Here is a 354,442-nt window from a genome sequence, read left to right as displayed (position 1 = left end):
TCGCATTGCTCTTTACCTATACGGGACTATCACCCTCTATGGCCTGTCTTTCCAAACAGTTCTAATTCATCGCAACTCGAACATTGCAGTCCTACAACCCCGGCACTGCCGTAACAGCACCGGTTTGGGCTAATCCGCGTTCGCTCGCCACTACTAGCGGAATCACTTTTGTTTTCTCTTCCTCCGGGTACTTAGATGTTTCAGTTCCCCGGGTTCGCCTCCTTATAGGATAACATGTCTTCAACATGCTGGGTTGCCCCATTCGGATATCCACGGATCAAATCGTATGTGCCGATCCCCGTGGCTTTTCGCAGCTTATCACGTCCTTCTTCGCCTCTGAGAGCCTAGGCATTCCCCATACGCCCTTGTTTAGCTTATTGTACTTTTTGCTTTTTTAATGAGTTCGGAAGTCTGTACCGCTCGCGTGGTACAGAAATCCTTAAATTAATTATTGCTTATAGAACCGGATAAATCCGATCCTAAAATTTCATGTATCTTTTTTTCAATATGTCAATGAACTTCTTTCCGCACTGCGGAACCGTGGAGAATATCGGAGTCGAACCGATGACCTCCTGCGTGCAAGGCAGGCGCTCTAGCCAGCTGAGCTAATCCCCCATTGTGGAATTCAGAATTATGAATTCAGAATTACGAATGTTGAATCCCCTTGCTTCTAGAATTTCCTTTAATTAGTAGTCTCAGGCAGACTCGAACTGCCGACCTCTACATTATCAGTGTAGCGCTCTAACCAGCTGAGCTATGAGACTCTACTTAATTATTGTAATTATAAATCAACAGCTTTGAGAACAGACTATCTCTTGCAACAGTCTTGATACCTTTGGTCGTCTTTCTCTAGAAAGGAGGTGTTCCAGCCGCACCTTCCGGTACGGCTACCTTGTTACGACTTAGCCCTAGTTACCGATTTTACCCTAGGCCGCTCCTTGCGGTGACGGACTTCAGGCACTCCCAGCTTCCATGGCTTGACGGGCGGTGTGTACAAGGCCCGGGAACGTATTCACCGCATCATGGCTGATATGCGATTACTAGCGATTCCAGCTTCACGGAGTCGAGTTGCAGACTCCGATCCGAACTGTGATAGGGTTTATAGATTCGCTCCGCCTCGCGACGTGGCTGCTCTCTGTCCCTACCATTGTAGCACGTGTGTAGCCCAGGACGTAAGGGCCGTGATGATTTGACGTCATCCCCACCTTCCTCACGGTTTGCACCGGCAGTCTTGCTAGAGTTCCCATCTTTACATGCTGGCAACTAACAACAGGGGTTGCGCTCGTTATAGGACTTAACCTGACACCTCACGGCACGAGCTGACGACAACCATGCAGCACCTTGTAAGTAGTCCGAAGAAAGACCTATCTCTAGATCATGCAACTTACATTTAAGCCCTGGTAAGGTTCCTCGCGTATCATCGAATTAAACCACATGCTCCACCGCTTGTGCGGGCCCCCGTCAATTCCTTTGAGTTTCATTCTTGCGAACGTACTCCCCAGGTGGGATACTTATCACTTTCGCTTAGCCACTCAGACCGAAGTCCGAACAGCTAGTATCCATCGTTTACGGCGTGGACTACCGGGGTATCTAATCCCGTTCGCTACCCACGCTTTCGTCCATCAGTGTCAATACATTGTTAGTGATCTGCCTTCGCAATTGGTATTCTATGTAATATCTATGCATTTCACCGCTACACTACATATTCTAACCACTTCACAATCATTCAAGATAACCAGTATCAAAGGCAATTCTACGGTTGAGCCGCAGACTTTCACCTCTGACTTAATCATCCACCTACGGACCCTTTAAACCCAATGATTCCGGATAACGCTTGGATCCTCCGTATTACCGCGGCTGCTGGCACGGAGTTAGCCGATCCTTATTCTTACGGTACCGTCAGGCCGCTACACGTAGCGGTGTTTCTTCCCGTATAAAAGCAGTTTACAACCCATAGGGCAGTCTTCCTGCACGCGGCATGGCTGGATCAGGGTTGCCCCCATTGTCCAATATTCCTCACTGCTGCCTCCCGTAGGAGTCTGGTCCGTGTCTCAGTACCAGTGTGGGGGATCCCCCTCTCAGGGCCCCTACCTATCGTCGCCATGGGGTGCCGTTACCACTCCATCTAGCTAATAGGACGCATAGTCATCTTGTACCGATAAATCTTTAATGCAAGGACCATGAAGTCTTTGCATACTATGGAGTATTAGTCAGAATTTCTCCTGGTTATTCTCCAGTACAAGGCAGATTCTATACGCGTTACGCACCCGTGCGCCGGTCGTCATCAAAAAAGCAAGCTTTTCCATGTTACCCCTCGACTTGCATGTGTTAGGCCTGCCGCTAGCGTTCATCCTGAGCCAGGATCAAACTCTTCATCGTTAAATTTTTAAGTCTTGTATGACTTGTGTTCTTAACGGCCTCAGAAATCTTTCTTGGTACTCAAAATGGTCTATTCTCTTTGTCGAGAAACACCGTTTCCGATGTCCCTCTTACGCTGTCGATTCAATATGTCTATGAACTTCTTTTCTCTTTACCCAACTCGTTTCCTCGTTAAGCGGGTGCAAATATAAAACCCTTTTTTTAATCTCACAACGGTTATCTGGATTTTTTTTAAGTTTTTTTCTTTCGATAAAAACCGTGCCAAAAACTATCGGTGAACTCTCGCCGCAAACGGCGCTGCCGTTTTTAGCGGCTGCAAATGTACAGCCTTTTTTCTTTCCGCCAAATGTTTTTTTGACTTTTTTTTCGGAACCTTTTCCAGGCCCCAAAAACACATCCCGAACAACCTCTCTATGAACTCCCGCCGCAAACGGCCGTACCGTTTTTAGCGGCTGCAAATATACCACCCTTTTTTATTCCCAAACAAACTTTTTGGGGACTTTTTTTTGGTTTTTTTCGGAACACGACCCTAACACGCTCTTTTGTTGAAAGTTGGAACGGAAAGTTTTTTGTGCAGCTTAACAGAACAGAACCGTCGTTCCGTTCCGTTCCTTCCCTTTTCAATGCACACATGTACCTGGACTATACCGACCGTAATGGCTCGAGTGCTGAATTCCACCCCAGAACCTCGCGCCTGGGATTGGAGAGGGCCCCTTTTGGAGGCACGGCAAAAAGGTACAGCGCAAGGCACGGCCCCAGGCAACGCCATAAAAAACCAATATTGACCTACAGAAAGAAGTTCCATACTATACCAAAACGGATAATAAAATCGCGATAGGGGTAATTGGGAGCCGAGTAATAATTATATCCTGTAAAGGAAGAGTTAAAATGTTCGGCCTTAAAATAGATTCTGGTTTGGCGAATTTTAGCATTTAAAAAGTAATCGAACCGGGGAAAGCCTCCGTACTTTTGTTTGGTTTGAGTATAAAATTCAGCCAAAACCGGACTGTAAGCGTCCATATAATACTCCGTAAAATAATTTAAGGTTACACCTGTTTGCAAATACAAAGCCTTTTGAAACAAGTGGCTTGAAAAATAAAGAGTGTTTCTGGTATTGAACTCTGGCATGTTTAAGACCTTATTATCGTCCTTTACATTTTGATACATTATAGTGTTGGCCAAAGCAAACTTTCCAAACTTTATTTCATTTTCGAATTTAAGCCTAAGATAGTTTATCGTGCTGCTGTTTTGATAGGGTCTTACCTGAAGCGTATCGGCTTCCTTCTTAAAATAAACATAATCGTTTATGGTTGAAAAATCTACAGTGACTTTGGCATAATTTTTCAAATTTAATTGAAATGCCAACTGTTGGGTTTCTGTGTTATTAAAATTTTGCTGCCAGTTGTAATTTGTGTAATTGCTTTGGTAAAGCAAGGTATTGTAATTTGGCGCATGCGAACTGTGGTTTATTGATGCTTGAGCAGAAATATCGTCTTCTAACTTAAAACCAGCGGTGGCCTTTATAAAGTTTCCTTCAAAATCACCGGACACATTTACCCCCATCTCACCCTTAAGGTTAAACCCTTTATATTGTTTCTGATATGCTCCACCTGCAGAAAACACATTGCCTTTTAAGCGATTTGTTATGGTCTGCCCATTCAACAGTACCAACTTGTTATAACCATAATTATAGTTATTATTACTAATATTGAATTGGAAGTTACCCAACAGGTGATTATAATACTCTAGCTGTAATTTGTTATAAAAATTTTCGAGTGTCACCCGTTCTTTTAGGTTTCTCGCATTAAAAGTTTCCCCGAAAAAACCTGTATCAGCTGTAGTTTGGCTAAACTCAAAATACTTGTCTTCAAACGAAATGATATGCCTAAGATCTAGTTTGTTTTTTTCTAAAAATTTGCCCTTCGGCTTTTTAACACTAATAGAATCGTTTAAGGAATCTGTCTGAACCTCCACCAGTTCCTGTTCAGTATGATTAAAGACATTATAGCTGTGGTTTAAGTAAAAGCGCTTACCGCGCAACATGCTTTCTGCATTTTCAAAATTAACATCCAAGATAGAGCGATCTAAAAACTCGGGCTCTCCCGTTTCGAAAGGCTCAATACTATTATCAGCCAGCCCGCCGTTTTCTTGGTTCATTAAATCTTGGGTAACAATATGTCCTCTTGCTTTATAGCGTTTATTTCTGGATTGATAATTAGATGTAAACCTAAAATTGCCTGTACTTGTTAGTATATTTTGATACTTACCTAGAGACCGCAGGCCCTTATAGGCTATAGAAAAGTTGAATTGTGGCGAGGTGTTAACAGTAAAAAATGAATCGACAAGCTGGCCTTGCTCGAAAGCTGTCCTGAAAAACAGCTCGGTTAACGGTGTTGGTACACGATAATAATATATATCGTCCACCTCCATATAATTGAAATGCCTGGCTCGCGCACCAAAAAGCGGCATTAAGCTTGTATTTTGAAAATCGAAAGTTAGACTATTGTAAGTCTGACCCAGATTTGCAAAGGGAATCAGTCCAAAGTTATCTTTTCTTAAATAATTAAATTTATAGTCTTTTTTAATGGTTAGAGAAGTATCCACATAAGTTGTATCGTTTTCGGACGAAATAATAAGGTAATCTTCTATTTTTGCGCCTTTGTCGGTCGCTTCGTCTAATCCTGTAATCTTTTTTAAGGCACCAATCACTTTTGGCGAATCTTTTTCTTTTGAAGACCTTTTTAAGGAGTCTTGTCTTGACACCGCAGCCTTTCTTTCTACTTTTTCAGCTCCAACTTCTTTATCTTGCGCTTGAAGACCTTTTATAACGAACAGTAAAAAGATAAATAAAATTACTTTTTTCATAATGCCTATTGAAGTTGCAAATGTAAACACAAAATATGATAACGCTAAAAAGAGAATAAATTATTTATTGCCCATCTATTTTACCCAAAAACGGTTTGAAACTCTACACAAAAAACCATCGATCAGTCTTTATTATAAAATTATATCTTGCACAACAATTCTTAAAAACATATCATAGCCCCAAGCTACAACCCAAAATTAAATTCACTTTAATCAACTCTTGTATTAAATGTTACTAACCAAACACTCCAAATACACATTAGAATGTGGCACAGACGAAGCTGGCCGTGGCTGCTTGGCGGGACCAGTCACCGCTGCAGCTGTGATTCTTCCAAAAGATTTTGAAAATGCCATTTTGAACGATTCGAAACAACTCAGCAAAAATAAACGAGAAATTTTAAAACCTATAATTGAAACCCAAGCTTTAACTTTTGGGGTCACCCACGTTTTTCAGGAAGACATTGATATCATAAATATTTTAAATGCTTCTATTTTGGCCATGCACCAATCTATAGTACAACTAAAACCACAACCCGAATTTATTATTGTTGACGGTAATAAATTTAAGCCCTACCAAGACATCCCTTTTGAAACCATAATAAAAGGAGACGGTAAATACCTAAGCATTGCGGCCGCTTCTGTTTTGGCAAAAACTTACAGGGATGCATACATGAGTAAAATCCACGACGAGTTCCCCATGTATAATTGGAAAAAAAACAAAGGCTACCCCACCAAAGAACACAGAGCGGCCATTAAAAAGTATGGCATAACAAAATACCATAGAAAATCGTTTAGGTTGCTCCCCGAACAATTAAAGATGGACCTTTAAATTTTTAATGCACCACAAAAAATATTAGGTTTGTAAAAATTAATTTTTATCCATGAGATTATTTTGCCTCTCCCTCCTGCTTATTACGGTTTTCAACTGTTCAAACTCTTACAAAAAAAGCAATAGCTTAATAGATTTCGTTCCAAAAGAGGCCGAGATTATTGTACGCACTTCTAACTTAGAAAGTCTGAAAAGCAGCGTTAAAAACAGTGGGCTTTTAAATCAACTATTGAACACCAAAAATTACTCTACATTAGAAAATAAATTAAATCACTTAACACATTTAAAGCCTTTAAACGATTTTTTAATTTGTTTTTCGACCGACGAAAACGACAGCTTGCAATATGCCATAATTACCAAGCTTGACAAAAAGCTGTTCAAAACCGATTCTTTAAAAGATTACATGGAAGAATCGATTACTTATAAAAACAAAACAATAACCAAATCGACGTTGAACCAAAGCGTTTTTTATAGTACGGTGATAGATAGCGTATTTTTCGCATCGTCTTCACCAAAGCTGACCTCTGCAGTTTTTGAAACCAAAACGCCAGATACCGAGTTAAGAAAAATAATCAATACTACAAGCAACAACAAAACGCTTTCGCTAATTATAAAACCAAACAACGGCCTGATAAGAACCGTTTTTATAGAAGATTCGTTAAACCTCAAACAATTCTCGGAATATGTGGCAATAGACCTCGATTTAGAGCAAAACGAATTGTATTTCAACGGCATCACTAAAGCTAACGACTCCACCGAAAGTTTAGTGAACGTGTTTAAAAATACCATCCCACAACAAAATGAGGTGCCCAAAATAGCCCCTTCCAGCAGCGATGGCTTTTTAAGTATCACTTTTGATTATTTTAATACTTTTAAAACTAATTTAAGCCGTTTCAACAAACAAGATTCTTTAGCCAATACCTCAACACTTTTCAATAATATTTCTGAAATCGGTATTATCTATGAAGGCGAAAACAAGGCCGTTATATTAAATTCTGTTGATGTTATTGCTACCGAAGAAGCCCTTTTAAGCGAACAGACAAAAGTCGACTCATATCGCGATGTTGACCTTTATGATTTTAGCAGTCCTAACCTGTTTTACAATACATTTTCTCCATTTATAACCTTCAAAAAAGCTAATACCTATTGTATTCTGGACCACTTTTTTGTGTTTACCGATAACCGAGACATACTCGAAAATATTATTGCAGATTACCAAAACGAATCAACATTAGCCAACCAAAGTCACTTTGACGCTATGAGTAACAAATTGAGTAGCGCGGCTTCTATCCTACAGGTAAGCAACACCTCTACACTTAAAACTATTTTTGACAAAAATTTAGGTCACGATGGAAATTACAAACTAAAAAACGATAATATTTCGGCCATTCAATTTATTTACGACAACCATTTTGCACATGTTAATGGTATAATAAGCAAAAGCAAAACCAAAGCTGAACAAAATTCGGTTTCTGAGGAACTCAACATAAAACTTGACCACGATATTTTAAACAGCCCACAGTTTGTAAAAAACCACGTTACAGGCCAAAAAGAAATAGTGGTTCAAGATGTAAACAACAACTTGTACTTAATTTCGAATACAGGAAAAATCCTTTGGAAAAAACAACTTCAAGGCAATATTTTAGGAAACATAGAACAAATTGATATTTACAAAAACGGAAGATTACAATTGGTTTTTGCCACACCAAACCGTGTTTACGTTTTAGATAGAAACGGAAAGGAAGTACCCCCATTCCCTCTAAGGCTTAACGATAAAATCACTCAGCCTCTTTCTGTGTTCGATTACGACAAACGAAAAAACTACAGGCTAATGGTTACCCAGGGTAAAAACGTGTTAATGTACAACACCAAAGGCAATATTGTAAAGGGCTTTACTTTTAAATCTGCTAATGGTGCCATTATTTCCCAACCCAAACATTTTAGAATTGGCAGGAAAGATTATCTAGCTTTAAAAACCAAGAACAAACTATACATTTTAGATAGAACAGGAAAAACCAGGGTAACACCCAAAAGCCAAAGCAATTACTCTAATCAACCTGTGTTTTTGTATAAGAATAAATTCACTACAACTACTGACAACGGAAAGCTTTTTTCTGTTGACACCAGAGGAAATGTATCGAGTGCAGACTTGAACCTTTCTGAAAATCATTTTTTAGAAACTACAAGCAAGACCTTAGTAACTCTAAGCGAAAACAAACTGTCCATTAAAAACAAAACAACCGAAATGGATTTTGGCAACTATACAGCGCCCAGCATTTTTTACATCTATGATAAAATTTACGTATCTACCACCGATTTGCAATCACATAAGGTTTATCTTTTTGACAGCCAATCTAAATCTATACCCAATTTTCCTCTTTACGGAAGTTCTTCCATACAATTAGACAACATAGATCAAGACAGAAATTTAGAATTTGTTGCCAAGGGCGAAAACAACGCTATAATCCTTTATCAAATCAATTAGTTTTCAGCAGTTAAGTTATAAGGCTAAACAAACTATGAAACCTAAAATTTTATACGATAAAATTTTAGGCAGTAATTTGTCAGTAAAAAACTAATCTTTATATTTAACCCAGCTATTAATCAATCTGTTATAAATTGAGATACATACAAAAAGAATCTCTCATTAATCTTTTTGCACTGCTCGTGCACAATATAGTAATCCATCATAAAATTTAACGACAACCAAATCGCAAGTCCTCAAATCTGTGGCACCAAAGTGTAATGCTTTGGTGCTTTTTTTTCACTTTTTACTTTTGAAATTAGTACTATTGCAACACTAATTCTTAAGATATGATTTCTAGAAAAAATGCATCTATTTCAAAATTTATAATTCATAAAGTTGGAAACAAATTCAACGACACAAAAAACGCCTTTTCGGAAAAATTGGTGGAATTCGACGAGGCCAGCTACGATTTAATGCTTCCTTTTTTATTGCGGCCATTTGCTAGCGTGGTACAAAGCTACCGATTTAACCACCATGCCAATATTGCCCTGAATGAAATTAACAGCTATGCCAATCAAATATTAGGGGAAGACGATGATTTTATAGACGTTTCAAAACACATCGTTATGCACTTATACGAACAATCCAATTCAGCTAACATTAAAACTGGAGATGTGTTGGTTGTTATGTTTGAAGGTATTGAGTTTAACGATATAAGCACCAATGCCTTGGGAATTTTTAAAATTGAAAATAAAGTAAACTTTTTTCAAACCTATTTAGAAAACAATAGTTATGATGTATTGGTACAGAAAGGGATTAGCTCAAAAAAAGTAGATAAAGGCTGCCTCATTCTTAACCAAAACGACACCGAAGGCCCTATTGTTTTTAGCGTTGACAATAACAGTTACGACACGCAATATTGGCTCAATCATTTTTTAAACATCAAGTATGCCGACGATGCCAACAACCATACCCAGCAGTATATTGAATTATGTAAAGATTTTTCAACCGAAATTATAAAAACCACCTATGGCGTCAAAGAAAGAAACACGTTTTTAACCAAAACCATCGATTTCTTTAAGGAAAACGAAGTGGTGAACATCGAGCGTTTTAAAGACGAACTGTTTGAAGAAGACAAACACAAAAAAGAGTTTGACAGCTTTAAAAAAGAGTTTGAGGGCGAACAAAACCTAGTCATCAGAAATCAGTTTGACGTTGCCGAAGCTGTCGTAAATAAAGAGAAACGAAAAATAAAAACTGACATAAAACTAGATACCCACATTCAAATAAAATTGGACATTGATGCTCCCGATGCCTCAACCGAATATTTGGAGCGCGGTTACGACGAGGACAAAAAAATGCATTATTACAAAGTGTTTTTTAACGCTGAAGACTAAAACGGGTGAAAATTATCTCCTAAAAAAACAAAAGCCTTTCAGAATTTAATTTTCCGAAAGGCTTTGATATTTAGTTTGCTTTAACTTGCTATTTTTTTATAATCGTTTTGTTAACCACCCCTTTTTCGGTAACTACCTTCAACACATAAACTCCAGAACCCCTTTTGAGGTTCACTTTAGCCGTGTTGTTAACAATTTCGTTTTTGTTTACAGAGAACACCTGTTTTCCCAACATATTGAATACAGCAATGTGCTTTATAATTCCTACTGCAACAAGATCAACATTAAAAGCATCTTTGAATGGTACTGGATATATTTTTACCGAAGAATTATCAATAACATAGTCTTGAACCGATAAAGCACCTTCATTTTGACTGCTTATAATATCTTCTACTAAACTATTTAAATACACTTCTACATTGGTGTAAGCTCCATCTAGAGAAGTAGATGCTCCATCTGAAGCATTGTTTTTGTCAAGCCCGTTAGCATCTTCCCAGTCGTCAGGCATACCATCATTATCAGAATCAACTGGTGCCGTTGTTGAATTATATGTTGGCCATCCGTTAACATCAGCCTGCGTATCAATAATACCATTGGCACTGCCATTCGAGCCATTATAGGTAAAAGTTCCATTTTCTGTTTCGTTAACTATGCGCTCATCTATAGCATCACGAACCAACGAAGCACCACCAAATGCCAGAACCTTATTATAAGCCTCGGTTGCCGAATGTGTAGTTACATTACCCTGAATATCTAATGGCGTATCTAACTTCATCGCTGCTTTATCGGATTCTGTAACGGGTATAGAATACTCACAAGTTATGGTGTTGCCATTAATGTCCTTACAAGTGCCTGAATATGAATAATACGAACCGTGATATTGATTATAAACACCATAAGCCCAATTATCGTTTGTAGAATTGGCATGACCATCTACATAATTTCCATTGATATAAAACTTGCCCCACGTATCATAAACCGCAGTCCCCTTTACTTTGTTTTTATCAATAGACATAATTCTTCCTTGCTTTGAATATCCATTATTAGCCATGGTTGCTGGCCCGGGTTTGTAATAATTGTTAATCATATTAACATTCATAGCCTCACCACCGTAAGCACTATTATTTCCCCAGTTATAAATTACGTTGTTTCTAATATCAACCAAATCGGTAAGTGCAAAAGCCGAACCGGCATACTCACCAAGCCTTGCGTTTCTACTATCGTGATGTGCTAATAAATTATGGTGAAACGAAGCGTTTTTGCCACCCCAAATACCACCATAGCCATGTCTGCCTTTTTCGTGAACTGAATTTCGAAGGCTTTCTGCTATAATACACCATTGTACCGAAGTGTTTTCGTTATTGTAAAATGACACACACTCGTCTGTTGACCAACTCATAGAACAATGGTCTATAATTATTCTATTGTGAAACCGCCCCCCTATGGCATCACCTTCATGCTGGGCTTCGTCACCCATTCGGAACCTTAAAAAGCGAATAATAACATTATCGGCATCAATAGACACCGAATAATTTTTCAAACAAATCCCATCGCTAGGGGCAGATTGCCCAGCTATGGTAATATTATTATTAGTGATTTTTAAATCCCTGGTCAATTCAATAATCCCAGAAACCTTAAACACCACTATTCTAGGACCATAAGCTTCTACAGCTGCGCGTAAACTTCCAGTTCCGGAATCATTTAAATTGGTTACATAAATAACTTGGCCACCTCTACCTCCGGTGGCTATTTTTCCAAACCCCTCAGCACCTGGAAAAGCAGGTGGATCAACAACAAAATTGTTTGATAGGTTTGAAGAAACCTCAAGTTTATTTTCCTTTTCTTTTACAATAAAAGCACAAAAAACAAACGGGAGCATTAACAATAGTAGCTTTTTCATAATAGTTTATCTTAGTTATGTAAATTTAGTTTTTTGTTAGCTATCAAATTTAGTTGATTTTTGGACAGTTAACATTGTTTTAATTATTTTATTACGACCTTATGAGACTTTATCTAATTCTAACCAAAACCTTTAAATTGCTCGACAAATAAATTATACTTCTAAAAAATGAATAATGTTCTAATTCTATTATTTTTTTTGTATTCAACAATAGCTTTTGGTCAGGATTCCAATTTTGAAAGACTGCATCAATCTGAAACATGGAAACTAAAATTCGACAACTCCAACTATGGCTCAAAAAACTGGCAAAAGCATTGGTTTTTGGATGGAAAACATGCAAAAGTTGAGTTAAACGACAAAGGCTTGAACTTCATGGCAGGCCCAATTGAAAGAGATGATGCCTGCCATGCCGTACTTTGGACAAAACAATCATTTAAAGGCGATATAAAAATAGAATACGAATACACCCGAACCGACACAAAACAAAAGTGGGTTAACATATTATACATTCAAGCAACAGGTGCAAAACCCTTTAATAAAGACATTTATAAGTGGAAAGAAAAAAGAGCTATCCCAGCCATGAAAACCTATTTTAACCATATGAAACTTTTACATATTAGTTACGCCGCTTTTAACAACCATACTGGACAGGAATATGTTAGAGCGCGATATTACCCCGTTCCAAAGGGCAAGAGTTTTAACACTAGTACAGACATTCAACCCGATGCCTTCAATACTGGTCTTTTTAAGCCCAATATCACCTATAAAATAACGGCCATTAAAACGAAGAAATGGCTTTACTTCTATGTTAAAGGTGAAAACGAAAGCCGATTATTCTCCTGGGACATTTCTAATATTGATTCTATTAAAGAGGGGCGCATCGGACTGCGGCATATGTTTACACGTTCGGCAAGATATAAGAATTTTAAGGTGTTCTCCAAATGACATTTTAGTACCGCTATGGTTACAAACTAAATCACCTAGCGTCTTGAAACGGCATAAAAAAAGCTTCTCATTTCTGAGAAGCTTTCAAATATTTTAAACTTTTTTGTTTATACTATAAAGAAGCAACATGTTTCGCCAAACCAGATTTAAGGTTAGCGGCTTTATTAGCATGTATAATATTTTTCTTAGCAAGTTTATCCAACATAGAAACAACAGAAGGAAACAAAGCTTCAGCCTCTTTCTTATCAGTCAACTCACGTAACTTTTTAATAGCATTACGCGTAGTTTTGTGCTGGTACTTGTTAACCACACGTCTTGACTCGTTTCTTCTAATTCTTTTTAATGCTGACTTATGATTTGCCATTTTGCTTTTTTATTTATAAAATATTGTAGCCCGTAGGGGAATCGAACCCCTCTTACCAGGATGAAAACCTGGCGTCCTAGCCGATAGACGAACGGGCCATTTTGTTTTGAGTGCGCAAATTTAATACTTTTAATTTAACCTGCAACACTTTTTTTCACCATTTTTTAATGAACAACAATGTTTCCATTGCGGATGCAAAAATACAACTATTTTTAAATGCTGCAAGACCTAAATAATTTTTTTTGAAAAAATTTTACAACAGGTACTTTTACACGACCTTTTTAGTATGCCTTTGCGAACAATACTCTACGTTTTGAGGGGTTTCCTGAATACACACAAACTCCTTCTTCTTCCTTACTATCTAATGGTATACACCTAATAGTAGCCTTTGTCAACTCTTTTATTTTGTCTTCTGTTTCTGTAGTTCCGTCCCAATGGGCAGAAATAAAACCTGATTTAGTTTCTAGCACGGTTTTAAATTCTTCGAATGTATCAACCTTGGTTATGTGTTCGTCCCTAAACTTTAAGGCCTTATTGAACAAAGTTTCTTGTATTTCTGTTAACAAACCTTCTACCTTATTGCTTAAACCATCTAAGGCCACAATTTCTTTACTTAGGGTATCGCGGCGCGCTAACTCAACGGTTCCATTTGCTAAATCTTTTGGTCCTATGGCAATGCGCAATGGCACACCTTGTAATTCGTGCTGAGCAAATTTTGCCCCTGGCCTGTGGGTTGTTCTGTCATCAAATTTAATTGTGATGTTTTTAGCCCTTAAATCTGCCATGATACCATTGGCCACTTCAGTAATGGCCTTTAAATCCTCTTCGCTTTTATAAATAGGTACAATAACCACTTGATTGGGAGCTAAACTTGGTGGCAATACCAGTCCGTTGTCATCACTGTGGGTCATGATTAAAGCCCCCATCAAACGGGTTGACACCCCCCAAGAGGTTGCCCAAACATAATCCTGTTTACCTTCCTTATTGGCAAACTTAACATCAAAGGCCTTTGCGAAATTTTGGCCCAAGAAATGTGAAGTTCCAGCCTGTAAGGCTTTACCATCTTGCATCAATGCCTCAATACAATAGGTTTCGACCGCTCCAGCAAAACGCTCACTTTCGGTTTTTAAACCCTGTATTACAGGAATAGCCATAAAGTTTTCCACGAAAGTGGCATATACATTATTCATCTGCTCTGCTTCAGCCAAAGCCTCTTTTTTGGTTTCATGCGCGGTGTGCCCTTCCTGCCACAAAAACTCTGCAGTACGTAAAAACAAACGGGTACGCATTTCCCATCGTACCACATTGGCCCACTGGTTTACCAAAATAGGTAAATCTCTATACGATTGAATCCAGTTTCTGTAGGTATTCCAAATAATAGCTTCACTGGTTGGCCTAACCACCAGCTCTTCTTCTAATTTAGCTTCTGGATCGACACGCAACTTACCGGGTTTATCGGGATCGTTTTGCAATCTGTAGTGGGTTACAACGGCACACTCTTTTGCAAAACCTTCTGCATTTTTTTCCTCCGCTTCAAATAAACTTTTCGGAACAAACAACGGGAAATAAGCATTTTGATGTCCGGTTTCCTTAAACATTCTATCCAATTCGGCCTGCATCTTTTCCCAAATGGCATAGCCATAAGGCTTAATGACCATACAACCACGAACGGCCGAATTCTCTGCTAGGTCTGCTTTAACAACCAATTCGTTATACCATTTCGAATAATCGTTTGCTCTGCTGGTAAGTTTTTTACTCATATTGAAGTTTTGGCACAAATGTTGTGACTTAGTTAAATAAAAAATAGTTCAGCAAAACTAACTATTTTTGTTATGTTCAACAATAAAATTAAATAGATATGCAATTTAACAACTACATAAAAAGGAAAATGCCAATTGTGGCCCTTTTTGGGCTTCTGCTTGGCTTAGTGTCTTGTGGTTCGTACCAATACGTAGGTTCGAACGACGACGGTATTTATGCCAATCCTGAAAGACGTACAGTATATGAAGAAGCAGTTGTTGAAGTGCCAAACGAAAATAACAGCAACTATTATAAAAACTATTTTAGAACAAAGGCCATTGAATCTGACAGCTACAATGCCGAAGATGCTATATTTACCGATATTGATGCCTATGAAAGTAATAACTTTGAAAACGACACTATAGCCAATAATTATGAAGGTTATGCCGGTTGGGGCCAGAACAGTAATAGTGTAACCATAAACTACATAGATAACGGCTGGAACAACTGGGGCTGGAATGCTGGTTTTGGTTGGGGATGGAACAGCTGGAGATATAACCGATGGGGCAACTATTGGGGCTGGAACAATTGGGGATATTACGATCCGTTTTACTACCCACCCTATTATGGTAGTTTTTATGGTGGATGGGCTTACAATCCTTGGTATGGCAACTACTATGGTTACCCTTACCGATTTGGTAGATATTATGGCTACAACAATTACAGTTACTACGGAAACCGTTATTATAACCGAAGAGGCCTAGCTTACAGTGCAACAAGACGAGGTAGCTATGCACAAAATTATAACCGTTCTGGAAACACAAGCAGACGCAGTAGTGTTAATAATACAAACAGAAGAACATACTCTAAATATAACACTGCCAGACGCAGCAGTGTAAACAGAAACTCATCGTCTACTGTTAACCGAAGAACCTACAATTCTAACGGCACAAGATTTAACTCTGGTGTTACACGCAGAAGCACGGTAACAAGAACCCCTTCAACAAATTCAAAATCAAGAGCATCGTCATCTACAATGAGAAGAAGCTCTAGTCGGGTTTACAGACAGCCAACGCGCAGCAGTAGTTCAAATTCTGGCACTTATAGAAGGTCAAGCTCGTCATCAAGAAACTCGGGCTATTCCCCAAGTAGAAGTTCTGGTTCTCGATCTAGCGGATCGGTATCACGATCTTCTGGAAGTAGCAGAAGCAGTTCTGGATCTCGATCATCAGGTGGCGGAAGAAGACGATAACCCCAAATTTTAAAGAAAAACACAAATGAGAAAGTTAAAATTACTTTGCATAGGTTTACTCTCTATGTCTACGGTTTACGCGCAAGATATAAGCGACGCATTACGTTATTCACAAGACGAAATACAAGGAACCGCACGTTACAGAGCGCTTAGCGGTGCTTTTGGTGCCCTTGGCGGCGATATGAGCGCCGTTAGCATCAACCCCGCAGGTTCAGCAGTTTTTACTAGAAGCCATGCCGCCTTCACAGGTACCAATATGGATATAGAAAATAGCACCGAATATTTTGGCAATTCAACAAATTCAAACATTTCTAATTTTGACATTAGCCAAGCTGGTGCCGCATTTGTATTTGCTAACCGCAACAGCAATTCGCCTTGGCGCAAGTTTACATTAGCCGTAGCTTACGATAGAACAAACAACCACAACAACCAATGGAACGCTGTGGGTTTAAATACGAATGATTTTGTTATTGTTGATAACAATGACACTGAAATAGTACCTGTTAACTCAATTGCAAATTATTTTTACCAATATGCCGACGGTGTTAGATTAGGCGATATTTCCTTAATTGGAGATGAATTTGTTGAAGAAGCCTACCAAGATATTGGTGACGTATTTGGTTTTGCACATCAACAGGCTTTCTTAGGATATCAAGCCTTTGTACTTGATCCTGATATAGATGACGACAATAATACAACCTACAATGCTACTAACACTGTACGTGGAGGAAATTTTTTCCATGATTACCTTTACACCTCAACCGGTTATAACGGGAAAATCTCTTTTAACTTCGCCACTCAATATGAGGACAATCTATATTTAGGTTTAAATGTAAACTCCCATTTCATAGATTACCAACGCACAACGTCTTTATTTGAAGACAACTCAAACGGCGGCCTTATTAACTTTATTAATTTCGACAATACGCTTTCTACAACAGGAAATGGCTTTTCTTTTCAATTAGGAGGTATCATGAAGCTAAGTCAAGAATTTAGATTGGGCGTTACCTACGATTCGCCAACTTGGTACACCATTGAAGAAGAAACCACGCAGTATATCAATTCTAACGAAGCCGATTCAGACATTACATATATTGCAGATATTGTTAACGTTTACCCTAGGTATAAACTTCAAACCCCTGCAAAAATCACAGGAAGTTTAGCTTATGTATTTGGGCAACAAGGTTTAATTAGTTTCGACTACTCAAGAAAAAACTATGGTAACACTAAATTCAAACCCCAAGTTGACTACAGAGATTTAAACGAAGGCATAGCCAATGTGCTTACCGATGCCTCAACCTACCGCTTAGGTGGCGAATACAAACACGAACAATTTAGTTTTAGAGGTGGTTACCGTTTTGAAGAAAGTCCTTATGCCGATGGGGTTACCGTTGGCGACTTAAGCGGCTACTCTTTAGGTTTAGGCTACAATTTTGGAAATACCAAACTAGATATTACTTACGACAGATCCGAACGCAGTTACGCTACTCCATTATATAACGTTGGATTAATTGATACCGCCAACATAGACCGAATAAACTCTAACATCACCATATCATTAAGTTTTAATCTTTAACCTACTTTCTTATTTAATTTAAAAAGGCTTGAACTTATCTGTTCGGGCCTTTTTTTATTGACACAAACCCATCAAAACCAAAACTTTAACATGAAAATTTGACATTAAAAAGTGCTGTTGAAAATGAAAAAATGTCACAAATATCACTCAAAGACACTTGCTAAAGCCTTCAAAAGCTATTTTTTTACAAATGGCATTTAATTTGCATGTAACAGTTTAAAAAACAAATGTTTAACTTAAATTTTTTAACCATGAGCAATTTAGCAACATTACCAAAAAATGGAGGTTTAGCAAATAAAAAAACGTTATCGGGTTTTCCATCATTATCGAGTTGGCTTGATGACTTTTCAATTGGCGAATTTCCATCGTTATTTTCATCAAATTATAATACTGGGCTTTCCCTTCCTAAAGTAAACATCAAAGAAGTAGCAGATGCTTTTGTAGTAGAAATGGCGGTGCCTGGATTTAAAAAATCTGATTTCAATATAAATTTAGAAAACAACACATTATCTATTTCAGCAGAAATCAAAGAAAATAACGAAAGTACAGATGAAGGTTACACACGCAGGGAATTTGGATACTCTTCGTTCAAAAGAATTTTTACACTACCAGAAACCGTAGACGAAGCAAAAATTAACGCTAATTACAACGAAGGTATTCTAAATATTCACCTTCCCAAAAAGGAAGAAGCCAAACAAAAACCTGCAAGAACGATTGAGGTTTCTTAATTAAGAATTTAAATTTACATGGTAACCCAACAAGGCCTGTTTACAGGCCTTTATTATTTTCAAAACACTGCATTACAACAAGTTACACATGATTCAGTTTTTTATCAATATGACAAATATCATAGTTGTACTCTTAAGTATTGGATAATTTTATACCAACCAATAGAAGGATAGTTATCAATTAAAAATTTAAGATCATGGAAGCAAAAAAGAACCCGCAGCTGGAAGTTGGAAGAAATAGCAGCATCTATTTTGCTATTGGGCTAAATGTAATGCTACTTTTTTCATGGCAAGCTCTAGAATACAAAACATACGAGAAAGAAGAAACGGAAATCGAGATTGTTCAAATGGAAGCCCAAGACGAGGAAGATATTCCAATTGTACACATGAACACACCACCTCCCCCACCTCCACCTCCTGCCGTTATACAAACCAACATTGAAATTGTTGAGGATTTGGAAGAGGTTGAAGAAACCATTATCGAAAGTACTGAAACCAATCAAGAAGACGCTATTGTAGAACGAAATGTTATAGACGTGGGCGATGTAAACGTTGAAGAGTACGAAGAAGATGTACAAGTATCGTTTGCTGTAATAGAACAAGTTCCCGTATTTCCCGGATGTGAAGGCAAATCAAAGATTGAAACGAAAAGATGTTTCGAGAAAAAAATACAAGAACATGTCGTTAAGAATTTTAACTACCCACAAACAGCATTAGATTTAGGCATACAAGGCCGTGTATCTGTCATATTCATTATAGATTCTAAAGGTTACACAACCAACGTTCGCTCCAGAGGGCCAGACCAAATTTTAGAAAAAGAAGCTGAGCGCATTATAGGCTCGCTCCCTCAAATGAAACCTGGTATGCAGCGCGGCAAACCCGTAAAAGTATCTTATGCTGTGCCCATATATTTCAAACTAGCAGGAATCTAACTTATTAATTAATAGCAAACCATTATTTCCTGTAGAACCCCTGATGTAAACATCGGGGGTTTTTCTTTATACGGGATTAATATCAAATGTATCTATTTGATTTTTGGCTTTTATTGTAAATTTTACATCTATAGGGTTCGGAAAAACTTTGAAGTTATTTTTTAAAAATTCATCTTCTATCTTTAAAGGTTCTGTAACCTCTACCTTTATTTGAAAAGGTTCGCTATTCCCTTGACCATCGTTAACCACTAAGTTGACAGTTAATTCTCCAATAAAATCAGGATCCGGTATGATAGTATTGTTCGATATAGAATAATTTTCACCACCCAGAACAGTTAACTCAAAATCATTTGGGTAAACATTATTTGGGTCTTCTATTACCAGGTCTTCAATCGATATATACAGAAAAGTATTTTGAGCTGTTGTTAGACTTTTAACGGTTCTTGTAATTATTGGTGAATTGTCATCAATAAACAATGCGCATTTTCTCAGTTCACCGGTCGCATTTATTTCTAAATCACCCAAAATAAAAACATTCTGTCGCCCACATTAAATAAGCCTTTTCCACCTCTAAAGTAATTGAGATTAAATCATTATCAACGGAAAAATTATTGTCTATGTTACCATCTAAATCAATTTTCCCTAATGAGAAAGGATGCCCGTCGACATCGTAATAATTAATTAAAAACGAATCACCCATATAACTCATCCCAAACCTATAACGACTGCCACCTGTGAAGTTTGAATTAATATTGGTAAAAACCCATATCTAAAGCCCCATCAACTTCTAACATATGAATACCTAAATTGCTGTAAATACCATTAAAAGTATTTTTATATGGATAGATAATGATTTCATCATTTTGCAATAAAACTGAAGGTTGATTAATTAAATTAATGAAATAAGACAATAGAACATACTATTTCCCACATGTCCTGTAAAATGATTATTTCTTAGTTAACCTACGCATAGCCACCCATTGTTTCAACATATCTCGCGAATCTTGAGCTGGATAGCCCAACACGGTTTGTCCGGGCAATACGTCGTTCATAACACCTGAGCCAGCGCCAACGGTAGCTCCAGAATTTATAGTAGTATGGTCTTTTATTGATGCAGCACCACCAATAATAACGCCATCACCTAGAGTTACCGAACCTGCCAGTCCGCTATGCCCTGCCATAATACACGAACGCCCCACAACACAGTTGTGAGCTATTTGCACCAAGTTATCTATTTTGCTGCCATCACCTATTATTGTAGAGCTGAATTTAGCCCTATCTACACAGGAATTCGCTCCTATTTCAACATGATGTCCAATAATAACATTGCCTATTTGAGGAATTTTAACTAGCCCACGACCATCATCACTCGGGCGGTAACCAAAACCATCGGAACCAATACTAACGTTAGTATGAAAAATACAATGATTTCCAATAACACAACGTTCCCTGATTACAGTTCCAGACCAAACTACGGTGCTATCGCCTATTATGGTTTCGTCAAAAACGCAAACATTAGGGTACAACACCACCCCTTGCCCAAGAACAACATTTTCTCCTATATAACAATTAGCTCCTATTTTGCATCCTTCTCCAATTTCAGCCGATTCGTGTATTACAGCCGTGGGGTGTACATCACTTTCAAAAACTGGTGGTGAGGGATTAAAAAGCTCAAGAACCTTGGCCATAGCCAAATCGGCATTCTTAACTTTTATAATTGCTCTGTTTTCTCCGGGATCTAACGACAAATTATCATTTACCAATGCTGCACAAGCTTCAGATTCTTCCCAATATTTTAAATATTTAGTACTGCCTATAAATGTAATATGGTGATTTTTTGCCTTTTGCAATTGCTCTGGGCCTACAATTTTCTGAGAAGTATTTCCTATTAATTCGCCTTTTAGTAGATTGTTTATTTCTTGAATCGTGTATGATATCATGTATTTTGTTTTTAGCTTAGTAGAATTGTAAATCTACTGGAAAAAACACTAAAAACACTATTTTACTCCTCTATTCTATTTTCATCAAAAGCTGAAGGCAACAGTTTTGGTATAAATTTTATAACCAATGGCAGCAATAACGCCCCTCCTGGCAGTAAAAAAATGGCCAAACTGGGTATGGATTTAAAAATATCGATTAGTTGGTCTTGCACTTTTTTTTGCTCATCTTGCGTTAAGTCGCGCATTGTAGACTGCGAGAGCAATACCATGAGTTCTTTGCTGTCTTTCAACTCTTGGTATAAGCGTTTACTGTTTCGGGAGATAAGCTTATATACCATTTTGCTTGAGTTGTTATAAAAACTCTGAACAATATTTTTCGAACTTAAAAGCGCGATATTATCCTTGTGGGTGGTATAAAAATGATTTACCGTTTTTATAGACTGTAACACACGTGAGAGTTCCAGGTTTAAATCGCAGCCCAAACGTTCTAAAAATTGTTCTTCTTTAACATCAATCATTTGGTCGCTCCAGGTCGCCATGCAAGATATATCTAAAATATAATATTTTTCTTGTGGCGTCTTTAAAAGTCCGATAGCCTTGCTGTAAGTTAAATTTTTGTTGTCCTGAAAACGCAAAGATGATTCAAACAACTTTATCAAACTCTCATCATATTGGTTTTTTTCAGCTTTAGAATTTAGCACGTCCAACGTTATAGCAACTATGGAAGCCTCTAGGTTTTTTATATAATCAACGCTAATACAGTCATCTCTCAAATATTCGATATAAGCCAAAACATCTACATAAAGCAAGGCATTAACAATAAAGTAATTGAAGTTTTTTGTCAGCACATTGTCATCAATTTGAATGCGCTTATGTATAATCTTCTCTAATTGCTCATAAGATTTTTTTCCACCCAAAAGCCCTTGAAAAAAAGACGTCTTAATTTCATTTATCGCCGTATAAAAACCAATTACACTCTCTACAAAAGGCGTTTTGTTTTTAGATTTTGAGTATGCGTATAAAAATGAAAGGCACAAATTGGTTTTGCAAAGCTCTTCTTCTGTAAAATCTTTTTTTGGAAAAACCTGCGCTACAACTTCAAAATTACTACCGTAAATAAACCCACAAGACCTTAGAGCATCGTAAAACGATTCTTCATTATACTCTAAAATGAGATTGTTTTTGTCAACCTCCTTTAGCAGTTTCTTTATCCAACCTGAAGCAGATGGGTTCATAAAATCTATTGAATATTGCGGGTATAAAAATAGTATTTTACACAATTTAAACGAAAATATTTTCTTTTACAAAACCACACCTTATTACACAGGTATGGCATAAGCCCCAAAAACACCATCAACAATTTTAGGAATAGGTATTATAGTCTGTATTTTTTTTGCGGTATGCTATCACAAATAGAGCAAGTACGTTTTACGCGTTTTTTTAAAGTTCTCCAAACCACTCTGCCAAGAGGCTTTGATTATTTCTTCAGATAGCCCCGATTCAATTTGTTGTTGAAGCTTAGCGGTACCAGCCAATTTTACAAAGAAATTATTGAAAAAATCCGATTTATCCGAAGTATGATTATAGGCTTCAATCAACCAGTTCAGATTTAATGCTTTTAAATATTCTGAATCCGTCAAATCTTTCCCTTTACATAATTCCCCTTGATGTTTTGGGTATTTCGAGCCTTCATTGGGTTTTGGGGTAAATTGATAACGGAATAACTCAGTATCTAAAAACGGACTCCCAAAAATTTGAAATTGCGTTTCGGTACCGCGCCCAGCGCTCACGTTGGTGCCCTCAAAAAAGCATAAACTCGGGTAGAGGTTTATAGATGTGTCGTTTGGCAAATTCGGACTCGGTTTAATGGGTAAACTGTAAAATGAATCATGACTATAATTTTTAACTGGAATGACCGTCAAATCACACTGCACCCCATTGTTAAGCCATTTTTCACCATTAATCATTTTTGCGTATTCGCCAATGGTCATACCATGCACCACCGGAATGGGGTGCATACCCACAAAACTTCGGTGTTCCATTTCCAAAACAGGCCCATCGATGTAATGCCCATTAGGGTTGGGCCTGTCTAAAATCAATATTGGAATATTTTGTTCGGCGCAAGCCTCCATAACATAATGCAACGAAGAAATATAAGTATAAAAACGTGCGCCTACATCTTGAATATCGAAAACCATAACATCCAAATCTTGTAACTGTTCTTTTGAAGGCTTTTTGTTATTTCCATAAAGCGATACAATGGGCAAATTGGTTCGCATATCAATACCATCCTTTACCGCTTCTCCCGCATCAGCTTTTCCACGAAAACCATGCTCGGGGGCAAATACTTTTTTTACATCAACCTGCAAAGACAATAAAGAATCCACTAAATGGGTGTTTCTAAAAATAAACTTTTCAAAACCTGTCTCTCCAGTTTCTGGGTCACTCCAAAAAAGAGAATCTTTTTCCTTAAAAATAACTGAAGTTTGGTTGGCCACAACTCCAACCCGCTTTCCTTTTAATAAGGGCAAATACAATTTAGTTTGGTTGGCGCCAACAATTATATTAGTATCCTTTACAACTTCCTTCTGAATGACACCTTCTGTCTTCGCACTTCCATCTTCCCGCTTTACCAAGTTTCCACAAGAAATAAACACCAAAACAAATAATAAAACTGTATTTTTGAACACACTAAACTTCATTTAAAAATTGAATTACGAGTTTTTTATAGCTAAACGCATTATTGGCAGTAAAGCGTATAAAAGTAGTGTATCGGCACCAATAATAAAAATTGGCATTGCTGCTATTGCTATCGGTATTATAGTGATGATGGTTGCCATTGCTACGGGCATTGGGTTACAGCAAAAAATACGCGATAAGGTGGTGGCCTTTAATGGTCACGTAACCATTACCAATTACGATAGCAACAACTCGCAAGAAAGTATAGTTCCTATTTCTAAAAACCAGGACTTTTATCCAGAGTTCAAATCGGTTGAAGGCATTGCGCACATTCAAGGTGTGGCTTCAAAATTTGGGGTGATCCGAACTGAAACCGATTTTGAAGGTGTTTACTTAAAAGGTGTGGGCACCGATTACAATTGGAACTATTTCAGTGAGTTTTTAATTGACGGACGTTTACCCGATTACTCGGAAAAACGCAACGAAGAAGTACTGATTTCAGAATATCTCGCCAACCGATTACAATTTAAGGTGGGCGACAAATTTCAAATGGTATTTGCCAAAGACGACCCCGAAAAACTGCCAAATATGATTACATACAATGTGGTGGGCATATACAGTTCTGGATTTCAGGATTTAGATGCCCAATATATTTTGGGCGACATTAGACACTTGCAACGCATCAACCGTTGGGAAGACGACCAAATTGGCAACTTCGAGGTTTTTATTGACGATTACGACGAATTAGAACAAAAAGGCCGAGAAATTTACCAAAATACTCCGTCTACGTTCAATACACAAACAGTTACCGACAAGTACTATTCTATTTTTGAGTGGGTTAAAATTTTCGATAAAAACATTTACGGCATTATTGGTATCATGATACTCGTAGCAGGTATTAATATGATAACCGCCCTATTGGTTTTAATACTGGAGCGTACCCAAATGATTGGCATTTTAAAAGCTTTGGGCAGCAATAATTGGAGTATCCGAAAACTGTTTATTTACAACGCTTCCTATTTAATTTTACTGGGTTTGTTTTGGGGTAACTTAATTGGGTTAAGCTTACTCTTTGCTCAAAAATATTTCAAACTCTTTCCGCTGGATCCGAGCGTATATTACGTTACCGAAGCCCCGGTTTACATCAGTTTCAGCTACATTGTGGCACTTAATATCGGTACTTTGGTGCTGTGCTTGCTTATGCTATTAATCCCCTCGTACATTATCACCAAAATATCACCGGTAAAAGCTATTCGTTTTCAATAGAACAATAATTGTGGCGTTCCCTTTTGGGTCAGGCTTTCCGCTGCAATTCCTAACGCGACCACTAAGCCTCCCCAATACTTTTTCAATATTATAGAAATTCTGCGATGTTTTTTACCTCAACTACCTCGCCAGCCTGCATCGTACCAATTCTGAACCCACTAATACGCACCCGTACTAAACGCAAGGTTGGAAACCCAACAGCAGCAGTCATTTTTCTAACCTGCCTAAATTTGCCCTCCGTTAAAGTAATCGACACCCAACTGGTTGGTCCATGACGGGCATCACGTATTTTTTTGCCTCGTTCGGGGAAATTAGGAGTATCTTCCAATTTAAATGCATCACAAGGTTTGGTAGTATATGTTTTTCCATTAATGCTAATTTGCACGCCTACTTTTAACTGTTCTACAGCTTCTTCCAAAATATCACCATCTACTTGTGCATAATATTCCTTTTCAACTTTTTTACTATTGATCACTGCACTGGTTTTACCATCGGTGGTAAGAAGCAATAGCCCTTCCGATGTTTCATCCAACCGCCCCACGGCCATGGTTCCCTCCGGAAAATCATAAAACTCCCCTAAAAATCTTTTGGACTGCTGTTTACTGGAGTTGCTTTTAAACTGACTTAAAACGCGAAAAGGTTTAAAAATAAGAAAATGTCTGTGTTCAGTTTCAGGCATTATCACTTAATATTTTATAAACCAACGCTTTGGTTGGTTTCTGTCCGTTTATTTTGGCTTTTACTGCATCAAAAGTCATTTTAAAATCACAGCCCGTTTTGTACGCACTGCAACCATAAGCTGTTTTTCCTTTTAAAATGTTGCCCTTCTTACATTTCGGGCATTTCAGCTCGTCGGGGTTCGCTTTCGCGGAAGTTTTTTTAGGCTCTAGTTTTAGTTTAAAATCGTCACCAAAACGTAACAAACCTTCTACTTTACCTGACTCGGTTTTAAAGCCTTTTAGGTTTACCGTACTTCCTTTATGCAACAACCGGATAAATTGTTTTTCTGAAATCTTTTTATCAGCAAATTTAAAAGGAAGTATAAAATCACAACCCGACTTAAAAGCACTACAACCGTAAGCCAATTTCCCTTTAATCAAGCTGCCCTTTTTGCATTTGGGGCAATTTTCGGCCAAAAGTCCTTTTTGCTTTTTTGCGGCTGCTTTAACTGTTCTATTTTTTATTACGTTGGCTTGTGAAATATTGGCACGCTTGGTTTCGCTACGCACTTCGTACACCAAAGCATCTACCATGCGTTTCATATTTTTTATAAAAGCGGCAGCACTATACTCGCCTTTTTCAATATCCTTTAATTGTTTTTCCCATTTCCCTGTAAGCTCGGCCGATTTTAACAAATCGTTTTGAATGGTTTCAATCAACTGAATGCCCGTAACGGTTGGCAGCACCTGCTTTTTATTCCGTTTGATATATTTCCGCTTAAACAGGGTTTCAATAATATTGGCTCGCGTTGATGGGCGACCAATACCATTTTCTTTCATTAAATCACGTAGTTCCTCATCGTCCACCTGCTTGCCAGCTGTTTCCATAGCACGTAACAAAGACGCTTCGGTATATTGGTTGGGCGGTTTGGTTTCTTTTTCCAAAAAAGAAGGCTCGTGTGGTCCTTTTTCACCTTTATCGAATTTAGGCAAAACCCCCGATTCCTTTTCTTTTTTATTAGGATTTTCAAATACTACTCGCCAACCCTTATCTAAAATTTCTTTACCAGTCGCTTTAAAAGTTACCTCGGCAGCACTACCCAAAACCGTAGTGTTCGACACAGCACAATCGTCGAAAAACACTGCTATAAACCTTTTGGTTATAATGTCGTAAACCTGCTGTTGTGATGGGTTTAATTGGGTTTGCATCCCTGTTGGGATTATCGCGTGGTGGTCGGTAACTTTTTTATCATCGAATACGCGTTTCGACTTTTTTATTTTTTTACCTAAAAGCGGTTGTACTAAAGCCGCATATTGGGTTAGTTTTTGAAGAATACTCGGTACTTTCGGGTAAATATCAGTTGGTAAAAACGTGGTATCTACTCTTGGATAGGTTACTACTTTTCGTTCGTACAGCGCTTGTACAATTTTTAAAGTTTCATCGGCCGAAAGCCCAAATTTGGTATTGCAATACACTTGCAGCCCTGTTAAATCGAATAGTTTTGGAGCATACTCCTTTCCTTTTTTCTTCTTTATGGAGGTGATTTCAAATTCAGCCTCTTTTACTTTATTGGCTAAGGCTTCACCATCTTCTTTTTTAAAAAAACGACCTTCTTCGTAACTGAAAAGGGTTTCCCGATACAAAGTTTGAAGCTCCCAATACGGTTGTGGCTTAAAATTTTCTATATCTTTAAAACGATTCACCACCATGGCCAAAGTTGGGGTTTGCACCCGCCCCACCGACAGTACTTGCTTATAGCCACCGTGTTTTACAGTGTATAATCTAGTGGCGTTCATACCCAGTAACCAATCTCCAATAGCGCGCGAAAAACCAGCGTAATATAAATTATCGTAATCGGTAGCAGGCTTTAGTTTTTCAAAACCTTCTTTTATGGCTTCAGTGGTTAACGATGAAATCCACAAACGCTTTACTTCGCCTTGGTAGTTGGCTTCGTTCATCACCCAACGCTGGATGAGTTCTCCCTCTTGCCCGGCATCACCGCAATTTATTATCACTTCCGCTTTATCGAATAAGCTTTTTACAATTTTAAACTGCTTTTGAATTCCCGAATTGGCCACAACCTTAGTTTCAAACTTTTCGGGCAACATGGGCAAATTGTTTAAATCCCAGCTTTTCCAATACGGCTTGTAATCGTTGGGTTCTTTTAAAGTGCACAAATGCCCAAAGGTGTAGGTTACGGCATAGCCATTGCCTTCAAAATACCCATCGCGTTTGGTATTCGCTCCTAAAACAGCGGCTATTTCTCGAGCCACACTAGGTTTTTCGGCTATACAGACTTTCACTTAAAATGGTTTAAAAAGTCCTGCAAAATAAAGATTTTGCTATGTTTTTTTAAAGGAAGTTTTTAGGAGTTATTAACCAAACGTATAGATTAATCTCCTTCATTCTGCATAAAATCAGGAAAGCCACTCGGTGTCCATTTTATTACTCTGGCGCGTGTGGCACGATTGGGGTCGGACAACTCATGACCTTTAATTTCTTTATAATCGCGTGCATGGTAAATCATAACATCGGTTGTTCCATCTTCGGAAGTGGTAAAAGAATTATGTCCAGGGCCATAGCGCTTTAAATCTTCGTTGGTGTAAAACACGGGGCCGGGCGATTTATGCCAGTTTGAAGCGTCGAGCAAATCGGCATTCTCATCAATCCACAGCAAACCCAAACAATAGTTATGATTGGTCGCACTAGCCGAGTAGGTTACAAATATTTTTCCATTACGTTTTATTACGGCTGGCCCTTCGTTAACATTGTACTTCATGCGCTCCCAACTAAATTCGGGTTCTGTAATGACTAATTCTGGCCCCGTCAGTTCGGTTGGCGATGCCATTTCAGAAAGCACCAATGCCGTGCCGTGTATACCGCCACGCACATTTTGTGCCCATATCATGAATCGTTTATTGTTATGCGTAAATGTTGTGGCATCCAGTGAAAACGACTCGATATCAGTTTTAATTTGCCCTTCTTCTTTCCATTGCCCTTTCATAGGGTCTTTGGAATGGTTTGAAAGCACCCACATCCTGATATTCCAAATATTTTCGGCTTCAGCAGCAGCGAAATAAATATACCAAACACCATCAATTTGATGTAATTCGGGTGCCCAAATGTGGTGCCCCATCACGCCTTTTTTATGTTTTTCCCAAAGGACCTTTTCGTTCGCGTCTTTTAAGCCATTGATTGAATTGGCTTTTCTTAATACGATTTTATCGTATTCAGGCACGGTCGCAATTAAATAATAAAAACCATCATCAGCTTTGTGTACCCAGGGATCTGCTCGCTTTTCAGCTAAGGGATTATTAAATTCAATGTTTTGCGAAAATGACGCAAAGCCAACGCTTAATACAAAAACTAAAAAAAGAGATTTAAATATCATTTCTGTTTTTTTTAAGATGCTGAAAACCTTTTCAGCATAATAGTTTATAACCAATGTAAATTACCACTCCCGCCTCTTGTTCAGCGCCTCTTGGGCTTCAATTTCTTTTTGCGGGATAACCTTTAAAAACGAAGGGTGCTGCTCAATGGCATATTCAATTTTCTTAACGATTTCATCGGTCGTTTCGTTATCGTAATCAATCTCCAAAGGTGCTTTAATCTCCATCGATTGGAGGATATTTTTCTTTTTGATGCGCAATCCTTTTTTGTCAAACGATCGTCTAAATCCATCAATTACAATAGGAATTACCACCGGCTTGTATCGTTTAATAATATGCGCCGTTCCTTTTCTTATGGGTTTAAACGGTGTGGTGGTGCCTTGTGGGAAAGTAATAACCCAACCATCTTCTAGGGCTTTTCCTATATTAGAAATATCACTCATTCGCACCTGTCTATTCACGTCTTTACCTTCAGAACGCCAAGTACGCTCTATGCTTACCGACCCCACGTAAGCCAAAATTTTAGGTAACAGCCCGTCTTTCATGGTTTCTTTGGCGGCAACATAATAAATATTGAGTTTGGGATTCCACAGGTAGCCCACATTTTTTATAGAATCTACACGTCCGCTTAAACTGGCATTGAACACATGGAACATGGCAACCACATCGGCAAAGTAGGTTTGGTGGTTAGAAATGAATAATACATTAGTATCTGGTAAATCCTTAATAATTTCAGAGCCTTCTATCTGCAGTTCGTTAAATCCGCGAAAACGCCTATGTGTCATGGCTCCCAATACCCTAATGAGCCACTTTTTTATAATTAGTATATGACCGAATGGATTTCTTTTAAACAATCCCATAAATAATGCTTCTCGTTAGCTTAGTTACCCAATTTAAACAAATTATACTAAAACCTGCTCTAATTGAGCATACAAATGTAACAAACTAAATAAATTACCAAAGTTGTTTCAGTATATCTTTAATTTCGCTGAGCATCATGGCCGTAGCTCCCCATACCACAAAATCGTTCAACAAAAACGCAGGCACTTCAACCTCAATACTATAAGATGTTTTTACCCGTTTGGTTATTAAATATTTATCATCCAAGAAATGATTTAACGGCACTTCAATAACGGCTTCCACCTCGTCATCTTGCTTTATAAATTGTGGTGTATGTGGCAAAATACCCATAAATGGCTGCACATAAAAGTTACTGGGCGGTATGTAAACTTGACTCAATTTTTTAAGTACCTGTATCTTATTTGCTGGCACACCAATTTCCTCTTCGGTTTCTCGTAATGCGGCTGCTTCTAGCGAATGGTCTTGTTTTTCCAGCTTGCCGCCCGGGAAGCCCACTTGTGCCGAATGCACTCCCTTATAGGTTTTTCGTAAAATTAAAACCAACTGAGTGCTGCCACTTTTATTTGGGTAAAACAAAGCCATTACCCCAGCGTGCTTGGCACGTTTTATCGCATCGGCCTGTTTTTTTACCAGCTCTTGCCGAAACGGTGGTATCATTTTAAAATGCGATGTTTCGCCCAAGAGCGGTATATTTTTTATTTTTGAAAGCGATTGCTGAAAATCATCGAAATTCATCTAGAAAAAGCCTTTATCGGCGCTTAAAATATTAATTAATGAGATTTTATTTGTTACTGTGCTTTTGTATTCTGTTTTTGAATTGTGAAGATAAAAAAACTAAAAACAAAAGTACCCCCGAAACCAAAGTTGAAAAAAAAGACAGTTCTGAAATTAAAACCGAAATAGCACCCAAGGTGGTAACCGAACTACCCGAACGCGAATTTCCGTTACTGACAGAAAAGAACGCCATGGAATTCTTTCTGCAATACGACAAAAAGCACAAAGAAAACAAAGTGCGTATTACTACCGATTTAGGTTCCTTTGATGTCCTTTTATATAACGAAACTAAATTCCATCGTTCTAATTTCATCTTTTTAACCAAGCAAGACTATTTTAATGGCACCCAGTTTTACCGCGTAATCGACAACTTTATGGTACAAGCTGGTCATAGTGACGACCAAGAAACTTTGGATAAACGCCATGCGATAGGCCAATACCTTCTACCGCCTGACACTAAACGTGGCTTTAAACACGACCGTGGGGTGATTTCCATGCCCAGCAGCGAAATAGACAACCCCCACAAACTGGCTTCGCCGTATGAGTTTTTTATAGTACAGCAACATGGCGGGGCGCATTACTTAGATGGTGATTACACCATTTTTGGGCATGTAACCCGCGGCATGGACGTTATTGACAAAATTGCCAAAGTGGAAACCGATGATGCAGACTGGCCTTTACGGAATATTTACATCAGGAATGTGGAGATTATTGAGTAACTGTTTTTGACAGAATATATAGTTGTACAAGGCAATGGAGCGAAAAACAACGCACTTTAACTTCTATTTTCATAATGTACGTATTCATTTTAACAATATTGATACAAAAAGTGCTTTACACAAAAAGTGGCACATTAAAAAATGGAATCCTTCAAACTAAATATTCACGGAAAACAAACCCTGCTTCCAAAACTAGTTTCAACATTAATTGTTATTACTAAAAGAGTTTTGTTTGAAACTGAAAACACAAAACATTTTGGTTTTGACCGACTGAATTAACTTAAAATAAGTACTCTTTTACAAGATTAAACATTCAAAAACATTGCGTAACAATTAAACTATTTTAATTAATAAAAAGTTCATTTATCTTTGCGTTCCTTTAAATCTTAGCAAGCCAACCTGTTTGTGGTTTAAAGCAAGTTTTTGTACCTTAACAAACGTCTCTCAAAATAAATAATAATGGTAAGAAGCTATTGGAATGAAGTGTGGAAGTTGATTGAATTTGACGATAACATTGCCGATAACGAAAAATTCAAAATCTCGAATTACGGAAGAGTTTTAAATTGTAAAGGTGAAAAGGAATTTTTGGTAAAAGAATCCTTTATAAATGGTTACCGTAATCTTCCGGTAAAGCAAAAGCATAACGGAAAATCGACCAGCCGATACGCACACAAGTTGGTAGCCCAACATTTTTTGGAACAAAACGACGGGGTTTATGTAATCCATTTAGATTATGACAAAACCAACAACCGTGTTGATAACCTAAAATGGGCCACCAAGAGTAAAAAGGAAATACACCAATTTAGTAACCCGGAATACAAAAACAAACCTCGCAAGCGCACTTACTCAAAGCTTACCGAAACCAAAGTGAAGCTTATTAAACGAAAAATAAATGACCCTAATCGCAGAACACGATTAAAAATGATAGCGAAACAGTTTGGCATTTCCGAAATGCAACTCTATCGCATAAAAACAGGTGAGAACTGGGGTTCGGTTACCGAATATTAGCCGTTGACCTTGAACCTATAAATAATCGACTGTAAACTGTAAATAGACAAATGGTTGATTAATAAGTGAAAAACACAATTACTCACCAAAATTGGTAATTTATGAAAGTAGCTGTAAAAATATTAATGGTATTTGTTCTAATTTTCCTGGGAAGTTGTAAAGATTCTATTCAAAGCAAAGATTTTTTTATTGTTAATTCAGTTGACAGCCTTGCTACAACCTATGTCAAACCCAATGGCCCGGGCTTTACTGTACTGGTGATGGAAAACGGTAAGGAAATTATAAGGCAAGGATATGGCTTAGCAAGCTTAGAACTAAGTGTTCGAACCACCCCTCAATTAATCTATAAAATTGGATCGTTGTCCAAACAATTTACAGCGGCAGCCATCTTAAAATTAGAGGAAGATGGGAAACTAAGTATTAAAGACAATATTCAAAAATACTTGCCCGAATATCCTAATAAGGGTTATAACATAACCATAGAGAACCTACTCAATCATACCTCTGGAATACCTTCATTTACAGAACGTAGTGATATTTCAGACATTGAAAAAACAGCATTAACACCAGAGCAAATTGTTGCTTTATTTAAGGATGAACCATTAAACTTTCCACCCGGCAGTAAGTATTCATATAGCGATTCTGGTTATACGCTTCTAGGCCTAATCATTGAAAAAACAAGTGGTTTAGGGTATGAGTCGTTTTTGGTTCAAAATATTTTTAAACCAGCAAAACTAAAAAACACCTTTTGCGATAACCCCGAAGCCCTTATTCCAAATAGAACACAAGGGTATTCGCTCGATTCTTTGGGATTCAAACCAGCACAATTCATGACAATGAAAGTGCCTTTTGCTGCCGGTAACATTATATCCAATGTAAATGATTTATATGCATGGAGTAAATCTTTGCATAGTGGTGATATTATATCAAAAAGCCAACTATCTAAAATGTTCACATCAGCGCAACTAACCTCTGGGACATCTACCGGTTATGGCTTGGGGTCGTTTGTTAAAACATTTGCCAACGAAACTGTTTATTTTCATGATGGATGGATTTACGGCTTTGTAAGCAGTCAATTTTATTTTCCAGAATCTGACACGTTCATATTTGTGCTTTCAAACAGCACTTCTATTGACGCTCATGAAATAGCATCAAAAATTGTTGCGATAGTTTATAATAGGCAACCATCAGAAGCTGTAGAACAGCTCATGTGGTACTAGGTAATCAAATCAATAATGTAATAACTAATTCCTGTAAATGTTGGGCAAAGCGATTTTAAATTTTACGGCCAGCAATCGGGTAACAATAACCACTAATCCGGCAACTATAAACACAATATTTTCCTTAATGGGGAATTCACGCAAGACAAAATAAGTGAAGCCCCCCAAAATACAGGCTGTAGCATAAATTTCCTTTCTAAAAATCACAGGTATCTCGTTGCATAAAATATCGCGTGTTACCCCTCCAAAGCTTGCGGTAATCGTTCCTAAAGCAATACAAATAATAGGATTCAGTCCGGCACTTAACCCTTTTTCAATACCTACTAAAGTGTACAGCCCAATGCCAATGGTATCGAACAAAAATAACGATGTTCGTAAATAATTAATTTTACTCCTAAAAATGATGGCAAAAATGGCCGAGGCCAAAATAACATAGGTATAAGTCATGTCGCGCATCCAACTTACTGGTGTTTCGCCAATAAGCACATCGCGTAGAGTACCACCGCCAACAGCCGTTACAAAGGCAATAATCAAAATTCCGAATAAATCCATGCGCTTGTTAAAAGCCACCAACACACCCGAAATGGCAAAAGCGATGGTTCCTAGAATATCTATGGTATAAAACATTGTTTTTTTAGTCAATTAATTTTCCAATATGGGCGCTGGGAAATTTTAATACCCAGTTTAAACTATCCCACAGACATTTTGCTGGACAAAACGTGATTCTCGGCTTACATATCTTGGGTATAGAAATTATAATCTTTTAAAATCACATCTATAAATTCCATATCCGTTTTTTGTTTCACTTCTTTAATACCAACCACCTCAATAATTTTTTTGCGGAGTTTTATTAAAGTTGGGTAATCTTTCGCTACTCTGGCCGAGCTATAGGTGTCCTTTATAATTCGTGCATCATTATCAGACAATTTAATCACATTAGGATACGAGGGCCTATAGTCTTCACGCAAATTTTCAAGAATGGTATGACTAATATTTACGCTGTCCTTTAAACCAATAACGGCGGTTCCGGCAGCCATATCACCAATACGCTGTGTTTTTTTGTTGAACATCATCACAAAAAAGCCCATTCCGAAAATATAAACATCAACTATCCGAAAAAACCATCGCACCACATAATCTGAAAACGAGGCTTGATAGCCATCAATTTTAACAACCCTGATTTTCATTACGCGCTTTCCTAAGGTTTGCCCTTCAAAAAGCGATTCTAATGCCAAAGTGTAAAACATCACCGGAAAACTCAAAACGGTATTGATAGCTATTTGCGACCATTGGTCCATGTTATCGAACGCTCCAAACCCCCAACTCACAACCATTAAATAACCTATTTTTATGGCTATATCAATAAAAAAAGCCAATAACCGCTCTCCTGCTCCAGCAGCACGAAACGCTATTTTTACATTTTGGGTGGTGTTAATTTGTAACTCTGACATTTTATATTTTAATTTATCAAAAATACATGATTTTTTTATTCTAAAAATAACGTTTGTCATGCCGAACTTGTTTCGACATTTCATAAAATATTTGAATCGAGTTTAATATGAGCCCCTGAAACAAATACAGGGTGAGACAAAAATTTAAAATCGGTTACGCTGACTCAAAAAAAATATGAGGGAAGTTTCATTCATCAAACAAAATAAGGAAAAATGGCTCAGTTTTGAAAAAGCCATTTTTAATAATGATTTTAAAGACCCCGATGAATTGGCTTCCCAGTACATTCATTTAATCAACGACTTGGCCTACGCACAAACCTATTACCCAAAAAGCAAGGTAATTACTTACTTAAATCAACTAGCGGCTAAAGCATTCCAAAAAATTTATAAAACCAAACGCCATGATTCCAACAGGCTTGTTGGTTTTTGGAAAACTGAAGTTCCATTAATCTGCTACCAATTCCGAAAATTTATTTACGTGGCTTTTATCATTTTTTTCGCATTCACCTCTATTGGGGTGATTTCGGCAGCTAATGATGGTGAATTCGTGCGCTCTATTTTGGGGGATAATTACGTTAATATGTCACTTGAAAATATTGAAAAGGGCGACCCCGTAGCAGTTTATAAAAGTGGCAGCAATTGGGGCAGTTTTATTGGCATTACCATAAACAATTTAAAAGTGGGCATTATTGCTTTTGTTTTGGGCGTGTTTTTGGGCATTGGCACACTTTACATTATGTTCAACAATTGCATAATGCTGGGCTCATTTCAGTATTTCTTTTATGAAAAAAATGTGTTTTGGGAAAGCGTCCGTGGTATTTGGATACATGGCTCCATGGAAATTTTCGCCATTGTTATCGAGTGTGCCGCCGGGCTTATTTTAGGGGCCAGCATCCTCTTTCCGGGCACACATTCACGTTACACCTCCTTTAAAATGGGTGCCAAAACGGGCATTAAAATTTTAATCAGTACCATGCCATTTACCTTTGCTGCCGGTTTTTTGGAAGGTTTTGTTACCCGCTATTCTAACATTATGCCACACTGGCTATCGGTAAGCATTATCCTGATTACGCTAGGTATCATCAGCTATTATTATTTAGTATACCCGTTTAAAATACAAAAGCAAATTACGCAATCCCCCGTTTTACCATCGCACCTTTGATAATCCACAAACTACATAAGGGCTTTTTTTTATTGGCTTTGCTTTTAGCTTTTCAGTCATCTTTTGGTTATTTCGGCACCCAGCAACCCCAAAATCCTAGACAGTTTGATAGTGATTTTAAAGAACGCTACAGCGGAAACAAATATAATTACGAGGGCGTTGATATCGTGAGCAAGACCCCGTCGGGTTCTGGCGAATATGAAGATTACAAAAAAACTGAAGACCCCAGAAAAGAAGAGGACAACCAAGATTTTTTCTCTATTAATTTGGGGCCGCTCAGTTGGTTGTTTTACTTGGCGATTATTGGTGCGGTTATATTCTTGGTCTATATTTTACTGAATGAAGGCAGCTCGGGGTTATTTTCGCGAAACCGAAACCAGAGCATCAATATTTACAACGAGATTACCGCTGATAATATTGAAGACACCGACATAGACGCCTTTATTTTAAACGCCGAAAAAACAGGTGATTATAGGCTCGCCATACGCTATTATTACCTGTTGGTTTTAAAACATTTAAGTCTTAAAAACCACATAAAATTTGAAGACGACAAAACCAACAGCGAATACTTAAACGAAATATACGACAAGCCTTTCAGTAAAGATTTTGAATACACGTCGTATCTGTACAACTACATTTGGTACGGCGAATTTCCGTTAAATGCCAACGCTTACCAGAAGGCCAAAACCAATTTCGCAACCCTTTTAAAGCAGGTTAATTAATCATGAAAAAGGTTTGGCCCATTATACTCGTTATCGTTGTGCTGGTTGTTACGGCCGCAGTTTTTATTGGCATAAAACGTACAAAAACAGTCGACTGGGAAGAATCGTTTAACGAAAAAAGCAACAAACCTTATGGCGTTAGTGTGCTCTACAAAGAATTGCCCAAACTATTTAAAAACCAAAAAGTGCGCACTGTTTACCATCAGCCTGCCAGTTATTTACAAGCAAATTCTGAAGGTGGCTATGGTGAACACGTGGCCAAAGGCAGTTTTATCATTATTGGGAATTCAGATTATTTGGAAGAGGATTCTATGGATGAATTATTGAATTTTGTTGATTACGGAAACACTCTCTTCATTTCAGATTATTACTTTCCGCAAAAACTGCACGATACACTTGGTATTAGGGTCGATTTCATTAAAAACGAAAAAGACCGTATTTCCATAGAATCTTTAAAATACGCCGCCACTGAAAATATTGAAATAGACAGAAATGAAGGCGACAGCTATTTTTCATCATTTGATAGCTTAAACCACCGTGTTTTAGGACACTCTAAAATTGATTATTGGCACACCAATTTTCTTCAAATTCCATTTGGAAAAGGCCAAATCTATCTACACACCGAACCTAAAGCTTTTACCAATTACAATATTTTAAAGGAAAACCGATACAAATATGCAGAAGGTGTTTTATCGTATTTACCAGAAAAAGATGTGTATTTTGATTCGTACACCAAAATACAAACCAACTATTACGGTGATGTAGAAAAAGAATCGAACCTCGGTTGGTTTCTGGAGCAGCTGTCGTTTCGGTGGGCATGGTACACCGCTATTATTTTTGGCATCCTTTTTATGATTTTTAATGCGAAACGTCGTCAACGCATTATTAAAATCATAAAACCATTGCCCAATACCACAGTAGGTTTTGTTAAAACCGTATCGAATTTATACTTTGAAACGCAGGACCACAAAAACTTAATTCATAAAAAAATAACGTACTTTTTAGAAAAAATTAGAACCGATTATAATTTAGACACTTCGGTTTTAAATGAAGAATTTATAGAAAAATTGGCTTCAAAAGCTGGCAAGAAAAAAGCTGATGTAAAAACAGTTATAGATTTTATCAATTGGTTACGCACTAAAAACGAGTTTTTTGAAGACAACCTAACTCAATTAAACCGCCACATTGAAGCATTTTACAACAAATAACTATGGACGAAAATAAAGCACCCGAAAACCCAAAAGAACCAAGCGAATTAGAAAAAAATGTTCTAGACTCCATCGATAGCAGCGCTTTGGAAGACACCAATGATTTACGTTTTAAAAACCGATTGGATTTAACGGAATTACAGAACAGCGTTAAAGCAATTAAGCGAGAAGTAGGCAAAGTTATTGTTGGCCAGAAAGACATGATAGATATGCTCATCGCTTCACTTTTAGCCAAAGGCCACTCGCTTATCGAAGGTGTCCCCGGTGTGGCAAAAACCATTACCGCTAAACTTTTGGCCAAATCGTTAAGCGTAGACTTTAGTCGTATTCAATTTACGCCCGATTTAATGCCCAGCGATATTTTAGGAACATCGGTTTTCAACTTAAAAGACTCCGAATTTGAATTTAAAAAAGGTCCCATTTTCTCCAATATGATCTTAATTGATGAAATAAACCGAGCACCGGCTAAAACACAGGCTGCGTTATTTGAGGTGATGGAGGAACAGCAAATTACCATCGACGGCAATAAATATATCCTTGACATGCCATTCATGGTATTGGCCACCCAAAACCCCATAGAACAGGAAGGCACCTACCGTTTGCCCGAAGCCCAATTGGACCGCTTTTTATTTAAAATTGATGTGGACTACCCGAATTTAAACGATGAAATTGAAATTCTTTCCAGGGAACACCAACTTAAAGATAAGGCCAAAACCGACGAAGTAACTCCATTTTTAACCGCCCAGCAAATTTCAGAGCACCAACAATTAGTCGCACAGATTTTGGTGGAAGAGCATTTACTAAAATATATTGCTCAAATTATAGTCGCTACCCGAAGCAATCGCTTTCTCTATTTGGGTGCTTCACCTCGAGCTTCCATTGCTATTTTAAAAGCTAGCAAAGCCTTTGCTGCCATGGGTGGACGCGATTTTGTTACCCCCGAAGACATTAAACGTGCAGCTATACCTGTGCTGCACCACCGCGTTATCGTTACACCAGAACGTGAAATGGAAGGCGTTACCAGTAAGCAAATCATTGAACAAATTATTGAAACGGTTGAGATTCCGAGGTAGTTTATGGTTTAACTAACAACTAACAACTAACAAAGTTTGAAATTCCTTAAGTCCTTTTACATACAACCCCGATTTTTTCATGCCGGAATTGGCATTGTGCTGCTGTTTGCTTTAAGCTATTTCATTCCGTTATTATTCAATGTGGCACAACTTTCCATATTGATTTTAATACTGCTTTTTATTTCGGATTTGTTGACTATTTTCTTGGGAAAGAACAAGATTGAGGCCCAAAGGATTGTTCCCGATAAATTTTCTAATGGCGATAACAACACAATAACCCTTAATATTGAAAACAACTACAATTTCACCATTCATTTAGAAATTATTGATGAAATACCCGAACAATTTCAGGTACGCGATTTTAAACTGAAAGACTGTATTTCTTCCCGAAAATCTAAATGTATTTCGTACCGCTTAAAGCCCACCGAACGTGGTGAATACCATTTTGGGAACCTAAACGTTTATGCGCATTCCGTTTTAAATATTGTGGCCAAACGCTACACTTTTGATGATAAAACCATGGTGCCCACCTACCCCAGTTTTAAGCAGTTGAAGAAGTTTGAATTGCTAAACATTAATCAAAATACTTTGGATTTCGGATTAAAGAAAGTCCGCCGTTTAGGGCATTCCATGGAATTTGAGCAAATAAAGGATTATGTTATGGGCGACGATCTGCGCACCATAAACTGGAAAGCTACGGCCAAGAAAAATCAGTTAATGGTTAACCAGTTTCAGGATGAAAAATCGCAGCCTGTGTATTCGGTGATAGATAAAGGTCGTGTAATGAAAATGCCTTTTGAAGGCTTAAGCCTGTTAGATTACGCTATAAATTCGGCATTGGTAATCAGTAATGTAGTTTTAAAAAAACACGACAAAGCAGGTATGCTATCGTTTTCTAAAAAAATTGAAAATGTTGTGGTGGCCGAACGTCGGAGCTCTCAAATGCAACTAATTTTAGAAGCACTTTACAATATAAAAACCGATTTTTTTGAAAGTGATTTTAGCCGATTATATGCCAATATAAAGCGGCACATTAACCAGCGAAGCCTCATCCTAATGTACACCAATTTTGAAACTTTAAACGGATTGGAACGTCAATTACCTTATTTGAAGGCCATTTCAAAAAGCCATTTGATTGTAGTAATTTTCTTTACTAATACCGAATTGGATAACCTTATTAAAAACGAAGCCAAAACCATACAGCAGGTTTATGACAAAGTAATTGCAGAAAAATTTGATTTTGAAAAACGCCTAATCGTAAACGAGCTTAAAAAACACGGTATTTATTCTATATTGACTACGCCAGAACACTTAACCATTGATACCATCAACAAATATCTGGAAATTAAAGCACGGGGGTTGCTATAAACAAACCAAAGGGGCTATGATTAGAAAACAAAACCTCGATTCTCATCAACGGTATCAGACAATAACTATTCCATAAAAAAAAGCGACTAAAAACAGTCGCTTTTTCGCTATTAATCAATCCTCTTTAGCTATACGGTTTCGCCCAACCAAGCTTTCATCATCCAAACGGTTTTTTCCTGTTCGGTAATAAAATCGCTCATCATCGAGTTGGTTCCTTCGTCATTGGCTTCGTCAGAATCATTTAAAATACGGCGTTCAATTTTCAAGAGTTCTGTTAACGACTCTACAATCAACCTTACGGCTTTTTCGTCTTCCGAAACGTTTTTACCAACGGGCACTTGTGATTTGGCCGAATAATCCTCGAAAGTATGTATTGGCGTTACGCCTAAGGTTAAAATACGCTCGGCAATTTCATCAACTTTCACATTGGCATCATTATACAACTCCTCAAATTTTTCGTGTAAATCGAAGAAGCGTTTACCTTTAATATTCCAATGGATACCTCTTAAGTTTTGGTAATATATTTGAAAATTAGCCAATAAATTATTTAAGTCGTAAGCTAAATTTTTGGTCTTTTTGGAATCTAATCCTATGCTGTTCAGTATCATATTGTCCTTTTATTTTTATTTACTACAAATTTAATTTATAATTAACGTTTGATTCAATAAATTTTATTGATAGTTTTTATATTTTTATAGCCTAAATTGATAAAAATGACCATTACCCAATTATACTATGTTTTGGCTGTTGCCGAAAACCAGAATTTTACCAAGGCTGCCGAAAAATGCTTTGTAACACAACCCACATTAAGTATGCAAATACAAAAGCTGGAAGACGAGTTGGACATTCAAATTTTCGACCGAAGCAAAAAACCCATTGAACTGACCGATGTTGGTCAAAAAATTGTAACGCAAGCCCGTAACATCGTTAACGAATCGTACCGTATTCAAGATATTGTAGACCAGCAAAAAGGCTTTATTGGCGGTGAGTTCAAACTAGGTATTATCCCGACAATTATGCCCACTTTACTACCTATGTTTTTAAAAACCTTTATTAAAAAGCATCCTAAAGTAAAATTAAAAATAGAAGAGCTTACCACCGAAGAAATTATCGCCCGAATTAAAGATGGACATTTAGATGCCGCCATTGCCGCAACCCCGCTGGAGCAAGAAAACATAAAGGAACGCGTGCTTTATTATGAGCCTTTTGTGAGTTATATCCCGAAGGGGCACCGTTTACATACCAACCAAAAAATTGAAGTGGCCGATTTAGATATCAACGACATGCTATTGCTCGAAGACGGACACTGCTTTCGCGATGGTGTAATTAACCTTTGCAAAGCCTTTAAAGACCAATCTGACGACCAATTTCAATTGGAAAGCGGCAGCATTGAAACATTAATAAAACTCTCTAACGAAGGCTTAGGCATGACGCTACTACCCTATTTGCACACCCTAGACATCAACGACAACGAAAAACAAAACCTGCACTACTTTAACGAGCCCTCACCTGCCCGCGAGGTAAGCATTCTTTACCATAAAAGCGAGCTTAAAATGCAAATCATTGAGGCTTTACAGGATGTTATTGCTAGTATTATACGCGGGGCGATTGCCTTTCAGGATGTAAAAATTATAAGTCCGCTGCCCAAATAATTTGTAAGAATTTTTATTATATTAGAACAAATTAAAAACACCTGATTAAACATTGCAATACAAAAAGTATGTTTACATATACTTTTTTGCAGCTTACCGAACTTTTAATTAGGGGTATAAACTAGTTAGCAGCAATTATGACCCATCCAGAAATAAGGCTACATAATTTTAAACATTATGTCTAAAAATGACAAATAATGATAATAAAATAGATATTGAATTTTTAGGTCACGTAGCAATTCGAGTTTCTGACATAGAAGCTTCTGCAAAATGGCATGAAAAAGTATTGGGGCTAAAACGCTATCAATTACCTGAATGGGGAGACTTTCCAATCTTTTTACTTTCCGGAAAATCTGGAATCGCATTGTTTCCCGCTAACACAACTCACGTTAAACTTGAACTATCTTCAAAAAATGTAAAAATTGACCATTTTGCGTTTAATGTAACAAATGAAAACTTTGAAAGAGCTAAAAAAAGATATGTAGAATTGAATTTGGAATTCAATATCCAGGACCATTATTATTTTGACTCAATATACATAAAAGATCTCGATGGGTATACAGTTGAATTAACCACTATTAAAGTCAATGAACGAGAATTTTACAAATAAAAAAACCACACGAAAACATAATATAAAACTAAGAAGGCCTAAAAAATAATACTAAAGAGACAGCAATTAAAACACACCTGTTCACCATTGTTCCAGAACATTTAATAAACTACATATTACAATAAATTGTTAAAAACACCTTAATTACCAATGATTTAAAGTTGTTTTTGAAAATTGTCCATGCATCAACGAAAATTGTTCAATTTATTTATTTGACATCAGCAAAATCGATTGTTGATAGGTTGATAGTCAGTATTAATTAAGTTACAAAAACTCTTTAATGACTTATCATCTACGATTTAAAAACATAAAAAAAGCGACCAATTGGTCGCTTTTTTTATGTTTTTAAATAAATTAAACATTGATTTAATTCTGGGTTTTGCCGTATAAGAGAGTGAATAAACAGTTTTAACTCTTCAATCTCATAAGGTAATAAGCGTTGTACCGCTTTTTGTACCTCTCTGCAAAACAACGTTGGGTCAAAACTAACTTTATTAAGTATAGTTTTTGTATACTCAAGCATTGCTCGTGCCATATTTTTTATAGTTAAGGGTTAGGTTTAAAAATGTAGATTTATACTATAGGCTTTCTTTTTAAGATTGGATAAATTTAACAAAAAAACAGATAACCTACCAATTTTTTCGTTAAATAAACCTTAAAACCTATTGTCGCCATCGATTAAATCGCCTATCCCTCCTAAAATACTACCTTCGCCTTTGTCTCTTCCTCCACCTCTTGGTGCCGATGCTAAAACGCGACCTGCCAACCGACTAAAAGGCAACGACTGTAGGTAAACTGTACCGGGGCCCTGCAATTTTGCGAAAAACAAGCCTTCTCCTCCAAAAATGCTATTTTTTATTCCACCGATAAATTCAATATCATAATCAATAGTTTGATCAAAACCAACAATACAGCCAGTATCTACACGCAAGGTTTCTCCTGCTTTAAGTTCTTTCATGGCCATGGTTCCTCCGGCATGGACAAAAGCCATACCATCACCCTCTAACTTTTGCATAATAAAACCTTCGCCACCAAAGAGTCCGCGCCCCAGTTTTTTAGAAAACTCTATACCGACGCTTACACCTTTTGCGGCACAAAGGAAGGCATCTTTTTGGCAGATAAACTTACCGCCAAATTGGGTAAGGTCTATTGGGATTATTTTACCAGGATATGGCGATGCAAATGATACGTTTCTTTTTCCTGGAAGGGTACTATAAAACGCGGTCATAAATAGGCTTTCACCAGTTAAAATACGTTTTCCTGCGCCTAGTATTTTACCTAAAAACCCTGTATCTTTTTGCGAACCGTCACCAAAAATAGTTTCCATTTTAATGCCGTCGTCCATCATCATAAAACTCCCTGCTTCGGCGATAACACCCTCTTGGGGATCGAGTTCGATTTCTACGTATTGCATTTCTTCACCGTAGATTCTATAGTCAATTTCGTGTGCTGTCATTTTTAATTGAGGTTTAAGTGTTTAACTGTTTATTGGTTGAAATGTTATTGATTTTGTTACAAAATTTTTCAAATTCTTAAAAATGAACCTAAAATCCCAAAAGCCATAAATCTCAGAAAAATCACCACCTACTAAACTGAGCTCTCCTCTATTTAACCTTAATACTCCATTTAAACTTAAAAGTAGACACCGCATCACCTTGTTCATCAATACCAACCGATGTCATCCAAAATGTTTGGCCTTCCTTGGTCTTTATCGCCTGTTCTAATGCTTCATCAATTAAGTTTCCATCGTTACAAGTAAATGTGATTTTTCCAGTGGCTTTTTTTGTAAATTCAGACTTATTTGAGATAACCAACATGGAAACTTTTTTACCAGTCTCTTGAATTTTGTCTGTTACGAGTGCCCCGGTTGAAAACTCGGCTGCCATACCTTGCACGGCCCAAAACATCGATTTAAATGGATTTTGGTTAATCCATTTGTGCTTAACAGTAACCACACACTTTTGCGAATCGATGTATTTTGTACGCACACCACACAAATATGCTGAAGGCAATTTAAACATGGTGAAAGTATTTAGTTTTCTTGGGGTTAAAGCCATATCATCTTTTATTTTTTTCACTAATTTATAAAATTATTAATCAATCATAATTGTTAAATTTATGTTAATTTTTAGTACTATGCGTAACAAAGTACCTGTTTTTAGACATATATTTGCATAAGAAACTATTATATGTTTTATCATCAATCAAAATAATCATGTTAGATAATCATCAAAAAAACATCGCCACCTTTATTCATTTATCGACATTTACCCGGTTTTTTATACCGTTTGGGAATTTTATTGGGCCTATAGTGTTGTGGATAGCAAACAAAGACAAATCGGAATTTATTAATGCCAACGGCAAACAGATTATAAATTTTCAAATGAGCATTTTATTATATGCCGTTATATTGGGTACACTCACCATGCCGTTTTTTATTTTCAAAATATTAGGCGGTTTAGATTATATAGATTTTCATGGTTTCCATGATTTTCATATCAGTATTGGTAAGCCTTCCCCATTACTTTACTTAGGAGGCTTTATTGGCGCCATTGCCATTATCGCTTTTATAGTTGAACTTGTACTTATAATTAAAGCGAGTTTAAAAGCACGCGATGGCGAGGTGTTTAAATATCCATTTACTATACAATTTTTAAAATAATCAATCATAAAAAAATCATCAATCAAATCAATCAAATCAATCAAAAAATGAACAGTTTCACCACATTAAACGAATGACAACATGAAGATAGAAAACACAAAAGCACAAATGCGCAAAGGCGTTTTGGAGTTCTGCATACTGTCGGTTTTAAAAGACGACGATGCTTATGTTGCAGAAATTCTCGATACGCTTAAAGACGCAAAATTGCTGGTGGTTGAGGGCACCATTTACCCGCTATTAACGCGGCTAAAAAACGCCGGACTTTTAAATTACAGATGGGAAGAAAGTACCTCTGGTCCCCCAAGAAAGTATTACGGATTAACCGAAACAGGCAAACTGTTTCTAAACGAACTGGATACCACTTGGAACGAATTACGTAACGCAGTAAACATTGTAACTAGCCAAAAAAACACAAAAAAATGAATAAAACAGTCAACATAAATTTAGCCGGTATATTTTTTCATATCGATGAAGATGCGTACCTAAAACTACAACGCTATCTTGAGGCTATTAAACGTTCATTTACCGACTCGCAAGGCCGTGCTGAAATTATAGCCGACATTGAAGCCAGAATAGCCGAACTTTTTAACGAACGTGTACAGAACGACAAACAGGTCATTCGCCTTAAAGAAGTAGACCAGGTAATTTCTATTATGGGACAACCTGAAGATTACCTAGTAGACGACGAAATTTTTGAGGATGAACCAAACACCAGTTTCAAAAGAAAATCACAGCCATCTAAAAAATTATTTAGAGATACTGACAACTCCTACATTGGTGGTGTTTCGTCTGGTTTAGCGCATTATTTTGGCATTGATGCCGTTTGGATACGACTGGCCTGGGTACTATTAATATTCGGTGCTGGAACAGGCGTACTATTGTATATTTTACTTTGGATTTTAATACCTGAAGCTAAAACCACAGCCGAAAAACTAATGATGACTGGTGAACCTGTAAACATCAGTAACATTGAAAAAAAAATCAAAGACGGCTTTGATTCGGTTACCGAAACCGTTAGCGATGTGGCCAAAAACGTATCCGATTCGGTAAGTAACGCAGCCAAAAACGTCGATGTAAAAAAAAGCGCTAACTCAATTAAATCATCCAGCCGGACGTTTTTTGATACACTTGCCGATATTATTGTATTTATACTTAAAGTATTTGCCAAGTTTATTGGAATCTTTTTAATTTTTATTGGCGCAGCTACCTTAATTGCCTTGATTATCGCACTGTTTTCCGTTGGGGTTACAGATATTGTCCATATTCCCGGTCTGGACATGGTAGATATAGTTAACTCGGGCAATACACCTATTTGGTTTGTATCGCTTTTGGTTCTTTTTGCCGTTGGAACACCTTTCTTTTTCCTATTTTATTTAGGGTTAAAAATTCTCGTAAACAATCTAAAATCTATAGGAAATGTAGCTAAATTCACCTTACTGGGGCTATGGATTTTGTCGATTATTGGTTTAATTATAGTTGGTATTCGCCAAGCAAGTGAACATGCTTACAACGAACGTATTGTTGAAAAACAAACACTAAATATTAAACCAACAGACACACTTTATGTTGACGTAGCAAGTAACCATTATTTTAAAAATCCGTTTTACAGAAGCAACGATTTCAAAGTAGCTTATGATGAGCATGGCGAAAAAAACATATATATAAAAGATGTTAATATTTTGGTTAATCAAACGGCCGACTCGCTAGCCTCTATCCAAATAGAAAAATTTTCAGATGGAAGGCATTACGAAGCCGCTATAGCTCGTGCCAATAGCATTAATTACAACTATAATTTCCAAAATGGAAATAAACTGCTTTTAAACGCTTACCTCTCCACTCCCGTGGAGAAAAAGTATAGCGACCAAAGAGTTGTGACTACACTATTTTTACCCGTTGGAACTGTTGTGAAGTTCCAAATGAATGCGAAAGATTTTTTATACTACGGAAAATCGGATAAAAAAAGACTAACCAGCGAATATATAACCATTACGGAAAGGGGCATCCATAACGAAGACGAAGATCATTTTAACGTAAAAATTAAAACGCCCAAGGTAAGTATTGACGATGGCAGTATTGAAATACATGCTGATAATAACCATTTAAAAATTGACGATACGGGCATAAAAGCAGAATCGGACGAGATAAACGTCAACATCAATTCAGATGGCGTTCGAATCGATTCAGAAGAATAACAATCCACCATTAAAAAACAACAAATCAACCACTTAAGTTTCTCATCAAAACTATTATAAAAGATATTTGAACTAAAATAATCAATCAAAAAACAAACAGTCATGACCACATTAATTAAAATCATTGTAGCCTCCATATTAAGCTTAACGCTTTTTTCGTGCAATTTCGACGTCGCTTACTTTCAAGGCGTTAAGGGTAACGGCCATGTTATTACAACCGAACGACCAATTACTGAAACTTTTTCAACCATTAAAGCTACCGAAGGCCTTGATGTTGTACTGACACAAAGCAACAGTGAAAGCATAAGTGTTGAAGCCGACAAAAACCTTCAAGACCTTATATTAACCGAGGTTGAAAATGGTATTTTAAAAATCCATACTAAATCGCAAATTGGTAGAGCAAAATCGAAAAAAGTATATGTTAACTTCACAAATGTTGAATACATTATTGCCACCAGTGGTAGCAATGTACAATCAACTAACACTATTACGCTTGAACGCTTGGATTTAAAATCAACAAGCGGCAGTGATATGAATTTGAGTATTGTCACTTCTGTTTTAAACTGCAAATCAACCAGTGGAAGCGATATGCGCCTTTCGGGAAAAACCACAAACCTCTTTGCCGAGGCCACTAGCGGTAGCGATATAAAAGCGCCCGACTTGATAGTGGCATCTAGCCAAGTTAAGGCTACGAGTGGTGCCGATATTACTATTAACACAACACAGGCACTCATTGCCAAAGCTACCAGCGGAGGTGATATTAGGTATTATGGCAACCCTGAAAACGTTGAAAAAGACGAAAGTTCTTCTGGGAGTATAAAAAGAGAATAACACCAACCAAGAAACAAAAAATCCTGAGCAAATCTTATCGCTCAGGATTTTTTTAGCCCCCATATACAAAGGCTGTAATAATTTTAGCTGCTTCACAAGAAACCTAACATTTTCACATTGAATTAATGCTCTTTAATTTTTAAATTAAATTTAATTTCGATGGTATCTTTTACCACGATTAACCCAAGTGCTTTTTTAGGCGGCTCCAGGTTAAAATCGCGAATATTTAAACGCAATACCCCAGTAACAAGCAAAGTATTTTCACCATCAAGCTTTACCGGCATCGTGTAGGATTTTGAAACCCCCGAAATATTTAAATCGAGTAATGCTTGAATTTTACTTTCTTTTAAAGGGTCTGCACTAATTTCTTTTAAATCGATGTAGATTTCTGGATAAGACTCCGATTTTAAAAGTTCTTGAAAATCGGCGTTTATACCCATTCCGCCACAGTCAAAACATGTATTGTTTAAAACTAGAGTGGCTTTTTCAAAGACGATTCTGTCGTTCACCCTTTTAAAAGCTATAGGAATAGGTCTGTTAAACCTTAAAACGTCATACTCGCATGTAAAGCTATTTACGTTAGTTTTTCCATTAATGACAAGCTCACTGTTGGGCGTAATGATTACAGATGTACTTTCAACATAGTTACTTGTAAACGCCAACAACACTAATATGGAAACAAAAAATAGTATCCTTTTCATGCCTTAATTTCTTTTTTATTGAAGCTTTTTCTCTTTAAAATTAAAAAATTAAGCTCAAAAGTATAACCTATTTTGATAAAATATCATCGGATTATGCCATTTTGAGCTTAACTTTATTGTCCTTTCCTAGAGCCTTAGAAACTAATCGCAGCTTCTAGGGTAAGCCCATTAAATTGACCATCGTCTAGCAATGATCCTGCAGCAAAACCATCGTAAGACTGGTCAACATATTCTGCTTTTAAAAGGATGTTTTTAGTCATAAACCAACCTGCACCTAATTGAATTCTGTCTATGGTTACATCGCCACTTGTTTCTTCAGAATCAACTACATTGTAACGGCCACCTATGTAGAAATTCTCACTTTGACCAAATCTGTAGATTAATTCGCCAGCATATTGCGTTGCAGTTCTGGTATCAGTATCACCTGTTGATTTACCTGAAACGGTTTCAAAAGTTCCGAAGAATTCCAATCCTTGGTATTTTACAAATGGGTTTACCATAATAGCTGTTACACTGTTTCTAAAACTAGGCGAAAAACGTCCTGATCTAAAACCTGAAGACCCCATTGGCTCCATAACATGGTAATATCTAGACCCTGTTCTATCTGCAGTATACAAATATAAACTTGGCACATAACCGGTGTTGTACAACGACCCTGTTAATCTGAATCGGAAGTCGTCATTATATTGCTTATCATAACCCAATTTCGCTAGGAAAGAGGCGCCTCCAGTGATATCACTTGTATACTCACCTGTTCTTCTGCTTATAGGGTTTTCAACAGATTGGTTTAATTTACCGTTAGAGAATCCAACCATTCCGAAAAATCCACTGTTGCATCCATAATAGAATTCGGCACCTACTTCGGTTGTAAAGGCATCCATAATAAGGTTACCAACAAATGGATTGTAAATGGTTTGTGCATTGTCACTTCTTCTAAAGTGTGCATCACCATAGTTGTTTTCCATGTGCCCAATTTTAATGGTTGCTTTTTTCATAAAGTCTGCCAAAAGCCCTTCACTGATAAAATCTAATTTATCAATTTGGAAGTAACCTCCTTTAACATAAGGCTCTGGGTGGTGACGAGATGACAAATAGGTTCTTAAGTGCATACGTACACCATCGGCTAAAGCAACATCTAAATCAAAGTTTGCAGTTGCTAAGTTAAAGTTATTACCTATTTCTGCTAATGGTGCATCCCCAGAATTTTCATGGCTAATAGCTTGAAACTGTAACGTTGAAGCACCTCCAACTCTCACTTTAACACCATCAAAGGAAGTTACTGTATCCTTTTTCGCTTCGAATACATTAACACCGCGTTGATCAGGTTGTCTGTAATTGTCTAAATCTCTGTTTTGTGCATAACTGCTAAATCCAGCTAAAACACCTACTAATAGTAACGTTTTGTTTAATATTGATTTCATGATTTCTACTTTTTTTTGTTTTACTTGGTTATTTAAATATGGTTAAAAATTTAATTGTTACTTCATCTCCTGTAGTAATAGTTCCAAACAATGCTGTTGGTGGCTCTATGTTAAACGCTGTCATTTTAAAGGTTTTTTCGCCTTCTAATTTCACTTTAGAGTTTGCTACATTAAGGGTAAACTTTAATGGTACAAGTTTTTTTGTTCCAGCTATGGTTAAGTTGCCCAGAGCATCTACCGCATAAACGCCTTCTCCTTTATTAGTTACACTTTTTACCTGTGTTAACTGAAAGGTTATAGACTTGTGTTTTTTGGTATCTAAAGCTTTATAAGTATTCTTGTCCATTGACGATTTCCCACTCTTTAGACTTTCAGCTACCACAGAAAGCGATAAACTTTCTATTTTCCCCGCTTCAATAGCTTCAAAAGCTATCTTGCCACTTTGCTGCTCTGCATTGATATGCCAGTCATGTAAACTGGAAGTACCATAAACCTTTAAAGAAGAGGCGTCGTTAGACAAATTAAATTCTTGCGCTTGAGATACATTTACCGTAACTACCAAAAAGGCTATTACGCTTAATACTCTGCTTATTATTTTTGGGTAAACATTCATAATAATTTTTTATTTATTAATTTAACATTGCAAACTTCCAAATAATCCTAAATCGAATCTATGATTTTTATCATATTTAAAATTAGCCTACTTTTAAACGTGACTTTTTTCACCATTATGTATCTAAAAAATAAAACATTAGCAATGAACAACAAATTACTCTATATGCTAATTTTATTGTGCCCCTTTGCCATTGAAGCTCAAGAAAAGGTAAAAGGAAGCAGAAATGTGACTATTGAAAGAATAGAAATAAGCCCATTTCATACCATTAATTTAGATGAAGACTTTGAAGTTGAAATTATATTCAATCAAATTCCTTCGATTGAAATTGAAACCGACGACAACCTGCATGATTATATAGAATTTAAAGTTGTAGACAGTGTACTAACCTTTAACAAAAAAGCACGCATTAGGTCCAAAAAACGTCTAAATATCAAAGTAGCGTACAATAATGCCCTCAAATACATTAATACTACTGAGGATGCCGAGATATTATCTTTAGTCACAATGGACTTAAATCAACTAACGGTTAATGCCAAAGCGTCTTCAAAAGTGGGATTAACGCTAAAAACCAATGCTTTTAAACTTGAAACAGACGATCGTGCTAAACTTGAATTGAATATAACCAGCGAAAATAGCTCATTGTTTTTAAGTGGCAACAGTAAGATAGAAGCCCTTGTAAACACGGTAAATTTAACAGGCACACTGTATCAACGTGCAGACATAGAAATAGAGGGCGCTTGTAATAACGCGCAATTAGAATTAGATAATTACGCTCATTTTAATGGTAAAAATTTCACTATTAATTCTTGTAATGTCATTTGTAATATCTCTAGCGATGCCGAACTCGAAGTTATGGACAGCATCAATATTGAAGCCAGTGGGTCTAGCACCATAAGTTTATACGAAAACCCAAAGATTATAATCAATAAAATGACCGACACTTCTAGGTTAGAGAAAAAAGTTAAATAACAAATATTAAATTTTATATACTATTCAAGTATTTTTCAAGTACCGTATAACCATCGTCGGTTAGGTTATTCCTATCTCTACCATTTTTAGGATTAAGTCCATTTTCAATTTCCCAATTATCTGGCATACCATCCAAATCGGTATCCATTGGTGCTTTCACACTTTTAAGTTCAGGCCATCCTCCAACTTCTTCCTGACTTTTAATAATGCCTCCCGTTCGGCTTTTTATACCTTGTACTATTCTTGAGTCTACCGCGTCGCGTTTAGGTAATATAGCACCTGCCTTAGCCAATACCCTGCTGTAGGCAATAACCGCGTTATCAGTTTTCACGGTGCCTGTTTCAAAAGGCTCGGTTTGCTTATAGTTATCAATCTGCTCTTTGCTCCAGTCGTCATTAAAATCCACCAAGTCCCATTGGTTATAAGGAATTTTTCCATTGTAATAATTCCCCGAAAAATAAGCTTTATTATATGGAGATCCGGTTGCGTAAGCAATACCTGTAGCTCTTGAATCACTTCCCGGAATTAAGTAGTTGTTCACATAATTCAAGTGGGTTACACTAAGCTTATCCTGATTGTAACCAGCATGGTTTCCGCCCCAATTATAAATAACATTATTTCTGAAATCGAGGAGAAGTCCTTTAGGGTCTTTGTTATGTGAATTAACGTCGTAATTGCCCGGTCTTGGGTTTCTCCCTTTGTTATGGGCATACAAATTATGCAGAAAACTGTATTTTGCACCACCCGTACCGCGTATAAGAGACCCATAACCATGCCCGTCTGGATTTAGCCCTTCAGTTATAAAACACCACTGTACAGTGACATTAGTTAAAGTTGGGCGCATGGTCGATGCCGATAAAATCTCATCAAGGCTCCAACTTGCCGAACAATGATCAACAATAATGTTGCTACCCCTCGAAATGGAAATGGCATCTTTACCCTGTAAACTTCCCTGACCATGCATACCATCTCCCAAACGCACCCTAAGATAACGGATTATTACATGACTAGCCGCAACAACTAATGTTTCACCCCTTAAACAAATACCATCGCCGGGCGCTGTTTGACCAGCTATTGTAATGTTTGGGTATTTAATGGTTAAACGCCTTTTTAAATCAATTATTCCCGAAACGGAAAAAACTACTGTACGAGCACCCTTTTGCTCTACAGCCCAGCGCAAACTTCCTCTACCTTCATCTTTTAAGTTAGTCACATAAAGTACCTTGCCTCCTCTACCGCCTCTGGAGTAAGCTCCGAAACCTTCAGCTTCTGGAAACGCTAATTGTTGTGACCAGGATGCTGAAAAAAGTAGCACAAAACTCAATAGCGCAAAAACATGTTTTTTCATAAATCAATTTTCTTACAACTGTTCGTCATTTGTTTTTGTTTTCTTGAAAACCTCTAAAGAAACAGGCCCATCTGTTGGCCATTTGCCTTCTGGCATAGGCACAGGTTTTAATCGTTCTGGATTAATAACTACATGCTTAATGCGTCTTCGGTGCCAAGTATAAAGAATATGTACCAATCCATCATTGGTTTGAATTACTGAAGGGTACGAAAACTGCTTTCCAGATTCATCAAGATACTCCAGTATAAGGGCTGCTTCCCAATGTATACCATCACGACTTAATGCGACATTAAGTATTCCGCGCCCTTTATGCCCCATACCTTCTTGTGTTCGGGTGGAATGGTTATAAACCAAGAGTTGCCGTCCATCACGCAAAGTAACACCATCGGCACCAGAATTGTTATTTGGCAACACTAAAGCCTCTAGTGGCGACCATGTTAAACCATCGTCATCTGACCAGCTTTGTGCCATAAAACCATGTTCTGAACGTGTTCGGCAAAGCATTTGGATACGCCCATCGGTGTACGTTAACAATGTAGGCTGGATAGCCCCAATTTTAGCTTCTGGGTTTATAGGACCCATTTTATCCCATGTTTTTCCGTTATCTGTACTACGAAGCACATGCACGCGCCAGCCGTTGGAATCTTCTACAGCCGAAGGTGCTAAAATCGTTCCACTTGCTAATTGTACTGGTTTATTTTTGTCGGGTCCAATCATTAAATCGGGCAACTCCTGGGGTTTACCCCAAGTTTTACCAAGGTCACTAGAGGTTTTGTACCATCCCTTCCACGGGTCGCCAGGTCCTAAAACTTTATAAAACAAGGTAAGGTCTTCGCCCAAGGGCTTAAATAAAATAGGGTTTCCAGTACCTACACGAACCGAATCGGACTGAACTCCATCAGCTACACTTAAGGGGGCTGTCCATTGTTTTCCCGTAGACTTTCTAGACATCCATATTTCCACATCGGGATAAGCCTCTTTTGTACCAGCAAAAAACGAACAAAGCAAATCGCCATTATCAAGTTCTAAAATGGTAGAAGCATGGCATGACCTAAAATGTGGAGAACTCTCAAAAATATAGTCTTCTTGAACAGCTGGCAAATCACTAGCTGCGGGCACTATAATCATTTCAGAAATTTCAGGATTAGTAATTACTTTTTGATAGTTTAAAAAACCAGGTTTTTCTACCGAGATGGTGTCGATAAATTTTGGTAAGTCTATATTTGATTGCCCACTTCCCTTTGGCACATTACCAGAAAGGACAAATTTTCCGTTCTCATTTGTTTTTGCTGTTTCGCCGGTAGCTTTTAATTTAATTACGGCTTCAGAAATAGGCTTACCTAAGGCATTCACCACTTTTCCTGCTATCTTGACCTGTGTTCTGCTTTCTGTTTTTTCATTCTCTTTACATCCAAATATTAAAGTTATTAATAACATTTGAACTAAAAGGAATCGCTTGGTAATCATATATTAGTTTTAATCGTTGGTTAATTAAACTTTTTTAGGCTGGATATTCCGTCTTTAAGCCAGTTGTAATATTGATCGGCATCTGGCGTATAGCCTACGGGTGTGTTAAGTATTTGCTTACCATCAGGACTTAAAAGCACGTAATAAGGTTGCGAATTGGTTTTAAAAAACCGTGTTTGAAAATGCGCCCATTTATGGCCATAGTTTTCAAGTTGTCTTTTACCGCCATTAATTCGGGCCACTTCTATTTGCTCGTTATCAGGCAGTTTCTTTTTGTCGTCGACGTAAAGCGAGATAATAACATATTCATTTTTTAAATAATCGTCTACTTTTTCAATGGGCCATACGTGCTCTTCCATTTTTCGGCAGTTAACACAAGCCAAGCCGGTAAAATCTATCATTATTGGTTTATTTACCTTTTTAGCATATGCCACACCTTCCTTTAAATCTTTAAAACAATTTAGGTTATTAGGGCAGTCGTTGGGATACAAGAAGCTGTAACCTACTGGAGGTGCCAATCCGCTTAAAAGCGTTAAAGGAGTAAACGTTTTTGTGTCTTCGTTAACCCTGAATCCAGACGCTAAATATACTACAAAAGCAACAACCAATACTCCGCCTGCTAATCTCGAAAACGACAGTTTTTTTATGGGTGCATCGTGCGGAAACTTAATAAACCTGAAAACATAGAGCGCCAAGCCGGTGAAAACGACAATCCATATAATTAAAAAAGGTTCTATTTTTAAAATATTCCAATGGGCTACCAAATCGGCGTTCGACAAAAACTTAAACGCCAATGCCAATTCCAGAAAGCCTAAGATAACCTTTGTGGTATTTAACCATCCTCCAGATTTTGGCAAAGCGTTTATCATATTCGGGAACATAGCAAATACAGCAAAAGGCAAACCTAAAGCCACACCAAAACCAGCCATCCCTGATGTAAGTTGCCAAGCGCCGCCATCGGCAGTTAACGAACCTGCCAATAAAGACCCAAGTATTGGACCTGTGCATGAAAACGATACCAAGGCCAATGTTAATGCCATGAAAAAGATTCCAACAACACCTCCAAAATTTTCACCTTTTGCTGTTTTATTGGTCCAGTTTGATGGAAGCGTTAGCTCGTAATATCCAAAAAAGGAGAAAGCAAAAAATATGAAAATGATGAAAAATATAACATTAAGCCATACATTCGTTGAGATTTCATTTAAGATATCTGGATTAACCGAATCTAACAAATGAAATGGTACACTTAATATAATATATACCGCAAAAATAAAGAACCCATACAATAATGCTTTCCAGACTCCTGATTCTTTGGAGTTGCCACTTTTTTTGGTAAAAAAGCTAACTGTTAGAGGAATCATTGGAAACACACAGGGGGTTAACAAGGCCAGTAAACCTCCTAAAAAACCCAAACCAAAGATCTTCCACAACGCACTATTGCCTTGTTCGACATTAGGTGTCTGGCTTATAGACTCATCTGTATCACGAGGATTCTTTAAATCTTCTAAAGTCATCCCATATAACATGTTGTTTGCGGCTGAATCATTTAAACTTATCGAGAACTCTTTGTTTTCATCACCCAATTCTGCAGCTTTTGCACCTTCTTTTGAATTAAAGTTGAAAATCAATTCTGCCTCGGTTGGTTGTAAGCATCGCGTATCGTCGCATGCCATAAATTCGACTGTTCCTTTTATGGATTCAATTTTTTCGTTGATTTCAATGTTCTGTTTAAAAACTGTAGTGTTTTCAAAGTATTTTATTTTCATCTCAAAGACCGGGTCATCAACCGTATGCCCTTCCTCTTCAGATGTTTTACCAATAAGTTTTACGGAGTTCTCATAAGTGTTGAAGCTAAACGTAGTTGGAATAGGGCCACCTTCTGGAACGTTTTGAGAGTAGAGGTGCCAGCCCGAATCGATAGTGGCCGTAACCACCAATTGATAGTTTGAATCTGATATTTTGTTAACCGCCGTACTCCATTTAACAGGTTCCAGTATTTGCGCCTGTAATACATTTACTGCCACAAATGCAAGAAGTAAAATTAGTTTTTTCATTGGTATTTCTAGTTGTATTCTTTTTTACGGCTCAATGCCATAAATTTTACCAAAACTAAAACTTTAAAACTATACTGTGCCCTTTTTAAGATAGTTTTAATATTGAAATGACGATGAAAACTATTTTTACTTTTAAAATAAAAGTAACACCTTTCGTTTGCTTAAACATTGCCTACGGTGCAAATGGTTTTACAGCAACAAGTTTGTCTCCTGACAAATCAACTTCAAACAAATGTGGAATGCGTATGGTACGCTCATTTATCTTTTTATGACTATGCACTGCCATTAGGGTTTTACCCTCGAATGTTTTAAACAGCATACCATGACCAAAATTAGGAGGCGTAATTAATTCTTTTTCCTGAATCCAAGGGCCATCTAGAGTACCACTTTCTGAGTAAGCCACACCTTGTGCATAAACATTGTATTGCCAGCTCGTCCAAATCATCCCTAGTCTGCCCGTACCCGTTTTAAATAGAAAAGGACCATCAGTTACTTTATGTGGCTTCTCATTTCCTTTAATATCTTTCTCTTTGCTCCATGGTGAATCACTTGCTTTAAACAATACTTGCCCTTTACCTACCGAACCGCTTAAATCTGGTTTTAATTCAATTTTTTCAATCGTGCCGTTTCCATTTTGTAACCATTCATAACAGTACACCATGTAGGGCTTTCCATTATCTTCGATCCATAAGGTACCATCGAGGGTGGGTTTATTTGCAGGCAAATACGTTTCTTCTTCCATAGGGACATAAGGTCCTTCAGCCTTTTCACTAACCAAAACATGACTTGCCCTGCGTTCGATGATATTTCCAGCCACGGTATCAATTATTACCTTTTTGTTGGTGAATGTGGCAAAACAATAGTATTTATTCTTGTATTGGTGAAGCTCAGCTGCCCATATCATAGGTTTGGGTCCCATCCAAGAATTTGGATTTGTTTTGACCATGGGGAAAGGCCCGTCCCAAAACTTTAGATCTTTACTTTTCCAAAGCTTTCCTCCCGTGCCTGTCATATAATACATTTTGGACACACTGTCAACCAAAATTGCAGGATCACTCAGTCGGATGGAATCAAGAGGAACATCTTTCTTTATAACATATTTTCTTTGTGCCTGACAAAAAGTAATGCAAAAAAAACACAATAAAAGTCCAAAGGCAAGACTAAACTTTTGTTTATTAAAAATGAGCACATGGCTAAGATTTCTTAACAAGACAATTTTCATTTGCCCTTATTCTTGATGATATCATTTCCAATAAAAACCTGATAGTCTTTTATTCTACCAGGACTATTATTGTCAGCTCTTGGAACATATCTAAAGCCAGATATTTTTTCATCTTTACCCAAATCGATTACAAGATAATGTGGGTAATCAGGTTTGCTATCCCCCCATGAAGAATGCCAATAATTAAATATCTGTCCGTCTATAGCATTTTCTGCACTACCATTTTCCTTTTCTAATTCTTCACTACTTACATAAGCAATTTTCCAATTTTCATGGTTTATAGGGTTATTTTCAGTATCAAGAATATCCATTTCAGCAATAGCTGCAAAAGGTTTTTCATCAAATGAGCTTAAAGCCTCAAAACAGAAATACCGTCCAGATATAGTCTCTGAAAAATTAACGGTTTGCGCATTACCCCCAGATAAAAATTGCCCTGTATGGTTTGGTTTAATTTTTTTAATATTGAGCTCTACGCTTGGACGTTTAGAATATGAAAAATCCTTTTCTGGATGTAAGTCATTTAAAATGGGGGTGTCTAAGCCTCTTAAAATAGCCTTTTCTGGCCCTAACAAATCTAAAACTAATACTTTATTGACTCCTCTTTTTAACCATGGTTCTGGAATATACATTGTTTGTGTAGGTCCAATATTCCAATATCTTCCCAAACAGTGCCCATTAATCCAAACCACGCCTTTTCCCCAACTACTTACATCTAAAAAAACATCACCAACCTTATCTATCATAATCTCACCAGACCAAATTCCTGGCATGTTTTCATTTGGATTAGCTTCTTCAAATTTTAAATTCTTTAACATGGAATCGTCATAAGGAATATTGAATACTTCCCAATTCCCAATCTTGATATTATTTGATTTATCATCCAAAAATTGAATGGATCCAATAAGTCCTTTTCGGTCATGTACTTCTGGTCCAAAATTAATCCTACCCATAGCATGTACCAGAATATCAATAGTAGTTGCGTTTTCTCTTGCAGGAATATTAATCTCAAAATCACCCTTTCTCCTATCCATTGCACCAAGTTTTTTTCCATTAGAAAAAATCCATGCAAAATCATGAACTGCTTCAACTTTTAAAACACAATCTTTTCCTGCTGGCAGCATCGTTCTATATAAAATACTGCCTCTTCCTTGATTGTAATACTCCATGTTTTTAGGATTTTCTGTAACAAGGGGTTCAGAAAGGTTTTTGAAAAGTGGAGCGAATTGTTTTAGTTCAACTGATGAAAAAGTTGTCATCGGATTTGGACCAGGAGGCTCTGGTAAAGGTGATTCACCTGGCATTAAATTTTTAGAAATTAACGAACGTGTTTTGATAAATTTATCTGTAACCCATCCAGCTTCACTAACAGGTGCTCCGTAATCATAACTCGATACATCTGGCTTAAATGGTCGATCTGCACCTGCCCAAAAACCAAAAGTGGTACCACCATGAGACATATAAATACTAAATGACGCCCCTTTTTTCAGCATGTATTCCATATCCTTTAAATATTGATCGATTTTCCCATAACTATGCGGTGTGCCCCAAGTGTCAAACCAACCAGAATAAAATTCACCGCACATCAATGGTCCTTCGGGAAGAATTTCTCGTAATGCTTTGAATGCACCTTCTGGATTAGCTCCAAAATTAACAACAGGAAAAAGATCTGGATGAAATCCATTTTTTAAACGCGAAGTTGGATTGCAAGAAAACAATGGTACATTAAACCCCGCATCAATTACAGCATCTCTCATAATGCCCATATAATCGGCATTATTTCCATAAAAACCATATTCATTTTCAACTTGAACCATTATAATGGGTCCCCCATTTGTAATTTGTAATTTAGACAAAATCCTACCCACTTCATTTAAATAATTTTGTGAAGCCTTTATATATAACGGATCTGTAGTACGAAGTTTGATATCATCATTTTTTAAAAGCCACCAAGGTAAACCGCCCATTTCCCACTCAGCACAAGCATATGGACCAGGTCTTAAAATAACCCACATCCCTTCTTCTTGGGCTATTTTACAAAACTCAGCAATATCCGCTTCACCATCCCATTTAAAATTTCCAGGAGAACGTTCATGGAAATTCCAAAACAAATAAGCACAAATAGTATTCATGCCCAGTGCCTTTATCATTTGAATACGATGACGCCAATATTCTTTAGGAACCCTCGCAAAATGAATTTCACCACAACGAATTTGAAAAGGTGTATTATCTAGTAGAAAATGTTCTTTTCCAATCTCAAAAGTATGTTCCTTTTCATGAATTTTACTCTGTGAAAAACCTACAGTAAAAAATAATAATAGTGTTGATATTAAAAATAATTTATGCATTGTTATTTTGTTATTTTGTGTTTATTTCTATACCGCATCATAGCTTCAATTAAATAATAATCACCATATGAAAGTGGTACATCAATTTCGGTATTTTTGGGCATATTTCCCACGCCGTGTTTTAAAACAAAACCGCCGTTAGTACCTTTTTCAGCTAAATATTCTGGACTAAGCAAGCTTTTTAGCATGGTTTTGGCTTTAATTTTATAATCGTTTTGTGTTTCTCCATCAACATAATTTTGCAATTCGAGCAAAGCAGAAGCAATAATGGCGGCTGCCGAAGAATCTCTTAATGCATTTGGAATATCAGGAGCATTAAAATCCCAATAGGGTATCATATCTTCTGGCATATTAGGATGATTTAAAATGAAGCTTGCAATAGCATTCGCTTGCTCTAGGTACTTAGGATCTTGGGTTTCTCTGTACATCACCACATAGCCATACAAACCCCAAGCTTGTCCACGCGCCCAAGCCGAATCGTCGGCGGCTCCTTGGTTAGTAATTCTCTTTTTTACATCACCTGTCTTTTCGTTGTAAACAACTTCGTGAAACGAGCTGTAATCATCCCTAAAGTGATTCTCCATAGTTTTATTCGCATGGTTTACGGCAATATTGTAATACGTGCTATCTCCACTATGTTCGGTGCCCCAAAAGAGTAGTTCTAAATTCATCATATTGTCTATAATAACCACCAAATCATCTTCACCAGCACTATTCCATGGTGCACTATTCCAAGAACGGATGCATTTAACTGTATCGTCGTAACGGGTGGCCAAAGATTTTGCACTATTCATCAAAATATCTTTATATTCTTGTGAAGGGCTTAAACGCTCGGCATTCCCAAAACTACAAAACATCATAAAACCGAGGTCGTGTGTTGAAGTATTGAATTGTTCCTTTTTTAAATCGTTTAAAACGCTATCAGCTTCCTGTTTTAGTTCAGACGCATTAACCGCTTCATTCAAATACAACAGGGTACCTGGGTAAAAGCCACTGCACCACCAGCCTGAGTTACTCGTTTCAAACTTATCGGAATTGGCATGATATGTTTTTGGGTATCTGCCTTTGGGCAGACGGTCTTTCATGTTTTTATATTGATTTGAGGCGATGTTAAGAGCCTTTTCGATTTCTAAAATTAACGGATCTGTTTTTTGAGCAAAGGAAATCGTAAAGGCCATTAAAGCCATTATAAGCGCGACTATTCTATTCATTAGTTCAGTTGTAAAGTTTAGTTATATCTTTAATTTCTAAAATCTTTATTATTGTAGGTTCCTTTTTTGCAACACCTTCACCATCAATTTGCGTAACGTCTTGAACAAAAACATTAAGTTTACCTTTACTTTTCCAAAGCGAAACATCATAATTAGGCTCCCATTCACCAACACTCTTCTGGGTTAAATTTATAACTTTCCAAGGTGTATTATTTTTCAACCCACCATGGGCTAAAGAGATTCTATTACCAGATTCAGCATCTCGAAATATAAGATTAACTTTTTTATTTATTGAAAATGTGTCGATAAAAATATCGGGGCGAGAAATAGGAATTCTTTTAGTGCCCCCACCTCCCAAAACAAAAGCCGTTTTTCGAAAACCTGTGTTTACCTTTTCCCAAACACCATTGCTTAAGTATACCACATGGTACTGCGGAATTTTATTATCGCTCCAATAACTTGCAATAAAGGGTGCTCCATGTTGATCGGTAACCATTGCCGTTTGGTTGATTAAATTACTATTTTGTGGTATTTTAAGTGCGTATTCAGCTGTAGCTAAGGTTATGGGTAACTCGTATTTTTCACCATTCGATTTTCGCCATGTTTTTCCACCATCTGTAGATTTTGCATAGCACAAATCATGATTGGTTTCAACATCCCAAGTTTCGCGCCAAATCCAAGACACATGAATTGTACCAAAATTATCAACACAAGCCTGCCAGTATGCGCTACGCTGACCTTCACCATCTATAAGATTATTTTGAATTTGCTGCCATTGCTTTGTATCAACATTATAAGAATTGATAACTAAATTGCCCCTTCCCGATTGTCCTGAACGGTAAAAAAACAGTAGGTTTCCATTTGGCAAGTTATAGAATTCTGGATAGGTTACTTTTTCTTCAAGGTTTCCCGTCATGGATTGCGTTTCACCCAATTTTAAACTTAACGGTGATAGCCCCCTAGCATACTTCAATTTTGAATTATGGTGGTCCCAACTAACATGTAAAACCCCATTTCCGTCAACAGCTATGCTTATACTATTATGAGCATCTTCAGCATGGCCCTTAAATGATGTCGTTAAAGTTTCCCAACGTGAAGTATTAAGTTTTCGCTTACCCAAAACCAAATTATTTCCTTGATCGTAATATGCTACAAACTGATAATCGCCAAAAGTGGTAAGCGCATTCTTTCTAAATTTAACAACATTTACCGAGTTATTGCTCCAACCCTTGCCTACTGTGGAAAAAGCAATAGGTCTGGAACAAGAACTTAAAAACAAAACAACAACGAACCAGAAAAAATATGTCTTAAAACAGCTGTATTTTTTTTTAAAGGAAACAGCATGCGACCCAGACTCCAAATTGTTCCGTAAAAATCGATATACGGCGTAAATATTTGACAAGGCCTTTTACTTTTTTGAGTTTAATTCGTTAATTAAAAAACTAATATAAATTAATTATTTTAATTGGAAGAAAAATGAAAGAACCGCAAACAAAAAACTGCCATACATTGTATTTTTTTGGTGCATGACAGTTTAAATTTTCATTTTTCTTTAAACGCTGTTTTACGTTTAATTGAGCGTATCGTTAACCTTTGTTTTCTTTTTACCAAAAAGATTACTTAAAGCGTCCTTGATATTTTTTGATGGTGTATTGGTTGCCGTAGTATCTGTTGTTTTTATTGAATCATTTTTAGTAGTACTTCCTTTTACAATATCGCCCAAAACATCTTTAACCACATTATTTTGCTGCTGTTTTATAGAATCGGTTTTTGTTTTATTTGAACCTATCACCCCTCCTATTAAATCTTTAACCTTATCTTTACCTTGGTTAAGCAGCTTTTGTTTTTCAATTTCAACAAGTTGTTGGGTAAGGTTATTTACACCGCTCGTTAAATCGGTTTTAACCGTAGGGTTAGTTAAACTTCCTGTAATATTAGCTGTTACAGGAATTGTTATTTTGTTCACTTCGGCATCATTTATTTTCCCAATAAGTCGGTTTACTTCACTGCCCAAATATTTGGCGGGCACGTTAAATACGGTATTGTAGTCCACTGTTTTATCAAAACCATGCGAACCCGAAACGGTAATGCCAATATCTTTGTATTTTAAATCGAAAGGTTGCACACTTACCTTTCCGTTAGCAAATGAAAATTTGGTTTTTAGATTCTTAAGGTCAAGTTCATTAAAATCAATAAAATTCAAAGCGCCATCCAGTTTGTTGAGCAACTTGCTTTGTTCTGCATTTATTTTTGTAGTAAGCAACTCAGCAAGCGCATTGCCAGAAACGCTGCTTAAAACCGGTGAAAATTCACTATCTAAATTACCCGATAATTTAATATCAGTATTTAATTTTCCTTGAAGTAAATTAGCTATTGGCGCTATATTCTGCAAGAGTTCCAAATCTTTAAATGATTTTGCTATATCAAAACCATCGGCACCTAAATTTAGGTTAAAGGTAGGCGTTTTGCCTTTTGTAGAGACATCTCCTGACAGCATTAAAGCGCCATCAAAAATATTGGACTTAAGGTTTTCCAAAGTTGCTTGTTGGTCTTTTATATAGAGCTGCCCAGAAACGTCCTTCAAATTCAAATTATCGTAAACCACCGTTTTGGCATTAGCATTAACAACACACTCTAAAAAGGCTGGTATTTTAAGCGATTCGGAACTACTGGTTGTTTTATTATCGGTTGGATTTTCTTCATCAACAGTCATAAAATCATTAACTTTAAACATATTGGAACTTACATTGAAATTTCCTTTTAAAGTATTGTCGCTCAACAGAAAACCTAATAAATTTTTTATAGTTCCAATGGCATTTAAGTCACTATCGCCCGTTTTCGCATTAAAACGGTTTAACGATACCGTACCAGGCTGGAAAGCCATATCGGCATTGGTAATATGAATAGGATTCACAATATCTCCGGAAGAAAACACAAAATCGGTAATATTCACCGAACCGTTATTTTTAATACGCTCGTAGGCATTAGTCTCAATAGCGTTCATATCAAAAGTGGTATTCAGCTTTCCTTTTAAAATTCCCGTCAATTGATTTTCCAATTCCACAGGGTAAACCTTAGTGATATTAGCCAAATTAACAACGCCGTCTAGACTGGCATTGACGAGCATATTTTTTGTTATATTTTTGATGGTGGCCGACGATTTGAATACATCATCATCAATTTTAAAATCGAGGGTTTTAATATCCACATAGGTATCATCAGTATGGCCCGTTGTATTTTTTATACTCGTGTTTATCACAATATTTTCAACACGTTTGGGCAAATTTGGATACTTAAACGATGCATTATTTGATGTAATATTGATATCTAAATTCGGAATCGTTTCATCTGTTACCATACCCTTTATAACGCCATTGACCTTAAAATCGCCCGTAGTTTCAACATCGTCGATATTTTTTGAATAAGACTTTGGAATTACCGCCAAGAAATTTTTGAAATCGGATTCTGGATTTTTAAACGTAATATCCACCTCTTGTCCTTCGTCCATTAATTGCACAAAACCCTCAAACTCTAAAGGCAAATCGTTTATAAAACCTTTGTTTTCCTTAAAAGTGTATTTATCGTTTGTTAAATCCATGCCAATTAACGCATCTAATCTTACCGGATTATTGCTCAGGTAATTTGTGCTGTCCATAGTAAAACTAAGATTGGCTTCACTCTTGGTATCCAATTCTGAAGTTTCGGCCGAAAAGGTTCCATGCCCTGTATGGTTCAGTTCCGTGACATCAATCTTCATTTTAGACTCTTCATCAATATACGTGAAAGCACTTTTATTTATAGCGTAGTCTTCAATATCAAACGAGAACCCGCTACCTTCTTCCGAAGATTCTCCCTCACTTTCTTTTACAATATCGTAATTAACATTTCCAAATTTATCAGTTTTAAGGGTTAAAAGTGCCTCATCAACAGTGATGGAATTCACTACCACCGGACCATCGCTAGGCTTTTTAAAAAGTTCTTTAACCGACATGGTAAATGATATGGTTTTGGCCGTAGCCAGTGTTTCATCCTTAAAAGGTTCAAAATTGGTAATGAGCAAATCTGAAACACCAACATGGGCTTGCGGAAAACTCCTGATAAAACTTAAATTCACATCACTAAATTCAACTTTCGCATTTAAATTCTGGTTAATAAAACGCTTCACAATGTCTTGTATCTGACCCTGGAATGCAAATGGCAAAACCAAAAGTAATGCAACGATAACCAACAATGTTATTCCAATAATTTTAAAGGCTTTTTTCATAAGTAAACTTTATAGAAATATACGTTACAAAAGGGGCAACTGATTAACTGAACAGCAAGTTTAATAAAAATTTAACCTATTCCTACAATTTACAGCAGCATATTAAAGTAAGTTTATCTCCTCCCCTAGTTTTAGCTTAAATCGTTTTCTAAATAGGTAAACGCCAAAATACAATAAAGGCGTGTCGCAAACAGCAACTATGACTTTAAACAGAAAACCACTTACCAACAAGCCTTTAAAATTGGTCCACTCAATAATACTGAAAGAACACAGTAAAAACACAATGGTAAATGTATCTACAAACTGCGAAAACCAGGTAGAAAAATTGTTTCGCAACCATAAGTGCTTACCCTTGGTAAGCCGTTTCCAGAAGTGGTAAATTTGAATATCAACAAACTGTGCGAACAAGTACGTGAGCATACTGGCAAAAACTGCAATGGCCGAGTTTCCAAACACCTTCGAAAATGTGGCATCATCAATATGAGACCAAGGCGTTGCGGGCACTTCACTTGCCGTGTAAATAATTAACAACGAAAACAACGAAGCGAAAATACCAGTTACCACCACATCGTTGGCGCGCTTTTTCCCGTATATCTCACTGATTAAATCGGTAATCAAAAATGTTATGGGGTAAGGCAAAATACCCACTGAAATTTCAAAAAGTTTATTCCCGAAGATTTCAACATCGAACGGATACCAATAAAAGAATTTTTGAAAAATAAGATTGGAAACTACCAACGAGGTAATAAACAAAGCTCCTAAAAGGATATAAGTACGCTGGGCAGCCAATTTGTCTTTTAACGTCATTAATTGCAATTTTTAAATCACTTAAAATACGATAATAAACCGGATTTTTTTGAGGCCGAAACCATAATTTCCTTTCCATTACTCAACAGCACACTACCCCCTTTGCCTTTTACATATTTTACCACTTCGCTTACATTAACCAAATACGATTTGTGCACCCGTGTAAAACCGCTATCGCTCAAAATATCTTCAAAATATTTTAATGTTTTACTAACCACCTTTTTTTTATCGTTGTTCAGGTAGATTTCGGTATAGTTATCGTCGGCTTTACAATATAAAATATCGGAAGTATTCAACACCTCAAAACCATCCAGTTGTGGAATGGTTATTTTACCATTAACTGGATTTGTTTTTGGCACAAGCACTTGGTCCTGCAAGGCGCTTTCCTTAGTTTTTATTTCAGTAACATAATCAACGGCTTTTATAAGTTCGTCGATGGAAATAGGTTTAGTTAAATAATAGGAAGCATGGGCGTTTAATGCATCAATAGCATAGTGATTGTAGGCCGTAACAAATACGGTTTCAAAATTAACATTACCCATTTTATCGAGCAAATCGAAAGCGTTACCATAAGGCATTTCCACATCCAGGAACACCACATCCAACTCATGGTTCCGTATTAAAACCAAAGCTTCGTCTACATTGGCTGCCTCACCCACAACCGTAACATTGGGACAGTACTTTTTGAGATAATTTTTTAGAATGTCTCTACTGGTTTCTTCGTCTTCTACTATAATGGAATTTAATTTCATACTTTATACGTTAGGAGTTAGTAGCCTTAAGAAGGAAGCACTACAATTTGCCCTTCAAAAACCTTAATTTAATCCTTTTTAATCATTACAATTACCTTAGTACCTGTATCATCTTCATCTGTAAAATCTTCAATATGCACCTCCACTTTGTCTTTATACATAGCATTTAAGATAGCCACCCGCTTTTTTATGTTGCCCATACCTTTCGAGTTTTGCTTTTGTTGATTAGCGGTTTTTAAGGCCTTCGATTTTATTCGGCCAATGCCATCGTCTGTTATCGTTATTTTGATTTCATCTGGGCTAGCCTGTGAAATGTTAATTTCTAAATGCCCTTTACTTTTTTTGTAACGCAGTCCGTGCCAAACGGCATTTTCAATATACGGTTGCAACAGCATTGGTGGTATTTCAAACTCTTGTAATTTTATGGTATCGTCAATATTAATGTTGTAATCAAACTTATCTTTAAATCTGAAATGTTCCAGTTTGGTGTATAGCTGAAGCAATTCGATTTCCTTTTCCAACGGAATAAAATCCTCTTCGCTATTTTCCAAAACAGCCCGCATAAGCATCGAAAAATCGGTAAGGTATTTGTTTGCGGTGCGCTCATCATTTGAAGCAATAAAACTGTTTACCGAGTTTAAGGCATTGAAAATAAAATGCGGATTCATTTGACTACGAAGGCTTTTTAAAGCCAATAGATTGTTGGCCAAACGTTGTTGCTTTATATATTTAAACATTAAAAAAGCGGCAACTAACAATAAAAACACGCCGCCAATTAATGAATAAATAATTAGTTTTTGGCGTTTAGATTGCTCTACCGTAAGTTGATATTTACTTTGAGATAGCTCCCGCTCGCCCTCCAGGCTTAAAATTCGGTTTTGCTTGCTTGTAATTTCTTTACTAAACCGAGCCGCTTGCGATATTTCCTGTTCTTTTAAAGCATAAAGCGTATCCACTAAATCCACGTAGCTTTGATAAGCCATTAAGGCCTTATCGAACTGTCCGGCATCGCGGTAAACCTCCGACAATTTTCTGGTAGCGTCTTTTTTTACAATCAAATCTTTTTTTGCTCCAGCTTCACTGATACTTTTTTCAAGATATTGAATGGCATTTCCAAAATCGTTTTGTGAGGCATAGGCATTACCAATTTTATAGTTCTGTTTTTGTGGGGTTAAAGGACTTTCGTTACTCAATTCAGACTTACTTTCTATTTCGGTGATATCATTCAACGCTTCCTTTCGCAGCTCAATTTCATCGGAATAATCATTGGTTGCACTCTTAAAATCAGCAACTTTCAATTTTTCTTCAACGGCACGTTTTTTATTTTCGGTATTAGCCAATTTCATCGATTTATTAAAAAATGACTCAGCTTTATTACGTTGCCCAATAGCATTATAGACCTGAGCTATTTTGGAGTTGAAATCGGTTATTTTAGGGGTTATCAAATGGGCTTTGGCCACATTTAACCCTTCCTGAAAAGCACGAATGGCCTGTTGGTACTTTTGGATTGAAACGTACACCTCGCCCAAGCCCTCATATAGTTGGGTGAGTTGCCAATTGGACAGACTCTTTTTATCGATGCCATTATAAGTTTCTATACTTTCCTGATAATTTTTGTTCTTCTTGTAAGCCTCGGCCAACTTAAGATTAACAAGATTGGTGTTCCTGTTTTGCAAACTTATCCGGTAGTTCGAAACAGCCAAATCGTATTGTTTCCAATGCATATAGACATCTCCTAAAATCTCGTAGGCCTCACCATTTTCTTTGGTCGAAGCACTTTCAACCAAAGCATCGCCCACAAATTGAATACTTTTTTTGGCATCTTTCTTTAAATACGCTTCCGCGGAATCAATTAGGGCATTAAAAGTTTCCTTTTTTGAAGACTTTGAATTTTTTTTTAATTTGGAATAGTTCGCAGCATTCTCGTTTGGCTCCACCTCTACCCTTATGCGTTCATCACTTCTGATGATATAGACTACGGTTTCAAAATCTTTGTGACGTATGGTAAGCTCATCACCCTTTCGTGCCTGAATTCTAAAGTCGCCAAAAGCATCGGTTGTCGTATACGCACCACCGTTAACCTCAATATTAACGTTAGGGATAGGATCCCTGGTATCACTTTCAATTACCGAACCACGAACGATAAACTTTGGCTCATCGCCTTTGCGAAACGTAGCATCCTGACCAAAAAGGGCAATACCACTTAAAAAGAGGCAAACAAGTGTAAAATATTTTAGAGTGCTAGACATCCTATTTTTTTAATAGTTAAACATACGCACTTTACTTGGTTTTTTAAAATGCAAACTTCCTTAACCTTTACGTTTTTTAATAAAAAAATAAGCTTGGCGCATTAAAAAGACCGACTCACGCATTAAAACGCAAGTCTTACTCATTCTACTTTTTTTAATAATTAAGTTGGTTTTAGTTTTAGGTAATCATTGAACCCATAACGGAATAAAAAAACCACATCAATTAAAAAACAACAAACATCATGAAAACGCAAATTAAAACATTGTTATTCTGCACTGCTTTAGCGGTATTTACGTCTTGCAATGCCAATTCAAAAAATCAACGGTTGGCTATAAAAGAAGCAAAAACTGAACACCTAGAGCCCAACAAGCAATATATAAAAGTGGCTTTGTTATTAGACACCAGTAATAGTATGGACGGCCTATTAGACCAAGCCAAAGCCCAACTTTGGGACATTGTAAACGAACTGTCGTATGCAAAATGCGGCAGCCAAAAACCCAATCTTCAAATTGCATTATACGAATACGGAAACGATAATTTAAACAGCCGCGAAGGTTATATTAGACAAGTATTGAATTTTAGTGAAGATTTGGACGATATTTCAAAAGAGTTATTTTCGTTAACCACCAATGGCGGTGAGGAATATTGCGGACAAGTCATTCAAACCTCACTCAACCAATTGGATTGGGGCAAAAATCCAGACGACCTAAAACTTATTTTTATTGCTGGAAACGAACCGTTTACCCAAGGCAAGACAAACTATAAAGATGCCTCGGTCAATGCCAACGAAAAAGACGTTACCGTAAACACTATTTTTTGCGGCGATTACAGGCAAGGTATTTCATCCCATTGGCAAGATGGTGCCAAGATTACCAATGGCGATTATATGGCAATAAACCATAACCAAGCCACAGTACATATCGCTTCCCCTTACGATGATGAGATTCTAATTTTAAATAAAAAGCTGAACAAAACCTATGTGGCCTATGGCCGAAAAGGACTAGAAAAGATAGCCATGCAGGCCGAACAGGATGCAAATGCCAACTCGTATAGCAAAGCTAACGCTGTAAAAAGAACTGTTAGTAAAAGTTCACATTTATATAAAAATAAAACTTGGGATTTAGTGGATGCCATGGAGCAAGAAGAAGTGGTTGTTGCCAATCTTAAAGAAGAATCGCTACCTAAAGAATTGCAAGGCAAAAGTGAAGAAGACATAAAAACTTATGTAGAAAAGAAAAGCAAGGAGCGTGCTAACATTCAAAAGGAAATTAAAGCGCTTAACGCTAAACGCAAAGCTTATGTACTAAAACAACAAAAAGAAAACATCAATGACCTAGAGAACGCTATGATAAAAGCCATTAAAGAACAAGCCAAAAAGAAAAAGTATAGCTTTCAATAATGAAAACAAAAAAGCCCCGGAAATTTAAATTTTCGGGGCTTTTTTAATTATTTAGGCCTTTAGTTTACTTATTACCTTTTTCGTAATCAGCCAAGAATTTAGCTAAACCTATATCGGTTAATGGGTGCTTAAGCAATCCAGTAATCGATGATAATGGTCCTGTCATCACATCACTACCAATCTTAGCACAATCTATAACGTGCATGGTGTGACGAATTGAAGCTGCTAGTATTTGCGTTTCGAAACCGTAGTTATCATAAATTTGTCTGATTTCTGCAATAAGGTTTAATCCATCGGTACAAATATCATCCAAACGTCCTAAAAACGGCGACACATAAGTTGCACCCGCTTTAGCTGCCAATAAAGCTTGCCCCGGTGAAAACACCAAGGTTACGTTTGTTTTTATACCTTTATCAGTAAAATATTTACAGGCTTTAATGCCATCTGCAATTAATGGTAATTTCACCACAATTTGTGGGTGCAAAGCCGCTAAAGCTTCACCTTCTTTTACCATACCATCAAAATCGGTGGCTATCACTTCAGCACTTACATCACCTTCAACAATATCACAGATTTTTTTGTAGTGAGCCAAAATGTTTTCCTCACCGGTAATTCCCTCTTTAGCCATTAAAGACGGATTGGTAGTTACACCATCCAATACACCTAAAGCCTGTGCTTCAGCGATTTCGTCTAGATTGGCCGTATCAATAAAAAATTTCATATCTCTAGTTTTATTTTGTTTTTAAATATTCTAATACTTCTTTGCTAACTTTTTCGCCTGTAAACCCAAATTTATCATCTAAAACTTTCGCCGGTGCAGAGTAGCCAAAGTGTTCTAAACCAAATACTTTACCATCTTCACCCACTAAGGCTTCTAAGTTCACTGGCAATCCAGCAGTTAGTCCAAATAATGGTTTATCTTTTGGAATGATGCTATTTTGATACTCTTTAGACTGAAGTCTGAACACGCCTTCTGAAATCACTGAAGCAATGCTTACCTTCAATCCGTTTTCAGATTCTAAAATTTCGGCCGCATCCACTAAAGTAGATACCTCTGAACCGTTTGCCACCAATACAACATCTGGATTTTCAACTTTCTTTACCAAGTAACCACCTTTTTCGGCAGCCAAAGCTTCTTTATATCTCGAATCGCCAATAGCAGGCACATCTTTAATTCCCTGTCTTGACAAAATTAAACCTGAAGGTGTTACCGTATTTTCAAGAGCCATTTTCCAAGCGACACTTGTTTCGGCAGAATCTGCCGGACGCAAGGCCAAGAAGCTTGGTTTATGACTGTGGTTTTTCAGTTTTTCCAATAAACGGATTTGTGCTTCCTGCTCAACAGGCTGGTGCGTTGGTCCGTCTTCCCCAACACGGAAAGCATCGTGCGTCCAAACATACTTAACAGGTAATTCTTGAATGGCACTTAATCGAATGGCTGGTTTCATATAATCTGAAAACACAAAGAAGGTTGCCACTACTGGTAAAACACCGCCATGCAAAGCAATACCATTAGCAATACTAGCCATGGTTAACTCGGCAACTCCAGCTTGTAAGAACGAACCGCTAAAGTTTCCTTTTTGAAGCGATTGCGTTTTCTTTAAGAATCCATCGGTTTTATCAGAATTCGATAAATCGGCTGAAGACACAATCATGTTTTCAACATTTTCAGCTAGGTATGCCAATACACCAGAAGAAGCCGCTCTTGTAGCCAATCCGGCTTTATGCTCTATGGAACTGAAATCCAATTCTGGCAATTGTCCTGAAAAGAAAAAGTCTAATTTATCGGCAAGTTCAGTATTTCCTTTTCTCCATTCTGCGATTTCTGCTTTCTTATTTGCAGCTTCAACAGTTTTTCTTTCAATTACTTCTTTATAAAAATCGTTAACCTCATCAAAAATATCAAATGGATTGCTAAGGTCTGCTCCTAGGTTAACCAATGTTTTTTCGTAATCGGCTCCAGTATCGCCAATAGGCTTTCCGTGCAATTCACAGTGCCCTTCGTACATACTACCATCTGCAGCAACACAACCTTTACCCATAATGGTTTTACCAATAATAAGGGTTGGTTTTTCGGTTTCGTTGTTAGCATCGGTTAATGCATTTCTAATCTCGTCATGGTTATGCCCATCAATAGTTACGACTTTCCAGCCCCAAGCCTCATATTTTTTGGCTGTATCTTCCGAGGTTACCTTGTCAGTTTCTGTGGATAATTGTATATCGTTAGAATCAAAGAACATAATAAAATTGCTCAAGCCTAAGTGACCGGCAATTCTACCCGCACCTTGCGATATTTCTTCCTGTACACCACCATCGGAAATAAAACCGTATATTTTGTGGTTCATCCAATCACCAAATCTAGCTTGTAAAAATTTAGCAGCGATGGCAGCACCAATACCCATAGTATGTCCTTGACCAAGTGGACCAGATGTGTTTTCAACACCTCTTTTTACATCTACCTCTGGGTGACCAGGCGTGTTAGAACCCCATTGACGGAAGTTTGCTACATCGTCTTTTTCATAATTGCCCAATAAGTAGTACTGAGCGTACATAAGCGTTGACAGGTGACCAGCATCCATAAAGAAACGGTCTCTAAACGGCCATTCCATGTCGGTTGGATCGTAATTAAAAAATTCTGAATATAAAATATGCATAAAATCTGCGCCGCCCATTGGTCCACCAGGGTGTCCTGAGTTTGCCTTTTCTACCATAGCCACAGCTAATGCTCTAATATTATCTGCAGCTTTTTGATCTATTTTTTTGTTCATTTTTTAATTACAATTTAGTCGTTATTGTTTGTTAATCTTTATTTTTATTTGCTTTAAAAAACGCAATGGTCCGCAAAACTAAAACTTTTTATCCAAACCCGTTTCCTAATTTCAAATTATATGGCGCTTAAACTATTAGAAACCATATTTCTCTACAAAGATATGACAAAAACTTTATAAGTGTACAAAAAACACTTGTTTTTTTCAATTCTACGTTAGGCTTTTGTTAACTCTTGATTGTCAATATTTAAAAAACTTACTATTCTTATCAAAAACATTTTAAAACTCAAAATTTTGAAATGTTTGCATATAAAACACAATCGGTTGTTTGAAAATAAAATTTCTTAATTAAATAGCACACAAAATTAGAATAAAATGTCATGAGGTAAGCAGAGTGATAAACACTATTACGCTTTGGCAAAAAAATTGTTGTTTTTTGAAACTATCCCCAATAAAAAAACAAATAGAATAATTAATACTACAAGCTATTTGATTAAATTTGCACCCTAAATTTTTTCTATGTACCGAAGTCATAATTGCGGTGAATTATCATCGACCGATATAAATAAAGAAGTTACTCTGGCCGGATGGGTTCAGAAGATTAGAGATAAAGGATTTATTGTTTGGGTAGATTTACGCGACCGATATGGAATTACCCAATTAGTGTTTGATGAAGAACGCACCCCGAAAGACATGATGGAACAAGCACAGCACTTGGGTCGGGAGTTCGTTATTCAAGTTAAAGGAACCGTTATTGAGCGTGCCTCGAAAAACCCAAATATTCCTACCGGCGACATAGAATTGTTGGTTTCTGAATTAAATATTCTAAACGAAGCCAAATTACCACCATTTACCATTGAAGATAAAACCGATGGCGGTGAAGATATCCGTATGAAATACCGCTATTTGGATATCCGCCGAAACCCGGTGAAAAATAGTTTGATTTTTAGACATAAGGTAACTCAAGAGGTTAGAAATTACCTTTCTAAAGAAGGCTTTATTGAAGTAGAAACACCTTATTTGATAAAATCGACACCTGAAGGCGCTCGCGATTTTGTCGTGCCAAGCCGAATGAACGAAGGCCAATTTTACGCCCTTCCACAATCGCCTCAAACCTTTAAGCAGTTGCTTATGGTGGGCGGTATGGATAAGTATTTCCAAATTGTAAAATGCTTTAGGGATGAAGATCTTCGTGCGGATAGACAGCCCGAGTTTACACAAATAGACTGCGAAATGGCCTTTATTGAGCAAGAGGATATTTTAATTGCTTTTGAAGGTTTAACAAGGCACCTGTTAAAGAACATAAATGGTGTAGAGATTAAAAAATTTCCAAGAATGCTTTATGATGACGCCATTCGCCTTTACGGAAATGACAAGCCTGATATTCGATTTGGCATGGAATTTGGCGAATTAAACGAAGTGGCACAACACAAAGATTTTAAGGTTTTTAATACTGCTGAATTGGTAGTTGGAATTGCCGTACCTGGTGGAAATAGTTATACCCGAAAAGAAATCGACAAGTTGATTGATTGGGTAAAACGCCCACAAGTTGGCGCATTGGGCATGGTGTATTGCCGATGCAATGACGACGGGACTTATAAATCATCAGTTGATAAATTTTATGACCAAGACGACTTGGCAAAATGGGCAGAAGCCACCGAAGCCAAGCCTGGCGACTTAATTTGTGTGCTTTCGGGTGACAAAAACAAAGTTAGAACTCAACTCAGTGCCTTACGTATGGAATTAGCCGAGCGTTTAGGCTTACGAAAAGCCGATGAATTCGCACCGCTTTGGGTCATGGACTTTCCGCTTTTAGAATGGGATGAAGACACCGAGCGCTACCACGCCATGCACCACCCTTTTACCGCACCTAAACCAGGGCAAATTGAATTGTTGAAAACCGACCCTGGAGCCGTAAAGGCCAATGCCTATGATTTAGTTTTAAACGGTAACGAAATTGGAGGGGGTTCAATAAGAATACACGATAAAGAAACCCAATCGTTAATGTTCGATTATTTAGGGTTTACACCCGAAGAGGCCAAAGCGCAATTTGGTTTCTTAATGGATGCCTTTCAATACGGTGCACCGCCACACGGCGGCTTGGCATTTGGATTGGATAGATTAGTAGCCATATTGGGCGGACAGGAAACCATACGCGATTTTATTGCATTCCCAAAAAATAATGCAGGACGCGACGTGATGATTGATGCCCCTGCGCCTATTCACGATGAACAATTAAAAGAATTAAGCTTAAAACTAAGCCTAGAAGAATAATTTTAAAATCCTGCTGAAAAGCGGGATTTTTTAGTAAAGTACAATATGCCAACAAAAACCATATTAAAACGTGTTTTAATTTGGAGAGCCAAACACATTTCCAATAAACAGTTTGTTTATATTTTAAGTGTGATTATTGGCTTTACGGCTGGTCTTGGTGCCGTTGTTTTAAAAAACTTAACGCACTTTATTCAGCATTTATTAGAAGGCAAATTGATTACCTATTACCACCACGCGTTTTATTTTGCCTTCCCTGTTATAGGACTCAGTTTGGTTTATCTCATAATGAAATATGTTATTAGGCAAAAAGTTAGCCACGGTATTCCTTCAACGCTATATGCCATTTCTAAACGTAAAGGGATTATGAAACGTTTTCAAATGTATGGCTCCATTCTTACTGCTCCTTTAACCGTCGGCTTTGGGGGATCTGTTGGTTTAGAGGGGCCTACGGTTGCTACTGGTGCTGCGCTTGGGTCAAATATTTCCAGAATGTTTCACATGAACCAAACTACGAGAAACCTACTCATTGGTTGTGCTGCTGCAGGAGCCATGAGCTCTATTTTTAAAGCACCGATAGCCGCATTGATTTTTGCTATTGAAGTTTTTAGTTTGGATCTTACCTTTGCGTCATTGCTCCCGTTATTGTTCGCTTCACTTTCTGCTATTTTAACCTCGCATTTTTTCTTTGGAGACGACATTATTTTGCCTTTTAGAATTGAAGATAAATTCCTTTTATCCGATGCGCCTTTTTATATTGTTTTAGGTGTTGTTGCCGCTTTTATATCCATTTACTTTACCGAAGTTTATGACAGGATTCATGGCTTTTTTGATAAACTTGAATCACCTATAAAACGATTAATTGTTGGTGGCTTGGGTATTGGTTTGCTTGTTTTTTTAATTCCGCCACTGTACGGTGAAGGATTCGATATCATCAACGACCTCATCATTGGAAAACCCGAAAAAGCCTTACACAATAACCTTTTTCACCTTGATTTAACCAATATATGGATTGTTATTTTGCTATTGGCAGGACTCCTATTTTCAAAAGTAATAGCGAGTTGTTTTACATTTGGAGCCGGTGGTGTTGGCGGTATTTTTGCGCCTGTATTGTTTATGGGAAGTATTATGGGCAATTGTATTGCCAAAATAATCAATAATTGTGGGCTGTTTAACAATTCTATTTCCGAAAGTAATTTTACCTTAGTAGGCATGGCTGGCCTATTGGCTGGTGTTTTACATGCACCCCTAACCGCTATTTTCTTGATTGCCGAACTTACTGGAGGTTACGAGCTCTTTATTCCGCTGATGCTTACCGCAACCATTTCTTTTGCCATAACAAAATACTATAAGCCGCATTCGGTTTATAACATGGAGCTGGGCAGAAAAGGCGAATTGATAACGCACGATAAAGACCATGCGGTTTTAACCTTAATGGATATCGAAAAAGTTATTGAAACCAATTTTGTAACTATCAACCTAGAAATGACTCTTGAGCAAATTATCCAAAAAGCAGTTATAAAATCGAACAGAAACATTTACCCAGTTATAAATAAAGATACGCATCAATTGCAAGGCATTATTCTTCTAGACGATTTGCGCCCTATTATGTTCGACCAATCGCTCTACAAAAAATTAACGGCAACAGATTTAATGCAACGCCCTCCTAAGATTATTGATTTAGACAAAGACAAAATGACTCAAATCATGCGAAAATTTCAAGACAGTAGCGCTTGGAATTTACCTGTTATAAAAAATGGCGCTTATTACGGTTTTATTTCAAAATCAAAACTCTTAACCGCTTACCGTAGACAGTTGATAACTTTGCAGGGGGAATCATAAAAACTAGACTCTTGTTTCATAGACTTTTAGTACATTTATCTTATGCCAACAAACTCCAAGGTTCTACTTCGAAAATTTTTAATCTGGAAATATAAACATATTTCCGAACGGCAGTTCATTTACATTCTTAGTGTTCTTGTTGGTGTTCTGGCTGGCATGGGTACCGTGGTACTGAAAAATTTAACGCACTTTATACGTTCATTATTGGAATGGGATTTCCTAAAAAACCACCAAAACACTTTGTATTTTATTTTTCCCATTATTGGGCTTGCCCTTGTTTACATCATTAAACAGACTTGGCTTAAAAAACATATCGGGCATGGTATTTCGACTACCTTATATGGTTTATCAAAACTAAACGGAATTTTACCTCGGTACAATATTTACGCCGCCTTGATTACAGCTCCTTTAACTGCTGGTTTTGGTGGTTCGGTTGGTCTACAAGGGCCTGCTGTTAGCGTTGGGTCCGCATTAGGATCAAATACAGCGCAGTTTTTTCACATGAGCACAAAAACAAGATTGCTACTAATTGGCTGTGCTTCGGCAGGTGCCATGGCGTCTATGTTTAAAGCTCCTATTGCAGCTATCGTTTTTGCTGTAGAAATTTTTAGCTTAGACATTGCGTTTACCTCATTAGTGCCTTTACTTTTAGCATCTGTTGCTGCTGTAATCACCTCTTATTTATTTTTAGGAACCGATGTTTTGCTTCATGTTGATATTGATGACCATTTTAAATTTAAAGATATCCCTCTGTACATTCTTTTAGGTATTGTAACAGCTATAGCCTCGGTGTATTTTTCAAAAGTCTTTTTTGCCATAACAAACTTTTTCAAACAATTTGAAAGTCGGGCAAAACGTTTATTAATAGGCAGTTTGGCTATTGGCACTATGCTTTATTTTATTCCGCCGCTATATGGTGAGGGGTACAACCTAATGAACAATTTATTAAAAGGCGACCATCTAGCAGCCATTGGATCAACACCCTTTCAATTGGACCTCGATAATATATGGGTCGTTATTGCCCTACTTTTGGGCATAGCTGTGTTTAAAGCCATTGCCATGACAACCACTTTTGGTGCCGGTGGTGTTGGAGGTATTTTTATTCCAACCCTCATAATGGGAAGCGTTTTGGGTAATGCTTTTGCAAAAATTGTAAATAATATTGGTTTAAATTTTTCAGTTCCCGAAGCGAACTTTACACTTTTAGGCATGACAGGCCTTATGGCTGGTGTTTTACACGCGCCCTTAACTGCCATTTTCCTCATTGCTGAAATCACAAGTGGGCACCAGCTCTTTGTTCCCCTTATGTTGGTAGCTGCTATTTCGTTTGCCATCACAAAATACTATGTATCACACTCTATTTATACTATGAAATTGGCCGAACGTGGTGAACTTATGACACACGATAAAGATCAAAACGTTCTTATGGTTTTAGACATAGATAAGGTTGTTGAAACCAATTTTATCATCTTAAAACCTGAAATGACCCTGGGTCATATCTTGAATGAAGCTGTCGCAAAATCATCGCGAAACCATTTCCCCGTAGTGAATGACGACAATGAGTTTTTAGGGGTTATAAGACTTGACGACATCAGACATATGATGTTTAAAGCCGATTTGTACGACAAAGTGAGTGTTTCTGATTTAATGCATGCTGATGCTGGGATTATTGACTACAACAAAGACACCATGAATGATATTATGGAGAAATTTAAATCTACCGGCGCTTGGAATTTACCAGTAACGAAACAGGGTAAATACTACGGCTATATTTCAAAATCTAAATTATTAACGGCCTACCGACGCCAACTTATAAAATTTACCAAGTAACCGTTTAATGAAATACCTATTGTATATATTAACCATTGCCGTATTTACAAGCATTATTTTAGGCTTTGTACTAGATGTTACCTATTCTGAAAAGTTAGTAGGTTTTGGTGTAGCCGGATTGTTTTTAGTGGTTTTCCCTTTATTTTCTTACTACCGATGGAAAGATAAAGACATAAAAGACTATATGATTAACAAAGAGAACTTAGACAAAATGCGAGAGAGTCAACGCAAAAATAAACACTAATTTAAGTTTCGCTTTTCAATAAAAAAACGCTTCAATAGATTTGCAGCTTCTTCCTCTAGCACACCACCTTTAATACTAGTTCTAGGGTGCAGTTTAGTATTGAGATTAATACAACCTCTCTCTAAATCCCTGGCACCATAAACAATATTTGAAATCTGACTCCAATACAAAGCACCAGCGCACATTTGGCAAGGTTCTAATGTAACGTAAAGTGTACATTTTTGCAAGTACTTACCTCCCAAAAAATTGGCTGCTGCAGTAATAGCCTGCATTTCGGCATGTGCCGTAACATCGTTAAGGGTTTCGGTTAAATTATGGCCGCGTGCAATAATTCTATTTTCAATAACCACTACGGCTCCAACAGGAATCTCGCCTTTTTCAAAAGCAGCTTCAGCCTCTTGCAAGGCTTTTTTCATAAAATAGGCATCATTGAAAGGTTCTATCATAATCCAAAAATAAAAAAGACGACCCGTTAAACGGGTCGTCTTTTTACAAATATTTCAAAAAATATTACTCGATAATTATCTTTTGGTTAGTGTTTAGGTGTTCCCCTTTTATATTTAAGATATAAAGTCCTGACTGTATTGCACTGGTGTTCAACTCAACCTCACCAAGCAAATCTGCTTGTTTGGTGAGTACTGGTCTTCCATTTATATCGACTAAGTTAATGGATACACTACCTAAATTTTTACCAGATTTAATGGTAATTCTATCGTTCGCCGGATTAGGGTAAATTTTAAAATCTTTAACCGTAAATATGTTAGCACTTAAGGTAGTACAATTGGCCAATGAAGGATCGCTAGGGTCAGGTGTTGCAAAACCATTAACTTGATCCTCAAATTTAAACGGAATACCTTCTGAGGCATCAACACCTAATCCTCTTCTGGCGAATACCTCCCAAATTAAGCATTGGTCTTCTCCTCCGGTAATAGCGGTATCGGCTGCTAAAATAGCATCACGCCCTTCAATAAACTCGGGGTTACAACCTTGGAGTTTTAATCCTTCCATAACCACTTGCATAACTCTATTATTACCCCCTGTTCCATTTTTCAAATCGGGATCAAAACCATACTTATCTATATAAGCCCATGTTAAATCCCATAGCATAGTAGCCCAAATGGTTCCATTGTAATGCACTAAACGATTGAGAATTATAGGGTCGCCATCCTCATCTTCTCCTAGAATTGTATTATCATTAGTCGCTTCAAAGGTATATTCATTAACGGACATATCCGTGCTATATTTTCGAAGCCTAATACCTTGCCCATTTATACCTTCTCCATTGACATAAGTTGCAATACCTTTTCCTGTAACTCCATCATCAGAAGCCTTCATGGTCAAAATAAAAGTAAAAAAGTCGGACCAACCTTCACCCATTTGAAAATTAGTTGACAAACAATCAGAAGTATCAGCACCTCCGGTAAGTCTATTTGATATTCCATGACCATATTCATGAACAATAACACCATTATCGAAACTAGAATCTAATCGTGGCGCAACCACAATAGTTGCATTTAGGGTTTCGCCGCCTTGAATGGCGTTTATTATAGCGTCTCCATTGTCAAAATTAATAAAAATAGAAGGAATTGTAAACGCAGGATCGGTAACACCATACATACTAACATATTCACCATAATCAGGATCGTTTGTCGGGTTATTATGATTTGCTACTATCACCGCAATAGCTCCTGCATCTTGGGCATTTTGAATTTTAACGGTGAAGTTACAACTCCCCCTTCTAATCACGGCTATTTTCCCATTTACTTCAGCTCCATTTACAAGTGCGTTACAACCTTCTTCTGGAGCACCCGTACCATCATCAACAACAACCAAATCACCTGTAACCGGAACTGTTGAAGGCCCTGTAATATTACCAATACCATCATCACCCTCTGTTGTAGATGGCAAAGCGGCAGCATACCCCCCGGCTAATGTGCCATTATTAATTGTTAAAGGCGGTATTGAAAAGTTATTCCATAAATACATTTGCATTCTGGGACTACTGCCATCTGGTGGGGTTGCAAAATTAGCATTATCGGTTTGGGGCTCGGTGGGGTGTTCAATAGCATCTTGGGCATCTGCCAATACAACATCGCCTTCAGCTCCTCCTTTACCGTAATTGTTCTCCTGAAAGTTTCCACTAGCTTCATCAAATCCATAATGGTAAAAAATATCATGCATCATATTACTTGTATAGAACAAGTTTGTAATTGCTACATCTTGATACCCTATTGGTTCTTGATTAATATTTAGCGAAAAGTTAAAATCTAATGCTGCGGTTCCATCAGGCGAATAGCCTTCATCGTTTGCCCCATCTCTATCTTCTTGTGCCCATACATTATTCCCGCGGGTAATAGTATATTCTGGCCCTGCATTACCATCGGTATCGTGCCAACCAAAAGGTGATGCGGTGGCATCTGCTGGATTGGTAACTAATTGAACGGCACCGTGACTAGGACTTTCTATTGGAAGTGGGAATACGTTATATTGTGCGCCATCTACAAACATTGTAGCTTCAGATGTTTTAAACAAATTTGAAGTTTTACTTTCTTTGTTTTTAAGGTTATTAACTCCATGCCCAGCATGATCCCCGTTGAATTTACAACGTGTCACCCAATCATTCGTATCTAAAATTTCTCCTGTTACAGCATCAACCCTAACACTCCACCAGTGTTGGCTATCTACGGTGTAAATACTTAAGTTCCACGATAATCTTAACTCGCCATCGGGCATCTGATAATACACTTGTTCTACAGGTATATTTTCTTGTGAAATGTCACCTTTCGAATAAATATCCTTACCATTTTTAGAGTCAAGCAACTTAATACTACCTACATTACCCAGATTAAAATGTGTTGCTGCTTTTTGAATGGCTTGAACCCTGTTCAACGCAGGTGATTCAACATTTATTTTTTTACTGATACCACTCTTAAACTTATTGGCAAAATGAAATACTTGATTGTTTTTAATGCCTACCGTTGAAATGGCATTATGTATTTTAACGCCCTTATAGGCTTGGTTTAAATAACTGTGTGTAATTCCTGTGGAAGCAGAATACACCTCTCTGTTTAGCTGTATATTTTCTAAATCTGAACTTGAAAGGTTATACTTTGTTTTATTTTTAGATAAATATTCTGAAATTTTTGGGGCATGTTTTGAAGTTTTCAACAGTTCCTGCCCCACGACTGTCTGCAGGGCAAAAAAAGAAAAGACCATTAAGGCCAAAACTCTGTAATTTTTGTTCATTTTAATTTTTATTTGAATTAGTCACCCAAATATAATTATTCTTCAACAAATAATTATTAACGTTAAAAAATTATTAACTAAACAACCTATATTTCGTTTTGAAATAAATTTCATGAAATTTTAAAATAATTTTTTAAATTAAAGCCAGCCGCACCATCCTGCCTAAAAACAATTTTGAGTTTTTTTTTGATAGGTTTGATAAAATCTAACCTTATTTTTTATCTTAGAAGGACAATAAAATCTTGTACTTTTGCGGTGTGCAGAAATCATTTTTAAGCCATATAAACACGCCCGCAGATTTGCGTCTTTTAAAAACTAAAGACCTTCCTCAACTTGCAAAAGAACTGCGCGAATTCATCATAAATATTGTAGCCACCAAGGAAGGCCATTTGGGGGCCAGTTTAGGTGTGGTGGAATTAACCATTGCCTTACATTACGTATTCAACACACCCGATGACCAACTCATTTGGGATGTAGGCCATCAAGCCTATGGGCACAAAATTTTAACAGGCAGAAAAGACATTTTCCACACCAACAGACAATTAGGCGGTATTAGCGGATTTCCGAAACGCGCCGAAAGTATTTACGACAGTTTTGGAGTTGGGCACGCTTCAACATCTATTTCGGCAGCATTGGGCATGGCCATTGCTTCTAAAATTAAAGGCGATACTGAAAAACAACATGTCGCTGTAATTGGCGATGCCAGTATCGCGGGCGGCATGGCCTTTGAGGGCCTAAACCACGCTGGCGTTACCGATGCCAATTTATTGGTCATTTTAAACGATAATGCTATTGGTATCGACCCTAGCGTTGGCGCCCTAAAACAATATTTAACTAACGTAAAAAAGGGTACGCAAAAACGAAATAACATTATTAAAGCCCTAAATTTTGATTATTCAGGTCCCATTGACGGCCATGATATAGAAGCTATAATCACAGAACTAAAACGGCTAAAAAAGAAAAAAGGCCCAAAGTTTTTACATATCATTACAACAAAAGGAAAAGGTTTAAAGCAAGCCGAAGCCGACCAGGTAAAATACCACGCTCCAGGCAAGTTTGATGCAAAAACGGGAGATTTAATAAGTAAGCCAAAGGTTACACAACCTCCCAAATATCAAGATGTTTTTGGGCACACCATTGTTGAACTTGCCAAACATAATAAAAATATTGTAGGCATTACACCAGCAATGCCCACGGGCAGTTCACTTAAATTCATGATGGCTGAAATGCCAGAACGTGCTTTTGATGTTGGCATTGCTGAACAGCACGCCGTCACCTTAGCCGCTGGGATGGCTACCCAAGGGCTTATTCCATTTTGTAATATCTATTCCACATTTTTACAACGGGGTTACGACCAAATTATACACGATGTGGCACTACAAAAACTACCTGTTATTTTTTGTTTGGATCGCGCTGGTTTAGTTGGAGCCGATGGCGCTACCCACCATGGGGTTTTTGATTTGAGTTATTTACGCTGCATACCCAACCTTATTATTTTTGCACCACGCAATGAGGTTGAACTCAGAAACATCATGTATACAGCACAATTAGGGTTAAACAGCCCAATTGCCATTCGGTATCCACGAGGGAGAGGTACAACCATCGATTGGCAGCAACCATTTAAAACAATTGAAATTGGAAAAGGAGTCCGATTAAAACATGGTAAAAATCTAGCCGTTTTAAGCATTGGAAACATGGCCAAAAATGTAAGTGATGCTTCTAAAAATTTAGATATTTCACATTACGACATGCGTTTTGCAAAACCTTTGGACGAAACATTGCTGCACCATATCTTTATAACTCACAATACTATTATTACCGTTGAAGACAATGCCTTTATTGGTGGTTTTGGAAGTGCTATTTTAGAGTTTGCTGCCACCAACAACTACCAAAATACCATTAAAACATTAGGCATTCCCGACGAATTTATCGAGCATGGAAGTGTTGAGGAATTGCAAAAATATGTTGCGCTTGATGCTGAGCACTTAAAAAATTACTTTAACACAATTTTAAAGTAACACCACATTCAAGTTTAATTACACCAATTGGTAATTTTTTTTATCCTTGTTTATATAAAAATTAGTAAATTCAACAAATTAAAGTCGTTAATGGACCTAGAATCACTGGTAAAAAAATTTAAAGAAAAAGACGAAAAGGCTTTTGAAATGCTATACAACATGTATAGGGATAGCATGCATGGGGTTATTTTCAATATTTTAAGAGATTACGATTTAGCCGAAGAAGTGATGCAAGATGTTTTCATAAAAGCCTGGCACAAATCAAACACTTATTCAAGCTCTAAAGGTCGTTTTTTTACTTGGATTTTAAATATCGCCAGAAACGCTGCTATTGACAAAACACGATCAAAAGCATTTAAAAAGGCAAAACAAAACCTCGATTCTGATTTTTTCGTAGATATAATTGAAACCAAAGAGAGTCTGGATAATTCAACAGATGCTATAGGTATTAAAAAGTTTGTAGACAAGCTTGCCGAAAAATGCAAGGCAGTTATTGAGCTCATATACTTTAAAGGCTATACACAGGTTGAAGCCTCTAAAGCTCTTGACATGCCCGTTGGCACTATTAAAACCAGAAACAGAAACTGCATTAATGAACTAAGAAATTTGGTATTAAATTAAAATGGATATAAAAGCATACATAGAATCTGGTATTTTAGAGCTATATGTAGCTGGCACACTTTCTGAAAAAGAAAACAAGGAAGTGTATAATATGGTGCAACAATATCCTGAAATACAACAAGAGGTTTTAAATATTGAAGCCGCCATTATAAAACTTACCTCATCGGTATCACCCAAAACTAAGGAATCATTTCAAACCATTAAAAATAAATTAGAGCTAAATGACGAGGGCACCAAAGTTATTCCTTTTGCAAAACCAAAATACAATTGGTTAACCTACACAGGCTGGGCAGCAACCATTGCGTTGGCCATAGGGTTATGGTGGGCCATTAACCAAAATAACACCCTAAAATCTAAGATTCGTGTTGCTGAAACGCAACAAGAACTATTGGAAAACCAAATCGAAAAATCCAGAAATAGTTTAGAAGATGCCAATACGCTAATTTCAATTTTGCGCGATGCTAATATTACTCAAGTGCCGTTGGCCGGACAAGGCAACTTCTCCCAAACCTATGCCAAAGTATATTGGGATAAAAATTCCAAAAGAATATTTCTAGACGCCCAAGGCTTGCCTGAACCTCCAGAAGGGATGGTTTACCAAGTATGGTCGTTAAAATTAAGCCCATTGACACCAACCAGCTTAGGTACCATTGATGGTTTTATTACCGACGAAAATAAAATTTTTGAAATTGAAAACCCCAACAATAGTGAGGCTTTCGGCATTACTTTAGAGCCATCTGGCGGTAGTGAAACGCCTACTATGGAGCAATTGTATACGTTAGGTGTGGTACAAGCCTCCTGATTACATTGGAAATAAAATTACTACTATCTCACAAAATTTAAGGAGTAATATTTACTTTATTCTACATATAACTAGTTGAAGTTAATTTCAAAAAATGAGAAAAACAATAATAATTTTACTTCTTACATTGACAAATTTTGCTTTTGGACAAACTAGCGTATCTAAAAAAGTTTCTGAATCTTTTAATAATGATAATCGGAACAAACTTGACAGCATTGCAAAACAACTGAACTACAAAGGTGGAGACCAAATAAAAGTTCTGACCATTTTTACTATTAATGAAGAAGGAAATGTTGTTGATATAAAAGCTAGATCTGTACATCCTTTATTTGAAAAAGAAGCTATTCGGATTTTAGAAGCACTCCCGAAAATGACACCTTCGGAACATAACGGAAAAAAATTAGTCAAAAATACTCAATGCCAATAGTATTTGAAATAGAAACTGAAGGTGCTAAAAAAAGTAGACTGAGAAGAGAAAAACGGAAACGAGAAAAAGAATTGAAAAAGGAAAAAAACTAGCTAAAACAAAGTATAATAATACATAGTTTTAAGCAAAACTAATATTAATGCCCCGTTAATCATTAATTTTGCCTCATCCTAACAAAGAAAGTCACCAGTTATATTGCTATAACAAAGCACTTCCACTTAGCAGGAAACCTAAAACCAAACACTTTATTTAAGTTTTTTAATAAATCGTTTCAAAAATCAGCTTATAATTTGTGTATATTTTTAAACCTACAGGATATTAATCCCCTTTAAATTAAAAGGTGTTCCAGGTGTAAACTGTATTTCTTCAACGAACAGCTCCTCATCTTTCAAGCGCAATTCGGCTGCAAATTGTGTCTCGTTCCAAGCCACATCAAATAAATTCTCGATTACCATACCTATGGTTTCATTTCCTATTTTATAATTAGCATTTATATCGGTTACAAAATAGCCTTCTACCACTATGCTATTGTCTTCATTTGCAGGTCTATCATCAACAAATCGACACCTTAAGCCTCCAGAAAAACCACTTAAATTGTTAACCGACAACCCGCATGAAATTGTAAAATATGGAGCTATGGGAATATAATTTTCTCCTTTAGAGCCTTCTCAGTACTTCTAGACTCTGTTACTGTAGCATCGGTATCAAAAAACAACTAATCGTTAAACTGATAGCGCAATCCTAAATCTAATCCATAACGTTCTGTTTTACTACTAGGTTCTAAAATACCGGCATCACCAACATAAACAAATTCTTGTTGCAAAAAAAAGTTGTTCTGCTTTTCCACTACCGGCATGTTGACCGATGATTAATCCTGATACTTTTCGCAATATTTCTTGCGAGGAGTTTACAGGACTCATTTGTATATCAAGTCTGGAAATAGTACTGATAGCGTTAAGTTCTTCCTGAATAACCATCCCTTCCAATTTAAATAATTTTTCTTCCAGTATTACAGCAAGCTTTGAATTGATATTTGCTTCATTCAGCACGATGGTTTTATTACTATAACCCAACAAACCTATCTTATGGAATCTCCTACTTTACAAGCATTTAAAGCAAACACGCCATTTTCAAGAGAGTGTGTATGACTTTTGAGTTTAAATTATAAATGTAAGCCGCATCTAGAGGTTGCTCAATTTTATTTTTTACAACTCCTTTTACTTCTTTGGAAAAACCTATGTTACTTATAGTTAACACTAAAATGGAAAAAATAAATTTTGAATTTTTCATCTGGATTCTTTGTTAAATATCATTGACTTTTGTTGCTATTACTGGACCAAGTTCAAAGATGCTTTCTTGCAATTCTTCTTTCAAATTTTTAACTTCTTTAAACTTATCATTAGCTTTATAAATATATGCTAAATGAAACAGAACCTCTGGTTCAAAAGTTTTACCAGCAACATAATTTTCAGCAATCTTTAACGCTTCCTTATTGTTACCATTCTTATAATACGTCCAAGCCAATAAATCATAAGATTGTGGTATTGGCCTATTTTCAATTTCGGTATTGGCTATAATAAATGCCTTGGTTATTTCTCTTGGGTTTTCTGCTAATAAAAGTGTATTATATTTATTATACATATGGCCATATAATGGGTTATTAACCGCCCGATTATACAATTTTAACTCGTTTTTCTTTAAATTTAAGTCACCTTTAAATTCAGCAATTTCGGCTTTTAGCAAATAATAATCCGGGGATTTATGGTTTTTTGTTATGGTGTTTAAAATGTTTAAGGCCTCATCTGGATTTTTTTCATATGAATATACAATCCAAGCGATACCCTTTTTTGCATAAGCATCTTCAGGGTTCAATTCTAAAGCCTTTAGATAGTGTTGATAGGAATCTTGTATTCTTCCGGCGTGACCGTAATAATTGGCCAAATTGGTATAAACCCATTGTTTGGTTGCTGGTATATTTGAAGATTCTGCAATGTTTTTGGCTTGCTCCATATATTTTATGGCTGCTTCTATATTGCCACGGTGGTCAGACCATTTTGACAATCGAATTAAATAATCAAAATCACCGTTTTTTCTAATTTTATCTAAATACGATTTTGCCAGTTCAAAATTCCCCAATTCCATATGTACATCAAATAGCATTTTTTGGGTGCCTTTTAAATGCTCACCATTTAGTTCTGCTTTTTTTAGTAAGCCTAAAGCCTCTTTAAACCTGTGCTGCGAAATATAATTTCGTGCTAGAGCTCTTAAATAGTCTGCCTTATTGTACAAAGCAGCTTCGTTAGCTTTAACTAAATAAATTTCAGCTTCTTTTAAGGATTCTATTTTACCAGTTAGATTAAAAATTTGAGATTGAGATGCCGCAGCTTTGGCTAAGTACGGGAATTGATTGGGTTCTTTTTCTAGCTTTTTTTCCCAGAAGTTTAAATCGGATTTAGCCAACTGCAACATCTCGCTCTCTGTGTTTTGCAAATAACCCGTATAATCTCTTTTGCTAGTTATTTTTTTTTCTTTCGTGCCACAGCTCGCTAACAAAATTATTGCCAGAGCTATTGCTAAATGTTTTAAGGATTTCATTGCGTTTGCTTTTAAATTTATATTGTTTTAAAACAACTCTAAAACAAGGGTGTGTGCGCCCTTGCTTTAGAGTTTAGAGTAGGTTTTTCAGATTTTACCAAGGCGAAGCCAAGTAAGGGAAGGAGCTCAAAAAGGCCTTGTCATTAGCATCAACATTGTCATCAGATAATCCTGGGTTTTCTGAAAAGTCTTCACCTCCAAAAATTAAAAGTAATTCAACGGTGATTACATCGTCCGACAGTGCTCTTCCTGTTAACACATTCGTTCCGTCAAAAAATGTTGTTGGGGCGTCTAATGATACATTTAAAACATCAGTAGATAATAGTCCGGTAAAAGTTGCTGCATCTAATCCTAAGGCGTTTTGGTCTTCATCATTTGCATAAGCAGGACTCAGTGCCATTAGGTTAGACTGAAATTTACTTTGGAATGCTGCGTTTTGTTCGGAAGGTACAGTAACATTAAACAGGTCTTTGTCTGCACTTGAAACGAATACTGTATTAACAGCTGGTCTACCCATTTGGTCTTCTTGTGAGTAGATTCCAGAGAAATCCGGTGCTACAGGAGCTCTACGAATTAAGTCATCTTTCGAACAGTTAAAGGCAAGTACAGATACTGCAAATGCAACTGTTGCTATTTGTATTCTTTTTATCGTTTTCATATTTCAAAAATTTATAAGGTTGTATGTTATTATTTTATTTTAGATTCTACCCAAGCATTTATGGTTCCAGAACCACCAATCATACTTTTTGGAACTTCAACTACAATTGACATGACGTTGGTTCCAGCAAAAGTATCTGCCCCAGGACTGTTAAAGCTTGTGGCATTTCCAGCAATTATTTCAGAATATTGTGCAAAATCCATAAAGAATGGATCATCTCTAGGTCCAGCAAAAAAGCTCATACCTTTAAACGAACGTATTTTAGCATCCTCACCATAAGCTGTAATATCTACTACACCTCCAGCTGTTGCATTAGTCTGTATAGTGCTGTTAAGTCCGGTTTGTGAAGGAGCAACTGGTCCGAAAAAGTACATTTTTCCATTTTTTGGAATGGCTTGAATAACTAAATCTTCTATATAATCTCCTGTATTGTCGATATTGAATTCTACTAAGACATTTTCGTTAAAAGCGGCACTGCCAGTAGCACTCGGGCTAAGCAAGCCTTGTAAGTTTGCTACAAATACAATGTTATCTGTATTTTCGCCCTGAAATGCATAAAAGTCCGTAATATCGCTATTACCGCCTTCAACGGCAGGCGCATCAATATGGTCTGCCGCAATAATTAAGAAACCAGCCACAGCTATAATTCCTATTCCTAAAACTGTTGTTAATTTTTTCATGATTTTTAGATTTTGTTATTAGTAATTTTTTTACTCTCACTAATACCTACGAAATAATGAAAAGAGCGGTTTTGTTAAAATTTTGTTAAAAACAGAAAGTTGTGTGTCGCATGTAGTCCTCTTAAATTCAACTAACCAAATATTATAGAGAAAGCAGGCAATCTTGATTTGGTGAAATTTTTCAACTATCTTAGTTTAACAAACCAATAATCTAGTTGAAACAGAACTTTCAGCTTTGCATTGTTCTTCATTATATACAGCCTAATAACTATGATAAAATTCTTTAGAAAGATTAGACAAAATTTGCTTTCAGAGGGAAAAACAACAAAGTATTTAAAATATGCTATTGGTGAAATAATTCTTGTGGTTATTGGCATTTTAATAGCGTTGCAACTAAACAGCTGGGGAGAGAGTAAAAAAAATGATACAATAAGACATCAATATTATCTCCAACTTATAGATGAGCTAAAAGAAAATAAAATTTATATTGAAGAAATAATACAGAAGTACAGTCAAAACATTTCAACTTACAACAAAGTTATTTACAGCCTAAACTCACAAAGTTTAACAACGGACCAAATATTTAATAAATATAGTCTTGTAAATTATGAATATCAAAACATTATTTTCCATACAGGCACTATAGAGTCCCTGATAAGTACAGGTGAGATAAAATTGACCCCCCAATCTATTCGCAACAAATTATTAGATTTAAAACATAATATGGATAGACGTACTATTGTTAATGGAGAACTTAATCAAGAATACAAAGACAGAATAAGGTTAGCTAGTTTATCATCAGGTGGTGTCATTGGAGAAATGATAGAAAATAAGACTCTTTTAAACAAAACTATTTCTGCTCATGTAAAGAATTCCCTAGAGGACATAATTTTATCCAAGGGAGCTGGACTTTGGGTCAAAAATCACAATGAAAAAATTACAGTTGAGGCTTGTTCTGATTTAATTAAAAAAATTAAAATTATTGAAAAACTTATTAATTCCGAATTAAAAAATTAAAGTAAGAGAGAGCAATTTTTATTAAAAAAGAGATTCGAAATAACGAAAGAACAAAAATGTATATAAGAGATGAAAACACTTATATTAATTGACGTTAATCGAACTACCATAAAAACCGCTAAAACGTCACCCCTTCTATTTTTTTAAAGTTTTGAATGGCCTTGCTGTCGGAAAGTAAAGACACATAATGGCATACCGAAAGCAGCCTTAGGTACAAATCGTCGCTCTTAAAATTTATGGTTTCCGGCAAGCGGTTCAGTATTAATTTGTCGTAATTTGAAGCACTTCCATCATAACAATTATTAACCGCAGCGGTATAAACACCAAGTAGCTTGTTTATAATTTGATAACCCGCAATTTCCTTATCGATAACCTCTTCGGAGCAATACACATTATCTCTGCTAATTTTAATGATATCTTTAATTTGGGCATCGTATTTACTTTTATCCAATAACGCTGCATCAAAATCACCATTTAGAATGGCTTCTTCGTGTTTCATAAAAATATCGACAGCATCGTTGATTAATGCTCCAATAGCTAGCGCACGAAGGTAACCAATACGGTCTTCTCTACTGGATAGCGCATAGTAGTTTTCTGGAATAATATTTTCGCGTATAACCTTCGATAGGTACTCCAAAGCATATTCTTCTTGAATGAGCCCTAAATTGATACCATCTTCAAAATCAATAATGGTATAACAAATATCGTCGGCCGCCTCAACCAAATAGGTTAACGGATGCCGTGAAAAGCTAATATGTTTTTCACTGCGTTTTATTAAGCCCAACTCATTTGCTACATCAATAAAAGTAGCTTTGTCACTTTGGAAAAATCCATACTTTTTATCGGCTATATGCGTTGTTGGCTTCTTAGGCAACGATTCTTTTGGGTATTTAGTAAACGCCCCAAGCGTGGCGTAACTCATACGCAATCCGCCTTTTCTACCAGCCCGACTTTGTGTTAAAATTTTAAAACCGTTGGCATTGCCTTCAAAATCGCATAAATCTTGGTATTGCTTTTCGGTTAATTGGTCTTGGTACTTTTTTCCGTCGCCTGTTTTAAAAAATTCACCTATGGCTTTTTCGCCAGAATGCCCAAACGGCGGGTTGCCTATGTCGTGGGCCAATGCTGCTGTGGCAACAATAGCTCCAAAATCGTTGGCCTGGTAGCCATGAACATTTTGCAAATGTGGATATTTTTCTAATAGTTTCAACCCCACTTTTCTACCTAAAGAGCGCCCTACTACACTCACCTCCAAACTGTGGGTTAAACGGGTGTGCACAAAATCGGTTTGCGATAAAGGAATCACTTGGGTTTTGTCTTGAAGGCTTCTAAATTCCGAAGAAAAAATGATGCGATCGTAATCCACTTCAAAACCCAAACGGGTTTCGTCCTGCTCTTTTCTTAGTCTTTTATTGGTATCGCCAAAGCGTTTTAAGGATAGTAATTGTTCCCAGTTCATCGTTCGTTTTTAAAGCAAGGCAAGATAAAAAAGATCTTATTAACCTATGGGCTTTACTTTCGTTTTTTTGCCATACTTGAGTTAACATTACGATAACATTTTAATCATCGTTGTTTAATACTTAGATAACATTAGATTTATGATGTTTCATTTATTTTGCGCTGTATTTACACATCAACAAACATGAAGCATTTAATTATCATTGCCGCTACACTTTTCAGTACACTTTCCTTTAGTCAAAATACTGGGCTTATTGTTGGAAAGGTTTTGGACAATGAAGTTGAAAATGCACCTTTGGTTTTAGCCGACATTAGTATTAAAAATACTGAGGTAAAAGCCAACACCGACCAAACCGGCATGTTTGTTATTGAAAATATTGAAGCTGGCGATTACACCTTGGTTTGCAGCTTTGTGGGTTACGAATCGAAAGAAATCAACGTGCATGTTGACGGTCTTAACCCCGTAGAGTTAAAACTGACTTTAGAAGCCAGTAGCGTTTCTATGGACGACATCGCTTTAGCCATGGCCATGGCAAACGCTGGACAGAGCTTAAAAAACACTTCGGACCAGTAACAGTTAAGTTACCAGTAAACCAATCACTCTTTCTTTTTCAGACTTTGTTGGAGTTATTTTTCATCTGAAAAAACATTCTGTTTTTTGGCAGAATGAAACTTAAGTTCCATTAGAGTTCCACAATCAAACCTTACTTCTATTTTAGATTTCAACCCCAATTCACCTCTTCTGATTTTTAAGAAAGGCCATTTTCAATCTCACCTCCCTTATAAAATTCAAAATTAAAAACACATCATTTTCAATGTTAAATTAATGTAACTATCGCTTCTAAAAACCCAGTTACACATAACGTTTACATAACCCTTCAATTACCATTGTTTAACTCATGGATAACACCCTGTTCACATAACCTAGCGTTCTTTGCACCTAGATAAAAACTAAAAATATGAAAAAAATCACCCTATTTTTAATACTAATGATAGCGGCCATTTCTTATGGCCAAAACACTGGTTCTGTGGTTGGTAAACTTACCGACAAAGAATACAACAACGAACCTTTGGCCTTTGCCAATGTTATAATAAAAGGTACCACTAAAGGTACTACTTCCGATTTTGATGGCTTGTACGCCCTTGAGAATTTAGAACCTGGAGATTACATTTTAATATACAGTTTTGTTGGTTATGAAACACAAGAACTGCCTGTTACAATTGTTGCCGGCAAAATAACCGAAGTAAACGTACCGATGGGCGCAAGCGCTGCTTCGTTGGACGAAGTGGTGATTACCACTACTACCAAACGTGAAAGCGAAACAGCCCTGTTGTTGGAGCAGAAAAAGGCGGTAGTGATAAAGGAAAGTATTGGTGCAGAACGATTGACTAAAATTGGAGTATCTGATGCTTCTGGAGCGACTGAAAAAATTTCTGGAGTAACTAAAAGTGAAGGTTCTGGTGACATATACATTAGAGGTCTCGGAGACCGTTATTTGTCTACCACAATGAATGGACTTCCCATTCCTTCAGACGACGTTAACAATAAAAACATCAACTTAAACCTATTCTCAACTAACGTTATTGAAAATGTTGGTATCAGCAAAACATACTCAACTGACAGCTATGCTGACCAAGGTTCGGGCAATGTTGATATCACCTCAAAATCGTATTCCAAAAAAGAATTCTCCATAAGCCTTTCTTCAGGCTACAACACAAATACGGTAGGTTCAGCAAACTTTAAAAGATCAATTATTTCTGAAGATGTGAACTTTGGATTCCATAAAAAAGAATACGCTTTAGTAGATTTGATTACCAGACAAGGTTGGGACCCAATTGACCAAAAAAATACTGGCAATTACGGTATTAAATTATCTGGAGGCACCAAATTTGATGTTTTTGGCAAACAGTTAAAATTATTTGTTGCCGGTTCGCACTCGAAACAATACAACTACCAAGAAGGTATTTTTAGAAGCTACCGCTCAAACATTTTGGATAACGAGTTTACCGATGTTGAATCGTCTACCACCCAAACAAACTCAACAGGTTATTTTAATTTAGACTTTAAGATTAACGATAGTAACAATTTAAAAATTAGCAGTTTATCGGTTAACACAAGCAACGACAATGTTTATGAGCAAGGTAGAAACCTTGAAGGTTATGTGTTTGACCAAGACCCAAAAGAAGACCAAGCTTTTGTTCGCGACCAAAACTTCAAGCAAACCATTCTATTGGTTAACCAAATTGAAGGTTCGCATGATATTAGCGAAAACAATGAGCTGAAATGGGCTGCAGGTTACAATTATGTTTTGGCTCAAGAGCCTAACCGTGTACGTAACGAAGCTAATATTTTTACTCCCGAAACCGACCCTGAAAACCAAACCATCATTGATACTGATATGCCGTTCGTGCAATATGCTCACGTTGGCGATTTTCAACAGCGTAAATCGAGTCAAAAAATTGAAGACACCGAATACAACGCTTATATCACCGATGCCATTAGCTTTGGTGAATTTGATGAAGATGCCAATACCAAACCTTACAAATTACATGTGGGCGCCAATTTCCGCCAAAAAGACCGTGTTTTCAGCTCTCAGTTTATTGGCGTTCGTGCCCGTGATTTCAAAGTACCATCAATCGACCAGTTTTCTTTAACTTTTACTCCAGACAACTTTGAGGACGGACTCGTTTTAAGAGAGCCCAATCCAGATCGCTATGATGCCGACCTAAATATAATGGCTGCGTATGCCAACTTAGATTTTGGTTTAAACAAACGTTTTTCTGGAAACGTGGGGGTTCGTTTTGAGCGTGATGAAATCAATGTGCTTTGGGATGTTGGCAACTACGTAGGGCGTGTTGGCTCTACTACTAAGGAATATACTGAGGTTTACCCCAGTGCAAACGTTAAGTTTGAACTAAACGACAAACAGTTTTTACGATTAGCTTCCAGCCTAACACAAACACTGCCTGAATTTAAAGAAGTAGCTCCTTTTAACTATGTATCTCCAACAGGACGTGTTACCACTGGTAATCCAGATTTGGAAAAATCGGATGTATTTAACATCGATTTAAAATGGGAATTTTTCCCTAATCAAAGTGAGTTGGTTTCAGCTACGGCGTTTTTCAAAAACATTAAAAACCCAATAAACTTGGCCATGGAACGCGGGTCATCAGGTTATTTTAAATACTTTAATACTGGAGAAGAAGCCAACGTTTATGGTATTGAATTGGAAACACGTTTGGATTTAATTAAAAATGACGACGACAATGCTCTTTTAAACTTCAACACCAATGTAACCAAAATGTGGTTCAACCAAGATTTATTGGAAAACTACCAGTACAAAAACCTAACTGAAGTAGATTTGCAAGGGGCTTCAGATTTAATCGTAAATGGTTCGCTTAGCTATAACAGCCAAACCGAAAAAGAGTTTGTGGCGACTTTAACTGGAAATTATTCATCCGACAAAATATTTGCTTTAGGGTCTCCAGAAGATTTCACCAATAGTGCCACTTTGTACAACGATCAAATTATTGAAAAAGGTTTTGTTACCCTAGACTTTGTTGCAAGCAAAGACATCACTGACCAGTTACAATTAAAGTTTACAGGCAGAAACCTATTAAACCCAGAAATAAAACAGACCCAATTAATAAGAAACCTTAATACGGGAATAGAAACTAACGAAACCGTATTATCTTATAAAAAGGGAAGCTTATTAAGCTTGAGCTTAAAGTATACTTTCTAATAACATTCAGTTAACAAACCAAGGTTTTTTTCCAAATAAAAGTAACCATCGTTTAATATTGAGTTAAAGATATTAAAACGGTGGTTAGCTTTCTTTGCAGAAGAAATTAATTCAAAACAAAAAGTAAATTAATAAACTAAAAAATGAAAAATTTAATCGGAAAATTATTTAGCGCAACCTTTGTTTTTGCTGCTTTAACTTTAACTAGTTGTGATTCTGACGATCCAGCTCCAATTGGACCAGAGCAAACCGACGTGGTTAAAAACCTAGAGGCTGGCATTTTAAATGGCACTTTAAAAACGACTTACTCACTTGACGCTTCTGTGGTTTACAATTTAAAAGGGCAATTTATTATAGATTCAGACGCAACTTTAAATATCCCAGCCGGCACTAGAATCCTTGCCGATAACGGTGGTACTGATGTTTACATTGCTGTTTTAAAAGGTGGCACCATAAACATTAACGGTAACGCTGGTAATCCAGTTGTAATGTCGTCTGCAGATGGTAACCCTGGCGATTGGGGTGGTTTAACACTTTGTGGTGAAGCTACTACTACGGCCGGTGTTGACGCTGTTGCTGAAGTTGGTGGTTTTGTTTACGGAGGTACCAATGACTCTGATAGTTCTGGTATTATCCGTCACTTACAAATTGTTGGTACTGGTGCCCAAATCAACTCTGAGTCTCAATATAATGGCGTGTCTTTTTACGCTGTTGGTTCTGGTACTTTAGTTGACAACCTAGCTGTTATTAATGGGGATGACGATGGTGTTGAGTTCTTCGGCGGAACAGTTTCAGTTTCTAATCTTTATTTAGAAAATAACAGCGATGACTCTATCGACTGGACTGAAGGCTGGAGCGGAACTGTAGACAACGCTTATATTTCGCATACTGTTGCTGGTTTCTCTACTGTTTTTGAAGGCGATAAAGACAACGGAAATCCTAAATTCAACAATATTACTGCCATTTCAACTGTTGGTGGTACGGCATTACAATTTAAAAAGCAATCTGGAGGAACGATTACAAACTTATCGTTAAGCGGATACGATGTAGATTTAGACATGAAAGATGGCGGTGCCATTTCAAACGTAGTTTTTGTGGACGGATATACTCCTGTTGCATTTGCTGAGGAAGCTGACCAAATCGCAAACGAAGAGTGGTTTTATTCATTAAACACTACGGTAGTTCCTTCTGTTGACCTTACAGATTTTAACTGGGTAGATACTGATGTTTCTTTTGAGAGCAACGTGTTACAAGGTGCTGTATCGGGTAATGTTACACTTGATGCTTCTGTAGCCTATACATTAAACTCTTCTTACATTGTACAGTCTGGTGCCAAATTAACCATTCCTGCTGGTACAAAAATTACAGCTAGAGCTGGCGGTACTGGGGTTTACATCGCTGTATTACAAGGTGGACAAATAGAAATTAATGGTGAGCCTAACAACCCTGTAGTAATCTCTTCTACAGATGCAAAACCAGGAGACTGGGGCGGATTAACCATTTGCGGTAACGCCACTACTACCGCTGGTGTTAATGCTACTGCCGAAATAGGTGGTTTCATTTATGGAGGCACTAACGATTCTGAAAGTTCTGGTATTGTGAAGAACTTGATTATCAAAGGAACTGGTGCTCAAATCAACTCTGAGTCTCAGTACAATGGTGTTTCTTTATACGCTGTTGGCTCTGGTACAATTTTAGAAAATATTGCCGTAATTAACGGCGCTGATGATGGTATTGAGTTCTTTGGAGGTTCTGCTTCTGTAACCAATATCTATTTAGAAAACAACGATGACGATGCTGTTGACTGGACTGAAGGATGGAATGGTTCTGTAACTAACACTTACATCAAACATACCGTTGAAGGTTTCTCTACCGCTTTTGAAGGAGACAAAGACAATGGCAATCCTTTATTTACAAATGTAACGGCTATATCGACTGTTGGTGGTACGGCTTTACAATTTAAAAAGCAATCTGGTGCTACAATCAACAATTTGTACTTAAGTGGTTACGATACTAATATTGACATGAAAGATGGCGGACCATTAGCAAACGTTATTATTGATGGTAATGCTGCTACAACTACCGATGCTTACGATGCCGGTACGCAAGTTGACATTTCTGGTTGGAACTGGATAAACGCAAATTTATAATAGCATATGCCTTATAAAAGGTTAAGATTACAATAAAAAAAGCATCCCAAAATGGGATGCTTTTTTTATTAGTAGTTTTGCAAGATTTTACAAACCATCCTGATTATCAGTACTGGTTTCCTTTAGGCTTGCAATAACATTTTCATTGTAATCTACTTCTTTTACGGTTTCATTAGTGTAATAAAACCATTTGCCGACTTTTTTACCATTATCATAATTACCAGAAATTGTTTTTTTGCCTTCTGCGTTAAAGCTTAACCACTCGCCTTGTAGTTTACCATCTGTAGTGTAAAAGCCCGTTTGGCTAACCACTCCATTGTCATGATAATAAACAACCTCTATTAAGTTGGTTTCTTTATTAAACTTTAAATCTCTCTTTTGCTGAGCAAAAGACACCACAGTAATTAAAAAGGCAAAAAATAAGATAAACTTCTTCATAATTATGGGGTTTTTACATTATACATCAAAGTTACAAAAGAGATAACATTTAAGCAACGTTTACGTAACATTAATTTAACACAAACCCTGTAACAGTTTGTTTTTAAAAATTTTAAAAAAATTAACAATAGCAATATCCTTAATATTAAATTAATATTAGCGTTACGTTACGATGAAATAAAACATTGATATTTGTGAAGTCTTAAGACACTTTAATTAGTATTTCATATAATCTATTAGTTTTTGTCGACTACATTATCATGATTTCTAATGAGACTGCCTTTGGCCAAGGCAGTCTTTTTATTGTTTTATTGTTAATCGTTTGGTAACATTCAGTTAACATTGGTATTGGTTATTTGCAGCGACAAAAACTAATACATACAATGAAACTAAAAATCAGTATTGCACTGGCTTTAAGTCTAGTGTTTACAACGCATTCACAAGAAATCAGCGATACGTCTTTTGGAAAAGGATTAATTAATTTTGTTGCAAAAGACAGTTCGTTTAGCGTAAAATTCGCTCCACGCTTTCAGGTACGATCTATTTCATCTTGGGATCACAACGGAAATAACTACAATAGCCCAGAACATAATTTCATTGTGCGCCGTGCACGTTTAAAGTTTGATGGGTTCGCCTACAGTCCCAAGTTAAAATACAAAATAGAGCTAGGGCTTTCAAACAGAGATATTTCGGGAGCCAACCAATTTAACAGGAACACACCCCGCTACATTTTAGATGCAGTTATTATGTGGAATTTTGCCAAAAATTTCGAATTATGGGCCGGACAAACAAAACTACCTGGTAACGTAGAGCGCGTGGTGTCATCCGCAAACTTACAGCTTATAGACCGTTCGCTATTGAATAGCCGTTTTAATATTGATCGCGATTTAGGTATTCAATTACGCCATAAATCTTATTTGGGGAGCAGCTTTTTAATGCGTGAAAAATTATCGATTTCACAAGGTGAAGGCCGAAATGTTACCGAAGGCAATGAAGGTGGCTTACAATACACAGGACGGTTGGAGTTATTACCTTTCGGTACGTTTAAGTCGAAAGGGGATTACACAGGTTCTGATCTAAAACGTGAAGAACTTCCAAAAATAATGCTTGGATTCACTTACAACTACAACCAAGATGCCGTTAGGGAAAGAGGTTTTGCCGGTGATTACATGACTAGAACAGATGGTTCCCTTTACGAAACCGACCAAACTACCTTTTTTGCAGATGCCATGTTTAAGTACAACGGATTTTCATTTATGGGCGAATACGCTAAACGTAAAGCCGACGATGAAATTGCAACAGAAGCAGATAGCACAACACCAACGGGAGATATCGTTCTAACCGGTAACGCTTTAAATTTACAAGCAGGTTATTTATTTAAAAGCAACTACGAAATTGCTGCACGTTTTACCACTTTAGATTACGAATCCGTTACTGAGGCCCTACCCACAAAACAATACACTTTTGGTGTTAATAAGTTTATTGTTGGACATAAACTAAAAGTACAAAGTGACCTCAGTTATACTACTCTCGATGGAAATGAAGATAATATAACATTTAGGCTAGGCTTCGACCTGCATTTTTAATCCAAAAAATAACAATTACGTAACATAATAATTATATATTGTCATGATATTTGCAGTCCTTTTACAATTAAAACCTATGGAACACATTTATTTATACATGCTCATAGCTATTGCTATTCTGGCTGTGGTTGACCTTGTTGTTGGTGTTAGTAATGATGCCATTAACTTTCTCAACTCTGCAATAGGATCTAAAGCTATTTCGTTGCGAACAATCATGATTGTTGCCAGTTTGGGTATTTTTATTGGTGCCGTTTTTTCTAGCGGCCTTATGGAAGTTGCCCGAAAAGGCATTTTTGTGCCGGCACAGTTTAGCTTTCATGAAATCATGCTCATTTTTATGGCAGTTATGATTACAGACATATTATTACTCGATTTTTTTAATACGATAGGCTTACCTACATCAACAACGGTTTCTATTGTATTTAACTTATTGGGAGCTGCTGTTATTATGGCCTTGATAAAAATTAGCGCTTCAGATTCCCAAACTTTTGCCGACCTAGGAAGCTATATTAACACCGAAAAAGCGCTTGAGATTATTAGCGGCATCCTATTATCGGTCGTCATAGCCTTTAGTGTGGGGGCCTTTGTTCAGTGGATTTCGCGCTACATTTTCACTTTTCATTACGATGAAAAAATTAAAAATTTTGGTGCTATTTTTGGTGGTTTGGCATTAACGGCCATCCTTTACTTTATCTTCATGAAAGGCCTAAAAGGAACACCTTATTATGATGATCTTAAAGGCTACATTGAAGGCAATGAACTTTACATAATTATTGGCGGTTTTGTGCTGTTTACATTGTTTTCGTTTGCGTTTCAAAAAATCACAAAAAAGAGTATTTTATTAGTTGTTATTGCTGTTGGAACATTTGGATTGGCATTGGCCTTTTCAGGTAACGATTTAGTTAACTTTATCGGTGTTCCTATGGCTGCATACCATAGTTACGAAGCTTGGTTAGGCTCTGGAACAGTTGCTACCGAATTCAGCATGGGCATACTTGGGAAAAAGATGCCTGCCGAACCGTTTTTACTCTTCATTTCTGGAGGCATAATGGTGGTAACACTTTGGTTTTCTAAAAAAGCTAAAACAGTGGCCGAAACCGAAATTAGCCTATCACGCCAAAGCGATACACATGAAAAATTCAAACCCAATATGCTTTCACGAAGTATCGTAAAAGCAACTTCTGGAATATCGGATGCTTTAAGATATATCATCCCTAAATCCATGCAATCTAATATAGACTCCAGTTTTCAAAAGCCTAATACGGCAGTGATGACTAAAGACCAAAGCATGGATGCCCCAGCTTTTGATATGATTAGAGCTTCTGTGAATTTAATGGTTGCCGGTGTTTTAATTTCAATTGCCACAGCCATGAAACTCCCCCTTTCAACTACCTACGTAACCTTTATGGTTGCTATGGGTACATCGCTTGCTGATAGAGCTTGGGGAGCAGAAAGTGCAGTATATAGAGTTGCTGGTGTATTAAACGTAATTGGAGGCTGGTTTGGAACCGCTTTCGGAGCTTTTATTGCCTCTGGGACTGTCGTATTTTTGATTAATTGGGAACCACAGGTAATGACGCCGATACTATTGTTAGTAACCGCATTTTTACTCATAAGAAACTTCTTGTCGCACAAAAAGAAATCAGCTGAAAGTAAAAGTGAAGACCGTCTTAAAACTGCCGAGAGCAGCTCTGTTCAAGGCGTTATTCATGAAAGTGCAGCCAATATTGCTAATGTGGTTAAAAGAGGTAATAAAATATACTCTAATGCCATAAAAGGACTGGCTAAACAAGATTTGTCTTCATTAAAAAAGAATAAAAAACAAATCGACAAGCTATCGCTAGAAGTCGACAACTTAAGAGACAATATTTTTTATTTTATAAAAAACCTAGACGAATCTAGTGTTGGTGCCAGCGATTTTTACATTAGTATTTTAGGTTATTTACAGGACATGACACAATCTTTAGAATATATTTCAAAAGTAAGCTACAAGCATGTAAACAACAACCACAAAAAACTTAAATTTAACCAAATAAAAGAGTTGAAAGAGATTGATGATGCCGTTGAAAAACTATTCAATGACACTAAGGTGGCGTTCGATTCTAGTTCATTTGAACAGATTGGAGATATTTTGAACAGTAAAAAAGAATTGTTCCACTTGTTATCTGAAAAAATCCAAAAGCAGATTGAACGTACCAGAAAAGAAGAATCGAGCCCTAAAAACACCACCCTGTATTTTGGCTTACTATCTGAAACAAAAGATTTATTAGTAGCAACTATGAATCTATTGGAAGAATACCACAATTCTCATGATGCTTCGGTTAAACCAGCAACAATAGAGGTTGCAGAATCTATTTCCGAAAATGGTACATTAAAAAAAGAATTGGAAGAAGAGTAGTTAAATCATAGACACTTAAACCAAAGTAATGGAACCCTAAAACTTGTTAAGTTTTAGGGTTTTTTTATTTTTTAACAACTAGAAATCAATACGTTAAAAAAAACATACAGACTTCGTAATCTATAATAGGTTTAACTCCGTAAATACAATAAACCAAATTATTATATTAATTATGAAGAAATTATCTATACTACTTTTGTTGACGGTTATTACGGTATCGTGTGTTTCCAAGAAAAAATACTTGGCTTTACAACAAGAAAATGGTGAAATTAAAAGCGAATTACAAAAAACTAGAGTTGCTAAAGAAGACCTTGAAGCTAAATTTGACAAAATCCAAGAACGCGTTGAGGCTTACAACAACAAAATTATGTCGTTGAAAGAAGAAAGCGATTCCAAATTAGAAGTTGCGGAAAATGGCACGGTAATATCTAACGACACAAAAGCTCGTATGCGCGAGACCTTAAAAAACGTAGATCAAACAAAACTTAGCCAAGCTAAAACACTAAAAGACTCCATGAACTTGGCCGTTGCTTACAATCTTGAAAAAACGATTAACGAAAGTAATATTGACGAAGATCAAGACTTTGCTGTAGATATTAACGAAACCGTTGTAATGATATCTATTGCAGACAATATGCTGTTCAATACGGCTAGCTACAGACTTAGTTCTAAAGCTGATCCTATTTTAAAAAAATTAGCCGATGTTATCAATTCTGAACCAAGTTTAGATGTTATGGTAGAAGGCCATACGGACTCAAGAACAATCAACACTGCCAACATTGCTGACAATTGGGATTTGAGCGTTTTAAGGGCGACATCGGTTGTTCGTAAACTTCAAGACAAATACAACGTTGCACCAGAAAAGTTAATAGCGTCTGGTAGAAGCAGCTACCAACCTGTAGCCAGCAACGATAATTCTGAAGATCGTGCTAAAAACAGAAGAACCAGAATTATTATCCTTCCAAATATCGATAAGTTTTTTGCTTTAATGGCAGATAACGATACAGCGCTTTCAGAAAATATTCTAGATTAAATATTAGCTTAATATCCCGTTGACACCTTTAAAGTGTGTTTCAAAAACTAAATCTCCAAGAGCCCTCACTCTTGGAGATTTTTATTTTATCTAAAACAGCTTCGTCCACTTATTTCCTTGTATAAAAACAATCCCTGTACAGCACACATCATCAACATTTATTGCCATCAATTCTTTGTTCAACTTGGAGTTTAGTATTTTTGTTAAAAACCAATAAAAAAATTTAAAATGATTTCAGCAAATGAATATTTTGACGGAAACGTTAAATCTTTAGGATACACAAGTAAAACAGGCCAATCAACTTTGGGTGTTATGAATGCCGGAACTTACGAGTTTAGCACGTCTAAACATGAGACCATGAATGTTGTAGAAGGCGAAATGACCGTTCTATTACCTGGTGAAACCGAATGGAAAACCTATAAGGCCGGTGAAGCCTACCAAATAGAAGCTAACGAAAAGTTTCAAGTAAAAGTAAATGGGCAAACCTCTTATTTGTGCCAATACAAATAATATTAGTTTCTTTTATAAAAAATAAAAAAGCACCCTTTGGGGTGCTTTTTTGTCTTAGTTAGTTTAGTTTGTTTCGTTTTAAATAATCATCCTTCGCAACTTGCACATTCCTTTTTCTGTTTAAATTTCTGTGCTGCATTCATACTGTGTTGGTAATACAGTGATTTTAACCCAAGCTTCCATGCAGTAACATATATTTTATTGATGTCTTTAACTGGCATGTCTGGGTGTACAATAATGTTTACTGACTGCCCTTGATCAATATGGTTTTGTCTATTGGCCGCCTGATAAACAATGTTTAACTGGTCAATTTCAGAATAAGTTTTAAACACATCGCGCTCTTGCTCGGTTAAGAATTCCAAATGCTGAACAGAACCATCATGATCGCGAATGCTGCGCCAAACCTCTGGTGTGTTTTGTCCTTTTTCTTCCAAAAGATCTTGCAGGAATGGGTTTTTAATGGTGGTTTTTATTTTAGCAATATCTTTAACATAAATATTAGACCAAATTGGCTCAATACCTTGCGATACTTGACCTAAAATAAAAGCAGAAGATGTTGTTGGCGCAATGGCATTTAAAGTAGCATTACGTCTGCCATAACCTTTTAACACTTCTGGTTCACCATATAACTTGGCCAATTCTTCTGAAGCTTTATATGACTTTTCTTGAATTAATTTAAAAATCTCACTATTCAAATTAAAGGCTTCCGCACTATCGAACGATAACATTTTCGATTGAAGCAACGAATGCCAGCCCAAAGCTCCTAATCCTAATGCACGATTAGACTTCGCAAAGTTGTAAGCGCGCTCCATAAACATAAACGTTTGTCTGTCGTCTAAGTCCTGTGAATCTCTAAATTCCTCCAATTTCTCAATAAATTCGGTAATTACGGCATCTAAAAAGTACACCATAGTTTCAACGGCATCAGTATCTTTCCACTTGTCGTAGTGTAACAAGTTTATTGACGAAAGTACGCAAACAAACGACCAATTTTCGTTAGATGGTAGCATAATCTCCGTACACAAGTTACTCGCTACAATTTGGTGGTTTTTGTCTTTGTAAACATCAGCTGCTTGGTTATTGGCGTGATCTTTAAAGAAAATATAAGGATAGCCTATTTCACCTCTTCGCTGAATAACCTTAGCCCAAATAGAACGTTTTTCCACATCGCCATCAATCATTTCCTGCATCCATTTATCGGTAACGGTAATACCATGTGTAAGTTCCTGGATAGCGTTTCCTTCTGTTCCAATTTCCAAAAACTCCTTAATATCTGGATGCTCAACAGGCAAATAAGGTGAAAAACGACCTCTTCGTACCGACCCTTGGCTTACCACATCTACCATTTTTTCGAAAAGTTGCATAATATGCACAGCTCCAGACGACGCACCATTATTTTTCACCGGCGCTCCGCGGTGCCTAAGGTTTCCAAAATACCCTGAAGTTCCACCTCCTAGCTTAGACATCATTCCTACTTCCGATTGTGTATAGAGAATATTCCCCATATCATCTGCAATGTTAGAACCAAAACAGCTAATTGGCAAACCACGTTTTTTTCCAAAATTAGACCATACAGGAGAAGCTAATGAGAAAAAGCCTTCAGACATGTATTTATAGAACTTATCGGCATATCCATCTATTTTCAAAATTGCTTCGGCACGTTCTGCGATTTCTCTAATTCGCCCCTCGGGTGTCGTGCCCTCGGTTAAATACCCCGACTCTAAAAACTTACGGCTGTTTTCGGTAAGCCATGCAAAACCTGATTCAGATTCTAACTGAGAGGCATTTTTAATTTGCTCTTTTCGAGCATTTAATAATTGGTTGTAATTGCTAGATTGTTGTTCTGTTGTTTCGTCCTGGAGATGCGTGTTTATTTTCATGGATTAATTTTGTTGAAAGGATTATGGTTTGGTTTAATTTTTTAATTATTATGGTTGCATTTTATTCTAAAATGCTTGTTGGGTGTTAGTCTATTAGAACAAATCGTCGCTCGTAATACTTTTTGTTCGTTTACTGTAATTAATAGAGCGTTTAACAAAGAAATCGCCGTGTTTGGTTCCAATTATTTCATCGTCAAACCACTCAGTTTCGGCCAATAAACTTTCATTTACTTCGAATACCTTTCCAATACCAATACTTTCCAACGAATTGTTAAAACGGTTCTTTATAAATTCATTGATAACATCTTTTGGGAGGAAATCCAACTCACCTTCTTCAAAAATCCAATCAATAATATCGCTTTCTGCGTTAAAGGCATCACGGCATATATTTTGAATTTTTTCATTGTAATCTTCTCCAAACCATTTTGGGTTTTCCTTTTTGATAATTTTAATGACATCGATACCAAAATCGCCATGGATTTGCTCTTCTTTAGAAGTGGCCTCAACGACATTTGATATCCCTTTCAGCATATTTTTATATTTATTGAAAGCCATGATGATTAAAAATTGCGAAAACAACGATACATGCTCGATAAACAACGAGAACAACAGCACAGATTCAGCATATTCTTGAATGTTTTCACTTTTAGAGTTTTTTAAAGCCGTTTCTAAATAATGAACACGCCGCATTATTACCGGCTTCTTTTTTAGCGTTTTAAACTCGGTATTAAGGCCCAATATTTCTAAAAGGTGAGAATAAGCATCGTGGTGCCGCACTTCACTTTCTGCAAACGTTGCCCCCACCGAACCAATTTCTGGTTTGGGCATTTTTTGATAAATATCTCCCCAAAAGGTTTTCACGGCCACCTCTATTTGGGAAATAGCCAGCATAGTGTTTTTTATAGCCGATTTTTCGGTTAGCGTTAGTCCCGTTTTAAAATCCTGAATGTCACTGGTAAAATTAAACTCCGTATGAATCCAATACGAATGTCTAATCGCATTTACATACTCGTACAAATCTGGATATTCGTAAGGCTTAAGATTAATACGTTTTTCAAAAATATTGGTCTGGCGCTTTCTTGCTTGCTCATCCCTATAAAGGATATATGCTTTTGCGGCATCATGAAACGCACTCCCCATGAGTTTGTCTTCAACAATATCCTGCACCTGCTCGACTGTTGGAACATATCTTGAATCGACCGCCTTTCTAGCCAATAGCGATTCGAATACTTTTCCTGAAATCGATTCGGCATCTTCTCTTGTTCCATGCCCTACCGAAAGCATAGCCTTCTCTATGGCACTGGTAATTTTGTCCAACACAAAAGGTGTTGTTTCGTAATCTCGTTTAATGATGTGCGTTATTTCCATATTTTTGGTTTTGATTGCGTTTTAATCGCTATCTGAAATCGTAAAATCACCTAAAAACCCAGCATCTCATTCTATACTCATTTACACAAATATCCTGTTGAACTTTTTTACTTAATAAAATCGATTTCAACAAAGTTTATAATTTGTCAAATATGTTTTTGGTAATCTCAAAACACATTTTTAACAAGTTTATTAACAAGCTAAAAAATTGAATTTTCTCTCTGAATTGAGCGAAACAAAGATTGCAAAATGATTGATACGTTTTGAAGCGGATAAAAAAACCTTTTCAACAAGTTTTTAACAAACATGATTTTTTAAAAACCAAAAAAGTTCACAAGAAATTTTATTTAAAAAACTGATTAACAGATATTTGTGTTTTTTAAAAATTTAAAAAGTTTACAAAAAAAATTAAAGATTTCAACCCAAAACACTGGGGTTGAAGGCGTTTTAAACAAGTATTCTAAAGATTGTTAAAAAGTCTCAGCAACCTTTTCCAACTCATTGTACCAATCTTCTCCAAATTTTCTAATGAGTGCTTCTTTTACAAATTTGTAGATGGGAACTTTTAGTTCGTTACCCAAAGCACAAGCATCATCACATATTTGCCATTTATGGTAATTTACAGCTGAAAATTCACTATAATCCTTAACACGTACAGGATACAAATGGCAGGATACTGGTTTTTTCCAAGAAATTTCTCCTTGGTTGTATGCTTCTTCTATTCCGCAAAGCGCCACATCGTTTTCTCCATAAATAACGTAAGCGCAGTCTGCACCGTTTATTAAAGGTGTTTCAAGTTCACCGTCTTCCGTTTTTACCGAAGTCCCTTGAGCTTCTATTGCATCTATGCCTTCTTTTCGCAAAAAAGGTTTGACTTTCGGATAGATATCTTCTAAAATTTCAACTTCATCGGGCTCAACTGGTGCTCCAGCATCGCCATCAACACAGCATGCCCCTTTGCAAGCAGAAAGATTACATAAAAAATCTTTATTCACAATATCTTCAGAAACAATGGTTTTACCTAATTGAAACATATCTGCACGTATCTTAGAGCATGCAAAAATAACTAAACTTTAGCGTTTTAAAGCATTTATATTTACTATAATCCCATACTTTTGCAAAAATTAAAAATCAAGCTTATGCAACTCGATTTCAAGGAAATTTTTACTGCATTCATGGTTCTATTTGCCGTAATTGACATTATTGGGAACATTCCTATCGTTATAGATTTGAGAAAAAAAGCCGGCCATATACAGAGCGAAAAAGCCGCTATTGTTGCTGGGGTAATTTTAATATTATTCTTGTTTTTAGGAAAAAGTATTTTAAACCTTATTGGCATTGACGTTAATTCGTTTGCTGTTGCAGGGGCTTTTATTTTGTTTTTTATTGCCCTAGAAATGATTTTAGGCATAACTCTCTATAAACAAGAAGAGCACGACTCGAAAACCACAGCCGTTTTTCCTTTGGCATTCCCACTTATCGCAGGCCCCGGTAGCTTAACAACATTGCTTTCGCTTCGTGCTGAATTTAGAACCGAAAATATTATTGTTGCCCTTATTATAAATGTTATCATTATTTTTATTGTTTTAAAAACATCGTCTAAAATAGAACGCCTTATTGGGCATAACGGCATTAACATTATTAGAAAAGTGTTTGGCGTTGTTTTATTGGCAATTGCCGTTAAACTATTTACGCACAACATAAAAGCGCTTTTTTAATCTTATTTAACACATCAACAACATGAAGATTTTATCTATTGTCATTAGCATTATTGCTCTTGGCCTCATTATTTTCAATTTTACTAAAGTGAATTTCAGCACGCCTTTTGAAGGCGAAAGCATCATAGCTGTTATAACCATACTTGCAGGTCTCTGCGCTATTTTAATGATGGCCATTTTAAGAACTTCAAAGCGTATTGACGAAAAATTAAAAAAACGCAAATAACATGTTTGACGCACTAATTATTGGCGGTGGTGCCGCAGGAATGTCGTGTGCTTTGATATTAGGGTCGGCTAAAAACAAGACTTACGCCAAAGACAAACACATTGGCATCATCATGCACCAAAAAACATCGCACCTGCAAACCGCTTTATTTAACAATGTTTTAGGATTAACACCCGGAACTACTGGGGCTTCAGTCTTAAACAGTGGCAAGGCACAGCTTGCAGAGCTGTATCCGCATGTGGAGCAAATTGACAAAGAAAAAGTATTGGAAATATCAAAAACGGAAAACCACTTTTCCGTAAGAACCAATAAAAACACTTACCGCTCTAAAATTGTGGTTATTGCCGTGGGTTACACTAACCTTATGAACATTGAAGGGCTTGCGAATTATATTGAACCACATCCGCGAGCAGCTATTGAAAAAGACCGTATTTGGCTAAAAAACAACAACCATTTAATTAAGGGAAATTTATATGTAGCCGGAACACTTGCTGGCTGGAGAAGTCAATTCGCTATTGCTTCAGGCAGTGGCGCTCAAGTAGCAACCGATATTTTAACGCTTTGGAACGACGGCAAACACACTAAAGTACATGATAAGCTTGAGGTGTAACTATTTATCCCCTTCGCTTAAGCTAATAACCTCATCAATCATAATGTCGCGTTGGTTATAAACTTCTTCGAAAGCACCATTTCCATATAATTGGTCGGCCAAAGTGGCTTTAATATATTGTTTTACCTCATCGTGATAGGCCACAAAGGTTACTTTTGAATCAGATCTAAGATTCAAATAATCTTGAAAAGCAAATACTAAATCGTCACCCACTTCGTAATTATCTATAAAATCCTGACGGGATATACCATCGTATTTATGCCTGTCCTGTTCTAATTCTTCAAATACAAAATTCCCAAAAAAGCCTCGGCGCGATAAAAAGGACAAGGTTTCATTTTGCATACTCTTGTCCAATGGCACAAACACATCTGGAATAATACCTCCACCACCATAAACTACCTTTCCTCCTGGTGTTGTGAACTTTAATGAATCGTCTACTTGAATTTTATTCGGATCTAGCAATTCACCGCTTTCCAACCGTTCAAAATATTCATCGTAATAATCTTTGTTTCCGTTATCGTAAGGCCGCTGGATGGAACGCCCCGTTGGAGTATAGTAGCGCGACACGGTTAAACGTACGGCACTGCCATCACCCAAATCCATTTCGCGCTGCACCAAACCTTTTCCGTAAGAACGCCTTCCCACAATAGTACCTTTATCGTTATCTTGCAGAGCTCCCGCTACGATTTCACTGGCAGAAGCCGAATTTTCGTCAATCAAAACATACACCTTTCCATTTTCAAAATCACCCTTGCTGGTAGCAAAACTCCTGTCGATATCTCCGCGCTTATTTTTGGTGAATAAAATAAGCTTGTCGTCTTCTAAAAACTCATCTACAATTTTTTCAGCAATACTTAAAAACCCGCCAGGATTATTTCTTAAATCCAATGCTATTTCGGTAGCCCCCAAATCTTCAAGTTTTTCGATACCTTTTTTGAATTCCTTGTATGTAGATTCGGCAAACCTATTTATTTTAATGTAGCCAAGTTTATCGGTTAACATATAGGCCGCATCGACACTTTTTATTGGAATTTTTCCACGCTTTACTGTAATATTCAAAAGTTTAGGCTCTCCACGACGGTAAACCTTAAGTTTAACTTTTGAATTGATTTCTCCTTTCAATTTGTTAATTATATCGCCATTTTTGAGGTTATCGCCGTAAAGTGTATCACCATCAGCTAACAAAATCCTGTCACCACCTTTAATGCCAGCCTTGTCACTGGGTCCGTTTTCAATAGCACGAATTACAGCAATAGTGTCTTTATAAGTATAAAAGCTCACGCCAATCCCCACGAAACCACCTTTCATCTCTTCGGCCACACGCTGCATATCTTCCTCTGGGATATAAACAGAATGTGGGTCGAGGTTTTCCAATATACCATTCACGGTTACATCAACAATGCTATCGGTATTTATATCATCAACGTAATCGTACTCAATATAATCGATAAGCCTGTTGAGTTTATCTTTTTTACTATTAGTTGAAAATAGTTTATCTCGCGAATCGGCAAAATCTAACTTACCACCAATAAAAATGCCCATTGCAACAGCAATGCCTAAAACTAGTGGCAAATATTTTTTTTGTGGTGACATTATACTTCTAAATCTTCAATTAGCTTTAACTCAACCCCAGCCCGCTCTAAAAACTTAAGACCAGAATCGTCCTTGTAAGCCCTATTATAAACCACTTTTACGATACCAGCCTGATGAATGAGCTTACTGCATTCTTTACACGGCGACAGCGTAATATATAGGGTTGCCCCTTTGCATGACTGTGTTGAGGAGGCCACTTTGGTAATGGCATTGGCTTCGGCATGGAGCACATACCATTTGGTGTAACCGTGGTCGTCTTCACAAAAATTCTCAAATCCTGATGGCGTTCCATTATATCCGTCGGAAATAATCATGCGGTCTTTCACAATAATAGCGCCTACTTGCTTACGCTTACAGTAAGACAATTTGCCCCACTCTTCGGCCATTCTTAAATAAGCTTTATCGTACTTTAATTGTTTGTTATCTGGCATTAATCTATCTTATAGTTAGACAATGGTCGTTTATGCACTAAAAACACATAAACAGCCAAGTTTTTTGCGCAAATCGCATAACGAAGATAAACGCAAAACATTTTAATTGCAACGCCCAGGCGTTAAAGTTTTTTGAAAATTTAAGACAGAAAGTCGCTGTTTAAAATCATAGGAATAACCAAACCAACCACTATGGCCGATATAACCATAATCCAATCGCGTTTACTAAACCTAAAAATGGTTTGTACTACATACCCCAAAAACAGCACAATAAACACAATTATTACTTGGGCAAGCTCTATACCCAGTGCAAACTCCAAAAGCAAAACTAATTTATTATCGCTATCGCCCAAGAGCATTCTAAACTCCCTTGCAAAGCCAAGACCGTGTATGAGTCCGAAAAATAAAGTAGAAAGAAAAAGCACACCTACCTTTTCGCGCTGCGCCCCTTTGCCCGATGTAAACACATTAAAAAGTGCCACTACCAAAATGGTTATAGGAATTAAAAACTCTACCACCGAAGCATTTACACTAACAACGCCATATGAGGCTAACACTAGCGATAATGTGTGCCCTAAAGTAAACATGGTCACCAACAAAAGCACCCGCCTCCAATCTTTAAAAAGATAAGGTACTGTTAAAACGATTAGAAACAAAACATGGTCGTAGGCATTTATATCAAGTACATGATTGATACCGTATTCTACATTAAACCAAAAATTTTCGAGCATAATAATTAAGATTTAGGGGAGCCAAATATACAATAATCTATTTTTTAAAATAAACACATTAACTGAAACTAACGACTGAAATTCACTAACTAGCTGGACTGATTTATTGCTTTATCATATTTTTTTCTGAGTTGGAACAACATTTCTTCGGTAATGTCCTCTAACGTAAAACTGTGTTTCCATTTCCAATCTTCTCTGGCATAGGAATCATTAATGTTTTTCGGCCAACTTTTGGCTATTTCCTGTCGGTAATCCGGCTTATAGCTAATTTCAAATTCTGGAATATGCTTTTTAATCGATTCAGCAATTCCATTTGGCGTAAAACTTATGGCTGCCACATTGTAAGACGACCTAATTTTAACCTCGTTTGACTTTGCTGACATGATATCGATGGTTGCCTTAATGGCATCGTCCATAAACATCATGGGGAGTTCGGCATCTTCTTTTAAAAAACACTCATAATGCCCTAATTGCAAAGCTTTATGATAAATTTCGACCGCGTAATCGGTAGTACCGCCACCCGGTTGAGTTTTCCAACTAATAATACCAGGATAGCGTATGCTTCGCACATCTACATTATATTTATTGTGATAATATTCGCACCATCGCTCTCCCACTTGTTTGGTAATACCATAAACGGTTGAAGGCTCCATTATCGTATATTGCGGGGTATAATTTACTGGCGTTGTTGGCCCAAAAACAGCAATGCTTGATGGCCAAAATACATGTTTTATAAACTTGTCGCGCGCCAAATTCAAAACATTGAATAAGGAGGTCGTATTCAAATCCCAAGCTCTCATAGGATATTTTTCTCCTGTAGCACTTAAAAGGGCAGCCATGAGATAAACCGTATCGATGTTAAACTTTTCAACACAGGTTTTTACACTGGCATAATCTTGTGCATCAACAATTTCAAAAAGGCCAGAATTGACAATTTCTAAATTACTATAGCTTATATCGCTGGCAATAACGTTATCATCGCCGTAGATTTCCCGCAAGGCAAAGGTTAATTCCGATCCAATTTGACCACATGCACCAATGATGAGTATTCTAGAGCTCATTTAAAAACACATTTTTTAGAGATATTTCAAAAATAACAAGTTTTTAGTGATAATTTTCTATTACAATGCGCTAATATTTTTATTTCAACATTAAAACTACTTCAGCAAAACCGAAGGAATTGGCCTATATTTGCAACGAATCATTGTTAACCTGAGATATGCGCAAGTTAATCACATTACTGTTAGTCTGTTTTGTTTTCCTTTTTGGCTGCAAGAACCCCAAAGAAAGTGAAGATATTGATGCGGTTGAGCAAACCCGCAGTGCATCTATAAACGAAAAGGACATCGCACAATTAAAATACACCGATTATATTTTAGATCAAAAGGCAGAAAATCTAATTAAAAAATCTGGAGAATATACACAATTACAAGACCTAAAGAATAACATCAAAAAAGGCGACTTGAGCCTTTTTGGCGAGGATAACGAGACCTCAAAAGAGCTGTTTAAAAATTTACGCCAAACCCTGCCAAGCGAATTAAATACCGAGTCGGTTTTGGCACGTATTTTAGTTTTGGAAACCTCATTTTACAAACTTGAAAGTTTATCTAATTTACCAACAACCACTAAGGCCGAACGCCTTAATGCCATTAAAGGCTTTTTGGTGGCTTTTTCTAATTTAAACTTACAGATGAATAAAAAAGTAGAATTTGACAACCGGACTATCGAAAAGCCTGAGTAAAACCCAAAAGACAAAACACCCCCTTAAATAGGAAAAGGCGAGTCTGTAAATTTTTAAGACCCACCTTTTTTTTTATTATTATCGCAACATTTTGTTAATTCTGAGGTTGCGCTGCTTGGTTTTGCAACGCTTGTTTCTGCCTTAGAAGTTCATTTTTTGTTAATTGTATCAAATTGAAGTTTGGCGACTCTTTTAGCACAGCATCCAAAATATCAACTGCAGCATCAATATTGCCTTTTCGGTCTTTATTAAAAGTAGATAAAGCCTTTAGGTACATAAATGCCGACTTTAAAGACACTTCGTATGGATTTTGACTTTCGTAAAAAGCCTTTTTCATTTCAGGCTTAGCATTTGCTAATCCATATTCTATATGTTTATCGGCTTCTTCAAATTTTTGAGTTTGCAAATTAAGTTCTGCCAACTCATAAGCTATCGTGGCATTTGGGTTTCGTTTAAACATCTCTTCAAAATGTGCAATGGCCAATTCTGGTCGTTTAACCGCTTTTAACGACACGGCCTTAACCTCAACAGCCATATCAGAATCGGCAGCTTTTTTATCAATGCCCAAAGTGTTGAGTGCTTGCATGTATTTACCCTCGCTCATGTAAATATAAGCTAAGGTATCTTTTCTAGCCTGCGATGGTGATAAGACGTTTAAATGTGTTATGGCGTTTACAATACCCTGCACATCTCCCTGAGTTTTCATTTGTTTGTAATACGCTTCGTAATGTTTTAGTAATTCTGAGTTGGTTTGCGCGCTCATCATAAAACCAACCAATAAAAAAAACAATCCTAATAACTTTCTGTTCATTGTTTCAATCTATTTTAATTTAGTGCGCTAAAACTATAAAAATTTAACATTTAATCCCTTAAAAGAATGCTAATTATTTTGATTTTTATTGAAAAGTTGGCTGTTAATTGAGTTATACCACTTCTATTTTTAGGATTTATCATAAAAATTGATTATATTTAAGTTTACTAAATTTGATATTTATGGGAATAAAGAGTTTTCAAGGATCTAGAAGGCAGCAATCAAACACTGCCGATACACAGTCATTAACGGTTAGCGATTACATGACTACCGACCTCATTACGTTTACACCAGACCAAAGTATAGAAAGCGTTATGGAAGCCATAATAAAAAATAGAATTTCAGGCGGGCCAGTAGTTAACGATAAACATGAGTTGGTTGGTATTATTTCTGAAGGCGATTGCATTAAACAAATTAGTGAGAGCCGCTATTACAATATGCCCATGCAAGACCAAACCATTGAAAGACATATGGTACAAAATGTTGAAACTATTGATGGCAACATGAATATTTTTGACGCGGCCAACAAGTTTTTGAGTGCAAAAAGACGTCGATTCCCCATCGTTGAAAATGGTAAATTAGTAGGACAAATAAGTCAAAAAGATATCCTTAAAGCTGCAATGCAGTTAAAAGGTCATACTTGGAAATAGCGTTATCATCTGTCATTAACTTTTGCAAAGCTTTTGGTTCGTTAGTAGCTAGAAGCTTTTTTAGTGGATATTGTTTAATCAACTTTCCCGTTTAACCAAAGCGTAATAATCGCCTTCAAGCGGCAGATATCCCTGATCATAAACGAAATAATATACCTTGCCCGATTTTGTCGTATAAATACTGGTAATGTAGTTAAAGTCAAACCCAGCTTCAATAAGCTTACTTCGTGAAGCAGTGGTTTTTTGCTTTGGGTTAAGCGTTTCTAATATCCTGTAATTTTTCCGTAGTCTATTATTGGTGTTTCTGATAAGGTTTTTGCTGTCTTTGTTAATTCGATTGTTATAAGCATTTCTACAGCCATCGCTACAGAATTTTTTATCAATTCTGCCAACAATCTTCTCACCGCATTCCAAACATTGTTTTTGCATGCCCTCAATATAATAAAAATATTCGTTTACAAACGACAACAAACGTTTACAAACGATATTAAACAAGTAAAAACCGAATAACGTTTTATTACCATCCCATATTTGCAGTGTCGAAACATAAGAACTCGATAGTATTAACTGTTTAACATTAAAATTTAAATTATGAGCACACTAAGAAACAAAGTACGGTTGATTGGAAATTTAGGAAACGATCCAGAAATCATCAATCTTGAATCGGATAAAACATTGGCTAAATTCAATATTGCTACAAACGAAAGCTATACCAATAACAAAGGAGAAAAAATAACCGACACCCAATGGCACAACATAGTCGCTTGGGGCAAAACGGCTGAAATTATTGAAAAATATGTCTCAAAAGGTAAAGAGGTTGCCATTGAAGGCAAACTAACATCGCGCAGTTACGACGACAAAGATGGAAACAAACGCTACATCACCGAAATTGTGTGCAGCGAACTGCTTATGCTTGGCAAATAACCTTTTTTTGTTCCCAAACATTTTATGTAAAGCCGATTTATATCGGCTTTACTTTTTTACATTGTCAACATTAAAATACCCGCCTTTATTTTCGGTTCGTTTTAACGACTGTGCAATAATAAGGTGCGCAATATTAATCATGTTTCTCAACTCACACAACGACGTGGTGATTTTAGACTCTTTATATAAATCCTCAACTTCATCGTGTATTAATTCAATGCGTTTTACTGCACGTTTTAGGCGTTTATTACTCCTTACAATACCAACATAATCGCGCATCAAGGCCTGTAACTCTTTTAAGTTATGCTGAATTAAAACATGCTCTTTGGTTATGGTAGTTCCTTCATCGTTCCAATCGGGAATATCAACATTGGCAACCTCAACCTGATGCTTTGAATGGTATTTAAAAATATTGTGAGCATAAACCAAAGCCTCTAAAAGTGAGTTTGAGGCTAGCCTATTGGCACCGTGCAGCCCCGTTCTGGAACATTCACCACAAGCGAATAAATTAACAATACTTGTTTTTCCTTTTTTATTGACTTTTATACCACCACATAAATAGTGCGATGCAGGTACCACAGGAATCCAATCAGTTTCAACATTTATATGGCGCTTTAAACATTCATTATATATATTTGGAAAATGGCTCTTGAAAGATACCATATCCAAATGTGTACAATCAAGATATACATTAGTGTCACCAGATTTTTTCAGCTCACTATCTATACTTTGGGAAACTATATCGCGAGACGCCAATTCGGCTCTATCATCGTAGTCGGGCATAAACCGATGCCCTTTTTTATTTCGTAAGTAAGCCCCAAAACCGCGCACGGCTTCTGAAATTAAAAAAGACGACTCCCCTTTAGCCTCATAAAGTGCCGTAGGATGAAACTGCACAAACTCCATATCTTTTATTTTCGCCTTTGCACGATAAGCCATGGCTATACCATCGCCAGTAGCAATAACAGGATTTGTGGTATGACCATACACACAACCTATTCCACCCGAAGCCAACAACGTACTTTTAGCCCTTAGGGTAAATATTTTACCAGTCTTTTGGTCAAGTATATACGCCCCATAGCAAGTCAACTCTTCAAATGATGTATTTTTAACATGGTGGTTGGTTACCAAATCAATAGCAAAATGGTGAGGTAATATTGTTATGTTGGGCAACTGATGCGCTCTTTGCAACAAAGCACGTTCTATTTCATAACCCGTAATATCTTTATGGTGTACGATGCGGTATTCTGAATGCCCACCTTCTTTTCCCAAATCAAACTTACCGGCATCATCAACATCAAAATTGGCCCCCCAGAGCAAGAGTTCCTCAAGTCTGTCTGGTCCTTCTTTAACGACCATTTCCACCACACTTTCCTTACACAAACCGTCACCAGCAATCAAGGTGTCTTTTATATGTTTTTTAAAAGAATCGTCTTCTTTATTTAAAACAATAGCCACACCTCCTTGGGCGTATTTCGTGTTCGATTCGTCTTCATCGGCCTTTGTAACGATGACCACTTTCCTATCGGGAAACTTTTCAGCAATTTTAACAGAGAACGTTAAACCTGCGACACCTGAACCTATGACGAGATAATCTGAAGTCATTTTGATTATTTTGACAACTCCAACATACGCTCAATGGGCAGCAATGCACGGTCTATTATAGCAGGGTTTACATCAATTTGTGGAGACTCGTTTAACAAGCAGTTGTATAATTTTTGAAGCGTATTCATTTTCATAAAGTGGCACTCGCTACATGCACAAGTATTATCTTCTTTGGCAGGAGCCGGAACCATTTCGGTATTGGGCATTTCCTGTTGCATTTTATGGAGAATACCGGCTTCGGTTGCCACGATAAACTTTTGGTCTTGATGTGCTTTTACGTAGTTAATCATTCCTGACGTAGAGCCAATGTAGGTGGCCGTATCTAAAATATGGGTTTCAGATTCTGGATGCGCAATAATCTTATAATCGGGATATTTTTTATGAAGTTCAATTAACTTATCCATTGAAAAGGCTTCATGCACTACGCAACTGCCATCCCAAAGCAACATATCTCTTCCCGTTTCGTTGATGATATAACGCCCCAGGTTTCTATCGGGCGCAAAAATAATTGGTGTATCTTTTGGTACAGATTCAACTATTTTTAAGGCATTCGACGACGTGCACACAATATCGCTAAGGGCCTTAATTTCAGCAGAACAGTTTACATAGGTTATAACCACATGGTCTGGATGCGCCTTAGTAAATTTTTCGAAAGCTTCTGGAGGACATGAGTCGGCCAAAGAACACCCTGCATTTAAATCGGGCAACACAACGGTTTTGCTAGGGTTTAAAATTTTAGCTGTTTCAGCCATAAAATGTACACCAGCAAAAACTATAATATCGGCATCTGTTTCTGCCGCCTTTTGCGATAAGCCTAAACTATCTCCAACATAATCTGCAATATCCTGTATTTCACCCACTTGATAATAGTGTGCCAGAATTACTGCATTCTTTTCTTCTTTTAGCCTTTTAATTTCTTTAACTAAATCCATTGTAAACTATAAACGTGAAATTACAAAAAGTAGCCACAAATAGTAAATGGGCTATTTTCATGCAAATATCCTAATTAATCTGTTTACTGGATTGTCTTTCGTTTAAAAATTATCACCTTATTAAATACCTTCAACAATTTTATTGATTTTTTAAATAATTGTTAAACAAAGGCTTTAATAATTCAGAAAACATAAAGGCATTTTTATTAACAAAAATACATTTTAGGCTTCCACCGGCACGGTCTCAATAGTTATTAAAATAGCCTCTAAATCCTGTTCGCTTCTATCTAATTCATTTAACACAGATAGTTTAATATCGACAAAAGTGTTTTTTAAGTTATCAAATAAATCTTTGTAATAAAAAATACCCTGTTTTAAGTTTTTAGCAAAAGTTGTTAAATATTTCTGTTCTTTTTTATCGAAGGAATTTTTAGCGTCCTCAATTTTGGTTTTAAGGTAATCCATATATATGCCCAATTCTTTTACGAACAAATTTGGTCTATCTTTACGGGAAACCATATTATCACGACCGTAAATATGATCGGTGATATTAGCTAAGCTCATAGTTTTTGAGTAATAGGCCATATTGGGGCCGGGACATATTGAAACGCCTTCTCCTTCAGTTTTTGTGTCTAAATCATAGGCCAAAAGAGCCGATGTACCCAAGCCAACACAGGTACAGGATTTTTCGGTTATTTTGTTGAGTTGCTTTTGGTACTCATACGAATCAAGGCCCAAACTATCAAGTTCCTTAATCTTCAAATATTGAAACTCCCTTGATGCGGTGCACATGCCCGTTTCCTTAAAATCTTTATTTAGCGCCACAAACTTTTTAGGGCACGAACTGCCTGGCCTACCTTTATCTATTAAACGTTGCTTTTCTTTGTCTTTTGTATTATTTTTTAAATTGTTAAAAGGCACACCTAAAGGCGATATATCGCTTAAATACAAATCGGCTTCTTTTGCTTTTTCTAATTTTTTTAATGTTTCGGCATCAACAGTTGTGGCCTCTGGAACAAGTAAAAATGGACTTCCCCAGCCCACTGAATCTAAATTATAATGCTCCAATAAGAAATCATGCTCTTCGTTGGTACCCACTCCGCCTTGAGCGGTAAGCTTAAAAGTTAAATCGGCTTCAGGTACCGTTCTGTTTTGGTTTAGCAGTTCTTGTTTTAAAACCTTATAAACCATGGCCTGCAATTGGCTACGGTTTTGTTTAAATTCTGACAAAACCGGCCCTAATAGATGGCCATCTGTTGCAAAAGCATGCCCCCCACAGTTAAGACCAGATTCTATTCTATACTCAGAAACCCACAGTCCCTTTTTAGCCAAAAACTTACCTTGTATTAGCGCCGACCGGTAGTCGCTAACCTTTAAAATAATTCGCTTTTTAAAAACGCCATCAGCGTTTGGGTAAAAATCATCAAATTGTCCCATGTAGCTATAAAGACGAGGATTCATACCTGCTGAAAGCACAACCGAAGATTCTAATTTACTTTCGGCAAAGCCCCTTAGCGCGGCGTGGGCATCATTAAATTCAACAGGAAGTTTTTCCTGCTTCCTGTAGTTATCTTTGTCGACTTTTGTCATAATGTTGACATCGATTGCCCCCATGGATAGGTTATTTGAGGCCCACTTTTTTAATTCGGAAAAATCAAAACCTTTGGCTGTCAAATTTTTAAATTCTGTTTTTAAGCGAGACCCATTTGGCAACATGTTTATATAGGCCAAAAATTCATGATTCGTTTTTGAGGCTATGCTTTTTAGGGCTTTAAAGTTTTTTTCGGCGAGATCATTTATCAAGTTCAGATACGAGGTTATCCTTTTGGCTCTAAAATCCTCTACTTTATCACTAATTTCGTCATATGGCAATTCAAACTTTTCGCTATACATTTTTCTTAATTTCTCCAGCAAGATGTCATCGACCAAAGAAATCACTGAATCCATACCATAATGTGCTACCTTTAAGGGTGTATCAACTGTAAAACCAATGCCCATTACCGGTATGTGAAACGTGTGCTCTTTTTTCATATTGTTTTTATTTTAATCAGCAAATGTATGCAGCGTAAAACTTCTAGAATATGATAAATGTCATCCCTTGATGGCAACCCTTAACCCTTCTGCATTGAAAAAGAAGATTTTTCCTTCAAAAAAGATTAAAAACATTAGGCGAATGATTGCTTTTTATTTAATTATTCTTAATGAGATTTATTTAAAGACAAAAATTTGATAAAACTTAGAACAGGCTGTGCAGTTTAGCTCTAGCTTTAGTATTTTTATGCTTAATTTTCAATAGAAAAAAAATTATATGTCAGTAGAACCAAAATTAAAGAGATTCAACCAGAGTGTTTTGTCAAAATACCAAATATACAACAGTATATTTATGACCTTACCCTTCGATTCGGTTACAAAAACAGGCGTTTTGCTTCCGTTATTTCACGAAACTTGTGAAAAGGGGTTTAAACAAGGGGACGACCCAACTACCATCGTTGATACTTTTTTCAAAAAATATCAAGCTCGCCGTACAAAAGAAAGCCAAATTAACTTACTCTTCAGGTTTATTCAGTACATCGAACGTCAAGTTGTACTGTTTGACGCCATTGAAGACGCGGCTTTTCCAGTCGTTAACAATATGGAAGGCGTAGGTACGTTAAGAAACTTAAAGGGATCGGCCATTTCTGAAGACAAAATACAAGAGCTTAAAGAATACCTTGAGGAGTTTAAGGTTAGAATTGTATTAACAGCCCACCCTACCCAATTTTATCCAGGTTCGGTTTTGGGGATTATTACAGACCTAACAAAAGCCATTGAAGAAAACAACCTTTCTGAAATCAATAATTTGTTTGGCCAATTAGGTAAAACACCGTTTTTCAAACACAAAAAGCCAACCCCTTACGATGAGGCAAAAAGTTTAATTTGGTACTTAGAGAATGTATTTTACCACTCATTCAGCGAAATATACAATTACATTCAGCAAAACATCTTTACAGATGAAAAAAAGCACAACGAAATTATAAATATTGGATTTTGGCCAGGTGGCGACCGCGACGGAAACCCATTTGTTAAACCCGATACGACAATAAAAGTTGCCAATAAATTAAAACAATCAGTTCTTAAAAAATACTACGAAGACCTTAAAAAGCTTAGAAGAAAGCTAACCTTCAGAGGTGTAGAAGACCGCATTATAAAATTGGAGACCATACTATACAATTACAGTATAGACCTTAATACCAAAAAAACAATTGATTCGCAAGAATTGATAAATGAGCTTTTGAGTATTCGCAACCTTATTATTGAAGAACATCAATCACTTTACGTTAAAGAGATAAACGACTTAATAAACAAAGTGCACATGTTTGGTTACAATTTTGCCACACTTGACATAAGGCAAGATAGCCGCATACACCACTCTGTTTTCACAACGGTTATAGACTATTTAATAGAAACGGGAAGCTCTTCATTCCCTAAAAACTACCACGAACTTTCTGAAAGCGAACAAATAGAAATTCTCTCTAAGGCAGACGACACCATAGAACATTTGGATGTGTTTGAAGATGAAATGGTTTACAATACCTTAAAAACCATTTCTGCAATTAAAGACATTCAAGAAAGTAATGGTGAGCGCGGTGCAAACCGATACATTATTAGCAACAACCAAACGGCACTTAACGTTATGCAGCTATTTGCTATGCTTAAGATTGTAGCCTTTAGAGACGAGTTAACTGTTGATGTGGTTCCTTTGTTTGAAACTATTACCGATTTAGAAAATGCACCAAGCGTTATGGAGCAATTATATACAAACCCAGAGTATATGGCCCACCTAAAAGCTAGAGGCATGAAACAAACTATTATGTTAGGTTTCTCTGACGGTACAAAAGACGGCGGTTACTTAATGGCCAATTGGGGCATTTATAAAGCAAAAGAATTACTAACCGAAATGTCCAGAAAATACGATATTACCGCAATTTTCTTTGACGGCCGTGGCGGACCACCAGCACGTGGTGGTGGAAAAACACATCAGTTCTATGCCTCATTAGGCCCTACTATTGAAGACAAAGAAGTACAGCTTACCATACAAGGGCAAACCATTAGCTCTAATTTTGGCACGCTAAACTCGTCGCAATATAACCTTGAGCAATTAATTAGTTCTGGCCTTATGAACAAGCTTAAGGAAAAAAATAAAATGTCTGATGAAGACAGGGTAGTTATGAGCGATTTGGCAGAGACCAGCTACCAAACTTATAAAGATTTTAAAAGCCACCCAATGTTTATCCCATATTTGGAGCGCATGAGTACTTTAAAATACTATGCTAAAACCAACATTGGAAGTAGACCTTCTAAAAGAGGGACCTCAGATAAATTAGTGTTTTCAGATTTACGCGCCATTCCGTTTGTGGGATCTTGGAGCCAGTTAAAACAAAATGTACCAGGTTTCTTCGGTGTGGGTACGGCGTTAAAAAAATATGAAGACAAAGGGGAGTTTGACAAAGTTGAACAGCTTTACAACAACTCTAAATTCTTTAAAACACTGTTAGAAAACAGTATGATGTCCTTAACAAAATCGTTCTTCGACCTTACCAAATACATGGCCAAAGACGAAGAGTTTGGCGAGTTTTGGAACATTATACACGAAGAATACTTAACAACACAAAGGCTGTTGCTAAAATTAACAGGCTATAAAGAACTAATGGAAAACGAACCTTCGGGCAAAGCTTCCATTCAGGTTAGGGAATCTATTGTATTACCGTTGCTAACTATTCAGCAATACGCCCTTAAAAAGGTTCAAGAGTTTGAAAAAGCAGGCATTGACAATGACGAGAAAAAGATTTTTGAAAAAATTGTTACGCGTTCGTTGTTTGGTAATATAAACGCCAGCAGAAATTCTGCATAAAACAAATATCTATAAAATTGAAAAGCGCAAATTCTCTTGAATTTGCGCTTTTTTTGTTACTTACAATAAAAATGCCGTGTGGTTTAATTTAAAGTATCACCGCCTTTACTTCCTGTGCGTATACGGTAAGCCTCTTCCATATTTGACACAAAGATTTTACCATCGCCCACTTCCCCCGTACTTGCCGATTGTAGTATGGCATTTATTGCAGCCTCAGCAAAGTCATCATTAACCACTATAGACAAATACCTTCTTTGGATATCACTGGTGCTATAAGAAATACCTCGATATACATGACCTTCTTTTTCGTTACCCAATCCCGTGACATCCCAATAGGAAAAAAAGTTTACGCCAACTTCGTGCAGGGCTTCTTTAACGACATTGAATTTTGACTTTCTTATAATTGCTTCAATTTTTTTCATGTTTTTTCAATAAAAATGTTCAATCTTTTTTAACATAAACTCGTATACAATATAACAAAAAAAAGGATGCCTTTTTAAAAAGACACCCTTAATCCTAATCAAACTTAATTTATATGATTAATGCTCATTCAATCTAAAATCTGGATAAGCATCCATGCCGTGCTCATGCGCATCTAAGCCTTCTAACTCTTCTTTTTCAGGAACTCTTATACCTACTGTTTTCTTCAACACAAAGAAAATCAAGAAAGAGGACACTAAACAAATACCAGCATAACAAGCCACACCTGTTAATTGGGCTATAAATGTATGGTCTGGGTTGGTTGAGAAAATACCAACGGCCAATGTTCCCCAAATACCACATACTAAGTGTACAGCGATAGCACCAACAGGGTCATCAAGCTTAATGGCATCAATGAAGCTAACCGCAAACACGATAAGCGCCCCAGCTATAGCACCAATAAGTATTGCGCTCTCTGGTGTCATTACATCGGCTCCAGCAGTAATACCAACCAAACCACCTAATATACCATTTAAGAACATGGTCAAGTCTAGATTTTTGTACTTTAAGAACGATACAAAAGCAGCCACTACACCTCCTGCTGCTGCAGCTAAACACGTTGTAACTAAAGTTAACGATGTTAATTCCGGGTCGGCTGAAAGCACAGAACCTCCGTTAAACCCAAACCATCCTAACCATAAGATAAGTACACCGGCAGTAGCCATAGGAATACTATGCCCTGGAATAGCTTGTGCTTTTCCGTTTTTGAATTTCCCAATTCTAGCACCCAGCAACCAAACGGCAACCAAAGCAGCCCATCCGCCAACTGAATGTACTAATGTAGAACCTGCGAAATCATAAAAACCAAGTTGGTCTAAGAATCCACCGCCCCATTTCCAAGATCCGGCAATAGGGTAAACAACACCTACATACAATACGGTAAACACCATAAAAGGTCCTATTTTTATACGTTCTGCAACAGCTCCCGAAACGATGGTTGCGGCAGTTGCAGCAAACATACCCTGAAATAAGAAGTCGGTCCACCATGTGTAACCGCCATCGGCGTATTCAGGTGTCATTCCATTTTCGGGTGGCGCTATCCCAAATCCTGCAAAATCAAATACCCCTGCAGAACCTTCAGCAAAACCTGGGTACATTAGGTTAAAACCCGCTATGTAATAAAGCAATAACCCTACGGTAATAATAAATATGTTTTTAAATAATATGTTTATTGTATTCTTTTGTCTTGTTAGTCCGATTTCTAAAAATGCAAAACCAGTATGCATAAAGAAAACCAATGCTGTACAGATCATCATCCATACGTTGTTAGCTGTAAATAATCCTTCCATTATAATTGTTTTATGTTTTTTCTGTTTTCTATTTTTTTATTTTAAAGTTTCTCCGCCTTTTTCTCCTGTTCTTATTCTGTAACATTGTTCAACATCTGATACAAAAATTTTACCATCTCCCACTTCGCCAGTTCCGGCTGAATTTATAATGGTTTCAATAGTTTTTTCTGCAAAATCGTCATTAACCACTATCGATAAAAAACGACGTTGAATATCGCTAGTGCTGTACGACACCCCCCTGTAAACATGGCCTTCTTTTTCATTACCAAGACCGGTTACGTCCCAGTAGGAAAAAAAGTTTACACCAACTTCGTGTAACGCCTCTTTTACAACGCTGTATTTTGATTTTCTAATGATTGCTTCAATTTTTTTCATAATTATTTGAATCTTATTTAATTTTAGTATGCTAAAATTAGGAAATTATTTTTATCCCCCTAAAAACACTTATTTAACTACTTTCTATTAAATGTTCAAAAAGTGCCTTTATGAGAAAGGCACCTTTTGACATTATTACTTATACTTGAAATTTATTACTCTTCAATTTCTCTTTGTCTCTTACCAGGGTAGGCAATTGAACCATGCTCGGCCCAGTCAAGACCATCAATCTCTTCTTTTTCAGATACTCTAAGCCCTACAGTTACTTTCATAATATATAGGAATATAAAAGATAGTGCTATAGCCCAAACTGCATATGCAACAACTCCAATAGCTTGAGCACCTAATTGAGCAGCGCCACCACCGTTAAGTATACCTATACCAGCATCACCGTCAACACCCCAAAGGCCTATTACTAAAGTACCCCAGGCTCCAGCTACACCGTGAACAGATATGGCACCAACCGCATCATCAATTTTTAATGTTTTTTCAATGAAACCTATTGAGAATACAACTAGCAAGCCTCCTATTAATCCAGCTAATACAGCACCACCCTCTGTCATGTTACCACAACCAGCAGTTATACTAACCAAACCAGCAAGCGCACCATTCAAGGTCATACTTAAGTTTGGTTTGCCGTTTTTAAACCATGTAAAGAATAAAGCTCCTAATGCACCAGCTGCAGCAGCTAAGTTTGTTACAAGCACCACTTGCGAAGCAGCAGTAGCATCATCGCCACCCCAAGCTAACTGAGAACCACCGTTAAAACCAAACCATCCTAACCATAGGATAAACACACCTAAAGTAGCGTACATTTGGTTATGACCATGCATTTCAATGGGTTTACCGTTAAGGAATTTACCAATTCTTGGACCTACCATCCATGCTGCTACCAAAGCAGCCCATCCACCTACAGAGTGAACGATTGAAGACCCTGCGAAATCGATAAATTCGGCTGGCATAATACCATCGGTATTATTTAACCATCCGCCATTCCATTCCCATCCGCCGGCAATTGGGTAAATGAAAGCCGTTAACAAAACACTAAAGATGGCGTATGTTGTATATTTTGTTCTTCCCGCAATAGCACCCGAAACAATAGTTGCTGCAGTTGCCGCAAATACCGTTTGGAAGAATAAATCGGCAGCGCCTTGAGAAAAAATAAAACCACCCCAGTGGAACCAACCGCCACCTTGATCGGCACCATACATTAACGAATATCCTATGAACCAGAAAGCCAAAGAACCTACTGCAATGTCCAAGAAGTTTTTCATGGCGATGTTTACCGCATTCTTTGAATCGGTCATACCAGACTCAACTAAAAAGAATCCAGCTTGCATAAAGAATACTAGAATACCTGAAATAAGCATCCAAAGCATTCCCATATCGCCTTCTATCGCGGCGGTATCTTGCATTATAAGGGGCACATTTAATATTGACATAATAAATAATTTTTAGGGTTAGTTATTTTTTTGGAATAAAGCAGGTTCTCTATTTCATAATGAACCTGCCTTTTATTCATTTTTTTATTTGGCTGTATTGCTCATTCCTTAGAATGTTACTATGGCAGCTAAAGTAAATGCAGCTAAACTATCGGTACCAACTCCATCGCTGTCAACAAAGTTTCCGTAAAATTGACCATCGTCTTGATTAGTTAAAGCATCTAATCTAATTTCTGGTTTAATAATCAAGTTGTCTACAGTATAGCTCCCTGTTAAAGTTGTAGCAAAAACAGATGGTAAATCATCTCCATCTCCATGGATAGCAAAATATTCACCTCTTAACCCTATTGAAAAGCTATCAGAAGTAGCTACTTGCGGATAAAGTGCCGCCCCATAAAAACCAGAACCATCATTATCATTGTAAGCTGCATTAATACCTAAGAAGAAAGCATCTGACAAATCAAAACCACCTGTATAATCGATTTCAAAACCTAAACCACCATTGTTTCCGCTATCGTAATATAAATTAAGGTATTGTCCGTAAGCCCCTAATTGAGCACCTAGTGCATACTCACCAGTCATAGAAACATCATTAGTATCCCATGGATTGGTAACAGCTAACATTAAGCTTACATCTTCAGATAAAGCAAAGTCTGCTTTTAAACCCATATGAGAAAAAGGTCCACTAGAAAATAAATAAGAGCAGCTGTAGTTAAAGTTTGCTGCAGGAGCAATAACCTCATAACCTAAAAAAGTATTCCATCTACCAAATGTTAATGTAGTACCTTCAGATACATTCCAGTAAACATACGCTTGATTCACAATACCATCAACAATATCAGTATTAAAAGTAGCTCCAGCACCTCTTGGTCCAGTAACTAAATCAAGAACTGCACCTACTTTTTCGCCTTCGTAGCTTGCAATGATGTTACCCATACCTAAAGCAAAACCAGATTTACCGGCAAATGCAGTACCGAAAGTTGCACCCACATTATCTGGAGCCGTTAAATACGTTTGATAGTAAGCATCAACACTACCACTAATAGTAAGCTTGCTAGCTTCCTCTTGGGCAAATAGACAACTTGCTACAAAGAACATTGAAAGTGTAATAAATTTTTTCATAATTGTTTTCATTTAAGTTATTAATTCTTTTTGTTAATTTTTCCTTAAGAACGAGTCAAAACTATATCAAAAACTTTTAACCCCCATAAAAAATAGGGGTGATTAATTCATTTTTATCAATATTCTAATTTATACCCTATTTTTTTAAGGGTATAATCTAAATTTTATGATTTTTTAATTTTTCCACAAAGACCACATTTGAATTATTGTCAGTATTTTCGATTTTTTTTGGCCGTTTTTTTGATTTATTTAATATTTAATGAACTTTATTTAGCATATCTGTATTTATAGTGAAGAAATAACTGTTTGAATATTTATTAAAAAAGCGGTGTAATATTGATATATAATTATTTTCACATCGAGTTAGCCTCTAAAATCGAAATAATGAAATACACTTTATTGTAGTTCAAAAAGTTGTCCATATCTTTACATTTCAACTCAAGTTTTAAAACCAATAATTGTTGATTATGCTGACGAAACAAGGACTTTATTTACCAGAATACGAACACGCAAACTGTGGGGCTGGTTTTATTTGTAATCTCAAAGGAGAGAAAACAAATCAAATCATTCACGATGCCTTAGAGATCCTGGTAAAATTAGAACACCGAGGTGGTGTAAGTGCCGATGGAAAAACCGGTGATGGGGCTGGTTTACTTATTGATATCCCTCACGACTATTTTAAACGTGTTTGTGATTTTGAAATACCCGAGCAAAGAGAATATGCCGTAGGTATGGTATTCTTACCAAAAAACAAGAACCAATACACCTTTTGTAAAAACACTTTTGAAAGAGAAGTAAAGGCTCAAGGACTAGCTGTTTTAGGATGGAGACAAGTACCTGTAGACTCTAGCCAACTAGGTGAAATAGCAAAAACTTCAGAACCAAATATCGAACAAATCTTTATAGGTAAAACAGAAGATATTGACGAGGCTACATTTAAGGCAAAACTATATGCCGCACGAAAAATAACAGAGCATGAGATATTAAAATCAAAAATATCTGAAAGCTCATATTTTTACATTCCTAGTTTATCAACAACTACCCTTATTTATAAAGGTATAATCATGCCAGAAGATATTGGTCCTTATTATACCGATTTACAACAAATAGATTTGGTTACCCGTTTAGCATTGGTACACCAACGTTTCTCTACCAACACCATGCCAACATGGGAGTTGGCCCAACCATTCCGCTTTATGTGCCAAAACGGTGAAATAAACACCCTTCGTGGTAACGTAAGCAGAATGCGTGTGCGCGAAGAAATCATGAAAAGTGATGTTTTTGGTCCGCAAATTGAAAAATTGTTCCCTATCATATTACCTGGAAAATCAGATTCAGCATCGATGGATATGGTTGTGGAGCTACTAACTCACACCGGACGTTCTTTGCCTGAAATCATGATGATGATGATTCCAGAAGCCTGGGAAAAACACAAAACGATGAGCGACGATAAAAAGGCGTTTTACGAGTATAATGCTTGCATCATGGAACCATGGGACGGCCCTGCCTCTGTACCTTTTACAGATGGTGATTATATTGGTGCTTTGTTAGATAGAAATGGTTTACGTCCTTCTCGATATACCGTTACCAAAAGTGGCAAACTAATCATGTCTTCTGAAATTGGGGTAGTGAACATCGATCCTTCCGATATAAAGAGCCACGGTAGATTGGAGCCAGGAAAAATGTTCTTGGTAGATATGAACGAAGGCCGCATTATTGAGGACGAAGAAATTAAAACCAAAATAGTTTCTGAAAGACCATACAAAGAATGGTTAGACAAAACACGTTTACACTTAAGAGATGTACCTTACACCAACGAAACTTGCCCAATCGAAACCATCGATATTAAAACGAGGCAACGTTTGTTCAACTACACTTTTGAGGATATCCAAGAGGTAATAACCCCAATGGCCATTGCCGGCAAGGAAGCTTTAGGCTCAATGGGTATTGATACACCTTTGGCCGTTTTATCAGACAGGCCACAACTTATTTCAAATTACTTTAAACAATTATTTGCCCAAGTTACCAACCCGCCGTTGGATGGTATCCGTGAAGAAATTGTTACCGATATCAGCCTTAACTTAGGTAAAGACAGAAACATATTTAGCATTACAGAAAGACAGTGTAGAAAATTAAGAATTCAAAACCCTGTTATTTCTAATGCCGATTTAGAAAAAATAAGAACCATCTCTATTGACAGTTTTAAAGCTGAAACAATACACATCCTCTATCCTAAAGCTCAAGGCCTTAATGGACTTGAAGATGCTCTTGAAGATATTATTGTACAAATCACAAAAGCTTTAGAAAGAGGCACAAACATAATCATACTTTCAGACCGAGGTGTAAACAAAGATTATGCTCCAATACCATCATTATTGGCATGTTCTTACGTAAACCACCAAATGAACCGTTTACGCAAGCGCTCGTACTTCGATATTATCATTGAATCTGCCGAACCTCGCGAACCGCATCACTTCGCTACCCTATTTGGTTACGGCGCTAGTGCCATCAACCCTTATATGGTGAACGAAATCATCAGAATGCAGGTAAAAGAAGGGTTTATTGAAAATATGGATGAAGACCAAGCTGTCGAAAACTTCAATAAAGCTATTGGTAAAGGCCTGCTAAAAATCATGAACAAAATTGGAATCTCTACACTACATTCGTACAGAGGCTCTCAAATTTTCGAAATTGTTGGTTTCAACTCAGCTTTTGTTGAGAAATATTTCCCGTATACTGCTTCAAGAATTGAAGGTATTGGTCTTTATGAAATTGAAAAAGAAATTAACGAACGCTATAAACTGGCGTATCCAGATAATTTAATCGATAAGCGTTTAGGCTTGAATATTGGTGGCGATTACCGTTGGAGACGTAATGGCGAGCGCCACTTGTTTAATCCAACAACGGTTGCCAAATTGCAACAAGCTGTTCGTTTAAGCGACCAAGCTAGCTACGATGTTTATTCAAAAGCTATAAACGAACAATCGGAAAACTTAATGACCATTCGTGGCTTATTTGAGTTTGACAACCTTGACCCTATTCCTATTGAAGAAGTAGAACCTTGGACCGAAATTGTAAAACGTTTTAAAACGGGCGCGATGTCTTACGGGTCTATCTCTAGAGAAGCACACGAAAACTTAGCCATAGCCATGAACCGTATTGGTGGAAAGTCCAATTCTGGAGAAGGTGGTGAAGACAGAAAACGTTTCCAAAAAGACGTTAACGGAGATAGTCGAAACTCTGCCATTAAACAAGTAGCATCGGGTCGCTTTGGTGTAACATCTCACTACTTGACTAATGCCAAAGAAATACAAATTAAAATGGCTCAGGGTGCAAAACCCGGTGAAGGAGGTCAGTTACCTGGAGAAAAAGTATTACCATGGATTGCCGCTGCTCGTAACTCGACACCATTTGTTGGTTTGATTTCACCGCCACCACATCACGATATTTATTCAATTGAGGATTTAGCACAATTAATTTTCGATTTAAAAAATGCTAACCGTGATGCCCGCGTTAACGTAAAACTGGTTTCAGAGGTTGGTGTTGGAACTATTGCTGCCGGTGTATCTAAGGCTAAAGCCGATGTGGTTTTAATTTCTGGTTATGATGGTGGTACAGGAGCATCGCCTTTAACGTCATTAAAACACGCTGGTTTACCATGGGAACTTGGTTTATCAGAAGCTCAGCAAACTTTGGTTTTAAATAATTTAAGAAGCCGAATTGTTGTAGAATGTGATGGTCAATTAAAAACCGGACGCGACGTAGCTATCGCCGCACTGCTTGGAGCCGAAGAGTTCGGATTTGCAACTGCTCCGCTAGTAGCTTCAGGTTGTATTATGATGCGTAAATGCCACCTTAATACATGCCCTGTTGGAATTGCTACACAAGATAAAGAGCTTCGTAAAAACTTTAAAGGCACACCAGAACACGTTATTAATTTCTTCTATTACATCGCAGAAGAATTGAGAGGTATTATGGCGCAGTTAGGTTTTAGAACTTTAGCTGAAATGGTTGGTCAAACACACAAAATTAACGCCAACAAAGCCATTAAGCATTATAAAGCCAAAGGCTTAGACTTGTCAAGCATTTTACACAGACCTAGAGCCTACAGCCAATTGCCTGTTAGAAATACAGAACCACAAGACCACAACCTTGAAAATGTTCTTGACTTTACTATTTTAAAGGATTCTCACAGAGCGCTCTACAGAAAAGAGCAAACAAACCTGTCGTATCCTATTAAAAATATAAACCGTACGGTAGGTGCCATAGTAAGTAACGAAATATCTAAAATATATGGTCACCTTGGTTTACCTGAAGACACGCTGAACATTAATTTTACAGGTTCTGCAGGACAAAGTTTTGGAGCCTTTGGAGCCCATGGTTTAACATTTACCATAGACGGAAATACTAACGATTATCTTGGTAAAGGTTTATCTGGAGCGAAACTTATTGTTAGAAAACCTGCCGAAGCCGATTTTATCGCTGCCAATAACATCATCGTTGGTAATGTTTGTCTGTTTGGCGCTGTTGAAGGTCAAGCTTATATAAACGGAATTGCTGGCGAACGTTTTGCAGTAAGAAACTCGGGGGCTCATGCTGTAGTTGAAGGCGTTGGTGATCACTGTTGTGAATACATGACGGGAGGTAGAGTTGTAGTTCTTGGCAAAACAGGCAGAAACTTTGCTGCTGGTATGAGTGGTGGTATTGCTTATGTTTACGACCCCGAAAACAAGTTTGTTAACGGCTTGTGTAATACAGAAAGTATAGAGTTTGAAGACATTTCTGCTGAAGATGCTGCAGAATTAAAAGGACTCATAGATAAACATGTATTGTACACAGATAGTCGTCTAGGAAAGTCTTTATTAGAAGATTGGGACACAAGCTTAAGCAATTTTGTAAAAGTAATGCCAACAGAATACAAACGTGCATTGAAACGTTTAGAGACAGAAGAAGAAATGGTAGAAGAATTAACAACAGCATAGTGTTATGGGAAAAGTAACTGGATTTAAAGAATTTGACAGACAAGACGAAAAATATAATCCTGTAAAAGACAGGGTAAAACATTATAAAGAATTTACGGAGCCTCTAACCGAGGAAGAAATGACCACCCAAGGTGCGCGCTGCATGGATTGCGGCATACCATTTTGCCATAGTGGTTGCCCACTGGGTAATTTAATACCCGATTTCAACCACATGGTATACCAAGGTGAGTGGCAAAAAGCTTCTTGGTTATTACATGCCACCAACAACTTCCCTGAATTTACAGGAAGACTATGCCCAGCGCCATGCGAAAAATCGTGCGTATTGGGCATTATTGAAGATCCTGTAGCCATCGAAAACATAGAAAAACAGATTGTAGAAAGAGCATTCGCAGAAGGTTGGATAAAACCTCAACCTCCTAAAACCAGAACAGGCAAAACCATTGCTGTTGTTGGATCTGGGCCTGCTGGATTGGCTGCAGCACAACAGTTAAACCGCGCAGGACACACTGTAACTGTTTTTGAAAGGGATGACGAAATTGGTGGATTATTACGCTATGGCATTCCTAACTTTAAAATGGAAAAAGAAGTGATTGAGCGTCGATTGGATATTTTAAAAGCAGAAGGCATCATCTTTAAAACTAATGTAAACGTTGGTGTTAATTATGATGTTGATCAATTAAAAGATTTTGATGCCGTAGTACTTTGTGGCGGTGCTACCGAAAGACGTAGCCTACCTACACCAGGAATTGATGCCGATGGTGTTGTACAGGCTATGGATTTCTTAACACAGCAAACCAAAGTTCTTTTTGGTAAAAAAGTAGAAAACCAAGTTATGGCTACCGATAAAAACGTAATCGTTATTGGTGGTGGTGATACAGGTTCAGACTGTGTTGGAACTTCAAACCGTCATGGTGCAAAATCGGTGGTTAATTTTGAAATTATGCCAAAACCACCCGGGCATCGTTCCCCAAAAACGCCTTGGCCATTTTGGCCGTTGCAGCTTAAAACATCTTCTTCTCACGAAGAAGGTGTTGAGCGTAACTGGTTAATCAATACCAAAGAATTTATCACCGACGAAAACAATAAGCTTACGGCTTTAAAAACGGTTAACGTTGAGTGGAAAATGGTTCCTGGCGAGCGTCCTCAATTAATTGAAATTGAAGGAACCGAAAAAACTTGGCCTTGCGATTTAGCTTTATTAGCACTCGGATTTACAGGCCCAGAGAGCACATTAGCCGATAAGTTAGGTATTGAGCGTGATGCACGCTCAAACTACAAAGCAGAATACGGAAAGTACCAAACCAACATTCCTAATATTTTCACTGCAGGTGATATGCGTCGCGGACAATCATTAATTGTTTGGGCCATTTCTGAAGGTCGTGAAGCGGCACGCCAAGTCGATATTTTCTTGATGGGTAAATCAGATTTACCAACTAAAGATATGTCTGGTGATTTGGTTGCTCTATAAAAGTATAATTACATCATGAAAATAAAAAATGCGAACCAAATGGTTCGCATTTTTTTATGATTGATAACTATTCAAGTTTATTCTTGTGCTTTCTGAAAAAACTCCTCAGCTTTCTCTACCATATTTTTACTTCCGCAAATAAAAGGAGCGCGTTCATGCAATTCAGTAGGCTGTATCTCCATTATTCTATTTACACCATCACTAGCCTTACCATTCGCCTGTTCAGCCAAAAATGCCATAGGATTACATTCGTAAAGCAATCGTAATTTACCTTTAGGGTTTTTAGAGCTTTGTGGATATAAATAAATACCGCCCTTAATCATATTTCTGTGAAAATCTGAAACCAAAGAACCAATATACCTTGAAGTATAAGGCCTATCGCCTTCTTCTTTTTGACAATACTTAATATAGTCTTTTATACCTTGAGGAAAATCAATATAGTTACCCTCGTTTACAGAATATATTTTACCGTCTTCTGGAAATTTCATATCGGGGTGCGACAAATAGAACGAACCAATGGCAGGGTTTAACGTAAATCCGTTTACGCCAGCTCCCGTAGTATACACTAGCATAGTGGAGGTTCCATAAACAACATAACCCGCAGCTACCTGTTGACTTCCCTTTTGTAAAAAATCATCGAGTGTTACCGGTGTTCCAATAGGTGTGATACGCCGATAAATTGAAAAAATGGTGCCTACCGACACATTAACATCTATGTTTGAGGACCCATCTAACGGATCTATCAAAACCACATATTTATTACCATGGTTTTCATCTTGACTATTAACTGTGATAAAATCATCTTCTTCCTCACTTGCAATACCACAAACGATATTTCTTTTGGTCAGCGTTTGAATAAATTTAGTATTCGCATAAACATCAAGTTTTTGCTGGTCTTCACCTTGAATATTAGTTTCTCCAACCGCACCAATAATATCAACGAGACCCGCTTTATTCACTTCGTGATTTACTACTTTTGCAGCCAAACGAATAGAATTGAGTAAACTAGACAACTCTCCCGAAGAATATTTAAAAGAAGCTTGGTTTTCAATAATAAATTCGCCTAATGTTTGTTTTTTATGTGCCATAGTGGTATTGTTTTGTAGTACAAAATAACAGTTTTTTTTAATATTTAATAAGGTTTTTATAACCTATTCTATAATTATTTAACTTTAAGCTATATTTGAAGTAATTTTTAAGAATTATGACCTTTACCATTAGAAAATCTGTAAAAAACGATATGCAACAGGTTTTAGAATTAATCAATGAACTAGCCATTTTTGAAAATGAACCCAACGCCGTTGAAATTACCATTGAAGACCTTGAACACGACGGTTTTGGCGAAAACCCAGCCTTTATTTGCTTTGTTGCCGAGGTAAACTCTAAAATTGAAGGTATCGCTTTAATTTACGAGCGTTACTCCACCTGGAAAGGCCGTGCTATACATTTAGAGGATTTGATTGTGAGCAAATCTATGCGGGGCAGTGGCATTGGAACAGCACTACTGGATGAAGTTGTTAAATACGGCCACAGTAAAGGTGTTAAACGCATTAACTGGGAAGTATTAGACTGGAATGAGCCTGCCATCGCTTTTTATGAAAAAAAAGGTGCTAAAGTTATGCGCGATTGGGATGTGGTACAATTAAATGAAGAAGGCATAAAAAATTACATTTCAAAAATTTAACATGCAAGTATTTAAGTTTGGTGGCGCTTCAGTAAAAGATTCAGAGGGCGTAAAAAACCTAGGCGCCATTTTACATAAATTTGGGTATAAAAATACGGTTGTTGTGGTGTCGGCCATGGGTAAAACCACCAATGCACTAGAACATGTTGTTAAAAATTATTTTGAAAACAAAACCGAGCTGCAAAGCGCGCTACAGGAAGTAAAAAAATTCCACAACCACATCCTTTTCGATTTATTTGATGATGAAAATCATGCTGTGTTTAAAAAAGTGGCCGCCCTTTTCGACGAATTGTCTGCTCTATTAAATGTAAACCGGTCGCCAGATTACAACTTTGTTTATGATCAAGTTGTTGGCTACGGCGAATTGGTTTCAACAACAATAATTAGCGAGCACTTAAAAAATATTGGGATAAACAATAATTGGATCGATGTACGAGAACTGATAAAAACCGATAATTTTTACAGGCAAGCCCATGTCGATTGGAATGCTACACAAAAGCTAACCAACTCAAAATTAAACAAGGCTACACTAACAATCACTCAAGGTTTTTTGGGTAGTGATGCCAATAATTTCACAACAACTCTGGGGCGCGAAGGCAGCGACTATACGGCTGCTATACTTGCATATTGCCTTAACGCGAAAATCGTTACCATTTGGAAAGATGTTCCCGGTGTGCTCAATGCCAATCCGCGTTATTTTGAAAACGCGCAATTACTCAACCATATTTCTTACCGCGAAGCGATAGAACTAGCTTTTTACGGCGCATCCGTAATTCACCCAAAAACCATACAACCGTTACAGCGCAAAGAAATTCCGCTTTTCGTAAAATCATTTTTAAACCCTGATAATCCAGGAACCCAAATTGGAAAAAATGTAACCTTACAACCTGATACGCCCTGTTTTATCGTTAAAAAAAACCAAGTATTGATTTCGCTCGCTTCATTAGATTTTTCCTTTATCGTCGAAGAGAACATTAGTGAAATTTTTGCCCTATTGCACCAACATAAAATGAAAGTGGACGTTATTCAAAACTCAGCCATTAGCTTTTCAGTGTGTTTCGATAACATTTACAATAATTTAGCTCCCCTTTTGCAACAACTAAAAGCAAAATTTAAAGTAACTTGTCACGAAAATGTTTCCCTTTTCACAATTAGACATTACAACCAGGCTGCGATAAATCAAATTGAAAACGGAAAAACCTTGTTATTAAAACAGTTAACACAAGAAACCATTCAAATAGTAACTAAATAAACTATTTAGTACATTTACACCCATGGGCAAACCAGAACAAATAGGGTTAGTATCTGCCAAAGAAGTGGCTAAAGTTATACAATTGAACAAGTATGGTTTTATTGGTACATTTATAGGATGGTTACTGATGAAGCTCCTAAAAATATCTACACTCAACAAAATTTATAAACGTAACAGGCACCTCAACGACTTGGCGTTTTTAAATGCTATTTTAGACGACTTTAAAATAAAATTTGAAATCCCTGAAGAAGACCTAAAACGACTACCGAAAGATGGGGCCTATTTAACCATATCAAACCATCCGCTGGGTGGTATTGATGGCATTTTGCTCTTAAAGCTCATGCTTGAGCAACGACAAGACTTTAAAATTATAGCCAATTTTTTACTGCACCGCATCGAGCCTTTAAAGCCTTTTATAATGCCCGTAAACCCTTTTGAAGACCGAAAAGATGCAAGATCAAGTATTGCCGGATTTAAAAATTCCATTCTTCATTTACGCGAGGGGCACCCATTGGGCATTTTCCCCGCCGGTGAAGTTTCAACCTATCGCGATGGGAAATTAGTAGTTGACCGCCCTTGGGAAGAAGCTGCCATAAAATTGATAAAAAAAGCTGAAGTCCCTGTCGTCCCTATTTATTTTCACGCCAAAAACAGTAAATTATTCTATAAGTTATCAAAAATTAGCGACACGTTCAGAACGGCTAAACTCCCATCTGAACTGCTTACCCAAAAACGGCGTACCATTAAAGTACGTATAGGAAGACCCATTTCTGTTGAAGACCAAAAATACCACACCGATTTTAAGGAATTCTCCGAATTTTTAAGGCGAAAAACATACATGCTCTCCAATGCGTTCGAGCATAAATCGAAAATATTAGATAGTTTTTCATCGTCTTTAAAAGCTTCAAAAGCGCCCAAAAATATAGTTACTCCCGTTGATGCCGCACTAATGGCCAGCGAAGTCGATGCCCTAAGGGCAGATGGCTCGCGACTATTGGAGAGTAAAAACTACGAAGTATTTTTGGCCGAGGCACAAAAAGTACCCAACATACTCCGTGAGATTGGCAGACTGCGTGAAATTACCTTTAGGGAAGTAGGCGAAGGCACCAACGAAGCGATTGATTTAGACAATTTCGACGAATATTATCACCACATGTTTTTGTGGGACAACGATAAGCAAGTTATGGTGGGCGCCTACCGTATGGGCTTGGGTTCGCAAATTTTTGATCGCTTTGGCATAAACGGCTTTTATCTACAAGACCTGTTTAGGTTCGATCCCGAACTTTATAAAATGATGAGCGAGTCTATTGAAATGGGGCGTGCTTTCATCATAAAAGCGTATCAACAAAAACCGATGCCCTTATTTTTACTTTGGAAAGGCATTGTGCACACTACCCTACGCTATCCCGAACACAACTATTTAATTGGTGGCGTGAGCATAAGCAATCAGTTTTCAAACTTCTCAAAATCGTTGATGATTGAGTTCATGAAATCACATTACTACGATCCTTACATAGCGCAGTACGTTCGCCCGAAAAAGGAATTTAAGGTAAAATTGAAAGATGCCGATAAAGATTTTGTTTTTGATGAAACCGAAGCCGATTTAAATAAATTCGATCGTATTATTGACGAAGTAGAACCTGGCGCATTACGCCTGCCCGTACTACTTAAAAAGTACATTAAACAAAATGCCAAATTGGTGGCTTTTAATGTAGACCCACTGTTCAACAACTCGGTTGATGGACTCATGTATATTAAAATTGCCGACTTGCCGGAAAGCACCGTACGCCCCGTTATGGAAGAATTCCAAGCGGAACTGGAGCGTAAGTTTAATGGTGAAAATAATAATTAGCTTTTAACAGGTATAACATAAATAAAAAGCCAAAAATTTTACTTTTTGGCTTTTTTTAAATATTTGTTTTATTACAACGCACTAAACCAATTCTGGAACTGTTCGCCCAGTACTGGTGTTGGTTTTTTTTCACCGCCTAATGCACCGATTAAACTCATAATCCATAGTACTAAAATCAACAGGTTTAAAATCCAGCCAATTACCGGGATAAACATAAACACCAAACCAAGTATTAGCAATCCGAGCATTTGCCTAATATAAAAAGAGCCCAACTCGGTTTTATCGTTATTATTCATAACCAAAGCAATAACCCAACCTATTAGGGTAATATGGGCAATAATGGCTACATTTTTACCATCACTTAACACCTTTTGGGCATCATCAGCAAAATCAGATGCTGCTTCTTTAGCACCGTCTGCTGCCTTTTTAGCTCCTTTTTTGGCATCGTCCAATGCCTCGTTCAGGTCATCGTTTAATTTTTTTTCGTCAGACATATTTTTATTTTTTGGTTAGTAAACTGATTATAAAGGTAGTAAAAATATTAATTGATTTTTCAGAAAGCTACTACCAATTCTTTACCGCATCAACTTCAGCAATCGACTTTTACCTGAACAACATAATTAATCCTCCTAGTGCAGTAACAATTAAAACAAACCGCCTGTAATTAAGGTTAGAAATAAGCCTTACTATTCTCGCTCCTAAGAAAAAACCAACAATAACAGTAGGAATAAGAACAGAATTAAGCACTAGTGTTTCTGGGGTTACAGTTTTCCATACCAAAATATGAAAAGGCAGTTTAAACACATTGATAATAAAAAACAACCAAGCTGCCGTACCAATAAATTCATTTTTAGGAAAGCGCATGGCTAAAAAATAGATATTAGAAATAGGTCCTGCTAAGTTACCTATCATGGTGGTAAAACCAGCCAAAAACCCCATAACAATACCAAACCACTTACTTTCTGGCACTTTGGGTGACGCTCGTCTTTCGGTATAAATCATGATGAGTACAGAAACAATAATAATTACTGCCATCATTCTTTTAAACAGAAGTTCAGACACATCGTTACCTACCCAAACGCCAACCAAAACCCCAACGATCATCCATGGAATAAGCTTTTTGATAATATCCCACTTTACATGACGAAAATAATAGGTTACCGCAAAAATATCGGCCGCTATAAGCATGGGCAACAAAACCCCTGTTGAAGCTTTTTCGCCAAATACAAAAGCCAAAATAACTACTATGATGATTCCAATTCCTTTAATACCCGATTTGGATAGGCCTAATAAAAAAACCGCAAAACCAATGGCTGCCCATTGCCATGCCGTTAACTGAAAAGATTGAAGGGTTTCTAAATAAGACAATAGCTGTATTTTTGAAAAACGAAATTACAAAAAAGCTTGGTCAACTGGTTCCCAAAGCTCTATTTTATTGCCATCTCTATCTAAAATCCAGCCAAATTTACCATACTCGTATTCTTCGATTTCGCCAACAATGGTTACGCCTTCTTCTCTTAATGTTTTTAACAATGCTTTGAGGTTTTCAACGCGGTAATTAACCATAAAGTCTTTTGTCGAAGGCTCGTAATATTTGGTATCCTCAGGAAAAACACTCCATTGTGTTGAGCAATCGTTGCCTTGTTTATCCTTCCACCAAAAGGTACAACCATAATCGTCTGTATTAAAGCCTAAATGCTTTTTGTACCATGCTTTAGTCGCTTCTGGATTGCTTGTTTTAAAAAACAATCCACCAATACCTGTTACGCGTTTTTTCATAATTTAATAGTTGGAAATTATACGTGTTGATCAATTAAAATAACATTTCCATCTGGGTCGAATAAAACAGTACTCGCTGGGCCAGTTGTACTTTCGTCTGCCTCTCTTTCTAATTTAAGATTATTGTTCTTTAAATGTTTCTGAATCGCCCTAACATCATCAAACGGCTCAACTGTATTCGCACTTTCATCCCAGCCCGGGTTAAACGTTATAATATTCTGTTCGAACATGCCCTGAAAAAGTCCAATAAGGGCATTACCGTTTTTCATGATAAGGTGATTTTGCTCTAAATCGCCCGCAAACTTTTCAAAACCCAAAGTTTCGTAGAATTTTTTTGAAGCCTTTATGTCTTTTACGCTCAAGCTTATTGAAAATGCTCCTAGTTTCATAATATTTGTGGTTTTGGTTATTTCTTCTTGATGTTAGCCTCGTAAACGGCAATCCATTCATCCGCTGAAAGTTTTGTACATAGTTCGGCAATTAAGTCATAGGGAATGTGGTCTACTTTTTTAAAACGGATACAACTTTTGCCCATATCCAATTTTCCTGTGCAGCGTTTTGGATATTCGTCTACAAACCAATCGTGAATTTCTGGTATTGCATAAATACCATTATGGTATAGGTTTATTGAGTTTTTTTGGGAAGCAAAACTCATAAAAGGCAAGGGTGCTTTTGGATTGCAATGGTATCCATCGGGATAAACCGAATGCGGCACATAAAACCCAATCATACCGTACTGTATGCCTTCCTCAAAACCTTTTGGCAAATGGGCATTGATAACTTGCCGTAGCTTTTTTAGAGCACTTTGGTGTTCTTTTGGAACTTGGCTTATGTAGTCTTCGGGCGAGCTGGCTTTATACTGCATGCTGTCAACTTTATAAATCTAAAGTTAACAAAATTTCGCTTTTATTTTATTGACTATTATTTGCGCCAGTTTTTCTTTGCTTTCAACTGTCCAGCCTGCCACATGCGGAGAGAGCAACACATTTTGGGCATTTATTAAATATTGAAAAGGTTCAGTAGCTTCAACTTCCCTTAACAAACCCTTTTCAACTGTACTTGAAGAATCGGCTGCCTTAAACAGGTTTTCAAACGAATCTTTTTCGTATTCCAAAACATCGAGTCCGGCACCCAAAATTTTACCAGATTGCAACGCAGCAACCAGATCTTTAGTAACAACACTTTTACCTCTTGCCGTATTAATAAACCAAAATGGTTTTTTAAACTGATTGATAAAATTAGCATCTACCATGTTTAGCGTTAGCGGTGTTTGTGGCGTATGTAAGCTCACTACATCTGCTTTTTCTTGAAACTCCTTTAAACCAACTTGCTTGGCATTGGCATCGCCAACATTATCTTTAATATCGTAGCATACTACTTCTACATCAAAGCCACGCAATTTTTTAGCAAAAGCCTTACCCATATAACCATAACCTATAATACCTACTGTTCGTCCATCGAGTTCTATACCTCGATTGTCTTCGCGCAACCATTGACCTTGCCGTACTTCGTTATCAGCCTTGTTTAATTTATTAAACAACGACAAAACCATTCCCAAAGCATGTTCACCTACTGCATTTCGATTACCTTCTGGCGCAGAGATTAAGAATACGTCTTTTTGCTCGGCATATTCGCAATCGATGTTTTCGAGGCCAGCCCCAACCCTTCCTATAAATTTCAGGTTCTTAGCAGCATCTAGAAATTGTTTGTCTATAGCAAAACGGCTTCTCAAAACTATGCCTTCATAATCTTCAATTTTAGCTTCTACTTCTGCCTTAGTAGATGTATAATCTTCGTCGTTTTTAAAGTTTAATTCGTTTAATTGGTCGATAAGTAACTGGTGGTTGGTATCGAGATGAAGAATTTTCATAATGAATCTTGTATTAGTCAAATGTAGATATAATGTAAAACTCAAACAAATGGAACGCATTTAAGTTTTAGTACGACAAAACATTTCACACTTAACCCGTTGAAATTAAACCAAAAAGAAATTAAACCAAAAAGAAATTAAAAAAAGATAAAGATTCTTTTAAGGACGGGTAAACCCTTTTAAATACCGAGAATCATTTTTGCAATCCAGAAGTAAATTAAAATTCCAAAAATATCGTTGCTAGTGGTTATAAAAGGCCCTGTTGCAATAGCTGGATCTATACCGCGTTTATCTAGAAAAAGTGGCACAAATGTACCTATAAGGCCAGCTACAATAATAACCGCAACTAGTGAAACTGAAATAGCGAATGCTGTATTCATTTCGCCTTTTGTAGCCCAAACAAAAAAGAAAAGAAATAAGGCTAGTATAAACCCATTTAATGCAGCGAGCAACATTTCTTTTATCAGCCTGCTGTTTACACTTCCCTTAACATCGTCATTGGCCAAACCCTGAACAATAATGGCACTAGACTGCACCCCAACGTTTCCGGCCATAGCCGCAATTAATGGTGTAAAAAAGAACAATACGGCATATTTACTAAACGCTTCCTGAAAGCCTTCCATGATTAAAAATGCCCCTACACCACCAACTAGCCCTAAAAACAGCCAAGGCAAACGCGCTTTGGTAAGTTGCAGAATACTATCATCGGCCTCAACATCGCCAGTAATACCTGCTGCCATTTGGTAATCTCTGTCGGCTTCTTCTTTTAAAACATCCACAATATCATCGATGGTGATTCGTCCTAAAAGCACTTTGTTGTCATCACTTTGAATAACGGGAATGGCTTCCAAATCGTATTTAGCCATGATTTTGGCTACTTCTTCAACATCTTCGTTTACGTTAACGTAATCAACATTTGATATGTATATGTCGGCAATTTTTTGGTCGTTTTTTGCGACTATTAAATCCTTTAGCGATAAGCGCCCAATGAGCCGTTCTTGTTTATCAACAACATAAATAGAGTGAACTCTGGTAACATCTTTTGCTTGTCCACGAATGCGACGTAAACATCCAGCTACCGTCCAAGTTTCGTAAACTTTTACAAGCTCTTTAGCCATTAAGCCCCCCGCTGTATCTTCGTCATAAGCCAACAACTCTTTAATTTCAGCCTTGTGTGCCTCATCTTCAATTTGGGAGATTACTTCTTGCCTGCGTTCTTCTGGCAGTTCGGCAATGATATCGGCGGCATCATCGGTATCGAGCTCTTCAACCTCATCAGCTATTTCTTTATCCGATAGGTTTTTTAAAACTTTTTCCCTGTTATCTTCATCCAATTCCATTAGAATATCGGAAGTTGTTTCAGAGTCTAAAAGCTTGATAACATACATGGCACCATCTAAGTCTAACTCATCCAGAATCTCGGCAATATCGGCATAATGAAATTCATCCATTAGCTTTTTTAATCCTTTATTGTCTTGATTTTCGATGAGCAGCTCAACTTGCTCTAAAAGCTGGTCTGTAAGCTGAAATTGTATGTTTTCTTTCTCTTCTGCCAAATGAAAAAAGTTTATGGGTTTAAATATCGTTTTCTATAAGTTGTGTAAGTGCAATAAATTGTTGAACACTCAATTGTTCGGGACGTTGGCCAAATATACTATTTGCTTTTAAATTATCTGATAAATTAAAGGTTTTTAAACTGTTACGGATGGTTTTTCTGCGCTGCTGGAAAGCCTGTTTTACAATTTTAAAAAAGAGCGTTTCATTGCACTGAAGGCTGTAATTTTGCTTTCTTACCAAGCGCAACACACCAGAATCGACCTTTGGTGGCGGGCTAAATACCGTGGGCGGCACCGTAAACAGATATTCGGCATCGTAAAATGCCTGAACCAAAACCGAAAGAATGCCGTATGTTTTACTCCCTTCTTTTTCGCAAATACGCTGGGCAACTTCTTTTTGAAACATACCCGAGAATTCGGGGATTTGGTTTCGCATTTCTAAAGCCTTAAATACAATTTGACTTGATATGTTATAAGGAAAATTTCCTATTATGGCGAAGGGTTCACCATGAAATACTTCATTTAAGTCGTACTTTAAAAAGTCTTTTTCAATAATTCTCGGGGCAAGGTTTAAATAATTGGCCTGCAAATACGCAACCGATTCAGTATCAATTTCTACAACATAGGTTGTGGTTTCTTTTTTTAAGAGGTATTTAGTGAGCACGCCCATACCCGGACCAATTTCCAAAACTTTTTTATAGCCTTGTAAACTTAGGGTGTCTGCAATTTTTTGAGCCACAGATTCGTCGGTTAAAAAATGCTGACCTAAATGTTTTTTAGCTCTTACATGATTTTGATTGGATTGGTTTGCCACGGGATATAACGATTTACAGCAGCAAAGATACAAAAGCACTTTAACTAACGTGCATCTGGTGCATATCCTAACCAAATAATGTTCCCTAAGAAACAGAAATGCAAAGTCAATTGAAAGATAAGCTAGTTTCTAACTTTGCGAGTTACCTAATCAAGCTATTTGAAATTTACTGTGTATTCATCAACTATTTGAAGTTCGGTACGAAAGGCCAGCATTTTATCGGCGAACTTTTTTAGGCCTTCGGTTCTCAATCTATCGGCATCTTCGCGGTAATAGGCATCCAAAGCTTCACGCGAATACGAACGGTATTGAATGGAATACGTTATGCCGCCCATGTCTTCTTCAACCAACACTTTCGTTAATGTGGCTTTTTCAAACTTCCCCGTGCCCAATACTTGTGGTATGTGTTTCTTTATCCATTTTAGCCACTCATCGTGAATGGTTTCGTCGATATTTACCGTAACGTTGTAGATGTACATAAATTAGCGTTTTTTGCAAATTTACCGCAGTTCTTTGTCAGCATCAAAATAAATTACCTTAAAATTGGCAATGCCGGCTTAAAGAATACCGATTTTTCTTTGTGGATTCTTAGCGTATTAATTACCGTTATAACAATATTATACCCATATAGAGTTCCTAAAACTATAATTATACTTAACCAGGGACTTGGAGATATAAATGTTAATAGTTTTCCCAAAAAACCACCTAACATCCCTGTAATAAAACAGATATAAAAAGAAAACAACAAAAGTGCCCAAGTAATTTGAAAGTTTAAAATTGATTTCCCTAGTCGATTAACCCCTTTTACTCTCTCTTTTTTAAGTATCCACAATGTTAAAGGAATGATGACGCCCAACAAAGGAAAAAACAAAAACCCCAAAGCAGACAAGCTCATCAATGTTAAATACCCTTTATCCTCTTGAACTTTCCAATCAACAATATCTTCATGAGTACAATTTAAGGCTTGCGACATTTTTTTTAAGGTATCGCCTCTTGGTACTGTTTCATTATTTTCAATTCTTTGGATTGTTCTTAAACTTAAACCTGAATTTTCGGCTAAATCTTCCTGAGATAATCCTTTTCTTCTTCTTAATTCTTTTACGCGCTTTGCTAAATTCGATTCACTCATTTTTATGGTTTTTATTTTTGAGTAAAATTAGTTAGCGCTTTAGCATTTTGATAGCGTCTTAAGCACGACATGTTTACGACAAAAATGTCAAAATCCAGTATTTTAAATACTTATCAAGGGTTTAAGTTTTCAAACTCGCCTAATTGATAAAATCACCCCGCAACGCTCTAAAACGTTTCCTGGCATCTACAAAATAAATACTATCGGCATGGTTAAAAACAATGTTTTCGTATAGTGTTTTTGCTTTTTCAGGTAGGTTCAACTGTTTTTCGAAAAGTTGCGCTAAATTAAAGAGTGCATCGTCTACCAAAATGCCATCGCGGTAATTTTCAATTAGCACTTCATAGTTTGCCTTGGCTTTTTCATATTCACGTTTTAATTCAAATAATTGGGCCTGTTTATAGAGTATCTGTGCTATTATTGGCTCTGTTTTGTGCGCATCTAAAATTTTATTGAGCAACGCTATGGCATCATCATTTCTGTTTTGAAAGGCCAATAAATCGGCTTTTGCATATTGTTTTAATGCGGTTTGTAACGAGTCTTCATACTTATTATCTGTAATCAACAATTTTAAGTCCAACGCATCATTGGCAATAAGTTGTGATGTTGACGACTTTAAGATTTTTAACTGAGCTTCAGCCCATTTAAAATCGCCTTTGTAGTAACTTGCTTTAGCCACCTTAAACCTTGCCTGTTGTGAAATGGTACTGTTTTTTAGGTTACGCTGAATTTGCGTGTAGTAGATCAAAGCTTTATTAAATTGTTCTTGGAGCACTAGAATGTCGCCAAGCTCTAATTTAACCTGTGCATTTTCCAACTGGTTTAGAGGCTGTTTTAAAACCCGTTCTAAAAATTGGGTTGCCTCATCGGTTTCGTTCATATAAAACGCTAAAAAATGTGCGTATGAAATTTGCAGGTTTAAGATTTCGGCATCATCACCAAAGCGCTCTAGCAGGTCTAAATACTTTTGCTTGATATCTTGATATTCTGCTTTGGTACTTTCATTAACTTGAATTTGAAGCAAACTGTAATGGGCCTTTAATTTGGTATCTGGGTTTTGGGCCGTTTCAACAATGTAATTATAAATCGCTTTTGCCACTTCGGTTTCATTTTCATCAACACAGATGGCTGCTAATTCTTCAATTCTATCTAAACCAGCAAGTTTTCGGTTGTAAATGCCCTTTTCTTGCACGAACGCTTTGTTAAATTCCTTTTGTTGTATAAACAGCCAACTTAACAGCTCGTTCCAAAGCACATCGGGTTGTTGCTGCATTTTTTTTAACAGCATTTTGCGAAAAAGCATATTGTTGTCGTTTTGCCCATCTTCGGTAATAAAATCGTTTATGGCGCGTTTTACATCACTTAAAACAATAGGGTTGGATTTAGCAAAATCTAAATAGCTATTAAACATTTTTTCAAGAATCCCTTGCTCGCCATAAATTTGGGCCAATTGTATATTAAAATTAAAATCGGGGTTTAAAACCATTGCCTTTTCGTAGGCCGTTGCGGCCTCTTTTAAAAGTGAATGATTTCTAAAACTTCTAGCTACAGAAAACACATTACTGGCTCTATCGTCAATAGTAGCCAAGGCTTTTTTATATAGTTCTTGTCCTTTTTCAATTTTATCTTGAAGCTGGTAATTGTATCCTAATTCCACTAAAAACGCAGGATATTCTAGGCGCTCCATAACATCCAAAAGAAACTTTTCGGCTTCGGAGTACTGCTCCAGTTCTTGATGCACCGCAACAATTTGGTTAATAAAATTAATGTTTAAAGGCGATTTAGAATACAGCTTTTTATACTCCAACAAGGCTTTTTCGTACTCGCCATTTTTAAAGTATTCTTTAGCTACCAAATCAGTTTGCGAAAACAGATTAGCCGAAACAAACAAAAATATGATTAGCAGATACCTCATTTGGTAAAGATAGTAAATGTGCCTTTTTTGTTTTGTTTGGGCGTGGTTTTTTTTATGAATTACGACAAGGCAAAAAAATGCCCGAATAAAATTCGGGCATAAACCAACCAAAAATAATGTTCTGTTAACTACTTGTTAATTAACTACTCGATTGGGGACAGTCTTAAATTTCGTGCATGGCACAAAACGACCAATTCAATCTTTTTTTGATTGCATCAAGATATAAAATAGAAAAACTTTATCCTTATTTGCTCACAATAGCTGTCGCTTTGACTTCAGATTTAAACAGTTCAAAATCTGGAGACAATACTTTTGTTGCGAAAAAAATTAGAGCAATTAATAGAACAATGCGTTTAACATTTTTCATAATCAGTAGGTTAATTAGATTTGGAACAACGAACTTGGAAAATAAATTCTAAAAAAACAAACGAATAGCAAAAAAATCGTTAATTAACATGTGTTTTTTGCATTTCATCGATTAATAGCGAAATTAAAATTTAAAAAAGTAAGATTTAACCTATAATATCAATATATATGCAAAGTGTTAATTTATAAAACAAACCACCTCTAACATGAAAAAATTCACCTCTTAGCTTATGCTATGATGACTTTAACAAGTTGTAGTATAAACAGAGAATCTGAACCAACAACAAACAGCATTGATTCTACAGATTACCTATACTATATTTCTGGAAAAATAGATGGAGAGCCTTTTATTTTTGGTCAAAAATTAGATGATTCTTCTCTAAAATATTCCAATATAATTGGAGGTAGCCTCTCAGGAATTTGTGCTTATGGCGACTCTTACGGAATTAACTATGAAGTTGGCGTATACCCTGGCTTTTCCGAAAACTTAGCTTCAATCAATTTTGAGTTTATACGACTTTATCTGTGCGGACAAACCCCAACCCAAGCAGAACAATTCAATTCGTTATTTCCTGTGAAAAGTTATACGATTGCGTCAAGTAATGATAATCTTAACGGCACAACAGGAGCTGTAGGAGCAACTTATAGCCCAAACGTTGGTGAGGATACTTATTACACCAGTTATGGTGGAGACCAAACAAACAGTTATTTTGAAATCACCTCATCTGTTGAAATGAATCAATACCTGTTGGAGGTTTTAGTTAATGTTGCACAAGAAATTGAAGGTAATTTTGCTATTACGCTTTATAATTACGACGACCCTTCGGATGTTATAACGATTACCGATGGTAAGTTTAAGCTGCAGCCTGCATTGCCTTAAACCTAATCAATAACCTTAAAACCAGTATAAGCCTGCAATACTTCAGGAATTTCAATACCATTTTCGGTTTGGTAATTTTCCAATATTCCTGCCAATACACGCGGCAAGGCAAGCGAACTACCATTTAAAGTATGGGCCAGTTCGTTTTTGCCGTCACTGTTTTTAAACCTTAATTTCAATCGGTTAGCCTGAAAGGTTTCAAAATTTGAAACTGAAGAAATTTCCAACCAGCGATCTTGTGCCGTTGAAAACACTTCAAAATCGTAAGTTAAGGCCGATGTAAAACCTAAATCGCCACCACAAAGCCTTAATATTCTGTAAGGCAATTTTAGTTCTTCTAAAATGGTTTTTACGTGAGCTACCATGCCATCTAATGCTTCGTACGATTTGCTTGGGTGCTCTATGCGCAAAATCTCAACTTTATCAAATTGGTGCAAACGGTTTAAGCCGCGAACGTGCGCCCCGTAACTTCCGGCCTCGCGACGGAAACATGGCGTATAACCTGTTATGCTAATGGGTAAATCGTTTTCGTTTAAAACTACATCCCTAAAAATGTTGGTTCCTGGCACTTCGGCCGTTGGAATTAGGTAAAGGTTATCTGCCGTAACATGGTACATTTGCCCCTCTTTGTCAGGCAACTGCCCAGTACCAAAACCAGAAGCTTCATTAACTAGATGTGGCAACTGGTACTCGGTGTAACCAGCAGCAGTGTTTTTATCTAAAAAATAGGCGATTAGAGCACGCTGTAGCCTGGCACCTTTTCCTTTGTAAACAGGAAAACCTGCACCGGTAATTTTATTACCCAACTCAAAATCTATGATGTCGTATTTTTTAGCCAGTTCCCAATGCGGTAAAGCTCCATTATGAAGTTTGGGCACCTCGCCAGATTTAAATACCTCTTCATTATCTTGGTCGGTACTCCCTTGTGGCACTATTTTATTAGGCACATTGGGTATTTTGTACAACAAGTCATTAAGCGCTTCGGCTTTTTGATTTAAAGCTTCGGTTAATTCTTTTGAAGCCTCTTTTAACTGACTCGTTTTCTCCTTTAAAACATTGGCCTTATTAACTTCACCAGACTTGTATAAGTTGCCTATTTCTTTTGAAAGCGTATTTGATTCGGCCAAAGTATTGTCCAGTTCGGTTTGAAGACGTCTTCTGTCCTCATCAAAAGTAAGCACATCGTTAATCATTTGGGCAGCGTCAATATTTCGTTTTGCTAACCGCTCAACTATTAAATCTTTGTTTTCTCTAATAAAGGCAACTTGTAACATGTAGTGAAAATTTAAGCGACAAATTTAAGGAATTACTTATTTATTTGCCCGGGTTTTGAAGGTAAAATCCAAGCACTGTGTTTAAATGGATACCAAGGTGAATTAGCCAAATCTATTTCTGGATTTATTAAAGGTTCAAATGGCTTGCCGTTAACACTTACTTTGCAATTTACATAAACCGCAATCGCTTTGCCTTTGGCCGCATATTCTTGCTTTAAGTGCTGGGCAAACTGCCATATAACATCGGGCTTTGTACTGGCCGCCCGCTTTTGTTTGGTCGTTAAGTAATCGTTTAAATTAACATACTCGCGTCTGTTGGTCTCCTTGTCTTCTATCCAATACGCAATTTGTGCGCCTTTGGTACGAAGCATCATACGCCACGACAGTCTGTGGCCTTCTTCGGTCCAAAGTACATTATCTTCAAAAAAATGATGCCTTAAAGGCAGGCCTATTTGCACTATAAAGTATATTGAAAAAACGCTTATCCACAAGCTTTTATACTTTGGAAGCACTACGGCTTGACCGTCATAAAACGGTTTTCTTTTTAAGAAAATCTTATGAATGGTTTTTGGTTCGAAAAAGAACAATGTAAAAGCCAACGCTAAATAGGGAAAAATCCCTATTTGAAACACCACAGAGTTAAATAAATGAAAAAATACAGATACCCAAAAGGCATATTTTCGAGTGGGCTTGTAAAGTAGCAACGGCACAATTAAGCCATCAAACACAATTCCACCATAGGTTAAAACATAATGCATCCATTTCTGCTGAAGCAAATTACCAATCAAAACATAGTGCTGCTTGGCTTCCATAAACAACTCCATGACGGTTGTGTTTAACCAATCTGGGTATAATTTCGCTAATGAAGCATAGGTATAAACAATAAAAAGTTGTAAAATAATGACCCAACGACACCATTGCGGCATATCAATACGTTCTATTTTCGGATTTAATTTAGCATCAATTGAAGCATATCTATTAGCGGGCAGAAAAACCATTAAACTACTAATCAACATAAGCAGATAGTAATGGTTGTTATATGACGATTTTTGCATCAAGTAAGTTGCCGACCACATCAACGTAAAACCTACAACACTGAGTCTATACTTATAACCCAGCATAATAAATAAACCGAAAACACCCATTACAGTATAGTAAATATACATACCGTTGCCAGGAAGTGGTTGTAACCACTCAAAACCAATAAATGAAAACGTAAATTTAGGAGTGACAAGTACATCTTTTACCCAACCTGTGAATATGGCACCTACCGATTCTAAAAAACACAACAGGCCAAATATAATCCTGAAAACTATTAATGCAGAATTATCAATGCATTTAAACAGCCAATTATTGAGCATTTTGTTTTGAAATATATTCCAGTGCCGTTTTTTTATCTATGGCTAGTTGTTCTTTTAAACCTTCAACCGATTCAAATTTCTTTTCGTCGCGGAGGCGTTGCAACAAGTCGACTTGAATTTTTTCACCATAAATATCTGCATCAAAATCAAAGAAGTTCACCTCAATGGTTTGATGGCTACCATTTACCGTTGGATTGGTTCCAATATTCATCATGCCATAAAAAAGACGACCATTTATTTTAGAGCTTACTATATATGCCCCTTTTTTCGGAATGAGCTTATAATCTTCCTCAATGTGGATATTAGCAGTTGGATAGTGGATTTGCTTACCCAAGCCCTTCCCTTTTGAAACAACACCGGTTAGCATAAAATTATATCCTAAATAAGCATTAGCCTTAGCAATATCGCCTTCCTTTAATGCTGTTCTTATTTTGGTGGAACTTACCGAAACATCGTTGATATCCTGAGCCGAAATCTCTTCAACTTGAAAACCATAAATCTCACCAAAGGCTTTCAAGTCGTTGATATCAGCATTTCTATTTCGTCCAAAACGATGGTCGTAACCTATAATCACCTTTTTAGCATTAAGCTTATCCACTAAAATTTGCTTCACAAAATCTTCTGCAGACAGCCTTGAAAACTCGTGGGTAAATGTCTTAATAATTAAATAATCCAACCCAAGTGCATTTAAAATCCCGTGGCGCTCATCAATGGTATTAATGAGTTTTATGTTCGAATCTTTTTGCAAAACCATGCGTGGATGTGGGAAAAAAGTAAGAATGACAGATTTTAACCCAAACGCTGCACCCGTTTTAATAAGGCGCTTTATTATTTTTTGATGCCCAATGTGCACCCCATCGAAAGTCCCGATAGTCACTACCGTTTCTTGGTTTTCTAAAGCATTTAAATTACTCTTCGTTTTCAAGCCGATTATTTTCTACAAAACTAGGTATAATAGATCTTAAAACAAACTGAAAGCTTTTACAGAAAACCAAAGTTGCTGTTTATTTTAGCAACCCATTACTTTTTCAAGGTAAATTTAAAGTTTATACTAAACTTATGGCTTAAACATGTTTTGGCTATTGAAAACAGCTTTTATTTTTTGCAATTCATATTAATACAAAGTATTTTTAGCCAGCTACAATGCACAAACAACAATTGCTATGAATCTTTTTACAAGAAATTTAACCGCTCTCGCCATACTGTTTTTATGTATTTCTACTAATGTGTTTTCCCAAAACCAACAAGGCTTGTGGACTAAAACACCTACCCTGACGGGAAAAAAGTTTGTTAGGAAAACAGAACCTTCAAAGGCTGGCTACTTTCAATTGGATATAGAAAAACTGAAAACAACTCTAACAAAAGCCCATAGAACCTCAACAAAGGATGCTTCCAATGTTTTAATAAACTTCCCAAACAGTTCGGGCGAGCTAGAAACGTTTAAAGTTGAAGAATCTTCAATTTTAGAACCCGATTTTCAAGCCAAACATCCAAACATAAGAACTTTTATTGGCCAAAACATTAATAACCACGCTTCGAGTATAGCTTTTAGCCTGACTACACGTGGCCTTCATGCTATGGTATTTTCAACTGAAAATGGTGTGCAGTTTATCGACCCCTATACAGAGAACAACACCTACATTGTTTACAACAAGGGAGATCTGCCCAACTTAAAAAAAGGTTTTGAATGTTATTTTGAAGAAACCATTAATACAGCAAAAAACACAACCAAAACCACAAAATCCTTTAAAAACGCCAATGATGGCATTTTAAGAACGTTTAGGCTGGCTTTAGCCTCTACTATTGAATATTCAGAGTTCCACTGGATGGCTGCTGGTTTATCACCAAGTGACAGCGAAGCTGATAAAAAAATTGAAGTTTTGAACGCTATGGTAACAACCATGACACGTGTTAATGCTATTTTTCAGCGCGATTTATCCATTAAAATGGTATTGATTGACAATACCGATATTATTTTTATTGACTCTGACAGTTTTGACAACAACGATGCCGAAATTTTAATTGACCAAAGCCAATCTGTTATAAACAGTACCATACTTCCAGAAAATTATGATATTGGCCATACATTTAGTACCGGCGGCGGCGGTTACGCCACATTAAATTCCCCATGTGTAGACGAGCAGAAAGCCATGGGTATTACGGGGTCATCTGTTCCTGTTGGCGATGCCTACGATATCGATTTTGTGGCTCACGAAATGGGACATCAATTTGGAGCTCCCCACACCTTTAACGGCAACACGGGAAGTTGTAGCGGTAACAGAAGTTCAAGCAATGCCTACGAACCGGGTAGTGGCTCAACAATTATGGCCTATGCTGGCTTATGCTCATCACAGAACGTGCAACTGAGCAGCGATGCCTATTTTCATCAAAAAAGTATTCAAATGATTTGGGACAACATAACCACAGGCCTGAGTACTTGCGCCACACAAACGGCCACAGGAAATTCAGCCCCCCTAGCAAACGCAGGGAACAATTACACCATTCCCATTTCAACAGCCTTCAAGCTTACCGGAAACTCAACCGACCCCGATGGCATAAGCACCCATACTTATACGTGGGAGCAATACGATTTGGGAGCGGCGGGAGCACCTGAAGAAAGCAATACTACAGGTCCATTATTTCGATCTTATGAAGGCACAAATAACAGCACAAGATATTTTCCTGATTTCCCTGATTACCTTACAACCAATGGCTCAACCGATTGGGAAAAACTGCCCTCGGTTAACAGAACCATGGAATTTGCTTTAACCGTAAGGGACAACGATGTTATTGGAACGAATGGTGGTGGACAAACCGATGTAGACTTTATGCAAATTACCGTAAATAGCACCGAACCTTTTACTGCAAACAATCCTGTTAATTGGGCACAAACCACAACACAAACCATAGAATGGAATGTTGGACAAACTGCAGATGCAGCCACTATAAATTGCCAGTTTGTAAATATTAAATTATCAACTGATAGTGGCAAAACCTTTCCTACAACCATAGTTTCAAACACAGCTAACGATGGTTCGTACACTTACACCGTGCCCGCAATTGCAGATACCAATACAGCACGTATATTAATTGAAGCTGCCGATAATATTTTTTACGACGTCTCTGATTTTGATTTTTCAATTTCAACAAATCCCGGCTTTTTTATTGTTGAACCAACTTTATCTCCAATTAGTTGTGGCGACAACAGTGCTACGTTTAATTTTGAATATGTTGCGGTAAATGGGTTTTCTGAAACTACCACATTCAGCGCTTCCGGTGTGCCAGGAGGTGCTACCGTTTCATTTTCGCCAACAAATTTGAGTAATTCCGGTACTGCAACCATGACCATAGGTAATTTAGACGATGTATCGCAAGGCAATTACAATATCGTTATTACTGGTACGGCCACAACACAAACCAAAAACGTTTATGTAGATTTTCCTTTTTTCAATTCCATTTGTATTGCATCAGGCAATCTCGATTATCAAACAAGTACTACACTTGTGCAATTTAATACCATTGATAATGCATCAGGCAAATCTGCTTATTCCGATTTTACAACAACTTCCACTACCGTAAACCGAAACAGTACATATGATCTAACGGTAAACGCCAACACCGACCCCAATGATGGTGCTTACGAAACCACTACCAAGGTTTGGATAGACTGGAACCAAAACTGTAGTTTTGACGACCCTGGAGAGGAATACGATTTAGGTGATGCCTTTAATGTAGCCGATGGCCCTACCAACAATTCACCACTATCAATTACGGTTCCTAATGATGCGATTTTAGGAAATACTATAATGCGCGTAGCTACAAAGTACAAAGATGATGGAGAACCAACTGCATGCGAAAATAATTTTGACGGCGAAATTGAAGATTACAAATTAAGCATTGAAGCCGCCTTGAGCATTAAAGCGTTTGACTTCGAAGATTTTCAAGTGTTTCCAAACCCTAATCGCGGTGAATTTACCATAAAATTACGAAGTACTTCTGCAAGCAAAATAGCGGTTGACCTTTTTGATGTTAGTGGACGAATTATTTATCATAAAACGTATAAAGAGGCGGGAGATTTTAGTGAAACCGTAAGGCTGAAGACTACCCAATCGGGTATCTACATTTTAAAAGTTAATGATGGCCTAATGCAATCGACAAAGAAAATAGTCATTGAATAAGGTTCCACTAAAAGTTACTTTTAACCTGTGCTTTATTTGCCGTTAAAAGCATTCATAGTATTATTGACACCGGCTAGAACAAAAGATTTAATCAGCTCTGAGGATTTCTCCAATCGCTCCCTCAACTGACTGGTTTCTTCGTCTGTCCATTCGCCCAAAACATAATCAATTTGTCGACCTTTACCAAATGCATCACTAATTCCGAACCTAAATCGGTTGTATTTTGTGGTATTTAATTTATGCTGAATATCCTTTAACCCATTATGGCCTCCGTCGCTGCCTTTAGTTTTTAATCGGATGCTTCCAAAGGGCAAGTTCAAATCGTCAGTAATCACTAAAAGGTTCTCCATTGGAATTTTTTCTTTGGTCATCCAATACACAACAGCTTTCCCACTTAAATTCATATAGGTACTGGGCTTTAAAAAAATAAAGGTTCGTCCTTTTAATTTATAGGTTGCCACATCACCCAATTTTTGGGTCTCAAAAGTCAAATCTTCTTGGCTCGCAAAATAATCTAACACTTTAAAACCTATGTTATGGCGTGTGTTTGCATACTTTTCACCAATATTACCCAAGCCCACTATCAAAAATTTTTTCATAACATCTCGTTCTTCTGAATGCGTTTTTTTCTTAAATAATTGCTTTAAAAATGCCCACATAGAAGTTCGTTGTTTTGTGCAAAAATAAAAAAGCATCCTAAATAATGTAGGATGCTTTTAACACTAATATTTTAAAGCAAAGGAAACACTCCTTTTTTTATAATTCTAACGCTTTTTTAACATCATTATCCATCAACAGTTCAATAGGGTTTTCTAGAGCTTCTTTAACGGCCACTAAGAATCCCACACTCTCCTTACCATCAATAATTCTATGGTCGTAAGATAGTGCAACATACATGATAGGACGAATTTCTACTTTTCCATCAATGGCTACAGGACGCTCAACGATATTATGCATACCTAAAATACCACTTTGCGGTGGATTAATGATTGGTGTAGATAACATACTGCCAAAAACACCTCCGTTGGTAATTGTAAAGGTACCACCGGTCATTTCATCAACTGTAATTTGACCATCTCTGGCACGAAGCGCTAAACGCTTTACTTCAGACTCTACACCTCTAAAGCTTAAATTCTCTGCATTTCGTATTACAGGCACCATTAGACCTTTTGGTCCGGAAACGGCAATACTGATATCGCAAAACTCATAGGTTAGCATTTCCTTTCCGTCAATCATCGAGTTTACTGCAGGGTACATTTCCAAAGCACGTACCACAGCTTTTGTAAAGAAACTCATAAACCCAAGGCTAACACCATGTTTAGACTTAAAGGTTTCTTTATATTCTGAACGCAATGCAAATATTGGCGACATATCAACCTCGTTAAAGGTGGTTAACATGGCCGTTGTATTTTTAGCCTCAACTAATCGCTCGGCTACCTTGCGGCGTAACATCGACATTTTAGTGCGAGACGTGCCTCTATTTCCACCAGTTGGTGTTCCCATAGAGGGTACTGCTTTAACAGCGTCGTCTTTAGTTACTCTTCCATCTTTTCCTGTTCCTTTAACTGAGGATGCTTCAATATCTTTCTCGGCCAAAATCTTTTTTGCGGCAGGACTGGCACTTCCTGTCGCATACGTTTTAGACTCTGGTGCAGATGCTTTTGAAGCTTCTTCTTTAGGAGCTTCTTCTTTCTTTTCTTCTTTTGGAGCCTCGTCGCCTTCTGGCTTCTCAGCATCCGTATCAATTAAGCAAACTACAGCGCCAACAGCAACCGCATCACCTTCTTCTGCTTTTAGGGTAATGGTACCACTAGCTTCAGCAGGCAACTCTAAAGTAGCCTTATCGCTATCTACCTCTGCTATAGCTTGGTCTTTTTCAACATAATCTCCATCTTCTACAAGCCATGTTGCTATTTCAACTTCCGTAATAGATTCCCCTGGCGAAGGAACTTTCATTTCTAAAATCATTCTTTATAATTTTAATGGTATCTTAAATTCTTTTTGTTTTTATTCAGTGATGTCAAAAACATCGTTTATAACACGTTTTTGCCTTCTCTTATCTCTGGTACTAGAACCTGGTGCCGGAACGGAACTATATGGTCTAGAACATACTTCCAATTTAACCAAGTCCATGCGTTGAGCCATATGCATCCACGCGCCCATATTTTTAGGTTCTTCTTGAGCCCAAACGTATTTTTCTACGTTGGCATAACGATTAATTACTTCTTGGATTTTACCTAAGTGAAGTGGAAACAGCTGTTCTATTCTAACTAAGGCAACATCATCTCTATTCAGTGATTCTCTTTCTTCCAATAGATCGTAATAGAATTTACCGGTACAGAACACTAGTTTTTTAACGTTTTTAGGTTCTATTGTATCGTCTATAACCTCTTGGAATTTTCCTGAAGCCAATTCGCTAATTGACGACACCGCTTTAGGATGACGCAATAAACTCTTTGGGGTAAATACGATTAGCGGTTTTCTGAAATCGCGTTTCATTTGACGACGTAACAGATGGAACATATTAGCTGGTGTCGTACAATCGGCAACCACCATATTGTCATTTCCGCATAATTGTAGGTAGCGTTCTATTCTAGCTGATGAATGCTCAGATCCTTGCCCTTCATATCCATGGGGCAAAAGTACAACAATACCGTTTTGTGATTTCCACTTGTCTTCGGCTGCCGATAAATATTGATCGAAAATAATCTGGGCACCGTTACTGAAATCTCCAAACTGCGCTTCCCAAATGGTTAATGTGTTTGGGTTTGCCATAGCATAACCATAGTCGAAACCTAAAACACCATACTCCGATAAAAAGGAATTGTAAATATACATTTCGCCTTTATTATCTGAATTAGTGTTTAAAAGATTAATACGCTCTTCAGATTTTTCGTCCCTTAAAATGGCATGACGGTGACTAAAGGTACCGCGCTCTACGTCTTGTCCTGATATACGCACGTTATAGCCTTCTTCCAACAAACTTCCATAGGCCAAAGTTTCGGCCATGCCCCAATCAAGGGTATCGGTTTCAAAAACCATTTTTGAACGCCCTTCTAAAATACGCTCAGCTTTTCTTAAAAACTTAACGCCTTCTGGAACTGTAGAGACAATTTTTGAAATATGCTTTAGCTTTTCTTCAGCATAGCCCGTTTCCATTGATTCTAGCATCGCCTCGATACCTCTACGTTCAAAACCTTCCCAACGCGCTGGCATAAACTCTCTTACCTTAGATGAATCGGCCTCTTTCGATTTGGCATATTCTGACTCTAAAGTATCTTTAAACTCATCTACCATATTGGTTACATAGGCTTTATCAACTGTATTTTCGGCGATAAGCTTCTCAGAGTATATTTTAAACGGATTAGGATGTTTAGCTATTTCTTTGTAAAGTTTAGGTTGTGTAAACCTAGGTTCATCACCTTCGTTGTGACCATATTTTCTGTATCCTAATAAGTCGATATAAACATCTTTCTTGTATCGCATTCTGTACTCTAAGGCCAATTCAACAGCATGAACCACGGCTTCAGCATCATCAGCATTAACGTGCATCACCGGTGAAAGGGTAACTTTGGCCACATCGGTACAATAAGTACTGGAACGTGCATCCAAATAATTGGTTGTAAATCCTATTTGGTTATTAACAACAATATGAACCGTACCTCCTGTTTTATAACCATTTAGTTGGCTCATTTGTGCTACTTCATAAGCCACGCCTTGCCCCGCAATGGCAGCGTCGCCGTGCACAATTATGGGGATTATTTTAGAATCGTCTCCGTCATAGTCATTGTCAATCTTAGCTCTGGTAATTCCTTCTGCCACTGGAGCAACAGTTTCAAGATGGGATGGGTTAGGCACCAAATTCATTTTGATAGTTTTCCCATTTTGATAGGTTTTATCTAGCGTTAAACCTAAGTGATATTTTACGTCGCCATCAATATTTTCATCTTCGAAATCTTTTCCATCAAATTCGTTAAACAACTCGTTTAAAGGTTTTCTGAAAATATTAACCAATGTACTCAACCGACCACGGTGGGCCATACCTAAAACGCACTCTTTGACGTCAAATTTTTCAACGGCATAGAATAGAACGTTACTTATAGCTGGTATTAAAGACTCACCTCCCTCTAACGAAAACCGCTTTTGCCCAACATATTTTGTTTGCAAAAAGTTTTCAAAAGTTACGGCTTGGTTTATTTTGGATAAAATATATTTCTTCTTTTCGACCGAAAAATTGGGTTGATTATCATTGGAGTTCAAATTGCCCTGCCACCAAGAAATCACCTCTGGGTTACGCAAATACATATACTCCACACCAATAGAACTACAGTAAATTCGCTTTAAGTGAACAATAATTTGTCGAAGTGTTTGAGCGCCAATCCCTAAAATTTCACCGGCATTAAAAACCGTATCTAAATCGTTTTCGGAAAGACCAAAATTTTCAATGTCTAGAGTTGGGGAATACGTTCTTCTATCACGTACAGGATTGGTTTTGGTAAACAAATGGCCACGCATTCTGTAGCCGTCAATTAATTTAATAACCTGAAATTCCTTTTGGAGGTATTCAGGCATTTGAGCAGACACACCATCTACTATCTCGCCATCCATTCCATAATTTTCACTACCAAAATCGTAACCTTGAAAGAAGGCTCTCCAACTTGGCTCTATTGCATCTGGATTTTGAAGGTACTGCTCGTATAAATCTGCAAAAAATGCTGTATGTGCTGCGTTTAAAAACGAAAATTTATCCATTGTTTCTTTTAATCCCGTGTAGGTTAGTCAAAATATTTTTCAAAAATACAACTTTTAGTAAAATTAGATGTTCGTTTAACTATATTTATAGCATTGAACCCTTTGAAATTAATATGCCATAATTATCTGTTAATTTTTTAATGATTTTTCACTGATATGAACGTATTACTCACAATCAATAAAAAAACATTCTTTATTTTAATCATTTTCCTGACTACTACAACTCATATTTCGGCTCAAAAAAGCTATTCTACTTTTTGGAATCAGGTTCGCTTTGGTGGTGGCTTAGGTTTAAATTTTGGTGACAATTATTTTAGCGCCACTATTGCACCGAGTGCCATTTATGAATTCAACAAGCATATTGCAACAGGCCTAGGTTTAAATGCCACATTCAACAATCAAAAAGGCCATTTTAAAACTACCATTTTAGGCGGCAGCCTTATTGCTTTGGGTAATATTTTTCAAACTTTTCAGCTATCAGCAGAATATGAACACCTTCATGTAAACAGAAGGTATAATGTAAATTTAGGTATTCCTGACGACCGCTATTGGTCCCCTGCCCTGTTTCTTGGCGCTGGGTACAGAAGCCGTAATGTTACCTTTGGAATTAGGTATGACATTCTATATGATCACACCAAAAGCATTTATGCCGATTCTTGGATGCCTTTTGTGAGACTTTATTTTTAATCTGTAACATTTGGGCAAACAAGCCTTAAACACCTCAAATCTTAAGACAAAACCTAAAAAGGACATTTTTATCTTAAATATGACTTTTATCATATTATCCTTCATAGTCTCCATGTATTTTTGTTGTACTAAACCAATATTACATGAAGACAATATTAAAATCAACAATCATTTTACTAGCTGCAATGCTAATAAGTTGTGGCGGGAAAGAGGAAAAAAAGAAAAAAGGGTTTTCATACGAAAAACCCAAAACAACGGAGCAAACAACTAAAAAAGCCGAGTCTGTTCCTGCCTCCAAACAAATAGACCTTAGCAATATAGGTGTTGGGCCTATTACCTCGCTTTCCTTAGACCCAGAAATAAATCAAGAAATGGCAGCTCAGGGCGCCGATGTGTTTAAAAAAATGTGCACAGCCTGCCACCGACCCGATAAAAAATTTATTGGACCCGCTCCAACCGGTGTTTTAGAGCGACGTTCTCCGGAATGGGTCATGAATATGATTTTAAATCCGGAAGAAATGGTGCAAAAAGACCCCTTGGCCAAAGCCCTGTTAATTGAGTTTAACGGCTCCCCAATGGCCAATCAAAACTTAAGTGAAGAAGATGCCAGAGCCGTATTAGAATACTTCAGAACCCTAAAATAAAGAAAACATGAAGCCAATTAAACAATTTATGTTCATGCTACTTTACACAACCTTCATTCTAGGTTTTACTCTTGTAGCATGCAACAATCAGTCAAAAAACAACACCACCGAAACAAAAGAAAGTGAGACAACTACAACACAACAATCTGGTCAAGCTTTTATTACTGATGATGAGGCTACACCTAACTGTTTACAAATAGCCATTAATTCCCCAAACCACAAAACGCTTGTTGCTGCTGTTAAAGCCGCTCAAGTTGAAAACGCTTTGGTAAATGTTGGCCCTTTAACCGTTTTTGCACCAACAGACAAAGCTTTTGCCGCATTACCAGAAGGCACCGTTGAGAATTTAGTGAAACCTGAAAACAAGTCTACTCTGGCCGATATTCTAAAATACCACGTTACTCCGGGCAATTTAAGCGCCACTATTTTAACTAAGCTTCCAAAACTAGGACAGGCAAATAACCAATATGTTCAAGTTGAGGTGGTTGACGGAAAACCTATTATTGGAGGCGCCAACATCATTGCTTCGGTAAAAGCCGGTAACGGTATTGTTCACGTTATAGACAAAGTACTTTTACCGCCTTCAAAAGACAATAATTCTAACTAAATACAAAACAATGAAAACAATATTAAAATCAACTATTGCACTGTTTGCCATTCTTGCGGCTTTTACCAGTTGTAATAATTCGGGCAAATCTTCTGGAAAATCCGGAGCCCTAGCTGGCAATGTTGCCGAAAAAGTTTACGTTGCTCCCGGTGAGCACGATGAGTTTTACGCCTTTATCTCTGGCGGGTTTAGCGGACAGCTGTCTGTTTACGGATTACCATCCGGTCGCTTATTTAAAGTTATACCTGTGTTTTCGCAAGATGCCGAAAAAGCTTATGGCTATAACGAAGAAACAAAACCTATGCTTAACACCTCGCACGGTTTTGTACCATGGGACGATGCCCACCACCCAGACATTTCACAAACAAATGGGGTGATTGATGGTCGCTGGGTTTTTATTAATGGAAATAACACCCCTCGCATTGCTAAAGTAGATTTGTCAACTTTTGAAACCACCGAAATTATTGAAGTCCCCAACAGTGCGGGTAATCACAGTTCTTCATTTGTTACAGAAAACACAGAATATGTAGTTGCCGGAACTCGTTTTTCAGTGCCAATTCCACAGAAAGACATGCCCATTAAAGACTACAAAGGTAACTTTAAAGGGTCTTTAACCTTTATTTCTGTTGAACCAGAACATGGGCACATGGACATCAAGTTCCAATTAATCATGCCTGGTTTTGATTACGATTTATCACATCCCGGTAGAGGTAAATCACACGGCTGGTTTTTCTTCACTACGTACAACTCTGAGGAAGCTAACACATTACTAGAGGTTAATGCGTCTCAAAACGACAAAGACTTTATTGCTGCCGTTAACTGGAAAAAAATAGAAGAATACGTAAACAATGGTGGCGGTACTATGATGCCCGCTAATTATGCCCATAACGTTTACGACGAATCAACTCATAGCGCAACCTCAACCATGAAAAAAGAGGTTTTAACGGTTAACCCGTTAGAGGTACCTGGTGCAGTATTTTTGTTGCCAACACCTAAATCACCTCACGGCTGTGATGTTGACCCTTCTGGCGAGTACATTGTTGGTAACGGTAAACTTTCTGCAAACCTTACAGTACATTCATTTACCAAAATGCTAGATGCCATTGAAAACGAAAAATTTGCTGGCGATGCTTATGGTATTCCTATTTTAAACTTTGATGATGTTTTAGCCGGTTCAGTTGAGCAACCTGGATTGGGTCCCTTACATACCGAATTTGATGGTAAAGGCAATGCCTACACCACATTCTTTATTTCTTCTGAAGTTGTAAAATGGAAACTTGGTACATGGGAAGTGGTAGACAGGCAGCCTTGCTACTATTCTGTGGGGCACTTAATGATTCCTGGTGGTAATTCACAAAAACCTTGGGGCAAATATGTTGTAGCTATGAATAAAATCACAAAAGACCGCTATTTGCCAACAGGCCCAGAGGTAACACAATCGGCTCAGCTCTATGATATTTCGGGCGACAAGATGGAGCTCCTGTTAGACTTCCCAACCATTGGCGAACCCCATTACGCTGCTGGTTGCCCTGCAGATTTAATAAAACCACGTTCTAAAAAGATTTTTAACCTAGAAGACAATCAACATCCTTTTGCAACAAAAAATGAGGCCGATACAAAAGTGGTTCGCGATGGAAAAACAGTTCATGTTTACATGACTATGATTCGCAGTCATTTTTCTCCAGATAATATTGAAGGTATTAAAGTGGGCGACCGCGTTTACTTTCATGTTACCAATTTAGAACAAGATTACGATGTACCTCACGGTATTAGCATGATTGGCGCTAACACATCTGAGCTGTTAATTATGCCAGGGCAAACCGAAACCTTTGTTTGGGAACCCAAACAAGAAGGCGTATGGCCGTTTTATTGTACCGATTTCTGTTCTGCTTTGCACCAAGAAATGCAAGGTTATGTTCGCGTTTCGGCAACGAATGCCAAAACACCACTAAAATGGTCGTTGGGTGAGAATATTGAGTAATTAAAAATCAGGAGAGTTTTATTTTAGTGTTTATTCTCCTAAAGAAGGCGAGAGTTGATTTTTTTCGCTCTCGCCTTTATTCTAAAAAACACAATGCCTCTTAAAAAAGAAAACCTATTAATTTAAGATTCCAACAAGATGAAAAAGTCAAACATTATCATGCTAATTGCAGCCATTTTACCGCTTGGGCTATTTTTATTTCCGCTTTGGAAAATTACACTTGAGGCGCCGCAATATCCAACACCTTTGGGCATGTATATCCACATTAACGACTTTTCTGATGCACACCCCCACGATATTAAAAACATAAACTTGATGAACCATTATGTGGGCATGAAATACATTCCAGAAGCTATACCTGAATTTAAAATTTTTCCTTTAGGAATACTTATTACAAGCATTATAGGGTTAATAATTGCTTTTAAAGGAAATTATAAATGGTTTTTATTTTGGTTTGTTTTGATGATGGTTTTAAGTACTGCCGGTTTATATGATTTTTATTTATGGGAACACGATTACGGCCATAATTTAGACCCCAAGGCCATTATGAAGTTTACAAACCCAGACGGCTCTGTCATGGGATTCCAACCACCTTTGTTTGGCAGTAAAGACATCTTGAACTTTAGAGCGCACTCGTACCCTAGATTGGGCGCACTTTTTTTAGGCGCCGGGATGGCATGTGCCTTTATCGCTTATTCAATGGGTAAAAAAGCACAAAAAAAACGCTTAAATCTAGCAAACTAAAAAACACTAAAAATGAAAACACTAAAATTACTTTGCTTAATAGCATTTCCATACATCTTATTGAACTGTAACGCAAAACCGCAAGCCATCGACTATGGAAATGACGGCTGCCACTTTTGCAAAATGACCATTGTTGACAAACTCCATGCTGCTGAAATTGTTACAAAAAAAGGAAAAGTTTACAAGTTTGATGCCACCGAGTGCATGATAAATTTCATGAAAACATTCAACAACCAAAACATTAAACTATACCTGTCCAACAATTACAAAGCTCCAGGAGACTTAATAGATGCAACCCAAGCCACTTTTTTAATAAGTGAAAATATACCAAGCCCTATGGGAGCTTTCCTATCAGCTTTCAAAACCAAAGCTGATGCTGAAAACGCACAACTTGAAAAAGGCGGCAAATTATTTTCATGGGAAGCCTTGATTGAGCATTTAAAATAGCTGGATATAAAATCGAAAAATCTATTTTTACGGGATTCCTGTGCTTTTTTTAATTTCCTAAAGCACTCTAAAACCACTCGTTTATCATATTTAATCATTACAATAGAGCCTGCGTTATTTGTATTTGTTAGTTTTAGAACCCAGCCGGGAAGATCACTATAACAATGAAAACATTATTGCCCATATTAATCCTTTTTTTGAGTTGTCTTGAAGCTACTGGCAAAACCATTTCGGTTTGCAATACGTGTGCGGTGTCTTCATTACAAAGTGCAATCGTTACCGCAAAAGATTACGATACTATTTTGGTTAAAAAAGGTAACTATAAAGCCTACAATATTGTAATTGATAAGCCCCTAACCATTATTGGCAAAAACTACCCAGTAATTGATGGTGAAAATAAAGGCGAGATCATTACTGTTGTTTCAGACGGTGTTACCGTTGATGGCTTATTCATAAAAAACGTGGGCACCAGCTATACTGAAGATTATGCCGCTATTCGAGTTAAGAACAGCAAAAATTTTATTATTAAAAACTTGGTGTTAGAAAAGTTGTTTTTTGGCATTTATCTTGAAAAAGCCAAAAACGGTAAAGTGTTCCATAACAAAATAATTGGCGATGCTGTACAGGAATACAACTCCGGGAACGGTATTCAGCTTTGGTATTGTAACAATATACAAATTGAAAACAACATTGTACAAGGCGTACGTGATGGTATTTATTTAGAGTTTTCACACAACTGCCACATTCAAAACAATATTAGCACTAAAAATTTACGCTACGGACTTCATTTTATGTTTTCAAACAACGACACCTACCAAAACAACACCTTCGAAAACAATGGTGCTGGCGTTGCCGTAATGTTTTCAAAAAAAATAAAAATGCTTGATAATACGTTTAAAGAAAATTGGGGAACTGCCTCTTACGGTTTGCTCTTAAAAGAAATAAACGATGCTGAAATAACAGGCAATACCTTTAATGAAAATACCATAGGCATTAATGTTGAAGGTTCTAACAGGATCAATTATTCGCAGAACAACTTTATCAATAACGGATGGGCCGTTAAAGTTAGAGGAGCGTGTTACTCCAATCGATTTTTTAAAAACAATTTTCTTTATAACTCTTTTGACGTTTCATATAACAGTAAGATTAACGACAATACTTTCGACCAAAATTATTGGAGCAATTATACCGGTTACGATTTGGACAAAAATGGCATTGGAGATATACCCTACAGACCAGTAAAACTGTTTTCTTACGTGGTAAACCGAACACCAGAAACCATCATCTTGCTTAGAAGTCTGTTTATTGATATCATCGATTTTTCTGAAAAAGTTTCACCAGTTTTCACACCCGATAATTTAATGGACAACAACCCTTCAATTAAAAGAATATCATGGTAAGCATTCAAAACCTACATAAAAAATTTGGCAAAAACATTGTTTTGAACGGAGTGAATCTTGACATTGAAAAAGGCGGTATTTTTGCAGTACTTGGTCCCAACGGTTCAGGAAAAACCACTCTAATTAAATCTATTTTAGGAATGGTTATCCCCAACAACGGGCACATTACCGTTTTGGAAGAAAACATTAAAAACAATTCACGTTACAGGCATAAAATTGATTATTTACCGCAAATCGCCAATTTTCCCAACAACCTTAAAGTTAGCGAATTGATAACCATGATCAAGGATTTACGAGGTCAAACCGATAAAGACAAACAACTTATTGAACTTTTTAAACTTGAACCTTTTCTAGACAAAAAATTAGGAAACCTGTCCGGTGGCACCAAGCAGAAAGTAAACTTGGTATTAACATTTATGTTTAACAGTCCGCTTATTATTCTTGACGAACCCACAACAGGATTAGACCCTATTTCATTAATCCGGTTAAAAACCTTAATTCAAGCTGAAAAAGAAAAAGGCAAAACCATATTAATCACCTCTCACATTATGAGTTTTGTTGAAGAAATATCGGATGAAATTGTGTTTTTATTGGATGGCAAAATATACTTTAAAGGATCGATATCAAAATTAAAAACACAGACCCATCAACCCGATTTCGAACATGCTATTGCATCAATATTAACCCACAACCATGTTTAAGATATTAAAATACAGTTTTTACGATTTAATGCGCAGCCGTTGGAGTTACGTGTACTTTGCTTTTTATTTGTTGCTAAGCATTGTGCTGCTATTTCTAAACAACGACCTCTCTAAAGCTGTCATAACATTAATGAACGTTATTATTGTTCTTGTTCCGTTAATAGGAACAGTTTTTGGGGTGATGTACTATTATAACTCCAAAGAATTCACCGAATTGTTATTGGCACAACCCTTAAACAGAACATCAATATTTTTGGGTCAATATTTGGGCGTGGCCATTTCGTTATCAATGAGTTTAATATTAGGGCTTGGTATTCCATTTATATTTTACGGTTTATTTAAAAGTAATGCTATTTGGGATTTTTCGCTATTGCTCATTACAGGCACTTTTTTAACCTTTATTTTTTCTGCTTTAGCTTTTAACATAGCCCTTTCAAACGAAAATAAAATAAAGGGTTTTGGCTTTGCCATACTCCTGTGGCTGTTTTTAGCCATTATTTACGACGGTATATTTTTAATGTCGCTCATTCTGTTTGAAGATTACCCCTTAGACAAGCTATCGCTATTCGGCACGATGCTAAATCCTATCGATTTATCACGCACCCTCATTCTTTTAAAACTTGATATCTCTGCGCTTCTGGGCTATACTGGTGCAGTGTTTAAAAAATTCTTTGGCACCGACCTAGGGCTCATTGTATCGTTTATCATGTTAACCGCTTGGGTAATTTTGCCCGTACTTCGTATTGCCCTTAAATCGAAAAAGAAGGATTTTTAAAATTAGACCCAAAATTCATCGTCTAAGTTATCTACAAAGGCTTCTTCGTGGTGTAAAGTTTCAATGGTAGCCAACTGCTGTTCTGTAGCTACCTTTTGAATTTCTGGAAACAACACACGCTCTTCAAACCTAATATGCTGTTCTAGCTCCTCCTCTATTTTGTTCAGTGTTTTTAAGTCTTCAACATCTAAGTTAAAAAGGCGACCCAATCTTTTATGGTCGGCCAAGGCACGCTTCACGAGTTTGTTCTGTTTACCTAAAATGGTAAAGATGTGAGCCTCTTCCATTTCAAAATGTGGAATAAGGTGCGTTTTGTAGAACCAATTAGCATATACTTTTATACGTTTTGGCTCAATATTTTTCTTTAGTCCCATTCTTATTTTCCAAGATAGCAACAAGCCTTGGTGGTGTTCTCTACTTAGAGGCTGTAGTGCTTTGTGCCGTTTTAGTGGTTTATGTTCCATTTGAATTCTTTTTTAAAATATTAATTAAAACGCCTGCTATTCCCATTGGCAAAAATAAGCTGGAGATAAAAAGCAGTAAAAAATAATGCGGCAAAACCGCTTTTGCAAAATAGAGCATCGCACCTTGAAGCATCAATATGAGTTCTGTAAGCACGAAGCCCAAAACAAACACCCAAATACTTATGTGCAATAGCCTATTGAAGCGAAGCAAACAATTTTCTAAAATAAAACCGAACAAAAACCCTGTAATGACGCCAAGCATAAGCAAGTGAATAAACCCAACGACTAAATTACGCTGTTGGTAGGCTGCCTCGGCCATTTCTGGAATGAGCGAAAGTGATTGCAAACTCACTTTAATTGCAAACCCAACCACAGCAAAACTAAATATTAAGGCCATAAGCTTTTGACGTTCTTTTAAAAACAGAACCAAAAGAGGTTTTACAAGCTTAACAAATAAAAACAACATCCATAATTGCAATAAAACCCCCAACGCATTCATCCAGTAAAAAATTTTAAGCGGAACAAACCAATATATCGGCAACGCAAAAGTAAATACAACTGAAACCAACAGTAGCGTGTAAAACAAAGTAAAGGTTCTTGTTTTTTCAACCTTCAACTTATAAAAAAGTAAAGCTAAAACAGCTATTAAAAACCAACCATTAAACTGAAAATGCAAAAAGAACTGAATGGCTATTTGATAAAAAGCCGATGCTGGCCCTTGCATAGAAACTGCCGGTCCCAAACACCATACGCCAAAAGTTGATAACAGCATGAATACCAACGAGGCTTTAAACAATTTTTGAACCGTTGGTGATTTTATTTTTTGATGTTTCCAGATTAAAAACACAAAATAATAACTACAAAAAATATGTAAAGTGGAAAACAAAATGGAAATAGCCGCATAGCCCTGCAGCGGAAAACTTAACATCATACCTACAACAGCCAACTGGGTAAGCCAAAACAACCGCATAAATACGGGCTTCTTTTCGGGCACGAAATAATGCACAAAAAGCACATAAATCATTAAATACACCCAACCCAACATGGCAACATGCGAATGGGCATGTGTTAAAAACCGATAGTTGAAATTTAATTCGCCAATAAACGCATAGCGCAACACGAGCCCCATTAAGGCTGCTATTAAAAAATTAACCAAACAAGTTGCAACAAGGTTTTTAGGCATTATTTTTTGTTTTACAACCACTAAGCAAATGTTTTATAAACTACTAAATTAAAAATTCCAGAAGCGTTGCCCCTTCTGGAATTCTAAAAAATAAAACTAGATGTTTTAGTTGCTATGCTTCAGGTTGCTGTCTTGTAAACTGCTGTTCTAGTTTTACAGCTTTAGGGAATAAAATATTATTTTCGAGATGAATGTGCAGGTGCAGGTCTTTTTCAAACTCATCCAACATAGCAAAGGTTACCCGATAGGTATTACAAGCATCGGCTGGCGGATTGTAGTTATTGGTTAACTCTGCAATCTTTCTAAACCGTTCACCTTCGTTGTCATGCTCTTCCATCATTGTGGCAATAGGGTTCTCAACGGTACCGAAATGCGGTGCTTCAACACCACTTTGGTTGGCAATGGCCGACACCATTTTCTTCACAAAAGGAAAAAGAATGAGTTCTTCCTTTTTCATATGGCTGGCCAACTCCCCTGCCGAAGCTGTAAAAAGTTTATTGATTTCTAGCAACTCAGGGTGACGCTCGCCATGCACTCGGCATAGTTTATCTAAAAACTGTCGTAAAACCGGCACTTTTTCCTCAACGTATCTATGGTGCTTTTTTTCAATATAATCGACCAACAAATCCATTGGCCACGATTTGTAATCAATAGACTCACTGGTTTTAGTATTCAACACGGCATCGAGTTCATTCAATAACGCAATGGCATCAATATCTTTTTTATTACAAACGTCCTCAATAGTTTTGTGTCCACCGCAACAAAAATCTATACCGTAATTGCTAAAAATCGCTGCTGTTCTGTAATCGTCTGCTACAAATTGCCCTATTTGTTTTTGGGCATTGTTACTTAATATTTCCATAGTATTATTAATTTCGGATAATTTTATCCTATTTATAGTTAAAAAATTTTTAAATCCTTAAAAATGATGTTCCAGATTTTATGTTTAGTGCCAGTTCTTCCAGAGTAGTGTTTTCTAACATAAAGGCGAGCTCTCCCCTTATGCCCTTAAACTTATCATGTACCGGACAAGGGTGATTTTCATCACATTTTTCCAAACCCAAACCGCAGCCTTTGTATATGGCGTCACCGTCTATAGCGTTTACAACCTGCGCAAGTTTAATCGCCCCAATTTTATCCTTATCGATTTCAAAACCGCCATGCGCACCTTTTATAGAATTTATAACATTGTTGCGCACTAGTGCCTGTAAAATTTTGGCAGTAAAAGCTTGCGGAGAATTAATTTCTTTTGATATTTCTTTTGGGCTTACACGTTCACCTTCGTACGATTTAGTCGCAATAAAAATAGTAGCCTTTATGCCGTATTCACAAGCTTTTGAAAACATATAATCGTTTATTTCAACACAAAATTATGAAGAAATTTTAAATAAGACAAAATTATCCTTATTAATATTTGCTTTTCAACCAAACTTTTTGCCACTCCCGTTTTAAAATTAGAAACGATACGTCTTCTGAAAGTTTGACCAAATCATCACCATCTAAGGCTCTAACAGCTGTTTCAGAAACATCAACAATGTAAAGCAGGTTGAGGTATTCTGTAAATTTTTCCTGAATAAGTCTATAAACAGCTTCATGAAGCAACAATTTTAAACTTGAGGGCAAAATATCTTCGTGAAAATCTAAATCTACATTGGCCAGAAGAAAATCTTTGTTAAGCTGTTGTATTAATTTTTTGTAGAGTTTAAGTCGATTGGCTTCAGCAATCAAATCATTAAAAGTGGCTGGCAATTGCATCTAAACGGTTCTATTCATTAAATTATTTCCAAAAGCCCTTAAAATTACTTTTCTATCTTCTGCTATATCAAGAACATCCAACACCGAAAAGGCTTTTTTGGTATAATCAGCAATGGCCGTTTTTGTTGCCTCTGCTGAACCTGATGCTAAAAAGTGCTGTTTAACCGTTTGTATTTTTGTTGTAACGTCTTCTGGATTTGTGCAAAACAATTGTGTCAACTCTGCTTTATCAGACGCATTAGAAAACTCTAAAGCTTTCAAATACAAATAGGTTTTTTTGTTCTCAATAATATCGCCTCCCACTTGTTTTCCAAAGGCTTCTGGGTCACCAAAAGCATCTAAATAATCGTCCTGTAACTGAAAAGCTATACCCAAATTTTTACCAAACTCGTAGATTCGATTTTGATTGGCTTCTGAAGCATGGGCTACTATAGCGCCCATTTTCATGGCTGCCCCCACTAAAACGGCAGTTTTATATTCAATCATTTTTAAATACGCATCAATTGAAACATCAGTTCTGGTTTCAAAATCGATGTCGTATTGCTGGCCTTCACAAACCTCTAAAGCGGTTTTGCTAAACAATTTTGCCAACGCCTGGAATGTTTTGGACTCATAATTTTCAAACAATTGATAAGCCATGATCAACATAGCATCACCTGAAAGAATTCCAGTGTTTATGTCCCATTTTTCATGTACAGTTTGCTTCCCCCTTCGTAATGGGGCATCGTCCATAATATCGTCGTGCACCAAAGAAAAATTATGGAACACCTCAATGCTAAGTGCCGCATCCATAGCCGTTTTATAGTCACCATTAAAAATATCGGTTGTCATTAAAGTAAGCACTGGCCTTAGCCGTTTGCCACCCAAATTTAAAATATACGTAATGGGCTCGTAAAGGTTTTTGGGATCCTTAGTTACAGCGTATTGCTGCAAATAGGCAACAAAGTCTTCTTGGTAAGTTGTTATTGAAAGCATGCAACAAAAATAAATGAATTAACCGTACAAAAAAGCACAAAAACACACAGAGTGTTAAATTATTGTAAAACCTAGGAAACTTTTTTTGTTTTCAAAGTTTCCTGAAGTACATTTGCACACAAATGAGAGAACAAATTATAAATAAAGCACAGCATTTATTCCTAAACTTTGGGTTTAAAAGTGTCACGATGGATGATATTGCCAACGACATGGGCATTTCTAAAAAAACCATTTACGTACACTTTAAAAACAAAACCAAGTTAGTTGAAGCCGTTACTTTTGAAGTTTTTGAAAATATTTGCGAGGGCATTGATGGTATTTGCAACACTGCGCCAAACCCCATTGAACAATTGTACGATATAAAACTGTTTGTAATGCGCTATTTAAATAACGAAAAAACGTCGCCACAATTTCAATTAAAAAAATATTACCCCAACATTTATCGCCAGTTGCATTTAAAGCAATTTGAAAAAATGCACCAATCGGTTATAGAAAGCTTACAAAAGGGCGTCGACACAGGGCTGTTTAGAAAAAATATAGATATCGATTTCGTTTCCAGAATTTACTTTAACGGCATGACGGGCATAAAAGACGAAAATTTTTTTCCTCAAGACCAATTTCCTATGGAATACCTTTTAGAAAGCTTTTTGGAATACCATTTAAGAGCTATTGTAACAGAAAAAGGTATTGAAATACTAAATAAACATCTAACATCAAATCAATCATAAAACATGAAGCACAAACTTATTATAATATTAGGCTTTCTATTGGCCATACAAGGGTTTTCGCAAGACATCCCAAAAAGCTTTACGCTACAGGAAGCCATAGATTATGCCTTAGAGCATAACAGAACTGCGAAAAATGCTGCCCGAGATATCGATGCTGCCAAGAAACAAAAATGGGAAACCACTGCTACCGGATTGCCACAAATAAACACCACTATAGATTACCAAAACTTCTTAAAACAACAAGTATCTTTAATTCCCGCTGAATTTTTTGGCGGAAATCCAGGTGAGTTTCAAGATGTCATTTTCAGCCCGAAACAAAACATCATGGCAACAGCCACCTTAACCCAAAAGATTTTTGACGGTTCTTATTTAGTGGGATTGCAATCTGCAAAAGTATATTTACAGATTTCTAAAAACGCCAAAGAAAAAACCGATTTAGAAGTTCGGAAAGCTGTAATTGAAGCTTATGGCAACGTATTAATGGCCGAAGAAAGCATCAATATTTTAGAACGAAATATTGAAACCTTAGAAGAAAATCTTTTCGAAACACAGAAAATCTATGAAAACGGTTTAGAAGAACAAGAAAGTGTTGAGCAACTTCAAATCACATTATCGGGCGTTAAGAGCAACTATAAAAATGTTAGTCGATTAAAAGATTTGGCATATCAAATGCTGAACATCACACTTGGTTTGGACATCAACAACCCAACAAACTTAACCGACAATTTAGAAACCCTAACGGCACAAAATATCGCTTTAGGTTTACTCGAAGCCGATGAAAATGTTGAAAACACCATCGACTACCGAATTGCTGCGAACGATAAGCGCTCAAAAGAACTATTGTTAAAATTAGAAAAAAGCAAAGCGTTACCTACCATAAATTCTTTTGTAAACGGCGGGTATTCTGGCTTTGGAAACGAGTTTAACTTCGCCAATAAAGAGCAAGACTGGTTTGGCTTTTCTTTATTTGGTGTTAGTATAGACATCCCCGTTTTTAGTTCATTTGGACGAAGTGCTGCAACCAAACGGGCTAAGATAAACTTGGAAAAAGCAAAAGACGATTTAAAGGAAACTGAGCAAAAAATCCAATTGCAAATCGCATCGGCTAAAAGCGATTACCAGTTTGCCGTTGAGGATTACGAAAACAAAAAACAAAACCTAAATCTTGCCGAACGCATAGAAACTAAAAACCAAACTAAATTTTTTCAAGGTGTTGGTTCCAGTTTCGAACTGCGTCAGGCACAAATACAACTCTACACCGCACAACAAGAGTTTTTACAGGCTATGCTTGATGTTATCAATAAAAAAGCTGCCTTAGAGACCGTCCTAAATACATTTAATTAATCACCAATCAAAAAAAAACACCAAAAAATGAAACATACATCTTTATTAATAATAGTTACCTTGTTTTTAGTTTCCTGCGGAGTCGAGGCCAAAAAAAATTCGGTTGAAAGCGTTTTAGAAAGTAACAACTTAGAAAGCATCCGCCAAAAACGCGCCGAACTGGTAAATGAAAAAGAAGCAATCAACAGTAAACTAAAACAGCTTGACGAAGCTATTTCAAAGATTGACACCGTAAAACACGTACCGTTGATAACCACCTTAACCGCAAAAGAAGAGGTTTTTGAGCACACTTTAGAGTTACAGGGTAACGTTACAACAAAAAACCTTTTGGTTATCACGCCAGAATTTAATGGCATTTTAACCCACGTTTATGTGAAGGAAGGGCAACGTGTTAGCAAAGGACAACTATTAGCTAAAATTGACGACGGTGGTTTAAGCCAGCAACTGGCACAATTGCAAATTCAAGCCGACTTGGCAAAAACTACTTTCGAGCGTCAAAAACGTTTGTGGGATGAAAATATTGGTAGTGAAATTCAATATTTACAAGCCAAATCCAACTATGAGTCTCAAAAAGAAACGGTTAACCAATTAAAAGAGCAAATAGCAAAAACCAAAGTTAGAGCACCTTTTTCTGGCACCATTGACGATGTTATCACAGAGCAAGGTAGTGTTGTTGCAGCAGGCCAAACACCATTAATACGTTTGGTTAACTTAAAAGATATGTATATTGAAACCAATGTACCCGAAAGTTATATTTCAAATGTAACCAAAGGCAAAAATGTAGTAGTTGAATTTCCAGTGTTAGGGGAAAAAGTAGAAACCGAAATACGTCAAGCTGGGGATTTTATCAACCCAGACAACCGAACATTTAAAATTGAAGTCGGTATTCCAAACGATACTAAAAACATAAAACCAAACTTAACGGCAAAAATTCAAATTAACGATTACACCAATAAAAAAGCCATTTTAGTGCCGCAAAGTATTATCTCTGAAAATGCTAACGGCGAACAATATGTGTACACCCTAAAAAATAAAAATGGCAATAACGAAGGGGTGGCTAGCCGTGTTATTGTAAAAACAGGAAAAACACAAGGCGATGTTATCGAAATTATTGATGGCGTTAGCAATGGTACCGAAATCATAAAAGAAGGCGCACGCAGTGTTAAAGATGGACAAACCGTTAAAGTAATTAATGCAGACGATAGCCAATAGACTGTAGCCGACTTTAATTATAAAAGAACTGAAATGAAAGAAATTAAATTCAATTTTGAAGATTTAAAAGTATATCTAAAAGCCTTAGACTTTATTGACGAAATCTACAAAATCACTAACAGCTTTCCAAAAACTGAAGATTACGCTCTGAGTTCACCATTTAGACGTGCTTCAATTTCTATTGCGTTGAATATAGCTGAAGGTGCCGGAGATAGTAATGCTCAATTCAATAGGTTTCTCAATATTTCAAAAGGGTCAATAAAAGAATGCGTGATTTGTTCTACCATAGCTAAAAGACTTAATTATATCAATCAAGAGGAAGATTATTCTAATCGACTAAAATTGGAAGAACTCTCCAAAATGACCTCAAGCCTTCAAAAATATTTAACAAATGCTTCTAAAGACCAAAAAACTACAAACTAATGGCCTATAAAAAAAATAAAAAACAAGTCGATAAAGAATTTGGTTTATCATCGTGGGCCATCAACAACAAAACCACGATGTACGTACTTATTGCCGTGTTTTTCTACATTGGTGCCTCTGCTTTTTTTAGTATGCCCAGAGAAAATTTTCCAGAGGTAAACGAAACTAAAATTTATGTTAGCTCTGTGTTCCCAGGGAATACGGCTGAAGACATCGAAAAGCTCATTACTGATCCGCTTGAAGATAAGTTAAAGACAGTGAGCAATGTAGTTGAAATCACCTCTACTTCGCAGGAAGATTATGGAATGATTGTAGTTGAGTTTGATGAAAACATTACTGTAGAGCAGGCCAAACAAAAAGTAAAAGATGAAATAGACACCGAAACTTCTAGCGAAGACTGGCCCACCTTTAACGGTGCCAAAGTAGAACCTGACGTTTTTGAATTGAGCCTTTCGGAAGAAATGCCCATTTTAAACATTAACATTTCGGGCGACTACCCTATTGAAAAACTAAAGGAATACGCCGAATATCTTCAAGATGAAATTGAAGATTTATTGGAAATTAAAAAGGCCGATATCCGTGGTGCACAGGAAAAAGAAGTTGAAGTAGCGGTCGATATTTACAAAATGATGGCTGCAAAAGTAACCTTTAGCGATATTATTGGTGCTATAAACAACGGTAACGTTACCATGTCGGCCGGTAATTTAAAAGCTAGTGGGCAGCGCCGCACCATTCGTGTTTTGGGTGAAATTGAAAAGCCTTCGGAGTTAGAAAATTTCGTTGTAAAATCTGAGAATGGCAACCCTATTTACCTAAAAGATGTCGCAACGGTATCATTTACTGAAGAAGATAAAACCACTTACGCCCGCGAATTTGGTGAGCCCGTAGTGATGCTCGATGTAAAAAAACGTGCTGGAAAAAACATGGTTGCCGCAGCAGAACAAATTCAGGTTATTGTAAAAGATGCTATAGACAATGTGTTCCCTCCCGACCTAAAAGTAACCATTACAAATGACCAGTCTGAAAAAACCATAGGTCAAGTAGACGATTTAGTAAACAATATCATCTTTGGGGTGATTCTGGTAGTTACCGTTTTAATGTTCTTTTTAGGATTTAAAAATGCCATTTTTGTTGGTTTTGCCATCCCTATGTCCATGTTTATGTCGCTCATGCTACTCAATATGATTGGCTATAGCCTGAATACCATGGTGCTTTTTGGTTTGATTATGGGGCTCGGTATGTTGGTTGACAATGGTATTGTAGTAGTAGAAAACGTCTACCGACTCATGGATGAAGAAGGCATGACACGCATTGAGGCCGCCAAAAAAGGCATTGGCGAGATTGCATTTCCCATTATAATTTCAACATTAACCACAGTAGCGGCGTTTATTCCTCTAGGGCTATGGCCCGGTATTATGGGCGAATTCATGAAAATTTTACCTATTACGCTTTCCATTGTTTTGGGGTCGTCATTATTCGTGGCCATCTTTTTCAACTCGGTGTTAGTCTCACAATTCATGAATAATGAAGACAAAGACATGCCGTTAAATCAGATTATAAAAACAACAGCAATCATGGCTGTAATTGGCATTTTGGTATTCATAACTGGTGGTGAATACAGAGCCTTGGGGACACTCATGGTTTTTACAGCCATTATGCTTTGGATTTACCGACTCTTTTTACGCAAATGGGCCAATAGCTTCCAAACAAAAACATTGGTTAAACTTGAAAACTTTTATGAGCGACAATTACGTGGCGCGCTTTCAGGAAAACGCCCCTATTTTTATAGTATCGGAATCTTCCTAATACTCATTGTTTCTTTCATAACCTTTGGCGTGTCTTTAGCCACCCAAAGAACAAAAGTGGAGTTTTTTCCAGACAATAAGCCCAACCAAATTATTGTATACATTGAGTATCCGCAAGGTACAGCCATCGAAAAAACCAATGCCATTACCAAAGAAATAGAAAAACGTGTTTACAAGGTATTGGACAACAGCCAGTATAAAAATGGCGATTACAACTTTATGGTTGAAAGTGCAGTTTCGCAAGTAGGTGAAGGTGCCGGAAACCCACAAACCGATGGTGGTTCGGCTGCCGAAATGCCACACAAAGCCAAAATCACGGCCTCCATGCGCGAGTACAAATACCGTCAAGGCGAAGACAGTGAGCTTTTACGACAAAAGGTACAGGAAGCCTTGGTTGGCATTTACCCAGGAGTATTGATTTCGGTTGAAAAAGACGCTAACGGTCCGCCGGCGGGTGCACCTATCAATATTGAAATTGAAGGAGACGACTACAATGAATTAATTGCGATAGCCGAAAACATGCGCGAATTCATCAATACGAAAAATATTGCTGGAATCGATGAGCTTAAAATTGATGTTAACAAAGACAAACCATCGATGCAAGTTTCGGTTGACCGCGAAAAAGCTGGAGAATTAGGTATAAGCTCTGCCCAAGTGGGACAGCAACTCAGAAACTCCATTTTTGGAGCAAAAGCTGGAATTTACAAAGAAGGCGGAGACGATTATGATATCTATGTCCGTTTCAACGAAGATAACCGCTATAACACCAGTGCCCTATTCAACCAAAACATAACGTTTAGAACCAATACGGGCCAACTTAAGGAAATCCCTATTTCTGCAGTTTCAAAATACGAAAACACCTCAGGTTTTAGTGCCATTAAGCACAAAGATACCAAACGTGTGGTAACGGTTTACTCTGCCTTAGCACCAGGTTATACCGATGCAGGTGCCATTGTTCACCAAATTCAAAATGAAATGAAAAGTTTTGAAGGTTTGCCAGAAGACATCAAAATAGATTACACGGGGCAAATTGAAGAGCAAAATAAACAAATGGCATTTTTAATGGGCGCCTTTTTTACTGGCTTGGGGTTAATTTTCTTTATTTTAATTTTCCAATTCAACTCCATTTCAAAGCCCACTATTATTATGCTGGCCATATTTTTGAGTTTAATTGGCGTATTTGGCGGTCTTGTAATTACAGGAAAAGCTTTTGTAATTATGATGACCATGGTAGGTATTATTTCGCTTGCGGGAATTGTAGTAAATAATGGGGTTGTGCTTCTCGACTATGCACAACTTTTAATTGACCGAAAGAAAATTGAAAATGATATTGATGATGACAATTACTTAAGCAACGAGGATCTTTTTGAAAGCATTGTTAAAGCCGGTAAAGCTCGTTTACGCCCCGTTTTGTTAACAGCTATCACAACCATTTTGGGACTAATACCTTTAGCCATTGGATTAAATATTAATTTCTTTACACTTTTTAAAGATTTTAATCCTAATATTTACATGGGTGGAGATAATGTGGTATTTTGGGGCCCATTAGCTTGGACGGTTATTTACGGATTGTTTATTGCGACATTCTTGACACTTATTATAGTACCTGTTTTATTTTTCCTTTCAATGAAACTTAAAATGTGGATGTTCAAAAATCGTGTAGCCAATGCTGAAGTCTCTAATACGAAAGAAACTTTTAATAAGGATAAAAGGTTAGAATAATATCTAACCCATAATTTAGAGCAACTAACACTTGTTGCTTTGAAGACATCCTTTTTCTTAAATAAAAAAGGATTAGTTAATAGCGAGAAAAGCCCCGACAATAGTTGGGGCTTTTTGATTATGGCATACAAACAAAAGCTCATAGTATTAACCAGCAGGTAGCAAACTAATCTAAATTGGTATTACCCATACGAATATTTATATGAAGTCAATAAAGAAGGAAGGAGTAGATTTAGAGCATAAAAAAAGCTGAAGATAGTTCTTCAGCTTTTGTGCGGGCGGAGAGACTCGAACTCTCACACCTCGCGGCACTAGATCCTAAGTCTAGCGTGTCTACCAATTCCACCACGCCCGCAAAAGGACTGCAAATATAAACAAGATTTTTAAATTGCAAACACCTAACCCTTAAAAACATTCTTTTTTTATACTTTTGAAAAGAAACACTTCCTATTTTATGAAAAACATTTCTTCTTATATAAAAGAACATAAAGACCGATTCTTAAACGAACTTATCGAATTACTAAAAATCCCTTCGATTAGTGCTGACTCAACTTACAAAAGTGACGTTATTAAAACAGCAGAAGCCGTAAAATACAGTTTAGAAAAAGCTGGATGCGACACCGTTGAAATTTGCCCCACCAATGGCTACCCTATTGTTTATGGCGAAAAAATAATCGATAAAAACCTACCAACCGTACTTGTTTACGGGCATTACGATGTGCAACCACCAGACCCATTAAATCTGTGGAATTCCCCACCATTCGAGCCCGTTATAAAAAACACCGAACAACATCCCGAGGGCGCCATTTTTGCCCGTGGTGCCTGTGACGACAAAGGCCAAATGTACATGCATGTTAAAGCGCTTGAGTTGATGACAAAAACCGAGCAACTGCCGTGTAACATTAAGTTTATGATTGAAGGCGAAGAAGAAGTAGGCAGTGTAAACCTTGGACCGTTTGTAAAAAACAATCGGGAAAAATTAAAAAACGATGTTATTCTCATTTCCGATACGGGAATGATCGCCAAAGACACCCCGTCTATAACAACTGGCTTAAGGGGTTTAAGCTATGTTGAAGTGGAAGTCACTGGCCCCAATCGCGACCTACACTCAGGTTTATATGGTGGTGCAGTCGCCAATCCTATTAATGTACTTAGTAAAATGATCGCTTCGCTTCACGATGAAAATAATCAAATTACCATTCCTGGGTTTTACGAAAAAGTAGAAGAGCTCAGTTTAGAAGAACGTGCAGAAATGGGCAAGGCGCCTTTTAATTTGGAGCAGTACAAAAATTCATTGGACATCGATGCTGTTTATGGCGAGTTAGGCTACACCACTAACGAGCGTAATGCCATTCGCCCAACCTTAGATGTAAATGGTATTTGGGGTGGCTACACGGGCGAAGGTGCTAAAACCGTAATACCCAGCAAAGCCTATGCTAAAATATCAATGCGTTTAGTGCCACACCAAGACTGGGAAGAAATTACAGAACTGTTCAAAACACATTTTGAAAGCATCGCTCCAAAAGGGGTTAAAGTTAATGTTACACCACACCACGGCGGCCAAGGTTATGTAACGCCTATTGACAGCGTAGGCTATCAAGCGGCTAGCAAGGCTTACCAAGACACGTTTGGAAAAAAACCCATTCCCCAACGCAGCGGCGGAAGCATTCCTATCGTTTCGCTTTTTGAACACGAATTAAAAAGTAAAATTATCTTGATGGGTTTTGGTTTAGACAGTGATGCCATACATTCACCCAACGAGCATTTTGGCATTTGGAATTATTTAAAAGGCATAGAAACCATTCCGTATTTTTATAAATATTTCACCCAACTTTCAAAATAATTTGGACGCTACCACTCCCGAAAACTATCGGGAGGTCGGGCTATTCATTACAAGTCCTCGCTCCACCGATAGCTATCGGGGTCGCTGTGGGCTTTTCATTACTATCCCTAGCGCAACACAAAACGCAAACCAACACATGAAAAACCAACATAGTACCTACCTTATTCAATTGGCCATAGCCACTCTTTTTATAAGTGCCTCGGGTGCATTGGGTAAATTTATAGACATGCCCACACCCGTAGTTATTTGGTGGCGTTCCATTTTGGGTGCTTTATTTTTATTGGGATTTTGTTTTTACAAAAAATTCAATCTAAAAATACACTCCAGAAATGATGCCCTTTCAATATTTGTTACCGCTCTTCTAATGGGCGGGCATTGGGTTTTTTATTTCTATGCGCTTAAACTTTCAAATGTTGCACTGGGGATGCTATCTCTATTTGTGTTCCCCATTTTTACAGCCTTTTTGGAACCGCTTTTCATCAAAGTAAAATTCGATCCAACCTATATTCTTTTGGGTATTATGGTTTTGTTGGGTATGTATATCTTAGCACCGGAATTCAGCCTTGAAAACTCCCATGTTCAAGGCATTCTATTTGGACTTTGTTCAGCGTTTTGCTACGCCTTGCGAAATATTATTTCTAAAAAACTAACCTCCAATTACAATGGCACAAAAATTATGTTTTATCAAACCGCCATTTTAACCCTACTCTTGTTTCCGGTATTATTTTTTATGGACACCTCCAATATTACTACCCAATATCCCTACGTTATTTTACTAGCTATTGTGGTAACTGCCATTGGCCATACCATGCTAATTAATAGCCTTAAACATTTTTCGGTAAGTACAGCCAGTATTATTAATAGCGTTCAACCTATTTTCGGCATTATTATTGCCTTTATTTTCCTAAATGAAGTTCCAACCGCAAATACATTTTTAGGCGGCTCGCTTATTTTGGCAACGGTTATTATAGAAAGTGTCCGATCAAGAAACAAATAGTCTAGTAATCCAAATAGTTTAAGGCAAAAAGGATAGTCCTTTTCTGGTTTTCCAAAGGAAATATTTTTCAAACAATACCTTAGAAAAATCATAAAATACATTGGGTATCATTATGGCAAAATTTCTAGGTTTAAAAAGCTTATCGCTTAAAATAATCACTTCTTTTTTTCCAGCATCCATAACACAAATACCCGGTATTTTGCCCCAAGCCTTTTTCTTCAATTCGGATTTACCGTTGGTTACTCTAATAATGTTTTCGGCCACGATTTTTCCTGTTTCATCAGAGGGGTAGCCTGTTTTTGGCCCTGAGAAAGGCACCTTACCAGGTTTAAAAGGTAGTTTAACATCTACTGCAATTCCTGCCGCCCATACATTGGCTAACTCGGTATGTCTGTAATCGTCTGTAACGGGAATGTAACCATTTGCCGTAGCTTTTAGATCTGGAGAGTTTTTTACAAACTCCACACCTAAAAACGGCGGCATTAGCATTGTAAAACGACTTGGTAGTTCTTCTCCGGTAGTTAAAACTACTTTATTCTTCTTAACTTCTTTAACGCCCACTTCAGTTCTATAGTGGATATTGAACATTTTCATAAAAGATTTTAACATGGTTTCGCCTCCGGTTATACCGTCAATACCAAAATGCCCTAAAAAGGTTTCAGGAGTAATCCAGTACAAATCTACCTTTTTCCTAATATTTTGTTCCCTAAGCCATTTTTCAACATTGAATAAAAATTCATAGGCAGCCCCCATGCATCCGGCATTTTGGGTAGCTCCTATTACAATTGGCCCTGGATTATTTTTAAATTCCTCCAAGGCATGGCGCGTTTTCATAGCACCATTTGGTGTTCCTATGTAATGAGCGTACTCTTCAACACCCGGAGCAACATCGTATTTAACTTTTGGGCCTGTGGCAATAACCAAATGGTCGTAATGCACCAATGATTTTTCTGTTATAACTTCTTGCCGTTTAGCATCAACCTTAATCGCTTCAGCAACTAAAAACTCGACACCTTTTTTTCTAAGTATCTCGTCTTTCCTGAATGAAATATCTTTAATCTCACGTCTACCAAAAGGCACCCAAATTAGTGATGGCACAAATAAAAACAATGGTGATTTATCAATCAATATCACCTTATGTTGGTCTTTTCCTTTACGCTTTATCTCAAGAGCTGCTGTCATACCTGCAAAATTCCCTCCTACTATTACTGTTGTTGTCATAACGTTGGTTTTTAAAGTGTAATAAAGTTAACGCTTACCCTTAGAATAAAATGTAACTTATGTCACATAACACACTAAAAACTAAAATAATACAACCAAAAGTGTAACAAATAGATTCGTCCAACGTTCTAATAGTCAATCATCAATCAAAACAATCATCATGTTAAATCGATTTTTCATCATCTGTTCGGGTGCCGATACAGACATTTTAAAAAACTGTACTGTTGGAGAGCAAAACAAATACGCTGGTATTGGCGCCACGGTTTTTTTTACGGCCTTAATGGCATTTATTGCCTCTAGTTATGCCCTCTATACCGTTTTCAACAATCTCTATACCTCAGTTTTTTTCGGTTTTATTTGGGGGCTACTTATTTTTAATTTAGACCGTTATATTGTTTCAACCATAAAAAAGACGGGAAATATAGTTAACGAACTTGCTCAAGCCACACCACGACTCATATTGGCAACAATTATCGCCATGGTTATATCGAAACCCTTAGAGCTTAAAATTTTTGAAAAGGAAATCAACCAAGTGCTTTTAGAACAAAAAAACAATCTCGCACTGGCAAACAAAACCCAAATAGCAAAGCAATTTAATCCTGAAATAGAAGCTCTAAAAAAAGAAGTTAACAGTTTACAGCAACAGATTAAAATTAAAGAAGCAGAAGTTAACAACCTTTACGATATTTATATAGCCGAAGCGGAAGGAACGGCAGGTACAAAACTTTTGGGCAAAGGCCCTGTTTATAAAGAAAAGCGAGAAAAGCACGATGCAGCTTTAGCCGAACTTAATCGTTTAAAAGCCGAAAACGGTTCAAAAATTATGGCAATCGAATCACAAATCACTCAAATTAAAGCCCACTATAACACCAAAGTTTCGGACACACAGCCAATCATCAATAATTTTGACGGTTTAATGGCACGTGTCGATGCTTTAGGTGAATTGTCTTGGTTTCCTTCATTGTTTATTTTTTTGCTATTTCTGGCCGTTGAAACGACTCCAGTTTTCGCAAAATTACTATCCCCAAAAGGAACTTATGATTACAAATTAGAAGATATTGAAGATGCTGCAAAGAACAGCCTGGCTAAAAACAAGAACCAACGGGCAGCTCTATTAAAAACCGACATATTGGTTAACGACAAAGTTTACACAGACATCGCTCAAGAAAACGAATTATACACTTACAAGCGAAAAAAAGTAAGGGAGCTCATGCAATTGCAGGCAGATGCCTTTTACAACAAGCAAAAAAGTGTATTGTAAATTTAAGCCGCTGTTTCGGTTTGGAAGTGGTCGTAAAGCTCTTTGCAACCAAACCCCACGATAGAAAACCTTTTGTTTTTCATCAAAGCTTCGTTGTGCAATTTAGAAATGGCTTCAATACCAAATTTATCCATACTTTCAATTTCTTGAACGCTAATGGTTACAGTCTTTGCCCTATCGAAAACATTTTTAAATTCCTTATTAAACAAGTTAATGTTGCTTTTGTTGAGTGTCCCTTTAATTTTGTAGAAATTGTTACAATTCGTAATTTTTAAATCCATAATGCATGAGTTTTAACGGTTAAATACTTTGAACTTGAGGGAGAACAAACTTCTGTCAATAAAGATATAAAAACACAAGCCTATTTGTAAAATTTTTTCGACAAATAGATTTCTGCTCAGGACAAAAACAATATACCTGCAAATTTGATCGGTGAGTAGCGTATGTTAATAGCCAGATTTTGCTAATTTTACTCTTTTTAAAATTAAAAGGTTCAAACCCTATAAACCATTCTAAATGAAAAAACTGGTTATATTTTTATTGTTGCTTTGTGCTTTTAATAGCTTTTCACAAACATCAGTTGAAGACGACGTTAAGGCCATAAACAAAGTTTTAAAAAAGCAACGCCTGGCGTGGTCTAAAAATAATTTAGAAGAATTTATGGAAGCCTATTGGAAGAGTGATTCCCTTAAATTTTATAGCTCGCATGGCGTAATTAATGGATGGCACAACACCTTAGAGCGTTACCAAAAAGCCTACCCAACTGAAGCACATACCGGAAAATTAAGCTATAAAATCAACGATGTCACCAAAATTAGTGATGGCGCCTACTATGTATTGGGCGAATACCATATTAAGCGCGAGGTTGGTAATGCAGATGGCATCTTCATGGTAGTGTTTAAAAACATTAATGGTAAATGGAAGGTAATTGCAAACACTTCTATGTAAAAACAAACATATTTCTACACTTAAAATTTCAACACACAACAATGAAGTACAGCCAGAAGGTTATCATCATGGTCATCTTAGCTTTAATAACCATTTTTGGTCTAATAACCGGAAGGTACTTGTTTCTTGTTTTTATGTTCCCGTTAGGGTTTAACTGGTTTAAAAAGAAAGATAACGATTAAGTTTTCTTAACGTATTGCGTTATTATTACAATATTTTGTTTGTCAACCTTACCTTCAATATAATTGGCATTTTCATGATCTAAACGAATATTCCTAACTGGCGTTCCTTGTTTGGCAACCATGCTCGACCCTTTTACTTTCAAGTCTTTTACCAATACCACATTATCGCCATTTTGTAAAATAACGCCGTTTGCATCGCGGTGAACAATTTTTTCACTTTCATCTTTATGCTCACCAGTTGCTCTCGCTAAAACTAAAGCGTCATCATCAAGATACATCATATCCAACAAATCTTGAGGCCAGCCCTCGCTACGCAACCGTTGTAACATTCTCCAAGCCATAATTTGCACGGCCACATGTTCGCTCCACATACTATCATTCAAGCAACGCCAATGGTTAGCATCCATTTCGTTATCGCCATTTATTTGGTCTAAACATGTTTTACAGACCAGTACATCATTAGCCACATTTTCATTTAATGATGGTGGAATGGTATACTGGTTTAAATCTTTATTTGAACCGCATAATTCGCAGCTATTGTTGCTTCTATCCTTAAGGGTTTGCAGAACGCTCATTAATATACTTTTTGATGGTGCAATAATACGCTTAAATAGCCATGCTCACAAGTTATGTGTCTTTCAAAAACACAAAAGGACATCTTTTAAAGATATCCTTTTGGTCCAAATTTTACACATGATATTAAGTTAAAACCTAACTGGGACGTAAAGATAATCACCATGGTGACCAAAATACTTATTGTAAGCTTTACGTTCGTCCTCTGTTAATGCTTCTTTTATTAATTCTTGATATCTATTAAACATCTTCTCTAAGTCGCACATAGAATCTACATAAACAACTTCATTAAAATCCCTTCTGTCGGAACCCCAAGCATGTCTTTCAGGGTAATACGCCTTAACATATTCATTCTTACTTATAACATTTTCAAATACTTTTTTTTGCAGTGCCTCCCATTCTTCCATATTACCGTCTTCAGGAAATGCCATTTTATTTTGGCGTACATATAAAATCATATCTTCCGTCACCCCACCTTCTAAAGGTTTGGCTCCGGGCATGGTGGCAAAAATTTCATCGGAATGAAAAGTTGAATAGACAGAATTTCTCTTTTTAAGAAAAGCTTCACGAGCTTCTTTGTCTGGCCAAGCTTCTTTTTCAAGCTCTGCATTTCTTGCCGAGGCCTTATCAATCGCATCCCAACTTGGGTAAGTTTGAGCATATATAACTTCGTTACTGTTTTCTGTAAAAAGATGTCTAAAATAACCTGACCACGTAATAAATTCATTCTTTTTGATCACTTTTTCCATATATTCCTTTTCAACGGCCCTCCATTCCTCTGGAGTGCCTTTGTAATCCTCACTCCAATAGGTAGTGGTTACCGAAATATACATTGGCCTTTTTGAATCGTCTTGAGCAAAGGAAACAGGACTGCTTAAGCACAAAAGCATAGTGATCAATACCGTAAATAATTGTTTGATTTTTTTCATAATCTGAAAGAGTTAATATATTGGTTAATTAATTAAATTATTAAGACTAAGGGTAATATGTCTAGGATAAAAAGCTAAATATTGAGAGCTACCTAAATTTACATTAAAAAAGGATGTAGAAACATCCTTTTTTAATGATATATTGTTATTTAGATAGTCCATGAACCCATTTGTACATATAATCACCATGTACACCTGTGAAATACTTGTTCCATTTCTTTCCTCCCTCCTTACGGGCTTCTTCGTCTGGCCAAGCCTCTTCCATTAGCTCTTGGTTTCTATCGTACATCTTGTCTAAATCGGCCCAAGATTCTATAAAGAATGCTTCCAAATTCTCTGTTCTATCGGAACCCCAAGCATGCACGTGTGGATAGTACGCTTTTATATATTCATTTTTATTGATAATTTTTTCTATAAATTCTTTTCTCATTTCCATAAATTCCTCCTGCGAACCATCTTCTGGGAAAGCAAAATGGGTTTTTCTTACGTAACACAACATGTCTTTTTCAGGCGTCTCTTTCATAAGTTTTGCTCCAGGAAGTGGCGCATAAATCTCATCGGAATGTTCATTTGCGTAATAGGAGAAGCGCTTGTCCATAAAAGCTTTTCTGGCTTCATCATCTGGCCAGGCTTCTTTAGCCAACTCGGCATTTCTTTCGGCAAACTTACCCATATCGTCCCATGATGCAAAGGTTTGCACATAAATCAATTCGGTGTTATCTGGAGTAAATTCATGCAAGTAAGTCGATGCGCCAAGAATGTATTCATTCTTTTTAACTACTTTGTCAATAAACTCCTTTTCAACAGCTTTCCACTCATCCATACTAAAGTCTTCCTTGTCCATATTCCAGTGCATGGTGGTGACAGCAATAAAAGCAGGTGTTTTGTGTGATTCTTCTTGGGCGAAATTAACTGTTGGTGTAATCAACAATAGCACAAATACTATTGCTAATAATAATTGATTGGTTGTTTTCATAATCTGTTAAAAATTAAAGTTAATAAATGTGTTATTAGGTACTTTAAGATTTAAGGGCTTTGATTATGCCATAAATAATTAGGGATTGAGAGATGCTTAAATATACAACAAAAAAACTATTGATAATTAGATGGTTAAGTTTTTTTTTGTTAATTAAGTGTATCGCGAAGCCTTTTAGGCAATCCATTTAAAACCATTTCATAAGAATGGTCAATTAAGTTTTTTATCAGTTTTGGCTGAAGTTCACCTTCATGAAGATAGAGCGTGTTCCAATGTTTTTTGTTCATATGGTATCCCGGACGAATGCTGCCATATTCAGCACGAAGTTCTTCAGAATATTCAGGGTCTGCTTTTAAATTAATAGCAGCTTCACCCCGCTCCCACCATTTTAAGGAGACCAACGCAAACATTTTGTCCTGTACCTTAAATACCAGTGTATCTTGGTCAAAAGGAAAATCCTCAACGGCACCTTTTTTACTGAGGCAGTATGCTCTTATTTGCTCTATATTCAATTTAATTTCTTTTGGTCTTTGCCTGGCAACTCTAATACTGAATAATCTAATTTCCAGCCAATAGTCTCCACAATGGTTTCTATTAACGAAATTGTCTCTAAAACCTCTTGCTGGGCCACTTGAATCAAACCACTTTCTGGAATTTTGTCCTGAATATGAATTTTGGCTTCGTTGTGTAACCCTGTTAAATCTGCAGCTTCAAACTTATTAAAAAAGCCATCAGACTTGTCGTAATAATTTAAATTCGTTTCGATGGAAAGCACTTCAGGCTGCGGAAAGTGCCCAATTATAATTTTCTTGTTTTCGGTATCGGCGGTTAAATCTATTTTAGATAAATCGTAACCCACATGTGCTTTGGCATTTATCACTACAAGTGCTTTTTTTCGACTTGAAACCAATCTTAAAAAACGTTCTTTTACATCTTCATAATGGTAAATTTCGGCAAAATCACCCTCAACAGTAATAAATTTACAAACCCGTTTTATTTTGTCTAAAAGTATTGTTGATTGTGCTTTTACCAATTGTTTTTTCTTGATGGATTTTACATAGGTTACTATACCTAAACACACCAAAGCGCCAATTATAATTCCTAAAAATGTTTCCATGATTACTTATGTCCTATTTGCCCTAAATGCGTATGCTTAAAATTACTATAAAACTTTAAACCATAATTAAAAACCCTATCGAAACTGGCATGGGCAAATAAAATCGTTCCTATTAATTTTAATATATCGTTTTTAAAAAATATTCCTAAAAAGTAAACCGCGATAGCTATACCTTTGTGATGAAAAAAGTTATACGTAATAGCGCCTATTTTAGCATTTGCAAAATAGCCCAACATACCAATATCGGGTGTTAAAAATAAAGCTAAAAACAACCACCAACTAAAATTCAATTCACTAAAAAGATATACCCCAAAAAGAAACATAAAAAGTTCTTCCAATTTTAAAGATGCTCTCATTCTTTACGGTATTATTTGATACAAAATAGGCTTGCTTGGTGTGGCATCATTTTCAAATGGGGCTATTTGTAAGTTTAAAAAATATTTTCCGTCCTTTACTTTGTTTGGCACATAGATAAGCTCTGTAATGGTAGCATCTAAACGGGTTTTTCCTTTGGTATTCCAAAAAGCATTATGTGCCAAAAGTTGGCAATCATCTTTTTCCTTGTCTACACTTGGCAAATCTATCAACAAGTGTTTTATACCTTTTTTACGCAAATAAACCGCTGCATCCTCTAGCAAATAAGTGGGATTGGTATGCGAGTATTGCCTCGATTTTTTTGATTCTGTATTAGGCATGGTGCGTATCACTACAGCGTCGCGCTTTTTATTTCCCAAAGCAAAACTAATTTGTTTTTTAGAAATCACGGCATCACCATTAAGTTGCTCGGGAGCTACCGTAATAACTTCTGCCAAAAAGAAAAACTGTTTTAAATGATGATTTATAGAATACACTTTCTCAGCAATATGGCCAACACACTCGGTATGTGTGCCATGGCCATGCGGATTGAATATAATATTGTTAAAATTTATACAGGAGCCATTTTTTACGCTGGCAATCCAATCGCCATCTTTTACAGGCTCTATTTTTGGTGCATCAACATACCATGCGGTTACATTATCTTTTGAAGCCCTAATGGGTATAGAAATATCAAGTGGTTTGCTTAAATCTATTTGTAATTTTCTAGAGTTGTATTGTACGGTTGCTATCAAGGTAAATTTATTTTAAAAAGGCTGGAGGCGATGCCGTCGCTTAAAAACTTGCCTTTTAGGGTGGTTAATAGTTTGTTATCTTCAATATACAATAAATCTTCATTAATGTAAATCTCAGCCTGTTTTAATAAATATTTTTTATAGTTTTCTCCAAATTCATCTTCCACTTTTTTTATTGAAACGCCCCAAATAGTTCTCAAACCCGTCATAATATATTCGTTGTATTTATCGGTTAGCGATAGGGTTTCTGTTTCCATTGGCAGCACGTTTTCTTGAATACTTTTAATGTACTTTGAATTGTTTCGCACATTCCAACTTCTATTTTTTCCATCAAACGAATGTGCCGAAGGCCCAATGCCCAAATACCTTATGCCTTGCCAATAGGCCGAATTGTTTTTACTGAAATAGTTGGGTTTACCAAAATTTGATAGTTCGTAATGCACAAAACCTGTTTGTTCTAATTTTTCAACCAGAATATCGAATTGTTGCTGAGCTAAATCGTCATCCACATTTTCAATGATGCCTTTTTTAATAAACGACTCTAAAGCCGTTTTGGGTTCTACTGTTAAGGCATAGCAGGATATATGTGGGATACCAAAAGCCAAAGCGGTTTCTATATTTTCAATCCATTCGGCATGGCTCAACCCAGGAATACCGTAAATTAAATCGATGGAAATATTATCAAAATATTGGGTCGCTTCCTTGAGACACGCTTTTGCTTCTTTAGTATTATGTGCACGGTTCATTAATTTTAAATCACGCTGAAAAAACGATTGAATGCCAATGCTAAGCCTGTTAATTGGTGTATTTGATAATTCTTTAATTCGTTGGTTCGACAAGTCGTCGGGGTTAGCCTCTAAAGTAATCTCCGGATTTTCGCAAACTTTAAAGTTTTTATAAATCGCTTCTATCAACAACCCTAGTTCTCCGTTGGATAATAAAGACGGCGTGCCACCACCAAAATATATGGTTTTTACCGTTTGTTTTTTGAGTTCATCCTTTCGCAAAAGCAATTCTTTCACTAAACACTCAAGGAGCTCCGTTTTCTTTTTTAGAGATGTTGAAAAATGAAAATCGCAATAATAACAGGCCTGTTTGCAAAATGGAATATGAATGTAAATACCAGCCATTATTTTTTAACCCGATCTTCGTTCTGTTTTACAAAAGCACTCCAACCCGAGTAACTTTTACCAACCTCAACCCGACCGGAATTATAGAAATGGCATACCGCTGCCGCAAGACCATCGGTAGCATCTAAGTTTTTCGGTAAGGTTTTTAATCCCAAAGTGCTCTGAAGCATTTTAGCCACTTGCTCTTTGCTAGCATTACCGTTGCCCGTAATGGCCATTTTAATCTTTTTGGGCAAATATTCGGTTATTGGTATTTCACGGCTAAGGCCAGCAGCCATGGCGACACCTTGCGCACGCCCAAGTTTGAGCATACTTTGCACGTTTTTGCCAAAAAACGGCGCCTCAATGGCTATTTCATCTGGATTGTGCGTATCTATCAATTCGATAGTGCGTTCAAAAATCAACTTCAATTTAAGGTAATGGTCACTGTACTTTTTTAAATCGAGCTCATTCAACTGCATAAAATGCATGGTTTTCCCTACCACTTTTATGAGTCCGAAGCCCATAATGGTCGTTCCTGGGTCTATTCCTAAAATAATGCGTTCTTTCATGGATAACATTTACAACCTCTGCCCAACGCGTATGAAACCCCAAAGGTTAGGTATATTAAATCGTCGTTAAACGAAAAACCATCAACGTTAATATCATATTTATTTTCATTGGAAAACGAATAAACCAATGCTAAATCTGACATGACGGATAAATTTCTTGATACTTTATAATGAATTTCGGCTCCCAAAATGGCATTTAAAAACCGATAATCATTTTCTGAAAACTCTCCCGAAGGATTTGAAAAACTGTAACCGGGCCCACCATGCAAAACAGTACCAACCTCTTCTGGTAAAAACCGTAACAGCGAACTAAAATCGTAAGCCAATTGTGCATTAACACGGCTATAATTTAATTCAAACTCCTGAGAATCTAGACCACTGGAGGATCGGTTGAAACCATAATCCAGTTTAACACCCAAATTTTCGAGAAGCATATACTGCACGCCTAAATTTATTGTTGGAAAATTAAGGTAATAGGTATAATATCCTGGACTTTTCTCGTCGCTCTCAATAGGATCGTTTATTCCTATTGCCAATTGCAACTTCCATTTATCGTAACTTTGAGCCCTTGCAAATGACGTTATTAATATAAAAATCCAGAAAAAGGTTTTAAGTTTTTTACCGATAAAATTTGAGGACATATATCATAATAATTTATTTTGCTGCAAAATCCATAATGCTTTTGCTACAACCTTACAAAGCTAAACAATTCTTTTTTGTGCTCATTAAATTAAGCATTGTAGGCGCTGCATTTTATTTTGTTTATAGAAAATTAACGAATAATAGCGCATTAAAATTTTCCGATTTTAGCGATTTTGTTTTAAAAAAAGACATTTTTTCGTTAAAAACCATCATTTTTTTGGCTTTTTTAAGCACTTTAAACTGGTTTTTCGAAATTTTAAAGTGGAAAATTTTAATAAACCCCATAAAAACAACAAAATTAAAAGCGGCGACCGAACAAATTTTGGGCTCGTTAACAGCATCGCTATTTACGCCCAACCGCATAGGCGAATATGGAGCCAAAGCCCTTTATTTCGTGCAAGAAAATCGTAAGAAAGCCGTATTGATAAACGTCATAGGCAACCTTTTACAAATGGCCGTAACGGTTTGCTTTGGTTGTTTGGGCCTTTTATTTTTTATCAAAATCTACCAACCCAATATCGAATACCAAAAGTTCCATCTGTTTTTAATTATTGCTTTGGCTGTTATCATTTTAATTGGCTTAGCCATTGCTAAGAGCAGCTTCGCCATCAAATGGTTTTCTTTTATTAAAATTAGGGCATTTCTTAAAAGCTATCCCAAAAACAGGTTGGCGTTAGGGATGTTGCTTTCCTTTTTGCGCTACGCCATTTTTTCGTTTCAGTTTTTCTTTTTGTTACAATTATTAAATATTCAACTCCGTTATTTTGAGGCTATGGTTATCATTTCAACCCTGTATTTTTTAGCTTCGGTTATTCCTTCCATTTTTATATTCGACGTTGTGGTAAAAGGCGGTGTGGCCATTTATCTTTTTACTTTTGCCAAGGTTGATAGCCTTGCCATATTAAGTATTGTTACCTTAATGTGGATTTTAAATTTTGTATTCCCCAGCATAGTGGGCAGTTATTTTATATTGAAATTTCAACCTAAAACCAACCCTATTGCATCATGACGCTAACCTTTATTATAATAACCCTTTTGTACCTCATACTCATTGGCCGTTTTATTTATGGGTTCGATAAAGTCGTTATTTTTAGTTTGCAGGACCTCCCTCCTAAAACGTATTTTTCGGTTATTATCCCGTTTAGAAATGAAGCCGATAATTTACCGGACTTGTTAAAATCAATTAAAACCCTAAATTACCCAAAAGAAAAATTTGAAATTATTTTAGTTGACGATGATTCGGAAGACCATTCCGTTGCAACCATCAAAAAGCATCTTTCAAAATCTAAAATCCAGCACTTTATAATCAAAAATCAAAGACACACTAATTCACCAAAAAAAGACGCCATTGCCGCGGCTGTTAATGCGGCTAAAAACAAATGGATTATCACAACTGATGCCGATTGTGTTTTACCCAAGTTTTGGTTGGATAGTTTTGATGAGTTTATCCAAAAAAACGATACGGTTTGCATTGCCGGCCCTGTAACTTACATTGAAGACAACTCGTTTTTAAACCGCTTCCAAGTATTGGATTTGCTCAGTTTACAAGGTAGTACTATTGGCAGTTTTGGCATAAAAACCCCTTTCTTGTGCAACGGTGCCAATTTTGCTTATACAAAGGCGACATACTCAACACTAAACGGTTTTGAGGGCAACACAAACATTGCCAGTGGCGACGACATTTTTATACTCGAAAAAGTAGCCAAAACACATCGAAAAAAACTGCATTATTTAAAATGTGAGCATGTCATTGTTAAAACAAAAGCGCAACCGTCATGGAAAGCATTAATAAATCAACGTGTGCGATGGGCGGCAAAAACAAGTAATTACCATAATGCCTTTGGAAAGTTAACCGGCCTTTTGGTTTTTTTGATGAACACAGCGATTATTTTAGGAATTTTCCTTTCGTTTTTCGATGTATTTAAACCCAAAACATGGGTTTATATTTTGGTTATTAAAGCTAACATCGATTTCTATTTAATCTATAAAACTGCATCGTTCTTCGACCAAAAAAAGGCGCTCAAAAGCTTTATTTTTAGCTTTCTTAGCTATCCTTTTTTTAGCGTTTATGTGGCTTTAATTTCAATATTTTCAAGCTACAAATGGAAAGGCCGTTCTTTTAAAAAATAACTTAATTTACACTAATAATTATTGGCAGTTTAAATTCGGTAGTCACTTGCTGTCCGCGCTTTAGGGCCGGAAATATTTCTGGTAAGGAATCTAAACTTTTTTCAAGAAGGGTTTTTATTTCAGGGATTTCATACTCGGTTATCGAGTCTGCTTCAACTTGAATCAACACCAAATCGCCACGCTTAGACACTTGAAATTGGAGCATCACGGTATCTTGAACGTCTTGCCCAACAACAACCACCTCTTTTTTTAAGAAATTAGCAATATGATTGGTTAAGGTGTATTGAAAACATACTTTACGTTCGGTTTTTGAAATTGACGATTCGCAAGCTTGAAAGCTCGGGTATTCGTCCACATCGTTCCAATTGAAGGTTTGCAGTTCTTCGTTTAAAATGGCTTCGGAAGATGTTTTTTTTACATTGAAATACTCGCAGGAAAAAAGCATCAAGGAAAATATAAAAACACAAGTAAACCTCATAAATTACAACTGAAACCGAAAAGTACAATTTTTTTGAATTTTAATTGTATGAAAACAGAAAAACCGAAGCTAAAAAACTTCGGCTTCTAAAGATTAACTTGATTTTAATAAAGAATTTCTTGAAACCAACTATCCCTTGGGCAAGCCACAGGGGTATGTCGCTGGTTCCATTTTGAGCTTAGGGTCAAAAACCGAAATTCTATTATTTAGATTCCCGTTTTCACGGGAATGACAATTTCAGCGGTAACCCCGATGCAAGCATGCGGATAATTCTTTTCGATTAAAATCTATTCGGGCATTTCAAAAATTATGGGAAGCGAATACAGTACGTTTACATTCTTACCTTCCTGTTTTCCCGGTGCCATTCTAGGCAATTCTTTAATCACCCTTATGGCTTCGTTTTCCAATTCTATATGCGATCCCCTTGCAGCAATTTCATCTTCAACCACAACTCCAGACTGATCAATTTTAAACTTAACCACAATGCGCTGCCTTCCCGTTAAATCTAAATCTTTTCCCAAATCTGTATTAAATTTTTTGGCCACAAATTCATTAATTTTTTCAGAAATACATTTTTTTCGTTCCTCATTGGTTTGCAAATCTTCACAGCCCGGAAAAACGGGAGGTTGTTCTATTATAGAAAATGGAACATTCCCTTCAATATTTTTATGTTTTGGCTCCGGCATTTTGTTTGAATTGGTTTGTTGCTGACTTTTAAAGATGAAAAAATCTGGGTTGGATGCTTTTCTATATATTTTTTTAGCTTCATCCGTGTTTTTCCATTCTAAATATTCTTCGTATGTTTTGTTAAATAAATCACGTGAATTTTGGGCGATATATGGATTATCTTTCAATTCTATATTTAGCAAAATACGCATTCTATAAAATTCTTCTTTTGTACATTTCTCAATGTTCACTTTACGATGAAATGCCTTGAACACTTCTCCTTTATCTGCACCAGAATTTTTAATATTGGTATACTCTGACATTAACTCTTTTATTAAAGCATCATCAGATGAACTATTTACTTTGGTTTCTTCTTGATTATGACAGGAAGTATAAACCAACATCCCTAATACGAGAGGAATTAGAAGCACATACTTCAATAAATTAAACTGTTTTGATTTTGATTTTTGTAACATAACGATTCGTTTTTTGATTAATGATTGTTTATAAAATGGATTGATGAATGATATATTTTTGGTGTCGAAAACCTGTGACAATAGGTTTTGGTAGTATTCGGTTTTATTCTGTTTTACGGCATGGGCATCGGCAATAAATTCGTGGAGTTCAACCATTCTATTTTGATAGATATAGACCAACGGATTAAACCAAAATGGGACTCTAAGCAATTCAAAAAACAATAAGTCTAAGGTGTGGTTTTGTTTTACATGTACCATTTCGTGTTTTAAAATGGAGGCTTTCTGGTTGGCTTTAATGTGATCGCCCAAAAACACACACCTAAAAAAAGAAAATGCGGCACTGCTATTTATCAAACTTACGATTAACAAATCCCCCTTTTTTACTTTTGGATTTTTATAGAGTAAAGCTAATAATTTAGCCATCTTAAAAATGAAAAACACCAAGGCCAAAGCCATACCCAAATAGAAAAGGAAATTCCAGCTCCAAAAATGGGGCGATGAAACGACTACGGGTTCCAGCTGAATCACTTGACCTTCTGCTTGTGCTACACCTTCACCAACAAGAATTTCTGGTAATGTAAAAATGAATTCCTGCGAAATCATGTTCTTAAACTGTTCTATTTCAACAAGGGGAATAAGTAACGACAATAGAGGTGTTGCCAACAAATAAGCACGATTACAATTAAAAAAAGTTTCCTTTCTTAAAAAAAGGTCGTAAACCAATAAAAAGAAGGCTTGAAAAGCTATGGTTTGTAAAATATAATGTAACATCACTTTCCGCTTTTATTGATTTCGTTTAACACCGACTCAAGGTCTGTAATATCCATATCGTTTTTCTTTACAAAAAAGGACACCATACTTTTAAACGACCCCTGAAAATAATTATCGACCAACTGGTTTATAGACTGGTTGCTATAATCTTGCTTGGCCACCACCGGAAAATAAATATGTCCCTTACCCTGCTTTTCGTAATCTACAAAACCTTTGTTTTCTAAAATTCGTACAATTGTAGAAACCGTGTTATAGGCTGGTTTTGGGTCATCAAACTCTTTTATAATGGCTTTTACATTTGCTTTTTTTAACCGCCAAAGTATTTGCATAATGTCTTCTTCTGCCTTAGTAAGTTGTTTCATTTTTTACCGTTTTTAATTTAAACTAAAGATTTAGCTCAACAAATATAACTAAATAATTAGTTTTAACTAATTTTTTAGTTTAAAAATGTAACGTTTGGCATAATTATTAGTCTTATTTAGCATAACACTTAAACATTTTCATGGATATTATTTTAATTATTATTGCTTTATTATTAATGATTTTGGGCATTTTGGGAAGTTTTTTACCTGTTCTGCCCGGTCCCTTAACTAGTTGGGCAGGGTTGTTGGTGATTCACTTTACAAACACCATACCCATGGACAAACCTTTTTTGATCATTACTTTTTTAGTGGCCCTGCTAATTTGGCTGTTAGATTATTTTATTCCTGCGATATGCACCAAACGCTTTGGAGGCACCAGATACGGTATGATTGGAACCACCATAGGGCTTATTGTTGGCTTAATCGCCCCTATTCCAGGAGGAATCATTATTGGTCCCTTTGTTGGCGCCCTTATTGGAGAATTGATTAACAAAGCCGATTCGAGAACTGCCACTAAAGCCGCTATTGGGTCGTTTATTGGGTTTTTAACCTCAACGTTTATAAAATTTGTAGTGGCTGTTGTTTACCTAGGGCTTTTTGTTGGTATTATTTGGGATTACAAAAATGCTCTATTTTAATTTTAAAAAAGAAGAAGCCCTGTGGGTCTCTCACCTCCACAGGGCCTGTAAATTGCTATTATCAACATAAAAAATTGAGGGATTAATTAATTTTTGAAGTGTTGATGCTACAAATATAAATAATACAAATCTTTCCGAACTGTGGGAAACCCGTAACGGTTTTACGGGTATTTAATAAAACCTAGATTTTACGGCTGTTTTGGAAGCACGAAAAATTCGAGAAATCTTAGTTTTTTTTGGGTTGTAGGTCTAATTTTACACGAAACCTTTTTTTCTCGCTTCGTTTAACAAGGTTTCGTCCTGCCCATCGTTAACCTCAAAAATATCGCGGAGTTGTTTTTTGCGTTTTTCGATGGCACTTAAAGAAATATCGAGATGTGATGCCAGATTTTTTGTCTTTACACCCTGCGAAAGCAGATAAAGAATTTTTCTATTTTTATCATCAATTACAATATCGCTTGTTATGGTTTTTCGAATATGGCTATTGACCGTACCACTATAAAATGGTGGATTGTTAAGCACAGCCTGAAATGCACTGGCCAGTTCGCTCGATGTCAAATCACTTTTAATCAAAAAGCCTTCTGGATCTATTGTCTTTATGATATTATGTATTCTAAAAGACTCGTTGAACATGGTTAGAATAACAATCTTGGCTTCTGGCAAAACTTTTCGTGCATATTCGGCTAAATCTTCTCCCGAGCTCATGGAACCATCTGAAGAGGGTGGCAGGCTAATATCGAAAAACAGCATGCCATATGGGCGTTCGTTCTGCAACGATTGATCCATTAACTTTACTGCCTCATCACAGTTATTGGCGATATCAATCTCTAATTCTTGATTGTCTTTTTTGGTAAATAAAAGTGTGTTTTGATACCCTTCAATAATTATAGGGTGATCATCAACCATTAATATTTTAATTTTTTCAGTCATAATTTTGGCCTTAGTGGATTGGTGCCTCTATAATTACTGTTGTTCCCTCCTCTATTTCTGAGGTTATTTTAATTGTTCCGTTTATATCTTTTATTCTTGATTTGATGTTTTTTAAACCTATACCTGATTTTGCCTTATTTACATCAAACCCTGAACCATCATCTGAAATACTTAGGCAAAGTACATTATTTTTTAATTTAAAACTAATATTAACATGGGTTGCGTTGGCATGTTTGTAGATATTATGTAGCGTTTCCTGTATGATTCTATATATATGAATTTTCTTTTTATTGGACACAGCATCCCAATTGATATCGTCATCATGCATCAAATTGTACTTTAAACCGTAAGCCAAAGTCTGGGTTTCAACCAATGTTTTTATGATATCAATAAATCCGGAACCAGAAACAAAATCGGCATTCAATTCATGAGACACTTTCCTGATGTCACTTTCAATGGTTTTTAATTGCTCTATATAATGCCCCCTTGTTTTTATGGCTTCGGGGCTATTGTTCATGTTCAGGCTATCTAAACTTAGCCTAGTACCAAACAGCCTACCTAGCACACCGTCGTGCAACTCTTCTGAAATACGTTTCTTTTCAAGGGCTCTGGCTTCTTCAATACTTTCATTCTGAGACAGCATGAGGTTATAGATTTCCTCGTTGGTTTCTTGTTGTTTTTGAATAAACTGTAGTTCTTTATTTTTATTTCGTTGTGCAATCACCAAATACAAAAGAAAAGAGGCCAATATTACAACAACAGAGACAATTAACAACCAAGTACGCTCTTTGGCTATTTGCTTGTTTTCTTGTTCTATTTTATCCGTTTCATATTGAATTCTGGCAAATTTGTTTCTGGTAGCTCTTTCATTTTTTAATAAGCTATCGTTTAAATTAATATAAGCTTTTAAATGCTCTGCAGATTTTTCTCCCTCTTCAATTTTTGAAAGCAACAACAATGAGCTCAATAATTCATCATTATGAAAGTTTTCCGCGATATCTTTTGCCTTATAAGCATAATGCCTTGCAGTATTATTATCTTTTTTGTGATGGTAATACTCTGCCAAATGTTGATTAACACTAATCGAATTATAACTTCCTGGGTTTATACTATCTGAAACTTTAAGAGCCCTAAAAAACAAGTCTGGCAAATCAGTAAAGTCATTACTTAAAAATTTAGTATGCGCATAGTTATCCAACACCAAAGCATAAAAATCGGGTTTTATTTCAATTAATTTGTCATTATCTAAAATTTGACTGTAATATTCTAATGCTAAATTATAATCCCCAGATTTTTTATAAGAAAGGGCTAAATTGTTTTTGGAGAAATTCATAACTATTTTATTTTCTCCATTTAATTTTTCAATTAATTCAATCGATTTTTTGTAATAGGAAACTGATTCTTCATACTGTTCCAATTCACCAAAAACTAAACCCAAATTATTATATATACGCAATTTAGCCTCAACCACATCCTGAGTCTCTTTAAGAGGTTCAAGCAAAGTCATAGCTCTTACAGAAGTTAACTCACTGCCCGTAAGGTCTTTTTCATTTTTCTGAACAACCGCAATTCCATAAAGCGTTTTGGCTAATTTTAAATTATCTTTTTTAATTTTATAAAATTTCTCGGCTTTATGATAGTAGTAGTAGGCACTATCCCCTAAAAAACTGTACCTATAAACTTCACCCAAGGCATAATGAGCACCAGCTAAATCTGTTGAGTCTCGCAATTTTGAATTTAATATATTCCTATGAATAGAATCAATAATTGCCAAATTGTCTTCACTCTGCGCAGATACTGTAGAGAAAGCAAATAATAAGAGGATATTAACAATTAAAATTCTCAAGAAATAGAGTAATTGGATATTACTCAAATGTATTTATAATTTTTCAATTTGTATCAATAAAAAAACCTCTTTACAAAAAATAAAGAGGTTATATTATTTATCAGTGAACTTTTCTGTTACATGTCTACACCACCGCCAGTAATTGGTATATCAATCACATCTGGAGATTTCAACACATCATCTTCTGTTAAGTCTTGTTTTGTACATGATACTAATGACGCAAAAATTGCGGCTGCGATTAAAGTAATTTTTAGGGATTTCATATAAATTCGATTTTAAGGTTAATTTTTTCACCTTGTTTAAAACAAAAAATGGTTGGCAAAGACTCTAAAAAATCTTGCTAGAGGGAAAATGGATAATTAACTTAAAATCGAACGCACCTTTGCACATACGATTTTATAAATAAATTTTTGAGGGATTTTCAGACCTATATAAAAAGTCTGTAGAATGGATTAATTTTTAAAATTGGACTTAGGGAAAAAAGGGACGCCCAACTTTATACAGCTAAAATATGTTAATAACTTTTAATAACTACGATTTTCTTCGATAAAAAGCATAAAAATCGACGAAATGCACATTCTATAATCGACGAAATGCATATTTTTTCGACTTTTTAAACGATTTCTTACAAGGTGGACTTGCTTTTAACCAAACTCGTCTTAACTATTTTGGTTTTCACGTCAAGATCAGGAGATGTACTTTGTAATCGCTGGATTAACATTTGAGCAGCATTTGCACCAATGGCCTTAGCGTGTTGGCGTATAGTAGTTAGTTTGGGGAGTGTGTGGTTTGATTCAGAATTACTGGCAAAGGCAATTACAGAAATATGCTTTGGCACTTTAAGCCCCAGATTTACAGCCGTATTTAAAGCTATTATTCCAGAACTATCGGCAGCTACTATCCCATCAATTCCTTTGTGCTTTTTTAAGAATGATTTTATTTTTTTTTGTTGGTCGTCCTTCTTTTTCAGTTTTAGCACTATTGGCCCAAGGCCTCTGTTCTCTAAAATTGCCTTGTTGTAACCACGCTCCCTTAATTTACCCACACTAAGTTCATTAATCGTACTAACAAACGCGATTTGCTTACGGCCTTCGCCCAATAATGTTTTTGTAGCATTATAAGTTGCTTCAAAATCATCAACAATTACCTTATCACACAACACATCGTGAGCTACCCTGTCAAACATAACTATGGGAAGACCCCGAGCAATCGTATTTTTAAAGTGTTCGACCTCATTTTTAACTTGGGTTTCCTCAGACAACGACAATATAAAACCATCAACACTGCCGTTAGCCAACAGATTAAGACTCTCCTTTTCCTTTTCCAACGATTCGTTTGAAATGCAAGTAATAATATTGTAACCATGCTGGTTAGCCTCACGTTCTATACCAAAAAGGACTTTAGCTAAAAACCGATTAAGAATATTAGGTATAATAACACCTATGGTTTTTGTCTTATTGCTTTTAAGGCTCAACGCTACCTTATTTGGCGTGTAGTTATACTGCTCTGCAAGTTGTTTTACACGTTTAATGGTTTCCCCACCTATTTCCTCACTATTATTAAGCGCCTTGGAAACAGTCGAAATAGAAACCCCCAACTCTTTAGCCAATTGTTTTAACGTAACCATATTGCCACCTGATGATTTTTGCAATTGCAATGTACAAAATTAGTTTTTTCAATTTACACATTTTTTATTACCTCATTTTGATGTGCTCCACAACTAAAAAAAGTACTTTATACCATCCAAAGCCCTTAATTTTTAAATAGATTAATGTTTAGCTAACAACTTATTAATTGAAGAATGTTACTTTTGCAGCTCAAATAACAGTATGGATTTTTCAAAAGTAAAACTTATAGTATCAGATATGGACGGCACGTTGTTGAACCCAAACAGCGAAGTAAGCCCTCGGTTTTTCAATCAGTTTAATGCCTTAAAGCAGCAAAATATTCACTTTACTGCAGCGAGCGGCCGCCAATATCAAAGTATTTTAGATAAGCTAGCCCCTATAAAAGACCATATTTCAATTATAGCTGAAAATGGTGGCATTATGAAATACAATAACGAAGAACAGATTTTGTTGAAATTAACGCAAGCCAACATCAAATCTGCTGTTGAACTCCTTAGAACAATTGAGGGCGCTTATATTGTATTATGCGGCAGAAAATGCGCGTATATCGAAACCAATAATAACGCTTTTATTGAAAAATTCAGTCAATATTATAAAGAATATGAAATTGTTGACGACTTAACTAAAGTGAACGGTGATCATTTTTTAAAAATAGCTGTTTTTCATCATGAATCGTCTGAAAGTTACATCCTGCCCACGGCAAAAGCCTTAAAAAAAGACCTACAGGTTATAGTATCTGGTGAGAATTGGCTGGACATTTCACATGCAAAAGCTAACAAGGGATACGCCTTGACCATTTTACAAAAAGAACTGGGAGTTACAGCTGAAGAGACCATGGTTTTTGGAGACTACAATAACGACCTTCAAATGTTAAACCTAGCTTATTTTAGCTACGCTATGGAAAATGCACACGACGATGTTAAAAAAACAGCACGTTTTTCAACCAAAAGCAATGCCGAAGAAGGTGTAGAAACTGTTCTAGACCGACTTTTAAACAACCAACATGACCTATAAAACCTAAAAAAGACGAACATAAGAGAATGCTCGTCTATAATTAGCTATTAATAATCCCTATTTTGTAACGTAATCAGGACCTGTAAGATTTACATAATTAGCGAAAACCCAAATTTACTTACGTAACAATTGTTACACAAATCTTCAAATATCTATAAATAAACAACTTACAACTCTTCTTTAGACCATGCTGCTTTTTTAACCAAATCTGGATAGTCTGGAATATAAGTAAGTCCTTTTATGTATATATCGTAAGACGCCTTATAATCGCCTTTGTAGTAATAGTAATTTCCAGCCCTTAAATACAAATCGGAGATTAATTTTTTATTTACTTCTGACAAAATCTCATTGCCATCCATTACAGTTTCGAACTTTGCAAGGTAATCTGATGCCATGGCGAGGTCTTTGTTTATATAATTCATTAAAGAAATATTGCCGTAAAAATGGGCCAAGCTGATAAAATATCGCCGATTGGATTTTAAAAACCCATAAGTTTCTGTCATTTCCAAAAACGTTTCTAACGATTTTAAATCGTACATTGAAAGCAACACCTTTTTAAAACAAACGTATTCAATTATTTCTTTGGCAATTTTACTATCAGAATTAAGCTTCAAAACCTCATCGCAGTATCGCAAAGCTTTGTCGAGATTTTCGTCGGTAGCCGAATTTCTAGCCAAATACTCATACATGTATTCTACGGCTTCATCCCTAACCTTTTCTTCTGTTATTGTTTTAAGCTTACCAATGGTGCTTTCTAAAAACTCACTATCATTGTCATCGTGCTCAATAATTTTGTAAAGGCTAGATTTTAAATTACCAATGGAATAATCTTTTGGGTAGTTAGACATTTCTAACAATTCAATAAGATAATCGACATCATCTTGCGTATTAAATTCAAGATCGTTCACCTTGGTGTACATAATACTTTTTAGAATCGGTTTTATAAGTGGAGAAGAATAAAACACTTTTGATTTCCGTAGATTGTTCAGTGCCTCATCGTAGTTTGCATTGTTTAAATTTGTTATGCCCTTGTTGTAATATTGCATACCTATTAACGCACTTCTATCGACAAACGCTTTGCCATAGTAATATTCTTCGTAAAATTTCATATAACCCTTTGCGAGAACCTCTTCTTTTGTGACAAGTTTATAGGCTATTAGTTCGTCTACAATTTTTTGCACTTCGGACTCTTTCGGCACCGAAAAACCATATGCTCCAGGCACAGTGGTTTCTAAATATATTTTGAGTGAATTAGGATAAGCAATCAAGAACACATGCGATGGTGTTTCTTTTATATGATACGGTATGTTGAGCTCATCAAAAGCATAGGAATATAGAGCTGAAGCTGTAACGCAATTGTAGGTGCCATTTTTAAAAATATCAGTAAAATACGAATCTAGAGCATACTTAACGAAAAACCTATCGTGTAACTCATCATAAATTTGCTTTACACGCTTTTTTTCCTTTCTGGGACGCGCTTCTTTTGGTGAAAACCCTTTAATAGCCGACATCAGTTCTTGTTTATAAGCACCTGCACCCCCAGGACTCATCGAAGAATCAATTGCACAAAGGCCTTCTATAAAATTATAATTCAAAGAATCTGACTGGTAGGATTCAAAAATAGACTCCTCAAAATCTGAAGTAAAGGTTTGACCATAAAAATTAAGAGAAATAAGAACTACCGAACAGACAATAAAGGTTTTAAAATTTTTCATTTAGAAGACTGTGCTTTTAATTAGCCTACTAATTTAATCAATTATAGGAAAATTAGCATAATGCTCAAAATTAAATGAAAATCAAGTCATTTTCATTCCTTATATTTGAAATAAAATTTACAACATGATTTTAGGAGTTTCAGAATGGTTAAGCAGCAAACTAGGGTGGAAAACATCACACATCCGTATTGCTTTTGTAGTAGCAGTTTTATTTTTTGGATTTGGCATTGGGCTTTACCTAATTCTTTGGATAGTTAAATTGTTTTCTAAATAGCATTTGAAGAAACACCTGTTCCATTCTTAAATCAGACACAACAACTCTTTCAATCTCTTTTAGGGAATATTTACGCACAGGAACTTTATTTAAGAAGCCAAGAAGTTTTTGCGACAGCCCTAAAACAAAAAAGCATCCCCATTTTCTTCTTCTCAGAAAAAAGGAAAGCTTTCTATTGGAATACCTCCCGATTACTATCGGGATTATCGGCATTACTACACGCCCAAACTATGTTGGGAACAATACAACTACTTTTGATGGGGCTTGAATGTTCCATAACCATTACTCCATATTAAGTTTATCGACCAGTGCTACAAACCTAGGTTCTGAACGAAGCGGCTCAAAATCTATGCAATGTTTTATCCTTGGGAAAAAAATTTCTCCGTATTTATAACTGCTTTCCAAAAGCTCCAGAGCCGCTTTTTTATCTCCTATTAACATACAAAGTCTTGCCTTTCTAAAACATCTACTGTTGCCACAATTTGACTCCCTTCCAATAATCAATCGAACCACCCCTTCTATTCCTGATGTTTCATATATTTTATCGATTGATCCTGGATGGGCTCGATGATATTCGGGAAACTTCAATTTTAAAGCCTCATGAGCTTTATCATATTTATGCATCTTAATATAAATAATAATTCTTTCGTCAAGGCCAACCCCTGTTAGTTCATAGGCTTTTTCATTTTCCTCAATAGCTTTTTCAAATTCACAGTTATTGTAGTAAATCAGACTACTTTCAGCATATATTTGCGGCGCATAGAGATTATATTTAATCGCCAAATCAATATGCTTTCTTGCCTCATCCTTTCTTCCTAAAATATTCATTAATTCGGCATAACTATGATGCGCATTTTCATTACTAGGCTCTAAAAGCAATGCTTGTTTAAGCTCTTTTTCTGCTTGTTTCCAATTCCAGTCAAACCAAAAAGATATATCTCCCAATACACCATAGGCAGAAGAAATATTTTGGTTAATTGAAAGTGCTTTCTTGGTAAACAATTTTGCCTTTTTAATCCCTTCTTCTCTTGGATGGTAAACCCCTCTAAATGCCATGACTTTATACGCATCACCCAGTCCGGCATAAGCTGGAGCGTATAAGGAATCTAAAGCAATGGCGTCCTCAAAGCACTTAACGCTCCGCTTTAAATCTTCTTCTGTCCTTTTGTCCCAAAAAAAGCGCCCTTTTAAGTATAGATTATAAGCCTCAAAATTTTTAGTTTGAGTTTCGTCTATTTTACTCTCATCTGTTGGCGAAAGGGTTACTTCAAGCTGTTGTGCTACCTCCTTAGCAATCTCGCCCTGCATAGAGAAAACATCCCCATGCAGCTTTTCATAGGTCTCAGACCAGATTTGAATATCTTTTTGGGTGTCAACAAGTTGTACCACGATGCGAAATTTATTTGTATGCTTTTGAACACTGGCCTCCAGAATATGGGAAATATCTAATTCCTCTATTATTTGAGGAATGGTTTTGGAATTCTTCCTATATCGTTCCATGGTCGTTCGTGAAATGATATCCACACCTTCTACTCGCGAAAGGTTACTTAAAATAATATCCATAACCCCATCGGCAAAATATTGGTCGGACTCATCATCGCCTAGGTTTTTAAACGGAAGAACTGCCAATGTAACTGACTTAACTCTATTCTCTTTGACCACAGAAGACCTAAAAATGTACGCCCCTATTACTGAAAACAGCAGTAAAACCCAATATAGAGTTCTTATATTAAACCTTAAAGGCTCTCCCCTTTCTATTTTACTACTATTCATTTTTTAATACTTATAGTACTCCAGCCACATCTTTAATTAACGAGATGAATTCTCACATTATTTAGGAGTTCTTTCTAAAATGGTTGCTAAACCTAATGCTAGAGTCAACCTATGAAGCTAAAGATAAATTACATCTGGAAAATTTACACTTCTATAATTGAAAATTTACGATTTTTTTGGTGTTTAAAGAAACAATATATAACGAAAACTATAATTCCAAACATTATTTTAATCTCAATACACCATTTATATATCGTACTAATAATTTTAAATTTGTGAAGTATCTAAAAAAAGCATACCAACTCCGAAATATCGGAAACGGAACGCTTGTCCATTGGAATACCTCACGGTAGCTATCGGGATTATTGGCATTAACTACATTCCAAATTAACTTTGGGAACAACACAACTACTTTTATTACTCCCAGTATACCCGATTGTTTTTGTCACAAATTAAGCATATCCTAAATAATCCCTTAAAGATGTTATTGGACATACAAACAATCAATTTTTAATAGTTTAGGTATTGAATTAAATTTTTAATTTAAAAACTAATACCTAATAGCAATGAAAACATTTCTATTTATTGTATTATTACTTATTTCAACCCCTGTAAAAGGCCAAACTTATGCATTAAATAAACATTTAATAGATAGAGACAAGAATGACTTTTTAGGTTGTAAAAAAGAGGTATTCGATTTTAAAGTACAGCTTTCATTTTCTGTGGGAACTTCTGACTTAACATCTTCCATTACTGCAATCAAGGATGAGGAGCCCAAAAACGATGAATATCTCGAAAAGTTAAAAGATTCCTTATCCAAGGACTCCCTAAATTTTAAATTACTGTATAAAATAGGTAAATTTTATGACAAGATAGGTGCCGAAAACAATAGTAAGGCATATTATAAAGAGGCACTGGAACATATAAACATTAAATTCTTTGATAGTGATTCTGCCTCTTTTTATGGTACTAGAAGTTTATTAAAAGCCAAATTAGGAATTAAGAAGGGGTTTATTGAGGATGCCGAAAAGGCACTTTTATTAAATCCAAATGAATACCATTCACTTTTTACTTACCCAATGTATTTAGCTTCCAAAGGTGAGTATGAAAAGGCCAAAACTATTTTGACCAATTCATTAACTAACAATACATTATACCCAGAATTAGGCATTTTCTTATTAATCACCATTAACACCACAAAATACCTTGAAGAATTCAAACAACTAGATGACAATCCCTCGCTTAAACAGAAATTAAAACAAAAACATTACAAAACTTTAATCGATTGGTCATCCATCCGAAACCATTATGAAAAATTAAATCACAAGCAAGCAGCCATTAATCTTGATAAATTGTTAAATTTTTATAACCTCTTTTTTAGGTGTGGTTTTTTTGACCTTGATGAAAACGGACAAATATTATTTGACTTCAGTAGGGATGAAAAAAAGGACCTTAAGGCATTGGAACGTTGGCTGAAGCAATCCTTAAAACATAAAACTTTAAATGCATATACGGCCTATAAACACCTTGGATTAATTAACTTCTACCTTGAAGATGATGATAAGGCCATTGATTATTACCAAAAAGCTATAGACATATTTTCAAGAAATAAAACAAAATTGATTGCAGAACCTAATGATGCTTATTTAACCTTGTTATCCATTTATAAGTTCCTTGATAAAAAAACTGAGTATGAAAACCTTCTTTTAAGAAAAATTTCAGACCCCAGAGCAAGGACATTTTCAGACTACATTAACCTATCTAAGTTTTATATTCTTGAAGATGATATTGAAAAAGTGCGATTTTATATCGAAGAAGCTGAAAAAATTGATTCTAAAAATTTTGATATTTATCGCTTAAAAGCTCACGCTAGCTACATGGAAAATACAAAAATAATAATGGAGAATTATTACTTAAGCAAAGCATTTCGTACTACAAAAAATGAACAAGATGCCTATAAGCTTATTTTGCAATGGGCCATTTATGATATGTTCAACAACCACCCTAGGTTGGCATACGGTAAGCTTATCACTATTAAAAATAAAATCAAAAAAGGCGATTGTGAAACCTGCGATAGGCTTATTACAACGTATTTCAATATTGAAAATTAACAGGTTAGATAAAAACAAAAAAACATCCCGATTTTTACTAAGTAAAAAAAGGAAAGCTTCTCATTGGATTGTCCATTTTTAGTGGACTTTCAATACGTTACCTCTTACCTGACAAACAAAACAACATTTTAGCTGCTATCTATCCTAATAATTCTTTCAAATATTATCTAGGACAGTTATTATGATATTAGATATATCTTCGATTTAAAATTAAAAATCATGAAAATAAATATCCACATCGTATTGTTCACCTTAATAACCATAACATCAATTGGAACTACACTAAACAGTTGTTCAAAGGATGACCCTAATATGGAAATGGATGAACCCAATATGGAAATTGCCCTGATTTTGGGAGACAATTACCAAGGAGGAATTATATTTTATCTTGATAATACTGAGAAACATGGATTAATTGCAGCTAAAACAGATCAGAGCACTTTAGATCCTTGGTGGAATGGAAGTTTTATTAAAACTGAAGCGACTAGTACTGCAGATGGCTCAACAAATACAAATATGATTATTCAAGCACAGGGCGATAATGGGTCATATGCTGCTAAATTGTGTAGGGATTACTCAGGAGGAGGGTTTAACGATTGGTTTTTACCCTCAAAAGATCAACTAAATATCTTATATGAACAAAAAACATTAGTAGGCGGATTCTCAAATCAAATTTATTGGACATCTAGTGAATATGGAGTAGGCAGTGCATGGGTTCAAGATTTTGAAAATGGCGAGCAACATTCAGACAATACAAGCGATAGAGCTGGTATTCACACTCGTGCAATTCGTGCTTTTTAGTGATTACCTTAATTTATAAGGAAAGCATATTCAGTTGAGGAAAACAAAAAAGCCTGTCTGCCGACAGGCAGGCATCCCCATTTTCTTCTCAGAAAAAAGGAAAGCTTTCCATTGGCTTAACTACTTAAACCTTTGATAAACACTATATGCTTACCAAACAACACAACTTCTTTAATGTGTCAAAAGAAGAGCTAATCATTCGGAGTTTTTGTTATTTGAATGAAAATATTTTAAAACTAAAAACTTACTTCCAATCTGGAATAAAGAATGTAATTATAATATTTCTTAATTTTACATATATGTAAATCAATATTTTACACACATCTAACTCTATTGAAATGGCTGACATTAAAACACCAACTATTACCTACATCGGTATAAATCAGCAAGTAGGTTATGATAATTCAACTGAAACCATCCTAGATTGTTCTATTTCTAACCAGATTCCGCATATTCATGAATGCGGTGGAAATGGACTTTGTACTACTTGTAGAATTAGAGTTTTGAGAGGTCATGATAACTTAAACCCCAGAACTTTGAGGGAGCAAGAAATAGCAAGAGTTAGAAAATGGGACCCTTCAATTAGGTTAGCATGCCAATGTTATGTGAAAGGCGATGTAAGCATCCAAAGGTTAATTTGGACTAGTTCAGAAATTAACAAACTGCAATTAGAAACTGTACCAGAAGGTACTGCTAAAGAAAGAGCCATTGCCATACTATTTTGTGACATTCGTGGATTCACTAAAATGACGTCACAAAATTATTCTTTTGATGTAGCCCATATTTTAAATAGGTTCTACACTGTTCTAGGAGACCCTATATTAATAAACAACGGTGTTATCTATCAATATGTTGGAGATGAAATTATTGGAATTTTTGGAGTGTCCGGAGGCATGAAAGATAAAAACTGCAAAGATGCTGTTAGAGCCGCTTTAGGAATGCAATATGCAATTGAAAGACTTAATCATATGGAACTCGTAGACTTTGACGTTAATCTTAAATTAGGTATTGGAATAAATTTTGGCAAAGCCTACATAGGCCATTTAGGACACCCAAAGCACAAGCAATTTGCTGTAGTCGGTGACCCAGTTAATACAGCCAGCAGAATTCAATCTTACAATAAAATAGCTAAAACAAATATTTTAATTTCTGATTCCATTTTTAAAGGATTATCTGAAGCAACAGTGGAGATAGGAGAAACATTTAATCAACAAATGGCAGGACATGAACATTTAACCAGATTTCATGAGCTAAAGGGTTTTAAAGAAATAGATATCCAATTAGAACTTCAGCGATCCTTAGACTACTTATTAAGAAACGAAGAGGATTTTGCAGATAAATTTTATGCCAAAGTCTTTAATAAAGCTCCAAAAATAAGATCCCTGTTTAAAAATAACATGACCTCCCAAGGAAGATTATTAACTCATATGCTTGCAGGAATTGTTTATTCAATGAGCAGACCAGACCACCTAAGTTTAGGGCTCAAATTACTCGGACAAAGTCATTCACGCTACGGTGTTCTTAAAGAACATTATCCAATAGTATTGTCAGCGCTATTGGAAACCATTAAAGAAGAGCTTGGGGAATTTTATACTGACCAATTAATAAATGCTTGGGAACAAGCGTTGACCATAATTACAAATGAGATGAAAAAATATGCCTAATAAGCTAAAAACAAAAAAGCATCCCAATCTTCAATTAAGAAAAAAGGAACCCTTACCCATTGGTTTAACTACTTAAACCTAATTTGAACACTGCGCAACCATCAAAGAGCACAACTTCCTTTTTTAACCTGATGCCCAAGACAAACCTCCTCCCGCTTTAACCCTTATTCCATATTAAGTTTATCGATAAGCACTAAATATCTAGGTTCTGATTGAAGGGGTTTGAAATCTAAATAATGCCTAATCTTTGGAAAATGCTTATGACCAATTTCATAACTTTTTTCTAAACATTCTAAAGCGTTTTTTGTATCGCCTATTAACATAAACAACCTAGCTTTATTAAAACAATTACTTACATTACTTCCGCTACATTTACTATCACCAATATACCAATGAACCACGCCTTTAATTCCTGAGGACTCATATATCTCATCAATGATTTCGGGATGTGATTGTAATTCAGGAAACTTTAACTTTAAGGTTTCAACAGCTTTATCGTACTCCCCTAACCTGACATAACAATAGAACCTATAATGAAGGCTAAAGCCTCCCAACTCATAGGCTTTTTTAGTCTCCTCAACAGCTTTTTCAAATTCACCATTATTATAATAAATCTGACTACTGGTAGAATACACAAGTGGAGCATTGGGGCTATTTTTTTTAGCCAAATCAATGTGCTCTCTTGCTTCCTTATTTCTTCCTAAACTATTCAGTAGCCCAGCATACCATTGATGAGCTGTCGCATTGTTAGGATCTAAAATTAAGGCTTGATTAAACGCTTCTTCCCCTTGTTTCCAATTCCAGTCACGCCATACAGATATTTTCCCAAGTACCGTATATGCCAGGGATATATTTTTATCAATGGAAAGCGCCTTCTCTGCATACATTTTAGCTTTTTCATTCCCTTCATCTCTGGGATACCACCTCCACTGTGCCATGACACTATAAGAAGCGGCCAATCCTGCATAGGCCAAGGCATAGTCTGGATCTAAAGCTAGAGCGTCTTCAAAATATTTAACACTAAGTTTTAAATCCTCCTCTGTTCGCCTATCCCAAAAAAAGCGTCCTTTTAAATACAGATTATAAGCCTCAACATTTTTTGTTGGGGTTTCATCCAATCTTCTTTCATCTATTGACGAAAGGGTTATCTCAAGGTGCTGTGCTATCTCTCTGGCTACTTCACTTTGCATAGAGAAAATATCCTTATACAATCTTTCGTAATCATCAGCCCAGATGTGAACATCGTTTTTTGCATCAATAAGCTGGACCGCGATACGAACTTTATCCGTTTGTTTTTGAACACTGGCCTCCAGCATATGGGTAATACCCAATTCTTTGGCTATTTCAGGAGTGGTTTTAGAATTCTTCCGGTACTGTTCCATCGTGGTTCGTGAGATCACATTAAAATTTTCTATCCCTGAAAGGCTACTTAATATGACATCCATAACACCATCGGCGAAATATTGATCAGATGGATTATCACTAAGCGTCTTAAATGGAAGCACTGCTAAGGTAACCTTTCTGTTGCCCTTTCGCTCAGATGCTAAATCACCAACGATATAGGCCCCCATTCCCAACAATAACACTAAAACACCTAAAAAGACACTCTTTTTTAAGCTAAATGAGGATAATTGTCTGGCCTTTCCATGGTGCTCCTTGACTCCATCCCCAAGTTCTGGTTTCTGCTTAACTTCACTGGGTGCACATTTATAGCGCTTATGAAAACACTTTGTAAAATATGAGGGGCTGTTAAACCCAACAGAATAGGCTATCTCCGATACCGTGGATGTGTTGTTTTTTAATAATACATAAGCTTTTTCAAGCCGAAACCTTTTAATATATGCACTAGCGGAAACACCTTCTATCTGGATTATCTTTCTATGAAGCTTTGACCTGCTTACTCCCATGCTTACGGCTAATTGACTTACACCAAAACGCTCCTGATGGTAATTGTTTTCCAATACATCATTAAGTTTTGAAATAAACGACTCATCCATGGACTGTAGTGACCTCATCCTTTAAAAAATTAAACAGCAGCAAACAATCACTTAATTTACAACTTTTTGGGCCTACTTTGAAATTTTCATTTAGACAAAAATCTTTCGTGCTCAATAATACTATTCTTAAATCATTCATATAGCAAACTCTTCCCATTCCAATTCAACCTAACTTACACAGAATAAATACAGCGCTTATAAAAATGTTTCTATTGAGGTTAACATTTCGGATACTTTGAAAATAGAAGCACCCTATATTAACAATTAACCCAAGTAAGCTATTTAAAATGTCAAGATATTTGGTTATATTTGAGTAACACTTTACAACAAAGTCCCATATAAATTTACCGAGCTTATATGGGCATGCGATAATCAGCAAGCATATCTTCATGTCTGTATTCGGTATTTCTCTACCTGCGAACTTTAAAGTGCGAACAATTACAATAACATTTGCTCCTCGACAAAGCCGTCTAGTTAACCTCATAAAACCTTCAGTGTTTTTTAATGTTATTACAACACCATATTTAAGTTAACACATTTAAAGCTTTTGGATTATGAAACCAGTAAATAACGCTTCCGCTGAACCCACGCTTCTTTTTATTCCAGACATTAGTGGCTTTACCAAATTTGTAAATGAGACCGAAATATCTCATAGCCAACACATTATTACAGAACTCCTTGAAACGCTAATAGACGCCAATGAAATGGGGCTTCAAATTTCAGAAATTGAAGGGGATGCTATCCTTTTTTACCGAAAAGGCAAAAAGCCGACAGCTGTTGAAACCCTCGCTCAAGTACAGAGAATGTACATTAAATTTCATGCCTGCTTGAGAAGGTACGAATCGCAGAGGATATGCCAATGTGGCGCTTGCCTAAAAGCCAGCAACCTTAACATAAAATTTATTATTCATTATGGAGAGATCTCTATCAATCAAATAAAAACTATACCTAAGCTATTTGGAAAGGATGTAATCGTAGCGCACCGTCTTCTTAAAAATAACATTTCCATGAATGAGTATGTTTTAATTACAGATCAACTTATACAATCCTGCTCAACTTGGGTGGATATTGGACAAGTAGCTTGGGAAACACCAAGTCATGGAAAAGGAACCTACGACTTTGGAGATATTAAATATTGTTTCTTGTCTTTAGCCCCTTTAGAGTCCCATATCCCAAAACCAACAATTGATGATTACGCTCCAGAACCAAATATGAAACAAATTCTCTCTGTAGGTTCTGTAATAAATGCACCATTAGAACTTGTTTTTAATGTTGTTTCGGATCCTGAAGCAAAACACCTATGGGTACAACAAGTGAAAGGGAGTGATAAAACAAATGGCAAAATAGTTAAAAATGGCACTACACATCGATGTATTATGAATGGAGATGAAAAAGATCCGTTTTTCACTTCGCACAGTTTTAAAATAACAAAGGATTTTATAACCTGGATAGACACAAACCACACGTTTAATGCCGACATGGTAGTAAGTCTTAAACGCTTAGGGAAAGATGAAACAAAAACGCACATTACTGTTTTAAAAAAACTAAACCCCATTAAAAAACTGCTTTATAATTTATTTATGAAAAAAAGCTTTACACAATTCTATATAGCATCATTAAATAAGCTAAATACGTACTGTATAGATTTGAAAAAAAGAGGTGAGAAACACCCAGCAGGGATTTTACTGGAGCCTAGGAGTAAGGCTGTAGCATAAACATAATTAATTACATATCAATATTAGTAATACCCAATAGCTCTTGAGTCTTACTAAGGTATACCTTAATACGTTTGGTAAATTATTTATCTATCAGATCACCATTCTTATCATAATATTTAGAAGCACTTGGTGGCATAAAAAATGCTCGAGACAATGTTTCTTTTAATGATTCATTGTTGGACATGTTAAATAGTGCTGGTGAAATGGGGACAATCTCTGGCACATTACCAAATATTCTGGACAGCTTAAACAATAATAAGGGTTACACTTAGATCAAAAACCCTATGTTTTTAGAGCCTGTAAGTGCTAAACTTGATACTATTAGGAATAGGTTCAGACCACAAAGAAATGACTATATTGGTGAGGCTTGGCCCGAGAATGCTAATGTTTCCTTTTATTCTTATGTTTTTTTCCGCGGCCTTTACCTTTTTTAGCTTTTGTACCATTTTTTAATTGGTGAAACTCAGCAGAACCAGGTTTAATACCAAGCTGTTTAGCTATAACGCCCCAACCCTTAGATCGGTGAGTTTGGTAAACAGGCAAAACCCTATCTAAAGATACTCTGGCTATCTTGGAAATTTCCAAAGATAAGTATATATCTCCCGGTGTCATATTCAAATTTGCACTCATATAATTGAGTTTCTTTTCAGAGATATTGTAAGATAATTGCATATCTGACCTAAAAGCACTCATATTTGTTCGGGCTTGCGTGTTTATCAAATTTATATCTGCATCTAACCGCACACTCCCCGTATTAAAAGAGGTTTGAGCTGAAACAAGAAAAGAACTGAGTAAAAAAACAAATAAAAATAAATATTTCATGGGTTATTGATTGGGGTTAATATATTATTATGTACGATTATATTTGGGTTTTGGTTTAGACATTGACTTTTATTTATAATCATTATTCGACATAAAACTTTTAAATATCCGATATTGCATAAAACAACATAGAAGGAAAATTAATCATTCCACTCTATATTCTTTATAACAATTATTAAATCGATACCCACTCATTGATTAAATTTGGACAAAGATTCGAATAACTATTTCAGCAGCTATTTCCGGAGTGGTTTTAGAACTCTTCAGGTACTGTTCTATAGTGGTTCTTTAAATCATATTGATACCTTCTATCCCTGAAAAGATTACTTAAAATGACTTCCATGATGAGGCTCATCAAACTCTCCTACCTTTGCTTCCGTTTTATGTTTAACTTCACTAGGTGAGCATTTGTAACGCTTATAAAAACACTTTGTAAAATAAGAGGGACTACCAAATCCTACAGAATAGAAAATCTCAGACACTGTTTAAGAATTGTCTTTAATTAAGCCTATGCTTTTCCCAACCGAAACCATTTGATGTAATGGCTTGCGCAAACACCTTTTATTTCCCTTAACTTTCTATGGAGCTACGACCTACCGCCCCCATGCTTACGGATAATTCGCTTACCCCAATACGTTCCTGATGATAATTGTTTTCCAATACCCCATTGAGTTTCGACATAAACAATTCATCCATGGACTGTTGTGACCCCATACTATAAAAACCTACTTTTCAATTAACAATTTACTTGCCAACCATTATTTCCTATGCTTCCATATGCTTCTTTTTGCCGCTCTTCCTGCTTCTCCTAAAATTTCTTCTTTTAAATCTATTGGCTCCATGTTGTTCTTTTCTTTTTCTCGTTGAGCAGCCTGTTTTGCCTTATTATCGGAACGCTTTTTTTTTCTAACTTCCGATTTAGTTAAAGACCTTATGGGTTCCGGTTTGCCTTTTTCTTCCAAAATAATATTAATATCTATCTGATTTTCTATAGTCACTTCTTTTGTTTCAAAACCTGCATAACTAACAACCAATACACCGCCTTTCTTAATTTTTAAATAAAAGTTCCCGTCAAAATTTGTTTTTGTCATAATTGACGTACCTTTAATAACAAGTTCTGCCCCAATTAAAGCCAAACCGTTTATATCCGTTACGTTTCCCTCTAGTATCATGTCCTTTACAACATTGTCATTTACACCCTTATGATAATCATCACTTACAATTTGCCCTTCACTACCCAAAGAGATTATCAAGACGAAAAGAAGGAATAAAGTTTTCATGATTCATAATTTTGCTTTAAACAATATGTTTGTCCAATTGTAAATAGGTTATTTGTAAATAGTAAAATCAAAGATACAGTAACTATTATGCTACACTATCCGAAATTACAGTTCATAGACAATTTAGGATTAGTAACTTTCATTTAAAACACCTACCCTAAACGCAACTAATTTTTGAAATTTTAGGTTGTAACCAACACCTCCCAATATTGGCTATTACTCCATATTTAGTTTATTAACCAGTACTATAAACCTTGGATGAGTTTTAAGAGGTTCAAAATCTATATCAGATTTTATTTTTGGAAAATAATATTCCTTTTTTTCGTAGCTTTTTTCCAAAAGGTCCAAAGCCCTTTCCGTATCCCCTATAAACATGCACAACTCAGCCTTACCAATGCATCCATTTTTACCAGATTCCGAAAACTGATTTATATACCACTCCAAAACGCCTTCTATCCCTTGTGCTTTATATATTGCATCAATTTCACCAGGAGCATCTTTAAATTTGGAATTTTTTGCTTTTAGGGCTTCAACGGCTTTATCGTATTCATGTAATCTAACATTACTAAGAAAAATGTTCTTTAATCCTCTTTTTTCATTAAATTCTCGAGCTTTGGCCGATTCTTTTAACGCATTTTCAAATTCACCATTGTTGTAATAAATTGTTCCACTACTACTATAAAGAATAGGCGCATTGGGATTATATTTAATCGCCAAATCAATATGTTCCCTTGCTTCCTTTTTTCTCCCCAATAAATCCAGCAACTCAGCATAAAATTGATGAGCTCTTGAATTAGTAGGCTCCAAATTTAATGCTAATTTGAATTTATTTTCTGCACGTTTATAATCCCATTCATTAAAAAAATTGATTCCCAATACTGTATGTGCCAATGAAATGTTTTCATTGATTAAAAGTGCTTTTTCAGCATATACTTTCGCCTTTTCAAATCCTTCTTCTCTAGGATACCATCCCCACCACCCCATAACTTGGTATGCATCGCCCAAGCCGGCATAAGCTAGAGCATACAACGAATCTAATGCTATGGCCTCTTCAAAATATTTAATACTTCGTTTTAAGTCAGCCTCTGTTCGCCTATCCCAAAAAAAACGGCCCTTCAGGTATAAATTGTAAGCCTCAACATTTTTAGTGGGGGTCTCGGCTATTTTTTTCTCATCCGCAGGCGTCAATGTCACCGCTAGCTGATCCACAATTTCCCTGGCAACTTCGCTCTGCATCGAGAAGATATCTTTATATTGCCTTTCGTAGTGGTCGGACCAGATATGAACATCGTTCTTGGCATCAATAAGCTTCACCACAATACGGACTTCATCCGTTTGCTTTTGAACACTGGCCTCCAGCATATGGGTAATACCCAATTCTTTGGCTATTTCAGGAGTGGTTTTAGAATTCTTCCGGTACTGTTCCATCGTGGTTCGTGAGATCACATTAAAATTTTCTATCCCTGAAAGGCTACTTAATATGACATCCATAACACCGTCGGCGAAATATTGATCAGATGGATTATCACTAAGCGTCTTAAATGGAAGCACTGCTAAGGTAACCTTTCTGTTGGCCTTTCGCTCAGATGCTAAATCACCAACGATATAGGCCCCCATTCCCAACAATAACACTAAAACACCTAAAAAGGCACTCTTTTTTAAGCTAAATGAGGATAATTGTCTGGCCTTTCCATGGTGCTCCTTGACTCCATCCCCAAGTTCTGGTTTCTGCTTAACTTCACTGGGTGCACATTTATAGCGCTTATGAAAACACTTTGTAAAATATGAGGGGCTGTTAAACCCAACAGAATAGGCTATTTCAGAAACCGAAGACACATTGTTCTTTAGCAGTAGGTAGGCCTTTTGAAGCCTATAGGCCTTAATATACTCACTAGCCGTTTGTTCCTTTAACTCCCGCAACTTTCTGTGCAGTTTTGAGCGACTAACACCTGCCAATGAAGATAATTCTCTGACTCCAAAATGCTCATCTTGGTAATTTGCTTCCAAAATTTCATCAAGATTCGAAAGAAAAACTTGATCCATTGAAATCTGAGTATCCATGTCTTATTTGGTTCTTCAATAATTAATGTATGTTAATTTACATATAAAAATTATTTGGACAAAAATTTAGAGCCAAACAACCTCACTATCAGGGCAATTGGATTTTAACACACCCTTTACAAAACTTGACACATAGTTTACAAGATTTGAAACATGTCAATCCGTAAAAAGCATAAGTAAGCTTTAATTTTAAATAGTAGCCTTTTGTTTAACTAAAAATTAAAATAAAATGAAAACTTTAAAATTATTACTTATTACATGCTGTTTAATTTGCGCAACAACAGCATGTGAAGAGAACCACGATCTAATAACTGAAGACAGCATCAATGCTTTAAGCTCTCAGGCCAAATCATCTAAACAACTAAAGCTTCCATATAAAGCCAAAATGTTTACAACGGCAGCAGAGGACGCCCCCTCTGGAACATGTACATTTAATTCTCCCACCGATTTCTGGAGGCCCGAACATCAAATTGGAAAGGGTAACGCCACATATATTGGAAATTTCACCACCAACTTGGAATTTTGTTTTCACATCGTACTGAACGACCAAGGACAACCTGATTTTAGAGCTGGATTTGGTGAATTTACTGGAGCCAGTAACATTATAGAAGCCAATAACGGCGATAAGCTATTTACATCAGGCAGTGGCGGAAAACTAATGCCTATCCAAGATGAGACTTATATTTTTGAATTTGTAAACATCATTACTATTACTGGCGGTACTGAACGTTTTGAAAATGCATCTGGTGAAATTGTCAGTATCGGTCGTGTGAGAATAGATGGCACTGGAACTGACCATATCCAAGAAGGAACCATTATTTTAAATAATTAACCAATAGATGAACAATCTAAAAATATAGATATTATTAATTATCCATTTAACTAAAAACGACATAAAATGAAAACTTTAAAATTATTACTTATTATATACTGTTTAATTTTTACCGTAACTGCGTGCGAAGAAAACCAGGACCTAATAACTGAGGACAATTTAACCGAATTGAACATGCAGGCCAAATCATCTAAACAAGTGGAAGTGCCATTTAAGACCAAACTATTTACAGGTCAAGCTGAAGACGCCCTTACTGTTATATGTTCAGTTAATTCCCCAACCGACTTCTGGGCTCTTGAGCATCAAGTAGGTGGTGGTAACGCCACGCATCTTGGAAATTTCACTACCGATTTAAAATTTTGCTTCCACGTTGTATTTGATGAGCAAGGTAACCCAGATCCTGAAGGGGGTTTTGGTGAATATGGTACAGTGGAAGGATACATGGAAGCCGCAAATGGTGACAGATTATTTGTCACAACTCCTGGAAGCATACTTATCCCCATTCAAGATGACTTTTATGCTTTTAAGTTTGAAGATATTTGCATTATCGGTGGAGGCACAGGACGATTTGAAAATGCTTCTGGTGAACTCAATATCAATAGTCGTGTAAGAATCGATGGCACCGGAACCGATCATAAATGGGAAGGCACTATTTTTTTAAAATAGATTTTTGTAAGTTCTAGGCAGATAAAAATTAGGAGAGGTTTATAAAATTAACTTTGTTGTTTTATAAACCTTTCCTATTTGCTGCGTGCTACGATTTGGCCTTTTCAATATCACACCCCTAAAACTGTTGAATTAGGGCGAATAAAAAACTTCCAAAAAACAAAAAAGCATCCCCATTTTCTAAAAAGAAAAAAGGAAAGCTTTCCATTGGAACACCAAATTTCACTCTGGTATTACTACACTCCCAAATTAACTTTGGGAACAACACAACTTCTTTTACTTGCCAAAAAAAGCCCTAATCTCTTAGAGCTTTTAGCAATTTGGCGGTCTGGACGGGACTCGAACCCGCGACCTTCGCCGTGACAGGGCGACATTCTAACCAACTGAACTACCAGACCGTTGCTTTATTGCGGTTGCAAATATACACGCCTTTTTTTATATCTCAAATCTTTTTTAATTTTTTTTGAATATTTTTTTTAGTTGGTACCCGATTATAACACTTGCCTTTTACCAAAACCAAGCATAACCACTAAAAAGCTATAAGCAACCTGCTGATTTTCAATAAAAACAACCTCTAAGCAAACTTTTGCCGCTCCACCAAATAGGTTGTCAGAATATTATTAAGTCCCTTGTTAATATCAGCTTCAACATATTTTATTTTGTATTGTGCACACTTTAGACGCAACGCTGTAAAATAATCCTTAACGGCTTCTCTATAATTTTCTTTGATAGAATCGGCATACAAATTAATATATTCACCGGTTTCTACATCTACAAAACGCTTGGGCTTATTGTCAAAATTAAATTCCAGTTCTTTTGATTTGTCGAAGACATGAAACAATACCACTTCATGTTTGTTGTATTTTAAATGCCTTAGCGCCTCAAAAAGTTTCACTTCATCTTCTGAAGCCTGAAACATATCGGTAAACAAAAATATTAGCGAACGTCTATGAATTTTTTCAGCAATTTCATGCAAGTATTTATAAGTTTCGGTTTTCTTATTTTTGGGTTTTGAAACTACAGCTTCTCTCAAATGGCTCAACAACATTTGATGGTGTCGCTCACTCCCTTTTTCAGGAGCATAATAATCGTAATCATCGCTATAGATACTTAACCCAACAGCATCACGCTGCTTTTTAAAAATTTGCATTAATGCTGCAGATGCTAAAGCTGAAAAACCAATTTTATTTAAACGTTCAAGAGAAACCGAACTATACATAGGATAATGCATGGAACTGCTGTTATCCAAAATGATATGGCAACGCAGGTTGGTTTCGTCGTCGTAACGTTTGGTATAGAGTTTATCGGTTTTGCCAAATAGCTTCCAATCTATATGTCGGGTGCTTTCGCCTTGATTATAAATTTTATGCTCAGCAAATTCAGCAGAAAAACCATGAAAAGGACTTTTATGCATCCCGGCAATAAAACCTTCAACCACTTGTTTAGCAAGTAATTCCAAGTTTTTAAAACCTTCTGTTTTATTAAGTTCGTTTTGTAAATCTATTGCCATTGGTTCCTTATTTTTTTTCCTTTGTACACGCCATCGGCAGCCTGCAGCAATTTGTTCTTTAGCACTTGCGGAAAGTTAGGGTTTTCATTTAAAAAGGTTTCCACCACCTCATAAGCGTAGGGCGAACTATAACTCCCTATTGTCGCATTGAGCCATGATTTTGGAAAAAATATATCACCCGTTTTTTGAATTTCTTCCGTTAACCCCAAACACATCTTTAAATGCTTTTCTGCCGAATTTTGTCGTAACGGATGGTGTATATTGTACAAGGCCGAAACGACCCAACTTTCCTTTTCACGATTTTCGGCCTGGGTCAAAGATTTCATAAAATTATCTCTTAACTGCTCGTTTGCAGACAAAGATGGCAACAAAAACTCAAACCGCTTTTTTCTATCGGGGTTAGAAATATCATTTAAAGCTTCATGCAAAATTGTTTCAGCATCTGGGTGTTCATAAATAGAAAGAGCCACCGCCAAACAAGTATAATCGTTTTCGTTGAGGTTAAGATTACTAATTTTCAAGGATCTATCCCAGATTCCATAAAGCATCTCACGCCCCGAAGGCAAATAGGCTATGCTCTTAAAACATCCAAAAGTCGTTTTTTTCAATCCAGATGGAAGTGATTTATCCAATAAACGCTGTGATAATTTGGATTCGATAATTTGCGCCAGTCCATCGCGTTTTTTAGGATTGATATATTTCCAAAAAATGGCCAAACAGTATCCTGAAACCATGCTTAAAACAAGTTCGTTCTCTTCGACCAACATACCCTTAACCAAAGTTTCCAAAGCCACTTCTGGCTTTATCTTGCCCAGCAGTACGTTCTCATATAAATTGATATAGCTATAGCCCCTAGCTACATCGTCATGAATATCGGGAATAGCAGAGGCTTCCAGATGACCCATTGGAAACACGCCGTAGCCAAAAGCATCATAATTATAAATAATAGACTGTGGTTTTTTACAACCCACCAAAGTCGTAATATTTTGAGCTTTCCGTTTGAAACTTACCGGAACTACCTTTACGGAATCTGCATACACCAACCCAACAGAAAATCGTTGTGGCCAAAGGTTTTCACTGCCATCTTCTGCATGCTGCTCAATATTGAAAGATTTAATTTTATCATCTTTAAACACTACATTATCGGTTATCACAGGTCGACCAGATTGATAAACCCATACTTCACTCCATCGCTTTAAATCAAGATTGGTTTCGGCATCCAACAGTGAAACCAAATCATTCCAATCGGCATTACCATCAGCAAACTGCTTTATATAATTCTGCATACCTTTTTTAAAGCCTGACTCGCCCACCAAAGCCTCCAATTGCCTCATCATAATGGGTGATTTGTGGTAAATAATATTGCCATATAGCGTGCCGGCGTTCTTTAAATTATCGAGCGGTTGCTTGATGGGTGTGGCACCCTTGGTGCGGTCTTCGCTATAAGCACTGGCATAATGCTCGACAATAAAATTGAGGCTATGATTCACTTCAGGAAATGCTGGCCGCGAAATTTTATCGGCCAAAAAATTGGCAAATACCTCTTTTAGCCACACATCGTCAAACCACTTCATGGTCACTAAATCGCCAAACCACATATGGGCTGTTTCGTGGGCGATTAAGCGGCAACGGTTTAGTTTTTGGCTTTGGGTGGCATACCGATCTAAAAACAACGACGATTCCTCATACTGAACAGCCCCTACATGCTCCATACCCCCATATTGATGCCCTGGAATGGCCACGAAATCCAATTTTTGAAATGGAAATGGGTACTGGGTGTAATCTTCTAAAAATAAAATCGATTTCTCGTGGTATTCAAAAATAGGCCCTAAACTGGCCTGTATTTTTTTAGCATCGGTTTCCCTATACAGGAAATCCATATTAAATCCGTCTAAAATTTCGCTTGTTTTTTCAAACTCACCAGCAACAAAAGAGAACAAATAAGTACTCATTAAATCGGAAGTTTTGAACCTATATTTTATGGTGTTTTCAACTTCTTTTTCTGCTTCCAATTCCCCCCCACTAAGCACCCGCCAATGCTTTGGCACCATAACATCAAGCACATAACGGGCTTTAATATTGGGCTGATCAAAACAAGGAAACAGGGTACTGGCACGATCGGGCACCAAAAGGGTGTACAGGAAATCGTCGTTTCGGTTCAGTGATTGTTCGCCAGCATCAAAAAGGATGTTAATTTGGTTTTTCCCAATCTTTAAATGTTCTGTGGCCACTATGATATGCTCCTGTTCGTGAACGATTTTAATGGGTTTTCCGTTCACTAAAATACCTTTCAAAAGTGCACTATCAGCATTAAAATCCAAATACAACGGATGGCTCAAATCCTTTATCGTTAAACTTAAATTGAGTTTTGCGTCGATGGCTTCAGATTTTGCCTCTCGAATATCAAAAGACAGTGCATACACCACATCGCTTACCTGTTGCTTTCGGTAATTGGCCAAATCCAACGAAATACCTGGACCTAACAACGATATTGTTTCTTCCTCTACACATGAAACCAATAAAGAAAACATTAAAATTAAAACAGCTATTTTCTTCATTTAAGACAATTAATTTAACCATAAAAATAAGAAAAGGCACGATTCCATTATGCCTTTTTGGTTAATTTAACTGGCATTTGTTAAATAACGGCATCAACAATTCCGTATTGAAGCGATTCTTCTGCACTCATCCAATGGTCGCGGTTAAAATCTTTCATTACTTTTTCAAAATCCTGTCCACAATTATCGGCTAGTATTTTGGCACTTAGTTCTTTGGTTTTTAAAATTTCCTGTGCCGTAATTTCTATATCGCTAGCTTGGCCACGGGCACCTCCACTTGGCTGGTGTATCATAACTCTAGCATGTGGCTGTATAAACCGTTTCCCTTTTGTACCCACAGAAAGCAAAATAGAACCCATTGAGGCCGCCAAACCCGAACAAATGGTAGACACATCACTTTTTAAAGACTTTATACAATCGTACATAGCAAAGCCAGAAGTTACATATCCGCCAGGACTGTTGATATATAAATGGATGTCTTTAGTCTCCAAAGCATCTAAATAGAGTAGCCGGTCTATGACGTGTTTTGCAGACTTATCATCCACCTGACCCCACAAAAATACTTTACGCTCTTCAAGCAATTTAACATCGATGGTATCTTGCACTTTTACTGTTTTGCTCATAGTTTAATTTATTTTGCATCTAAAATAAAAAAAGGTTTGCTCTGTTAGCAAACCTTTTTAATTTTCTTTTTCATTTATATTTTATCCTTTTTCGGACATTAAGACCTAATCATCAACAACTTTCTTAAGAACTGCGGCTCTTACAAAAGTGAATCGATAGCGTCTGTGTATGCGTTTTTAGGAGCAACACCAACTTGTCTTCCAACAACTTCTCCATTTTGGAACACCAATACAGTTGGAATGTTTCTAACCCCATATTTTGCTGCAAATTCCTGATTGGCATCAACGTCAACTTTCCCTACAACGGCCTTACCATCGTACTCCTCACTTATTTGTTCAATGATTGGCCCAACCATTCTACATGGTCCACACCAAGCTGCCCAAAAGTCTACCAATACTGGTTTGTCACTCTTTAATACCGTTTCCTCAAACGTCGCATCTGTTATCTCTAATGCCATAATATTTATGTTTTATATGTTGTCAATTAATTTTTACTCTACAAAATTAGTCAAAAAAAACTCTAAACTTTACAATCCTACAATTTGTTTTACTTATGGCTTTATCGATTCGCATTATTACACTATACATACAGTACATTACAAATTATAAACTTACAAAAACCTATTTATTTCCACTTATCCATGAAATTAAAATTAAATATTGAATACCTTTGCAGCTTTTTATTAAACAACATATTTAACCGCTAACATGAAAACAGTAAGTGTTATCATTCCTGCTTACAATGAAGAAAATTCGATAGCACGTGTTATTAAAGACATCCCTAGTTTGGTTAGCGAAATTATTGTTGTTAGCAACAATTCTACCGACAACACCGAATGTAACGCAAAAAAAGCCGGAGCCACTGTTTTAACCGAAACTAGAAAAGGCTATGGATATGCCTGTTTAAAGGGACTAGATTACATCAATCAAAAAAAAGAAAAACCTGATATTATAGTTTTTCTCGATGGCGATTACAGTGATTACCCACAAGAGCTCACAAAAATAATAGCCCCAATACTCGAAAACAATATCGATTTTGTAATCGGTGCTCGTACAAAAGCACTTAGGGAAGCTGGATCCATGACCACACCTCAAATTCTTGGAAATTGGCTAGCAACCAAACTAATGCGTTTGATTTTTAGCGCTAAATTTACCGACCTCGGCCCCTTTAGAGCTATAAAATACAACAAACTCATGGCCCTTAACATGGAGGACAAAACCTATGGTTGGACCGTAGAAATGCAGCTTAAAGCACTAAAACAAAAACTAACATACACAGAAATTCCCGTAAATTACAGAAATAGAATTGGGGTGTCAAAAGTTTCAGGCACGTTAAAAGGTGCTATATTTGCAGGAATAAAAATCTTGGGATGGATTTTTAAATACAGTTTTAAAAAATGATTTTAGAAACAGTAATTATTACAATCTACAGCATTTCGCTTTTTCTTATATTTTTGTATGCTTTAGCGCAACTCAACTTGCTGTTCAACTATCTGTCTGCAAAAAAGACAAAAGACAACAGCCCAAAGCTAGATTTATCGAATCCTGAAGAAGTGCCCTATGTAACCATTCAACTTCCTGTTTATAACGAAATGTATGTCATGGATAGGTTGTTAGATAATATCGCCAAAATTGATTACCCATACCACAAACTAGAGATACAGGTACTTGACGATTCTACTGACGAAACGGTTTATAGCACCAAACAACATATTGAAAAATTACAAGCCAAAGGTCTGGACATTAAACATATTACCAGAACCGATCGCAAGGGGTTTAAAGCAGGGGCATTAAAGGAAGGATTGAAAATTGCAAAAGGCGACTTAATTGCTATTTTCGACTCAGATTTCTTGCCAAAACCCAACTGGCTAAAACAAACCGTACCTTATTTTAAGGACGAACAAATAGGCGTTGTTCAAACCCGATGGGGGCACATAAACCGCAACTATTCCCTACTTACCAAAGTACAGGCATTTGCATTGGACGCCCACTTTACATTAGAACAAGTTGGAAGAAACAGCAAAGGCCATTTCATCAATTTTAATGGTACTGCCGGTCTATGGCGAAAAACATGCATTATTGATGCTGGAAACTGGGAGGGCGACACCCTTACCGAAGATTTAGACTTAAGCTACCGTGCCCAACTTAAAAAATGGAAATTTAAATATTTAGAAAATGTTGAAACGCCTGCCGAGCTTCCCGTAGTAATAAGTGCAGCACGTTCGCAACAATTTAGATGGAACAAAGGAGGCGCCGAAAATTTTAGAAAAATGCTTGGCCGAGTTATAAAAAATCATAATATCTCGCTAAAAACAAAAATTCATGGCTTGTTGCACCTTTTAAACAGCACCATGTTTTTAAATGTACTTATTGTTGGCATTTTAAGTATCCCCATGCTATACATTAAAAACGAATATGCGCATTTATACGCCTATTTTTATGTCATGAGCTTTTTCGTTCTAAGCACTATTATTTTCTTTATTTGCTATTGGTTTATGTACAAAAACACCTACGGGAATGGCTTTAAGAATTTCATTAAATACATTGGTATGTTTTTTGTCTTCTTCTCCATAGCCATGGGCTTTTCGCTACACAATTCCATTGCTGTTTTAGAAGGGCATTGGGGCAAAAAATCCGAATTCGTACGTACGCCTAAATTCAATATCAGTAAATACAAAGACAACTGGAAAAACAACAAATACATAAAACAAACTGTGTCGGCACATGTCGTTTTCGAAGGCTTGCTCATGCTCTACTTTGGTTTTGGCATGTACAGTGCCTTTATAGTAGGCAACCAAGGTGGCGATTTCGGACTCTTTCCGTTTCACCTTATGCTATTTATCGGTTTTGCTTATGTGTTTTTCAAATCCATCTCATCTAAAGTATAATTATATTGGGCGTTACCACAAGGGTCGCGCTTTTCATTGCTAGTTTAGGCTCGATGCGCGCCTCGCCAAAAGCTATCCATTGCAATCGCTAACGCGAAAAAACAGCTAACCTTAAACTACAAATTAGCACTATATTTACACCGTGCTATTAAATACAACATTTTTAAAACTTTACAAGTGGCCATTGCTAATGGCACTGTCTTGTGCCTTTTTTTACTTTTCGTTCGCCTACCATATAGTACGCACCGACTATGTGAAACTGATAATGCTTTACACCGCCCTATTTGTACTATTTTTCAAACTGATACAAATATTTCAACATAACCTAAAACTACTCACCTATTTATCATTTGCTTTTAGGGCCTTTTTTATTTTGGCTACCCCAAACCTATCACAAGATTTTTATCGTTTTATTTGGGACGGACGCATGATTCTACAAGGCTCAAACCCTTACCTTTCCACTCCACTATCGTTTATTAGTAACAATCTATTTCCTATACCGCAAGCTCACGAACTTTACATCGGCATGGGCAACCTAAACGCCAGCCACTTCACCAATTACCCGCCCATAAACCAACTTTGTTTTAGCATAGCGGCCTTGTTTGCGGGCAAAAACATTATGGGGTCGGTTGTAGCTTTACGCTTAATTATTATCGCTGCCGACTTTGGCACACTCTTTTTTGGCAAAAAACTCCTTAAAAAACTAAAACTTCCTACTTACCATATCTTTTGGTATATTTTAAATCCGTTTATCATTATTGAGCTTACTGGGAACCTTCATTTTGAAGGACTAATGATTTTCTTTTTATTCTGGAGTTTATACTTGCTTCATTCTGGAAGGTGGCAATGGGCAGCCTTGGTTTTGGCTTTATCGATTTCCACAAAATTAATACCGCTTATTTTTTTACCCTTGTTTTATCAGTGGTTTATGAAGCAACCTGACCAGAACAAAAAGATGAAGCCGTCGCTGCATCCTCGAAATAAGGCAGATTACGAAATTCTGAAACAAGCTCGATATAACGAAAACAAAACGTGGATTACTATCTTAGTAAGAATGTTACGATTGGCTTGGTTTTATACCATTATTCTCGGAGCTACTGTGCTACTTTTTGTACCGTTTTACACTTCAGAATTTATAAAAAACTACTCCCAAACCGTTACGCTTTGGTTTCAAAAATTCGAGTTTAATGCCAGCCTATATTATTTGGCAAGAGAAATTGGATATAGCTTTCGAGGATATAATGAAATCGCAATCATTGGCAAATACACCGCAATTTTGGTCTTTATTTTTGTTTTAGGCCTAAGCTTTTTTAGGAAAAACAAATCCACCGCACAACTTATAACTGCTATGTTATTGGCCTTATCTTTTTATTACTTTACGGCAACTACCGTACATCCTTGGTACGTGGCCACACTTTTAGCCTTATCAGTGTTTACGAAATATAAGTTCCCATTAATTTGGAGTTTTGCCATTATAGTTAGCTATTTAGCATACGCAGATACCAATAGTGCCTATAAGCATGAAAATTTATGGATTATTGCACTTGAGTACACCATAGTTTATGTCGTATTTGTTTGGGAATTGCTCTTGAAAAAGAACACTTTAAATAAAGTCCTTATTCAATAATAAATTATTTACACCTTTTCTAAAAATGTAATCGTGTTAATTTCGTCTTCATCCTCATTTCCATATTCATCTTTAGTGACTTTAATTGCTTTGGTAAAAGTGATTTTAAACTTAGTACCTACCAAATCATCCGAATTCAGGTTAAATGCTTTTAACACCTCTTGCTTTACATTTTGAAAGGTTAAGGTGTGCTCCATATCATCTTTGCCCTTTATAACAAAATTATAACCATACTCTACTTTTCCATCAAAAACAGCGTAGACTACTAGGCCTTCTTGGCTCGAAATCGCTTCAAGCGGAATACTACGATGAGAGGCTGAAGAAAAACCTGTATGCACACAAAAAGCAACTAAAAAACTGCTTAATAAAAATATTGTTTTTGTTTTCATAACCTTACTATTTAAATTTTCAAACAAGAAGAACCCAACTAATAAATAACTTAAAATCAATTAATTAAAAAACACGCATTAATCATTTATTATTTCAACGAAAAACTGAAAAATTTCACAATAAATGTATCGACCAACTCAATAATAGCTGCCTATTGATTTTTAAAAATGTCTTGGGGAGTTTTGAAGCTTTTAAACTCCAGCATATATTCGTTGGGATCTTTAATAAAAAAAGAATAGTGTTGCCCCACTTTGCCTTTTAAAAAAGTAGATTCTGTTACCAAATCAAGATTTTGCTCCTTCAGTTTGTCATAGATGCGCTTCCAGTTTTCATTTTCCAATACAATTCCAAAATGAAAAGCAGGAAGAATTTTACCTTCAAAAACATAATTAGGACTTTGAAAATTAAACTTTCCGGCTTTTGTAAAGGTAATTTGATGGCCGTATAAATTTACATCAATCCAATTTTGGGACACACGCCCCAAGGTCGCACCAATGCCGGTGTAAAAACTGCTGGTCTCCCTTACACTCTTGCAAGGTAAAGACAGGTGAAACGCTGTTTGCATAACGCATAAACTAGAGGGGTTTTAAACTTTCAACTCTATAAATAACATCGTCTCCATCTTCATCTTCAACAAATGTTATTCTAAAATTTTTATCAACTAAGCTTTTGTCGTTTTTTAAATCAAATTGTTTTAAAACGCGCGGATGAACCTCTTCAAAAGAGAGTTCCTCGCCATTTTCAAACCAAAAATTAAAGTAACCGTTTTTGTAGGACTTAAAAACAGCTGTTCTCATGGCACTATATTTTTTTATTCGTTATCGTCGTCTGAATCTTCATCGGTAATCTCTGGCTCTTGAATGGCATCCGGATCGTTATCGTCAAAATCTTCATAATCGTCTTCATCATAATTTTCCATAGTCATTGCCAGTTTGGTGCTTACTTTTACCAAATACTTGGTGTCGGCCGTAACGACCTCAACGGCTTCAATGATTTCGTTATGCTGATTTCTAAACGATATGATTTGGTCGTCATCGTAACCATCAGGGTAGCGTTCTACAAGCAATGCCAATATCTCTGGGGTTAATTTTTTAAAATCTACAATGACACGTTTTAAATTATCATTTCTATTTTTCATTAGATTGATTTTTTCTTGATTAGGGTAACAATTATTTTTTGTTGTTCTAAAGATAATATTTATGATTATTTTTTTCGAATTACATCATAAAAATCTTTTCTTCTGTCTTTCAAATTTTTTACGGCACCAAAAGCGTGCAGCTCTCTAAGCAAACTCAAATCGACATCGGCAACCAATATCATTTCGGTATTTGGTGTGGCTTCTGCTTTTATACCATTGCTGGGAAATGAAAAATCGCATGGCGTAAATACTGCCGATTGCGCATATTGGATATCCATATTGTTTACGTTTGGCAAGTTACCTACACTTCCTGCAATAGCCACATAGCATTCGTTTTCAATGGCTCTGGCCTGCGCACACAAACGCACCCGCGAGTAGCCGTTTTGTGTATCGGTTAAAAAGGGTACGAATAAAATATCCATACCTTCTTCGGCCAACAAACGCGACAACTCCGGAAACTCAGAATCATAGCATATTAAAATCCCTATTTTTCCGCAATCAGTATCGAAGGTTTTTAGTTTATTCCCTCTTTGCATGCCCCATACTTTCGCTTCATCGGGGGTTACATGTATTTTTTCATAACGTTCTACACTGCCATCCCTACGACACAAATACCCCACATTGTAGAGTTTATCGTCAACCACTTCTGGCATACTACCCGAAATGATATTTATATTGTATGAAATGGAAAACTCCTTGAGCTTGTTTACGGTGGTTTCGGTAAACTTGGCCAACGCCCTTATGGCGTCTGGTTCGTGTAAATGATTAAATTCTGCCATCAAAGGGGCATTAAAAAACTCCGGAAACATAGCAAAATCTGAGCGGTACGCGGCAAGACTATCAATAAAATATTCGGCTTGCTGCATTAAATCATCCAAGCTTTTATACGGACGCATTTGCCACTGGATTAATCCTAACCTTACCACCGTTTTAACCGTACTGGCTTTTTTACTGGGCTTAACATAATTTATATTATCCCATTCCATTAAAACCGCATATTCATTCGAGGCCGTATCACCTTCCAAATATCCTTTTAAAACTCTCACTGGATGAAAATCGTTGGATATTTGAAAGTTTAAAACCGGATCGTGAATTTCCTTTTGCTTTACCTTTTCTATGTACTGCTTTGGAGTAAGTTCCTTGTGTTTGTGATAATTGGGCATCCTACCCCCAAAAACAATACTTTTTAGGTTTAGTTTTTCGCATACTTCCTTCCTATAATCGTATAGTCGCCTACCTAAACGCAAGCCCCGATATTGTGGTTTTATAAATACATCTATACCGTATAGCACATCGCCATAAGGATTGTGATTTTTGAACGATTCCCCTTCAATAATATCATTATAGGTATGATCATCATCAATGCTATCGAAATCTACAATAAGCGAAAGGGCACACCCCGCAATATCGCCATCTACCAAAATAACCACTTGCCCTTCTGGAAATATTGAGGTTAGCTCGGCAATATGCTGCCTTTTCCAATAGGAATTAAGTACGCCTGCATAAGACTCGAGTGTTGCTATCTTAAGTTCTTCAAAATCATCAACAGTAAGATAACGAAGCTCTACGTTTTCTATGTTTTCAATTTTAGACATCACCAACCCAATAGATAAGCAAAAATTAAAGGCGCAACAATAGTAGCATCACTCTCTACAATAAATTTAGGCGTGTCAATATCGAGTTTCCCCCAAGTTATTTTTTCGTTTGGAACGGCCCCAGAATACGACCCATAACTGGTTGTAGAATCGCTTATTTGACAAAAATAGCTCCAAAATGGTGTGTCGGTACGTTCCATATCTTGGTACAACATGGGCACAACACAAATTGGAAAATCACCAGCTATGCCTCCACCAATTTGGAAAAAACCTATGCCTTTTTTAGAATTATCGGTATACCAATCAGCCAAAAAGGCCATGTACTCAATACCCGATTTCATGGTACTGGCTTTCAATTCGCCTTTTAAAACATAACTCGCAAAAATATTGCCCATAGTACTGTCTTCCCAACCAGGAACCACGATAGGCAAATTCTTTTCGGCTGCAGCGTACATCCAGGAATCTTTCAAATCGATTTCGTAGTATTCTTCCAACACGCCAGACAACAACATTTTATACATATACTCATGCGGAAAATACCGTTCGCCTTTGGCTTCAGCCTCTTTCCAAATTTCAAAAATATGCTTTTGCAACCTACGAAAAGCTTCTTCTTCCGGAATACAAGTATCGGTTACACGGTTTAATCCTTTTTCCAATAAATCCCATTCTTCCTTGGGCGTTAAATCCCGGTAATTAGGCACGCGTTTGTAATGCGAGTGCGCCACAAGATTCATGATATCTTCTTCTAAATTGGCTCCCGTACAAGAAATAATGTGCACTTTATCTTGACGAATCATTTCGGCAAAACTTTTACCCAATTCAGCCGTACTCATAGCTCCAGCTAACGACACCAACATTTTAGCCCCGTTGCTTAGTTGTGCTTCGTAGCCTTTGGCGGCATCAACCAGTGCAGCAGCATTGAAGTGCAAATAGTGTTTTTCAATAAATTGAGAAATAGGTCCTTTAGTAGTTATCATCGTCAACAAATTTTGAATGGTTATTTTTTTTATCTGTTTCGCTAAATGCGTTATCGTAATCGTCTTCAACGGCCTCATCCAAAAACTTATAACTCAACATTTTGTAATATAGTTTAGCCGCTAAAAAATCGGATGATTTTTCCTTCTTATTGGGGCACAGTTCCACAATATCAAACCCAACTACATTTTTTTCAGCAAAAACCTGCTTTAAAAAATCCAAGGTTTCATACCATAAAAGGCCTCCAGGCTCAGGAGTTCCCGTGCTTGGCATAATTGATGGGTCGAAGGCATCCAAATCGAATGTTATGAATACATTATCTGTCATTTGGTCGATGGCTGAATCCATCCAAGAATCATCAATGGTCAACTCGTGTGCAAAATAGGTTTTATCTTCATCCATTACGGTTTTTTCCATGATATCCATAGAGCGAATCCCAACTTGAATTAAGTTTGTGCTTTGGCTAGCCTCGTAAACTGCACAAGCATGGTTACAGGTGGTGCCGTCATATTCTTTACGCAAATCGGCATGCGCATCGATGTGAAGCACCGTTAAATTGGGGTACATTTCGTTAAATGCACGTATGGTTCCTATTGAAATCGAGTGTTCACCACCAAAAATGGTAACAAACTTATTCTTTTTGATATATTTTTTGGTGACAGCATGCACTGCTTCCACCATAGCTTCGGGTGATGTGTTTTCGGTAACCGCATTGGCCAAAAATACGCCTTGTTGGTATACTTCGGTACCCGTTTCAATATCGTAAAGCTCCATGTTTTCTGAGGCTTCCAAAAAAGCCATTGGCCCTTTATCGGCACCTTTTTGCCATGTACTTGTACCATCATAAGGTACGGGTATTAGAACAATTTTTGCTTGCTCTAGTTTTGCGAATTCCTCTGGAATTCCTGCATAGGTTTTCATTTTTTGTTTTTATTTTTTTGTTAGGTCAGTTTGTGCATCAACCGCATCATTCTGATAACCTAAAATTTTTAGTAAATCTTCACTCTTTTGTTGTTCGCTAAACAGCTTTGTTGTCAGTTTTCCGTTTTCATCACTGTCGATTAAAACATGTTTCGGCGACGGAATCAAACAGTGCTGTAAGCCCCCAAAACCGCCAATGGTTTCTTGGTAAGCCCCCGTATTAAAAAAGCCAATATATAGCGGTTTTTCTTTGTTGTACTTTGGCAAATAAATGGCATTCATGTGCTGCTCGCTATTGTAATAATCGTCACTATCGCAAGTTAGGCCACCCAAAAGTACGCGCTCGTAACTGTCTTGCCAACGGTTTACAGCCAACAAGATAAAGCGTTTGTTAATAGCCCAAGTATCAGGTAAAGTGGTAATAAACGACGAGTTAATCATATTCCACTTTTCGCGGTCGTTTTGTTGCTTCTGATATAACACCTCGTAAATAGCACCGCCACTTTCCCCAACGGTAAAACTACCAAACTCGGTAAAAATATGTGGTACATCTACCTCTTCCTCTTCGCAAGTTAATTTGATTTGGTTAATGATTTCGTCAATCATATATTCATAATCAAACTCAAACCCTAATGAGTTTTTTATTGGGAAACCACCACCAATATTGAGGCTATCTAATGTTGGGCAAATTCTTTTTAAATTGATATACACCCTCAAACATTTTAGCAGTTCATTCCAATAATACGAATTGTCGCGTATGCCCGTATTGATAAAAAAGTGCAGCATTTTGAGTTCGACTTTTTTATTATTGGCAATTTGACTTTTGTAAAACGGTACGATGTTTTTATAGCCAATACCCAAACGTGATGTATAAAACTCGAATTTTGGTTCTTCCTCTGATGCAATACGAATACCCACTTTAAACTTGCCGTCAATTTCTTTTGACAGCAAATCTATTTCTTCGTAATTATCAATAATCGGGATGGCGTTTTTGTGCCCGTTATTTATAAGTCGCGCTATATTGGTTACGTACTGCGCCCGTTTAAAACCATTGCTTATAACATAAGTTTTGTTTGTTATTTTGCCTTCCTCCTTTAAGCGCTCAACAATATCAATATCGAAAGCCGAAGAGGTTTCAATATGAATATCGTTCTTTAGAGCCTCGTCCATTACATGCTTAAAATGCGAACTTTTTGTACAATAACAATAATGATATTGCCCTTTATAATTATGCTTTTTTATAGCATGTGCAAACCACACTTTCGCTCGGTTTATGTTGTTTGATATTTGTGGTAAATAGGTGAATTTTAACGGTGCCCCATACTGCTTAACAAGTTGCATTAAATCAATATCATGAAAATTCAACTGTCCTTTATCTACTTTAAATTCTTCCTGTGGAAAATCAAAAGTTTGATTAATTAAATCAATATATTTTGTATTCAATTTATTTTTTATTTAAAATTTTAAATATGTAATTAATAGATTAACTACAAGTTAAGATAACAAAAAATAAACAATATCAAATCTGAATTTCACGCTGGGTTGTGGGCGCGAAAGCGTATTCGTGCTGCACGGCGTATATAGGAGAAACGGAAGTTAGCTTTAAAATTCGGTTGCTTAATCTGTAAGCTGCTTTTGAATATGACTTCCTAATTTTCAAAAGCCCGAACACAGAAACAGGTTTCAAATTGTTCAGCTAAAAGTGCGGCAAATGTAATTTATTTTTTAATACACCAAACTTTTTTAATATTTTTTTTCGAATTCAGTGTCTGGGGTTAAAATCTGGTTTTTAAGGTGTTACCAAAAGGAGCAGGCTAAAAAGTTTATCTTGAGCAATTCGACTTCGCTCAACACAGGCTTAAGACGAAAGACTGCAAGCCCTCAGTCATCGAGATCACTAAGGGCTTTTTTCTCCTATCCCTAACGCTCTCCCAGTTACCGTTTAGCCGTCACTAAACTACAAAGTACCCCGATTGGCCTGTTCACGCTCAATGGCTTCAAATAGGGCTTTAAAATTTCCTGCACCAAAACCACGTGCGCCCATACGCTGTATAATTTCGAAAAACAACGTGGGCCTATCCTCTACCGGTTTTGTAAATATTTGTAACAAGTAACCTTCCTCATCGGCATCAATCATAATGCCTAATTCTTTAAGTGTTTCAATATTTTCCCTAAGCTCATGGCTGTGTTCCTCCAACCTACCAGGCACCGCTTTGTAATAAGTTTCCGGAGGTTTAGACAAAAACTCAACACCTCGCGCCCTTAGTTGTGATACCGTATCAATGATATCATCGGTGGCCACGGCAATGTGCTGTACACCAGCGCTTTCATAAAAATCGAGATATTCTTCTATTTGAGATTTCTTTTTTCCTTTTGCTGGTTCGTTAATTGGAAATTTTATGCGGCCATTGCCGTTGCTCATCACTTTGCTCATCAGCGCCGAATATTCGGTATGGATTTGCTTATCGTCAAACGATAAAAAGTTTTCAAACCCCATCACGTCTTCATACCACTTTACCCATTTGTTCATTTGCCCCCAACCTACATTACCAACCATGTGGTCGATATATTTCAAACCAACAGTACTTGGATTATAATCACTTGTCCAAGGTCTAAAACCAGGCAAAAATATACCGTTATAGTTTTTACGCTCTACAAACATATGCACGGTTTCGCCGTAGGTATAAATCCCAGAGCGCACTACCTCACCGAACTCGTCTGTTTCAACCATTGGTTCCATATACGATTTGGCTCCCCGACTGGTAGTTTCCATATAAGCTTTACGGGCATCTTCCACCCAAAGGGCAATAATTTTTACGCCATCGCCGTGTTTTACAATATGCTCGTTTATGGACGATTTACTGTTTAGCGGTGTGGTTAATACCAATTTTATTTTGTCCTGTTTCAGCACATAGCTCACCGTATCTTTTGAACCTGTTTCCAAACCTCGGTACGCAAAAGACTGAAAGCCAAATGCTGTTTTATAAAAGTGTGCCGCTTGTTTGGCATTGCCCACATAAAACTCCACATAATCGGTACCTAAAAGGGGCAAAAAATCTTGGGCGCCTTCAAAAATTTTCTCCAACCCATAATTTACTGATTCTATATTCTTACTCATTGTTTTATTATTTACTCCAACCAAGATTTAAAATAATCGTCATCGGCTATTTTTAATGCTTCTTCGGTTACCTGTAGTGACTTAAAGGTATCAACCATAACGGCCAATTCATCCGTTTTAGTTTTACCAATACTTCGTTCTGTTGCTCCGGGATGCGGTCCATGCGGAATTCCAGCCGGATGTAGAGATATATGCCCAGCTTCAATATCATTTCTACTCATAAAATCACCATCTACATAATATAAGACCTCATCACTATCAATATTACTGTGGTTGTATGGCGCTGGAATGGACAACGGGTGGTAATCGTAAAGCCTAGGCACAAAACTACACACCACAAAGGCATCGGTTTCAAAGGTTTGATGCACTGGCGGCGGCTGATGGATACGTCCTGTTATGGGCTCAAAATCATGAATAGAAAACGTATACGGATAGTTATAACCATCGTAGCCCACCACATCAAATGGATGTGAGGCGTAAACCATTTCGATAATATCGTTTTGCTTTTTTACTTTAATTAAGAACTCACCGTTCTCATTATTGGTTTCCAACTCTTGCGGTCTTCTAATATCGCGTTCGCAAAATGGCGCATGCTCCAGTAATTGCCCAAACCAATTACGGTAGCGTTTTGGTGTGTAAATGGGACGATGAGACTCTACGATAAACAACCGGTTTTCATCGCTGTCAAAATCAATTTTATAAATAACACCTCGAGGCACCAATACATAATCGCCGTATTTAAAGTCTAAATTCCCCAAATGCGTTCTTAGTTTTCCTGAACCTTTATGAATAAAAATGAGTTCGTCGGCATCGGTGTTTTTGTAAAAATAATCTTTTGTCGATTCCTTTGGCGCTGCTAGAATGATGGCACAATCGTTATTAACCAAAATAGGCTTTCGGCTTTCTAAATAATCGTTTTCTGGTTTTACCTGAAACCCCTTTAAACGATAGGATTGAATATTATTGGCCTTAGCTATTTTTGGCGCTACACTGTACTGTTTTCGTATGGCTTTTACTTGCGTAGGGCGTTGCTCATGGTAACTGTTTGTAGACATACCATCAAAACCAATCGTGCCAAAAAGTTGTTCGTAATACAGGCTCCCATCTGGTTTTCTGAATTGCGTATGGCGCTTATGCGGAATTTTCCCAAGTTTATGATAAAAAGGCATTTTTATAATTTTAGAATTTACCCTTTATTATTCCAAAGGGCGTTAATCAACTAAAAATCAACGTATATAAATATACAAAAATGCCAGCTTACTCAGGATTTCTCTTGATAAGAAAATGAAGATGTTGAAGTAAACCTTTCCAGAAAAGCATCATATTGTTTCAAATATCGAAATTTTTATTGGATTAAAAAAAGCTACTAAAACCAAAAACCAAGGTTAAAAAACCATTTACCTGCACTGCGCTCGGGCGAGTAACTATATTTAACTTGCACGGGGCCCAAAAAAGTTTCTACAGCATATCCTAATGCATAGCCTCGATAATCGGGCAAAGTAAACCATTCGCCAGTATCAAAAATATTATCTTCAACATTGGCCCAATTGCCTTCAAGGGTAAGATGATGGTTTTTAAACACTTCGTAATCTGCCGTTGCCCACGCCTTGACATAACTGTTACCTGAAAGCGCAACAAAATCGTAGCCCAAAAAGGGCATAAAATTATTGATAAAGTAATTGCCGTAACCACCTAAAGCAAAATCGAGTGTTCTATTAGATTTATCGCCCAAGCGGAATCCTCCACTAGTTTGCAGATTAAACGCCAACTTATCTGAAACGCTAAACGCATAGCCCATTTCGGCTTTGGCTATTGAAAAATCCTTAAAATCTTCAACAAGCCCCTCGCCATAGAGGTAAATGTTTAAGTCGCCATTAAAGTAAACCCCACGATTTGGAAAGTATTTATCGTCGTAAGTATCAAGTTTTAAATTGCCTGCCAGGCTAAAATAATCGGTTTTGTCAAATAAAAAATCCTCATCGGGACTATTACCAGAAATCGTTTCTGAATGGATTTCCAAACGCTTGTGCTCTACCCCCATACTCAGGGAAAAATCTCGTCGGAACAGGGTTTGCAAATAAAATTGATTGGTTTGGTCCTCAAGTTTAACATCCAGTTTATTCAAGCCTGTAGCCATTAACTCTTCATCACTCAGTAAAAGCTGGGCATTTATTGCTTTATTGAACTGGTTAAACCGCGAGCGCAAACCTACACTCCAATAAAACCCTTTATCAATAAGGTAATCTAAATGGTACCTAACATTATCGCCCAACATCACATCGAGAGAGGCTATATCGTTTTTAAACAACAACCGCTTTTGGGTAATATTGAACAACGCAGCACTTTTGTATAAATCATCATAATGAATACCTAGTTTTAAAAAGGTATTCACTTCAGATTCTTTAACCTGGGCAACAAAATCGTAGCCTTCGGTTTCTGGTGTTTTTATAAGCTGATATTGAAATGCATCAAAATTATTAGTCGCTACGACATTGTACACACCTTTACTAAAGTCTTTATATCTAATTTTTTCATCACCCTTCAACTTTAATTTTCCTAGAATGTAAGCTCTAGTGTAGTTCTTATTGCCATTAAATTTAAAACCGTTAATCTTAATACTGTCAATGGGTTTCGGCCTCTTAACAGATTCTTTTTTAGGATGATTTGGTGACAAAGTTCTTAAAATATTCAGCTTAGACATAGCGGCCTCTTCACCTTCCGCTATTATTTCACCCCCTTTATCAAATGAAATAACATTAAAATCTTTAATCTTAGGCTTAATGTACACATCGGTTTTTTTGGCCTTCGATGTCATAGCATTGATGGTTCTAAAATTATTGATTTGAATTAAAACCTCGGGGGCCGACCCTAAATCTTCGCGCTTTGCCAAACCATCTTGCACATCAACTCCAATAATGATGTCCATACCTTTATCCCTCAGCTCATCAATAGGATAATTGTTTACCACACCACCATCAATTAAAATTTCATCTTTAACAACTACGGGTTGAAATAAAGATGGCAGTGCGCCACTTGCCATTAAGGCTTGCGCAAGATTACCTTTATCCAGAACGACTTGTTTTCCACTTTCTACATTCGTAGCAATACAAAAAAACGGTATGGGGAGTTTTTCAAAATCGTTTACCTGACTTACGGGAAGCATTAATTTAGTCAGTAAATCGTAAGCTACATGGCCTCTTGACAAAGCAGAAGGCAGTTTTACCTTAAAATTATTAAAAGGCAGTGTAACAGCATACCGTTCTGAATTATCGCGCTCATAAAACGCCTTAGATGCCCGTGGCAAATCGTCGTTAATAATGTTATCAAAATCGACGGATTGAAAAATAGAATCGAGTTGATTTCCGCTATAACCTGCGGCATAAAGCCCTCCAACTATGGCTCCCATACTAGTTCCGGCCACATAATCTACCTTTATGCCTAGACTGTCAATAACCTTTAAAACCCCAATGTGCGCCAAACCTTTGGCACCACCACCACTTAACACCAAACCAATTTTAGGCTCAGGGTTTTGGGCTTGTTTATTTTGCGCTTGCACGGAAAATAACACGAGTAGAAATAGGGTTAATATAGTGGGGGTTATCTTCAAATTAGTTTTCCATTTTTTAATTTCAGATTCCTATCTTTCACTTTCCATGGTAATACTCATAAACTTTTTTTGCCCGCGAGACGCCAACCACATCCTCAAGTTCATCAAGCTTAGCATGCGCCACCCGTTTGGCCGATTTAAAAGTTTTTAGCAATTCTACAACCGTTTTTTCGCCTATACCAGGTATCGTTTCCAATTCGGTATTCAAAGCACTCTTACTGCGTTTGTTACGGTGGCGCTCAATACCAAAACGGTGCGCTTCATTACGTAATTGCTGTATCACTTTTAAGGTTTCACTTTTCTTATCTAAATATAAGGGAATTGGGTCGTTTGGATAAAATAATTCTTCTAAACGTTTGGCAATTCCGATTATGGCAATCTCACCTCTTAAATTAAGAGCATCCAAGCTTTTTAATGCAGACGACAATTGGCCTTTACCGCCATCGATAATAATGAGTTGTGGCAACGGCTGGTCTTCATCCAACAAACGTTTGTAGCGCCGATAAACCACTTCTTCCATTGAAGCAAAATCGTCTGGTCCTTCAACAGTTTTTATATTAAAATGCCGATAGTCTTTTTTACTGGGTTTGCCGTTTTTAAAAACCACACACGCTGCCACGGGGTTGGTTCCCTGAATGTTGGAGTTATCGAAACACTCGATGTGCCTTGGCTCTTCGCTTAGTCTCAAATCGGCTTTCATTTGCGCCATAATACGATTGGCATGTCGATCAGGGTCTGCAATTTTTATTTGTTTGAACCGTTCCATTCTAAAATATTTGGCATTGCGCAACGATAAATCGAGGATGTGTTTTTTATCACCCAATTTCGGAACGGTTACTTTTATATCCTCACCCAAATCGACATTAAACGGCACATAAATTTCTTTGGACTTTGAATTGAAACGCTGCCTGATTTCGGTAATGGCTAACTCTAACAGTTCTTTATCGGTTTCATCGAGTTTCTTTTTAATTTCCAATGTATGCGCTCGAATAATCGAACCGTATGACAACTGTAAAAAATTGATATAGCCATAACTCTCATCGCTTACAATGGCAAACACATCTACATTGCTAATTTTTGGATTTACAATGGTCGATTTAGCCTGATAATTTTCTAAAACCTCCAGTTTTTCCTTAATTTTTTGCGCCTCTTCGAATTGCATATTTTCAGCAAATTCAAGCATTTGAGCTTTAAATTGCTGTAACGAATCTTTAAAGTTGCCTTTTAAAATTTCTTTGATGGCTTTTATGTTTTCGTTGTATTCGGCCTCGGTTTCCAAATCTTCGCAAGGGCCTCTACAATTTCCCAAATGATATTCCAAACATACTTTGTATTTTCCGGCATCTATTTTTTCTTCCGAAAGGTTATAATTACAAGTACGCAAACTAAACAGCCCTTTTATTAAATCGAGTAAGGTGTGCACGGTTTTCACACTGGTGTATGGCCCAAAATATTCGCTGCCATCTTTAAAAACACGTCGGGTGGAAAATACTCTGGGAAACCGTTCTTTTTTTATGCAAATCCACGGGTATGATTTGTCATCTTTTAATAAGACGTTGTATCGTGGCTGATATTTCTTTATGAGATTATTTTCCAGAAGGAGCGCATCGGTTTCGGTATCGACTACAATGTGCTTTATTTTGGCAATTTTTTTTACCAACACACGGGTTTTACCACTATCGTGTGTTTTTGTAAAGTAAGAACTGACCCGTCTTTTTAAATTCTTGGCTTTGCCTACGTAAATTATGGTACCGTCTTTATCATAATATTGATACACGCCAGGCAGGTTGGGCAAGGTTTTTATCTGTATATCTAAGTTGGGGGTATCCATTGATGTAAAGGTAATTATTTTAAATTTTTATTGCTTTGTAATAGTGCTGAATTAATACTTATCTTTTATAACTATTTTTGATTATTGAATTAATAAATTCTACATTGCGCCGCTTTTTGAATTAGCTATTTAAAAGCCCTGAAGCTGCAAAATAGAAGTACCCAAAGCAAATTGATGCGTTAGGGATAGTAACGGCATCCTTTTTAAAACCGTTTTAAAAGTACTTTACCCACGATAAAAGATTGCCTATGGAAATTTAAAGACTTCCTTAGCATTGACGTTTTAAAAAGATATAGTGAATAGCCCGGCCAACGCCAAAACAAAAATTAAAATGAAAAAAATAATAGGACGTGTTGATATTGTTGATTTCCCAAAGCTGGGGCTTTATAATATCAACGTAAAAATAGACACTGGGGCATACACATCGGCCATCCATTGTTCTAAAATTATTGAAGAAGACCAAAAGCTTCGCTGCATTTTTAATAGTGCTACCCATAAAAACTTTGGTAAGACTGAAATTGTGTTTGATGTTTTTTCGAGAACCGACGTAAAAAGTAGCAACGGATATAAGGAAAACCGCTACAAAGTAAAATCTGAAGTCATATTTTTTGGAAAAACGTACAAGATTAACTTAACTTTAAGCACGAGAGACGATATGAAATTTCCTGTACTTATTGGCAGGCAGTTTTTAAAACAAAAATTTATAGTTGACGTCGATTTAGACAACGTTTCTTACCTAACGAGCAAAGCATGAACATAGTTATACTCTCTAGAAATACGCATTTATATTCTACCGAACGCTTAGTTGAAGAAGGTGAACAGCGCGGCCATAAAATTGAAGTCATCGACCCGCTAAAATGCGACATCATTATTGAAAAAGAAAAACCGACCATTTATTACAAAGACCGTTATTTAGATTACGTTGATGCCATTATTCCACGAATAGGAGCGTCGGTTACCTTTTACGGTTGTGCCGTGGTACGCCAATTTGAAATGATGGGGGTTTTTACCATTTGTACCTCGGATGCCATACAACGGTCGCGCGATAAATTACGTAGTTTACAGCGTTTGAGCAAAGCCGGTATTGGCATGCCAAAAACCGTTTTCACCAACTATTCCAGAGATGTAGAAGAAGTTATAGAACACGTTGGCGGAACACCCGTTATTATCAAATTACTAGAAGGCACTCAAGGTTTAGGTGTTGTTTTGGCCGAAACCAAAAATGCTGCCGAATCGGTTTTGGAGGCCTTTAACGGACTTCAAGCGCGAGTTATTGTTCAGGAGTTTATAAAAGAAGCTGGTGGTGCCGATTTGCGCGCTCTTGTGGTTGATGGCCAAGTGGTAGGCGCTATGAAACGCCAAGGCAAGGAAGGCGAATTCCGCTCTAACTTACACCGTGGCGGACAAGCCAACATTATAAAATTGAGCCACGACGAGCTTAAATTGGCCATGAATGCATCCCGTGCCTTAAAACTACCCGTTTGTGGTGTTGATATGCTGCAATCTTCCAGAGGTCCTTTACTGCTTGAAGTTAACTCAACACCCGGATTGGAAGGCATTGAAGCTGCAACTGGTAGAAACATAGCTAAAGCCATTTTACGTTACATTGAAAAAAACGCTAAAGTAAATGGCTAAAAAAGACATTGATATTCTCAACATTTTAGGTGAAAGCATAAAACCTGGTGAAAGTAAAGAGGTTAATTTTGATGTGGCTAATTTGCATACCTCATCGCCCGTTCATATCCCGGTAATTATCGAACGGTCAAAAAAACCAGGACCTACAGTATTGTTTACTGCTGGCATTCACGGCGACGAAGTAAATGGTGTTGAAATTATAAGGCAACTCATTGCTAAAGGCATTAACAAACCCAAATGCGGAACCATTATTTGCATGCCGGTTATTAACATTTTTGGTTTTATAAACTTAAAACGCGAGTTCCCCGATGGACGCGATTTAAACCGCGTGTTTCCGGGTAGCCCATCGGGTTCTTTGGCCGCCCGCGTAGCGCACAAACTTACCAAGGAAATAGTACCGCATGCCGATTTGATTATCGATTTCCATACTGGTGGCTCGGGACGTTTTAATGCACCGCAATTACGCTATGCCAAAGACAAAAAGGATCTTGATGTTTTGGCCAAGGTATTTGGTGCACCGTTTGTGTTGTATTCAAAAAACCTATCGAAGTCGTTCAGAAAAGCCTGTAACAACCTAGGCAAGCCCTTATTACTTTTTGAAGGCGGTAAATCATTTCATATCGACGATGTGGTAACCAATTCGGGTGTTAATGGTTCTAAGCGCATTTTAAAACACATGGGCATGCTCAAAACGGTTTTTAAATCGAGCAAACCCAAAACCGAATGTGTTTTTATAAACGACAGCCGTTGGCAACGGGCCAAATATTCCGGGATGTTTAAAGCCTCAATCTCCATTGGGGCTCACGTTCAAAAAGACGATATACTGGGCAATATTACCGATCCCTATGGCAAGTTTAATTATTTTGTTCGGGCATCAAACACCGGCTATATCATTAACGTTAACGAATCGCCCATCGTTTACCAAGGTGATGCTTTGTTCCATATTTCCAATAAACTAAAAAGGTCGCAAAATGACCAAAAATGAGCTTCGGAGAACATATAGGTCGCTACGAAAAAACCTGTCGCTAAACGATGTTGAAGATTTAAGTTTAGCTATAGCCAACCAAGTTTTAAAACTACCAGTTTGGAATGCTTCATTTTATCATATTTTCCTTTCTATTAAAGAACAAAAAGAAGTAAATACCGACTATATTTTGAATATTTTATCGGGTAAGGACAAAAACATTCTGGTATCCAAGAGTGATTTTGAAACGGGAGAAATGACTCATTTTTTACTCACCGACAGCACCAAAATTAAAAAGAATGCATATAACATTCCTGAGCCTGTAGATGGCATTGAAATTAGTGACGATAAAATCGATATCGTTTTTATTCCGCTTTTGGCCTTCGATAAAAAAGGAAACCGCATTGGTTACGGCAAAGGGTTTTACGACCGCTTTTTATCAAATTGCAAGCCCGAAACCTTAAAAATCGGATTGTCGTTTTTTGAAGCCGAAAACGAAATCACAGATGTTTTTGAAAGTGATGTAAAGTTAGATTTTTGTGTAACACCAAAAAGCATTTACAAGTTTTAGTTATTACAGTTTTCGCAGTAGGTTTTTCTTAAGTAAACGTTATCCAATAACTGAAACGTTATACCATCTTTTTCGACCGAATTAAACAATTTACAGAACCTTTCTTTATTAATGTTTCTTGCATTGAGCATTATAAGTCTGTAATTTGGCTTTTCCGTCAGGTCTTTATTGATCAATGTTAAGTTTAAGTAATAAAACAGCAGGTTTTCATCTGTATCAATGCTCCTTACTTTATTTTTTAATAATTGTTCTGCCAAATCTGAATGCGCGTAATAACTAAAAAATTGAGCTAAGCTAAAATAATCATAATCAGACAGTGCTATTTTTTTATAATTTTCGTTTATAAAGTCAACCGATTTGTCTTTTTCTTCATAATCTCTAAGTTCCATTAAATTTTCGGCTCTTACAATATGAAAGTTTATCATCAATCTTAGAGTAAGAGCATTTGGGACACCATTTTTCTTTAATGCCTTGATTTCTCGCATCAAGTCCGACTCATTTACATCAATAGCGTTATATCTCCAAAGAAAAATCTTCAACGCGGTGAGATTATATAAAATATCTGCATTTTCAGAATCTAGCTTTTCAATATCTAACAGTTCGTTATAAACAATAAGTCCTAAGCGTTCATCAAAAATATATTTAAAGGCTGAATTTTTATTGAGCAGTTTTACAAACTGTTTTTGTTTTGGTATTTCCATGTTTTCCAAAACGGAAAGTGGCGCTTCTTTTGTGTTAATTCTATTGAAAATTGAAGTTTGCAACTTATTTGCTTTATCCAGGTTTTCACCTTCAACTGCTTTATTGAATTCGTACAATAACTCATTAACAGACTTACCTTGATCTAATTCCTTGTTAACCAACCCCATTTCTACAACTGCTTTTCGGTGGTTTTTAAAAATGTGTTCCATTTCTCGTGACATGGAACCAGCTATTTTAGCTCTAATTTCATTTTTGGTCAACGATTTTAACGCTTCATATTTGGTTCCTTCAATGTCTTTGAAAAACTCCACCCAGTTTTCGGATGTAGAAACTTCGGTTTGGATTGTGGGAATTTGAAATCCCTGAATTGCTTTTGTTATACTTTTTGCGCGTTGTTCTTGTAATTCATGGTTTCTGCTAGAAATACCTTCTATAGATGAATACGCCTTTATTTTTAAGATATTAACGTTATAATTTGACAATCGCAAAGAATCATAAATAGGTTTTATATCCGCTTGAGAGTAGCTGGATTTATTCTTTTTAAAGGGGACTATAAATTTTAATGTTTTACTACTGGTTGTGAACTCTTGTTGCTCTGAAGATTTTATTTGTTTTACACCATAGGTTAATTCATCAAGATACATACCTGTATCTAAAAGGTCTCTAGAATAAAAATCTAAATTATAGGTAACATAATACCGGCAGAGGGTTTTGTTTCCAATAAACAAAATATTGTATTCCAATTCGTTTTCATTGCCTACCAAAATATCCTTAGGTATTTCGCCAATTTTTACCTTAAACAAACCTTCCTCAACCTCTTTTAAATTACTTTTTAATGTGTTAGAATAGACTGGCTTTAACAACAGCCCTTTTACCTGAGATTTTGGTAAGTTCTCTAAACTGCAGTCATACCTGTTTTTTAAAATAACATCTACAGCCAAACCGTCGTCTTCGTTTTTAAACACCGAACCGAACCAGTCTTTATCATTTACTTCAAAATAAAGACCGTTATCTTTTCGACTTATAGCATACTTGACTTCCTTAGGTTTTTGGCTAAAGGCTTTTATACAACTTTTACATTTTTTATCCCTGTCCTTACCAGAAAAATCGATATCATAGGTTTGCTGACAGAAAGATGTTTGAGTAAATAAGAGAACAAACAAGAATAAAATGAGGGATCTAAGAACCATTTAATTGAGAGACTATTAAATTAGTTTTCTACTACACAGCAATATTAACAAATACTTCTGAGATAAAACCTACAAAAGATGCTTTTTTTGAATTATTCTTTCTTCGAAAAAGCCTTTTTATTAAATACAATAAGCATTATAAACCCGGTGCTTATAGCTACATCGGCTATATTAAAAACGGGTTCAAAAAAGTTAAAACGCCTTCCGCCATAAAAAGGAACCCACTGTGGCAGGTCAATTTCAAAAAGAGGAAAATATAGCATATCGACCACACGACCGTGCAATAAGCTATCGTAACCACCCTGTTCTGGGAAAAACTCAGCAACTTGGCTAATGCTATCATCAAATAGAACACCGTAAAATACCGAATCGATTATATTACCCAAAGCCCCTGCAAAAATGCAGGCAATAGCCAAAATCAATATACGTGAACTTTGCTTTTTTGTGGCATCGTAAAGCCAGTAACCAATACCAAAAATGGCCACTATTCTAAAAAGGGTTAAATACACCTTAGCTGTTCGGTCTGAAATAAACGAAACAAAATCACTTATTTTTGTTCCCCAAGCCATACCGTCATTTTCAATAAAGTATATTTTAAACCAGCTGAATACATCTACACTCTCATGAAGCGTGAAATGGGTTTTTATGTATATTTTACTAATCTGATCGATTAATAAAATAATGAGAATTAATATAACAGACTTTTTTAGGGACATTAAAAATTCTTAAAAAGGGTTCTAACTATGATGGATCTACAAACAAAAAACGCCCCAAAACTATTTTGAGACGTTTCAAAATATATCATAATGAACGATTTACTTCTGCATATTCTTTGCTTCGATGCTTAAAGTAGCATGAGGCACTAACTTCAATCGTTCTTTGTTAATCAATTTTCCTGTTACACGACAAATACCGTAAGTTTTGTTTTCTATTCTGATAAGGGCATTTTTAAGGTCGCGAATAAACTTTTCCTGACGGATAGCTAATGCTGAATTCGATTCTTTACTCATTACTTCACTTCCTTCATCAAACGCCTTAAATGTTGGCGAGGTATCGTCTGTACCATTATTGTGGTCGTTCATATACGCACTTTTAATGAGCTCTAAATCGTGTTGTGCCTTATCTATTTTTTCTTGGATAAGCCCTTTAAACTCGGCTAAATCTTTATCTGAATATCTTGTTGTGTCTCCCATATTATTAATGTTTTTGGATAAATAGCTTGGTATTTACATTATCAAAAGCAATATCTATACCATCTTCTAATTTATCTATAATTTCAAGTTCATTTGTTAATGTTTCCGATTTAATATAGGTCATATTCGCATCAACGGCGCTTACAACCTGCTCGTCTTTTTGAAGCCTTACGTCAATTTTATCTGTAACCTCAAAACCAGAATCTTTTCGTAGATTTTGTATGCGATTAACCAATTCCCTTGCAATACCCTCTCTACGTAAATCGTCTGTAATGGTTACATCTAAAGCCACTGTAAAAGCCCCTTCTTTGGCCACCAACCACCCTTCAATATCTTGAGAAGTGATTTCTACATCCGAGCGATCTAATGTAATATTTTTATCATTAACAACAATCTCTAAACTACCATTTTGCTCTATTTTGTTAATATCTTCTGCCGAAAAGTTAATTACTTCATTAGCAATAGCTTTCATATCTCTTCCAAAGCGCGGCCCAAGGGTTTTAAAGTTTGGTTTTATTTGTTTCACTAAAACACCCGAAGCATCATCCAACAATTCAATTTCCTTAACGTTCACTTCGTGTTTTATCAAATTCTGCACCGCCAAAATCTCTTCCTTTTGCTGCTCGCTATCAATAGGAATCATTATTTTTTGAAGCGGTTGTCGTACTTTAATTTTCTCTTTTGCTCTTAACGACAACACCAACGAAGATATTGTTTGCGCCGCTTCCATTTTTCGCTCCAGCGCTTTATCAACAAAACGTTCGTTAAACACTGGAAAATCGGCTAAATGCACACTTTCAAACGTTTCTTTTTGGGTTACTGCATTTAAATCTAAATACAAACGGTCCATAAAAAACGGTGCAATGGGCGCTCCTAATTTCGCTATGGTAACCATACACGTGTACAGTGTTTGGTAGGCCGAAATTTTATCCTGCTCATAATCGCCTTTCCAATAACGTCTTCTGCTTAAGCGTACAAACCAGTTACTTAAATAATCTTGCGTAAAATCTGAAATCGCTCTAGACGCCCTTGTTGGTTCGTAATCGGCATAAAAAGCATCTACTTTTTTAATGAGTGTGTGCAGTTCAGAAAGTATCCAGCGGTCTATTTCTGGTCTTTCTTCTACTGGGATATCGGCTTCGCTATAATTGAAATTATCTAGATTAGCGTACAATTGGAAGAATGAATACGTGTTGTAGAGCGTTCCGAAGAATTTACGTTTTACTTCTTCAACACCATCCAAGTCGAACTTTAAATTATCCCAAGGGTTGGCATTGCTAATCATGTACCAACGCGTTGCATCGGCACCGTAGTTCCCTAAAGTTTCGAAAGGATCGACGGCATTACCCAATCGTTTCGACATTTTTTGTCCGTTTTTGTCCAACACCAATCCATTGGACACGACATTTTTATAAGCCACAGAATCGAAAACCATCGTTCCGATAGCGTGCAGTGTATAAAACCATCCACGGGTTTGATCAACACCTTCAGCTATAAAATCGGCCGGATAGGTTGTGCCATTATCAATCAAATCTTTATTTTCAAACGGATAGTGCCATTGCGCATACGGCATGGACCCCGAATCGAACCACACGTCAATTAAATCGCTTTCGCGGAACATTTTTTTGCCCGATTGCGACACCAAAACAATGTCGTCAACAATGTTTTTGTGCAAATCGATTTTAGCATAGTTGTCTTCCGAATTGTTTCCGACTTCAAAATCATCAAAAATATCTTTTGAAAGCACACCTGCTTCAACGGCTTTTGCCATCTCGGCCTTCAGTTCTTCCACCGAACCGATGCAGATTTCTTCTTTTCTATCTTCAGTTCTCCAAATTGGCAACGGAATGCCCCAATAGCGTGAGCGCGATAAGTTCCAATCGTTGGCATTAGCCAGCCAATTACCAAATCGGCCCGTTCCGGTAGCTTTTGGTTTCCAATTGATGGTATCGTTGTGCGCCACCATTTTTTCCTTAACGTCGGTAACTTTAATAAACCACGAATCTAACGGATAGTAAAGTATTGGTTTATCGGTTCTCCAGCAATTGGGATAGCTGTGCTTATATTTTTCAACCTTAAAGGCTTTATTTTCTTCTTTTAATTTGATGGCTATTTCAACATCAACCGATTTGTCGGGTGCTTCGCCATCATCATAATATTCATTTTTAACATACTTACCGGCAAACTCGCCCATTTCTGGTCTAAATTTTCCTTGCAAGTCTACCAACGGTACCAAGTTGCCATCTTCATCTTTTACCAACATGGGCGGCACTTCGGGTGTCGCTTGTTTGGCTACCAAGGCATCATCGGCACCAAAAGTAGGCGCAGTGTGTACAATACCTGTACCATCTTCGGTAGTTACGAAATCTCCAGCAATCACCCTAAAGGCATTTTCAGGATTATCGTTTGGTAGAGCATACTGCAATAATTGCTCGTATTTTATGCCCACTAAATCTTTACCGACAAACTCTTTTACCACATAGAACGGAATTTTTTTATCGCCCGCTTTATAGGCTAATAATTCCGATTTATATTGAACTTGTTTAAATTTCCCAGAAAACTGATAGTTAACCAATTTTTTGGCTAGAACCACATTTATAGGCTGGTGGGTATACTGATTGTAAGTTTCTACCAACACATAGTCAATTTTTGGCCCCACTGTTAACGCAGTGTTGCTTGGCAATGTCCAAGGTGTGGTTGTCCAAGCTAAAAAGTGAATATCGCCTTCGTTTTGTAAAAAATCAGGGAGGGTTTCCGCTATAGCTTTAAACTGTGCCACAGCTGTTGTATCGGTTACATCTTGATAGGTTCCTGGTTGATTCAACTCATGGGAACTCAATCCCGTTCCCGCTTTTGGCGAATACGGCTGAATGGTATACCCTTTATACAGTAAATCTTTGTTATAAATTTGTTTTAGCAACCACCAAACACTTTCCATGTATTTAGGCTCGTAAGTAATATACGGGTCATCCATATCTACCCAATAGCCCATTTTTTCGGTAAGGTCGTTCCAAATATCGGTATAGCGCATTACTGCTTTGCGGCAGGCTTTGTTATAATCTTCAACCGAAATAGTCTTGCCAATATCTTCTTTGGTAATGCCCAATTCTTTTTCAACACCCAACTCAATTGGTAATCCGTGCGTATCCCAACCGGCTTTACGCTTAACTTGATACCCTTTTTGGGTTTTATATCGGCAAAAAATATCTTTAATGGCACGCGCCATAACGTGGTGAATGCCTGGCAAACCATTTGCAGAAGGCGGCCCTTCGAAAAACACAAAAGTGTCGTTGTCTTCACGTGACGATATACTTTTTTCAAATATGTTGTTTTCCTGCCAATAGTTAAGAATTTCTTCTGCTACTTTTGGCAAGTCAAGTCCTTTATATTCAGGAAATTTAGCGCTCATTTACTGGTAATTCTTTTAAGTTCGCGAATTTAATGAATTTTGATAAAACCGCCATCCTTTCAAGCAATAATCGAGGATTGAAATTTTACATACACATTTCGACAAGTATTTTTAATTTGTATGATTTAAAAATAAGCTACAAAAAAGCCACAGAAATAATCCTGTGGCTTAAACTTTATCTTATAAGAGTTTTTTAATCTCTAGACATAAAAATACTAAGGATGTACCAAAATAACAGCATTAACGAGGCAAACAATCCTAAAGCCGCTGGTATATAATCGTCGGTAGTATATTTATTAACCATATTGGAGGTTTGGTATAAAATAGAACCTCCTGCCAACAAACACATACCGGCAGAAAACCATAAACCTAAATTAAAACCAAATAAAGAACCGGCGATAATAAGCCCAATGGCTATAAAAAAACCAATGGTCAATCCTGTTTTTAAAAAAGAAAAATCCTTTTTAGTTATGAATACCACCGCCGACAGCCCTGTAAAAAGCGCTAGAGTAACAACAGCCGCCTGGTTAATCAACTCGGGCCCAGACTCCATGTAAAACGCAGCGATATAGATCAATGGCACAAAAATGAAGGCTTCTGCTAAAATATACAAACCGTAGGCGAGGTATTGCTTGCTCTTATCCGCTGTTTTTAAGGCCATCCTCTCGGCGTAGTTTGTAATAAACATAAAACCTCCAAGCATGAGCAGCCATTTAAAGCCTTGCGTCATCGACAAAGCAAAATCTACAATCGCATCACTTTGTAATAACAAATATTCAAAAAGCACGAATACCAAAACACCACCTGCAACGTGTGCATAAGTGGTTTTATAAAAAGCCACTCGGTCTGCATCGGACACCTGACTTATAAGTAACTTATCATTTTGTAATTGTTCCATCAAATTTAATTTAGAGTTGAGCCTAAATTTAAAAAAAGAAACCGAATTCTTACTTTAAATAAGTAAAAATTCGGTCATCAGCATATTTTATTCTCCAGATTTAAATTATCCTTTTCAGATGAAACATATCCGAAACTAAATTTTAATTTTCAAAATCCTTGTATATTTCTTTTTCTTACCTGGAAATGTGACAGTTTGATTATCAGTATTAATCACGCCATCATTAACTCTGTAATAGACTTTAGATTCTTTATCGTCAATTAATTTTTCAAAATCGATATTACCTTTCTTGTTAATAGAAACCATATACAAATTAGATTTCTTTGCCTTAGTTTGATTAAAGGCTATTCTGCCTTGACCAATTTTCCGAATTTTATCTGAGCAATTGATAAAGAAATACGTAGACTCTCCAACTGGTATAGAAGTATAAGAACTATTACTAAAACCTGTTTGCGCTTTGTTAATATTCCTGGCCCACTTTAGACCTCCATCCTGGCCCAGCCTTATACTCATAATATCGTCGAAATGATAAACGACGTAAGTCCTCATCCCTCCTGTACTAGACATCATAGTATGTGTTGTAATATAGAATTCCTCGGCGTTAATAACAATATCTCCGTTTGACATCATATATACTCCCTTAAAATCAATGTTCTTTATCCCTTTTTCTGTTTTTCTTGATTTTTTGTTCTTTCTATCCCCATACTTGTCGGTCATAAATTCTTCAGAAAATGGTGAAAACTTTTCATTTATCATGCTCAAACTCTCAGGATCTAAATTAAACAAACACACACCGTTACACCTGTCCTCATCCTTTCTACCATAAAAACCCACACACGCCAACCTACCTGCGCCTTTAATTAATTCAAGCGAAGAAATGAATTTGTCATCATTTTTAAAACTCGTCTTTTCTTGCCCAGCAGCATCAATTTTCAATAATTCGAAATGATAATTCGCTTTTCCTTTTTTCTTTGATTTCCGCGAATCGTTTTCAAAAACCTTTCCTAAAAAATAAACAGTTCCGTCAGTATCAGCAACATCAATACTTTCATATTCAAATAATTTATCTTTGATTTCTTTATTCACCAAGGCATCGTAGACCTTCTCAAAATTATTGTTAAAAACAAATATTTTGTGAGTTTCTTTATTCTTGTCCTTTATATCAAAATTTATAACGAAGAACTTTTTGCTAGCAGAAAAAACAACCTCGCCTAAATGATTTCTATCCATCTGAGAAAAATTACTTATGAAAAATGGAAAAAGGGCAAATCCAAAATATTTTTGCATCTTATCCTCAGAAAAAGAAATCAACTCCTTTTTACTAAATTTTAAATCCTCGAGGTTTGCAGAAACAGTATTGAAAACAACTCTATCTTCTTTCTTGACATGTTCAAACTCTATTAAATGCAACTTACCGTCTTTAATAAAAGCATTTTTAATATAATTATCGTCAACTTCATATTCTACTTCATTTAAAAGTTCAAGGTTATCATTGAAATGTTGAATATAATACCCTTTTAGTTTTTGTACCATACCGCCTCTATATGATCGAATTGTAATAACATCTCCGTTTGATGCTTCTAATGAAAAATCTAAATAGCTATTTTTTTTTGAGTCTTTGAAGATTTCACTCTTAACCATTGAGACTTCTTGTGGATAAACCTTAAAAGCGAAAAAGGCAAATAAAATAAGTAATGTTGTTTTGGTTTTCATTCTTTCTAATTTAAGCTTCAAAAATAGGATAATTCTTATATTACCCAACAAAAAAGTCAATTAGAAAATCTAATTGACTTTTATTAATTAAAAATTAGAATACCTACTATTTTAATCTCTTCCTCCAAAAATTTGAAAACCCCAATACACAAGGTTTGCCAAAGCACCTATGGCGGCCACTAAATAGGTTCTAGCCGCCCATTTTAGTGCATCTTCAGAACCCGCATATTCTTGCTGTGATACCATATTTTTATTTTTCAACCAAGCTAAAGCGCGGTTACTGGCATCGTATTCCACCGGAAGTGTAATAAAACTGAATAATGTTGCAAAACCCATCATCGCCAAACCAGCAACGGCTACCCAATACCCCATACCAACTCCGGCAGCGGCACCTAAAATTAGACCACCTATAACCAACCACTGCGACATACCAGAGGTTACACTAACCACAGGTACTAATGCCGAACGCATTTTTAACCAATCGTAAGCTTGGGCGTGTTGTACGGCATGACCACATTCGTGAGCCGCAACTGCGGCTGCAGCGGCATTACGCTGATTGTAAACCGCCTCGCTCAAATTAACCGTTTTATTTTTCGGGTTATAATGGTCTGTTAATCGACCTGGCGTTGAAATAACCTCAACATCATAAATACCGTGGTCGGCCAACATTTTTTCGGCTATTTCGGCACCACTCATGCCGTTGCGCAATTGAACTTTTGAGTATTTTTCGAACTTCCGCTTTAGCGTGCTGCTAACAATCCAACTCACCAAGGCGATTCCTCCCAATAATATATAATATCCAAACATGTATTTCTTTTTTAAATTTTTAATTAAAGATAGCAAAAATAGAGCCAATAATCACGATATGATATTATGTCAGTATTTAAAGTTCTGTTAAAAATAGCGCATAAAAAAAGGCTGTCCAAGAAGTAACAAATAAACGTCATTACGAGAAATTTTTATTTCGAGGTAATCTCATAATTCTCAACTTGAATTCTAAAGATTCCTTCTCTTTGTTCGGAATGACGACTTCTTATACACCTCTATAAAGTTTCAATACCATTTTTATGCTGAAGCATATTCCAAATCGAAAGCCTCTGCAATTTCTTTGTAGACAATATCGCCTTTAACAATATTTAAGCCTTTAGCTAAAGAAGCATTTTCTTCACAGGCTTTTTCCCAACCCTGGTTGGCCAGCTTAGTAACATAAGGCAAGGTTACATTGGTTAACGCCATGGTTGACGTGTAAGGCACGGCTCCCGGCATGTTCGCCACACTGTAATGCACCACCTCATCAATAATATAGGTTGGCTCTTGGTGGGTTGTTGGCTTGGTCGTTTCAAAGCAGCCTCCTTGATCAACAGCTACATCGACCATAACGGTACCTGGGCGCATATCTTTCAACATATCTTTGGTAATTAATTTTGGCGCTTTGGCACCTTTTATTAATACTCCTCCGATAATCAAGTCGGAATCCATTATATGTTTTCTGATGTTATATTCACTTGAAAATTCACTGATGACATTATTAGGCATTGTTTCGCTTACATGGCGTAACGCTTTCATATTAATATCCAAAATAAATACGTTCGCTCCCAATCCAGAAGCCATACGTGCCGCTTGTAAACCAACAACACCAGCACCCAAAATCAGTACTTTTGCTGGCGGAACACCTGGCACGCCACCAAGTAAAATGCCACGCCCTTTTATAGGTTTTTCTAAATATTTAGCGCCTTGTTGAACGGACATACGTCCTGCTACTTCGGACATAGGAATTAGCAACGGCAAAGTACCGTCTTCATCCTCTACCGTTTCGTAAGCAATACAAATGGCCCTGCTTTTCAGCATCGCATTGGTAAGTGGCTCACTGGATGCAAAATGAAAGTAAGTAAAGACCACTTGGTTGGGCTTAATTAAATCGTATTCCTGCTCAATGGGTTCTTTTACCTTTACAATCATTTCGGCCGTATCGTAAATAGCCTCAATGGTCTCAAGAATGGTTGCCCCGGCATTTTTATAATCTTCATCTAAAAAACCACTATTAAAACCAGCATTTTTTTGCACAAAAACCTCGTGATTTCTTTTAGTCAATTCAAAAACACCAGAAGGCGTCATGCCCACTCGATTTTCGTTGTTTTTCAATTCAATAGGAACTCCAATTTTCATAGAAATATGATTTTTAAATTAGTCTTAACACCCCACAATATTACAACAATGAATTTATAAAAAACACAAAAACATTGCTTTTGTTAAATATTTAATACTCGATTTAACGTTTTTATAACAATTCCACAAAACACATCGGTTTTATAGAATTAATGAAATTCGTGAAAATGACCATTTACAGACCTCGATTTTTTAGAAATTCTCAGTTTACACTTTGTCGATTTGCGGAGAATAAAAAGTTGCCATTACAAACAAGCGAACCACTATCTTACAATTTTAAAAGGAAAAACTATAAAATAAAATCTGACGACCAAACAATGACTTTAATTGCTAAAATTTACCGTAAGCAATCTTAAAATAAATAAGTAGAAATGCCGAAACAATAGTGATACTGTTGGCGAAAATCATAGACGGACTGTGAGTTAAAAACCCATAAATTAACCATGCTAAAACCCCAATAAAAAACATTAAAAGCATGGGTAAGGATAGCGACGAAACATCTTTGGTTTTCCAAGTTTTGTAAACCTGAGGCAAAAAAGCCGCGGTAGTTAATACCGCAGCTATAAAACCAATAATTTCTATATAATTACCCAACAATATTCACAATTTTACCAGGAACTACAATAACTTTCTTGGGTGTTCTGCCCTGCAATTGGTCTAGTGTTTTTTCGTTGGCCAATACCGTTTTTTCGATGTCTTCTTTGCTCATGTCTAAAGGCAACTCTAACGTAAAACGCATTTTACCGTTGAAGGAGATCGGGTAGTTTTTACTACTCTCCACCAAATGGCTTTCATCAAATTTTGGGAATTTTGCGGTTGAAATACTCTCGTTGTGCCCCAACTGGCTCCATAGCTCTTCGGCTATATGCGGCGCATACGGAGAAATCAAAACCAACAGAGGTTCTAAAATGTCTTTTGAAGTACACTTTTGAGATGTTAATTCGTTTACCGCAATCATAAAAGTAGAAACTGAGGTATTGAATGAAAAATTCTCGATATCTTCCTGAACCTTTTTAATGGTTTTGTGCAAGGTTTTTAAGCTGTCTTTACTTGGCTCGGCATCGGTAACTTTTAGTCCATTGTCGCCCACATATAATTTCCAAAGTTTTTTAAGAAACGAATGCACACCCGTTATACCAGCCGTATTCCAAGGTTTGTATTGCTCTAAAGGCCCAAGGAACATTTCGTAAAGACGCAAACTATCGGCGCCGTATTGTTGACATATTTCATCGGGGTTAACCACGTTGTATTTAGATTTGGACATTTTTTCAACTTCGCGGCCAACTTTATAAATATCATTATCGTTTTTTATATTTTTCCCAGTCTCTCCTATAAAAATAGCTTCTTGATAATCTTCACCAAACTCTTCATCAGCCTTTAAGCCTCTAATATCCAATTCGTCAGAAGAATTAACATACTTCACCTTAACATGGATTGGGTGAACTTTATTTAAATCAATATTTACATGGACTAACTTACCCTTATCTAAATTAACCTCTTGAAATTCATCCCTTATAAAGTTATTGAAATCTATCAGCTCATTCGTCGAATTCTTTAAGGAATCTAATTTTCCTAATGAAACAAAAACATTAAATTTATTTAATTGCCCCTTTATATCATCTCCTTTGACTTCAAAACCAAAACTTCCTAAATCAACTCTATAAATAAAAGCACTCGTCCCCAAAATCATCCCTTGGTTAATCAGTTTTTTGGCAAACTCATCAACAGGTACTTGACCTTTATCGAACAAGAATTTTTGCCAAAATCGCGAGTATAGCAAATGCCCTGTGGCGTGCTCGCTACCGCCAATGTATAAATCGACATCTTTCCAGTAGTTTAAAGCCTCTGGGCTTGCAAACGATTCGTTGTTATTGGCATCCATGTAACGGTTAAAATACCATGAACTACCCGCCCAACCCGGCATGGTGTTCAACTCTAACGGAAACACGGTTTTATGGTCTATCAAATCGTTCGAAACGACGTCGTTTTTCTCCGTATCCCAAGCCCAAACGGTGGCGTTGCCTAATGGTGGTTCGCCCGTTTCGGTAGGTAAATATTTTTCAACCTCGGGCAATTTAATCGGCAAATGTTGCTCATCAATCATTTGTGGCATGCCATTTACATAGTACACTGGAAATGGCTCCCCCCAGTAACGTTGGCGGCTAAAAACAGCATCGCGCAAGCGATAATTGGTTTTTCCTTGGCCTTGTCCTAATTTTTCCAATTCGAAAATAACACGCTTGGTGGCTTTTTTATGGTTGAGCCCATTAAGGAAATCACTATTGGCAATAATGGTATTTTCTTTATCGGCAAAAGCTTCTTTTGAAATATCGACACCCTCAAAAATATTAGGAATTGGGATGTTGAAATGTTTTGCAAAATCGTAATCACGTTGGTCGCCACTAGGCACACTCATTACCGCTCCGGTACCGTAGCCCGCCAATACGTAATCGCCAATCCAAATCGGAATTGGTTCTTTAGTAAACGGATGCTCGGCATAAGCCCCTGTAAAGGCACCTGTAATAGTTTTTACATCTGCCATACGCTCACGTTCACTGCGTTTTGCGGTCGCTTCAATGTAGGCTTCAACTTCGGCTTTTTGTTCGGACGTTGTAATTTTAGATACTAAGTCGTGTTCTGGTGCCAGAGTCATAAAACTCACACCGAAAATAGTATCCGGACGCGTAGTGAACACTTCAATCACTTCATCGTGATTTTTTACATTAAAAGTTACAGTAGCACCAACCGATTTCCCAATCCAGTTGCGTTGACTTTCCTTTAACGAATCGGTCCAATCTATTTTTTCCAAACCTTGCAACAAGCGCTCGGCATAAGCCGAAATACGCATGCTCCATTGGGTCATTTTTTTACGCACTACAGGGTGGCCACCACGCTCAGACACACCGTTAACAATTTCATCGTTTGCTAAAACCGTTCCTAGTGCGGGGCACCAGTTTACTTCGGTTTCCGCCAAGTAGGTTAAACGGTATTGGAGTAGTATTTCTTGTTTTTTAACATCGTCGAAAATATTCCAATCCGATGCGGTAAAAAATTCCACATCGTCATCGCAAGCCGCATTGACGTTAGCATTACCTTCAACTTCAAATAACTTTATAAGTTCTGAAATATCTTCAGCCTTATCGCTTTTATAATTATACCACGAGTTGAACAATTGGATAAAAATCCACTGTGTCCACTTATAATAGCTCGGGTCTGATGTACGAACTTCACGACTCCAATCGAAAGAAAAACCAATTTGGTCCAACTGGCGGCGGTAGGTTTTTATATTATCGGCCGTTGTAATGGCTGGGTGCTGTCCCGTTTGAATAGCATATTGCTCGGCAGGCAAACCAAAACTGTCGTAGCCTTGTGGGTGCAATACGTTAAAGCCTTGGTGGCGTTTGTAGCGCGCATAAATATCAGAAGCAATATACCCTAACGGATGCCCCACATGCAACCCCGCACCACTGGGGTATGGAAACATATCCAGTACATAATACTTAGGTTTATCGCTATTATTTTCGGCTTTGAATGTTTGGTTTTCGGCCCAATACTTTTGCCACTTGGCTTCTATTTCGTTGAAATTGTAATTCATCGTATTTTATTAAAAATAATGCTGTCATCACGAAAGAGGTACAACTACGGCAATCTTTTGAATACAACGACTGAATTCATAATATTTCCACATCTCACTTCGACTATGTTCAGTATGCCTAATTCGCAATGACGAATAAAAGCGCAAATTTACGGTTTCTAAAGAAAAACGGAAGAAGTTTACAACATTATATGATATCATTTTTTATATCTGGAAATAATGTGGTTTAATTTAAGTTTTAATTACGTGGCAATTTGTAATTTCACAGCCTAAATCCTCCCTAATTTTGATAAAAAACACCACCAAAGCCCATTTGGCACTTTTAGGCGCTAATATCATTTATGGTGCTAATTATCTCGTTGCCAAAGGGGTTATGCCCAATAAAATTGGCCCAACAGCTTTTGTATTTGTCAGGCTAACATGCTGCGTGTTGCTCTTTTGGGCTGTAAAATTCTTGTTTGTTAAAGAGAAAGTTGAAAAGAAAGACTTTGTAACACTAGCCCTTTGCGGACTTTTTGGAGGCGCGGCCAACCAAATGCTATTTTTTCATGGCATTAACCTAACATCACCAATCGACGCATCGATAATTACCACCGCCACACCAGTAATTGTATTGGTTTTTAGTTTTTTTATTTTACAAGAACGTATCACAAAGAACAAGGTTATTGGTATCGCCATGGCTGGAATTGGCGCTATATTCCTAATCTTATACGGCAACAAAGCCGATGGCAATAGCTCCTTTTTGGGCAACCTTTTTATTTTACTAAACGCCAGCAGCTATGGCCTTTATTTGGTATTGGCCAAAACCCTTATGAAAAAATACCATGCCATTACTGTGGTTAGTTGGATCTTTTTATTTGGCTTTATTTATGTTTTCCCTTTTGGAATTAACGATTTGCTTAAAACAAATTTTGAAGCCTTTACACTGCACACCTACCTCACCATTGGTTACGTAGTAATATTCACGACGTTTTTTGCTTACCTGTTTAACATTTACGCACTTAACTATTTACCGCCATCGGTAACCAGTAGTTATGTGTATTTACAACCTGTGGTTAGTTTTATTTTAGTGAGTATAGTGGCCTACGTTTTTATGAACCACGCTTACGCGGAAGACATCAACCTAATTAAGATTTTAAGTTGTGTTGTAGTAGCAGTTGGTGTTTATATCATCAGTAAACCCGGAAAACCGAGAACGGGAAACCAGCCAACAACTTAAAACATGTAGCCTAAGGACAACTGAAACACACCGTTGTTAACATCTGGGTTTTCACCAACTGCAGTTATGCCGTAACTGTATCTGGCTTGAGCAAACCACGATTTGGTAAAGTTGACACCCAGACCTGCATTTAATGCTAAATCGAAAGTATTGGCATCGGTATCGTAATCTGGAACATCGTCCATTTGAAACTTGGCAGTATCGTTAATTAAAAGCCCAAATTGAGGCCCTACATCTAAACTAAAACCATCAACAATATAAAATTTTGCCATTACTGGAAGTGACACATAATCCAACTGAAACGTAACAAGATTTTCTTCTTCAGCACCAGCTCTCGAATAGAGCAATTCGGGTTGCAACGCAAAATTCTCACTCAATTTTACTTCAGCCAAAACACCTGCATGAAATCCAATTAAACTATTTCTATCAATATTACTATCCGAACGGTTTCCATAAAACGTAGCGACATTCATCCCGGATTTAGCTCCAAAATCAATGCTCTGAGCTTGGGCTGTTATAAAAATTAAAAATGTAGTGATTAAGCCTAAAAATAAATTTTTGCTCATAACTCTGTAAACTTTCTGATTAATATTAGCCCTATTTTTCAACAATTATGCCAACCTTAAATTAAGACTTAAAGCTATACAACAATTTTAAATAATCCTAGTTATATAATGTTATTAGTTAATTAGTTATTTCGCTTATCTTTTTATTATTTTTACGTCCGAAACCAAAATACTTTTATGAGCTCATCTTTTGAAAAACACCAAAAACGCAGACTAATTTCATCGTACTTTTCAGTAGTGCTTAGTATTGCGTTAGTTTTGTTTTTATTAGGACTATTGGGCATGCTGGTATTGAACGCAAAAAAGGTTTCAGATCATTTTAAGGAGCAAGTAGTGCTTACCATTTATTTAAAAGACTCTGCCAAAGAAGTTGAAATCAATCAGCTTGAAAAAAGTTTGGCGATGGCCGAATATGTAAAATCCACAGAGTATGTTTCAAAAGAGAAAGCAGCCGAATTCATGAAAGCCGAAAACGGTGAGGACTTTATGGATTTTGTGGGTTACAACCCGCTTCAAAACTCTATTGACGTACACCTAAAAGCCGATTTTGTAACCTCGGGGCATTTGGAAAAAATATCGGAAGAAGCCAACGCTAAAAACTTTGTTGACGAAGTGACTTACGACAACGACCTTGTAAACCTTATGAACGATAATGTTAAAAAAATCAGTTTTTGGGTGTTGGTCATTAGTGGGATTTTCACACTGATAGCGGTTTTGCTCATTAACAGTTCTATACGTTTATCGGTTTACTCTAAACGCTTTACCATAAAAACCATGCAAATGGTGGGTGCCACCAAGCAGTTTATTCGTCGACCGTTCGTTTGGAAAAGTGTACGTTTGGGCATTATCGGCGCCATTCTAGCCCTAATAGGCATGGCCATTGTGTTGTATTATGTTAACAGAACCTTCCCTGAACTAGGGCTTTTAAACACCCCTGTTTTAGTCGTTGGCCTGTTTGTCTTTGTGTTTGCTTTGGGCATTGTTATTACCTGGATAAGCACCCATTTTGCTACGCAACGCTTTTTAAATTTACGTACCGATGAGCTTTACTACTAACTATTATTGACTATTGACTATTGACTATTGACTATTGAAAAAAGTATAATTTACAATCACGTTAACAATGCTTTTTAAATATTTCTGTTAATTTGCAGCACTAGCATTAAAACTATGGGAGAACAAAAACGAAAAGAAGAAGCCAAACCAACTTTTGTATTTGGAAAGAAAAACTACAAATTCATGTTTATAGGTCTGGCCGTTATTGCGCTTGGCTTTATTTTAATGGCCGGCGGTGGTAGCGACGACCCTAACATTTTTAACCCCGAAATTTTTAGCTGGCGCCGTATTCGTTTGGCACCCATGTTGGTTTTAATAGGTTTTGGTTTTGAAATTTACGCTATTCTTTTAAATCCGGATAAATAAACGCACTCAAAAGATTTTTTTCGCGAATTCTTCAGTCATTTTTTTAACATAATCATAACTGTTCGCTAAAGCATCATCAAAGTTTTTGGAATAGTTTACAACGACATCGGTATAGTTAATTCCTAGCTTTTCCATTTCGGATTTACTCAAATCAATAGCACCACAAAGTGCCGCTATTTTTATGTGTTTCGCTTTCGCGGAAGCCAAAACACCATTAATCGTTTTTCCAGACAAAGTTTGTTTATCTAACTTACCTTCTCCTGTTATAATCCAATCGCAACCCGTTATTTTGGAATCGAAATCAGCCAATTCTTTAATGAGTTGAATGCCCGGTTTTAATTCGCCATTTAAAAACACTTTTGATGCGTAACCCATACCGCCTGCAGCACCAGCTCCGCTTACCAACTGCTCATCAACCTTGAATTGTGACTCCATGATTTTTGAAAAGCTTTGCAAACCTTTGTCCAGCATTTTAACGTCTTCTGCCGTCGCGCCTTTTTGTGGCGCATACACATAAGCCGCACCGTTTTTTCCATACAACGGATTGGTTACATCGCAGGCTATTTTAAACTTTACATCATACAATCTTGAATGCACATCAGACTTTTCAACCGAAGCCACTTTTGATAAATTGGTTCCAATTGGTTTGAGCTCTTTGCCCATTTTATCTAAAAACCTATACCCCAAAGCAGTAGCCATACCCATACCACAATCATTTGTGGCACTTCCGCCAAGTCCTAAAAAAATGGTTTTTGCTCCTTTTTCCAAGGCATCAACAATCATGTCGCCCGTACCCAAAGTAGTAGCGTTTTTGCAGTCTAATTCATGGGGCTTCAATAATTTCACCCCAGAAGCTTCGGCCATTTCAATAAACGCTGTTTTTGAATCTTCAGCATATAAATACATGACCTTTATGGGCTTAAAAAAGGGGTTGCTAACTTTAACCTTAACCGTGCTCCCTTTTAAATAAAAATTAGCCACTTCTAGCGTGCCATCGCCACCATCCGCCAAGGGCAACTTTAAAATTTCCAAGTCTGAATTTATGTTTAACAAGCCCGCTTCAACCGAATTACAAAACTGCAATCCGGTTAACGAACCTTTAAACTTATCGGGAGCAATACCTATTTTCATTCCTATAGTTTAACAATCCTAAAATAACATTTATAATTTACCTGATAACAAAACCATTTGTGTTGGTATTTTAATATTTTTGCCCCATGGAAATAATTGACGCAATCATCCTTGGTATTATTCAGGGTCTTACTGAGTTTTTGCCCGTGTCCTCCAGCGGCCACTTAGAATTGGGCAAAGCCATTTTGGGTGGTCATTCGGTTCCGGAAGAAAGCCTTCTTTTTACAGTCGTTTTACATTTCGCGACAGCCTTGAGTACCATCGTTGTTTTTAGAAAAGATATTTTCAATTTAATTGTTGGCGCCTTAAAATTTAAGTGGAATGACGATTTACAGTTTATCTCTAAAATTGCAGTTTCGATGATTCCGGCCGTTATTATTGGCTTGTTTTTTGAAGAACAACTAGAGGCACTTTTTGGCGGCAATATTTTTTTAGTGGGCTGTATGCTTTTAATAACCGCTGTTTTACTTTTTCTTGCAGACAAAGCAAAAAACACTAACAAAAAAGTGTCGTTTTCTAACGCATTTGTTATTGGCATTTCGCAAGCCATAGCCATGCTGCCCGGTATTTCGCGCTCTGGCGCTACTATTTCCACCTCTGTTTTACTAGGAAACGATAAAACCAAAGCGGCACGTTTTTCGTTCTTAATGGTAGTCCCATTAATTTTTGGTAAAATAGCCAAAGATGTTTTAAGTGGCGAATTGAGTTACGATAGCGGTAACTTTACCGCACTATCTATTGGATTTATAGCGGCATTCGTTGCAGGACTTTTTGCCTGTACCTGGATGATTGCTTTAGTAAGAAAAAGCAAGCTTACCTATTTTGCAGTTTATTGCGCAATTGTAGGCCTTATCGCGATTATATTTACTTTTTTTAATTAATATGCTAACTGCTGAAGATTATCTTTCCGGACAGGTTTTGCTCATTGATAAACCTTTAAATTGGACCTCCTTCCAGGTGGTTAACAAATTGCGCTGGGAACTCAAGCAAGCCTTCAAACTCAAAAAAATAAAGGTAGGCCATGCTGGGACGTTAGACCCACTTGCAACTGGCCTTTTAGTGATTTGTACTGGAAAAATGACCAAACAAATCAACACCTTTCAAGCACAGATTAAAGAATACACAGGCACTTTTACTATAGGCAGTACTACACCGTCTTTTGATTTAGAAACCGAAATAGACAAAACCTTCCCAACGGAGCATATTACGGAAGACTTAATCCACAAAGCTACAAAGCAGTTTATTGGTGATATCGAACAATTCCCACCAGTATTTTCAGCTATAAAAAAAGACGGAAAACGCCTTTATGAATTTGCCAGAGCGGGCGAATCGGTGGAAATAAAATCACGCACCGTTAATATTTCAGAATTTGAAATCACTCAAATTAATGGTCAAAATATTGACTTCAGAGTAGTTTGCAGCAAAGGCACTTACATACGGTCTTTAGCCAACGATTTTGGCAAAGCCTTGCAATCTGGCGCTCATTTATCAGCACTTCGGCGAACCAAAATTGGTGCCTTTGATGTTGGCAACGCTGTCTCTATTGAGGCCTTTACAAATACACTTAAAGGCTAAATTGGGTATTTTTACGTATATTTACTGAACCCAAATTTAATAACTAAGATTTGCACCTAACAAATCAACATAGAGCCTTACTTATAACTTTTCTAATTTCTGGAACAGTTGTTCTTTCTATCTTTAATATTGGACTTAAAAAACACAGTGAATTTATTTCAGAAAGCTACTATGTTATTGAACCCGAAAAAGACCCCACAGAAGAAGAGTTAAAACAACTTGAAGCTTTAGAAAATGCGAATAAAGCTAAGGCTGAAACCAACAAAGCTTTTAATGAAGCCCAAGAAAACAAACGTTTTGCGCAAGCTTTTAAACGTATTGCTCCTCCTGAAGATTACATACCAAAAAGCAGTGATTTTTCTGAAAACAGCCTAACCGCCAAAAGAGATTATACGCTTCCAGACAACTCTAAATTAAACCAAGATGCCTTATCACAATTCAATAAAGCCAACGAAGTTTTAAAAAAACAATTGGCCGAGAACAACAACCATAAAAGCACTATCAGTTATTCGTTGGCTAACCGAAAAAAGATTTACATACCTATACCTGTTTATCTATGTGAGGTAGATGGAAAAATAGTTGTAAATGTTAAGGTTAACAACCAAGGCAATGTTACAGATGCCTATTTGAATACATCGTCGAACTCAAATAATGAATGCTTAATTGAGCATGCCATAGAATATGCCAAGCAGTCTAAATTTAATGCCGACGCATCTAAAAGCAGCCAATTAGGTTCTATTACTTTTAATTTTATTGGCAAACGCTAGGCTCTAACCTACAGAGCATTTCAGTAACATCGGTAAGTACGTTTTGCCCCTTGTCTTTATTGTACCAATGCTGCAAGTCTTCTTTAAACTCTGGTGTTAATTTTCCGTATTTAGCTTTAAAACGATTTACATAAGACGTCGCCTCACTTGGTCGCGGGCCATAGGTGTTTAAAACCGCATTCGTTTCATTGTCTATAATAATAACTTTAGGCACAGACTGTGCTCCGTTGGTCAAAAAGGCATCCATCAATTCGGGATTTTCATCACGTAGCACCACTTTAACATCAATGTTATCATTCAATTCGGCAATTTTATTAATCGCTGGCAATACATGTGCTGCGTCGCCACACCAACTTTCACTAATAACCAACCACGTTGTAGGGTGATTAAATTCGGCAATTTTTTTCTGCATACTTTTAGCCACCTTAATGGTTTTATCCCAACGCTTCATGCGGCGATCGTTAAGCTTGGTGAAATTAATTCTGTCTTTTGTCTTCTCCAAACCCGTGGTAGATTTTTCATCAACCAATCGTTTCATTAATTCTCTATAGGACTGATACGACAAACCGCGTTCTAAACTTGATTGTATTAAAGCATTCATAAATAGTATTTTTTATCGGACAATATGATAAGCTCAAAATTAAGGGCTTAACATTTCAATTCAGATGATATTTGTCATACTTTTACTTTAAAACTTTCTAAATATTATGGAAGCAAAACACAGATGCGGATGGTGCGTTGGCGATGCCCTTTACGAAACCTATCACGACCAAGAATGGGGTGTACCCATTTATGACGACAATACCATTTTTGAATTTTTAATTTTAGAAACATTCCAAGCGGGCTTAAGCTGGATTACCGTATTGCGGAAACGCGAAAATTTCAGAAAAGCATTTGATGATTTTGAATATAAAAAGATTGCCAATTACAACCCAAAAAAATTAGACACGTTACTTGAAGACACTGGCATTATAAGAAACAAACTTAAAGTGAAAGCTACCGTTACCAATGCACAAGCCTTTATAAAAATACAAGAGGAATTTGGTTCTTTCAGCAATTATATTTGGGGTTTTGTTGATGGGAAACCTATAAAAAACGCTTTAAAAAACTACCAAAACGCACCAGCCAATACACCTTTAAGTGATGCCATTAGCAAGGATTTAAAAAAACGGGGGTTTAAATTCGTGGGGTCCACTGTTATTTACGCCCATATGCAAGCCACTGGCATGGTAAACGACCATGAAGTAGATTGTTTTAGATACGAAGAAGTTAACGCACTAAGCCAATAAAGAATTTTTTTGAAACGAACCATCCCCAACACAGAGCATCAAGGAACTCTTTTGATTAAAACTTCACCTAAGAGGCTTATTAAAATCTGGAGGTATTGATTTTAGAGCTTCATCTAAATTTATATAATCATCTAAATCACTTATAGAGATTACTTTAAAATCATGGTCATTTAAATACTGAAGGTGTTCCTCAAATAATTTTGGCGGAGTATTGACCCATGGGTGTTCTAAGTCGGGCACACCATGTACTGTTATAACCACAATATTTCCATTTTTTGCTTGATTGAAGGCATTTTGAATATCATCTTTGTTATCTGACTGCATTGCCCAACTCGGTATTAAATACGGGTGATCAACCAATGGATTATACGGCCTGTCTCCTCCTGCTCTGGCATACTTATAATTAAGTTTACTTAGGATTTGCAAAGACGTTTCATTCAAGCGATAAGCAGGATAAGCAAACGATTTTGGTTTTTTAATGCCCACAGAATCACATCTCTGCTCGATGGCTTTTATTTGCTCAATAGCCTCCTGCTTAGAAATTTGATTCATCTTTTTATGGGAAAGCGTATGGTTCCCGATTTCAAACCCATCTTCCGACAACTTTTTCACCTTTGCCCAAGTCATGTACATCGTACTGTCTTTGTAATTTGGTGGAAACTCACACATAAAAAAGGTGGCTTTAAAATTGAACTTTTTTAACAAGGGCGCCACAACCGAATATTGACTTTCGCAACCATCATCGAAGGTTAAAACAACCAGCTTATCTGGTATTTTATGCTTTAAAATTTGCGAGTACCCCGAAAAGTAAAGTAGAATCAGAAATACAAAGGTTGTAGTTTTTTTCATATAATTTTAACATTTCGTATCTTTCAAATAAGTAATAAATATATCTCTTGAAATCTCTTCGGCTCCTAAACTTTCTAAATGCTTGGTATAAAGCTGGCAATCAATCAGTTTGTAATTACTATTTTCAATAAAGGTAATAAAACCCAATTTACTGGCATTGCTTACTTTTGCAAACATACTTTCGCCGCAAAACACACCGTTTTTTAAATCAATACCGTAAAGCCCGCCAACTAATTCACTCCCTTCCCAAACCTCAACAGATTTAGCGTAACCCCTTTCGTGTAGTTCATTATAGGCCTTAATCATACTTTCGGTTATCCAGGTACCATCTTGCCCAGATCGTTTTATTTTAGAGCATTCGGAAATCACTTCGTTAAACACCTTATTAACAGTAACTTCAAACTTTTTAGCCTTAATAACCTGTTTCATACTTTTTGAAATTTTAAGCTTTTCTGGAAAAAGCACAAAACGTGGGTTTGGTGACCACCATAAAATAGGGCTTTCGTTCTCAAACCATGGAAAAATACCCGACTTATAAGCTAAAATTAATCTTTCAATCGATAAATCGCCACCAACGGCCAGCAAACCATCGGCCGTGGCTTGGTTAACATCTGGAAACCAAATTTTCTGTGTTAAGTAATGCATGGTTTATAAAAATAAAAAAACCTCAACATTTTAAATTAACGTTGAGGTTTTTAATTGTTTTAAAGTTTTTACGGCTAGCTAAACTTTAAATATTCATTTTTAAAACGGCAAATCGTCGTGCTCATCTTCATTTAAGTCGCCAGCAGGCTCAAAAGCATCAGCTGGTGGCACTGGTGGCACATTACCCGCAGCAGATTCTGGTTGCAAGGCTTCAATTCTCCACCCTTGGATAGAGTTAAAGTACTTTGTTTCTCCTTGTGGATTTACCCACTCTCTACCTCGTAAGTTGATATTTATCTTTACTTGCTGCCCCACTTGGTAATTGTTCAACAATTCTGTTTTATCTTGAACAAACTCTATCATAATATGCTGTGGGTATTGCTCTTCTGTTGTTACTACAATTTCTCTTTTTCTAAAACCATTGTTTCCAAAAGTTTGGGTTTCTCCAATCAATTTTACTCTTCCTTGAACTTCCATGTATTCTATTTTTATTCTTTATTAATACTCCTTTTCTTTTTACGACAACAATATCTTCCAGGCACTATCAACATCGCCAAAACTTAGATAATTGCGTGCTAATTTATGTTTTTGTCGGTGCGTTGCCGTTTTTATATCGGGGTAACGCTTACTTAAACCTTCTATAAAAGCTTTTACGCTCTTGGCTGTTGGCAGCGCTTCTACATTTCCCAACATCCCTAAATCATTGCCGGTTAAAACCATGCTGTTTTTCACATGGTCTGGAAAGTTATCTACTCCAACACCTAATGTTGACAACGGCTTTGGTATTTGAAAAAAACCTTTTTTTGAACGGCTGTAATAACTGCCTCCTGCTCTGGCAACCAAATCTAATTTGATTTGATCTATATTTTCACTTTCATCTAAAACCCCATCGTCAATATGCAGCTTTACAACTTCGCAAACCACTAAATTTCCTGCACCGCCCTCGGTTCCTAACTTTATAACATCGTTCACTTTACATTCAAACTGAACAGGCGATTCGGCCACCCTAAAGGGCTTTACAATATCAGATTTAAGCATGGTAAAACCAGCCTTCTCAAATTCGTTAACACCTTCCGGATATTCTGTACTGCTCAACGACATTTGGTACACCATATCGTAGCTCACCATGTTAATGACAACTTCTTTTGTTGCTTCAACGTTTTGCAGCGTATGCTTTACAGTGTTATTTCTAACCCTTCGCGCCGGCGAAAACACCAGAATAGGCGGATTGGCACTAAACACATTAAAAAAGCTAAATGGCGATAAATTTGGGGTTCCATGAACATCAACCGTGCTGGCAAAGGCGATGGGCCTAGGCGCAACCGTACTTAACAAATAACCGTGTAATTTACTGGTTGATAAGTGCTTTGGATCAATTGACACCATAAAACTTTTTAATAAACAACAAATGTAACCAAACTATAACGCATCTAAAAACCGATTTACTAACAACTTGAACAATAATATTAACAGATTTGCATTATATTACCGATTAAAATTTATTTATCCATGTTTTTCTCAAAACATAGCAGCGCCGTTAAGTGGATTATTATTGCTGCATCTTTTGCTATCGTTTCCCTTATTTTATGGAAAACTTACGAGTTTTTTCAGCATTTTAAAGACGAAGAGCGCACCAAAATGGAAAATTGGTCGTTTGCCCAAACCGAATTCGTCAATGCCGAAACCAACACCAACTTAAAACTGACCTTAAAAATATTGAACAGCAATACATCTACGCCTATGTTGGTAATAGACCAAGATGGTAACTTGAGCCTCTCCAACAATATTGATGAAAAAAAATTAAAGGACAAACAGTCGATACAGAAAATTATAGAGACCTTTAAAAGCGAAAACAAACCCATAGACATCATGTTTGAGGGAGAGATTTATTCGACAATATATTATGGCAATTCTCCGCTTCTAAACAAACTTAAATATTACCCAATGGCCTTATTGCTTATCGTGTTTCTTTTTGGGGCTGTAATTTTCTTTTTTTATAGTAGCAACAAAAACGCAACACAAAACAAGCTTTGGTCTGGTATGGCAAAAGAAACGGCCCACCAAATAGGAACCCCTTTATCGTCTTTAATTGGCTGGACCGAAATTTTAAAAACTGAAAATGTGAGTTCTGATTATATCTCAGAAATGGAAAAAGATATCGACCGACTTAAAACCATAACAGAACGTTTTAGCAAAATTGGGTCTTTACCAACCCTTGAAATTGCCGATATTGTAGAAGAAACCATAGACTCATACGACTACCTAAAAGCCCGATCATCTAAACTTATAACTTTTGAAATCATCAAACCCAATGATGAAATTCCAGTAAAACTCAACAAGCAATTATATAGTTGGTGTATTGAAAATCTTGTGAAAAATGCCATCGACGCCATGAAAGGTCGTGGTAAGCTTACCATCGAAATTTCGCAACTGGAAAGCGATGTAAAAATAACTGTAAAAGACACTGGAAAAGGTATCAATAAAAATGATTTCAATAAGATTTTTGAGCCTGGGTTTACCACTAAAAAACGTGGTTGGGGTTTAGGGCTATCACTAACCAAACGGATTATTGAAGATTTCCATAAAGGAAAAATAAGTGTTCTTGAGTCTGAAAAAGACAAAGGCACGACCATACAAATAAACCTAAAACGCGCGCACAATTATGACTGAAAAGTTTATTGATCACAAAGCCGTTATTTTAAAAAACAATTGCCCGCAATGCTACAGCAACGACGGACTGCGTTTAAGTTTCAAACAAAGGGTTGTTGAAACGGCTTTATACAAATCTATAACGCCAGAGATTCAACACGAATTAGCCTGTAAAACCTGTAATTCTATTATTTATCCCGTACAATGGACCGACGATATTGAACGCGTAGTAGCATATCAAAAAAGAGCGTTCACACCCCAAAAAACCTCAACACATTTTAAAAAAACAATGTGGCTGGTTATAGCTGTGACGGTCCTGTTAAGTGTTATTATTGTTCTATCAATATTTTACACCGAACTATAGTTGTGATTTTATGGCATTCGCAATGTCGTGAAATTCAGCATCTGTTAGCTGCTCTTTTTTTATAAAGCGAGCATCCTCCATAGATTGCAATGGAATAAGATGCACATGCGCATGTGGCACTTCCAGACCTATAACCGAAACGCCAACACGATTACAAGGCACCGCTTTTTCTATAGCCATAGCCACTTTTCTGGAAAAAGCCATGAGCCCTATATAGGTCGCTTCGTCTAAATCGAAAATTTTATCGACCTTTTTCTTCGGAATACACAATGTATGTCCTTTAGCGTTTGGGTTTATATCTAAAAACGCAAAAAAATCATCTGTTTCTGCAATTTTGTAACACGGAATGTCGCCGTTAATGATTTTAGTGAATATTGAAGCCATAGTATTTTTATTTTTTTTGATGCACCTATTATAAAGATAAAAGATTCCAAGTAAAATTAACCAGGAATCTTCTAAAAGGAATTAAATATTTTTTTGAAAACATATGGTTTCCAAAAGGAAACGTTTATCTTGAAATTTCGATAATATCGAATTTCATAACACCATTGGGCACTTTTATTTCGGCAACATCGCCAACAGATTTACCTAAAAGCCCTTTACCAATAGGCGAATTTACCGATATCTTACCCGATTTTAAATCGGCTTCACTCTCGGCCACCAAGGTGTAATTCATTTCCATGCCATTGGTTTGATTTTTTATTTTTACGGTTGATAAGACCAAAACTTTTGAGGTGTCTAACTGCGACTCATCTATTAACCGCGCATTAGAAAGCGTTTCTTCTAGTTTAGAAATCTTCATTTCCAATAGGCCTTGCGCCTCCTTGGCGGCATCGTATTCTGCATTCTCACTCAAATCGCCTTTATCCCTGGCCTCAGCGATAGCTTGAGAGGCTTTGGGACGTTCCACATCTTTTAGATGGTTAAGCTCACTTCTTAATTTTTTTAATCCTTCTGCTGTGTAGTATGATACTTTACTCATATCTTCATCGTTTTACTTAATAAAAAGAGGCCGAAAAACTTCAAATAAATAGCAAGAAGTCATCAGCACAAAAAAAATCTCGTACATACGAGATTTATATTACAAATATACAAAATTTTTATGTCGGTTTACTTTTTATGTTAAATTGCAAGCCTATTTTATGAGAACTATAACATATTTTTTCTACCTAGCCTGCTTTGGCCTTTTATGGTCTTGTAGCAGCAATGTTGTTGACGATAAAAACTGCAGGTTTTTATTGGATATTAACGTAAACCTAAGCATCGACCTTAGTTTACCAGCATATAGCCAACTGCAATTTGCAGGTAATTCGGTTTATATTCCCAATGTTGGTAACGCTGGCATTATTGTAGCCAGTACTGGTGTTGATTTTTATGCTTGGGACGCCAGCGACCCCAACCATGCACCAAGCGAATGTTCGGCTTTAGTGCCCTCTGGACTTAACGGCACTTGTGGTTGTGGCGACGGCAACACTTATAATTTTGTCACCGGGACACCTGATGGCAATGCTGGTTTACGGTGTCCTTTAAGAAATTACAGAATAGAACGAAGCGGCAATATTTTAACGATTTATAACTAAAGAGAAAGGCTGCCTTAAAAGTTTTTGTTTTGTCAATCTGAACTCGTTTCAGATTCTTAATACAAACTGAACACCTGATGATTGAGATTCTGAAACGAGTTCAGAATGACATATTTTCATGCTTTTAAGACAACCTCATTTTTCTGTAAAGTTGGTATTTTAAAACTTCAACGTTGCACCCACTAGAAAATTCGTGGTGGCTTGCGGATAATAACCTGCATAATACCCAGTTGTTATACCAGACGGGCTTGATGCATCCTCATAATCATAAGAACCGAAATAACCATTGGAAACATACTCTTTATTGAAAACATTATTAACCAAACCAGACAAAACAATCGATTTAAATATCTTTTTAGGTTTAATTTCATAGTTCACATTAAAATCGCTTACAAAATAGCCATCAAGTTTTGAGTCTTCATTATCTGTGTTCCCCATGTACTGCTCTCCAACATATTTACTTAAAAACGAAATTTGCAATCTTTCAGCTGGATAAAAATTAAGCGCGTTGCCCGCAACAATACTTGGTGAAAATGAAATATTGGTGTTTCCTAAGTCAACCACTTCACCATTTATGGATGAATTAAAATCCCTGTTTTTATTCCTACTTAACGCAATGTTAGTAGACGTTCCAAATGCTTTACAAAATTGAATGGCGGCATCAACTTCCAAACCTAACCTATAACTTTTTCCACTAGTTGCCCTGATGGGACTTCCAACATCATCTAATTCGCCTGTTAACACCAATTGATTTTGGTAAAACATATAGTATAAGTTGGTATTTAAACTAACATTGTTGTTTCGGTATCGCCAACCCAATTCAATATCGTTAAGAGTTTCGTTTTCCGTTACACCAGCTTTAAAATCATCGCGATTGGGTTCTCTATTGGCTCGGGCATACGAGGTATAAAAACTACTGAAATCTGAACTCTTATAAGTCAGACCTAATTTAGGATTGAAAAAACTAAAATCGGCATCGGTTTTAAATTCAATCCTATCCGAATTTAAGCCATTAGTTTTATAGCTAACAAACCGGCCTTGCAAGTCAATAAAACCGGTAAGTTTTTCATCCAACTTAATGGTTGCCTTCGAAAATACACTAAAATCGTTTTTTGTGGCATCACCATTATAATACCGGTCTCGAATACTTGTATTTTCTGCTAAATCACTTCCCCAAATCACTTCTCCGAAATGATCTCCAGTGTAACTGCTCATCGACAATCCAGAAATAATTTCCAAACCAGTATTTTTATACGTTACGTTGGCATTTAAAACATAAAAATTGTTATCAAGCCATCGGCGTACAATAACATCAGACCCTTCTTCTATTAGGTTATTAAAATTTTCCGCACTTTCTTCTGGTTTATATTGCTCAAAATAGCCTTTGCCTTTTGTGTAATTCAAACCTAAATTGGTGGACCAATTATTATTAAAACGCTGGTTCCAATGTAATTGGTAATGGTCTTGCCAATAGTTATCGGTTTCGTTATCGTAAGTGTATGGGTTTTGGCGGCGGTCTTCCTCCAATTCCTCAGCCGTTAAACCGTACCAAGCTTGATAGGTATATTCTTTATTTCCAAATGCCAAAGCTTTGATGAGTGTATTCCCATCTTTATAGACACCTTGCAGGAAATATGATTTTAAATCGGTAAAAGCACGATCAACATAACCATCTGAATCAATTTTTGAAAAGCGGCCTGAAACCTCAAAGTGGTCGTTCAATAAGCCTGTACCTAATTTAACAGTATGCTTACGGGTACCGTAACTCCCAAAGCTATTAGAAATTTCTCCGTAAGCATCCTGCGAAACGGCATCAGTAAGTACATTTAAACTGGCACCAAAAGCCCCAGAACCATTAGTTGATGTGCCAACACCGCGCTGCAATTGTAAACTTTGGGTTGAGGATGCAAAATCGCCCAAATTAACCCAAAAGGTTCCTTGGCTTTCGGGATCATTGTAAGGAATTCCATTAATGGTTACATTAACACGTGTAGCATCGGTTCCACGCACCCTAATACCCGTGTAACCTATACCTGCTCCTGCATCACTAGTGGTTACCACCGATGGCAAATAGTTTAATAAAATGGGAATATCCTGCCCCAAATTACGCTTTGCCAACTCTTCTTTTGAAACATTGGTATGTGTAATGGGCGAATCGGCATCTACCCTAACCGCTTTAACCAATACTTCATCTAGATTTTCAGTTTTGGTTGAATCGCTTTTAACTTGATTTTCTTGCGCAGTAGCACTGACTGAAATTAACAGAACCAAGATGACAGCAAGTTTTAGCTTACTGGATTCCTGTCTTCGCAGGAATGACAAATTTTTGAATAAATTTTTCATTACGATTATGAATTTATAATCGAATAAAAAGAGGTAATTATTCTTTGTTGTTATTGATTTTTTGAAATAATTTCGGAAAGGTTGCTTTACTATTGAAAACCCTACTGTTAAACACGATATTATTTCTAAAACGGCGATTATCGCCTCCCTAAACAGCATTACCTGTTCTAGGTTCCATGGGTATGATCTCAGCCAAATACTGGCACCCCTTTATGAGAACGGGGCAAAGGTAAAAACCAATTAGTTAATTGCCATAAATATTTTCAATTATTTTAATCGGCTTGGGGTGGTTTCCTATTTTCTTTTTTTTGTGATTGATACCGCTTGTTTTTTAAACGTTTTCGAATTGCCGATTTTGGTGCTTTTGTTGGTTTTCGGGGTTTTGGAGTCGTTAAATTCGATTTTATTAAGTTTAAAAAGCGAACAATAACCAAGTTTTTGTTTCTGTACTGGCTTCGGCTTTCTCCACATTGCAGTATTAATACACTATCATTGGTAAGTCTGTTTTTTAGTTTTTTTTGAAGTCTGTTTTTTTGTGCTTCACTTAACTCTTTTGAGGTATTCAAATCAAACGACAGTTCTACCTTTGTTGAGGTTTTATTTACATGTTGCCCACCACTGCCCGAGCTTCTAACCGCCTTAAATGTTAATTCTTTTATTAAATGTTCTGCATTAAACATACCTAATTAAACTTGATGCGCAGGTTTAAGTAAATCGTTTACCGTTTTAACGGGGTTAAAGGTTTCAACAGGCACTTCAACAAAAATGGAATTCCAATGTGCCATACTACCATTCCATAAGCCGGGTAGTTCCAATGCCTGAATATCTGTGCCATTTTGTGTTTTCATTGTAATAAAAGCAGCATCTGGATCTACATATTTTGTAAGATCAAACTTTTTACCTTTATAGTTTTTAACGGCACATACCAAATCGGTTGGATTAAAATGCGTGGCTTTGTAAACAAGTTCTTGTTGTCCTTTTTTACTGAAGTTTATCTGCGCAAATTCAACAATTTGCAACGAAACTTTTCCGTCTTTATCTTTTACCCAAAACGGCCCTCCTCCAGGTTCACCTTCATTTTTAACCATCCCACAAACGCGCATGGGCCTGTTTAGCTTTTGTTTTAAAAATTCTGCTTTTTCTTCAATGCTAAAACCCTCAACTTCAGCTGGGATAGACACATTTAATCGGTATCGTAAAAATAAAAGCATGATTTTTAAATCGGTATCCTCAATATCACCTTGATCGAGCTTGTTTAAATACGAAAACACCGTTTCTTGAGCCTCTAGTAGTACTCCCGCTAAAAGTTTTTTGTATTTTGAAATTTCAATGTTCCGCTCGGCAACTACAATGTTGTCTATATTTTTTATAAAAATGAAATCACTTTCCAGATCATTTAAATTTTCCAACAGTGCGCCATGACCTGCAGGTCTAAATAAAATTGAACCATCACTTTTCCTGTAAACCTCATCATTTGTAGTCAAAGCTACCGTTTCGGTCGCCTCTTTTTGATAAGAAAACGACACGTTAAAAGTGGTTTTTGTTCGCTGCTCGAGGTCGCCTTTTATTTTCCTAAATTCTTTATTGAAATACTCATGATGCTTTTCAGACACTGTAAAATGAAGATTTGCTTGACCATTTGACGAAGCATAAAGCGTTGATTCAAACAAATGTTCTTGAAAGGCTGTAATTGCTTTACTATCGTATTTATGAAATGGCAGCAAGCCTTTTGGCAGGAAACTATAATTCAAACCATCGTCGTCTAACATGGTTTTTACAAACTCATAATATTTTTCAGAATCACTTAAGCCATCTAAATCTGGTGTGGTTCCCTTTAGTTTTAAAATGACTTCCTCATAGAACGGAAAGTCTTTTAGTTTTGTTATAAAAGTTTCAATTAAGGTATCGTTACGTTGCTCTGCATAGCGTTCTATGGTATCTTTCTTGGGGTTAAAATGTTTTAAAAATTGAAATAAAAATTTAAACATTCTTGTGGCCGCTCCAGATGCCGGTACAAATTTTAAGAGATTAAGCTGGTCTTTTTTCTCCTCAAAAGTTTTAATAAACCCATCTGTATCAGAATCATTATAACGCTCAATACCTTTACCAATAGTGGCGGCAGACAATAAGCTTGAAAACGACATGCCATCTTTTATACGATTAACTTGATCATTAACCTCATCTATCGAAATACCCTTATCCCTTATTTGCTTTATATCCTTATCGGAAAACATTTTTTTACTTTTTTAATAATTGATCTATATATTTCACCGCTGTATTAAAACGCTCCTCTTTGTTTCCTTTTAAAAGCACATACGGCCTTTTAGCTTTTATTAATTCGTTTTGAAAAGCCTCAAACATTTTATCGCGCTGCAATGGTCTGTCGCGAATATCATCTGCCTCCCAAGGGGTGTCAATATAGGTTAAAAAATACATATTGTAAGTATTTAGCAACGCATACTTTTTTAAAATAGGATGACATATACCAGAATAGAACACCTCGGAGTAAACTTTGGTTTCCAACAAATCGGTATCACAAATTAAAACACTATTAGTGGCATTAGCCAATTCATTTTCAAGTTTTATTTGTCCTTGCGCAATGGGCAACAAATCCTGAAGTTGACAGGTTTCTCTTTTATTATCCCATTTATTTTGAAGGTATTCTCGAGCATATTCTGGCACCCAAACCGAATTATAGTGTTTGGCTAATTGCCTTGATATCGTGGTTTTTCCAGTTGATTCAGGCCCGAACAAAACTACTTTTATGCAGTTTGCAGGTTGTTGTTTAAAGTTTTCTTCCATGCCTTATATCCATAAATTGCAATAATGGTAAATAATAGATACTGAATAGATGTAAAAACTAAACCTTTATAGAAGTACAAAGGCACAGAAATAATGTCTCCAATAATCCAAAATATCCAATTTTCAAGCTTCTTTTTAGCCATAAGCCACATACCAAGAAAAAACAATCCTGTTGTAAATGTGTCTATATAGGCAACCCAACCTGTCCATTTATCAAACCATTGATAAACTGAAAACACAAAAAGAAGTGTGGTCAGAAATATAACGACCAAAACTTTTTTTTCAGTTAATGAGGTCCTGGCGATTGGAGTTAGATGGGTTTCATCTATTTTACGGGTCCATACATACCATCCGTAAATACTCATAACAAAATAATAAGCATTAATCAACATATCACCCAAAAGACCGTAAACCCACAAAATATATACAAAAATCGCGGTACTGATGATACCGGTTGGATAGACCAATATATTTTCTTCTTTAGAGAACCAAACACTTAAAAAGCCAAAAAGTACTCCTATTGACTCTAAAAAAACAATATGTGTTGGCACACCTTGGTACTGTGAAAAAATCCAATCGAAAATAGAACCCATAACTTTTATAATCGGTTTAATGGCAAAATTTGGCACACAAAACTAACATTTTATTAGCCATGGAAGAACAGGATGGTATTATTTTGATTTATAATTATTTTTACTTTTTAAAAAAAGAAAATGAAAAAAAACTATCTCTCTCAAACCACAGCTTCAAAAATTCTCATTTTTTGCTTAATATTTAATACTTTCTGCTCATTTGCACAAAAACAAATGGAAAGCTTAAACCGAGGGGTTTTGGCCTTAAGAACTGGGCCTTCAAACGTTTCAATAAGTTGGAGAATTTTCGGTACTGAGTTTGAAAACGCCTCATATAACGTTTACCGAGGCGGCACAAAATTAAACCCAACCCCAATCACTGGAGCTAGCAATTTTATTGATAGCCAAGCTTTTTTTCCTGGTGCTTACAGCGTAGCAGCAGTGATTAATGGTGAAGAGCAAGAACGCTCTCAAGCTGTAGACCCATGGGACGACATTTACAAAACCATACCTATTACTGCCCCTTCAGGCGGAACAACCCCAGATAATGTGACTTATACCTATGAAGCCAACGATGCTTCTGTAGGTGATTTAGACGGCGACGGCGATTATGAAATTGTATTAAAATGGTACCCTACCAATGCAAAAGACAATGCGCAAAGTGGTTATACAGGTAACACTATCCTACAAGGTTTAGAAATGGATGGAACCGTTTTATGGACCATTGATTTAGGTAAAAACATACGTTCTGGTGCCCACTACACACAATTTATGGTGTATGATTTAGATGGCGACGGGAAAGCAGAAATAGCCTGTAAAACAGCCGATGGCACAACAGATGGCACTGGTGAAGTTTTAGGAAATGCCAATGCCGATTATCGCAACACCTCAGGACGCGTTTTAGCTGGACCAGAATATTTAAGCATTTTTTCAGGTGAAACGGGAGCTTTTATTATAAAAGATGAGCCTTACGACCCACCAAGAGGAAATGTTTCCAGTTGGGGTGATGATCACGGAAACCGAGTAGATCGTTTTTTGGCATGCGTGGCCTATTTAGACGGCCAACGGCCTAGTGTAGTTTTTGCCAGAGGCTATTATACCAGAACTGTTTTAGCGGCATACGACTATCGCGATGGCACACTCACCAAAAGGTGGGTTTTCGACTCTGATATTGAGGGCAGTCAATATGAACAGCAAGGAAACCATAGTGTAACCGTTGGTGATATTGACGACGACGGAAACGATGAAATCATATACGGGTCTTTAACTGTTGATGACGATGGAGCGCCTTTCAGCTCAACTGGGTATAAACACGGAGACGCTAGCCATCTAGGGGATTTTGACCCTACTAAACCTGGTTTAGAATATTTCACATGTCATGAAACTGCAGGTTCCAGTCCACATGTCCCTTTAGGCAACTTTGGGGCACTACGTACCAACAGAGTGCCAAAAGTAGATTTTAGGGGCAATCAACTTGGCCAAATTTTCTGGCAAGTAAACCAACCAAGTGGCAATGCTGATATTGGCCGCTGCCTTATAGCTGATATCGACCCCAACTATCCAGGGGCCGAAGCTTGGGCTTCCGACGGCACAGGCATACACGATGTTAACGGCAATGTAATTTCTACAACTTATCCACAAACGGCAGGAAATGGATCAACATTTAATATGGCAGCTTGGTATGATGGTGATCTATCAAGAGAACTGGTTGACAGAACTGTTATAACCAAATGGAACGGCAGTGGCACAGATAGGGTGCTAACAGCTTACAGTTATGACAACCTTTCATTGGCAAGCAATAATGGATCTAAATCCAATCCATGCTTAATTGCCGATATTATTGGCGACTGGAGAGAAGAAATTATTTGGAGAACATCTGACAACACGAACCTTGTAATCGTTTCATCTACAGACCTACCAACAGAACGCATTTTTACATTAATGCACGACCCTGTATACAGAACGAGTATCGCTTGGCAAAACGTAGCCTACAACCAACCCGCACATACAGGTTTCTTTTTAGGCACAAATATGCAAACACCGTCTGCTCCAAACATTTATCTAACCGGTGACGGTACTTTATCAACAAACGACAAGCTTTCTAACAATGCTTCTCAAATAAAATTATATCCAAATCCAACAACAGGGATGGTATATTTCAATGAAAACAACATAGAAGCAATTGAAGTTTATAACAGTCTTGGGGAGTTATTAATTCAAAAACCCACCAATGACATTAAAAGCATAGATTTAAAGGGTTATTCTGCAGGCATGTACTTTATCAAGGTTCAAAAAAATAACAAAACACTAACAGGCAAAGTGTTCTTAAAATAAAAATTAACTTAGAAACAACACAGTTTCACAATTAGAAGAGAAATTAATTTACCTAAGAACTTAAAATATTGCAACATATATTTCTTGATGTAAACAGTCTATATTTAGCTCAATTTAAACCATGAAACTATTTTACTGTCTTAATATTATAATTGATTTTTTAATTACTTAAGGAGTTACAAAAAGCTATGCCTTTATTTTCAAAAAAACTAATATTACTCATTGCCTTTAACTTTTCCTTATTTGCCTTAGCTCAAAAACAAATGGAAAGTTTAGATCGCGGAGTTTTAGCAGTAAGAACATCACCTCATGAAGTTCTAATAAGTTGGCGTATACTTGGTCCTGAGTTTAAGAATGTTTCCTATAACATCTATCGAGGAAAAGTTAAATTGAACACCAAACCCATTACGGGTGCCAGTAATTTTGTAGACAAAACCACCCAAAATCGTGTTTATAGTGTTTCAGCTATTGTAAAAGGTAAAGAACAAAAGACAAGCAAACCGGTCAAAGTCTGGAATAATATCTATAAAAAGATTCCAATTTCCGCTCCATTAGGCGGTACGAGTCCTGATGGAAAAAACTATGTTTATAGAGCCAACGATGCTTCTATTGGGGATTTAGATGGTGATGGGCAATATGAATTGGTATTAAAGTGGCAACCATCAAACGCACACGACAATGCACATCGTGGGTATACAGGCAGTACTATTTTGCAGGGTCTTGAATTTGATGGCACCGTACTATGGAACATCGATTTAGGCAAAAACATCCGTTCAGGAGCCCATTACACGCAATTTATGGTTTATGACCTGGATGGTGATGGCAAGGCTGAAATTGCCTGTAAAACAGCCGATGGCACAACTGATGGCGCAGGAACAATTCTTGGTAATGCTAACGCTGATTACAGAAACAAAAGAGGATATATTTTAAGAGGCCCAGAGTTTTTAAGTGTCTTTTCAGGGAAAACTGGTGCCTTTCTAGCAACAACCAACTATATTCCAAAAAGAGGAAAAGTTTCAGATTGGGGAGACAGCTATGGAAACAGAGTGGATCGTTTCTTAGCTTGTGTGGCATATCTTGACGGAGAAAGACCTAGCTTGGTTTTTTCTAGAGGTTATTATACCCGAACTGTCTTAGCTGCTTTCGATTACAGAAACGGTACGCTCTCTAACCGATGGGTTTTTGATAGTGACAAAAAAGGTAACGAGGCATACTTCGGCCAAGGCAATCACAACCTTGGTGTGGGGGATTTAGATGGCGATGGTAAAGATGAAATACAATTTGGATCTTGTGCCATAGATGATGACGGAACGGGGCTTTACTCCACAGGCTTGGGTCATGGCGATGCTAGCCATCTAGGCGATTTTGACCCCACACGCAAAGGTCTCGAATTTTTTATGCCTCATGAAATCGCTAATGGCACTACAATTCCTGCAATAGATTTTAGAGACCCTAGTTTAGGAGAAATTTTATGGAGCGTTAAGGGGAAAGGCGACATTGGTCGTGGCGTAACCGCCGATATAGACCCCAATCATCTTGGCGCTGAAAGCTGGGCCATTAACGGTTCAGGAATACACAATGTTAAAGGGGAGGTTATATCAAAAACTTATCCTACTGCTGGAAGAAGAAGTTCGAGCTTCAACATGTTTGCTTGGTGGGATGGTGATTTACTTCGGGAAATTGTTGATAAAACTGTAATTACCAAATGGAATGCCAACACCCAAACTACAAGTATGTTGCTCAGTGCTTATAATTATGATGGTATGCGATTAAGGAGTAATAATTGGACAAAGTCCAATCCTTGTTTAATAGCCGATATTCTGGGCGATTGGCGTGAAGAAATTATTTGGAGAAATGATGAGAACACAGAATTGGTTATGTTCTCAACGCCATACCCAACCAATAAAAGAATTTTCACCTTAATGCACGATCCCGTGTACCGGTTAAGCATTGCTTGGCAGAATGTGGCGTACAACCAACCCGCCCATACCGGATTTTATTTGGGGCATGGTATGCAAAAACCTAAAGAGCCTCATATCTACTTAGTAAAAACAAAAAACAACAAATAATTTATTGATTTAAATCATCAAAAAAACCTTCATCTTCCTCAAAAGCTGTACCAACAACCACCATATCTGCACCCGAATTAAAAGCAGCTTTCAATTGTTCTCTTTTTTTTATCCCACCACCTACAATCAAAGGAATTTTTAACTCTTTCTTTACTCGCTTAATGATTTCTGGGGTAATTGGGTGCAATGCCCCACTGCCCGCTTCCAAATAAATAAGTTTCATGCCCAAAAGTGCTCCAGCTTTTGCTGTATCTATAATATACTGAACACGATTTCGCGAAATGGGCTGGGTCTCTGTAACCCGCTGTACTGTTGTTTCTTTTCCATTTTCAATTAAAATATATCCTGTGGGGATTATTTCAAGTGGCATGTCATGTAATTTGGCAACCGCTTCAACGTGTTTTCCAATTAAATAGTCGGGATTTCTGCCAGAAATTAAACTCAAGAACAAGAGTCCATCAGCCTTTTCGGTAATTTGGGTGACATCACCGGGAAATAGCACAATCGGCAGTGTGGTATGTTTTTTTATTTCGGCAACTAAAGTATCGGTTTCATGTTCACTAACCGTACTGCCTCCAACAAATATATGTGTTGCAAAAGACCTGTTTACTTTTTGAATGAAATTCAATGCCTTTTCTGTTGGGAACTTATCGGGATCGATTAATACTGCCAAATGCTTTTTACCGCTTTTGGAAGCTTCACAAATATTTTTATAGATGTTTTCCATTAGGCTACGGCAAAGGCACATGTAAAACCTTCAAACTCTAAATATTGTATGTTGAATCGATATTTTTGATCTTCATAATCAATCCATGCTACAGTTTCATGTTCTCGATCAGATATGGGAATCACCAAACAATGCTGTTTAAAACTCAATCCGGGCGTGGCAAACAATTTGTAAAGTGATTCTTTAACACACCAAATAACGGTTAATTTTTTAACGTAACCCTTTGCGTTTTTATCCAAATACTGGGCTTCATAATCAACAAATTTATGAGCAATTATTTGAATTTTATCACGCTGCTTTTCAACATCTATCCCAACTATCGCATCACTTACAATCACTGCCGAAAAATTAAAAGAATGGGTTATAGATATTTGCTTGCCATCCTTTAAATGCGGCTTACCGTTCTCGTTATAAAACAAGTCAGAATCTGTATAACCAAACTCCTGCAATAGGCGCCGTACACTTAAAAAACCGCGTTGGTGCATTTCACTTTTCATACCTAAAACACGCTTCAAACTTTCTGGTTTTAAATTGACCGATTGCATCAAATCATCAAAAGACTCTGTAATCTTCCAAATTTTAACAGTAGTTTGTGAATTTGGCGTAATGGTTTTATAAAGTGGCATTTAGTATTCTGAAAGTTATTGATTATCTTTGCACCGCCTAATATAGCTCGAGCTTTTTCCGTTAGCGAATTTAAGTATTTTATAAGCTATTAGCAATGAAGTTTGGATTTTAAAAAACAAAAGAAAATTACTATGAGTACAAAAACAATTCCTTACGTGGCCAATAAAGTAAAAGACATTTCGCTTGCAGATTGGGGAAGAAAAGAAATTGAATTGGCCGAAGCCGAAATGCCTGGCTTAATGAGCTTACGCGAGGAGTACAAAAACGAGCAACCTTTAAAAGGGGCTCGTATTGCTGGGTGCTTGCACATGACTATACAAACTGCTGTATTAATTGAAACTTTACAAGCTTTAGGAGCGGAAGTGACATGGAGCTCTTGCAATATTTTCTCTACGCAAGACCAAGCTGCTGCTGCCATTGCTGCTGCAGGAACTGCCGTTTATGCCTGGAAAGACATGACCGAAGAAGAATTTGATTGGTGTATTGAGCAAACACTTTTCTTTGGCGAAGACAGAAAACCATTAAATATGATTTTGGATGATGGTGGTGACCTTACGAACATGGTGTTAGATAAATATCCAGAATTGGTTTCTGGTATTAAAGGTTTGAGTGAAGAAACTACAACTGGTGTTCATCGTTTATACGAGCGCATGCAAAAAGGAACCTTGCCAATGCCAGCTATTAACGTAAACGATTCGGTCACAAAATCGAAATTCGATAATAAATATGGTTGTCGTGAGAGTGCCGTAGATGCTATACGTCGCGCTACCGATGTGATGTTGGCTGGTAAACGCGTAGTAGTATGTGGTTATGGCGATGTAGGTAAAGGCACTGCTGCTTCATTTAAAGGTGCTGGGAGTATCGTAACCGTTACCGAGATTGACCCAATTTGTGCTTTACAAGCCGCAATGGACGGATACGAAGTTAAAAAACTGGAAACCGTAATTGGTAAGGCCGATATCGTGATTACCACAACAGGAAATAAAGACATTGTTCGTGGCGAGCATTTTGAAGCCATGAAAGACAAAACCATAGTTTGTAATATTGGGCATTTCGACAATGAAATTGATATGGCGTGGTTGAACAAAAACTACGGAAACACCAAAAACGTTATCAAACCGCAAGTTGATAAATACACTATTAACGGCAAAGATGTTATTATTTTAGCGCAAGGTCGTTTGGTGAATTTAGGCTGCGCTACGGGCCACCCAAGTTTTGTGATGAGCAACTCGTTTACCAATCAAACTTTGGCTCAAATTGAACTCTGGAACCATAGTGATAAATATGAAAACAAAGTGTACATGCTGCCAAAACATCTTGATGAAAAAGTAGCTAAACTACACTTAGAAAAAATTGGTGTTGAATTGACCGAATTAAAGCAAGACCAAGCTGAGTATATTGGTGTTAAAGTTGAAGGACCTTACAAACCTGAGTATTATAGATACTAAATAAATATTTGTCGTGCTGAATTAATTATCACAATGAGCGGAGTCGAAGTGTTAATTCAGCATCTCAACAATCTAAAAAACCCTTACTAGAGATGTGAGGGTTTTTTATTTCAATAGATTCACTTATATTGAATATGCCGTGCCGTATAATGAAGAAAAAATAAAAGTCCCACGCTTTAACGAAGCTTCTGGTTTTTATACCACCAAAAAACGCTCAAAAATAATGAGTAAAATACGTGGTAAAAATACCAAACCAGAATTGATTTTCAGACGCGCTTTATGGGCTCGAGATGTACGCTTTCGTGTGGACAATAAAACATTACCCGGCAAACCCGATGTGTCGATTAAAAAGTACAAATTAGCCGTTTTTATAGATGGTGAATTTTGGCATGGTTACAATTGGGACGAACGTAAACAGACCATAAAAAGTAACCGCGGGTTTTGGATACCAAAAATAGAGCGTGATATACAGCGTGATAAAGAAGTAAACCAGCAACTTGCCGATATGGATTATACCGTTTTTAGATTCTGGAGCAGAGAAATTAAACAAAACCTCAACCAATGCATCAACGATGTGATGGTTTATATTTCTACAGGGTACAACTATTAATCAACCAAATCTTCCTCAAAATACCACCACAGACTAGAATCTATAGACTTTTTCATTTTTTCAATATCCACATCTTCGTTTAAAAACACGGTAATATTTTCATTGGCGCGGTTTTGCCCAACACTTTCACGAATTTCAATAGCCTCAATTTCTTTAAAATGCTCTAAGTGTTTTTTAATTCTTTCATCCAAAGACTCATCACTTAAAAAAATTTTAATAGTAGGTGTTTTAGGGGAGTTTCTAATTTCTGATCTAAACGGAAGCATACCTAAGTGATTTTTAAATAAACAATTAATGCCAATAAAAAGACAACTGCCTAAAGTTAAGGATTTAATTTATATCTTTTAAACAAAGTTTGAATATGCAAGCCAAACAAATTAACATTTTACACAAGCAATTGTCCAATTTAGAAGAGTTAATTCCCATGTTTCAACAAAAGGACCTGGAAGTATCAAAGGGCAACATTGGCTGGCATTTACATCATAGTTTACAGGTTATTAATGGCATTTGTGGCATTTTACACAAAACCAAACCCGAAAATTACAAACGAAATTTCAATTTAAAACGAGCTATATTGTTTCCTTTAAGGTATATCCCCAGAGGAAAAGCCAAAGCTCCTAAAGTAGTTTTACCACCCAATCATTTTTCTGCTGAGGATTTATTTAGCCAACTAAAACTAGCCAAAAAGCAGATTGAAAGTACTAAACAGCTTCCTAAAAAATCTTATTTTACGCATCATATTTTTGGGATGCTATCAAAAAAACAAACCCTTTATTTTTTGGCGATGCATACAAATCATCATTTAAAAATCATCAAGGATATTTTGAAATAAGATTTTCTACAATTCATAGCTTATGGTAGCTAGCATCCTTATGGTATTAGTCATAACTTCTCCCCTAACATCCCACTCATATTTATTTACATCAGTAAGCCCTAATTCATCTCTTAATTGCAAAGCAATATCGATTTTTTCAGTTATCCTAAATACTTTACCTACTCCAAATAATACTCCAAAATTATAATCCTCAAATTGCATGAATAGCGAAAAATATCTTCTATTGGGTCTTCCTTTATTGAAATAATTTACAAATCCGCCTGCATCAACAAAGAAATCTTTTTTATTCCCAAATTTATACCTAAATAGAAATGGAATATTATAGAAATCGTAACCTTCACTATAGTTTACTTTTTCCAGAGGTTCAGCAAATGAACCATAATTTAAAAACTCTCTTTCCTTTTTCCAACGCTCGAAATTAATACCTGTTATTATAGATATAGATGGTCCAAAAGCAACCTCAACGTTAAGTCCTATCATTGGGACTGGCTGAAAATTATTGTCGATTTCGTTATCTGAACCCCTTAAACTTGATATCTGCCCACCTATGTTTGCTCCAATTTTAAAATTGGTTTGGGCAAAAAGACTAGATAAACTAAATAGAACCCCTATAAAAAAAGAAAAATTAAATTTATTCATTGTAAGATTTTGATGATATAAAAATATAAAAAAACCCTTTCTGCTTCCAGAAAGGGTTAAATTTATTTTAAGAAAACTATTTCTTAAGCCTCAAAAGGCTCTATAGAAACATAAGATTTATTATCTTTTTTCTTGGTAAACTTTACTATGCCATCAACTTGAGCATGTAAAGTATGGTCTTTTGAAGAATATACGTTTTCACCTGGATGGTGTGTATTTCCTCGTTGTCTTACGATAATGTTTCCGGCAACGGCAGCTTGTCCACCAAAAATCTTAACGCCCAAGCGTTTCGATTCTGATTCTCTACCGTTCTTAGAACTACCTACTCCTTTTTTATGAGCCATTGTCTTAAGTTTTTATATTGTTAATAAATAACGGAATTATTTTTCTATTCCGCCGTCTAATCTGTCTTGTAATTCTTTTAACTCATCCCATTTACCTTCGGCTGCCAAACCAGCTTGTTTTGGCCAAGTTTCGGTAACGATGTGAGATAATCTTGAACTTGCTTCAGAAAGAATGTTACTTAATTTTTCTGGTGTCGACTTAGCTACTTTTGCAAAAGTATCAAGTCCTGCGTTCACTAAAGCTTCAGCTGCTTTTGGTCCAGCACCTTCAATTTTCTTTAAATCATCTGCTTTTGCCGTTGATTTTTTTGGTGCGGCCTTTTTAGTTTCAGCCTTTGGTTCTGCTTTTTTAGTTTCCTTTTTAGCTGGAGCCGATTTCTTAGCTCCTGAAGCCACAATACTTTCAATTACGATTTCAGAAAGCGCTTGACGGTGACCATTTTTTACACGGTAACCTTTACGTCTTTTCTTCTTGAAAACTATAACTTTATCACCTTTTAGGTGCTTTAAGACTTTTGCTCCTACTTGAGCTCCGTCTATAGCCGGGGCGCCTACAGTTACATTGTTACCGTCTCCTAAAAGAAGTACATTATCAAAAGATACTTGTTTTCCTTCTTCAGTTTGCAAACGGTTAACAAAAACTTTTTGGTCTTTTTCAACTTTAAATTGTTGCCCTGCTATCTCTACAATTGCGTACATAGCGTAACGTTTTTATTAATTAATTTGTTCAAAAAATGAGTGCAAATATACTGCTAATTAATTAAACTACAAACGTTTTAAAAATTATTGAGAAATATTTCCTGTTTTTTTAAAAACTTGCATTACCGTTAATGATGCCACAACCGTAGTAGCAAAGCCCATTACAGCCACAACGAAGGAAACCATACCGATATCGGCGTTAAAACCACCATTGACGGTTTGGAGCAATTCAGGCAAAAAACCAGTATTTACCTCAGTGGCGTAAAACAAAAAGAAAACAGTAAAGAGTATTGTGGCCACTGCACCAGTAATAATGCCCGTTTTAAACCCCTCTCCATAAGAAAAACTGTTAATGTTTTCCATCTTTTTCAGCTTTACGGCCTCATAAATACCTAAACCTGTTATGATGGCATTAAAAAAACTGAACGTTGGATTCGTATGCTTTCCAACCAAGGCTAAAACCAAAAAATAGGCGATTAAAACCGCGCTTGTTACTAATCCAAAACGAAGTGGTAGGGAGATGTTTTTCATAATTGTTGGTATAATTTATTTACTTAAATTTCGGAAAAAATCTGCAAAAAAAATAATTTCACCCCCAATTTTTCAAATTTCAATCTTTTTACCTTGACTGTCACCAGTTTAAAATTTGCTTTCCACAACACTCATAAACATATATTTAGTAATTTTGCAACAAACAAATAAATTCACATTGAATGAAAACCATAAAGCAATTTTTAATACTTGCAACCATTGCAACATTGGTATTTAGTTGTAAAAATGAAGTTAAACCAGAGATTAAAACCGTTGGCACTGAAACAAGCAACATTAAAAAGTTAGACCCAAATGCCACCTATGCAAAAGTAGAGTTTACAATTAACGGAATGACCTGCGCTATGGGTTGCGCTGCCACCATCCAAAAGGAAATTTCTAAAATGGAAGGTGTAAAATCGGCCACGGTAGATTTTGATAAAAAACTGGCTATGGTTGAATATAACGAAGGCACAGTAAACCCTACATCATTAACAAAAACAGTAACTGGGGTTTCTGAAACCTACGAGGTGAGAGACATGAAAACGGTTGAAACCTTTTCGAAATAGTCAAAAAAACATCTAAAAAGAAAAGCTTTTTTATTTTATAATATCACCCAACTTCTTTAGAACGCCGCACTAAGTAACAACACATTAAATAGTGGGCAAGATTAAAGCATATTACGGCAAAAAAATTAAGCAAATCGTTTTTATCCATAAAAAGATTGTATCCCTGAAAATAGGAACTCAATAGTATTGAAATTGCAGAAAACAAGAGAAAACGATGGGTTTCGGTTTTTCGAGAAATATAAACCAATACTGCCAAAAGAATATATAGAGCCGTTAGGCATACGTAAAGAATAGTGGCATTAAAAACAACTGTTTGCTTTATTCCATCGTAATAAAACGCTAAGGGCACCAACACCAATAGCGATAGCAGAACCAAAACGAACAAAATTTTCTTTACTCCAATGGTTTTGAATGGTCTAAACAAAATAAAACAATAGACCAAGTAGGCCATAGCATGGAAAACCAAACCAGTGGAATCGTATCGCAGGTAAGGATTGTTAAAATAACAAATGCCAAAAAAGTTAAGTACCAAAGCCAACACAAACCACCTGTTGACCTTGCGAGTGTGTGACATATAAATAACCAAAATAAGAGGAAAAGGGACAAATAGGGTTATTTTTCTATTTAAATACTCAGGAAAAATAGCACCTAAAGCATCTAAAAAAACGATTCCAAAAAACATTATGTTAGCTAATTTCTTTTGGCTAAAAAGCTCTAACAATTCTTCTTTAACCGCGTTCCTATAAGCTCCCAAAGTTTTATATATTTTTATTCTTCATAAAAACGACATCATATATAGCATGCAATATACGTTTTTCTAGAAACAACACAGAACACCTAAACTTGAACAATGGGCAAAATCTTTTTTGCATGCTCTTTGACGATTATTTCCAGTTTACACTTTCCATAATGTGCTTAATATCATTCTGCAAATAATGTGCTGCAGGTAAAATAGAGTCGTAATTGGGTTTTGCGTAAAAATACAGCGAACCCGTTAAAAAATGATTAACACTATCTGTTACGTAAAACTGTGCCATTGATGCCACATCGCCTTTTACTTCTGCAAATGCCCCATAAACTTTACGTTTTTTATTTTCGTAGGCCGTTACTGGAATTTCATCTGCTTTAATGGTATGCTTTTGGGTTAAGTTTTGAGCATCTCGTATAAAATCCCTAAGGTCTTTTTCTCTGTCCTTAACCGTTTTGTAAGTTAAAAAAATAGTCCCTTTCATTAAAGGATATTCTAGATTCACCCCGTAACTTTCTGAAGGGCCTCCTATTTGATTAACTTGAATGTTTTCCGCTAACTTATTGACCTCAAACTCAAAAGGCAAACCTAAATCTACTTGATTGTATTTGGGTTCTGGATAATCTAGCCTTAAGTATGCTTTTGGTTTAGGCAAGTAATCATCTCCACATGACACTGCCATAAAAAATGTGAATACAAACAAAACCTTCACACAAAATACACTCGTAATTTTATTAGTCATGACGTTTAATTTTGATAGTGCCTTACTCGTTTACAGCATCGTGAATTTAACAAGCTTGATTCGTTTTTTGTCCATAGCCTCAATAGTAAAAACGTAATTTTCAAAATTTATTTTACTATTTAACTTTGGAAAACTACCCGAAATTTCTAAAACGAAACCTGCAACGGTTTCTGCCTCACCTTTATTTGCTTCAAAAACCGTATCGTCTTCAATTTTAATAATCTTGTAAAAATCTTTTAAGGCTGTTTTTCCCTCAAATACATAATTGTTTTCATCGAGTTTGGAATATGTTAAATCCTCATCATCAAACTCATCACTTATGTCACCTACAATCTCTTCAATAATATCTTCTAATGAGATTAAGCCAGATGTGCCCCCGTACTCATCAACAACAACAGCCAGATGTACTTTTTTATCCTGAAACTCTGCCATTAAATCGTCAAGTTTTTTGTTTTCTGGAACAAAAAACGGTTCTCTTATTAGGGTGGTCCAGTCAAATTGTTTTCTATCGATATAGGGCAAAAGGTCTTTCACATAAAGGATGCCTTCTATTTTATCGATATTATCGCGGTAAACTGGAATTCTGGAGTAGCCATTTTCTATAATCTCGGGCATTATGTCCAAATATTTTTGCTCTATCTTTAGGGCAAAAATATCAATACGCGGACGCATAACCTGTTTGGTGTCTGTATTGCCAAAGGACACGATACCCTGCAATATTTTGTGCTCTTCTTTAGTGGTATCTTCTTCACTGGTCAATTCTAGCGCTTGCGAGAGCTGATCGACACTTATACCTGGTTTTTGCTTTCCTAACTTGTTATGGATGGCTAAAGTTACACCACGCATGGGTAAACTTATTGGCGATAAAAACACATCTAACACTCGAAGCGGATAGGCCATAAAAGTGGCGAACTTTAAATTGTTTCTACTAGCGTAAATTTTAGGCAAAATTTCACCAAACAACAATATTAAAAAGGTAATAAGAACAACTTCTACAACAAATTTTAGTTCTGGGCTAATAATATTTCCAAAAAGAAAATCACCCAAAAAGGCGAATAAAATTACAATAGCAATGTTTATAAAATTATTGGCAACCAATATGGTAGCCAATAATTTTTTCGGTCGTTCCAGAAGTTTGGCGATAATCTCAATGCGCTTTGATTTTTGCTCTAAGCCTTCTTTTATTTGCTCAGCAGCAAGCGAAAACAAAGCTACCTCCGCTCCTGATATTAGCGCAGAACACACTAAGAGCAAAAACAGCAATGCCAAACCAAAAACAACAGAATAATCTACCGTTGTTACTAATGTAATAAAACTGGCAGGGTCAGGATCCAACTAACAGTATTTTAGTTAAACATAGGGTTTTCGATAAACCACCAATTAGGGTATTAAAACGGCAAATCATCATTCTCATCTTCAATAGGCTCGTTGGCCGGTTTTTGGTTTTCAACAGGCTTTTGTGGCGTTTGGGCATTTGAAGAAACCGCATTGTTTCCACTCTCCTGTTTAGTAGTAAGGAAAGTAAAATCTGTGCATTGTATTTCGGTTGAGTACCTATCGTTTCCGCTATCGTCTTGCCATTTTCTGGTTTTTAAACGACCTTCAATATAAACTCTATCGCCCTTACTTAAGTATTTTTCACAAATTTCGGCAGCTTTATTTCGCACTACAATATTGTGCCACTCGGTATTTGTAACACGTTCATTTGTTTGCCTATTGGTATAGGTTTCGTTTGTTGCCAAAGGAAAACGCCCAATGCAACCTCCTCCTTCAAAGTAGTGCATTTTTACCTCATCTCCCAAATGCCCTATAAGCATTACTTTATTTAAAGTTCCAGACATAGTTTTCTTTTTTCAAGAGAGCAAAAGTAACTATTTGCTCTCCATTTTTTTAAAATTAATAAAAAAATATGATTGCTATTAATAAACGGTCAAAAATTATATGAATCAATAAAGTTTCCAATTAATATAGGCACTGCATAATCGTGAACTTTAGCAACAGGAACCCCTTTTACTGGCAACTTTTCAACATTCACAATCCAGAATTTAGTATAAAGATGTTGGTGCGATAGTTTATGCACAATAGCATCCTTATTATATGGCGTAAACGTAAAATCGGCCCCCTGTATTAAATCGTGATTTTCAACAATCGTTTTAAAGGCGTTTACATCAACATTTTTATTAGTTTCTATCAAAGGAAACTGATATAGGTTCTGCCAAATTCCTTTCCCTTCTCGTTTTTGTAAAATGGTTTTTCCATCGCCAGAAACAAATACCAAAAAATTAAAATACTTTTTTTTCGCTTTCGCAGATTTGTTTTTTACAGGTAGTATATCGATTCTGTTTTGAGCTAAGGCCACACAACTGTTTTGAAACGGACAACAATTACAATCTGGATTTTTAGGTTTACATTGAATGGCACCAAATTCCATAATCGCTTGGTTAAATTCGGCAGGATTCTTTTCATCAATTAATTCTTGAGCCAAAGCTTTAAATTCTTTGCAGCCTTTTGATGAATTAACGGGTGTTTCAATTCCAAAATAACGAGAAAGTACTCTGTACACATTACCATCGACCACAGCTGCAGTTTCGTTAAAACAAATTGAAGCAATTGCACTGGCCGTGTAGTCGCCAACACCTTTTAATTTTAGCAGTCCTTTATATGTATCTGGAAATTCTCCATTAAGCTCGTTGGCTACATATTTTGCTGTGGCATGTAAATTTCTGGCCCGCGAATAATAACCAAGTCCTTGCCAAAGTTTTAATACCTCGCTTTCTTCGGCTTTGGCAAGATCAAAAACGGTTGGGTATTTGGCAACAAATGCTTCATAATATGGTAAGCCTTGCTTAACTTGGGTTTGCTGCAAAATAATTTCCGATAGCCATATTTGATACGGATTGTTGGTTTCACGCCACGGCAAAACCCTCTTGTTTACTGAGTACCAGTTTGTTATGATTTTTGAAAAATTCATCTATTCATTAAATAAAACAAACAAAAATAAACCTTTATAATATTAAATTTTAATTAATTAGGTTTGAAATATTGAATATTTAATTCCTATATTTGCATCCCTTTTAGAATTAATAGTAACAAAAAATAAAATATTAAAATGACGAAGGCTGATTTAGTAGCAAAAATTTCTGAGAAGTTAGGAATTGAAAAAGGTGACGTTCAAGCAACTGTTGAAACATTTATGGAAGAAGTAAAAACTTCATTAGAAAGTGGAGACAATGTTTATTTAAGAGGTTTTGGAAGTTTTATCATTAAAACTAGAGCAGAAAAAACAGGTAGAAACATTTCTAAAAACACAACTATTAAAATACCTGCTCATAACATTCCTGCATTTAAGCCTGCAAAAGTTTTTGTAGAAGGCGTAAAAACAAATGTAGACGTTAAATAATAACATATGCCGGAGTCGTTCCGGCTTTAAAATAAATCATTAATTTAAAAAAGACACTATTTATGCCAAGTGGTAAAAAACGTAAAAGACATAAGGTAGCGACGCATAAACGTAAGAAACGTAGACGCGCTAACCGTCACAAAAAGAAAAAATAAATCAAAAAAAGTAGTTAGATAAGCTACTTTTTTTGATTTAAAAATAACAAAGTTCTTTGAAATGAGTTCGTTCTTTTTAAGCTCTGCTTAATGCTAATGAACTCCACGGATATTTAAAAAAATCCTGTGAAAAAAATAATGTATAATCCATCTGTACCATTTGGTTTTTAGTTACTGGTTTACAGTTATTGGTTTTTTAAGCATGTTACGCTTAAACTTCTAACTTAAAACTTTTAACTTTTAACTAAACCGTATGGATAAAAATTAACAAAATGGATAAAGAATTGATCATTCGATCTAGTTCCGAAAATGTTGATTTTGCCTTATTAAAAGATGGAAAACTTATTGAATTACAGAAAGACGAAGACAGTAACGACTTTTCTGTTGGTGATGTGTTTATAGCCAAAATACGAAAAACCGTTCCTGGACTAAATGCCGCATTTGTAAATGTGGGATATGAAAAAGATGCATTTTTGCATTACCATGATTTGGGTCCAAAGCTGCCTTCTCTTTTAAAATTCACAAAACGTGTAAGCACAGGTAAACTAAAAGATTTTTCTTTAAAAAACTTCCCATTTGAAAAAGATATTGAGAAAGACGGTAAAATTACCGACGCCTTAAAATCTAATCAATCGCTATTAGTGCAAATCGTTAAAGAACCTATATCAACCAAAGGCCCAAGGATAAGCTCTGAGCTTTCCATCGCCGGTAGATATATTGTTCTGGTTCCTTTTTCGAACCGTATTTCTATTTCTCAAAAAATAGAAGACCGCGAAGAAAAAGACCGTTTAAAACGGCTCGTTAAAAGCATTACACCGCCAGGCTTTGGCGTTATAGTGCGCACCGTAGCTCAAGGCAGAAAAGTAGCTGAACTAGATAAAGATTTGCAAAATTTGCTTAGTCGATGGACGGCAATGTGCAAAAAGCTACATAAAGCACACCATCCCAGTAAAGTATTGGGTGAAATGAATAAAGCCTCGTCAATTTTAAGAGATATATTCAACGACACCTTTACCGGAATTACTGTAGACGATGAAGAGCTTTACATTCAAATTAAAGATTATTTGCAAGAAATTGCACCAAAACAAGAATCAATAGTCAAATTGTATCAGTCTAAAGTTCCTATTTTCGAAAAATACGGAATTGAACGACAAATTAAAACCTCGTTTGGCAAAACCGTTTCTATGGCCAAAGGGGCCTATTTGGTAATTGAACACACCGAAGCCCTCCATGTTATAGACGTAAACAGTGGCAACCGTTCAAATAAAGCCAACAGCCAAGAGGACACAGCATTAGAGGTCAATCTTATTGCTGCCACAGAAATAGCCCGACAGTTGCGTCTGCGCGATATGGGCGGTATTATTGTGATAGACTTTATTGATATGACCACGGCAGAAAACAGGCAAAAGCTGTTTAATCACCTTCGCGATGAAATGAAGGATGACAGAGCCAAGCACAAAGTACTGCCGCCAAGTAAGTTTGGACTAATACAAATAACCAGGCAACGCGTTCGTCCAGAAATGAACATTAAAACCCGCGAGGAAAACCCCAACGGCGCTAATGGCTCTGAGATTGAAGCACCTATAGGCGTGGTTCAAAAAATAAACCACGACCTTGAAAGACTATTTAAAAAAGACTATAAAAAGTTGACTTTAAACACACATCCTTTTATAGCAGCCTTTTTAACTAAAGGTTTTCCATCTGTGCGCTCAAAATGGTTTTTGGAGCACAAAAAATGGGTAAAGATTTTACCAAGAGATGCTTACACATACTTAGAATACCACTTTTTCGACAAAAATGGTAATCAAATTAAATAAAAAAAACCCGCTACTTTTATAAATGGCGGGTTTTTTGTTTTTAGGCAGTTTCAATTTTTAAAGCTTAAACTGCCGGATTAGGTATTTGTTTGTGCACTTTGTTTATCTGCTCTAAAATAGTATCATCTAAAGTAATGTTAATGGAACCAATATTTTCCTTGAGTTGATCTAAAGAAGTGGCCCCAATAATATTACTGGTTACAAACGGCTGTTGCGTTACAAAAGCCAAACTCATTTGTGCTAAACTCATACCGTTGTCTTCAGCAATTTTTAAATACCGTTTCGTAGCCTCGGTACATTGTTCGCTACTATATCGCGCAAACCTCGGGAACAATTTTAACCGGGCATTATCAGCTGCAGTACCTTTTATATATTTACCCGAAAGCACACCAAATGCCATCGGCGAATAGGCTAACAAACCTAAGTCTTCCCTAATTGAAATTTCGGCCATATCGCCTTCAAAAATCCGGTTTATTAAAGAATACGCATTCTGTATGGTAATCATTCTTGGTAAATCATGTGCTTTAGATTCTTCTAAAAAACGCATGGCGCCCCAGGCCTTTTCGTTAGAGATTCCAATATGCCGAATTTTACCAGCCTTTATTTGGTTGTCGAGCACATGAAGCACCTCGTTAAAATTATCTTCCCATTCATCATCAGGATTATGCTTATAATCCCTAGTTGCAAAGGTATTCGTATCGCGTTCGGGCCAATGTATTTGATATAAATCTATATAGTCGGTCTGTAATCGCTTAAGCTCATTGTTTATTGCAGTTTCAACAGATTCTGCTGTTAAGCCACCACTTCTAATATGTTTGGTGTAATCGCTTATTCGACCCACAATTTTACTGGCTAAAATTACTTTATCGCGATGACCTGTTTTTTTTAACCATGTGCCAATAATTTTACTGGTATCTCCCTGCGTTTCTGGTGTAGCGGGCACAGGATACATCTCTGCAGTATCTATAAAATTAATGCCCTGATCAATGGCATAATCTAATTGCGCATGGCCTTCAGCTTCGGTATTTTGGTTGCCCCAAGTCATGGTTCCCAAACATATTTTACTGACTTTTATTTCGGTTTTTGGTAATGTTGTGTATTTCATAACAGATTGTTAGAACGCTTTAATTTTGACTTTTAATAAAGTTTAAAGATAAAAAAACCGTTAAAGGCATTAATGCTTTTAACGGTTTTTTAGCTATCCTAGAAGCTTTTGCCTTCATAAGATAGATTAACGACTGAAAGTGTATTCCATCTTACTAATTCTCGTTCAACAACTTAGAAAGTTCGTCTAACTTAGGTGTTAAGATTACTTCTATTCGACGGTTTTTAGCACGCCCTTCAGGAGTTTCATTTGTATCAACTGGAGCATATTCTCCACGACCTGCTGCTGTAAGGTTTTGTGGGTTTATTTCTCGGTTTTCCCGTAAAATATTTACGATGGAAGTCGCTCGTTTAGTGGACAAATCCCAGTTACTAGTTAACGGCCCGTTTCCAGAATAAGGTACATTATCGGTATGGCCTTCAATTAATACGGCGATGTCTGGGTTTTCACCTAAAACCGAACCCAATTGCTCTACTGCACGTCTTCCTTCAGAACCTACCGACCAACTTCCTGAACTGAACAACAGTTTATTTTCCATAGAAACATAAACCTTACCATCACGTTGTTCAACTGTTAAACCCTTACCTTCAAAATCGGTTAACGCACTAGAGATTGCATTTTTCAAGCTCGTCATGGCCGCATCTTTGTCGGCAATTAGCTTTTCAAGTTCAGCAACACGCTCAGAGCGATTTTGCAACTCGCGTTTAAGTTTTTCCAATCGCGCATTTTCAGCTTCTAAAGCCTGCTCTTTGGCTTCTAATTGCGCCAGCAACTCCCTATTTTTTTGAGAGTTTTCAGCAATCGCTCGCGAACTGTTTTTCTCTAAGGCTTCGTAAGATGCTTTTAAATTATCTAAACTCGCTTTTGTGGCGTTGTATTCGGCTTGCAGGTTATCACGCTGTTCAACAGCTTCATCGTAAGCTGATTTTAATTGTTTCAGTTCATTCTCTGCCGCTATCTTAGCCTTAGACAACGACCGGTTTTCTCTTGATAGATTTCGGTTTTCCTGTTTAAGATCTGCATATTTGGCCTCTAGATCTTTGTAAATTTTTGGAGAAACACAGGAAGCCAAAAACATTAAGGCAAATACTATTGATACACTTTTTTTAATCATTTTTTTATAGGTTTGTTTGGGTTTGTTGTATTTATTTTTTGATTTCTAACAGTATAGGACAATGGTCGCTATGTACAGCTTCACTTAGTATTACTGCTCGCTCGATGTCTTCCTGCAAAGGTTGTGCCACCATGGCGTAATCTAAACGCCAACCTTTATTATTGGCTCGGGCATTGGCGCGATAACTCCACCAACTGTACTGTTGCAACTCTGGATTTAAGTATCGAAAAGAATCTATAAACCCACTGTCAATAAAGTTTCCTATCCATTTACGTTCAACGGGCAAAAACCCAGAAACCTTACTCAATCCCTTTGGGTTATGAATATCAATTTCTTCGTGACAAATGTTATAATCGCCGCAAATAATCAAATTAGGAAAGTCTTTTTTTAAGTTATCAATATACTCTTGAAACATATCCATATATTCCAATTTATGGTCAAGCCTGGCATCGTTGGTGCCCGATGGCAAATACAGACTCATTACAGAGATGCCATTAAAATCTGCCCTTAAGTTTCTTCCTTCAAAATCCATTGATTCTATTCCTGTGCCGTATTCAACGTGGTCTGGTTTCATTTTACTTAAAATCGCCACGCCACTGTACCCTTTTTTTTGAGCACTGAACCAATAGTTGTATTTATAACCAGCGGCTTCAAAAACACTTAAGTCCAACTGCTCTTTCATGGCCTTAATTTCCTGTAAACAAACTACATCGGGGTTTGCGGCTTTTAGCCAATCGATAAAACCTTTATTTATGGCGGCGCGAATACCGTTTACGTTATAGGATATAATTTTCATTGATTTTTTTTAGACTTATCGTTTCTGAAACTTTATAGCTCTTTTAAAGATATTTCGGCTAAAATAAATAATAAGCTACTTTTACGCTAGATTAGTCAACAGGAGTTTTAACGAAGCTATTAACAAAATATTTTAACCGAATATTAGTTTAAGTATCCGATGAGGAACATTTTATACATTTTGATGTTGTTGCTAGGGCTTAGTGGATTTTCGCAAAGCCTTAATGGGAATTTCAGAACTAAAAAAATGGCTGTTCACGATACCGTTAAAATTGAAAGTGTAAGCATAAGTCCCCACAAATTCTCAGTCCAAAAAAAAGATAGCTCAAAAATTGATACCACTGACTATTCCGTTGACTTTTCCAAAGCCATTTTAGTCTTTAAGAAACCCATTGAAACCGATTCTGTGATTATTAACTATTTAAAGTTTCCTGATTTTTTAACCAAAACCTACCAACAATTAAGCGATAGTATTGTTGTTGAAAACAACAGTACTAACCAAGCGCTTTACAAATTTCAGGAATCGAATGTTTCTAATGATTTTGCCCCTTTTGACGGTTTGTCGACATCGGGTAGTATTTCGCGAGGCGTTACTATTGGAAACAATCAAAATTCGGTATTAAACAGTGAATTGGATTTACAGATTACAGGAAAACTAAACGACAAAGTATCGCTTCGAGCTTCCATTCAAGATGCCAATATCCCGTTACAGGAAAGTGGTTATAGCCAACGTTTAGATGAGTTCGACCAAGTGTTTATTGAATTATTTAGCGACCGCTGGAATGTGCGTGCAGGAGATATTGATTTGGTAAATACCAATTCTTATTTTGCCAATTTTTCAAAACGCGTACAGGGTTTAAACTTTCATTTGAATCTAGGTGAAGACGATTCAAAAACCAATGTTTTTGCCGCTGGTGCTTTGGTTCGCGGGCAGTTTACAACGAGTCAATTTACGGCACAAGAGGGCAATCAAGGTCCTTACAAACTGCAAGGTGATAACGGAGAGCTTTTTGTGCTTATCGTGTCGGGGAGTGAAACCGTTTACGTTAACGGAACGCCCGTAAAACGTGGCGAAGACCAAGATTATATTATTGATTATAATGCTGGTGAAATTATTTTCAATTCTACCTTTCCTATAACGTCCGAAATGCGCATTACCGTCGATTACCAGTTTAGCGACCGCAACTACTCGCGCTTTGTGGCCTATGGTGGCGCTAATCATGAAACCGAAAAGTTAAAAATTGGCGTTTCGGTTTACTCAGAAAATGATGCCAAAAACCAACCCCTGCAACAAAACCTATCGGAAGAACAAATTGAAATTTTAAGCAATGCTGGCGACGACCGTTCGCAAATGGTAGCACCTTCGGCAGTAAAAGAAACCCAAAACGATAACCGCATTCTCTATAAAAAAGAACTGATCGATGGCAACGAAGCCTTTGTGTTTTCCAACAACCCAGACGACGAGCTTTACCGGGTTACCTTTTCGTTTGTTGGTCAAAACCAAGGCGACTATGCTCTTAGTAACATAAACGCCATAAACAATATTTATGAATATATTGGTCCTAATCAAGGTAGCTATGCCCCTATTGTGCAATTGGTAGCCCCAACCAAACTTCAAATTGCAGTAGTTAATGGCCATTATAAACCTTCTGAAAAAACAGATTTTGGCTTTGAGTTGGCAGCGAGCAAAAACGATTTGAATTTATTTTCGAATATTGACGACGGCAACAATAATGGTTTTACCGGAAAAATAACCGCCAACCATACATTGATAAAAACGGATAGCCTTTGGAATTTAGATGCCTTTTTAGATAGCGATTACATCAACAAAAATTACCGAAATATTGAAGGGCTTTACAACCCAGAGTTTAACCGCGATTGGAATTTAGACACAAACAACATTAACGGTATTGGCTTTGGGCTAGGGAATCAAGCTTTGGTCTATTCCGGTTTAAAATTGCACCACGTAAAAAAAGGTTTTATCAACTACCAGTTTGAGCATTTAAACTTTTCGGAAGGGTTTAACGGAAACCGGCATATAGCCAATGTAAATCTTAATTTGAAGAGGTTTAATATTACATCGTATTCTAGTTTTTTAGATGCCAATTCAACGGTAAATACATCTACGTTTTTAAGGTCTTACAACCAAATTACATTTAATATGAACAAAAGTTGGCTGGGCACAAAATTGGCTGTGGAAGATAACGAACAACGCGAAAAAGGTTCGCAAAACTTAACACCATTAAGTCAAAAATTCACATCGTACGAAGTGTTTTACGGTATTGGAGATAGCACCAAAATATTTACTGAAATAGGCTATAAAAACAGAGTTAACGATAGCATCAGAAATAATGAACTAAAAAAAGTAAATACTTCGAACACCTTTTATCTAGATTCCAGATTAATTCAAAACAAAAACACGAATTTATCTTTATATGCCAACTACCGGACACTAAAAAGTGAAGATGAAGGCGTTGATGACGAACGGTCCATAAATTCCAGATTACAGTTTAACCAAAAACTGTTCAATCAAATTATCAATTGGAATACAATTTTTGAAACCAATTCGGGCACACTACCTCAACAAGATTACACCTACGTTGAAGTTGAAGCTGGACAAGGCGCTTACACTTGGAACGATTACAACGAAAATGGCATACAAGAACTTGAAGAATTTGAAATCGCCCAATTTCGAGATCAAGGTAAATACATAAGAGTATTACTGCCCAACCGTGTGTTTGTAAAAACACATCAAAATAGGTTGAGCCAAACGCTAACTATCAACCCGACGCAGTGGTCGGTTTCCGAAAAAAAATTAAAAAAATTCTGGTCGCACTTTTACAACCAAACAAGTTTTTTAATAGACCGCAAAACAAAACGCGAAGGCAACGCTTTTAATTTAAACCCGTTTAACAGTAATGAAAACGACCAACTCGGGCTTCAACTTAATTTTAGAAATGTATTGTTTTTCAATCGCGGCCTTCAGCGCTATACCACGTCTTACACACTATTAAGCAACACGACTCGAAATCTTTTAACTGTAGGCTTTACGGAAAACAGTTTAAAAAGCCATCAATTAAACTTTAACCATAAAATTGCCGAAAACTGGTTAATAAACTTACTTACAGCTTTTGAAAACAACGAGAGTATTAGTGAGAACTTTACAAGCAAAAACTACAATTTTGATGAATCACGTTTTAACCCCAAACTTTCGTATTTATTTAATGAAAATTCTAGTTTTGACATGTTTTATCAGTATGCTAACAAAACCAACACTATTGGTGCCGAAGAATCTTTAAAACAACAAAAATATGGTATATCGTTTAGCTTGGCGAGTAGCCAAAAAAGTGCTATTAATGGCGAGTTAAATTACATTTCCAATACTTATAACGGCAATGTAAACACCCCTGTAGCATACCAAATTCTTGAAGGTTTACAGCCTGGTAAAAATTTCACTTGGACCTTACTGGCCCAAAAAAAACTGACCGACTTTTTAGATTTAAACCTCAGTTATTTTGGAAGAAAAACCGAGACCAGTAAAACCATTCATACAGGTTCTGTGCAACTCAAAGCTTACTTTTAACACTTATTAATTATTATTTTTTGTAATATTGTTAATGGTATGAGTAAACTTGTGGTATTATTCTATTCGTTTTTGATTCTTGCGCAAAGTTTCAATCTTAACGTTGAAGATCTATCGAAATTCAGTGTTTTGATAGAGCATGCCCAGTTTCATAAAGATATGTATGGCGATACGTTTTTCGATTTCCTATCGGAACATTATGGTGATAAAAAAGCATCGCATCCAAACGACCATAAAAACCATGAGGATTTACCTTTTAAAAATCACCACCACATGCTCTGCCATGTAAACCACGTTTTTATTTTGGCTCCAGAATTATCGTTCCAAATACAATACCAATCATTTCAACTTATTCCTTTATATTTTTTCTATAAAGAATCGACTTCTTTATTCGAGAAACCTTCTGTTTTTCAACCGCCCAAATTGGCATAATTTATTTAAATTATAAAATTAAACTGTTCAAAAAAATAAAAATTGAACAGTCTATATTAATTATTTTCAATTATGAATTATGCTAGAAAATATTATAAAATCCAGCTTAAGGAATAAGCTCATTGTACTGCTTATTACACTTTTTATTGTTGGTTTCGGAATTTTCTCCTTAACCCAAATTCCTATTGGCGCAGTACCCGATATTACCAACAACCAAGTACAGGTTATTACCACATCAAGAAATTTATCGACCCAAGATGTAGAACAATTTATCACCTATCCTATTGAACTGGAAATGGCCAATCTCCCGGGCATTGAAGAAATTCGGTCGGTTTCAAAATTCGGGTTGTCGGTAGTTACCATTGTTTTTGAAGACAATATGGGTACCTACCTACCCCGACAGCTCATTGCTGAAAAAATAAAATCGGCTTCCGAAAAAATCCCAGACGGATTTGGTTCGCCAGAAATGGGCCCCATTACCACAGGTCTGGGCGAAATTTATCAATATATTTTAGATATAAAACCCGAATTTAAAGACCAATATTCAGCAACCGAATTACGAACCATTCAAGATTGGATCGTAAAACGCCAACTTTCCGGTATTCCAGGCGTGGTAGAAGTAAACACTTGGGGCGGTTATTTAAAACAATACGAAGTCGCCATAAACCCCAAAAAACTTAATGCCATGAACATTAGTTACATGGATATTTTTAACGCTTTAGAAAAAAACAACAGTATTGCTGGTGGTGGGTATATCGAAAAAACCAATACATCCTTTTTTATTCGAGGCGAAGGCCTGGTAGACTCGTTAAAAGACATTGAAAACATTGTTATTAAAAACCAAGGCGTACCTATTTACATAAAAGACGTCGCTGAAGTTGGCTATGGCAGTGCCACACGTTTTGGTGCTATTACTGGAAACGGCGAAGGTGAAAAAGTATTAGGCCAAGTCATGATGCTTAAAAACGGAAACTCAAAAGAAGTTATTGATGCCGTTAAAGAGCGCGTGGCTTCTATTGAAAACTCATTGCCAGAGGGTGTCTATATTAATGGTTTTTTAGAACGAAGCGAGCTTATTGGAAAAACCACCTTTACCATTGCCGAAAACTTAATTTTCGGATCGCTTATTGTCATTTTTGTAGTTGTTTTACTATTGGGCAACTTACGTTCTGGTCTTGTTGTGACCTCAGTAATTCCGTTAAGTTTATTGTTTGCCATTTCATTGATGAATATCTTTGGTATTGATGCCAATTTAATGAGTTTGGGTGCCATAGACTTTGGAATCATAATCGACGGATCCATTATTATTGTAGAATTTATTGCCTTCAGGATTACCTCGCAAAGCGCAAAACTAAGTTCACTTTCAAAATCTGAACAGCAAGAAACCATCGATGGCATTACACAAAAAAGTGCTTCAAAAATGATGAATTCGGCCATTTTTGGACAGCTTATAATTCTTATCGTTTTCATTCCTATTTTATCATTAAGTGGCGTTGAGGGGAAAATGTTCAAACCCATGGCGCTTACCTTTAGTTTTGCACTATTGGGTGCTATGATGTTTTGCTTAACCTATGTTCCGGTGGTATCATCACTATTTTTAAAACCTAATAAACAAACTGAAAAAAACATATCGGTTCGGCTCATGCGCTTATTAAATAAGCTTTACAAACCTTCAATCCATTGGGCTTTAGGCAATAAAAAACTTGTTATTGGTCTTGCGGGCGGCTTATTGGCCATAAGCATATGGATTTTCACTAGTATGGGTGGTGAATTTGTTCCCACACTCGATGAAGGCGACTTTGTTATCCAACCGGTTTTAAAAACAGGAACATCGTTAGGAAAAACCATAGAAATTACAACCAAAATTGAAAAAACACTGTTAGAAAACTTCCAAGAGGTTGATCAGGTTGTTAGCCGGATTGGTGCTGCCGAGGTTCCTACCGACCCCATGAGTATGGAGGACAGTGATGTTATCATTAAATTAAAACCTAGAGACCAGTGGGTTTCAGCTGATAGTAAAGATGAATTGGCCGATAAATTTAAAGAAGCGCTTAGCATTATACCCGGAATGGAAGTCGAATTTACACAACCTATTGAGATGCGCTTTAATGAATTGATAACAGGTGTTAGAGCCGATGTTGCCGTTAAAATATTTGGTGAAGACTTATCGGTTTTAGCAAGTAAGGCAGACGAAATTAAATCGCTTATAGAAAATGTTGAAGGCGCATCAGATATCGTCATCGAAAAGGTTGAAGGCTTGCCTCAAATGAGCGTTAACTACAATAGAAACAAAATTGCAAGATATGGTTTGAATATTTCAGACGTCAACCAACTCATATCTATGGGATTTGCGGGAAAAACCGTTGGAAACGTCTTTGAAGGTGAAAAACGTTTTGATATGGTGGTACGATTGGATAAAAACCACCGCCAAAACATTGAAAACTTACAAAACCTATATGTTGATACGCCGAACGGTATAAAAATTCCACTAAGCGAATTGGCCGATATAAAATATACAACAGGCCCAGCAAAAATTTCGAGGGACGACACCCGAAGACGTATTGTTGTGGGCATTAATGTTAGAAATCGAGATTTACAATCGGTAGTCGATGATGTAAGGACGATTATTGAAAACCAAGTAAAGCTCCCCGTTGGTTATAGTGTAACCTATGGTGGTCAGTTTGAAAACCTGCAAAGTGCTAAAGACCGATTGCTGGTTGCTGTTCCAGTAGCTTTAATTTTAATATTTATTTTATTGCATTTCGCTTTTGGCTCTATAAAAGAAGCTGCCATGGTGTATTCTGCTATTCCTTTGGCTGCTGTTGGCGGTGTTTTTCTACTATGGTTTAGAGGCATGCCCTTTAGTATTTCTGCTGGCGTTGGCTTTATTGCGCTGTTTGGTATCGCTGTGCTTAATGGTATTGTTTTAATCGAACACTTTAAAGAATTAAAAGATGCTGGCATTACCAACATAGAAGAACGCATAAAACGTGGTACAATAGAACGTTTACGACCTGTTTTATTAACTGCTGCTGCTGCAGCACTAGGTTTTTTACCCATGGCCATTTCAACTAATTCAGGGGCCGAAGTACAACGTCCTTTGGCAACCGTTGTTATTGGCGGATTGGTAACAGCTACTATTTTAACCTTAATCGTATTGCCAGTGCTTTACGCTTGGTTTGAAGAAAAATCAGAATTAAAAATGAATAAAAAATCGATAGTGCCCATCATTATTATATTGTTTTCATTACAATTACCTGCGCAAGACAAACTGCTAACGGTTGATGACGCCATAAAAATTGCCATTGAAAACAATGCTGGCTTAAAAGCTTCATCATTAAAAACTGATGAATCAAAAGCTTTAATTGGAAGCGCATTTAGTTTCGACAAAACATCCATCTACTACAGTTATGACGAAAACAACATGGCGGTTAACAACCAGCCTTTAAAGGTTTTTGGTATATCGCAAGACTTTAAGTTTCCAACCGTTTATTATTCAGAAAAAAAGGTGAATAAAGCCAAGTACAGACTTCGGCAATCGCAATACAACTTAGCCTTGGAAGCCTTAAAGCGCGATGTCCATATAGCGTACACCAATCTAAACTACGCTAAAAACAAAACCAAGACTTATAAATTTCTAGACAGTTTATATCAAAAATTTGCCAGCGCTTCTGAACGCCGGTTTGAATTGGGAGAAACTAATTACTTAGAAATGATCAGTGCCCGTTCTAAGCAAAAGCAACTTGAAACGCTTTTAAAACAATCGCAGCAAACCGTGGTTTTAGCAAGAGAGCAATTAAAAAAGGTTTTACAAACCGACTCGGTATGGGTTCCAGATTTAGCGTCTCGTAAACTGGAATTAAAACGTATTTCGTTGGAAAACAATGTTGGTGTTTCCATTTACGACAACATGAATTCATATTATAAAGCCAAAAACCAAAGAGAAAAGCAAAACCTGTTGCCCGATTTAAGTGCCGAGTATTTTCAGGGTACCAACAGTACATTAAATGGCAATGTAATAGGCTATCAATTTGGAATTAAAATTCCGTTGTTTTTCAGTGGTAACGTTTCAAAAATTAAAGCTACGTCACTAGCCAAAGAAGCTTCTGTTGCCGAAAAGCAAGATTATACGCTTCAATTAAAGGCAAAACAACAATCGTTGTTAGCAAAACTTCGACAATACGAAGACGCTATAAATTACTACGAAAATCAAGGCAAACATCTTTCAGAAGAAATTCTAAAAACCGCCAATCGCACCTTTAAAGAAGGGGAGATTGATTTCTTCCAATACATACAAAGTATTGAAACGGCTACAGACATTGAATTGACTTACCTTGAAAACCTAAACGCCTACAATCAAACCATTATAGCTATAAACTATTTAATTCTATAAAAAATGAAACATCTATATATCCTAATATCTTCGTTGGTATTAGTAGCCTGCGGAAATTCAGAAAAAAACAATGAAACGGTAAACACAGAAACTATCAACCACGACGATATTGTGGTAACCCAATCGCAATTTGATAGCGAAAGCATGCAAATGGGAAGCCTAGAACCCTATGATTTTAACACAAGCATAAGAGCAACTGGTAGTATTGATGTTCCTCCAAAAAACAAAGCGGTTATTAGCACGTTTATTGGCGGTTACATCACAAAAACACCCCTATTGATAGGCGACCAAGTTAAAAAAGGACAAGTTTTAGTATCGCTTGAAAACCCAGAATTTGTGGAACTACAACAACAGTACCTTGAAGTTGCTGAAAAACTCACGTATTTAAAAGCCGAATACAGCCGACAAAAAACATTATTTGATGAAAACATTACCTCTCAAAAAAACTTTTTGCAGGCCGAGAGTGTTTACAAAAGCAGCTTGGCCCACTACAACGGTTTGCGTAAAAAACTTAATATGCTCAATATTAATCCGAGTAAAGTAGAAAAAGGGAATATAACAGAAACCATTAATCTGTATTCGCCCATAGACGGTTCCATAAGCAAAGTAAACATAAGTAATGGTATGCCCGTTTCTCCGGCCGACGTTATTATGGAAATTGTTGATACCGACCATATTCATCTGGAATTATCGGTTTTTGAAAAGGATATTTTAAACATAAAAAAGGGGCAAAAAATTCTATTTAAAATCCCTGAAGCCACTAACAAAACATTTAAAGCCGAGGTGCATTTAGTAGGCACTAACATTGATGAGAATTCTAGAACAGTAAAAGTGCACGGACATATTTTAAACGAGGCCGAAGCCAATTTTATAGTGGGTATGTTTGTAGAGGCCAACATTTTAACAGAATCCAGAAAAAGATCTGGAATTCCAAAAGAAGCCATTCATGAAAACGACGGCAATAACTTTGCTTTGGTTTTAAAGAAAAAAAAGAACGATGGGTTCTACTTTGAAAAGGTAAAACTGGAACTTGGCGCACAAACCGAAACACATATCGAGGTTATAAATCCTGAGGTTCTAAAAGGAAAGCAGGTTTTAACACGAGGCGGATTTATGCTTTTAAACGGAGGAGGAGGCCATTCGCATTAACAAAATGGCTAAAGCGATGCCTCATCGAGGGTTTTAAAAACCGAGATGATGCTTTTTACTGCTGCTATATAAAACTGCGGATGTATATTTTCAAAATCGTCTGTTGGCTCATGGTAATCTTTATGGTCTTCCACGCCAAAATACAGAAAGGGGATTTGTTTTTTGTAAAAGTTGGCGTGGTCTGATGCAAAGGTCCAGTTATCTAAACCATCGGAACCATCATGTCCCGTAATCAGCTTTAGTTCTTTAGGGTAATCGACACTTTTAACCAAGTTCTTTAACCTTACGTTTTCTGAAGTCCCAACTACAAACAACTCATTTTTATCGCTTCGGCTTATCATGTCCATGTTCATATTGAGCACTATATTCTTTAGGGGAACAACTGGGTGTTCAACAAAATACTTCGAGCCTTGCAGACCTAACTCCTCGCCATCAAAAGCCGCTAGGATTACAGAATGCTTTGGGCGATTTTCCTTTAAATATTCGGCAAAAGCAAACAATGCGCTAATACCCGATGCATTATCATCAGCACCGTTGTATATTTTGCCTTGCTTAATACCTTCGTGATCGTAGTGAGCGCTTATTACAATATACTTTTTTGGAAATGTACTCCCTTTTATAAGCCCCAAAATATTTGTGGCATTGTAACCTTTTCGTTTGTTTACAAAGTAAAATGGCTGTACATAACCCTCGGTTAAAGGTAAAACCTTCAAACTATAAAATTGGTTGACGATATATTTTTTGGCACCGATGGCGCCTTTTGTGCCCGTTCGCCTACCCTCAAAAGCATCAGCAGATAAACTTTTAATATGTCTTAAAAGCTGTTTTTCGGTAAAGCAATCAGCTCTTTTAGTAGCTGTTTGAGCTATGCCTGTGTAAACAAACAGGCTAGCAACAAAGGCGATATAAAATTGTATTTTCATTATTAAAATTCGGCCTCTAAAGCTAAATAAAAAAACAATAGCACCGCACTAATTATAAAATTTTGCGAAACAGGATATGTATAATTATGTATGACCTGAATTACTATGTTTGCTGTTTACGAAAGAGATTAAGCATAAAAAAGGTCAAAATGTTAACATTCTGACCTTTTTTATAGATTAATAGCAAACCTTTAAAAATCCCCTAGTTTAAAAAAAGCTCTTACCTTATTTAAGGCCCATTATATCGAGTCTTAATTTAAACTTTATGTTGTAATCCAACTAAATAATTTTAATTGGAAGAAGCATAGCAACGTTCAAATTTCAGAATTTTTTATAAGATAAAATTGTAAAAAATCGTCAAAAATAACATTTAACCCTAGTTAAGGTCTCCAAATTCAATTGGATATAAATATCACAAGGCTTTTACTTTGAGGGGATATATCTTCCTAATGCTTCGTGTAACATTTTGTAATTATCCCCAAAATAATCGGAAGGTTTTATTCCTGCAAAACGCTTAAAATCACGAATAAAATGACTTTGATCGTAGTACATAAACTCAAAAGCCAACTCATTTAACTTAGGCTCTGGTCCATTAAGTTTATGAAAAAAGTTGGAAAACCTCACTAATCTTAAATATAAAGCAGGAGTCATTCCAACATACATTTTAAAATAACGAGCCAATGTGCTTGTAGAACAGCCACAAACGCCTACTAAATCGCTTAGCACAAGTTTGCCCTGACTAGTATGTATGTTTTTTAACACTGTTTGCAGAGGATAAAAATAAGTATCTTCTAAATGTTCATTAAAAAAGTTCCTAACTAAAGGTACTACTTGTTTCGAAGTTAAGTGTTCTTCCAGTTTGGTTTCTAACCCCGCCAATGCCTCGGGGTTAAACAACTCGGATAGCGATAAAAAATCACGCTGAAAATTACTCGCCGACCTTCCCGTTAGTTCGTAAAAACCTGCTGGAGCGAGGCGTAACACAATATAGAAGCCTCCTTCCTTGATTGAATAAAAAAAATGATGGTCTCGTGCTGGCTTAATATACATTTTGGGCGGTGAAATTACTTTTCCTTTGGGTGACATCAAACGCATATCACCAAAATCGAAAACCATATAACTGTGGTCGAAGGCAAATAGGTGCTGCATTGTTGCCGCAGATTTATGACTTACGACAGTACAGGCACCAAAAATGGCATCTTCTACTATTTGAAGGTCTACAATTGGGGTATTCATTTTAATAAGGTATTAAAATTTTCCCATTTTTAAATTATTTTAACATAAGTCTTCTTAAGTATCTTAGCATAAAAAAACCCAGACTTTTCAATCTGGGCTTTATAATAAATATGTATAGTTTAATCTTATAAGACGATTAAAACTCTGCTTTCATTAACTCTCTGTTCATGCGCGCGATATTATCTAAAGAAATTCCTTTAGGACATTCCACCTCACAAGCTCCAGTATTGGTACAATTACCAAAACCTTCTAGATCCATTTGCTCTACCATATTGCGTACACGGTCGGCGGCTTCAACTTGTCCTTGTGGCAACAAAGCATATTGCGACACCTTAGCTCCAACAAAAAGCATGGCACTGGAATTTTTACAAGTGGCCACACAAGCGCCACAACCTATACAGGTTGCTGCATCCATGGCCTCATCGGCAGCATGCTTTGAGATTGGAATAGCATTGGCATCTTGAGTATTTCCTGAAGTATTTACAGAAATGTATCCACCAGCTTGCTGAATACGCTCGAACGCCGTTCTATCAACCACTAAATCTTTAACCACTGGAAATGCTGCTGCTCTCCATGGCTCTATGGTAATGGTATCGCCATCTTTAAACATGCGCATGTGCAATTGACATGTTGTTACACCACGATCTGGCCCATGGGCTTCACCGTTAATGTACATAGAGCACATACCGCAAATACCTTCGCGGCAATCGTGATCGAATGCTACGGGTTCTTCACCAGAACTTACCAGTTGCTCATTCAAAACATCCATCATTTCTAAAAAAGACATATGTTCTGAAATATCAGTTACTTTATAATCGACCATTTGACCCTTTGCATTTGAGTCTTTTTGTCTCCAAATTTTAAGTGTTAAATTCATGTTTTTTTAGTTTTTGGTTGTTAGTTGCTCGTTGTTAGTTTTTATCCAAAAACTAATAACTGACAACCATCAACTATTTGTACGAACGTTGCTTTAGTTCAATATCCTTAAACTCTAATTGTTCTTTATGTAAAACGGCATCTGCTGGCTCTCCTTTGTATTCCCATGCCGCTACAAAAGCAAAATCTTTATCATTACGTTTTGCTTCTCCTTTTTGCTCACCGTCAAGCTCTACCGATTCTTCACGGAAATGCCCTCCGCAAGATTCTTCACGCATTAAGGCATCTTTAGCAAAAAGCTCACCTAATTCTAGGAAATCGGCCACTCGACCGGCTTTTTCCAATTCAGGATTCATTTCGTTAGCGGTTCCAGGTACTTTTACGTCTTTCCAAAACTCTTCACGAATTTGCTTAATTTCGGCCATAGCCTCTTTTAAACCTTTTTCGTTACGCGCCATACCTACTTTGTCCCACATTACTTTTCCTAAACGTTTGTGAAAGTGGTCTACAGATTTTGTTCCATTGTTATTTACAAAGAAATCTATTCTCTCTTTTACAGCTTTTTCAGCTTCATCAAATTCTTTGGTATTGGTAGATATTTTTCCAGTTCTAATATCGTTGGCCAAATAATCACCAATAGTGTATGGCAACACAAAATAGCCATCGGCCAAACCTTGCATTAGGGCTGATGCGCCAAGTCTGTTTGCTCCGTGGTCTGAGAAGTTAGCCTCTCCAATACAGTAGCATCCAGGAATGGTTGTCATTAAATTGTAATCAACCCAAACTCCACCCATGGTATAGTGTGTGGCAGGGTAAATCATCATAGGTGTTTTGTATGGGTTTTCGTCAACGATTTTCTCATACATCTGGAACAAGTTTCCATACTTAGCCTCAACAATTTTTTCTCCCAGTTGGATAATCTTTTCTTTTGAAGGGTTGGTGATATTATGAATTTTAGCTTGCTCTTTTCCATAGCGTTCAATAGCTGAAGCAAAATCCAAATAAACTGCTTCGCCAGTAGCATTAACACCATAACCGGCATCGCAACGTTCTTTAGCTGCTCGCGATGCTACATCGCGAGGTACTAAGTTACCAAAAGCTGGATAACGTCTTTCTAAGTAGTAATCTCTTTCATCTTCAGACAAATCGGTAGGTTTCTTTCTACCATCACGAATGGCCTTTACATCGTCCATATTTTTAGGCACCCAAATACGTCCGTCGTTACGCAACGACTCAGACATCAATGTCAATTTAGACTGGTAATCTCCAGACCGCGGTATGCATGTAGGGTGAATTTGCGTATAGCAGGGATTAGCAAAATAGGCTCCTTTTTTGTGTATTTTCCAAGCAGCCGTCACATTACTTCCCATGGCGTTGGTTGATAGGAAATATACATTTCCGTAACCCCCAGAGGCTACAACAACCGCATGCGCCGAGTGCCTTTCTATTTCGCCTGTAATTAAGTTACGTGCAATAATACCTCTTGCCTTACCATCAACTTTAACAACATCTAGCATTTCGTGGCGGTTGAACATTTCAATCTTACCACGTGCTATCTGGCGGTTCATCGCCGAATACGCTCCTAACAGCAATTGCTGCCCCGTTTGCCCTTTGGCATAAAATGTTCTTGAAACCAATACACCACCAAACGAACGGTTATCTAACAATCCACCGTAATCTCTTGCAAAAGGAACGCCTTGCGCCACACATTGATCGATAATATTAGCAGACACCTCGGCCAAACGGTAAACGTTGGCCTCACGAGAGCGATAATCGCCTCCTTTTACGGTATCGTAAAATAATCGGTATGTAGAATCGCCATCGCCTTGATAGTTTTTGGCTGCATTAATACCGCCTTGAGCTGCAATGGAGTGCGCTCTTCTTGGTGAATCTTGGTAAGCAAATGCTTTTACATTATAGCCCAACTCAGCTAATGTTGCTGCTGCTGACCCTCCTGCTAAACCAGTACCAACAACTATAACATCAATATGCCTTTTGTTTGCTGGGTTAACAAGGTTAATTTTATTTTTATAATCTGTCCATTTATCTTTAATTGGACCTTTTGGTACTTTTGAATCTAAAGCCATTTTTTTTAATATTAATGGTTAAAGTAATGAACTACGGCAATTATTATAAACCCTAGCGGAATGATAATAGAATATGCCTTGCCTATGTTTTGCATTGTTTTTTTGCGACCAGCTGAAGATCCCATGGACTGAAATGCAGAAGTAAACCCGTGAGCTAGGTGCAACCCTAACAAAATAAAAGCTAAAACATAAGCACCTACCCTAAGCGGATTTTGAAATTTGGCCACTAATTCGTGGTAATACCTGTAGCCTCCATCGTGCATACCAGACATATCTCCTAAAACATACTTAGTATTTATCTCTGGAATCCAAAAATCGATAAAGTGAAGTACAATAAAAGCAAGGATAACAAGCCCACTGTAAATCATGTTTCTACTCATCCAAGTAGAATTGGCAGCGCCATTATTTTTCACATAAGCTACTTGTCTTGCTTTTTTGTTTTTAATTTCAAGCACAAATCCCATAACAAAATGGAACACAACACCAAAAATTAAAACAGGTTGTAAAGCAAACTGCACTAAAGGGTTTGTTCCCATAAAGTGCGACATTTCGTTAAACAAGTCTTCACTAAAAAGTGACATAATGTTAACGGCTAAATGTATAATTAAGAAAAACATAAGGAAGAAAGCAGAAAGCGCCATGGCTACTTTTCTTCCTATCGAAGATTTAAAAAATCCGCTCATTTTAATAAAGTTAGTTATTTATTGCAAATGTAGGTTAGCAACGTCTTTTAGGCAAATAAGAACACGTAGTTTTTATTATTTAGAATGGTTTTAAAATAAATAAAACCCACTAAAAACTATGCTTTTTAGGGCACTTGTTTTGGCTGGTTTGGATTTTCACTAATCTAAAACAATTCTTTTTCCAACTACGGTATTATTCGAAATAATGTTTAGTAAGTAAACCCCTTTTGATATATGGCTTAGATTAACACTTTTCACTCTTGGAGCATTAGACATATCAATATTCAATACCGTTCTCCCACTTAAATCGTAGAGCACTGCATTTTCCAAAGGTATTGACGTGCTATTTTCTATATACAATATATCACTAACAGGATTAGGATAAACACGCAACTCATTTACAAAAACCTCCTCTTGCACCCTCAAGCTGCAACCGCTTCCAGAATAATCTGTCATTAAAGTTTGACCGCACATTTGCGTTGTTGTACTATAGTTCTGGATAATTCCTGCGGCCGTTTCATTGTTTCCGCTTAAAAACCGCTGCGTTTCACTATTTGAAATGGCATAGTGCATAACATCGTTGGTATTAATAACATGCCCTAATTGATGCCCATGCCCCAATTCATGTAAAGCTACACTTTCAAAATCATATTGCTCAAAAGCTGGCAAACCTGTGCCAAAATACCAACTTTCTTGTGCTCCCGTATCAGGGTCGTCAATATTGCTATTAAACACGAGGTCCAATTCGGCAACAACATCTCTTGTATCTCCACAAGAACCAGTGGTTGTACGACATTCACCTAAAACACCTTCATCCAAAGGGTCGTTGTTATCAAAAAGAACAACATTATTGTTATCCATACCGCCAGTATTTATAGATGTTGTAGAACCAATATTCCAATTAATACCAGTTTCACATCGCCAAGTGTTAAAGGCTCTTAAAAACGCTTCTTTTGCCATTGTATTTGCATCAAAAGCTGTATTCATCCTCCAAGTTATACCCGTACCATTAACCCCCATGTGCTGTATCAAAACCGCAATACCTGAATGAACATTATTGGTTAAGGCATATGAGACCAATAGTTCATCACCTGACGAAACCACTGATGCACCATTATTATCTGTGACCCTGATAGAACCGGTGCCAGCACGTGAAGGCACCTTAACCACAATTTTATCGTCAGACCACGAAAGTATTTGAGAATCGAGCGCCATTATGTAAGTATCGCCGCCATCATCGGCATTTTTAAACTCAACGGCTCCTTTGGTTGCCCCAAAACCACTACCCGCAATCGTTAAAGGGTCTTCACTACCGGCACTTACCATTGCTGGACTGAACCCCGATATTGAAGGCGCCATTGCCCTTTTATTCTGTAGATTGGCAACTTTAACTTCAACATTGAAGGACGCCAATTCCCTGTACGGCTTTCCAGTAATTTTTGTTATCTGGTTATATAGACCTCCTGAAATATTTTTCTTTCTCACAAACGGATTGACCGCAGAATTGTTTAAAAGATCATACTTATAAAACCCCTGTAAAGAGCTAAAGGGCTTATACTTTTTTAAATTGGAATCAGCCTTAAATGATAGCACATTGTTATTATCGTAGAGCGTGAACACCCCGATTTCGCCTTCTCTTAAGCTCAAACTAGGCGTTACCGTCTGGCTAATGTCGCCCACGGTCCCTCCGGGCGTAATAACTTCAATCTGTAAATTTGTTTTGCCCTTAAATACCTTGTAAACCTCAACGGTATTGACGGTCATTATCCTATTTTTTTCGGCATTCCAAACCGCCTTTTTTGCTACCACTTTACCTTCAATAACTAAACTCGCATTGTTTACCTGTCGCTCCAAAGGCATCTCTCGAAGCATACCCTGTGCATAAACACCACTTCCCACAAACAAGCATAATGCCACCAAAAAAAATGGCCGTAAGATTAATTTATTTTTCACGCAATGAATATTTTTTGAAAATAGACTTTGTATTTTGCTCCTTACCAAATATAGGGAAATATAACGAGGTTTTATTTAATTTTGCTACATTTAAAGAACTCATAACATTCGAAAAAATACATTTTAATGAAATATACTCCAATTGATAGTTCACTTTTTATAAAAAACAGAAAAAAATTCGCTAAACAAATGAAGCCCAAAAGTTTGGCCATTTTCAATTCTAATGATATTTACCCTATTAGCGCAGACAGTACCATGCCATTTCAGCAGCATCGTGATATTTTTTATTTGAGCGGTGTAGATCAAGAAGAAAGTGTTCTGATTATTTTTCCCGATTGCCCTAAAGAAAAACACAGAGAGATTTTATTTCTAAAGGAAACCAATGAACATATTGCCGTTTGGGAAGGTGAAAAACTAACCAAAGAAAAAGCCTTTGAAACCAGTGGCATCAAAACGGTGTATTGGTTGCAGGACATGGAGAAGATTCTTTTTGAAATCATGACTCAATGCGACACGGTTTACATAAACACCAACGAGCATTACAGGGCCAACACAGAAGTTGAAACCCGCGAAGCCCGTTTTACAAAATGGCTAAAAGCAAAATTTCCGGCCCATAGCGTAGCAAAAAGCAATCCTATTTTACAAAAATTACGATCTGTAAAAGAAGATATTGAAATCGACCTGATGAAGCAGGCCTGTGACATAACCGAAAAAGGCTTTCGTCGTGTTTTGGACTTTGTAAAACCAGGCGTTTGGGAGTACGAAATTGAAGCCGAACTTATGCATGAGTTTTTACGAAACCGATCTAAAGGGTTTGCATACACTCCCATAATAGCTTCGGGCAATAACGCCAATGTGTTGCATTACGTTGAAAACAACCAACAATGCAAATCAGGCGACTTGATTTTATTTGACACCGCAGCCGAATACGCCAATTATTCTAGTGATTTAAGCCGAACTATACCTGCTTCTGGAAAGTATTCCGAAAGACAAAAAGCGGTTTATAATGCTGTTTTAAGGGTGAAAAATGAAGCCACAAAAATGCTCGTTCCAGGGACAATTTGGGCGGACTACCATGTTGAAGTTGGCAAACTAATGACTAGCGAACTGCTCGGTTTAGGTCTTCTCGACAAAGCAGATGTACAAAACGAAAACCCCGATTGGCCGGCCTACAAGAAATACTTTATGCACGGCACGTCGCACCATATTGGATTGGACACCCACGACTATGGTATTTTAACCGACCCCATGGAAGCCAATATGGTTTTTACCGTTGAACCTGGCATCTACATTCCAGATGAAAGCTTTGGCATTAGGCTAGAAGACGATGTCGTGATTCAAGAAAGCGGTGAGCCCGTTAATTTGATGAAAAATATACCCATTGAAGTTGAAGAAATTGAAGAGCTTATGAATGCTTAATAAAAAACAAAGGGCCGTCAGTTGACGGCCCTTTTTCGCTAAAATACTAATATCGTAATTTAAAGAGTGACTAATTCAAATAAATAATTGTTTAGTTTTTGTAGCGTGTTTATTTTATCTTTTGAGTCAATCAACAGCGATATATTGTTTTTACTACCGCCATATGAAATCATTCTAATTTTTACATCCTGTAAAATCTGAAACAATCTGTAAGTATCTTGATGGTTAACCACAGAGTGCCCTACCAAACAGACAATACTTTGGTTTTTATCGACTTCAATCATCGCTATTTTGTCTAATTCAAGTAAAATAGCATCCAGGTTCTTATCGTCATCAATAGTTAAAGAAACCGCAACCTCCGATGTCGTAATCATATCAATTGAGGTTTTATGCGTTTCAAAAATCTCAAAAACCCTTTTTAGGAAACCGTGGGCCTGAAGCATTCGTGCTGACTTAATTTTAATAGCCGTAATACCATCTTTAGCGGCAATGGCTTTAATGCCATTTTCGGTAGTGGCACTCGAAATTAAAGTACCGTGCGCACCTGGATCCATGGTGTTTTTTAACCTAACAGGTATATGGTCTACTCTTACTGGCGTTACCGTTTGCGGATGCAATATTTTGGCTCCAAAATAGGCAAGCTCGGCAGCTTCATCGAACGATAAATTCGAGATTGGATTAGTGTTCTCTACATAACGCGGATCGTTATTGTGCATCCCATCAATATCGGTCCAAATCTGAACTTCTTCGGCCTTAATCGCCGCCCCTATTATGGTTGCTGTATAATCGCTACCACCTCTTTGGAGGTTGGATATATCGTTATTATCATCTAAACAAATAAAGCCTTGCGTGATATAAATTTCAGCATCTTCAGTGCTGTTAAATACAACGGCAAGCTTATCCTTAATGTAATCAATATTAGGCTCTTTATAGGCATCTATTCTCATAAAATCCAATGCCGGTAATAAGGCAGAACTTAAACCTTCTTGTTTTAAAAACGCATTGAACATATAAGTTGAAAGCAATTCGCCCTGAGCCACAATTTTATTTTCTAAGACTTCTGAAAAGGTTTGCCCCACACTTTCAGTCAATACATCAAACACTCCAGAAACATATGCCTTAACATCAGCGTTCAAATTGGCATTAGCCAATAAATCATCTATTGTTTTACTGTATTTTATTTGAAGTTCGTTTATTATGTTTTCAGCTTCAACAGCATTTCCATTTTTTATCGCTTCAGCAATAGCCACCAAATGATTTGTGGTTCCAGACATAGCAGAAAGCACCACAATCTTCTTATCGCCATCGTTAATAATACTTTTGACGTTAGCCATATTTTCAACCGAACCAACCGAGGTTCCACCAAACTTTAATACTTTCATTTTCATTAATTTGTGGTGCAAAACTATAATTCATTTGCATACCATCGATGTTTATTAAAAAAATTGTTTATTTTTACACATAATGTTAAATATTTAACACTTAGTTTTAATCATGAAAACGGTATCAAATTGTGTTGAAGACATATTAATTGCTCAACCTTATTTGGAAGAAGCCCTTTCCAGAAATATTATAAATTTTAGCGCATTAGCGATAGAACTTACCGAACCTATTAGCAAAATGCTGAAAAAAGAGGTAAAACCCGGCGCTATTATGATGGCGCTTAGGCGATACAACCCACCACCTTCGTTATCAAATTCGGTAAAAATGAAACGTGTTATCCAGAATTTAGGCGACATTACGGTACGCTCGAACCTTACCGATTTTACCGTTAAAAATTCTGAAACCATTATTGATAACCATGCTAAAATTTTAGAACGTATTAACCAAGAATCAAAACTTTTTTACACCTTTACCCGCGGCATACACGAAAGCAATATTATTGTTTCCAGCAGCTTAAACGAGTTTATAAAAGACTCCCTTAAAAACGAACGGTTTTTGGCTGTTCAAGATGGCCTATCGGCCATTAGCATTAATTTACCGCAAGACAACTCGAAAATTGCAGGGCTCTATTATCACTTTTTTAAACGCTTGGCCTGGGAGGGCGTTGTGCTTTACGAAGTACTTTCAACGACCAACGAGTTTACTATTTTGGTAGAAGATGAGTTTGTCGACAAAGCATTTACCGCCATTAAAAAGGTGAAATCTTAGCTTTTTTATCAGCTTGATTTTATCTTTGCATCAGATAATTTCAACATGATTCTAGAATACAAAGGCTCCAACATTTATTACACCGATATCGGAAAAGGTAAAGCCCTTGTTTTACTGCACGGCTTTTTAGAAAACTCCAACATGTGGCTTCCGTTTTTGGAAGAGCTTTCCAAAAAAAATCGGGTAATTTGTATCGATTTACTGGGCCATGGCAAAACAGAATGCCTAGGCTACGTGCATACCATGGAACTCATGGCAGAAGCCGTGGGTGCAGTTCTTAAAACGTTACGAATTCGCAAATCCACCATTATTGGCCATTCTATGGGAGGTTATGTAGCACTCGCTTTCGCGGAAAAAAACCCAGATGCTTTAAGGGGACTTTGTTTGATGAATTCTACAGCTAGGGCTGATTCTGACGAAAAAAAGAAAAACAGAGACCGTGCCATTTTGGCCGTGAAGCAAAACCATAAAACCTTTATAAGATTGGCGATTGCCAATTTATTTAGACCTAAAAACAGAAAGTTGTTTCGCGAAACCATAAAACAAATCACCAAAGAAGCGCAACAAACACCATTACAAGGTATAGTTGCTGCTCTAGAGGGTATGAAAATTAGGGAAGATCGTGAGGCACTGCTGCATTTTACACCATTTAAAAAAATGCTTATTCTGGGCAGAAGAGACCCCGTATTAGATTACGAGGCTTTGATGAGCCAAACACAAAATGCCGAAGTAGAAATTGTAGAATTTCCCGACGGACATATGAGTCATATTGAAAACAAGGACAAATTCCTACTTAACATAATGCATTTCATCGAAAATATATAGCGTTTTATCGTGTTTTTGATTTTTTTGTTTAAATTTAACCTGTTAAATCGAATGAACATGAAAAAATCTACTAACAAACCTACACTCATACCGAGAATGTATTGCAACCTTTTTGGGCACGATTATCAGGTAACAAAAAAGGTAACGTACCATGTAAAGGAGTACACCTGCAGATACTGCAAAAAAGAATTGACCACAAACAGCAATGGCAATTTAATTGAACTTACACCAAAATTTAGGGAAATTAACAGTATCCTAGAACGAATTTACCACGCTCGAACCGAACGTTTAAAGAAAAAAACGCTCGCTTCGTCGATCTATTAACCGCATTATTAACATTTCGATTGCTTTTTAATAATTTAATGCTCTCTCTAAAAATTAAATTAATATGCAAAAAAAATGAGAAGCATTCAATGTAAAGTATTTGGGCACGACATTATAGTAACCAAACAAGTAACCTACCACGTTAAAGAATACAAATGCAAAGTCTGCAATAAAGAATTCACAACAAACAGCAACGGCCGTTTAACAGTACTTACTCCTAAATTCAAAGAAATTAATGAGGTTTTAGAGCGTGTTCACAACAAACGCCTTATGCGATCCTTTAGCGAACAAGACCTAATAAAACCAGAAGATTTACTGGTTTTTAAGCATTAAAGTTTTTCCATCCCTGAGCCTGTATTGGAATTTTGGTGTCCGCCCGAGTTATGAGATGCATACCTTCCTGCGCTTCTTTCATATAACCAATAACCGTTAAATTAGGATTGGCCTTTATTTTATTGTAATCGTCTTGTGAAATGGTAAACAACAACTCATAATCCTCACCACCATTTAAGGCTACGGTTGTACTATCAATATCAAATTCTTCACAAGCAGATATTACCTGAGGGTCAAGAGGTATTTTTGCTTCATACAAATCGCAACCCACCTTACTCTGTTTGCACAAATGGATAATTTCAGAAGAAAGCCCATCACTCAAATCAATCATAGATGTAGGCTTAACATTCAAATCTTCTAACAATTTAATAATATCCTTTCTGGCCTCCGGCTTAAGTTGCCGCTCTATTATATAGCTGTAAGGTTCTAAATCGGGCTGGTTGTTTGGATTCACTTTATAGACTTCTTTTTCGCGTTCCAGAACCTGCAACCCCATGTAAGCGGCACCAACATCTCCTGTTACTACCAACAAATCGTTAGGCTTTGCCCCACTCCTGTAAACTTCAGTCTTAGGTTCAACTGTTCCTATTGCAGTCACCGATATCATTAAACCCGTTGTAGACGACGTAGTGTCGCCACCAATCAAATCAATGTTATAGATAGAAACAGCCATTTCAATGCCTGCATATAATTCCTCCAAGGCTTCTACCGGGAACCTATTAGAAACAGCGACTGAAACCGTTACCTGCGTCGCCTTGGCATTCATGGCATACACATCAGACAAATTAGCAATTATCGCCTTATACCCCAAGTGTTTAAGAGGCATATAACTCAAATCGAAATGCACACCTTCTACCAACAAATCGGTTGTAACAATAGCATTATTGTTTTCAAATTGCAATACCGCCGCATCGTCTCCAATACCTTTTATAGTCGATTTGTGTTTTATTTTGAAATTTTTGGTCAAATGGTCTATCAGTCCAAATTCGCCATATTCACTTAAAGGGGTCCGTGATTGATTTTTGTCTTCTATCATGGTGCAAAAATAAGAAGCTATTTTTGTTTTTACTATTTTTATACTAAAACAACTTATATTTAGTTTTTATTATAAATCTTGCTATGAAAAACCAAAAACTTTTGTGCGTTGCAATGCTTTTAACAATGGCATTATTAACAAACCTTGCGTGCAATGTTGAACCTGTTCCTACCGAAAACATAAACGAGGCTGTTGATGCAGACAACGATGGTATTACCGATGGTAATGACAACTGCCCCAACACCCCTAACCCAGAACAAGAAGACCTAGATAAAGATAATATAGGCGATGTTTGTGATGACAATGTTACGGTACCTTTAGCATTTTGCGAAAATGGATTTGCAGATATTTATCCCTGTAAAGACTATAATTTAATGGGCTTTGTGCCGATTGAACAACTTGGAGGCCCTGGTTCTGAAGGAAATGATTGCTGGGGGTGGACAGACCCAATGACCAAAAAAGAATATGCATTATTTTGTACTACTAGCGGCCTAGCGTTTGTCGATATCAGCAACCCTAACGCACCACGTGTTTTGGGCGTATTACCAACGGCAACAATAAGCTCTCCATGGCGCGATGTAAAAGTATTTAACAACCATGCATTTATTGTTGCCGATAATGCTAATTCACACGGAATGCAAGTATTCGACCTCACAAAATTACGGAATGTAACCAACCCTCCTGAAACGTTCATCGCCGACGCCCAATATACTGGTTTTGGTAGCGCGCACAACATCGTAATTAATGAAAGTAGTGGCTATGCTTATGCTGTTGGAACCAGCCGCCTTGAAACTTATGCGGGAGGACCTTTGTTTATAGACATAAACAACCCTACAACTCCTGTTGATGCCGGTGGATTTCCAGGGTATTCCCATGACGCACAAGTAGTAACCTACAATGGTCCAGACACCGAGCACAACGGTAAGGAAATTTTAATTGGCAGTAATGAAATGGAACTCGTTATTGTTGACGTTTCCAACAAAGCAAACCCCATTCTAATTTCAAAAATTAGTTACAACAATGTGGGCTACACCCATCAAGGATGGTTCACCAACGACATGAAATATTTTATTTTAGGAGACGAACTGGATGAAATTAATTTTGGCACCAATACACGCACTTTGGTTTTTGATTTTACCGATCTTGATGCCCCTAAATTCTATATGGACTACCTAGGGGATTCGGCCGCTATCGACCATAATGGCTACGTTAAAAATAATTGGTATTTACAAGCCAGTTACACTGCAGGCATGCGGGTTTTAGATATTTCGGACATCGAATCAAAAACCATAACCGAAATTGGCTATTTTGACACGCACCCCGAAAACAACAGCACGAGTTTTAACGGCGCATGGAGTGTGTATCCTTATTTCAACAGCGGAAACATTATAATTAGCGACATCAACAGAGGATTGTTTATTGTCAGAAAAAGTGGCATATAATGCTTTCTTTCAGCAAAAATATACAATATGCCATCTGTTTATTAGTCATCGGTATTGTGTTCAGTTGTTCTAAATCCGAAGAATTTAAAGCTACTTCAAACGGTAAAAAAGTAAATCTCATCAAAACCTTTGGAGGTTCAAAAAATGAAAGCGCTAAGGCTATTATTAAAACTAATGATGGTGGCTATACCATTATAGGCCACACACAAAGTATGTACGGCGATATAACCAATAAATCAAACGAATCTTTTGATTATTGGCTAATCAAATTTGACAGTAGCAACAATATAACATGGCAAAAAACATATGGCGGAACCGGCAACGATAGAGGTAACGAACTTATTCAAACACATGACGAAGGCTACGCCTTAATTGGTTTTAGCAAAAGTGATGATGGCGACGTTACCGATAATCATGGCGCAAACGACTTTTGGGTGATTAAAACCGATAGCACCGGTGAAATTGAATGGAAAAAATCGTATGGTTTTGTTGGTGCCGACACAGGAACTTCTATTACCCTAACCAATGACAATGGTTTTTTACTTACCGGTGTTCTCGATGTTACCGCTTCAGAAGGCCAGGGCAACAGCAAATTGACAGCTAAAAGACATGCTGGTGGTGATTATTGGGCCATAAAAATCAATGCTTTTGGTGAGAAAGAATGGAGCAAATATTATGGCGGCACATTTACTGACACACCTTACGACGTCATTCAAACAGCCGACAGTGGGTATATTATTGTCGGTTCTTCCGACAGTGATGATGTTGACATCAAAAACAATAAAGGCACTTATGACTTTTGGGTGATTAAAATTTCTGAAATGGGCTCTTTACTTTGGGAAAAATCATTTGGCGGTAGTGAAATTGACGAAGCCTACGCCATTACCCAATCTAACGATGGTAATTACATTGTTGTTGGCGACACCAGAAGTAACGACAAAGACGTTTCTTTCAACAATGGCGCTGCCGATTTATGGGTGATTAAAATATCGCCTTCCGGGGAACTCATTTGGGAAAAGACTTATGGCGGTAGCAGTTTTGATGTTGGACGCTCCGTTTCAAAAACAAAAGATGGCGGCTTTATTATCGCTGGAAGTTCGCGCAGTGCCGATGGAAACCTGGCATCCAACAACGGACAAAATGATAGCTGGATAGTAAAACTTGATTCTAACGGCAATTTAAAATGGCAACAAACCGTTGGTGGGTCTGATACCGATTTTGCCTATGATGCTATTGAATTAAACAACGGAAACATAATTACAGTTGGAGAATCCAGCAGTTCTGACATAGACACTACCAAAAACCAAGGTTTTTCCGATTTACTAATTTTCAGCTTACAATAAATCTAGCATATGAAAAATATGGCATTCCTGCTTTTTATTGGCATAAGCACTTTGCTATCGTGCAGTGAAGATGCTGACGATAAAGTCCCACAGATTATCACAAGCTTCAAATTTAACCATACCTGGGATGGCACCGAAGTGACCAACGCAAATTTCAACAGCATCCAATTTACTAATGCCAATGGCGAACAATTGAGCATCACAAAATTACGCTATTTAATTTCGAACATCACTTTTGAAAAAGCATCGGGCGAAACATATATTTTGGACGGTTACCAATTAATTGATGTAACAAATAATAAAAATCTCAATTTCACTTCAACATCAACTATTCCGGCAGGACAATACAGTAATGTTTCAATCACTTTTGGGTTCAACAACGAAGCCAATTACAACAATTACCCAGACCTAAACTCAGCCTCATGGAACGTCCCCGAAATATTGGGCGGTGGCTATCACTTTATGCAATTGGAAGGCAAATTTATTGATAACACAACAACTGAAACTGGCTATGCTTACCACGCTATTCGGGCCGTTGACAACTCAGGACCAGCCCCAATATTTGAAGACACCTTTTTTAAAGTGGATTTAGGAGCAGCCAACATAACAAATAACACGATATTTAATATTGAAATGAATATTGCCGAGTGGTTTAAAAATCCAAACAATTGGAACCTAAACGAACTCAATAACATGCTCATGCCTAATTTTGACGCTCAAATCACGATGTTTGAAAACGGACAAAATGTATTTAGACTAAAATCTATTGAATGAAAACAAGAGCATTTCATATTAACCTAATACTGTTTTTTATATGCCTTTCCTGCTCCAATGACAGCACAGAACCCTACGCACCTACACCAAGCCCATTAAATGTCCCTAAATTATTTGAAAATAATATTTTATCACCCGTAATTCCTGTTAACAATCCACAAACCGCAGAAGGTATTGCCTTAGGAAAAAAATTGTTTTTCGACCCAATTCTATCAATAAACAACATACAAGCCTGTGCCGACTGCCACGCTCCCGAAAATGCTTTTACCGATATCGACAGGTTTAGCGATGGCTCCCTCGGCAATTTGGGTGACCGAAATTCAATGCCTCTTTTTAACCTAGCCTGGAATTACGATGAAACATTCTTTTGGGATGGCAGCGCCTTCAGCCTAGAACACCAAGCTTTTAATCCTGTAAGCGACCCGAACGAAATGGCAAGCACTTGGCCTATGGTTACAAAAAAACTTCAGCAACACCCCGAATACCCTAATTTATTCGAAAAAGCTTTTGGTGCGCAAAACATCGATTCCACTATGGTAACTAAAGCCATTGCACAATTTGAACGCACCTTAATTTCGGCAAACTCAAAATTTGATAAATACCTTTTAGGTGAAACCACCCTTACCCCAGAAGAACTTAACGGTTTTAATGTGTTTTTGGACGAAAACCGCGGCGATTGTTTCCATTGCCATGGTAGTGACAAAAATCCGTTATGGACCGACAATAAATTCCACAATAACGGATTGGATGAAAATTTTACCGATTTGGGACTAGGTGCCATAACGGGCGACACTTCGGATAACGGTAAATTTAAAACACCTTCGCTTCGCAATTTGGCATTCACAGCGCCTTACATGCACGATGGCAGGTTTACAACATTAGAAGAGGTCATCAATCATTACAGTGAAGGCTTGAAAAATTCAAGTACCATAGACCCTTTGATGAAAAAAGTTGCACAAGGCGGCGTGGAGCTTTCCGAAAAAGACAAAACCGATTTAAAAGCCTTTTTACTTTCCCTCTCAGATTACGAATTCATTAATAATTCGGCCTTTAACAACCAATAACAAAAAACTATAAAAGTATATACTAATATAATGTTAGGTTGTATGGTAATCCGTGACTTATATTGTATATTTGCACTCTATTTAGAGTTAATCTAATTAATAATAAACAATGATAAAAGTATCTGAAACAGCTAAAAAGAAGGTGATTGAGCTCATGGCTGATGATGGTTTTAACGCTGCCACCGATTACATTCGTGTGGGCGTTAAAAGTGGGGGTTGCTCTGGATTATCATACGATTTAAAATTTGATAAAGAACAACAAGAAGGCGATAAAGTATTTGAAGATAATGGCGTTAAAATTATTGTAGATAAAAAAAGCTTTTTATACCTCATTGGCACCACTCTGGAATATTCTGGAGGGTTAAACGGAACGGGGTTCGTGTTTAACAACCCTAATGCCAACCGTACATGCGGTTGTGGCGAATCATTTTCACTATAAAATTTAAAGAAGAATTATGTCGAAGTATACAGAAGATGATCTTCGCGAAGAACTTAAAACCAAGGAATACGAATATGGTTTTTACACCGATATTGAATCGGACACGTTTCCTGTTGGTTTAAACGAAGATATTGTACGTGCTATTTCTGTAAAAAAGGAAGAGCCTGAATGGATGACCGAATGGCGATTGGAAGCATTTCGTGTTTGGAAAAGCATGGAAGAGCCTGAATGGGCCAATGTTAAATACAAAAAACCAGACTTTCAAGCTATTTCTTACTATTCAGCACCTAATAAAAAACCAAAATACGAAAGTTTGGATGAAGTAGACCCCGAATTATTGGACACCTTCAATAAACTTGGTATTTCGTTAGACGAGCAGAAAAAGTTGGCTGGCGTGGCCATGGATGTTGTTGTCGATTCGGTTTCGGTAGCAACTACTTTTAAGAAAACATTGGCCGAACAAGGCATTATTTTTATGAGTATTTCCGAAGCCATAAAAGAGCATCCAGAACTTGTAAAAAAATACATTGGTACCGTTGTTCCTAAAACAGATAATTTTTATGCAGCTTTAAATTCGGCCGTGTTTAGTGACGGGTCGTTCTGCTACATACCAAAAGGCGTAAAATGCCCTATGGAGTTGTCTACGTATTTTAGAATTAACCAAGCCGGCACCGGTCAGTTTGAAAGAACATTGGTTATTGCAGACGAGGGCAGTTACGTAAGCTATTTAGAAGGCTGTACCGCACCAAGTCGTGATGAAAACCAATTACATGCGGCCGTAGTTGAGCTTATTGCTTTAGATGACGCAGAAATAAAATACAGTACCGTACAAAACTGGTTCCCAGGAAACGCCGAAGGTAAAGGTGGAGTTTACAACTTTGTAACCAAACGTGGTCTGTGCGAGAAAAATTCAAAAATTTCTTGGACACAGGTTGAAACCGGATCGGCCGTAACCTGGAAATACCCAAGTTGTGTGCTGAAAGGTGATAACTCGGTAGGCGAATTTTATTCTATAGCAGTAACCAATAATTACCAACAGGCAGATACGGGTACCAAAATGATTCATTTAGGAAAAAACACTAAATCGACCATCATTTCAAAAGGTATTTCAGCTGGTAAATCACAAAACAGCTATCGCGGACTGGTACAAATTAATTCAAGAGCAGAAAATGCCCGTAACTTTTCGCAATGCGATAGTTTATTGATGGGCAACGAATGTGGGGCGCACACCTTTCCGTACATAGAAGCAAAAAACAAATCGGCTAAAATCGAGCACGAGGCCACAACCAGTAAAATTGGCGAAGACCAAATTTTTTACTGCAACCAACGTGGTATCGATACCGAAAAGGCCATTGCGATAATTGTAAATGGTTTTAGCAAAGAAGTGCTAAACAAACTACCGATGGAATTTGCGGTAGAAGCTCAAAAATTATTGGAAATAAGCTTAGAAGGCAGTGTTGGCTAATTGTAATTTAAGCATCTTAAAACAGAACTTTAAATGAGAAAAATAGTTTCAGTTACGTTGATTTTAGCGGTTTTTTTAAGCTGTAAAAACGAAAAAAAAGCGGACCAAGAAGAAACAATTTCCATTGAAAACAAAGAAAACACCGAAGCGCAAAATGGTTTAATGCTATTAAAAGGCGAATATGTGTTTTATAATGACGCTGCTGTTTTACAGACGAAAGCCGATATCTATGGTGTATTTATTACCGAAAAGTCAAAAGAGCTGAATAAGATTGCCGAACAATACAAAAGCGAACCGACCGACATGGTCGAAGTAACAATAAAAGGAAAAGTAACAAACCAAAAAGACGATAAAATTCTTTGGGAAAAGAAGGTTGACATTACAGAAATAATTAGTGTAAGCCCGCTTTCTGAAGATAAAAATAACGTTATAAAATTAGGACAAGAGTAGTTATGTTAAAAATTAACAATTTACACGCAGGTGTTGAAGACAAAAGTATCTTAAAGGGTATCAACCTTGAAGTGAAAGCAGGAGAAGTGCACGCCATTATGGGACCAAACGGTTCAGGAAAAAGTACCTTGGCATCAGTGGTTGCCGGAAAGGAAGAGTACGAAGTTACTGAAGGAAGCATTGAATTTGAAGGTGAAGATATTGATGAATTGGCTGCTGAGGAGCGTGCACACAAAGGCATCTTTTTGTCATTCCAATACCCAGTTGAAATTCCAGGGGTATCGGTAACCAACTTTATCAAAACGTCCATAAACGAAACCCGCAAGGCCAAAGGATTGGACGAAATGCCCGCTAAGGATATGTTAAAACTCATCCGCGAAAAATCAGAACTACTTGATATTGACCGCAAGTTTTTATCGCGTTCGCTAAACGAAGGGTTTTCAGGAGGAGAAAAAAAACGTAACGAAATTTTCCAGATGGCCATGTTAGAACCTAAATTGGCTATTCTTGACGAAACCGATTCTGGTCTAGATATCGATGCCCTTCGTATTGTGGCAAACGGGGTTAACAAATTAAAAAGCAAAAATAACGCTGTACTAGTGATTACCCACTACCAACGCTTGTTAGATTATATTGTTCCTGATTTTGTTCACGTTTTACATAACGGAAAAATCGTAAAATCCGGACCTAAAGAACTCGCTCACGAATTAGAGGAAAAAGGATACGATTGGTTAAAAGAAGGAGTTAAAGCATAGTTTAGTAATCAGTATCCAGACCAAGTAAGCCGTTTGACTGCCTACTGATGACTGGGACTGCAAACTGATAAAAATGGAATTAAAAGACAAATTAGTATCATCATTTATGGCCTTTGAGAACGACGTTGACGTAGACGCTTATGTTCACGGGCTTAGAAGTGATGCTATAAAAATATTTGAAGAAAAAGGCTTTCCCTCAAAAAAGGAAGAGGCTTGGAAGTACACGTCTTTAAATAAAGTATTAAAGGAAGACTACAGTGTTTTTCCAAAACGGGAAAGAATTTTGGAATACAGTGAAGTAAGACAGTATTTCATTCACGATATCGACAGTTATAAAATTGTATTTATCGATGGCAAGTATTCGTCACACTTATCGCAAACCACCCATGATGGGATTGACGTTTGCTTAATGTCGGCTGCATTATCTAAACCGAAATACCGATTGGTTATTGAGAATTATTTCAATAAAGCGGCCACAAAAGATAGCTTATCATCATTAAATACGGCCTTTTCACAAGAAGGTGCCTATATCCATATTCCAAAAAACAAACTGGTTGAAAAGCCTATTCAAATCATACATTTTTCAACAGGTAACGAGGCGGCAACTATGCTTCAACCGCGTAACTTAATTGTTGTTGATGAGAATTCGCATGTTCAAATCATCGAACGCCACCAAAGTTTAACCGATAATGCCGTTTTAACCAATAGCGTTACCGAAATTTTCGCAAACAAGCGCGGTATTGTTGATTATTACAAAATCCAAAACGATAACGATAATGCGTCTTTGATAGACAATACCTTTATCAGCCAAAAACAGCAAAGTCATGTTTCGGTACACACTTTTAGTTTTGGAGGTAAATTAACGCGCAATAACCTTAATTTTTTCCAAAAAGGCGAGCACATCGATTCTACACTAAAAGGCGTCACTATAATTGGCAATAAGCAACATGTTGACCACAATACGTTGGTGCACCATATTGAACCCAATTGCGAAAGCCACCAAGATTACAAAGGTATTTTTGACGAAAATTCTACTGGTGTATTTAATGGCAAAGTGATTGTTGAAAAAGAAGCCCAAAAAACCAATGCATTTCAGGCCAACAACAACATGTTGGTAAGCGATAAGTCCACTATTAATACCAAACCACAATTGGAGATTTTTGCCGATGATGTTAAATGTTCACACGGCTGCACTATTGGTCAATTGGACGAAAGCGCCCTGTTTTATATGCGTTCGCGTGGCATCCCAGAAAAAGAAGCCAAAGGTTTGTTAATGTTTGCATTTAGCAACGATGTGTTAAGCTCGGTTAAAATTCCTGAAATAAAACAACGTATCACCAAAATTATCGCTGAAAAACTAGGGGTAAATATTGGTTTTGATCTTTAATTTTTTTGAAACTAGCTTCCCGATAACCGCTGCAATAACTTTTAACTTCACTTATTAAAAAGGAATAAGAGTTTTTTTGAGCGGAGTCGAAAGACCTCAATCGGGGCTAACCCATTAGCCATGTTCAATGTACAAGACATCCGAAAAGATTTCCCGATACTTTCACGACAAGTAAACGGGAAACCTTTGGTTTATTTTGATAATGCTGCCACATCGCAAACCCCGCAACAGGTTATCGATGCTATTGTAGATTATTATTCAAACTACAACGCCAATATTCACCGTGGTGTGCACACATTGAGCCAAGAAGCGACCGACCTTTACGAGCAATCGCGCGAAAAAATAAGAACCCATTTTAACGCCCAATTTGCCCACGAGATTATTTTCACTTCCGGCACTACCCACGGTATTAATTTGGTGGCCAATGGCTTTTCATCACTTCTAAAAAAAGGCGACGACATTATCGTTTCTGCCTTAGAGCATCACAGCAATATTGTGCCTTGGCAAATGCTCTGTGAACGAACTGGAGCCACTTTAAAGGTTATCCCTATGAATGAGGAAGGAGAATTGTTAATGGATGAGTTCGACAAACTCCTTTCCAAAAATACCAAACTTGTTTTCGTTAATCATATTTCCAATGCTTTGGGAACCATCAACCCCATTGAATATATCATTGATAAAGCGCATAAATTTAGTGCAGCTGTTTTAATTGATGGCGCACAATCATGTCCACATTTAAAACCCGATGTACAAAAACTGGATGTTGATTTTTATGTGGCTTCAGCACACAAAATGTGTGGCCCAACGGGCGTTGGTATGCTTTACGGAAAAGAAGAATGGCTTAAAAAACTACCTCCCTACCAAGGTGGTGGCGAAATGATTGCCGAAGTGACTTTCGAAAAAACCACCTACGCCGAATTGCCCCATAAATTTGAGGCCGGTACGCCAAACATTGCAGGTGGTATTGTTTTTGGCGCAGCCATAGATTATATGAACAACATAGGTTTTAATGCTATTGCCAATCACGAGCATGAGCTACTTGAATATGCCACCGAAAAACTCTTGGCCGTTGAAGGCTTAAAAATCTACGGCACATCAAAACACAAAACATCGGTAATTTCATTTAATTTGGAAGGTATCCACCCCTATGATGTAGGAACTATTCTAGACAAAATGGGCATTGCCGTTCGTACTGGTCACCACTGTGCCCAACCCATCATGGATTTTTATAAAATCCCGGGCACAATACGTGCCTCATTCGCATTTTACAACACCAAGGATGAGATTGATGCTTTGGTAGAGGGCGTTAAAAAGGCTAAAATGATGCTTTCATAAAACATTTTTCATTTACTTATTTAATTCCCCGAATAATAAAATGTACTTTTTATCGAGAACTTTATACTTTAGAATGGTTTTTGGGCAACTTTTTATAAAAAACCATACTTTAGTACAATTGAACCAAAAAACTACTATATAATGAAAACCCTTTTTTTAAGAATAACTGCTGTTCTATTGTTGTTTACAGCATGTAATAGCAATGATGTGGATATTACTCAAGAACAAGAAATTGATATGAGTGATTTTTTTGTTTATACGGATTCCAATGATAATTTAAGCGCTAAATCCACCAATTCCAAAGGAAATTATAACCCATGTTCTACTATGGATGTTTTAAACAGACAGTTAAGGGAAAACCCAAGTTTGGAACAAAAAATGTATGCCATAGAATACCACACAAGAAAATTCCTTGTTACCAAGGGTAGGCCAAAAAATCCTGGCGGTGGTGGTAGCGGAAGCACCAGTGAAACAGATATTGATGTGCTAGCGATTCCTGATGATTTAAATACAATTAATATTCCTGTTTATGTACATATTGTGTTACCTAATCCAGACGATGTAACCGATGGTCAAGTACAGTCGCAAATAGATGTTTTAAATGCTGATTTTAACAATACCAATGCAAACCTACTTCCTTCTGGAGCAGTAAACTTTGTAAATGATGCTACTATTACCGATATCAGCTTTACTTTAACAGAAACCTTTAGACATGAAGACTCTAAATCTTCTTGGGGAACAAATGATGCTATAAAAGCTACCTATCCTCCAATAACTCCAGAAACTCATCTTAATATTTGGGTATGTAACATTGGTCGCGGTATTTTGGGATATGCGCAGTTCCCAGGTGGAGATCCAGCAACAGACGGTATTGTTTTATTATACTCAAGCCTACCCGATGGATCAGCGGCTCCCTATAATTTAGGAAGAACAGCAACTCACGAGATTGGCCACTATTTAAACTTACGACATATTTGGGGTGATGGTAGATGTAGACAAGATGATTTTGTAGAAGACACACCTTCATCAGACGGCCCAAATTATGGTTGCCCAAATTATCCAACGGTAAACTGTAAATCTACAGACATGACCATGAATTACATGGATTATACAGATGATGCATGTATGTACATGTTTACAGATGGACAAAGAAACAGAATGCGTGCTATTTTTGCTTCTGGAGGTCCTAGAGCAGGAATGGTAAGTAATTAACCCATTTTAAATATATTTTAAAAAAGGCGCCAAAATTGGCGTCTTTTTTAAAATTTTACACTGTAACAAGCCTATTACCATGAAACTCATTTTAATCTTACTATCAATTGCAATAGCCAGTAATGGTTACTCACAACCTGAAATCCATCAAGATTCAATGGCTATAGAGTACTCGGCTCAGTCAAGAGGCACTTTCAAAGAAATTAAAATCAATAAAAAGATTATTTCCGTTATCAAGGTCAGAGGCGGTTCTCCCATTATAAAACCGTGTAATCATCGCGTTTGGGAAACACTTACCAACTTATTAAAATACATAGATATCAAAACCATATCCAATCTAAAAGCACCCAGTAAAAAATTTGAATTTGATGCTGCTGCCATAGCCCATTTAACCATTAGAATTAATGATGCTTCCTTTAAAACTAAAAGTTTTGATCATGGCAACCCACCAAAAGAAATCGCTGATCTTGTTAAAGAAATCTTATCAATTGCAGAAAACATTGAATAGCAACTTTTGTTATTGTATTTTTGCGTAAAATATATTATTGTGAGTATTGAAGATATCCAAAACGAAATAATCGACGAGTTTTCCATGTTTGAAGATTGGGAAGAACGTTATCAATATATGATAGATTTAGGGAAAGAATTACCCCTTATTGACGACCAATACAAAACGGACAACAATATTATAAAAGGCTGCCAAAGTAAAGTTTGGGTACACGCCGAAATGAAAGACGATAAAGTAGAATTTACCGCCGATAGTGATGCCATTATCACCAAAGGTATTATTGCTATTTTAATCCGTGTTTTTTCAAATCAGCGCCCAAAGGATATTATTGATGCCGATACCGATTTTATCGATAAAATTGGTTTAAAGGAACATTTATCACCAACGCGCGCCAACGGACTGGTAAGCATGGTGAAACAATTAAAAATGTATGCTATTGCATACCAAACGCAATTGAAATAGCGTTTTGTCATTCCTGTGGAAGCAGGAATCTATTAAATGAGATTTCCGCCTTCGCGGAAATAAAAAAAGTATAATTATGAGTGAAACAACCATAGACACCGCAGAGTTAGGAGAAAAAATCGTGAATGTTTTAAAAACCATTTACGACCCCGAAATTCCCGTTGATATTTACGAATTGGGATTGATTTACGACGTATTTGTTAATGAAGATAACGATGTAAAAATCCTGATGACCCTAACCACACCCAATTGCCCAGTGGCCGAAACCTTGCCTTTGGAAGTTGAAGAAAAAGTAAAATCTTTGGATGCCGTAAATAATGCCGAGGTAGAGATTACTTTCGACCCGCCATGGACCCAAGAACTTATGAGCGAGGAGGCTAAACTTGAATTAGGAATGCTTTGATAACAAAAACCAACTAAATAATATTATGTCTAAAGAAGTAATAAAAAGCAGTGAAGGTTTTGAAGCCTTAACCCCTAACTTAAACCGTAAAGTGGTTCATTTAGATGATTTAATGGTTACGGTAATCGATTTTACCAACGGCCCTATGGAACAACCTGATCCTCCACATAATCATCCTCATGAACAAATTACTTACGTAGCAAGTGGATCGTTAAAACTATTTGTAGAAGACCGCGAGTACCTTTTAAACGAAGGTGACGTATTCAAGATTGCATCCAACCTTAACCATTCGGTTCAAACCTTAACAGAAAACGTTCGATTGATTGATAGCTTCAACCCTATTCGCGAAGATTTTCTATAATTCACCATTTTATTTAACCCATGGCAGACGACATTATCAATCGCGTAGCAAACAGTAAATTGGTTACTGTAAACCTTGAGGATTATTACCCAAAGGGGGAACGTGTGCTTTTCGATATAAAAGATTGGCTTTTTGAAGGCTTCGTTTTGCGCGAAAAAGACTTTAGAAATCAGGTTAGTGAACACGACTGGTCGAAGTATCAAAACAGTTTTGTGGCACTAACCTGCAGTTCGGATGCCATCATTCCGGGTTGGGCGTTTATGCTCATCAGTATGCATTTGGAGCCTTATGCCAACAAAGTCGTAATAGGAGACCTTGAACTCTTAGAAACATCTATTTATCAAGATGTTATCAATAATCTAGATGTTACTGAGTTTCAAGACAAACCGCTTATTATAAAAGGCTGTTCTAAAAAACCCGTACCCGAAAATGCCTATATCATGCTGGCCATCAAACTAAAACCCGTAGCAAAATCCATTATGTACGGTGAGGCCTGCTCTTCGGTGCCGCTCTACAAAAAGAAGTAAAAACGTCACTGCGAGAAAACGAAATACAATAAAGTTGGCGTGGCAGTCTGTTTAAAATTATTACCTCATGATCTAAATCATGATTTGCGATGACTTTATGTAAACGAAATGTGACCTTCCCTCAAAAAAGTGTCTTAACTACAGTTGATTTTTATATAAGCAAAAATCAAAATTTAGTTTATATTTACCTACATTTTATTAAAAATCTGAAAATGAAAAGAACGTTATTAGCACTTACTTTCTTTATCGGAATTATTTCGATAAACGCTCAAACAAAAGAAGAATTACAGGCCCAAAAAGCCGCAAAACAGGCTGAGGCCGATGCTGCCCAAAAAGAGGCCAACGCCATTCAGAAAAAAATAGATGCCCTTCCCGGATGGAGAACAGGCGCTTTTGGCACCATTGGTGGTAGCTTATCTAGCTTTAACAACTGGTATGCCCAAGGCACGCCAAACAACGTTTCTGGTAACATTGGTCTTACCTTGAATGCTTATGCCAATTTAATAGAAGATAAATTTTTCTGGAGAAACTCATTAACCACCAATTTAAATTGGGTAAAGTTGGATGATAAAGACAATCCCAATGACGATGATAGTTTTAACCCTACTACTGATGTGTTTAACCTATCGTCACTTTATGGTAGAAACCTTACCAAAACATTAGCGGCTTCTGGTTTAATGGAATACCGTACCACCCTTTTGGATAACTTTAACGACCCTGGCTACTTAGACCTTGGTATTGGTGCCACTTGGACGCCCATTGAAAACCTTATCGTGGTTATCCACCCTTTAAACTACAACATAGTATTTGCCGATAACGATGCCGTTTTCAATTCGTCGTTGGGTACTAAAATTGTGGCCGATTATACGCGACAAATTGGTGCCGTTAACTTTAAAACCAATTTCTCGACCTTCCAAAGCTATGAATCGAGCGACCTATCAAACTTTACGTGGACCAACTCGTTTAGCTATACCCTTTGGAAAATGATTGGTGTTGGTTTCGATTTTGGCTTGCGTGGCAACAAGCAAGAAGCTTTAAAATACGCTTTGGGCCAGTATGACCCCGATGCCGTACCCGCTCAAACCGAGCCAACCTTCGATAACGTAGATAATAAATTACAAACCTATTATACCGTAGGTGTTTCGTATAAGTTCTAAAAATTGCTTTAGAATACAGACTAACTCTAAAAAAACGCCTTCTGCAAGCAGAAGGCGTTTTTTTTAATGTCTGTTGTCTTTTACTAATTTTATTTATAATGATTGAGGCATCAGTAGTTATTAGAACTTTATGTTGCTTTTTAAGTACTTTTTCAAAATATCAAAGAAAAGTATATACTCAAAGCTTCTATAGTTCATCTATTAACTCAATACATCTTTAACCGATTCAGAAATTGGAGTTGTACCACGTCCAATTAGTTTTGATAGTGTTTTGCTATCATCATACAAATCTCCCTTAGACGCACTAATATCCCAACTTGCAATTCCTTCAGCAAAAATATCAGGCACTCCATACCCTTTTAGGGCTTTGCTGTACGCTTCTTCAGGTAAATTTTGATAAGGAATTTTTTTACCTGTCTGTTTGGAAATTTCATTCGCCAATTCTGTAAGTGTATAGGCCTCATCACCTGCAAGTTCATATGTTTCGCCTTTATGTTTTTCGTCAGTCAGCACTACGGCTGCAGCCTCTGCAAAGTCTTTTCTACTTGCTGATGATATTTTTCCTTGTTCCGCACTGCCAATAAATGCTCCTGCCTCCACAGCTCCCGCAACAGAACCCGTATAGTTTTCTGAATACCATCCATTTCTCAAAAGTGTATATGGAATACCTGAGTCTTTTAATAATTTTTCTGTAGTTAGGTGCTCTCCTGCAAGACTTATAGTAGATGTATCAGCCCTTAGCAAACTTGTATAAACTATCCATTGAACATCAGCCTTTTTTGCTGCTTCAATCACATTTTTATGCTGACTGGCTCTTTTTCCAATTTCATTTCCTGAAATTAACAGTAGTGTATCGATTCCCTTTAAAGCACCAGGTAAGTCATTAGCCTTTTCGTAGTCAAAAGCCCTTGCCTCTATCCCTTCTACCTTTTCAGGAGAACGAACTAATGCTACTAAGTTAGATAAATCCGTTTTTTTCTTTAACTGCTCCAAGACTAGAGTTCCTAGTTGCCCGGTTGCTCCGGTAATTCCTATTTTCATAATATTCAATATTAAATTATAAGTAATTTTATTACATTAATAATTAAAAAATGTCAACGAAATTCAGATACAAAATTTTCAAGTGTTTTACTTTTCAACTCCTTAACTACAGATTCATCAATACTTGAAAATAAGTTGTCTAATTTTTGGTTGATTACTTTACCTATTGGGCATTTAGGATTAGTTTTTATATTTCTTTTGCCCAATACTTCGGAATTTTTAACCACCAAGTATACAGAATCCAAAGTAATATCTGAACTGCTTTTAGCTAGCATAGCCCCTCCCGACTTACCTCGTCTACTCTTTACTAAACCCGCTTCACTTAAATTGCTAATTTCTTTACGGACTACCACTGAATTAATATTAATACTTCCCGCAATCCACTCAGAGTTCAACCATTCACCTTTATTATTTGCAAGAAGAGTTAGAATATGGAGTACTGTGGCAAATCTTGTATTGTTCATAATAAATCAAAATTAACTATAATTTTTTAAATGTAACAAATATTGTTACATTTATTTAAACTTCCGCACCTTCTTCTTCCGCCCAAACAAGCGTTTAAAAAAGCCATCACGCTTTTCGGGTTCGCAGTCTAAATCCTCTAACACCTCGTTTGCGGGGAGTTCAAATTGTGCATTCGTAATCCCATTAAATTGAATATCGGCATTCAGTTTTTGGTAAAACTTAGCAAAAACAGGCAATGCCGAGTTGGCGCCCTGCCCGAGTCCGGTGGTTTTAAAACCTATGCTGTGGTTATCATTGCCCACCCAGGTCACGGTAACTAATTTAGGGGTAATGCCCACAAACCAGCCATCTTTATTGTTTTGTGTGGTGCCCGTTTTTCCGGCGATATCGTTTTTTAAGCCGTAAGTGCTTCGCAAACGTACCGCCGTACCGCTGTTTACGGTGGCTTTCATAATTTCTAGCATCACTTCGCGGGTGTAATTACTAAAGGCTTCGGCTTGGTTGTCTTTTGGTTTGAATTCAGCAATCACTTTACCATGTTTGTCTTCAATTCTGCTAATGCTATAAGGCTTAACAGGTTTAGAATGGTTGACATAACTGGCATAGGCACCTGTTAAGTTTTTAAGGTTGATTTCGGCAACACCTAAAGCCAATGAGGGCTCGTTGGGTAATTCCTTGTCTATGCCCAGTTTTTTTACCTGCTCGTGAACTTTGGCGATGCCAACTTTGTCCAAAACCTTTACGGCAATAGTGTTGACCGATTGGCTCAGAGCTTTTTCCAAAGTGTAATTGATGTGTGGGTCTTCGTCTTCACCACCCGAATTGCTAGGCGTCCAATCGTCGTAATTGGTGTAAGTGACCTCAGCCAACGAAAAATAGGTGCATGGTTTCATACCGTCATCTATCGCGGCGGTATAAACAAAGGGTTTGAATGTAGAACCGACTTGCCGTTCGCTTTGCGACACGTGATCGTACTTAAAAAAACGGTAATCAATACCGCCAATATAAGTGCGAACCGCCCCCGTGCTGGGCTCAATACTCACCATACCAGTATTTAAAAATTTAAGGTAATGCTGTAAACTGTCTTTTACCGATATATTTTGGATGGTATCACCTGCCCAACCAAACAACTCTACAGGGCGTTTTTTAGCCAGTGAATCTTGTATGCTTTCTTCTGAAAATCCTTTTTCTTTTGAAGTTTTCCAAATCGGCAAGTTTTTCATTGCGGCATTGACAAGCGCTTTATTGGTTTTCCAGGGAGCGTTACTGCCATAGGAGGCTTCAAAATCAGCCTGTAATTTCGATAGATGTTCTTTCATGGCCTCTTCGGCCAAAACCTGCATGTTATAATCTAAGGTGGTATAGACCTTCAATCCGTCTTTGTATAAATCGTAAGCATCGCCATTGGGTTTCTTTATGGAATCTAAAATAGCAGACATTTCTTTTTTTACCTGTTCTCGAAAATAGGGCGCCACGCCCAAATCATGGTTGAACGAGCGATAATTCAATTCCAAGGTTTCATTTTGAAAAGTTTCCAATGAATCTTTGGATATATAATCGTATTTATACATTTGGTTGAGCACCACGTTACGACGGTCTTGACTACGATCCACATTCAACCGCGGATTAAAATAATGATTGGCTTTTAGCGTACCAATCAACGTAGCGGCTTCGGAAACCGTTAATTCCGACGTCGTTTTATTAAAAAATTTTTGCGAAGCGCTTTCAATGCCGTAGGTATTATCAGAAAATGGTACCGTGTTAAAATAGAGGGTTAAAATATCGTTTTTGGAATAAATGTCTTCAATACGTTTGGCGATAATGGCTTCCTTAAATTTATTGATAAGCATACTAAACAACATATAATCTTTCCGCCCGAAAAGGTTTTTAGCAAGTTGAAGTGTTATGGTACTTCCGCCGCCGGCCGATTTATCGCGCAACAAAATACTTTTTACAAACACACGACCCAAACTCACGTTATCGACCCCGTCGTGCTCGTAAAACCGAACATCTTCAGTGGCTATAAGTGCCTCAATCAAGTGCTTGGGAAAATCGCTGAACTCGGCAGGCTGCCTGTCGTAAACAAAATATTTGCCAATCAGTTTCCCATTTTTATCCAATACCTGGGTGGCTTCTTCCTGCTTAATAGAACTCAGCGCTTCTTTAGTGGGCAACTTCCCAAAAGCGCCCCAATAAATACTGAAATACAAAATGACAAAAAAAGCAACTACCGCAACTGCTAAAATGAGACTCCATTTTATCCATTTGTTTTTGAATAGGTTTGAAAATCTGTTCATGTGGAATGTAATGGATTTGTTTTAATTAAAATTTTTATAATGAGGCTTTTAAAGATCGTCATTCCGACCAAGGTGAAGGAATCTTTCAAAATCAAGTTACTGACTATGAGATTGCTTCGAAATAAGATTTCTCGCAATGACACTATTTAATTACTTATAGGCCGCCTCGACAACAAAAAATCAGTACAATTTGTTCTAATGCAATTCGTCAATTCGAATGAATTTTTCGATTGCAATGAGAAAAATTTTTATCGAGAATTAGAATTTTGATGACCAAAGAGTTCTCGATACAATTTTTCGTTCCTCAAAATCACTCGAACTGACGCTACAACCAAATTTTATGTTCAGAACACTTAGGAATAAGGCTTATTCGGTATCACCACAGACTAGCTTTCCTCCTCATAATCGGGGTACAAAAAGTGATTGTACGGAAAGCGTGTTACATGAATTTGCCTTACTTCATCATAAACCCGTTTTTTGAAGTCCTCTAAATTCTGCTTATTTAACGCCGAAATGAACAAAGCATTATCTCCTATTTTATTCATCCAGGTTTTTTTCCATTCAGCGAGAGTATAATGCCTTTCGGTGCGTTCGGTTTCTAAATCTTCTTCCTCATAAGGCTCAGGTTCATAGGCATCAATTTTATTAAACACCATAATGATAGGTTTGTCGCTACTATCAATTTCACCCAAAATTTTGTTCACAGAATCAATATGCTCTTCAAAATTAGGATGCGAAATATCAACGACATGTAATAACAAATCGGCTTCGCGCACTTCATCGAGCGTACTTTTAAAACTCTCTACCAATTGCGTGGGCAACTTTCTAATGAAGCCAACCGTATCACTCAACAAAAAGGGTAAATTTTGAATCACCACTTTGCGCACCGTAGTATCTAAGGTAGCGAACAGTTTGTTTTCGGCAAACACCTCACTTTTACTAATTGTATTCATCAAAGTCGATTTTCCCACATTAGTATATCCTACAAGCGCTACACGTACCATTTTACCTCGGTTACCGCGCTGTACCGCCATTTGTTTGTCGATGGTTTCAATACGTTTTTTAAGCAGGGCTATTTTGTCACGCACAATACGTCTGTCAGTTTCTATTTCGGTTTCCCCAGGACCACGCATACCAATACCCCCTTTTTGGCGTTCAAGGTGGGTCCACATACCTCGAAGTCTAGGCAATAAATATTCGCATTGCGCCAATTCTACTTGGGTACGGGCATAACTGGTTTGTGCGCGTTGGGCAAAAATATCCAATATCAAGTTCGTTCTGTCCAACACTTTTACGTTCAGTATTTTACTGATATTACGTTCTTGTGCTGCCGATAGTTCATCATCAAAAATAGCGGTGTCGATATCGTTTTCTTTTATAAATTGACGAACCTCCTCCATTTTACCAGAGCCGATAAAGGTTTTAGGGTTGGGCATATCCATTTTTTGCGTAAACCGCTTAATGGCATCACCACCAGCTGTGTATGTTAAAAACTCCAGCTCATCCAAATACTCTTTTAATTTGTCTTCGTCCTGTTCTTTGGTTACAATTCCTATTAAAACCGCCTTTTCTAAACCCATAAATCTCTTTTCTAATAATGCTACAAAGTTACATAATTCACAGCATTTTAATTTTAATATTTTAAAACCTATTTTTGGCTCATGAATATTGATTTTAAAGACATTCCTGTTCGGGACGATTTGCAAACCATTGGGTTTTATAATCTTGAAAACCTGTTTGATTTTAAAGATAATCCTCAGACGAATGATAATGATTTCCTACCGACTTCCAAAAAACGATGGACACCAAAACGCTACGACAATAAACTGCGGAAACTGAGTTTTGCCATTTCGAATATTGGAAGACAAGAAACCGGAAAGCACCCAGCCATTGTAGGCTTAGCTGAAGTTGAAAATGCCAAGGTGATTGAAGATTTATTGAACGCAAAACACCTGGAAGATTATAATTACAGTTATGTACACTATAATTCGCCCGACGAGCGCGGTATCGATACGGCGTTAATTTATGACGCCGATGTATTTCAGCTTTTATATTCTGAAACCTTTAGCGTTCCTTTGGTTGACAACGATGGCGAACCCGACTACACCCGCGATATTTTGTTGGTTTCGGGTTTGCTGGATGGCGAAAAAATACACGTAATTGTTAACCATTGGTCGTCCAGACGAGAAGGTGCCAAAGAAACTGAATTTAAACGTTTTGCCGCTGCCGATAAGGTTATTGAAATTATTAACCGATTGAAATCAGAAGAACATGATGCCAAAATAGTGATTATTGGCGATTTTAATGACGACCCCTCAAGTAATAGCATTAAACATATGGTTAACAGCCACGGTCTGTACAACCCCATGGAAATTTTACACACCTATACCAGAGGAACGACCAGCCATAATTTTAAATGGAATTTATTTGACCAAATTATCTTTACAACCAACTTTTTTGAAGCAACACCTGATACTTTGAGCTTCGATAAAGCTGATATTTTCGATATCCAATTTTTAAAACTTTTTAAAGGAAAATATAAGGGCAAGCCATTTAGAACCTATGTTGGACCGAAATATCAGGGCGGTTATAGCGATCATTTTCCGGTATATGTGATTTTTAAGAAGTAAACATCATTCCTAGGAGCAACGATGTGACAATCTAAGGTTTAGAATTAAAACTATACAGATTCCCCACTGCGCTTGGAATGACAAGGAAAATCAAACCGCTTGCAACAATACAAAAGCTAGGCCTAAAATACCAATAGGCAAAAACCAAAGCAACCAAATACTATAATTCAGCTTTTTGTTTTTAAGCATTTTGGCATTTAAAACTTTGCGTTTTCTTCCGCCGTATTTCATCCAGTTTTTAAAATGAATAAAAATCACAACCAATACAAAAAGTGTCCATGCTTTGGTGGCCGACATTGTACTAACATGCATACTTCTAAAAAAACCTGCAAAAAAAACACCTAAAGCCAGAAGCAAGCTGCATTGTAAAAATGTAATGTAAATTACAGCAATACTGTTGGCCTTTTTGTTTTTCTTGGTTTTATAATGTTGAAAAACATGATAAAAAAGGGCGTCGAAAGTAGTCATTCTGTTTTTTTGGCAAATATATTCTTTTAGAAACTCATTCTACATAATCCACGCTAATTTCATCTAACTCATAAACGCCATCAAAATTATCGAGTCCGCTGCCCGTATATTTAAAGGCAATATAAATTGTGCCCGTCGCACACGATAGATCTACCGTACCCGAGTTAAACCATTCAGCAAAACTATCGGTGTCCTTCACCACATAGGCATCCGATAGCACGCCCCAAGTGGCTGAAGTTATCGTAGCCTCATCGCCATCCCAATCTTGTGAATACAGAACCTCCAAGTAACTACTATCGGCCAAACTATTTGAAGTTTTAAACCGAACCGTTACCCCTTGATGAGCATCCAAATCGATAGCAGGCGTAATGAGCCAACCAATATTACTGACGTCGCCAGAACTGGCCGATTTAAACCGGGCCGAACGCCCCAAAGACGCATTAGACGAGCTTGAGGAATAGCCTTCCCAAGCCTCGGTGCCCGCCTCAATATAGTTCGCCCAGCCTTCAATTTCAATGGGTCTGTTGTTTCTTTGGGGTTCAAAATCTTCATACAATAAATTTCCTGTACCTAAGGCTGAAGCCATACCGCAACTTAACTCCATCGGGTCACATCGTTGTGTATCTTCAAAAGTGATATCGGCCGAACTATTCAAAATCAACACATTAAAATCGTCACCAAAATCGCGACTGTAAATCCCAATTACACTACCTTTTCCTTGAGGCACAATCAACGATTTAAAATCGGCAAACGTACTGGTCTGCATCATAATGGGAATGCCCGAATCGCAGCTTTCCAACAAACGAAAGCCATCAAATTCATCAAACGATTCGCTGGCAAAAGTAGCCCCCATTTCAAAACGGTTTAGCTGCATGTTTTCCAGTTTTATAAGGGTGTTTTCATCCCACGCAGTCAACGATTCCAACTCTACTGTTTTTGGGATTATTTCAGCGATTTCGTTACTTCTTAAAATGATTTCTTTGTACTCGGCCGCCTGAATTTGTTTTACAGAGGCACCGTCGCCTTTACCAATGGTGAGCACACCATTTTCCTTACCAACGGTTAAACCACGCATGTTTATATATATTTTTTGTCCGAATTGATAGGTATCCGAAAGACTACCTACATTAATATCAATTCTAAAACCCAACCTCGGGTCGTTATCGGGGTTGCTATCGTCCGTTTTATTTTGAATGATGAGTTCCTCAAAAAAGTTACCTGACCTGTCGGAGGACACCACAAAGCCTTCAATATATAAATCGGTTTCATCATCAATCATGGCTGTACTGTTGCCATTATTTACGGCTTGCTCGTACACACTTTTTATAGCCTTAAACGTGGTGATTTGTTCTAGGGGTACTTCAGGTTCGGTGATTGAAATGTCGGGCGTGCTGAAATCATCGTCATTAACACAAGATGACAAAAGAAACAGTAGTGCGAAAATTGTTAAAAATGATTTTACTTTTTTCATCGTTTAATTTTTATTCTTTTTAGAGTTCGGAGTTCTTTTTTCAAAT

315 protein-coding genes, 5 tRNA genes, 2 rRNA genes and 2 pseudogenes (1 of these 324 only partly in view) are annotated in these 354,442 nt (G+C 36.8%); 137 read left to right on the top strand and 187 right to left on the bottom strand.

What is annotated here, in order from left to right:
• The 6 genes from GSB9_02711 to GSB9_02706 form a co-directional block, all read right to left on the bottom strand.
• A 23S ribosomal RNA gene (locus tag GSB9_02711) occupies window positions 1-380 on the bottom strand; it reaches 2,442 nt to the left of the window's first position.
• A gap of 161 nt (window positions 381-541) precedes the next feature.
• Window positions 542-615 (bottom strand) — tRNA-Ala (locus GSB9_02710).
• Window positions 616-690: 75 nt separating this feature from the next.
• A tRNA-Ile gene (locus GSB9_02709) sits at window positions 691-764 on the bottom strand.
• A gap of 89 nt (window positions 765-853) precedes the next feature.
• A 16S ribosomal RNA gene (locus GSB9_02708) occupies window positions 854-2,379 on the bottom strand.
• The 16S and 23S rRNA genes sit together here with 2 tRNA genes alongside, the layout of an rRNA operon.
• A 110-nt stretch (window positions 2,380-2,489) precedes the next feature.
• Entirely contained in the window at window positions 2,490-2,837 is a 348-nt protein-coding gene (locus GSB9_02707) for a hypothetical protein (GenBank protein UKM66133.2), read from the bottom strand.
• 328 nt (window positions 2,838-3,165) lie between these two features.
• On the bottom strand, window positions 3,166-5,244 hold the full coding sequence (locus tag GSB9_02706) for a putative porin (GenBank protein UKM66132.1): 2,079 nt from the start codon (window positions 5,242-5,244) through the stop codon (window positions 3,166-3,168).
• Window positions 5,245-5,473: 229 nt separating this feature from the next.
• On the opposite strand from GSB9_02706, the gene GSB9_02704 reads away from it, so the two are divergent.
• The 3 genes from GSB9_02704 to GSB9_02702 all read left to right on the top strand — a co-directional run bounded on the left by GSB9_02704 (window position 5,474) and on the right by GSB9_02702 (window position 9,937).
• Window positions 5,474-6,073, top strand: coding sequence for a ribonuclease HII (locus GSB9_02704; GenBank protein UKM66130.1), 600 nt, complete (start codon window positions 5,474-5,476; stop codon window positions 6,071-6,073).
• 52 nt (window positions 6,074-6,125) lie between these two features.
• Window positions 6,126-8,558, top strand: coding sequence for a PQQ-binding-like beta-propeller repeat protein (locus GSB9_02703; protein UKM66129.1), 2,433 nt, complete (start codon window positions 6,126-6,128; stop codon window positions 8,556-8,558).
• Window positions 8,559-8,887: 329 nt separating this feature from the next.
• The gene (locus GSB9_02702; protein ID UKM66128.1) at window positions 8,888-9,937 is read left to right on the top strand and encodes a nucleoid-associated protein; all 1,050 of its coding nucleotides are present in this window, start codon (window positions 8,888-8,890) and stop codon (window positions 9,935-9,937) included.
• Window positions 9,938-10,025: 88 nt separating this feature from the next.
• Here GSB9_02702 and GSB9_02701 read toward each other — a convergent pair whose 3' ends face one another.
• On the bottom strand, window positions 10,026-11,837 hold the full coding sequence (locus GSB9_02701; GenBank protein UKM66127.1) for a T9SS type A sorting domain-containing protein: 1,812 nt from the start codon (window positions 11,835-11,837) through the stop codon (window positions 10,026-10,028).
• A 168-nt stretch (window positions 11,838-12,005) separates the two neighbouring features.
• On the opposite strand from GSB9_02701, the gene GSB9_02700 reads away from it, so the two are divergent.
• Window positions 12,006-12,782: a YesU family protein gene (locus GSB9_02700; GenBank protein ID UKM66126.1), complete on the top strand. Its 777-nt coding sequence runs from the start codon at window positions 12,006-12,008 to the stop codon at window positions 12,780-12,782.
• A 112-nt stretch (window positions 12,783-12,894) separates the two neighbouring features.
• Here GSB9_02700 and rpsT read toward each other — a convergent pair whose 3' ends face one another.
• From rpsT to proS, 3 genes are all read right to left on the bottom strand, one after another.
• Window positions 12,895-13,146: a 30S ribosomal protein S20 gene (rpsT, locus tag GSB9_02699; GenBank protein ID UKM66125.1), complete on the bottom strand. Its 252-nt coding sequence runs from the start codon at window positions 13,144-13,146 to the stop codon at window positions 12,895-12,897.
• A 26-nt stretch (window positions 13,147-13,172) separates the two neighbouring features.
• Window positions 13,173-13,244 (bottom strand) — tRNA-Glu (locus tag GSB9_02698).
• A gap of 183 nt (window positions 13,245-13,427) precedes the next feature.
• Window positions 13,428-14,906 (bottom strand): proline--tRNA ligase, encoded by a 1,479-nt coding sequence (gene proS / locus GSB9_02697; GenBank protein UKM66124.1) that lies wholly within the window; start codon window positions 14,904-14,906, stop codon window positions 13,428-13,430.
• A gap of 98 nt (window positions 14,907-15,004) precedes the next feature.
• Between proS and GSB9_02696 the strand changes: the two genes are divergently transcribed.
• The 4 genes from GSB9_02696 (at window position 15,005) to GSB9_02693 (ending at window position 19,374) form a co-directional block, all read left to right on the top strand.
• Window positions 15,005-16,138 (top strand): hypothetical protein, encoded by a 1,134-nt coding sequence (locus GSB9_02696; protein ID UKM66123.2) that lies wholly within the window; start codon window positions 15,005-15,007, stop codon window positions 16,136-16,138.
• A gap of 25 nt (window positions 16,139-16,163) precedes the next feature.
• Window positions 16,164-17,714 carry an outer membrane protein transport protein gene (locus GSB9_02695; protein ID UKM66122.1) on the top strand — a complete coding sequence of 517 codons (1,551 nt, stop codon included), beginning with the start codon at window positions 16,164-16,166 and terminating at the stop codon, window positions 17,712-17,714.
• A 251-nt stretch (window positions 17,715-17,965) separates the two neighbouring features.
• A complete protein-coding gene (locus GSB9_02694; GenBank protein ID UKM66121.2) occupies window positions 17,966-18,442 on the top strand; it encodes an Hsp20/alpha crystallin family protein in 477 nt (158 codons plus the stop codon).
• 197 nt (window positions 18,443-18,639) lie between these two features.
• On the top strand, window positions 18,640-19,374 hold the full coding sequence (locus tag GSB9_02693; GenBank protein ID UKM66120.1) for an energy transducer TonB: 735 nt from the start codon (window positions 18,640-18,642) through the stop codon (window positions 19,372-19,374).
• 66 nt (window positions 19,375-19,440) lie between these two features.
• Here the strand turns inward: GSB9_02693 and GSB9_02692 are convergent, their stop codons facing one another.
• From GSB9_02692 to GSB9_02688, 4 genes are all read right to left on the bottom strand, one after another.
• Window positions 19,441-19,899 carry a hypothetical protein gene (locus GSB9_02692; GenBank protein UKM66119.1) on the bottom strand — a complete coding sequence of 153 codons (459 nt, stop codon included), beginning with the start codon at window positions 19,897-19,899 and terminating at the stop codon, window positions 19,441-19,443.
• A 422-nt stretch (window positions 19,900-20,321) separates the two neighbouring features.
• Window positions 20,322-21,314 carry a UDP-3-O-(3-hydroxymyristoyl)glucosamine N-acyltransferase gene (gene lpxD, locus GSB9_02690; protein UKM66117.1) on the bottom strand — a complete coding sequence of 331 codons (993 nt, stop codon included), beginning with the start codon at window positions 21,312-21,314 and terminating at the stop codon, window positions 20,322-20,324.
• A 62-nt stretch (window positions 21,315-21,376) separates the two neighbouring features.
• Window positions 21,377-22,549, bottom strand: coding sequence for an LETM1-related biofilm-associated protein (locus tag GSB9_02689; protein UKM66116.1), 1,173 nt, complete (start codon window positions 22,547-22,549; stop codon window positions 21,377-21,379).
• Window positions 22,550-22,720: 171 nt separating this feature from the next.
• Window positions 22,721-24,016, bottom strand: coding sequence for a DUF1343 domain-containing protein (locus tag GSB9_02688; GenBank protein UKM66115.1), 1,296 nt, complete (start codon window positions 24,014-24,016; stop codon window positions 22,721-22,723).
• 7 nt (window positions 24,017-24,023) lie between these two features.
• On the opposite strand from GSB9_02688, the gene GSB9_02687 reads away from it, so the two are divergent.
• On the top strand, window positions 24,024-25,259 hold the full coding sequence (locus GSB9_02687; GenBank protein ID UKM66114.1) for an ABC transporter permease: 1,236 nt from the start codon (window positions 24,024-24,026) through the stop codon (window positions 25,257-25,259).
• Window positions 25,260-25,347: 88 nt separating this feature from the next.
• Here GSB9_02687 and GSB9_02686 read toward each other — a convergent pair whose 3' ends face one another.
• From GSB9_02686 to GSB9_02682, 5 genes are all read right to left on the bottom strand, one after another.
• The gene (locus GSB9_02686; protein ID UKM66113.1) at window positions 25,348-25,938 is read right to left on the bottom strand and encodes a pseudouridine synthase; all 591 of its coding nucleotides are present in this window, start codon (window positions 25,936-25,938) and stop codon (window positions 25,348-25,350) included.
• Window positions 25,931-28,222, bottom strand: coding sequence for a DNA topoisomerase 3 (locus GSB9_02685; protein UKM66112.1), 2,292 nt, complete (start codon window positions 28,220-28,222; stop codon window positions 25,931-25,933). The genes GSB9_02686 and GSB9_02685 overlap by 8 nt, the downstream gene beginning before the upstream one ends.
• An 89-nt stretch (window positions 28,223-28,311) precedes the next feature.
• Window positions 28,312-29,310 (bottom strand): family 43 glycosylhydrolase, encoded by a 999-nt coding sequence (locus GSB9_02684; GenBank protein UKM66111.1) that lies wholly within the window; start codon window positions 29,308-29,310, stop codon window positions 28,312-28,314.
• A gap of 60 nt (window positions 29,311-29,370) precedes the next feature.
• On the bottom strand, window positions 29,371-30,168 hold the full coding sequence (locus tag GSB9_02683) for a 1-acyl-sn-glycerol-3-phosphate acyltransferase (protein UKM66110.1): 798 nt from the start codon (window positions 30,166-30,168) through the stop codon (window positions 29,371-29,373).
• A 94-nt stretch (window positions 30,169-30,262) separates the two neighbouring features.
• Complete coding sequence (locus tag GSB9_02682) at window positions 30,263-30,904, bottom strand: CoA pyrophosphatase (protein UKM66109.1); 642 nt, start codon at window positions 30,902-30,904, stop codon at window positions 30,263-30,265.
• A gap of 38 nt (window positions 30,905-30,942) precedes the next feature.
• Between GSB9_02682 and GSB9_02681 the strand changes: the two genes are divergently transcribed.
• The 3 genes from GSB9_02681 to GSB9_02678 all read left to right on the top strand — a co-directional run bounded on the left by GSB9_02681 (window position 30,943) and on the right by GSB9_02678 (window position 33,890).
• The gene (locus GSB9_02681) at window positions 30,943-31,662 is read left to right on the top strand and encodes a peptidylprolyl isomerase (GenBank protein UKM66108.1); all 720 of its coding nucleotides are present in this window, start codon (window positions 30,943-30,945) and stop codon (window positions 31,660-31,662) included.
• Window positions 31,663-32,121: 459 nt separating this feature from the next.
• Window positions 32,122-32,670, top strand: coding sequence for an HNH endonuclease (locus GSB9_02679; protein UKM66106.1), 549 nt, complete (start codon window positions 32,122-32,124; stop codon window positions 32,668-32,670).
• Window positions 32,671-32,771: 101 nt separating this feature from the next.
• Window positions 32,772-33,890 carry a beta-lactamase family protein gene (locus GSB9_02678; GenBank protein UKM66105.1) on the top strand — a complete coding sequence of 373 codons (1,119 nt, stop codon included), beginning with the start codon at window positions 32,772-32,774 and terminating at the stop codon, window positions 33,888-33,890.
• A 24-nt stretch (window positions 33,891-33,914) separates the two neighbouring features.
• Here GSB9_02678 and GSB9_02677 read toward each other — a convergent pair whose 3' ends face one another.
• Both GSB9_02677 and GSB9_02676 read right to left on the bottom strand, forming a co-directional pair.
• On the bottom strand, window positions 33,915-34,517 hold the full coding sequence (locus GSB9_02677) for a trimeric intracellular cation channel family protein (GenBank protein ID UKM66104.1): 603 nt from the start codon (window positions 34,515-34,517) through the stop codon (window positions 33,915-33,917).
• Window positions 34,518-34,621: 104 nt separating this feature from the next.
• Entirely contained in the window at window positions 34,622-35,341 is a 720-nt protein-coding gene (locus GSB9_02676) for an RDD family protein (protein UKM66103.1), read from the bottom strand.
• A gap of 175 nt (window positions 35,342-35,516) precedes the next feature.
• On the opposite strand from GSB9_02676, the gene GSB9_02675 reads away from it, so the two are divergent.
• The 5 genes from GSB9_02675 to GSB9_02671 are packed head-to-tail and all read left to right on the top strand — an operon-like array spanning window position 35,517 to window position 40,874.
• Entirely contained in the window at window positions 35,517-36,503 is a 987-nt protein-coding gene (locus GSB9_02675) for a stage II sporulation protein M (GenBank protein ID UKM66102.1), read from the top strand.
• The gene (locus tag GSB9_02674; protein ID UKM66101.2) at window positions 36,500-37,225 is read left to right on the top strand and encodes a hypothetical protein; all 726 of its coding nucleotides are present in this window, start codon (window positions 36,500-36,502) and stop codon (window positions 37,223-37,225) included. Before GSB9_02675 ends, GSB9_02674 begins: the two co-directional genes overlap by 4 nt.
• 2 nt (window positions 37,226-37,227) lie before the next feature.
• A complete protein-coding gene (locus GSB9_02673; protein ID UKM66100.1) occupies window positions 37,228-38,433 on the top strand; it encodes a DUF4350 domain-containing protein in 1,206 nt (401 codons plus the stop codon).
• A 2-nt stretch (window positions 38,434-38,435) separates the two neighbouring features.
• A complete protein-coding gene (locus GSB9_02672) occupies window positions 38,436-39,506 on the top strand; it encodes a MoxR family ATPase (GenBank protein ID UKM66099.1) in 1,071 nt (356 codons plus the stop codon).
• Window positions 39,507-39,542: 36 nt separating this feature from the next.
• Window positions 39,543-40,874, top strand: a complete 1,332-nt coding sequence (locus GSB9_02671; protein UKM66098.1) for a DUF58 domain-containing protein — start codon at window positions 39,543-39,545, stop codon at window positions 40,872-40,874.
• A gap of 128 nt (window positions 40,875-41,002) precedes the next feature.
• Here GSB9_02671 and GSB9_02670 read toward each other — a convergent pair whose 3' ends face one another.
• Window positions 41,003-41,482 (bottom strand): DNA starvation/stationary phase protection protein, encoded by a 480-nt coding sequence (locus GSB9_02670; GenBank protein UKM66097.1) that lies wholly within the window; start codon window positions 41,480-41,482, stop codon window positions 41,003-41,005.
• Between the two features lie 105 nt (window positions 41,483-41,587).
• On the opposite strand from GSB9_02670, the gene GSB9_02669 reads away from it, so the two are divergent.
• Together GSB9_02669 and GSB9_02668 are read left to right on the top strand one after the other, a co-directional pair.
• A complete protein-coding gene (locus tag GSB9_02669; GenBank protein ID UKM66096.1) occupies window positions 41,588-42,526 on the top strand; it encodes a hydrogen peroxide-inducible genes activator in 939 nt (312 codons plus the stop codon).
• Between the two features lie 187 nt (window positions 42,527-42,713).
• Window positions 42,714-43,136: a VOC family protein gene (locus GSB9_02668; GenBank protein UKM66095.1), complete on the top strand. Its 423-nt coding sequence runs from the start codon at window positions 42,714-42,716 to the stop codon at window positions 43,134-43,136.
• 337 nt (window positions 43,137-43,473) lie between these two features.
• Here GSB9_02668 and GSB9_02667 read toward each other — a convergent pair whose 3' ends face one another.
• The 3 genes from GSB9_02667 to GSB9_02665 all read right to left on the bottom strand — a co-directional run bounded on the left by GSB9_02667 (window position 43,474) and on the right by GSB9_02665 (window position 45,193).
• On the bottom strand, window positions 43,474-43,671 hold the full coding sequence (locus GSB9_02667) for a hypothetical protein (GenBank protein UKM66094.2): 198 nt from the start codon (window positions 43,669-43,671) through the stop codon (window positions 43,474-43,476).
• A 120-nt stretch (window positions 43,672-43,791) separates the two neighbouring features.
• Complete coding sequence (locus GSB9_02666) at window positions 43,792-44,592, bottom strand: TIGR00266 family protein (GenBank protein ID UKM66093.1); 801 nt, start codon at window positions 44,590-44,592, stop codon at window positions 43,792-43,794.
• Between the two features lie 148 nt (window positions 44,593-44,740).
• Window positions 44,741-45,193, bottom strand: coding sequence for a DUF4442 domain-containing protein (locus tag GSB9_02665; protein ID UKM66092.1), 453 nt, complete (start codon window positions 45,191-45,193; stop codon window positions 44,741-44,743).
• A gap of 158 nt (window positions 45,194-45,351) precedes the next feature.
• Between GSB9_02665 and GSB9_02664 the strand changes: the two genes are divergently transcribed.
• From GSB9_02664 to GSB9_02661, 4 genes are all read left to right on the top strand, one after another.
• Window positions 45,352-45,798 (top strand): DUF4870 domain-containing protein, encoded by a 447-nt coding sequence (locus GSB9_02664; protein UKM66091.1) that lies wholly within the window; start codon window positions 45,352-45,354, stop codon window positions 45,796-45,798.
• A gap of 81 nt (window positions 45,799-45,879) precedes the next feature.
• Window positions 45,880-46,221 carry a PadR family transcriptional regulator gene (locus GSB9_02663; protein UKM66090.1) on the top strand — a complete coding sequence of 114 codons (342 nt, stop codon included), beginning with the start codon at window positions 45,880-45,882 and terminating at the stop codon, window positions 46,219-46,221.
• Window positions 46,218-47,990, top strand: a complete 1,773-nt coding sequence (locus tag GSB9_02662; GenBank protein UKM66089.1) for a PspC domain-containing protein — start codon at window positions 46,218-46,220, stop codon at window positions 47,988-47,990. Before GSB9_02663 ends, GSB9_02662 begins: the two co-directional genes overlap by 4 nt.
• Before the next feature lie 102 nt (window positions 47,991-48,092).
• Window positions 48,093-48,821 carry a DUF2807 domain-containing protein gene (locus GSB9_02661; protein ID UKM66088.1) on the top strand — a complete coding sequence of 243 codons (729 nt, stop codon included), beginning with the start codon at window positions 48,093-48,095 and terminating at the stop codon, window positions 48,819-48,821.
• Window positions 48,822-48,943: 122 nt separating this feature from the next.
• Here the strand turns inward: GSB9_02661 and GSB9_02660 are convergent, their stop codons facing one another.
• The 3 genes from GSB9_02660 to GSB9_02658 all read right to left on the bottom strand — a co-directional run bounded on the left by GSB9_02660 (window position 48,944) and on the right by GSB9_02658 (window position 51,556).
• Window positions 48,944-49,522 carry a YceI family protein gene (locus tag GSB9_02660; protein UKM66087.1) on the bottom strand — a complete coding sequence of 193 codons (579 nt, stop codon included), beginning with the start codon at window positions 49,520-49,522 and terminating at the stop codon, window positions 48,944-48,946.
• Between the two features lie 134 nt (window positions 49,523-49,656).
• On the bottom strand, window positions 49,657-50,943 hold the full coding sequence (locus GSB9_02659; protein UKM66086.1) for a hypothetical protein: 1,287 nt from the start codon (window positions 50,941-50,943) through the stop codon (window positions 49,657-49,659).
• 28 nt (window positions 50,944-50,971) lie between these two features.
• Window positions 50,972-51,556, bottom strand: coding sequence for a YceI family protein (locus GSB9_02658; GenBank protein UKM66085.1), 585 nt, complete (start codon window positions 51,554-51,556; stop codon window positions 50,972-50,974).
• 144 nt (window positions 51,557-51,700) lie between these two features.
• Here GSB9_02658 and GSB9_02657 point away from each other — a divergent pair, with 144 nt between their 5' ends.
• Complete coding sequence (locus GSB9_02657; GenBank protein UKM66084.2) at window positions 51,701-52,528, top strand: DUF2807 domain-containing protein; 828 nt, start codon at window positions 51,701-51,703, stop codon at window positions 52,526-52,528.
• A 13-nt stretch (window positions 52,529-52,541) separates the two neighbouring features.
• Here the strand turns inward: GSB9_02657 and GSB9_02656 are convergent, their stop codons facing one another.
• The 11 genes from GSB9_02656 to GSB9_02646 all read right to left on the bottom strand — a co-directional run bounded on the left by GSB9_02656 (window position 52,542) and on the right by GSB9_02646 (window position 70,247).
• Complete coding sequence (locus GSB9_02656) at window positions 52,542-53,876, bottom strand: pectate lyase (GenBank protein ID UKM66083.1); 1,335 nt, start codon at window positions 53,874-53,876, stop codon at window positions 52,542-52,544.
• A gap of 12 nt (window positions 53,877-53,888) precedes the next feature.
• Window positions 53,889-55,343: an exo-alpha-sialidase gene (locus GSB9_02655; GenBank protein ID UKM66082.1), complete on the bottom strand. Its 1,455-nt coding sequence runs from the start codon at window positions 55,341-55,343 to the stop codon at window positions 53,889-53,891.
• A gap of 20 nt (window positions 55,344-55,363) precedes the next feature.
• Complete coding sequence (locus GSB9_02654) at window positions 55,364-57,397, bottom strand: thioredoxin family protein (protein ID UKM66081.1); 2,034 nt, start codon at window positions 57,395-57,397, stop codon at window positions 55,364-55,366.
• Window positions 57,398-57,569: 172 nt separating this feature from the next.
• Window positions 57,570-58,409 (bottom strand): glycoside hydrolase family 43 protein, encoded by an 840-nt coding sequence (locus GSB9_02653; GenBank protein UKM66080.2) that lies wholly within the window; start codon window positions 58,407-58,409, stop codon window positions 57,570-57,572.
• A gap of 206 nt (window positions 58,410-58,615) precedes the next feature.
• Entirely contained in the window at window positions 58,616-60,964 is a 2,349-nt protein-coding gene (locus tag GSB9_02652) for a beta-galactosidase (protein ID UKM66079.1), read from the bottom strand.
• Window positions 60,965-60,966: 2 nt separating this feature from the next.
• Window positions 60,967-62,175 carry a glycoside hydrolase family 88 protein gene (locus GSB9_02651; protein ID UKM66078.1) on the bottom strand — a complete coding sequence of 403 codons (1,209 nt, stop codon included), beginning with the start codon at window positions 62,173-62,175 and terminating at the stop codon, window positions 60,967-60,969.
• 4 nt (window positions 62,176-62,179) lie between these two features.
• Window positions 62,180-63,577, bottom strand: a complete 1,398-nt coding sequence (locus tag GSB9_02650) for a BNR repeat-containing protein (protein ID UKM66077.1) — start codon at window positions 63,575-63,577, stop codon at window positions 62,180-62,182.
• 168 nt (window positions 63,578-63,745) lie between these two features.
• Window positions 63,746-66,439 (bottom strand): AsmA-like C-terminal region-containing protein, encoded by a 2,694-nt coding sequence (locus GSB9_02649; GenBank protein ID UKM66076.1) that lies wholly within the window; start codon window positions 66,437-66,439, stop codon window positions 63,746-63,748.
• Between the two features lie 102 nt (window positions 66,440-66,541).
• Window positions 66,542-67,246, bottom strand: a complete 705-nt coding sequence (locus tag GSB9_02648) for a queuosine precursor transporter (protein ID UKM66075.1) — start codon at window positions 67,244-67,246, stop codon at window positions 66,542-66,544.
• A gap of 17 nt (window positions 67,247-67,263) precedes the next feature.
• Entirely contained in the window at window positions 67,264-67,998 is a 735-nt protein-coding gene (locus GSB9_02647; GenBank protein ID UKM66074.1) for a LytTR family DNA-binding domain-containing protein, read from the bottom strand.
• Between the two features lie 68 nt (window positions 67,999-68,066).
• Window positions 68,067-70,247 (bottom strand): histidine kinase, encoded by a 2,181-nt coding sequence (locus GSB9_02646; protein ID UKM66073.1) that lies wholly within the window; start codon window positions 70,245-70,247, stop codon window positions 68,067-68,069.
• 242 nt (window positions 70,248-70,489) lie between these two features.
• Between GSB9_02646 and GSB9_02645 the strand changes: the two genes are divergently transcribed.
• A complete protein-coding gene (locus tag GSB9_02645) occupies window positions 70,490-71,647 on the top strand; it encodes a VWA domain-containing protein (protein ID UKM66072.1) in 1,158 nt (385 codons plus the stop codon).
• A 64-nt stretch (window positions 71,648-71,711) separates the two neighbouring features.
• Here the strand turns inward: GSB9_02645 and fsa are convergent, their stop codons facing one another.
• Window positions 71,712-72,368, bottom strand: coding sequence for a fructose-6-phosphate aldolase (gene fsa, locus GSB9_02644; GenBank protein ID UKM66071.1), 657 nt, complete (start codon window positions 72,366-72,368; stop codon window positions 71,712-71,714).
• A 10-nt stretch (window positions 72,369-72,378) separates the two neighbouring features.
• A complete protein-coding gene (locus GSB9_02643) occupies window positions 72,379-74,415 on the bottom strand; it encodes a transketolase (GenBank protein UKM66070.1) in 2,037 nt (678 codons plus the stop codon).
• Between the two features lie 519 nt (window positions 74,416-74,934).
• Between GSB9_02643 and aspS the strand changes: the two genes are divergently transcribed.
• From aspS to GSB9_02639, 4 genes are read left to right on the top strand one after another with little or no spacing between them, the layout of a single operon-like run.
• Complete coding sequence (gene aspS / locus GSB9_02642) at window positions 74,935-76,689, top strand: aspartate--tRNA ligase (GenBank protein UKM66069.1); 1,755 nt, start codon at window positions 74,935-74,937, stop codon at window positions 76,687-76,689.
• 45 nt (window positions 76,690-76,734) lie between these two features.
• Window positions 76,735-78,528, top strand: coding sequence for a chloride channel protein (locus tag GSB9_02641; protein ID UKM66068.1), 1,794 nt, complete (start codon window positions 76,735-76,737; stop codon window positions 78,526-78,528).
• 42 nt (window positions 78,529-78,570) lie between these two features.
• On the top strand, window positions 78,571-80,358 hold the full coding sequence (locus GSB9_02640) for a chloride channel protein (GenBank protein ID UKM66067.1): 1,788 nt from the start codon (window positions 78,571-78,573) through the stop codon (window positions 80,356-80,358).
• A 7-nt stretch (window positions 80,359-80,365) separates the two neighbouring features.
• A complete protein-coding gene (locus GSB9_02639; GenBank protein UKM66066.1) occupies window positions 80,366-80,602 on the top strand; it encodes a signal peptidase complex subunit 1 family protein in 237 nt (78 codons plus the stop codon).
• Here the strand turns inward: GSB9_02639 and GSB9_02638 are convergent.
• The gene (locus GSB9_02638) at window positions 80,599-81,048 is read right to left on the bottom strand and encodes a nucleoside deaminase (protein UKM66065.1); all 450 of its coding nucleotides are present in this window, start codon (window positions 81,046-81,048) and stop codon (window positions 80,599-80,601) included. The two genes, GSB9_02639 and GSB9_02638, sit on opposite strands and share 4 nt — an antisense overlap.
• Before the next feature lie 64 nt (window positions 81,049-81,112).
• Window positions 81,113-83,848, bottom strand: a complete 2,736-nt coding sequence (locus GSB9_02637) for a T9SS-dependent M36 family metallopeptidase (protein UKM66064.1) — start codon at window positions 83,846-83,848, stop codon at window positions 81,113-81,115.
• Between the two features lie 257 nt (window positions 83,849-84,105).
• On the opposite strand from GSB9_02637, the gene dxs reads away from it, so the two are divergent.
• The 4 genes from dxs (at window position 84,106) to GSB9_02633 (ending at window position 87,716) form a co-directional block, all read left to right on the top strand.
• Window positions 84,106-85,866, top strand: coding sequence for a 1-deoxy-D-xylulose-5-phosphate synthase (gene dxs, locus GSB9_02636; protein ID UKM66063.2), 1,761 nt, complete (start codon window positions 84,106-84,108; stop codon window positions 85,864-85,866).
• 90 nt (window positions 85,867-85,956) lie between these two features.
• The gene (locus GSB9_02635) at window positions 85,957-86,487 is read left to right on the top strand and encodes a sigma-70 family RNA polymerase sigma factor (GenBank protein ID UKM66062.1); all 531 of its coding nucleotides are present in this window, start codon (window positions 85,957-85,959) and stop codon (window positions 86,485-86,487) included.
• A 1-nt stretch (window position 86,488) separates the two neighbouring features.
• Window positions 86,489-87,289 (top strand): anti-sigma factor, encoded by an 801-nt coding sequence (locus GSB9_02634; GenBank protein UKM66061.1) that lies wholly within the window; start codon window positions 86,489-86,491, stop codon window positions 87,287-87,289.
• Between the two features lie 94 nt (window positions 87,290-87,383).
• A complete protein-coding gene (locus tag GSB9_02633) occupies window positions 87,384-87,716 on the top strand; it encodes an energy transducer TonB (protein ID UKM66060.1) in 333 nt (110 codons plus the stop codon).
• A 308-nt stretch (window positions 87,717-88,024) separates the two neighbouring features.
• Here GSB9_02633 and GSB9_03355 read toward each other — a convergent pair.
• The 4 genes and pseudogenes from GSB9_03355 to GSB9_03350 all read right to left on the bottom strand — a co-directional run bounded on the left by GSB9_03355 (window position 88,025) and on the right by GSB9_03350 (window position 91,649).
• Window positions 88,025-88,542 (bottom strand): annotated as a pseudogene (locus GSB9_03355) (TonB-dependent receptor).
• A 284-nt stretch (window positions 88,543-88,826) separates the two neighbouring features.
• Complete coding sequence (locus tag GSB9_02628; GenBank protein ID UKM66055.1) at window positions 88,827-89,006, bottom strand: hypothetical protein; 180 nt, start codon at window positions 89,004-89,006, stop codon at window positions 88,827-88,829.
• 12 nt (window positions 89,007-89,018) lie between these two features.
• Window positions 89,019-90,311 (bottom strand): cell surface protein, encoded by a 1,293-nt coding sequence (locus tag GSB9_02627; protein ID UKM66054.1) that lies wholly within the window; start codon window positions 90,309-90,311, stop codon window positions 89,019-89,021.
• A 94-nt stretch (window positions 90,312-90,405) separates the two neighbouring features.
• Window positions 90,406-91,649: pseudogene (locus GSB9_03350) on the bottom strand (DUF4331 domain-containing protein).
• Window positions 91,650-91,919: 270 nt separating this feature from the next.
• On the opposite strand from GSB9_03350, the gene GSB9_02624 reads away from it, so the two are divergent.
• Window positions 91,920-92,666 carry a DUF6090 family protein gene (locus tag GSB9_02624; GenBank protein ID UKM66051.1) on the top strand — a complete coding sequence of 249 codons (747 nt, stop codon included), beginning with the start codon at window positions 91,920-91,922 and terminating at the stop codon, window positions 92,664-92,666.
• A 118-nt stretch (window positions 92,667-92,784) separates the two neighbouring features.
• Here GSB9_02624 and dgt read toward each other — a convergent pair whose 3' ends face one another.
• Entirely contained in the window at window positions 92,785-94,125 is a 1,341-nt protein-coding gene (dgt, locus tag GSB9_02623) for a dNTP triphosphohydrolase (GenBank protein UKM66050.1), read from the bottom strand.
• A gap of 183 nt (window positions 94,126-94,308) precedes the next feature.
• Here dgt and GSB9_02622 point away from each other — a divergent pair, with 183 nt between their 5' ends.
• The 3 genes from GSB9_02622 to GSB9_02620 all read left to right on the top strand — a co-directional run bounded on the left by GSB9_02622 (window position 94,309) and on the right by GSB9_02620 (window position 100,017).
• Window positions 94,309-94,698, top strand: coding sequence for a carboxypeptidase-like regulatory domain-containing protein (locus tag GSB9_02622; protein UKM66049.1), 390 nt, complete (start codon window positions 94,309-94,311; stop codon window positions 94,696-94,698).
• Window positions 94,699-95,083: 385 nt separating this feature from the next.
• Complete coding sequence (locus tag GSB9_02621; GenBank protein ID UKM66048.1) at window positions 95,084-97,867, top strand: TonB-dependent receptor; 2,784 nt, start codon at window positions 95,084-95,086, stop codon at window positions 97,865-97,867.
• Window positions 97,868-98,010: 143 nt separating this feature from the next.
• Window positions 98,011-100,017 carry a hypothetical protein gene (locus GSB9_02620; GenBank protein UKM66047.1) on the top strand — a complete coding sequence of 669 codons (2,007 nt, stop codon included), beginning with the start codon at window positions 98,011-98,013 and terminating at the stop codon, window positions 100,015-100,017.
• An 87-nt stretch (window positions 100,018-100,104) separates the two neighbouring features.
• On the opposite strand, the gene GSB9_02619 is transcribed toward GSB9_02620, so the two are convergent.
• Window positions 100,105-100,455 carry a nicotinic acid mononucleotide adenyltransferase gene (locus tag GSB9_02619; GenBank protein UKM66046.1) on the bottom strand — a complete coding sequence of 117 codons (351 nt, stop codon included), beginning with the start codon at window positions 100,453-100,455 and terminating at the stop codon, window positions 100,105-100,107.
• A gap of 383 nt (window positions 100,456-100,838) precedes the next feature.
• Between GSB9_02619 and GSB9_02618 the strand changes: the two genes are divergently transcribed.
• The 4 genes from GSB9_02618 to GSB9_02615 all read left to right on the top strand — a co-directional run bounded on the left by GSB9_02618 (window position 100,839) and on the right by GSB9_02615 (window position 105,982).
• On the top strand, window positions 100,839-102,041 hold the full coding sequence (locus GSB9_02618) for an OprO/OprP family phosphate-selective porin (GenBank protein ID UKM66045.1): 1,203 nt from the start codon (window positions 100,839-100,841) through the stop codon (window positions 102,039-102,041).
• Between the two features lie 76 nt (window positions 102,042-102,117).
• Window positions 102,118-104,439: an inorganic phosphate transporter gene (locus tag GSB9_02617; protein UKM66044.2), complete on the top strand. Its 2,322-nt coding sequence runs from the start codon at window positions 102,118-102,120 to the stop codon at window positions 104,437-104,439.
• A gap of 172 nt (window positions 104,440-104,611) precedes the next feature.
• The gene (locus GSB9_02616; protein UKM66043.1) at window positions 104,612-105,472 is read left to right on the top strand and encodes an OmpA family protein; all 861 of its coding nucleotides are present in this window, start codon (window positions 104,612-104,614) and stop codon (window positions 105,470-105,472) included.
• A gap of 228 nt (window positions 105,473-105,700) precedes the next feature.
• Window positions 105,701-105,982 (top strand): pyrimidine/purine nucleoside phosphorylase, encoded by a 282-nt coding sequence (locus GSB9_02615; protein ID UKM66042.1) that lies wholly within the window; start codon window positions 105,701-105,703, stop codon window positions 105,980-105,982.
• Between the two features lie 86 nt (window positions 105,983-106,068).
• Here GSB9_02615 and GSB9_02614 read toward each other — a convergent pair whose 3' ends face one another.
• The 3 genes from GSB9_02614 to GSB9_02612 all read right to left on the bottom strand — a co-directional run bounded on the left by GSB9_02614 (window position 106,069) and on the right by GSB9_02612 (window position 110,264).
• Complete coding sequence (locus GSB9_02614; protein UKM66041.1) at window positions 106,069-107,862, bottom strand: ribonucleoside-diphosphate reductase subunit alpha; 1,794 nt, start codon at window positions 107,860-107,862, stop codon at window positions 106,069-106,071.
• Window positions 107,863-107,955: 93 nt separating this feature from the next.
• Entirely contained in the window at window positions 107,956-109,230 is a 1,275-nt protein-coding gene (locus GSB9_02613) for a ribonucleotide-diphosphate reductase subunit beta (protein ID UKM66040.1), read from the bottom strand.
• Between the two features lie 470 nt (window positions 109,231-109,700).
• Entirely contained in the window at window positions 109,701-110,264 is a 564-nt protein-coding gene (locus GSB9_02612) for a DUF3109 family protein (protein ID UKM66039.1), read from the bottom strand.
• A gap of 105 nt (window positions 110,265-110,369) precedes the next feature.
• On the opposite strand from GSB9_02612, the gene GSB9_02611 reads away from it, so the two are divergent.
• From GSB9_02611 to GSB9_02609, 3 genes are read left to right on the top strand one after another with little or no spacing between them, the layout of a single operon-like run.
• Window positions 110,370-110,948, top strand: a complete 579-nt coding sequence (locus tag GSB9_02611; GenBank protein ID UKM66038.1) for a MarC family protein — start codon at window positions 110,370-110,372, stop codon at window positions 110,946-110,948.
• A gap of 22 nt (window positions 110,949-110,970) precedes the next feature.
• Entirely contained in the window at window positions 110,971-111,174 is a 204-nt protein-coding gene (locus GSB9_02610; protein UKM66037.1) for a hypothetical protein, read from the top strand.
• A gap of 1 nt (window position 111,175) precedes the next feature.
• Window positions 111,176-111,784: an NAD(P)-binding domain-containing protein gene (locus GSB9_02609; GenBank protein ID UKM66036.1), complete on the top strand. Its 609-nt coding sequence runs from the start codon at window positions 111,176-111,178 to the stop codon at window positions 111,782-111,784.
• Here GSB9_02609 and GSB9_02608 read toward each other — a convergent pair whose 3' ends face one another.
• From GSB9_02608 to GSB9_02605, 4 genes are all read right to left on the bottom strand, one after another.
• A complete protein-coding gene (locus tag GSB9_02608; protein ID UKM66035.1) occupies window positions 111,785-113,377 on the bottom strand; it encodes a S41 family peptidase in 1,593 nt (530 codons plus the stop codon).
• Window positions 113,377-113,808: a dCMP deaminase family protein gene (locus tag GSB9_02607; protein UKM66034.1), complete on the bottom strand. Its 432-nt coding sequence runs from the start codon at window positions 113,806-113,808 to the stop codon at window positions 113,377-113,379. The genes GSB9_02608 and GSB9_02607 overlap by 1 nt, the downstream gene beginning before the upstream one ends.
• Before the next feature lie 140 nt (window positions 113,809-113,948).
• Complete coding sequence (locus GSB9_02606) at window positions 113,949-114,539, bottom strand: HupE/UreJ family protein (GenBank protein UKM66033.1); 591 nt, start codon at window positions 114,537-114,539, stop codon at window positions 113,949-113,951.
• A gap of 89 nt (window positions 114,540-114,628) precedes the next feature.
• Complete coding sequence (locus tag GSB9_02605) at window positions 114,629-115,600, bottom strand: NAD-dependent epimerase/dehydratase family protein (protein ID UKM66032.1); 972 nt, start codon at window positions 115,598-115,600, stop codon at window positions 114,629-114,631.
• A 158-nt stretch (window positions 115,601-115,758) separates the two neighbouring features.
• Between GSB9_02605 and GSB9_02604 the strand changes: the two genes are divergently transcribed.
• On the top strand, window positions 115,759-116,280 hold the full coding sequence (locus tag GSB9_02604) for a hypothetical protein (GenBank protein UKM66031.1): 522 nt from the start codon (window positions 115,759-115,761) through the stop codon (window positions 116,278-116,280).
• Window positions 116,281-116,374: 94 nt separating this feature from the next.
• Here GSB9_02604 and GSB9_02603 read toward each other — a convergent pair whose 3' ends face one another.
• The gene (locus tag GSB9_02603; protein ID UKM66030.1) at window positions 116,375-117,091 is read right to left on the bottom strand and encodes a hypothetical protein; all 717 of its coding nucleotides are present in this window, start codon (window positions 117,089-117,091) and stop codon (window positions 116,375-116,377) included.
• 182 nt (window positions 117,092-117,273) lie between these two features.
• Between GSB9_02603 and GSB9_02602 the strand changes: the two genes are divergently transcribed.
• The gene (locus GSB9_02602; protein UKM66029.1) at window positions 117,274-117,741 is read left to right on the top strand and encodes a CBS domain-containing protein; all 468 of its coding nucleotides are present in this window, start codon (window positions 117,274-117,276) and stop codon (window positions 117,739-117,741) included.
• Between the two features lie 78 nt (window positions 117,742-117,819).
• Here the strand turns inward: GSB9_02602 and GSB9_02601 are convergent, their stop codons facing one another.
• Window positions 117,820-118,170, bottom strand: coding sequence for a hypothetical protein (locus tag GSB9_02601; GenBank protein ID UKM66028.2), 351 nt, complete (start codon window positions 118,168-118,170; stop codon window positions 117,820-117,822).
• Window positions 118,171-118,332: 162 nt separating this feature from the next.
• Here GSB9_02601 and ssb (GSB9_02600) point away from each other — a divergent pair, with 162 nt between their 5' ends.
• Complete coding sequence (ssb, locus tag GSB9_02600; protein ID UKM66027.1) at window positions 118,333-118,665, top strand: single-stranded DNA-binding protein; 333 nt, start codon at window positions 118,333-118,335, stop codon at window positions 118,663-118,665.
• Window positions 118,666-118,713: 48 nt separating this feature from the next.
• Here the strand turns inward: ssb (GSB9_02600) and nadB are convergent, their stop codons facing one another.
• The 3 genes from nadB to GSB9_02597 all read right to left on the bottom strand — a co-directional run bounded on the left by nadB (window position 118,714) and on the right by GSB9_02597 (window position 123,233).
• A complete protein-coding gene (gene nadB / locus GSB9_02599; protein ID UKM66026.1) occupies window positions 118,714-120,270 on the bottom strand; it encodes an L-aspartate oxidase in 1,557 nt (518 codons plus the stop codon).
• A gap of 5 nt (window positions 120,271-120,275) precedes the next feature.
• Window positions 120,276-121,202, bottom strand: a complete 927-nt coding sequence (gene nadA / locus GSB9_02598) for a quinolinate synthase NadA (GenBank protein ID UKM66025.1) — start codon at window positions 121,200-121,202, stop codon at window positions 120,276-120,278.
• Between the two features lie 222 nt (window positions 121,203-121,424).
• A complete protein-coding gene (locus GSB9_02597; GenBank protein ID UKM66024.1) occupies window positions 121,425-123,233 on the bottom strand; it encodes a hypothetical protein in 1,809 nt (602 codons plus the stop codon).
• A 277-nt stretch (window positions 123,234-123,510) separates the two neighbouring features.
• On the opposite strand from GSB9_02597, the gene GSB9_02596 reads away from it, so the two are divergent.
• Window positions 123,511-126,093 carry a phosphoenolpyruvate carboxylase gene (locus GSB9_02596; protein ID UKM66023.1) on the top strand — a complete coding sequence of 861 codons (2,583 nt, stop codon included), beginning with the start codon at window positions 123,511-123,513 and terminating at the stop codon, window positions 126,091-126,093.
• 83 nt (window positions 126,094-126,176) lie between these two features.
• Here the strand turns inward: GSB9_02596 and GSB9_02595 are convergent, their stop codons facing one another.
• From GSB9_02595 to GSB9_02591, 5 genes are all read right to left on the bottom strand, one after another.
• The gene (locus GSB9_02595; protein ID UKM66022.1) at window positions 126,177-126,515 is read right to left on the bottom strand and encodes a P-II family nitrogen regulator; all 339 of its coding nucleotides are present in this window, start codon (window positions 126,513-126,515) and stop codon (window positions 126,177-126,179) included.
• A 117-nt stretch (window positions 126,516-126,632) separates the two neighbouring features.
• A complete protein-coding gene (amt, locus tag GSB9_02594; protein UKM66021.1) occupies window positions 126,633-127,862 on the bottom strand; it encodes an ammonium transporter in 1,230 nt (409 codons plus the stop codon).
• Window positions 127,863-127,898: 36 nt separating this feature from the next.
• A complete protein-coding gene (locus GSB9_02593; GenBank protein ID UKM66020.1) occupies window positions 127,899-128,237 on the bottom strand; it encodes a P-II family nitrogen regulator in 339 nt (112 codons plus the stop codon).
• Between the two features lie 155 nt (window positions 128,238-128,392).
• Window positions 128,393-129,679, bottom strand: coding sequence for an ammonium transporter (locus GSB9_02592; GenBank protein UKM66019.1), 1,287 nt, complete (start codon window positions 129,677-129,679; stop codon window positions 128,393-128,395).
• 108 nt (window positions 129,680-129,787) lie between these two features.
• Window positions 129,788-130,777, bottom strand: coding sequence for a porin (locus tag GSB9_02591; GenBank protein ID UKM66018.2), 990 nt, complete (start codon window positions 130,775-130,777; stop codon window positions 129,788-129,790).
• 491 nt (window positions 130,778-131,268) lie between these two features.
• On the opposite strand from GSB9_02591, the gene gltB reads away from it, so the two are divergent.
• Both gltB and GSB9_02589 read left to right on the top strand, forming a co-directional pair.
• Window positions 131,269-135,783 carry a glutamate synthase large subunit gene (gene gltB / locus GSB9_02590; protein ID UKM66017.1) on the top strand — a complete coding sequence of 1,505 codons (4,515 nt, stop codon included), beginning with the start codon at window positions 131,269-131,271 and terminating at the stop codon, window positions 135,781-135,783.
• Window positions 135,784-135,787: 4 nt separating this feature from the next.
• Entirely contained in the window at window positions 135,788-137,251 is a 1,464-nt protein-coding gene (locus tag GSB9_02589) for a glutamate synthase subunit beta (protein ID UKM66016.1), read from the top strand.
• 77 nt (window positions 137,252-137,328) lie between these two features.
• Here the strand turns inward: GSB9_02589 and fbp are convergent, their stop codons facing one another.
• Window positions 137,329-138,339, bottom strand: coding sequence for a class 1 fructose-bisphosphatase (fbp, locus tag GSB9_02588; GenBank protein ID UKM66015.1), 1,011 nt, complete (start codon window positions 138,337-138,339; stop codon window positions 137,329-137,331).
• A gap of 116 nt (window positions 138,340-138,455) precedes the next feature.
• Between fbp and GSB9_02587 the strand changes: the two genes are divergently transcribed.
• The 3 genes from GSB9_02587 to GSB9_02585 are packed head-to-tail and all read left to right on the top strand — an operon-like array spanning window position 138,456 to window position 142,039.
• The gene (locus GSB9_02587; protein ID UKM66014.1) at window positions 138,456-138,935 is read left to right on the top strand and encodes a GNAT family N-acetyltransferase; all 480 of its coding nucleotides are present in this window, start codon (window positions 138,456-138,458) and stop codon (window positions 138,933-138,935) included.
• A gap of 1 nt (window position 138,936) precedes the next feature.
• The gene (locus GSB9_02586; protein UKM66013.1) at window positions 138,937-140,187 is read left to right on the top strand and encodes an aspartate kinase; all 1,251 of its coding nucleotides are present in this window, start codon (window positions 138,937-138,939) and stop codon (window positions 140,185-140,187) included.
• Between the two features lie 22 nt (window positions 140,188-140,209).
• Window positions 140,210-142,039 carry a lysophospholipid acyltransferase family protein gene (locus GSB9_02585; protein UKM66012.1) on the top strand — a complete coding sequence of 610 codons (1,830 nt, stop codon included), beginning with the start codon at window positions 140,210-140,212 and terminating at the stop codon, window positions 142,037-142,039.
• Between the two features lie 71 nt (window positions 142,040-142,110).
• Here the strand turns inward: GSB9_02585 and GSB9_02584 are convergent, their stop codons facing one another.
• The 11 genes from GSB9_02584 to GSB9_02574 form a co-directional block, all read right to left on the bottom strand.
• A complete protein-coding gene (locus tag GSB9_02584; GenBank protein UKM66011.1) occupies window positions 142,111-142,533 on the bottom strand; it encodes a YtxH domain-containing protein in 423 nt (140 codons plus the stop codon).
• A 109-nt stretch (window positions 142,534-142,642) separates the two neighbouring features.
• The gene (locus tag GSB9_02583; GenBank protein UKM66010.1) at window positions 142,643-143,407 is read right to left on the bottom strand and encodes a sulfite exporter TauE/SafE family protein; all 765 of its coding nucleotides are present in this window, start codon (window positions 143,405-143,407) and stop codon (window positions 142,643-142,645) included.
• A gap of 24 nt (window positions 143,408-143,431) precedes the next feature.
• A complete protein-coding gene (locus GSB9_02582; protein UKM66009.1) occupies window positions 143,432-143,818 on the bottom strand; it encodes a VOC family protein in 387 nt (128 codons plus the stop codon).
• Window positions 143,819-143,835: 17 nt separating this feature from the next.
• On the bottom strand, window positions 143,836-144,207 hold the full coding sequence (locus tag GSB9_02581; protein ID UKM66008.1) for a VOC family protein: 372 nt from the start codon (window positions 144,205-144,207) through the stop codon (window positions 143,836-143,838).
• Between the two features lie 17 nt (window positions 144,208-144,224).
• Window positions 144,225-144,683 carry a DUF1801 domain-containing protein gene (locus GSB9_02580; protein UKM66007.1) on the bottom strand — a complete coding sequence of 153 codons (459 nt, stop codon included), beginning with the start codon at window positions 144,681-144,683 and terminating at the stop codon, window positions 144,225-144,227.
• 24 nt (window positions 144,684-144,707) lie between these two features.
• Window positions 144,708-145,688 (bottom strand): 2-hydroxyacid dehydrogenase, encoded by a 981-nt coding sequence (locus tag GSB9_02579; protein UKM66006.2) that lies wholly within the window; start codon window positions 145,686-145,688, stop codon window positions 144,708-144,710.
• A gap of 179 nt (window positions 145,689-145,867) precedes the next feature.
• Complete coding sequence (gene mgtE, locus GSB9_02578) at window positions 145,868-147,244, bottom strand: magnesium transporter (GenBank protein ID UKM66005.1); 1,377 nt, start codon at window positions 147,242-147,244, stop codon at window positions 145,868-145,870.
• 19 nt (window positions 147,245-147,263) lie between these two features.
• Window positions 147,264-148,058 carry a 16S rRNA (adenine(1518)-N(6)/adenine(1519)-N(6))-dimethyltransferase RsmA gene (gene rsmA, locus GSB9_02577; protein ID UKM66004.1) on the bottom strand — a complete coding sequence of 265 codons (795 nt, stop codon included), beginning with the start codon at window positions 148,056-148,058 and terminating at the stop codon, window positions 147,264-147,266.
• A gap of 155 nt (window positions 148,059-148,213) precedes the next feature.
• Window positions 148,214-148,537: a DUF4286 family protein gene (locus tag GSB9_02576; GenBank protein ID UKM66003.1), complete on the bottom strand. Its 324-nt coding sequence runs from the start codon at window positions 148,535-148,537 to the stop codon at window positions 148,214-148,216.
• Between the two features lie 53 nt (window positions 148,538-148,590).
• Complete coding sequence (locus tag GSB9_02575) at window positions 148,591-149,187, bottom strand: helix-turn-helix domain-containing protein (GenBank protein ID UKM66002.1); 597 nt, start codon at window positions 149,185-149,187, stop codon at window positions 148,591-148,593.
• Window positions 149,188-149,326: 139 nt separating this feature from the next.
• Complete coding sequence (locus GSB9_02574) at window positions 149,327-151,102, bottom strand: tetratricopeptide repeat protein (GenBank protein UKM66001.1); 1,776 nt, start codon at window positions 151,100-151,102, stop codon at window positions 149,327-149,329.
• Window positions 151,103-151,278: 176 nt separating this feature from the next.
• On the opposite strand from GSB9_02574, the gene GSB9_02573 reads away from it, so the two are divergent.
• Both GSB9_02573 and GSB9_02572 read left to right on the top strand, forming a co-directional pair.
• Window positions 151,279-151,521 (top strand): hypothetical protein, encoded by a 243-nt coding sequence (locus GSB9_02573; GenBank protein UKM66000.1) that lies wholly within the window; start codon window positions 151,279-151,281, stop codon window positions 151,519-151,521.
• A gap of 182 nt (window positions 151,522-151,703) precedes the next feature.
• Window positions 151,704-152,348 carry a DUF5025 domain-containing protein gene (locus GSB9_02572; GenBank protein UKM65999.1) on the top strand — a complete coding sequence of 215 codons (645 nt, stop codon included), beginning with the start codon at window positions 151,704-151,706 and terminating at the stop codon, window positions 152,346-152,348.
• Between the two features lie 2 nt (window positions 152,349-152,350).
• Here the strand turns inward: GSB9_02572 and serS are convergent, their stop codons facing one another.
• From serS to GSB9_02569, 3 genes are read right to left on the bottom strand one after another with little or no spacing between them, the layout of a single operon-like run.
• Window positions 152,351-153,622, bottom strand: coding sequence for a serine--tRNA ligase (gene serS, locus GSB9_02571; protein UKM65998.1), 1,272 nt, complete (start codon window positions 153,620-153,622; stop codon window positions 152,351-152,353).
• A gap of 32 nt (window positions 153,623-153,654) precedes the next feature.
• The gene (locus GSB9_02570) at window positions 153,655-154,983 is read right to left on the bottom strand and encodes an HTTM domain-containing protein (protein UKM65997.1); all 1,329 of its coding nucleotides are present in this window, start codon (window positions 154,981-154,983) and stop codon (window positions 153,655-153,657) included.
• Window positions 154,973-155,908: a bifunctional riboflavin kinase/FAD synthetase gene (locus GSB9_02569; protein ID UKM65996.1), complete on the bottom strand. Its 936-nt coding sequence runs from the start codon at window positions 155,906-155,908 to the stop codon at window positions 154,973-154,975. The genes GSB9_02570 and GSB9_02569 overlap by 11 nt, the downstream gene beginning before the upstream one ends.
• A 238-nt stretch (window positions 155,909-156,146) precedes the next feature.
• Here GSB9_02569 and GSB9_02568 point away from each other — a divergent pair, with 238 nt between their 5' ends.
• Window positions 156,147-159,161, top strand: a complete 3,015-nt coding sequence (locus GSB9_02568) for a M12 family metallo-peptidase (protein UKM65995.1) — start codon at window positions 156,147-156,149, stop codon at window positions 159,159-159,161.
• A 32-nt stretch (window positions 159,162-159,193) separates the two neighbouring features.
• Here GSB9_02568 and pth read toward each other — a convergent pair whose 3' ends face one another.
• The 3 genes from pth to GSB9_02565 all read right to left on the bottom strand — a co-directional run bounded on the left by pth (window position 159,194) and on the right by GSB9_02565 (window position 163,913).
• The gene (gene pth, locus GSB9_02567) at window positions 159,194-159,820 is read right to left on the bottom strand and encodes an aminoacyl-tRNA hydrolase (protein ID UKM65994.1); all 627 of its coding nucleotides are present in this window, start codon (window positions 159,818-159,820) and stop codon (window positions 159,194-159,196) included.
• Between the two features lie 97 nt (window positions 159,821-159,917).
• Window positions 159,918-161,129: a 2-oxoglutarate dehydrogenase complex dihydrolipoyllysine-residue succinyltransferase gene (gene odhB / locus GSB9_02566; GenBank protein UKM65993.1), complete on the bottom strand. Its 1,212-nt coding sequence runs from the start codon at window positions 161,127-161,129 to the stop codon at window positions 159,918-159,920.
• A gap of 39 nt (window positions 161,130-161,168) precedes the next feature.
• Entirely contained in the window at window positions 161,169-163,913 is a 2,745-nt protein-coding gene (locus GSB9_02565; GenBank protein ID UKM65992.1) for a 2-oxoglutarate dehydrogenase E1 component, read from the bottom strand.
• 156 nt (window positions 163,914-164,069) lie between these two features.
• Between GSB9_02565 and GSB9_02564 the strand changes: the two genes are divergently transcribed.
• From GSB9_02564 to GSB9_02556, 9 genes are all read left to right on the top strand, one after another.
• Window positions 164,070-164,600 carry an alpha-ketoglutarate decarboxylase gene (locus GSB9_02564; protein ID UKM65991.1) on the top strand — a complete coding sequence of 177 codons (531 nt, stop codon included), beginning with the start codon at window positions 164,070-164,072 and terminating at the stop codon, window positions 164,598-164,600.
• Window positions 164,601-164,743: 143 nt separating this feature from the next.
• Window positions 164,744-165,244 (top strand): cytochrome c, encoded by a 501-nt coding sequence (locus tag GSB9_02563; GenBank protein ID UKM65990.1) that lies wholly within the window; start codon window positions 164,744-164,746, stop codon window positions 165,242-165,244.
• A 7-nt stretch (window positions 165,245-165,251) separates the two neighbouring features.
• Complete coding sequence (locus GSB9_02562) at window positions 165,252-165,851, top strand: fasciclin domain-containing protein (GenBank protein UKM65989.2); 600 nt, start codon at window positions 165,252-165,254, stop codon at window positions 165,849-165,851.
• Between the two features lie 10 nt (window positions 165,852-165,861).
• Window positions 165,862-167,832: a Sec-dependent nitrous-oxide reductase gene (gene nosZ, locus GSB9_02561; GenBank protein ID UKM65988.1), complete on the top strand. Its 1,971-nt coding sequence runs from the start codon at window positions 165,862-165,864 to the stop codon at window positions 167,830-167,832.
• A 138-nt stretch (window positions 167,833-167,970) separates the two neighbouring features.
• The gene (locus GSB9_02560) at window positions 167,971-168,576 is read left to right on the top strand and encodes a hypothetical protein (GenBank protein UKM65987.1); all 606 of its coding nucleotides are present in this window, start codon (window positions 167,971-167,973) and stop codon (window positions 168,574-168,576) included.
• Between the two features lie 12 nt (window positions 168,577-168,588).
• Complete coding sequence (locus GSB9_02559) at window positions 168,589-169,023, top strand: nitrous oxide reductase accessory protein NosL (GenBank protein UKM65986.1); 435 nt, start codon at window positions 168,589-168,591, stop codon at window positions 169,021-169,023.
• A 164-nt stretch (window positions 169,024-169,187) separates the two neighbouring features.
• Entirely contained in the window at window positions 169,188-170,423 is a 1,236-nt protein-coding gene (locus GSB9_02558; GenBank protein ID UKM65985.1) for a nitrous oxide reductase family maturation protein NosD, read from the top strand.
• Window positions 170,417-171,124: an ABC transporter ATP-binding protein gene (locus tag GSB9_02557; protein UKM65984.1), complete on the top strand. Its 708-nt coding sequence runs from the start codon at window positions 170,417-170,419 to the stop codon at window positions 171,122-171,124. Before GSB9_02558 ends, GSB9_02557 begins: the two co-directional genes overlap by 7 nt.
• On the top strand, window positions 171,117-171,899 hold the full coding sequence (locus GSB9_02556; protein ID UKM65983.1) for an ABC transporter permease: 783 nt from the start codon (window positions 171,117-171,119) through the stop codon (window positions 171,897-171,899). Before GSB9_02557 ends, GSB9_02556 begins: the two co-directional genes overlap by 8 nt.
• 2 nt (window positions 171,900-171,901) lie before the next feature.
• On the opposite strand, the gene GSB9_02555 is transcribed toward GSB9_02556, so the two are convergent.
• From GSB9_02555 to GSB9_02550, 6 genes are all read right to left on the bottom strand, one after another.
• The gene (locus tag GSB9_02555) at window positions 171,902-172,363 is read right to left on the bottom strand and encodes a hemerythrin domain-containing protein (protein ID UKM65982.1); all 462 of its coding nucleotides are present in this window, start codon (window positions 172,361-172,363) and stop codon (window positions 171,902-171,904) included.
• Window positions 172,353-173,546, bottom strand: a complete 1,194-nt coding sequence (locus GSB9_02554) for a hypothetical protein (protein UKM65981.2) — start codon at window positions 173,544-173,546, stop codon at window positions 172,353-172,355. Before GSB9_02554 ends, GSB9_02555 begins: the two co-directional genes overlap by 11 nt.
• A gap of 112 nt (window positions 173,547-173,658) precedes the next feature.
• Window positions 173,659-174,408 carry an iron-sulfur cluster repair di-iron protein gene (gene ric / locus GSB9_02553; protein ID UKM65980.1) on the bottom strand — a complete coding sequence of 250 codons (750 nt, stop codon included), beginning with the start codon at window positions 174,406-174,408 and terminating at the stop codon, window positions 173,659-173,661.
• A 49-nt stretch (window positions 174,409-174,457) separates the two neighbouring features.
• On the bottom strand, window positions 174,458-174,892 hold the full coding sequence (locus GSB9_02552; GenBank protein ID UKM65979.1) for an Rrf2 family transcriptional regulator: 435 nt from the start codon (window positions 174,890-174,892) through the stop codon (window positions 174,458-174,460).
• Window positions 174,893-174,953: 61 nt separating this feature from the next.
• Window positions 174,954-175,301: a hypothetical protein gene (locus GSB9_02551; GenBank protein ID UKM65978.1), complete on the bottom strand. Its 348-nt coding sequence runs from the start codon at window positions 175,299-175,301 to the stop codon at window positions 174,954-174,956.
• Window positions 175,302-176,276 carry a polyprenyl synthetase family protein gene (locus tag GSB9_02550; protein UKM65977.1) on the bottom strand — a complete coding sequence of 325 codons (975 nt, stop codon included), beginning with the start codon at window positions 176,274-176,276 and terminating at the stop codon, window positions 175,302-175,304.
• A gap of 122 nt (window positions 176,277-176,398) precedes the next feature.
• On the opposite strand from GSB9_02550, the gene GSB9_02549 reads away from it, so the two are divergent.
• The 5 genes from GSB9_02549 to GSB9_02545 are packed head-to-tail and all read left to right on the top strand — an operon-like array spanning window position 176,399 to window position 183,510.
• Window positions 176,399-177,004 (top strand): TetR/AcrR family transcriptional regulator, encoded by a 606-nt coding sequence (locus GSB9_02549; GenBank protein UKM65976.1) that lies wholly within the window; start codon window positions 176,399-176,401, stop codon window positions 177,002-177,004.
• A gap of 3 nt (window positions 177,005-177,007) precedes the next feature.
• A complete protein-coding gene (locus GSB9_02548) occupies window positions 177,008-178,348 on the top strand; it encodes a TolC family protein (protein ID UKM65975.1) in 1,341 nt (446 codons plus the stop codon).
• A 27-nt stretch (window positions 178,349-178,375) separates the two neighbouring features.
• On the top strand, window positions 178,376-179,560 hold the full coding sequence (locus tag GSB9_02547; protein UKM65974.1) for an efflux RND transporter periplasmic adaptor subunit: 1,185 nt from the start codon (window positions 178,376-178,378) through the stop codon (window positions 179,558-179,560).
• Window positions 179,561-179,593: 33 nt separating this feature from the next.
• Window positions 179,594-179,983, top strand: a complete 390-nt coding sequence (locus GSB9_02546; protein ID UKM65973.1) for a four helix bundle protein — start codon at window positions 179,594-179,596, stop codon at window positions 179,981-179,983.
• Window positions 179,983-183,510, top strand: a complete 3,528-nt coding sequence (locus GSB9_02545) for an efflux RND transporter permease subunit (protein ID UKM65972.1) — start codon at window positions 179,983-179,985, stop codon at window positions 183,508-183,510. Before GSB9_02546 ends, GSB9_02545 begins: the two co-directional genes overlap by 1 nt.
• 273 nt (window positions 183,511-183,783) lie before the next feature.
• Here GSB9_02545 and GSB9_02544 read toward each other — a convergent pair.
• Window positions 183,784-183,865 (bottom strand) — tRNA-Leu (locus GSB9_02544).
• Between the two features lie 99 nt (window positions 183,866-183,964).
• Here GSB9_02544 and GSB9_02543 point away from each other — a divergent pair.
• Window positions 183,965-185,353 (top strand): dipeptidase, encoded by a 1,389-nt coding sequence (locus tag GSB9_02543; GenBank protein UKM65971.1) that lies wholly within the window; start codon window positions 183,965-183,967, stop codon window positions 185,351-185,353.
• A 136-nt stretch (window positions 185,354-185,489) separates the two neighbouring features.
• Window positions 185,490-186,350: a DMT family transporter gene (locus tag GSB9_02542; protein UKM65970.1), complete on the top strand. Its 861-nt coding sequence runs from the start codon at window positions 185,490-185,492 to the stop codon at window positions 186,348-186,350.
• Between the two features lie 18 nt (window positions 186,351-186,368).
• Here GSB9_02542 and GSB9_02541 read toward each other — a convergent pair whose 3' ends face one another.
• Window positions 186,369-187,571 (bottom strand): NAD(P)/FAD-dependent oxidoreductase, encoded by a 1,203-nt coding sequence (locus tag GSB9_02541; GenBank protein UKM65969.1) that lies wholly within the window; start codon window positions 187,569-187,571, stop codon window positions 186,369-186,371.
• Between the two features lie 160 nt (window positions 187,572-187,731).
• On the opposite strand from GSB9_02541, the gene GSB9_02540 reads away from it, so the two are divergent.
• A complete protein-coding gene (locus GSB9_02540) occupies window positions 187,732-188,832 on the top strand; it encodes a DUF4407 domain-containing protein (protein UKM65968.1) in 1,101 nt (366 codons plus the stop codon).
• Between the two features lie 2 nt (window positions 188,833-188,834).
• Here GSB9_02540 and GSB9_02539 read toward each other — a convergent pair whose 3' ends face one another.
• Window positions 188,835-189,113 (bottom strand): hypothetical protein, encoded by a 279-nt coding sequence (locus GSB9_02539; protein ID UKM65967.1) that lies wholly within the window; start codon window positions 189,111-189,113, stop codon window positions 188,835-188,837.
• A gap of 235 nt (window positions 189,114-189,348) precedes the next feature.
• On the opposite strand from GSB9_02539, the gene GSB9_02538 reads away from it, so the two are divergent.
• The gene (locus GSB9_02538) at window positions 189,349-189,780 is read left to right on the top strand and encodes a nuclear transport factor 2 family protein (GenBank protein ID UKM65966.1); all 432 of its coding nucleotides are present in this window, start codon (window positions 189,349-189,351) and stop codon (window positions 189,778-189,780) included.
• A gap of 178 nt (window positions 189,781-189,958) precedes the next feature.
• Here GSB9_02538 and GSB9_02537 read toward each other — a convergent pair whose 3' ends face one another.
• The 10 genes from GSB9_02537 to GSB9_02528 all read right to left on the bottom strand — a co-directional run bounded on the left by GSB9_02537 (window position 189,959) and on the right by GSB9_02528 (window position 196,988).
• Window positions 189,959-190,537 carry a PhnA domain-containing protein gene (locus tag GSB9_02537; protein ID UKM65965.1) on the bottom strand — a complete coding sequence of 193 codons (579 nt, stop codon included), beginning with the start codon at window positions 190,535-190,537 and terminating at the stop codon, window positions 189,959-189,961.
• A gap of 129 nt (window positions 190,538-190,666) precedes the next feature.
• Window positions 190,667-191,464: a hypothetical protein gene (locus tag GSB9_02536; protein UKM65964.1), complete on the bottom strand. Its 798-nt coding sequence runs from the start codon at window positions 191,462-191,464 to the stop codon at window positions 190,667-190,669.
• 145 nt (window positions 191,465-191,609) lie between these two features.
• Window positions 191,610-192,440 (bottom strand): hypothetical protein, encoded by an 831-nt coding sequence (locus GSB9_02535; GenBank protein UKM65963.1) that lies wholly within the window; start codon window positions 192,438-192,440, stop codon window positions 191,610-191,612.
• A gap of 149 nt (window positions 192,441-192,589) precedes the next feature.
• Window positions 192,590-192,952: an MmcQ/YjbR family DNA-binding protein gene (locus GSB9_02534; GenBank protein UKM65962.1), complete on the bottom strand. Its 363-nt coding sequence runs from the start codon at window positions 192,950-192,952 to the stop codon at window positions 192,590-192,592.
• On the bottom strand, window positions 192,949-193,557 hold the full coding sequence (locus GSB9_02533) for a DUF4230 domain-containing protein (protein ID UKM65961.1): 609 nt from the start codon (window positions 193,555-193,557) through the stop codon (window positions 192,949-192,951). Before GSB9_02533 ends, GSB9_02534 begins: the two co-directional genes overlap by 4 nt.
• Before the next feature lie 2 nt (window positions 193,558-193,559).
• Window positions 193,560-193,913, bottom strand: a complete 354-nt coding sequence (locus GSB9_02532; GenBank protein ID UKM65960.1) for a DUF4260 domain-containing protein — start codon at window positions 193,911-193,913, stop codon at window positions 193,560-193,562.
• Window positions 193,914-193,916: 3 nt separating this feature from the next.
• A complete protein-coding gene (locus GSB9_02531; protein UKM65959.1) occupies window positions 193,917-194,666 on the bottom strand; it encodes a cyclase family protein in 750 nt (249 codons plus the stop codon).
• On the bottom strand, window positions 194,663-195,796 hold the full coding sequence (gene hemW / locus GSB9_02530; protein UKM65958.1) for a radical SAM family heme chaperone HemW: 1,134 nt from the start codon (window positions 195,794-195,796) through the stop codon (window positions 194,663-194,665). The genes GSB9_02531 and hemW overlap by 4 nt, the downstream gene beginning before the upstream one ends.
• The gene (gene ruvC, locus GSB9_02529; GenBank protein UKM65957.2) at window positions 195,796-196,356 is read right to left on the bottom strand and encodes a crossover junction endodeoxyribonuclease RuvC; all 561 of its coding nucleotides are present in this window, start codon (window positions 196,354-196,356) and stop codon (window positions 195,796-195,798) included. Before ruvC ends, hemW begins: the two co-directional genes overlap by 1 nt.
• The gene (locus GSB9_02528) at window positions 196,344-196,988 is read right to left on the bottom strand and encodes a cell envelope biogenesis protein OmpA (GenBank protein ID UKM65956.1); all 645 of its coding nucleotides are present in this window, start codon (window positions 196,986-196,988) and stop codon (window positions 196,344-196,346) included. Before GSB9_02528 ends, ruvC begins: the two co-directional genes overlap by 13 nt.
• A 35-nt stretch (window positions 196,989-197,023) precedes the next feature.
• Here GSB9_02528 and GSB9_02527 point away from each other — a divergent pair, with 35 nt between their 5' ends.
• Together GSB9_02527 and GSB9_02526 are read left to right on the top strand one after the other, a co-directional pair.
• Complete coding sequence (locus GSB9_02527; GenBank protein UKM65955.1) at window positions 197,024-197,998, top strand: lysylphosphatidylglycerol synthase domain-containing protein; 975 nt, start codon at window positions 197,024-197,026, stop codon at window positions 197,996-197,998.
• Window positions 197,995-199,119 (top strand): glycosyltransferase, encoded by a 1,125-nt coding sequence (locus GSB9_02526; protein UKM65954.1) that lies wholly within the window; start codon window positions 197,995-197,997, stop codon window positions 199,117-199,119. Before GSB9_02527 ends, GSB9_02526 begins: the two co-directional genes overlap by 4 nt.
• Before the next feature lies 1 nt (window position 199,120).
• Here the strand turns inward: GSB9_02526 and GSB9_02525 are convergent, their stop codons facing one another.
• The 3 genes from GSB9_02525 to GSB9_02523 all read right to left on the bottom strand — a co-directional run bounded on the left by GSB9_02525 (window position 199,121) and on the right by GSB9_02523 (window position 201,872).
• Complete coding sequence (locus tag GSB9_02525) at window positions 199,121-199,564, bottom strand: hypothetical protein (protein ID UKM65953.2); 444 nt, start codon at window positions 199,562-199,564, stop codon at window positions 199,121-199,123.
• Between the two features lie 320 nt (window positions 199,565-199,884).
• Complete coding sequence (locus GSB9_02524) at window positions 199,885-201,510, bottom strand: M56 family metallopeptidase (protein ID UKM65952.1); 1,626 nt, start codon at window positions 201,508-201,510, stop codon at window positions 199,885-199,887.
• Window positions 201,510-201,872, bottom strand: a complete 363-nt coding sequence (locus GSB9_02523; GenBank protein ID UKM65951.1) for a BlaI/MecI/CopY family transcriptional regulator — start codon at window positions 201,870-201,872, stop codon at window positions 201,510-201,512. The genes GSB9_02524 and GSB9_02523 overlap by 1 nt, the downstream gene beginning before the upstream one ends.
• A gap of 140 nt (window positions 201,873-202,012) precedes the next feature.
• On the opposite strand from GSB9_02523, the gene GSB9_02522 reads away from it, so the two are divergent.
• The gene (locus GSB9_02522) at window positions 202,013-202,510 is read left to right on the top strand and encodes a DUF456 domain-containing protein (GenBank protein ID UKM65950.1); all 498 of its coding nucleotides are present in this window, start codon (window positions 202,013-202,015) and stop codon (window positions 202,508-202,510) included.
• Window positions 202,511-202,765: 255 nt separating this feature from the next.
• Here the strand turns inward: GSB9_02522 and GSB9_02521 are convergent, their stop codons facing one another.
• The 4 genes from GSB9_02521 to GSB9_02518 all read right to left on the bottom strand — a co-directional run bounded on the left by GSB9_02521 (window position 202,766) and on the right by GSB9_02518 (window position 206,913).
• The gene (locus GSB9_02521; GenBank protein ID UKM65949.1) at window positions 202,766-203,440 is read right to left on the bottom strand and encodes a response regulator; all 675 of its coding nucleotides are present in this window, start codon (window positions 203,438-203,440) and stop codon (window positions 202,766-202,768) included.
• Between the two features lie 10 nt (window positions 203,441-203,450).
• Complete coding sequence (locus GSB9_02520; GenBank protein UKM65948.2) at window positions 203,451-205,169, bottom strand: tetratricopeptide repeat protein; 1,719 nt, start codon at window positions 205,167-205,169, stop codon at window positions 203,451-203,453.
• 233 nt (window positions 205,170-205,402) lie between these two features.
• Window positions 205,403-205,549, bottom strand: coding sequence for a hypothetical protein (locus GSB9_02519; GenBank protein ID UKM65947.1), 147 nt, complete (start codon window positions 205,547-205,549; stop codon window positions 205,403-205,405).
• A gap of 362 nt (window positions 205,550-205,911) precedes the next feature.
• Window positions 205,912-206,913: a LacI family transcriptional regulator gene (locus GSB9_02518; GenBank protein ID UKM65946.1), complete on the bottom strand. Its 1,002-nt coding sequence runs from the start codon at window positions 206,911-206,913 to the stop codon at window positions 205,912-205,914.
• A gap of 202 nt (window positions 206,914-207,115) precedes the next feature.
• Here GSB9_02518 and GSB9_02517 point away from each other — a divergent pair, with 202 nt between their 5' ends.
• Window positions 207,116-207,928 carry a Cof-type HAD-IIB family hydrolase gene (locus GSB9_02517; GenBank protein ID UKM65945.1) on the top strand — a complete coding sequence of 271 codons (813 nt, stop codon included), beginning with the start codon at window positions 207,116-207,118 and terminating at the stop codon, window positions 207,926-207,928.
• Between the two features lie 167 nt (window positions 207,929-208,095).
• Here GSB9_02517 and GSB9_02516 read toward each other — a convergent pair whose 3' ends face one another.
• Window positions 208,096-209,643 (bottom strand): hypothetical protein, encoded by a 1,548-nt coding sequence (locus GSB9_02516; protein UKM65944.1) that lies wholly within the window; start codon window positions 209,641-209,643, stop codon window positions 208,096-208,098.
• Window positions 209,644-209,767: 124 nt separating this feature from the next.
• Here GSB9_02516 and GSB9_02515 point away from each other — a divergent pair, with 124 nt between their 5' ends.
• Window positions 209,768-209,917, top strand: coding sequence for a PspC domain-containing protein (locus GSB9_02515; protein UKM65943.1), 150 nt, complete (start codon window positions 209,768-209,770; stop codon window positions 209,915-209,917).
• A 282-nt stretch (window positions 209,918-210,199) separates the two neighbouring features.
• Here GSB9_02515 and GSB9_02514 read toward each other — a convergent pair whose 3' ends face one another.
• Window positions 210,200-211,690 carry a hypothetical protein gene (locus GSB9_02514; GenBank protein ID UKM65942.1) on the bottom strand — a complete coding sequence of 497 codons (1,491 nt, stop codon included), beginning with the start codon at window positions 211,688-211,690 and terminating at the stop codon, window positions 210,200-210,202.
• 566 nt (window positions 211,691-212,256) lie between these two features.
• Between GSB9_02514 and GSB9_02513 the strand changes: the two genes are divergently transcribed.
• The 3 genes from GSB9_02513 to GSB9_02511 all read left to right on the top strand — a co-directional run bounded on the left by GSB9_02513 (window position 212,257) and on the right by GSB9_02511 (window position 216,266).
• Window positions 212,257-213,801, top strand: coding sequence for a tetratricopeptide repeat protein (locus tag GSB9_02513; GenBank protein UKM65941.1), 1,545 nt, complete (start codon window positions 212,257-212,259; stop codon window positions 213,799-213,801).
• A 219-nt stretch (window positions 213,802-214,020) separates the two neighbouring features.
• Window positions 214,021-214,602 (top strand): DUF1566 domain-containing protein, encoded by a 582-nt coding sequence (locus GSB9_02512; GenBank protein ID UKM65940.1) that lies wholly within the window; start codon window positions 214,021-214,023, stop codon window positions 214,600-214,602.
• Window positions 214,603-214,940: 338 nt separating this feature from the next.
• Window positions 214,941-216,266: a 2Fe-2S iron-sulfur cluster-binding protein gene (locus GSB9_02511; protein ID UKM65939.1), complete on the top strand. Its 1,326-nt coding sequence runs from the start codon at window positions 214,941-214,943 to the stop codon at window positions 216,264-216,266.
• Window positions 216,267-216,430: 164 nt separating this feature from the next.
• Here GSB9_02511 and GSB9_02510 read toward each other — a convergent pair whose 3' ends face one another.
• Entirely contained in the window at window positions 216,431-218,281 is a 1,851-nt protein-coding gene (locus tag GSB9_02510; protein ID UKM65938.1) for a helix-turn-helix domain-containing protein, read from the bottom strand.
• A gap of 536 nt (window positions 218,282-218,817) precedes the next feature.
• Between GSB9_02510 and GSB9_02509 the strand changes: the two genes are divergently transcribed.
• Window positions 218,818-219,978, top strand: coding sequence for a DUF2652 domain-containing protein (locus tag GSB9_02509; protein ID UKM65937.1), 1,161 nt, complete (start codon window positions 218,818-218,820; stop codon window positions 219,976-219,978).
• Window positions 219,979-220,362: 384 nt separating this feature from the next.
• On the opposite strand, the gene GSB9_02507 is transcribed toward GSB9_02509, so the two are convergent.
• From GSB9_02507 to GSB9_02505, 4 genes are all read right to left on the bottom strand, one after another.
• On the bottom strand, window positions 220,363-220,803 hold the full coding sequence (locus GSB9_02507; protein ID UKM65935.1) for a hypothetical protein: 441 nt from the start codon (window positions 220,801-220,803) through the stop codon (window positions 220,363-220,365).
• A gap of 570 nt (window positions 220,804-221,373) precedes the next feature.
• Window positions 221,374-221,517, bottom strand: a complete 144-nt coding sequence (locus GSB9_03345; protein ID UOR30051.1) for a hypothetical protein — start codon at window positions 221,515-221,517, stop codon at window positions 221,374-221,376.
• A gap of 44 nt (window positions 221,518-221,561) precedes the next feature.
• Window positions 221,562-222,083 carry a carboxypeptidase-like regulatory domain-containing protein gene (locus GSB9_02506; protein UKM65934.1) on the bottom strand — a complete coding sequence of 174 codons (522 nt, stop codon included), beginning with the start codon at window positions 222,081-222,083 and terminating at the stop codon, window positions 221,562-221,564.
• A 216-nt stretch (window positions 222,084-222,299) separates the two neighbouring features.
• Complete coding sequence (locus GSB9_02505) at window positions 222,300-224,144, bottom strand: helix-turn-helix domain-containing protein (GenBank protein UKM65933.1); 1,845 nt, start codon at window positions 224,142-224,144, stop codon at window positions 222,300-222,302.
• 229 nt (window positions 224,145-224,373) lie between these two features.
• Between GSB9_02505 and GSB9_02504 the strand changes: the two genes are divergently transcribed.
• Window positions 224,374-224,976, top strand: coding sequence for a hypothetical protein (locus GSB9_02504; GenBank protein ID UKM65932.1), 603 nt, complete (start codon window positions 224,374-224,376; stop codon window positions 224,974-224,976).
• A 174-nt stretch (window positions 224,977-225,150) separates the two neighbouring features.
• On the top strand, window positions 225,151-225,642 hold the full coding sequence (locus tag GSB9_02503; GenBank protein UKM65931.2) for a hypothetical protein: 492 nt from the start codon (window positions 225,151-225,153) through the stop codon (window positions 225,640-225,642).
• Between the two features lie 321 nt (window positions 225,643-225,963).
• Here GSB9_02503 and GSB9_02502 read toward each other — a convergent pair.
• The 5 genes from GSB9_02502 to trxA form a co-directional block, all read right to left on the bottom strand.
• A tRNA-Asp gene (locus tag GSB9_02502) sits at window positions 225,964-226,040 on the bottom strand.
• 176 nt (window positions 226,041-226,216) lie between these two features.
• Entirely contained in the window at window positions 226,217-227,146 is a 930-nt protein-coding gene (locus GSB9_02501) for a DUF58 domain-containing protein (GenBank protein ID UKM65930.2), read from the bottom strand.
• Window positions 227,143-229,710, bottom strand: a complete 2,568-nt coding sequence (locus GSB9_02500) for a M1 family aminopeptidase (protein ID UKM65929.1) — start codon at window positions 229,708-229,710, stop codon at window positions 227,143-227,145. Before GSB9_02500 ends, GSB9_02501 begins: the two co-directional genes overlap by 4 nt.
• 80 nt (window positions 229,711-229,790) lie before the next feature.
• Complete coding sequence (locus GSB9_02499; protein UKM65928.1) at window positions 229,791-230,333, bottom strand: ATP-dependent Clp protease proteolytic subunit; 543 nt, start codon at window positions 230,331-230,333, stop codon at window positions 229,791-229,793.
• Between the two features lie 140 nt (window positions 230,334-230,473).
• Window positions 230,474-230,791 carry a thioredoxin gene (gene trxA / locus GSB9_02498; protein ID UKM65927.1) on the bottom strand — a complete coding sequence of 106 codons (318 nt, stop codon included), beginning with the start codon at window positions 230,789-230,791 and terminating at the stop codon, window positions 230,474-230,476.
• A gap of 250 nt (window positions 230,792-231,041) precedes the next feature.
• Here trxA and GSB9_02497 point away from each other — a divergent pair, with 250 nt between their 5' ends.
• The 3 genes from GSB9_02497 to GSB9_02495 all read left to right on the top strand — a co-directional run bounded on the left by GSB9_02497 (window position 231,042) and on the right by GSB9_02495 (window position 234,848).
• Window positions 231,042-231,734, top strand: a complete 693-nt coding sequence (locus GSB9_02497) for a glycosyltransferase family 2 protein (GenBank protein ID UKM65926.1) — start codon at window positions 231,042-231,044, stop codon at window positions 231,732-231,734.
• Window positions 231,731-233,221, top strand: a complete 1,491-nt coding sequence (locus GSB9_02496; protein ID UKM65925.1) for a glycosyltransferase family 2 protein — start codon at window positions 231,731-231,733, stop codon at window positions 233,219-233,221. The genes GSB9_02497 and GSB9_02496 overlap by 4 nt, the downstream gene beginning before the upstream one ends.
• Window positions 233,222-233,363: 142 nt before the next feature.
• The gene (locus tag GSB9_02495) at window positions 233,364-234,848 is read left to right on the top strand and encodes a mannosyltransferase (protein ID UKM65924.2); all 1,485 of its coding nucleotides are present in this window, start codon (window positions 233,364-233,366) and stop codon (window positions 234,846-234,848) included.
• Window positions 234,849-234,856: 8 nt separating this feature from the next.
• Here GSB9_02495 and GSB9_02494 read toward each other — a convergent pair whose 3' ends face one another.
• The 12 genes from GSB9_02494 to uvrC form a co-directional block, all read right to left on the bottom strand.
• Window positions 234,857-235,237, bottom strand: coding sequence for a hypothetical protein (locus GSB9_02494; GenBank protein ID UKM65923.1), 381 nt, complete (start codon window positions 235,235-235,237; stop codon window positions 234,857-234,859).
• Window positions 235,238-235,389: 152 nt separating this feature from the next.
• The gene (locus GSB9_02493; GenBank protein ID UKM65922.1) at window positions 235,390-235,803 is read right to left on the bottom strand and encodes a bleomycin resistance protein; all 414 of its coding nucleotides are present in this window, start codon (window positions 235,801-235,803) and stop codon (window positions 235,390-235,392) included.
• Between the two features lie 10 nt (window positions 235,804-235,813).
• Entirely contained in the window at window positions 235,814-236,035 is a 222-nt protein-coding gene (locus tag GSB9_02492) for a hypothetical protein (GenBank protein UKM65921.1), read from the bottom strand.
• 14 nt (window positions 236,036-236,049) lie between these two features.
• Window positions 236,050-236,376, bottom strand: a complete 327-nt coding sequence (locus GSB9_02491) for a hypothetical protein (GenBank protein ID UKM65920.1) — start codon at window positions 236,374-236,376, stop codon at window positions 236,050-236,052.
• A gap of 65 nt (window positions 236,377-236,441) precedes the next feature.
• The gene (locus GSB9_02490) at window positions 236,442-237,971 is read right to left on the bottom strand and encodes a GNAT family N-acetyltransferase (protein ID UKM65919.1); all 1,530 of its coding nucleotides are present in this window, start codon (window positions 237,969-237,971) and stop codon (window positions 236,442-236,444) included.
• The gene (locus tag GSB9_02489) at window positions 237,971-238,948 is read right to left on the bottom strand and encodes a deoxyhypusine synthase family protein (protein ID UKM65918.1); all 978 of its coding nucleotides are present in this window, start codon (window positions 238,946-238,948) and stop codon (window positions 237,971-237,973) included. Before GSB9_02489 ends, GSB9_02490 begins: the two co-directional genes overlap by 1 nt.
• Window positions 238,935-239,867, bottom strand: a complete 933-nt coding sequence (speB, locus tag GSB9_02488) for an agmatinase (GenBank protein ID UKM65917.1) — start codon at window positions 239,865-239,867, stop codon at window positions 238,935-238,937. The genes GSB9_02489 and speB overlap by 14 nt, the downstream gene beginning before the upstream one ends.
• A 9-nt stretch (window positions 239,868-239,876) precedes the next feature.
• Window positions 239,877-241,310: an arginine decarboxylase gene (locus GSB9_02487; protein ID UKM65916.1), complete on the bottom strand. Its 1,434-nt coding sequence runs from the start codon at window positions 241,308-241,310 to the stop codon at window positions 239,877-239,879.
• 514 nt (window positions 241,311-241,824) lie between these two features.
• On the bottom strand, window positions 241,825-242,985 hold the full coding sequence (hppD, locus tag GSB9_02486; protein ID UKM65915.1) for a 4-hydroxyphenylpyruvate dioxygenase: 1,161 nt from the start codon (window positions 242,983-242,985) through the stop codon (window positions 241,825-241,827).
• A gap of 11 nt (window positions 242,986-242,996) precedes the next feature.
• Entirely contained in the window at window positions 242,997-244,154 is a 1,158-nt protein-coding gene (locus GSB9_02485; protein ID UKM65914.1) for a homogentisate 1,2-dioxygenase, read from the bottom strand.
• A 197-nt stretch (window positions 244,155-244,351) separates the two neighbouring features.
• Window positions 244,352-246,592, bottom strand: coding sequence for a patatin-like phospholipase family protein (locus GSB9_02484; protein ID UKM65913.1), 2,241 nt, complete (start codon window positions 246,590-246,592; stop codon window positions 244,352-244,354).
• Between the two features lie 37 nt (window positions 246,593-246,629).
• Entirely contained in the window at window positions 246,630-248,423 is a 1,794-nt protein-coding gene (gene uvrC, locus GSB9_02483) for an excinuclease ABC subunit UvrC (GenBank protein UKM65912.1), read from the bottom strand.
• Window positions 248,424-248,754: 331 nt separating this feature from the next.
• Between uvrC and GSB9_02482 the strand changes: the two genes are divergently transcribed.
• Genes GSB9_02482 through GSB9_02479 form a run of 4 tightly spaced genes read left to right on the top strand, consistent with a single transcriptional unit; the run spans window position 248,755 to window position 251,593 of the window.
• Window positions 248,755-249,177 carry a RimK/LysX family protein gene (locus tag GSB9_02482; GenBank protein UKM65911.2) on the top strand — a complete coding sequence of 141 codons (423 nt, stop codon included), beginning with the start codon at window positions 248,755-248,757 and terminating at the stop codon, window positions 249,175-249,177.
• Window positions 249,174-250,058, top strand: a complete 885-nt coding sequence (gene rimK, locus GSB9_02481; protein UKM65910.1) for a 30S ribosomal protein S6--L-glutamate ligase — start codon at window positions 249,174-249,176, stop codon at window positions 250,056-250,058. Before GSB9_02482 ends, rimK begins: the two co-directional genes overlap by 4 nt.
• The gene (locus GSB9_02480; GenBank protein ID UKM65909.1) at window positions 250,051-251,043 is read left to right on the top strand and encodes a succinylglutamate desuccinylase/aspartoacylase family protein; all 993 of its coding nucleotides are present in this window, start codon (window positions 250,051-250,053) and stop codon (window positions 251,041-251,043) included. Before rimK ends, GSB9_02480 begins: the two co-directional genes overlap by 8 nt.
• A complete protein-coding gene (locus GSB9_02479; protein UKM65908.1) occupies window positions 251,030-251,593 on the top strand; it encodes a 5-formyltetrahydrofolate cyclo-ligase in 564 nt (187 codons plus the stop codon). The genes GSB9_02480 and GSB9_02479 overlap by 14 nt, the downstream gene beginning before the upstream one ends.
• Here GSB9_02479 and GSB9_02478 read toward each other — a convergent pair.
• The 10 genes from GSB9_02478 to GSB9_02468 form a co-directional block, all read right to left on the bottom strand.
• Complete coding sequence (locus tag GSB9_02478; protein ID UKM65907.1) at window positions 251,590-253,485, bottom strand: hypothetical protein; 1,896 nt, start codon at window positions 253,483-253,485, stop codon at window positions 251,590-251,592. The two genes, GSB9_02479 and GSB9_02478, sit on opposite strands and share 4 nt — an antisense overlap.
• Before the next feature lie 92 nt (window positions 253,486-253,577).
• Entirely contained in the window at window positions 253,578-254,201 is a 624-nt protein-coding gene (locus GSB9_02477; protein UKM65906.1) for a lipoprotein signal peptidase, read from the bottom strand.
• 99 nt (window positions 254,202-254,300) lie between these two features.
• Entirely contained in the window at window positions 254,301-254,678 is a 378-nt protein-coding gene (locus GSB9_02476; protein ID UKM65905.1) for a TraR/DksA C4-type zinc finger protein, read from the bottom strand.
• Window positions 254,679-254,682: 4 nt separating this feature from the next.
• Window positions 254,683-258,087, bottom strand: coding sequence for an isoleucine--tRNA ligase (gene ileS, locus GSB9_02475; protein ID UKM65904.1), 3,405 nt, complete (start codon window positions 258,085-258,087; stop codon window positions 254,683-254,685).
• A gap of 193 nt (window positions 258,088-258,280) precedes the next feature.
• On the bottom strand, window positions 258,281-258,985 hold the full coding sequence (locus GSB9_02474) for a Bax inhibitor-1 family protein (GenBank protein ID UKM65903.1): 705 nt from the start codon (window positions 258,983-258,985) through the stop codon (window positions 258,281-258,283).
• A gap of 135 nt (window positions 258,986-259,120) precedes the next feature.
• Window positions 259,121-260,698, bottom strand: a complete 1,578-nt coding sequence (locus GSB9_02473; protein UKM65902.2) for a hypothetical protein — start codon at window positions 260,696-260,698, stop codon at window positions 259,121-259,123.
• Window positions 260,699-260,809: 111 nt separating this feature from the next.
• Entirely contained in the window at window positions 260,810-261,505 is a 696-nt protein-coding gene (locus tag GSB9_02472) for a zinc metallopeptidase (protein ID UKM65901.1), read from the bottom strand.
• A gap of 258 nt (window positions 261,506-261,763) precedes the next feature.
• Window positions 261,764-262,864: an alanine dehydrogenase gene (gene ald / locus GSB9_02471; protein UKM65900.1), complete on the bottom strand. Its 1,101-nt coding sequence runs from the start codon at window positions 262,862-262,864 to the stop codon at window positions 261,764-261,766.
• Window positions 262,865-263,194: 330 nt separating this feature from the next.
• Entirely contained in the window at window positions 263,195-263,461 is a 267-nt protein-coding gene (locus tag GSB9_02469; protein UKM65898.1) for a SemiSWEET transporter, read from the bottom strand.
• Window positions 263,451-266,459 (bottom strand): leucine--tRNA ligase, encoded by a 3,009-nt coding sequence (locus GSB9_02468; protein ID UKM65897.1) that lies wholly within the window; start codon window positions 266,457-266,459, stop codon window positions 263,451-263,453. The genes GSB9_02469 and GSB9_02468 overlap by 11 nt, the downstream gene beginning before the upstream one ends.
• 286 nt (window positions 266,460-266,745) lie before the next feature.
• Here GSB9_02468 and GSB9_02467 point away from each other — a divergent pair, with 286 nt between their 5' ends.
• The gene (locus tag GSB9_02467; protein UKM65896.1) at window positions 266,746-267,678 is read left to right on the top strand and encodes a DMT family transporter; all 933 of its coding nucleotides are present in this window, start codon (window positions 266,746-266,748) and stop codon (window positions 267,676-267,678) included.
• Here the strand turns inward: GSB9_02467 and GSB9_02466 are convergent.
• Window positions 267,675-268,244, bottom strand: a complete 570-nt coding sequence (locus GSB9_02466) for a PorT family protein (GenBank protein UKM65895.2) — start codon at window positions 268,242-268,244, stop codon at window positions 267,675-267,677. The two genes, GSB9_02467 and GSB9_02466, sit on opposite strands and share 4 nt — an antisense overlap.
• A 177-nt stretch (window positions 268,245-268,421) precedes the next feature.
• Between GSB9_02466 and GSB9_02465 the strand changes: the two genes are divergently transcribed.
• Complete coding sequence (locus tag GSB9_02465) at window positions 268,422-269,300, top strand: permease-like cell division protein FtsX (protein UKM65894.1); 879 nt, start codon at window positions 268,422-268,424, stop codon at window positions 269,298-269,300.
• A gap of 114 nt (window positions 269,301-269,414) precedes the next feature.
• Entirely contained in the window at window positions 269,415-269,666 is a 252-nt protein-coding gene (locus GSB9_02464; protein UKM65893.1) for a DUF3098 domain-containing protein, read from the top strand.
• Window positions 269,667-269,672: 6 nt separating this feature from the next.
• Here the strand turns inward: GSB9_02464 and GSB9_02463 are convergent, their stop codons facing one another.
• Window positions 269,673-270,797 carry a glycerate kinase gene (locus GSB9_02463; GenBank protein UKM65892.1) on the bottom strand — a complete coding sequence of 375 codons (1,125 nt, stop codon included), beginning with the start codon at window positions 270,795-270,797 and terminating at the stop codon, window positions 269,673-269,675.
• Window positions 270,798-270,883: 86 nt separating this feature from the next.
• Between GSB9_02463 and GSB9_02462 the strand changes: the two genes are divergently transcribed.
• From GSB9_02462 to GSB9_02460, 3 genes are read left to right on the top strand one after another with little or no spacing between them, the layout of a single operon-like run.
• On the top strand, window positions 270,884-271,678 hold the full coding sequence (locus GSB9_02462; protein ID UKM65891.1) for an undecaprenyl-diphosphate phosphatase: 795 nt from the start codon (window positions 270,884-270,886) through the stop codon (window positions 271,676-271,678).
• Window position 271,679: 1 nt separating this feature from the next.
• Window positions 271,680-272,372, top strand: coding sequence for a tRNA pseudouridine(55) synthase TruB (gene truB / locus GSB9_02461; protein UKM65890.1), 693 nt, complete (start codon window positions 271,680-271,682; stop codon window positions 272,370-272,372).
• Window positions 272,373-272,422: 50 nt separating this feature from the next.
• Window positions 272,423-273,139: an energy transducer TonB gene (locus GSB9_02460; GenBank protein ID UKM65889.1), complete on the top strand. Its 717-nt coding sequence runs from the start codon at window positions 272,423-272,425 to the stop codon at window positions 273,137-273,139.
• Here the strand turns inward: GSB9_02460 and GSB9_02459 are convergent.
• Window positions 273,123-273,740 (bottom strand): thioredoxin family protein, encoded by a 618-nt coding sequence (locus GSB9_02459; GenBank protein ID UKM65888.1) that lies wholly within the window; start codon window positions 273,738-273,740, stop codon window positions 273,123-273,125. The genes GSB9_02460 and GSB9_02459 overlap by 17 nt on opposite strands.
• Before the next feature lie 106 nt (window positions 273,741-273,846).
• Between GSB9_02459 and GSB9_02458 the strand changes: the two genes are divergently transcribed.
• Complete coding sequence (locus GSB9_02458) at window positions 273,847-274,428, top strand: DNA-3-methyladenine glycosylase I (protein UKM65887.1); 582 nt, start codon at window positions 273,847-273,849, stop codon at window positions 274,426-274,428.
• A gap of 63 nt (window positions 274,429-274,491) precedes the next feature.
• Here the strand turns inward: GSB9_02458 and GSB9_02457 are convergent, their stop codons facing one another.
• The 4 genes from GSB9_02457 to GSB9_02454 form a co-directional block, all read right to left on the bottom strand.
• Window positions 274,492-275,277: a polysaccharide deacetylase family protein gene (locus GSB9_02457; protein UKM65886.1), complete on the bottom strand. Its 786-nt coding sequence runs from the start codon at window positions 275,275-275,277 to the stop codon at window positions 274,492-274,494.
• A 6-nt stretch (window positions 275,278-275,283) separates the two neighbouring features.
• Window positions 275,284-275,922, bottom strand: a complete 639-nt coding sequence (aat, locus tag GSB9_02456; protein ID UKM65885.1) for a leucyl/phenylalanyl-tRNA--protein transferase — start codon at window positions 275,920-275,922, stop codon at window positions 275,284-275,286.
• A 99-nt stretch (window positions 275,923-276,021) separates the two neighbouring features.
• Window positions 276,022-276,399: a DUF3127 domain-containing protein gene (locus GSB9_02455; protein UKM65884.1), complete on the bottom strand. Its 378-nt coding sequence runs from the start codon at window positions 276,397-276,399 to the stop codon at window positions 276,022-276,024.
• Between the two features lie 39 nt (window positions 276,400-276,438).
• On the bottom strand, window positions 276,439-277,308 hold the full coding sequence (locus GSB9_02454) for a flavin reductase family protein (protein UKM65883.1): 870 nt from the start codon (window positions 277,306-277,308) through the stop codon (window positions 276,439-276,441).
• Window positions 277,309-277,431: 123 nt separating this feature from the next.
• On the opposite strand from GSB9_02454, the gene GSB9_02453 reads away from it, so the two are divergent.
• Together GSB9_02453 and GSB9_02452 are read left to right on the top strand one after the other, a co-directional pair.
• Window positions 277,432-278,592, top strand: coding sequence for a HAMP domain-containing histidine kinase (locus GSB9_02453; protein ID UKM65882.1), 1,161 nt, complete (start codon window positions 277,432-277,434; stop codon window positions 278,590-278,592).
• Window positions 278,585-278,935 carry a hypothetical protein gene (locus tag GSB9_02452; protein ID UKM65881.1) on the top strand — a complete coding sequence of 117 codons (351 nt, stop codon included), beginning with the start codon at window positions 278,585-278,587 and terminating at the stop codon, window positions 278,933-278,935. Before GSB9_02453 ends, GSB9_02452 begins: the two co-directional genes overlap by 8 nt.
• On the opposite strand, the gene GSB9_02451 is transcribed toward GSB9_02452, so the two are convergent.
• On the bottom strand, window positions 278,930-279,319 hold the full coding sequence (locus GSB9_02451) for an HIT family protein (protein UKM65880.1): 390 nt from the start codon (window positions 279,317-279,319) through the stop codon (window positions 278,930-278,932). The two genes, GSB9_02452 and GSB9_02451, sit on opposite strands and share 6 nt — an antisense overlap.
• A gap of 124 nt (window positions 279,320-279,443) precedes the next feature.
• Entirely contained in the window at window positions 279,444-279,917 is a 474-nt protein-coding gene (gene greA, locus GSB9_02450; GenBank protein ID UKM65879.1) for a transcription elongation factor GreA, read from the bottom strand.
• Between the two features lie 160 nt (window positions 279,918-280,077).
• Between greA and GSB9_02449 the strand changes: the two genes are divergently transcribed.
• Entirely contained in the window at window positions 280,078-280,515 is a 438-nt protein-coding gene (locus GSB9_02449) for a hypothetical protein (protein UKM65878.1), read from the top strand.
• Between the two features lie 159 nt (window positions 280,516-280,674).
• Here the strand turns inward: GSB9_02449 and GSB9_02448 are convergent, their stop codons facing one another.
• The 5 genes from GSB9_02448 to pnuC all read right to left on the bottom strand — a co-directional run bounded on the left by GSB9_02448 (window position 280,675) and on the right by pnuC (window position 286,253).
• Complete coding sequence (locus GSB9_02448) at window positions 280,675-282,858, bottom strand: TonB-dependent receptor (GenBank protein UKM65877.1); 2,184 nt, start codon at window positions 282,856-282,858, stop codon at window positions 280,675-280,677.
• Window positions 282,859-283,130: 272 nt separating this feature from the next.
• The gene (gene arfB, locus GSB9_02447) at window positions 283,131-283,538 is read right to left on the bottom strand and encodes an aminoacyl-tRNA hydrolase (protein ID UKM65876.1); all 408 of its coding nucleotides are present in this window, start codon (window positions 283,536-283,538) and stop codon (window positions 283,131-283,133) included.
• Between the two features lie 6 nt (window positions 283,539-283,544).
• Window positions 283,545-285,092, bottom strand: coding sequence for a DUF4301 family protein (locus GSB9_02446; GenBank protein UKM65875.1), 1,548 nt, complete (start codon window positions 285,090-285,092; stop codon window positions 283,545-283,547).
• 4 nt (window positions 285,093-285,096) lie between these two features.
• Complete coding sequence (locus GSB9_02445; protein ID UKM65874.1) at window positions 285,097-285,660, bottom strand: ATP-binding protein; 564 nt, start codon at window positions 285,658-285,660, stop codon at window positions 285,097-285,099.
• The gene (gene pnuC, locus GSB9_02444) at window positions 285,621-286,253 is read right to left on the bottom strand and encodes a nicotinamide riboside transporter PnuC (protein ID UKM65873.1); all 633 of its coding nucleotides are present in this window, start codon (window positions 286,251-286,253) and stop codon (window positions 285,621-285,623) included. Before pnuC ends, GSB9_02445 begins: the two co-directional genes overlap by 40 nt.
• Window positions 286,254-286,466: 213 nt before the next feature.
• On the opposite strand from pnuC, the gene GSB9_02443 reads away from it, so the two are divergent.
• Both GSB9_02443 and GSB9_02442 read left to right on the top strand, forming a co-directional pair.
• The gene (locus tag GSB9_02443; GenBank protein UKM65872.2) at window positions 286,467-288,566 is read left to right on the top strand and encodes a T9SS type A sorting domain-containing protein; all 2,100 of its coding nucleotides are present in this window, start codon (window positions 286,467-286,469) and stop codon (window positions 288,564-288,566) included.
• A gap of 263 nt (window positions 288,567-288,829) precedes the next feature.
• A complete protein-coding gene (locus GSB9_02442; GenBank protein UKM65871.2) occupies window positions 288,830-290,635 on the top strand; it encodes a rhamnogalacturonan lyase in 1,806 nt (601 codons plus the stop codon).
• Between the two features lies 1 nt (window position 290,636).
• Here the strand turns inward: GSB9_02442 and GSB9_02441 are convergent, their stop codons facing one another.
• Entirely contained in the window at window positions 290,637-291,362 is a 726-nt protein-coding gene (locus tag GSB9_02441; GenBank protein ID UKM65870.1) for a geranylgeranylglyceryl/heptaprenylglyceryl phosphate synthase, read from the bottom strand.
• Window positions 291,362-291,988 carry a 4'-phosphopantetheinyl transferase superfamily protein gene (locus GSB9_02440; GenBank protein UKM65869.1) on the bottom strand — a complete coding sequence of 209 codons (627 nt, stop codon included), beginning with the start codon at window positions 291,986-291,988 and terminating at the stop codon, window positions 291,362-291,364. Before GSB9_02440 ends, GSB9_02441 begins: the two co-directional genes overlap by 1 nt.
• A 132-nt stretch (window positions 291,989-292,120) precedes the next feature.
• Here GSB9_02440 and ahcY point away from each other — a divergent pair, with 132 nt between their 5' ends.
• Together ahcY and GSB9_02438 are read left to right on the top strand one after the other, a co-directional pair.
• Window positions 292,121-293,437, top strand: a complete 1,317-nt coding sequence (gene ahcY, locus GSB9_02439) for an adenosylhomocysteinase (GenBank protein ID UKM65868.1) — start codon at window positions 292,121-292,123, stop codon at window positions 293,435-293,437.
• A 94-nt stretch (window positions 293,438-293,531) separates the two neighbouring features.
• The gene (locus tag GSB9_02438) at window positions 293,532-294,047 is read left to right on the top strand and encodes a very short patch repair endonuclease (protein ID UKM65867.1); all 516 of its coding nucleotides are present in this window, start codon (window positions 293,532-293,534) and stop codon (window positions 294,045-294,047) included.
• Here the strand turns inward: GSB9_02438 and GSB9_02437 are convergent.
• On the bottom strand, window positions 294,044-294,313 hold the full coding sequence (locus tag GSB9_02437) for a hypothetical protein (protein UKM65866.1): 270 nt from the start codon (window positions 294,311-294,313) through the stop codon (window positions 294,044-294,046). The two genes, GSB9_02438 and GSB9_02437, sit on opposite strands and share 4 nt — an antisense overlap.
• 95 nt (window positions 294,314-294,408) lie before the next feature.
• Between GSB9_02437 and GSB9_02436 the strand changes: the two genes are divergently transcribed.
• Entirely contained in the window at window positions 294,409-294,879 is a 471-nt protein-coding gene (locus GSB9_02436; protein UKM65865.1) for a DUF1569 domain-containing protein, read from the top strand.
• A gap of 6 nt (window positions 294,880-294,885) precedes the next feature.
• Here GSB9_02436 and GSB9_02435 read toward each other — a convergent pair whose 3' ends face one another.
• The 4 genes from GSB9_02435 to GSB9_02432 form a co-directional block, all read right to left on the bottom strand.
• Entirely contained in the window at window positions 294,886-295,521 is a 636-nt protein-coding gene (locus tag GSB9_02435; GenBank protein ID UKM65864.1) for a PorT family protein, read from the bottom strand.
• 83 nt (window positions 295,522-295,604) lie between these two features.
• Window positions 295,605-295,865, bottom strand: a complete 261-nt coding sequence (rpmA, locus tag GSB9_02434) for a 50S ribosomal protein L27 (GenBank protein UKM65863.1) — start codon at window positions 295,863-295,865, stop codon at window positions 295,605-295,607.
• Between the two features lie 36 nt (window positions 295,866-295,901).
• Window positions 295,902-296,564, bottom strand: a complete 663-nt coding sequence (gene rplU, locus GSB9_02433) for a 50S ribosomal protein L21 (GenBank protein ID UKM65862.1) — start codon at window positions 296,562-296,564, stop codon at window positions 295,902-295,904.
• Between the two features lie 84 nt (window positions 296,565-296,648).
• The gene (locus GSB9_02432) at window positions 296,649-297,095 is read right to left on the bottom strand and encodes a DUF4199 domain-containing protein (protein ID UKM65861.1); all 447 of its coding nucleotides are present in this window, start codon (window positions 297,093-297,095) and stop codon (window positions 296,649-296,651) included.
• 182 nt (window positions 297,096-297,277) lie between these two features.
• On the opposite strand from GSB9_02432, the gene GSB9_02431 reads away from it, so the two are divergent.
• Window positions 297,278-297,661 (top strand): cation transporter, encoded by a 384-nt coding sequence (locus GSB9_02431; protein UKM65860.1) that lies wholly within the window; start codon window positions 297,278-297,280, stop codon window positions 297,659-297,661.
• A gap of 43 nt (window positions 297,662-297,704) precedes the next feature.
• On the opposite strand, the gene GSB9_02430 is transcribed toward GSB9_02431, so the two are convergent.
• From GSB9_02430 to mutY, 5 genes are all read right to left on the bottom strand, one after another.
• Complete coding sequence (locus GSB9_02430) at window positions 297,705-298,415, bottom strand: hypothetical protein (GenBank protein UKM65859.1); 711 nt, start codon at window positions 298,413-298,415, stop codon at window positions 297,705-297,707.
• 130 nt (window positions 298,416-298,545) lie between these two features.
• Entirely contained in the window at window positions 298,546-299,091 is a 546-nt protein-coding gene (gene gldD / locus GSB9_02429; GenBank protein ID UKM65858.2) for a gliding motility lipoprotein GldD, read from the bottom strand.
• Between the two features lie 90 nt (window positions 299,092-299,181).
• Window positions 299,182-300,486, bottom strand: a complete 1,305-nt coding sequence (locus GSB9_02428; GenBank protein UKM65857.1) for a gliding motility-associated protein GldE — start codon at window positions 300,484-300,486, stop codon at window positions 299,182-299,184.
• Window positions 300,487-300,539: 53 nt separating this feature from the next.
• Complete coding sequence (gene ssb, locus GSB9_02427) at window positions 300,540-300,992, bottom strand: single-stranded DNA-binding protein (GenBank protein UKM65856.1); 453 nt, start codon at window positions 300,990-300,992, stop codon at window positions 300,540-300,542.
• 89 nt (window positions 300,993-301,081) lie between these two features.
• A complete protein-coding gene (mutY, locus tag GSB9_02426; GenBank protein ID UKM65855.1) occupies window positions 301,082-302,122 on the bottom strand; it encodes an A/G-specific adenine glycosylase in 1,041 nt (346 codons plus the stop codon).
• A 138-nt stretch (window positions 302,123-302,260) separates the two neighbouring features.
• On the opposite strand from mutY, the gene GSB9_02425 reads away from it, so the two are divergent.
• Both GSB9_02425 and GSB9_02424 read left to right on the top strand, forming a co-directional pair.
• Window positions 302,261-302,551 carry an integration host factor subunit beta gene (locus GSB9_02425; GenBank protein UKM65854.1) on the top strand — a complete coding sequence of 97 codons (291 nt, stop codon included), beginning with the start codon at window positions 302,261-302,263 and terminating at the stop codon, window positions 302,549-302,551.
• Window positions 302,552-302,978: 427 nt separating this feature from the next.
• Window positions 302,979-304,523: a ribonuclease E/G gene (locus GSB9_02424; protein UKM65853.1), complete on the top strand. Its 1,545-nt coding sequence runs from the start codon at window positions 302,979-302,981 to the stop codon at window positions 304,521-304,523.
• A 64-nt stretch (window positions 304,524-304,587) separates the two neighbouring features.
• Here the strand turns inward: GSB9_02424 and GSB9_02423 are convergent, their stop codons facing one another.
• The 3 genes from GSB9_02423 to GSB9_02421 all read right to left on the bottom strand — a co-directional run bounded on the left by GSB9_02423 (window position 304,588) and on the right by GSB9_02421 (window position 307,538).
• Window positions 304,588-305,628: an NADP(H)-dependent aldo-keto reductase gene (locus GSB9_02423; GenBank protein ID UKM65852.1), complete on the bottom strand. Its 1,041-nt coding sequence runs from the start codon at window positions 305,626-305,628 to the stop codon at window positions 304,588-304,590.
• A gap of 154 nt (window positions 305,629-305,782) precedes the next feature.
• The gene (locus tag GSB9_02422; GenBank protein UKM65851.1) at window positions 305,783-306,742 is read right to left on the bottom strand and encodes an OmpA family protein; all 960 of its coding nucleotides are present in this window, start codon (window positions 306,740-306,742) and stop codon (window positions 305,783-305,785) included.
• A 31-nt stretch (window positions 306,743-306,773) separates the two neighbouring features.
• Entirely contained in the window at window positions 306,774-307,538 is a 765-nt protein-coding gene (locus tag GSB9_02421; GenBank protein ID UKM65850.1) for an exodeoxyribonuclease III, read from the bottom strand.
• 159 nt (window positions 307,539-307,697) lie between these two features.
• On the opposite strand from GSB9_02421, the gene GSB9_02420 reads away from it, so the two are divergent.
• From GSB9_02420 to GSB9_02417, 4 genes are all read left to right on the top strand, one after another.
• Window positions 307,698-311,120: a hypothetical protein gene (locus GSB9_02420; protein ID UKM65849.1), complete on the top strand. Its 3,423-nt coding sequence runs from the start codon at window positions 307,698-307,700 to the stop codon at window positions 311,118-311,120.
• 39 nt (window positions 311,121-311,159) lie between these two features.
• Window positions 311,160-311,552, top strand: a complete 393-nt coding sequence (locus GSB9_02419) for a hypothetical protein (GenBank protein ID UKM65848.1) — start codon at window positions 311,160-311,162, stop codon at window positions 311,550-311,552.
• A 79-nt stretch (window positions 311,553-311,631) separates the two neighbouring features.
• Entirely contained in the window at window positions 311,632-315,945 is a 4,314-nt protein-coding gene (locus tag GSB9_02418) for a CusA/CzcA family heavy metal efflux RND transporter (protein ID UKM65847.1), read from the top strand.
• Between the two features lie 3 nt (window positions 315,946-315,948).
• Entirely contained in the window at window positions 315,949-317,094 is a 1,146-nt protein-coding gene (locus tag GSB9_02417) for an efflux RND transporter periplasmic adaptor subunit (protein ID UKM65846.1), read from the top strand.
• Window positions 317,095-317,102: 8 nt separating this feature from the next.
• Here the strand turns inward: GSB9_02417 and GSB9_02416 are convergent, their stop codons facing one another.
• The 6 genes from GSB9_02416 to GSB9_02411 all read right to left on the bottom strand — a co-directional run bounded on the left by GSB9_02416 (window position 317,103) and on the right by GSB9_02411 (window position 324,852).
• Window positions 317,103-318,017: a M28 family peptidase gene (locus tag GSB9_02416; GenBank protein UKM65845.1), complete on the bottom strand. Its 915-nt coding sequence runs from the start codon at window positions 318,015-318,017 to the stop codon at window positions 317,103-317,105.
• A gap of 423 nt (window positions 318,018-318,440) precedes the next feature.
• The gene (locus tag GSB9_02415; GenBank protein UKM65844.1) at window positions 318,441-319,253 is read right to left on the bottom strand and encodes an AraC family transcriptional regulator; all 813 of its coding nucleotides are present in this window, start codon (window positions 319,251-319,253) and stop codon (window positions 318,441-318,443) included.
• A gap of 136 nt (window positions 319,254-319,389) precedes the next feature.
• Window positions 319,390-320,130, bottom strand: a complete 741-nt coding sequence (locus GSB9_02414; protein UKM65843.1) for a succinate dehydrogenase/fumarate reductase iron-sulfur subunit — start codon at window positions 320,128-320,130, stop codon at window positions 319,390-319,392.
• Window positions 320,131-320,203: 73 nt separating this feature from the next.
• Window positions 320,204-322,216 carry a fumarate reductase/succinate dehydrogenase flavoprotein subunit gene (locus GSB9_02413; GenBank protein UKM65842.1) on the bottom strand — a complete coding sequence of 671 codons (2,013 nt, stop codon included), beginning with the start codon at window positions 322,214-322,216 and terminating at the stop codon, window positions 320,204-320,206.
• Window positions 322,217-322,227: 11 nt separating this feature from the next.
• Window positions 322,228-322,899, bottom strand: a complete 672-nt coding sequence (locus GSB9_02412) for a succinate dehydrogenase cytochrome b subunit (protein ID UKM65841.1) — start codon at window positions 322,897-322,899, stop codon at window positions 322,228-322,230.
• Between the two features lie 159 nt (window positions 322,900-323,058).
• Window positions 323,059-324,852, bottom strand: a complete 1,794-nt coding sequence (locus GSB9_02411; GenBank protein ID UKM65840.1) for a T9SS type A sorting domain-containing protein — start codon at window positions 324,850-324,852, stop codon at window positions 323,059-323,061.
• A 126-nt stretch (window positions 324,853-324,978) separates the two neighbouring features.
• On the opposite strand from GSB9_02411, the gene GSB9_02410 reads away from it, so the two are divergent.
• Window positions 324,979-326,271: an aminopeptidase P family protein gene (locus GSB9_02410; GenBank protein ID UKM65839.1), complete on the top strand. Its 1,293-nt coding sequence runs from the start codon at window positions 324,979-324,981 to the stop codon at window positions 326,269-326,271.
• Window positions 326,272-326,330: 59 nt separating this feature from the next.
• Here the strand turns inward: GSB9_02410 and GSB9_02409 are convergent, their stop codons facing one another.
• Window positions 326,331-327,653 carry an aspartate kinase gene (locus GSB9_02409; protein UKM65838.1) on the bottom strand — a complete coding sequence of 441 codons (1,323 nt, stop codon included), beginning with the start codon at window positions 327,651-327,653 and terminating at the stop codon, window positions 326,331-326,333.
• Between the two features lie 112 nt (window positions 327,654-327,765).
• Between GSB9_02409 and GSB9_02408 the strand changes: the two genes are divergently transcribed.
• The 4 genes from GSB9_02408 to GSB9_02405 all read left to right on the top strand — a co-directional run bounded on the left by GSB9_02408 (window position 327,766) and on the right by GSB9_02405 (window position 329,904).
• Window positions 327,766-328,422 carry a hypothetical protein gene (locus GSB9_02408; protein UKM65837.1) on the top strand — a complete coding sequence of 219 codons (657 nt, stop codon included), beginning with the start codon at window positions 327,766-327,768 and terminating at the stop codon, window positions 328,420-328,422.
• Window positions 328,423-328,467: 45 nt separating this feature from the next.
• Window positions 328,468-329,247 (top strand): alpha/beta hydrolase, encoded by a 780-nt coding sequence (locus tag GSB9_02407; GenBank protein UKM65836.1) that lies wholly within the window; start codon window positions 328,468-328,470, stop codon window positions 329,245-329,247.
• Window positions 329,248-329,304: 57 nt separating this feature from the next.
• Window positions 329,305-329,571 (top strand): hypothetical protein, encoded by a 267-nt coding sequence (locus tag GSB9_02406; protein ID UKM65835.1) that lies wholly within the window; start codon window positions 329,305-329,307, stop codon window positions 329,569-329,571.
• Between the two features lie 75 nt (window positions 329,572-329,646).
• A complete protein-coding gene (locus GSB9_02405) occupies window positions 329,647-329,904 on the top strand; it encodes a hypothetical protein (GenBank protein UKM65834.1) in 258 nt (85 codons plus the stop codon).
• On the opposite strand, the gene thiL is transcribed toward GSB9_02405, so the two are convergent.
• Window positions 329,894-330,940, bottom strand: a complete 1,047-nt coding sequence (thiL, locus tag GSB9_02404) for a thiamine-phosphate kinase (protein ID UKM65833.1) — start codon at window positions 330,938-330,940, stop codon at window positions 329,894-329,896. The genes GSB9_02405 and thiL overlap by 11 nt on opposite strands.
• 125 nt (window positions 330,941-331,065) lie before the next feature.
• On the opposite strand from thiL, the gene GSB9_02403 reads away from it, so the two are divergent.
• The 17 genes from GSB9_02403 (at window position 331,066) to GSB9_02387 (ending at window position 346,024) form a co-directional block, all read left to right on the top strand.
• A complete protein-coding gene (locus tag GSB9_02403) occupies window positions 331,066-332,382 on the top strand; it encodes a choice-of-anchor B family protein (protein UKM65832.2) in 1,317 nt (438 codons plus the stop codon).
• A complete protein-coding gene (locus GSB9_02402) occupies window positions 332,382-333,725 on the top strand; it encodes a hypothetical protein (GenBank protein ID UKM65831.1) in 1,344 nt (447 codons plus the stop codon). Before GSB9_02403 ends, GSB9_02402 begins: the two co-directional genes overlap by 1 nt.
• An 18-nt stretch (window positions 333,726-333,743) precedes the next feature.
• On the top strand, window positions 333,744-334,499 hold the full coding sequence (locus GSB9_02401; protein ID UKM65830.2) for a hypothetical protein: 756 nt from the start codon (window positions 333,744-333,746) through the stop codon (window positions 334,497-334,499).
• Window positions 334,496-335,563 (top strand): cytochrome-c peroxidase, encoded by a 1,068-nt coding sequence (locus tag GSB9_02400; protein UKM65829.1) that lies wholly within the window; start codon window positions 334,496-334,498, stop codon window positions 335,561-335,563. Before GSB9_02401 ends, GSB9_02400 begins: the two co-directional genes overlap by 4 nt.
• A 109-nt stretch (window positions 335,564-335,672) precedes the next feature.
• Entirely contained in the window at window positions 335,673-336,002 is a 330-nt protein-coding gene (locus tag GSB9_02399) for an iron-sulfur cluster assembly accessory protein (protein ID UKM65828.1), read from the top strand.
• A gap of 16 nt (window positions 336,003-336,018) precedes the next feature.
• Window positions 336,019-337,467: a Fe-S cluster assembly protein SufB gene (gene sufB / locus GSB9_02398; GenBank protein ID UKM65827.1), complete on the top strand. Its 1,449-nt coding sequence runs from the start codon at window positions 336,019-336,021 to the stop codon at window positions 337,465-337,467.
• Window positions 337,468-337,500: 33 nt separating this feature from the next.
• On the top strand, window positions 337,501-337,917 hold the full coding sequence (locus GSB9_02397) for a hypothetical protein (GenBank protein UKM65826.1): 417 nt from the start codon (window positions 337,501-337,503) through the stop codon (window positions 337,915-337,917).
• A 2-nt stretch (window positions 337,918-337,919) separates the two neighbouring features.
• On the top strand, window positions 337,920-338,672 hold the full coding sequence (sufC, locus tag GSB9_02396; protein ID UKM65825.1) for a Fe-S cluster assembly ATPase SufC: 753 nt from the start codon (window positions 337,920-337,922) through the stop codon (window positions 338,670-338,672).
• Between the two features lie 73 nt (window positions 338,673-338,745).
• A complete protein-coding gene (gene sufD / locus GSB9_02395; protein UKM65824.1) occupies window positions 338,746-340,059 on the top strand; it encodes a Fe-S cluster assembly protein SufD in 1,314 nt (437 codons plus the stop codon).
• A 120-nt stretch (window positions 340,060-340,179) separates the two neighbouring features.
• Entirely contained in the window at window positions 340,180-341,394 is a 1,215-nt protein-coding gene (locus GSB9_02394) for a cysteine desulfurase (protein UKM65823.1), read from the top strand.
• A gap of 141 nt (window positions 341,395-341,535) precedes the next feature.
• On the top strand, window positions 341,536-342,606 hold the full coding sequence (locus GSB9_02393) for a zinc metalloprotease (GenBank protein ID UKM65822.1): 1,071 nt from the start codon (window positions 341,536-341,538) through the stop codon (window positions 342,604-342,606).
• Between the two features lie 79 nt (window positions 342,607-342,685).
• On the top strand, window positions 342,686-343,114 hold the full coding sequence (locus GSB9_02392; protein UKM65821.1) for a hypothetical protein: 429 nt from the start codon (window positions 342,686-342,688) through the stop codon (window positions 343,112-343,114).
• Between the two features lie 39 nt (window positions 343,115-343,153).
• Complete coding sequence (locus GSB9_02391; GenBank protein UKM65820.1) at window positions 343,154-343,576, top strand: SufE family protein; 423 nt, start codon at window positions 343,154-343,156, stop codon at window positions 343,574-343,576.
• A gap of 76 nt (window positions 343,577-343,652) precedes the next feature.
• Complete coding sequence (locus GSB9_02390; protein ID UKM65819.1) at window positions 343,653-343,979, top strand: SUF system Fe-S cluster assembly protein; 327 nt, start codon at window positions 343,653-343,655, stop codon at window positions 343,977-343,979.
• 25 nt (window positions 343,980-344,004) lie between these two features.
• Window positions 344,005-344,340: a cupin domain-containing protein gene (locus GSB9_02389; GenBank protein UKM65818.1), complete on the top strand. Its 336-nt coding sequence runs from the start codon at window positions 344,005-344,007 to the stop codon at window positions 344,338-344,340.
• A 20-nt stretch (window positions 344,341-344,360) separates the two neighbouring features.
• A complete protein-coding gene (locus GSB9_02388; protein UKM65817.1) occupies window positions 344,361-344,867 on the top strand; it encodes a DUF2480 family protein in 507 nt (168 codons plus the stop codon).
• A 212-nt stretch (window positions 344,868-345,079) separates the two neighbouring features.
• On the top strand, window positions 345,080-346,024 hold the full coding sequence (locus GSB9_02387; GenBank protein UKM65816.2) for a DUF3078 domain-containing protein: 945 nt from the start codon (window positions 345,080-345,082) through the stop codon (window positions 346,022-346,024).
• A 201-nt stretch (window positions 346,025-346,225) separates the two neighbouring features.
• On the opposite strand, the gene GSB9_02386 is transcribed toward GSB9_02387, so the two are convergent.
• The 4 genes from GSB9_02386 to hflX all read right to left on the bottom strand — a co-directional run bounded on the left by GSB9_02386 (window position 346,226) and on the right by hflX (window position 351,407).
• Window positions 346,226-347,065: an SDR family oxidoreductase gene (locus tag GSB9_02386; protein UKM65815.1), complete on the bottom strand. Its 840-nt coding sequence runs from the start codon at window positions 347,063-347,065 to the stop codon at window positions 346,226-346,228.
• A gap of 53 nt (window positions 347,066-347,118) precedes the next feature.
• Entirely contained in the window at window positions 347,119-347,529 is a 411-nt protein-coding gene (locus GSB9_02385) for an Rrf2 family transcriptional regulator (protein UKM65814.1), read from the bottom strand.
• A 51-nt stretch (window positions 347,530-347,580) separates the two neighbouring features.
• The gene (locus tag GSB9_02384) at window positions 347,581-349,827 is read right to left on the bottom strand and encodes a transglycosylase domain-containing protein (GenBank protein ID UKM65813.1); all 2,247 of its coding nucleotides are present in this window, start codon (window positions 349,825-349,827) and stop codon (window positions 347,581-347,583) included.
• A gap of 386 nt (window positions 349,828-350,213) precedes the next feature.
• Window positions 350,214-351,407, bottom strand: coding sequence for a GTPase HflX (hflX, locus tag GSB9_02383; protein ID UKM65812.1), 1,194 nt, complete (start codon window positions 351,405-351,407; stop codon window positions 350,214-350,216).
• Between the two features lie 81 nt (window positions 351,408-351,488).
• Between hflX and GSB9_02382 the strand changes: the two genes are divergently transcribed.
• Window positions 351,489-352,457, top strand: coding sequence for an endonuclease (locus GSB9_02382; GenBank protein ID UKM65811.1), 969 nt, complete (start codon window positions 351,489-351,491; stop codon window positions 352,455-352,457).
• 90 nt (window positions 352,458-352,547) lie between these two features.
• Here GSB9_02382 and GSB9_02381 read toward each other — a convergent pair whose 3' ends face one another.
• Window positions 352,548-352,925, bottom strand: coding sequence for a hypothetical protein (locus GSB9_02381; GenBank protein ID UKM65810.1), 378 nt, complete (start codon window positions 352,923-352,925; stop codon window positions 352,548-352,550).
• Between the two features lie 34 nt (window positions 352,926-352,959).
• Window positions 352,960-354,396 carry a DUF5689 domain-containing protein gene (locus tag GSB9_02380; GenBank protein UKM65809.1) on the bottom strand — a complete coding sequence of 479 codons (1,437 nt, stop codon included), beginning with the start codon at window positions 354,394-354,396 and terminating at the stop codon, window positions 352,960-352,962.
• Window positions 354,397-354,442 lie beyond the last annotated feature (46 nt).

Source organism: Flavobacteriaceae bacterium GSB9 (assembly GCA_022749295.1).
GTDB lineage: Bacteria > Bacteroidota > Bacteroidia > Flavobacteriales > Flavobacteriaceae > Flavisericum.
Note: the sequence above shows the minus strand (reverse complement) of the source record. Positions and strands in the feature narration are given on the sequence as shown.

Coding starts and splice junctions, on each gene's coding strand:
- GSB9_02568 (UKM65995.1), top strand. CDS start 156,147: ATGAATCTTTTTACAAGAAATTTAACCGCTCTCGCCATACTGTTTTTA.
- GSB9_02695 (UKM66122.1), top strand. CDS start 16,164: ATGAGAAAGTTAAAATTACTTTGCATAGGTTTACTCTCTATGTCTACG.
- GSB9_02389 (UKM65818.1), top strand. CDS start 344,005: ATGTCTAAAGAAGTAATAAAAAGCAGTGAAGGTTTTGAAGCCTTAACC.
- GSB9_02607 (UKM66034.1), bottom strand. CDS start 113,808: ATGCCAGATAACAAACAATTAAAGTACGATAAAGCTTATTTAAGAATG.
- GSB9_02511 (UKM65939.1), top strand. CDS start 214,941: ATGGCTGACATTAAAACACCAACTATTACCTACATCGGTATAAATCAG.
- GSB9_02452 (UKM65881.1), top strand. CDS start 278,585: ATGACTGAAAAGTTTATTGATCACAAAGCCGTTATTTTAAAAAACAAT.
- GSB9_02462 (UKM65891.1), top strand. CDS start 270,884: ATGGAAATAATTGACGCAATCATCCTTGGTATTATTCAGGGTCTTACT.
- ssb (UKM66027.1), top strand. CDS start 118,333: ATGAGCACACTAAGAAACAAAGTACGGTTGATTGGAAATTTAGGAAAC.
- GSB9_02572 (UKM65999.1), top strand. CDS start 151,704: ATGATGACTTTAACAAGTTGTAGTATAAACAGAGAATCTGAACCAACA.
- GSB9_02581 (UKM66008.1), bottom strand. CDS start 144,207: ATGAAACTAGGAGCATTTTCAATAAGCTTGAGCGTAAAAGACATAAAG.
- GSB9_02512 (UKM65940.1), top strand. CDS start 214,021: ATGAAAATAAATATCCACATCGTATTGTTCACCTTAATAACCATAACA.
- rimK (UKM65910.1), top strand. CDS start 249,174: ATGAACATAGTTATACTCTCTAGAAATACGCATTTATATTCTACCGAA.
- hppD (UKM65915.1), bottom strand. CDS start 242,985: ATGAGTAAGAATATAGAATCAGTAAATTATGGGTTGGAGAAAATTTTT.
- GSB9_02400 (UKM65829.1), top strand. CDS start 334,496: ATGAAAACAAGAGCATTTCATATTAACCTAATACTGTTTTTTATATGC.
- GSB9_02493 (UKM65922.1), bottom strand. CDS start 235,803: ATGCAAACAGCGTTTCACCTGTCTTTACCTTGCAAGAGTGTAAGGGAG.
- GSB9_02435 (UKM65864.1), bottom strand. CDS start 295,521: ATGAATAAATTTAATTTTTCTTTTTTTATAGGGGTTCTATTTAGTTTA.
- GSB9_02604 (UKM66031.1), top strand. CDS start 115,759: ATGCGCAAGTTAATCACATTACTGTTAGTCTGTTTTGTTTTCCTTTTT.
- GSB9_02653 (UKM66080.2), bottom strand. CDS start 58,409: ATGACAGGCACGGGAGGAAAGCTTTGGAAAAGTAAAGATCTAAAGTTT.
- GSB9_02440 (UKM65869.1), bottom strand. CDS start 291,988: ATGCCACTTTATAAAACCATTACGCCAAATTCACAAACTACTGTTAAA.
- GSB9_02523 (UKM65951.1), bottom strand. CDS start 201,872: ATGAAACAACTTACTAAGGCAGAAGAAGACATTATGCAAATACTTTGG.
- GSB9_02542 (UKM65970.1), top strand. CDS start 185,490: ATGAAAAACCAACATAGTACCTACCTTATTCAATTGGCCATAGCCACT.
- GSB9_02519 (UKM65947.1), bottom strand. CDS start 205,549: ATGAAATCCCTAAAAATTACTTTAATCGCAGCCGCAATTTTTGCGTCA.
- GSB9_02552 (UKM65979.1), bottom strand. CDS start 174,892: ATGTTTTCAAAAGCTTGTGAATACGGCATAAAGGCTACTATTTTTATT.
- GSB9_02585 (UKM66012.1), top strand. CDS start 140,210: ATGGGCAAACCAGAACAAATAGGGTTAGTATCTGCCAAAGAAGTGGCT.
- GSB9_02677 (UKM66104.1), bottom strand. CDS start 34,517: ATGTTTTATACCATAGATATTCTAGGAACCATCGCTTTTGCCATTTCG.
- GSB9_02575 (UKM66002.1), bottom strand. CDS start 149,187: ATGAGTGAATCGAATTTAGCAAAGCGCGTAAAAGAATTAAGAAGAAGA.
- GSB9_02678 (UKM66105.1), top strand. CDS start 32,772: ATGAAAGTAGCTGTAAAAATATTAATGGTATTTGTTCTAATTTTCCTG.
- GSB9_03345 (UOR30051.1), bottom strand. CDS start 221,517: ATGGGGTCACAACAGTCCATGGATGAATTGTTTATGTCGAAACTCAAT.
- pnuC (UKM65873.1), bottom strand. CDS start 286,253: ATGGGTTCTATTTTCGATTGGATTTTTTCACAGTACCAAGGTGTGCCA.
- GSB9_02570 (UKM65997.1), bottom strand. CDS start 154,983: ATGCTCAATAATTGGCTGTTTAAATGCATTGATAATTCTGCATTAATA.
- GSB9_02536 (UKM65964.1), bottom strand. CDS start 191,464: ATGAAAAAAATCAAACAATTATTTACGGTATTGATCACTATGCTTTTG.
- GSB9_02557 (UKM65984.1), top strand. CDS start 170,417: ATGGTAAGCATTCAAAACCTACATAAAAAATTTGGCAAAAACATTGTT.
- GSB9_02613 (UKM66040.1), bottom strand. CDS start 109,230: ATGGAAATAACGCACATCATTAAACGAGATTACGAAACAACACCTTTT.
- GSB9_02455 (UKM65884.1), bottom strand. CDS start 276,399: ATGGAAGTTCAAGGAAGAGTAAAATTGATTGGAGAAACCCAAACTTTT.
- GSB9_02463 (UKM65892.1), bottom strand. CDS start 270,797: ATGAAAATAGGTATTGCTCCCGATAAGTTTAAAGGTTCGTTAACCGGA.
- GSB9_02408 (UKM65837.1), top strand. CDS start 327,766: ATGAAAACGGTATCAAATTGTGTTGAAGACATATTAATTGCTCAACCT.
- GSB9_02453 (UKM65882.1), top strand. CDS start 277,432: ATGTTTTTCTCAAAACATAGCAGCGCCGTTAAGTGGATTATTATTGCT.
- GSB9_02537 (UKM65965.1), bottom strand. CDS start 190,537: ATGAGCGTTCTGCAAACCCTTAAGGATAGAAGCAACAATAGCTGCGAA.
- hflX (UKM65812.1), bottom strand. CDS start 351,407: ATGGGTTTAGAAAAGGCGGTTTTAATAGGAATTGTAACCAAAGAACAG.
- GSB9_02608 (UKM66035.1), bottom strand. CDS start 113,377: ATGTCACCACAAAAAAAATATTTGCCACTAGTTTTAGGCATTGCTGTT.
- GSB9_02392 (UKM65821.1), top strand. CDS start 342,686: ATGAAACTCATTTTAATCTTACTATCAATTGCAATAGCCAGTAATGGT.
- GSB9_02628 (UKM66055.1), bottom strand. CDS start 89,006: ATGAAAAATTCAAAATTTATTTTTTCCATTTTAGTGTTAACTATAAGT.
- GSB9_02477 (UKM65906.1), bottom strand. CDS start 254,201: ATGTCCCTAAAAAAGTCTGTTATATTAATTCTCATTATTTTATTAATC.
- GSB9_02417 (UKM65846.1), top strand. CDS start 315,949: ATGAAACATCTATATATCCTAATATCTTCGTTGGTATTAGTAGCCTGC.
- GSB9_02574 (UKM66001.1), bottom strand. CDS start 151,102: ATGAGGTATCTGCTAATCATATTTTTGTTTGTTTCGGCTAATCTGTTT.
- GSB9_02449 (UKM65878.1), top strand. CDS start 280,078: ATGAGAACTATAACATATTTTTTCTACCTAGCCTGCTTTGGCCTTTTA.
- GSB9_02587 (UKM66014.1), top strand. CDS start 138,456: ATGACCTTTACCATTAGAAAATCTGTAAAAAACGATATGCAACAGGTT.
- GSB9_02448 (UKM65877.1), bottom strand. CDS start 282,858: ATGAAAAATTTATTCAAAAATTTGTCATTCCTGCGAAGACAGGAATCC.
- GSB9_02660 (UKM66087.1), bottom strand. CDS start 49,522: ATGAAAAGGATACTATTTTTTGTTTCCATATTAGTGTTGTTGGCGTTT.
- GSB9_02576 (UKM66003.1), bottom strand. CDS start 148,537: ATGTACATCTACAACGTTACGGTAAATATCGACGAAACCATTCACGAT.
- GSB9_02657 (UKM66084.2), top strand. CDS start 51,701: ATGAACAACAAATTACTCTATATGCTAATTTTATTGTGCCCCTTTGCC.
- GSB9_02514 (UKM65942.1), bottom strand. CDS start 211,690: ATGAATAGTAGTAAAATAGAAAGGGGAGAGCCTTTAAGGTTTAATATA.
- GSB9_02666 (UKM66093.1), bottom strand. CDS start 44,592: ATGACAGCACACGAAATTGACTATAGAATCTACGGTGAAGAAATGCAA.
- GSB9_02686 (UKM66113.1), bottom strand. CDS start 25,938: ATGCCTGAAACTGAACACAGACATTTTCTTATTTTTAAACCTTTTCGC.
- GSB9_02621 (UKM66048.1), top strand. CDS start 95,084: ATGAAAAAAATCACCCTATTTTTAATACTAATGATAGCGGCCATTTCT.
- GSB9_02491 (UKM65920.1), bottom strand. CDS start 236,376: ATGAAAAATAGAAATGATAATTTAAAACGTGTCATTGTAGATTTTAAA.
- GSB9_02394 (UKM65823.1), top strand. CDS start 340,180: ATGTTCAATGTACAAGACATCCGAAAAGATTTCCCGATACTTTCACGA.
- GSB9_02432 (UKM65861.1), bottom strand. CDS start 297,095: ATGAAAAACATCTCCCTACCACTTCGTTTTGGATTAGTAACAAGCGCG.
- hemW (UKM65958.1), bottom strand. CDS start 195,796: ATGGCTGGTATTTACATTCATATTCCATTTTGCAAACAGGCCTGTTAT.
- GSB9_02387 (UKM65816.2), top strand. CDS start 345,080: ATGAAAAGAACGTTATTAGCACTTACTTTCTTTATCGGAATTATTTCG.
- GSB9_02410 (UKM65839.1), top strand. CDS start 324,979: ATGAAATATACTCCAATTGATAGTTCACTTTTTATAAAAAACAGAAAA.
- GSB9_02442 (UKM65871.2), top strand. CDS start 288,830: ATGGAAAGTTTAGATCGCGGAGTTTTAGCAGTAAGAACATCACCTCAT.
- GSB9_02582 (UKM66009.1), bottom strand. CDS start 143,818: ATGAAAAAACGCGTAACAGGTATTGGTGGATTGTTTTTTAAAACAAGC.
- GSB9_02476 (UKM65905.1), bottom strand. CDS start 254,678: ATGGGAGACACAACAAGATATTCAGATAAAGATTTAGCCGAGTTTAAA.
- GSB9_02627 (UKM66054.1), bottom strand. CDS start 90,311: ATGAAATCCTTAAAACATTTAGCAATAGCTCTGGCAATAATTTTGTTA.
- GSB9_02431 (UKM65860.1), top strand. CDS start 297,278: ATGAAAACCATAAAGCAATTTTTAATACTTGCAACCATTGCAACATTG.
- GSB9_02451 (UKM65880.1), bottom strand. CDS start 279,319: ATGGCTTCAATATTCACTAAAATCATTAACGGCGACATTCCGTGTTAC.
- GSB9_02565 (UKM65992.1), bottom strand. CDS start 163,913: ATGGATAAATTTTCGTTTTTAAACGCAGCACATACAGCATTTTTTGCA.
- GSB9_02597 (UKM66024.1), bottom strand. CDS start 123,233: ATGAAAAAAGAGCACACGTTTCACATACCGGTAATGGGCATTGGTTTT.
- GSB9_02606 (UKM66033.1), bottom strand. CDS start 114,539: ATGCTCGAAAATTTTTGGTTTAATGTAGAATACGGTATCAATCATGTA.
- GSB9_02532 (UKM65960.1), bottom strand. CDS start 193,913: ATGAGAGCATCTTTAAAATTGGAAGAACTTTTTATGTTTCTTTTTGGG.
- GSB9_02533 (UKM65961.1), bottom strand. CDS start 193,557: ATGGAAACATTTTTAGGAATTATAATTGGCGCTTTGGTGTGTTTAGGT.
- GSB9_02573 (UKM66000.1), top strand. CDS start 151,279: ATGGCACAAAACGACCAATTCAATCTTTTTTTGATTGCATCAAGATAT.
- GSB9_02706 (UKM66132.1), bottom strand. CDS start 5,244: ATGAAAAAAGTAATTTTATTTATCTTTTTACTGTTCGTTATAAAAGGT.
- GSB9_02482 (UKM65911.2), top strand. CDS start 248,755: ATGAAAAAAATAATAGGACGTGTTGATATTGTTGATTTCCCAAAGCTG.
- nosZ (UKM65988.1), top strand. CDS start 165,862: ATGAAAACAATATTAAAATCAACTATTGCACTGTTTGCCATTCTTGCG.
- GSB9_02454 (UKM65883.1), bottom strand. CDS start 277,308: ATGGTGTCAATTGATCCAAAGCACTTATCAACCAGTAAATTACACGGT.
- GSB9_02672 (UKM66099.1), top strand. CDS start 38,436: ATGGACGAAAATAAAGCACCCGAAAACCCAAAAGAACCAAGCGAATTA.
- GSB9_02589 (UKM66016.1), top strand. CDS start 135,788: ATGGGAAAAGTAACTGGATTTAAAGAATTTGACAGACAAGACGAAAAA.
- serS (UKM65998.1), bottom strand. CDS start 153,622: ATGTTACAAGTTGCCTTTATTAGAGAAAACAAAGATTTAATAGTTGAG.
- GSB9_02615 (UKM66042.1), top strand. CDS start 105,701: ATGATTTCAGCAAATGAATATTTTGACGGAAACGTTAAATCTTTAGGA.
- uvrC (UKM65912.1), bottom strand. CDS start 248,423: ATGGATACCCCCAACTTAGATATACAGATAAAAACCTTGCCCAACCTG.
- GSB9_02489 (UKM65918.1), bottom strand. CDS start 238,948: ATGATAACTACTAAAGGACCTATTTCTCAATTTATTGAAAAACACTAT.
- GSB9_02551 (UKM65978.1), bottom strand. CDS start 175,301: ATGCAATTGCCAGCCACTTTTAATGATTTGATTGCTGAAGCCAATCGA.
- GSB9_02393 (UKM65822.1), top strand. CDS start 341,536: ATGAAAACCCTTTTTTTAAGAATAACTGCTGTTCTATTGTTGTTTACA.
- GSB9_02652 (UKM66079.1), bottom strand. CDS start 60,964: ATGCATAAATTATTTTTAATATCAACACTATTATTATTTTTTACTGTA.
- GSB9_02518 (UKM65946.1), bottom strand. CDS start 206,913: ATGGTTACGTTAAAACAATTGGCTAAAGAGTTGGGGGTTTCTATTTCG.
- GSB9_02525 (UKM65953.2), bottom strand. CDS start 199,564: ATGCTTTTTTCCTGCGAGTATTTCAATGTAAAAAAAACATCTTCCGAA.
- GSB9_02563 (UKM65990.1), top strand. CDS start 164,744: ATGAAGACAATATTAAAATCAACAATCATTTTACTAGCTGCAATGCTA.
- GSB9_02420 (UKM65849.1), top strand. CDS start 307,698: ATGAGGAACATTTTATACATTTTGATGTTGTTGCTAGGGCTTAGTGGA.
- GSB9_02624 (UKM66051.1), top strand. CDS start 91,920: ATGATAAAATTCTTTAGAAAGATTAGACAAAATTTGCTTTCAGAGGGA.
- lpxD (UKM66117.1), bottom strand. CDS start 21,314: ATGATATCATACACGATTCAAGAAATAAACAATCTACTAAAAGGCGAA.
- GSB9_02499 (UKM65928.1), bottom strand. CDS start 230,333: ATGAGCAAAACAGTAAAAGTGCAAGATACCATCGATGTTAAATTGCTT.
- GSB9_02541 (UKM65969.1), bottom strand. CDS start 187,571: ATGACAACAACAGTAATAGTAGGAGGGAATTTTGCAGGTATGACAGCA.
- fbp (UKM66015.1), bottom strand. CDS start 138,339: ATGGCACATAAAAAACAAACATTAGGCGAATTTATTATTGAAAACCAA.
- arfB (UKM65876.1), bottom strand. CDS start 283,538: ATGTTTAATGCAGAACATTTAATAAAAGAATTAACATTTAAGGCGGTT.
- GSB9_02517 (UKM65945.1), top strand. CDS start 207,116: ATGGATTTTTCAAAAGTAAAACTTATAGTATCAGATATGGACGGCACG.
- dgt (UKM66050.1), bottom strand. CDS start 94,125: ATGAACTGGGAACAATTACTATCCTTAAAACGCTTTGGCGATACCAAT.
- GSB9_02528 (UKM65956.1), bottom strand. CDS start 196,988: ATGTCCTCAAATTTTATCGGTAAAAAACTTAAAACCTTTTTCTGGATT.
- GSB9_02609 (UKM66036.1), top strand. CDS start 111,176: ATGTTTGACGCACTAATTATTGGCGGTGGTGCCGCAGGAATGTCGTGT.
- GSB9_02538 (UKM65966.1), top strand. CDS start 189,349: ATGAAAAAACTGGTTATATTTTTATTGTTGCTTTGTGCTTTTAATAGC.
- GSB9_02649 (UKM66076.1), bottom strand. CDS start 66,439: ATGAAAAAAGCCTTTAAAATTATTGGAATAACATTGTTGGTTATCGTT.
- rplU (UKM65862.1), bottom strand. CDS start 296,564: ATGTACGCAATTGTAGAGATAGCAGGGCAACAATTTAAAGTTGAAAAA.
- GSB9_02526 (UKM65954.1), top strand. CDS start 197,995: ATGACGCTAACCTTTATTATAATAACCCTTTTGTACCTCATACTCATT.
- GSB9_02388 (UKM65817.1), top strand. CDS start 344,361: ATGGCAGACGACATTATCAATCGCGTAGCAAACAGTAAATTGGTTACT.
- GSB9_02409 (UKM65838.1), bottom strand. CDS start 327,653: ATGAAAGTATTAAAGTTTGGTGGAACCTCGGTTGGTTCGGTTGAAAAT.
- GSB9_02516 (UKM65944.1), bottom strand. CDS start 209,643: ATGAAAAATTTTAAAACCTTTATTGTCTGTTCGGTAGTTCTTATTTCT.
- GSB9_02564 (UKM65991.1), top strand. CDS start 164,070: ATGAACGTATTACTCACAATCAATAAAAAAACATTCTTTATTTTAATC.
- GSB9_02503 (UKM65931.2), top strand. CDS start 225,151: ATGCAGGCCAAATCATCTAAACAAGTGGAAGTGCCATTTAAGACCAAA.
- pth (UKM65994.1), bottom strand. CDS start 159,820: ATGTGGGCATTTTTAAAGCAATTATTTAAGAAAAAAACGCATTCAGAA.
- GSB9_02510 (UKM65938.1), bottom strand. CDS start 218,281: ATGAGGTCACTACAGTCCATGGATGAGTCGTTTATTTCAAAACTTAAT.
- GSB9_02464 (UKM65893.1), top strand. CDS start 269,415: ATGGGAGAACAAAAACGAAAAGAAGAAGCCAAACCAACTTTTGTATTT.
- GSB9_02384 (UKM65813.1), bottom strand. CDS start 349,827: ATGAACAGATTTTCAAACCTATTCAAAAACAAATGGATAAAATGGAGT.
- GSB9_02479 (UKM65908.1), top strand. CDS start 251,030: ATGACCAAAAATGAGCTTCGGAGAACATATAGGTCGCTACGAAAAAAC.
- GSB9_02445 (UKM65874.1), bottom strand. CDS start 285,660: ATGGAAGAAAACTTTAAACAACAACCTGCAAACTGCATAAAAGTAGTT.
- GSB9_02515 (UKM65943.1), top strand. CDS start 209,768: ATGATTTTAGGAGTTTCAGAATGGTTAAGCAGCAAACTAGGGTGGAAA.
- GSB9_02457 (UKM65886.1), bottom strand. CDS start 275,277: ATGAAAAAAACTACAACCTTTGTATTTCTGATTCTACTTTACTTTTCG.
- GSB9_02421 (UKM65850.1), bottom strand. CDS start 307,538: ATGAAAATTATATCCTATAACGTAAACGGTATTCGCGCCGCCATAAAT.
- GSB9_02682 (UKM66109.1), bottom strand. CDS start 30,904: ATGAATTTCGATGATTTTCAGCAATCGCTTTCAAAAATAAAAAATATA.
- ileS (UKM65904.1), bottom strand. CDS start 258,087: ATGAGCGCTAAATTTCCTGAATATAAAGGACTTGACTTGCCAAAAGTA.
- GSB9_02492 (UKM65921.1), bottom strand. CDS start 236,035: ATGAGAACAGCTGTTTTTAAGTCCTACAAAAACGGTTACTTTAATTTT.
- GSB9_02665 (UKM66092.1), bottom strand. CDS start 45,193: ATGGCTTTAACCCCAAGAAAACTAAATACTTTCACCATGTTTAAATTG.
- GSB9_02580 (UKM66007.1), bottom strand. CDS start 144,683: ATGCAGTATAAAGCCAGCTCGCCCGAAGACTACATAAGCCAAGTTCCA.
- gltB (UKM66017.1), top strand. CDS start 131,269: ATGCTGACGAAACAAGGACTTTATTTACCAGAATACGAACACGCAAAC.
- GSB9_02555 (UKM65982.1), bottom strand. CDS start 172,363: ATGGAACATAAACCACTAAAACGGCACAAAGCACTACAGCCTCTAAGT.
- GSB9_02496 (UKM65925.1), top strand. CDS start 231,731: ATGATTTTAGAAACAGTAATTATTACAATCTACAGCATTTCGCTTTTT.
- greA (UKM65879.1), bottom strand. CDS start 279,917: ATGAGTAAAGTATCATACTACACAGCAGAAGGATTAAAAAAATTAAGA.
- proS (UKM66124.1), bottom strand. CDS start 14,906: ATGAGTAAAAAACTTACCAGCAGAGCAAACGATTATTCGAAATGGTAT.
- GSB9_02694 (UKM66121.2), top strand. CDS start 17,966: ATGAGCAATTTAGCAACATTACCAAAAAATGGAGGTTTAGCAAATAAA.
- GSB9_02602 (UKM66029.1), top strand. CDS start 117,274: ATGGGAATAAAGAGTTTTCAAGGATCTAGAAGGCAGCAATCAAACACT.
- GSB9_02696 (UKM66123.2), top strand. CDS start 15,005: ATGCAATTTAACAACTACATAAAAAGGAAAATGCCAATTGTGGCCCTT.
- GSB9_02397 (UKM65826.1), top strand. CDS start 337,501: ATGAGAAAAATAGTTTCAGTTACGTTGATTTTAGCGGTTTTTTTAAGC.
- GSB9_02601 (UKM66028.2), bottom strand. CDS start 118,170: ATGCAAAAACAATGTTTGGAATGCGGTGAGAAGATTGTTGGCAGAATT.
- GSB9_02406 (UKM65835.1), top strand. CDS start 329,305: ATGAAAAAATCTACTAACAAACCTACACTCATACCGAGAATGTATTGC.
- GSB9_02554 (UKM65981.2), bottom strand. CDS start 173,546: ATGCCTAAAAACCTTGTTGCAACTTGTTTGGTTAATTTTTTAATAGCA.
- GSB9_02418 (UKM65847.1), top strand. CDS start 311,632: ATGCTAGAAAATATTATAAAATCCAGCTTAAGGAATAAGCTCATTGTA.
- GSB9_02437 (UKM65866.1), bottom strand. CDS start 294,313: ATGCTTCCGTTTAGATCAGAAATTAGAAACTCCCCTAAAACACCTACT.
- GSB9_02619 (UKM66046.1), bottom strand. CDS start 100,455: ATGAAGAAGTTTATCTTATTTTTTGCCTTTTTAATTACTGTGGTGTCT.
- GSB9_02612 (UKM66039.1), bottom strand. CDS start 110,264: ATGTTTCAATTAGGTAAAACCATTGTTTCTGAAGATATTGTGAATAAA.
- GSB9_02399 (UKM65828.1), top strand. CDS start 335,673: ATGATAAAAGTATCTGAAACAGCTAAAAAGAAGGTGATTGAGCTCATG.
- GSB9_02425 (UKM65854.1), top strand. CDS start 302,261: ATGACGAAGGCTGATTTAGTAGCAAAAATTTCTGAGAAGTTAGGAATT.
- GSB9_02659 (UKM66086.1), bottom strand. CDS start 50,943: ATGAAATCAATATTAAACAAAACGTTACTATTAGTAGGTGTTTTAGCT.
- GSB9_02401 (UKM65830.2), top strand. CDS start 333,744: ATGGCATTCCTGCTTTTTATTGGCATAAGCACTTTGCTATCGTGCAGT.
- trxA (UKM65927.1), bottom strand. CDS start 230,791: ATGGCATTAGAGATAACAGATGCGACGTTTGAGGAAACGGTATTAAAG.
- GSB9_02415 (UKM65844.1), bottom strand. CDS start 319,253: ATGAATACCCCAATTGTAGACCTTCAAATAGTAGAAGATGCCATTTTT.
- GSB9_02524 (UKM65952.1), bottom strand. CDS start 201,510: ATGTTACATTATATTTTACAAACCATAGCTTTTCAAGCCTTCTTTTTA.
- GSB9_02382 (UKM65811.1), top strand. CDS start 351,489: ATGAATATTGATTTTAAAGACATTCCTGTTCGGGACGATTTGCAAACC.
- GSB9_02620 (UKM66047.1), top strand. CDS start 98,011: ATGAAAAATTTAATCGGAAAATTATTTAGCGCAACCTTTGTTTTTGCT.
- GSB9_02543 (UKM65971.1), top strand. CDS start 183,965: ATGAAAAACATTTCTTCTTATATAAAAGAACATAAAGACCGATTCTTA.
- GSB9_02473 (UKM65902.2), bottom strand. CDS start 260,698: ATGAAAACCAAAACAACATTACTTATTTTATTTGCCTTTTTCGCTTTT.
- sufB (UKM65827.1), top strand. CDS start 336,019: ATGTCGAAGTATACAGAAGATGATCTTCGCGAAGAACTTAAAACCAAG.
- ric (UKM65980.1), bottom strand. CDS start 174,408: ATGGAAATATTAAGTAACAATGCCCAAAAACAAATAGGGCAATTTGTA.
- GSB9_02558 (UKM65985.1), top strand. CDS start 169,188: ATGAAAACATTATTGCCCATATTAATCCTTTTTTTGAGTTGTCTTGAA.
- GSB9_02703 (UKM66129.1), top strand. CDS start 6,126: ATGAGATTATTTTGCCTCTCCCTCCTGCTTATTACGGTTTTCAACTGT.
- GSB9_02547 (UKM65974.1), top strand. CDS start 178,376: ATGAAACATACATCTTTATTAATAATAGTTACCTTGTTTTTAGTTTCC.
- GSB9_02414 (UKM65843.1), bottom strand. CDS start 320,130: ATGAATTTAACACTTAAAATTTGGAGACAAAAAGACTCAAATGCAAAG.
- GSB9_02521 (UKM65949.1), bottom strand. CDS start 203,440: ATGACTGAAAAAATTAAAATATTAATGGTTGATGATCACCCTATAATT.
- GSB9_02635 (UKM66062.1), top strand. CDS start 85,957: ATGGACCTAGAATCACTGGTAAAAAAATTTAAAGAAAAAGACGAAAAG.
- GSB9_02441 (UKM65870.1), bottom strand. CDS start 291,362: ATGGAAAACATCTATAAAAATATTTGTGAAGCTTCCAAAAGCGGTAAA.
- GSB9_02562 (UKM65989.2), top strand. CDS start 165,252: ATGAAGCCAATTAAACAATTTATGTTCATGCTACTTTACACAACCTTC.
- GSB9_02622 (UKM66049.1), top strand. CDS start 94,309: ATGAAGCATTTAATTATCATTGCCGCTACACTTTTCAGTACACTTTCC.
- GSB9_02693 (UKM66120.1), top strand. CDS start 18,640: ATGGAAGCAAAAAAGAACCCGCAGCTGGAAGTTGGAAGAAATAGCAGC.
- GSB9_02634 (UKM66061.1), top strand. CDS start 86,489: ATGGATATAAAAGCATACATAGAATCTGGTATTTTAGAGCTATATGTA.
- GSB9_02412 (UKM65841.1), bottom strand. CDS start 322,899: ATGAGCGGATTTTTTAAATCTTCGATAGGAAGAAAAGTAGCCATGGCG.
- GSB9_02603 (UKM66030.1), bottom strand. CDS start 117,091: ATGAACAGAAAGTTATTAGGATTGTTTTTTTTATTGGTTGGTTTTATG.
- GSB9_02704 (UKM66130.1), top strand. CDS start 5,474: ATGTTACTAACCAAACACTCCAAATACACATTAGAATGTGGCACAGAC.
- gldD (UKM65858.2), bottom strand. CDS start 299,091: ATGGCAGTGTCATGTGGAGATGATTACTTGCCTAAACCAAAAGCATAC.
- GSB9_02618 (UKM66045.1), top strand. CDS start 100,839: ATGAAACTAAAAATCAGTATTGCACTGGCTTTAAGTCTAGTGTTTACA.
- GSB9_02664 (UKM66091.1), top strand. CDS start 45,352: ATGTTAGATAATCATCAAAAAAACATCGCCACCTTTATTCATTTATCG.
- GSB9_02466 (UKM65895.2), bottom strand. CDS start 268,244: ATGAGCAAAAATTTATTTTTAGGCTTAATCACTACATTTTTAATTTTT.
- GSB9_02654 (UKM66081.1), bottom strand. CDS start 57,397: ATGAAAAAACTAATTTTACTTCTTGCATTTGTGGCAGTAAATGTATTA.
- GSB9_02655 (UKM66082.1), bottom strand. CDS start 55,343: ATGATTACCAAGCGATTCCTTTTAGTTCAAATGTTATTAATAACTTTA.
- GSB9_02667 (UKM66094.2), bottom strand. CDS start 43,671: ATGGCACGAGCAATGCTTGAGTATACAAAAACTATACTTAATAAAGTT.
- GSB9_02611 (UKM66038.1), top strand. CDS start 110,370: ATGCAACTCGATTTCAAGGAAATTTTTACTGCATTCATGGTTCTATTT.
- GSB9_02658 (UKM66085.1), bottom strand. CDS start 51,556: ATGAATGTTTACCCAAAAATAATAAGCAGAGTATTAAGCGTAATAGCC.
- GSB9_02468 (UKM65897.1), bottom strand. CDS start 266,459: ATGAATTACAATTTCAACGAAATAGAAGCCAAGTGGCAAAAGTATTGG.
- GSB9_02402 (UKM65831.1), top strand. CDS start 332,382: ATGCTTTCTTTCAGCAAAAATATACAATATGCCATCTGTTTATTAGTC.
- GSB9_02681 (UKM66108.1), top strand. CDS start 30,943: ATGAGATTTTATTTGTTACTGTGCTTTTGTATTCTGTTTTTGAATTGT.
- GSB9_02616 (UKM66043.1), top strand. CDS start 104,612: ATGAAGAAATTATCTATACTACTTTTGTTGACGGTTATTACGGTATCG.
- GSB9_02494 (UKM65923.1), bottom strand. CDS start 235,237: ATGAAAACAAAAACAATATTTTTATTAAGCAGTTTTTTAGTTGCTTTT.
- GSB9_02592 (UKM66019.1), bottom strand. CDS start 129,679: ATGTCAATATTAAATGTGCCCCTTATAATGCAAGATACCGCCGCGATA.
- GSB9_02683 (UKM66110.1), bottom strand. CDS start 30,168: ATGGGATTGTTTAAAAGAAATCCATTCGGTCATATACTAATTATAAAA.
- GSB9_02550 (UKM65977.1), bottom strand. CDS start 176,276: ATGCTTTCAATAACAACTTACCAAGAAGACTTTGTTGCCTATTTGCAG.
- GSB9_02656 (UKM66083.1), bottom strand. CDS start 53,876: ATGAAAAAACATGTTTTTGCGCTATTGAGTTTTGTGCTACTTTTTTCA.
- rpsT (UKM66125.1), bottom strand. CDS start 13,146: ATGGCAAATCATAAGTCAGCATTAAAAAGAATTAGAAGAAACGAGTCA.
- GSB9_02684 (UKM66111.1), bottom strand. CDS start 29,310: ATGATATTTAAATCTCTTTTTTTAGTTTTTGTATTAAGCGTTGGCTTT.
- GSB9_02643 (UKM66070.1), bottom strand. CDS start 74,415: ATGAACAAAAAAATAGATCAAAAAGCTGCAGATAATATTAGAGCATTA.
- GSB9_02474 (UKM65903.1), bottom strand. CDS start 258,985: ATGGAACAATTACAAAATGATAAGTTACTTATAAGTCAGGTGTCCGAT.
- GSB9_02679 (UKM66106.1), top strand. CDS start 32,122: ATGGTAAGAAGCTATTGGAATGAAGTGTGGAAGTTGATTGAATTTGAC.
- GSB9_02591 (UKM66018.2), bottom strand. CDS start 130,777: ATGTTCTTTGTAGCAAGTTGTCTATTTGCCCAAGAGGAAGCTAGCAAG.
- GSB9_02478 (UKM65907.1), bottom strand. CDS start 253,485: ATGGTTCTTAGATCCCTCATTTTATTCTTGTTTGTTCTCTTATTTACT.
- GSB9_02513 (UKM65941.1), top strand. CDS start 212,257: ATGAAAACATTTCTATTTATTGTATTATTACTTATTTCAACCCCTGTA.
- nadB (UKM66026.1), bottom strand. CDS start 120,270: ATGACTTCAGATTATCTCGTCATAGGTTCAGGTGTCGCAGGTTTAACG.
- GSB9_02419 (UKM65848.1), top strand. CDS start 311,160: ATGAGTAAACTTGTGGTATTATTCTATTCGTTTTTGATTCTTGCGCAA.
- GSB9_02595 (UKM66022.1), bottom strand. CDS start 126,515: ATGAAAAAAATTGAAGCAATTATAAGAAAGTCAAAATTCAATGTCGTT.
- GSB9_02381 (UKM65810.1), bottom strand. CDS start 352,925: ATGACTACTTTCGACGCCCTTTTTTATCATGTTTTTCAACATTATAAA.
- GSB9_02637 (UKM66064.1), bottom strand. CDS start 83,848: ATGAACAAAAATTACAGAGTTTTGGCCTTAATGGTCTTTTCTTTTTTT.
- GSB9_02662 (UKM66089.1), top strand. CDS start 46,218: ATGAATAAAACAGTCAACATAAATTTAGCCGGTATATTTTTTCATATC.
- GSB9_02390 (UKM65819.1), top strand. CDS start 343,653: ATGAGTGAAACAACCATAGACACCGCAGAGTTAGGAGAAAAAATCGTG.
- GSB9_02579 (UKM66006.2), bottom strand. CDS start 145,688: ATGAAAATTCTTCATCTCGATACCAACCACCAGTTACTTATCGACCAA.
- ald (UKM65900.1), bottom strand. CDS start 262,864: ATGAAAATTGGAGTTCCTATTGAATTGAAAAACAACGAAAATCGAGTG.
- GSB9_02663 (UKM66090.1), top strand. CDS start 45,880: ATGAAGATAGAAAACACAAAAGCACAAATGCGCAAAGGCGTTTTGGAG.
- GSB9_02472 (UKM65901.1), bottom strand. CDS start 261,505: ATGTTTGGATATTATATATTATTGGGAGGAATCGCCTTGGTGAGTTGG.
- GSB9_02639 (UKM66066.1), top strand. CDS start 80,366: ATGAAATACCTATTGTATATATTAACCATTGCCGTATTTACAAGCATT.
- GSB9_02497 (UKM65926.1), top strand. CDS start 231,042: ATGAAAACAGTAAGTGTTATCATTCCTGCTTACAATGAAGAAAATTCG.
- aat (UKM65885.1), bottom strand. CDS start 275,922: ATGCATTACTTAACACAGAAAATTTGGTTTCCAGATGTTAACCAAGCC.
- GSB9_02614 (UKM66041.1), bottom strand. CDS start 107,862: ATGAAAATAAACACGCATCTCCAGGACGAAACAACAGAACAACAATCT.
- GSB9_02675 (UKM66102.1), top strand. CDS start 35,517: ATGAGGGAAGTTTCATTCATCAAACAAAATAAGGAAAAATGGCTCAGT.
- GSB9_02545 (UKM65972.1), top strand. CDS start 179,983: ATGGCCTATAAAAAAAATAAAAAACAAGTCGATAAAGAATTTGGTTTA.
- GSB9_02405 (UKM65834.1), top strand. CDS start 329,647: ATGAGAAGCATTCAATGTAAAGTATTTGGGCACGACATTATAGTAACC.
- GSB9_02422 (UKM65851.1), bottom strand. CDS start 306,742: ATGATTAAAAAAAGTGTATCAATAGTATTTGCCTTAATGTTTTTGGCT.
- GSB9_02586 (UKM66013.1), top strand. CDS start 138,937: ATGCAAGTATTTAAGTTTGGTGGCGCTTCAGTAAAAGATTCAGAGGGC.
- GSB9_02605 (UKM66032.1), bottom strand. CDS start 115,600: ATGAGCTCTAGAATACTCATCATTGGTGCATGTGGTCAAATTGGATCG.
- rpmA (UKM65863.1), bottom strand. CDS start 295,865: ATGGCTCATAAAAAAGGAGTAGGTAGTTCTAAGAACGGTAGAGAATCA.
- GSB9_02668 (UKM66095.1), top strand. CDS start 42,714: ATGACAAATAATGATAATAAAATAGATATTGAATTTTTAGGTCACGTA.
- GSB9_02610 (UKM66037.1), top strand. CDS start 110,971: ATGAAGATTTTATCTATTGTCATTAGCATTATTGCTCTTGGCCTCATT.
- aspS (UKM66069.1), top strand. CDS start 74,935: ATGTACCGAAGTCATAATTGCGGTGAATTATCATCGACCGATATAAAT.
- GSB9_02617 (UKM66044.2), top strand. CDS start 102,118: ATGGAACACATTTATTTATACATGCTCATAGCTATTGCTATTCTGGCT.
- GSB9_02548 (UKM65975.1), top strand. CDS start 177,008: ATGAAGCACAAACTTATTATAATATTAGGCTTTCTATTGGCCATACAA.
- GSB9_02436 (UKM65865.1), top strand. CDS start 294,409: ATGCAAGCCAAACAAATTAACATTTTACACAAGCAATTGTCCAATTTA.
- truB (UKM65890.1), top strand. CDS start 271,680: ATGCTAACTGCTGAAGATTATCTTTCCGGACAGGTTTTGCTCATTGAT.
- GSB9_02596 (UKM66023.1), top strand. CDS start 123,511: ATGTCAGTAGAACCAAAATTAAAGAGATTCAACCAGAGTGTTTTGTCA.
- speB (UKM65917.1), bottom strand. CDS start 239,867: ATGAAAACCTATGCAGGAATTCCAGAGGAATTCGCAAAACTAGAGCAA.
- GSB9_02661 (UKM66088.1), top strand. CDS start 48,093: ATGACCACATTAATTAAAATCATTGTAGCCTCCATATTAAGCTTAACG.
- GSB9_02443 (UKM65872.2), top strand. CDS start 286,467: ATGGAAAGCTTAAACCGAGGGGTTTTGGCCTTAAGAACTGGGCCTTCA.
- mutY (UKM65855.1), bottom strand. CDS start 302,122: ATGAATTTTTCAAAAATCATAACAAACTGGTACTCAGTAAACAAGAGG.
- GSB9_02549 (UKM65976.1), top strand. CDS start 176,399: ATGAGAGAACAAATTATAAATAAAGCACAGCATTTATTCCTAAACTTT.
- GSB9_02688 (UKM66115.1), bottom strand. CDS start 24,016: ATGAAGTTTAGTGTGTTCAAAAATACAGTTTTATTATTTGTTTTGGTG.
- GSB9_02546 (UKM65973.1), top strand. CDS start 179,594: ATGAAAGAAATTAAATTCAATTTTGAAGATTTAAAAGTATATCTAAAA.
- GSB9_02509 (UKM65937.1), top strand. CDS start 218,818: ATGAAACCAGTAAATAACGCTTCCGCTGAACCCACGCTTCTTTTTATT.
- ruvC (UKM65957.2), bottom strand. CDS start 196,356: ATGTTATCCATGAAAGAACGCATTATTTTAGGAATAGACCCAGGAACG.
- GSB9_02423 (UKM65852.1), bottom strand. CDS start 305,628: ATGAAATACACAACATTACCAAAAACCGAAATAAAAGTCAGTAAAATA.
- GSB9_02465 (UKM65894.1), top strand. CDS start 268,422: ATGAGCTCATCTTTTGAAAAACACCAAAAACGCAGACTAATTTCATCG.
- GSB9_02640 (UKM66067.1), top strand. CDS start 78,571: ATGCCAACAAACTCCAAGGTTCTACTTCGAAAATTTTTAATCTGGAAA.
- GSB9_02540 (UKM65968.1), top strand. CDS start 187,732: ATGTTAAATCGATTTTTCATCATCTGTTCGGGTGCCGATACAGACATT.
- GSB9_02638 (UKM66065.1), bottom strand. CDS start 81,048: ATGATAGAACCTTTCAATGATGCCTATTTTATGAAAAAAGCCTTGCAA.
- GSB9_02593 (UKM66020.1), bottom strand. CDS start 128,237: ATGAAAAAAATTGAAGCAATCATTAGAAAATCAAAATACAGCGTTGTA.
- GSB9_02407 (UKM65836.1), top strand. CDS start 328,468: ATGATTCTAGAATACAAAGGCTCCAACATTTATTACACCGATATCGGA.
- GSB9_02485 (UKM65914.1), bottom strand. CDS start 244,154: ATGCCTTTTTATCATAAACTTGGGAAAATTCCGCATAAGCGCCATACG.
- GSB9_02386 (UKM65815.1), bottom strand. CDS start 347,065: ATGAAAATAGGAATTACCGGAGCAACCGGGCAACTAGGAACTCTAGTC.
- GSB9_02648 (UKM66075.1), bottom strand. CDS start 67,246: ATGACGTTAAAAGACAAATTGGCTGCCCAGCGTACTTATATCCTTTTA.
- GSB9_02459 (UKM65888.1), bottom strand. CDS start 273,740: ATGAATGCTTTAATACAATCAAGTTTAGAACGCGGTTTGTCGTATCAG.
- GSB9_02556 (UKM65983.1), top strand. CDS start 171,117: ATGTTTAAGATATTAAAATACAGTTTTTACGATTTAATGCGCAGCCGT.
- GSB9_02522 (UKM65950.1), top strand. CDS start 202,013: ATGGATATTATTTTAATTATTATTGCTTTATTATTAATGATTTTGGGC.
- GSB9_02403 (UKM65832.2), top strand. CDS start 331,066: ATGGCATTATTAACAAACCTTGCGTGCAATGTTGAACCTGTTCCTACC.
- GSB9_02413 (UKM65842.1), bottom strand. CDS start 322,216: ATGGCTTTAGATTCAAAAGTACCAAAAGGTCCAATTAAAGATAAATGG.
- GSB9_02416 (UKM65845.1), bottom strand. CDS start 318,017: ATGAAAATACAATTTTATATCGCCTTTGTTGCTAGCCTGTTTGTTTAC.
- GSB9_02458 (UKM65887.1), top strand. CDS start 273,847: ATGGAAGCAAAACACAGATGCGGATGGTGCGTTGGCGATGCCCTTTAC.
- GSB9_02560 (UKM65987.1), top strand. CDS start 167,971: ATGAAAAAGTCAAACATTATCATGCTAATTGCAGCCATTTTACCGCTT.
- GSB9_02490 (UKM65919.1), bottom strand. CDS start 237,971: ATGTCTAAAATTGAAAACATAGAAAACGTAGAGCTTCGTTATCTTACT.
- GSB9_02504 (UKM65932.1), top strand. CDS start 224,374: ATGAAAACTTTAAAATTATTACTTATTACATGCTGTTTAATTTGCGCA.
- GSB9_02701 (UKM66127.1), bottom strand. CDS start 11,837: ATGAAAAAGCTACTATTGTTAATGCTCCCGTTTGTTTTTTGTGCTTTT.
- nadA (UKM66025.1), bottom strand. CDS start 121,202: ATGGATTTAGTTAAAGAAATTAAAAGGCTAAAAGAAGAAAAGAATGCA.
- GSB9_02446 (UKM65875.1), bottom strand. CDS start 285,092: ATGTTTTCCGATAAGGATATAAAGCAAATAAGGGATAAGGGTATTTCG.
- amt (UKM66021.1), bottom strand. CDS start 127,862: ATGGAAGGATTATTTACAGCTAACAACGTATGGATGATGATCTGTACA.
- GSB9_02645 (UKM66072.1), top strand. CDS start 70,490: ATGAAAACGCAAATTAAAACATTGTTATTCTGCACTGCTTTAGCGGTA.
- GSB9_02559 (UKM65986.1), top strand. CDS start 168,589: ATGAAAACACTAAAATTACTTTGCTTAATAGCATTTCCATACATCTTA.
- ahcY (UKM65868.1), top strand. CDS start 292,121: ATGAGTACAAAAACAATTCCTTACGTGGCCAATAAAGTAAAAGACATT.
- thiL (UKM65833.1), bottom strand. CDS start 330,940: ATGATAGAAGACAAAAATCAATCACGGACCCCTTTAAGTGAATATGGC.
- GSB9_02380 (UKM65809.1), bottom strand. CDS start 354,396: ATGAAAAAAGTAAAATCATTTTTAACAATTTTCGCACTACTGTTTCTT.
- GSB9_02506 (UKM65934.1), bottom strand. CDS start 222,083: ATGAAAACTTTATTCCTTCTTTTCGTCTTGATAATCTCTTTGGGTAGT.
- GSB9_02505 (UKM65933.1), bottom strand. CDS start 224,144: ATGGATACTCAGATTTCAATGGATCAAGTTTTTCTTTCGAATCTTGAT.
- GSB9_02480 (UKM65909.1), top strand. CDS start 250,051: ATGGCTAAAAAAGACATTGATATTCTCAACATTTTAGGTGAAAGCATA.
- GSB9_02646 (UKM66073.1), bottom strand. CDS start 70,247: ATGTCTAGCACTCTAAAATATTTTACACTTGTTTGCCTCTTTTTAAGT.
- GSB9_02669 (UKM66096.1), top strand. CDS start 41,588: ATGACCATTACCCAATTATACTATGTTTTGGCTGTTGCCGAAAACCAG.
- GSB9_02507 (UKM65935.1), bottom strand. CDS start 220,803: ATGAAATATTTATTTTTATTTGTTTTTTTACTCAGTTCTTTTCTTGTT.
- GSB9_02651 (UKM66078.1), bottom strand. CDS start 62,175: ATGAATAGAATAGTCGCGCTTATAATGGCTTTAATGGCCTTTACGATT.
- sufD (UKM65824.1), top strand. CDS start 338,746: ATGGAATTAAAAGACAAATTAGTATCATCATTTATGGCCTTTGAGAAC.
- GSB9_02670 (UKM66097.1), bottom strand. CDS start 41,482: ATGATACTGAACAGCATAGGATTAGATTCCAAAAAGACCAAAAATTTA.
- GSB9_02539 (UKM65967.1), bottom strand. CDS start 189,113: ATGGATTTAAAAATTACGAATTGTAACAATTTCTACAAAATTAAAGGG.
- ssb (UKM65856.1), bottom strand. CDS start 300,992: ATGTCTGGAACTTTAAATAAAGTAATGCTTATAGGGCATTTGGGAGAT.
- sufC (UKM65825.1), top strand. CDS start 337,920: ATGTTAAAAATTAACAATTTACACGCAGGTGTTGAAGACAAAAGTATC.
- GSB9_02673 (UKM66100.1), top strand. CDS start 37,228: ATGAAAAAGGTTTGGCCCATTATACTCGTTATCGTTGTGCTGGTTGTT.
- fsa (UKM66071.1), bottom strand. CDS start 72,368: ATGAAATTTTTTATTGATACGGCCAATCTAGACGAAATCGCTGAAGCA.
- GSB9_02385 (UKM65814.1), bottom strand. CDS start 347,529: ATGAACAATACAAGATTTGCCACAGTACTCCATATTCTAACTCTTCTT.
- GSB9_02647 (UKM66074.1), bottom strand. CDS start 67,998: ATGAAATTAAATTCCATTATAGTAGAAGACGAAGAAACCAGTAGAGAC.
- GSB9_02689 (UKM66116.1), bottom strand. CDS start 22,549: ATGAACCCATCTGCTTCAGGTTGGATAAAGAAACTGCTAAAGGAGGTT.
- odhB (UKM65993.1), bottom strand. CDS start 161,129: ATGATTTTAGAAATGAAAGTTCCTTCGCCAGGGGAATCTATTACGGAA.
- GSB9_02700 (UKM66126.1), top strand. CDS start 12,006: ATGAATAATGTTCTAATTCTATTATTTTTTTTGTATTCAACAATAGCT.
- GSB9_02702 (UKM66128.1), top strand. CDS start 8,888: ATGATTTCTAGAAAAAATGCATCTATTTCAAAATTTATAATTCATAAA.
- GSB9_02424 (UKM65853.1), top strand. CDS start 302,979: ATGGATAAAGAATTGATCATTCGATCTAGTTCCGAAAATGTTGATTTT.
- GSB9_02500 (UKM65929.1), bottom strand. CDS start 229,710: ATGAAGAAAATAGCTGTTTTAATTTTAATGTTTTCTTTATTGGTTTCA.
- GSB9_02527 (UKM65955.1), top strand. CDS start 197,024: ATGCTTTTGCTACAACCTTACAAAGCTAAACAATTCTTTTTTGTGCTC.
- GSB9_02584 (UKM66011.1), bottom strand. CDS start 142,533: ATGTCTGACGAAAAAAAATTAAACGATGACCTGAACGAGGCATTGGAC.
- GSB9_02676 (UKM66103.1), bottom strand. CDS start 35,341: ATGTCAGAGTTACAAATTAACACCACCCAAAATGTAAAAATAGCGTTT.
- GSB9_02641 (UKM66068.1), top strand. CDS start 76,735: ATGCCAACAAAAACCATATTAAAACGTGTTTTAATTTGGAGAGCCAAA.
- GSB9_02535 (UKM65963.1), bottom strand. CDS start 192,440: ATGAAAACAACCAATCAATTATTATTAGCAATAGTATTTGTGCTATTG.
- GSB9_02633 (UKM66060.1), top strand. CDS start 87,384: ATGAGAAAAACAATAATAATTTTACTTCTTACATTGACAAATTTTGCT.